This window comes from Stenotrophomonas sp. YJH_SMC_57 (assembly GCF_059369755.1).
In genome coordinates this window covers 1-327,256 of the sequence record NZ_JCAFSZ010000006.1, presented here as the reverse complement: position 1 = coordinate 327,256, position 327,256 = coordinate 1, and the positions used below count along the sequence as shown (strand labels likewise).

At 66.8% G+C, this 327,256-nt stretch carries 295 protein-coding genes, 10 tRNA genes and 2 pseudogenes; 151 read left to right on the top strand and 156 right to left on the bottom strand.

Going from position 1 to position 327,256, the window contains the following annotated elements:
• The 3 genes from AC5P7U_RS10545 to AC5P7U_RS10535 all read left to right on the top strand — a co-directional run.
• A partial coding sequence (locus AC5P7U_RS10545; protein WP_495221060.1) for a Tox-REase-5 domain-containing protein occupies positions 1 to 460 on the top strand: 460 nt, incomplete at its 5' end.
• Positions 457 to 1,206 carry an Imm52 family immunity protein gene (locus tag AC5P7U_RS10540; RefSeq protein WP_197564300.1) on the top strand — a complete coding sequence of 250 codons (750 nt, stop codon included), beginning with the start codon at positions 457 to 459 and terminating at the stop codon, positions 1,204 to 1,206. The genes AC5P7U_RS10545 and AC5P7U_RS10540, both read left to right, overlap by 4 nt.
• A gap of 483 nt (positions 1,207 to 1,689) precedes the next feature.
• Positions 1,690 to 2,043 (top strand): hypothetical protein, encoded by a 354-nt coding sequence (locus AC5P7U_RS10535; protein WP_197564299.1) that lies wholly within the window; start codon positions 1,690 to 1,692, stop codon positions 2,041 to 2,043.
• Between the two features lie 131 nt (positions 2,044 to 2,174).
• On the opposite strand, the gene AC5P7U_RS10530 is transcribed toward AC5P7U_RS10535, so the two are convergent.
• From AC5P7U_RS10530 to AC5P7U_RS10510, 5 genes are all read right to left on the bottom strand, one after another.
• Positions 2,175 to 2,251 (bottom strand) — tRNA-Pro (locus tag AC5P7U_RS10530).
• Positions 2,252 to 2,392: 141 nt separating this feature from the next.
• Positions 2,393 to 2,469: transfer RNA gene (locus tag AC5P7U_RS10525), tRNA-Pro, on the bottom strand.
• Between the two features lie 55 nt (positions 2,470 to 2,524).
• Positions 2,525 to 2,641 carry a cytochrome bd-I oxidase subunit CydX gene (gene cydX, locus AC5P7U_RS10520; protein WP_008268311.1) on the bottom strand — a complete coding sequence of 39 codons (117 nt, stop codon included), beginning with the start codon at positions 2,639 to 2,641 and terminating at the stop codon, positions 2,525 to 2,527.
• Positions 2,642 to 2,695: 54 nt separating this feature from the next.
• Positions 2,696 to 3,847, bottom strand: coding sequence for a cytochrome d ubiquinol oxidase subunit II (cydB, locus tag AC5P7U_RS10515; RefSeq protein ID WP_006457007.1), 1,152 nt, complete (start codon positions 3,845 to 3,847; stop codon positions 2,696 to 2,698).
• A gap of 15 nt (positions 3,848 to 3,862) precedes the next feature.
• Positions 3,863 to 5,452: a cytochrome ubiquinol oxidase subunit I gene (locus AC5P7U_RS10510; protein WP_006457005.1), complete on the bottom strand. Its 1,590-nt coding sequence runs from the start codon at positions 5,450 to 5,452 to the stop codon at positions 3,863 to 3,865.
• 228 nt (positions 5,453 to 5,680) lie between these two features.
• On the opposite strand from AC5P7U_RS10510, the gene cydD reads away from it, so the two are divergent.
• Complete coding sequence (gene cydD / locus AC5P7U_RS10505; protein ID WP_495221059.1) at positions 5,681 to 7,426, top strand: thiol reductant ABC exporter subunit CydD; 1,746 nt, start codon at positions 5,681 to 5,683, stop codon at positions 7,424 to 7,426.
• Positions 7,423 to 9,096, top strand: a complete 1,674-nt coding sequence (gene cydC, locus AC5P7U_RS10500; protein ID WP_197565065.1) for a thiol reductant ABC exporter subunit CydC — start codon at positions 7,423 to 7,425, stop codon at positions 9,094 to 9,096. Before cydD ends, cydC begins: the two co-directional genes overlap by 4 nt.
• Before the next feature lie 71 nt (positions 9,097 to 9,167).
• Here cydC and AC5P7U_RS10495 read toward each other — a convergent pair whose 3' ends face one another.
• The 11 genes from AC5P7U_RS10495 to ccmA all read right to left on the bottom strand — a co-directional run bounded on the left by AC5P7U_RS10495 (position 9,168) and on the right by ccmA (position 17,704).
• Positions 9,168 to 9,512: a DUF1294 domain-containing protein gene (locus tag AC5P7U_RS10495; protein ID WP_308309669.1), complete on the bottom strand. Its 345-nt coding sequence runs from the start codon at positions 9,510 to 9,512 to the stop codon at positions 9,168 to 9,170.
• Entirely contained in the window at positions 9,513 to 10,625 is a 1,113-nt protein-coding gene (gene metX / locus AC5P7U_RS10490) for a homoserine O-acetyltransferase MetX (protein WP_006456888.1), read from the bottom strand.
• 152 nt (positions 10,626 to 10,777) lie between these two features.
• Positions 10,778 to 11,767, bottom strand: coding sequence for a tetratricopeptide repeat protein (locus AC5P7U_RS10485; protein WP_495221058.1), 990 nt, complete (start codon positions 11,765 to 11,767; stop codon positions 10,778 to 10,780).
• Positions 11,761 to 12,207 (bottom strand): cytochrome c-type biogenesis protein, encoded by a 447-nt coding sequence (locus AC5P7U_RS10480; protein WP_495221057.1) that lies wholly within the window; start codon positions 12,205 to 12,207, stop codon positions 11,761 to 11,763. The genes AC5P7U_RS10485 and AC5P7U_RS10480 overlap by 7 nt, the downstream gene beginning before the upstream one ends.
• Positions 12,208 to 12,211: 4 nt before the next feature.
• Entirely contained in the window at positions 12,212 to 12,829 is a 618-nt protein-coding gene (locus AC5P7U_RS10475) for a DsbE family thiol:disulfide interchange protein (protein WP_197565042.1), read from the bottom strand.
• Between the two features lie 8 nt (positions 12,830 to 12,837).
• Complete coding sequence (locus tag AC5P7U_RS10470) at positions 12,838 to 14,757, bottom strand: heme lyase CcmF/NrfE family subunit (RefSeq protein WP_197565043.1); 1,920 nt, start codon at positions 14,755 to 14,757, stop codon at positions 12,838 to 12,840.
• Positions 14,758 to 15,219, bottom strand: a complete 462-nt coding sequence (gene ccmE / locus AC5P7U_RS10465; RefSeq protein ID WP_006456687.1) for a cytochrome c maturation protein CcmE — start codon at positions 15,217 to 15,219, stop codon at positions 14,758 to 14,760.
• A complete protein-coding gene (gene ccmD / locus AC5P7U_RS10460; protein WP_005410342.1) occupies positions 15,216 to 15,404 on the bottom strand; it encodes a heme exporter protein CcmD in 189 nt (62 codons plus the stop codon). Before ccmD ends, ccmE begins: the two co-directional genes overlap by 4 nt.
• Complete coding sequence (ccmC, locus tag AC5P7U_RS10455; RefSeq protein ID WP_006456618.1) at positions 15,401 to 16,171, bottom strand: heme ABC transporter permease CcmC; 771 nt, start codon at positions 16,169 to 16,171, stop codon at positions 15,401 to 15,403. Before ccmC ends, ccmD begins: the two co-directional genes overlap by 4 nt.
• Positions 16,172 to 16,214: 43 nt before the next feature.
• On the bottom strand, positions 16,215 to 16,910 hold the full coding sequence (ccmB, locus tag AC5P7U_RS10450) for a heme exporter protein CcmB (protein WP_006456616.1): 696 nt from the start codon (positions 16,908 to 16,910) through the stop codon (positions 16,215 to 16,217).
• Positions 16,907 to 17,704 (bottom strand): heme ABC exporter ATP-binding protein CcmA, encoded by a 798-nt coding sequence (ccmA, locus tag AC5P7U_RS10445; protein ID WP_006456614.1) that lies wholly within the window; start codon positions 17,702 to 17,704, stop codon positions 16,907 to 16,909. The genes ccmB and ccmA overlap by 4 nt, the downstream gene beginning before the upstream one ends.
• Before the next feature lie 11 nt (positions 17,705 to 17,715).
• Between ccmA and AC5P7U_RS10440 the strand changes: the two genes are divergently transcribed.
• From AC5P7U_RS10440 to AC5P7U_RS10430, 3 genes are read left to right on the top strand one after another with little or no spacing between them, the layout of a single operon-like run.
• Complete coding sequence (locus AC5P7U_RS10440; protein WP_005410338.1) at positions 17,716 to 18,864, top strand: pyridoxal phosphate-dependent aminotransferase; 1,149 nt, start codon at positions 17,716 to 17,718, stop codon at positions 18,862 to 18,864.
• Between the two features lie 14 nt (positions 18,865 to 18,878).
• On the top strand, positions 18,879 to 19,685 hold the full coding sequence (locus tag AC5P7U_RS10435) for an amidohydrolase (protein WP_495221056.1): 807 nt from the start codon (positions 18,879 to 18,881) through the stop codon (positions 19,683 to 19,685).
• A gap of 28 nt (positions 19,686 to 19,713) precedes the next feature.
• Positions 19,714 to 20,151, top strand: coding sequence for a hypothetical protein (locus tag AC5P7U_RS10430; protein WP_197564172.1), 438 nt, complete (start codon positions 19,714 to 19,716; stop codon positions 20,149 to 20,151).
• A 107-nt stretch (positions 20,152 to 20,258) separates the two neighbouring features.
• Here the strand turns inward: AC5P7U_RS10430 and AC5P7U_RS10425 are convergent, their stop codons facing one another.
• The 3 genes from AC5P7U_RS10425 to AC5P7U_RS10415 are packed head-to-tail and all read right to left on the bottom strand — an operon-like array spanning position 20,259 to position 23,680.
• Positions 20,259 to 21,893 carry a pseudouridine synthase gene (locus AC5P7U_RS10425; protein WP_164241226.1) on the bottom strand — a complete coding sequence of 545 codons (1,635 nt, stop codon included), beginning with the start codon at positions 21,891 to 21,893 and terminating at the stop codon, positions 20,259 to 20,261.
• Positions 21,886 to 22,761, bottom strand: coding sequence for an SMC-Scp complex subunit ScpB (gene scpB / locus AC5P7U_RS10420; protein ID WP_006456458.1), 876 nt, complete (start codon positions 22,759 to 22,761; stop codon positions 21,886 to 21,888). The genes AC5P7U_RS10425 and scpB overlap by 8 nt, the downstream gene beginning before the upstream one ends.
• A 13-nt stretch (positions 22,762 to 22,774) precedes the next feature.
• Positions 22,775 to 23,680 carry a segregation and condensation protein A gene (locus AC5P7U_RS10415; protein WP_006456456.1) on the bottom strand — a complete coding sequence of 302 codons (906 nt, stop codon included), beginning with the start codon at positions 23,678 to 23,680 and terminating at the stop codon, positions 22,775 to 22,777.
• Positions 23,681 to 24,057: 377 nt separating this feature from the next.
• Here AC5P7U_RS10415 and AC5P7U_RS10410 point away from each other — a divergent pair, with 377 nt between their 5' ends.
• The 10 genes from AC5P7U_RS10410 to AC5P7U_RS10365 all read left to right on the top strand — a co-directional run bounded on the left by AC5P7U_RS10410 (position 24,058) and on the right by AC5P7U_RS10365 (position 37,914).
• A complete protein-coding gene (locus AC5P7U_RS10410) occupies positions 24,058 to 24,357 on the top strand; it encodes a YciI family protein (protein ID WP_049456038.1) in 300 nt (99 codons plus the stop codon).
• Positions 24,354 to 24,629, top strand: a complete 276-nt coding sequence (locus AC5P7U_RS10405; RefSeq protein WP_006456455.1) for a BolA family protein — start codon at positions 24,354 to 24,356, stop codon at positions 24,627 to 24,629. Before AC5P7U_RS10410 ends, AC5P7U_RS10405 begins: the two co-directional genes overlap by 4 nt.
• Before the next feature lie 149 nt (positions 24,630 to 24,778).
• Positions 24,779 to 25,816: a LacI family DNA-binding transcriptional regulator gene (locus AC5P7U_RS10400; protein WP_006456453.1), complete on the top strand. Its 1,038-nt coding sequence runs from the start codon at positions 24,779 to 24,781 to the stop codon at positions 25,814 to 25,816.
• Between the two features lie 76 nt (positions 25,817 to 25,892).
• On the top strand, positions 25,893 to 28,949 hold the full coding sequence (locus AC5P7U_RS10395; protein WP_006456451.1) for a TonB-dependent receptor: 3,057 nt from the start codon (positions 25,893 to 25,895) through the stop codon (positions 28,947 to 28,949).
• A 250-nt stretch (positions 28,950 to 29,199) separates the two neighbouring features.
• Entirely contained in the window at positions 29,200 to 30,804 is a 1,605-nt protein-coding gene (locus tag AC5P7U_RS10390; protein ID WP_495221055.1) for a glucoamylase family protein, read from the top strand.
• A gap of 4 nt (positions 30,805 to 30,808) precedes the next feature.
• Positions 30,809 to 32,149 (top strand): sugar ABC transporter substrate-binding protein, encoded by a 1,341-nt coding sequence (locus tag AC5P7U_RS10385; RefSeq protein ID WP_006456350.1) that lies wholly within the window; start codon positions 30,809 to 30,811, stop codon positions 32,147 to 32,149.
• Positions 32,146 to 33,027, top strand: coding sequence for a carbohydrate ABC transporter permease (locus tag AC5P7U_RS10380; protein ID WP_006456348.1), 882 nt, complete (start codon positions 32,146 to 32,148; stop codon positions 33,025 to 33,027). Before AC5P7U_RS10385 ends, AC5P7U_RS10380 begins: the two co-directional genes overlap by 4 nt.
• Positions 33,024 to 33,860 carry a carbohydrate ABC transporter permease gene (locus AC5P7U_RS10375; protein WP_006456347.1) on the top strand — a complete coding sequence of 279 codons (837 nt, stop codon included), beginning with the start codon at positions 33,024 to 33,026 and terminating at the stop codon, positions 33,858 to 33,860. The genes AC5P7U_RS10380 and AC5P7U_RS10375 overlap by 4 nt, the downstream gene beginning before the upstream one ends.
• Positions 33,857 to 37,024, top strand: coding sequence for a discoidin domain-containing protein (locus AC5P7U_RS10370; protein ID WP_495221054.1), 3,168 nt, complete (start codon positions 33,857 to 33,859; stop codon positions 37,022 to 37,024). Before AC5P7U_RS10375 ends, AC5P7U_RS10370 begins: the two co-directional genes overlap by 4 nt.
• A 2-nt stretch (positions 37,025 to 37,026) precedes the next feature.
• Entirely contained in the window at positions 37,027 to 37,914 is an 888-nt protein-coding gene (locus tag AC5P7U_RS10365; protein WP_495221053.1) for an endonuclease/exonuclease/phosphatase family protein, read from the top strand.
• Positions 37,915 to 38,152: 238 nt separating this feature from the next.
• Here AC5P7U_RS10365 and rne read toward each other — a convergent pair whose 3' ends face one another.
• Complete coding sequence (rne, locus tag AC5P7U_RS10360) at positions 38,153 to 41,437, bottom strand: ribonuclease E (RefSeq protein WP_495221052.1); 3,285 nt, start codon at positions 41,435 to 41,437, stop codon at positions 38,153 to 38,155.
• Positions 41,438 to 41,845: 408 nt separating this feature from the next.
• Here rne and AC5P7U_RS10355 point away from each other — a divergent pair, with 408 nt between their 5' ends.
• Positions 41,846 to 42,820, top strand: a complete 975-nt coding sequence (locus tag AC5P7U_RS10355; RefSeq protein ID WP_125427288.1) for an RluA family pseudouridine synthase — start codon at positions 41,846 to 41,848, stop codon at positions 42,818 to 42,820.
• A gap of 113 nt (positions 42,821 to 42,933) precedes the next feature.
• Here AC5P7U_RS10355 and zupT read toward each other — a convergent pair whose 3' ends face one another.
• The 3 genes from zupT to AC5P7U_RS10340 form a co-directional block, all read right to left on the bottom strand.
• Entirely contained in the window at positions 42,934 to 43,743 is an 810-nt protein-coding gene (zupT, locus tag AC5P7U_RS10350) for a zinc transporter ZupT (protein ID WP_006456115.1), read from the bottom strand.
• 98 nt (positions 43,744 to 43,841) lie between these two features.
• On the bottom strand, positions 43,842 to 44,258 hold the full coding sequence (locus tag AC5P7U_RS10345; RefSeq protein ID WP_053512033.1) for an energy transducer TonB: 417 nt from the start codon (positions 44,256 to 44,258) through the stop codon (positions 43,842 to 43,844).
• Complete coding sequence (locus AC5P7U_RS10340) at positions 44,255 to 44,605, bottom strand: 4a-hydroxytetrahydrobiopterin dehydratase (RefSeq protein ID WP_006456031.1); 351 nt, start codon at positions 44,603 to 44,605, stop codon at positions 44,255 to 44,257. Before AC5P7U_RS10340 ends, AC5P7U_RS10345 begins: the two co-directional genes overlap by 4 nt.
• Before the next feature lie 90 nt (positions 44,606 to 44,695).
• Here AC5P7U_RS10340 and AC5P7U_RS10335 point away from each other — a divergent pair, with 90 nt between their 5' ends.
• Entirely contained in the window at positions 44,696 to 45,295 is a 600-nt protein-coding gene (locus AC5P7U_RS10335) for an NfuA family Fe-S biogenesis protein (RefSeq protein ID WP_006456023.1), read from the top strand.
• A gap of 10 nt (positions 45,296 to 45,305) precedes the next feature.
• Complete coding sequence (locus AC5P7U_RS10330) at positions 45,306 to 47,072, top strand: hypothetical protein (RefSeq protein WP_414555099.1); 1,767 nt, start codon at positions 45,306 to 45,308, stop codon at positions 47,070 to 47,072.
• A gap of 257 nt (positions 47,073 to 47,329) precedes the next feature.
• Here AC5P7U_RS10330 and AC5P7U_RS10325 read toward each other — a convergent pair whose 3' ends face one another.
• Entirely contained in the window at positions 47,330 to 47,743 is a 414-nt protein-coding gene (locus AC5P7U_RS10325) for a barstar family protein (protein ID WP_006455969.1), read from the bottom strand.
• The gene (locus tag AC5P7U_RS10320; protein ID WP_006455967.1) at positions 47,743 to 48,195 is read right to left on the bottom strand and encodes a guanyl-specific ribonuclease; all 453 of its coding nucleotides are present in this window, start codon (positions 48,193 to 48,195) and stop codon (positions 47,743 to 47,745) included. Before AC5P7U_RS10320 ends, AC5P7U_RS10325 begins: the two co-directional genes overlap by 1 nt.
• Positions 48,196 to 48,420: 225 nt before the next feature.
• Between AC5P7U_RS10320 and AC5P7U_RS10315 the strand changes: the two genes are divergently transcribed.
• On the top strand, positions 48,421 to 49,032 hold the full coding sequence (locus tag AC5P7U_RS10315) for a superoxide dismutase (protein WP_005410310.1): 612 nt from the start codon (positions 48,421 to 48,423) through the stop codon (positions 49,030 to 49,032).
• 201 nt (positions 49,033 to 49,233) lie between these two features.
• Here the strand turns inward: AC5P7U_RS10315 and AC5P7U_RS10310 are convergent, their stop codons facing one another.
• The gene (locus AC5P7U_RS10310; protein WP_308309421.1) at positions 49,234 to 50,082 is read right to left on the bottom strand and encodes an endonuclease/exonuclease/phosphatase family protein; all 849 of its coding nucleotides are present in this window, start codon (positions 50,080 to 50,082) and stop codon (positions 49,234 to 49,236) included.
• A gap of 162 nt (positions 50,083 to 50,244) precedes the next feature.
• Between AC5P7U_RS10310 and AC5P7U_RS10305 the strand changes: the two genes are divergently transcribed.
• A complete protein-coding gene (locus AC5P7U_RS10305; protein ID WP_008267858.1) occupies positions 50,245 to 51,810 on the top strand; it encodes a POT-type proton-dependent oligopeptide transporter in 1,566 nt (521 codons plus the stop codon).
• A 7-nt stretch (positions 51,811 to 51,817) separates the two neighbouring features.
• Positions 51,818 to 52,444, top strand: coding sequence for a rhomboid family intramembrane serine protease (locus AC5P7U_RS10300; protein WP_049458513.1), 627 nt, complete (start codon positions 51,818 to 51,820; stop codon positions 52,442 to 52,444).
• Between the two features lie 44 nt (positions 52,445 to 52,488).
• Here the strand turns inward: AC5P7U_RS10300 and AC5P7U_RS10295 are convergent, their stop codons facing one another.
• Positions 52,489 to 52,674 (bottom strand): hypothetical protein, encoded by a 186-nt coding sequence (locus AC5P7U_RS10295; RefSeq protein WP_008264509.1) that lies wholly within the window; start codon positions 52,672 to 52,674, stop codon positions 52,489 to 52,491.
• Between the two features lie 185 nt (positions 52,675 to 52,859).
• On the opposite strand from AC5P7U_RS10295, the gene AC5P7U_RS10290 reads away from it, so the two are divergent.
• The 4 genes from AC5P7U_RS10290 to AC5P7U_RS10275 all read left to right on the top strand — a co-directional run bounded on the left by AC5P7U_RS10290 (position 52,860) and on the right by AC5P7U_RS10275 (position 55,951).
• Positions 52,860 to 53,162: a GNAT family N-acetyltransferase gene (locus AC5P7U_RS10290; protein WP_495221051.1), complete on the top strand. Its 303-nt coding sequence runs from the start codon at positions 52,860 to 52,862 to the stop codon at positions 53,160 to 53,162.
• A gap of 36 nt (positions 53,163 to 53,198) precedes the next feature.
• On the top strand, positions 53,199 to 54,080 hold the full coding sequence (locus AC5P7U_RS10285) for a DUF3298 and DUF4163 domain-containing protein (RefSeq protein WP_495221050.1): 882 nt from the start codon (positions 53,199 to 53,201) through the stop codon (positions 54,078 to 54,080).
• Positions 54,081 to 54,099: 19 nt separating this feature from the next.
• Positions 54,100 to 55,215: a cyclopropane fatty acyl phospholipid synthase gene (cfa, locus tag AC5P7U_RS10280; protein ID WP_495221049.1), complete on the top strand. Its 1,116-nt coding sequence runs from the start codon at positions 54,100 to 54,102 to the stop codon at positions 55,213 to 55,215.
• 262 nt (positions 55,216 to 55,477) lie between these two features.
• Positions 55,478 to 55,951 (top strand): hypothetical protein, encoded by a 474-nt coding sequence (locus AC5P7U_RS10275; RefSeq protein ID WP_308309417.1) that lies wholly within the window; start codon positions 55,478 to 55,480, stop codon positions 55,949 to 55,951.
• A gap of 112 nt (positions 55,952 to 56,063) precedes the next feature.
• On the opposite strand, the gene AC5P7U_RS10270 is transcribed toward AC5P7U_RS10275, so the two are convergent.
• Positions 56,064 to 58,232, bottom strand: a complete 2,169-nt coding sequence (locus tag AC5P7U_RS10270) for a M3 family metallopeptidase (protein ID WP_495221048.1) — start codon at positions 58,230 to 58,232, stop codon at positions 56,064 to 56,066.
• 129 nt (positions 58,233 to 58,361) lie between these two features.
• On the opposite strand from AC5P7U_RS10270, the gene AC5P7U_RS10265 reads away from it, so the two are divergent.
• The gene (locus AC5P7U_RS10265) at positions 58,362 to 58,841 is read left to right on the top strand and encodes a glutathione peroxidase (RefSeq protein WP_414555098.1); all 480 of its coding nucleotides are present in this window, start codon (positions 58,362 to 58,364) and stop codon (positions 58,839 to 58,841) included.
• Positions 58,842 to 58,921: 80 nt separating this feature from the next.
• On the opposite strand, the gene AC5P7U_RS10260 is transcribed toward AC5P7U_RS10265, so the two are convergent.
• The 4 genes from AC5P7U_RS10260 to AC5P7U_RS10245 all read right to left on the bottom strand — a co-directional run bounded on the left by AC5P7U_RS10260 (position 58,922) and on the right by AC5P7U_RS10245 (position 63,229).
• Positions 58,922 to 59,701, bottom strand: coding sequence for a ferredoxin--NADP reductase (locus tag AC5P7U_RS10260; protein WP_006455701.1), 780 nt, complete (start codon positions 59,699 to 59,701; stop codon positions 58,922 to 58,924).
• Between the two features lie 80 nt (positions 59,702 to 59,781).
• Complete coding sequence (locus tag AC5P7U_RS10255; protein ID WP_197564298.1) at positions 59,782 to 61,653, bottom strand: ATP-binding cassette domain-containing protein; 1,872 nt, start codon at positions 61,651 to 61,653, stop codon at positions 59,782 to 59,784.
• A 193-nt stretch (positions 61,654 to 61,846) separates the two neighbouring features.
• A complete protein-coding gene (locus tag AC5P7U_RS10250) occupies positions 61,847 to 62,296 on the bottom strand; it encodes a carboxymuconolactone decarboxylase family protein (protein WP_014037799.1) in 450 nt (149 codons plus the stop codon).
• 36 nt (positions 62,297 to 62,332) lie between these two features.
• Complete coding sequence (locus AC5P7U_RS10245) at positions 62,333 to 63,229, bottom strand: RNA polymerase sigma-70 factor (RefSeq protein WP_197564297.1); 897 nt, start codon at positions 63,227 to 63,229, stop codon at positions 62,333 to 62,335.
• A gap of 118 nt (positions 63,230 to 63,347) precedes the next feature.
• Here AC5P7U_RS10245 and AC5P7U_RS10240 point away from each other — a divergent pair, with 118 nt between their 5' ends.
• From AC5P7U_RS10240 to AC5P7U_RS10230, 3 genes are all read left to right on the top strand, one after another.
• Complete coding sequence (locus AC5P7U_RS10240) at positions 63,348 to 64,865, top strand: fumarate hydratase (protein ID WP_008268808.1); 1,518 nt, start codon at positions 63,348 to 63,350, stop codon at positions 64,863 to 64,865.
• Positions 64,866 to 64,985: 120 nt separating this feature from the next.
• Entirely contained in the window at positions 64,986 to 65,324 is a 339-nt protein-coding gene (locus tag AC5P7U_RS10235) for a hypothetical protein (RefSeq protein WP_006455376.1), read from the top strand.
• Positions 65,325 to 65,382: 58 nt separating this feature from the next.
• Positions 65,383 to 66,018 (top strand): glutathione S-transferase N-terminal domain-containing protein, encoded by a 636-nt coding sequence (locus AC5P7U_RS10230; protein WP_197564296.1) that lies wholly within the window; start codon positions 65,383 to 65,385, stop codon positions 66,016 to 66,018.
• 73 nt (positions 66,019 to 66,091) lie between these two features.
• Here AC5P7U_RS10230 and arsC read toward each other — a convergent pair whose 3' ends face one another.
• The 3 genes from arsC to AC5P7U_RS10215 all read right to left on the bottom strand — a co-directional run bounded on the left by arsC (position 66,092) and on the right by AC5P7U_RS10215 (position 68,192).
• On the bottom strand, positions 66,092 to 66,433 hold the full coding sequence (gene arsC, locus AC5P7U_RS10225; RefSeq protein ID WP_006455372.1) for an arsenate reductase (glutaredoxin): 342 nt from the start codon (positions 66,431 to 66,433) through the stop codon (positions 66,092 to 66,094).
• Complete coding sequence (locus AC5P7U_RS10220; protein WP_040007407.1) at positions 66,433 to 67,587, bottom strand: phospholipase A; 1,155 nt, start codon at positions 67,585 to 67,587, stop codon at positions 66,433 to 66,435. The genes arsC and AC5P7U_RS10220 overlap by 1 nt, the downstream gene beginning before the upstream one ends.
• 119 nt (positions 67,588 to 67,706) lie before the next feature.
• On the bottom strand, positions 67,707 to 68,192 hold the full coding sequence (locus AC5P7U_RS10215; protein WP_006455326.1) for a DUF456 domain-containing protein: 486 nt from the start codon (positions 68,190 to 68,192) through the stop codon (positions 67,707 to 67,709).
• Between the two features lie 235 nt (positions 68,193 to 68,427).
• Here AC5P7U_RS10215 and AC5P7U_RS10210 point away from each other — a divergent pair, with 235 nt between their 5' ends.
• Positions 68,428 to 68,637 (top strand): cold-shock protein, encoded by a 210-nt coding sequence (locus AC5P7U_RS10210; protein ID WP_087923064.1) that lies wholly within the window; start codon positions 68,428 to 68,430, stop codon positions 68,635 to 68,637.
• 72 nt (positions 68,638 to 68,709) lie between these two features.
• On the opposite strand, the gene AC5P7U_RS10205 is transcribed toward AC5P7U_RS10210, so the two are convergent.
• Both AC5P7U_RS10205 and AC5P7U_RS10200 read right to left on the bottom strand, forming a co-directional pair.
• Complete coding sequence (locus AC5P7U_RS10205; RefSeq protein WP_008264629.1) at positions 68,710 to 69,204, bottom strand: glycine zipper 2TM domain-containing protein; 495 nt, start codon at positions 69,202 to 69,204, stop codon at positions 68,710 to 68,712.
• A 135-nt stretch (positions 69,205 to 69,339) separates the two neighbouring features.
• A complete protein-coding gene (locus AC5P7U_RS10200) occupies positions 69,340 to 69,774 on the bottom strand; it encodes a cytochrome c (protein WP_006455265.1) in 435 nt (144 codons plus the stop codon).
• 80 nt (positions 69,775 to 69,854) lie between these two features.
• On the opposite strand from AC5P7U_RS10200, the gene AC5P7U_RS10195 reads away from it, so the two are divergent.
• On the top strand, positions 69,855 to 70,679 hold the full coding sequence (locus AC5P7U_RS10195; RefSeq protein ID WP_414555095.1) for a tRNA threonylcarbamoyladenosine dehydratase: 825 nt from the start codon (positions 69,855 to 69,857) through the stop codon (positions 70,677 to 70,679).
• Between the two features lie 33 nt (positions 70,680 to 70,712).
• On the opposite strand, the gene AC5P7U_RS10190 is transcribed toward AC5P7U_RS10195, so the two are convergent.
• Together AC5P7U_RS10190 and AC5P7U_RS10185 are read right to left on the bottom strand one after the other, a co-directional pair.
• Positions 70,713 to 71,486: a TatD family hydrolase gene (locus AC5P7U_RS10190; protein ID WP_197564294.1), complete on the bottom strand. Its 774-nt coding sequence runs from the start codon at positions 71,484 to 71,486 to the stop codon at positions 70,713 to 70,715.
• Positions 71,483 to 71,698, bottom strand: coding sequence for a DUF6116 family protein (locus tag AC5P7U_RS10185; RefSeq protein ID WP_040007412.1), 216 nt, complete (start codon positions 71,696 to 71,698; stop codon positions 71,483 to 71,485). Before AC5P7U_RS10185 ends, AC5P7U_RS10190 begins: the two co-directional genes overlap by 4 nt.
• A 163-nt stretch (positions 71,699 to 71,861) precedes the next feature.
• On the opposite strand from AC5P7U_RS10185, the gene AC5P7U_RS10180 reads away from it, so the two are divergent.
• The 11 genes from AC5P7U_RS10180 to AC5P7U_RS10130 all read left to right on the top strand — a co-directional run bounded on the left by AC5P7U_RS10180 (position 71,862) and on the right by AC5P7U_RS10130 (position 85,373).
• On the top strand, positions 71,862 to 72,707 hold the full coding sequence (locus AC5P7U_RS10180; RefSeq protein WP_006455259.1) for a glycine zipper 2TM domain-containing protein: 846 nt from the start codon (positions 71,862 to 71,864) through the stop codon (positions 72,705 to 72,707).
• A 130-nt stretch (positions 72,708 to 72,837) separates the two neighbouring features.
• The gene (locus AC5P7U_RS10175) at positions 72,838 to 73,380 is read left to right on the top strand and encodes a GNAT family N-acetyltransferase (RefSeq protein WP_006455123.1); all 543 of its coding nucleotides are present in this window, start codon (positions 72,838 to 72,840) and stop codon (positions 73,378 to 73,380) included.
• 139 nt (positions 73,381 to 73,519) lie between these two features.
• Positions 73,520 to 74,176 carry a glutathione S-transferase family protein gene (locus AC5P7U_RS10170; protein ID WP_414555103.1) on the top strand — a complete coding sequence of 219 codons (657 nt, stop codon included), beginning with the start codon at positions 73,520 to 73,522 and terminating at the stop codon, positions 74,174 to 74,176.
• 62 nt (positions 74,177 to 74,238) lie between these two features.
• Positions 74,239 to 76,518, top strand: a complete 2,280-nt coding sequence (locus tag AC5P7U_RS10165) for a thiamine pyrophosphate-dependent enzyme (protein ID WP_414555093.1) — start codon at positions 74,239 to 74,241, stop codon at positions 76,516 to 76,518.
• A gap of 3 nt (positions 76,519 to 76,521) precedes the next feature.
• Positions 76,522 to 78,465: an asparagine synthase (glutamine-hydrolyzing) gene (gene asnB, locus AC5P7U_RS10160; RefSeq protein WP_006453976.1), complete on the top strand. Its 1,944-nt coding sequence runs from the start codon at positions 76,522 to 76,524 to the stop codon at positions 78,463 to 78,465.
• A 66-nt stretch (positions 78,466 to 78,531) separates the two neighbouring features.
• Complete coding sequence (locus AC5P7U_RS10155; protein ID WP_133935104.1) at positions 78,532 to 79,092, top strand: NADPH-dependent FMN reductase; 561 nt, start codon at positions 78,532 to 78,534, stop codon at positions 79,090 to 79,092.
• Positions 79,093 to 79,305: 213 nt separating this feature from the next.
• Positions 79,306 to 80,736, top strand: a complete 1,431-nt coding sequence (locus AC5P7U_RS10150; RefSeq protein ID WP_005410278.1) for a replicative DNA helicase — start codon at positions 79,306 to 79,308, stop codon at positions 80,734 to 80,736.
• Between the two features lie 174 nt (positions 80,737 to 80,910).
• Entirely contained in the window at positions 80,911 to 83,154 is a 2,244-nt protein-coding gene (locus tag AC5P7U_RS10145; RefSeq protein WP_414555092.1) for a TonB-dependent receptor family protein, read from the top strand.
• The gene (locus AC5P7U_RS10140) at positions 83,154 to 84,743 is read left to right on the top strand and encodes an alkaline phosphatase D family protein (protein ID WP_197564291.1); all 1,590 of its coding nucleotides are present in this window, start codon (positions 83,154 to 83,156) and stop codon (positions 84,741 to 84,743) included. The genes AC5P7U_RS10145 and AC5P7U_RS10140 overlap by 1 nt, the downstream gene beginning before the upstream one ends.
• Positions 84,744 to 84,912: 169 nt before the next feature.
• Entirely contained in the window at positions 84,913 to 85,125 is a 213-nt protein-coding gene (locus tag AC5P7U_RS10135; RefSeq protein WP_005410275.1) for a hypothetical protein, read from the top strand.
• Positions 85,122 to 85,373: a hypothetical protein gene (locus AC5P7U_RS10130; protein WP_197564290.1), complete on the top strand. Its 252-nt coding sequence runs from the start codon at positions 85,122 to 85,124 to the stop codon at positions 85,371 to 85,373. The genes AC5P7U_RS10135 and AC5P7U_RS10130 overlap by 4 nt, the downstream gene beginning before the upstream one ends.
• A gap of 62 nt (positions 85,374 to 85,435) precedes the next feature.
• Here the strand turns inward: AC5P7U_RS10130 and gstA are convergent, their stop codons facing one another.
• Positions 85,436 to 86,038: a glutathione transferase GstA gene (gstA, locus tag AC5P7U_RS10125; protein WP_197564289.1), complete on the bottom strand. Its 603-nt coding sequence runs from the start codon at positions 86,036 to 86,038 to the stop codon at positions 85,436 to 85,438.
• Positions 86,039 to 86,160: 122 nt separating this feature from the next.
• Between gstA and AC5P7U_RS10120 the strand changes: the two genes are divergently transcribed.
• Positions 86,161 to 87,030, top strand: a complete 870-nt coding sequence (locus tag AC5P7U_RS10120) for a LysR family transcriptional regulator (protein WP_495221047.1) — start codon at positions 86,161 to 86,163, stop codon at positions 87,028 to 87,030.
• A 72-nt stretch (positions 87,031 to 87,102) separates the two neighbouring features.
• Here the strand turns inward: AC5P7U_RS10120 and lpdA are convergent, their stop codons facing one another.
• From lpdA to purB, 6 genes are all read right to left on the bottom strand, one after another.
• Positions 87,103 to 88,539, bottom strand: a complete 1,437-nt coding sequence (lpdA, locus tag AC5P7U_RS10115; RefSeq protein ID WP_008264626.1) for a dihydrolipoyl dehydrogenase — start codon at positions 88,537 to 88,539, stop codon at positions 87,103 to 87,105.
• 63 nt (positions 88,540 to 88,602) lie between these two features.
• A complete protein-coding gene (gene sucB, locus AC5P7U_RS10110) occupies positions 88,603 to 89,808 on the bottom strand; it encodes a dihydrolipoyllysine-residue succinyltransferase (RefSeq protein ID WP_197565006.1) in 1,206 nt (401 codons plus the stop codon).
• Positions 89,809 to 89,848: 40 nt separating this feature from the next.
• The gene (locus AC5P7U_RS10105) at positions 89,849 to 92,680 is read right to left on the bottom strand and encodes a 2-oxoglutarate dehydrogenase E1 component (RefSeq protein ID WP_197565007.1); all 2,832 of its coding nucleotides are present in this window, start codon (positions 92,678 to 92,680) and stop codon (positions 89,849 to 89,851) included.
• Between the two features lie 186 nt (positions 92,681 to 92,866).
• Entirely contained in the window at positions 92,867 to 93,763 is an 897-nt protein-coding gene (locus AC5P7U_RS10100; RefSeq protein WP_197565008.1) for a GNAT family N-acetyltransferase, read from the bottom strand.
• Positions 93,764 to 93,772: 9 nt separating this feature from the next.
• Positions 93,773 to 95,188: a cupin domain-containing protein gene (locus tag AC5P7U_RS10095; RefSeq protein WP_197565009.1), complete on the bottom strand. Its 1,416-nt coding sequence runs from the start codon at positions 95,186 to 95,188 to the stop codon at positions 93,773 to 93,775.
• A gap of 663 nt (positions 95,189 to 95,851) precedes the next feature.
• Entirely contained in the window at positions 95,852 to 97,219 is a 1,368-nt protein-coding gene (gene purB, locus AC5P7U_RS10090; RefSeq protein ID WP_197564214.1) for an adenylosuccinate lyase, read from the bottom strand.
• Positions 97,220 to 97,512: 293 nt separating this feature from the next.
• On the opposite strand from purB, the gene AC5P7U_RS10085 reads away from it, so the two are divergent.
• A complete protein-coding gene (locus tag AC5P7U_RS10085) occupies positions 97,513 to 98,952 on the top strand; it encodes a class II fumarate hydratase (protein WP_006453168.1) in 1,440 nt (479 codons plus the stop codon).
• A 70-nt stretch (positions 98,953 to 99,022) separates the two neighbouring features.
• Here AC5P7U_RS10085 and AC5P7U_RS10080 read toward each other — a convergent pair whose 3' ends face one another.
• From AC5P7U_RS10080 to AC5P7U_RS10055, 6 genes are all read right to left on the bottom strand, one after another.
• Positions 99,023 to 99,448 (bottom strand): hypothetical protein, encoded by a 426-nt coding sequence (locus tag AC5P7U_RS10080; protein ID WP_197564213.1) that lies wholly within the window; start codon positions 99,446 to 99,448, stop codon positions 99,023 to 99,025.
• Positions 99,449 to 99,548: 100 nt separating this feature from the next.
• Positions 99,549 to 100,160: a YggN family protein gene (locus tag AC5P7U_RS10075; protein ID WP_197564212.1), complete on the bottom strand. Its 612-nt coding sequence runs from the start codon at positions 100,158 to 100,160 to the stop codon at positions 99,549 to 99,551.
• A 29-nt stretch (positions 100,161 to 100,189) separates the two neighbouring features.
• Complete coding sequence (locus AC5P7U_RS10070) at positions 100,190 to 101,077, bottom strand: DUF4097 family beta strand repeat-containing protein (RefSeq protein WP_006453098.1); 888 nt, start codon at positions 101,075 to 101,077, stop codon at positions 100,190 to 100,192.
• A 25-nt stretch (positions 101,078 to 101,102) separates the two neighbouring features.
• The gene (locus AC5P7U_RS10065) at positions 101,103 to 102,128 is read right to left on the bottom strand and encodes an ABC-2 transporter permease (protein ID WP_006453097.1); all 1,026 of its coding nucleotides are present in this window, start codon (positions 102,126 to 102,128) and stop codon (positions 101,103 to 101,105) included.
• A complete protein-coding gene (locus AC5P7U_RS10060) occupies positions 102,125 to 103,000 on the bottom strand; it encodes an ABC transporter ATP-binding protein (protein WP_164086345.1) in 876 nt (291 codons plus the stop codon). The genes AC5P7U_RS10065 and AC5P7U_RS10060 overlap by 4 nt, the downstream gene beginning before the upstream one ends.
• Positions 103,000 to 103,359: a GntR family transcriptional regulator gene (locus AC5P7U_RS10055; protein WP_197564211.1), complete on the bottom strand. Its 360-nt coding sequence runs from the start codon at positions 103,357 to 103,359 to the stop codon at positions 103,000 to 103,002. The genes AC5P7U_RS10060 and AC5P7U_RS10055 overlap by 1 nt, the downstream gene beginning before the upstream one ends.
• A 645-nt stretch (positions 103,360 to 104,004) precedes the next feature.
• On the opposite strand from AC5P7U_RS10055, the gene AC5P7U_RS10050 reads away from it, so the two are divergent.
• From AC5P7U_RS10050 to AC5P7U_RS10030, 5 genes are all read left to right on the top strand, one after another.
• Positions 104,005 to 104,562: a glutathione peroxidase gene (locus AC5P7U_RS10050; protein WP_414554705.1), complete on the top strand. Its 558-nt coding sequence runs from the start codon at positions 104,005 to 104,007 to the stop codon at positions 104,560 to 104,562.
• A gap of 96 nt (positions 104,563 to 104,658) precedes the next feature.
• Positions 104,659 to 105,636: an FKBP-type peptidyl-prolyl cis-trans isomerase gene (locus AC5P7U_RS10045; protein WP_053450241.1), complete on the top strand. Its 978-nt coding sequence runs from the start codon at positions 104,659 to 104,661 to the stop codon at positions 105,634 to 105,636.
• A gap of 23 nt (positions 105,637 to 105,659) precedes the next feature.
• Positions 105,660 to 107,009, top strand: coding sequence for a nucleotide sugar dehydrogenase (locus AC5P7U_RS10040; RefSeq protein ID WP_197564209.1), 1,350 nt, complete (start codon positions 105,660 to 105,662; stop codon positions 107,007 to 107,009).
• The gene (locus AC5P7U_RS10035) at positions 107,002 to 107,244 is read left to right on the top strand and encodes a SlyX family protein (RefSeq protein WP_005410256.1); all 243 of its coding nucleotides are present in this window, start codon (positions 107,002 to 107,004) and stop codon (positions 107,242 to 107,244) included. The genes AC5P7U_RS10040 and AC5P7U_RS10035 overlap by 8 nt, the downstream gene beginning before the upstream one ends.
• 10 nt (positions 107,245 to 107,254) lie before the next feature.
• Positions 107,255 to 107,935 carry a DUF2058 domain-containing protein gene (locus AC5P7U_RS10030; RefSeq protein WP_053450239.1) on the top strand — a complete coding sequence of 227 codons (681 nt, stop codon included), beginning with the start codon at positions 107,255 to 107,257 and terminating at the stop codon, positions 107,933 to 107,935.
• A 48-nt stretch (positions 107,936 to 107,983) separates the two neighbouring features.
• Here AC5P7U_RS10030 and AC5P7U_RS10025 read toward each other — a convergent pair whose 3' ends face one another.
• The 4 genes from AC5P7U_RS10025 to AC5P7U_RS10010 all read right to left on the bottom strand — a co-directional run bounded on the left by AC5P7U_RS10025 (position 107,984) and on the right by AC5P7U_RS10010 (position 113,975).
• Positions 107,984 to 109,171, bottom strand: a complete 1,188-nt coding sequence (locus AC5P7U_RS10025; RefSeq protein WP_197564208.1) for an MFS transporter — start codon at positions 109,169 to 109,171, stop codon at positions 107,984 to 107,986.
• Between the two features lie 86 nt (positions 109,172 to 109,257).
• Positions 109,258 to 111,942, bottom strand: coding sequence for a methionine synthase (gene metH, locus AC5P7U_RS10020; protein WP_197564207.1), 2,685 nt, complete (start codon positions 111,940 to 111,942; stop codon positions 109,258 to 109,260).
• Positions 111,939 to 113,033, bottom strand: a complete 1,095-nt coding sequence (locus tag AC5P7U_RS10015) for a homocysteine S-methyltransferase family protein (RefSeq protein WP_006453030.1) — start codon at positions 113,031 to 113,033, stop codon at positions 111,939 to 111,941. Before AC5P7U_RS10015 ends, metH begins: the two co-directional genes overlap by 4 nt.
• 12 nt (positions 113,034 to 113,045) lie before the next feature.
• Entirely contained in the window at positions 113,046 to 113,975 is a 930-nt protein-coding gene (locus AC5P7U_RS10010) for an ArsR/SmtB family transcription factor (protein ID WP_006453029.1), read from the bottom strand.
• Between the two features lie 153 nt (positions 113,976 to 114,128).
• On the opposite strand from AC5P7U_RS10010, the gene AC5P7U_RS10005 reads away from it, so the two are divergent.
• Entirely contained in the window at positions 114,129 to 115,277 is a 1,149-nt protein-coding gene (locus AC5P7U_RS10005) for an acyl-CoA dehydrogenase family protein (RefSeq protein WP_495221046.1), read from the top strand.
• Positions 115,278 to 115,390: 113 nt separating this feature from the next.
• On the opposite strand, the gene AC5P7U_RS10000 is transcribed toward AC5P7U_RS10005, so the two are convergent.
• From AC5P7U_RS10000 to AC5P7U_RS09985, 4 genes are all read right to left on the bottom strand, one after another.
• Positions 115,391 to 116,275: a hypothetical protein gene (locus AC5P7U_RS10000; RefSeq protein WP_414554686.1), complete on the bottom strand. Its 885-nt coding sequence runs from the start codon at positions 116,273 to 116,275 to the stop codon at positions 115,391 to 115,393.
• 298 nt (positions 116,276 to 116,573) lie between these two features.
• Complete coding sequence (locus AC5P7U_RS09995) at positions 116,574 to 119,747, bottom strand: multidrug efflux RND transporter permease subunit (protein ID WP_053450234.1); 3,174 nt, start codon at positions 119,745 to 119,747, stop codon at positions 116,574 to 116,576.
• Between the two features lie 15 nt (positions 119,748 to 119,762).
• Complete coding sequence (locus AC5P7U_RS09990) at positions 119,763 to 121,031, bottom strand: efflux RND transporter periplasmic adaptor subunit (protein ID WP_049458761.1); 1,269 nt, start codon at positions 121,029 to 121,031, stop codon at positions 119,763 to 119,765.
• On the bottom strand, positions 121,031 to 121,687 hold the full coding sequence (locus AC5P7U_RS09985; protein ID WP_008265285.1) for a TetR/AcrR family transcriptional regulator: 657 nt from the start codon (positions 121,685 to 121,687) through the stop codon (positions 121,031 to 121,033). Before AC5P7U_RS09985 ends, AC5P7U_RS09990 begins: the two co-directional genes overlap by 1 nt.
• A gap of 250 nt (positions 121,688 to 121,937) precedes the next feature.
• Between AC5P7U_RS09985 and AC5P7U_RS09980 the strand changes: the two genes are divergently transcribed.
• The 3 genes from AC5P7U_RS09980 (at position 121,938) to AC5P7U_RS09970 (ending at position 128,915) form a co-directional block, all read left to right on the top strand.
• On the top strand, positions 121,938 to 126,914 hold the full coding sequence (locus tag AC5P7U_RS09980) for an NAD-glutamate dehydrogenase (protein WP_414554687.1): 4,977 nt from the start codon (positions 121,938 to 121,940) through the stop codon (positions 126,912 to 126,914).
• 235 nt (positions 126,915 to 127,149) lie between these two features.
• Positions 127,150 to 127,923, top strand: coding sequence for an NAD kinase (locus tag AC5P7U_RS09975; protein ID WP_049458758.1), 774 nt, complete (start codon positions 127,150 to 127,152; stop codon positions 127,921 to 127,923).
• Between the two features lie 47 nt (positions 127,924 to 127,970).
• On the top strand, positions 127,971 to 128,915 hold the full coding sequence (locus AC5P7U_RS09970; RefSeq protein WP_005410242.1) for a 5'-nucleotidase: 945 nt from the start codon (positions 127,971 to 127,973) through the stop codon (positions 128,913 to 128,915).
• Positions 128,916 to 128,967: 52 nt separating this feature from the next.
• On the opposite strand, the gene AC5P7U_RS09965 is transcribed toward AC5P7U_RS09970, so the two are convergent.
• From AC5P7U_RS09965 to asnS, 12 genes are all read right to left on the bottom strand, one after another.
• Positions 128,968 to 129,519, bottom strand: coding sequence for a DUF2939 domain-containing protein (locus tag AC5P7U_RS09965; RefSeq protein ID WP_197564552.1), 552 nt, complete (start codon positions 129,517 to 129,519; stop codon positions 128,968 to 128,970).
• Between the two features lie 42 nt (positions 129,520 to 129,561).
• Positions 129,562 to 130,554 carry an aldo/keto reductase gene (locus AC5P7U_RS09960; RefSeq protein ID WP_006453010.1) on the bottom strand — a complete coding sequence of 331 codons (993 nt, stop codon included), beginning with the start codon at positions 130,552 to 130,554 and terminating at the stop codon, positions 129,562 to 129,564.
• Positions 130,554 to 131,240, bottom strand: a complete 687-nt coding sequence (locus tag AC5P7U_RS09955) for a DUF2461 domain-containing protein (RefSeq protein ID WP_197564553.1) — start codon at positions 131,238 to 131,240, stop codon at positions 130,554 to 130,556. Before AC5P7U_RS09955 ends, AC5P7U_RS09960 begins: the two co-directional genes overlap by 1 nt.
• A complete protein-coding gene (gene sbcB, locus AC5P7U_RS09950) occupies positions 131,237 to 132,676 on the bottom strand; it encodes an exodeoxyribonuclease I (RefSeq protein WP_197564554.1) in 1,440 nt (479 codons plus the stop codon). The genes AC5P7U_RS09955 and sbcB overlap by 4 nt, the downstream gene beginning before the upstream one ends.
• Entirely contained in the window at positions 132,676 to 134,043 is a 1,368-nt protein-coding gene (locus AC5P7U_RS09945) for an FAD-dependent oxidoreductase (protein WP_197564555.1), read from the bottom strand. The genes sbcB and AC5P7U_RS09945 overlap by 1 nt, the downstream gene beginning before the upstream one ends.
• A gap of 31 nt (positions 134,044 to 134,074) precedes the next feature.
• A complete protein-coding gene (gene kynU, locus AC5P7U_RS09940; protein WP_197564556.1) occupies positions 134,075 to 135,349 on the bottom strand; it encodes a kynureninase in 1,275 nt (424 codons plus the stop codon).
• Between the two features lie 204 nt (positions 135,350 to 135,553).
• Positions 135,554 to 136,075 carry a 3-hydroxyanthranilate 3,4-dioxygenase gene (locus AC5P7U_RS09935; RefSeq protein ID WP_006453005.1) on the bottom strand — a complete coding sequence of 174 codons (522 nt, stop codon included), beginning with the start codon at positions 136,073 to 136,075 and terminating at the stop codon, positions 135,554 to 135,556.
• A gap of 19 nt (positions 136,076 to 136,094) precedes the next feature.
• Complete coding sequence (gene can / locus AC5P7U_RS09930) at positions 136,095 to 136,757, bottom strand: carbonate dehydratase (protein WP_006453004.1); 663 nt, start codon at positions 136,755 to 136,757, stop codon at positions 136,095 to 136,097.
• A 72-nt stretch (positions 136,758 to 136,829) separates the two neighbouring features.
• Positions 136,830 to 137,468: an FMN-binding negative transcriptional regulator gene (locus tag AC5P7U_RS09925; protein ID WP_006453003.1), complete on the bottom strand. Its 639-nt coding sequence runs from the start codon at positions 137,466 to 137,468 to the stop codon at positions 136,830 to 136,832.
• Between the two features lie 7 nt (positions 137,469 to 137,475).
• Positions 137,476 to 137,790, bottom strand: a complete 315-nt coding sequence (locus AC5P7U_RS09920) for a hypothetical protein (protein ID WP_006453002.1) — start codon at positions 137,788 to 137,790, stop codon at positions 137,476 to 137,478.
• Between the two features lie 7 nt (positions 137,791 to 137,797).
• Entirely contained in the window at positions 137,798 to 138,097 is a 300-nt protein-coding gene (locus AC5P7U_RS09915; protein WP_197564558.1) for a hypothetical protein, read from the bottom strand.
• 30 nt (positions 138,098 to 138,127) lie between these two features.
• A complete protein-coding gene (asnS, locus tag AC5P7U_RS09910; RefSeq protein WP_006452999.1) occupies positions 138,128 to 139,522 on the bottom strand; it encodes an asparagine--tRNA ligase in 1,395 nt (464 codons plus the stop codon).
• Between the two features lie 128 nt (positions 139,523 to 139,650).
• On the opposite strand from asnS, the gene AC5P7U_RS09905 reads away from it, so the two are divergent.
• The 6 genes from AC5P7U_RS09905 (at position 139,651) to zipA (ending at position 145,992) form a co-directional block, all read left to right on the top strand.
• Positions 139,651 to 139,989 carry a HesB/IscA family protein gene (locus AC5P7U_RS09905; protein WP_006452998.1) on the top strand — a complete coding sequence of 113 codons (339 nt, stop codon included), beginning with the start codon at positions 139,651 to 139,653 and terminating at the stop codon, positions 139,987 to 139,989.
• Positions 139,990 to 140,210: 221 nt separating this feature from the next.
• The gene (rpsF, locus tag AC5P7U_RS09900) at positions 140,211 to 140,648 is read left to right on the top strand and encodes a 30S ribosomal protein S6 (protein ID WP_006452997.1); all 438 of its coding nucleotides are present in this window, start codon (positions 140,211 to 140,213) and stop codon (positions 140,646 to 140,648) included.
• An 11-nt stretch (positions 140,649 to 140,659) separates the two neighbouring features.
• On the top strand, positions 140,660 to 140,890 hold the full coding sequence (gene rpsR / locus AC5P7U_RS09895) for a 30S ribosomal protein S18 (protein WP_002804494.1): 231 nt from the start codon (positions 140,660 to 140,662) through the stop codon (positions 140,888 to 140,890).
• A 105-nt stretch (positions 140,891 to 140,995) separates the two neighbouring features.
• On the top strand, positions 140,996 to 141,445 hold the full coding sequence (gene rplI, locus AC5P7U_RS09890; RefSeq protein ID WP_006452981.1) for a 50S ribosomal protein L9: 450 nt from the start codon (positions 140,996 to 140,998) through the stop codon (positions 141,443 to 141,445).
• A 259-nt stretch (positions 141,446 to 141,704) separates the two neighbouring features.
• Positions 141,705 to 145,208, top strand: coding sequence for a chromosome segregation protein SMC (smc, locus tag AC5P7U_RS09885; protein WP_197564559.1), 3,504 nt, complete (start codon positions 141,705 to 141,707; stop codon positions 145,206 to 145,208).
• Between the two features lie 46 nt (positions 145,209 to 145,254).
• Positions 145,255 to 145,992: a cell division protein ZipA gene (gene zipA, locus AC5P7U_RS09880; protein WP_197564560.1), complete on the top strand. Its 738-nt coding sequence runs from the start codon at positions 145,255 to 145,257 to the stop codon at positions 145,990 to 145,992.
• A 115-nt stretch (positions 145,993 to 146,107) separates the two neighbouring features.
• Here the strand turns inward: zipA and AC5P7U_RS09875 are convergent, their stop codons facing one another.
• Positions 146,108 to 147,232 carry a pyridoxal phosphate-dependent aminotransferase gene (locus tag AC5P7U_RS09875; protein WP_495221043.1) on the bottom strand — a complete coding sequence of 375 codons (1,125 nt, stop codon included), beginning with the start codon at positions 147,230 to 147,232 and terminating at the stop codon, positions 146,108 to 146,110.
• 230 nt (positions 147,233 to 147,462) lie between these two features.
• On the opposite strand from AC5P7U_RS09875, the gene ligA reads away from it, so the two are divergent.
• From ligA to AC5P7U_RS09840, 7 genes are all read left to right on the top strand, one after another.
• Entirely contained in the window at positions 147,463 to 149,934 is a 2,472-nt protein-coding gene (gene ligA / locus AC5P7U_RS09870) for an NAD-dependent DNA ligase LigA (RefSeq protein ID WP_495221062.1), read from the top strand.
• A 49-nt stretch (positions 149,935 to 149,983) separates the two neighbouring features.
• Complete coding sequence (locus AC5P7U_RS09865; RefSeq protein ID WP_006452958.1) at positions 149,984 to 150,469, top strand: GNAT family N-acetyltransferase; 486 nt, start codon at positions 149,984 to 149,986, stop codon at positions 150,467 to 150,469.
• Entirely contained in the window at positions 150,466 to 151,422 is a 957-nt protein-coding gene (epmA, locus tag AC5P7U_RS09860) for an EF-P lysine aminoacylase EpmA (RefSeq protein ID WP_006452957.1), read from the top strand. Before AC5P7U_RS09865 ends, epmA begins: the two co-directional genes overlap by 4 nt.
• A 139-nt stretch (positions 151,423 to 151,561) precedes the next feature.
• Positions 151,562 to 152,290, top strand: coding sequence for a DUF3011 domain-containing protein (locus AC5P7U_RS09855; protein ID WP_049458739.1), 729 nt, complete (start codon positions 151,562 to 151,564; stop codon positions 152,288 to 152,290).
• Positions 152,291 to 152,337: 47 nt separating this feature from the next.
• Positions 152,338 to 153,402 carry an S-methyl-5-thioribose-1-phosphate isomerase gene (gene mtnA / locus AC5P7U_RS09850; protein WP_197564966.1) on the top strand — a complete coding sequence of 355 codons (1,065 nt, stop codon included), beginning with the start codon at positions 152,338 to 152,340 and terminating at the stop codon, positions 153,400 to 153,402.
• Between the two features lie 222 nt (positions 153,403 to 153,624).
• On the top strand, positions 153,625 to 156,339 hold the full coding sequence (gene gyrA, locus AC5P7U_RS09845) for a DNA gyrase subunit A (RefSeq protein ID WP_197564967.1): 2,715 nt from the start codon (positions 153,625 to 153,627) through the stop codon (positions 156,337 to 156,339).
• 130 nt (positions 156,340 to 156,469) lie between these two features.
• Positions 156,470 to 159,022 (top strand): membrane-bound PQQ-dependent dehydrogenase, glucose/quinate/shikimate family, encoded by a 2,553-nt coding sequence (locus AC5P7U_RS09840; RefSeq protein ID WP_006452946.1) that lies wholly within the window; start codon positions 156,470 to 156,472, stop codon positions 159,020 to 159,022.
• Between the two features lie 7 nt (positions 159,023 to 159,029).
• Here the strand turns inward: AC5P7U_RS09840 and AC5P7U_RS09835 are convergent, their stop codons facing one another.
• On the bottom strand, positions 159,030 to 160,019 hold the full coding sequence (locus AC5P7U_RS09835) for a zinc-dependent alcohol dehydrogenase family protein (RefSeq protein WP_495221041.1): 990 nt from the start codon (positions 160,017 to 160,019) through the stop codon (positions 159,030 to 159,032).
• 118 nt (positions 160,020 to 160,137) lie between these two features.
• Here AC5P7U_RS09835 and AC5P7U_RS09830 point away from each other — a divergent pair, with 118 nt between their 5' ends.
• From AC5P7U_RS09830 to AC5P7U_RS09820, 3 genes and pseudogenes are all read left to right on the top strand, one after another.
• Positions 160,138 to 161,043 (top strand): LysR family transcriptional regulator, encoded by a 906-nt coding sequence (locus AC5P7U_RS09830; RefSeq protein WP_495221040.1) that lies wholly within the window; start codon positions 160,138 to 160,140, stop codon positions 161,041 to 161,043.
• Between the two features lie 228 nt (positions 161,044 to 161,271).
• A pseudogene (locus AC5P7U_RS09825) lies at positions 161,272 to 162,702 on the top strand (serine hydrolase domain-containing protein).
• A gap of 62 nt (positions 162,703 to 162,764) precedes the next feature.
• A complete protein-coding gene (locus AC5P7U_RS09820) occupies positions 162,765 to 162,989 on the top strand; it encodes a hypothetical protein (protein WP_152908755.1) in 225 nt (74 codons plus the stop codon).
• 12 nt (positions 162,990 to 163,001) lie between these two features.
• On the opposite strand, the gene AC5P7U_RS09815 is transcribed toward AC5P7U_RS09820, so the two are convergent.
• Positions 163,002 to 163,394: a DUF3037 domain-containing protein gene (locus AC5P7U_RS09815; protein ID WP_164086323.1), complete on the bottom strand. Its 393-nt coding sequence runs from the start codon at positions 163,392 to 163,394 to the stop codon at positions 163,002 to 163,004.
• Positions 163,372 to 164,148 (bottom strand): HipA family kinase, encoded by a 777-nt coding sequence (locus AC5P7U_RS09810; protein ID WP_285302568.1) that lies wholly within the window; start codon positions 164,146 to 164,148, stop codon positions 163,372 to 163,374. The genes AC5P7U_RS09815 and AC5P7U_RS09810 overlap by 23 nt, the downstream gene beginning before the upstream one ends.
• A 458-nt stretch (positions 164,149 to 164,606) precedes the next feature.
• On the opposite strand from AC5P7U_RS09810, the gene AC5P7U_RS09805 reads away from it, so the two are divergent.
• From AC5P7U_RS09805 to AC5P7U_RS09790, 4 genes are all read left to right on the top strand, one after another.
• Positions 164,607 to 164,936 (top strand): hypothetical protein, encoded by a 330-nt coding sequence (locus AC5P7U_RS09805; protein ID WP_006452927.1) that lies wholly within the window; start codon positions 164,607 to 164,609, stop codon positions 164,934 to 164,936.
• A 169-nt stretch (positions 164,937 to 165,105) separates the two neighbouring features.
• Positions 165,106 to 167,568, top strand: a complete 2,463-nt coding sequence (locus tag AC5P7U_RS09800; RefSeq protein ID WP_495221039.1) for a S9 family peptidase — start codon at positions 165,106 to 165,108, stop codon at positions 167,566 to 167,568.
• 109 nt (positions 167,569 to 167,677) lie between these two features.
• Positions 167,678 to 168,445: a hypothetical protein gene (locus tag AC5P7U_RS09795; RefSeq protein WP_197564449.1), complete on the top strand. Its 768-nt coding sequence runs from the start codon at positions 167,678 to 167,680 to the stop codon at positions 168,443 to 168,445.
• Between the two features lie 118 nt (positions 168,446 to 168,563).
• Positions 168,564 to 168,884, top strand: a complete 321-nt coding sequence (locus tag AC5P7U_RS09790; RefSeq protein WP_180867115.1) for a hypothetical protein — start codon at positions 168,564 to 168,566, stop codon at positions 168,882 to 168,884.
• A 13-nt stretch (positions 168,885 to 168,897) separates the two neighbouring features.
• On the opposite strand, the gene AC5P7U_RS09785 is transcribed toward AC5P7U_RS09790, so the two are convergent.
• A complete protein-coding gene (locus AC5P7U_RS09785) occupies positions 168,898 to 169,881 on the bottom strand; it encodes a hypothetical protein (RefSeq protein WP_197564450.1) in 984 nt (327 codons plus the stop codon).
• Between the two features lie 138 nt (positions 169,882 to 170,019).
• On the opposite strand from AC5P7U_RS09785, the gene AC5P7U_RS09780 reads away from it, so the two are divergent.
• Together AC5P7U_RS09780 and AC5P7U_RS09775 are read left to right on the top strand one after the other, a co-directional pair.
• A complete protein-coding gene (locus tag AC5P7U_RS09780) occupies positions 170,020 to 170,985 on the top strand; it encodes a DUF2268 domain-containing putative Zn-dependent protease (RefSeq protein ID WP_197564451.1) in 966 nt (321 codons plus the stop codon).
• A 50-nt stretch (positions 170,986 to 171,035) separates the two neighbouring features.
• Positions 171,036 to 171,845 (top strand): GDSL-type esterase/lipase family protein, encoded by an 810-nt coding sequence (locus AC5P7U_RS09775; protein WP_197564452.1) that lies wholly within the window; start codon positions 171,036 to 171,038, stop codon positions 171,843 to 171,845.
• Here the strand turns inward: AC5P7U_RS09775 and AC5P7U_RS09770 are convergent.
• The gene (locus AC5P7U_RS09770) at positions 171,793 to 172,662 is read right to left on the bottom strand and encodes a LysR family transcriptional regulator (protein ID WP_197564453.1); all 870 of its coding nucleotides are present in this window, start codon (positions 172,660 to 172,662) and stop codon (positions 171,793 to 171,795) included. The genes AC5P7U_RS09775 and AC5P7U_RS09770 overlap by 53 nt on opposite strands.
• Positions 172,663 to 172,767: 105 nt before the next feature.
• Between AC5P7U_RS09770 and AC5P7U_RS09765 the strand changes: the two genes are divergently transcribed.
• On the top strand, positions 172,768 to 173,901 hold the full coding sequence (locus AC5P7U_RS09765; RefSeq protein ID WP_197564454.1) for an agmatine deiminase family protein: 1,134 nt from the start codon (positions 172,768 to 172,770) through the stop codon (positions 173,899 to 173,901).
• Positions 173,902 to 173,907: 6 nt separating this feature from the next.
• On the opposite strand, the gene AC5P7U_RS09760 is transcribed toward AC5P7U_RS09765, so the two are convergent.
• On the bottom strand, positions 173,908 to 174,453 hold the full coding sequence (locus tag AC5P7U_RS09760) for a thioesterase family protein (RefSeq protein WP_012511531.1): 546 nt from the start codon (positions 174,451 to 174,453) through the stop codon (positions 173,908 to 173,910).
• 69 nt (positions 174,454 to 174,522) lie between these two features.
• Between AC5P7U_RS09760 and AC5P7U_RS09755 the strand changes: the two genes are divergently transcribed.
• Together AC5P7U_RS09755 and AC5P7U_RS09750 are read left to right on the top strand one after the other, a co-directional pair.
• On the top strand, positions 174,523 to 175,098 hold the full coding sequence (locus tag AC5P7U_RS09755) for an LmrA/YxaF family transcription factor (RefSeq protein WP_197564455.1): 576 nt from the start codon (positions 174,523 to 174,525) through the stop codon (positions 175,096 to 175,098).
• A gap of 52 nt (positions 175,099 to 175,150) precedes the next feature.
• The gene (locus tag AC5P7U_RS09750) at positions 175,151 to 175,534 is read left to right on the top strand and encodes a nuclear transport factor 2 family protein (protein ID WP_006452852.1); all 384 of its coding nucleotides are present in this window, start codon (positions 175,151 to 175,153) and stop codon (positions 175,532 to 175,534) included.
• A gap of 187 nt (positions 175,535 to 175,721) precedes the next feature.
• On the opposite strand, the gene AC5P7U_RS09745 is transcribed toward AC5P7U_RS09750, so the two are convergent.
• Complete coding sequence (locus AC5P7U_RS09745; RefSeq protein WP_495221037.1) at positions 175,722 to 177,830, bottom strand: TonB-dependent receptor family protein; 2,109 nt, start codon at positions 177,828 to 177,830, stop codon at positions 175,722 to 175,724.
• A 209-nt stretch (positions 177,831 to 178,039) separates the two neighbouring features.
• On the opposite strand from AC5P7U_RS09745, the gene AC5P7U_RS09740 reads away from it, so the two are divergent.
• On the top strand, positions 178,040 to 179,725 hold the full coding sequence (locus tag AC5P7U_RS09740; protein ID WP_197564457.1) for a hypothetical protein: 1,686 nt from the start codon (positions 178,040 to 178,042) through the stop codon (positions 179,723 to 179,725).
• Between the two features lie 138 nt (positions 179,726 to 179,863).
• Here AC5P7U_RS09740 and AC5P7U_RS09735 read toward each other — a convergent pair whose 3' ends face one another.
• From AC5P7U_RS09735 to hutI, 5 genes are all read right to left on the bottom strand, one after another.
• On the bottom strand, positions 179,864 to 181,300 hold the full coding sequence (locus tag AC5P7U_RS09735; RefSeq protein ID WP_495221061.1) for a serine hydrolase domain-containing protein: 1,437 nt from the start codon (positions 181,298 to 181,300) through the stop codon (positions 179,864 to 179,866).
• Between the two features lie 164 nt (positions 181,301 to 181,464).
• Complete coding sequence (gene hutU, locus AC5P7U_RS09730) at positions 181,465 to 183,132, bottom strand: urocanate hydratase (RefSeq protein WP_197563686.1); 1,668 nt, start codon at positions 183,130 to 183,132, stop codon at positions 181,465 to 181,467.
• Complete coding sequence (gene hutG, locus AC5P7U_RS09725) at positions 183,129 to 183,983, bottom strand: N-formylglutamate deformylase (protein WP_006452775.1); 855 nt, start codon at positions 183,981 to 183,983, stop codon at positions 183,129 to 183,131. Before hutG ends, hutU begins: the two co-directional genes overlap by 4 nt.
• Positions 183,980 to 185,521 (bottom strand): histidine ammonia-lyase, encoded by a 1,542-nt coding sequence (gene hutH, locus AC5P7U_RS09720; protein WP_197563685.1) that lies wholly within the window; start codon positions 185,519 to 185,521, stop codon positions 183,980 to 183,982. Before hutH ends, hutG begins: the two co-directional genes overlap by 4 nt.
• A complete protein-coding gene (hutI, locus tag AC5P7U_RS09715) occupies positions 185,518 to 186,741 on the bottom strand; it encodes an imidazolonepropionase (RefSeq protein WP_006452719.1) in 1,224 nt (407 codons plus the stop codon). The genes hutH and hutI overlap by 4 nt, the downstream gene beginning before the upstream one ends.
• 67 nt (positions 186,742 to 186,808) lie before the next feature.
• On the opposite strand from hutI, the gene AC5P7U_RS09710 reads away from it, so the two are divergent.
• The 3 genes from AC5P7U_RS09710 to AC5P7U_RS09700 all read left to right on the top strand — a co-directional run bounded on the left by AC5P7U_RS09710 (position 186,809) and on the right by AC5P7U_RS09700 (position 189,496).
• Positions 186,809 to 188,179, top strand: coding sequence for a formimidoylglutamate deiminase (locus AC5P7U_RS09710; protein ID WP_197563684.1), 1,371 nt, complete (start codon positions 186,809 to 186,811; stop codon positions 188,177 to 188,179).
• 28 nt (positions 188,180 to 188,207) lie between these two features.
• Positions 188,208 to 188,936: a histidine utilization transcriptional repressor HutC gene (gene hutC / locus AC5P7U_RS09705; RefSeq protein WP_197563683.1), complete on the top strand. Its 729-nt coding sequence runs from the start codon at positions 188,208 to 188,210 to the stop codon at positions 188,934 to 188,936.
• Positions 188,937 to 189,103: 167 nt separating this feature from the next.
• On the top strand, positions 189,104 to 189,496 hold the full coding sequence (locus tag AC5P7U_RS09700) for a type II toxin-antitoxin system HicB family antitoxin (protein WP_006452583.1): 393 nt from the start codon (positions 189,104 to 189,106) through the stop codon (positions 189,494 to 189,496).
• Positions 189,497 to 189,677: 181 nt separating this feature from the next.
• Here the strand turns inward: AC5P7U_RS09700 and AC5P7U_RS09695 are convergent, their stop codons facing one another.
• The 3 genes from AC5P7U_RS09695 to AC5P7U_RS09685 all read right to left on the bottom strand — a co-directional run bounded on the left by AC5P7U_RS09695 (position 189,678) and on the right by AC5P7U_RS09685 (position 191,752).
• Positions 189,678 to 190,667, bottom strand: a complete 990-nt coding sequence (locus tag AC5P7U_RS09695) for a restriction endonuclease (protein WP_197563682.1) — start codon at positions 190,665 to 190,667, stop codon at positions 189,678 to 189,680.
• Positions 190,668 to 190,904: 237 nt separating this feature from the next.
• Positions 190,905 to 191,396 (bottom strand): phasin family protein, encoded by a 492-nt coding sequence (locus tag AC5P7U_RS09690; RefSeq protein WP_006452496.1) that lies wholly within the window; start codon positions 191,394 to 191,396, stop codon positions 190,905 to 190,907.
• 80 nt (positions 191,397 to 191,476) lie between these two features.
• Complete coding sequence (locus AC5P7U_RS09685) at positions 191,477 to 191,752, bottom strand: polyhydroxyalkanoic acid system family protein (protein ID WP_005417302.1); 276 nt, start codon at positions 191,750 to 191,752, stop codon at positions 191,477 to 191,479.
• Between the two features lie 125 nt (positions 191,753 to 191,877).
• Between AC5P7U_RS09685 and AC5P7U_RS09680 the strand changes: the two genes are divergently transcribed.
• From AC5P7U_RS09680 to aroA, 4 genes are all read left to right on the top strand, one after another.
• On the top strand, positions 191,878 to 192,684 hold the full coding sequence (locus tag AC5P7U_RS09680) for an FHA domain-containing protein (RefSeq protein WP_197563681.1): 807 nt from the start codon (positions 191,878 to 191,880) through the stop codon (positions 192,682 to 192,684).
• 217 nt (positions 192,685 to 192,901) lie between these two features.
• Complete coding sequence (gene serC / locus AC5P7U_RS09675) at positions 192,902 to 193,987, top strand: 3-phosphoserine/phosphohydroxythreonine transaminase (RefSeq protein WP_197563680.1); 1,086 nt, start codon at positions 192,902 to 192,904, stop codon at positions 193,985 to 193,987.
• A 51-nt stretch (positions 193,988 to 194,038) separates the two neighbouring features.
• On the top strand, positions 194,039 to 195,238 hold the full coding sequence (pheA, locus tag AC5P7U_RS09670) for a prephenate dehydratase (RefSeq protein WP_006452477.1): 1,200 nt from the start codon (positions 194,039 to 194,041) through the stop codon (positions 195,236 to 195,238).
• A 76-nt stretch (positions 195,239 to 195,314) separates the two neighbouring features.
• On the top strand, positions 195,315 to 196,622 hold the full coding sequence (gene aroA, locus AC5P7U_RS09665; RefSeq protein WP_197563679.1) for a 3-phosphoshikimate 1-carboxyvinyltransferase: 1,308 nt from the start codon (positions 195,315 to 195,317) through the stop codon (positions 196,620 to 196,622).
• A gap of 196 nt (positions 196,623 to 196,818) precedes the next feature.
• On the opposite strand, the gene AC5P7U_RS09660 is transcribed toward aroA, so the two are convergent.
• Together AC5P7U_RS09660 and AC5P7U_RS09655 are read right to left on the bottom strand one after the other, a co-directional pair.
• Complete coding sequence (locus AC5P7U_RS09660; RefSeq protein ID WP_006452398.1) at positions 196,819 to 197,391, bottom strand: energy transducer TonB; 573 nt, start codon at positions 197,389 to 197,391, stop codon at positions 196,819 to 196,821.
• Positions 197,392 to 197,510: 119 nt separating this feature from the next.
• Positions 197,511 to 198,149 (bottom strand): energy transducer TonB, encoded by a 639-nt coding sequence (locus AC5P7U_RS09655; RefSeq protein ID WP_197563678.1) that lies wholly within the window; start codon positions 198,147 to 198,149, stop codon positions 197,511 to 197,513.
• A 113-nt stretch (positions 198,150 to 198,262) separates the two neighbouring features.
• Here AC5P7U_RS09655 and serS point away from each other — a divergent pair, with 113 nt between their 5' ends.
• A complete protein-coding gene (gene serS / locus AC5P7U_RS09650) occupies positions 198,263 to 199,543 on the top strand; it encodes a serine--tRNA ligase (RefSeq protein WP_006452392.1) in 1,281 nt (426 codons plus the stop codon).
• A gap of 253 nt (positions 199,544 to 199,796) precedes the next feature.
• Here the strand turns inward: serS and AC5P7U_RS09645 are convergent, their stop codons facing one another.
• Positions 199,797 to 200,147, bottom strand: coding sequence for an SH3 domain-containing protein (locus AC5P7U_RS09645; protein ID WP_006452372.1), 351 nt, complete (start codon positions 200,145 to 200,147; stop codon positions 199,797 to 199,799).
• A 137-nt stretch (positions 200,148 to 200,284) separates the two neighbouring features.
• Entirely contained in the window at positions 200,285 to 200,872 is a 588-nt protein-coding gene (locus AC5P7U_RS09640; protein WP_006452340.1) for an FMN-dependent NADH-azoreductase, read from the bottom strand.
• Between the two features lie 127 nt (positions 200,873 to 200,999).
• Between AC5P7U_RS09640 and AC5P7U_RS09635 the strand changes: the two genes are divergently transcribed.
• From AC5P7U_RS09635 to AC5P7U_RS09625, 3 genes are all read left to right on the top strand, one after another.
• Positions 201,000 to 201,992, top strand: a complete 993-nt coding sequence (locus AC5P7U_RS09635) for a LysR family transcriptional regulator (RefSeq protein ID WP_005410175.1) — start codon at positions 201,000 to 201,002, stop codon at positions 201,990 to 201,992.
• Positions 201,993 to 202,096: 104 nt separating this feature from the next.
• Positions 202,097 to 202,186: transfer RNA gene (locus tag AC5P7U_RS09630), tRNA-Ser, on the top strand.
• A 176-nt stretch (positions 202,187 to 202,362) separates the two neighbouring features.
• Positions 202,363 to 202,845 carry a hypothetical protein gene (locus tag AC5P7U_RS09625; RefSeq protein ID WP_006452301.1) on the top strand — a complete coding sequence of 161 codons (483 nt, stop codon included), beginning with the start codon at positions 202,363 to 202,365 and terminating at the stop codon, positions 202,843 to 202,845.
• Positions 202,846 to 202,906: 61 nt separating this feature from the next.
• Here the strand turns inward: AC5P7U_RS09625 and AC5P7U_RS09620 are convergent, their stop codons facing one another.
• Positions 202,907 to 205,660 carry a UvrD-helicase domain-containing protein gene (locus AC5P7U_RS09620; RefSeq protein WP_197563689.1) on the bottom strand — a complete coding sequence of 918 codons (2,754 nt, stop codon included), beginning with the start codon at positions 205,658 to 205,660 and terminating at the stop codon, positions 202,907 to 202,909.
• 120 nt (positions 205,661 to 205,780) lie between these two features.
• On the bottom strand, positions 205,781 to 206,770 hold the full coding sequence (gene acuI / locus AC5P7U_RS09615; RefSeq protein ID WP_006452253.1) for an acrylyl-CoA reductase (NADPH): 990 nt from the start codon (positions 206,768 to 206,770) through the stop codon (positions 205,781 to 205,783).
• Positions 206,771 to 206,872: 102 nt separating this feature from the next.
• Between acuI and AC5P7U_RS09610 the strand changes: the two genes are divergently transcribed.
• Entirely contained in the window at positions 206,873 to 207,220 is a 348-nt protein-coding gene (locus tag AC5P7U_RS09610) for a winged helix-turn-helix transcriptional regulator (RefSeq protein WP_006452252.1), read from the top strand.
• 1,187 nt (positions 207,221 to 208,407) lie between these two features.
• On the opposite strand, the gene AC5P7U_RS09605 is transcribed toward AC5P7U_RS09610, so the two are convergent.
• Entirely contained in the window at positions 208,408 to 209,604 is a 1,197-nt protein-coding gene (locus AC5P7U_RS09605; RefSeq protein WP_006452251.1) for a PAAR domain-containing protein, read from the bottom strand.
• Between the two features lie 629 nt (positions 209,605 to 210,233).
• On the opposite strand from AC5P7U_RS09605, the gene AC5P7U_RS09600 reads away from it, so the two are divergent.
• Both AC5P7U_RS09600 and AC5P7U_RS09595 read left to right on the top strand, forming a co-directional pair.
• Complete coding sequence (locus AC5P7U_RS09600) at positions 210,234 to 210,641, top strand: hypothetical protein (protein ID WP_414554696.1); 408 nt, start codon at positions 210,234 to 210,236, stop codon at positions 210,639 to 210,641.
• Positions 210,642 to 210,743: 102 nt separating this feature from the next.
• On the top strand, positions 210,744 to 211,199 hold the full coding sequence (locus tag AC5P7U_RS09595; RefSeq protein WP_006452250.1) for a hypothetical protein: 456 nt from the start codon (positions 210,744 to 210,746) through the stop codon (positions 211,197 to 211,199).
• Positions 211,200 to 211,356: 157 nt separating this feature from the next.
• Here the strand turns inward: AC5P7U_RS09595 and AC5P7U_RS09590 are convergent, their stop codons facing one another.
• The 7 genes from AC5P7U_RS09590 to AC5P7U_RS09560 form a co-directional block, all read right to left on the bottom strand.
• Positions 211,357 to 211,734: an EF-hand domain-containing protein gene (locus AC5P7U_RS09590; RefSeq protein ID WP_006452209.1), complete on the bottom strand. Its 378-nt coding sequence runs from the start codon at positions 211,732 to 211,734 to the stop codon at positions 211,357 to 211,359.
• A 30-nt stretch (positions 211,735 to 211,764) separates the two neighbouring features.
• A complete protein-coding gene (locus AC5P7U_RS09585) occupies positions 211,765 to 212,151 on the bottom strand; it encodes a hypothetical protein (protein WP_006452207.1) in 387 nt (128 codons plus the stop codon).
• A 91-nt stretch (positions 212,152 to 212,242) separates the two neighbouring features.
• A complete protein-coding gene (locus tag AC5P7U_RS09580) occupies positions 212,243 to 214,213 on the bottom strand; it encodes a MacB family efflux pump subunit (RefSeq protein ID WP_006452206.1) in 1,971 nt (656 codons plus the stop codon).
• Positions 214,210 to 215,400: an efflux RND transporter periplasmic adaptor subunit gene (locus AC5P7U_RS09575; RefSeq protein WP_006452204.1), complete on the bottom strand. Its 1,191-nt coding sequence runs from the start codon at positions 215,398 to 215,400 to the stop codon at positions 214,210 to 214,212. Before AC5P7U_RS09575 ends, AC5P7U_RS09580 begins: the two co-directional genes overlap by 4 nt.
• Before the next feature lie 126 nt (positions 215,401 to 215,526).
• A complete protein-coding gene (locus AC5P7U_RS09570) occupies positions 215,527 to 215,904 on the bottom strand; it encodes a hypothetical protein (protein ID WP_414554697.1) in 378 nt (125 codons plus the stop codon).
• Positions 215,905 to 216,268: 364 nt separating this feature from the next.
• Positions 216,269 to 217,618 carry a sensor histidine kinase gene (locus AC5P7U_RS09565; protein ID WP_495221036.1) on the bottom strand — a complete coding sequence of 450 codons (1,350 nt, stop codon included), beginning with the start codon at positions 217,616 to 217,618 and terminating at the stop codon, positions 216,269 to 216,271.
• A complete protein-coding gene (locus AC5P7U_RS09560) occupies positions 217,618 to 218,292 on the bottom strand; it encodes a response regulator transcription factor (RefSeq protein ID WP_197563670.1) in 675 nt (224 codons plus the stop codon). The genes AC5P7U_RS09565 and AC5P7U_RS09560 overlap by 1 nt, the downstream gene beginning before the upstream one ends.
• A gap of 194 nt (positions 218,293 to 218,486) precedes the next feature.
• Here AC5P7U_RS09560 and AC5P7U_RS09555 point away from each other — a divergent pair, with 194 nt between their 5' ends.
• Positions 218,487 to 218,768, top strand: a complete 282-nt coding sequence (locus tag AC5P7U_RS09555; RefSeq protein WP_006452199.1) for a hypothetical protein — start codon at positions 218,487 to 218,489, stop codon at positions 218,766 to 218,768.
• 54 nt (positions 218,769 to 218,822) lie between these two features.
• Here the strand turns inward: AC5P7U_RS09555 and AC5P7U_RS09550 are convergent, their stop codons facing one another.
• Complete coding sequence (locus AC5P7U_RS09550; RefSeq protein WP_414554698.1) at positions 218,823 to 220,964, bottom strand: TonB-dependent siderophore receptor; 2,142 nt, start codon at positions 220,962 to 220,964, stop codon at positions 218,823 to 218,825.
• Positions 220,965 to 221,038: 74 nt separating this feature from the next.
• Entirely contained in the window at positions 221,039 to 221,683 is a 645-nt protein-coding gene (locus AC5P7U_RS09545; RefSeq protein WP_006452197.1) for a TetR/AcrR family transcriptional regulator, read from the bottom strand.
• An 83-nt stretch (positions 221,684 to 221,766) separates the two neighbouring features.
• Between AC5P7U_RS09545 and AC5P7U_RS09540 the strand changes: the two genes are divergently transcribed.
• Positions 221,767 to 223,299 (top strand): FAD-dependent monooxygenase, encoded by a 1,533-nt coding sequence (locus AC5P7U_RS09540; RefSeq protein WP_414554699.1) that lies wholly within the window; start codon positions 221,767 to 221,769, stop codon positions 223,297 to 223,299.
• A 45-nt stretch (positions 223,300 to 223,344) separates the two neighbouring features.
• Here AC5P7U_RS09540 and AC5P7U_RS09535 read toward each other — a convergent pair.
• From AC5P7U_RS09535 to AC5P7U_RS09505, 7 genes and pseudogenes are all read right to left on the bottom strand, one after another.
• A pseudogene (locus AC5P7U_RS09535) lies at positions 223,345 to 223,524 on the bottom strand (hypothetical protein); the annotation flags it as partial.
• Between the two features lie 71 nt (positions 223,525 to 223,595).
• A complete protein-coding gene (locus AC5P7U_RS09530) occupies positions 223,596 to 225,299 on the bottom strand; it encodes an ATP-binding protein (RefSeq protein WP_197563662.1) in 1,704 nt (567 codons plus the stop codon).
• A gap of 89 nt (positions 225,300 to 225,388) precedes the next feature.
• The gene (locus tag AC5P7U_RS09525; RefSeq protein WP_049458780.1) at positions 225,389 to 225,637 is read right to left on the bottom strand and encodes a hypothetical protein; all 249 of its coding nucleotides are present in this window, start codon (positions 225,635 to 225,637) and stop codon (positions 225,389 to 225,391) included.
• 139 nt (positions 225,638 to 225,776) lie between these two features.
• Complete coding sequence (locus AC5P7U_RS09520; RefSeq protein WP_049458653.1) at positions 225,777 to 226,046, bottom strand: hypothetical protein; 270 nt, start codon at positions 226,044 to 226,046, stop codon at positions 225,777 to 225,779.
• A gap of 100 nt (positions 226,047 to 226,146) precedes the next feature.
• On the bottom strand, positions 226,147 to 226,665 hold the full coding sequence (locus AC5P7U_RS09515; RefSeq protein ID WP_495221032.1) for a hypothetical protein: 519 nt from the start codon (positions 226,663 to 226,665) through the stop codon (positions 226,147 to 226,149).
• A gap of 183 nt (positions 226,666 to 226,848) precedes the next feature.
• Positions 226,849 to 227,325, bottom strand: a complete 477-nt coding sequence (locus AC5P7U_RS09510; protein WP_308308512.1) for a hypothetical protein — start codon at positions 227,323 to 227,325, stop codon at positions 226,849 to 226,851.
• A gap of 92 nt (positions 227,326 to 227,417) precedes the next feature.
• The gene (locus AC5P7U_RS09505; RefSeq protein ID WP_495221031.1) at positions 227,418 to 228,656 is read right to left on the bottom strand and encodes an NADH:flavin oxidoreductase/NADH oxidase family protein; all 1,239 of its coding nucleotides are present in this window, start codon (positions 228,654 to 228,656) and stop codon (positions 227,418 to 227,420) included.
• 89 nt (positions 228,657 to 228,745) lie between these two features.
• Between AC5P7U_RS09505 and AC5P7U_RS09500 the strand changes: the two genes are divergently transcribed.
• Positions 228,746 to 229,222, top strand: a complete 477-nt coding sequence (locus AC5P7U_RS09500) for a MerR family transcriptional regulator (protein WP_006452130.1) — start codon at positions 228,746 to 228,748, stop codon at positions 229,220 to 229,222.
• Between the two features lie 16 nt (positions 229,223 to 229,238).
• On the opposite strand, the gene AC5P7U_RS09495 is transcribed toward AC5P7U_RS09500, so the two are convergent.
• Together AC5P7U_RS09495 and AC5P7U_RS09490 are read right to left on the bottom strand one after the other, a co-directional pair.
• A complete protein-coding gene (locus tag AC5P7U_RS09495; protein WP_053450152.1) occupies positions 229,239 to 230,450 on the bottom strand; it encodes an MFS transporter in 1,212 nt (403 codons plus the stop codon).
• Positions 230,451 to 230,569: 119 nt separating this feature from the next.
• Positions 230,570 to 231,244: an HD domain-containing protein gene (locus AC5P7U_RS09490; protein ID WP_495221030.1), complete on the bottom strand. Its 675-nt coding sequence runs from the start codon at positions 231,242 to 231,244 to the stop codon at positions 230,570 to 230,572.
• Positions 231,245 to 231,509: 265 nt separating this feature from the next.
• Between AC5P7U_RS09490 and AC5P7U_RS09485 the strand changes: the two genes are divergently transcribed.
• Both AC5P7U_RS09485 and AC5P7U_RS09480 read left to right on the top strand, forming a co-directional pair.
• Positions 231,510 to 231,767: a YjhX family toxin gene (locus AC5P7U_RS09485; protein WP_495221028.1), complete on the top strand. Its 258-nt coding sequence runs from the start codon at positions 231,510 to 231,512 to the stop codon at positions 231,765 to 231,767.
• Positions 231,768 to 231,839: 72 nt separating this feature from the next.
• Positions 231,840 to 232,346: a GNAT family N-acetyltransferase gene (locus AC5P7U_RS09480; protein ID WP_308308515.1), complete on the top strand. Its 507-nt coding sequence runs from the start codon at positions 231,840 to 231,842 to the stop codon at positions 232,344 to 232,346.
• 22 nt (positions 232,347 to 232,368) lie between these two features.
• Here AC5P7U_RS09480 and AC5P7U_RS09475 read toward each other — a convergent pair whose 3' ends face one another.
• The 3 genes from AC5P7U_RS09475 to AC5P7U_RS09465 all read right to left on the bottom strand — a co-directional run bounded on the left by AC5P7U_RS09475 (position 232,369) and on the right by AC5P7U_RS09465 (position 233,906).
• Positions 232,369 to 232,575: a hypothetical protein gene (locus tag AC5P7U_RS09475; protein WP_006452125.1), complete on the bottom strand. Its 207-nt coding sequence runs from the start codon at positions 232,573 to 232,575 to the stop codon at positions 232,369 to 232,371.
• A gap of 58 nt (positions 232,576 to 232,633) precedes the next feature.
• Positions 232,634 to 233,071, bottom strand: coding sequence for an acetyltransferase (locus AC5P7U_RS09470; RefSeq protein ID WP_495221027.1), 438 nt, complete (start codon positions 233,069 to 233,071; stop codon positions 232,634 to 232,636).
• Positions 233,072 to 233,138: 67 nt separating this feature from the next.
• Positions 233,139 to 233,906 (bottom strand): NAD(P)H-dependent oxidoreductase, encoded by a 768-nt coding sequence (locus tag AC5P7U_RS09465; RefSeq protein WP_495221026.1) that lies wholly within the window; start codon positions 233,904 to 233,906, stop codon positions 233,139 to 233,141.
• A gap of 78 nt (positions 233,907 to 233,984) precedes the next feature.
• Here AC5P7U_RS09465 and AC5P7U_RS09460 point away from each other — a divergent pair, with 78 nt between their 5' ends.
• The 5 genes from AC5P7U_RS09460 (at position 233,985) to AC5P7U_RS09440 (ending at position 237,785) form a co-directional block, all read left to right on the top strand.
• Positions 233,985 to 234,344, top strand: coding sequence for a winged helix-turn-helix transcriptional regulator (locus tag AC5P7U_RS09460; protein WP_197563650.1), 360 nt, complete (start codon positions 233,985 to 233,987; stop codon positions 234,342 to 234,344).
• 75 nt (positions 234,345 to 234,419) lie between these two features.
• Positions 234,420 to 234,944 carry a tRNA adenosine(34) deaminase TadA gene (gene tadA, locus AC5P7U_RS09455; protein ID WP_006452089.1) on the top strand — a complete coding sequence of 175 codons (525 nt, stop codon included), beginning with the start codon at positions 234,420 to 234,422 and terminating at the stop codon, positions 234,942 to 234,944.
• 75 nt (positions 234,945 to 235,019) lie between these two features.
• A complete protein-coding gene (orn, locus tag AC5P7U_RS09450; RefSeq protein ID WP_312563983.1) occupies positions 235,020 to 235,592 on the top strand; it encodes an oligoribonuclease in 573 nt (190 codons plus the stop codon).
• Between the two features lie 45 nt (positions 235,593 to 235,637).
• The gene (locus AC5P7U_RS09445; protein ID WP_053450146.1) at positions 235,638 to 236,510 is read left to right on the top strand and encodes an EcsC family protein; all 873 of its coding nucleotides are present in this window, start codon (positions 235,638 to 235,640) and stop codon (positions 236,508 to 236,510) included.
• 159 nt (positions 236,511 to 236,669) lie between these two features.
• Entirely contained in the window at positions 236,670 to 237,785 is a 1,116-nt protein-coding gene (locus tag AC5P7U_RS09440) for an alkene reductase (protein WP_197563648.1), read from the top strand.
• Between the two features lie 105 nt (positions 237,786 to 237,890).
• On the opposite strand, the gene AC5P7U_RS09435 is transcribed toward AC5P7U_RS09440, so the two are convergent.
• Positions 237,891 to 238,784 (bottom strand): mechanosensitive ion channel family protein, encoded by an 894-nt coding sequence (locus tag AC5P7U_RS09435; RefSeq protein ID WP_197565023.1) that lies wholly within the window; start codon positions 238,782 to 238,784, stop codon positions 237,891 to 237,893.
• Positions 238,785 to 238,934: 150 nt separating this feature from the next.
• Positions 238,935 to 241,313, bottom strand: coding sequence for a phosphoenolpyruvate synthase (gene ppsA, locus AC5P7U_RS09430; protein ID WP_008267432.1), 2,379 nt, complete (start codon positions 241,311 to 241,313; stop codon positions 238,935 to 238,937).
• 145 nt (positions 241,314 to 241,458) lie between these two features.
• On the opposite strand from ppsA, the gene ppsR reads away from it, so the two are divergent.
• From ppsR to AC5P7U_RS09405, 5 genes are all read left to right on the top strand, one after another.
• A complete protein-coding gene (gene ppsR, locus AC5P7U_RS09425; protein ID WP_006452040.1) occupies positions 241,459 to 242,280 on the top strand; it encodes a posphoenolpyruvate synthetase regulatory kinase/phosphorylase PpsR in 822 nt (273 codons plus the stop codon).
• 148 nt (positions 242,281 to 242,428) lie between these two features.
• Positions 242,429 to 242,938 carry a DUF1249 domain-containing protein gene (locus tag AC5P7U_RS09420; RefSeq protein WP_006452035.1) on the top strand — a complete coding sequence of 170 codons (510 nt, stop codon included), beginning with the start codon at positions 242,429 to 242,431 and terminating at the stop codon, positions 242,936 to 242,938.
• Positions 242,939 to 242,980: 42 nt separating this feature from the next.
• Positions 242,981 to 243,469, top strand: a complete 489-nt coding sequence (locus AC5P7U_RS09415; protein ID WP_006452034.1) for an NUDIX hydrolase — start codon at positions 242,981 to 242,983, stop codon at positions 243,467 to 243,469.
• 143 nt (positions 243,470 to 243,612) lie between these two features.
• Positions 243,613 to 244,242, top strand: coding sequence for a DUF2239 family protein (locus tag AC5P7U_RS09410; protein WP_006452033.1), 630 nt, complete (start codon positions 243,613 to 243,615; stop codon positions 244,240 to 244,242).
• Positions 244,243 to 244,362: 120 nt separating this feature from the next.
• Positions 244,363 to 245,727: an MATE family efflux transporter gene (locus AC5P7U_RS09405; protein WP_495221025.1), complete on the top strand. Its 1,365-nt coding sequence runs from the start codon at positions 244,363 to 244,365 to the stop codon at positions 245,725 to 245,727.
• A 225-nt stretch (positions 245,728 to 245,952) separates the two neighbouring features.
• Here the strand turns inward: AC5P7U_RS09405 and AC5P7U_RS09400 are convergent, their stop codons facing one another.
• Positions 245,953 to 246,603: a class I SAM-dependent methyltransferase gene (locus tag AC5P7U_RS09400; protein WP_495221024.1), complete on the bottom strand. Its 651-nt coding sequence runs from the start codon at positions 246,601 to 246,603 to the stop codon at positions 245,953 to 245,955.
• Positions 246,604 to 246,951: 348 nt separating this feature from the next.
• On the opposite strand from AC5P7U_RS09400, the gene AC5P7U_RS09395 reads away from it, so the two are divergent.
• The 15 genes from AC5P7U_RS09395 to AC5P7U_RS09325 all read left to right on the top strand — a co-directional run bounded on the left by AC5P7U_RS09395 (position 246,952) and on the right by AC5P7U_RS09325 (position 265,684).
• On the top strand, positions 246,952 to 247,566 hold the full coding sequence (locus AC5P7U_RS09395; protein WP_006452013.1) for a CDP-alcohol phosphatidyltransferase family protein: 615 nt from the start codon (positions 246,952 to 246,954) through the stop codon (positions 247,564 to 247,566).
• Between the two features lie 22 nt (positions 247,567 to 247,588).
• Positions 247,589 to 248,683: a class III poly(R)-hydroxyalkanoic acid synthase subunit PhaE gene (gene phaE / locus AC5P7U_RS09390; RefSeq protein ID WP_495221023.1), complete on the top strand. Its 1,095-nt coding sequence runs from the start codon at positions 247,589 to 247,591 to the stop codon at positions 248,681 to 248,683.
• Positions 248,680 to 249,747 (top strand): class III poly(R)-hydroxyalkanoic acid synthase subunit PhaC, encoded by a 1,068-nt coding sequence (gene phaC / locus AC5P7U_RS09385; RefSeq protein WP_308309456.1) that lies wholly within the window; start codon positions 248,680 to 248,682, stop codon positions 249,745 to 249,747. The genes phaE and phaC overlap by 4 nt, the downstream gene beginning before the upstream one ends.
• A 33-nt stretch (positions 249,748 to 249,780) precedes the next feature.
• Positions 249,781 to 250,149: a YfeK family protein gene (locus AC5P7U_RS09380; RefSeq protein WP_495221022.1), complete on the top strand. Its 369-nt coding sequence runs from the start codon at positions 249,781 to 249,783 to the stop codon at positions 250,147 to 250,149.
• Positions 250,150 to 250,215: 66 nt separating this feature from the next.
• The gene (locus tag AC5P7U_RS09375) at positions 250,216 to 250,419 is read left to right on the top strand and encodes a PspC domain-containing protein (RefSeq protein WP_006452007.1); all 204 of its coding nucleotides are present in this window, start codon (positions 250,216 to 250,218) and stop codon (positions 250,417 to 250,419) included.
• Positions 250,416 to 250,868, top strand: a complete 453-nt coding sequence (locus AC5P7U_RS09370) for a hypothetical protein (protein ID WP_006452006.1) — start codon at positions 250,416 to 250,418, stop codon at positions 250,866 to 250,868. The genes AC5P7U_RS09375 and AC5P7U_RS09370 overlap by 4 nt, the downstream gene beginning before the upstream one ends.
• Before the next feature lie 714 nt (positions 250,869 to 251,582).
• Entirely contained in the window at positions 251,583 to 251,798 is a 216-nt protein-coding gene (locus AC5P7U_RS09365) for a hypothetical protein (protein WP_006452005.1), read from the top strand.
• Positions 251,799 to 252,005: 207 nt separating this feature from the next.
• Positions 252,006 to 254,393 (top strand): Tex family protein, encoded by a 2,388-nt coding sequence (locus AC5P7U_RS09360; RefSeq protein ID WP_495221020.1) that lies wholly within the window; start codon positions 252,006 to 252,008, stop codon positions 254,391 to 254,393.
• Between the two features lie 208 nt (positions 254,394 to 254,601).
• Positions 254,602 to 256,785 (top strand): PAS domain S-box protein, encoded by a 2,184-nt coding sequence (locus AC5P7U_RS09355; RefSeq protein ID WP_312564358.1) that lies wholly within the window; start codon positions 254,602 to 254,604, stop codon positions 256,783 to 256,785.
• A gap of 105 nt (positions 256,786 to 256,890) precedes the next feature.
• A complete protein-coding gene (locus tag AC5P7U_RS09350; protein ID WP_414555984.1) occupies positions 256,891 to 257,574 on the top strand; it encodes a response regulator transcription factor in 684 nt (227 codons plus the stop codon).
• Entirely contained in the window at positions 257,552 to 258,931 is a 1,380-nt protein-coding gene (locus tag AC5P7U_RS09345; RefSeq protein WP_495221019.1) for a sensor histidine kinase, read from the top strand. The genes AC5P7U_RS09350 and AC5P7U_RS09345 overlap by 23 nt, the downstream gene beginning before the upstream one ends.
• 675 nt (positions 258,932 to 259,606) lie before the next feature.
• Positions 259,607 to 262,828 (top strand): efflux RND transporter permease subunit, encoded by a 3,222-nt coding sequence (locus tag AC5P7U_RS09340; RefSeq protein WP_197564107.1) that lies wholly within the window; start codon positions 259,607 to 259,609, stop codon positions 262,826 to 262,828.
• Positions 262,821 to 263,984 (top strand): efflux RND transporter periplasmic adaptor subunit, encoded by a 1,164-nt coding sequence (locus AC5P7U_RS09335; protein WP_197564106.1) that lies wholly within the window; start codon positions 262,821 to 262,823, stop codon positions 263,982 to 263,984. The genes AC5P7U_RS09340 and AC5P7U_RS09335 overlap by 8 nt, the downstream gene beginning before the upstream one ends.
• On the top strand, positions 263,971 to 265,365 hold the full coding sequence (locus AC5P7U_RS09330; RefSeq protein ID WP_006461953.1) for an efflux transporter outer membrane subunit: 1,395 nt from the start codon (positions 263,971 to 263,973) through the stop codon (positions 265,363 to 265,365). The genes AC5P7U_RS09335 and AC5P7U_RS09330 overlap by 14 nt, the downstream gene beginning before the upstream one ends.
• A gap of 79 nt (positions 265,366 to 265,444) precedes the next feature.
• Entirely contained in the window at positions 265,445 to 265,684 is a 240-nt protein-coding gene (locus AC5P7U_RS09325) for a hypothetical protein (RefSeq protein ID WP_414555904.1), read from the top strand.
• 1 nt (position 265,685) lies between these two features.
• On the opposite strand, the gene AC5P7U_RS09320 is transcribed toward AC5P7U_RS09325, so the two are convergent.
• Together AC5P7U_RS09320 and AC5P7U_RS09315 are read right to left on the bottom strand one after the other, a co-directional pair.
• The gene (locus AC5P7U_RS09320) at positions 265,686 to 265,976 is read right to left on the bottom strand and encodes a putative quinol monooxygenase (RefSeq protein WP_006461951.1); all 291 of its coding nucleotides are present in this window, start codon (positions 265,974 to 265,976) and stop codon (positions 265,686 to 265,688) included.
• Between the two features lie 62 nt (positions 265,977 to 266,038).
• On the bottom strand, positions 266,039 to 267,127 hold the full coding sequence (locus AC5P7U_RS09315; RefSeq protein WP_197564105.1) for a DUF5694 domain-containing protein: 1,089 nt from the start codon (positions 267,125 to 267,127) through the stop codon (positions 266,039 to 266,041).
• Positions 267,128 to 267,259: 132 nt separating this feature from the next.
• Here AC5P7U_RS09315 and AC5P7U_RS09310 point away from each other — a divergent pair, with 132 nt between their 5' ends.
• Positions 267,260 to 267,829 (top strand): GNAT family N-acetyltransferase, encoded by a 570-nt coding sequence (locus tag AC5P7U_RS09310; RefSeq protein WP_197564104.1) that lies wholly within the window; start codon positions 267,260 to 267,262, stop codon positions 267,827 to 267,829.
• A gap of 256 nt (positions 267,830 to 268,085) precedes the next feature.
• A complete protein-coding gene (locus tag AC5P7U_RS09305; protein ID WP_197564103.1) occupies positions 268,086 to 269,912 on the top strand; it encodes a methyl-accepting chemotaxis protein in 1,827 nt (608 codons plus the stop codon).
• Here the strand turns inward: AC5P7U_RS09305 and AC5P7U_RS09300 are convergent.
• From AC5P7U_RS09300 to AC5P7U_RS09290, 3 genes are all read right to left on the bottom strand, one after another.
• Positions 269,909 to 271,348, bottom strand: a complete 1,440-nt coding sequence (locus tag AC5P7U_RS09300; RefSeq protein ID WP_197564102.1) for a GGDEF domain-containing protein — start codon at positions 271,346 to 271,348, stop codon at positions 269,909 to 269,911. The genes AC5P7U_RS09305 and AC5P7U_RS09300 overlap by 4 nt on opposite strands.
• Positions 271,349 to 271,440: 92 nt before the next feature.
• Positions 271,441 to 272,007, bottom strand: a complete 567-nt coding sequence (locus AC5P7U_RS09295) for a GNAT family N-acetyltransferase (protein ID WP_197564101.1) — start codon at positions 272,005 to 272,007, stop codon at positions 271,441 to 271,443.
• Positions 272,008 to 272,077: 70 nt separating this feature from the next.
• A tRNA-Leu gene (locus AC5P7U_RS09290) sits at positions 272,078 to 272,163 on the bottom strand.
• Positions 272,164 to 272,295: 132 nt separating this feature from the next.
• Between AC5P7U_RS09290 and AC5P7U_RS09285 the strand changes: the two genes are divergently transcribed.
• Entirely contained in the window at positions 272,296 to 272,676 is a 381-nt protein-coding gene (locus AC5P7U_RS09285; protein ID WP_006461765.1) for a response regulator, read from the top strand.
• A gap of 69 nt (positions 272,677 to 272,745) precedes the next feature.
• Complete coding sequence (locus AC5P7U_RS09280) at positions 272,746 to 272,943, top strand: hypothetical protein (protein ID WP_006461763.1); 198 nt, start codon at positions 272,746 to 272,748, stop codon at positions 272,941 to 272,943.
• Positions 272,944 to 272,988: 45 nt separating this feature from the next.
• Here AC5P7U_RS09280 and AC5P7U_RS09275 read toward each other — a convergent pair whose 3' ends face one another.
• Positions 272,989 to 273,945: an SOS response-associated peptidase family protein gene (locus tag AC5P7U_RS09275; RefSeq protein ID WP_197564100.1), complete on the bottom strand. Its 957-nt coding sequence runs from the start codon at positions 273,943 to 273,945 to the stop codon at positions 272,989 to 272,991.
• Between the two features lie 77 nt (positions 273,946 to 274,022).
• On the opposite strand from AC5P7U_RS09275, the gene AC5P7U_RS09270 reads away from it, so the two are divergent.
• Positions 274,023 to 274,439: a GNAT family N-acetyltransferase gene (locus AC5P7U_RS09270; protein ID WP_008267409.1), complete on the top strand. Its 417-nt coding sequence runs from the start codon at positions 274,023 to 274,025 to the stop codon at positions 274,437 to 274,439.
• 60 nt (positions 274,440 to 274,499) lie between these two features.
• On the opposite strand, the gene AC5P7U_RS09265 is transcribed toward AC5P7U_RS09270, so the two are convergent.
• The 7 genes from AC5P7U_RS09265 to AC5P7U_RS09235 form a co-directional block, all read right to left on the bottom strand.
• Positions 274,500 to 274,575, bottom strand: a tRNA-Glu gene (locus AC5P7U_RS09265).
• 48 nt (positions 274,576 to 274,623) lie between these two features.
• Positions 274,624 to 274,699, bottom strand: a tRNA-Ala gene (locus tag AC5P7U_RS09260).
• A 45-nt stretch (positions 274,700 to 274,744) separates the two neighbouring features.
• Positions 274,745 to 274,820, bottom strand: a tRNA-Glu gene (locus tag AC5P7U_RS09255).
• 48 nt (positions 274,821 to 274,868) lie between these two features.
• Positions 274,869 to 274,944, bottom strand: a tRNA-Ala gene (locus AC5P7U_RS09250).
• 185 nt (positions 274,945 to 275,129) lie between these two features.
• Positions 275,130 to 275,205, bottom strand: a tRNA-Glu gene (locus tag AC5P7U_RS09245).
• A gap of 54 nt (positions 275,206 to 275,259) precedes the next feature.
• Positions 275,260 to 275,335, bottom strand: a tRNA-Ala gene (locus tag AC5P7U_RS09240).
• Between the two features lie 102 nt (positions 275,336 to 275,437).
• Positions 275,438 to 275,836 (bottom strand): MerR family DNA-binding protein, encoded by a 399-nt coding sequence (locus AC5P7U_RS09235; protein WP_197564099.1) that lies wholly within the window; start codon positions 275,834 to 275,836, stop codon positions 275,438 to 275,440.
• A gap of 186 nt (positions 275,837 to 276,022) precedes the next feature.
• Between AC5P7U_RS09235 and AC5P7U_RS09230 the strand changes: the two genes are divergently transcribed.
• The 7 genes from AC5P7U_RS09230 (at position 276,023) to AC5P7U_RS09200 (ending at position 285,475) form a co-directional block, all read left to right on the top strand.
• Complete coding sequence (locus AC5P7U_RS09230; protein ID WP_197564098.1) at positions 276,023 to 277,090, top strand: GlxA family transcriptional regulator; 1,068 nt, start codon at positions 276,023 to 276,025, stop codon at positions 277,088 to 277,090.
• Between the two features lie 81 nt (positions 277,091 to 277,171).
• The gene (locus tag AC5P7U_RS09225; protein ID WP_197564097.1) at positions 277,172 to 277,975 is read left to right on the top strand and encodes a TlpA disulfide reductase family protein; all 804 of its coding nucleotides are present in this window, start codon (positions 277,172 to 277,174) and stop codon (positions 277,973 to 277,975) included.
• Positions 277,976 to 278,005: 30 nt separating this feature from the next.
• On the top strand, positions 278,006 to 278,845 hold the full coding sequence (gene dsbG, locus AC5P7U_RS09220; RefSeq protein ID WP_197564096.1) for a thiol:disulfide interchange protein DsbG: 840 nt from the start codon (positions 278,006 to 278,008) through the stop codon (positions 278,843 to 278,845).
• A gap of 515 nt (positions 278,846 to 279,360) precedes the next feature.
• The gene (locus AC5P7U_RS09215; RefSeq protein ID WP_197564095.1) at positions 279,361 to 280,806 is read left to right on the top strand and encodes a DcaP family trimeric outer membrane transporter; all 1,446 of its coding nucleotides are present in this window, start codon (positions 279,361 to 279,363) and stop codon (positions 280,804 to 280,806) included.
• A gap of 76 nt (positions 280,807 to 280,882) precedes the next feature.
• The gene (gene adiC / locus AC5P7U_RS09210; protein ID WP_006461445.1) at positions 280,883 to 282,235 is read left to right on the top strand and encodes an arginine/agmatine antiporter; all 1,353 of its coding nucleotides are present in this window, start codon (positions 280,883 to 280,885) and stop codon (positions 282,233 to 282,235) included.
• Between the two features lie 20 nt (positions 282,236 to 282,255).
• On the top strand, positions 282,256 to 284,544 hold the full coding sequence (locus tag AC5P7U_RS09205; protein ID WP_006461444.1) for an Orn/Lys/Arg family decarboxylase: 2,289 nt from the start codon (positions 282,256 to 282,258) through the stop codon (positions 284,542 to 284,544).
• Between the two features lie 28 nt (positions 284,545 to 284,572).
• On the top strand, positions 284,573 to 285,475 hold the full coding sequence (locus AC5P7U_RS09200; RefSeq protein ID WP_006461443.1) for a cation diffusion facilitator family transporter: 903 nt from the start codon (positions 284,573 to 284,575) through the stop codon (positions 285,473 to 285,475).
• 158 nt (positions 285,476 to 285,633) lie between these two features.
• On the opposite strand, the gene AC5P7U_RS09195 is transcribed toward AC5P7U_RS09200, so the two are convergent.
• The 8 genes from AC5P7U_RS09195 to AC5P7U_RS09160 form a co-directional block, all read right to left on the bottom strand.
• Positions 285,634 to 286,347, bottom strand: coding sequence for an energy transducer TonB family protein (locus AC5P7U_RS09195; protein WP_197564094.1), 714 nt, complete (start codon positions 286,345 to 286,347; stop codon positions 285,634 to 285,636).
• Positions 286,340 to 287,140 carry a ChaN family lipoprotein gene (locus AC5P7U_RS09190; RefSeq protein WP_197564093.1) on the bottom strand — a complete coding sequence of 267 codons (801 nt, stop codon included), beginning with the start codon at positions 287,138 to 287,140 and terminating at the stop codon, positions 286,340 to 286,342. The genes AC5P7U_RS09195 and AC5P7U_RS09190 overlap by 8 nt, the downstream gene beginning before the upstream one ends.
• The gene (locus tag AC5P7U_RS09185) at positions 287,127 to 289,598 is read right to left on the bottom strand and encodes a TonB-dependent receptor domain-containing protein (RefSeq protein ID WP_197564092.1); all 2,472 of its coding nucleotides are present in this window, start codon (positions 289,596 to 289,598) and stop codon (positions 287,127 to 287,129) included. The genes AC5P7U_RS09190 and AC5P7U_RS09185 overlap by 14 nt, the downstream gene beginning before the upstream one ends.
• A 64-nt stretch (positions 289,599 to 289,662) precedes the next feature.
• Complete coding sequence (locus tag AC5P7U_RS09180) at positions 289,663 to 290,589, bottom strand: FecR domain-containing protein (RefSeq protein ID WP_197564091.1); 927 nt, start codon at positions 290,587 to 290,589, stop codon at positions 289,663 to 289,665.
• Positions 290,586 to 291,095 carry an RNA polymerase sigma factor gene (locus AC5P7U_RS09175; RefSeq protein WP_197564090.1) on the bottom strand — a complete coding sequence of 170 codons (510 nt, stop codon included), beginning with the start codon at positions 291,093 to 291,095 and terminating at the stop codon, positions 290,586 to 290,588. Before AC5P7U_RS09175 ends, AC5P7U_RS09180 begins: the two co-directional genes overlap by 4 nt.
• A gap of 148 nt (positions 291,096 to 291,243) precedes the next feature.
• Positions 291,244 to 291,468, bottom strand: a complete 225-nt coding sequence (locus tag AC5P7U_RS09170) for a hypothetical protein (protein WP_197564089.1) — start codon at positions 291,466 to 291,468, stop codon at positions 291,244 to 291,246.
• Positions 291,465 to 292,166, bottom strand: coding sequence for a glutamine amidotransferase (locus AC5P7U_RS09165; protein ID WP_197564088.1), 702 nt, complete (start codon positions 292,164 to 292,166; stop codon positions 291,465 to 291,467). The genes AC5P7U_RS09170 and AC5P7U_RS09165 overlap by 4 nt, the downstream gene beginning before the upstream one ends.
• Positions 292,163 to 292,936 carry a YggS family pyridoxal phosphate-dependent enzyme gene (locus tag AC5P7U_RS09160; protein WP_006461392.1) on the bottom strand — a complete coding sequence of 258 codons (774 nt, stop codon included), beginning with the start codon at positions 292,934 to 292,936 and terminating at the stop codon, positions 292,163 to 292,165. The genes AC5P7U_RS09165 and AC5P7U_RS09160 overlap by 4 nt, the downstream gene beginning before the upstream one ends.
• A 76-nt stretch (positions 292,937 to 293,012) precedes the next feature.
• Here AC5P7U_RS09160 and ptsJ point away from each other — a divergent pair, with 76 nt between their 5' ends.
• Complete coding sequence (ptsJ, locus tag AC5P7U_RS09155; protein WP_197564087.1) at positions 293,013 to 294,299, top strand: MocR-like B6 salvage transcription factor PtsJ; 1,287 nt, start codon at positions 293,013 to 293,015, stop codon at positions 294,297 to 294,299.
• A gap of 100 nt (positions 294,300 to 294,399) precedes the next feature.
• On the opposite strand, the gene AC5P7U_RS09150 is transcribed toward ptsJ, so the two are convergent.
• The 7 genes from AC5P7U_RS09150 to AC5P7U_RS09120 form a co-directional block, all read right to left on the bottom strand.
• Positions 294,400 to 294,906, bottom strand: coding sequence for a hypothetical protein (locus AC5P7U_RS09150; RefSeq protein WP_006461333.1), 507 nt, complete (start codon positions 294,904 to 294,906; stop codon positions 294,400 to 294,402).
• Between the two features lie 81 nt (positions 294,907 to 294,987).
• Complete coding sequence (locus AC5P7U_RS09145) at positions 294,988 to 298,098, bottom strand: error-prone DNA polymerase (RefSeq protein ID WP_197564603.1); 3,111 nt, start codon at positions 298,096 to 298,098, stop codon at positions 294,988 to 294,990.
• 6 nt (positions 298,099 to 298,104) lie between these two features.
• Positions 298,105 to 299,514, bottom strand: a complete 1,410-nt coding sequence (locus tag AC5P7U_RS09140) for a Y-family DNA polymerase (RefSeq protein WP_495221018.1) — start codon at positions 299,512 to 299,514, stop codon at positions 298,105 to 298,107.
• A gap of 9 nt (positions 299,515 to 299,523) precedes the next feature.
• Entirely contained in the window at positions 299,524 to 300,138 is a 615-nt protein-coding gene (gene imuA / locus AC5P7U_RS09135; RefSeq protein ID WP_197564601.1) for a translesion DNA synthesis-associated protein ImuA, read from the bottom strand.
• Between the two features lie 258 nt (positions 300,139 to 300,396).
• Positions 300,397 to 301,404, bottom strand: coding sequence for a cyclase family protein (locus tag AC5P7U_RS09130; protein WP_006452003.1), 1,008 nt, complete (start codon positions 301,402 to 301,404; stop codon positions 300,397 to 300,399).
• 33 nt (positions 301,405 to 301,437) lie between these two features.
• On the bottom strand, positions 301,438 to 302,088 hold the full coding sequence (locus AC5P7U_RS09125) for a DsbA family oxidoreductase (protein WP_006452002.1): 651 nt from the start codon (positions 302,086 to 302,088) through the stop codon (positions 301,438 to 301,440).
• A gap of 92 nt (positions 302,089 to 302,180) precedes the next feature.
• The gene (locus tag AC5P7U_RS09120; protein WP_006452000.1) at positions 302,181 to 303,086 is read right to left on the bottom strand and encodes a LysR family transcriptional regulator; all 906 of its coding nucleotides are present in this window, start codon (positions 303,084 to 303,086) and stop codon (positions 302,181 to 302,183) included.
• 176 nt (positions 303,087 to 303,262) lie between these two features.
• Between AC5P7U_RS09120 and AC5P7U_RS09115 the strand changes: the two genes are divergently transcribed.
• On the top strand, positions 303,263 to 304,153 hold the full coding sequence (locus AC5P7U_RS09115) for a sterol desaturase family protein (RefSeq protein WP_006451998.1): 891 nt from the start codon (positions 303,263 to 303,265) through the stop codon (positions 304,151 to 304,153).
• 9 nt (positions 304,154 to 304,162) lie between these two features.
• Here AC5P7U_RS09115 and AC5P7U_RS09110 read toward each other — a convergent pair whose 3' ends face one another.
• Positions 304,163 to 304,867: a helix-turn-helix domain-containing protein gene (locus AC5P7U_RS09110; RefSeq protein WP_197564600.1), complete on the bottom strand. Its 705-nt coding sequence runs from the start codon at positions 304,865 to 304,867 to the stop codon at positions 304,163 to 304,165.
• Between the two features lie 293 nt (positions 304,868 to 305,160).
• Positions 305,161 to 305,595 (bottom strand): VOC family protein, encoded by a 435-nt coding sequence (locus AC5P7U_RS09105; protein ID WP_040007487.1) that lies wholly within the window; start codon positions 305,593 to 305,595, stop codon positions 305,161 to 305,163.
• A gap of 338 nt (positions 305,596 to 305,933) precedes the next feature.
• Between AC5P7U_RS09105 and AC5P7U_RS09100 the strand changes: the two genes are divergently transcribed.
• On the top strand, positions 305,934 to 308,729 hold the full coding sequence (locus AC5P7U_RS09100) for a beta-glucosidase family protein (RefSeq protein ID WP_180880922.1): 2,796 nt from the start codon (positions 305,934 to 305,936) through the stop codon (positions 308,727 to 308,729).
• A 103-nt stretch (positions 308,730 to 308,832) separates the two neighbouring features.
• Here the strand turns inward: AC5P7U_RS09100 and AC5P7U_RS09095 are convergent, their stop codons facing one another.
• Positions 308,833 to 309,729, bottom strand: a complete 897-nt coding sequence (locus AC5P7U_RS09095; protein WP_197564599.1) for a LysR substrate-binding domain-containing protein — start codon at positions 309,727 to 309,729, stop codon at positions 308,833 to 308,835.
• A 105-nt stretch (positions 309,730 to 309,834) separates the two neighbouring features.
• Between AC5P7U_RS09095 and AC5P7U_RS09090 the strand changes: the two genes are divergently transcribed.
• The 3 genes from AC5P7U_RS09090 (at position 309,835) to AC5P7U_RS09080 (ending at position 313,685) form a co-directional block, all read left to right on the top strand.
• Complete coding sequence (locus AC5P7U_RS09090) at positions 309,835 to 311,190, top strand: MFS transporter (protein ID WP_197564598.1); 1,356 nt, start codon at positions 309,835 to 309,837, stop codon at positions 311,188 to 311,190.
• 2 nt (positions 311,191 to 311,192) lie between these two features.
• Positions 311,193 to 311,576 (top strand): DUF4440 domain-containing protein, encoded by a 384-nt coding sequence (locus AC5P7U_RS09085; protein WP_197564597.1) that lies wholly within the window; start codon positions 311,193 to 311,195, stop codon positions 311,574 to 311,576.
• Between the two features lie 198 nt (positions 311,577 to 311,774).
• Positions 311,775 to 313,685, top strand: coding sequence for a CocE/NonD family hydrolase (locus AC5P7U_RS09080; protein WP_197564596.1), 1,911 nt, complete (start codon positions 311,775 to 311,777; stop codon positions 313,683 to 313,685).
• A 122-nt stretch (positions 313,686 to 313,807) separates the two neighbouring features.
• Here AC5P7U_RS09080 and AC5P7U_RS09075 read toward each other — a convergent pair whose 3' ends face one another.
• The gene (locus AC5P7U_RS09075; RefSeq protein WP_049458392.1) at positions 313,808 to 314,761 is read right to left on the bottom strand and encodes a helix-turn-helix transcriptional regulator; all 954 of its coding nucleotides are present in this window, start codon (positions 314,759 to 314,761) and stop codon (positions 313,808 to 313,810) included.
• A 446-nt stretch (positions 314,762 to 315,207) separates the two neighbouring features.
• On the opposite strand from AC5P7U_RS09075, the gene AC5P7U_RS09070 reads away from it, so the two are divergent.
• The 7 genes from AC5P7U_RS09070 to AC5P7U_RS09040 all read left to right on the top strand — a co-directional run bounded on the left by AC5P7U_RS09070 (position 315,208) and on the right by AC5P7U_RS09040 (position 323,079).
• Positions 315,208 to 315,966, top strand: coding sequence for an SDR family NAD(P)-dependent oxidoreductase (locus AC5P7U_RS09070; RefSeq protein ID WP_006451901.1), 759 nt, complete (start codon positions 315,208 to 315,210; stop codon positions 315,964 to 315,966).
• A gap of 122 nt (positions 315,967 to 316,088) precedes the next feature.
• Positions 316,089 to 316,541: an MgtC/SapB family protein gene (locus AC5P7U_RS09065; protein WP_008265586.1), complete on the top strand. Its 453-nt coding sequence runs from the start codon at positions 316,089 to 316,091 to the stop codon at positions 316,539 to 316,541.
• A gap of 225 nt (positions 316,542 to 316,766) precedes the next feature.
• Positions 316,767 to 318,425 carry an L-lactate permease gene (gene lldP / locus AC5P7U_RS09060; RefSeq protein WP_006451836.1) on the top strand — a complete coding sequence of 553 codons (1,659 nt, stop codon included), beginning with the start codon at positions 316,767 to 316,769 and terminating at the stop codon, positions 318,423 to 318,425.
• A gap of 53 nt (positions 318,426 to 318,478) precedes the next feature.
• On the top strand, positions 318,479 to 319,243 hold the full coding sequence (gene lldR, locus AC5P7U_RS09055) for a transcriptional regulator LldR (RefSeq protein ID WP_012511377.1): 765 nt from the start codon (positions 318,479 to 318,481) through the stop codon (positions 319,241 to 319,243).
• A gap of 4 nt (positions 319,244 to 319,247) precedes the next feature.
• A complete protein-coding gene (lldD, locus tag AC5P7U_RS09050; protein WP_197564846.1) occupies positions 319,248 to 320,387 on the top strand; it encodes an FMN-dependent L-lactate dehydrogenase LldD in 1,140 nt (379 codons plus the stop codon).
• Positions 320,384 to 322,084 carry a D-lactate dehydrogenase gene (dld, locus tag AC5P7U_RS09045; protein ID WP_197564847.1) on the top strand — a complete coding sequence of 567 codons (1,701 nt, stop codon included), beginning with the start codon at positions 320,384 to 320,386 and terminating at the stop codon, positions 322,082 to 322,084. Before lldD ends, dld begins: the two co-directional genes overlap by 4 nt.
• Positions 322,085 to 322,209: 125 nt before the next feature.
• Positions 322,210 to 323,079 (top strand): hypothetical protein, encoded by an 870-nt coding sequence (locus tag AC5P7U_RS09040; protein WP_197564848.1) that lies wholly within the window; start codon positions 322,210 to 322,212, stop codon positions 323,077 to 323,079.
• Between the two features lie 98 nt (positions 323,080 to 323,177).
• Here the strand turns inward: AC5P7U_RS09040 and AC5P7U_RS09035 are convergent, their stop codons facing one another.
• The 5 genes from AC5P7U_RS09035 to AC5P7U_RS09015 form a co-directional block, all read right to left on the bottom strand.
• A complete protein-coding gene (locus AC5P7U_RS09035) occupies positions 323,178 to 323,483 on the bottom strand; it encodes a hypothetical protein (RefSeq protein ID WP_495221016.1) in 306 nt (101 codons plus the stop codon).
• 82 nt (positions 323,484 to 323,565) lie between these two features.
• The gene (locus AC5P7U_RS09030) at positions 323,566 to 324,243 is read right to left on the bottom strand and encodes a M949_RS01915 family surface polysaccharide biosynthesis protein (RefSeq protein ID WP_197564849.1); all 678 of its coding nucleotides are present in this window, start codon (positions 324,241 to 324,243) and stop codon (positions 323,566 to 323,568) included.
• Positions 324,244 to 324,265: 22 nt separating this feature from the next.
• Positions 324,266 to 324,832, bottom strand: a complete 567-nt coding sequence (locus AC5P7U_RS09025) for a hypothetical protein (protein WP_197564850.1) — start codon at positions 324,830 to 324,832, stop codon at positions 324,266 to 324,268.
• Between the two features lie 2 nt (positions 324,833 to 324,834).
• Complete coding sequence (locus AC5P7U_RS09020) at positions 324,835 to 326,631, bottom strand: peptidoglycan-binding domain-containing protein (protein ID WP_006451611.1); 1,797 nt, start codon at positions 326,629 to 326,631, stop codon at positions 324,835 to 324,837.
• A gap of 9 nt (positions 326,632 to 326,640) precedes the next feature.
• On the bottom strand, positions 326,641 to 327,256 hold a 616-nt coding region (locus AC5P7U_RS09015; RefSeq protein ID WP_180880899.1), incomplete at its 5' end, for a peptidoglycan-binding domain-containing protein.

Here is a 327,256-nt window from a genome sequence, read left to right as displayed (position 1 = left end):
GTACCAGCTGTACATCGCCAACCTGCGCTCGGCACCGCTGCGCTTTGGATTCATGGTGGCGGACAAGGCCGATCCGGCGCGGACGTTCTTCTCAGTGGATACGTTGTTTGATTATCTGCACCGGAAGGGCTTCTCCCGTACCGTGCAGGAGTGGCACTTCAACGCCTGTGAGTTTGATGGGTTCTGGTTGAAGCACTGCACAGTGGTGGAGGCTAAGGGGAGGTATGAGCACTTTCTGGATGCCGATAACAATCCGAAGTATCACTTCGTCGAGAAGAGCATCTTTCTTCCTTGGAACGCCCAGATGGCCAGGCAGAAGGCGGCAATATCCATTGCAGGACGTCAGGCAAAACTTTCGTGGTTTTTCATGCAGGCGCGAACAATGGCGGCAGCTACTCGATTTGCAGGGTTGGATCCACTCATCTGCAAGTATCAACCTTATCCGGGAGAAGCGAGTTGATTATCGATGTGCAAGCCTGCCTCAAATCCCGTCCTGTAAGCAGGTCGCCTCTTGAAGTTGCCGAGCTTGTCGACAGTATCGTGGGAGAATTAAGTCCTCTGCATGCGCAGATGAGACAGTGGTACACGATGCCTGGAGGTCCGCGGGAGAAGGTTGTGTCGCTGGAAGAGCGCGACGCCGTTTTGAAGGTGATGGAGACGGATGTTGAGAAAACTCGCAGGGATCTAGGCGATTTCCGGAACCTTGGAGCATCTCTGATGATATCCAATGTGGCAAGAAGCCGTGATTGGAGGAACCCAGGGCTTGTTGTCCTGGATGTAAATCCAATGACGGGCTTTCATCGAATCAGAATGGGTGGGCTTGAGGAATTTGGTAAAGGTTTTCCGGGCCTTATGCTTCAGTCACTCATGATTCTCGTTGAGAAGCTTAATCCTGTATTTGCGAATGTTGATGTTAAGGCGAGGACGCCGGAGACAGGGTTGGTGGACTATCAAATAGACCGCCGCCTGTATCAACACCGGGAATTCTTTGGCTGGATGGGCTTCGTGCCTGCCCAGATCAGCCACGCGCAGATCCGCGACGCGCATGCCGTCCACCCGGTCGATGGCCTGGGTACGGTGATCGTCTCGGTGCCGGGCGTGTTTGATCCCACCGACGACGCGCAGGTGGATAAGGTGCACCGCGTTGAAATGGATCTGGCCAGCTACGATCTGTTGCCGGTGACAGATCCTCACTTAAAGGGCTGAGCACAGCCACGACCGGCCCGCACCCACGCGAAGCGCCTCCGCCGCGCGCAGGGTGACGTAATCCGCACGATCCCCATCCTGCCGCGCGGCACAACGGCGCCTGCGGCTTAACACCTGCCAAGCCATTGCGCCCCTAGGTTCTGGACGTCCGCAGGGGCTGTGCAACAATGTCGCGAATCGTACGAATTGTTGCAGTGGCGCGTTTGCCCATTGGCACATCGTACGTTGGCGTTTACACCTTCGCATGCCACCGGAAAAGGGTGGCCGGGACTGCAAACCCGAGCTTCAGCGTGTTTTACGCTTGCCAGCCGGCGTCGCTTCACGCGGCGCCGGCTGGCATTCCGTCCGCGTTCCATGGCGGGCGGTGCGTGGGGGTGTGCGCGAGCACATCCGCCCGAACGCTGAAGCCGGGTTTTTGCAGCCACGTATCGCCCGCCGCCCTTGTTCGGCGGCATCACCGTGTTCCTTGCATGGAGAATGCCCATGAAGACGTCTGATTCTTCCTTCCCGCCTACCGGTCACGCGCCGGCCAATGCCGATGTGGCAGGCGAGCCCATCACCTTCGTCGCGCAGTTGTGTGGCATCGACAGCGGGGGCGCATCCGATGGACGGCCCTGGCCCGAACGCCAGCTCAATCCCGGCCGTTGCATGGCCCTGGCCGATGCCGATTGCGCATTGGCCGGGCTGCGCACCGTACATGCCATTCTGCTGGCTGCCGAGCGGGCGCGGCAGGATGGCGGGCCGGACCAGGATGTGGGCGACCACGTGATCGAGGGTCTGATCCAGGCCAGTCGCGCGCTGGGCCTGTATGCCGGCCTTAACGTGCGGCCCTGCTGACTCCGGGCCGTGTGGCGGGGCAGGGCGGCTGCCTTGTCCCGTTGCTGCCATTCACTGGCAGTTGCCGGGGCGCCAGGCACAAAAAAACCCGGAGGACTGTCGTCTTCCAGGCTTCTTGGTGACCACCGAAGTGGTCGGGGAGACAGGATTCGAACCTGCGACCTCTACGTCCCGAACGTAGCGCTCTACCAGACTGAGCTACACCCCGAAGGGAGCCGCCTATTCTAGCGATCTACCCCGATGGCGGCAAGGGGTAAATGCTGTTTTCTTCACACTGCTGAAGCAGTGCCACTTCAGGGAACAAAAAAAGCCTGGACGACTTCACCAGGCTTCAATGCGACCACATGAGTGGTCGGGGAGACAGGATTCGAACCTGCGACCTCTACGTCCCGAACGTAGCGCTCTACCAGACTGAGCTACACCCCGAAGGAGCCGCCTAAGATACCGTGTGAAGGCCAAGGCGGCAAGGTTTTTTTACGACTCAGTGACGATTTTCCTTCTCGATACGGTTCTGCTCGCGGGCTTCGAACCACATGCCGTTGAGGATGGCCACCGTCGAGGCGAGGCCGGCACCGAGAATCCAGGCGAAATACCACATGATCAATCTCCTTTGTCCAGGGGATGTGCCGGCCGTGGGCCGGCACACCGGCCATCAGTAAGCGTTCGGGTTGTTGCCCATCTCTTCGCTGGTGGTCTTGCCCTTCAGCACGCGGTACACCCAGGTGGTGTAGGCGAGGATGATCGGCAGGAACACCGCCGTAGCCAGCAGCATGATCCACAGGGTCAGGTGGCTGGACGAGGCATCCCACACGGTCAGGCTGGAGGTGGGCTGGCTCGAGGACGGCAGCAGGAACGGGAAGATGGCAAAGCCGACGGTCAGGATGATGCCGGCGATCGCTGCACCCGAGGCGATGAAGGCCAGGCCGCCGCGACGGGCACGCAGCAGTACCGCACTGGCCAGCAGTCCGGCCAGGCCGAGCAGCGGGGCCAGGATCGTGGCCGGCATCGCGCTGTAGTTGCGCATCCAGCCACCGGCGGCGCCGAGTTCGGCGGTCTTCAGCAGCGGGTTGGTGGCGCCATCGGTGACCACCTGCGAGGTGATCTGGTAACCCGGCAGGCCGAAGGCCACCCAGGCACCGCCGACCGCGAACAGCACGAAGGCGATGATCGCCGCGATGCTGCCGAAGCGGGCCGCACGTTCGGCCACCGGGCCGTCGGTCTTGATCACCAGCATGGCGGCACCGTGCGCGACCAGCATCGACACGCTGAGCAGGCCGGCCAGCAGCGCGAAGGGCATCAGCAGGCCGAAGAACGAGCCGGTGTAGAAGATGCGCATGCTGTCATCGAAGTGGAACGGCACGCCCAGCACCACGTTGCCCACCGCCACGCCCATGATCAGCGCCGGGATGAAGCCGCCGATGAACAGCGCCCAGTCCCAGGTGTTGCGCCAGCGTTCGCTGGGCATCTTGCTGCGGAACTTGAAACCGACCGGACGCAGGATCAGCGCGAACAGGATCACGAACATCGCCAGGTAGAACCCGGAGAAGCTGACCGCATACAGCGGCGGCCAGGCGGCGAAGATCGCACCGCCACCGAGCACCAGCCACACCTGGTTGCCTTCCCAGACCGGGCCGATGGTGTTGATCACCAGCCGGCGCTCGGCGTCGTTGCGGGCGACGAAGGGCAGCAGCGTGCCCACGCCCAGGTCGAAACCATCCATCACGGCGAAGCCGATCAGCAGGATGCCGAGCAGCAGCCACCAGATCACGCGCAGCGTGGTGTAGTCCAGAAGAATGAAATCCATCTTGGTTCTCCTGCCTCAGGCCTGGCCGGCGGCCGGCGCCGAGGCATTGTGGGAAGCATGCGGCTGGGGCGACTGCAGCGACGGCAGCACCTCGTCCGGACCCTTGCGGATCGCCTTGAGCATCAGCTTGATCTCGACCACGATCAGCGCGGTGTAGATCGCGGTGAAACCGGCCAGGGTCAGCACGATTTCGTGCAGGGCCAGGCCCGATGCTGCGTAGAAGGTCGGCAGCACGCCATCGACCGCCCACGGCTGGCGACCGTACTCGGCCACGAACCAGCCACACTCGATGGCGATCCACGGCGCCGGCAGCGTCCACAGGGCCACCTTCAGGAACCAGCGCTTGTCCTGGAAGTTGTTGCGGCACGAGTAGTAGAAGGCCAGCGCGAAGAAGGCGATCAGGTAGAAGCCGAGCCCGGCCATCACGCGGAAGGTCCAGAACAGCGGCATCACGCGCGGCACGGTGTCCATCGCCGCCTGCGAGATCTCCTGCGGGGTGGCGTTGAGGATGTCATCGCGGTAGCGCTTGAGCAGCAGGCCGTGGCCCAGGTCCTGCCAGTGGCGATCGAACATCTCGCGCGCTTCCACGTCGTTCTTGTTGGCGCGCAGGCGTTCCAGTGCGCCGTAGGCCAGCTGGCCGCCGCGCACGCGGTGCTCGGCACGCTCGACCAGTTCCAGAATGCCCGGAATCGGCTGGTTCAACGAGCGGGTGGCGATCAGGCCCATCAGGTACGGGATCTTCACCGCGTAGTCGTTCTGGTGGGTCTGCTGGTTCGGGATGCCGAAGGCGGTGAAGTCGGCCGGCGCACGCTCGGTCTCCCACATCGCTTCGATCGCGGCCAGCTTCATCTTCTGGTGTTCGCTGGCGGCGTAACCGCTCTCGTCACCCAGCACCACCACCGACAGCGAGGACAGCAGGCCGAACGCTGCGGCCACCGCGAACGAGCGACGGGCCAGGTCCTTGTGCTTGTTGCGCAGCAGGAACAGGGCGCTGATCGCCATCACGAACACCGCACCGGTCACGTAACCGGCGCTGACGGTGTGCACGAACTTGGCCTGTGCCACCGGGTTGAACACCACCGCCATGAAGTCAACGACCTCCATGCGCATGGTTTCCGGATTGAACACCGCACCGGTCGGGTTCTGCATCCAGCCGTTGGCGATCAGGATCCAGATCGCCGACAGGTTGGTGCCCAGCGCCATCAGCCAGGTCACCATCAGGTGCTTGACCTTGCTCAGGCGGTTCCAGCCAAAGAAGAACAGGCCGACGAAGGTGGCTTCCAGGAAGAACGCCATCAGGCCTTCGATGGCCAGCGGCGCACCGAAGATGTCACCCACGTAGTGGCTGTAGTAGGACCAGTTCATGCCGAACTGGAATTCCATCACGATGCCGGTGGCGACGCCCATGGCGAAGTTGATGCCGAACAGGACGCCCCAGAACAGGGTCATCCTGCGCCAGATCTCCTTGCCGGTCATCACGTACACGCTCTCCATGATGGCCACCATGAAGGACAGGCCGAGGGTGAGCGGTACGAATAGGAAGTGGTACATCGCGGTCAGCGCGAATTGCAGCCGCGACAGTTCTACGACTGTCTGATCAATCATGGCCTGGCTACCTCGTTGGATAGTGCCGTTGCAGGTGGCGGGAAGGGTGGTCTACGACGTGAATGATGTGACCGACTACTTCAAACAGCCTTGATCCAGATCAATGTATGAACAGGTGACCCGGTTGATCGTATGCCAACCTGATGAAGACTGCGACTGCCGGCCGCAGGGGCCGGCTACTGCCTGCGCCTACAATGCCGTGTCTCCCCCGCTGCCCGTGAAGACCTCTTGAGCGCTGCCGAAACAACCCCCGACGGCCTTTCCCAGGAAGCCGAAACGACCCGCCAGCGGCGCGCCCGCACTGCATGGCTGGCCGATCTGGCGCGGCCCGCCCGGGGCCGCCAGCGCCTGGCGGCGCTGTGCATCAGCCTGTCCGGGGCGCTGCTGATCGGCCAGGCCGCCGCCATTGCCTGGTTGGTGCAGCAGGTGCTGGTGGAACGGGCGCCGCTGGCATCGGGCCTGCCGGTGCTGGGCGGACTGGCGCTGATCCTGGTGCTGCGCACGCTGCTGGGCAGCGCCACCCAGGCCGCGGCCGGCGATGTGGCCGATGCCGCGCGGCTGGCACTGCGCGAACGTGTGTTCGCGCGCCTGCTGGGCCATGGTCCGCTGTGGCTGCGCCAGCGCCGCACCGGCGAGCTGGGCGAACTGGTGCTGCATCACGGTGATGCGATCGAGAATTATTACAGTGGCTTCCTGCCGGTACGCACCGAGGTGGTGGTGGTGCCGCTGCTGATCCTGGCCGCCGTGGCCTGGGTCGACTGGGTGGTGGCGCTGATCCTGTTGTTCACCGCGCCGCTGGTGCCGTTCTTCATGATGCTGGTGGGGTGGGGCGCTGAAGCGGCCGGTCGCGCCCAGCTGGGGGAACTGGCGCGGATGAGCGGCCACTTCGCCGATCGCATCAAGGGCCTGGGCCTGCTGCGCCTGTACGGCCGTGGCGAAGCCGAACTGGCTGGCGTGGAGGCCGCCGCCGAAGGCGTGCGCCTGCGCACGCTGAAGGTGCTGCGGATCGCGTTCCTGTCATCCACGGTGCTGGAATTCTTCGCCTCGGTGAGCGTGGCGATGGTTGCGCTGTACCTGGGCCTGAGCTACCTCGGCATGATGTCTTTGCATGCAGCGGTGCCGACGCTGGGCGCCGGCCTGTTCTGCCTGCTGCTGGCCCCGGAGTTCTACGCACCACTGCGGCGCTTGGCCGCGCACTACCACGACCGTGCCAACGCCCTGGCGGCGGCCGCAGAAGTGGAGCGCCTGCTGCAGTCGCTGCCCGACGAACAGGGCCTGCTCGACAACGAGGGCGCCGCGCTGGCGGTGGAGCCGGCCGAGGCCGCCTTGCCGCCGCTGCGCGCGCAGGGGCTGGTGCTGCGTCCGCTGGGCGCACCGCACGATGTGCTGCAGGATCTGGATGTACTGCTGGAACCGGGCCAGCGGCTGGCCCTGGTGGGCCCCAGCGGGTCTGGCAAGAGCACGTTGCTGGAAGCGCTGGCCGGCTGGTTGCCGCCACGCGCCGGCAAGTTGCAGCTGCGCCCCGGCGTGCAGGTGGCCTATGCCAGCCAGCGTCCCTACCTGTTCCACGGCAGCATTGCCGACAACCTGCGGCTGGCCGACCCCGGCGCCGGTGATGCACGGCTGCGTGCGGTGGCCGAGGCGGCGCAGGTGCTGCAGTTCGCGCAACGACTGCCGCACGGGCTGGACACGGTGATCGGCGAGCGCGGCTTCGGCCTGTCCGGTGGTGAAGCGCGCCGCATCGGCCTGGCGCGCCTGCTGCTGCGTGACCCGCAGGTGCTGCTGCTGGATGAACCCACCGCCTTCCTCGATGCAGAGACCGAGGCGGCCCTGCTGCGCAGCCTGGCCGCGTATGCGCGGGGCCGCAGCGTAGTGGTCGCCACCCACAGCCCGGCGGTGATCGCGTGGGCTGATCGTTGCCTGCTGTTGCCGGAAGGCCGCCTGGTCGAACCGGCACAGGCGGTGCGCGCATGAGCCGGTCACCCGATTCACTGCGTGCAGTGTTCCTGCGCCATCGTCCGCGCCTGTTGCTGACGATGCTGCTGCTGTGGACGACGATGCTGGCTGGTACCGCGCTGCTGGGCCTGTCCGGTGGCTTCCTCACCGCGGCCGCGTTGGCCGGTGCGGCCGGGCTGGGCCAGGGTTTCAATTTCTTCTCGCCCTCGGCCGGCATCCGTGGCCTGACCATGGCGCGCATCGTGTCGCGCTATTTCGAGAAACTGGTCGGCCACGATGCCACCCTGCGCATTGCCCGCGACCTGCGCGTGTGGTTCTTCCGTCGCGCGCTGCCACTGGCGCCGGCGCGGTTGGGGGCCACGCGTACCGGCGACCTGCTGGCACGCCTGCTCGGTGATATCGGTGAGGTGGATGGCCTGCTGGTGCGTGCCATAGGGCCCTTGGTGGCGCTGGGTGCGTTGTCGCTGGTCGCGGTGGTTTCAGCGGCGCTGATCCTGCCGTCGGCGGCCGTGCTGCTGGCGGTGCTGGCATTGCTGATCGCCGTCGGTGTGCCGTGGCTGGGCGTGCGGGGTCGCGATGATGAAGAAGCCGACCGCGCCGCGCATCGCGCCGCGTTGCGCACCGCTGCATTCGAAGGACTGGAAGGGGCCGGGGATCTGGCCGCGCTGCATGCCGATGCGGCGTGGCAGTTGAAGGTGCGGGTAGCGGCCAAGCAGCTGGCCTCGCGCGACCGTCGCCGGCGCTGGCGCCTGATTGCAGGCTCGACCCTGCATGGCCTGGTGGCAGGGCTCGGCCTGGTGGCGATGCTGGCATTGGCCCTGCATGCGGCCGAACAGCAGCGCATCGCGCCGGAAATGGCCGCCGGCCTGGTGTTCCTCACCGTGGCGTTGATCGAGTTGTGGGCGGGCATGGGCCTGGCCTGGCAGTCGCTGCAGTCCGGGCGCATCGCCGCCGATCGCTTGCAGGCCATCGTCGAGCAGTCGCCGACGGTGGAGGATCCGTCGACGCCGCACGCTGTACCACAGGCGGCGCGCGTGCATTGGGATGATGTCCATTTCCAGTGGCCGGGCGCGGCGCGGCCGGTGCTGTCCGGCCTGCAGCTGACCCTGGCACCGGGCGAGCGCATCGCGATCCGCGGCGACAGCGGCAGCGGCAAAACCACCTTGTCCAGCCTGCTGCTGCGGCTGTGGGATCCGCAGCAGGGGCGAATCACCTACGGCGGCCGCGACCTGCGCGATTTCGCCCAGGCCGAGTGGCATCGGCAGCTGGCGTGGCTGCCGCAGAACGCGCCGGTGTTTGCCGGCACGGTGGCCGAGAACCTGCGGCTGGGTGATCCCGACGCCAACGACGTCGAGCTGTGGGCAGTACTACGCCGGGTACGCCTGGCCGAATGGGCCGAGCGCAATGGCGGCCTGCAGGCCTGGGTCGGTGAGAACGGTGCGACGATGTCGGCCGGGCAGGCACGGCGCCTGGCACTGGCGCGCGCGCTGTTGCGCAAAGCGCCGATCCTGTTGCTGGACGAACCGACCGAGGGGCTGGACGTGGATACCGCACGCGCGCTGCTGCAGGACCTGTCCGGACTGCTGGACGGTCGCAGCCTGCTGATGATCACCCACGATGATCTGCCCGACGGCGTGGTCGATGCGCAGTACCGGTTGCGTGATGGGGTGTTGTTGCGCGAACCGTGAATGGTAGTGCCGGCCGCTGGCCGGCAACCCCATGATTGCCGGCCAGCGCCCGGCACTACCGATTGCGAGCGTTACCGCGAGAACTCGCGCAGCATCACCGCAATCGAGGCCACGTTGGCCAGCACGCACAGCCAGAACACCCACTGGAACGCGGCCTTGCGGTGCTTGTGACGGAACACGGCCTGGCCCAGCAGCGCGCCTGGCCAGCCCCCGGCGAAGGCCAGCAGCTGCAGGGTGCGCTCGGGAATGCGCGATTGCTTTCGCTGCGCCGCACGCTTGTCGTGGCCATACAGCCCGAACGACACCACGCTGGCCAGCAGGCACCAGCCGCCCAGCCACAGCGGCAGCACGCCGCTGACCATCAGCGCGATCAGCGCACCGAAGGCGGCGAGCCCGAGATTGCGCCGCCACGCCACTTACAGCGCGTCGAGGAAGCCGCGCACGGCCGGGCCGAAACGCTCGAAATCAACAAGGAACGCATCGTGGCCCTGCGGTGAATCCAGGCCGATGAACTGCGCATCGGCGCCGCCGGCACGCAGGCCGTCGGCGACCTGTTGCTGCTGCTGCACCGGGAACAGGATGTCGGTGTTGGCGCCGATCGCCAGCGCCTTTTCCACCCGGATCTTCGCCAGGCCGGCCAGCACATCGCCATCGGCGTACTCGGCCAGATCGAACCAGTCCATCGAGCGGCTCAGGTAGAGGTAGCAGTTCGGATCGAAGAAGCGCACGAAGCGCCGCGCGTGGCCTTCCAGGTAACTTTCCACCTGGAATTCAAGGCCGAACGGATCATCGTCGGCCTGGTCCGAATCCAGCCGCACGCGGCCGAAGCGACCATCCCATTCCAGTGCCGAGCGATAGGTGATGACGCCCAGCTTGCGCGCCATGCGCATGCCCGACTCGGGATACTCGGCATCGTCGTAGTGGCCGCCGTTCCAGCGCGGGTCGAGGCGGATCGCCTCGCGCTGCAGCGAGCGGATCGCGATCGAGAACGGCAATGCCTGCGCGCTGCCGGAGATGTTGACATGGCTGCGCGCGATGCCCGGGTGCAGCATCAGCACCGCCAGCGCGGTCATGCCGCCCATCGAGTTGCCGACCACGCAGGCCAGCTGCGCGATGCCCAGCGCGCGCACCACCTCGATGGCAGCGCGCGCGCCGTCTTCGATCGACAGCTCGGGGAAATCGAGGCGGTAGGGTTCACCGGTAGCGGGGTTGAGCGAGGCCGGACCGGTCGAGCCCTTGCAGCTGCCCAGCGAGTTCACGCACACCACGAACCAGCGATCGGTATCGATCGGCTTGCCTGGCCCGACCATCGCTTCCCACCAGCCCGGTGCCGGGTTGGCGTCGTTGGCCGCCGCATGCGCGTCCGGTGACAGGCCGGTCACGATCAGGATCGCGTTGCTGGCATCGGCGGCCAGTGTTCCCCAGGTTTCGTAGGCTACGCGTGCGCCATGCAGTGCGCCACCGCGCTTGAACGGGAACGGCGAGGGCAGGGCGTGGAAGCGGGTGCCGGGCGGGATGAATTCGGTCATGCAGGCATTCTAGCGGGGCTGCATGTGGAGCTGGCGACACGCTGGTTTCCATCGACGATGCGCCCGGTAGTGCCGGCCGCTGACCGGCAACCATGCGGGCGCATCAACATTCATGGGGGTGCCGGCCAGCGGCCGGCACTACCGGGGGTGTGTTACGGGAACCGCAGTTCCACCACGCCCTCATGTGGCAGGCTCACCTTCACCGGTGTGCTCTGCAGGTCGTCTTCGCTGCGGTTGGCGCTGCCACTGCGTGAAATGCGTGCCAGCACTTCCACTTCGCGATGTGCCGACAGCGGCGCGGTCGGCATCGGGCTGTCGCCGTCGCCCAGCCCGACCGTGGCCGGGAAGTCCGCCAACGGGAGTTTGCGCGCGGCCACCGGCATCGGCGGTCCGCCCACTGCGCGGGCCAGCACGAACACCTGGGTGCTGGGCGGCCACTCCGAGCCCTGCAACGCAGGCAAGTGCACGCGTACCTGCAGCAACGCCGGTGGCGCTACCGCCGGTGCATCGGGCGCCTGGCCTGCTGCCTCGCGTGCGATGGCGATCTGTGCCTGCAGTGCCTGCGCAGCGCCCGGCTCCAGCCGCGGCAGCAGGCCGCTCCAGACATCGGCGGCCTCGGCGTTCCGGCCGCGCTGGCGCAGCGCGATGCCCAGCAGCCAGCTGGCGCGCTCGGCGTCCGGGGCCAGCGTGCGTGCCTGCTGCAACCAGGCGATTGCAGTGTCATCGAACTGCTTGCTGGCGTCGGCCTGGGCACGTGCCTGTGCGGCTTCCACCAGCACGCCAGGGTCGTCCGGAGCCAGCGCGGCAGCACGTGCAAAGGCGTCTGCGGCGGCGACGGCATTGCCCAGCTCTGCCTGCGAACGGCCCAGCAGCGCCCAGCCATCGGCCCGCTGCGGGTCGCGCTTGAGTGCATCCTGCAACGCCTGTACGCCATCGCGCAGCGTCGCGACCGACGGCGCCGGCTGTACCTGCGCGGCGCGCGGGTCACCCACCAGCAGGTACAGGCAGGCGCCGGCCACACCGAGTGCCAGCACGCCCACGGCGAAACCTCTGCGGCCGCGGTGGCGCAGGGGCCACAGCACCAGCGCCGCCATCAATGCGGCAACCAGACCGGCCAGCACCGGCAGCCAATGACTCACCATCCCTCTCCTTCGTCGGCCTGGCTGGCCGGCGTGGCGGCAACCGTGCGGCCACGCCGCCGGACGATGCCGAACACCACCAGCGCACCGGCCCCCAGCACCAGCAGCGGACCGCCCCACAGCAGCCAGGTGCCCGGCTGCAACGGTGGCTGGTACAGCACGAACTCACCGTATCGGGCCACCAGGAACTGCTTGATCTGCGCGTCGTCGTGGCCCTGCTGCATCAGCTGCAGCACCTCGCGGCGCAGGTCCTGCGCGATCTGCGCGTTGGAATCAGCCAGCGACTGGTTCTGGCACTGCACGCAGCGCAGCTGCGCGGCCAGGTCATGGAAGCGACGCTCCTCGGCGTCATCGCGGAACTGCAGGGGCTGCGGATCGTGCAGCGGCTGCTGGGCCAGCGCGGCCAGCGGCAGCAGAAGCAGCAGCGTCAGCAGCCAGCGCATGGGCTCAGGGCGCCGTGTGCAGCGCGCTGCCGGCACTGCCCTGGGCCTTCTCGATCTTTTCCAGCGCCGGGATCAGTTTCTCGTCCACCACGCGCTGGGTCATTGCGCCGCTGTACTTCCAGCGCACGATGCCGCTGCCGTCGACCAGGAAAGTTTCCGGTGCAGCGGTCACGCCCCAGTCGATCGCGGTGCGGCCTTCAACGTCGCTGAGCACGACCATGAAGGGATTGCCCAGCTGTTCCAGCCAGTGCAGCGCGTCGGTCGGATCGTCCTTCCAGTTGTAGCCGATCACGCGCACGCGCTTGCTCTCGGCGAAGCGGGTCAGCACCGGGTGTTCCTCACGGCAGGCCGCGCACCAGCTGCCCCACACGTTCAGCAGGTAGGGCGCGCCGCGCAGGTCGTCGCTGTGCACGATCATTTCCGGGTCATGCAGCACCGGCAGTGCAAACGCCGGCGCCGGCTTGTCGATCAGGGCCGAGGGCAGCACGTCGCGCTGCGGATCGCCCGATTTCATCACCCCGTAGATCATCAGCCCGAGCAGGCCGAAGAAGAACAGTACGCCGATCACGATGGCTACCGGCGGCAGCGGGCGGGAGGGGCGCGGGGCGGGGGACTCGGACATGGGAACTCCTACGGACGACGGAAACGGCGGTCGGCGGCGGTGATGAATCCGCCCAGGGCCATCAGCAGCGCGCCCAGCCAGATCCAGCGCACGAACGGCTTGATGTGTACCCGTACCGCCCATGCATTGTTGCCCAGCGGCTCGCCCAATGCCACGTAGACATCACCGTCGAAGCGTGCATCGATGCCGGCCTCGGTCATCACCTGGCCGCCACTGGCGTACTGGCGCTTCTCCGGATGCAGCAACGCCAGCTCGCGGCCGTTGCGGAACACCCGCAGGTGGCCGCGGTCGGCGATGAAATTGGGGCCTTCGCGATGGTCCACGCCTTCGAAGCGCACCTCATGGCGGCCGACCACCAGCTGCTGGCCGGGCGCCAGCGCCACCTCGCGTTGCACGTTCAGCGCTTCCACCAGCAACGCGCCGGCCAGGAACACCGCGATGCCGGCATGGGCGACGATCATGCCGAGCATCTCGGCGGTGAAGCGGCCGTTGCCGCGCAGCCGCTGCCAGACGAAACGCGCGGTACCGAACCCGACCCAGGCCGCCGCGGCCACGCCGATGCCCGCCTTCCAGCCGTTCTGCGGCGCCTGCCACCAGGCCAGTGCGCCGAGCACGATGGCCAGTGCCAGCCACGGTGCCAGCAGCGCGAAGGCACGCGAGGGCTGGTCGCGCTGCCACTTCACCAGTGGGCCGAACGGCAGCAGCAGGATCATCGGTGCCATCAGCAGCAGGAACAGGCTGCCGAAGTAGGGCGGGCCGACCGAGATCTTGCCCAGCGACAGCGCATCGGCCAGCAGCGGGTACAGCGTGCCCAGCAGCACCATCGCGCAGGCGGTGGCCAGCAGCAGGTTGTTGGCCAGCAGCAGGGTTTCGCGCGAGGTGGCGGTGAAGCCACGGCGCGGATCGTCGGCGTCCACGCTCAGCTGGCTGGCGCGCAGCGCATACAGCAGCAGGCTGCCACCGACCAGCACTGACAGGAACACCAGGATGAACAGGCCGCGCGAAGGATCGGCGGCGAACGAATGCACGCTGGTCAGTACGCCGGAGCGCACCAGGAAGGTCCCCAGCAGGGACAGTGCGAAGGCGGCGATCGCCAGCAGCAGGGTCCAGCTGCCGAAGGTGCCGCGCTTCTCAGTTACCGCCTGCGAGTGGATCAGTGCCGCACCAACCAGCCACGGCATGAAGCTGGCGTTCTCCACCGGGTCCCAGAACCACCAGCCGCCCCAGCCCAGCTCGTAATAGGCCCACCAGCTGCCGAGCGCGATGCCCAGGGTCAGGAAACCCCAGGCGACGTTGGTCCAGGGCCGCGTCCAGCGCAGCCAGCGCGCGTCGACGCGGCCTTCCAGCAGCGCCGCCACCGCGAACGCGAACGGTACCGCGAAGCCGACGTAGCCCAGGTACAGCATCGGCGGATGGATGATCAGCCCCGGGTCCTGCAGCAGCGGATTGAGGTCGCGGCCTTCCAGCGGCGCCGGATTCAGGCGCAGGAACGGATTGGAGGTGAAGATCAGGAAGGCGAGGAAGCCGACACTGACCACACCCATCACCGCCAGTACGCGCGCCTGCACCGGTGCCGGCAGGTGCCGCGAGAACGCCGCCACTGCGCCGGTCCATAGCGCCAGTACCAGTGCCCACATCAGCAGCGAGCCTTCGTGCGCACCCCACACCGCCGAATAGCGGTAGATCATCGGCAGCAGCGAATTGGAGTTCTCGGCCACGTAGCGCACCGAGAAATCCTGCTGCACGAATGCGGCGGTGAGCACCGCGAACGCGCCGGCGACCAGCAGCAGCTGGGCGAAGGCGGCCGGTCGCGCCACCGCCATCCAGGCCGGGTTGTTGCGATGCGCGCCGACCAGCGGCAGGCCAGCCTGCAGCAGCGAGGCCAGCAACGCGCACAACAGCAGGATCTGACCCAGTTCGGGCAGCACTCAGCGCACCTCGGGTGCCGTCACCGGCACGTCGTGCTTGCGATGGGCATCGCCCATCTTGTCGGCCACTTCCTTCGGCACGTACTTCTCATCGTGCTTGGCCAGCACTTCGTCGGCGACGAAGACGCCGTCCTGCAGGCGGCCACTGGCAACCACTGCGGTGCCCTCGGCAAACATGTCCGGCAGGATCCGCGAGGTCGTCACCGGCAGCTGTGCATCGCCGTCGGTCACCTCGAAGCGCGCCTCCAGCGAGCCGACCGGGCGATTGAAGGAGCCTTTCACCACCATGCCACCGAGGCGGAAGCGCGACTGCGCATCGACATCGCCACGCAGCACTTCGGCGGGCGTGTACAGGTAGGCGATGTTGCGCTCCAGCGCCATCGCCACCAGCGCGGTGGCCAGGCCGGAGGCTAGCAGGGCCAGCAATACCCACACCAGGCGGCGACGCTGAACCGGGGTCATCGTTCCAGCTCCGTCGACAGCGGCGCGGCCGCATCCTGCCGGCCGGCACGGGTCTGCTGGCGCTGCTGCCGGGCCAGGGCCAACCGGCGCGCCACGCGCAGGCGCAGCCACGAGCCGATGGCATCGGCGCCAAGCACCAGCACGAACACCGCATAGGCGCCGATCACATAGGGCAGGTGGGTCATGGCTGGGCCTCCCGGGACGGGCGCGTGGCATCGACGCGACCGCCGACCCAGGCCTTGCCGGCCTCGCGGTCGAGGTTGTCGGCGCGCGCCTTGGCCAGTACCGAACCGGCGAACCAGAACTTGGTGCCGATCACCATCCACCACAGCGGCGCGATCATCGCGCTGCTGATCGCCGATTCACCGAACACGTTGATCGACTGGCGCTGGTGCAGGCCGCCCCACCAGTCCACTGAATAGCGGATCACCGGCAGCAGGCTGACGCCGACGATGGCCAGCAGGCCGGCCGCGCGTGCGGCGCTGCGGCGGTCCTCGATGGCGTGGTACAGGCCGATCACGCCCAGGTACAGGAACAGCAGCACCAGCTCGCTGGTCATGCGCGGGTCCCAGTCCCACCAGGTGCCCCAGGTGCCCTTGCCCCAGATGCTGCCGGTCAGCAGGGTGATCAGGGTAAAGCCGGCGCCCATCGGTGCGCAGGCCATGGCCAGGATCTCGCAGACCTTGATCCGCCAGATCAGGGCAATAGCGGCATACAGCGCCATCAGCGCGAACACGAACAGGCTCATCCAGGCACTGGGCACGTGGATGTAGAGGATGCGGAAGCTGTCCAACTGCTTGGCTTCCGGCGGCACCACCAGCAGCGCTTGCCACATGCCGACCAGCAGCACCGGAACCGCGGCGAGATAGAACACCCGCGACCAGCGGGCAGCGAATCGGTCGAACGTGGGGGGCGAACCGAGTTGGTGGAACCAGCGGACAATCGGATTCATGCGTGGCGGCTATCCAGCAGGGGTGGATTGGCTCTCAGCTCGGTCAACTCAGAGAAATACGTATTGCAGCAGCGGTGGCCAGCGGAGCCAGCACCAGCGCGACCAGCAGGCCGGCGCCCAGCATCAGCAGCGCACCGACCGGATCCTGTCCGCGTCCGGCTGCCGCCAGGCTGCCTGCGCCGAACACCAGCACCGGCACGTACAGCGGCAACGACAGCAACGCCACGAGAATACCAGAGCGTCGGATGCCTACGGTCAGCGCGGCGACCACGCCACCGATCAGGCTCAGCAACGGCGTTCCCAGCAGCAACGATGCCAGCAACATCGGCAGCTGGTCATGCGGCAGATGCAGCATTTCCGCCAGCAACGGGCTGACCACGATCAACGGCAGCGCGGTGGTGGCCCAATGCAGCAGCACGCGCACCAGCACCAGCCACGCCAACGGTACCGGCGCCAGCAGCCATTGCTCCAGCGAGCCGTCTTCGGCATCGGAACGGAACAGCGAATCCAGCGACAGCTGGCCGGCCAGCAGCACCGCCAGCCACAGCACCGCACCGGCGGTGGCGGCCAGCAGTTGCGGCTCGCGGCCCTGGGCCAATGCGAACAACACCACCACCAGCACGGCAAACAACAGCGGCTGCAGTGCATCGCCGCGACGGCGCCAGAGCAGGCGCAGGTCGCGCTTGAGCAGGGCGCCCGCGGTCTGCCACAGGCCTGGTTCGGTGCCGGGCGCGATCATGCGGCACCGCCGAGGTCGAGCTGGCGGGTGCGCACGGGCGGCGCGGCATAGGCGCCGTGGGTGGTGACCAGCGCCGCGCCACCGGCGCGCAGATGCGCCGAGATCATCCGGTTGACCAGGGTGATGCCCTCCAGGTCGAGGTTGGCGTAAGGTTCGTCGAGCAGCCACAGCGGTGCCGGCGACAGCCAGATGCGCGCGAGCGCCAACCGCCGCTTCTGCCCGGCGGACAGGTGACGGACCAGGGTGTCCTCGTAGCCGGCCAGGCCGACGATGGCCAGCGCGTTGCCGGGCATCTGCCGTGCACGGCGGCCGTGCAGGCCACACAGGAAGTGCAGGTTCTCCAGCGTATCGAGGTCCGGCTTCAAGGCCGGCAGGTGGCTGAGGTAGGCGACATAGCGCGCGCGCTCGGCAGTGCTGGCCGGCTTGCCGTCGATCCGCACCTGGCCGGCACCGGGCCGGGCCAGGCCGGCCAGCACGCGCAGCAGGGTGGTCTTGCCGGCGCCATTGCCGCCCTGCACCAACAGGGCTTCGCCGGCGTCCACGTGGAAATCCAGCGGGCCGAACACGGGCTCGTCATTGCGGGAGAAGCTCAGGCCGCTGGCGGCCAGCAATGCAGGGGTGTTCAAGGGGCAGGGATCTTCATGCCGGAGTGCGGCGGCAATTGTAGCGGCGAATGCCCGTGGTAGTGCCGGCCGCTGGCCGGCAATTCGCCATCTGCCAGCTGGGGTTGCCGGCCAGCGGCCGGCACTACCGCAGCGCGGATTGCGTAAACTCAGGAATCTCTCTCCTCCCATTCCCCAGGCCGATGCAACCGAACACCAAGCTGCCCAAGGTCGGTACCACGATCTTCACCGTGATGTCCCAGCTCGCCGCCGAACACGGCGCGGTCAACCTCGGCCAGGGCTTCCCGGACTTTTCCGCACCGCAGCGCCTGATTGATGAAACCGCCAGGGCGATGGCCGCCGGGCTGAACCAGTACCCGCCGATGACCGGCGTGGCGCCGCTGCGCCAGGCCATCGCGCAGAAGGCGCTGGACTGCTACGGCGCGCAGGTGGATGCCGACAGCGAGATCACCGTCACCAGCGGCGGCACCGAGGCCATCTTCAATGCCATCCACGCCGTGGTGCGTGCCGGCGAGGAAGTGATCGTGCTCGACCCGGCCTACGACTGCTACGAGCCGGCGATCGACCTGGCCGGCGCCAAGGCCGTGCATGTGTCGCTGGACCCGCAGACCTTCGCCGTCGATTGGGACCGCGTGCGTGCGGCGATCACCCCGCGCACCCGCATGCTGATCGTCAACACCCCGCACAACCCGTCCGGCGCGATGCTGTCGGCGCAGGACATGCAGGCGCTGGCCGAGCTGCTGCGCGGCACGCAGATCTACCTGATCTCCGATGAGGTGTACGAGCACATCATCTATGACGGTCGCCGCCACGAATCGGCGCTGCGCTACCCGGAACTGCGCGAGCGTGCGTTCGTGATCTCCAGCTTCGGCAAGACTTACCATTGCACCGGCTGGAAGATCGGTTATGCGATCGCGCCGCCGGCGTTGACCGCCGAGTTCCGCAAGGTGCACCAGTACAACACCTTCACCAGCTTCGGCCCGGCACAGTACGGTTTCGCCGCGATGATCCGTGACGAGCCCGAGCATCACCTGGAGCTGGGCGCGTTCTACCAGGCCAAGCGCGATCGCTTCCGCGAGCAGCTGGCCGGCACCCGGCTGAAGGCGCTGCCGGTGCCGGGCGGCTATTTCCAGCTGGTCGATTACTCGGCCATCAGCGACCTGCCGGACCATGAGTTCGTGAAGTGGCTGACCATCGAGAAGGGCGTCACCGCCATTCCGCTGTCGCCGTTCTACGAGAACCCGCCGGCCGGCCAGCGCCTGGTACGGCTGTGCTTCGCCAAGAATGAAGCGACGATGGACGCGGCGATCGAACGCCTGCGCCTGCTGTGAGTGGAGAGCTGAACATGCAGGACCTGCGCATTTCCCTCGTCCAGGGCGATACCCGCTGGCACGACCCGGCTGGCAACCGTGCCTATTACGGTGCGTTGCTGGCGCCGCTGGCAGGCACCACCGACCTGGTGGTCCTGCCGGAGACTTTCACCAGCGGCTTCTCCAACGAGGCCATCGCCCAGGCCGAAGGCATGGATGGCCCGACCGTGGCCTGGGTGCGTGAGCAGGCCAAGGCGTTGAACGCGGCGGTGATCGGCAGCGTGCAGCTGCGTGAGGGCGAGGGTGTCTACAACCGCCTGCTGTTTGCCACGCCGGACGGTGCACTGCAGTACTACGACAAGCGTCATCTGTTCCGTTACGGCGGTGAACACGAGCGCTATGCCGCCGGCCGCGAGCGCCTGAGCGTGGAGTGGAAGGGCTGGCGGATCAATCCGCAGGTCTGCTACGACCTGCGCTTCCCGGTGTTCTGCCGCAACCGCTACGACGTCGAGCGCCCCGGGCAGCTGGACTTCGACCTGCAGGTCTTCGTCGCCAACTGGCCGTCGGCGCGTGCCTACGCGTGGAAGACGCTGCTGCGCGCGCGGGCCATCGAGAACCTGTGCTTCGTGGCGGCGGTCAATCGCATCGGCGTGGACGGCAACCAGTTGCATTACGCCGGCGACAGCGCCGTGATCGATTTCCTCGGCCAGCCGCAGGTCGAAATCCGCGAACGCGAGCAGGTGGTGACCACCACGATCTCGGCCGAGGCGCTGGCCGCGCACCGCGCACGCTTCCCGGCGATGCTCGATGCCGATGCCTTCCACCTGGACGAGCGCGCCTGAGCGCCGCCTTTTCCCACCGGATGACACCATGAAGTTCCCCCTGCTGCTGGCCCTGGGCCTGCTCGCCACCGCGCTGACCGCTCCTGCAGCGCAGGCGGCCGGCAACATCGACTGCGACCTGCGCTACAACCTGTCCGGCTGGTCGCTGTTCTACAAGACCGCCTCGGGCACCGGCACCATCCAGTGCACCAACGGCGCGCGCATTCCGGTGCGCATCAAGGTCACCGGCGGTGGCCTGACCGTTGGCAAATCGAAGATCGTCGACGGCAAGGGCCGCTTCACCGGTGCCTATTCGCTGGACGACCTGCTCGGCAAGTACGTGGCGCTGGGGGCGCACGCCGGCGCGATCCGCTCCGGTGGCGCCGTGGCGATGACCAAGGGCGACGTGTCGCTGGCACTGGCCGGTAGCGGCCGTGGCTGGGACCTGGGCGTGGACGGTTCCTCGTTCGTGATCCGGCGCCGCTGAACCCGCGAAAAGGGGACGGAGGGAATTAAGTCGCTTTTGCCGTTCGGCGCGCACTAACGAAAAACCCCGGCCGGAGCCGGGGTTTCTCATTTCAAGCGTATCGGCGATCAGCCGCCGCGCGGGCCGCTGCGGCGCGGGCCGCCCGGACCACGGTTGCCGCCGGGGCCACCCGGGCCACGGTTGCCACCCGGACCACCGGGACCACGGTTACCGCCCGGGCCACGGTTGCCGCCGCCCGGACCACGGCCGCCGGGACGGGCACCGTGTGCCGGCTTCGGGCTGCCATACGGGTTGAAGCCCGGGGTCGCGTGGTCGGACGGGAAGCTGGGGGCATTGCCCGGATGGCCGTACGGGTGCTTGTTGCCCTGGCCCTGCGAGCGGTTGCCCGCGCCGGCCGGACGACCCTGGCCGCCTGCGCCGCCACGGCCTTCACCACCGAAACCGCCACGGCCCTGGCCGCCACCGGCGCCTGCGCCCGGACCCTTCGGCTTGCCGTATGGACGGCCCTGGCCGCCTGCACCCGGACCACGGGCACCCGGGCCACGTGCGCCCGGACCAGCGTTGCGATGGCCGCTCGGGCCGGTGCTCACGCCATCCGGCACGTACCAGGTGCGGAACGCCGCCGGATTGCCTTCCGGCAGCGAACGGTCGTTCTTCTGCGCGCGCTGCTTGAACGGCTTCTGCGACTGCTTGGCCGCGGCTTCACCGCTGACCGTCAGGCCGCCCTTGAAACCGCCGCCCTTGCCGCCGCGACCACGGCCGCGATCTTCGCGCACGTTGTCGAAGCGACGCAGCTCGCGGCCTTCATCAGCGGTGTTGTGGCCGTTGACGTAGGCATTGCCACGGCCACCCTCGCGCACGCGCACGGTGGTCTTGGCGGCGCGGCGCTGGCCGATCACCGGCTGCAGGGTCAGCGCCGACGGCGCGCCTTCTTCCAGCTTCAGCTGCGCGCGCAGGGCTTCCACCTGGGCGGTACCCAGTTCCACCGAATGGCCGCGGGCCAGTTCGCGCGGCAGGCTGACCTTGCCGTAGCGGGTGCGCTTCAGGCGGCTGACCTGGCAGCCCTGCGATTCCCACAGGCGGCGCACTTCGCGGTTGCGGCCTTCCTTCACCACGACGCGGAACCAGTCGTGCGAATCCGTGCCGCCGATGCGCTCGATCTCGTCGAACTTGGCCGGGCCGTCTTCCAGCGCAACGCCGCGGGAGAGGCGGTCGACGATGGCGTCGGAGACCTTTTCCTCGCCTTCCGGGGCGCGCACGCGCACCACGTACTCGCGCTCGACCTCGAACGACGGGTGCATCATGGCGTTGGCCAGCTCACCGTCGGTGGTGGCCAGCAGCAGGCCGGTGGTGTTGATGTCGAGGCGGCCGATCGCGATCCAGCGCGCGCCCTTCAGCGGCGGCAGCGATTCGAATACGGTCGGTCGGCCTTCGGGGTCTTCGCGGGTGGTCACTTCGCCTTCCGGCTTGTTGTAGACCAGCACGCGCGAGGGTTCGGCCAGGGCGGTGGCGACGAAGCCGCGGCCGTCCAGCTCGATCTTGTCGCCGCTCTTGACCGACATGCCGGTCTGCGCGACTTCACCATTGACCTTGACCAGGCCTTCGGCGATGCGCTGTTCCAGCGCACGACGCGAGCCAAGGCCGGCCTGCGCCAGCACCTTGTGCAGGCGCTCTTCCAGCTTGAACTGTTCGGAGGTGGCTTCGCGCTTCAGCGAGAGCTTGTTACGAGGGGTGTCACTCATCAGTTTTGCTCCGGCCGACGGTTTCGAGGTCGGCCTCTGGTTCGGAATCGGCTTGGTCAACAGCCACGGTCGTCATCGCGACGGCGTTGTCTTCGCGTTCGTTCAGGGTCACCGCGCGCTCGCCCGGCGCGGAATCGGGATGCCCATCATCGAAGGGCGAAGGTGCTTGCTCATCGGAGGCCGAGGCAGGGGCTGCATCGGCGGAATCGGGGGTGTCACTGCCGGCACTGCCAGCATCATCGTTTGCGGCAGCGCCATCGGCGCCGGCCGAGATGTCCGGACCGTCAGCACCGGCGGCGGCCGGTACGTCGCGGTCCAGGGCCAGCTGGGGGTCCAGCTCGCCCAGGTCCTTCAGTTCAGACAACGGCGGCAGTTCGTCCAGGCGCTTCAGGCCGAAGTAGTCCAGGAAGCCCTTGGTGGTGCCGAACAGGGCCGGCTTGCCGGGTACGTCGCGGTGGCCGACCACGCGGATCCACTCGCGCTCTTCCAGCGCCTGGATGATGTTGCTGCTGACCGCCACGCCACGCACCTGCTCGATCTCGCCGCGGGTGATCGGCTGCCGGTAGGCGATCAGCGCCAGGGTTTCCAGGGTGGCGCGGGTGTAGCGGGTCTTGCGTTCGGTCCACAACCGGCTGATCCAGCCATGCACTTCGCCGGTCACCTGGTAGCGGAAGCCGGAGGCGACTTCGACCAGTTCCACGCCGCGGCCTGCGCAGGCTTCCCGCAGGCGTTCCAGCGCCCGTTCGATGCTGCCCGGCGGTGCCGGTTCCTCTTCCGGGAACAGGTCCTTCAGCTGGGCCAGGGTGAGCGGCTGGCTGGAGGCCAGCAGGGCACCCTCGACAATGCGGTCGATCAGCGATTGATCCATCGGCAGTCAGCGCTCACTCGTCCGCATTGGCGGCGTCGTTGTCGTCGAACTCGCTGCTGAACTGCAGCGGGGCATTGGTGTTGCCGGCCGCCAGCGACTTCACGTAGATCGGCGCCAGCGGCTCTTCCTGGACGATGTCCAGCAGCTGTTCCTTGGCCAGTTCCAGCACCGCCAGGAACGTGACCAGCACGCCCAGCTTGCCTTCTTCAGCGGTGAACAGCCCTTCAAAACGATAGAACTTGCCATCTTCAAGCCGGCCGAGCACTTCGCCCATGCGTTGCCGCACGCTCAGCGCCTCGCGCTTGATGGCGTGGCCGCTGAACAGCTCGGCGCGCTTGAGCACGTCGTGCAGCGCCAGCAGCATTTCCTTCAGGTCCACCGGCGGCGGCAGCTTCACCGTAGCGCGTTCGGGCATGAAGGCGTGTGCCAGGCTGGTGTCGCGGTCCTGGCGGGGCAGGGCGTCGATGTCCTCGGCGGCCTGCTTGAAACGTTCGTACTCCTGCAGGCGGCGCACCAGTTCGGCGCGCGGGTCGGCTTCGTCGCCTTCCTCGCTTACCGGGCGCGGCAGCAGCATGCGCGACTTCACCTCGGCCAGGATCGCGGCCATCACCAGGTATTCGGCAGCAAGCTCGAAGCGCAGCTCGCGCATCACGGTGATGTATTCCACGTACTGCCGGGTGATCTCGGCCACGGGGATGTCCAGCACGTCCAGGTTCTGCCGGCGGATCAGGTACAGCAGCAGGTCCAGCGGGCCTTCGAAGGCATCCAGGATGACTTCCAGCGCGTCCGGCGGAATGTACAGGTCCTGCGGAATCTGCAGGACCGGTTGCCCATGCACCACGGCCAGCGGCATTTCCTGCTGCTGGGGGGCGGGCGGCCGGGTTGGCGGGTTCGCGTCGAGCGCGAGTTCGGAAGTCATCTAATGGACATCAGGATTGCAACGGACCAGTCGCGGCACCAGGATCGCCGGGCCATCGCCACGGAGCCCCAGGGCACCAGACACGCCGGGATCGGCGCGATTCCACACATATCAAACAGCAGGACGCGCCGCAGGGAACGGCAGCGACAGAACTACGGGGAGGTCGTCTACGTGGCCCGGCCAGGTGGTCCGGTTTTGAAGCAGCGGGACGGTCGTCGGGGGCTGCGTTGGCCGCAAAAACCGACGGGCTGCTGCATCCAGCCACGTGCAATGGAGTCTAGGGTAAGCCTTTGTCGCGCCAGTGTCCAGCCGGGCCGGGGGCAGCGGCCGCATTGGCTAGAATCTGCGCACCCGACAACGCAAGCGAGGAAATGCCGGTGTGGTATGTGATCGAAGGGTATGACGGCCAGGATGTGCTGGCGCAGCGGCTGCAGGCGCGGCCGGAACACCTGGCGCGGCTGCACGCGCTGCGTGACGAGGGGCGCCTGCTGCTGGCCGGCCCGTGCCCGGCGGTGGACAGTGAAGACCCGGGCCCGGCCGGTTTCAGTGGTTCGGTGGTGATCGCGCAGTTCGAATCGCTGGTACAGGCCCAGGCCTGGGCCGATGCCGACCCGTACGTGGCCGCAGGCGTCTACACCCGCGTGCAGGTGCGTCCGTTCCGCAAGGTCCTGCCGTGAACGCGGAACGGATCGCACGGATGCGTGATGCGCTGCAACAGGCACTGGCCCCGAGCGTGCTCGAGATCGAGGACGACAGTCATCGCCATGCCGGGCATGCCGGCGCGCGCGACGGGCGCGGCCATTTCAACGTGCATGTGGTGAGTGAACGCTTCGCCGGACTGGGCCCGCTGGCCCGGCATCGCGCGGTCTACGCCGCGCTGGGGTCGATGATGGACACCGATATCCACGCCTTGTCCATCCGCGCACAGACCCCGTCAGAACAGGGCTGAGCCCTTGTCCCGCACTGTCCTGGCCGGTCCCTGCGGGGCCCCGCCATGGACAGATTTCCATGTCCATTTCAGGACATTCGCCTAACGGACTGTTTACAAGCCCAGATGGAAACGCTTACATTCCGCGCCAATGCTGGTAGGTCCAAGCCGTGGAGGGCGGCTTCGTGAACAAGGCAGCTATCACAATCAAAGACGTCGCTCGCGAAGCCCGGGTCTCCGTGGCCACGGTTTCCCGCGCGCTCAACGGGCATGAAAATGTCGCCGAACCGGTCCGCCAGCTTGTGCTGGAGGTGGCCGCACGGCTGCGTTACACCCCGCACGCCGCCGCCCGCAGCCTGAGCAGCCGCCGCACCAATACGGTGGGCGTGGTGCTTCCGGACCTGTACGGCGAATTCTTCTCCGAGCTGATGCGCGGCATCGACAACGTTGCCCGCAACCGCCGCCAGCACCTGCTGGTGTCCAGCTACCACGGTGACCAGGAGCAGCAGGGCGCGGCCCTGCGTGCCATGCGCGGCCGCGTCGACGGCCTGCTGGTGCTGTCGCCCTATGCCGAGAGCCCGGGCTTCCTGACCGACAACCTGCCGCAGTCGCTGCCGACGGTGCTGATCAACACCTATCTGCCCGGGCAGGACCACCCGGTGCTGAGCATCGACGACCATGCCGGCGCGATGGCGATGACCCGCCACCTGCTGGATGCCGGTCACCGCCGCATCGCGTTCATTTCTGGCCCGGACCTCAACTTCGACGCGCGCGAGCGCCTGCGCGGCTTCCGTGACGCGCTGGCCGCATTCGGCAGTGGCGCCGAGGGCATCGAGCTGCCCGGTGATTTCGACGAAGCTTCCGGCCATCGCGCCGGTCAGGAGTTGCTGGCAGCCGGAGCGCTGCCCGATGCCGTGTTCGCCGCCAACGACATGATGGCCCTGGGTTGCCTGTATGCGTTCACGCAGGCAGGGGTCCATGTGCCGTCCGATGTCGCCCTGGCGGGTTTCGATGACATTCCACTGGCGCGTTTCGTCCACCCGTCGCTGACCACCATGCAGGTCAGCATCGCCGAGCTCGGCGATCGGGCCATGACGCGCCTGATGCAGTTGATGGACGGCACCTCCACGGACGGGACAGGGGACAAGCAGACCCTGGTTCCCCGCTTGATAGTTCGCGATTCCACCACTCCGCCATCCGGCCGTTGAAGCCAGAGGCGTTCCTTCTTTTTTGATTGATCGCAGGGACCGCGCAAGCGGTCACCGCCACCCGGAGATTGAGTTGATGATGCACACCACCTTCCGCACGCCGGCACGCCGGCTGCTGAGCACCGCACTGGTCAGCTGCCTGATGCTGGCCGCCGCTCCGAACGTCATGGCGCAGTCGGCCAATGCCAGCCTTCGTGGCCAGGTGGCCGGCGCCCAGGCAGGTACCGAAGTCACCGCCACCAACGTGGCCACCGGCACCGTCCGCCGCGGCACCATCCGTGCCGACGGCAGCTACTCGCTGATGGGCCTGGACCCGGGCACCTATGACGTGGTCGCCAATGGCCAGTCGCAGAAGGTCACCGTCACCGTGGCCTCGACCGCCACCCTGAACTTCGCCGGTGCGGCCAGCAGCACCCCGGGTTCGACCGCCGCGACCAACCTCGACACCGTCAACGTCGTCGCACCGACCCTGCTGCAGGAAGTGCGCACCTCCGAAGTCGGCAAGACCGTCAGCCTGCAGCAGATCCAGACCACCCCGCAGGTCTCGCGCAACTTCCTGGAGTTCGCCGACGCGGTGCCGGGCCTGATCTTCACCCGTGATGCCAAGGGCAACACCTCGCTGCGCGGTGGTGCCACCAATGCCGATGGCACCAATGTGTACATCGACGGTGTGGGCCAGAAGAGCTACGTGAAGGGCGGCGGCGTCGCCGGCCAGTCCGGCAGCGCCGGCAATCCGTTCCCGCAGCTGGCCATTGGCGAGTACAAGGTCATCAGCGGCAACTACAAGGCCGAGTACGGCCAGGTGTCCAGTGCTGCCGTCACCGCCGCGACCAAGTCGGGTACCAACGAGTTCAAGGGTGAAGCCTTCTACCGTTACACCAACGACAGCATGCGCGCGATGACCCCGGCCGAACGCCAGCCGAACAAGGGCAAGGAGGATTCGGCCGAGAAGGAATACGGCTTCGCGCTGGGTGGCCCGATCATCCAGGACAAGGCCCACTTCTTCGTGACCTATGAAGCCAAGCGCTTCGACCTGCCGGTCACCATCGCGCCGGATGGCGCGGTCACCGCGGCCGCCGGTCTGCTGCCGCCTGCCGGCGCCGCCGGCCTCGGCCCGGCCAGCCAGCCGTTCCAGCAGGACCTGATCTTCGGCAAGATCGACTTCGAGCCGACCGACAATGATCGCATCGAGCTGACTTTCCAGGACCGTGACGAAACCCAGTCTCAGTTCAGTGGCCAGACCTCGCCGGAAGCCGGCCGCGAAGTGGTCAACACCGACCGTCGTTACGCCCTGCGCTGGAACCACAGCGGTGAGCGCTACTACAACGAGTTGATGGTTACTCACGAAGATTCGTTCAACAATCCGACCCCGCTGACGCTGGCCAACGGCATCACCTACACCGCGCCGGACGGTCCCGAAGACCGCACCGTGGTGAAGATCGGTGGCGCCTCGGCACTGGATTCGCAGGTGAAGGGCCAGAAGGGCTGGTCGATCGAAGACAACCTGACCCTGGATGGCATCCAGTGGGCCGGCGACCACACCATCAAGATGGGCGTGAAGTACAAGCAGATCGACCTGTACGCCTCCGATGCGGCACAGATCAACCCGACCTTCACCTATTCCCTGGGCGATCCGGACTTCCCGGATTCGATTCCGTACAAGGCGCAGTTCGTCAAGCCGGTGACCGGCGTGTCGGGGGTGTCCGGCGAAGTCCGTTCGAAGTCCAAGCAGTACGGCGTGTTCATCCAGGACGACTGGCAGGTCAACGACCACCTGCAGCTGAACATCGGCCTGCGCTGGGACTACGAAAAGACTCCGACCTACCTGAACTTCGTGACTCCGCAGCAGGTGGTCGACGCCATCTATTCGCAGGATCCGCGTGCGCCTGCCGGCCAGACCTACGCCGATTCGCTGGCGCTGGGTGGCCTGGACATCAGCGACTACATCAGCAACGGCCATAACCGCAAAGCGTTCAAGGATGCCTGGCAGCCGCGCCTGGGCTTCTCGTATGACATCAATGCCGACGAGCAGCATGTGATCCATGGCGGTGCCGGCCGTTCCTACGACCGTGACCTGTTCGACAACCTGCAGCTGGAAACCACCAAGCTGGCCCTGCCGCAGCCGACCATCTACTTCCGCAACCCGGCCACCGGTACCTGCATCAACGGCCAGGCCGCCTGCTATGACTGGAACCCGAACCTGCTCAACGGCATCGGCAACCTGCAGTCACTGGTCGGCGCGACCAGCAACGCCGGACTGGAAGTCGACCTGCTGAACAACAAGCTGAAGGCGCCGTACTCGGACCAGTTCAGCCTGGGCATGAGCAACCGGATCGGCGAGTGGCTGACCGATGCCACCATCGCCCGTACCCTGAGCTACGACGGCTTTGCCTTCACCCTGGGTAACCGTTACCCGACCGGCCAGTTCTTCGATGATCCGCGCCTGTGTGGCGGCACCGATCCGGGCCTGAGCCAGGCGTGGAGCTGCAACGTGCCGGGCTTCGGCAGCCTGATCATTGGCCAGCAGGGCATCAAGACCCGTGCCACCCAGGTGCTGCTGTCGGCGCAGAAGCCGTTCACCAAGGAAAGTGGCTGGGGCACCTCGATCGCCTACACCTGGACCACCGCCCGCCACAACCGCGACATCAACGAGAAGTACGCGTTTGACCGCGGCCTGATCGGTGACTACCCGACCATCCGCTCCAACGGCGCGCCGCGCCACCGCCTGGTGGTGACCGGTTCGTACGCGGGCTTCTGGGGCATCACCTTCGGCGGCAAGATCACCCTGGCAACCCCGACTGCCGTCAACGACTGGTACCCGGTGATGCAGGCCAGCGGCTACACCCTGCCGACTCCGCAGGCGGCTGTGCCCAACGCCACCGGCAAGTTCCTGGTGGGTGGCAAGATCTTCGGCTACCGTTCGGTTGACCTGCAGGCGACGAAGACGTTCAAGATGCCGGGCGATACCGAGCTGTACGCGCGTATCGACATCATCAACGTGTTCAACTTCGATAACTTCTCCACCTACAACTACGTCAAGACCAACGGCAAGCTGCAGGCGAGCTACAACGAGACCGGCGAAATCATCGGTACGCCGCGTCAGATCAAGGCCGAAGTGGGCTTCCGCTTCTAAGCCCGGATGTAGATGCACGACCCGATGCCGCCGGTTCACCGGCGGCATCGGCTGAAGGGATGCATGGCAATGGCCGGCCGCGTGCCGGTCGATTGCCCACGCCGCTGCCGGGCAGGGGGCAGCGGCGTGGGCAATGATCGCGGTGTCAAACCACGTTTTTCGTGGTTTTTTAAGAACGCACCTTGTAAACGATTTCAGATCATTGGACGTTATGCTTTCCCATCGATCAGACCACCGGAGGAACCGCGCCATGCAGGCACGCCATCTGTTGTCCGCCGCAGCGTTGAGCCTGGCCGTGGCCGCCTGCCAGCCGGCCCAGCAGGAGCCTGCCAAGCCGCGCCCGCCGGTGATCCTGATCGAGGCCGACGCACCGCCGCGGCCGATGAAGCCGGAGCTGCCGCCGCTGTTCGACGACATCGAGCGCCGCACCTTCCAGTTCTTCTGGGACACCACCAACGAGATCAACGGCCTGACCCCGGACCGCTATCCGTCGCGGCCGTTCGCCAGCATCGCCTCGGTCGGCTTCGCGCTGACCGCCTATCCGATCGGCATCGAGAACGGCTGGGTCAGCCGCAACCAGGCGATCGAGCGCACCCTGACCACGCTGAAGTTCTTCCGCGAAGTGCCGATGGGGCCGCAGCGCACCGGCAAGGCCGGCTACAAGGGCTTCTACTACCACTTCCTGGACATGCAGGAAGGCCGTCGCTACGACAGCTGGGTCGAGCTTTCGTCGGTGGATACCGCGTTGCTGATGATGGGCGTGCTGTTCGCGCAGTCGTACTACGATGGCGACGATCCGCGCGAGAAGGAAATCCGCCAGATCGCCGACACGCTGTACAGGAAGATCGACTGGCCGTGGCTGCAGCAGCGTGCACCGCTGATCTCGATGGGCTGGTTCCCCGAGAGCGGCTTCATCGACCACGACTGGATGGGCTACAACGAAGCGATGATGGTCTACATCCTTGCTTTGGGCTCGCCGACGCACCCGGTGAGCCCGGATGCCTGGACGGTATGGACGCGGACCTACGACAACGACTGGGGTGTCTACCAGGGCCAGGAATACCTGTCCTTCGGCCCGCTGTTCGGCCACCAGTACAGCCACGTCTGGATCGACTTCCGTGACATCCAGGACGCGTACATGCGCGAGCGCGGCAGCACCTATTTCCTCAACAGCCGTTCGGCCGCGCTGGCCCAGCGTGAGTACGCCATCGCCAACCCGATGCAGTGGAAGGACTATGGCGAGAACGTGTGGGGTTTGACCGCCAGCGACGGCCCGCAGAACACCACCCAGGAATACCGCGGCGAGCAGCGCCAGTTCCGCCATTACTCTTCGCGCGGCGCCGGCCTGCGCGAGAACTTCGATGACGGCACCATTGCGCCGACCGCCGCAATCGCATCGGTGGTGTTCGCGCCCGAGCAGGTGATCCCGGCCACGCTGGAGATGCACAAGCGCTATGGCGACTACATCTATTCCAGCTATGGCTTCCTGGATTCGTTCAATCCCAGCTTCAACTACGACATTCCAATCAAGACCGGTCGCCTGGTGCCGGATCGTGGCTGGGTCGCCAGCGACTACATCGCCATCGACCAGGGCCCGATCCTGACCATGATCGCCAACTACCGGAATGATTTCGTCTGGGAAGTGATGAAGAAGAACCCGTACATCCGCAAGGGACTGGAGCGGGCCGGGTTCAGTGGTGGCTGGCTGGCGCCGGAAGGCTCGTTCCAGCCGCTTGAACTGCAGAAGGACGAAAAGGCCGCGGCGGCACGCGCGGTGGGTATCGCCGAATCACGCGCGGCTGCCGCGCAGGAACAGAAGAACAATGCCAACCGCACCACAGGCCAGGGCAAGTAACCCGATGCCGAACTGGATCGACCGCCTGCGCCGCTGGGCGCTGCCTGCCCTGGCCGCACTGGCCGTGGCCGGCTGCGCCCGCACCGAGCCGGGCACCACCACCGTGCGCTTCTGGGCGATGGGCCGCGAGGCCGAGGTGGTCAGCGAGCTGATCCACGAGTTCGAGGCCGAGAACCCCGGCGTCAAGGTGGATGTGCAGAACATTCCCTGGACGGCCGCGCACGAGAAGCTGCTGACGGCGTTCGCCGCCGACGGCCTGCCCGACGTATGCCAGCTCGGCAACACCTGGGTGCCCGAGTTCGCCGAACTCGACGCGTTGACGCCGCTGCAGCCGTTCGTGCAGCGTTCGTCCGTGGTGGACCCGAAGGACTACTTCCAGGGCATCTGGGATACCAACGTGATCCATGGCGAGCTGGTCGGCGTGCCGTGGTATGTCGATACCCGCCTGATCTACTACCGCAAGGATCTGCTGGCCAAGGCCGGCTACGACCATCCGCCGCGCACCTGGCAGGAGTGGGACGAGCAGATGGCCGCGATCAAGAAGATGCAGGGGCCGAACCGCTACGCGGTGCTGATGCCGATCAACGAGTTCGAGCAGCAGCTGTCGCTGGCGCTGCAGCAGCCCGATCCGCTGCTGCGCGACGACGACACCCGCGGCAATTTCGCCAGCCCGGGGTTCCGCCGCACGCTGGCCTTCTACGCCAACATGTTCGAGCAGGGCTGGGCGCCGAAGATGTCCGAGACGCAGATCTCCAACGTCTGGGACGAGTTCTTCCGTGGCTTCAATGTGTTCTACATCTCCGGTCCCTGGAACATCCGTGAGTTCAAGAAGCTGCAGCCGAAGGAGCTGGAAGGGCAGTGGGGTACCGCCGCATTGCCGGGACCGGACGGCCCCGGGGCCGGCATCGCCGGTGGCACCAGCCTGGTGATCTTCCGCAAGTCGCAGCAGAAGGAAGCCTCGTGGAAGCTGATCGAGTTCCTGTCGCGGCCGCAGATCCAGGCGCGCTTCCACTCGATCATCGGTGACCTGCCGCCGCGCCGCAGTACCTGGAATGCGCCGTCGCTGGCCAACGATCCGCTGGCGGTTGCGTTCCGCGACCAGCTGGAGCGGGTCAAGCCGACGCCGAAGGTGCTCGAGTGGGAGCGCATCGTGCAGGAAATGCGCATCGTCACCGAAAAGGTGGTGCGCGGTGGCCTGCCGCAGGACAAGGCGGTGGAAGAGCTGGACCAGCGCGTGGACAAGGTGCTGGCCAAGCGCCGCTGGATGCATGAACAACAACGCCTGCAGCAGCGTGCGCCGTCGCCGCAATCGAGCAGTGCCGTGGCCGCCGGGAGCGCGCAATGAAACGTACTTCACTTGCCGGCTGGATCTTTGCCGGCCCCTCGCTGATCGTGCTGGGCGTGTTCTTCGGCCTGCCGGTGGCTTCGGCGCTGGCGCTGAGCGTGACCGACTTCGACCTCTACGCGCTGGCCGACAGCAGCAACCTGCGTTTCGTCGGCCTCGGCAACTACATCGATCTGCTGCAGACACCGATGTTCTGGAAGTCGTTGTGGAACACCACCTACTTCGTGCTGATCGGCGTGCCGTTGTCGATCGGCGTGTCGCTGGGCGCGGCGATGCTGCTCAATGCACCGGCCGCGCGCTTCAAGGCGCTGTTCCGCACCGCGCTGTTCGCCCCGGTGGTGACCACTCTGGTGGCGGTGGCGGTGATCTGGCGCTACCTGTTCCATACCAGCTACGGGCTGGTGAACTACGGACTGGGCCATCTGGGCATCAGCCCGATCGACTGGCTGGGCGATCCCAACTGGGCGATGCCGACCATCATGCTGTTCGCGGTGTGGAAGAACTTCGGCTACAACATGGTGATCTTCCTGGCCGGCCTGCAGGCGATCCCGCATGACCTGTACGAGGCCGCGCGCATCGACGGCGCCTCGCGCTGGAAGCAGTTCCTGCACATCACCCTGCCGATGCTCGGCCCGGTGCTGCTGGTGGTCGGGGTCATTACCGTGTCCGGCTACTTCCAGCTGTTCGCCGAGCCCTACGTGATGACCCGTGGCGACCCACTGCAGAGCACCGTCAGCGTGCTGTATTTCATGTTCGAGGAAGGCTTCAAGTGGTGGAACCTGGGACGCGCCTCCGCGGTAGCGTTCCTGCTGTTCCTGATCATCCTGGCGGTGACCACCGTGATGCTGCGTTTCGGCCGCAGGAGGCAGTTGGTATGAGTCGTGAAATCGGCCAGTCGCGCTGGTACCCGTGGATGATCAATGGTGCGTTGCTGGTGCTGGCCCTGGTCAGCCTGGCGCCGCTGCTGTGGATGGTGTCGGTGTCGTTCATGCCGCAGGGCGAGGCCAGTCATTTCCCGCCGCCGCTGCTGCCTTCGAGCATCACCACGCACAACTACCATGAGCTGTTCGCGCGCACCGGCATGGGCGGCAACTTCGCCAACAGCCTGCTGGTGTCGCTGGGCATCACGATTGGTTCGCTGCTGCTCAACACCATGGCCGGCTATGCCTTCGCCAAGCTGAACTTCGTCGGCCGCGAGCGCCTGTTCCAGGTGCTGATGGCCGCGCTGGTGATCCCGGCGCAGGTGGCGATGCTGCCGCTGTTCCTGCTGATGAAGCAGCTGGGCCTGGTCAACAGCTTCGGCGGCGTGATCGTGCCGGCGCTGGCCAGCGTGTTCGGCATTTTCCTGGTGCGCCAGTACGCGCGTTCGATCCCGGACGAGCTGCTGGAAGCGGCGCGCATCGACGGGGCAGGGGAGCTGCGCATCTTCTTCCAGATCGTGCTGCCGATGCTCAAGCCGGTGCTGGTTACCCTGGCGATCTTCACTTTCATGGGCGCGTGGAACGATTTCATGTGGCCGTTGATCGTGTTGACCGACCAGGAGCACTACACTTTGCCGGTGGCACTGGCCACCCTCTCGCGCGAACACATCATGGACGTGGAAATGATGATGGCCGGCGCGGTGGTCACCGTGGTCCCGGTGCTGGCGCTGTTCCTGGTGCTGCAGCGGTACTACATCCAAGGTCTGTTGCTGGGGAGCGTCAAAGGATGAAGCGAGCGATCGCCGTTGGACTGGGCCTGTTGTGGACCTACCTGGCGATCGCCGCGCCGCCGGCGCTGCCGGCACCGAAAGTGCTGGACGATTTCGACGATATCGGCGCCTGGAAACTGGTGCTGTCCGACCAGGTCAGTGGTTCGTTGCGCCCGGTCAGTGGTGCCGGTGGCGGCCGCGCGCTGTGCCTGGACTACGATTTCCACAAGGTTTCCGGCTACGTCGGCATCCGTCGCGCGCTCAACATCGAGTACCCGGCCAACTATCGCTTCGGGTTCCAGCTGCGCGGTGATTCGCCGGGCAATGACCTGCAGTTCAAGCTGATCGACGCCAGCGGCGACAACGTGTGGTGGGTCAACCGTCCCGGCTACAGCTTCCCCAAGGCGTGGACGCCGGTCGAATACCGCCGCCGGCAGATCGACAAGGCGTGGGGGCCGTCGCCCGAGAAGGAGATGGCGCGCAGTGCCGCAGTCGAGTTCACGATCTACAGCAAGGTCGGCGGGCGTGGCACGGTGTGCTTCGACAGGCTGACCCTGCAGGGCCTGCCGCCGCAGGATGATTCAGCGCTGGTGCCATCGGTGATCGCCGATACCGCCACCGCGCTGCAGGACCGCATGATCGACGGCAAGAGCGATACGTTCTGGATCAGCGGGGGTGTCAAGCAGCAGACCATCAGCCTGGACCTGCACAAGAGCCGCGAGATCGGCGGTGCGGTGATCGACTGGCTGCCGGACCTGGAAGCGCGCCGCTATACCGTGCGCACCTCGGAGGATGGCCGCGACTGGCGCACCGTACGCGAAGTGACCAGTGGTGCCGGTGGCCGTGATTGGCTGGCGCTGCCGGATACCGACGCACGCTACGTGCGCTTCGATCTGCAGGATGGCCCGAACTGGCGCTATGGCATCCGTGACATCGCGCTCAGGCCGCTGGCCTTCGCTGCCACTCCGAATGCATTCCTGTCGTCGGTGGCTGCCGACCTGCCGCGTGGTGCACTGCCGCGCGCCTATGTCGGTGAACAGCCGTACTGGACCCTGCTGGGCCTCGATGGCGGCCAGGAGCAGGCGCTGATCAGTGAGGACGGCGCACTGGAGCCGGCCAAGGGCAGCTTCAGCATCGAACCGTTCATCCGCCTCGATGGCAAGCTGCTGGACTGGTCGAAAGTGGCCATCACCCAGTCGCTGCAGGACCACTATCTGCCGATCGCCAACGTCGACTGGGTACACGAGAAGGTCGGCCTGGCGGTGACCAGCTTCGTGCAGGGCACGCCGGAGCGCTCGCAGCTGATCGGCCGTTACCGGTTGAGCAATCCGGACAAGGTCGCGCATGAGTACACCCTGGCACTGGCGATCCGCCCGTGGCAGGTCAACCCGCCGACGCAGTTCCTCAACACCGTCGGCGGCTTCAGCCGCATCGATGCGCTGGATGTCGGCGAGCAGCTGGTGAGGGTCAACGGTGAGCCGCGCATCTACCCGCTGCAGGTGCCGGACGCGCGCTTTGCCAGCACGTTCGACGGCAAGCTCGATGCGATGCATCTGGCCACTGGCATGTACCCGGCCACCACGGCGGTGAAGGACAGCACCGGCATGGCGTCGGGCGCGCTGATGTATACGATCAAGCTGGAGCCCGGCCAGAGCCGCGAAGTGGCGGTGGTACTGCCGCAGACCGGTGGCTGGGCGCCCAAGGCGCTGGACGTGGCCAAGGCGCAGGCACAGGTTGCCGAGCAGTGGCGACAGAAGCTGGGCGTGGTTTCGCTGCAGGTGCCGGCGGCCGGCCAGGCGCTGGTTGATACCCTGCGTACCGCGGTGGCGCACATGCTGATCTCGCGCGTCGGGCCGCGCCTGCAGCCAGGTACCCGTTCCTACGCGCGCAGCTGGATCCGCGATGGCGCGATGATTTCCGAAGGCCTGCTGCGCATGGGCCGCAGCGACGCCGTGCGTGACTACATCAACTGGTACGCGCCGTACCAGTTCGAGAACGGCAAGGTGCCGTGCTGCGTCGATGCGCGCGGCAGCGACCCGGTGCCGGAGAACGACAGCCACGGCGAACTGATCTACAGCATTGCCGAATATGGGCGCTACACCGGCGACAGCACGTTCGTCGAACTGATGTGGCCGCACGTGCAGGGTGCCTATACCTACATGGAACAACTGCGTGCCAGCGAGCGCACCGAGGAAAACCGGGCGCGCAACCCGGCCTTCTACGGCATGATGCCAGCGTCGATCAGCCACGAAGGCTATTCGGCCAAGCCGATGCATTCGTACTGGGACAACTTCTGGGCACTGCGCGGTTACAAGGACGCTGCACTTCTGGCGACCCAGCTGGGCAAGGTCGAGGCGATGCAGATCGCTGAATCGCGCGACCAGTTCCGCGATGACCTGCAGGCTTCGCTGCTGTCTGCGATGCAGCAGCACACCATCGATTACCTGCCGGGTTCGGCCGAGCTGGGCGATTTCGATGCAACTTCGACCACCATCGCGCTGGCCCCGGGGGGGGAGCAGGGCCGCCTGCCGCAGCAGGCGCTGGAAGCGACCTTCGAACGCTATTGGAACGAATTCGTGGCCCGCCGCGATGGCAAGCGGGAGTGGAAGGACTACACCCCGTACGAGTGGCGCAACGTTGCCGCGTTCGTGCGCCTGGGCTGGCGTGACCGCGCCTGGCAGGCCACCGAGTTCTTCTTCAAGGACCGAGCGCCGCAGGCCTGGAACCAGTGGGCCGAAGTGGTGTCACGCACGCCGCGCAAGCCGTTCTTCGTGGGTGACCTGCCGCATGCCTGGGTTGCCTCCGACTTCGTGCGCTCGGCGCTGGACATGTTCGCCTACCACCGCGACATGGATGACGCCCTGGTGCTGGCCGCCGGTGTGCCGGCCGCGTGGTTGCAGGGCGAGGGCATTGCCGTGCAGGGCCTGCGAACGCCGCAGGGCCAGCTCAACTACCGCCTGCAGCGCAGCGACAAGCAGCTGACGCTGGAGGTGCAGCCGGGCCTGGTACCGCCGGTGGGCGGCGTGGTGCTGCCGTGGCCGTATGCCGGTGATCCGGGCGATGCCACCGTCAACGGTGAAGCGGTCGAGTGGATCAACAAGGAACTGCACGTGCACCAGCTGCCGGCGCGGGTCGAGATCGACGTGCCGAGCGCGGTGCGCCGCGCCGAACGCAAGGGACAGTAACGATGAAGCAGCAGGGGGTGAGGGTGCGCACGTCGGTGCGTGCCCTGGGGCTGGCGATTGCAATGGCGCTGCCGGGTGTGGTGATGGCGATCGAGCCTGCGGCCACCGCCGCGTCGGCTGAGGTGGCCAATGCGCCCGGCATGAGCATGGTCACCTTCAATCTGCATCACGACCGCGAGGACTGGCCGAGTCGTCGCCGCACCATCCTGGCCGAGCTCAAGCGCCTGCAGCCGGATGCGGTTGCCCTGCAGGAGGTGATCCAGCGGCGCAATGTCCGCAACCAGGCCCAATGGCTGGCCAGCCAGCTCGGCTACCGGTATGTGTTCGTGTCCACCGATCCGGTCGGGGCCCCGAAGCGATACGGCAACGCGTTGCTGACCCGGCGTCCGATCCTGGCCCACGGCGATCATCTGCTGCAGCCGCTGGACGATTACCGTACCGTCGCCCATCTGCGCATCGACGTCGATGGAACGCCAGTGAATGTCTACGCCACGCATCTCAACGAGCGCAACGACGAGCGTGGCCAGGGCATCCGTCGCAGCCAGGTGGAGGACCTGCTGCGCTTCATCAGTGACACCTCGGCCGGTGCGCCGGTGGTGATCGCGGGCGACTTCAATGCACTGGTGGATGCCGGCGACCTGAGTGCGCTGCGCAGCCGTTACGGTGACAGCTATGGCAGCGTGCACGTCAATACGGACCTGGCCGGGGTCAGCACCTTGAACCGGCACTACTACCAGGCGCCCTCGCGGATCGACCACATCTTCTTCCAGCAGGACGAGATGGTTGCGCGCGAGGCGAAGCTGCTGTTCGACCAGCCCGACGACAGCGGGCGCTGGGCCTCGGACCACTACGGCGTGTGGACCCGCCTGCAGTTCGCACCGAAACCCTGACGCAGACGCGCTTAGGCAGGTGCCAACCCTGGTTGGCCTCTACCAAAGCAGTGACCGTGCGCGGGTGGTGCCCTGGTGGGTGCCAACCTTGGTTGGCACCGGCGTGTCCGTGTGCATTCAATCAACGGCGCCAACCAAGGTTGGCCTCTACCAATTCGAAACCTGCGCAAATCGCACAAACAAGAACGGCGGGGATCATCGATCCCCGCCGTTCTGCTTTTACGTGATCAAAGAGCGATCAGTTCGCCGGCGGCGTGCGCTTGGCGGCCTCTTCGTCTTCTTCGTCAGCCTTGGCTTCGGCGGCCTGGGCCGCAGCGTCGGTGTGACCATCGGCAACCGGGTCAATCGACGGTGCCACCACGGCCTCGGCGACCGGGGCAGCGGCTTCCACCGCAGCGGCCTCGACCGCCACCGGAGCGACCGGCTGTTCGGCGATCGGCACGGTCTCGACGACCGGCGTGGCTTCTATCGCCACAGCGGCGTCCACCACCGGCGCGGTTTCCACCACCGGGGCGGCCTCAACGGCCACCGGCTGGGCTTCCACCACCGGGGAAGCGTCAACAACCTCCGGCTTCGATTCCACCACCGGCGCTGCCTCGGCCACGACCGGCTTGGTCTCAACGGCCGGAGCGGCCTCAACGACCGGGGCAGCCTCGACCACCGCCGGCGCCGCTTCCGTCACCGGAGTCGTAACGGCCACCGGCTGCACCGGGGTCGCAGCGTCGATGGCATCGAGCATGCTGGTCTGCACCGGCGAAGGTGCCGGTTCGGCCTTGGCGGCGGCTTCAATCGGAGCCTGCACCTCGGCCACGACCGGGGCGGCGGCTTCGACCACAGCGCTGCTCACCACGGCAACCGGTGCGGCGGCAACGGCGGCGGCAGCACGAACCGGCTTTGCGGCGTCGGTAGCGGCGGGCTCGACTTCATCATCGAAGTCGAACTCCGGCTGCGAACGAGCCGGCTGCGCAGCAGCGACCGGCGCGGTGCCGGCAGTGCTGTCAGCGGTCGGCTCGGCGACATCAGTGTCATCGCCGTCGTCACCGTCGTCCTGGTCATCGCCCAGGACGTCGCTGCCGGCAGCGTTCTCGGCACCACCGCGACGACGGCGGCGGCCACCACGACGGCCACGACGACGACGGGTCGCGCCTTCGCCCGCCTGCTCGCCATTGGCGTCGGCTGCAGCCTCTTCAGCAGCGACCGCAACCACCTCGGCCTCGCTGGCCGCATTGGCAGTGGTCTCGACCGGTGCTGCGGCGTCCACCGGAGCGGCGGACACCGGGGTGACCGGCGCCACCGGTGCAGTCGCTTCCTGCGCAGTCACCACGTTGGCGGCGACCGCCGTGGCGGCCACGGCTGCAGCCGCAGTCATGGTTTCGGCCGGGACCTCGGCGGCGTTGCGCTGCGGCTTCTCGGCCGGCTTGTCGCCATCCTGCTGCGGGCGCGGCTGCTTCGGCTGCTTCAGCTTCGGCTGCTGCGGGTTCTGGCCCTGCTGCTCGTTGCGCGGTTTGTTCTGCTGCTGCGGCTGCTGGCCATCCTTCTGCTGCGGCTCTTTCTGCTTGCCCTGCTGCGGCTGCTGCTGGGCATTGCCGTTGTTACCGTTGCGGCCGTCCTTGCGCTGCTCGCCGCGGTCCTTGCGGTTGCCGCCGTCCTTCTGCTGCTGCGCGTTGCCATTGCCGCCGTTGCCACGGTTTTCGTCGCGACGGTCCTTGCGGTCCTTGTTGCGATCCTTGTTGCGGTCCTTGCGGCCGCCGTCCTGCTGCTGGCGTGCCGCCGGAGCCGCCGGCGCCGGCGCGGGGGCCGGTTCGCCACCGAACACACGCTTGAGCCAACCGATCACGCCACCGCTCGGAGCCTGCGCCACCGGCGCGGCCACGACCGGGGCCGGAGCGGCCGCGGCCGGCTCCACTTCCTCGCGCACCGGGGCGGGGGAGGTGTGCTTGACCTGGGTCACCGCCGGCGGCGGGATGTTCAGCTGGCCCTTGGTCAGGGCGTGCACCGGCAGCTTGCGCGGGGTGCCGCGCTGGTAGCTGGGCTTGTTGCTCTCTTCACCCAGCTCGTTCTCGCGCAGGCGGGTGACGGTGTAGTGCGGGGTGTGCAGCTGCTCGTCGGCGACGATCACGATCGGCGCTTCGTGGCGCTGCTCGATCTCGCGCAGGGCGCTGCGCTTCTCGTTCAGCAGGTAATTGGCGATCTCCACCGGGGCCTGGACCAGCACCTGCCCGGTGTTCTCCTTCATCGCATGCTCTTCGGCGACGCGGATGATCGACAGCGACAGCGACTCAACGCTGCGCATGCGGCCGTGGCCGTCGCAGCGCGGGCAGACGATCTGGCTGGACTCGCCCAGGCTCGGACGCAGGCGCTGGCGGCTCATTTCCAGCAGGCCGAAGCGCGAGATGCGGCCGACCTGCACACGCGCGCGGTCGTACTTCAGCGCGTTGGCCAGGCGGTTCTCGACCTCACGCTGGTGCTTGTTGGAGGCCATGTCGATGAAGTCGATCACCACCAGGCCGCCGAGGTCGCGCAGGCGCAGCTGGCGGGCCACTTCCTCGGCCGCTTCCAGGTTGGTCTGGAACGCGGTGTCCTCGATGTCGCTGCCCTTGGTGGCGCGCGAGGAGTTGACGTCGACCGCGGTCAGCGCTTCGGTCTGGTCGACCACGATCGAGCCACCCGACGGCAGGCGCACGTTGCGCTCGTAGGCGCCTTCGATCTGCGACTCGATCTGGAAGCGGTTGAACAGCGGGATGTCGTCCTTGTAGTGCTTGAGCTTGCGCAGGGTCTGCGGCATCACCTGCTGCATGAACTCGCGGGCGTGCTCGTACATCTCCTCGGTGTCGACCAGGATCTCGCCGATGTCGGCGCGCAGGTAGTCACGCAGTGCGCGCACGATCAGGCGCGATTCCTGGTAGATCAGGAACGGGGCCGGCTTGCTCAGCGCGGCCTCGGCGATGGCACGCCAGACGTTGAGCAGGTAGTCCAGGTCCCACTGCAGCTCTTCGGCATCGCGGCCGACGCCGGCGGTGCGGATGATCACGCCCATGTCGTCGGGGATGTTCAGCTTGTCCAGGGCGTCCTTCAGGGCGGCCCGGTCTTCGCCTTCGATGCGACGGGAGACACCGCCCGCGCTCGGCGAGTTCGGCATCAGCACCATGTAGCGGCCGGCCAGGGAGATGAACGTGGTCAGGGCGGCGCCCTTGTTGCCACGCTCTTCCTTGTCCACCTGGACGACGATTTCCTGGCCTTCCCGCAGCAGCTCGCGGATGCCGGCCTTGTTGTGGTCGACACCGGCCTGGAAGTAGTCGCGGGAGATTTCCTTCAGCGGCAGGAAGCCATGGCGGCCACCACCGTATTCGACGAAGGCCGCTTCCAGCGAGGGCTCGATGCGGAAGATCCGGCCCTTGTAGATGTTGGACTTCTTCTGTTCCTTCGACGGCTGTTCGATGTCGATGTCATACAACGACTGGCCATCCACGATGGCAACACGCAGCTCTTCAGCCTGCGTGGCGTTGATCAGCATTCGCTTCATTGTTGCGTTCCTCGCAAGCGGCTACCGCGCGGAACGCCATGGGGTTTCGCCTCTGGACACGGCTCGCCGCCCATTCGCGCAAGCGCGGGGAGGGCGGCTTGGGTTTCCAGCGCTACGACACCACGGCAGGCCGCGGGAGCGCTTCACTCTTATGGGTTTTGGGGTGTTGCAGGGCCGCAGGCAGCTGTCAGCCAGGCTGGAGCGCCACGCGGGACATGTTCAGCACGGTTGCGTGTCAGGCATCCGGCGATGGCCGGGAAGGCCGGTGAGCCGCTAACATGGCCGCCCCGCGGGCGGTGGTCGCGCACTGTGCCGGATTCGTCGGAAGCTGGGCTTCTGGCCCTGAGTAACTTCCAACGAAATCAATCCCTTATCTCGCCCCCCGAGTGTAACAGAATAAACAGCCTGATGACTGCCCAAGACCCGACCAAACCCGCTGGCGACAAGCCTTCCGTGCGCATGATCACCGTTCCCGCCGACCGCGCCGGCCAGCGCCTGGACAACTTCCTGCTCGGCCAGCTGAAGGGTGCCCCGCGCAGCCTGGTCTACAAGCTGGTGCGCAGCGGCCAGGTGCGGGTGAACGGCGGCCGGGCCAAGGCCGAACGCAAGCTGGAGGCCGGAGACGAAGTGCGTGTGCCGCCAGTTCGTCTCACCGAAGAGGGAGACAAGGCCGGTCCGCCGGAGGCGTTCATGCGCCGGCTGGAGCAGGCCATCGTCTTCGAGGATGCCCGCCTGCTGGCCCTGAACAAGCCCACCGGCGTGGCCAGCCACGGCGGCAGCGGCATCAGTTTCGGCGCCATCGAGACCCTGCGTGCGCTGCGCCCGGGGCAGACCCTGGAGCTGGTCCACCGGTTGGATCGCGACACCTCGGGCCTGCTGATCGTGGCCAAGAAGCGCTCGGCGCTGAGCGAGCTGCAGGCGCTGCTGCGTGAAGACCACGGTGCCGGCATCCGCAAGCGCTACCTGACCCTGCTGACCGGGCGCATGCCCGACGGCGTGATGACGGTCGATGCGCCGCTGCACGTGGGCCTGCGCCAGGGCGGCGAGCGCCATGTGCAGGTCAACGCGATCGGCAAGGAATCGATCAGCCACTTCCGCGTGCTGGAGCGTCGCGGCGGGCATTCGTACTGCGAGGTCCGCATCGAGACCGGCCGCACCCACCAGATCCGCGTGCATGCCCAGCACCTGGGGCATCCGGTGGCCGGTGACGACAAATACGGCGATCCTGCGGTCAACAAGCGGCTTCGTGAGCAGATCGGGCTGAAGCGCCTGTTCCTGCATGCGGCGTCGCTGGAGTTCGCACTGGACGACGGCAAGAGCCCGTACGTACTGAACGCGCCGCTGGCCGACGAGCTGGTCGAGGCGCTTGATCGGCTGAAGTAGGCAGGACAGGCAGCGCGCCGTATCCCCTTGTAGAGTCGAGCTTGCTCGACTGCTGTTCGGTCGGGGAATGTCAGTCGAGCAAGCTCGACTCTACGGGGCGGGCCTGGAATTCCTCACCACTTGAACAGCACCAGGCTGATCGCCAGCGTGCCCATGCCTGCCACCAGCCCGTACACCGTCTCGTGGCCCTTCGCATAGCGCTTGGCCGCCGGCAGCAGCTCATCCAGCGCCAGGAACACCATCACACCGGCAATCAGCCCGAACACCCAGCCGAAGGTGGCGTGCGACAGCGATCCGGACAGCAGCCAGTAGCCCAGCGCCGCGCCCACCGGCTCGGCCAGGCCCGACAGCAGGCTGGCGCTGAACGCATAGAACTTGTTCTGGGTGGCGAAGTACACCGGCACCGCAATGGCGATGCCCTCCGGAATGTTGTGGATGGCGATGGCGAAGGCCAGCGGCATGCCTACCGACGGACTCTCCAGGGTCGCGAAGAACGTTGCCAGCCCTTCCGGGAAGTTGTGTGCGGTGATGGCGATCGAGGTCAGCAGGGCGACCCGCTTCAGGTACTCGCGGCTGTTCTCTCGAAATGCCGGGTCCTGCTTGTCCAGGCTGTCATGCGGGTTGGGGATGAAGTGGTCGATCAGCACGATCACGATCACGCCCAGCAGGAACGCCAGGGTGCCGTAGGTGAAGCCGGTGCGCTCGCCATAGGCCAGCGCGAAGGATGCAATGGACTTGTTGAGGATCTCCGACAGCGACACGTAGACCATGGCGCCGCCGGCGAAGGCCAGGCCGAAGGCCAGCAGGCGCGGATTGGGCCGGCGCGAGAACAGCACCAGCAGGCTGCCGATGGCGGTGGCAAGACCGGCCGCGAGGGTGACCGCGAGCGCGATCCAGACGTTTTCGGGGGGAATCTGCAGCATGTACCGACGCGATCCTGGTCAATAGACAACCGCCCCGGGCAAGGCCGGGGCGGCGAGGGTGAGGCGGGCGTCGGCTGGCCTCGTCGGGGCGCGCGTGATCAACCGCCGCGGCGCAGGCGTTCTTCGATGGCGAAGCACTGGTCCGGCTTCGGCTGCGGCGGGTTGAAGCTGACCGGCACCTGGATGGTGGCCGGCACCGGCTGGCCGTTGCGGGTGGCGGCATTGAACTGCCAGCCCTGCACGGCGGCCTTGGCCAGCTCGTCCAGCTGCGGGTTGCCGGCGCCAGTCAGCAGGGCGACCTCGCTCGGCTTGCCGTCGGTACCGATGGTGACCTTGAAGGTGCTGGTGCCGCCCACGCCCATGCAGGCCAGTTCCAGCGGGTACTGCGGCGGCGGCGTCTTTACCGCGGCCACTTCGGTCGGTGGCGGCGGTGGCGGTGCCGGCGGCTCGGACGCGCCGCAGCCGGCCAGGCCGGTCGCAGCGAACAGGGACAGGCTCAGCAGGCGTACGTTCATGGCAGTTGCTCCGTCAGGGCCGAAGTCTTTGCCGCGCAGATGAAGTCGTTCTCGCTCAGGCCGCCCACGTCGTGGGTGGAGAAGCGCACGACCGCGCGGTCGTAGTGCACACCGAGGTCTGGATGGTGGTCCTCGCGGTGGGCGATCCAGGCCAGCGCGTTCACGAAGGCCATGGTGGCGTAGTAATCCTTGAAGCGGAAGGTGCGCGACAGGGCCTGGCCGCCCTCGCTCAGCTCCCAGCCGGGAATCTGCGGCAGCAGTTCAGCCAGGCGGGCTTCGCCGAGCTTGTGGTCGCTGCCTTTGCGCGGCACGCAACGGGCCTGGGCCAGTGGAATCAGGTCGGCCATGGGAATCTCCACCTCGTGTTGACTGAACAATGCGCCGGACGGTGTATAAACCGAATGAGCGGCTGACGCTTACTTGGCTAGAATAGCCTGATGATCCAGATCTCCGACACTGCCCAGACCCATTTCCGCAAGTTGATCGAACGCGAGGGCGTGCCCGGCATGGGCGTGCGCCTGAGCGCGGTCGATCCTGGTACACCGCGCGCCGATGCCCGGCTGGAATTCGCCGAGCCGACCGACCTGCTCGGCGACGAGTGGGCGGTCGACTGCGATGGTTTCACCCTCTATGTCGATGCCAGCAGCGTCGGCTGGCTCGATGGCGCCGAGATCGACATCGTCGCCGGCACCGCCGGTGCCCAGCAGCTGACCATCAAGGCGCCGCGCATCAAGGGCGAAGCGCCCGGCGATGCCGCCTCGCTGGTCGAGCGTGTGCACTGGGTGGTCGAGAACGAAATCAATCCGCAGCTGGCCTCGCATGGCGGCAAGGTGGCCGTGCAGGAAGTCTCGGCCGACGGCGTGGTGCTGCTGCGCTTCGGTGGTGGCTGCCAGGGCTGCGGCATGGCCGACGTGACGCTCAAGCAGGGTATCGAGAAGACCCTGATGGGCCGCGTGCCGGGCGTGACCGCTGTACGTGATGCGACCGACCACGACAGTGGCCACGCGCCGTACATCCCTCGCGGCAACGCCGCCTGATCGCTGACGCGTGCCTCTGACCCGGGCCGAGCAGCTCATCGACCTGCTGCTGGCGCGCCAGCAGCCCGGGGCCGTCCTGGAGAAAACCACGCGCCTGCCGTATGGCTGGGCGCTGTGGCTGCGCTCGCTCGCTCCGTTGCCTCGGCCGCTGCATGCGCGGGACGTCATCGACGTGCTGCTGCCGCGTCCCTTGCCCGGGCCGCCCGGGCAATCGCCGCGTCTGTCCCCGTGGCAGGCGCTGCGCCGGCTGTTCTGGCAGGACTGGGATGCCGCACCGCGTGATCAGCGCTGGATGCGCTGGACCTCGGCTCTGGCCAGTGCGCTGTTGCATCTGCTGTTCTTCGTGCTGCTGCTGTGGGTGGCGGTGATCCGCACCACGGCGCCGGAGGAAGAGGGCGCTGAAGGCGAGCGCGTGCAGGTGGAATTCGTCGGCCGCGCTACCCAGGAAGGCGGTGGCGACCAGCCGGGCGCCGAAGCCGCTGCCGCCGCGCCGGCCGGGCAGGTAGTGGCCGGCCGCGAGGCGGGCGCCGCCAGCGCACCGCAACCGCGACCCGCCGCAGCGTCGGCGCCTGCGCCCATGCCGACGCCGGCAGCGACCGCCAGCGTGCCTGCGCCGCCGGCTGAAGCCGAACCCGCGCCGGTCGCGGCACCGCCGCCGTCTCCAGTGCAGGCCACCGAGGTGGCCGAGGCCAGCACCGACTTCGTGGTGCCGCCGGTCAGCGTACCGCGCACCGAAGTCAGCATCGTGCCGCGCGACACCACACCCACGGTGCGCGAGCGCAGCGTGCAGCCGCTGCAGGCGCCCGCTGCGCCGACGCCGCTGCATGCGCCGGCCGTCGCGGTGCGCACGCCGCAGTTGCGTGATATCCAGGTACAGGAGCGCGAAGTCAGTACGGTCGACGCCCCGGTGGCGCCGCAGCCGCTGCGCACCGCGGATGTGCAGGTACGCCTTCCGCAACAGGATCTGCAGGTACGCGAACGCGAGGTGCAGGCCGTGGTCGATCCGCAGGTGCGGATGGCGACCGTGGCCGGCCGTGAGCCGACCGTACATGCGCCGGTGGGCCGTGACGTGCAGGTGCGCGAACGCGAAGTCGCCTCGGCACCAGTGGCGGCGCCATCACTTTCCAGTGGCAGTGCCCCCGCGGCAACTGCTGCGCCTGCGGCCAGCAGCAGCGCGGCGCAGGCCAGCAGCACGACGGCGCGCACGTCGGCATCCAGTACCGCACCGGCCCAGGCAGGCGCGCGCCCGGCACCCGATCCGGGCAACTGGGCCACGCCTGCCAAGGGCGATGACTGGGGTGCATCCAGCCGCAACCGCGACGGTGCCAGCAGTGGCGCGCGGCAGGCCAGTACTTCCGGCAAGGGCAGTGGTCTGTTCAATGCCGATGGCAGCGTGCGGGTGCCGGGGCAGGAGGGCGACGGGCACGCCGAACGGGGCGCACCGGGTGGTGCCAACGATGGCTGGACCAAGGAGCGCATCGCCCAGTCCGGCACCTGGTTGAAGCGGCCGCCGTACGACTACACGCCTACCTCGTTCGACAAGTACTGGGTGCCGCAGGAGTCGCTGCTGGCCGAGTGGGTGCGCAAGGGCATCAAGTCGATGGAGATTCCGTTGCCCGGCACCGGCACGAAGATCTCCTGCGTGATCTCGATCCTGCAGGCCGGTGGTGGCTGTGGCCTGACCAACCCGAACATGCAGGACCAGCCAGCGGTGGCGCGTCCGCCGCCGGACATCCCGTTCAAGAAAGAGTTGCAGGAAGACAATGGGAGCCGCTAGCGGCTCCCATTGTCCACGCATGCTTCCTTATCCCCGCGCCGTTGGCGCGCCCCCTTGAACAACAAGGGGGCTCCTCGCCGGAACCATCGAGGGATGTGACGGTCGTGCTGGCGCGCTTTGGCAGGTGCCAACCTTGGTTGGCACGCAAGCGCCGACCAAGGTCGGCACCTACCAGAGCAGAAGCGCCGACCAAGGTCGGCCTCTACCAAGGCATCAGCGCATGCCGACCAAGGTCGGCATCCACCAGGGCAGTGACCTCACGCGCTCTGCGACAGGAACACCCAGAACGGCACGTCACGGCCAACCCAGTCGCGGCTGGTTTCGTCCATCACGTCCAGCAGGGTGTCGAACTCCTTTTGCGTGCCGGCACGCAGCGCGTCGACGTCGGCCAGAAACAGCGCGTAGCCGTTGGCTGGCAGCCATTGCAGGTCGCGCAGGTTGTCCGACAACGCATCCCAGTTGCCGCCGAACCCCGCCGGGAAATCCAGCTGCGCGGCCAGTCGTGCCAGCAGGGTGCGCTTGTCGGCCACGCCTTCCAGATCGATGCGGATCACCTTCAGGCCGGCATCGCGCATCGCCGCGGCCAGCGCGTCGATGTCGTCGCTGTCGATGGCGTAGACGCCGGCATTGTTGATGTCATGCAGGCCGAGGCCGAAATCATCGTGGCTCATCACTGCGCTCCCTGGGCCGGTACGGTGAAGCTGCGGAACGATTCATAGTGGTCGTCGGTGTAGTACCACGCCTCCGGCGGATCGCCACCGGTGACGATGCGGCGCGTGCCACGGGTGCGCGCGCCAGGCGTGTCGACGGTGTACTCGCGGTAGTAGCCGCGCGCGCGCTGCGGCAGCTGCTGCTCGCGGTTGCCGAAGGTGCTGCCGTCCTGGCGATGCGGGAACGGACCACCACGCTGTATCAGTGCGATGGTCTGGCGCGCCTCGGCGGGCAGGAACGCGGGCAACCCGCCATCGGTGCGGGCTGCCGGCGTGGCCGGGGCCTGCGCGGCAGGCGCGCCCTGCAGCTCGGGCGCGAACTGCGGCGCTGGCGCACGCTGCATGAAGTGGTTGGCGACCAGGCCGAGCAGCAGCAGGGCGATGGCGGTGATCAGCAGCCGGGGGTTGCGCATGGGCACGGGCAGGCGAGGGCGAGGGCGAGGCACGCACTGTAACGCCTGCGCGCTGCATGGGGCATGAGGAACGTGCAGCGTCACCGCTGCGTAACAATTGCCGGCATGCTCACCGGCAGGACGCAATTTCCTTTACATCCCCCTTGGTAATCTCACGGTCTGTCCCCATCATTCACCGCGCACTGCCCGACACCGTCGGGTGCCCTCGCAATCAGGAGATGCATCATGGCCTACACCCTGCCCAAGCTGTCCTACGCCTACGACGCGCTGGAACCGCATATCGATGCGGCGACGATGGAAATCCATCACACCAAGCATCACCAGACCTACATCAACAACGTCAATGCGGCGCTGGAAGGCACCGAGTACGCTGACCTGCCGGTCGAAGAGCTGGTGAAGAAGCTCAAGTCGCTGCCGGAGAACCTGCAGGGCCCGGTGCGCAACAACGGGGGGGGCCATGCCAACCACTCGCTGTTCTGGACCGTGATGGCGCCGAATGCCGGCGGCAACCCGGTGGGTGACGTGGCCAAGGCCATCGACAAGGACCTGGGCGGCTTCGACAAGTTCAAGGATGCCTTCACCAAAGCTGCGCTGACCCGTTTCGGCAGCGGCTGGGCATGGCTGAGCGTGACCCCGGACAAGAAGGTCGTGGTCGAGAGCACCGGCAACCAGGACAGCCCGCTGATGGAAGGAAACACCCCCATCCTCGGCCTGGACGTGTGGGAACACGCGTACTACCTGAAGTACCAGAACCGCCGTCCGGAATACATCGGCGCGTTCTTCAACGTGATCGACTGGAACGAAGTCGAGCGCCGTTACCAGGAAGCGATCGCCTGATCGGCGTCACGGGTTGAAACGAAAAGGCCGGGGGAGACCTCGGCCTTTTTGCTTGCCAGCTTCTGGCCGTCGCGCGGGTCCTGGTGGGTGCCGACCTTGGTCGGCACGGGAGAGGGTGCGAGCGCGGCAGGGATGTGCCGACCAAGGTCGGCACCCACCGTCGGCACCCACAACCGTCACCCACCGCAACCGAAGGCGGGGCTATTCCGCGGTGGCCGTATCGCCCTGCAGGCGCAGGGTTGCCATCACGCCCAGGCGCAGGCCGGGCAGGTCGCCATCGGCTGGCAGCAGGATCGGCTGCTGGCGGATGCCGCCGAAATGCTTGACCTGGAACAGCACGTCCAGGCCATGGCCGGTGGCTCCGCCGCCACTGGCCGCTGGCGGTTCCGGGCGGCCGCCGGGATTGCGCCGGGCCGGCTGGAAGCCGGGCGTGCTGCGCACCAGTTCCACGGTGGAGGCCGAGAAGTCGCCGGCGATCAGGCTGGGCATGCCCTCGGCGGTGGCGCCGATCCAGGTCATCAGGTCGTTGGTCTGGTGCTGGCGCGCGGTGGCTTCGTCCGGCTCCGGGCGCAGCCGCGCCACGTAGATGTTGACCAGCGCCTGGCCCAGCTTCAGCCGCATCATGCCGGCCGCGCTGAACGTCCCGGGTGGATGCAGCAGGGTGACGCCGTCCTCGCTGACCGGCAGCCGGGTCAGCATGGCATTGCCATGCCGCAGCGGCTGGCTGGGCGGATCGGCGGTGACGAAGTCGCAGCTGTAGCGCAGCCGGCTGGCCAGCCAGCAGGCCGGGTTGCGGCCCTGCTGCTGCAGCACCTGCTGCACCGAGATCACGTCCGGTTGCAGGTCGGTCAACAGTTGTGCGACCTGCTCGCGGCGCTGCTTCCATTGCGTATCGTCGCGGCTGGGCAATTCCAGTGCGGCCACGGTCAGTTGCCGGGGCTCACCCTCGCTGCTGGCCGAGGCCGGCGCCTGCGGTCGCGCCTGGGCCTGCAACGCCGGCAACAGCAGCAGGCAGCTGAGCAGGAGTCGGGCGTAGGCGAGGGGGCGCATAACGATAAGTTTACGCTTTTGTCGTGCAGGTGCCGTGACTTCCGGCACAGCCAGGAGCGCCTGCCATGGATTGGCACCGTTGTCATGCAGCCCTGCAGCGTGCTTCGCAAGCCCCGGTTCCGGTAACCTTGCGCCTTTCGCTTTGCAGGAATGCCTTACAGGATGAGCCACGACGCAGTTGCCCCCATCGCCGGCCAGGGAAGGATGCCGCGCCAGATTCCGTACATCATCGGCAATGAGGCCTGCGAACGGTTCAGTTTCTACGGGATGCGCAACATCCTGGTGCAGTTCCTGATCACCTCGCTGCTGCTGCAGGAAATCACTGCGGAAGGCCGTGCAGGTGAAGCCAAGGACATCATGCACAGCTTCATGATCGGTGTGTACTTCTTCCCGCTGCTCGGTGGCTGGCTGGCCGACAGGTTCTTCGGCAAGTACCACACCATCCTCTGGTTCAGCCTGGTCTACTGCGCAGGCCATCTGTGCCTGGCCCTGTTCGAGAACAGCCGCGAGGGCTTCTTCCTTGGCCTGGGCCTGATCGCGCTCGGCGCCGGCGGCATCAAGCCGCTGGTGGCCTCGTTCATGGGTGACCAGTTCGACCAGAGCAACAAGCACCTGGCCAAGCTCGTCTTCGACGCCTTCTACTGGATCATCAACTTCGGCTCGCTGTTCGCCTCGCTGCTGATCCCGCTGGTGCTGAAGAACTGGGGCCCGCAGTGGGCGTTCGGCATCCCGGGCATCCTGATGTTCGTGGCCACCTTCGTGTTCTGGCTGGGCCGCAAGCGCTACGTGCTGGTGCCGCTGCCGCCGAAGGACCCGCATTCGTTCGCCAACGTGGTGCGTACCGCGCTGACCGCACGCGTTGCCGGGCAGGGCCGTCCGGGCCTGGTGATCGCCGCGCTCGGCCTGGTGCTGGCGGTGGCCTCGTTCGGGCTGGTCGGTTCGCTGGGCATCGTCATCTGCCTCTGCCTTGCGCTGGTCGCCATCCTGGCCGGTATCGGCGGCGGCACCTGGCTGCAGCTGGACCGTGCCCGTGGCCAGCATCCGGCCGAAGCCGTGGAAGGCGTGCGCTCGGTGCTGCGCGTGCTGGTCATCTTCGCGCTGACCACGCCGTTCTTCTCGCTGTTCGACCAGAAGGCCTCGACGTGGGTCCTGCAGGGCCAGCAGATGCAGATGCCGAGCTGGTTCACCGCCTCGCAGATGCAGGCATTGAACCCGCTGCTGGTGATGATCCTGATTCCCTTCAACAACCTGGTGCTGTATCCGGCGCTGCGCCGTTTCGGCTTCGAGCCGACCGCGCTGCGCCGCATGACCGCCGGTATCGCCTTCAGCGGCCTGGCCTGGATCGTCATCGGTGGCATCCAGGTGGTGATGGACGGCGGCAATGCCATGTCGATCTTCTGGCAGATCCTGCCGTACGCGCTGCTGACCTTCGGTGAGGTACTGGTCTCGGCCACCGGCCTGGAATTCGCCTACAGCCAGGCGCCGCAGGCGATGAAGGGCGTGGTGATGAGCTTCTGGAACCTGACCACCACTATCGGCAACCTGTGGGTGCTGCTGTCCAACGCGGCGGTGCGCAACGACACGGTGACCCACCAGATCGCCGGGACCGGCCTGAGCGAGGCGGCGTTCCTGATGTTCTTCTTCGCCGGCTTCGCCTTCATCGCAGCGTTGGCCTTCGGTTGGTACGCGAAACGCTATCGTATGGTCGACAACTACCGTAGCGCCTGAGCCTGACATGACCCCCGTCAATCTGCTGTTGATCGCCATCACCGCCATCCTGTCGTGGATGGCGTTCAACAACCGCAAGCTGGCCGACCGCCTGATCCTGTGGCCGCCCGCCGTGGACCGCCATCGCCAGTACGACCGGCTGGTGACCTATGGCTTCATCCACGCCGACTGGTCGCACCTGATCTTCAACATGATCACCCTGTTCTTCTTCGGGGGATTCATCGAGAGCGTGATGGTGGAGCTGACCGGCAGCTACCTGACCTATCCGGCGTTCTATATCGGCGCGTTGCTGGTCTCGATCCTGCCCAGCTACCTGAAGAACCAGAAGAACCCGAACTACCTCAGCCTCGGTGCATCCGGGGCGGTGTCGGCAGTGCTGTTCGCCTTCATCCTGATCAAGCCGTGGTCGATCATCCTGGTGTTCTTCATCCCGGCGCCGGCCATCATCTATGCCGCGTTCTACGTCGGCTACAGCATCTGGATGGACAAGCGCGGCGGTGATCGCATCAACCACAGCGCACACCTGGCCGGTGCGGCGTTTGGCGTGATCTTCATGCTGGCCATGCAGCCGAGCATCTTCAACCACTTCCTGCGCGAACTCTCCAACCCGACCTTCCGCCTCGGCGGCGGTTGAGGGTGGCAACGGGGGCGGATCGGCAGCGATCCGCCCCGGCCGGTTCAGGCCGTGGTCTGCTGCCCGTAGGTGTCCAGCAGGCGGGCGAACACTTCCTCGCCGATGCGCTGGAAATCCTGGTCTTCGGTCTGCCCTTCCACTGCCAGCTGCAGCAGGCCCTCCAGCAGGGCACGGTCGGTATCGGAATGGGGATCGCTGGGGTGCATCGGGGCCTCCGCGGTGATGCGCATGGTCTACGGTCGCAAGGGCCGTGCCAGCCTGGCCGAACCCCTCCCAAGGCGATAGCGGCCGCCCGCCCTCCAGCTTGAGGGTCGAAAACTGACGTGAATGGACTGCACTTGCCCCTGTTCAGGCTTCACGCGATCATGGCGCCCGGCTGCGCACCATCCACGCAGTCGCCGCAGGAGACAGTTCCATGGCTTCGGTCACGCCCCCCGGTCTGGCCTACGAGGTCGAACACGACCTGGCCAGCCATCGCTTCACCGCCCGTGTCCGAGGACAACTGGCGGTGCTCGATTACCAGATCAAGCGCAGGCGCATGGTCATCACCCACACCGAAGTGCCCGAGCCGATTGCCGGCCGCGGCATTGCCGGTGAGCTGACCCGGGTCGCGCTGCGTTTCGCCCGCGAGCAGAAATTCAAGGTGGTGCCGGCGTGCTCCTACGCCGAATCATTCCTGCAGCGGCACGAGGAGTATCACGACCTGCTCGTCGGCTGATGCCGGCGGGCCACGCTTCAGCCATGGCAGGCGATGATGTACAAACATGAACAGGGGATCCCGATGAAGATTGGAAACAACCGGCCATTGCGCGGCAGCGTGCTGGCCGGCGTGGTGGGCGTGCTGTTGCTGGCCGGTTGCCAGCGTGAGAGCGAGCCGGCGCCGGCGACCGACGCGGCCCCCGCCGCCGAGGCCACCGCCGCGGGCGAGACACCCGCCACGGAAGCGCCGCTGGATCTGCGCGACGTGATCGAGAACAACGAGCGCGAAGTGGTGGGCATCAGCTACCCGGCCGGCATCGACCGTTATCCGGGCCTGGCACGTGCGCTGCAGGACTATGCGACCAGCGCCCGCAGCGACGTGCAGCAGGCACTGGACGGGCTCGGCAACGACAAGCCGACCATGCCCTACGAGCTGTCGCTGAGCTTCGAGAAACTGCTGGAAACCCCGCAGCTGGTGGTGGTCAGTGCCGATGGCAGCCGCTATACCGGTGGCGCCCACGGCGAGCCACTGGTGGCCCGCTTCGTGTGGCTGCCGCAGCACCAGCAGATGCTCAGCGCCGAAAAGCTGGTGGCCGATGCCAAGGGCTGGAAGGCGATCAGCGATTTCGTCGCCGACCAGCTGCGCGAGCGCGTGGCCACCCGCCTCAGCGGCGAAGACATGGACCCCGCCCAGCTGCAGGAATCGCTGCGCAACGCATCGCGCATGATTGCCGACGGTACCGGCCCGCAGGCCGACAATTTCAGCCAGTTCCAGCCGCTGACCGACGACAAGGGGCAGATCACCGCCCTGCGCTTTGTTTTCCCGCCGTACCAGGTGGGTCCATACTCGGACGGCACCCAGACCGCAGATGTACCGGCGGCGGTGCTGTTGCCGCACGTGGCCAAGGACTACGTGGAGCTGTTCGCACGCGGTTGACCGCAGTCGAGGAGGTGGCGTGGATACAGGGTTGCAGGAGCGGGTCGCCGGCCTGCTGCAGGAAGCCGGGGTCCGCATCGGCGGCACCCAGCCACAGGACATCCAGGTACATGACCCGCGCTTCTTCGCGCGGGTCATGGCGCACGGCTCGCTCGGCCTCGGCGAGAGCTACATGGACGGCTGGTGGGATGCCAACGTGCTGGACGACTTCCTCGTCCATCTGATGCAGGCGCACCTGGACGAACGGGTGCACGGCTGGCGCGAGGTGGCCGATGCGCTGAAAGCGCGCCTGTTCAACCTGCAGGCCGGGCAGGGCAGCTACGAGGTCGGCCGCCGCCATTACGACCTCGGCAATGATCTGTACCAGGCGATGCTGGGCCAACGTCTGGTCTACAGCTGCGGCTACTGGCGCACTGCCGATGATCTCGACGCTGCGCAGGAGGCCAAGCTCGACCTGGTCTGCCGCAAGCTGGGGCTGCGCCCGGGCCAGCGCGTGCTGGACATCGGCTGCGGTTGGGGTGAGGCACTGAAGTTCGCCGCCGAGCGCTATGGCGTCAGCGGCGTCGGCGTGACCATCTCGAAAGAGCAGGCCGAGTTCGCCCGTGAGCTGTGCGCCGGGCTGCCGATTGAGATCCGCCTGCAGGACTACCGCGAACTGGACGAGCCGTTCGATGCGATCTTCTCGATCGGCATGTTCGAGCACGTCGGTGACAAGAACTATTCCAGTTTCTTCGAGGTGGCCAGGCGCTGCCTGTCGCCACGCGGGTTGCTGCTGCTGCATACCATCGGCACCAACATCTCGCGGCATCGAACCGATCCATGGATCGCGCGCTACATCTTCCCGAACTCGATGCTGCCGTCGGCGGTGCAGATCAGCAAGGCATTCGAAGGACGCTTCGTGCTGGAGGACTGGCACAACTTCGGCACCGATTACGACCTGACCCTGCAGGCGTGGCGGCGCAACGTGGAGGCTGCATGGCCGCGGCTGGACGCACGTTATGACGAGCATTTCCGGCGCATGTGGCGTTTCTACCTGGCCGGGTCGATGGCGACTTTCCGCTGCCGGCACGCGCAGCTGTGGCAGCTGGTGCTGTCGCCGGAAGGCGTGCCGGGCGGGTACGTCGCGCCGCGTTGATGCGCGGGGAGATCGACGCAGGGCGTCGATCTGCTGCGGGCGTGAAGTGAGGGCAGTTGATGACGTCTTTGGTTTCATCGCAACCGGGCCTCGAGGCGTCGAGGCCGCTGCTGGCAGCGTGATGCCGATTGATTGCATAGGACCATTTTGAATTGTCCGGCGCTGGCGAAGCAGAGCAGAGATCCCATGCTTGAATTCACGACGGCATCATGCCGATGTCGTTTCCTGAGTTCATGGGGTTCAACCAATGCAGCGAACTTCAATGGGGTTGAAGGCCCTGATGGTCTCAACGTTCGTCGTGGCCTCGGCAGCGTTCATTGATCCGGCCCAGGCCTTCGACGGGTTCGTCAACTACACGCCGGAATTTGGCGGGCGCGTTGCGTGCTCCGATACTGCTTCGGTTGCGTGCTTCCGCTGGGATCTTTCTTCGGCCGTGAATGACGACATGGTCATGACCCGCCAGTGGATGGATCGTGGCGAGATCATCTCGGCTACCGTCACGGGAAGCCCCGAAGGCAGCAGTGTGCTGTTGCTGACTGGTCACGGGGAGAATTGGCAGGCACCGATCATCTATGCACGATATGGTGCTGCAGCGAGCGAACTGGACCACGATTGCGCCGCGCCTCTGACTGACGGGTGCGCGATGCCGTTGATCGAAGGCGAACAGATCCATTATTCGATCAAGGTGCGCGCAGTCGGTGCCGAGCTGGTTCACTTCTACGTTTTGGGCATGTAACGCCCGGAGCAGGCCATTCCGTTGTTCGGGGCCTCCGCCAGTGCTGCAATAAAGCAAAAAAAAACCGCCCGGTCTCCCGGGCGGTTCTCGTTTCACGCTAGCGCGCGGGCGATCAGTTGCCGGCGCCGGTCAGGCCACGCTTTTCCAGCAGCGGTTCGATCTGCGGCTCGTGGCCGGCGAAATCGCGGAACAGCTGCATCGCGTCGACGCTGCCGCCCTTGGACAGCAGCGTGGCGCGGAAGTGGTCGCCGTTCTTGCGGCTCAGGCCGCCGTTGTCCTTGAACCACTTCTGGGTGTTGGCATCAAGCACTTCCGACCAGATGTAGGCGTAGTAGCCGGCCGAGTAGCCACCCATGATGTGGCTGAAGTACGGGGTCTTGTAGCGCGGCGGCACCGGCGCGTAGTAGATGCCGTCCTTTTCCAGCGCAGCGCGCTCGAAGGCCATCACGTCCTTGGCGGCCGGCACCTGGTCGGCGCCGATCTGGTGCCAGCGCTGGTCGAGCATCGCCGCACCCAGGTACTCGGTGGTGGCAAAGCCCTGGTTGAACTTGGCCGCAGCCAGCACCTTGTCCAGCAGTGCCTGCGGCATCGCCGAACCGTTCTGGTAGTGCTTGGCGTAGTTCTTCAGGATGGCCGGGTTGTCCGACCACATCTCGTTGACCTGCGAGGGGAACTCGACGAAGTCGCGCGGTACCGAGGTGCCCGAGAAGTACGGGTACTTCACGTTGGAGAACATGCCGTGCAGCGCGTGGCCGAACTCGTGGAAGGTGGTGTTCACCTCATCCCAGGTCAGCAGGGTCGGCTGGCCGGCCGGCGGCTTCGGGATGTTCAGGTGGTTGGCCACCACCGGCTTGAAACCGGTCAGCTTGGACTGCGAGACATACGAGTTCATCCACGCACCGCCACGCTTGGAGGCGCGCGCATACGGATCGAAGATGAAGATCGCCAGCTGGCTGCCGTCGGCGTCGAACACGTCGTAGACGGTCACGTCATCGTGGTAGACCGGCAGGTCGGTACGCTGCTTGAAGGTCAGGCCGAATTCCTGGCCGGCAGCATAGAACACGCCGTTTTCCAGCACGTTCTTCATTTCGAAGTACGGCTTCAGCTGCGATTCGTCGAAGTTGTACTTGGCCTGGCGCACCTTCTCGCTGTAGAAGGCCCAGTCCCACGGCTCGAGGGCGAAGGTCTTCTTGCCGGCGGCCTTCTGTTCCTGGTCGATCATCGCCTGCAGGTCGGCCGCTTCGCGCTTGGCGTTGGCCACAGCGGCCGGGGCCAGCTTGCCCAGCATCGCGTTGACCGCTTCGGGGGTCTTGGCGGTCTGGTTGGTCAGGTTGTAGGCGGCGAAGTTCGCAAAGCCCATCAGCTTGGCCTTGTCAGCACGCAGCTGCATGATGCGCGAGACCAGTGCGGTGTTGTCGAACTCGCCACCGCGGCTGCCACGGCTGACCGAGGCTTCGTAGATCTTCTGGCGCAGGGCGCGGTTGGCCAGGTTGGTCAGCGGCGGCTGGCCGGTGGTGTTGAGCAGGGTGATCACGTACTTGCCTTCCAGGCCACGGGCCTTGGCGGCTTCGGCGGCGGCAGCGATCTGCTCCTTGGACAGGCCGGCCAGCTCCTTGACGTCGTCGACGGTGATCGCCGAAGCGTTCACTTCCGACTGCACGTTCTGGCTGAACTTGGTGCCCAGGTTGGCCAGCTCGGCGTTCATCTCCTTCAGCGTGGCCTTGTCGGCCTCGGAAAGCTTGGCGCCGGCGCGCACGTAGTTGTCGTAGTACTTCTCGACCAGGCGCACGCCTTCGGCGTCCAGGCCCAGCTGGCTGCGGGTGTCATACAGCGCCTGGATGCGCGCGAACAGCTTGCCGTTCAGCGCGATCGCATCGCTGTGCGCGGCGAACTTCGCCGAGTAGTCGGCCTGCAGCTTCTTGCGGGTGTCGTTGGTGTCGGCGCCGACCAGGCTGAAGAACACGGTGGTCGCACGGTCGAGGATGTCACCGCTCTTTTCCAGGGCGATGATGGTGTTGTCGAAGGTCGGCTTGGCCTTGTTGTTGGCGATCGCCTCCACTTCCTTCAGCTGCTGCGCCATGCCGGCGTCGAAGGCCGGGGCGAAGTCGCTGTCCTTGATCCTGTCGAACTGCGGGAAGTGCAGCGGCAGCGGGCTATCGGCGAAGAACGGATTGGCCTGCTGGGCGGTGCTGCTGGCGGCCGGGGTGGCGGCGCCGGCCGAATAGGCGGGCAGGGCAAGGCCGAGGGTCATGGCCACGGCAAGGGCAAGGGGAGTGGTCAAGGTAATAGCTCCGGTAAGGCAAACAAGGGCCCGAGGGTAACCCGGCCGGCCGCACCCGCACTTGTGTCAAAAGGCATGTTGCCGGGGCCGGGCGCGGGTACCATGCAATCACCGCCACGGCCCGCCGTCATGACCACCACCTACGATTTCAGCTTCCGTGACCTCGATGGCCAGCCGCAGGCGCTGGCGCAGTACCAGGGCCGTCCGCTGCTGCTGGTCAACGTCGCCAGCCGTTGCGGTTTCACCCCGCAGTACACCGGGCTGGAACAGCTGTGGCGGGACTACCGCGAGCGCGGCCTGGTGGTGATCGGCTTCCCGTGCAACCAGTTCGGCGCGCAGGAGCCCGGCGATGCCGGGCAGATCCGCCAGTTCTGTTCGCTGGACTATCCGGTCAGCTTCCCCTTGTCGGAGAAGATCGAAGTCAACGGCAGCGGCGCCGATCCCCTGTGGGCATGGCTGTCACGCGAGAAGCGCGGCCTGCTGGGCATTGCCCGCATCAAATGGAACTTCAGCAAGTTCCTGGTCGATCGCGAGGGGCGTGTGGTGTCGCGGCATGCGCCCACCACCAGGCCGGAGCAGCTGCGCAGCGCAATCGAAGCGGTGCTGTGAAGGGTGGTAGTGCCGGCCGCTGGCCGGCAATCCCCTAGCGCACGGAGAGCCGGCCAGCGGCCGGCACTACCGTTGCGGCCTTATTTCTCGACGAAGGCGCGTTCGAACACGTAATGGCCCGGTTGGCCGATACGCGGCGAGACCTGGAAGCCACGCGCATCCAGCACGCTGCGCAGGTCGGCCAGCATCTGCGGGCTGCCGCAGATCATCGCGCGGTCGTTCTCCGGGCTCAGCTCCGGCAGGCCGAGCGTACGCTGCATCTCGCCGCTTTCCATCAGCGAGGTCAGGCGGCCCTGGTTGGCGAACGGCTCGCGGGTGACGGCCGGGTAATACAGCAGCTTGTCGCCGATCATCTCGCCCAGGAACTCGTGCTCACGCAGTTCCTTCTCGAAATAATCGCGGTAGGCCAGATCCTTCTCGTAGCGCACGCCATGGCACAGGATCACCTTCTCGAAGCGCTCGTAGGTCTCCGGGTCCTTGATCACCGACAGCCACGGTGCCATGCCGGTGCCGGTGCCCAGCAGGTACAGGTTCTTGCCGGGGTGCAGGTCGCTGATCAGCAGGGTGCCGGTGGGCTTCTTGCCGACCAGCACCTTGTCGCCGGGCTTGATGTGCTGCAGGCGCGAGGTCAGCGGGCCGTCCTGCACCTTGATGCTGAAGAACTCCAGGTGCTCTTCCCAGTTGGCGCTGGCGATGGAGTACGCGCGCAGCAGCGGCCGTGCCTCGGTTTCCAGGCCGATCATCACGAACTGGCCGTTCTCGAAGCGGAAACCGCTGTCGCGGGTGAGGGTGAAACTGAAGTAGGCATCGGTCCAGTGGCGGACCTCAAGCACCGTTTCGGCGCCGAAAGCGGAGGACATGGGCGTATCTATCGGAAGTCGTCGGGAGTGATTCTATCTCAAATGAGACAGGTTCTCATTAGGCGGAACGAGAGGCGTTCTCAGCGGTAGCCGGCCGCCTGCAGCTCGAACAGCTCGGCATAGCGGCCGCCCTGTGCCATCAGCTGCTCATGGGTGCCGCTGGCCTCGATCCGGCCGTCGGCCAGCACCAGGATGCGATCGGCCATGCGCACCGAGGAGAACCGGTGGGAAATCAGCACTGCGGTGCGATTATCCGCCAGTTCCCTGAACCGCTGGAACACCTCGAACTCGCTGCGCGCATCCAGCGCTGCGGTTGGCTCATCCAGGATCATCACCTGAGCATTGCGCATCCACGCGCGGGCAATGGCGATCTTCTGCCATTGGCCACCGGACAGGTCCACACCCTGCTTGAAGCGGCGGCCGATCAGCTGGTCGTAGCCGCCGGGCAGTTCCTCGATCACTTCCTCGGCCATGCCGCGGCGCGCGGCGTCGGCGATGCGTGCCCGGTCGTTCATGGCCTCGACCTGGCCGACGCCGATGTTCTCGCCGGCGCTGAGGTTGTAGCGCACGAAGTCCTGGAAGATCACCCCGAGATTGGCGCGCAGGTCGTCCAGGTCGTAGTCGCGCAGGTCGCGGCCATCGAGCAGGATGCGGCCCTCGTCCGGTTCGTACAGTCGCGCCAGCAGCTTGACCAGGGTGGTCTTGCCGGCGCCGTTCTCGCCGACCAGGGCCAGCACCTCGCCGGCCTGCAGCTGGAAGTCGAGATGGCGCACCGCCCACTGCTCGGCATCCGGGTAGCGGAAGCCTACGTTCTCGAATACGAAGCCCTGGCGGATCGGCTGCGGCACGCGCACTGCGCCCTCGCGCGAGTGGATTTCCGGCTCGATCTGGAAGAACGAGAACAGGTCATCCAGATACAGCGCCTGGCTGGCCACCTGCGAGAACCCGATCAGCAGGCCTTCCAGCAGCTGGCGCAGGCGCAGGAAACTGCCGGCGAGGAAGGTCAGGTCGCCGATCGAGAAATCGCCACGCACCGTGCGCCACGCGATGTAGGCGTAGGCGGTGTAGTAGCCCAGCGTGCCCAGTGCGGCCAGCAGCGTGCCCCAGAACGCACGGCGCCGGGCCAGCGCCCGGTTGGCCTGGAACAGCGCCACCGACAGGTGCCGATAGCGTTCAACCAGGAAACGGTGCAGGTTGTAGATCTTCACTTCCTTGGCCGTTTCCACACTGGCACCGAGCTGGCGCAGGTAGTCGAGCTGGCGGCGCTCGGGTGTCCACTGGAAGTTGAGGCTGTAGCCGGCCGCGTTGAAGTGCGATTCGCCGATGAAAGCCGGCACCAGCGCCAGCGCCAGCAGCAGGATCAGCCACGGCGCGTAGACCAGCAGGCCGATGGCCAGGCTGGCCACGGTGATCGCATCCTGCACCTGGCCGAACAGCTGGCTCATCAGGTTCATCCGGCCCATGGTCTGGCGCCGCGCGCGGTCCAGCTTGTCCTGCAGGTCCGGGTCCTCGAAGTCCTCCAGGTCCAGCGTCGCGGCGTGTTCCATCAGCCGGATGCTGGTGATGTTGGCGAACAGTTCCGACAGCAGGGCATCGGCGTAGCTGACCAGCCGGCCCAGCAGGTCCGAGGCGATGGCCAGTCCGAATTCCAGTGCCAGCAGGCCCAGCAGTGGATTGAGCACGCCACTGGACAGCGCCTCGCCCAGCGGCGGGAAGCTGGCATCGTGCTGGCTCAGGTGCAGGGCGCTGTCGATGATCAGCTTGCCGACGTACAGCATCGCCACCGGCAGCAGCGCACGGATCAAGCGCAGCCCAAGGCTGGCCAGGGTGAGCGAGGGACTGGTCTGCCAGACCATGCGCAGGAACGGTGGCAGGTTGCGCATCGCCTTGAAGCGTTGTCGCAGGCTGGGCTTCTTCGCGGCGGCAGCGCCGGCGGTGGGGGTGGCAGGCATGCGCGTATTGTGCGCGCCTGGGCCGTGCAGATGGGGTCAGTGCAGCCGTGTGGCCGCGCCAGGGTCAGATTCCTTTGCAGGGCGAAGGGATCCGGCCTGCCCCCATCCGCGCATGATGTGTATTTAGCGTGTCGACCAAGGTCGACACCTACCAACAGCAGCAAAAACCTGCCCGCCGGCCGGGAACCGCCTGTTACGGCAGCGGCGGCAGCAGACCCGCGCCCAGCCGGTTCCAGGCATTGATCACCGCGATCCCCATGCTCAGGTCGCTGATGCCCTTCTCATCGAAGTGCGGCGCCAGTGCGTCGAACGCCGCCTGCGAGGGTGCCCCATCGGTCAGCCGGGTCAGCGCCTCGGCCCAGCCCAGTGCCGCTCGTTCGCGGGCGTCGAAGAAACGGCTCTCGTGCCATGCCGGCAGCGTATCCAGCTTGCGCGGCTCGATGCCGCCCTTGCGCAGCGCGGTGCCATGCATGTCCATGCAGTAGCCGCAGCCGTTGAGCTGCGACACACGCAGGAACAGCAGTTCCATCAGGGTCGGATCAATCGAGCTTTCATGCACTGCCTTGCTGGTGGCCAGAAGGCCCTTGAAGGCCTCGGCGGCCAGGCGGGTATAGGGAACGCGGGGAGAGGCATGGTCAGACATCGTGGGCTCCACGGCGGCCACGGTGGCCGCCTTTCACTACCAGGACGCCGCAGCGTCCCCGCGCGTGACAACCTGCGGCAGCTTTTCCGGATTCAGCACGCTGTACACCTGGGCGATGCGGCCATCGACCACCTCGATGGTGGTGACCGAATGCAGGCGATCACCGATGAAGCGCAGGATGGCCGGTTCGCCATTGACGTAACCCAGCTGTGCCGGATGCACGGCGCCGCGGCGGGCGATGGCCCAGAACAGGCGGCCGATGCGTTCGGCGCCCAGCAGCGGGCGCACGGCTGCGGTGACCACGCCGCCGCCGTCGGAAACCAGCAGTGCGTTGGCGTGCAGCAGGGCCTGGATCGCCTCGCTGTCGCCGCGCTGGGAGGCGTCCATGAAGCGCGCCAGCAGCTGCCGGTGCTGGCTGGGATCGGCATTGAAGCGCGGTCGCCCGGCCTGCAGGCGCTGCCGCGCGCGGTGCACCAGCTGCCGGCAGTTGGCCTCGCTGTGGCCGATCAGGTCGGCGATCTCGCGGTAATCGTGATCAAAGGCCTCCTTCAGCAGGAACGCAGCGCGTTCCTCGGGGCCGAGCTGCTCGAGCAGGGTCAGGAAGGCCACCGAAACATCATCGGCAAACGCATGCAGCTCGGCCGGGCCGGGCGCCGGGTCCGGCTCCAGGGTGACCGCCAGCGGTTCAGCCAGCCAGGGCCCGACGTAGTGCACGCGCTCGCGCTTGGCCGCGCGCAGCCGGTCCAGGCCGAGCCGGGTGGTGGCGGTGACCAGCCAGGCCTCGGCGTCGCGGACGCTGGCCGGGTCGGCGCCCGACCAGCGCAGCCAGGCGTCCTGGACCACGTCCTCGGCGTCGGCGCGGCTGCCGAGCAGGCGGTAGGCCAGGGCCATCAGGCGCGGACGGTGGGTCTGGAAGGCGGTTTCGGCGTTCATATGGGCAAGGACGCCGCGGCGGGCAGGGACGTGACACGAATGTACAACGGCACCCCCGGTGGCAGAGGGGGTAAAATGGGCGGATTACCCCCGCCAGCCTCCAGCAAGCGAGCAAGTCGTGACATCGATCAAGCAGGAAGACCTCATCCAGTCCATCGCCGACGCGCTGCAGTACATCTCGTACTACCACCCGGTCGACTACATCAAGAACCTTGCCGCCGCCTACGAGCGCGAGGAGTCGCCGGCCGCGAAGGAGGCGATGGCCCAGATCCTGATCAATTCGCGGATGTGCGCCGAAGGCCACCGTCCGATCTGCCAGGACACCGGCATCGTCACCGTGTTCCTGGAAATCGGCATGGACGTGCGCTGGGACGACGCCACCATGGGCGTGGAAGACATGGCCAATGAAGGCGTGCGCCGCGCCTACATGCACCCGGACAACAAGCTGCGCGCCTCGGTGCTGGCCGATCCGGCCGGCAAGCGCATCAATACCAAGGACAACACCCCCGGCGTGGTCAACGTCAAGGTGGTGCCGGGCAACACGGTCGACGTGATCGTCGCCGCCAAGGGCGGTGGTTCGGAAGCCAAGACCAAGTTCGCCATGCTCAACCCGTCCGACTCCATCGTCGACTGGGTGCTGAAGACCGTGCCGACCATGGGCGCCGGCTGGTGCCCGCCGGGCATGCTGGGCATCGGCATCGGTGGCACCGCTGAAAAGGCGATGCTGCTGGCCAAGGAAGCACTGATGGAGCCGATCGACATCACCGAGCTGCAGGCCCGGGGTGCGTCCAACCGCATCGAAGAGCTGCGCCTGGAGCTGTACGAGAAGGTCAACGCGCTGGGCATCGGCGCACAGGGCCTGGGTGGCCTGACCACCGTGCTCGACATCAAGATCAACGATTACCCGACCCACGCGGCCAACCTGCCGGTGGCGATGATCCCGAACTGCGCGGCCACCCGCCATGCGCACTTCACCCTGGACGGCAGCGGCCCGGTGATGCTGGACCCGCCGTCGCTGGAAGACTGGCCGAAGCTGACCTATGACGCGTCCAAGGGCACCCGCGTGGACCTGGACACGATCACGCCGGAAGACGTGGCCAGCTGGAAGCCGGGCCAGACCCTGCTGCTCAACGGCAAGCTGCTGACCGGCCGCGACGCCGCGCACAAGCGCATGGTCGACATGCTCAACAAGGGCGAGCAGCTGCCGGTCGACCTGAAGGGCCGCTTCATCTACTACGTCGGCCCGGTCGATCCGGTGCGCGACGAAGTGGTGGGCCCGGCCGGCCCGACCACCGCCACCCGCATGGACAAGTTCACCCGCCAGGTGCTGGAACAGACCGGCCTGCTGGGCATGGTCGGCAAGGCCGAGCGCGGCCCGGCGGCGATCGAAGCGATCCGTGACAACAAGTCGGCCTACCTGATGGCCGTCGGTGGTTCGGCCTACCTGGTGTCCAAGGCGATCAAGGCGGCCAAGGTGGTCGGCTTCGCCGACCTGGGCATGGAAGCGATCTACGAGTTCACCGTGCAGGACATGCCGGTAACCGTGGCGGTCGATTCCACTGGCGAGTCGGTGCACAAGACCGGCCCGCGCGAATGGCAGGCCCGCATCGGCAAGATCCCGGTGGTGGTGGAGTAATCCTCCCGCGTTCGATCCAGGCAACGGCGCCCTCGTGGCGCCGTTGTTGCATGTGGAGGATCAACGACCCTGCAACCGTTTGCCTGCTAGGCTCTGCACGACCTCACACAGGACGTGTCCATGACCCTGCATCGATCCATCATGGCGGGCCTCATGTTTGCCCTGGCCGGCTGCAGCACGCCGGCATCCTACGAAGGTACGGATTTATCCGCGTCCTCGCAGTGCCGCGTGCAGTGCCAGGCCAGCTATCGCAGCTGCATGGCGCAGAATGACTCCCTCGGCAGCCGCCAGAGCAATTGCGAGCAGCAGGCGGTGCCCGCGCCGGACAAGCGCTGCAAGGACGTTGCCAACCCTGAACTGCGCCGTGCCTGTGAACTGAAGGCGCATGACTGCACGATGCGCGCGCCGATGATGTCCTGTGGTGAACAGCGGGATACCTGCATGAGCCGTTGCGGCTGAGCAACCACCGCTCGCGTGGGCGCATAATCGGCCGATCCACCCGCACAGGATCCACCGCATGAGCACCACGCTGTATGGTTCGAGCAGTACCGCCGCGCTGGTGGTGCATTGGCTGTTGATCGAGCTGGGCATCGAGCACGAGCTGGTGCTGCTGGATTTCGACGCACGCGAGCACAAGGCGGCGCAGTACCTGGCGCTGAATCCGGCCGGAGTGGTGCCGACGCTGATGATCGACGGCCTGGTACTGACCGAGGCGGCCGCGATCGCGCTGTACCTGGCCGACCGTCACCCGGACGCCGGCCTGCTGCCTGCGGTGGGTACGCCCCAGCGCGGCGACGCCTACCGCTGGATGTTCTGGTGCGCCAATACGCTGCAGCCGGCCTATCGGGCCTGGTTCTATCCGCACGAAGTAGCCGGCGAGGCACATGTGCAGGCCAGTCGCGAGATGGCACGGCAGCGCCTGGAAGCGGCCTGGCAGCAGGTGGCCACGCATCTGCAGGCGCACGGCCCGTATCTGTTGGGGGCAACGCCGTGCGTGGTCGACTACATGCTGGTGATGCTGATGCGCTGGTCGCGCAACATGCCGACGCCCAGCGACACCTGGCCGGCGCTCAAGGCGCATGCGTCCACGATGAAAGCGCGCCCTGCATTTGCCGAAGTCTATCGCCGCGAAGGCATCACCGACTGGCTGTAACCCGAAAAGGGGACGGAGGGAATCAAGTCGCTAATGCACAAACGACATCATCCCCTCCGTCCCCTTTTTTCGGTTACAGGATCTGCAGCACCGTTTCCGGTGGGCGGCACAGTCGCGTGCCCTTGGGCGTGCGCACCACCGGCCGGTTGATCAACCGCGGGTGCTCGGCCATTGCCGCCAACAACGTGGCATCGTCGGCATGTTCCAGGCCGAGTTCGGCGAACGCTGCTTCCTTGCTGCGGACCAGGTCGCGTGCACTCAATCCTGACGCGGCCAGCACCTGGCGCAGCGCGGCGACATCGGGCGGATTGCCCAGGTAGTCGACCACCACCGGCTCGAAGCCGGCATCGCGGATCAGCTTCAGTGCGCCGCGCGAGTTGCTGCAGGCCGGGTTGTGCCAGATCGTCACGTCCATCAGAACCACTCCAGCAGGGACACGCCCACGCCGACATAGGTGGCCTTGTGGTTGTAGTCGATCAGGCTTTCGCCGTAGCCATCGAAGATCTGCACATGTCCGCGCAGCAGGTTGCTGATCGGGAAGCCATAGTCCAGCTGCAGTGCGCCATGCGAGCGACTGCCGGTGCGCAGCGAATGGCGCGCCATCAGTGCGACCTCGTGGCCGTTGCGGTTCCAGATCAGGGTCGCGTCGCCGCGGCCCATGTAGTCCTCTATGTCCGGATTGTTGTCGTCGCTGCGGGTCTCGGGAATGCGGTACCACGGGCGCAGCACCAGTGCCCAGTTCTCGCGGTCCAGGCCGATGTTCAGCATCACCCGGTTCCAGCTGCGTGACAGCGGATCGGCACGGCCGTTGGACTGGTGGTTCAGCGCGATGCCGGTCATGCGTCCGCGCCAGCCACCGATCGAATAGCCGTTGCGGAACACCATCATCACTTCGGGTTCGTAGTTGGTTTCGCGGAACGGGCGCGAGTCCTCGCCGTTGTAGGCCTGCCAGCGCGAGCTCTGGGTATAGCCGGCCCAGATGTCGCCGTTGTCGCCGAACAGGTTCTCGGCGACCTTGGTCTTGAAGCTGATCTGGAACTTCAGTTCGGCACTGTCCAGCACCTGCGGCGTGGTGACCGTGTTGGCGGGGTTCGGCGAATGCGGCGTGGTGTTGCGGTCGCTGGTCCAGAACGCGGGCAGCAGGTACACCGGCTTGTAGGCGCGCAGCTGGAACGGCCCGAGCTTGGAGTCTTCGGCCAGTTCCCAGCGACTGTCCAGCAGGGAACCGCGGCCGGCATTGGCCAGCGCGCTGTCCGGCGTGGCCGGACGGAACAGGTCGCTGACCCGTTCGCGCAGCTTCTCCTCGCCCTGGCTCACCCGCGCGGTCTGGCGCTCTTCGCGGCGGGCCTGCGCGGCCGCTTCTGCGGCAGCATCGGCTGCCGCGGTGGCCTGCGGGGTATGCGCGAACAGGCGGTCATAGCAGGCCAGGCGGGCCGCATCGGTGGTGATGGCCGCGCAGGCAGCGGGTGAGGTGTCGGTGCTGGGCACGAACTCCTGCGCCGCCAGCGGTGCGCTGGCCAGGGCCAGCGCCAGGGGCGCAAGGCGGGGAAGCAACGGGGGGAGGGTCATTCCAGCAGGCCCTTCGGTGAATACGGGGATCGCACAGTGTGGCGGCTGCACCGGATCGCGGCCAGCCCCTACGGTATATGCACGGCCCCCGCGTGCGCAGGGCGTGAAGGCCGCATCGGTTACAGGAACCAGGCGAAGGCAAACAGGCCCAGCATGGCAATCACCACCGCCAGCTTCAGCGCCAGGCCGAGCAGGATGCCGAGCCAGGTGGCCAGGCCGACCCTGGTCGAACGCCCCAGTTCGCGGGTGTGCCAGTACTCGCCAAGCAGGGCCCCGATGAGCGGCCCGGCGAACAGGCCGATCGGCATGAAGAACAGGCCGACGATGCTGCCGGCGAAGGTCCCCCAGAGTGCCTTGCGGCTGGCACCCACCCGCTGCGCGCCGACCACGGTGGCCAGCACGTCCACCAGCAGCGAGAGCAGGGTGAGCACGCCGAGGGCGACCAGCGTCGGCCAACCGACATGGACGAAGCCGTCTGCCCAGGCCGCCAGCAGCAGTCCGATGAACACCAGCGGGATGCCGGGAAGGGCCGGAAGGATGATTCCAGCGATGCCGACGAGGACAAAAATGACCGCTAGCAGATATAAGATGAATGAGAGTCCCATGCTGTCCCGTATGGTGGTCGATTTGGGGTTGACAGTGAAAGATTTTGCCAGTTGCTTTTTCGTTTTGGGCGGGTTAAGTTGCAGTCGCTGAGCTTGGCAAGGTCACCGTGGATCGTGGCCTGATGAAGCAAGATCTTCCCGATCCGCTGCATCGATGCACCTCGCTTCCCCCTTGCTTGTCAGCCGCCCACCAGGCGTTTCCAACAACAAGAGAGAGTCCAAGGGAGTTAGTGAGATGGCTGATCGCGAGACCGGTACCGTAAAGTGGTTCAATGATGCAAAGGGCTTCGGCTTCATCAGCCGGCAGAATGGCGAGGACGTGTTCGTGCACTTCCGCGCCATCGAGACCCAGGGCTTCAAGAGCCTCAAGGAAGGCCAGTCGGTGACCTTCGAAGTCGTGCAGGGCCAGAAGGGCCTGCAGGCTGACAAGGTGCAGCCGGTGTAATACCTGCCGCCCGTCGGCATGAAAAAGGCCCGCGCAAGCGGGCCTTTTTCTTTGCCTGTGGCCCGCTGCAGGTCAGCGCAGAATGACCCGCCCATTGACCACGCGCACGTAGGTGTTCTCGCGGATGCCGCCCAGGTCACGCTGGTTGACCACGATGGTGCGGCCGTCGTCCATGCGCACGCTGATGTCATAGGTGTCGCTGGTGACGTTCTTCTGGATCTGGTTGCCGGCCAGCGCGCCACCCACCGCGCCTGCGGCAGCCGCGATGTTCTTGTTGCCGCGGCTGCCACCGGTGTGGTCGGAGATTTCGTGGCCGGCCACCGCACCGACGATGCCGCCGAGGATTGCGCCGGTGGCGCTGGGCGCGGTGCGGCCGGACTGCACGGTGTTGATGCGGGTGACGATGCCACAGTCGGCGCAGCGGCCCTGGTTGTAGCCGCCGTTGTTGCCATAGCCGCCATTGTTGTAGCCATTGTTGTAACCACCGCCGCCGTAGCCGGGCGAGGTGGCACAGCCAGCCAGGGCGAGGGTAGCGATGGCGCTGGCGGCGATGAGCTGGATCTTCATGGGGCGTCTCCTGGCCGTGAAGGCGGGTGCGTTGGGTGGTACTGCGTCATGCAGCAGGGTGGACGAATCGTCCCCTTTCGAACGTGAACAAGGCGCCAACCGCGTGTGCATTGCCCGGCTGCAGGATGAATGCGCTCAGCGGAAGTCCTGGTGGCAGGCGCGGCAATCGGCCTGCAGCGTATCCACCACCTGGGCCAGGGCCGTGCAGTCGCTGGGGGGCGCAGCCAGCGCAGCGTTGAGGTTGCCGCGCAGCCGGCTGGCGTGCTGCTGGAACTGCGCACTGTCCTTCAGCCCTGGAAAGGCCAGGTCCAGATCGTTGGACAGCAGCCGAATGGCCTGCAGCCGCGGCACGCTGTCGGCCAGGCTGCAGCGGTTCTGCTGCTGGGCCTGCTGCAGCAGCTGCGACTGCCGCTGCATGACCTGCATCAGGCTGTCCGGGAATGGGTCGCGGCGGGCCTGCAGCGCACGCCCGGCCATCACCGTGGCGATCAGGCCGATCAGCAGGCCCAGGCACAGTACGAACAGGTAGCGATGGGCGGTGCTCAGGCGGCGGGGCGGGCTGGCGTTCATGGCGGGCTCTCCGGGCGTGCAACGGTGGGTTCGATGCCGGCGCGCTGCAGGCGCCGGCACCTGCACGTTAAAATAGCCCGATGAACGAACAGGTCAAACAACGCTTCGCCGGCATCGAACGGCTGTATGGCGTGGGCGCGCTCGAGCGCCTGCAGGGCAGCCGCGTGGCGGTGGTGGGCATGGGCGGTGTCGGCTCATGGGTGGTGGAAGCGCTGGCGCGTTCGGCGGTCGGCCACCTGACCCTGATCGACGCCGATGACATCTGCGTGTCCAACACCAACCGGCAGCTGCCGGCGACGGATGGCAACTACGGCCGCAACAAGGCCGAAGCGATGGCCGAGCGTTGCCGCGCGATCAATCCGGACATCGAAGCGGATGCGGTGCAGGCGTTCCTGACCGTCTCCAACATGGCCGAACTGCTGGATCGCGGTTTCGATCTGGTGATCGATGCCTGCGACAGCTTCCGGGTCAAGGTCGAGACCATCGCCTGGTGCCGCCGCCGCAAGCTGCCGCTGCTGACGGTGGGCGCCGCTGGCGGCCGCACCGATCCGACCCTGGTGCGCATCCGCGATGTTTCGCGTACCGAGCACGACGCGATGCTGGCGCTGATCCGCAAGAAGCTGCGCAGCGAGTTCAATTTCCCGAAGAATGCCAAGCGCTACTTCGGTGTGCCGGCGGTGTACTCGCTGGAAAACGTGAAGTACCCCCAGGCCGATGGCAGCGTGTGCGGCATCCGCCCGAACCTGGGCGCCGATGCGGCACTGAAGCTGGACTGCGGCGCAGGCCTGGGCGCCGCGACGCACATCACCGGCGCGTTCGCCTTCGCCGCGGTCGGCAAGGCGCTGGAAATGCTGCTGGAGCCGAAGAAAGCGAAGGCCGAAGCGGTCGAGGTCAGCGAGGTGTGATGGACCGTGCCGGCCAGCGGCCGGCACCTGCCGTTACATTGCGGGCAGCGCGAACAACCGCCGCGCGTTTGCGGTGGTGGCCTGCGCCACCGCATCCGGTTCCATTCCACGCAACGCCGCCACATGGCGGGCGATGATGGCCAGCCGCGCCGGTTCGTTGCGCTGGCCGCGGATGCCGGCGTCGGGCTGGTCCGGCGCGTCGGTCTCCAGCAGCAGCTGTTCCAGCGGCATCTCGCGCACCAGTCGCTGCAGGCGCTGCGCGCGATCGTAGGTCAGCGGGCCGCCCAGGCCCAGCAGGAAACCCTGCCTGTGCAGCTGCGCGGCCTGTTCCGGGCTGCCGGAAAAGCTGTGCACCACGCCACGCAGGCCACCGATGCGGCGGATCGCGGCGATCACCGCGTCCACCGCGCGCCGCGCATGCACGATCACCGGCAGCTCGAACTCGCGGGCCAGCTCCAGCTGGCCAATGAAATAGGCCTGCTGCGCCTCGGCATCCAGCCCTTCAACGAAGAAATCCAGGCCGCATTCGCCGATCGCGCAGGGGCGTTCGCGTTCGATCCACTCGCGCAGCAGCGGCAGGTGCCCGGGCTGGTGCTCGGCCAGGAACATCGGGTGCAGGCCGTAGGCCGGGTACAGCCCCGGCGCCAGCCGGCAGACCTCGCGCAGCTTCGGCCAGCTTTCGGCGGTGACCGCAGGAACCACCTGCGCGCGCACGCCAGCCGCGCCTGCGCGCTCGATCACCGCCGCGCGGTCAGCATCGAATTCACTGGCATCCAGATGGCAGTGGCTGTCGACCAGCGGACTCAACGCTGTTCCAGCGGCGGGGGCGGGGTAGCGTTGCGGCTCTTCCAGTTGGCCAGCAACAGCGTGCCGAAGCCCAGCACCAGCTCGTCGACGAACGGGATCGGGTCCGGAATGAACAAGGTCAGCACGAACAGGCCGGCAGTGAGCTTGAACAGTGTGGGGTAGCGCAGCCGGCGCGCCCATTGCAGTACCGGCAGCAGCATCGCGTTGGCCATGGCGGGAATCCTCGTGGGGAACATGCAAACGCTACCACGGGCCCAGCATTTCCCGATGCTGAATGGGTTACAGCAATGAGCAGGAAATGTGGAGATTCCGTTCAGGCAGTCCATGCTGCAATCTGGCACGAGAACGTTGCGGATGGTCCGCAAGGAGCAGGTCATGAAAAGCACAACTACAACTGTCCTGGTCGCAGCGGGCGCGCTGCTGGTCGGTGGCATCGCCACCGCCGCCTTCATGAAGAGTGGCGACAAGTCGCCCGATTCCATCAGCGCCGGAACCCCCAATGCCGAATCGCGCCTGGCCGATGGCAATGCCATTGACGACGGTGCGCGTGGTGACACGCTCGACCCGTCGGCGCCGCGCGGCCTGGAGTACGCCGACGTGCTGAAGGTCGACCCGATCACTGAGAAGCAGAAGGCCTATGCCACCGTGATCGGTACTGATCCGGTGCGCGAGACCTCCACCACCCAGACCCCGCACGAAGTCTGCCAGGACGTGACCGTGCAGGAGCGCCTGCCGGAGCGTGACGGCAACGTTGGCGGTACTGTGGTCGGCGCGGTGGTCGGTGGCCTGCTCGGCAACCAGGTCGGCGGCGGCAACGGCAAGAAGGCCGCAACCGCGGCCGGCGCGGTGGCCGGTGGCTTCATCGGCAACCAGATCGACAAGCGCCATGTGGGTGGCCGCGTGGTCAACCGCACCGAGCGCCAGTGCCACACCGAGACTGCCACCTCCGAGTCGAGCCGCGTTACCGGTTACAACGTGACCTACCGCAACGAGGACGGCACCACTGGCACCATGCGAATGGCCAGCAAGCCGGGCAACCGCATTGCCATGGGTAACACCGATGTGGTCAAGGGCTATAACGTGACCTATCGCTATGATGGCGCCGAGAAGACCGTGCGCATGGACAACAAGCCGGCCAGCGATCGCCTGCCGGTGGTTGATGGCCAGCTGGTCACGCAGACCGCTGCCGCGGGCGCCACGGCTGCAGCCACGCGCCAGTAAACCCGGGCGCAACCTGCAGGAGTCAACGGGCCGGCGCATGCCGGCCCGTTGCGTTGTGCGGGCCGGAATTCATCCCGTCGGGTCAGGGATCGACCATCATGGTCGCCCCTTCCCACGACATGGAGTCGGCATGAGCATCTTCGACCTGCGCCTGGAAACCGAGCGGCTGATCCTGCGCCCCCTGCTGCGCGAGGACTACGAACCGTACCTGGCGTTCTGCGCCGACGAGGAAACGATGCGCACCCTGGGCGGTGTGCAGCCGCCTTCGGTGGCCTGGCGCGGCTTCTGCAGCCTGGCCGGCGCCTGGCATCTGTTCGGCTTCTCGATGTTCAGCGTGATCGAGAAATCGAGCGGCGAATGGATCGGGCGGATGGGGCCCTGGCAACCGCAGGACTGGCCCGGTACCGAGGTTGGCTGGGGCATACGCCACGCCAGCTGGGGCCGGGGCTATGCGCCGGAAGCGGCGGTCGCGGCGATCGACTGGGCCTTCGATACGCTGGGCTGGGATGAGGTGATCCACACCATTGCCGAGAACAACGACAACTCGCGGGCGGTGGCGCGCAAGCTCGGCAGCACGCTGTTGCGCATGGGCGAACTACCGCCGCCGTACAACGACAAGCCGATGCAGATCTGGGGCCAGTCACGCGAGCAATGGAGGAAGCGCGCGCGCTGAGCGTTGCCTGGTAGTGCCGGGGATGCCGGCCAGCGGCCGGCACTACCGCGTGGGCATGCTGCACCCGCGCTTGGCATTCACCGGCGCGCTTGCCAGACTGCACGCAGCCGGCCGCCGGCCGGATCCGATGGAGCAGGCGATGGTGGAAGAGCGCGTCCCGCTGACGGTGCATGGCATGTCGGTCTCGGGCAATTGCCACAAGGTACGCCTGCTGCTGGAGCAGCTCGGCAGCCGCTACCGCTGGGTGGAAGTGGACAGTGCCCATGGCCAGACCCACACCGCTGAGTTCCTTGCGCTGAACCCGAATGCCAAGGTGCCGCTGATCGTGCGTGACGACGGCCGCGTGCTGACCGAGTCCAACGCGATCCTGTTCTGGCTGGCCGAAGGCACGCCGTACCTGCCCAGTGACGGCTGGGAGCGCGCGCAGGCGTTGAGCTGGATGTTCTTCGAGCAGTACACGCATGAGCCGTGCGTGGCGGTGGCGCGCTTCATCCGTGGCTGGACGGCCCCCGATTCGCCACGCCGCGCTGAACTGCCGAGGCTGCACGAGCGTGCCGCCACCGCACTGGCGGTGATGGAGCAGCACCTGCGCCAGGCGCCCTGGTTCACCGGCAGCGAGTACGGCATCGCCGACATCGCGCTGTTCGCCTACACCGACGTGGCCGGCGAGGGCGGCATCGGCCTGGCGCCGTTCCCCGAGGTGCGCGCCTGGCTGCAGCGCGTGCGAGGGCAGCCGCGCTTCCTGCCAATGCCGGCCGTGACCGCAGAGGTGCGCGCACGCTTCGACGCTGCATGAGTTCCACAGGGTAGCGCCGGGCCACGTCCGGCGGAACGCAACAACGACACGGAGGGTGTTCGATGTTTGCTGTGGTTCCAGATCCGATTCCCGCGCGCATGCGCGTGCTCAACCGCGCCGACGTGTGCGACGCCAATTTCCTCGATGCGGTACGTGGCTGGCGCGGTACCCCACGCCAGCGTCCGGCACCGGAGGCACCGATCCTGCCTGGCAGCACGCTCACCGCCGCGGCCTTTGCCGACCTGTTCGATTCGCAGCTGGCCAGCCGCCAGCTGGACCTGATGGCACGCGTGCTGCGTGTCCAGAACAAGGTCTTCTACACCATCGGTTCCTCCGGCCATGAGGGCAACGCGCTGCTGGCACGCGCTACCCGGCATACCGATCCGGCGTTCCTGCATTATCGCTCGGGCGCCTTCATGGTCGAGCGTTCGCGGCAGGTGCCGGGCATCGATCCGCTGCGTGATGCCGCGCTGTCCTTCGCCGCGAGCGCCGATGATCCGGCCAGCGGCGGGCGCCACAAGGTGTGGGGCAGCAAACCGTTGTGGGTACTGCCGCAGACCTCGACGATCGCCTCGCACCTGCCCAAGGCGCTGGGGACCGCGCTGGCCATCGAGAGTGGCAAGCGGCTGGGGCAGCCGCTGCCGATCCCGGCCGACAGCATCGTGCTGTGCTCGTTCGGTGATGCCTCGGCCAACCATGCCACGGCGCAGACCGCGTTCAACACGGCGATGTGGTCGGCCTACCAGAAGCTGCCGGCACCGGTCCTGTTCGTCTGCGAGGACAACGGCCTGGGCATCTCGGTGAAGACGCCGGACGGCTGGATTGCCGAGCGCTTCAGCCGCCAGCCCGGGCTGGATTATTTCTTCGCCGATGGCCTGGACCTGGCCAGCGGCCATGCCCAGGTGCAGGCCGCAGTGGAGCACTGCCGTCGTACCCGGCGGCCGACCTTCCTGCATCTGCGCACCACGCGCCTGATGGGCCATGCCGGTACCGATTTTGAAGTGGAATGGCGCGCGTTGCCGGAGCTGTGCGCGGCCGAGGCGCAGGACCCGTTGCTGCGCTCGGCGCAGATCGCGATGGAGTCGGGCTGGATGGATGCCGCCGCCATCGAGGTCGCCTACGAGACGATGCGCGCGCGCTGCATGGCCGCCGCCGCCGAGGCCGAAAGCCGCCCGAAGCTGCAGTCGCTGCAGGACGTGATGGCGCCACTGGCGCCGTACACGCCGGCGGTGGTGCTGGCCGAAGCCCGGCGTGAGGTTCCCGACGAAGCGCGCGAGGCGCTGTACGGTGGTGCCGAGGCGCTGCCGGAGCGGCAGGCACCGCGGCATCTGGCGATCCAGATCAACCACGGCCTGCAGGAACTGCTGGCCAAGTACCCACAGAGCCTGCTGTTCGGCGAGGACGTGGCGCAGAAGGGCGGGGTGTATACGGTCAGCAAGGACCTGCTGCGCCGGTTCGGCCCGCGCCGTGTGTTCAACACCCTGCTGGACGAAACCATGATCCTGGGCATGGCCCAGGGCCTGGCCAACATGGGCATGCTGCCGATCCCGGAAATCCAGTACCTGGCCTATCTGCACAACGCCATCGACCAGGTGCGCGGCGAAGCCTGCTCGCTGCAGTTCTTCTCCAACGACCAGTTCCGCAACCCGATGCTGGTGCGGGTGGCCGGGCTGGGCTACCAGAAGGGCTTCGGTGGCCATTTCCACAACGACAACTCGATCACCGCGCTGCGCGACATCCCCGGCCTGGTGGTCGGTTGCCCGTCGCGCGGCGACGATGCGGTGATGATGCTGCGCACGCTGGCGGCGCTGGCGCGGGTGGATGGGCGGGTAGCCGTGTTCCTCGAGCCGATCGCGCTGTACATGAGCAAGGACCTGCACGAAGCGGGCGATGGCCAGTGGCTGTTCGACTACCCGGCGCAGGGCCAGGCGCTGGTACCGGGAGAGGGCCGCGTCTACGCCGCCGACGCCGGGGACCTGGTGGTCTTCACCTATGGCAACGGCGTGCCGATGGCGCTGCGTGCGACGCGCGCGATCGAGCAGCAGCTGGGCTGGCAGGTGCGGGTGGTCGACCTGCGCTGGCTGGTGCCGCTGGATGCCGGCTTCATCGCTACACAGGCCGCCAGTGCCCGGCGGGTGCTGGTGCTGGACGAGGGGCGGCACAGCGGCGGGGTGGGCGAGGGCGTGGTCACCGCGCTGGTCGAGGCCGGCTTCGGCCACCTGCCGCTGCGCCGGGTCTGCGGTGCCGATACCTATACCCCGCTGGCGGGGGCAGCAATGTTCGGGCTTCCAAGCGACAATGCAGTGATTGGCGCCGCCCTTGAACTGGCGCAGGAACCCTGATGCATGTGTGGATTGGCGGGAATGTTGTTGCCGGCGCCCGTGGCGTCGGCCGAGGTACTGCAGGCGCAGGTGCTGGCGATGGGCGAGGCGCTGCACCACCGCGGGCCGGATGATGGTGGCCGCTGGGTCGATGCCGGGGCCGGCATCGCGCTGGCGCACCGCCGCCTGAGCATTCTCGATCTGTCCCCGCTGGGCCACCAGCCGATGGCTTCGGCCGACGGTCGCTATGTGATGGCCTACAACGGCGAGGTCTACAACTTCGCTGCGCTGCGCGCCGAGCTGGAACCGCTGGGCCACACCTTCCGCGGCCACTCCGACACCGAAGTCCTGCTGGCAGCGATCCTGCAGTGGGGCATCGAAGACACCCTGCAGCGCTGCAACGGCATGTTCGCGATCGCCCTGTGGGACCGTCAGGAACAGTGCCTGTGGCTGGCCCGCGACCGGGTCGGCAAGAAGCCGCTGTACTACGGCTGGGCCGGCGACACGCTGGTGTTCGGTTCTGAACTGAAGGCGCTGTGGCAGCATCCGGCGTTCGACAACGACATCGACCGCGATGCGCTGACCCTGCTGCTGCGGCTGGACTACATCCCGGCGCCGCACAGCATCCACCAGCGCTGCTACAAGCTGATGCCGGGTCGCGTATTGCGCCTGGATGCAGCGACCGTGGCGGCCGGTGCGGCCGCGCACCGCCCGGAGCAGGCGCAACGTCCTTTCTGGGATGCGCGGGCGCGCATGCAGGCGGCGTTGGCGGCGCCGTTCCAGGGCCGTATCGAAGAGGCCGAGGAGCAGCTGGACACGCTGCTTCGCGATGCGGTGGCGCTGCGCATGGTGGCCGACGTACCGGTAGGCGTGTTCCTGTCCGGCGGCACCGATTCGTCGCTGGTGGCGGCGCTGATGCAGGCCCAGAGCGGGCAGCCGGTGCACAGTTTCAGCATCGGTTTCACCGGTTCGGGCCACGACGAGGCACCGCTGGCCAGGGAGCTGGCGACGCACCTGGGCTGCGACCATACCGAGTTGTATGTCAGCGGTGCCGATGCGCTGGCGGTAGTGCCGCAGTTGCCCGCGATGTTCGACGAGCCCTTCGCCGATGCCTCGCAGGTGCCGACCGCGCTGGTCGCGCGCCTGGCCCGGCAGGGCGTGACGGTGGCGCTGTCCGGTGACGGCGGCGATGAATTGTTCTTTGGTTACACCCGCTATGTACGCGCGCTGCGCAACTGGCAGATGCTGGGCCGCGTGCCGGGGCCGCTGCGGCGCTGGATGGGCGCGCGTTCGCAGCAGCAGGGCGAGGCCTCGCGCACGGGCGGCCTGGCCGCACTGCTGGCCGAGTCCGGTGCGCGCGGTATCGGCGATGTGTACCGCAACCGCATCTCGCGCTGGCGCGACCCGGCCGCAGCGGTACCAGGGGCGCAGGCGGCGGGCAGCTTCTACGACCTGGCCGACCCGCTGCACGGCGCCGGCACGCCGGCCGACGCGATGATGCTGGCCGATTACGTGACCTACCTGCCGGATGATCTGCTGTGCAAGGTTGACCGCACTTCGATGGCGGTCAGCCTGGAGGCGCGTGCGCCGTTGCTGGACTGGCGCGTGGCCGAGTTCGCCTGGTCACTGCCGCTGGGCTTCAAGCGCAGCGAAACCACCAGCAAGGTGCTGCTCAAGCGTGTTCTTGGCCGCTACGTGCCGCAGTCGATGGTGCACCGGCCCAAGCGTGGCTTCGGTGCGCCGGTCAGCGATTGGCTGAAGGGTGACCTGCGGCCGTGGGCCGAAGACCTGCTGCAGCCGGCGCGCCTGGAGCGCGAGGGCGTGTTGTCGGCGGCGGCGGTGCAGCCGCTGTGGCAGCAGTTCCTCGGCGGGCAGCGCAAGTGGCATACCCACCTGTGGAACGTGCTGATGTTCCAGGCCTGGCAGGCGCATTGGCGGCAGGTGCGGGCGGGCGTGACCGGCCGCTGATCTTCACCGGCGCGCACGGGGCCGGCGACTAGGCTGGGCCTCCCGCACCGTGAGGAGTATGTCCCGATGTCCATCCCCACCATCGCCGTGTTCGTTGGCAGCCTGCGCAAGGACTCCTGCAACCGCAAGCTGGCCCATGCGCTGGAGAAGATCGCCGGCCAGCGTGCACGCTTCCAGTACGTGCAGATCGGCGACCTGCCGCTGTACGACCAGGACTTCGATGGAAACTACCCGCCGCAGGGCACGCGGCTGAAGGACCAGGTCCGCGCCGCCGACGCGGTGCTGTTCGTGACCCCGGAATACAACCGGTCGGTGCCGGGCGTGTTGAAGAACGCCATCGACATCGGCTCGCGACCGTATGGTGACAGTGCGTTTGCCGGCAAGCCGGCGGCGGTGATCGGCGCCTCCATCGGCCAGATCGGCACCGCCGTGGCCCAGCAGCACCTGCGCAACAGCCTGGCCTTCCTCGACATGCATGTGCTCGGCCAGCCCGAGGCGTTCATCCACTTCAAGGACGGCCTGATCGATGCCGACGGCACGATCCACAACGAGGGCACGCAGAAATTCCTGCAGGGCTACGTGGACCGGTTCCTGTCGCTGATCGCGGTGCACGTCAAGGGCGATTGACGCCAGCGGCCGCCGCCCCCATCTGCGATAATGACCTGCTCGGGTGCCGCAATGGCACCCGTCGCAGGCAGTGCGACACCCCCGCGCCAGTCTGGCCAGGCATCGGCGGATATCCCCCGTTTCTCCACGGCTTATCCACAGGCTTGTCCATGGCCGCCGGGGTCGGCGCATGCCTACACTCGTCTGGTCCACTTTTGCAGGAAACACCGCAGCATGTCCGCCCGTTCCGGCTTCCGTTCCAACCGCAGAGAGCGCGGCGATGGTTTTGATCGTGATCGCGATGAATCGCGCATCGATCAGCTGCGGGTACCGCCGCATTCGGTGGAGGCCGAGCAGGCGGTGCTGGGTGGCCTGATGCTGGCGCCCGAAGCATATGACCGGGTCAACGACCAGCTGACCGAAGGCGATTTCTACCGCCGCGATCACCAGATGATCTACCGCGCGATCCGCGAGCTGTCCGAGCGCGAACGGCCGTTCGACGCGGTCACCCTGGGCGAGTGGTTCGAATCGCAGGGCAAGCTGGAGCTGGTCGGCGACGGCGCCTACCTGATCGAGCTGGCCAGCACCACGCCGTCGGCGGCCAACATCGTGGCCTACGCCGAGATCGTGCGTGACAAGGCGGTGCTGCGGCAGCTGATCCAGGTCGGTACTGACATCGTCAACGACGGTTTCCAGCCCGAGGGCCGTGACAGCAGCGAGCTGCTGGCTTCGGCGGAAAAGAGCGTGTTCGCCATCGCCGAGCAGGGCGCACGTGGCCGTACCGATTTCGTGGCGATGCCCGGCGCCCTGAAGGACGCGTTCGAAGAACTGCGCAACCGCTTCGAGAACGGCGGCAACATCACCGGCCTGCCAACCGGCTACAACGACTTCGATGCGATGACCGCCGGCCTGCAGCCGACCGACCTGATCATCCTCGCCGCGCGCCCGGCCATGGGCAAGACCACCTTCGCGCTGAACATCGCCGAGTACGCGGCGATCAAGTCGAAGAAGGGTGTGGCGGTGTTCTCGATGGAAATGTCGGCCTCGCAGCTGGCAATGCGCCTGATTTCCTCCAACGGCCGCATCAACGCGCAGCGCCTGCGTACCGGCCAGCTGGAAGACGAGGACTGGAGCCGCGTCACCAGTGCGATCAAGATGCTGAAGGAAACCAAGATCTTCATCGACGATACGCCGGGCGTGTCGCCGGAAGTGCTGCGCTCCAAGTGCCGCCGCCTCAAGCGCGAGCATGACCTGGGCCTGGTGGTGATCGACTACCTGCAGCTGATGAGCGTGCCCGGCAACAGCGAAAACCGCGCGACCGAAATCTCGGAAATCTCGCGTTCGCTGAAGGGCCTGGCCAAGGAACTGCACGTGCCGGTGATCGCGCTGTCCCAGCTCAACCGCTCGCTGGAAACGCGTACCGACAAGCGCCCGGTGATGGCCGATCTTCGTGAATCGGGCGCAATCGAACAGGACGCGGACATGATCGTGTTCATCTACCGCGACGACTACTACAACAAGGAAAACTCGCCGGACAAGGGCCTGGCCGAGATCATCATCGGCAAGCACCGTGGTGGCCCGACCGGCTCGTGCAAGCTGAAGTTCTTCGGTGAGTACACGCGTTTCGACAACCTGGCCCACGACTCGGTCGGTTCGTTCGAATAACCGTAGTGCCGGCCGCTGGCCGGCAGTCACGCCACGGCCGGAAGACCATTCGAAACGCCAGACTTCCGTACGTGGCGTGTAAATGACATGTAACGCGCCGCTTCTACGATTCCGCCGCTGCTGCCCTTTCGACGCCGCCCTTCGGCGTCCAGCGTGCCCAAGGAATCCGCCCCCATGCCGTCCCACGCTCCGCTTCGCCGCAACCTGCTGGCCCTGCTGGTCTGTGCCTCGCTGCCGTCGCTGGCCGCTGCTGAAACCGCTCCCGACACCGACGCGCAGTCGGCCACCACGCTCGATTCGATTTCGGTGATCGGCCGCGGCGAAGCCCGCCAGGTACAGCGCGTGACCGCCGAGGACATGAAGGTGCTGCCGCCCGGTGCCAATCCGCTGAAGCTGCTCGCGACCAAGCCGGGCGTGCATTTCGAATCGGCCGATGCCACCGGCGCCTACGAATGGTCCACCACCATCAGCCTGCGCGGCTTCAACCAGAACCGCCTCGGCTACACCCTCGATGGCATTCCGCTGGGCAACATGGCCTATGGCAACAGCAACGGCCTGCACATCAGCCGCGCGGTGATCAGCGAGAACCTCGGCGGTGCCGACGTCTCCACCGGTATCGGCGCGCTGGGTACCCCGTCCACCAGCAACCTCGGTGGCGTGTTCCAGTTCTATTCGATCGATCCGTCCACCGAGTTCGGCGTGGTGCTGGCGCAGGGCTTCGGCAGTGACAATGCGCGCCGCAGCTATGCACGCCTGGAGACGGGCGAGCACCAGGGGTTTGCCGCCTACCTGTCCGGTGTGTACTCCGAAGGCGACAAGTGGAAGGGCAAGGGCTCGCAGGAGCTGAAACAGTTCAACAGCAAGGCGACCTACAACTTCGGTACGGACAGCAGGATCACCGCGCTGTTCAATGTCTCGCGGCGCGTCGAAGCGGACTACCAGGACCTGTCGCTGGAGATGATCGATCGCCTCGGCTGGGGCTGGGACAACTACGCGCCGGACTGGGATCGCGCCGTCGCTGCCGCACGTGGCAGATTCAGCGGCGGCGTCAACAGCCCGTGGGATGCGTATTACTCTGGCCATGGCCTGCGCAACGATGACCTGTCCAGCATCGCCGGCGATTTTGGCCTGAACGAATCGATGCGGCTGAAGGTCAACGTCTACAACCACAGCAACCGCGGCCAGGGCCACTGGTTCAGCCCGTCCAATCCGTCCAACCCGGGTACCAGCCGCGAGATCCCGATCTCGATCCGCACCACGGAATACGCGATCGACCGCACTGGCGTGACCTCGGCATTCACCTGGAATGTCGGCGGCCACGAACTCGAAGCCGGCCTCTGGTACGAGGACAATGGCCACAGCGTGCAGCGCAACTTCTACTACATCGATGGCCCGATCACCGACGACTTCTTCCTGCGCAATCCGGACCAGCGCGTGTGGCACCAGCGCTACACCACCATCACCCGCCAGTTCTACGTGCAGGACCGCTTCCGCCTGTTCGATGACCGCCTGACCATCGACATCGGTGCGAAGTCGCCGCACACCCGCACCAGCGTGCGCACGCCGCTGGGCAGCTATGCCAACAACAGCAGCCTGACCGCCAAGAAGGGCTTCCTGCCGCAGGCCGGCTTCAACTTCAAGCTCAACGAAGGCAACGAGATCTTCGGTTCGTTCGCCAAGAACATCGCGGCCTATGCGCTGGGCGTGGGCAGCCCGTTCAACGTGCCGCAGGCGGCGTTCGATGCCAGCGCACAGAACCTGAAGCCGGAACAGTCGCGCACGCTGGAGCTGGGCTGGCGTGGCTACGGCCAGGGTTATGAAGCCTCGGTTGCGGTGTACGACGTCAAGTTCGACAACCGCCTGCTGGCGATCGCCCAATGCGTGGGCATCCTCGGCTGCCCGGCGCTGTTCTCCAACGTCGGTTCGGTGACCAGCCGTGGCGCCGAGGCGACCCTGCAGCTGAAGCCGATGCAGGACCTGGCCTGGTCCAACGCGCTGTCGTGGAATGACAGCACCTACGACAACGACTACGTGAACAACGGCGTGGTGCCGACCCGCGGCAAGAAGACCGTCGACACCCCGGAATGGATGTTCGCCAGCACCCTGGCGTGGACCCCGGGCCCTTGGGACATGCGCCTGTCGGCCAACCATGTCGGCAAGCGCTACGTGACCTACACCAATGATGTGTCGGTGCCGAGCTACTGGCTGGTCAACGCCTCGGTGGCCTATGACTTCGGCACGCTGGGCCCGGCGCAGAACCTGACCGTGGCGCTGAACCTGACCAACCTGACCGACAAGCGCTACCTGTCGTCGATCAACACCAACGGCACCTATGCCGCCGACCCGACCCGCAGCCTGGCGACCATGCAGGTCGGTGCACCGCGCCAGGTGATGGCCACCGCAACCGTGCGCTTCTGATGCGCGGTCCTGTCGATCCGGAAAGCCGTCGTCGCCTGCTGCGCATGGCGTGGCAGGGCACGGGGGCGGCGATCGCGCTGGCGGCGATGCCGGGGCTGGCCACGGCCGGTCCACGGCCGCGGCTGGGGCGCGATCCGTTCTCCCTCGGTGTCGCCGCCGGTGATCCGGATCCACAGGGCGCGGTGCTGTGGACGCGGTTGGCCCCGGACCCGCTCAATGGTGGCGGCATGCCACCGCGGGCGGTGCCGGTGCGCTGGTTCGTGGCTGAAGACCCGGGCATGCGCCGGCTGGTGCAGCGTGGCGTTGCCGCCGCGGCGCCGGAGCTGGCCCATTCGGTGCACGTGGAGGTCAACGGCCTGCGCCCGGGCCGCGACTATTACTATCGATTCGCCTGCGATGGCGATGAGGAAAGCGCGGTCGGCCACTTCCGTACCGCGCCGCTGCTGGACACGCAACTGCAGCAGCTGCGGCTGGCCCTGTGCACCTGCCAGGCCTGGAACAGTGGCTACTATCCGGTGCTGCGCGACATCGCACAGAGCGATGTCGACCTGGTGCTGCATGCCGGTGACTACCTGTACGAATACAGCCCGCTGCAGAACGCACGCGGGCGCACGCTGGATGCCGAGCGCTTCAGCGGCGAGACGGTCAGCCTGCAGCGCTACCGTGACCAGTACGCGCTGTACAAGCTCGATCCGGATCTGCAGGCCGCGCACGCCGCACACGCGTTCGCGGTGATCTGGGATGACCACGAGGTGCAGAACGATTACTCCGGCATCCACCCGGAAAAGCCCGGCGTATCGACCGAAGACTTCATCGTGCGCCGCGCCGCGGCCTACCGTGCGTTCTACGAACACCTGCCGATGCGCAGCGCGCCGACCGGCAATGGCGGCCTGCGCGTGCACCGGCGCCTGCGCTATGGCGATCTGGCACAGCTGACCCTGCTCGACTGTAGGCAGTTCCGCCCGGCCAATCCCTGTGGCGTCGGTGAGTCACCACGCTGTGACGCCGCACTGGACCCGCGCATGAGCATGCTCGGTGCAGGCCAGGAGGCGTGGTTCGCACAGTCGATGGCCGCCGCGCAGGGCACGCGCTGGAACGTGGTGGTGCAGCAGCTGCTGATGGCGCAGCTGCGGCTGGACGGCGGCACGCCGCGCGAGCGTTTCTGGAACGACGCCTGGGATGGCTATCCCGCCGCACGCAAACGATTGCTGCAGGCGCTGCAGGCAGGTGGCCAGGGCAACGCCATCGTGCTCGGTGGCGACTGGCATTCCACCTTCGTCAACGACCTGAAGCTGGATTTCGACACGGCCGATGCCCCGGTGCTGGCCACCGAGTTCATTGCCCCGGCGATCAGCAGCGGCGGCGACGATACGCCCTATGGCCCGTACTACGGTCCGTCGATTCCGCAGAACCCGCATATCCGCTATTTCGATGGTGATCGCCGTGGCTGGTGGAAGCTGCAGCTGAACCGGCAGACGGTGGACGCCGAGCTGCGTTTCGCCGACAGCGTGCTGCGCGCGGATGCACCGGTACGCACGGCCGCACGCTTCCAGTTGGCCCATGGCCGCCCGGGCGCACTGCCGGTGTGAATCCGTTCGGTAGTGCCGGCCGCTGGCCGGCAACCTCCTGAATCTCCGGTTTCCCCACCACCGGTTTCATCGCCCCCAGCCTGGGTTTCGTCGCAAACCGTTTGCGGGCAGCGAGGGCGGGGCGCCATGGTGTCCACAGGCGGCAGGGTGCCGCCCCAAGGAGACCGTGATGAAGACCCTGTTCGCGCTCGGTGTGTGGTGCCTGCTGTTCGTGCTGTGCTGGCCGCTGGCGATCCTCGCCCTGATCGCCTGGCCGTTCGTGTGGCTGCTGAGCCTGCCGTTCCGCCTGGTCGGCATCACCTTCTCGGCGCTGTTCGCGTTCCTGCGCGCGCTGTTCATGCTGCCGGCACGCCTGCTCGGTGGCGGCCCGGTGGCCGCATGAGGGCGCTGCTGCTGGCCGCGCTGGCGCTGATTGCGCTGCCCGCGCTCGCTGCACCGGCCGTGCCGCCGTCGTCTGCCTGGCTCGAGCGCCAGCAGACCGCGGCTGCTGACGAAGCGGATGCCGCAGCGGCGGCGACACCGAAAGCCCGGGAGCGCTGCCGGGTGGTGAAGGAATGGAAGGCCGGCGATACGGTGGTGCAGCACAAGATCTGCGACGATCCACCGAAGAAGCCGGCTGGAAAGGCCTAGCGCCGAGCCCATGCCCGGCTGCTCTCCACAACGGCCAAGCCAGGCAGGGGCACGGCTTCACATCATGTCGCTTCGGCACGCAGCGCTGCCTGCACGGCCGGTCGCGCGTTGACCCTGCGGGTGTAGGCAGGCAGTGCCGGCCACGCCGCCAGATCGATGGAGAAGAAGCGGCACCAGCCAAGCACGGTGAACAGATAGGCATCGACCACGCTGAAGCTTGAACCCATCAGGAAATCCTGTTGTGCCAGGATTTCCTGCAGCAGATCGAAGCGCTTGAAGAGTTTTGCACGGAAGAATGCCTTGGCCTCTTCCGGCAGTGCGGCATTGAACAGTGGTGCCGAACCGGCATGGATTTCGCTGGTGACAAAGTTCAACCACTCCTGCAGCCGTACCCGCTCCCAGCTGCCGACGGGCGGGGCCAGCGCGCATTCGGGTTTCAGGTCGGCCAGGAACTGGACGATCGCCGGGCCTTCGGTCAGCACCTGGCCGTCGTCCAGCTCCAGCGCGGCAACGTATCCCTTGCGGTTGATCGTACGGAAATCGCGGCCATCGGCGGTCTGCCTGGTCGCGTTGTCGACCTTGACCAGTTCGAACGGGAGGCCCAGCTCTCGCAGCACGATGTGGGGTGACAGCGAGCACGTGTAGGGCGTGTAGTACAGCTTCATGGACGATCTCGAGAGGGAAGAGCGGCTGGGAAAGCCGATGCAGGGCAGTCTGCTGGCGCGGCGGTATCCGGTAAAATCAATCTTCGATTTCCACGCCATAAGCTGGGCTACTGCCTGCCATGATGAATCTTGCCCATTGGCGTCTGCTGGTTGCGGTGGCCGACGAGGGAACCATCTCGCGCGGCGCCGATCGCGTCGGCATCAGCCAATCCGGTGCCAGCCAGGCACTGGCCCAGTTGGAGGCCTCGCTGGGCTTTGCGGTCTTCGTGCGCGAGCGACGTCAGGTGGAGATCACCGCGCTGGGGCAGCGAGTGATCGAACACGCACGCAGCATGCTGGGCGGACTGCAGGCCATCCGCGCGCTGGCCGACGACAGCCGGGGGGTTAGTGGAGTCCGCATCCGCCTGGCCAGCTTTCCTTCGATCATTTCGGGCGTGTTGCCCCCGCTGTTGCGTGATTTCCGGCGGCGTCACCCGGGCATCGAGGTGGTGACCGTGGAAGGTACCGACGTCGAGGTCGAGCACTGGCTGGCATCCGGCATGGTCGATGCCGGGGTGGTGATGAACCCCGCGGCCGATCGAGACCCGCTGGCACTGGGCAGCGATGGGTGGATGGCGGTGCTGCCGCAGGCGCATCCACTGGGGCGTCGCGCCACCGGGAGCGGGGTGGCGCTGAGCGAGCTGGCGGCCGAACCCTTCATCCTTGCAACGGGCGGCTGTGCGGTGAATGGTCAGCGCTTGATGAGTGACGCTGGCTTGGAAATGACAGACGTACGGGTGACCGTACGCGACTGGGCCAGCGCGTGCGTGCTGGTCCGCGAAGGGCTGGGTGTTTCGCTGGTGCCCGAATCCACGCTGCCTGAGGACCGGCATGGCCTGCGGGTGATGCCGCTACGGCCGCTCATCCAGCGGGTGTTCGGTCTTGTCAGTTCGGATGCCGGAAAGGCATCGCCGGCGACCCGGCTGTTGCTGGACGAGCTGCGTGGCCAATGAAAAACCCCGCCGAGGCGGGGTTTTTTGATTGCTGGGGTGTGCCGGCCAGCGGCCGGCACTACCAGCGAACGATCAGTTCGCCTTGTGGATGGCGCGCTTGCTGACCGCCATCGCCGCGTCGTGGATCACTTCCGACAGCGACGGGTGGGCGTGGCAGATGCGGGCCAGGTCATCGGCCGAGCCGCTGAACTCCATGGTCAGCACGCCTTCGTGCACCAGCTCGGAGACGTTGGCGCCGACCAGGTGCATGCCGAGGATGCGGTCGGTTTCGGCATGGGCCAGGATCTTCACGAAACCCGCCGGCTCGATCATCGCCACGGCACGGCCGTTGGCGGCGAACGGGAAGCTGCCGGCCTTGTACGGAATGCCTTCGGCCTTCAGCTGGGCTTCGGTCTTGCCGACCCAGGCCAGTTCCGGCTCGGTGTAGATGACCCACGGAATGGTGTCGAAGTTGACGTGGCCGGGCAGGCCGGCGATCAGCTCAGCCACCGCGATGCCTTCCTCGAAGCCCTTGTGCGCCAGCATCGGGCCGCGCACGCAGTCGCCGACCGCCCACACGCCGTTGACGCCGGTGTGGCAGTGCGCGTCGACTTCGATCTGGCCGCGTTCGTTGATCTTGACGCCGGTGCCTTCGGCCAGCAGGCCCTTGGTGGCGGCGCGACGGCCGACGGCCACCAGCAGCTTGTCCACGGTCAGGGTCTTTTCGCCTTCGCTGTCGGTGTAGGTGACAACGACTTCCTTCTTCTTGCCCTTGCCGGTGATCTCGGTCTTGGAGACCTTGGCACCGAGGCGAATGTCCAGGCCCTGCTTCTTGAATTCCTTGGCAGCGGTCTTGGCCACTTCGGCGTCGGCCACGGCCAGGAACTCCGGCAGTGCTTCCAGGATGGTGACTTCAGCGCCCAGGCGCTTCCACACGCTGCCCAGTTCCAGGCCGATCACGCCGGCACCGATCACCGCCAGGCGGTTCGGCACTTCGGTGAAGTCCAGGCCGCCGACGTTGTCGACGATGGTCTCGCCGTCGAACTTGGCGAACGGCAGTTCGATCGAATCCGAACCGGCCGCGATGATCACGTTGGTGCCCTTCAGCTCGACGATGGAACCGTCATGCTGGGTGACCTTGACCACGTTGCCCGGCTGCAGTTCGCCAAAACCGTAGTAAGCGGCGACCTTGTTGGCCTTGAACAGCATGCCGATGCCGCCGGTGAACTGCTTGACGATCTTGTCCTTGCGGCCAACCATCGCCTCGACGTCGATCTTGGCATCCTTGAAGCTGATGCCATGGTCGCCAAAGATGTGGCCCATGTTCCAGAACTGGCGCGAGGAATCCAGCAGCGCCTTGGACGGGATGCAGCCCACGCGCAGGCAGGTGCCGCCCAGGGCCGGCTTGCCGTCCTTGCCCAGCGCTGCGTCGATGCAGGCGGTCTTCAGGCCCAGCTGTGCCGCGCGGATGGCAGCGTGGTAACCGGCCGGGCCGGCACCGATGACGACGACGTCGAATTGTTCAGCCATTGAATTATTCCTTGATGCATTACCAGAACCCCTCCGCGCAGGCGCGGAGGGGCGGGAGGTGTCTTACAGGCCGAACAGCATGCGGCCCGGGTTTTCCAGCTGGTTCTTGATGTCCACCAGGAACTGCACCGAATCCTTGCCGTCGATGATGCGGTGGTCGTAGGACAGCGCCAGGTACATCATCGGCGCGATCACGACCTGGCCGTTCTGGGCGATCGGACGCTCCTTGATGGCGTGCATGCCCAGGATGGCGCTCTGCGGCGGGTTGATGATCGGGGTCGACAGCAGCGAACCGAAGGTGCCGCCGTTGGTCACGGTGAAGGTGCCGCCCTGCAGTTCTTCCAGGCTCAGCTTGCCGTCACGCGCCTTCTTGGCGTAGTCGGCGATGGTCTTCTCGATGTCGGCGAACGACATGCGCTCGACGTTGCGCAGGACCGGGGTGACCAGGCCCTTCTCGGTCGAGACGGCGATCGAGATGTCCGAGTAGCCGTGGTAGATGATGTCGTCGCCGTCGATCGAGGCGTTGACCAGCGGGAAGCGCTGCAGCGCGTTGGCAGCGGCCTTCACGAAGAAGCTCATGAAGCCCAGCTTGATGCCGTGGGCCTTGACGAACTCGTCCTGCAGTTCCTTGCGCGCCGCCGACACCTTGGACAGGTCGACTTCGTTGAAGGTGGTCAGCATGGCGGTCGAGTTCTTCGACTCCATCAGGCGCTCGGCGATGCGCTTGCGGATGCGGGTCATCGGCACGCGCTCTTCCGGACGTGCGCCACCGGCCTTGCCGGCGCCGCCGTTGCGGGCGAAGTTGACGATGTCTTCCTTGGTCACCGCGCCGCGGCGGCCGGTGCCGTCGACGTCGGCCGGGTTCACGCCTTCGGTGATGGCGGTGAAGCGGGCGCCCGGCGGCAGCGCGTCGGCGGCCGACTTGGCGGCCGGAGCCGGAGCGGCGGCAGCAGCCGGAGCCGCAGCCGCAGCGGCCGGCGCGGCCTCAGCCTTCTTCTCTTCAGCGGCCGGAGCCGGGGCAGCGGCCACGGCGCCTTCTTCGATGATCGCCACGACCTGGCTGGAGGTCACGGTCGAGCCTTCGGCGAACTTGATTTCCTTGAGCACGCCGTCGACCGGCGACGGCACTTCCAGGACGACCTTGTCGGTTTCCAGGTCAAGCAGGTTTTCGTCGCGCTTGACGGCGTCGCCCACCTTCTTGTGCCAGGTGGCGATGGTGCCGTCGGCGACGGATTCGGGCAGTACCGGGGCTTTGACTTCGGTGGCCATTGCGGGAGCTTCCTGGTTTGTCTTCTAAATAGGGGGAGGATTATTCAGCGAACGTGTCGTTGAACGGGTTGACCAGTGCATCGGCGACCAGCTGCTGCTGTTCGCGGACGTGGTCAGCCATGTGACCGGCAGCCGGCGAAGCCGAACGTGCGCGACCGGCGTAGTGCAGGTTCTGGCCATCGGCCAGGCAGAACTGCAGATGGTGGCGGATCTGGTACCACGCACCCTGGTTCTGCGGTTCTTCCTGCGTCCACACCACGTCGGTGGCCTTGCCGTACTTCTTCAGTTCGGCGGCCAGCAGCGCACGCGGGAACGGATACAGCTGCTCCACGCGGATGATCGCCACATCGTCCTGGCCACGCTTGGTCTGGTCTTCCAGCAGGTCGTAGTAGACCTTGCCGGAGCACAGCACCACGCGCTTGACCTTCTTGGCATCGGCATTGGCATCGCCGATCAGGTGCTGGAACTCGCCGTTGGCCAGTTCGTCCAGGGTCGACACGGCCAGCTTGTGGCGCAGCAGCGACTTCGGCGACATCACCACCAGCGGCTTGCGGGTGGTCAGGTGCAGCTGGCGGCGCAGCATGTGGAAGGCCTGTGCCGGGGTCGACGGCACCACCACCAGCATGTTCTCCAGCGCACACAGCTGCAGGAAGCGCTCCAGGCGCGCCGAGCTGTGTTCCGGGCCTTGCCCTTCGTAGCCATGCGGCAGCAGCAGGGTCAGGCCGGAAATGCGGCCCCACTTGGCTTCACCGGCAGCGATGAACTGGTCGATCACCACCTGGGCGCCGTTGGCGAAGTCGCCGAACTGGCCTTCCCAGATGCACAACGTGTTCGGATCGGTGGTGGAGAAGCCGTACTCATAGGCCATCACCGCTTCTTCGCTCAGCAGCGAGTCGATGACGGTGGCCTTTTCCGGAGAATCCACCAGCTGCCGCAGCGGCATGTAGTAGTTGTCGGTCTTCTGGTCGTGCAGGATCGCGTGGCGGTGCGTGAACGTACCGCGGCCGACGTCCTGGCCGACCAGGCGCAGTGCATGGCCTTCGTCGAGCAGGGTGGCGTAGGCCAGGTTCTCGGCAAAGCCCCAGTCGCCCGGGATCTCGCCGGCAGCCATCTTGCGACGGTCGTCGTAGACCTTGGCCACGCGCGAGTGCAGCTGCACTTCGTCCGGCACGGTGTTGATCAGCTTGGCCAGCTCGACCAGCTTGTTCTTCTCGACCTTGGTCGAGACCGGATCGGACAGCTTGCCTTCCAGCAGCTTCGGCCAATCGACGAACAGCGGGCTGCTCGGCGGGGTCTTCTCGACCTTGGCCAGCTCGGTGGTCACTTCACCGGCGTCCAGCTTCTCGCGGTAGGCATCGACCATCGCCTTGCCGGCGCCGGCGGCGATCACGCCCGCCATTTCCAGCTGCTCGGCGTACATCTCGCGGGTGGTGGCGTGCTTGCGGATCACCTGGTACATCAGCGGCTGGGTGATTGCCGGCTCGTCGGCCTCGTTGTGGCCCCAACGGCGGTAGCACATCAGGTCGATCACCACGTCCTTGGCGAACGTCTGGCGGAACTCGAAGGCCAGCTGTGCGGCGAACACCACCGCTTCCGGATCATCGCCGTTCACGTGCAGCACCGGGGCGGCGATCATCTTCGCCACGTCGGTGGCGTAGCGCGTGGAGCGCGTATCCAGCGGGTTGGAGGTGGTGAAGCCGACCTGGTTGTTGACCACGATGTGCACGGTGCCGCCGACGGCGAAGCCGCGCGCCTGCGACATCTGGAACAGCTCCATGACCACGCCCTGGCCGGAGAAGGCCGCGTCGCCGTGGATCAGGATCGGCATGACCTGCTTGCGCGCGGTGTCCTTGCGGCGCTCCTGGCGCGAACGCACGGAACCGGCCACGACCGGGTCGGCGATTTCCAGGTGCGACGGGTTGAACGCCAGCGCCAGGTGCACCGGGCCGCCGTCGGTGGCGACGTCGGCCGAGAAGCCCATGTGGTACTTCACATCGCCGGCCGAAGCGTGCTCGTCGTGCTCGAACTTGCCTTCGAATTCGTCGAACAGCTTGCGCGGGTTCTTGCCCAGGGTGTTGACCAGCACGTTCAGGCGGCCGCGGTGGGCCATGCCGATCACCACGTCCTTGACGCCATCCTTGCCGGCGCTGCGGATGATGGTGTCCATCATCGGGATCAGCGAATCGCCGCCTTCCAGCGAGAAGCGCTTCTGGCCGACGTACTTGGTGTGCAGGTAGCGTTCCAGGCCCTCGGCGGCGGTCAGGCGCTCCAGGGTGCGGCGCTGGGTGTCAGCGTCCAGCTGGTAGTTGCCACCGGCCGCTTCCAGCTTCTTGTAGATCCACTGGCGCTGCTCGACCTCGGAGATGTGCATGAACTCCGCACCGATCGAGCCGGTGTAGGTCGCCTTCAGGCGCGCCAGCAGGTCGCGCAGCTTCATGCGCGGCTGGCCACCGACGCCGCCGGTGCTGAATTCGCTGTTGAGGTCGCCATCGGACAGGCTGTGGAACGGCAGGCCCAGGTCCGGGGTGTTGACCGGCGTGGTCAGGCCCAGCGGGTCCAGGCGGGCGTCCAGATGGCCGCGCGAGCGGTAGGCGGTGATCAGACGACCGACATTGCGCTCACGCTCGTCGCCCGCACCGTTGCCGGTGCCGGCTTTCAGCGCATCCTTGGCCGCGTCCGCAATGTGGGAGATGACGGCCGAGTGCGGAATGTCACCTGCTTCGCGGCCCTTGAAGCCGTCGAAGTAGGTTTTCCATTTGGGATCGACACTATCCGGGGAGACCAGGTACTGCTCGTACAGGTCCTCGACATAGGAGGCGTTGCCGCCGGCGAGTTGCGAAGATTGCGCAAACTGCTTCAGTTGATTGTCCACGATGGAGGGTGTTGATTCGCTTTGTGGGGTATGGCTTCAGAAGGACCCGGCAGGAAGATGAATAGCCCTGCGCGGGCGCGTTCAAACAGCCAAATTGTACCCCCAACCGGACACGAAGGGGCGCCGCCCGAGGCATCGCAGGTCCACCGGTGCCGCTTCCAGACAGGTTGAGGCAGCCCGCTCCGCTCAGAGGCCGAGCGCGCGAAGTTCGCTGCAATCGCGCGAACGGTCCCAGACACGCTGCAATTGCTGCTCGAACGGCTGCGAACGTGCCGGTAGCGCGATGCCGGCCTCGCCGTCGAGGCGGTGGCCGATCAGACGAAAGTAGAAGTCACCGGCATCGTTGAGCATGCACGCCGAGGCCAGCGCACGGTCGATCGGGTCGGAGACCTCGCGGACCTGGATCACGCTGGGCAGGCGCTGGGCCAGCGCCAGCAGGGGCGCTCCGGCCGAGGCGATCGCTGCCGCATCGTGCACGATCACCCGCAGCTGCTTGTCGTGGCGGGCGGTGACGAAACGGCGCAGGGCGGCCTGCACGGGCGGTGCGTCGAGCAGGCCCGGGTCCAGCTGGCGGCTGTGCAGCCACAGTTGGCGACGGGCGCGATGGACGATGGCGGTGGTGATGTCCACCGCTTCGGCGCGGCTGTCGACGGCGCTGGCCACGCCCAGCCGGCGGCGCATCTGCTGGTGACCGATGCCGGCTTCTTCAAACACATCGCCCTCGGGCAGGAAGCCCTGGCGGGCATAGAACGCCCGGGCCGGCAGCTGGGCGTGCAGATGCAGTTCGGCCAGGCCGAGCCGGCGCCCGGCCTCGACCAGGGCCAGCAGCAGGGCCTCACCCACCCCGTGGCTGCGATGGCTGGCCAGCACCGCCATGCGACCGATACGGCCGTCCGGTGCCAGCCGGCCGGTGCCGACCGGCCGGTCTTCAGCGTCCAGCGCCAGCACATGGGCGCTGACCGGGTCCAGCGCATCGCGTTCCAGCTCGGCGGCGATGCCCTGTTCCTGCACGAACACGCGCTGGCGCACGTCGTGGATCGCGACGTGGGCGTCGGCGTGGCTGACCTGCTGGACCCGGATCATCGCGATGGCTCAGGCGCGGTCGTCGTCGCTGTCGTCTTCGTCGTGATCCTCGAAGTTGACGATGACCTCGATGCCGTCGTCATGCACGGTCACGGTGTGGACATCGTCGGACACCGTGTTGTCGTCGATCGCATCCACGCGGTCACGGCCTTCGACCACCTCGCCCAGCACCACGCTGTCCTCGCCGTCGTCCTCGTCTTCGGCGTCATACAGCTCGTTGGGGTCGATCAGCTGGAACACGCCGCCGACCAGCAGCCGCTGGACCACGGCACGGCCCTTGTCGGACAGGCCGCGATAGGCCGCGGCGTCGAGCTGCTCGGCACCGGCCAGGCGCTGCGCGTCCTTCACCGGCAGCGCGAAGTCCTGGCCGCTGACGTACAGGCTGGCACCGCGCTTGGCCCGGCGCCAGGCCAGGCGCGCCCACGGATGGCGCTGCAGCAGCAGGCCCGAAGCCAGGGCCTGGACCACTTCTTCCGCTGCCGGTGCGGCCTGGTGGGCCATCACTTCGCCGGCGGCGCGGTAGGTGGTGATGAAGCGGCCGAACCAGTCGCCCAGCTTGTCCGGGTCGTTCATGCGGATGGCATTGAGCGCGGTGATCACCCGGGCCATCGCCACCGTGTCGATCTCGTTCGGGTCGGCCGGCACCTTCAGGTCGGCATCCTGGTAGCGGATGTTCTCGTCGGCATCGGCGATCAGGGTATCCAGGTAGTCGCTGATCAGCTCGGCCGAGGACGGCGCGCGCATGCCGAACGAGAAGGTCAGGCAGGGGTCTTCAGCCACGCCGTGGTGCGGCACGTTCGGCGGCAGGTACAGCATGTCGCCCGGCGCCAGCACCCAGTCGTGGGTCGGCTTGAACACCTTCAGCAGCTTCAGTTCCACGTCCGGGCGGAAGCCCAGCGGCGGCTGCTTGCCCTTGATCGATTCGCTGGCGTCGATCTGCCAGCGGCGATGGCCATGGGCCTGCAGCAGGAACACGTCGTACTGGTCGACGTGCGCGCCAACTGAGCCACCGGTGGCGGCGAAGCTGATCATCACGTCATCCATGCGCCAGCGCGGCAGGAAGCTGAAATGCTCGATCAGCGCGCGCACGTCCTTGTCCCACTTGTCCACGTCCTGCACCAGCAGGGTCCAGTCGTGGTCGGGCAGGGCGGGGAAGATGTCTTCCTGGAACGGGCCGGTGCGCACGCGCCAGCCATCCTGGGCCTTGTCATGTTCGATCAGGCGCGCCAGCACGCCTTCCTCGCAGGCCAGGCCCGCCAGGTCTTCCGGTTGCACCGGGGTCTGGAAATCCGGGAAGGCGTTGCGGATCAGCAACGGGCGCTTCTGCCAGAAATCGCGCAGGAAGACGGCCGGGGCCATGCCCAGCGGCTGGCCGGGGCGTGCGGTGACTTCGATCAGGGGGGCGGAGGACTTGCGGGCGGCCATGGGGAATCCTTGCAGCAGAAAGCGGGAGGGCGGCACGGCGGGCCGCCTGAGGTCTCCATTGTCCGCCGTTCGCCGGGATTGCGCACGTGCGCGGGTTTGTCGCGGGGGTTCCGGCCAACGGCGGAGCCCCTCGTGGCGGGGGGGGGCACAATCAAAAGCCGCGCGTGGCCGGGCGGGTGGGCTGCGCGGGGGACGCCGTGAACCCATCCCTGGGGGCTTGGCCGCGGCATCCATGCCGCGGACACCCCCGCGCAGCCCACCCGCCCGGCCCCTGACAGTTTCCTGCGCGGCCCGCCACGGAATGGAAGAAGAAAAGCAAAGGCAACAGCGGGTCGCGCGCTGCGCTTGCTCATTCCAAAACAAGAGAGGGACGCGGCGAAGCCGCGTCCCTCTTTCAAAATTCCGTCCCGACAACCCAACGCTCTTCGATCCGTCACCGGGAAACTGTCCGAGGCGGGGCGGGAGGGGCCAGCGGGACCGTAGGCGCCATGGATGGCGCCATCGAGCCCACATGGATGGGTTCACGGCGTGTCCCGCTGGCCCCTCCCGACCCGCCCAGCTAGCAGCAATCCAGAGCCGCCGTTGACGTTGCTGTCGCTGTTGCCGTGGCAGTAAAGGCCTGCCGCAGGCAGCGCCCGCGGCCGCCGCCGCAAAGGAAACCCCTTAGATCTTCTTCGCCAGCGACTCAGCCAGGCCGGTGTAGCTGCCCGGGGTCATCTTCAGCAGACGCTGCTTCGCATCCGCCGGCAGCTCCAGCCCCTGCACGAACGCCCGCATCGACTCGGCGGTGATGCCCTGGCCACGGGTCAGCGCCTTCAGCTGCTCGTACGGGTTCGGCAGGCCGTGGCGACGCATCACCGTCTGCACGGCCTCGGCCAGCACTTCCCACGCCGCATCCAGATCGGCGTCCAGGCGCTGCGGGTTCACTTCCAGCTTGCCCAGGCCCTTGGCCAGCGAATCCAGCGCCACCTGGCTGTGGCCGAACGCGGTGCCCAGTGCACGCAGCACGGTGGAATCGGTCAGGTCACGCTGCCAGCGGCTGATCGGCAGCTTCGCGCTGAAGTGCTCGAACAGCGCGTTGGCGATGCCGAAGTTGCCTTCGGCGTTCTCGAAATCGATCGGATTGACCTTGTGGGGCATCGTCGACGAGCCGACTTCGCCTTCCTTCAGGCGCTGCTTGAAGTAGCCCAGCGAGATGTAGCCCCAGATGTCGCGGGCCAGGTCGATCAGGATGATGTTGGCGCGGCGTGCGGCATCGCCGATCTCGGCGACGTTGTCGTGCGGCTCGATCTGCGTGGTGTACGGGTTGAACACCAGGCCCAGGCTGGTCACGAAGCGCTCGGCGAAGGCCGGCCAGTCCACGTCCGGGTAGCTGGCCACGTGTGCGTTGTAGTTGCCCACCGCGCCGTTGATCTTGCCGGTCAGTTCGACTGCGGCAATCTGCTTGCGCTGGCGTTCCAGGCGGGCGACCACGTTGGCCAGCTCCTTGCCCAGGGTGGTCGGCGAGGCGGTCTGGCCATGGGTGCGCGACAGCATCGGTTGGCCGGCCTGGGCGTGGGCCAGGGTGCGCAGGGTGGCGGCGACGCCGTCCAGGCTCGGCAGCAGCACTTCGCGGCGGGCCTGTTCCAGCATCAGGCCGTAGCTGAGGTTGTTGATGTCCTCGCTGGTGCAGGCGAAGTGCACGAATTCCAGCGCCGGGGCCAGCTCGGCGTCGTCCTTCAGCTGTTCCTTGATGAAGTACTCCACCGCCTTGACGTCATGGTTGGTGGTGCGCTCGATCTCCTTCACGCGCGCGGCCTGGGCCGGGGTGAGGTTGGCGGCGAGGGCGCGCAGGCGGGTGGTGGCCGCCTCGGAGAACGCGGCCAGTTCGACGATGCCCGGCTCGGCGCCCAGGGCCAGCAGCCACTCGACTTCGACCGTGATGCGGGCCTTGATCAGGCCGTACTCGGAGAAGATCGGGCGCAGGGCGTCGACCTTGCCAGCGTAACGGCCATCAAGCGGGGACAGGGCGAGCAGGGCGGAATCGGACATGTCGGCAGGGCGGGGACGAGCGGCGGGGGCCATATTCTACGACGTGCCGGTCAGGTAGTGCCGGGCGCTGGCCGGCGACCACGCCCGGCCAGCGATTCCATGCGCTGCCGGCCAGCGGCCGGCACTACCCTTGCGCGCACGGAACGGCCGCGCAGGCGGAACGATCTGGCCCGCCCTCGTCATCCCACGCTGCAGGCAAGGGAGTATCGTTGTCGCAGCCGCCAGCCCGGGAAGCGACACCCTGCCAGCCGCCGCTTCCCTTTCCCCAACTGAAGTAGTGCGGAGTTGATGCAATGAGCAAAGCTGCAAGCAAGGGTGCCACCCCGGGATTCCGGATCGAACATGACAGCATGGGCGAGCTGCAGGTGCCTGCCGATGCCCTGTGGGGTGCGCAGACCCAGCGTGCCGTACAGAACTTCCCGGTCTCGGGCCAGCGCATGCCGCGTGGTTTCATCCGCGCGCTGGGCCTGGTCAAGGGCGCTGCCGCCGGCGTCAACGCCGAGCTGGGCCACCTGCCCAAGACCGTGGCCAAGGCGATCCAGGTCGCGGCCGCCGAAGTGGCCGCCGGTGACTGGGACGCGCATTTCCCGATCGACGTCTACCAGACCGGTTCGGGCACGTCCTCGAACATGAATGCCAACGAGGTCATCGCCACCCTGGCCAACCGTGCCGGCAAGGCGGGCAAGACCACGGTGCACCCCAACGACCACGTCAACCAGGGGCAGAGCTCCAACGACGTGATCCCGACCGCGCTGCGCGTGTCGGCGGTGCTGGCGGCGCATGAACAGCTGCTGCCGGCGCTGGTGCACCTGCGCAAGACCCTGGACAAGAAGGGTCGCAGCCTGCGCAAGGTGGTCAAGACCGGGCGCACCCACCTGATGGATGCGATGCCGCTGACCTTCGAACAGGAGTTCGGCGCGTGGTCGGCCCAGCTTGCCTCGGCGCAGGAACGCATCGAGGACAGCCTCAAGCGTGTTCGCCGCCTGCCGCTGGGCGGTACCGCGATCGGCACCGGCATCAATGCCGACCCGCGCTTCGGCGCGCAGGTGGCCAAGGCACTGAAGCAGCAGACGTCCTTCAAGTTCGACAGCGCTGAGAACAAGTTCGAGGGCCTGGCCGCGCAGGACGATGCGGTTGAACTGTCCGGCCAGCTCAATGCGCTGGCGGTGGCGCTGATCAAGATCGCCAACGACCTGCGCTGGATGAACGCCGGTCCATTGGCCGGGCTGGGCGAGATCGAACTGCCGGCGTTGCAGCCTGGCAGCTCGATCATGCCGGGCAAGGTCAATCCGGTGATTCCGGAAGCGACGGTGATGGCCTGCGCACAGGTGATCGGCCACCACACCGCGATCACCGTGGCCGGGCAGACCGGCAACTTCCAGCTCAATGTCACCCTGCCGTTGATCGCGGTGAACCTGCTCGATGGCATCGGCCTGCTGGCCAATGTGTCCACGCTGCTGGCCGACAGCGCCATCGCCGGCCTGAAGGTGCGCGAGGACCGTGTGGCCGAGGCGCTGGCGCGCAACCCGATCCTGGTCACCGCGTTGAACCCGATCATCGGCTACGAAAAGGCCGCGGCGATCGCCAAGCGGGCCTACAAGGAACAACGCCCGGTGCTGGACGTGGCGCTGGAGGACAGCGGCCTGGACGAGGCCGAGCTGCGTCGCCTGCTGGACCCGGCCGCGCTGACTGCCGGCGGCATCCAGGCCGGGGGCGGTGGCGCCGGCGGTTGATCGAACGGCGTGCGGACCAAGGTCCGCACCCACCACACGCAGGAACGCCGCCCTTGGGCGGCGTTTTTCTTCAGCGGCGGTCGGCGACAATGTTGCCGAAGGTGTCGGTGTAGTCCTTGAATTCGGGGATGCGCTGGATCAGGTCTGCCGGAATCACCTCCATGCCCTCCGGCGGCTGGATCTTCACCGGCTGCATGTTCGGGTCGGCCGGGGCGGCAACCAGGGTGTTCTGGCGCAGCACCTGCAGCTTGCCGAACATGGTCTGCAGCATCTGCTTCTGCGCGTCGTCCAGCGGGATCTGGATCTCGTCCACCTTCATCGTGCCATCGCCGAGGATGATGATGTTCGGTGCAGGCGGGCGACGCACGGTGACCATGCCTTCGCTGACGGAAATCTTCGGCTTGCCGCGCTCGGCGCGGTGGTTGCGGTAATCCTTGTCACAGCCGGCCAGGCCCAGGCAGAGCAGGGCGGCCAGCAGCAGGAACAACTTCTTCATGGCATTCGGTTCGGGGGCGTCCGGGGCCGCCATTGTAAGCCCGCCAGCGCGGCCCGGCCGACCGTGGAATGCCAGGGGCGGCCGGGTGCGCTGATTTGTCTCACTTCGAGAACGTGACCGAGTTGTTCTTGCCGCAGTCGTCCACGTCGCTCTGGTCCATGGTTGCGTACGGCTTGAACGCCGGCAGTTCACGCGCCAGTGCCTGTTGGCTGGCCAGCATCGCCGGCAGGCGTTCGCAGATGCGCTTGGCCTGGGCCTCGATCTTTGCGGCTTCGGCGTTGATGCGCTTCTCCACGCCTTCGCTGTCGCCGCTGAAGATGCCCTTCAGTGCTTCACCGGCCGCATTGGCCCCCAGCTTGGCGCCGGCCAGGCCGACATCCATGCCGTCCATCGCGATGGCCACAACGTGGCCACGGTATTCCTGCAGGTGGCGGCGCTGGGTGTCATTGGCGGTGATTTCCTTGCCCGCGATCAGCAGGCGGCCATCCGGGGTGATTTCAGCGCGTGGCTGCTGGTCGGCGGAGATCTTGATGTTGCCCTCGATGATCTCCTTATGGGCATCGTCAATGGCTTGCTTGACCGTATCGCCGACACCGCTGGTGGCTTCGGCGACGCTCTTGCCGACGTTCTTGTCGGCTGGGGAGGAAGTGCCACCGCAGGCGATCAGCGGCAGGCACAGCAGGGTGGCGGGCAACAGGCGCGACAGCTTCATGGTGGTCCCCTGGACGTGTCTGGAAGAGGTTACTTGCCGCGCGGCAGGGTGACCCTGCCACTGACGTTGCGGTGCTCGACATCGCCGCTGCCGCTGTGGTCGACGGTCAGGCTGCCGCGCACGCCGTCGACCTGGATGTCGCCCGAACCGTGGCTGCGGACACGCACATCGCCGCCGATGTCGGCCAGGTCGACGCCGCCGGAGCCGACCACGCCGACTTCAACGCTGCCCTGCACGCGCTTGAACTCGATGTCGCCCGAGCCCACGGTGTCCAGCCGGGCATTGCCGCGCACATCGCTGATCTTCAGGTCGCCGGAGCCGACCGTACCGGTGCTGGCGTTACCGCTGATGTTGCGCACGTTGACGTCGCCGGAGCCCAGCGACAGCAGGTTCAGCGAACCACCGCCATCGATGTTGAGGTCGCCCGAGCCCACTGCCGCATGGATGTCGCCGCGGGTGCCGCGGGCCACCGCATCACCGGAGCCGACATCCACGCTGAGCGACTGTGCGTTCTCCACGCTGGCGTCGCCGGAGCCGACCTTGAGCTGCAGCGGCAGGTTGTCCGGCACGCTGCCGCGGATATCCAGCCAGGCGTAGCTGTTGCCGAGGCTGATGCCACTGTTGCGGCCTTCGCGGCGCAGGCTTACCACCAGCTTGTCGCCTTCCTTGCGCTGGTCCAGCACCAGCTGATCAAGCCACTCCTGGCTGGAGGCACAGGCACGACCGTCAAGCTGGCCGCCGCCCTTGCTGGCGACGATCTTCAGGTCATGCTGGTTGACTTCGAACACCACCGCCCGGGCACCGGCCACATCCAGCTTCAACGTGCGCGCAGCAGTGAACTTGCAGTTCGGGGCATCGGCAGCGAGTGCCGACAGCGGCAACAGCAACAACGCGGAACAGGCGAGCAGGGAACGCATGGGTGGTGCCTCCAGGTGGATGGAATCAGATCTCGCCGGCGCGCTTGCGCAGGCGGATGGCGAGGAAGATGAACACTGCTCCGACGGCGGCACCGATCCACAGTTCCGGCATCGCCAGCGATTTCAGCTGTGCTCCCGGACCAAGCAGTGAGGCGATGGACTTCAGGTCGCTGTGCGAATTGTTCACGCCTACGCGGTACACCAGGTCCATGCCCGGAACGGCACCCAGCAGCAGGCGGCCGACGATGTTCTGCCAGAACCAGCCGGTGGTCAGCCCGATCAGCGGCATGACCTTGGTGGTGCTGATGATGACGCCGGCGAACAGTGGCAGCATCACCGCCCACAGGAACGGCTTGGTGCGCGCCCAGGCCGAGCACAACAGCAGCCAGCCGGCGGTGGGCAGCGCCCACAGGGCGTAGACCGGGATCCAGGCCAGGTGGCCGGCGGCCAGGGTCAGCGGGCTGGCCGGACCCCAGATCAGCGTCATCGGGCTGCCGCCGTGGGACAGCGCAACGAGGCTGATCACCAGCATGAAGCCGAACATGGTGATGATGCCGGCGATCACGGCAATCAACGGTGCGATGATCAGTGCACTGATCACCTTGGACAGCACCGTCTGGGTGTCCGACAGCGGCAGCGACTTCCAGAACAGGATGCTGCGGTCGCGACGGTCGTCGTAGAGCGCGCCCAGGCAATAGAAGAACACCACGAAGGCCAGCACCAGGAACGGCCAGGCCGAGCTGAGCACCAGGGTCAGGTCGAGGCCGTTGCCAAGGTCGGCCAGGTCCTTGCCATTGATGTTGCGGGTGAGCAGTGCCAGGTCCAGGCCATTGACGTTGACGCTTTCGCCATCGACATGCAGCCCGCCGCTGCGTGCGGCGCGGTTCAAAGCGAACAGGCCGAAGGCGATGCCGATGCTGCTCATCACCAGCGAGATGAGGCCGGCGATCAGCGGCGCGTAGAGGAAGCCGCCGCGGTTTTCCCAGTACTCGCGCTTGAGCAGCCAGCGGAGGGTACCCAGCGGACTGACGGGGTGGTTGACGGCATTCATGCGTAGGTCCCCTTCATGATGGCGACGAACAGGTCGGCCAGGCCCGGGATGCGGGTCTCGCCAAGGGTCGAAAGCTGGTCGCGTGGTACGCCATCGAACAGCATCACGGTCTTGCCGAACGCCAGGCTGCGCTCGTCGATCGGCTTCAGCGCGCGGGCGGTTTCCAGCTGGTCGGCATTGACCAGCAGCTCGGTGTAGCGCTGGCCGACGTCGTCCATTTCCGCATCGAGCACGATGCGGCCATCGCGGATGAACATCACGTCGCTGAGGATGTGCTCGATCTCTTCCACCTGGTGGGTGGTGACGATGATGGTCTTCTGCTCGTCGAAGTAGTCTTCCAGCAGGCGCTGGTAGAACTCCTTGCGGTACAGGATGTCCAGGCCCAGGGTGGGCTCGTCCAGCACCAGGATGCGGGCATCGATGGCCATCACCAGTGCCAGGTGCAGCTGCACGATCATGCCCTTGGACAGTTCGCGCACGCGCTGCTTGGGCTGCAGCTTGGTGTTGGCCAGGAAGCGCTCGCAGCGGGCGCGGTCGAAGCGCGGGTGGACGCCGGCCACGAAATCGATGGCTTCGCGCACCTTCAGCCAGCGCGGCAGCACCGCGACGTCGGCGATGAAGCAGATGTCGTTCATCAGCTCGTCGCGGTGCAGCCGCGGGTCGCGACCGAGCACATTGAGCTCACCTTCCACCGATGTCAGGCCGAGGATGGCCTTCAACGCGGTGGTCTTGCCCGCGCCGTTGGGGCCGATCAGGCCGACGATGCGTCCGCTCGGAATGCTGAAGCTGGCATTGTCGAGTGCGACCGTGGTCTTGTAGGCCTTGCGCAGGCCTCGGGCGGTGATGACCGATTCGCTTGCAGTGCTATTCATCAGACTTTCCCCTGGGGCAGCAATTGGTCGAGGCTCAGGCCCAGGCGCTGGATGCGCTCCAGCACCGCCGGCCATTCTTCGTTGAGGAAGCGGTCACGCTCGCTGCTGCGCAGCTGCGTGGCCGCCTGCTCGGTCATGAACATGCCCAGGCCGCGGCGCTTCTCGACCAGGCCTTCATCGGCCAGTTCCTGGTAAGCGCGCGAAACGGTGATGGGGTTGAGTTGATAGTCGGCGGCCACCTGGCGCACCGAAGGCAGGGCATCGCCCGGCTTGAGGATTCCGTCGAGCATCATGGCGATCACACGCTCCTTCAACTGACGGTAGATGGGAGCGCCGTCGCTCCACTGGATGTCGCTCATATTCAGCTCCGTGGGGTCAGCGGCTGGGCGAACGAGAAATACGGCATGGACAGGGAGCTGTGCAGCCGACGCGGGGGAGGGGGGGAGGAGTCGGCGTTCCCTGCCGGCGAAGCGGTTGTGTCCTGTGCACTGGCGGAGGGCAGTGCGGTGGCGGGGGAGGCGGGCACGGCCAGCCAGGTCAGCACGAGCAGGGTGGAAACTGCAGTGACCGCAGGCGCGGTGAGCTTGCGATGCATCCGGGTGTTCATGGCTTCCCCCTGTCTCAGGTGACTGGTGTTGTATGCAACTATAACACCGGCACGCCGCCGTGCAAGACCTTGCCGACCCCAACTGATGGCAGGGGTGGTCATATCACCGAAATATTCAATCAAGCTATTGATTATAAAGAAAAATAAATCTGTTGTGCGGCAAGGGCTCGATCTCGCTTCCATTCAGTGATGTCCATGCGATGTCATCACTGCGGTGCGCTCGCAGGCCGGGTCAGGCAAACGCCACGCCGCGCAAAGCCATCCCGGGCCTGCGCCATCAGGGCGGCAGGGGCCCGGTGCTATAGTTCGGCCGATTCCCGGCCGGTAGCGGCCGGGCCCTGTGAATGGCTACCGCGGACTGTTCCTGATGCCCCTGTCGACCGTTTCCCCGCGCCGCATGCGCGGCCTGTCCCTGCTGGCCCTGATCGTGGCCGGTGTTGCTGGTTCGGCCAGTGCCCTGGCGGCCGATCTGCTGGACCTCGAGTACCGGCCACTGGCCAGCAAGCAGCAGGTCAACCTGCAGCAGCGCTACCACGGGCAGGTGCTGTTGGTGGTCAACACCGCCAGCAAATGTGGCTACACGCCGCAGTACGAAGGCCTGGAGGCGCTGCAGAAGCGCTATGCCGGCCGCGGCTTCGCCGTGCTCGGATTCCCGTCCAATGATTTCAAGGGCCAGGAGCCGGGTGACGAAAAGCAGATCCAGGATTTCTGCACGCTGACCTATGGCGTCAAGTTCCCGATGTTCGAGAAGGTGCACGTGGTCGGGGCCGAGGCCACGCCGCTGTACCAGCGGCTGACCGCTGCGACCGGCGTCGCGCCGGGCTGGAACTTCCACAAGTACCTGCTCGGCCGCGATGGCAAGGTCATCGCCCAGTTCGCCAGCAAGGTCACGCCGGACGACCCGCAGCTGACCGCGGCCATCGACAAGGCACTGGCCGCAGCGGCCACGCATTGATATCCGGCACGCATGCCTCGACATCTCCGGCATGCGTGCGACAATGTTTCTTTTCGCGCCGACGTCGGCGCCCAGACACTTCCAGGAATGCAGCGAATGAAGATGGGAATGCGCGGCGCCGCGGCGTCGGTTCTGATTCTGGCGATGGGCACTTCGGGTGTCGCTCTGTCGCAACAACCGGCTGCCCCCGCAGCCGCCAAGGAGACCGCAACCTTGAATTCCCCCAAGCAGAAGCTCGGCTACGCCATCGGCCTGGACGTGGCCAAGTCGTTCACCCCGATTGCCGATGAGATCGACGTTGCCGCCCTGCGTACCGCGGTGGAGCGTTCGTTCGAAGGCCTGCAGCCGCAGATCACCCAGGAACAGGCCAAGGCCACCGATGCTGCCCTGCGCCAGGTGGTGATGGCCCGCAGTGGCCAGCAGGTACCGGGCGTTGCGCCGGGTTCGCAGCCGCCGAAGGTCGATCGCGTCAAGGTGTCGCAGATGATCGGTTCGTACTCGGTCGGTCCGTCGCTGGCGCAGCTGAAGGACGACATCGACGTCGCCTCGCTGTTTGACGCGATCAGCACCGGTCTGAACAAGGGCCAGCCCAAGATGACGGAAGCTGACGCGACCGCCACCATCCAGGCCTTCATGGGCAGCAAGCAGGCTGAAATGCAGGCCAAGGCCGCCGCCGCCGCGCAGACCAACCGCGAAGAAGGCAATGCCTTCCTGGCCAAGAACAAGACCCAGCCGGGCGTGGTGACCACCGCGTCGGGCCTGCAGTACCAGGTCATCCGCCCGGGTAGCGGCGAGCGTCCGCTGCCGAGCAGCAAGGTGCGCGTGAACTACGAAGGCAAGCTGCTCAACGGCACCGTGTTCGACAGCTCCTACGGCCGCCAGCCGGCCGAGTTCGGCCTGGACCAGGTGATCAAGGGCTGGACCGAAGGCGTCGCGCTGATGCCAGTGGGCTCGAAGTACCGCTTCTGGATTCCGGGCAACCTGGCCTACGGCGAGAACGGCACCCCGGGCGGCCCGATCGGCCCGAACGCGACTCTGACGTTCGACGTCGAGCTGCTGGGCGTCCTGCCGTAAGCGACCACGGAGCCTGCACGGACATGCGCGTTGCGATTTTCGGTACCGGTTATGTAGGGCTGGTGACCGGCACCTGCCTGGCCGACGTTGGTCATCAGGTGGTCTGCGTCGACATCGACCAGGCCAAGGTCGATGGCCTCAACCGGGGCATCATCCCGATCTATGAGCCGGGCCTGGAGCCGATGGTGAGGGCCAACCATGCCGCGTCGCGGCTGGCGTTCACCACCGATGCGGCGGCCGCCATCGAGCATGGCCAGGTGGTGTTCATCGCGGTGGGCACCCCGCCGGACGAGGATGGCAGCGCGGACCTGCAGTACGTGCTGGCCGTGGCCCGCACCATCGGCCGGCACATGAGTGTGCCGACCGTGGTGGTCAACAAGTCCACGGTACCGGTCGGCACGGCCGACAAGGTACGTGCCGCCATCGCCGAGGAACTGGCCGCACGTGGCGCGGAGATCACCTTCGACGTGGTGTCCAATCCGGAATTCCTGAAGGAAGGCGACGCGGTCGCCGACTGCATGCGCCCGGATCGCATCATCATCGGTGCGACCAGCGAAGAGTCGGTGGCGGTGATGCGTCGCCTGTATGCGCCGTTCAACCGCAACCACGACCGCGTGGTGGAAATGGACGTGCGTTCGGCCGAGCTGACCAAGTACGCGGCGAACGCGATGCTGGCGACCAAGATTTCGTTCATGAACGAAATCGCCAACATCGCCGAACGCGTCGGTGCCGACGTCGAACAGGTCCGCCAGGGCATCGGTTCGGACCCGCGCATCGGCTGGCACTTCATCTACCCGGGCGCCGGTTATGGCGGCTCGTGCTTCCCGAAGGACGTGCAGGCGCTGGCCCGCACCGCCCAGCAGCATGGCCTGGAGCCGAAGCTGCTGAACGCGGTGGAGGCGGTCAACGAATCGCAGAAGGGGCATCTGTTCGCCCTCATCCAGCGTCACTACGACAAGGGTGAGGACGAAGGCGTGCGCGGCAAGACCTTCGCCGTGTGGGGCCTGGCGTTCAAGCCGAACACCGACGACATGCGCGAAGCCTCCAGCCGCCGCCTGCTGGCGCAGCTTTGGGAAGGGGGCGCCACCGTGCGTGCCTACGACCCTGAAGCCATGCATGAATCGCAGCGGATCTTCGGCGAGCGCGATGACCTGGTGTTCTGCAACAGTGCCGATGACGCGCTGCAGGGGGCCGACGCGCTGGTCGTGGTAACCGAGTGGAAGCAGTTCCGCAGCCCCGATTTCCAGAAGCTGCGCGAGCAGCTGAAGGACGCGGCGGTATTCGATGGGCGCAACCTGTACGAGCCGGCTGAAGTGGAAGCGGCAGGCCTGGCCTACTACGGCATCGGCCGGGGGCGCTCGCTGCATGTCTGATCTGCTGCCAACCGAACGCGAGCAGGCGCTGGAAGCGCGCCTGGTCGAGCTGGAAATGCGCGTGTCCTTCCAGGAACAGGCGCTGGCCGAACTGAGCGATGCGCTGGCCGATGCCCGCATGCAGGGCATGCGCAACGCCGATGTGTTGCGCGTGCTGCTGGAAGACCTGGGCAAGGTCCGCAACGCACTGAACTCTTCCGATCCGGCGAGCGAACCGCCGCCGCCGCACTACTGATCCGAACCCTATGAGCGATACCCTCCGCGACCAGCTGATGGGTCTGGGCTTCAAGCCCGCCCCCAAGCCCGAGCGCAAGAATGATGGCCCCCGCCGCGATGGCCGCCCGCAGGGCAAGGGTGGCAATGGCAATGGAAAGCCGCAGGGCGCCGGCAAGGGCGAACACAAGCCCGGCGAGCGTCGTGGCCATGGCCATGGCGGCGCCGGCAAGCCCGGCCCGTCGCGTGGCCCCGGCCAGCAAGGCCCGCGCAAGCCGCGCAGCGCCGAAGAGATGGACCTGGCCAAGGCCTACGCCATCCGTGCGCAGAAGGAAAAGGAAGAGCGCATCGAGACCGAGCGCCTGAAGCAGGAAGAAGCACGCGTCCGCCGCGAGGCGAAGGCCAAGCTGGAAGAACTGCTGAAGGACAAGAGCCTCAATGCCGAAGCGGCGGACATTGCCCGCCACTTCCCGTATGGCGGCAAGATCAAGCGCATCTACGTGACGGCCGAACAGCTGACCGCGCTCAATGCCGGTGAGCTGGGCGTGGTGCAGCTCAATGGCCGTTACCTGCTGGTGACCGCCGAGGTGCTGGCACAGTCCGAAGCGGTGTTCGCCGCGTCGGTTGCGCTGAAGGTCGATCCGAATGCGCCGGCCGAGGAAGATCCGTACGCGGATCCGCAGTACCAGGTGCCGGACGACCTGGTCTGGTAAGCGGAACTGCAGGATGAGGAAAACGCCGGGCATTGCCCGGCGTTTTCGTTATCGGGTGTGCACGGCGCTGCGACGCGCACGGATCAGCGGCATGCTCAGTGCGAAGAAGCACAGCAGCGCACCGACCAGGGCGAAACCACTGCCGGCCAGGAATGCAGTGCGACCATCGTCGATCTTCCACAGCTGGCCGGCGATGAGCGCGCCCAGCACGCCGCCGACACCGGACGAGAAGCCGTACAGCAGGCCCTGCCCATGGCCATTGAGGCGGCCGGGGAAGTAGGTCGCCAGCATCTGCATCGCGGCCGCGAAGAAGGCAGCAAAGCCCAGCGCGTGTGCGCTCTGCGCGACCAGCATCACCGGCAGGTTTTCCGGGAACAGCGCGGTGACGGCCCAGCGCAGGCAGGAACTGACCAGTGCGATCAGCAGCATCCAGCTGGCGTCGTAGCGGCGGAAGAAGCGGCCGATGGTGAAGAACACGCCGACTTCGAACACCACGCCGACGGTCCACAACAGGCCGAGCGTGGACGTGCGGTAGCCGTGATGGTCCATGTAGACCGAGAAAAACGTGTAGTACGGGCCGAATGACAGCTGCTCCATGAACGCGGCCAGGAAGAACGCCAGCACCGGCGGGCGCCGCACGATCTGCCAGAAGCCGCTGGCGTCCCCCTCGGCCTTGCCGATGCCGCGCGCGTACTGGTTGCTGAAGGCCGACGCCACCAGCAGGACGAACAGCGGCAGCATCATCCAGGGCAGCAGCCCGGCGCGGCTGGCCGAGCCGTCACCTTCGATCAGCCAGCCGAACAGGGTGACGATGGCGATGAAACCGAGCGATCCCCAGACCCGGATCAGTCCGTAGCGATGGCTGTCGCTGCCGAGGTGGGTGAGAGTGATCGATTCGAACTGCGGCATCACCGCGTTGTAGAAGAAGCAGAACACCACCATCGCCGGGTACATCCACGGCTGTGGCAAGGACAGCAGGAAGGCGGCAAAGCTGAGCAGGGTCAGTACACAGCCGATGCGCAGCAGGCGGATCGGTCGTGGCGAAGCCGCTGCCAATGAGGTCCAGGTGCTGGGCGCGACCACGCGGGTGGCGTACCACAGCCCCATCATCACGCTGATCGCAGTCACGCTCATGCCGCGCGCGGTCAGGAACAGGCTCCAGTACGGAGTGAACGCGCCGAGCGCCGCGTAGTAGAACAGGTAGAAGCTGGAGAGGCGGGCAACGGGAACGGTCATCGCGGAATGATGAAGCAAAAAGGGAACGGAGGGGATCAAGTCGTTTGCGGCACAAGCGACTTGATCCCCTCCGTCCCCTTTGTGTGTCATTCGGGGTCGTAGTCGAGGTTGGAGGCCAGCCAGCGTTCGGCCTGGGCGCGGTCCACGCCCTTGCGCCGGGCGTAGTCGCCGACCTGTTCGCGGCTGAGCCGTCCGACCACGAAGTACTGGCTCTGCGGATGGCTGAAGTAGTAACCCGAGACAGCGGCCGTGGGCAGCATCGCGAAGCTCTCGGTCAGTTCCATTCCGGCATTGGCCTCGGCCTGCAACAGGTCGAACAAGCGGCGTTTTTCGCTGTGCTCCGGGCAGGCTGGATAGCCCGGTGCGGGACGGATGCCGCGGTACTGCTCGTCGATCAGGGCTTCGTTGTCCAGCGTCTCGGCGCGCTCATGGCCCCAGAACTCGGTACGCACGCGCTGATGCAGGCGCTCGGCCAGCGCCTCGGCGAAGCGGTCGGCGAGAGCCTTCAGCAGGATCGCGTTGTAGTCGTCATGCTCGGCCTCGAAGCGCGCGACGTGCGCGTCGATGCCGATACCGGCGGTGACCGCGAACGCGCCGATCCAGTCCTGCTTGCCGCTGTCGGCCGGGGCAATGAAATCGGCCAGGCAGAAGTCCGGTCGCTCGGCTGGCTTGTCCACCTGCTGGCGCAGGAAGTGCAGGGTGGTTTCGCCCTGCGGGTGCTGCACGCGCACGTCGTCGCCGATGCTGTTGGCCGGCCACAGCCCGAACACCGCCTTGGCGGTCAGCCACTTCTCATCGACGATGCGGGTGAGCATCGCGCGGGCGTCCTGGTACAGGTCGCTGGCCTGGGCGCCGACGATCTCGTCGGTGAGGATGGCCGGGAACTTGCCGGCCAGCTCCCACGCCTGGAAGAACGGGGTCCAGTCGATGTAGTCGACCAGCTCCGCGAGCGGATAGTCGTCGAACACATGCAGCCCGGGCTGGTTGGGCGCGGGCGGCGTGTAGGTGTCCCAGTCGCCCTGGAACTTCTGCCCGCGTGCATGTTCCAGCGAAACCAGGCGCTTGGCATCGCCGCGGTTGCGGTGGCGCGCGCGGATCTCGGCATAGTCGGCCTCGTTGGCGGCGACGAATGCGTCGCGCAGGTCGCGCGAAATCAGCGACTGCGCCACACCGACCGCGCGCGAGGCGTCCTTCACCCAGATCGTGGGGGCCTGGTAGTGCGGGTCGATCTTCAGCGCGGTGTGCGCGCGGGAGGTGGTCGCGCCGCCAATCAGCAACGGAAGGTCGAAGCCCTGGCGCTGCATCTCGCGTGCGACGTGGCTCATTTCTTCAAGCGATGGGGTGATCAGCCCGGACAGGCCGATGATGTCGGCATGATGCTCGCGCGCGGCATCGAGGATCTTCTGCGCCGGTACCATCACGCCCAGATCGATCACCTCGAAATTGTTGCAGGCCAGGACCACGCCGACGATGTTCTTGCCGATGTCGTGCACGTCGCCTTTCACCGTGGCCATGATGATGCGGCCATTGCTCTTGGCCGAATCGCCGCTGCGTGACTTCTCGGCCTCGATGTAAGGCAGCAGGTAAGCCACCGCTTTCTTCATCACGCGTGCGGACTTCACCACCTGCGGCAGGAACATCTTGCCGGCACCGAACAGGTCGCCGACGATGTTCATGCCATCCATCAGCGGCCCTTCGATCACGTCCAGCGGTCGGCTGGAGGCCTGGCGGGCCAGCTCGGTGTCTTCTTCGACGTACGCATCCAGGCCGTGCACCAGCGCATGCGCCAGGCGCTGCGCCACCGGCTTCTCGCGCCAGCCGAGGTCTTCAGTTTTCGCCGCGCCCTTCCTGCCCTTGTAGCGCTCGGCGATCTCCAGCAGGCGTTCGGTGGCGTCACTGCGGCGGTTGAGGATCACGTCCTCGACGCGCTCGCGCAGCTCCGGCTCCAGCTCATCGTAGATCGGCATCGCACCGGCGTTGACGATGCCCATGTCCATGCCGGCGGCAATCGCGTGGTACAGGAACACCGAATGGATCGCCTGGCGTACCGTCTCGTTGCCACGGAACGAGAAGGACACGTTGGAGACGCCGCCGGAGACATGGCAGTGCGGCAGCGTCTGCTTGATGATGCGGGTGGCTTCGATGAAGTCCACCGCGTAGTTGTCGTGCTCTTCGATGCCGGTGGCGACGGCGAAGATGTTCGGGTCGAAGATGATGTCCTGCGGCGGGAAGCCGATCTCGTCGACCAGGATGCGGTAGGCGCGGGTACAGATCTCGACCTTGCGCGCGCAGGTATCGGCCTGGCCGCTTTCGTCGAAGGCCATCACCACTGCGGCGGCGCCGTAGCGAAGCACCTTGCGTGCGTGCTCGCGGAACTGCGCCTCGCCTTCCTTCAGGGAGATCGAATTGACCACGCTCTTGCCCTGCAGGCACTTCAACCCGGCCTCGATCACGCTCCACTTGGACGAGTCGACCATCACCGGAATACGCGCGATGTCCGGCTCGGACATGATCAGGTTTAGGTAGCGGGTCATCGCCGCTTCCGAATCGATCAGGCCCTCGTCCATGTTGACGTCGAGGATCTGCGCGCCGCTGGCCACCTGCTGGCGGGCCACATCGACGGCTTCCTCGTAGCGGCCTTCCTTGATCAGCTTGCGGAACTGGGCGCTGCCGGTGACGTTGGTGCGCTCACCGACGTTGATGAACAGCAGGTCCGGGGTGATGACCAGCGGTTCCAGGCCGGACAGGCGGGTATACGACTGCGTGCTCATGCGGCCTGCTGCTCCTGGTTGCCGGGCAGGGCGCGCGGCGGCAGGCCGGCCACAGCCTCGGCAATGGCGCGGATGTGGTCGGGGGTGGAGCCGCAGCAGCCACCGACCAGGTTCAACAGGCCATCCTCGGCGAAGCCACGCAGGGTGGCCGCCATCTCTTCGGGCGTTTCGTCGTACTCGCCGAAGGCATTGGGCAGGCCGGCATTGGGGTGGGCGCTGACATGGCACTCGGCAACCTGCGAAAGGGTTTCCACGTGCGGTCGCATCGCAGCGGCGCCCAATGCGCAGTTCAGCCCGATCGACAGCGGTCGCGCATGCGCCAGCGACGCGTGGAAGGCCTCGGCGGTCTGCCCGGACAGGGTGCGTCCCGATGCATCGGTGATGGTGCCGGAGATCATCACCGGCAGGCGTGCGCCACGTGCATCGAAGGCTTCTTCCAGTGCGTACAGCGCGGCCTTGGCATTGAGCGTGTCGAAGATGGTCTCGACCATCAGCGTATCGGCGCCCCCGTCGATCAGTCCCTCGATGGCTTCGCGGTAGGTGTCGCGCAGTTCGTCGAAGCTGGTGTTGCGAAAGCCCGGGTCGTTGACGTCGGGGCTGATCGAAGCGGTACGGCTGGTCGGGCCGATCACCCCGATGACGAAGCGTGGCTTGTCCGGCGTGGTGGCTTCGACTGCATCGCAGCACGCGCGTGCCACTGCGGCCCCCGCCTTGTTCAGCTCGTACACCAGGTGTTGCAGGTGATAGTCGGCCTGGCTGACCGAAGTTGCGTTGAACGTATTGGTCTCGACCAGGTCCGCACCGGCTTCGAGGTAGGCCGTGTGGATGTCGGCGATGACCTGGGGCCGGGTCAGCAGCAGCAGGTCGTTGTTGCCCTTCAAGTCATGGCCTTCCGGCACGCCGTGGTCGCAGCCGGGGCCATGGGCATGGTCGTAGCCACCCGCGAAACGCTCGCCACGGTAATCGTTCTCCTGCAGGCCGTGGCGCTGGATCATCGTGCCCATCGCACCGTCGATGATCAGGATCCGCTCGCGCAGCGCGTCAAGCAGGGCATTGGCACGATCAGGATGCAACCAGGGCAGGGCGGACATGCGGTCTCCAGCTCAGGGCTTGTTGGCGATCAGCGAAATCACTTCGAAGTGTGGCGGACGCTTCTCGCGGGTGACTGTTTCCAGGCTGGACACCTGCAGGCCGGCCTTGTCGACGAATTTGCGCAGCTCCTTGTCGCTGAAGCCGAGGTTGACGTGGCCGTAGGCCTCCACCGCCGCCTTGTGCTCGTGGCGGGCCAGGCTGCACAGCAGCAGGCGGCCGCCGGAGCGCAGCACGCGTGCGGCCTCGGTCACCGCCTGTGCCGGTTTGCTGGCGTAGGTCAGCGCATGCATCAGCACCACCAGGTCGAAGCTGCCGTCCTTGAACGGCAGGGCATGCATGTCGCCCTCGCGCACTTCCACGTTGGGCAGGCGGCGCAGGCGCTCACTGGCCGCGGCGACCACGCGTGCGCTGGTGTCGATGCAGATGTAGCGCTTGGCGTGGGGGGCGACGAGTTCGGCCAGTACGCCGTCACCGGACGCGATATCCAGTACGTCGCCGGTCTCCAGCAGCGGCAGCGCGGTCCGGGCCAGTGCCTCCCAGGTGCGTCCCGGGGAGTAGTGGCGTTCCATGTCGCCGGCCACGCTGTCGGCCCAGTTCTGGTCGGCGGCGCGGTGGGCCAGCACCGCAGCCACCCGTTCGGCATCCTGGCGCAGCAGCGGGTCATCGCTTCCGTTGCTCAAGGCGTGCCACAATGCGCGCTGCGCCGGATCCAGCTGGGCCTCGTCGAAGCGGTAGTAGGCCGACACGCCCGCGCGGCGGTCGCGGACCAGGCCGGCTTCCTTCAGGCGTGCCAGGTGCGTGGACACGCGCGGCTGCGCCAGGCGGGTGATCGCCGACAGCTCGGCCACGGTCAGCTCTTCCTGCTCCAGCAGCGCCAGCAGGCGCACGCGGGTCGCATCAGCGAACACCTTCAGGCGGGTCGACCAGTCTTCAAGATCCATAAATATCTACCTATCGCGATATAGAGATATATTCGCTGAGTGAGCCTGCCGCGGTCAAGTCGCTGGCGTACGGAAGCCGTCGCGCCCCGGTACAATCAGGCCATCCGGGCACGCCTTGCGTGGCCCACTTCATCATGTACCTGGGAGGGTGTTGTGGATTTCAGCTTTACTGAAGAGCAGTTGATGCTGCAGGACGTGGCGCGGCGCATCGCGCAGGAGAAGATTGCCCCGAGTGCGGAGCATCACGACCGTACCGGCGAGTTCCCGCTGGACAACATCCGCCTGCTCGGCGAGAACGGCCTGATGGGCATCGAAGTGCCGACCGAATACGGCGGTGCGGGCATGGACCCGGTTGCGTACGTGCTGGCGATGGTGGAGGTCGCCGCCGCCGACGCAGCCCACTCGACCATCATGTCGGTGAACAATTCGCTGTTCTGCAACGGTATCCTCACCCATGGCACCGAGGCGCAGAAGCAGACCTACGTGCGTGCGATCGCCGAGGGCGAGGCCATCGGTGCGTTCGCGCTGACCGAGCCGCAGTCGGGCTCGGACGCGACCGCAATGCGTTGCCGCGCGGTGAAGCAGGCCGATGGCGGCTTCGTCATCAACGGCAAGAAGAGCTGGATCACCTCCGGCCCGGTGGCCAAGTACATCGTGCTGTTCGCGATGAGCGAGCCGGACAAGGGTGCGCGTGGCATCACTGCCTTCATCATCGATACCGACAAAGTCGGCTTCGGTCGTGGCAAGACCGAACCGAAGCTGGGCATCCGTGCTTCGGCCACCTGCGAGATCGAGTTCAACGACTACGTGGCCGCGGCAGAAGATGTGCTGGGCCAGGAGGGCGAGGGCTTCAAGATCGCCATGAGCGTGCTCGACGCCGGCCGCATCGGCATTGCCTCGCAGGCCATCGGCATCGCACGGGCCGCCTATGAAGCGACCCTGGAATACGTGAAGGAGCGCAAGGCCTTTGGCGCGGCCATCGGTACTTTCCAGATGACCCAGGCCAAGATCGCCGACATGAAGTGCAAGCTGGATGCAGCCCTGCTGCTGACCCTGCGCGCGGCATGGGTGAAGGGCGAGGGCAAGCGCTTCAGCAACGAAGCGGCCATCGCCAAGCTCACCGCGTCCGAAGCGGCCATGTGGATCACCCACCAGGCCGTGCAGATCCACGGTGGCATGGGCTATTCCAAGGAAATGCCGCTGGAGCGCTACTTCCGCGATGCCAAGATCACCGAGATCTATGAAGGCACCTCGGAAATCCAGCGCCTGGTGATCGCCCGCAACGAGACCGGGCTGCGGTAGTTGCCGACACTGGCTGGCGTGGATTGAAGAGCGCCCACCCGGGTTGGCCTCTTCCACGTGGCAGGCAGGGCCCCGGAGCGTTCCGGGGCCTTGCATCCGGGTGTGCTTCCCGTTCAGCTGCCTTCGCAGGTCAACGTCCGCCCGTCCCAGCGGCAATCCAGCTGGCCTGCGATGCCGCTGCCTTCGACAACGGTTACACCGTACAGTCGAGCGGTATCGATCCAGCGCTGCATCGCTTCCCCGTCTTCAAACTGATAGACACCCGCGAAGCCCTGTGCGGTGTCCGGATCGCTGGCAGCGCCATCGGCAATGCGGTTGCCCTGTGCATCCCTGCTTCCCCCTTGTACATACCTCGCTTCCCTGACCGAGTCGGGACGGATGAGGAGGGTGGTCTGTGAGCCATCCCGCCATGTGATGACATATATCGCTCCATCGATGCCCAGCGCCTTGCTGACGAAGCTCAGGCCAATGGACGAGAGAAACGTCGCCATGCTGTTCCAGGCCGTCGAGTGGGTGGTCGCGCCGGCGAACGCCTCGCCGATCTGGGCCTCAAGCCGGAAGCGGGCGGTTGCCATCTGCGCGATGTCATGCGCGTTGTGGCATTTGAATTCTTCTGGAAAGGTGACGCCATTGGCCGCTGCCGGGTCATCGGGGTGGATTTCGAACTGTGCGCCCCTCTGGCCAGCGCGGATGCCGCGACGGTCAAGCATCCCCATGATGCGGTTGAACGACGCGATGATCGGATCCGGCACCTGTGTCTGGACCGCCCGGTATCTGTGAAGTTCGCGGTCGTACTCCACTTCGTAGCCGTGAAGCCTGCGTTGGCTGAAGTCCGCGACGATGGTCAGACCCGTGCCGGATGTGAGCGCGAGCGCGCGTGGGTCCGCGCAGTTGTCGCATACCAGCACGCCTGCAGCATGTGCCACGGGTGAGATCAGCGCGCTCAGCCCCAGCAATGCGAGAAGCTGTAAGGCTCTTGGGAAAAGCGAACGACGCATGGAATCCTGCCTGATATAGCTGTGGTGGAAGTCCTTTGTTAAGCCGCGGTTTCGCCGGACGTTGTGACGGTTCGCCCAGTCATTGCATGACTGACGAAGTGCGACACGTGGGGGCGTATGTGGCTCTGAATCGCAAGGCGATTGCGATGCGCATCTTCCGCTGCGTGGATCGGTCCGGTCACCTGGCTGCCGGAGGCGACATCCGCGATTGGCCAACATCCGCTCCGGCACGTCGGAGCAGGCAACAGAAAAGGCCCCGGATCGCTCCGGGGCCTTTTCGTTTCAACCCAGCGCCGGATCAACGATCCGGGCGGTGGGCACTTTCGGCGTCGCGCTGGCGTTCCATGAACTCCCTGGAGGGTTCATCCAGCTTGTCGCCCAGCATGCGGCGCACGACCACGAAGAACACCGGGATCATCAGCAGGCCGAGCAGGGTGGCGAACAGCATGCCGCCGATCACGCCGGTGCCGATGGCGTGGCGGGAGTTGGCGCCGGCGCCGGTGGAGATCGCCATCGGGATCACGCCCATGATGAACGCGAACGACGTCATCAGGATCGGACGGAAACGCAGGCGTGCCGCCTCGATGGTGGCATCGCGCAGGTTCTTGCCCGCCGCACGCTGCTCCACCGCGAACTCCACGATCAGGATCGCGTTCTTCGCCGCCAGGCCGATCACTGTGATCAGGCCGATCTTGAAGAACAGATCGTTGGGCAGGCCGCGCAGCATCGACAGGCCCAGTGCGCCGAGCACGCCCAGCGGCACCACCAGCAGCACCGCCACCGGAATCGACCAGCTTTCGTACAGCGCCGCAAGGCACAGGAACACCACGACGATCGACAGCACCAGCAGCAGGGTGGCGGCGTTGCCGGCCAGGATTTCCTGGTAGGACATGCCGGACCAGTCGTAGCCGAAGCCGGCCGGCAGGTCGTCGTTGACGATCGCCTCCATGGTCTGCATCGCTTCACCCGAACTGGTGCCCGGGGCCTGCGAACCGACGATGTTGATCGCCGAGTAGCCGTTGTAACGGCTCAGCGACGGCGATGCCGACACCCATTCGGACTTGACCACCGTGTTGAGCGGGATCATCGCGTTGGTGCCATCGGCATTGGTGGTCAGGCTGGACGGGCTGTAGAAGCTCTTCAGCGACTCCTGGCCCGTGCGGTACGGGCCATCGGCCTGCATCGTGACGCGCTTGATGCGGCCCTCGTAGAAGAAGTCGTTGACGTACACCGGGGCCAGCATCAGCTGGATGGTGCTGTACACGTCCGACACCGACATGCCCATCGACTGCGCCTGCACGCGGTCCACGTGCAGCTGCAGCTGCGGGGCGTTTTCCAGCCCGTTCGGGCGCACGCCGACCAGTGCCTCCGGCTTCTGCGCGGCCTTGCCCAGCAGGATGTTGCGCGCCTGGGTCAGCTGTTCGTAGCCGGCACCACTGCGATCCTGCAGCCACATGTCGAAGCCACCGAACTGGCCGAGGCCCTGCACGGTGGGCAGGTTGACCACGAAGATCTGCGCTTCCTTGATGCCGTAGAACGCGCCGTTCATGTTCTGGATGAACTCTGGCGCGGTGAACTTGCGTTCCTCCCACGGCTTCAGGCGGATGAAGCCCATGCCGACGTTCTCGCCGGAACCGACGAAGCTGAAGCCGGCCACCTGCAGCATGCCTTCATAGCCATCCTGCTTTTCCAGGATGCCACGCATCTGCGCGAACACTTCGTTGGTCTGGCCCTTGGTCGAGCCGGGCGGCAGCTGCACGATGGCCAGCGCGTAGCCCTGGTCTTCTTCCGGCAGGAAGCTGCCCGGCATGCGGGTGAACAGGAAGCCGCACAGCGCGGTCAGCACCACGAACAGGATCATCCAGCGCGGCGCGTGGCGCACCGCCGAGGTGATGTGGCCCACATAGGTGTGGCTGATCTTGTCGTAGTACTTGTTGAAGGTGCGGTAGATGATGTTCGGGTTGTCGTTGTGCGTCGGCTTGAGGAACGTCGCACACAGCGCCGGGGTGAAGCCCAGGGCCAGGAACGCCGAGAATGCCATCGAGATGGCGATGGTCAGCGCGAACTGCTTGTAGATCTCACCGGCCGCACCGCCCTGCAGGGCGGACGGGATGAACACCGCGGCCAGCACCACGGTGATCGCCACCACCGCGCCGGTGATCTGGGTCATCGCCTTCTGCGTGGCCGGCTTCGGCGCCAGGCCTTCCTCGGACATGATGCGCTCGACGTTCTCGATCACCACGATCGCATCGTCGACCACGATGCCGATCGCCAGCACCATCGCGAACAGGGTCAGCTGGTTGATCGTGAAACCGATCATCCACATGCCCAGGAAGGTACCGAGCAGGGCCACCGGGATGACCAGGGTCGGGATCAGGGTGGCGCGGAAGTTCTGCAGGAAGATCAGCATCACCAGGAACACCAGCAACACCGCTTCGAAGAGGGTCTTGACCACTTCCTGGATCGAGATCTTGACGAAGGTGGTGCTGTCGTACGGCGAGAACCAGGTCACGCCGGACGGGAAGCTGGGCTGCAGCTCGTCCATCTTGCCGCGCACCGCTTCGGCCACGTTCAGGGCGTTGGCGCCCGGCAGCAGTTGGATGGCGAATGCGCCGGTCGGCTTGCCGTTGTACTGGGTATCGAAGCCGTAGTTGTTGGCACCGAAGGCGACCCGGGCGATGTCCTTCAACAGCACGCGCGAGCCGTCAGCGTTGGCGCGCAGGATGATGTTCTCGAACTCCTGCGGCGAGCTGAAGCGGCCTTCGGCCGAGACCGTGGCGGTGAAGTGCTGGCCCTCCGGCGACGGGTCTGAGCCCAGTGCACCCGCGGCGAACTGCACGTTCTGAGCGCGCACCGCCGCCAGCACCTGGCTGGCCGACAGGCCGTAGCCCTGCATCTTCTCCGGGTTCAGCCAGATGTTCATGGCGTACTCGGAACCGAACTGCTGGGTGCTGCCGACGCCGGGGATACGCGAGACCTGGTCGAGTACGCGCGAACCGACGATGTCGTTCAGGGCATCACGGTTGATGGTCGGTGTATCGGACTGCAGTGCCACCACCATCAGGAAGCCGGCGTTGGCCTTGGCCACCACCACGCCCTGCTGGGTCACTTCCGAAGGCAGGCGTGGCGTGGCCAGCGATACCTTGTTCTGCACCTGCACCTGGGCGATGTCCGGATCGGTACCGGTCTCGAAGGTCAGGGTGATCTGCGCCCGGCCGTTGGAGGACGAGGAAGAGCTGAAGTACAGCAGGTGATCGATACCGGTCAGCTGCTGCTCGATCACCTGGGTGACCGACTTCTCGGTGGTGTCCGCGCTGGCGCCCGGGTAGGTGGCCGAGACGGTCACCTGCGGCGGGGCGATGTTGGGATAGGACTCCACGCCCAGGTTGAGGATCGCGATCACGCCGCTGAGCGAGATCAGGATCGCAACCACCCAGGCGAAGACTGGATGCTCGATGAAAAATTTAGGCATGACGGAAGGTTCCCGTTACTGCTTGTTCGAATCGGTGGCGGCCGGCTTGGCCGCATCGGCCTGCTCGGGCTTGGCCGCGTCGGCCGGTGCCTTGCCGGCGGCCGGTGCGGCGCCCGCCGGAGCAGCGCCGCCTGCGGCAGGCTTGCCGTTGGCGTCTTGCCCCGGGGTCCACGGCTTGGCCACCGCCGGTGCACCTTCCTTGACCTTCTGCACGCCGGCCACGATCACCTTGTCACCGGCGGCCAGGCCGTCGCTGACCAGCCAGTTGCCGTTCTGCGCGCCATCGGTCTTGACGTTCTTGCGCACCACCTTGCCGTCGGTGCCGACCACCATCACGTAACCGCCGGTGGTGTCGCGCAGCAGCGCCTGCTGCGGCACCAGGTAGGCATTGTTGCGCTCGCCCAGGTTGGCCTGGAAGCTGACGAAGGCGCCCGGCAGCAGGATCTGCTGCGGGTTCGGCAGCAGCGCACGCAGCGAGACCGCGCCGGTGGCCGGATCGACCGTGGTCGACGAGAAGTCCAGCGTGCCCGGCTCGCTGTAGGTGGTGCCGTCGGCCAGCTTGACGCTGACGGTAGCCTTGCCATCGCCGGACAGGGCCAGTGCGCCCTTGGCCTGCTGTGCACGCAGCTGGGTCAGCTCATCGACGCTCAGCGAGAAGTTCACGTACAGCGGGTCGAGCTGGTCGACGGTGGTCAGCAGGGTCACATCGCCCTGGCCGACCAGCGCACCTTCGGTGACCTGCTGCTTGTTGGCCACGCCGCTGATCGGGGCGGTCACTTCGGTGTAGCCCAGGTTGATGCGCGAGGAGGTCAACGCGGCCTCGGCCTGCTTGACCGCGGCCAGGGCGGTGCGCTCGGCCGACTCGGCGTTGTCCAGGTCGGACTTGGAGACGAACTGCTGCGGGGCCAGCGAGCGCGCACGGTCGGCGGCGACCTTGGCGTTGGCATAGGTGGCGCGGGCCGAGGCCAGCTGCGCTTCGGAGGCGTTGAGCGAGGCACGCAGCGGCGCCGGGTCGATCAGGAACAGGGTCTGGCCCTGCTTGACCTGGGAGCCTTCCTGGTAGACGCGCTTGAGCAGCACGCCCGGAACGCGCGCGCGCACGTCGGCGCTGCGGAACGGCGACAGGCGGCCGACCAGCTCGCGCTGCAGCGGCAGGGTCTGCGGCTTGGCGTCGATGACGCCCACCTCCGGCGGCGGGGGCGTCTGCTGTTCCGGCTTCTTGCAGGCGGCCAGAGCGACAGCAACGGCGCACGTCAAGGCAAGGGTGCGGAGTGGGGCGGTCATCAGGAGGAACTCCGGGGTTGGTTTGTAGACGGGGCCGGCGACGGCTGTGGCGCGAACGCGCGCAGGAAGCTGTCGACGGAGAACTCTGCCCAGCGCCGACGCAGCAGCGCGTCATCACGATGGGGGGTATGGAAGCGCTGTTTGTCGAAATCCTGACCGGCGATCATGCTCAGCAGCAGCTCGGCCATGAAGTGCGGGTCGTCATGCCGTAGCTGGCCCTGCATGCAAACGGTTTCAATCCATTCAGCAAGATGAAGCGTCAGCGCGCCGGCGCCATGCCGGTACAGCGTACGCGCCTCTTCGGGAAACTGGGACGCGTCGGCGGCGATCAGCCGGCAGGCCTGTCCTACGTGCGGTTGGCTGAAATGCTCCAGGAAGTCGGTGGCGAACTGGAGCAGGCTGGCACGCAGGTCGTCAGTGCGGAGTGCACGGACCATGGCCCCGGTGGCGTGGCCGACATGGCGCTGCATCACCCGGCGCAGCAGTTGCTGCTTGTTGCCGTAGCGCGAATACAGGGTCTGCTTGGAACAGCCGGCCTGCTGGGCCACCGCGTCCATGCTCATCTGCATGCCCTGCTGCGCCAGCAGTTCGCGCACGGCGTCGAACACGCGCTCATCGCGTGCGTCGAGGGCAACGGGAAGGTAAGCCGGATTCACGCGGTGGACTATACCGTCCAGTTCAGGATTGTGGAATCGCATCGGCGTCGCCGCATGTGTCTTCCGGTAACACGCTTTGCCGATCCTGTCTGCAGTGCTGAAACGGACGCCACGACCATACCGGTGCGAACTGAATAGGCGTCTAAACCGCAGCAAACCCGAATCTGCTTATTCCGTCCTGCAGCAAGGCCTTTTCGTGCGGTAGGGCTACAATTTCATTTTCCCAACTGAGCAAGCGCATCGCTCTGCCATGAAACCGCAAAAAACCGCAGCCAAGACCGTGAAAAACAAGACCAAACCAGCAGAGTCGGAGGTCGCAGTGACCGCTGGTTTCTCCCTGGAGCCGGTGTACACGGCCTTGCGCAAGCGCTACCCCGCGGCCGCACAGGCCGAAGCAGTGGCCTTCGCTACTGACTTCTACAAGCGCATGGAGTCGGACGAGTTCCCGCACCACAGCGCTGAAGAGTGGGCCGCTCTCGCGGCTGAGACGCTGGAATTCGCCCGTGCCCGCAAGGCCGGCAAGGCCAACGTCCGCGTGTTCAATCCGACCGCGAAGGCCAACGGTTGGGAATCGCCGCACACCGTGCTGCAGATCGTCAACGACGACATGCCGTTCCTTGTCGATACCGTCACCATGTCGCTGGCCGAGCAGGGCGTGGGCGTCCACGTGCTGGGCCACCCGGTGCTGCGCTTCACCCGCGACAAGGCCGGCAAGCTGGTCAAGGTCGGCGAGGGTGATGCCGAATCGGTGATGCTGCTGGAGATCGACCGCCAGCCGGCTGAAGCCATGGCCGCCATCGAGCAGGCCATCAACAAGGCGCTGGATGAAGTGCGTGCGATCGTGCGCGACTGGCAGCCGATGAAGGACAAGGCGCTGGCGCTGGCCGACGACCTGGGCAAGCGCCAGCTGCCGGTCGACGATGCCTCGCGCAAGGAAGCACAGGAGTTCCTGCGCTGGGCCGCCGACAACCACTTCACCTTCTTCGGCTACCGCGAATACCGCGTCGAGAAGCAGGGCAAGGAAGATGTGCTGGCACCGCTGAACGACACCGGCCTGGGCCTGATGCGCGGCAAGGACAAGTCCGCCGCCCGTCCGGTCAAGACCCTGGCCGCGCAGGGCCTGAACGCCACGTCCGGCCTGAAGGACGCGCTGATCCTGACCAAGACCAACGCCCGTTCGCGCGTGCACCGCGCCGGCTACATGGACTACATCGGCGTGCTGGAATTCGACGCCAAGGGCAAGATCATCGGCGAGCAGCGCTTCCTCGGCCTGTTCACCTCCAGCGCCTACAACCGTCGCCCGTGGGAAATCCCGCTGGTGCGCCAGCGCCACGAGCACGTGATGAAGCAGTCGGGCCTGGCCCCGGCCAGCCACAGCGGCAAGGCGCTGCGCCACATCCTGGAAACCCTGCCGCGCGAAGAGCTGTTCCAGTCCAGCGAGGACGAACTGTTCCGCACCGCGATGGGCGTGCTGGGCCTGCAGGAGCGCGTGCGCAGCCGCCTGTTCCTGCGCCGTGACAAGTACAGCCGTTTCATTTCCGCACTGGTCTACCTGCCGCGCGAGCGCTTCAACACCGACGTGCGCCTGCGCATCGAAGCGATGCTGAAGGACGCGCTCCACGGCGAGTACGTCGACAGCTCGGTGGTGCTGGGCGAATCGCCGCTGGCCCAGGTGCACCTGATCGTGCGCCCGAAGCCGGGTGAAATGCTCGACGTCGATACCGCCGAACTGGAGCAGAAGCTGGCCCAGGTGTTGCGCAACTGGCAGGACGACCTGCGCGAAGCGCTGGTGACCCGCCATGGCGAAACCGAAGGCCTGCGCATCGCCGCCCGCATCGGCAAGGCGCTGCCGGCCGGCTACATCGAAGACAACAGCACCGCCGTTGCCGCCAACGATGTCAGCCAGCTCGACGCCCTGACCGGCCCGGACGACCTGCGCCTGAGCCTGCAGGCGGTGCCGCGCGAAAGCGGCGATGGCCTGCGCCTGAAGCTGTACCGCCAGCTGGACGACATTCCGCTGTCGGACGCGCTGCCGATGATGGAAAACATGGGCCTGCGCGTGATTGCCGAGCGTCCCTACCGCCTGTCGGTCGACAACGCCCCGGTGTACGTGCAGGACTTCGAGGTCGAGTCGACCGCCGGCGCGATCGATGCTGCCAGCGTCGATGAAGCCTTCGGCGAGACCTTCGCCCGCGTCTGGCACGGCGATGCCGAGAACGACGGCTTCAACCGCCTGGTGCTGGCTGCCGGCCTGCATTGGCGCCAGGTCGCCATGCTGCGTGGCTACTGCAAGTACCTGCTGCAGACCGGCGTGCCGTTCTCCCAGGCGTATGTGGAAGGCACCTTCGCCCGTTACCCGCTGCTGGCCCGCCTGCTGGTGGAACTGTTCGAAGCGCGCTTCGATCCGGCCACCGGCCACGAGAGCAAGGACGACATCGCGGCTGGCCAGGCGCAGCTGAAGGCGCACCTCGACGTGCTGGCCGCCGGCGACGAGGCCACCCTGAAGGTGCTCAAGACCGTGGTCGACGCCCGCAAGGGTGACCGCGACGCGCAGATGCAGGCCGCGCGCGATGCGCTGCTGAAGCTGATGGACCGTGTGTCCAGCCTGGACGAAGACCGCATCCTGCGTTCGTTCATGGGCGTGATCGACGCGACCCTGCGCACCAGCTACTACCAGACCGATGCCAACGGCCAGCACGGCCACGTGATCAGCTTCAAGTTCGATTCGGCGCTGGTGCCGGACCTGCCGAAGCCGCGCCCGTACCGCGAAATCTTCGTCTACGGCCCGCGCGTGGAAGGTACCCACCTGCGCTTCGGCGCGGTCGCCCGTGGCGGCCTGCGCTGGTCGGACCGTCGCGAAGACTTCCGTACCGAAGTGCTGGGCCTGGTCAAGGCGCAGATGGTCAAGAACACCGTCATTGTGCCGGTCGGCGCGAAGGGCGGCTTCTTCGCCAAGACCCCGCCGGTCAATGGTGACCGCGACGCGGTCTTCGCCAATGGCGTGGCCTGCTACAAGCTGTTCATCCAGGGCCTGCTGGACATCACCGACAACATCGTCAACAACAAGATCGTGCCGCCGGTGGATGTCGTGCGCCACGACATGGACGATCCGTACCTGGTGGTGGCCGCCGACAAGGGCACTGCGACCTTCTCCGATATCGCCAACGGCTTGGCCATCGCGCACGGTTTCTGGATGGGCGATGCATTCGCCTCTGGTGGTTCGGTGGGTTACGACCACAAGGGCATGGGCATCACCGCACGCGGCGCGTGGGAGTCGGTCAAGCGCCACTTCCGTGCGCTGGGCCGTGACAGCCAGACCCAGGACTTCACCGCGGTCGGCGTCGGCGACATGTCCGGCGACGTGTTCGGCAACGGCATGCTGTTGTCGCGCCACATCCGCCTGGTTGCAGCATTCGACCACCGCCACATCTTCCTGGACCCGAACCCGGATGCGGCCACCACGTTCGTCGAGCGTGAGCGCCTGTTCACCGTGCCGCGTTCGAGCTGGGCGGACTACGATGCCAAGCTGATCAGCAAGGGCGGCGGCATCTATCCGCGCAGCCTGAAGTCGATCGAGATCACCCCGCAGGTGCGTGAAGCGCTGGGCCTGGACGACAACGTCAAGGCGCTGTCGCCGAACGATCTGATGAGCGCGATCCTGAAGGCACCGGTCGACCTGCTGTGGAACGGCGGCATCGGTACCTACGTCAAGGCCGCCAGCGAGCAGCACAGCGATGTCGGCGACCGCGCCAACAACGCCCTGCGCGTGAACGGTGGCGAGCTGCGCTGCAAGGTGGTGGGCGAGGGCGGCAACCTGGGCATGACCCAGCTGGGCCGCATCGAAGCCGCACAGGCCGGCGTGCTGCTCAACACCGACTTCATCGACAACTCGGCCGGTGTCGACACCTCCGACCACGAAGTCAACATCAAGATCCTGCTCAACGATGTGGTGCGGGCCAAGAAGCTGACCGTCGAGCAGCGCAACAAGCTGCTGGCCTCGATGACCGACGAAGTCGCCGAGCTGGTGCTCAACGACAACTACCGCCAGAACCAGGCGCTGAGCCTGATGGAGCGGATGGCGGTCAAGCGCCTGGGTTCCAAGCAGCACTTCATCCGCACCCTGGAACAGCAGGGCCTGCTCGATCGCCAGATCGAGTTCCTGCCGTCCGATGCCGAGCTGTCGCAGCGCAAGGCGCGTGGCCAGGGCCTGACCCGTCCGGAACTGTCGGTGCTGCTGTCCTATTCCAAGCTGGTGGCATTCGCCCAGCTGCTGGATTCGGACATCCCGGAAGATCCGTACCTGTCCAAGGAACTGCAGCGCTACTTCCCGACCCCGCTGCAGAAGAAGTACGCCGACGCGATGGAGCGTCACCGCCTGAAGCGCGAAATCATCGCCACGGCCGTGACCAACCAGACCATCAACCGCATGGGCGCCACCTTCCTGATGCGCATGCAGGAAGACACCGGCCGTTCCATCGCCGAGGTCGCCAAGGCCTACACCATCAGCCGCGAGACGCTGGATGCCCGCGCGCTGTGGGCGCAGATCGATGCCCTCGACGGCAAGGTGCCGGAGTCGGTGCAGATCGACGCACTGGAAGTGATCTGGAAGCTGCAGCGTTCGTTCGTGCGCTGGCTGCTGTCGCGCCCGGGCGCGATGCCGGGCATCACCGAAGCGGTCAACCGTTACCAGGGTCCGTTCAACGACATCCGCGTTGCCTCGGGCGTGCTGCCGGATTCGCAACGTCCGACCTACGAAGCCCTGGTGGCCGAGTGGAAGGAGAAGGGCCTGCCGTCCGCGCTGGCGCAGCAGCTGGCCGAACTGCACTTCCTGGAGCCGGCGTTTGACATCATCGAACTGGCGCGTACCCGCAAGCTGAAGCCGGTGGACGTGTCCAAGGTGCATTTCCGCCTGGGCGACGCCCTGCAGCTGCCGTGGCTGTTCGAGCAGGTTGATGCGCTGGAGGTCAACGGCCGTTGGCACGCCGTGGCACGTGGCGTGTTGCGTGACGAACTGGCGGCCAACCACCGCAACCTGGCCGGCCAGGTGCTGGGCACCAAGGGCAGCAGCGCGGAGGCCAAGGTCTCGGCCTGGATGGGTCGTGACGACAACAGCCTGCGCTTCACCCTGGCGATGCTGGCCGAACTGGCCGAGCAGAAGACCCTGGACTACCCGACCGTCTCGGTCGCGGTGCAGCGCCTGGGCCAGCTGGCTGCGCATGGTGCGTAAGCGCATTTGCGCTGACGCCCCACGGTTTGCTCTGCAAACCGTGGGCCCCATGCCAACCATGCTCCCAGACCCCCGCGCCGTTGGCGCGCCCCCCTGACTCAGGGGGGCTCTTGATCTGCAGCAGTTGGAGGAACGGCCCCGCGAAAGCGGGGCCGTTCTGCATTGCATGGTCGTGCCGGCCAGCGGCCCGCACGACCGGGTATGCTCTTGTTGGCATACCCACCCGGATCCACCGATGAGCGACTCCCCCCGCATCGCTTTCCTGGCCAGCACCACCGAACCGGCGCAGATGGCCCGCGCGGCGATGGTCTCGCGCTATGGCGACTACGCGCCCGAGCAGGCCGACGTGCTGTGCCCGCTGGGCGGTGATGGCTTCATGCTGCAGACCCTGCACCGGCACGGGCACCTGGGCAAGCCGGTGTTCGGCATGAAGCTGGGCACGGTCGGCTTCCTGATGAACCAGTACCGCGGCGACGATGACGTGCATGCGCGCATTGCCCGCGCCGAACCGGCCAACCTGCGCCCGCTGGAAATGGTGGCGCTGACCGAGTCGGGCACCAGTACCGGTTCGCTGGCCTACAACGACGTGTCGCTGCTGCGCCAGACCCGCCAGGCTGCGCATATCGGCATCGACCTGAACGGCCAGGAACGCGTGGGGGAGCTGATCGGCGACGGCGTGCTGGTGGCCACCCCGGCCGGCAGCACTGCCTACAACTATTCCGCGCATGGCCCGGTGCTGCCGCTGGGCTCGCACACCATCGCGTTGACGCCGCTGGCCCCATACCGGCCGCGACGCTGGCGCGGGGCGATCCTCAAGGCCGACACCGAAGTGCGTTTCCGCGTGCTCGATCCGTACAAGCGCCCGGTCAGCGTGACCGCTGATTCGCACGAGACCCGCGACGTGGTCGAAGTGACCATCCGCGAGTCGAAGGACCGCCGCGTGACCCTGCTGTTCGACCCGGAGCACAACCTGGAAGACCGGATCCTGAGCGAACAGTTCGTTTTTTGAGGACAATGGGCGGCCGGCCGTGCCGACCGCTTGAAGGACCCCCACCGATGGGCGACAACTCCCCCCGTTTGCTGACCGTTGCGGTGACCTCGCGCGCGCTGTTCGACCTCGAGGAAAGCCATGCGCTGTTCGAAAGCGATGGCGTGGCGGCCTACGCCGAATTCCAGCGCCAGCATGAGGACGACATCCTCGGGCCCGGCGTGGCCTTCCCCGTGGTGCGCAAGCTGCTGGCGCTGAACCAGGGCGCCAGCCCGGAGAACCCGCGCGTCGAGGTGATCCTGCTGTCGCGCAACTCGGCCGATACCGGCCTGCGCATCTTCAACTCGATCCAGCATTACGGCCTGGGCATCATCCGCGCGACGTTCACCGCAGGTGAGCCGACCTGGCCCTACGTGAAGCCGTTCGGGACCGACCTGTTCCTGTCGGCCAACCCGGAATCGGTGCGCAGCGCATTGCGCCATGGCATCGCGGCCGCGACCATCCTGCCCAAGCCGCCCGGCGAGACTGCCGCTGCGGCGGCCGACCAGATCGATACCGGTCGACCGGCCGGGCAGCTGCGCATCGCCTTCGACGGCGACGCGGTGATCTTCGGCGACGAGAGTGAACGCATCTCGCGCGAACAGGGCGTGGAAGCGTTTGGCCGGCACGAACGCGAACGCGCCCGCGAACCGCTCAGCGGTGGCCCGTTCCGCGGCTTCCTGTCGGCCCTGCATACGCTGCAGGAGGTATTCCCGGCCGGCGAAAGCGCACCGATCCGCACCGCGCTGGTCACCGCGCGCTCGGCACCGGCCCACGAGCGGGTGATCCGCACCCTGCGCGAGTGGGGCGTGCGCCTGGACGAGGCGCTGTTCCTCGGTGGCCGCCACAAGGGCCCGTTCCTGCAGGCGTTCGGCGCCGACATCTTCTTCGACGATTCACAGCACAACATCGACAGTGCGCGTGAACACGTGGCTGCCGGCCACGTTCCCCACGGCGTCGCCAACGAGGGGTAGGGTCAGGTAGTCGCCAACCTTGGTTGGCATTGCCGTCAGGCCACGGGTCCGGTCACGGGCTGCCCGACATCCCCAGCTGCAGGTCCACCACCTTCCAGCGCAGGCCCTGTGGTTCCAGCACCACCTTCAGTGGCGGCTGGCCAGGGCCGCGCTCGACGTCGACCACGAAGCGGTCCAGTGCTTCGAAGCGATGCTCGGCATTCTTCAGCGGCCGCGCCGGTTCGGTCGCGCCGAAGGCATCGCCGCCCTTCAGTTCATTGCGGCCGCGTTTCCACAGCACGTGGCCCTGCAGCATCGCGCCGATCCCGGTCGGGGTCACCATGGTGTCCACCGCGGCGCCGCCGAGCTGGTCACCCAGGCCGTAGAGCAGGGCGCCAAACGGGCTGGCCGCCACGTCGGGGCCGGCCTGGCGCACCAGGTAGTCGTTGAGCTGCGCACGCAGGCTGCTGCGCACGCGCGGGAAATCGACGTAGCGTTGCAGTCGCGCGGTGTCGCGCTGCTCGATCGCTTTGGACAGCCCGTGCACGGTCAGGTACGGACCACTGAACCACCAGGCGGCGACGGCCAGGACGAGGGCAATCAGGGTGCCGATGAGCTTCTTCATGGCTCCCAGACTGCCGCAAAGGCGGCAAACGCGGGTTAAGCGTCAGTGACTGGGTGAGCCACGGCCATCGCCGAAGGCGGCCACCAGCCGCTGCCGCTCGGCCGGGGTCAGCGCTTCCAGCCGCGTCCCCAGAACATCGTCCAGGCTGCGGGTACGGGTGGTGCCGAGAATGCCGCTGGCCACGCCGGGATGGCCCAGTGCATAGGCGAAGACGGTCCGGGCCGGGGGCTGGCTGTGGATCGCGGCCACGGCGCGCCGCATCTTGCGGGCACTGCGCATCAGATGGCGGCTGCTGGGTTTCAGCCAGGCGCGCGCCAGGTACCAGGCATCGGCCAGCCGTGGCAGGCGAGGACGCGCGGGCAGCAGGTGACCCTGCGCGAGCACGGTACCGGCCAGCACGCCAATGCCCGCTGCCTGCAGCTGGTCGATCAGCGGTTCGCGGTCCTGCTGCAGGGCGTTGTAGTCCAGCAGCACCACATCGAACGCGTCGGGATGGGCGATCATCCAGCGCAGCGTCGAAGCCGAGTGGGTGTTGATGCCGGTGTGGCGGACCAGGCCGCGTTCGCGCAGGCGTTGCAGGGCCAGCAGCAGGTCATCGTTGATGTCGTGTTCGCTGGCGCCATGCAGCTGGTAGATGTCCAGATGGTCCAGGCCAAGGTTGCGCAGCGAGGCCTCACAGCTGGCGGTGATGGCCGCGGGCGAGAAGTTGCGTTGCTCCGCGCCGCTGATGCCGGCCTGGCCGGTCAACGTGCCGCCTTTGCTGGAGATCACCAGCGCGTCGCGCGGGTACTGCTGCAGCAACGGGCGCAGGATGCGGCCCAGGCGCGGCTCGGCATGGAAACCGGAATAGTTGTGGCCGGTATCGAGCAGGTTCACTCCATGGGCGAGCGCATGCTCGACCACGGCAGCCGCCTCATGCTCCGGGAAGCGACGATGACCCCAGAAGCCGGAGCACCCCAGGCCGATCGGTGAAACGGCCAGGCCGGTGCGGCCGAGCACGCGCCGCTGACGGGCCAGCGGAAGATCCTGCGACATCAGAACTCCAGGTCCAGCGCGGCGCACAGGTAGTCGACGAACGGACCGAGTGCCGCCAGATCCTTGCCCAGCGTGGACAGCAGGCGCGGGCCGGTCATGGTGGCGTCGTCCAGCGAGCGCCACATCACCCAGTTGCGGTGCTTGAGGTCGTCGATGAACTCGAAATCAGCCGGAAAACCGCGCGGCGGCCGCACCAGCTTCTCGCTTTCCTCGAAGTCGAAGCGCCTGCGCAGCCCGGGCGCATGCGCGGCGGCCTTCCAGCTGCCCGGGTTGTCGAGGATGAAGTGGCGCACGCGACGCTGGGTTTCAGGCTCCGGATGCCACAGGCCGGCGCCGACGAAGCTTTCGCCCGGCTGCAGGTGCACGTAGAACGAGGGCGCGGCCACTTCGCGGCGACGCTCATGGAACAGGCGCGCACCCTGCCAGGTCTTGTAGGGCGATTTGTCGTTGGAAAAACGCGCGTCGCGATGGATGCGGAACAGCGAGCCACCGACGCCACGGGTATCGGCGCGGAAATGGTCGCTGACCTCGGCCAACGCCGGCTGCAGGTCGCCGAGCAGGCGCAGGAACGGCTGCCGCACGTGGTCTTCGTACTGCTGGCGGTGGTCGTTGAACCATGCCTTTTCGTTATGCCGCGCCAGGCTGCGCAGGAACCTGAAGCTGGCGTCCGAGAAATAGGTACTCACAACGTCTCCTGCAGATGCTGGCCCCAGTCGCGCAGCGATTGCAGCAGGGCCTGGCGCCGCGCGTCATCGGGCGCTTCGGCGGCCAGTGCATCAAGCTGCTGCTGGTACTGGGGCAGGTTGAGTTCACCCAGGCCGCCGTCTCCGAGCAGGCGCTGGCGGCGGTAATCCTGCCAGCGCTGGCGTTCAGCCGGCGCGAGGCTGCCGGGATGGTTGCGCGCACGGTAGCGGAACAGCAGCTCGGGCAGGCGCGGGTCGCGGAAGCGGCCTTCCAGCTCGGCCAACTGCTCCGGTGCGGTGGTGCGCGCCAGGGCAAGCAATGGCTTGTCGCCGTTGCCGAGGAAGCCGTCGTACAGCGAGGCGTCGACGTCGGCCACGGTGGCGGCGCGGGGCTGGTTGTAGACCTGGCGCGCCTTCTCGGCCAGCTGCGCGGCGAAGGGGCGCAGCCGCTCGACCTTGGTCTCGATGGCCGCCACGTCCAGGCCCAGGCGCTGATGGTCGTCGGCGCGCAGGTGGTTCCAGGCGATCAGTGCCGGCACCTTGTTCAGGTGCACCTCCTTCAGCGGCACCCGCGCCACGCCTTCGGGCAGCTCGCTGGCACGCATGTACAGGCGCTGCGCGATCACCTCGGCCGGCAGTTCCAGCAGGTCGTCGATGTCGCCGTCGAGGTCGAATACGATCACCCGGTTGTTGATGGTCGGGTGCACCGCCAGCGGCAGCACCGGCGCCGCGCACAGGCGGCTGGCCGGGTAGCGCATGGAGATGTGCAGTACCGGCTTCAACGCTGCGATGTCCAGCAGGCCACCGACGAAACGCTTGTCGCGCAGCTTCAGCGCGTACTCCCACAGGCGCGGCTGCGACTGCTTGAACAGGCGCGCCATGCCGATGGTGGCGCGCACGTCGGACAGTGCTTCGTGTGCATCGCCTTCGCGCACGTTGTTGGCTTCGGCCAGATGTTCGAGCTTGAACGAGGTGGCGCCGTCTTCGCGCAGCGGCCACTGGATGCCGTCCGGGCGCATGGCGCGCATCAGCCGCAGCATGTCCAGCAGGTCCCAGCGCGAATTGCCGTTGCGCCACTCGCGTTCGTACGGGTCATGGAAATTGCGGAACAGGCCGTAGCGGATGAACTCGTCGTCGAAGCGCAGCGTGTTGTAGCCCAGCGCGCAGGTGCCGGGGCGTGACAGCTGTTCGTTGATGCGGTCGAAAGCCTCGGCCTCGCTGATGCCTTCGGCCATGGCCTGCTGCGGCGTGATGCCGGTGACCAGCGTCGCCATCGGTGACGGCAGCAGGTCATCGGCCGGGCGCACGAAGAAGCTGACCGGCGTTTCAATCTCGTTGAGGTCAGCGTCGGTGCGGATCGCCGCGTACTGCGAGATGCGCGTGCGGCGCGGATCCTGGCCGAAGGTTTCCAGGTCGTAGAACAGGAAGCTGTCGGCCATCAGTGCGCGCCCTCCAGGACCGGCAACTGCGCGTGGATCCGTGTTTCCAGCGCGGCCCAGTCGATGTTGTCCAATGAATCGTGGCCTGCGGTGGCGGACACCAGCATGTCGCGCTGCAGCTCGGTACGGCGCAGCGCTTCGGCGTAGGGCGTGTGCAGGAAGGTGACCATCGTGTAATGCGGCACGAAGCGGGTCGGCCAGCGTCGCTGCAGTTCCTGTTCCAGCTCACGCTGCAGCAGGAACGCAGGATCGGCCACGCGGTCACGCATTTCCAGGTAGTTTTCCAGCGCCATCTGCTGGATGGCGCGCGCGTTCGGCTTGCGCTCGGCCTCGAACGCGGCGAACGCGCCTTGCAGATCATCCGCTTCCATCAGGTGGCGGGCCAGCGCCACGCAGTCCTCGAACGCGCAGTTCATGCCCTGGCCGTGGAACGGCACCATCGCATGCGCGGCATCGCCGATCAGCACGGCGCGGCCGGCCTGGTGCCAGCGCTCCAGGGTGAGCGTGCCGAGCAGCCCTGGCGGATGCTGTTCCCAGTCTGCGCGCAGGTTCGGAATCAGCGGCAGGGTATCGGCAAACTCACGCGCGAACAGCGCTTCGGCCTGCGCGCCGGTGTTGACGGTGGCAAAGCTGGGATCGCCCTGGTTCGGCAGGAACAGGGTGACGGTGAAGGTGCCTTCGTGGTTGGGCAGGGCGATGCACATGTAGTGGCCACGTGGCCAGATGTGCAGTGCATTGCGCTCGATGCGGAAGCTGCCGTCGGCGGCCGGCGGGATCTCCAGCTCCTTGTAGGAGTGGTCGAGGAAGGCGATGTCCTCGCCCAGCGGCGCGCGCCGGTTCATCGCTGCGCGCAGGGCCGATCCGGCGCCGTCGGCACCGATCAGGGTGTCGAAGCGGATGTCGTGCGGGCTGTCGTCGCGGTCATCGATGAAACGCGCGTAGCCTGCGTCGAAATCGACGGTGTGCAGGCGGCGATGGAAGTGCACGGTGGCGCCAGCCTGTTCGGCCAGTTCCAGCAGCGTGGTGTTCAGGTCGCTGCGATGGATCGACCAGATCACTTCGCTGTCGTCGCGGCCATAGCGCTGCAGCTGCGGTTCGCCGTCGCGCGGATGCACCATGCGGCCGCGCATCATCACCGCGCGCGCCATCACTTCGTCCTCCACGCCCGCCTGGCGCAGCGCATTGCGCCCGCGCTCGGCCAGCGCCAGGTTAATCGAACGGCCGCTTTCGTAGTCGGCCACGCGCGGATCCCCGCGGCGCTCGTACAGGGTGATGCGCCAGCCCTGCCGTGACAGCAGTATGGCCAGCAGAGAACCGGCGAGGCCGGCACCGATAATGCTCAACGAGCGGGAGGCGTGTGCGATCAACGAACTGTCCAGCAGTAGGGAAGGGGCGGGCTCAGAGGCCGGCCCAGGCTTCCACTTCCTCGACGAAGTGGTGCACGTCCAGGTAGCGGTTGTAGAGCGGGGTGGGCGAAATCCGGATCACATCCGGCTCGCGCCAGTCGCCGAGCACGCCGATGCCGCGCAGGTGTTCGAACAGCGCACGACCGCGCTCGCGGCCACCGATCACGCGCAGCGACAACTGGCAGCCACGGCGTTGCGGATCGGCCGGCGTGATGATGTCCAGCACGTTGGACAGGCGTGCGCGCACCAGCGCTTCCAGCATGCCGGTCAGCGCCACCGATTTGCTGCGCAGGGCGTCCATGCCGGCGCGCTCGAACAGGTCCAGCGACGCACGCAGCGGCGCCAGGCCGAGGATCGGTGGATTGCTCAGCTGCCAGCCTTCGGCACCAGCGGCCGGGATGAACTGCGGCGCCATCTGGAAACGGGTGGCTTCCTCATGGCCCCACCAGCCGGCGAAGCGCGGCAGGGTGGTGTCGCGATGGTGCCGCTCATGCACGAACGCGCCGGCCACCGCGCCCGGTCCACTGTTGAGGTACTTGTAGTGGCACCACACGGCGAAATCGGGCGCTACATCGTGCAGGCGCAGCGGCAGGTTGCCGACCGAATGTGCAAGATCGAAGCCGATGCGCGCACCGTGCAGGCGCGCGGCGCGGGTGATCGCATCGAGGTCGAAGGCCTGGCCGGTGCGGTACTGCACGCCGGGCCACAGCACCAGCGCCAGGCGTGGGCCATGCTCGGCGATGCCTTGCTCGATCGCCGTGAGCGAGATCGTGCCATTGGCTTCGTCCGGCTGTACTTCCACCAGGCACTCGGCCGGATCGAAGCCATGGAAGCGGATCTGCGCTTCCACGGCGTGCCGATCGGTGGGGAACGCGCCGGCTTCCATCAGGATCACCGGGCGTTGCGCGGTCGGCCGGTAGAAACTGACCATCATCAGGTGCAGGTTCACGCTCAGGGTGTTCATCGCCACCACTTCGCTGGGCAGCGCACCAACCACGCGGGCCAGCTGCGCGCTCACCAGGCGGTGGTAGGACAGCCACTGCGTCGGGCCGGTGAAGTGGCCTTCCACCGCCAGTTCGCCCCACTGCTTCATCACTTCCTGCACCGCGGCCTGTGCGCCGCGCGGCTGCAGGCCCAGCGAGTTGCCGACGAAGTAGGTCTGCTCGCCACCACCATGGCGCGGAATCAGGAATTCGTTGCGCAGCGGACGCAGCGGATCGGCGGCGTCCAGGGCAATGGCGTGGGTGCGGCTGAGCAGGTCGGACATGGTCGGGCAACAGGCTGCAACGGGGCTGCCAGTGTAGCGCCTGGGGGAAGGCCCCGTAGCGGCCAGCCTGCTGCCAGCGCCACGTGATCCGGTAGTCGCCAACCTGGGGTGGCGCATGTGTGACGAAGCGCCCACCAAGGTGGGCAACTACCAGGGCGGGAGCAGGCAAGCGCCCACCAAGGTGGGCAACTACCGGTCGATGGCTCAGCCCGCTGCCGGCGCCGGCAGCGGGTCCACATGCCCGCACTGGCTGCAGGTACGCAGCTCCAGGCTGGCGTGGTAGCGCGCGAACACCTTGGGCAGGTCGGTTTCGATGTTCTGCAGCGGGAAGAACTCTTCATGCAGCTTGTGGTTGCAGCGTTCGCAGTGCCAGATCACGCCGTCCAGCTCATGCGGCAGGCGCTTGCGCTCGACCACCAGGCCAACACCGCCGGGTGGGCGCCGCGGCGAGTGCGGTATCTTCCCCGGCAGCAGGAAGATCTCGCCGGCGCGGATCGGAATGTCGCGCACCGCGCCATCCTCCTGCACCTTCAGCACCATCTCGCCTTCGAGCTGGTAGAACCACTCCGGGCCTTCGTCGTAGTGGTAATCGGTGCGCGAGTTCGGCCCGCCGACCACCATCACGATGAAGTCGCCGTTGTCGATCATCTTGTTGCCCACCGGCGGCTTCAGCAGGTGGCGGTGTTCTTCGATCCAGGCGTGCAGGTTGATCGGCGAAGCGAGCATGATCGGTTTCCCCTGGAAGTCAGTCGCGCTTGCCCTTGCGCGGCACGTAGGACAGCGCTTTTTCGTAGGCCGGCTGCAGCTCTTCCGGCGCGCCGACGTCGATGCCCATCTCGCGCACGCGGCCGTCCTTCAGGCTGTAGACCCAGCCATGCACCATCAGCTTCTGGCCGCGCGCCCAGGCATCCTGCACGATGGTCGAGCGGCACAGGTTGGCGACCTGCTCGATCACGTTCAGTTCGCACAGGCGGGCGTGCTTGAGCTCGTCGGTCTCGATGGCATCGATGATCGCGGTGTGCTTCTGCATCACGTCGCCGACATGGCGCAGCCAGTTGTCAGCCAGGCCGACGCGGGTGTTGTGCAGGCAGGCATGCACGCCGCCGCAGCCGTAATGGCCGACGATCAGGATGTGCTTCACCTTCAGCTGGTCCACTGCGTACTGCACCACGCTCAGGCAGTTCAGGTCGGTGTGCGCGACCACGTTGGCGACATTGCGGTGCACGAACACTTCGCCCGGCGCCATGCCGATGATCTGGTTGGCCGGCACGCGCGAATCGGAGCAGCCGATCCACAGGTACTCGGGGTGCTGCTGCTTGGCCAGCTGGTGGAAGAACTCCGGATCTTCCTTCTCGATACGGTCGGCCCAGTCGCGGTTGTTCTGCAGCAGCTTGTGGATGTCTTTCATGTTCGGGTCCCTGGCGTCGGGTGGGGGCTCGCTGCAACCGTCCGGCTGCGGCGTCGCGGGAATCTGGGGCGTTCAGCCGTTCTGCGCGGCCTGTTCGCGGTGCCAGCGCATCCACTGCGCCAGTTCCTGGGAAGGCGGGGTGGCCAGCGCATCCAGCGCGGCGATCACCGCCTGCTGGTTGGCGTCGGGATGGTTCTGGCTGAGCTTCAGCTTCAGCTGTACATGCTCGACCTGGAAGCGGAAGCCGATGATGGCGCGCAGCTCCGGGCCATGCTCGGCACGCGTGGCATCGAACTGCCAGGCCTGGCCGACACTGGCCTCGAAGCGGTCGCTGATCGCGCCGACCAGTCCGGCCAGCGCATCGACGTCGTCGAAGGTCTGCAGCTGGCCGCGCAGTTCGGCGGCGGCGTAGTTCCAGGTTGGCACCCGCGCGGCGGGCTCCTTGTCCGGGTACCAGCTGGCCGAGACATAACCGTGCGGGCCATCGATCAGCACCTTGGCCGCGCCACGATGGCGTGACTGCGGATTGGCACGGGCCCAGTGCCCGCGCAGCTCGATATGCTCGCCATCACGCCGGTACAACACCGGCATCCGGGTCAGTTCCGGCAGGCCATCGCTGCCCGTGGTGAGCACGGTGACGAACGGATCGCGCGCCAGCAGGCGGTCCAGCCAGAGCAGGTCGGTCTCGGCGAAGGCGCGCGGGGTGAACATGCGAGGGTCAGGCGCGCCCGCCCAGCGACTGGATCATGCGACCGCGCAGGCCTTCATCGCTGTCGGCCTGCGGCGGCTGCACTTCGTGCAGGCTGAAGCCACGCACCAGCGCGTCTTCCTCGTCCAGGCCGTCGTACTCGACGAATTCGGCGTCGAACAGCTGCGAACGGGCGGTGTCTTCGCTGTCATAGCTCAGCGTGTTGCCATCGCTGTCGAGCACTTCGGCGGTGCCGGCCGGGCGCACGCGCAGGCGTGCCCAGATCAGGGTGTTGCCGAGGCTGGCCAGCCACCAGCTGTCGCGCGAGGCGGTGATGTCATTCATGGATGTGTTACCAGAGCGAGGCCAGCCAGAGCAGGGCGGCCATGCCCAGTCCGGCCAGCAGGGTCAGCAGTGATACCCAGGCCGGGGTCGCCAGTCCGGACAGCGAGCGGTCCGGCTGCTGGCGATAGTCGCGGCGCAGCAGCCAGGCCAGGGCATCGGGCTTGAGGAAGGCGCCACTGCCGAAGCGCTCGGCGAGCGCCGGATGCCGATCGCGCAGATGCACCAGGGTCAGTGGCCAGAAGATCACGAAGGCACTGAACCCGGCCACTGCAACGCCGACGAAGCAGAGGGCGAAGAACAGGGTCATGGGGGCAGTACCTCCGTGGTCGTGTGGGGCTTAGAAGTCCGCGCTGCCCGGGGCGCGCGGGTAGGGGATCGCATCGCGGATGTTGGACAGGCCGCAGACGTACACCACCAGGCGCTCGAAGCCGAGGCCGAAGCCGGCGTGCGGCACCGAGCCATAGCGACGGAAATCGCGGTACCAGCTGTAGTGCTCGCGGTCCAGGCCGAACTGGGCCATGCGCGCGTCCAGCACGTCCAGGCGCTCTTCGCGCTGGCTGCCGCCGATGATCTCACCGATGCCCGGGGCCAGCACGTCCATCGCGGCAACGGTCCTGCCGTCGTCGTTCAGGCGCATGTAGAAGGCCTTGATGTGCTCCGGATAGTTGGTCACCACCACCGGGCGGCCGACGTGTTCCTCGGTCAGCCAGCGCTCGTGCTCGGTCTGCAGGTCCAGGCCCCATTCGACCGGGAAGTCGAACTTCTTGCCGGACTTCTGCAGCAGGCTGACCGCATCGGTGTAGTCGATGCGTTCGAACGGTGCGTTGATGAAGTCTTCCAGCTTGGTGATCGCGTTCTTGTCCACGCGCTCGGCGATGAAGGCCAGGTCGTCGCTGCGCTCGTTCAGCACCGCGCGGAACAGGTACTTCAGGAACTCTTCGGCCAGGCGCGCATCTTCGGCCAGGTCGGCGAAGGCGATTTCCGGCTCGATCATCCAGAACTCCGCCAGGTGGCGGGTGGTGTGGCTGTTCTCGGCGCGGAAGGTCGGGCCGAAGGTGTAGACCTTGCTCAGCGCCAGGCAGTAGGCCTCGACGTTCAGCTGGCCGGACACGGTCAGGAAGGTTTCCTTGCCGAAGAAGTCGCGGCTGAAATCGATCGCACCCTTCTCGTCGCGCGGCAGGTTCACCATGTCCAGGGTGGACACGCGGAACATCTGGCCGGCGCCTTCGGCGTCGGAGGTGGTGATGATCGGGGTGCTGATCCAGTTGAAGCCGTTCTCGTGGAAGAAGCGGTGCACGGCCTGGGCCAGGCAGTTGCGGATGCGGGTGACCGCGCCGAACAGGTTGGTGCGCGGGCGCAGGTGCGCCACTTCACGCAGGAACTCCGGCGACATCGGCTTGGGCTGGATCGGGTAGGTGAGCGGGTCTTCGACCCAGCCGACCACCTCCAGCGCGCTGGCCTGGATCTCGAACGACTGGCCCTTGCCCTGCGACTTCACCAGGGTGCCGGTGGCGATGACCGAGCAGCCGCTGGTCAGGCGCTTGATCTCGTCGAAGTTGGCCAGGCTGTCATTGGCCACGACCTGGATCGGGGCGAAGCAGGAGCCGTCGCTCACATTCACGAAGGCCAGATTCGCTGAACCGCGCACCGTGCGCACCCATCCGCGTACCGTGACTTCGCCGCCTTCCGGGATCTTCCCGGCAAGCGCATGTTCAACGCTGACCACCGTCATGACTTGAATCCTCTGCTGATCGACTCGATCTGTGAACACGGGAGTTTACCGGTTGCAGTGTTCCGCTTGCGAGGCATTTTTCATGGCAACGGCTCCTTATAATGTCCCCGTACCTCTGGAGTAGCCCCATGGCCGTCAGCCTGACCCCCATTGCCTTCGAGCGCGTGCAGCGCTTCGTCGCCCAGACCCCCGGTGCGCTGGGCCTGCGTTTTGGCGTGACCAAGACCGGCTGCTCCGGCTGGGGCCACGTGACCGACCTGGCCCGCGACGAGCGCGAGGGCGATACCGTGTTCGACCAGGACGGCGTGAAGATCTACGTCGATGCCAAGAGCCTGGCGCTGGTGGACGGCACCGTGATCGACTTCGGCAAGCACGGCCTGAGCGAGACCTTCACGTTCAGCAACCCGAACGCCACCGCCGAGTGCGGCTGCGGCGAGAGCTTCACCACTGACGCCGACAAGGCCTGAGGTCCGGCGGGAGCCTGATCGCTCTGGTAGCGGCCAATCTTGGTTGGCGTGAAGGCTGCTCCCGGGTTCAGGTTGCCCTATGGCCTGCCGGTTGCCCGGCCACCCCATCTGCGCCATAATGCGCGGCTTCCTGCCTTCCTGGCGGGAATCCTTGCCCCACCGCGGTCTCAACGGCGGGGGGCTGTCCGGCCGCAAGGCCACATCCGAAAGGTAGAAAAAACATGAGTCGTCATTACGAAATCGTGTTCATGGTCCACCCGGACCAGAGCGAGCAGGTCCCGGCCATGATCGAGCGCTACAAGTCGCTGGTCGAGAACGGCAACGGCACCATCCACCGTCTGGAAGACTGGGGCCGCCGCCAGCTGGCGTACCCGATCCAGAACCTGGTGAAGGCCCACTACGTGCTGATGAACATCGAAGCCGACCAGGCCGTTCTGAACGAACTGACCGAAAGCTTCCGCTTCAACGACGCCGTGCTGCGCAACCTGGTCATCAAGCGTGACGAGGCTGACACCGAGCAGTCGCTGATCATGAAGAGCAAGGACGAGAAGGGTGACAAGCCGGAGCGCGGTGAGCGCCGTCGTCGTGACGACGAAGAAGGCGAGTCCACCACCACCGCTGACAACGAAGCCGGCGACGACGCCGCTTCCGCCGCCTAAGGAGCCTTCCCATGTCCAAGTTCTTCCGTCGCCGCAAGTTCTGCAAGTTCACGGCTGAAGGTGTGAAGGAGATCGACTACAAGGATCTCAACACCCTGCGCCAGTACCTGACCGAGAACGGCAAGATCGTGCCGAGCCGCGTCACCGGTACCAAGTCGAAGTACCAGCGCCAGCTGGCGACCGCCGTCAAGCGCGCTCGCTTCCTGGCCCTGATTCCGTACACCGACAACCACGACGTCTGATGCCCGGCGGGGCGGCCCGGTGCCGCCCCCGCTGTGCCAGCTATTCGGACAGCCTTTGTTGCGGGGCATCGCCTCGCTAACGAATAACTCATCTGGAGCAATACCATGCAGCTGATCCTCCTGCAGAAAGTCACCAACCTCGGCAACCTGGGCGACCTGGTCGACGTGAAGCCGGGCTACGGCCGTAACTTCCTCGTGCCGCAGGGCAAGGCCGTGCCGGCCACCGAGAGCAACAAGGCCGAGTTCGAAGCCAAGCGCGCCGAATACGAAGCCAAGGCCCAGGCCATCCACGCCGACGCTGACGCCCGCAAGGCCAAGCTGGAAGGCGCGAGCGTGACCATCGCCGCCAACGCTTCGACCGAAGGCAAGCTGTACGGCTCCGTCGGCGCCCGTGAAATCGCCGATGCCTTCACCGCTGCCGGCCTGCCGGTCAGCAAGAGCGAAGTCATCCTGGGCGAAGGCGCCTTCCGCAACATCGGCGAATACGACGTGCTGGTCCACCTGCACGCCGACGTCGAGACCACCGTCAAGGTCGTCGTCGTCGCCGAAGCCTGATCCCACGCCGCAAGGCCTGGAATCACCGCAGAACGGGCGCCCGCAAGGGTGCCCGTTTTGTTTTATGGCCCGCTTTCTCAGCGTTGCGCCACGCCTGGCCGGCGGGGCGGGGCCGGACAATGTTCCACGCCCATTCGTAGAACACGGCCACATCGGTATACTCAGGGCGTCACACCCGTTCCACGGGCATCGATCCCAACAGGATCAATGACTTGGAGGGTAAACGCAGGCCGCTTGCCGGCCCCAGTCCGGAACCCCTATGCGTCTTTCCACGATCAAGCTGTCCGGCTTCAAGTCGTTCGTCGATCCGACCACCCTGCACCTGCCGACCAACATGACCGGCGTGGTGGGGCCCAATGGCTGCGGCAAGTCGAACATCATCGACGCCGTGCGCTGGGTCATGGGCGAAAGTTCGGCCAGCCGCCTGCGCGGCGACTCGCTGACCGACGTGATCTTTTCCGGCTCCAACGCCCGCAAGCCGGTTTCGCAGGCCACCGTCGAGCTGATCTTCGACAATTCCGACCATACGATTTCCGGCGAATACGCCTCGTTCAACGAAATCTCGGTCAAGCGCACGGTCAGTCGCGACGGCACCAGCAACTACTACCTCAACGGCACCAAGTGCCGTCGCCGCGACATCACCGACCTGTTCCTCGGTACCGGCCTGGGCCCGCGCAGCTACTCGATCATCGAGCAGGGCATGATCAGCCAGATCATCGAGGCGCGCCCGGAAGATCTGCGCGTGTACCTGGAAGAGGCGGCCGGTATCTCCAAGTACAAGGAGCGCCGCAAGGAGACCGAGACCCGCATCCGCCACACCCGCGAGAACCTGGACCGGCTGGGCGACCTGCGCGACGAGATCAGCAAGCAGCTCGAGCACCTCAAGCGCCAGGCCCGGCAGGCCGAGCAGTACCAGGCGCTGCAGGAAGAGCGCCGGGTCAAGGATGCCGAGTGGAAGACGCTGGAATTCCGTGGACTCGACGGGCGCCTGTCGAAGCTGCGCGAAGGCCTGTCGCAGGAAGAGACCAAGCTGCAGCAGCTGATCGCCGATCAGCGCGATGCCGAGGCCCGCATCGAGACCTCGCGCGTACGTCGCGAAGAGGCCGCCGATGCGCTCAATACCGCGCAGGCCGCGGTCTACCAGGTGGGCAGCACGCTGGCGCGCCTGGAACAGCAGATCCAGCACCAGCGCGAGCTGTCGCAGCGCCTGCACAAGGCGCGCGACGAGACCCGCCAGGCATTGGCCGAGCTGGGCCAGCACATCAGCGGCGATGAGGCCAAGCTGATGGTGCTGCGCGAGGCGGTGGAGGCCGCCACCCCGCAGCTGGAGGAGCTACAGGAAGAGAACGAGATCAAGCAGGAAAGCCTGCGCGAGGCCGAGGAACGGCTGGCCAGCTGGCAGCAGCGTTGGGAGCAGCACACCTCGCAGAGTTCGGAAGCGTCGCGTGCCGGCGATGTCGAGCGCACCCGCGTGGACTACCTGGACAAGCAGATCCTCGACGCCGACCGCCGCCGCGAAGCACTGGCTGCCGAGCGCGCCGGGCTGGACGTGGATGCGCTGGAAGAAGCCTTCGAGCAGCTGCACCTGCAGCACGACACGCAGAAGACCGCGCTGGACGAACTGGGCGAAGAAGTCGAACACCGCAAGCAGGGCGTGGCAGCCGTGCAGGAGCAGCAGCGCAACGGCCAGAACGAACTGGCCGAACTGCGCAAGCAGGCCAATGGACTGCGCGGCCGCCTGGCATCGCTGGAAACCCTGCAGCAGGCCGCGCTCGGCCAGGAGCAGGGCGCTGCCGTGGCCTGGCTGAAGGCGCATGGACTGGATTCGGCGGCGCGTGTCGGCGAACGCCTGGATGTCGATGCTGGTTGGGAAAATGCGGTCGAAAGTGCGCTCGGCCAGTTGATCGAAGGCGTGCTGGTCGATGACCCGGCCGGGCTGGTCGATGCGCTGGGTGAGCTGGGCGAAGGTCACATCGCGCTGGTTGCCGACGATGATGCGGACCTGAAGGTTGCCCCGACCTCGCTGGCGGCACGCGTGCGTGGCCCGGCCGCGATCCGTCGCCTGCTGGCGCACCTGCACGGTGCACGTGATCTGGCCGAGGCGAAGACGCTGCAGGCCAGCCTGCCCGAAGGCGATTCGGTCATCACCCAGGGGGGCGAGCGCCTGGGCCAGGGCTGGCTGCGCGTTTCGCGCTCGGGTGCGGCCCAGCAGGGCGCATTGCTGCGCGAACGTGAGATCAATGAACTGCGCGAGCAGATCGAACAGTTGCAGGAGCGCGAGGCTGAGCTGGAAGATCAGCTGGCTGGCTTCCGCGAACAGTTGCAGGCCGCCGAGCAGCAGCGCGAAGACGCGCAGCGCACGCTGTACCAGGCCCATCGTGCGGTCTCCGAGCTTGCCGGCCAGCTGCAGGGCCAACAGGGCAAGGTGGAAGCCGCTCGTACCCGCATCGACCGCATCGAAGGTGAACTGAAGCAGCTGCAGGAAACGCTGGAAGCCAACAATGAGCAGGCGCGTGAAGCGCGCTCGCGGTTGGAGAATGCGGTCAGCAGCATGGGTGATCTGGAATCAACCCGGCAGCGCTTGGAGGGCGAACGCCGCCGGCTGACCGAGGCGCGCGACCTCGCCCGTGATGCTGCGCGTGCGGTGCGCGAACGCTCGCATTCGCTGGCGCTCACCCTGGAATCGCAGCGTGCGCAGCTGGCGTCACTGAGCCAGGCACTGGAGCGCATGGGTACCCAGCGCGGGCAGCTGGATTCGCGCCTGGGTGAATTGCACTCGCAACTGGATGAAGGTGATTCGCCGGTTGAATCGCTGCAGGCCGAGCACCAGAACGCACTGGAAGAACGTGTGCGTGCCGACCGCGTGCTGACCGAGGCGCGCACGCTGCTCGATGGCATCGATGCCGAGCTGCGCAACTACGAGCAGACCCGTCATCAGCGCGACGAGCAGGCGCTGGCCCAGCGCGAGCGTATATCGCAGCGCAAGCTGGACCAGCAGGCGCTGGTGCTCAGCGCGGACACCCTGCAGGGCGCGGTGGAAAAGGCCGGTTTCGTGCTGCAGGACGTACTCAACGCACTGCCCGAGGACGCCCGCCTGGGCGACTGGGAGCAGGCCGTGCACCAGATCGACGGCCGCATGCGCCGGCTGGAGCCGGTCAACCTGGCGGCCATCCACGAGTACGGCGAGGCTTCGCAGCGTTCGGAGTACCTGGATTCGCAGCACACCGACCTGACCACGGCGCTGGAAACACTTGAGGACGCCATCCGCAAGATCGACCGCGAAACCCGTGGCCGTTTCAAGGACACCTTCGATCGCGTCAACGCAGGCGTGCAGGCGCTGTATCCGCGCCTGTTCGGTGGCGGCCATGCTTATCTGGAACTGACCGGTGAAGACCTGCTCGACACCGGTGTGACCATCATGGCGCGTCCGCCGGGCAAGCGTGTCTCCAGCATCTCGCTGCTGTCCGGTGGCGAGAAGGCGATGACCGCGGTGGCGCTGGTGTTTGCCATCTTCCAGCTGAACCCGGCGCCGTTCTGCCTGCTGGACGAGGTGGACGCGCCGCTGGACGAAGCCAACGTCGGCCGCCTGGCCAACATGGTCAAGGAAATGAGCGAGAAGGTGCAGTTCCTGTTCGTCAGCCACAACAAGGCCACGATGGAAGCCGCCCACCAGCTGTCGGGCGTGACCATGCGCGAGCCGGGCGTCAGCCGCCTGGTCAGCGTGGACCTGGAAGAAGCCGCGCGATTGGCGGGCGCGGCCTGACGTGCCATCCTAGTTACCTGAATGAACTAGCCGGAGAACCTATCGAATGTCCGACACGGCACTGTTGCGCATCGGCATCCTGGCCGCCGGCCTGCTGTTGATCGCCGCGATCTTCCTGTTTGGCCGTCCGAAGAAGAAGCCCCAGGGGCGCCGCGTGGAAAGCGCGGAGCCGACCAGTGGCGAGCGCCGCGAGCCGGTGCTGGGCGATGACGGCGTCGCGCTGGCTGATGGCCGGGTCGAACCGGGCATGGGTGGCGAAGGCGAGCAGGCCGAACTCGGCCTGGCCGACACCGACGCGGGAGCCAGCGATCTCGGCAAGCGCGCCACCCAGGATTTCGACAAGATCGTCTCGTTGTTCGTGGCCGCCCGCGCCGGCGAGCAGCTGCGCGGCGAGGACATCGTGGTGGCGGCCGAGAAGACCGGCCTGGTGTTTGGCCACATGAATGTCTTCCACCGCCTGGTGGAGGCCCATCCCGAACGCGGCCCGATCTTCTCGATGGCCAGCATCATGAAGCCGGGCAGCTTCGACATGGCCAACATCCGCGCCATGGAAACCCCGGCGATTGCCTTCTTCCTGACCCTGCCTGCGCCGCTGACCGCGCTGGACGCCTGGGAGAAGATGCTGCCGACCGTGCAGCGGATGGCCGAACTGCTGGACGGCGTGGTGCTGGATGACAGCCGCAATGCCCTGGGCCGCCAGCGCATCGCACACATCCGCGACGAACTGCGTGCCTACGACCGTCAGCACCAGGCACCGCCGCTGACCAAGACCCCGCGCTGGTAACACCGGATGTGCCGACTAACGGTCGGCACCCACCGTCGGCCGTTGTTCGGTATCCCCGGGTAGAACCACGCCATGCGTGGATGGGGCGAGCCGAGGTTCGCCCCCACCCTCTGCGTCAGGCCGGCACGCCGGCCACCTTGGCGAACGCGCTGCGGAATGCCGCCATCTCCTCTTCGGTGCCCACGGTGACGCGTACGCGCTGTGGCCAGATCGGCCAGCTGCGCCCGATCACCACGCCGTTCTCCGCCATTGCCTTGGCGAACGCGCCACCGTCGCGCTGGACATCGACCACGAAGCAGTTTGCCTCCGAGGGCAGGCAGCTGAAGCCGCGCTTGCCCAGCCACGAAAGGGTGGTCTGTCGTGCCTGCGCATTCTGCAGGCGTCGCTGCGGGACCAGGTGCGGGTCGCGAAGGCTGGCCAGTGCAGCGGCCAGTGCGGGCACCGGCAGGGGGTTGTCGCCGAGGCTGGCCAGCTCACGCAGGCGGTCGGGATGGGCCGCCGCAACGCCCAGCCGCAGGCCGGCCATGCCGTAAAGCTTGGAGAACGTGCGCAGCACGATCAGGTCATCACGCTGTGCCACCTGCCCGATCAGACTGGGTTGCTCGCTGTACTGCAGGTAGGCCTCGTCGACCAGCACGCGGGTGGACGCGGGCTTGTGGGCCAGCAACCAGGCGAGCTCATCCGCTGGACTGATCGAGCCGGTCGGGTTGTTCGGGTTGCACACGTACAGCAGCCCGGTGGGGCGTGCGTGCGCGGCAGCGACCATCGCGCGCAGGTCGTGTGCACCGTCATCGCGCAGCGGCACCTTCTGCACGTGCGCACCGTGCGCGGCAGCAACCTCGCCCAGCGTCTCGAACGTGGGGTCGGCCACCACCAGCCCTGCCTGCGGGCCGGTCCACAGCGTGGCTGCGCGGTTCAGTGGTTCACTGGAGCCGGGGTACAGGCGCACGTGGTCGGCGGGGATGCGCGCCTGCTCGATGAAGGCGTCGCGGACCTGACCCGCCAGCTCGAAGCGATAGCGGCCACATTGAGCGATGCTGTCGCGTGCCGCCTGCTGTGCTGCAGGCGAGGGGCCGTAGGGGCATTCGTTGAAGTTCAGCAGCACTGCGCCGTCGGCAGGGACAGGCGCCGCGACTGCGGCGGGCTGTGCCTGGCCGAGGCGGGGCAGGCCGCTGCCCGCCAGGGCGAGACCGGCACCGGCCAGTTGCAGGAAGTGGCGGCGGGAGGCAAGCAGGGTCACGGGCGGGATTCCAGAGGGCAACCGACGCACGCTAACGCTGGTGGCGGTGGGCGGCAAGCCCGCTTGTTGTGGAGTCGAGCCAGCTCCATTGAAGATGTGCCAACCAGGGTTGGCACCTACCAGGGCGGGGGAGCGCCAGTCGAGCATGGCTCGACGCTACAAAGGGCGCCGGCGTTACAGGGCCTGACGGCCGGGCGCGGTAGAATCCCCGGCCATCCCAGAACCACCGGATCCCGATGAGCCCCAGCCCCGCCGAACGCGCCGAAGACCTTCGCCGGCAGATCGCCCAGGCCAACCGCGCCTACCACGAGCTGGATGCGCCGGAGATCCCCGACGTCGACTACGACCGGCTGGTGCGCGAGCTGGAAGCGCTGGAGCGCGAGCATCCGGAGCTGGCACGTGCCGACAGCCCGACCCAGCAGGTCGGCGCGCGTCCGTCCGGCCGTTTCCCGGAAGTACGCCACGCGGTGCCGATGCTGTCGCTGTCCAATGCCTTCAGCGATGAGGAAGTGGCCGACTTCGTGCGCCGCATCGATGAGCGCCTGGGCCGTCGCAGCCTGCAGTTTTCGGCCGAGCCGAAGATGGATGGGTTAGCGATCAGCCTGCGCTATGAAGAAGGTCATTTCGTGTTGGGTGCCACCCGCGGCGATGGCAGTACCGGCGAGGACGTGACCGCCAACCTGCGTGAGATCGGCGACATTCCCAAGCGCCTGCATGGCAAGGACTGGCCCGACGTGCTGGAGGTGCGCGGCGAGGTCTACATGGCGCGCGCCGACTTCGAGGCCTACAACGAGCGTGCCCGCCAGCAGGGTGGCAAGGTGCTGGCCAACCCGCGCAATGCCGCCGCCGGTTCGTTGCGCCAGCTGGACCCGAAGATCAGCGCGCAGCGCAGGCTGAGCTTCTTCGCCTACGGCACCGGCGAGGTGCAGGGCGGCGAACTGCCCGACACCCATTCGGGCACGCTGGCCCAGCTTGGCGCCTGGGGCTTCCCAGTCAGCGCGCTGTGCAAGGTGGTGGAAGGCACCGACGGCCTGCTCGGCTACTACCGCGACATCGGCGAGCGCCGCGATGGCCTGCCGTTCGACATCGATGGCGTGGTCTACAAGCTGGATGACCGCGCCGGCCAGCAGGCGATGGGCTTCGTCTCGCGTGCGCCGCGCTGGGCCATCGCGCACAAGTTCCCGGCGCAGGAACAGAGCACGACCGTGGAAGCGATCGAGATCCAGATCGGCCGCACCGGTGCCGCCACGCCGGTCGCGCGTCTGGCGCCTGTGGCGGTGGCCGGTGTGATCGTTTCCAACGCCACGCTGCACAACGCCGACCAGATCGCACGCCTGGATGTGCGCGTGGGCGACAGCGTGATCGTGCGCCGCGCCGGTGACGTGATCCCGGAAGTGGTCAGCGTCATCCTCGACCGCCGCCCACAGGGCACCACGCCGTGGCAGATGCCGACGCGCTGCCCGGTGTGCGGCTCGGAGATCGTGCGCGAGGAAGGCGCTGCAGCGTGGCGTTGCTCGGGCGAGCTGTCCTGTCCGGCACAGCGCAAGGAAGCGATTGCCCACTTCGCCTCGCGCCGCGCGATGGACATCGATGGTTTGGGTGACAAGTACATTGAAACCCTGGTCGACGCGGGCATCGTCAAGAGCGTGGCCGACCTGTACCGGCTCAACCGCGACCAGCTGCTGCACCTGAAGCTGGTGCTGGATGCCGAAGACCCTTCCGCTCTGGCCGCCGCGCTGAAGCTGCACCTGCCGGCCGAAGGCAGCGGCGTCGTGCTCAATGCGGTGCTCAAACTGGATGGAAATGATCCGGGCTGGCGCGCACAAGCGCTGGTACAGCCGGCCAGCTTCGAATGGAACACGAAGAAGATCGCCACCAAGTGGGCCGACAACCTGATCGCGGCGATCGACGCCAGTCGTGCCGCCACGCTGGAGCGGCTGCTGTTCGCGCTCGGCATCGAACATGTCGGCGAGAGTACCGCCAAGGCGCTGGCGCAGTGGTTCGGTGATCTGGAGCTGATCCGCCACCTGCCGTGGCCGTTGTTCAAGCGCGTGCCCGACATCGGTGGCGAAGTGGCGCGTTCGCTGGGCCATTTCTTCGAGCAGCAGGGCAACCAGCAGGCCATCGATGACCTGCTGAAGGTCGGCCAGGTGCGCATCAGTGATGTGCATGCGCCCAGCGCAAAGCTGCGCGAAGGCCTGGATCTGGCACAGCTGCTGGTTGAATCGGAAATTCCCGGCATCACCCGCCTGCGTGCGGAGAAGCTGGTAGCGGCGTTGCCGGGCGCCCAGGCGGTGCTGGATGCCGAACATGGCCAGTTCGTCAACGCGGGCCTGCCGGACGACACCGCGCGCGGCCTGGCGCAGTGGCTGGACACCGAAGGTCATGGCGTGATGCTGCTGGCGGCCGAAAAGGCGATGCAGTTGATCCTGGCCAATGCGCCGGCGCTGGCCGGGATCGTGGCCGGCCCGCTGGATGGGCAGACCGTGGTGCTGACCGGCACGCTGGCCCAGCTTACCCGCGATGCCGCCAAGGAGCGCCTGGAAGCACTCGGTGCCAAGGTCTCCGGCAGCGTCTCGAAGAAGACCAGCTTCGTGGTGGCCGGTACTGAGGCGGGCTCCAAACTGGACAAGGCGCAGTCGCTGGGCGTGCCGGTGTGGGACGAGGACCGCCTGCTGGCCTACCTCGCCGAACACGAATGATGACCCCGCCGGGTGCCTCGCGCCCGGCATGAAAAACAAAGGAACACCGATGCAGACCGCCCCGCTGGATTTCCGCCTGGCCACCCGCGCCGACGAGGAACGGTTGATCGCGTTGATGCGCGAGTTCTATGCCGAAGACAGGATCGACTTCGATGACGCGCGCGTGCGTCGCGGCGTGGATGCACTGCTGGCCGACCCGCGCAACGGCGAAGTGCTGCTGTGGTTGGACGAAGTGGCTGAAGTGGTGGGCTACGCGGTGATCGCGATGGGCTTCAGCCTGGAGCAGGGCGGCCACTTCATGCTGTTGGACGAGCTGTACCTGAGCCATCGCGCGCGCGGCCGTGGCCGTGGCAAGCAGGCGCTGGCCATCTGCGAACAGCGCGCCCGCGGGCGTGGCGTCAGCCGCCTGCGCCTGGAAGTGAACCACCACAACGAGCTGGCCCGCCGACTGTACCTGGCCAGCGGCTACATCGATGACACCCGTGACCTGCTGACCCTGCCGCTGGACCACCCGCGCCCGGAGGGCATTCTGTGAGCGCGGCCCTGCTGCGCACGCTGCAGCAGCGTGCCGCACTCAATGCACTGGTGCGTCGCTTCTTCGCCGAGCGCGATGTACTGGAGGTGGAAACGCCGATCCTCTCGGTGGCGGGCAACACCGAGCCGAACATCGACAGCTTCCATACCGATTTCAGCGGCCATGTCGATGCCGGTGGCCGTCGCCGCTGGCTGCGCACCTCGCCGGAGTACCCGCTCAAGCGGCTGCTGGCGGCGGGCGTGGGCGACTGCTATGAGCTGGGCCGGGTGTTCCGCAACGGCGAGGCCGGTGGCCGCCACAACCCGGAATTCACCATGCTGGAGTGGTACCGGGTGGGGTGGGACCACCACCGTCTGGTACAGGAAACCGCCGAGCTGGTCGGCCAGGCGCTGGCCCTGGTCGGGCGCAGCGCGTCGCTGCACGTGCTGAGCTACCGCGAGCTGTTCCAGCAGCGTGTGGGCGTGGACCCGTTCGACGCCGATGAGGCCGCACTGCGTGCCGCACTGGGCGACGTACATATCGATCCGGTCGGCCTGACCCGCGACGACTGGCTGGATCTGTTGATGACCCACCATATCCAGCCGCATTTCGATGACGCGGTGATGACCGTGGTGCATGACTGGCCCGCCAGCCAGGCCGCACTGGCGCGCATCCGCCCCGGCACGCCGCCGCTGGCTGAACGTTTCGAGTTGTACCTCGGGGCGGTCGAACTGGCCAACGGCTATCACGAACTGAACGATGCCCATGAACAGCGTGCGCGCTTCCAGCGTGACCTGCAGCGCCGGCATGAGCGCGGCCAGGTGCAGCCGGCGTTGGACGAGGCGTTGCTGGCCGCATTGCCGTCGATGCCGGCCTGTGCCGGCGTCGCCGTCGGTGTCGATCGCCTGCTGATGGCGATGAACCGCACGCCTTGCATTGCCGATGTGCTGGCCTACGACTTCGCCCATGCGTGAGTGCTGCGTTTTCCTGAACATCGAAGACTGAACGGATTGCCGCGTCAGCGCGCTTGCTTCGACAAGCAGGATGATGCTCTTATCACGGCAGATGCGAGACACTGGCATCGGAATTCGTCCACTCCAGTTGGGGAAGGCATTGGTCAAGTGGTTTGCGGTCGTCGCTGCACCGGTGTACTCCATCGCGCTCTGGGGTGCCTGGCTGCCGTCATCGGCGTCTGCGCAGCAGGTGGGCTACGACGATGCAGTGGTGACCTGCGAATCGCGTGACATGGCGTGGGTGCATTGCGATATCGATGTCAGCAACGGCGTCGACCTGGTCCGCCAGCTGTCCAATAACAGCTGCATCCGCGGCAGCGAATGGGGAACCGACCGCAGTGGCGTGTGGGTCACCCTGGGCTGCCGTGCCGAGTTCCGCGCCCGTCGCGCTGCCGGCGCCACGGCTGCGGCCACTGAAGGCAAGCGCCTGGTCCGTCGCGTGGTGCGGTGTGAATCCAACGGCCGCCCGCAGAGCTGCCCGGTGCGTCTGGACGGCGCCCCGGTACGCCTGCTGCGGCAGCTGTCGGCGCTGCCGTGCCGGGAAGGGCAGGGCTGGGGCTACAAGCGCAATGAAGTGTGGACCAGCCGCGGTTGCCAGGGCGATTTCGAAGTGGCCGATGATGAGGGTCGCTTCGTCGATGTGCCGCGCAGGTTGACCTGCGAATCCAAGTCGAAGAAGCGCCGCTTCTGCGGTGCCAGCATCTCGGTGGGGGCCGCCGTTTCCGAGCAGCTGTCCAGCACGCCCTGTGAGGAAGGCAGCACCTGGGGCTGGAACCGCAACGGGATCTGGGTGGATGGCGGCTGCCGTGCCGAATTCTCGGTGAATTGAGCCCGGGCAGGCTCCAACCCTGGAGGGCGTGGCCCTACAATGAGCCCATGAACACTGCCTCCGACATCGATTACGCCCGCTACGACCACATCCGCCCGATCCTGTGGACCGGCGATGCCCTGCAACTGCTGGACCAGCGCAAGCTGCCGTTCGTGGTCGAGCATGTGGTGTGCCATGACAGTGACGAGGTCGCCTCGGCCATCCACGCACTGACCGTGCGCGGTGCGCCGGCGATCGGCATCGCCGCGGCCTGGGGCGTGGTGCTGGCGGCGCGAGACGTGCAGGCGGCCGATGGCGCGCAGGCACTGCAGCAGCTGGAACCGGCGCTGCAACGGTTGAACGCTTCGCGTCCGACGGCGGTCAACCTGGCCTGGGCGCTGGCACGCATGCGCCGCTGCCTGGGCGCTGCCGGCCCGGAATGGAAGGTACTGCTGGCCGCGGAAGCGCAGGCCATCGCCGAGGAAGACCTGGCCGCCAACCGCCACATGGGGGCATTGGGCGCGGGCCTGATCGACGTTGGCAGCGGCGTGCTGACCCATTGCAACACCGGTTCGCTGGCCACCGCCGGTTTCGGTACCGCACTGGGTGTGATCCGTGCCGGCATGGCCCAGCACCGTATCGCCCGCGTCTTCGCCGGCGAGACCCGACCGTGGCTGCAGGGTGCGCGCCTGACCGTGTGGGAGCTGCAGCAGGATGGCATCGACGCCACGCTGATCGCCGACTCGGCGGCCTCGCATCTGATGAAGACCGGCGCCGTGCAGTGGGTGATCGTCGGCGCCGACCGCATCTGCGCCAATGGCGATACCGCCAACAAGATCGGCACCTACCAGCTGGCCATCGCGGCCCGCCACCACGGCGTCAGGTTCATGGTCGTGGCACCGTCTTCCACCGTGGACATGGAGACCGTGGATGGCAGCCAGATCGAGATCGAGCAGCGTGACCCGGGCGAGCTGTACGGCGTGGGCGGCACCCGCACCGTGGCCGAGGGCATTGCCGCCTGGAATCCGGTGTTCGACGTGACCCCGGGCGAACTGATCGACGCCATCGTGACCGAGCGCGGGGTGATCCTGAATCCGACCGTCGAGAACATGCGCGCCGCCTTCGGCGGTTGAAGGGCCGGGGGCGCCCCAGAGTGACCTGCGCCCCCGGCTCGTACCGGCCGGTGGCCGGCAGCAATCCCCTAAGTTCCTGATTTGTGCCGGTAAAATCCCCGTAAAGGGAGGCGGAAAACGGCCTGTTGTGGTAGTATCCACAGGTTGAATCGAGGTTCCGGCACGACCCCCTCCCGCAGAGGGCTGCGCCGGACTGGACCGCTACCAGACAACGGAACCCGAATGGCAGAAACCGCCAAGGAAATCATCCAGGTCAACCTGGAAGACGAGATGCGCAAGAGCTACCTCGATTACGCCATGAGCGTGATCGTGGGCCGCGCGCTCCCGGATGCGCGCGACGGCCTCAAGCCGGTGCATCGTCGCGTGCTGTTCGCGATGAACGAGTTGAACGCGCACAGCAACAAGCCCTACTTCAAGTCGGCGCGTATCGTCGGTGACGTCATCGGTAAGTACCACCCGCATGGCGATCAGTCGGTGTACGACACGCTGGTGCGCCTGGCACAGCCGTTCTCGCTGCGTTACATGCTGGTCGATGGCCAGGGTAACTTCGGTTCGATCGACGGCGATTCCGCCGCGGCGATGCGATACACCGAGGCGCGCATGTCGCGCCTGGCGCATGAGCTGATGGCGGACATCGACAAGGAAACCGTCGATTTCCAGCCCAACTACGACGAAAAGGAACTGGAGCCGACGGTCATGCCGACCCGGTTCCCGAACCTGCTGGTCAATGGTTCGGCCGGTATTGCGGTGGGCATGGCGACCAACATCCCGCCGCACAACCTGAGCGAATCGATCAACGCCTGCATCGCGCTGATCGACAACCCGGACATCGATGTCGACGGCCTGATGGAGTACATCCCGGGCCCGGACTTCCCGACCGCCGGCATCATCAACGGCACCGCCGGCATCGTCGCCGGCTACCGCACCGGCCGTGGCCGCGTGCGCATCCGTGCCAAGGCCGATATCGAAGTGGCCGACAACGGCCGCGAATCGATCATCGTCACTGAAATTCCTTACCAGGTGAACAAGGCGCGTCTGATCGAGAAGATCGCCGAGCTGGTCAAGGAAAAGAAGATCGAAGGCATCAGCGAGCTGCGCGATGAGTCCGATAAGGACGGCATGCGCATCTACATCGAGATCAAGCGCGGTGAATCTGCCGAGGTTGTGCTGAACAACCTGTACCAGCAGACGCAGATGGAGTCGGTGTTCGGCATCAACATGGTGGCGCTGGTCGATGGCCGCCCGCAGTTGATGAACCTCAAGCAGATGCTGGAGGCGTTCGTCCGCCACCGTCGCGAAGTGGTCACCCGGCGCACCGTGTTCGAGCTGCGCAAGGCGCGCGCCCGTGCCCACGTGCTGGAAGGCCTGACCGTCGCGCTGGCCAACATCGACGAGATGATCGAACTGATCAAGACCTCGCCGAACCCGAACGAAGCCCGCGAGCGCATGCTGGCACGCGTGTGGGAGCCGGGCCTGGTCGGTGCGATGCTGGGCGCCGCCGGTGCCGAAGCCTCGCGTCCGGAAGACCTGCCCAAGGGCGTGGGCCTGATCGAGGGCGGCTACCAGCTGACCGAAATCCAGGCCACCCAGATCCTGGAAATGCGCCTGCACCGCCTGACCGGGCTGGAGCAGGACCGCCTGACCGACGAGTACAAGCAGCTGCTGGAAGTGATCGCCGGGCTGATCCACATCCTGGAAGATCCCGACCGCCTGCTGCAGGTGATCCGCGAGGAACTGGTCAACGTCAAGGCCGAATTCGGCGACGAGCGTCGCACCGAGATCCGTCACAGCGAAGAAGACCTGGACATCCTCGACCTGATTGCGCCGGAAGACGTGGTGGTCACCGTGTCGCATGCCGGCTACGTGAAGCGCCAGCCGGTGAGCGTGTACCGCGCGCAGCGCCGTGGTGGCCGTGGCCGCAGTGCGGCGGCGACCAAGGAAGAGGATTTCATCGAACAGCTGTGGCTGGTCAACACGCATGACACGCTGCTGACCTTCACCAGTTCGGGCAAGGTGTTCTGGCTGCCGGTCTACCAGCTGCCGGAAGCCGGTTCCAACGCCCGTGGCCGCCCGATCATCAACTGGATCCCGCTGGAGCCGGGCGAGCGCGTGCAGGCCGTGTTGCCGGTGCGCGAATACGCCGATGGCCAGTTCGTGTTCTTCGCCACGAAGAACGGTACGGTCAAGAAGACCCCGCTGGGCGAGTTCGCCTTCCGTCTGGCCCGCGGCAAGATCGCGATCAACCTGGACGAGGGCGATGCGCTGGTCGGCGTCGGCCTGACCGACGGTGAGCGTGACATCCTGCTGTTCGCCTCCAACGGCAAGACCGTGCGCTTCGGCGAGGACAAGGTCCGCTCGATGGGCCGTACCGCGACCGGCGTGCGTGGCATCAAGATGCCGGCCGGCGAGGAAGTGGTCAGCCTGATCGTGGCCGAGAGTGCCGGCGGCAGCGAGGACGAGAACGAGGACGACAACGGTGTCGAGGACATCGCAGCCAATGGCGATGCGGTGATCGACGGCGCCGACGACGCCAGTGTGCAGTACATCCTCACCGCCACCGAGAACGGCTACGGCAAGCGCACCCCGCTGCCGGACTACCCGCGCAAGGGCCGTGGCACGCAGGGCGTGATCGGCATCCAGACCACCGAGCGCAACGGCAAGCTGGTGGCCGCGGTGCTGATGGGCTCCGGCGATGAAGTCCTGCTGATCTCCGATGGCGGCACCCTGGTGCGTACCCGTGGCTCGGAAATCAGCCGCGTCGGCCGCAACACCCAGGGCGTGACCCTGATCCGCCTGTCGAAGGACGAGAAGCTGCAGGCGGTGGAACGCATGGATGCCTCGATCGACGAGGACGAGGACGAGGTGGCCGCCGCCGCCCCGGCCGCGACCGACGGCATCCCGGCTGCTGCCAGCAGCGAGGACACCGCGCAGGAGTGATCCTGCCGCCAGCTTGAGGTACCCGACGACGCCGGCCCTGTGCCGGCGTCGTCGTATCCGGATGCCATACATACGCGCGCGCTTCACGTCGGCGGTGGGATAAGGGCGCATGCTGCCCCGGAGATCGACGATGTCCGCCACGCCGCAGTCTTCCTCCGCTCCTTCCTCCCGCCACCCGCTGGTCACCGTGCTGTCGCTGCTGCTGGTCGTGCTCGGCCTGGTCATCGGCGGGCTCGGCGCGTGGCTGCTCAGCCTCGGTGGCTCGGCCTACTATGCGATCGCAGGGTTCGGCCTGTTGGTCAGCGGCATTCTGTTGTTCGGCAACCGCCGCAGCGGTGCGCTGCTGTACGCGCTGGTGTTCCTCGGCACGCTGCTGTGGACCTGGTGGGAGTCGGGCAGTGACTACTGGCGCTGGGTGCCGCGTCTGGGCCTGGTAACCGCGCTGGGCATCGTGCTGGCACTGCTGGCGCCGACCCTGCGTACTCCAGTTCCCAAGCGGCTCTCGCGTGCGGTGGCCGCTGTGCTGATGCTGGTATTCGTGGCGGCCTTCGGCCTGGCCTTCGCACCGCACGGCGAAGTGGACGGGCACCTGCCATTCCCGGAAGGGGCAGCCAGTGCCGGCCTGGAGCCGACCCGCGACACCACCGGCCTGCAGCCGGCCGACCAGCCTGCCGAGGGCGACTGGCCGGCGTGGGGACGCAGCAACGCCGGCACCCGCTACTCGCCGCTGCAGCAGATCACGCCGGCCAACGTCGGCACGCTGCAGCTGGCCTGGCAGTTCCGGACCGGTGACCTGCCCAGGAAGCGCTGGGGCGCGGAAACCACACCACTGAAGATCGGCGACCGCCTGTACCTGTGCACCGCCCGCAACCGGCTGATCGCGCTTGATGCCGCCAGCGGCAAGGAGCTGTGGCGGTTCGATCCCAAAGTGAAGGATGCCTCGATCCCGTACACCGCCGCCTGTCGCGGTGTGAGTTACTACGAGCAACCGAGCGCACCGACTCTAGCCGATGCGGCACTGGCGGATGTCGCTGCCGATCTGGCACTGCCAGAGCCACCGCCCAGCGTGACCCGAAGTGCTGCGATGGGCAGCCATCCGGCCTGCTGGGCGCGCATCATCGAAGGCACGCTGGACGGCCGCCTTATCGCGGTGGATGCGGACAGCGGCCGGCCCTGCGCCAACTTCGGCAACAACGGCCAGGTCGACATCACCCTGGGCATGGGCGAGGTACCGCCGGGATACGTGTCGATCACTTCGCCACCGGCCATCGTGCGCGGGGTGATCGTCACCGGCCACCAAGTGCTGGACGGGCAGCGTCGCGATGCACCGTCCGGTGTGATCCAGGCCTACGACGCGATCACCGGAAAGCTGCGCTGGGCGTGGGACATGGACCAGCCCGATCGCAGCGGCCTGCCGCCGCGCGAACAGACCTATACGCGTGGCACGCCGAACATGTGGACCACCGCGACCGGTGACGAGGCATTGGGGCTGGTCTACCTGCCGCTGGGCAATTCGGCCGGCGACTACTGGAGTGGTTCGCGCACGGAAAACCAGAACCGCTACGCGACCTCGCTGGTGGCCATCGATGTGGCCACCGGCAAGCCGGCGTGGCATTTCCAGGCGGTACGCAAGGATGTCTGGGACTACGACCTGGGCTCGCAGGCCAGCCTGATCGACTATCCGACGGCAGCCGGCAAGGTGCCGGCGATCCTGCTGCCGACCAAGCAGGGCGACATCTACATCCTCGACCGCCGCAACGGCCAGCTGCTGAGCGCCGCCGAAGAGCGCAAGGTACCTGTCGGCGGTGTCGAGCCAGAACAGCGCTCACCCACCCAGCTGTTCTCGCTGTACCATACGCTGCGCCGCGAGCATGACCTGACCGAGCGCGACATGTGGGGGCTGACCCCGATCGACCAGCTGGTCTGCCGCATCCAGTTCCGCAAGGCGTACTACGAAGGCTTCTACACACCGCCGAGCAGTGATCGTCATTCCATCGAGTACCCCGGCTACAACGGCGGCTCGGACTGGGGCAGCGTGTCCATCGATACCCGTCGCGGCGTGGTCGTGGCCAACTACAACGACATGCCCAACTACAACCGGCTGGTGCCGCGTGCCGAGGCCGACCGGCTGGGTTGGCTGCCACGCGAGAAGATCCGGTTCGACAAGGGCGGCGCCGAAGGTGCGGGCGACCCGCAGGTGGGCACGCCGTACGCCATCCAGGTCAATGCCGGCTGGCGGCTGCCGTTCACCGGTTTGCTCTGCAAGCAACCCCCGTATGGCGGCATCCGGGCCATCGACCTGCGCACCGGCAAGCTGCTGTGGGACCGACCGTTCGGCAGCGCCCGTGGCAATGGACCGTTCGGCATCCGTTCGGGCCTGCCGATCGAGATCGGCACGCCCAACAACGGCGGTTCGGTGGTGACCGCCAGTGGCCTGATCTTCATCGCTGCCGCCACCGATGACCTGTTGCGTGCCATCGACCTGAAGACCGGCAAGGAACTGTGGCATGCCAAGCTGCCGGCGGGCGGGCAGGCCAACCCGATGGTGTACGAGCAGGGCGGGCGCCAGTACGTGGTGATGATGGCCGGCGGCCACCATTTCATGGAAACCCCGAGCGGCGATTACGTGATGGCCTATGCGCTGCCGGAACCGGGGCGGCCGGTCGCCGCCCGCGCTCCCTGATGATCGATCAAACCGTCACTACCACCTTGCCGATCTGCTCGTTCGATTCCAGGTAACGATGTGCGTCCTGGATCTGCGCGAACGGGAACACTCTGGCAATCTTCGGCACCAGCGTGCCCTTGTCCAGGCCATCGACGATGAACGCCTTGGCACGGGTCAGCGCCGCATCATCAGAGACGATTTCCGAATACAGATAGCCCTTCAACGTGAGCGATTTGCCCAACACGTTGAACAATGGGAACGGCGTGGGTTCGCTGCTCAGCGCGCCGTACTCCAGCAGGATGCCGCCACGCGCCATCGCTTCGGTCAGCGGCACGAACTGCGGGCCACCGATCGGATCGAACACCACGCGGGCACCGGCGCCATTGGTGATGCGCGCTACTTCGGCCACCAGATCCTGTTCCTCGGTGGCAATGACATGGGCGGCACCGGCATCGAGCAGGGCCTGGCGCTTGCCCGGGCCACGCGTGACCGCAATGGGCGTGGCGCCTACGGCATTGGCGATCTGGATGGCGGCCAGGCCAACGCTGCTGCTGGCGGCGGTGATGATGACGAAATCCCCGGTAGCCAGATGTGCCTGCTCCAGCAGCGCACCCCAGGCGGTGACGTACTGCATCCACACCGCGGCGGCCGTTTCAAAGTCCAGTGCCTGCGGATGTTTGACCACCAGCCGCGCCGGCACATTGGCCAGCTCGCCGTAGGTGCCCCAGCGGGCGATATCCAGCGGCGGGACCACGCTGACCGCATCGCCTGCAGCGAAGCCGCTCACTGCACTGCCGATGGCTTCAACAACGCCGGCCGCCTCGTAGCCAAGACGGCTGGGGAACTGCGCTTGCTGCAGGTAGGCACCGTTGCGGAACATCACCTCGGCGCGGTTCAGGCCGATGGCCTTGACCCGGATCTGGACTTCGTCGGCGGCGGGGGCGGGAACGTCGATGTCGTCGATGCGCAGTGCATCGGCATTGCCATACTCGTGGATGCGGACAACCTGACTCATGGGGGCTCCAGTGAGGGGCCGGCGGTCGGGCCGGCGGGGAAGTGACGGCCACTATGCACGTGGCCTGCGTCCAGAATAAGAGGTAATCTGGCATTTCATTGGAAATAATCTGTTTGCAATGGACCTGGTCGTTCCCCTCCGGACCTTCGCCAAGGTGGCAGAAGTCGGCTCCTTCGCCGCCGCTGCCGCCGCGTTGGACCTGTCGCCGCAACTGGTCGGCAAGCACATCCAGGCGCTGGAGCAGCACCTGGGCGTGCGCCTGCTCAACCGCACCACGCGCAAGCAGAGCCTGACCGACTTCGGCCAGGCCTTCCTGGCGCGGGCGCGGGTGATCCTTGAAGAGGTGGAGGGCGCCGAGCAGCTGGCCGAGGTGGCACGCGGCCGGCCGATGGGGCGTCTGCGCATCAGCGCACCGGTCACCTTCGGCGTGCATGCGCTGGGCCCGGTGGTGGTGGCCTACATGCAGGACTACCCGGACGTGCAGGTCGATCTGAACCTGTCCAACAGCCTGGTCAACATCGTCGAAGACGGCTACGACCTGGTGTTCCGCACCGGTGACCTGGCCGACAGTGGATTGGTGGCGCGACGGCTGGGGCCGTATCCGCTGGTGCTGTGCGCATCGCCGGCATACTTGGCCTCGCGCCCGGCCATTGTCCATCCAACCGATCTGAGCCGTCACGAGTGCCTGGGCTTCGCGCATTCGATCATCCGCACGCGCTGGAGCTTCCGCGATCCCGAGGGCCGCGTGCTGACCGTGCCGGTGTCCAGCCGCTTCATGGTCAACCAGGCCGAGCCACTGCTGACGGCGGCCGTCGGCGGGCTGGGGCTGATCCTGCAGCCCTACGAAATGCTCTCGGCGGCGCTCGCACGCGGTGATCTGGTGGAAGTGCTGCCGACGTTCGAGCCGGTGTCGACCTGGATCCATCTGCTGTACCCGCGCGACCGCCAGGTGACGCCCAAGCTGCGCAGCTTCGTGGATTTCTGCGTGGCGCGGTTCAGCGAGCAGAGCATGGCGCGGCGGTAGCGCGGCCATCGGTCAGCATTGTTCCTGTCTACTGCGAAGGATCACGCCCTCACGCCACTTCAGGGCCGCAACGTGTTGTGCGCTTTCCACCCAACGCGCTGAGTGGATGGCAGCGCATAGAAGCATTCAACGTCACCGCTGAAGTGTTGTGGCAGAGTCCCTGGCGTGGATGCGGCGGGCCGATCCATCGTCTAGGATGCGTCCAGGGATACCTGCAAAGGAACTGCCATGAGGGCAGTTGGACGCCTGGTTCTCTGCAATGCGCTGGCCTGCGTGGTCCTGGTGACCGCCTCGGCTTCTCCGGCGGTTGCCGCAACATCTTTCGAGCATTCGCATCCACGTGCGCAGAATGTCATCGATGACTGGCTTGCGGCCTTCAATGCGGGCAGCCTCGAGGGTCTGCAGGCATTCGCCGACAGATATGCGAAGCAGGAGGGCAGCACTCCCAGGGACTATCTCGAGTTCCGCGAGAGCACAGGCCCGCTGAGCATTCTGGAAACACTCGAGAGCGCGTCCAGCCGGGCGAGGCTGTTGGTGATGGGCCAGTTGAACGAGCGCGCGATGCGGGTGACGGCCGTCATGGATCCGGCCAATCCTGCGCACGTGAAGCAGTTCCAGATTGAGGGCGCTGAAACGCCGGAAAAGTACAAGCCAGCGCGGGTGGCTTTGCCTGTCCTGATGGCCGAAACTGCGGCAAAACTCGAGGCGCTGCGGGCGCGGGACGCGCTGTCGGGGGCGCTGCAGGTGGTGCAGAACGGCCAGGTGCTGCTGGACTGGCGCGGTGGCGATGCCGATCGCACCGCTGGCATTCCAGTGGGCGTGGGTACGCAGTTCCGCCTTGCGTCCTCCAACAAGATGTTCACCGCAGTGGCCATTCTGCAGCTGGTGCAGGATGGCAGGCTCAGTCTCGATGACACGATCGGCAAGCACCTGCCGGGCTATCCGAACAGGGCCGTCGCCAACAACGTGACCGTACGTCATCTGCTGTCACATACCAGTGGCCTGGGTGATTTCTTCGGCGATGATTTCGAACAGTATTCTGCGTCGCTGAAGACGCTGGATGACTACGTGCAGCGCTTTGCCAAGGATGCGCCGCAGTTCGCGCCCGGCAGCCAGGACAGTTATTCGAACTACGGCTTCATCGTACTGGGGCGTATCATCGAAGCGGATTCAGGGCAGTCGTACTACGTCTATGTGCAGGACCGCATCCTGCGCCCGGCAGGTATGACCGGCACCGGCTTCGAGCCGGAAACAGTGAGCGTTCCGCAGCGTGCCGTCGCCTACACGAAGCAGGATGGGTAATGGGTCCGTGAAACGAAGTCGCTGCCCTGGCGTGGCATGTCAGCCGGTGGTGGCTACAGCACGGTAAGCGACATGGTGGCGTTTGCCGAGGCATTGCGTAGTGGAAAGCTGGTCTCACCTGTATTGCTGCAACAGGCCACCACGGCGCAGAACCACAAGGGCTGGTACGGATTCGGCTTCGTGGTGCAGGGCGAGGGCAGGGAACACCAGTACGGCCACGAAGGCGGTGCGCCCGGATCCAACAGTGCCATCGTGGTGCTGCCCGCGCAGGGCTGTGTGATCGTTGGCCTGGCCAATGTCGATCCGGATGCGATCGGCAACGTGGTCAACTACATCGCGCGAAGAGTGCCGCTGTAGGCCCGAGCGACTGTGCTGCAGTGATGTTGACGCTGGGGCAGGTGGCGGACCAGAATCGGTCCATGAGCCGATTCCTTCCCGTGGTGTGTCTGGTCGCCAGCATGGTACTCCTGCTGCGCGGAATGCAGGTGATACTCAAGGGTGTCCCGGCGATGGCCAGCGAAGGTGCCAGCGCTGCGTATGCACAAGGCTACCTGCATGGACAGGCGGCAGCCGGGTGGGTGTTGATTGCTGCTGCAGCAGCCTGTGCGCTCATTGCCTGGCAGAGGGTGCGCGCGAAGAAGTGAGAGACGGCCGCATCAGCGCGGTGCCCGCACCATCTTCGTCATCAGGTGTTCCACCACCCCCGCAGGATCGGCAGTACGACCCACATGCGTGCTCGACATCTGCACGATCGAGCTGCGCTTGGCGGTGAGGAAATGGAAGCGCGCGCGTGCCGGCAGCTGCGCGATCGGCCCGGCGCTGGCGTCGCCACGGCAGATCGCCACGATCGCATCCAGCCACGGCTGCAGCGCCTCCTGGTCCAGCGCCGGGGCGAACGCGTGCAGGCGTGCCGGATCGATCTCGATGGCCGCTTCCAGATGACGCGCGCCGGGGCAGGACACGATCACCCCGACGTTGATGAACTCTTCGCGTTCCACCCGCGGCACCACGCGGATGACCGCGTAGTCATACGTGTGCAGCGTGGGCACGGATGGCCTCCTGCACGAACACCGCACGCACCTTCAGGCGGTGCTTGAGATAGTCGATGTAGCCCTGGCGATAGGCCTGCGGGCTGTCGAATGCCGGCTCGTTGACCAGCCAGCTGTCGGGCACCAGGCCGACGATGCGCTCGATCTCGGCATCGGTCAGGCGGGCGGCCAGCTCGGCATCCACCTCGGCGATGCGGTTGGCGAACGACAGCAGCACATGGTCGCGGATCAGCACGAAGGGTTTCTCGCAGGCATCGCCGGCATTGGCCCAATCGTGATGGAAGTACATCGCCGCACCGTGGTCGATCAGGTACAGCTTTCGATGCCACACCATCAGATTGGGATTGCGCGTGGTGCGGTCGACATTGCTGGTGAACGCATCGAACCAGACAATGCGCGAGGCCAGGTCGGCATCCACGGGCATTGCCGCCGGATCGTAGTTGATCGCGCCGGGCAGGTAGTCCAGGCCCAGGTTCAGGCCCTCGCTGGCACGGATCAGTTCCTGGATCTCCGGGTCCGGCTCGGTGCGGGCGAATTCGCGGTCCAGTTCGACGAACAGGATCTCCGGAATCGGCAGGCCCAGCGTGCGCGCCATCTCGCCGGCAATCAGCTCGGCGATCAACGCCTTCGGTCCCTGGCCGGCACCACGGAATTTCAGCACGGCCATGCCGTCGTCGTCGGTCTCGACCACGGCGGGCAGGGAGCCACCTTCCCGCAGCGGGGTGATGTAGCGGAGGGCATGTACGGTGCGCATGCGCGCATTCTAGCGTGGCGCCGCGGGAGACGCGCCGCAGCGGAACGACGCGCCAGCTTAATGAACGGGCACCGCGCGAACCGCCTTGTATGGGCCGCCGGCAATCTTCACTTCTTCCTTCCGCGCGCAGTGGCAGCATTCGTTCCAACGGAGCAACACGCCCGCGTGTGACCTTCAACAGGAGGCCGTCATGCCGCTACAGTGCAGCTGTCACGCTTCACCTTGCATGCAACGCAACGCGTGGTGTTGACCTTGGCCTGACACGGTCACGGCACCGGCACGGATGGCCGCCCCCGCAGCTGCAGACACCGTTCACACCTCGCGCCCCCGGCGTTGCCCGGTGGGTCCTGCGATCCAGAGAGTTGCGCCCCGAGATGAATCCCTGCGTTGCCGCCGGCAGTGGCAACGTGGGCGGCCGCCGAATCCACGATGTCCCCACAGGCTTTGGAGGTGCACCGATGAGCGACGAATTCAATCCCATGTTGCCGCCCCTGGACGATGCCAAGGCCGAGGAAATGATCGGCAAGCTCGTGCTGGTCGGTGTCACCCGCTATGGTGGCGACGGCCAGGTGCAGGGTCTGGAACAGTACGCGGGCACCGTGCTGCGCATCAGTGCCGACGAAGGCGTGGTGCTGGCCGATGAAGATGATGGTCATGAGCGCTACCTGCCACCGATGCTCGACCAGTACCAGCGAGCCGAGCCCGGTGAGTACCGGATGCGGAACAGCGGCATGATCGTGGTCGACCCGGACTACCTGGCCACCTGGGACCTGCACGCGCAGCAGTGATGACAGGCCACGCCTGGCAGGTACCGGACCGTTTCCGGCCTGACCGGGCGTGGCTCACTTTGCCCCATCCGGCCACTAGTCCTTCCGGCCCATTCACTACAGCCCCTGCGGTGCTAGATTCGGGCCCTTGCCCGTCCTCGGGCACCCATTCACACCCCAGGGGATAAGGATGCTGATCCGTCGAACCTCTCTGGCGGCGGCCGTTGCCGTTGCCACCGTCGGCCTGCTGGCCGCTGGCCCGGCGCTTGCCGACTACGCGAAGCCGCCGGAACACCTGCTCAAGGTGCTGAAGGCACCGCCTCCGCCGGCGCCGAACGTGGCACCGGGTGGCCAGCGCCTGCTGCTGACCACCGCGCAGACCTATCCGTCGATCAGCCGCGTGGCCCAGCCCTATCTGAAGCTGGCCGGCGTGCGCCTGGAGCCGAAGAACCGCAGCCGCCATGACACCCCCGGCGGCTATGGCATTCCGGCCTGCGTGGCCGACTTCACCCTGGTCGATATCGGCAGCGGCAAGGAAACCAAGGTGAACCTGCCGCAGGGCTGCGCCACCGGCGCGCTGTGGTCGGCCGATGGCAGCCACTTCGCCTTCCAGAATGCGGTCGACACCAGCGTGCAGCTGTGGGTGGGCGATGCCGCCACCGGCCAGGTGAAGCAGGTGCCGAACGTGCAGCTGAACCCGATCTTCGGCAACACCGTGCAGTGGCTGGGCGGCAGCCAGAACCTGCTGGTGAAGCTGGTGCCGGCCAACCAGGGCCCGGCGCCGTCCAATGGCGGCGTGCCGACCGGCCCGGATGCGCAGGAATCGCTGGGCAGCAGCGGCGAGAGCAGCACCTATGAAGCGCGCGACACGCTCACCAGCGTGCATGACGAAAAGCTGTTCGCCTACTACGGCGCCTCGCAGCTGGCAGTGGTCGATACCGCGGCTGGCAGCGTGCGCCCGGTCGGGCAGCCGGCGCTGTTCAACGAGGTCAGCGCCGCGCCCGATGGCGTGCATGTGCTGACCGAGTCGATCAAGGCTCCGTATTCGCATGCGGTGACCTACCAGCGCTTCGCCAACGACGTGGCGGTGCTGGACATCACCAGCGGCAAGGCCACCCCGATCGCCAGCCTGCCGCTGGCCGACCGTGTGCCGGTTCACGGCGTGCCGGAAGGCCCGCGCGGTTTCGACTGGCGTGCTACCGACCCGGCCACCCTGGTCTATGCCGAAGCGCTGGACAAGGGCGACTGGAAGGTCAACGTGCCGCACCGTGATCGCGTGCTGATGCTGAAGGCCCCGTTCAACGGCAAGCCGACCGAAATCACCCGCACCGCGCAGCGTTTCGAAGGCTTCGCGTGGACCGCCGATGCGGCTGTGGCCTTCCAGTACGAGAACGACGAGAACCGCCACTGGATGCAGACCCGCATCGTCGATGTGGACCAGCCGAAGAAGGAAGGCCGCCTGCTGTGGGACATGTCCAGCGATGAGCTGTATGGCAACCCCGGCAACCTGGTCTTCACCCGCCTGCCGAATGGCGCGCAGGTCGTGCGTCGTGAAGGCAACCATGTATTCCTCAGCGGCCGTGGCGCTTCACCGCAGGGCGACCGCCCGTTCCTCGACCGCCTGGACCTGGGCACGCTGAAGAGCGAGCGCCTGTTCCGCAGCAGTGCCGATGCCTACGAGCAGTTCCTCGGTTTCAGCGCCACGCCGGGCCGCTACCTGACCTGGCACCAGTCGGTGATCGATCCGCCGAACGCCTTCATCCGCCAGCAGGGTGAGGCGGTGGCCGATGCGAAGGCCGGCGAGGCGCAGTTCGCCTCCAGCGCCACTGCGCTGACCAGACTGGTCGACCCGACCCCGGAAGTTCGCCAGATCAAGAAGCAGCTGGTGACCTACAAGCGTGCCGATGGCGTGGACCTGTCGTTCACCCTGTACACGCCGCCGGGCTACAAGGAAGGCCAGCGCGTGCCGGCGATCCTGTACGCCTACCCGGCCGACTTCGCCAACGCCGCGCAGGCCGGCCAGGTGTCCGGCTCGCAGCAGACCTTCACCCGCCTGCAGCCTTACCGCCTGATGCTGCTGGCCGGCTACGCGATCATCGACAACGCCTCGTTCCCGATCGTGGGCGACCCGAAGAATGCCTATGACACCTACCTGGAGCAGCTGGAAGCCGACGCCAAGGCGGCGGTGGACAAGGCGGTGGACATGGGCGTGGTTGACCGTAACCGCATCGGCGTGACCGGTCACAGCCACGGTGGCCTGATGACCGCCAACCTGATCGCGCACACCAACCTGTTCAAGGCCGGCGTGGCCACCAGCGGTTCGTACAACAAGACCTTCACCCCGTTCGGCTTCCAGAACGAGCGCCGCTCGGTGTGGCAGGCGCAGGACGTGTACCTGAAGGCCTCGCCGTTCTTCTACGCCGACAAGATCAAGCTGCCGCTGCTGCTGGTCCACGGCGAGGATGACGCCAACCCGGGTACCGAGCCGTTCGAGTCGCGCAAGCTGTACCAGGCCATCCGTGGCAACGGCGGTACCACCCGCCTGGTGATGCTGCCGAACGAACCGCACTGGTACACCGCGCTGGAATCGAACGAGCAGCTGGTGTCGGAAATGCTGAACTGGTTCGACACCTACGTGAAGAATGCCAAGTAGCGTCGAGCCTGCTCGACGGCGTTGCAGAAGGCCGCCTCCGGGCGACCTTCTGCATCCGGTGGAACCGGTCCTACGCTGAGCTGCTGTTTGAAAGGGATGGGGAGGCCTCATGAAGACTGGATTGCTGGCACTGGCTGCGCTGTTGGTCTCTCCGGTTGCCATGGCGGTCCCGCCACGGATGAGCGTGCACGTGACGTACGACTGGTCTGGCTGGGGTTCGGTATCGGAGCGCTGGCTCATCCAGCGCGATGCCTATGGCATGACCACCCGTGTGCAGGTGGTGGATGCGCCTGACGTGAAGGCGCGCCTGCCTGAGCTGCTGCCGGTCGACGCCATGGCGGCCTTCGAGGCCGCGCTGCAGGCAGCACCACTGACCCGGGAAGCCACAGTGAATCTGATCAGTTCGCGGCTCGACCGGGCCGCGATACTGGCGCTGGACCCGGGGCTGCGCAGCCTGCAGCCGGGCGCATGCTCGTTCGTCCAGCAGCGTGCGTTCGCCCGCCAGGCGCTGGCCACCTTGAGCCTGCAGGCACGTGTCGCACGCCATTTTGAAGGTCTCTGGACCGACGATTACCCGATGATGACCGTGGTGGTGACCCGGCCGGGACGCCCGGATGTCGTACTGGTATCGACATCGCAGGTGACGATGATGCTGCCCTGGAAGCGCCTGCCGTCGGCGGAGTTCGATCAACAGGTGTTGGCCGGCGCGCAGGAAGAGTGGCGCCCGGCATTGAGCGAAGCGGTGAATGCGCTGTTGCCGGAAGGCGACGCGACGCGCAGTCGATTCCAGATGGGGTGGCTGCAGGACCGGTTGCGCAGTGACCTCGCACTGGAGTCGCTGGGCTGTGGTGCCTGGCGCAGGCAGCGTGCAGGGTGATCGATCAGGCGTGCACTGCAATCAACTGTGGAGGCTCGGTAACGGCGTGTTACCGGCACATTCCCGCGTCAGGCAAATGAGCTAGGCTGACCCTGTGAGTTTGTCCCGGGTCGGTGCAATGAAAGCCATCCTTGTTGCTGCAACGTTGTCCTTGGTCCTGGTCTCGACTGCAGGTGCGCAGCCACTGCCCACCGAGCTGGTGCAGCTGGGGATCATCGCCGGTATGCCCTACGCCAAGGCCAAGCGCCTGCTGGATGCGGCGGGATGGCAGGTGAAGCCGCTGCAGGGCGCGCCGGAATCGCTGGAGGGCTTTCCGGAAGTTGGATGCCAGAAGGGCGGAAAGCAGTGTGCAACGACCTTTGAGAAGGGCGATCAGCAGGTCGCGGTGCGGCTGGGCACTACCCTGGCAGGGCAGCCGTTCGTGCAGGGCGCTGACTGAGCGTCTGCCGCGCTCAGGCCAGTGGCAGCCGGTCCAGCGCGTGCGACAGGCGATCATGCAGGTCGCGCACATGTTCGGCCTTGGCGTGGGTCCGCGTGGTATCACCAAAGCTGCGCAGATAGGCGCAGGCGGCGAAGCCAGCGCTCTTCTTCTCGTAGTCGGCAATCCAGGCCAGGCGGTCCGGGTTGTTGGCCTGCTCGGCTGACCACGCGGCCACCGGTGGACGGATGCGGTACTTCAGGCCGACGCGCCAGGGTTTGGGTGTCAGCCGTGCGCGGAAGCAATGCTGCAACCGGCACATGCGCGCGTACAGGGTGTCGGCGCCCAGTGCCTTGAAGAACGCCTGCAGCTGTTCGTCCTCGGGTGGGAACGTGGCGTGCATGGCCAGCACGCGCAGTCCGGCCGGTGTCCGGTAGGCGCGCAGGTGCCAATCCGGATGCTGCTCGCTGAAGGCCGCGACCCGCTGCAGGGCCACTCCCTCGGCGCCACCGGCCGCGGCCAGTCGGCGCCTGCGTTGCATCAGCAGCGCGGTATTCACCAGCACCACTGCCGCCACGCCCAGCACCAGTCCCACCAGCCAGTGCCAGAGCAGGGTGCCGATGATGGCGCCGGCAAACAGCAGCACCGCCGCGATGAGGGCGGGCATCACGCAACCTGCCGGGGGCGGCGCGTGGTCGATGTCGGCGAACAGCACGTCCGGGGTGTTCAGGCACAGCGCACCGTAGCTGTTGCGGGTGATGATGACATCGCCGTCGCGCCGCACGATCTGCTCGCGGATCGGAACGCCTTCCACACCGTAGTTGCTGCGCACCTCACGACGCGGCAGTGCCTGCCCGGCAAGGATGGCGTTGAGGGCTTCATTGGCACGCCGGTCGGCGTGCCCCTGGGCCTCGGCCGGGCCTTCGTCGGACCAGCCGAAGCGGCGCACGACCACCGGCCGGCCGCGGAAACGGGCCTGCAGACGGGCTTCGGCCCAGTACGCGGGGACGATCATCATCGTGCGGTGCTCCATCATCCGTGGCAGGTGCCGAGGCGAGTCTGGCACAGCGCCGGAGCGGCCGCACCCGCCTGCTGCGGTGGGCCGGGCAGAGTGGTAGATTGCGCGCTTCGCATGCACTCCACCAAGGACGGAGCGATGTTCATGATCCTGCGCGGCCTGTTGGCCCTGGCCTGTACCGGGGCGGTTGGCATGGCCATGGCGGCGGAGTCGGCCGCGCCGCAGATCCTCACCGAGGATGTCACCCGCTTCTACGCGCTGTACGACGCTGCCGGCGGCAAGCCCAGCGTTGAACAGCTGCGTGGGTACATGGCCGAGGGCTCGGTAGGCCTGGCGGAGTTGGCCAAGGCGCGGCGGGTTACTCCCGAACGGATTGCCGAAGCCATGGCCGCCCAGCCCGAGCTGTATGCACAGGGACGAAACTGCCTGGCCGAGCTGCCGGTGGTGAAGCAGCGCCTGACGCGCGTATTCGCCAACCTGCAGGCGATCTACCCGCAGACCCGGTTCCCGCCGGTGACCATCGCAGTGGGGCGCGGCAGGCCGGTCGGGCTGACCTCGAAAAGTGGCGTGATCATCGGCCTGGAAGCGCTGTGTGCGGCGGATTTCATGAATCCCAATGTGCAGGACCGCTTCGTGCACGTGATCGCGCATGAGTACGTGCACGTCCAGCAGACCGGGCTGACCGACTTCGAGCCGGGCGATCCGCATGCGACGGTACTGCGCGTGTCGCTGGGGGAGGGCATCGCCGAGTTCATCACCGAACTGATTTCCGGCAACGTTGGCAATGGCCGCCACGCCGCGTGGACACGCGGCCGCGAAGTGCATATCGAAAGCGCATTCGCACTGGACCTGGACAGCACCGACCTGTCACCGTGGCTGTACAACTACACGCCCGGTTCGCAGGAGCCCTACGACCTGGGCTACTGGGTCGGTTACCGCATCGCCAAGGCCTATTACCTGCAGGCCAGGGACAAGCGTGACGCAGTGCGAGCGCTGATCCAGCAGGACAATCCCAAGGCCATCCTGGCCGCCAGCGGCTGGACGCCGGGCATGTGGATGCCGGCGAAGGTGACCGGCGTGGCGGCGCGCACCGCTGCGCGCTGAGCCTTGTGCACAGCGCTAGACTGCGGGTCTGGTCATCTGGAGAACCACGCATGCGTGGACCCGTGCTGCTTGCCGCTGCAATCACCGTTGTCATGGCGCTGAGCACGCCACTGGAGGCGGCCGAACAGGCGGCGGTCAATCCGTTGCTGGTCAAGCCTGTTGAACAGTTGCGCCCGGACGAAGTGCGCTTCATGCAGCAGCAACTGGCCGACTGGCCGCAGCTGCAGCGTTATCGCGACGCCAACGCACAGCTGCCTGCGGCAGCGCCCGGTCAACCACGCGTGGTGTTCTTCGGTGATTCGATTACCGAAGGTTGGGGCAGGGAAGGCACTACCTCGTTCTTTCCGGGCAGGGGGTGGCTCAACCGCGGCATCAGTGGCCAGACCACGGCGCAGATGCTGCTGCGTTTCCCGCAGGATGTGCTGGCGCTGAAGCCGCAGGTGGTGGTGATCCTGGCCGGCACCAACGACATCGCCGGCAACACCGGGCCGACCACGCAGGCGATGATCGAGGACAACCTGCACGCGATGGTGGATCTGGCGCAAGTGCATGGCATCCGCGTGGTGTTGGCCTCGGTGCTGCCAGTCAGCGACTACCCGTGGATGCCGGGCATGACGCCTGCGCCCAAGGTGCGCGCATTGAATACGGCGTTGAAGCGCTATGCAGAGGCGAAGCAGCTCATCTATCTGGACTACCACACACCGATGGCCAACGCGGCCGGTGGCCTCGACCCGCAGCTGGCCGACGATGGCGTGCATCCCACCGCGAAGGGGTATGCGGTGATGGCGCCGTTGGCCAAGGCGGCGATCAAGCGCGCGCTGGATCAGGCAGACTCGCCAGCAACCACTCACAGAAACTGATCACCAGCGGATCTGCCGCGCTGTCCTCATGCACCAGCCAGCTCCAGCGCGGGCCGCGCACGCGTGCATCATCCAGCGGTTGCAGCAGCCCCTGCCCGCAGGCGCGCGCGGCCAGCAGCTCGCTCACCAGTGCGATGCCCAGCCCCTGGCACGCAGCATCCAGCAGCTGGCCGGGCTCGGAGAAGTTCATGCCCTCGCGGCGCTGGCCCACGTCCGCGCCGCCCTGTACCTGCCACTGGCTCCAATCCATTTCGCGCTCGCCATGCAGGGTCAGGCGCTGCCGCACGGGCGTGGCGAGCAGGGTCGGATGGCAGGCCGGATAGAGACGGTCCTGCAGCAGCACCCGATGCTGGCACTGCGCCTGTGAGTCGAGGTCATCACGCACCGCCACGTCCAGCGTCTGCGTGGTCATATCGGGTGCTTCCTCGCTGGTCAGCAGCCACAGGTCGGCGTCGGGATGCAGGCGGTGGAAGTCGGCCAGGCGCGGCACCAGCCAATGGCGAGCAAAGGCCGGGCTGGTGTTGACGATCAGTTGATTCGGCTTGCGGTACTGATCGAGCCGGCGGATGCCGCTGGCCAGCTGGCGCAGCAGCGACTGGGTGGTTTCCAGCAGATCGAGGCCTGCGTCGGTGAGGGTGACGCTGCGGCCCTGGCGGAAGAACAGCGGCTGCTGCAGGGCGTCTTCCAGGCCGCGGATCTGCTGGCTGATGGCCGATTGGCTCAGGTGCAGTTCCTCGGCCGCGCGATGGAAGCTGCCGAGCCGGGCGGCGGCTTCGAAACCCCGCAGGGCGTTCAGCGGTGGCCAGTGCTTGAGCATTTCAGATAAGCAGAACTGTTCAGATGATGGCTGAATCTATCGTTTGTTCTTATGGGTCGGCAAGCGCAGCATAGCGTCCATCCCACACCGGCCCTGGAGCCTGTCATGAGCAACCGACGTCACTTCCTCACCCAGCTGGCGGGCGCCGCCGGTCTTGGCGGCCTGGCCGCCCTGGGTCTGGCCGGCCTGCCGGGTCGCGTGGCAGCGGCAGGCCCGGGCGCAGGCATCTGGCGCATGCCGGACGAGCACGGCCCGCAGGAGCGGGTGTTCCTGGCCTTCGCCGCGCAGCCGCGGGTATGGGGCGCGCAGGCCGATGCGGTGAACACCGCCGTGGCGAGGCTGGCGCGCACCATCGCCCGCCATCAGCCGGTCAGCGTGCTGTGCCGCCCGGCGCAGTTGAAGCAGGCGCAGGATCGCTGCGGCCGCGACAACATCGAGTTCCTCGAGGTGCCGCTGGATGACATCTGGGTGCGCGACTACGGCGGCTGCTTCGTCACCAACGGCCGGGGCGGGCTGGGCCTGGTCGACTTCAACTTCAACGGCTGGGGTGGCAAGCAGAGCGCGCGCAACGATGGTGCGGTGGCACCCTGGCTGGCGCAGGTAACCGGCGCAGCGCTGCTGGAAAGTGACCTGGTGGGCGAGGGCGGCGGCATCGAAGTCGATGGCCATGGCACCGCCATCCTCACCGAGAGCTGCTGGGTGAACCGCAACCGCAACCCAGGCTGGTCGCGCGCGGATATCGAAGCCGAGCTGAAGCACCACCTCGGCCTGCGCAAGATCATCTGGCTGCCCGGCATCGCCGGCGAGGACATCACCGATGCACACGTGGACTTCTACGCGCGCTTCGTGCGTCCGGGTGTGGTGATCGCCAACCTCGACAACGATCCGGACTCCTATGATTACGACCTGACCCGCGAGCACCTGCAGATCCTGCGCGGGGCCAGCGATGCCGATGGCCGCCGCCTGCAGGTGCATACGCTGCCGCCGCCGCTGGACGGGCGCGACAACGTGCATACCCGCGACAACGACGATCTGGCGATGGGCTACATCAACTACCTGCCGATCAATGGCGCGGTGGTCGCGCCGCAGTTCGGAGACGCCGCCGCCGACGGCTACTGCCGTGAACTGCTGGAAGACCTGTATCCCGGCCGCGTGATCGAGCAGGTGGATATCGATGCGATTGCCGGTGGCGGCGGCGGCATCCATTGCGTGACCAAGAACATGCCGAAGGTGGAGTGACGCGCCTCAGGCGTCGTCCTGCTTCAACGCGGCATCGGCCGCCAGCAGCGCCTCGGCGGCCGCACTCAGCGGCGGCGACGGCGGGGCCACCACACCGATCGCTTCCATCATCTTCGGCATGCCGAGGAACTGGCGCGCGCGGCGGTCGTAGATGCCGGTGACCAGCAGTGCGCGGGTGGCGATCTTCTGTTCGGCGCCGATCAGCACACGCTGCTCCATGATGCCGCGTGAGCCCACCCAGCCGACCAGCCGCGTTTCCAGGGTGAAGCGCTGGAAGGGCTTCAGCTCGCGGCGGAACTGGATGGTGCCGGCGCCGACGATCGGCGCCCATTTCTCGCGCAGTGCCACCCGGCCCAGGCCCATGCGCAGGATCAGGTCCAGCCGGCCCAGGTCGAAGATGTTCCAGTAGCGGCCATTGGTCATGTGCAGGTTGCTGTCCAGGTCGTTGGGCAGCACCCGGAACTGCAGCCGCGAGACCCCGAACGGCGCTTCCAGCTTCGGCCGGAACAGGCTGCACAGCAGCAGGTGGAGCAGGCGGAACCAGAGATTCATGGCTATGACGACTGTTATAGAACGGCCGGTACGCTAATCTATGACGACTGTCTTAGCAAGGAGCCTGCCGTGAGCCCGCGACCCTCTGATGCGCCTCAACGCGTGATTGATGCTGCGGCACAGATGCTGGCGCGCGTGGGTCTCAATGCCACCAGCATCCGCGAGGTGACCAAGCTGGCTGAAGCGCCGCTGGGCTCGACGTACCACCACTTTCCCGGCGGCAAGCAGGAGCTGCTGGCGCGTGCCACCCATATGGCCGGCGACAAGGTGGAAGCGCTGCTGGTGGAGCTGCTGAAGGGCGGCGCCGTGCAGGGCCTGCAGCAGTTCCTGGCGATGTGGCGCGAGCGCCTGCTGCGCTCCGGTTTCCGTGCCGGTTGCCCGGTGCTGGCTGCTGCGGTGGAGGAACCGGTGGAGGCGATGTCCAGCCAGCCCCGTGCGGCCGCCGCCGAGGTGTTCGCACGCTGGCAGGGCCATCTGGCCTCGGCCTTCATTGCGGAAGGGCATGCACCGGCTGCCGCAGGTGAGCTGGCCAGCCTGGTGATCGCCAGCGTGGAAGGCGCGGTGGCGATGTGCCGCGCGCTGCAGGATATCGCCCCGTTCGACCAGGTGGCTGCGCAGTTGCTGAAGGCCGCGGCGACGCCTTGATCCGGCCACGCGGTCGCGGGAGACTCGGTGCTGGCCCTGACTGGATGTCGCCATGGACGAATCGCACTGCCGCCACTTGATCGAGCACTACCTGCAGGCCTACAACCGCTTCGACATCGACGCCATGCTGGCCGTGCTGGCGCACAACGTGCGCTTTGAGAACCACAGTGATGGCCAGCTGACCATGGTCACCGAAGGCATCGATGCCTTTGGTGAACTGGCACGACAATCGGCGCAGATGTTCCTCGAGCGCGAGCAGCAGTTGCTTGGGTTGACCTTCAATGACGACGTGGCGCTGGCCAGCATCGGCTGGCGTGGCGTGTTCGCGCAGGACATTCCAGGCGGCCCCCGCGCAGGCGCGGAACTGGCACTGAAGGGGCGCAGCGAGTTCGCTTTCGAAGGCGGTCGCATCGCGCGGATCGTCGACCGCAGCTGAGGAGTGGCTGCGGTGGAATCCGCGCAACACCGCCTACGCGTGCGCGTGCCCGGCAAGGAGGCCGGCATGCTGCATCAGGTTCTCAAGCGCCCATGCTGCACGATCCGCGGCACTCGGTGGAGCCGGGCCGGCGGACCCGGGCTGCTGCTGTTCCTTGCCATGGAGAGTGACCCGGCCGGAATGTGGCTCAATCAAAGCGCCAGCGCACACCCGCATAGATGCCGCGGCCGTCGCCCGGCGTCGAGCGGGCGACGTCCTTGCCGGCATCGTCATAGCCCGGCGTGACCGTGGCGGCGTAGTGGCGGTTGCCGAGGTTGCGCATCTCCGCCCAGGCCTGCCAGCGGCCATTGGGTGCGTCGTAACCGATACGGCTGCCGAAGATCACGTGGCTGTCGGCCCAGTAGCTGTTGGCGTAATCCACCGCGATACGCGACGCATACTCGCTATTGAGCGCGGCATACAGGCCGGAGGCATGGTCGAAGCGCAGTTCGGCCTGGTAGGCGTGGCGCGGCAGGCCAGGCAGGCGGTTGCTGCCGAAGCGTGCATCGTGGCGGTAGCGGAAGTCGCTGAAGGTGTACGCCTGGCGCAGCGACAGACGACCGGCGGCGGCCTGCCACAGCGTGCTGTCCAAGCCGGCCTCGATGCCACGGTGCACGGTGGGGCTGGCGTTGTTCTCGGCGATGAACAGGTTCGGCACCGGCTGCAGTTCGACGCTAAGCAGTTCGTGGTTCACGTGTGCGTAGTAGCCGGTCAGTTCCCAGCGGCCCAGCGCAGCGTCGCCACGTGCGCCCAGTTCCAGCGTGGTGGCGGTCTGGTTCTGCATCGGCACCGGCGCGCGCTGGCGGCCGCTGGACGATCCATTGCCCGGACCGAAGTACTGGTTCGAGCCCCAGATCATCGACCACGGGTGCGGTGCCTCCACCGAGCGGCTGAGGTTGCCGAACCACTGCGTCTGCGCGCTGTGCTGCCAGGTGAAGCCCAGTCGAGGCGCGTAGTCCCAGCCGTTGTCGCGCAGGCGGCCGCCACTGCTCGGCCAGGTCACCTGCACATCACGGCGGGTGTTGATCAGCGCCAGCCCCGTTTGCATCCGCAGGCGCTCGTTCAACGTGAGGGTGTTGCTGACGTGCAGGGTGCTGTCGGTGCCGTGGTGGCGGAAGTCGCGCGTGCGCGTGCCAGCGGCGTAGCCGTTGTTGGCAAAGCGCAACGACTCGCGCACGTCGGCGTCCAGGTCGTGGGTGACGCGCAGGCCAACGTTGGTTTCGCTGTCCAGGCCGAACAGCCGGTGGCGATGGTGATAGTCCAGCGTGGCATTGAGGTTGGCGTAGTCCAGCTGCTGGCGGTACAGGCTCTCGTTCAGGTCCATCGGGTACCTGTGATAGACCAGCCCGGCCTGCAACGAAGAAACCTCATCGATCTGCAAGGTGGTGACGTTGCCCACCCACGTGCTGCCCGGCTGCGGGCGGCGCGCATCGATGGCCAGGTTGGCCGGGTTGGCCGCGCGCGGGTCGTTGCGGATCTGCTCGCGGGTCAGGCGCCCGGACGTTTCGTGGTTGGTTTCGCGGTAGCGCACGAAGAAGCGGGTCTGCAGGTCGGGGTTGATCTGCCAGCCGATGTTGGCCATCGCGCCCTTGCCATCGCCGCGCGCATGACGCTGGTAACCGTCGAATTCGGTATCGGTGTAGGCCAGGAAGTAATCGACATCGCCACTGACGCCGCCCGAGCTGATGCCGCGCTTCTGGTAGCCACGGCTGCCGGCTTCGTAATGCAATTGCACGCCCGCCGAATCACGGCCGCTGCGGCTCACGTAGTCGATGGCACCGCCGAGTGCCAGCGCGCCACGTTCGAAACCATTGGCCCCGCGCAGCACCTCCACGCGCGACAGCCACAGCGGTTCCAGTAGTTCGTAGGGCGTGCCGCCGGGTCCGGTCAACGGCAGTCCATCGATCGACACGGCAATACCCGAGGCATGCGCGCCCGGGCCACGGTTGATGCCGGAGCCGCGGATGGAGACCTTGGTGCCCTCGTTGCCCGGCGATTGCGCGCTGATACCGGGCTGGTAGGCCAGCACATCGGCACTGGTGGACAGTCGGCTGTCGGCCTTGGCCACGTCGATGACGTTGCTGGCGCCGGGTACGCGCTTCAGCGCCTCGCGCGCCTGGGCGCTGGCATCGGCAGCAGTGACCCGCACCGCATCCAGCGTGGTGGCCTGAGGCGCGGCATGGGCGGTAGTGGCGAGGCCGAGGGAAACGGCCAGGAACAGGGGCGACGGAGTGGGGCGATACGACGAGAGCGACATGCGAGACTGCTGTAAACCACGAAAGTGGAGCGAAAGTTAACAGGTCTGGGGCGCCACGTCACCCGTGCTTTCCGGGCCAAGTGAAAGGCGCGCGCGCCTATACTGCGCACGACCGGGGGAAGGCCGGTCGCAGGACGCTCGGAGCTCAGGACCTCCGATGCAGGGAGGTTGTGCCCGGGCCATTGAACATGGCGAAACAACAGGGGGGCATGGCAATGCATGCACGAGGCTGGATCAGCCTTCTGGCTGGGATACTTGCTGTTAATGCGTCCGATGCATCGGCGCGGCAGGTTGATGGTGGTACTACAACGTTGTCTCCAGAGTGGCTCGCGCTGGGCTTCAGCGAGCCTGGCGTGCCGATCCGGCAGGACGGCTATGCACAGATGCGGGTGGTCGCCTACATTCCCGAAGGAAGTGACGGAACGACGTTTGACGCATGCCCGCAGAAGTCCGTGTGGGACTTGAATCTTAAGGATGTGCTCAAGGGCGACCGGGTACACCTGCTCGGTGTTTCTGTTGCGCCGCCTACATCGTCGGGGTTGCCGGCGTTCACTGCGGCGCCCCTGCGTCTGGAAACACGCAATAAGTTCTTCGGCAGCAGCTGCACATTGAACCTGCGAAAGTTCGAGTACCTTTCGCCGCGCTTCCACGTAGGCCGCAATACGCACAGCCGGTTCCAGGTGGTTCCTGCAATCTTGACCAGTACCCAGGTGAATGTCGAAGCTTGGGATCAGGCAATGCAGGCGATCCAGACGCTCACTACCTATGCGGGACTAACCGCGCCGCTGGTGACTACCCAGTTGGCTGGGCTCAAGGGCCAGCTGCTGCAGGGAATGAAGACATCGGTGGAACGGCCGGATGAGATATTCACGATCAGCGAGGGCGTGACACGGAAGCCAAAGGTCTGGAGCTTTTCCGGAGAACAGACCCGCGCAGGCGGGGCTATCGAGGGTCTCGCTGTCACGGTGATCGCACAGCTCGTTCCTGCCGATGATCTGGTTCGCCGGTCTTTGCCAGACGCCCCCTGGCTTCCTGCCACCATTTTGAAGACGCAGATGAACGGTACCTTGGGAGGGGAATCGGATCTGGATGGCCATATCCGCAGGATTGCCAGCGGCGAGATCGTCAATCTGATCTCGGCGCGGGGCAGTGAAGCCGCCGCTGTGCGATGTGACCAGCTGGCAGAGAAGATCCATGGGTTGCGCCTGTCGCAGCACGATGCGGGCCTGGCGCTCTGGGCCTATGCCCACAAGCGCGCCGAGATGAAACTGGCGACAGCCGACGAGGTCGTGCGGATGCCATGCCTGCAGGGCTTCCGCCATGTGCTGGTAAAGGCGGGGCTGCTGCCTGAGAACGTGCCCTTGGTCGCATCGCCGCCCACCCATCAGGACATGTTGGCCGCCACCCAGATCCAGAATGCACTGTGGCAGTTCTTCACCCGGCCTGCGTGGCAGGATCGCAAATCGTTCGCCGAGCGGTTGTTTGCCTATCCTGTTGGTTATGGCCAGCGTGTGGAGATGCTGCAATCCACTGCGACAATCGACAACAAGGATGCCTGGGTCAGCAATGCACATGCAGGCAGCAACGCATTGGCACAGTCCTTTGGCTGTCCGGTGTTCTTTCCGGGCAGAACAGACCATCCTTTCCCGAACTGGGCGGGGCATTCGGTGATGGTGGCTTTCGCAACGCTGCCCGTCGCTGGCGGAGACCCACGGGACGCGGTGGTGGCACTGCGGTTCGCGCAACAACTTCCCGGGGAGGCAGCAAAGATCGATGCCGTGGAAGTCGATCCACATCCGGCAGCCGAAGTTGCGAGGTCGGTCGCCGCGTCGCTGCAAGCGTCAGGAGGCTGTGTTGATCACTACGCCTTGGCGCCGGCGTTGTTGCAGCAGTAGGCGGACACTGGCTGCATGGGGCAGTGCGGGCATGCCCGTGCTGTCCCGCAGTCCCGATCGGGAGTACAGCGCGGTCGATTGCAGCGCGCTTCGAACGAGCCCAGTGCTCCGGTCGGAACAGGTTGCACCAACCCGGCTCTACGGCTTGGATTGTGCGAGCGCCTTCGATTTCGCGTAGAGCGCCTTGGCAGTCTCCGCGTCACCCAGTGCCGCGTGGCACTCGGCGAGGCTGTCCCAGGCATTGGTCGACTCCGGATAAAGCTCGGAGTTGAGCGCGAATACCTTCAACGCCTTGCCTGCGCCGAGGCTTTCGCGAATGGCGTAGCCGTCCGCATTGATGGCGCGTTCCAACTCGTCGGTGCGAACACGGTTCTCGTCGCGCAGCCAGCGGCGCATCGCCTGTGGCGCTCCCGCAGCATCGTCCAGTGCATAGCTGATCAGTCGTTCGGACAGCATGGTGTGAGGGAACTGATCCGGAGCCGCCACCGCCATCGTGCTTTCCACCAGCGTGCTGGACCACACATTGCGCGCGCTGCCATTGGTCAGGTACACGAATACCCAGTAGCCGCTGGCCAGCGAGTCCTTGTAGGCCAGCCGCGCACGCACACGGGTGCCACCATCGTGGCCGACCTGGGTGTAGCCATCGCTGCGGATGGTGTCCCAGCCGGTGGAGAAGAAATTGCTGCTGCCACCGCTCAGTTTCTGTGGCTGCCATAGTTTTTCCAGCGTCGCCGTGCGTACCAGCTTGCCGGTCGCCAATGCCTGCAGGAAGCGGTTCATGTCGCCCACGGTAGTCTGCAGATCGGCATGGCCCCAGCCGTAGTCCGGCCACGGATCTTCGTTGGCGGGCTGCAATGTGCCGTCCTTGCCGATGTACGGCACCGTTGCGCGCTGCGCCGGCACGCTGGCTGCTCCCCATGAACTGCTGGTCATCTTCAGCGGTTGCAGGATGCGTTCGCGAGCGATGGCCGGGTAGGGCTTGCGGTAGTGCGCTTCCAGCAGCGCCGTCAGCACCAGGTAGTTGGCCTGCGTGTACTGCACGCGGCTGCCGGTAGCGAACTGCATCGGTGCAGCAGCCGCCACCTTCAGAGCGGCGGCAAGGGTGGGTGCCACGCCGCTGTAGCCCTTGCTGACCCAGCGGTTGTCCACGCGGTTGTAGTACTCGGCAATGCCGGAACTGTGGTTGAGATAATCGCGCACGGGGATCGCCTGCCATGCAGAGGGCAAGTCCGGCACATAGCGGCTGGCGGGTGCATCCAGGTCCACCTTGCCTTGTTCCACCAGCTGCATCACCAGCGTGCTGGTCAGCAGTTTGGCCATCGACTGCGCGGCGAAGATGGTATCGACGGTGGCAGGCGCATGCGTGGCCAGGTCGCGCTCACCGCTGGCGCCTTGGTAGAGCACGTTCCCGTTGTGCGCGACCAGCACTGCCTGGCCGGCAATACCGTAGCGTTCGCGGTTGGCCTGCAGTTGGGCGTCGAGCCGGGCAGGGAGCTCGCCGGGGATGTTACGCGCGAAAGCGACGGGAGCGGCAAAGAGAGCGCAGAGCAATGCAGCAGCAAGGTTGCGGTACATCGCGGTGATCCGTCGGCGGTGATGGCGCATGTTGGTCACGGCGGGAGAGCGGGTCAAGGGCACCGATTCCCGCACCAGGGAGAGCCGGCCAGCGGCCGGCACTACCACACCTGCCAGGGCGGAACGTGCCCGATAGTGCCGGCCGCTGGCCGGCACCCCTGCGATCAGCCCAGGATTCCCGGCAGATCCAATCCCTTTTCCTTCGCGCAATCAATCGCGATCTCATAGCCGGCATCGGCATGGCGCATCACGCCGGTGGCCGGGTCGTTCCACAGCACGCGGCCGATGCGCTTGGCGGCGGCCTCGGTGCCGTCGCAGACGATCACCATGCCGGCGTGCTGCGAGAAGCCCATGCCGACGCCGCCGCCGTGATGCAGCGACACCCACGTCGCGCCGCTGGCGGTATTGAGCAGGGCGTTCAGCAGCGGCCAGTCGGATACTGCATCGGAGCCGTCGGCCATCGCTTCGGTTTCGCGGTTCGGCGACGCCACGCTGCCGCTGTCCAGGTGGTCGCGGCCGATCACCACCGGCGCCTTCAGCTCGCCGTTGGCGACCATCTCGTTGAAGGCCAGGCCCAGTCGATCGCGATCGCCCAGGCCCACCCAGCAGATGCGCGCCGGCAGTCCCTGGAACTTGATCTTCTCGGCGGCCATGTCCAGCCAGCGGTGCAGGTGCGGGTTGTCCGGAATCAGTTCCTTCACCTTGGCATCGGTCTTGGCGATGTCTTCCGGGTCACCGCTCAGCGCCGCCCAGCGGAACGGGCCGATGCCGCGGCAGAACAGCGGACGGATGTAGGCCGGCACGAAACCGGGGAAGTCAAAGGCATTGGCCACGCCTTCTTCCAGCGCCATCTGCCGCAGGTTGTTGCCGTAGTCCACGGTCGGCACGCCCAGCGCGTGGAAGCCGAGCATGGCGCGGATGTGGTTGGCCATCGACGCGCGTGCAGCCTTCTCCACTTCCTTGGGGGCAGCTACGCGCTTGTCGTCCCACTGTTCGACCGTCCAGCCCTGCGGCAGGTAGCCGTTCACCGGGTCATGTGCGGAGGTCTGGTCGGTCAGCAGGTCGGGCTTGATGCCGCGCTTGAGCAGTTCGGCCAGCACATCGGCGACGTTGCCGAGCAGGCCCACCGACTTCGGCGTCCCCGTCTTGCACGACTCGTCGATCAGGCGCAGCGCTTCGTCCAGGTTATCGGTCCAGGTATCCAGGTATCCGGTGCGCAGGCGCATGTCGATGCTGCTCTTGCGGCATTCCACTGCCAGGCACGAGGCGCCGGCCATCACCGCGGCCAGCGGCTGCGCGCCGCCCATGCCGCCCAGGCCGCCGGTGAACAGCCACTTGCCGGTCAGGTCGCCACCGAAGTGCTGGCGACCCATTTCCACGAAGGTCTCGTAGGTGCCCTGCACGATGCCCTGCGCGCCGATGTAGATCCAGCTGCCCGCGGTCATCTGGCCGTACATGGCCAGGCCCTTCTTATCCAGCTCGTTGAAGTGGTCCCAGTTGGCCCAGCGCGGAACCAGGTTGGAATTGGCGATCAGCACGCGCGGTGCGTCGGCGTGGGTGCGGAACACGCCCACCGGCTTGCCCGACTGCACCAGCAGGGTCTGGTCGTCATCCAGGCGCTTGAGCGTTTCGACGATCGCATCGAAGCTCTCCCAATCGCGCGCGGCGCGGCCGATGCCGCCGTACACCACCAGTTCCTGCGGGCGCTCGGCCACGTCCGGGTGCAGGTTGTTCATCAGCATGCGCAGCGGCGCTTCGGTCAGCCAGCTCTTGGCGTTGAGCGTGGTGCCGGTCGGCGCGGCGATGGTGCGGGACGGGTCGTTGCGGGTCATGCGGCGCTCCGGTTCGTAGCGAATTCAAGGCAGGCGTTGAGCACCTGCGCCAGGGTGTGGCGCAGCGGTGCGGCGTGGTCGGGGTCGAGCGGGGTGGGCCAGCTGTGTTCGTCCACCTGGTCGGGCAGTGGCTCGTGCATGTAGCCGCGGCAGGCAAGTTCCATCTGCAGGGTATGCACGCCGCCGGCGATGTTGCTGTAGTGGCGGGTGATCCAGCCGCCCTTGAAGCGGCCGTTGCGCACCTGACTCATGCCACTGATTTTCAGCAGGTTCTCCACCACATCGCTCAAGGCGTTGTCGCAGGAGGTGTCCGGTGTGCCGGAGGGGCCGGCGGTGCCCAGGTTGAACTGCGGCAGTTCGCCGTCGAACAGGTGTGGAATGTGCGAGCGGATCGAGTGCGCGTCGTACACCACCACGGTGCCGTAGCGTGCGCGCAGGCGGGTGATCTGCGCGGCCAGCGCATCGTGGTAGGGCAGGAAATAGGTATCGCGGCGGCGGGCGATTTCCGCCTCGTCCGGCTCGCGCCCGGCGTGGTACAGCGGCTGGTTGTCGAAGGTGGTCAGCGGGCACAGGCCGGTGGTGTTCTGGCCTGGGTACAGCGAGACACCGCTGGGATCACGATTGAGATCGATCACTGAACGTGAGATCGCCGAGCGCACCGTGGTCGCGCCCATGCCGCGCACGAAGTCGTACAGCTCGTGCACCCACCAGTCGGCGTCGCGACGGGCCAGCCACGGCGAATGGTAGTCGCCGATCAGGTCGTGCGGCAGCTCGCTGCCGGTATGCGGGAAGCTGACGATGAGGGGGGCGTCGCCCTCGTGCACGGTCAGCCATTCGGGATGGGCGTTCATGCCTGCGGTTCCGCGGTCGGCAACAGATCGGCCAGGCCCTGCGCCAACGCGCCGCTGCGCACCAGGTTCGTGGCGGCCACCATGTCCGGGTGGAAGTAGCGATCCTCTTCCAGCGTCGGTACCTGCGCACGCAGGGTGGCGCGCACGCTTTCCAGCGCGGCGCTGGAGCGCAGCGGGGCGTGGAAGTCGCAGCCCTGCGTGGCGGCCAGCAGCTCGATGCCGATCACGTTGGCCGCGTTCTCGGCCATCTGCATCAGGCGGCGCGCGCCGTGCGCGGCCATCGACACATGGTCTTCCTGGTTGGCCGAAGTGGGGATCGAATCAACGCTCGCCGGGTAGGCGCGCTGCTTGTTTTCCGAGACCAGCGCGGCGGCGGTCACCTGCGGAATCATGAAGCCCGAGTTGAGGCCCGGGCGCGGGGTCAGGAACGCCGGCAGGCCGGACAGCGCCGGGTCCACCAGCATCGCCAGGCGGCGCTCGCTGATCGAGCCGATCTCGCACACCGCCATCGCCAGCATGTCGGCGGCGAAGGCCACCGGCTCGGCGTGGAAGTTGCCGCCGGACAGGGCTTCGCCGGTATCGGTGAACACCAGCGGGTTGTCGGACACGCCATTGGCTTCGATTTCCAGCGTGGTCGCGGCCTGGCGCAGGATGTCCAGTGCGGCACCCATCACCTGCGGCTGGCAGCGCAGGCAGTACGGATCCTGCACGCGCACATCGTTGTCACGGTGCGATTCGCGGATGTCCGAGCCCTGCATCAGCGTGCGCAGCGTAGCCGCAGTGGCAATCTGCCCGCGCTGGCCACGGATGGCGTGGATGCGCGGGTCGAACGGCGTATCGGAGCCCTTGGCCGCTTCCACCGAGAGTGCGCCCGTGACCAGCGCGGCCTGGAACACGGTCTCGATCTCGAACAGGCCAGCCAGCGCATAAGCGGTGGAGAACTGGGTGCCGTTGAGCAGCGCCAGGCCTTCCTTCGCGCCCAGTTCGATCGGCTGCAGACCGGCGCGCGCCAGAGCATCGACCGCGGGCAGGCGTTCGTCGCCGATGAAGGCTTCGCCCACGCCCAGCATCACGCTGGCCAGGTGCGAGAGCGGTGCCAGGTCACCCGAAGCACCCACCGAGCCCTGTGCCGGCACCACCGGCAGCACGCCCTTGACCAGCATCGCCTCCAGCAGCAGCAGGGTGTCCTCACGGATGCCCGAAGCACCCTGCGCAAGGCTGACCAGCTTCAGCGCCATCATCAGGCGCACTACGCTGGCCGGCATCGGCTCGCCCACACCGGCAGCATGTGAGAGCACGATGTTCCGCTGCAGGGTGGCCAGGTCCTCGCGCTCGATGCGCACGCTGGCCAGCTTGCCGAAGCCGGTGTTGATGCCATAGACCGGCGCGCCCTTGGCGACGATGGCGGCCACGGCCGCGGCACTGGCACGCACCACCGGCAGCGCGGCCGGGTCCAGTGCCAGCGGCGCGCCGCGATAGACCTGCCGCCACTGGGCGAGAGTGACATGGCCAGGACGAAGAACCAGGGTGTTGCTCATGTGTTGCTCCAGGAGGCAGGCAGGTCGGGCTGTCCGCGCACCACGCGCGCGTGCAGCGGGTTGAATCCAATGCGATAGACCAGATCGGCGGGGGCGTCGATGTCCCAGATCGCCAGGTCGCAGTCCATGCCCACGGCCAGTCGGCCGATACGGTCGCCATGGCCCAGCGCACGCGCCGCTTCACGGGTGAAGCCGGCAATGCACTCGTCCACGGTCAGGCGGAACAGGGTGGCGCCCATGTTCATCGCCAGCAGCGGGCTGGTCAGGGGCGAGGTGCCCGGGTTGCTGTCGGTGGCCAGCGCCAGCGGGACCCCGGCCGCACGCAGCGCCGCGATCGGCGGCAGGGTGGTATCGCGGGTGAAATAGAAGGCGCCGGGCAGCAGCACGGCGACGGTGCCGGCGGCGGCCATTGCCGCGATGCCGGCGTCATCGAGGTGCTCGATATGGTCGGCCGAGACTGCACCGAAGCCGGCCGCCAGTTCGGCGCCATGCTGGTTGCTCAGCTGCTCGGCATGGATCTTCACCGCCAGCCCTTGGGCGCGTGCCGCCTCGAACACCTGCCGCGCCTGCGCGGGCGAGAAGGCGATGTTCTCGCAGAACACATCCACCGCTTCGGCCAGGCCTTCGGCGGCGATGGCCGGAATCATCACGTTGCACACCTCGTCGGTGTATTCCTGTGCCTCGCGGCCCGGCGGGATGGCATGTGCGCCGAGGAAGGTGGTCACCACGTTGACCCGGCATTCCTCGCCCAGCGCACGCGCCACCTGCAATTGCTTGCGTTCGTCGGGCAAAGTCAGGCCGTAGCCGGACTTGATCTCGAGCGTGGTCACGCCTTCGGCGCGCATCGCCAGCAGGCGGGGGCGGCTTTCACGGGCCAGCTGTTCCGGCGTGGCGGCGCGGGTGGCACGCACGGTGGAGACGATGCCGCCGCCGGCACGGGCGATCTCGGCATAGCTGACGCCCTGCAGGCGCTGCTCGAACTCGTTGGCGCGGTTGCCGGCGTAGACCAGATGGGTGTGGCAGTCGATCAGTCCCGGCGAGATCCAGCGGCCTTCGCCGTCGATGCGGGTGGTCGGTTGCAGGTGGGCATCGCTGCCGGCGATGCCGACATGGACGATGCGTCCGTCGGCGCAGGCCAGCACGCCATCGCGGATGACGCCCAGGCCGTCGCCGTCGAGGGTGATCAGGTGGACGTTGGACCAGAGGGTATCGACGTGCATGGCATCCACAACGCGGCTGTGCTTATATGTCTATACAATATAGGCGTCCATTTCGGGTTGTCCAGCCATGTCCGATTCGCGTTCCCCCAACAGATTCCATGCCGCCCACGCCCTGCTGGCCGGAGGCTGGGCCCGCGATGTCCAGTTGCAGGTGCAGGACGGCCGCATCACGGACATCCGCACGGGCCAGGGTGCGCAGCCGGGCGATACCCGGGTCGGCATCCTGGTGCCGGGCCTGCCCAACCTGCACAGCCATGCGTTCCAGCGTGGCATGGCCGGCCTGACCGAGATCGGCGGCGGTGACGGCGACAGTTTCTGGAGCTGGCGCGAACTGATGTACCGCTTCCTGGCCCACCTGCGCCCGGATGCGGTGCAGGCCATCGCCGCCCAGGCCTATATGGAAATGCTGGAAAGTGGTTTCACCCGCGTTGGCGAATTCCACTATCTGCACCACGACGCCGACGGTCGCCCGTATGCCAACCGTGCCGAGATGAGTGCGCGGATTGCGGCGGCGGCCGATCAGACCGGCATCGGCCTGACCCTGTTGCCGGTGTTCTATGCCCATGCTGATTTCGGCGGTGCGCCGCCTAATCCCGCGCAGCGTCGCCTGATCCACGATGTGGACGGCTTCGCGCAGCTGTTGGAGGCCGCCAGGCCGGCATTGGCCGCGCTGCCTGACGCGGTGCTCGGCATCGCGCCGCACAGCCTGCGTGCAGTCACCGGCGAGGAACTGAGTGCGTTGCTGCCGCTGACCGACGGCCCGGTGCACATCCATATCGCCGAGCAGGTGCGCGAAGTCGAGGCCTGCCTGGCCTGGAGCGGCCAGCGCCCGGTGCAGTGGCTGTGCAACCATGCGCCGGTGGACGCGCGCTGGTGCCTGGTGCATGCCACCCACATCACCGACGACGAGCGCGCAGCCATCGTGGCCAGCCGGGCCGTGGCCGGTCTGTGCCCGATCACCGAGGCCAACCTGGGCGATGGCCTGTTCCCGATGCGGGCGTTCGCACGCGAAGGCGGTCGCTTCGGCGTCGGTTCCGATTCCAATGTGTTGATCGACGCCGCCGAAGAGCTGCGCCTGCTCGAGTACGGCCAGCGCCTGACCCTGCGCGGGCGCAATGTGCTGGCCCCGGATGCCACCCGCAGCACCGGTCGCTTCCTGTTCGAGGGCGCACTGCATGGCGGTGCGCAGGCACTGGGCGTGGCGGCGGGCCTGCAGGTCGGTGCCAGTGCCGACCTGATTGAACTGGACGCTGCGCATCCCGCGCTGCAGGCGCGACAGGACGACGCGTGGCTTGACAGCTGGGTGTTCGCCGCACGTAATGGCGCGCTGCGATCGGTCTGGCGCCATGGCCGCCAGTACGTGGCCGACGGCCGCCACCTGCAGCGCGAGGCGATCACCACCGCCTTTGCCGCCGCCCTGAAGGGCGTGCTGGACTGATCGCCTCCCGCCACCGAGACTCCATTACGTGAAGGCCAGCAAGTCCGCCACGCTCAACCAGCGTATCCGCAGCGATCTGGAAAGCCGCATCCTCAGCGGAGAGTGGGCGCCGGGCTTCCGCATCCCGTACGAGCACGAGCTGATGGAGCAGTACGGTTGCTCGCGGATGACGGTGAACAAGGTGCTGACCGCACTGGCCGAGAGCGGCATGATCGAGCGCCGCCGTCGCGCCGGCTCGTTCGTGGCACGGCAGCCGCCGCACCTGGAGCAGGTGGCGCTGGAGATCCCCGATATCGCGATGGAGGTGGGCTCGCGCGGGCATCAGTATGGCTACCGGCTGCTGCAGCGCGAACTGCGCCTGGCCGACGCCGGCAATCCCGGCGAGCTCGAGCTGGCCGGCCAGCAGAAGCTGCTGGCGATGCGCTGCCTGCACCTGGCCGATGGCCGCCCGTTGGCGCTGGAACATCGGTTGATCAGTCCGGTCGGCGTGCCCGAGGTTCTGCAGGTCGATTTCAACACCACCGCACCGGGCAGCTGGCTGCTGCAGAACGTGTCGTGGACCCGGGCCCAGCACCGCATCAGTGCCTGGGGCGCGGACACCGCCACGGCCAAGCTGCTGGACGTGAAGCCTGGCACCGCCTGCCTGGTGATCGAGCGCCTGACCTGGCGCGGTGAACAGCCGATCACCCGCGTGCGGCAGGTGTTCCTTGGCGACGCGTGGGACCTGGTGGCGCGCTTTGCGCCGGGCGCGCGCTAGGCGCCGATTCGCTCAGCCTGTACTGTCGCCTTGAACTCTGTCGGGGCGTGTGTACGATGTGTATCGTCCCTGCATGAAGAGCAGGGAGCTCATCCGGGAATTGGAAGCGGCAGGTTGGACCTGTCGGCGGATTCGCGGAAGCTCGCAAGGCTGACGTAGGAGGTCCCATGCGCTATCCAGTCTTGATCGAGGCAGGCGATGAGCGCACCGCCTGGGGCGTCGTCGTTCCGGATCTGCCCGGGTGCTTCTCGGCGGCCGACACGCTTGATGATGCGCTCAGCGCTGCGGAAGAGGCTGCGCTTGCCTGGATCGACGCGGCCCTGGATGACGGGCGCTCGATTCCGACACCTTCCGCGCCCCAGAAAATCGCCGCCGAGGCATCCAAGGACATCCGTTGGATTCTTGCGTACATCTGCATTGATCCGGCGCTGCTGGACGACACCATCGAGCGGGTCAACATCAGCCTGCCACGCCGGATCCTGGCTAGGCTGGATGCGCAGGCAAGAGCGGCGGGTGAATCGCGTTCCAGTTACATCGCCCATCTCGCAGCATTGGGCTGAGCCGGCGCCATGAAGAGCCGAGCCCATGCTGGGCTGCTGTTCGTGTGATGCGCGATGAGTCGAGCGTAGCTCGACGCCACAGAGGCATCCACGCATGGCGTGGATCTACTGAATCCCGGTTGGGATTACGTGATGCGTGCGAGCCACTGGTAGATGCGCGCCATGCGTGGATGCTGCCGCATCAATACGTAGCGCACTGCCGCCAGCGCACCGGCTCATCCACGCCGGGGCGGGCATTGAGCTGGATGCGCACGTTGCGCAGCGCGGGGTAGTGCAGCACTTCCTCGCAGACCCGTGGCCACACCGCGTCCAGTTCACCGGTGCGGTTGATCGCCAGGGTCTGCCGGGTCAGCCACACGCCGCTGGCAATACCGGGCTTGCCGGCGAGGGCACGGGCCAGCTCGGCCTGGTAGCGATCCAGGGTGGCCGCATCCGGGTTCGGATTGCTGCGCGCGTCCGTGTCCGAGGGGGCCGGTGGAGTGGCCGGTGCCGCCGCAACCGGGCCCGGCTCGGTTGCGGGTGCGACCGCAGGAGCTGCCGCCGTCGGTGCAGCGGCAACAGGCCTGGCCTCTTCCATGTGCAGGCCCTGCAGGCCCAAGCCCACCAGCAACCCGAGCGTGACCGAGCCCAGTGCGGCAATCGCGATCCGGCGCAGCGCTTCATGCCTGGCGCTGGCGCGCACGCGCGCTTCGATATCGCCCGGCAGGTAGGGATGCAGAAGTGGCCACAGGCGTGGGCCGTCCAGCACTTCCACCGCCTGTTTTTCGGCAGCGCTGCGGCCATCGCGTTCGATCCGCCCTTCGGTCAGCAGCACGCCGCCCTTCGCGCCGGCCAGGCGCGCGGCGGCGCCCAGTTCGTTCACCGCGGCGGTACCAATGCGATAAGCCAGACCGTGCTTGCACGACACCAGCCAGGTGTTGGGGCCGTCGCTGAGCAGGAAGTCGCTGCTCGGCTCGCGTGATTCCTCTGTTGCATCGCTGAGTTCACGCAGGCCGCGCTGTTCGCGCAGCATGCGCCGAACCAGCACCGAGAATTCGCGCCAGTGCATGCCGGCCAGAGCCTGCAGGCCGAGTTGCATCTCCTTCTGCCGCCGCTTGATCCACCACAGATAGACAACGGCAAGGGAACAGCTAAACAGGGCCGACAGCAGGGCCAGGATCCAGGGGAGCATGCAGGAGGTGCGCGGAGGGGGCGAGTGCGGAAGACGACAGTGTAAAGGTCGTATCGCGCCGCTGGGTCAGGAGGTTCCTGACAGGAAATGTGACGGCGCGCGCAGATTCGGCATACGGCAGGCACGAAAAACCCGCCAATCCTGAAGCCGTGAGGGGAGGGAACAAACGGCAGCCGAAGCGATTGGCGGGTTGCTCGCGATTGTCAATCAAAATTTATTGCATTGCAACAATGGCGGTCAGGGCACGCTGTCCGGTGACTGATGGCTGCCCGGGGCGGGAGCGTCGGCACCTGAGGCGGCGCGATTCTCCAGCTTGGCCAGGCGCGCATGCAGGGCATCGATGCGGGCTTCCAGCGCCGTCACTTCGTCGGCGGTGGGTACATGCAGGCGCTTGAGCACGCCCTGCACTTGGTCGTCGAAGGCCTTTTCGACCTTGTTCCAGGTGCCGGAGGCTTTCTCGCGGGCCTCATCCAGCGACGATTCCACGTTGTCGCGCCAACCCGGGCCCTGCTCGCCATTGCGTTCACGGCGGCGTGCCTCCCAGGCTTCGCCTTCCTTCACCAGGCCATCGAAGAAGCGGCTGCCTTCGGCCTGGGCACGGCCCAGCGCGCCCAGGCCGGCCAGCCAGACCTGTTGCGCGGAGTCGCTGAGCTTGCGCGAGAAGCGCTCGGCCTGGTCACCGAAAGAAGCGTCGTCGTTGCGGCGGTCGTCGTTCTCGTACTGGTTCATCGCACTTCCCGTGGGAGTTGGGCCTGCCCCGAGAGTAGCGCGCGTTGGCGTTGCACGGCCGTGACGGCCGCCGTCGGGATTCAGCCCAGCTTTTCCTTCAGCACGCGCTGGATCTCGCCTTCGACCATGCCCTTCATCGCCGACAGCAGGAAGCCCAGCTTGGCGGTCACGCGCACGGCGCCCGGCTGCAGTTCGATCGCACCGTCCACGCCGCTGCCGGAGAAGTTCAGCACATCGGCGGTCCACGAGGACTTCAGGCCAAAGCGCTCGGACAACTTGGCGGCAACCTGTTCGATCGCGGCGCGCGCCTGTGCGTCGGGCAGGGCGTGGGCGTGGCGGACATCGATGGTGGACATGCAGGCTCCTGGCGCAGGGCGGGGATGATCAATGAGGGCGAGCATTGTGCGCATCGAGGGCCTTCGCGCCAAGCACTCATCGCAGGTTCTTCTTCGTTGGCGGCCAACCTGCTAGGCTGCGCCGCGTGCAGAACCTGCTTGTTCACTTCAGTCAGCAACAACAGCCCGACCAGCCGCTGCGGCCCGGGGTGCAGCGCATCGTGCGCCAGGCCAACGGTAGCGTGCGGCTTGGCGACGCCGGTAATGGCGCCCTGCTGCTTGCGCAGTTCTGCATGGACGACCGCGGCCTCTGGTTGCAGGTGGGTAATGGCATCCGCGGCATCCACGTGAACGGCCGCCCGGTGCGCCGGATGGCCCTGCTGCGCGCGGGCGACGCGGTGTACGTGGATGGCGTGGAAATGGTGCTGCAGGGCGAAGTCGAAAGCCTGTTGCAGGCCCCTGCACCGAAGAACGAGGAAGGGACCGACGAACAGCAGCGCCTGCTGCGCGGTGTCGGTGGTCTCCATCATGGGCGTGGCTTCACTCTGTCGCGGGCCCGCCTGATTGGCCGCGGCAGCGAGGCCGACATCGCCATCGATGACCCGGCGTTCGCCGAGCAGCATGCGCGGGTGGAAGTGCACGGCGAGCGCGTGTTGCTGCGCGACCTGGGTAGTGCTGACGGCACCCGGGTCAACGGGGTGGCGGTACGCCACTGCTGGCTGCAGGCCGGCGACCAGGTCGTGTTCGATGGCCAGCACCGTTTCGTGCTGGAAGTGCCACACGACCCGCGCCGTCGGCCGCTGCCGGTCGAGGACGAGTCGAGCCAGGATGCCGAGCAGGCGTCGGTGCTGCCGGCTGCACCGCGCAAGGTGCGGCGCTGGCCGTGGCTGCTGGCGAGCGCACTGCTGCTGGCCGCGCTGCTCAGCCTGCTGCTCTGGTTCGGCGCGCGCTGACCTGAACCCTCGGGGGCCGCTCTGGTGGGTGCCGACCTTGGTCGGCACGCTTCTTCGGCGGGCTTGACGCCTGACGGCGTACGCCGACCAAGGTCGGCGGCTACCGGCACCATGCTGGCGGCGAATGGATTCCAATGAAACCAAATTTCCCTTGCCGCACTAGGCCGCAAGGCTGGTGCACTGCGGCATACTAGGGGTCTTGCCCCACAGGTGTGACATGACGCGCGCGTTCAACTTCAGTGCCGGCCCTGCAACCTTGCCGGAATCGGTCCTGCGCCAGGCGCAGGCGGAAATGCTGGACTGGCACGGGTCCGGCGCCTCGATCGTGGAAATGAGCCATCGCGGCGCGGAGTTCATGTCCGTGGCGGCCGAGGCCGAGGCTGACCTGCGGCGCCTGCTCGACATCCCCGACGACTATGCGGTGCTGTTCCTGCCCGGTGGTGCCACCACCCAGCAGGCGCTGATCCCGCTCAACTTCGCCGCCCCCGGCCAGCGCGCCGACTACGTGGTCAGCGGCCACTGGGGCAAGACCGCGGTCAAGCAGGCCGGTGTCTACGTCGACGTCAACATTGCCGCCAGCAGCGAGGCCGATGGCTACCGCACGCTGCCGCCGCGTGCCGACTGGCAGCTCTCGCCCGAGGCTGCCTACGTGCACATCACCGCCAACGAGACCATCCACGGCGTCGAGTTCCGTGATGTGCCCGACACCGGCAACGTCCCGTTGATCGCCGATTTCAGTTCGTCCATCGCCAGCGAGCCGCTGGATGTGCGCCGCTATGGCGTGATCTACGCCGGTGCGCAGAAGAACCTCGGCCCGGTCGGCATCGCGGTGATGATCATCCGCCGTGACCTGCTTGAACGCAGTGGCCAGCCGCGCGCGGACATCTTCGATTACCGCTCGCACGTCGCCCGCGATTCGATGCTCAATACCCCGCCGACCTGGAACTGGTACCTGGCCGGGCTGGTGTTCAAGTGGATGCTGGCCGAAGGTGGCGTGGCCGAGTTCGCCAAGCGCAACGCCGCCAAGGCGGCGCTGGTATACGGCGCCATCGATGGTTCCGGCGGCTTCTATCGCAACGAAGTCGCGCATGCGGCGCGTTCGCGGATGAACATCCCGTTCTTCCTGCCCAATGCCGACCTCGATGCCCGCTTCGTTGCCGAGGCCAAGGCCGCCGGCCTGCTGGCGCTGAAGGGGCACAAGGTGGTCGGGGGCATCCGCGCCTCGCTGTACAACGCCATGCCGCTGGCCGGGGCCGAGGCGCTGGTCGCCTTCATGGCCGATTTCCAGCAGCGTCACGGTTGAGCAATGAACGGCGCGCACCGTCGGGTGCGTGCCCCGCAACAAGGAACTCCGATGGCAAGCAGCAAATCCAGCAAGAAGGCGCCGAAGAAGGCAGAACCGGCCAAGGACAGCGCGCCCACCAAGGCGAAGGGCAAGGCCAAGGCCGCGTCGAACCCGGCACCGACCCTGGCGCCGCTGGCGTTGGCCGATGTGCGCTCGAAGATCGACCAGATCGACCGTGACATCCAGAACCTGATTGCCGAGCGCGCGCGCTTCGCCCATCAGGTGGGCAAGGCCAAGGGCAAGCTCGCCGCCGCCGTCGACTACTACCGCCCCGAGCGCGAAGCGCAGGTGCTGCGCATGGTGGTGGACCGCAACGAAGGCCCGCTCAGCGACGAACTGCTGGTGCACGTCTACCGCGAGATCATGTCGGCCTGCCTGGCCCAGCAGGAGCCACTGAAGATCGGCTACCTCGGCCCGGAGGGTACCTTCAGCCAGCAGGCCGTGCTCAAGCACTTCGGCCGCTCGGCGCTGGGCCTGCCGATGGCCAGCATCGAAGAAGTGTTCCAGGAAGTGGAAGCGGGCAACGCCGATTTCGGCGTTGTGCCGGTGGAGAACTCGGGCCAGGGCACCATCCAGATCACCCTGGACATGTTCCTGACCTCCAACCTGAAGATCTGCGGCGAAGTGGAGCTGCGCGTGCAGCAGTACCTGATGTCGCGCAGTGGCCGCATCGAGGACATCGAGCGCATCTACGCGCACCCGCAGTCGTTCATGCAGACCTCGGCCTGGCTGCGCGCCAACCTGCCGAAGGCCGAGAAGATTCCGGTGTCGAGCAATGCCGAAGGCGCGCGCCGTGCGCGTAACGCCGACGATGCAGCGGCCATCGGTGGCGAGAGCGCCGGCCATGTGTACGGCCTGAAGAAGGTGGTCACCAAGCCGATCCAGAACGACGCCGACAACACCACCCGCTTCCTGGTGGTGGGCCGCAACATCTTCCCGACCTCCGGCCATGACCGCACCTCGGTGCTGGTGTTCATCCATGACAAGCCCGGTGCGCTGTTCGACGTGCTCAGCCCGTTTGCCCGCCACGGCATCAGCATGAACCGCATCGAGTCGCGCCCGTCGCACCACGGCAAGTGGGAATACGGCTTCTTCATCGACCTGGCCGGTCATATCGACGACGCGCCGATGCAGGCTGCGCTGGCCGAACTGGAAGCGCACTCGGCGCAGATCAAGGTGCTGGGTTCCTATCCGGTGGCCGTGCCCTGAGTGCTGCTGTGGCGGCTGCGGCCGCTGCCCCCTGATGCATCGCCGGCGCTGCCGGCGTTTACGGAATGATCGAACGATGAGCAACGCGCAACACTGGATTGCCCGCAAGGGCCAGCCGCTGCAGGGCAGCCTGACCATTCCCGGCGACAAGTCGGTCTCGCACCGCTCGGTGATGTTCGCCGCGTTGGCCGATGGCACCTCGCATATCGAAGGCTTCCTGGAAGGCGAAGACACCCGCGCGACCGCGCGCATCTTCAGCCAGCTGGGCGTGCGCATCGAAACGCCGAGCCCGTCGCAGCGCATCGTGCACGGCGTCGGCCTCGACGGCCTGAAAGCACCGGACGCGCCGTTGGACTGCGGCAACGCCGGTACTGGCATGCGCCTGCTGGCCGGCCTGCTGGCCGGGCAGGCGTTTGATTGCACGCTGATCGGCGATGAATCGCTGTCTGGCCGCCCGATGCGCCGCGTCACCGGCCCGCTGTCGCAGATGGGTGCGAAGATCGATACCGAGAGCGATGGCACGCCGCCGCTGCACGTGCATGGCGGCCAGACGCTGCACGGCATCGACTTCGCCTCGCCGGTGGCCAGCGCACAGATCAAGTCGGCCGTACTGCTGGCCGGCCTGTATGCGCAGGGCGAAACCCAGGTGACCGAACCGCACCCGACCCGCGACTACACCGAGCGCATGCTGTCCGCGTTTGGCGTGGACATCGAATTCTCGCCGGGCAAGGCGCGCCTGCGCGGTGGCCAGCGCCTGCGTGCCACCGACATCGTGGTGCCGGCCGACTTCTCCTCGGCTGCGTTCTACCTGGTGGCGGCCAGCATCATTCCCGGCTCCGAGCTGCGCCTGAAGCAGGTCGGCCTGAACCCGCGCCGCACCGGCCTGCTGCATGCGCTGCGCCTGATGGGCGCAGACATCACCGAAGAGAACCCGGCCGAGCAGGGCGGTGAACCGGTGGCTGATCTGCTGGTGCGCTACGCGCCGCTGAAGGGCGCGCGCATTCCGGAAGCGCTGGTGCCGGACATGATCGATGAGTTCCCGGCGCTGTTCGTGGCCGCTGCCGCCGCCGAGGGCGAGACGGTGGTCAGCGGCGCCGCCGAACTGCGGGTCAAGGAATCCGATCGTCTGGCTGCGATGGCCACCGGCCTGCGCGCGCTGGGCATGCAGGTGGACGAAACCGAAGATGGCGCCACCCTGCATGGTGGTGTGCGCCTGGGCAGCGGCACCATCGAAAGCCACGGCGACCACCGCATTGCCATGGCGTTCGCCATCGCCGGCCAGATCAGCGATGGCGAAGTGCGCATCAACGACATCGCCAACGTCGCCACATCCTTCCCGGACTTCGACGGCCTGGCACGCAGCGCCGGGTTCAACCTGGCCTGAGCGGCCACGTCCGGCGGACGACACAACCCGGTAGGTGCCAACCTTCGTTGGCACGCTTTCATCAACCGGTAGGTGCCAACCTTGGTTGGCACGCTTCCATCAACCGGTAGGTGCCAACCTTGGTTGGCACGCTTCCCCACATAAAAAGACGGAGGCCGAAGCCTCCGTCGAAACATCACGAACCCCTCGTCCGCGATCAACGCTGCTCGGTACGGAAATCCACCGGAACCCGCACCACGCTTGCTACTGCGCGGCCGTCATGCACCGCAGGCTGGAACTTCCAGTTCTGCACGGTGTTGAGCACCGCACGATCCAGGTCGCGGCTGCGCTCGCCACTGCGCGAAACAATCGCAGCATTGGCGACATTGCCGCGGGTATCGACATTCAGGCTGGCGATCACGCTGCCCTGCACGCCACTACGAAGTGCAGCGGCCGGGTAGGTCGGCATGCGGTTGCTGGCCAGCGGGCGCGCTTCACGATTGCGCACCACCGGCGCGGCCTTGCGCTGGCTGGAAGCCGGTGCGGCCTGACGCGCGGCAGGCGCCGCAGCATCGGCAACCGCAGCCTGCTCAGGAGCCGGCAGCATGCGCTCGCCAACCGGTGCCGGCGCTACATCTTCCTGGTTCGAGTGACGCAGCCACAGCAGGGCGGCCGCGAACATCGCCACGATCAGCGCGATCCACATCCACGGTGATGTGGGCCTGTGCTGCAGGCTGGAATCCTGCTGCAGCTGCGGCGAATGGAGGTCTTCGTGTGTGGTGGCAGTCATCGCAAACTCCTTCCGTCAATGGACGACGTGGGCAGTGTTGCCCGAGCCATGGACGAGGAGTGTCAGCGTTGCGTCAACGCAACCGGCAGGGTTCAGTTTGCCTGCCGGCAAGCGTTCAGTTACTGCGTCTTGAAGTCGAACGGCACTTCAATGCTGCCGGGCACGGCCTGGCCGTTGCTCTGCGCCGGGGTAAAGCGCCAGCGGCGTACTGCATCGGTGGCGGCACGGTCGAGCTCGCGTGAGCCGCTGCGCTGGATCACCGTGGCGTTGTTCGGGTAGCCGGTGGCATCCACATCCACGCGCACCACCACGCTGCCGGTCTCACCGGCACGCAGGGCGGCGGCAGGATAGGCAGGCGGCGGCGACTGGCCGGCAATCGGCATCGGCTGGCTGTTGCCGGTGGCCGCCGGCGCAGGGCCCGGTGCAGCCGGGGCCGCTTCCGCCACCGGGGCAGGCGGCGGCGGGGCGGTTTCGACCAGCTTCGGGGCGTCTTCCTCCACCGGGGCCGGTTTGGCATCGGGCATGTCGCTGGAGCCCGCGGCCGCGGCCAGCGGCTCCGGCAATGGCTCCACCTGGGCCGTTTCCTGCGGGGTCTGCGCGGCCGGGTCGGCGCGGAAGAATTCCTTGTCGCGGCCGGTCAGCCAGACCAGCACGAACAGCAGGATGCCCACGCCGAACGCGATACCGGCGATCTTCAGGGCGTTGCGCGGGATATGCACAGTGAACGACTTGGCGGACGACGAGCGGGGTGCAGACATGGACCGGACCAGTACGGAATAGCCCGATTCTGCCACGGCGGGAATGAACCGGGCGGCAGAAATCCGTATAACAAGCGATAATCCCATCCCTGATACCCACCACGACACCTGCCATGCTTGATCCAGCCCTGCTCCGCCACCAGCCCGCCGACCTCGCCGAACGCCTGCGCACCAGCCGCGGTTTCGAGCTCGACGTGTCTGCCCTGGAGTCCCTGGAGGCCGATCGCAAGCGCATCCAGGTGCGGACCCAGGAGCTGCAGAGCCTGCGCAACAGCCGTTCCAAGGCCATTGGCCAGGCCAAGGCCAAGGGCGAGGACGTCTCGGCCATCATGGCCGAGGTCGCCGCGTTCGCCGACGAGCTGAAGGCTTCGGAAGTGGCCCTGGACGAGCTGCGCGAGAAGATCGAAGCGATCTCGATGGGCATTCCGAACCTGCCGGCCGATGACGTGCCGGCCGGGGCCGACGAGAACGACAACGTCGAGCAGGCGCGCTGGGGCACCCCGCGCCAGTTCGATTTCAAGGTGCTGGATCACGTCGAACTCGGCGCCCGCAATGGCTGGCTGGACGGCGAGACCGCCGCCAAGCTGTCCGGCTCGCGCTTCACCGTGCTGCGCGGCCCGATCGCGCGCCTGCACCGTGCGCTGGCCCAGTTCATGGTCGACCTGCATACCGGCGAGCACGGCTACGAAGAGACCAACGTACCGCTGCTGGTCAATGCCGATTCGCTGCGTGGCACCAGCCAGCTGCCGAAGTTCGAGGACGACCTGTTCAAGACCGCCGTGGGTGATTCCACGCGTTACCTGATCCCGACTTCGGAAGTGCCGTTGACCAACATCGTGCGCGACGAGATCGTCGATGCCGAGCGCCTGCCGCTGCGCATGACCGCGCATTCGATGTGCTTCCGCGCCGAGGCCGGCAGCGGTGGCCGCGACGTGCGCGGCATGATCCGCCAGCACCAGTTCGAGAAGGTCGAGCTGGTCTCGATCAGCCGCCCGGAAGACAGCGACGCAGAGCACCAGCGCATGACCCGCTGCGCCGAAGTGGTGCTGGAAAAGCTGGGCCTGCCTTACCGCAAGGTGCTGCTGTGCACGGGCGACATGGGCTTCTCGGCGATCAAGACCTACGACCTGGAAGTCTGGCTGCCGTCGCAGGAGACCTACCGCGAGATTTCCTCGTGCTCGAACTGCGGTGATTTCCAGGCCCGCCGCATGCAGGCCCGCTGGCGCAACCCGGCCACCGGCAAGCCGGAGCTGGCGCATACCCTGAACGGCTCGGGCGTGGCGGTGGGCCGCGCGATGATCGCGGTGATGGAGAACTACCAGAACGCCGACGGCAGCATCACCGTGCCGGAAGCGCTGCGCCCGTACATGGGCGGCCTGGAAACCATCGCCTGACACCCTGATCGGGTGGGTGCCATGCGTGCATGGCACCGCTGCGGCTCCGGTGGGTGCCATGCTTGCATGGCATCGCAGTGGCTCTGGTGGGTGCCATGCTTGCATGGCATCGCAGTGGCTCGGGTGGGTGCCATGCTTGCATGGCATCGCAGTGGCTCGGGTGGGTGCCATGCTTGCATGGCACCGAATCCACGCACGGCGTGGATCTACAATGCCGGTTACATCCACGCCCTGCGTGGATGAACCACCGCGATCACGCCATGACGCGCACCTTCTCCAACGGCACCCATCCGGGTTCGCCCGTTTCCGGTACGCACCACGCCCAGCCATTGAGCGTGCGTTCCCCGCGCAGCACCTGCCCGGGATCCACATCCAGTTCCCGCGCGCAGTAAGCATCCGTGGCAAAAGCGCCACCCTGCGCATCGCGGCCGATCACCGGCGCTGGCACGAAACCGGGCTGCTGTCCCTCGGCTTCGCACAGGAACCAGTCGTCCCAGCCCTCCGGGCCTTCATAGCGTTCGCCTACCACCAGTGCCTGGCCACGGCGCAGGGTGATCGGGTGCGGAAATTCGCTGCGGTGCGCAGCCGTCACGATGTAGTTCATGCCCCAAGCCTAGCGCGCCGCAAAAGAAAACGGCCCCGCAGAGCGGGGCCGCCGGGGTGGGCCGGGATGGGGGAGGGGATCCCGGCCCGCGTTCAGCGCCCAGACGAGGGGAGAGGGGCGCCGAACGCTGGAACGCGTTACGCCGCGACGGCTTCGGCCACTTCGTGCGAGGGCAGGGCGGCCAGTGCGCCGGCAATGGCGTCTTCACGGTGCTGCGGCGAGTAGGCGATGCCTTCGGCACGCACGAACTCGACCTCGTTGATACCCATGAAGGCGAACACCTGGCGCAGGAACGGCTCCTGGAAGTCGGCCGGCGAGTCGGTGTAGATGCCGCCGCGGCTGCTGGCGATGATCACCCGCTTGCCACCGGCCAGGCCCACCGGGCCGTTCTCGGTGTACTTGAAGGTGCGGCCGGCCACGGCCACGCGGTCGATCCAGGCCTTCAGCGTGGACGGAATGCTGAAGTTGTACATCGGCGCGCCGATCACCACGATGTCGGCGTCCAGGAACTGCTGCATCACCTGTTCAGCATCGGTCGCCTCGGCAGCATCGGTCTTGGCCAGCGAACTGCTGCGCAGATGCGGTACCGGATTGGCGTCAAGATCGCGATAATCGACCTGCAGGCCATCGATCTGGCCGGTGAAGCGGGCGACCACGGCGGCCGACAGCTGGCGGGACACGGAGTTGTCGCCAAGCACGCTGGCGTCGAGATGCAGAAGCTTCATGGCAGTCACCTATGTTCTGGGAGGAAGGGGCGGGGTGGCCCCGCCGACGGAGAGAACGATAGGTTGTTGCAAAGGCGGGATAAAGGTGGTTGAATGCCACGTATTGTTCTAGATATGGAACTCGGGCATGCATGACCTGAATGATCTGTACTACTTCGCGATGGTGGTCGACCACGGCGGATTCGCCGCCGCCGAGCGCGCCTTGGGCATCCCCAAGTCGCGCCTGAGCCGCCGCATCAGCCAGCTGGAAACCGACCTGGGCGTGCGCCTGCTGCAGCGCTCCACGCGCCGTTTCGCCGTCACGGACGTCGGTACCAGCGTACACCGCCACGCGCAGACCATGCTGGCCGAGGCCCAGGCCGCGCGCGAAGTGGTGGACCGCCTCAGCGCGGAACCGCGCGGCGTGGTGCGCGCCAGCGTGCCGGTGTCGCTGGCGCAGATGCAGCTGCCCAAGCTGCTGCCCAAGTTCCTGGAGCAGTACCCGAAGGTGCGCCTGCAGCTGAACATCAGCAACCGCCGTGTGGACATCATCAATGAAGGCTACGACGTGGCCCTGCGCGTGCGTTCGCGCCTGGACGACGACGGCAGCCTGGTGATGCGCAGCTTCGGCCAGGTGCAGGAACTGCTGGTGGCCAGCCCGAAGTACCTGGACCGTGCCGGCCGCCCGAAGGACCCGGAAGAGCTGACCCAGCACGTCACCCTCAGCATCAGCGAAGACGAAGCGCGCCAGCGCTGGGAGCTGCATGGCCCGGAAGGCGAAGTGCGCCGGGTCGACCTGCAGCCGCGCGTGGCTGGCTTCGACTTCCCGCTGCTGCAGAGCATGGTGAAGGACGGCTTCGGCATCACCATGCTGCCGGAAACCGTGTGCGCCGATGCGGTGCGCAATGGCGAGCTGGAGGTGGTGCTTCCGGACTGGTCGCTGCCGCAGGGCGTGTGCCACGCCGTGTTCGCCTCGCGCCGCGGCCTGCTGCCGGCGGTGCGGGTGTTCATCGACTTCCTCGCCGAGCACCTGCCGCCGCAGCTGGAGGCCTCGCGCCTGGATTGCGGTGGTGCCTGTGAAAAGGCCAAGGAGCGGATCAAGGCCAGTGCACTGGGTGCGCTGGCGGTGGACGCGGGCTGAGGCCTGCCCTGGGAGCGCTGGGTGACGCCCGGCGCCACGCCGGTCTTGGGCAAATCGCCCGGCCGTGCGAGAATACGCGCCCGGCCAGCAGGCCGGGCCGATACGGAGAGATGGCCGAGCGGTTTAAGGCACCGGTCTTGAAAACCGGCGAAGGGTTAAACCTTCCGTGGGTTCGAATCCCACTCTCTCCGCCAGAACTCTCAAAAAGCCCCTTGAAACAGGGGCTTTTTTTGTTGCTGTCTGCATCGGCCACGATAAAGGCCACAGTGCCGCAGACTGCCGAGCCTGTCATATTCGCCGGCGCAGGGGCTGGCTAGACTCGGCCGGCACGCATGATGCGTGCACTTCGCCAATTCCGAGGACGATAGTCATGTTGAAGGGATTCAAACCTCTCACCGCAGCTGCGTTGTGCCTGCTTGGCCTCTCTGCCTTCGCCCAGAACGCCGCCGCGGCGCAATGGGTCGACAGCGGCCGCACTGCATACCTCAAGTACAGTTTCTTCGGCAGCTTCGCCGAACATACCTGCAACGCTGGCACTGCACCGATCCAGGGCTATCCGGGCGGCTGTGCCAATGATGCACCCAGCGGCTGGACGGCCAACTACACCGCCTCCAGTGGACTGGCCAATGAGCAGGTGAATGCTTGCGGGCACAACCCGTTCCAGCTCGGTTCGGCCTGCTATGGCCTGGCGTATGCGATCAGCGGGCAGGTCTACGCCGGTGGGCTGCCGGCCGCGTGCAATGTCGGCGCGCGTGCCGTGGTCACCTCCGCCCGCATGGAAACCGTCGAAATCCAGTACGAGGAGCTCGACGTCGACTTCATCGAGTCGGCGCAGGAGTACATCTGCCAGTAAGCCCGCGCAGGACGCCGCCGAGCACGGCGGCGTCCTGCCTGTTACGGCGCCGGCAGCTTCATCAGCCGCGACGATACCCCGCGTTGGGCTTGTTGTGGCACAACGGGTAACTGGAGCACGACCGGAACGGCCCATGAGGTCCATTCCGCCCCACAAACACCCCCACCTTGCACACCGGGCATCGTTCCTCGTTGATGACCGCGCCTGAAATCCCGGTCACTTCCACAGCCCCGTCCTTGACCAGCTCATCCAGGAACGGCGAGTGCTTGCCCTGCAGGGTGAACATCGCCACCGAGCGCCGCGCACGCGTCAGTGCTACATAGAACAACCGCCGTTCTTCGCTCAGCGGATAGGAATCGCCCTCCGGCATCGCCAGCGACAGCACCGGGTCATCCGAGCGCAGGCTCGGGAAGCTACGGTTCACCATGCCCGGCAGAATCACGTAGTCTGCTTCGCGCCCCTTCGATCGATGTGCGGTCAGGAACTCGACCTCCATCGTGCTGCCAAACGACGTTCTCCACTCCGCAGGCACCGCACTGCGATCGGCCTGATAGCGCCCGAGGACGAAGACCGTTATGCGTCCGTTGCGTCCCCGCGGCACCACACCGGACAACAGTTGCTGATGCAGCCTGGTGAGGTACTGGCGCACACCGTCCTGCACCTCCTCACGCCGGGTCATCTGGAAGGCCTGCAGCACCGGGCCCATCGCTGGCGTAGCCGAACGGACCGCCTTGCCAATCTGCGCCGGATTGCGGCTGATGAAGCGGCTGGACACATCGCACAGTGCCTGCGGGCAGCGGAAAGTCTGCTCCAGTTTCAGCACCTGGCCATGTCCCATCCATTCGTGGAATCCGGTCATCACCGAAACGTCGGCGCCGGCAAAGCGATTGATCGACTGCCAGTCATCGCCCACCGCAAACAGGTGGCGGCCGGGTTGGCTGACTAGTGCACGGCAGAGACGGGCGCGGGCGCGCGAGGCATCCTGGAATTCGTCGGCCAGTACCAGGTCGTAGGGCGACGCATAATGTCCCTGCTCCAGGAGCCCGGCGGCCATGTTGAGCATGTCTTCGAAGTCGATGCCGCGCTCGTCGGCCAACGCGTTGTCCCAGGCCTGGAATACGGGGCCGGCGATTTCCAGGAAGCGGCGATAGCGTTCCTTGAATTGGTCTTCGGGCATCTGCCGCAAGCGCGCAGCCATATCGTCCAGCGTCAGGCAGTTGCTCTTGGCATGGGCAATGAAGGTGCGCATCAAGCCGATCAGGTCCGCATCCGGCATCGGCTTGGCACCCACATCGGGCAGCTCGCGGTCCGGGTTCGGATCGAGCTCGATGTCGGATGCGCCAAGCGTCTCTGCCAGATCATGCAAGGCGTGCCCGCTGCGAAGACCAAACGAGGTGGTCTCGACCAGCGCAGTGCCGCGCGCCACATGCTGTTGCCGCTTCCAGTGCATGCTCTCCGCATAGTGGGCGAAATGCTTTGGCGGCTGGCCATTGGCATCGAGCGCAAAGTGCTCGTGATACAGCGCCGCGTCCGGGTAATAGAAGTTTGGTCGATACTGGTGATGGGTGTCGGTGGCGGTATCAAATTCGTAGCGGCGCTCGTAGTCGTACGCAACGCCGTTGTAGAACAGCCAATCGGCAATGACGCACTCTTCCAGGCTCTTCACCCGCTCGCCCTGCAGAGTGCGGATATACGGCGTGCCGTCGCGGTCGTAGCCATCGGCCATCATCTCGGCGCCGAACGGTGGAAGGTCGCGGCCGAACACCAGCCGGAACATGTCCCACTGGGTGCGGAAGTGGATCGAGCGATCCTTCAGGTCATCCACCAGCTCGGCCAGCTTGTTGAAGCCCTGCGTGGCATCGATGGCCCATTCGGGAATATCGGGCTTGCGCCCGGTGGCCTTGCCGATGATGGCCAGGCCCAACGCATGGAAGGTCCGCGCCTCGACCACGGTGTCACCCATGCCGAGCCGATCAAAGGAGCGCTGCGCGCGCGCTTCCAGTTCCTTGGCCGCATCTTTGTTGAAGGCGAGCATGACGATCCGCTCTGGTTCGACAAAGCCGCGATCGATGGCATAAGCCGCCTTGGCGACCATCGTGGAGGTCTTGCCAGAGCCGGCCGCGGCCACGACCTGCACGCGGTTGTCGAAGCAGATGACCGCGCGGGCCTGTTCCTCGGTCAGCGGTCTGCTCTCGACCCGGTCCAGGAAGTCCTTGGCCAGGACCAGCTCACGCGTGGCCATGGCGTCGTTCGCTTCGGCCCATACGGCGGGCCAATCCAGATGCCAGTCGTTCAGCGCTTCCAGCGCGGCCAGATGGCGGCTGGAGCGCAGGTCGTCATGCACGCTGGCATCGAGGAACAGCCGCTCCAGCTCATCGGGGGAGAGCGGCAGGGCGGGGCGGTCGGCCAGCAGCGCTTGTTGTTGTTCGTGGGTGATCCAACGTCGGCTGGCGTGACCGCGATCGGTCAGTGCGTCCGCCGCGCTCAGCCAGGCCTGGATCTGCGCCAGCACGTCCTCGAACAGGCCCCTGCGCCCGCGCGTGCTGCGCGCGGACAACACGTCCTGCACCGCCGCGGCGAGGTGGGACGCTTGCCGATTGGGCAGCCCGCCCACGGACACAGGACCCCGTTCAGTTTGCAGCGCAACCCGGGCCCAGAACAGCCCGGGGACAACCTGCACACGATGATCGCCATCCACGTGCTGGCGGTATTGCTCGCCCCCAAGGGTCAGCTCGAGGTGTTCGCCATCAAGCCGCAGCCACCACAGTGGCGAGCGGGTCACACGCTGGCCCCAGCCCGAGGGGCGCCATTCCATAGACATCCAGATACTGCCTTGCATGCTTCACCGGGCGTATAGCGCCCTTACAAGCCAATGATAAGGGGCCTTGGTGTCGCATGTGGCGCCAGCGCATCTGTCGCGCTGGCTGATGGCATGTCACGCGTTCACATCAACGACAATGCGCCCGCGCACCTTGCCTGGGATGATCTGCTCGTAGACCTCCAGTACCTCGGCAAGCCCGATCTGCTGCACGGTGCTTTCCAGCTTCTGCGGGTCCAGGTCGGTGGCGAGGCGGTCCCATGCACGCTGGCGCACGTCTTGCGGGGCATTCACCGAGTCGACGCCGGCAAGGGTCACGTTGCGCAGGATGAAGGGAATGACCGATCCGTGCAGCGCATCACTCTGTGCGAGGCCACACGCTGCCACGGCGCCACGGTACTTGGTCTCTGCAATCGCGTTGACCAGCGTCGGTCCACCGGCCACGTCCACCACGCCGGCCCAGCGTTCGTTGCTGACCGGCCTGTCACGCGGCTCGGAGAACTGCGCGCGGTCGATGATCTCCGCTGCACCGAGGCTGTGCAGATACTCGGCGTGTTCCGGGCGGCCGGTGGCGGCCACTACGCGATAGCCCAGCCTGGAAAGGATCGCCACCGCAATCGAGCCCACGCCGCCGTTGGCACCGGTCACCAGCACGTCGCCCTTTTCCGGGGTCACGCCCGCGTCTTCCAGTGCCAGCACGCACAGCATGGCGGTATAGCCGGCGGTGCCGATGGCCATGGCATCGCGGGTGGTCAGGTTGCCGGGAATCGCGTTCAGCCACTCACCCCGCACGCGGGCGCGCTGGGCGAGGCCGCCGTGGTGGCCCATGCTCAGGTCCCAGCCATTGAGCACCACGCGATCACCGGTTTTGAAACCGGCATTGCTGGATTCCAGTACCACGCCCGCCAAGTCGATGCCGGGAATGAGCGGATACGTGCGCATGACCGGGCGCGAATGGGTCAGCGCCAGCGCGTCCTTGTAATTGAGCGTCGAATATTCAACCTGCACCAGGACGTCGCCATCCATCAGGTTGGCTTCATCGAAATCGACAAGTTCGGTGGAAACTCCATCGTCGGTCTTGCGGGTCAGCAGCGCCTTGAAACTCATGGTGGGGCCTCGCGTTCAGGGGATGGCTCCATGCTAGGCTCGCACCGTTATTGCAACAAGAACGATGGTTTTTCGAAGGTACTATGGTTTTCCGGAGTATGCATGCGTAGCAGGCGTTGGGATGGCAAGAGCGGGTGCGCCGTGGAAGTCACGCTGTCGGTGATGGGCGGCGTGTGGAAGCCGATCATTCTTTTCCACTTGATGACTGGCAAGCGGCGTTTCATGGAATTGACGCGGCGGGTACCCAACGCCACGCAATCCATGCTGACCAGCCAGTTGCGCGAACTGGAGGCCGATGGGGTGGTGATCCGCCACGTCTATGCCGAAGTGCCGCCCAAGGTGGAATACGAACTTTCCGAATTCGGGCGCACGCTGGTGCCGGTGCTGCTGGCGATGCGCGAGTGGGGCGAAACCTATCGCGGGTACCAGAGTACGCGCGGGGACAGTTGAAGGCTGGGAGCCGGTGATGCCGGAAGTGCGGTGAGCCTCCTGCCGCAGCGGTTCATGTGATCGCGCTCTGCGCCACGCGAACCATTAGTCCTCCGCTCATGAGGGAGGCAGCGAAGATTGGGGCACATCCCCGCAGGTCACCACGACAGGCTTCAACTCGCGGCCATCGGCGGATTGACGCAGGTGAAAGCAGGCTCTGAATACACGCATCTTTCCCGCAGTTCCATCGTCCAGGTTGTCTGGCGTATACCCAGAGAGCACCACCTGGTAGTACGCGCCCACCTGTAATGGTGGGGCAGGGTTGGGGCCGGAGGCGTAGGGTATGCACTGGTCAGGTGGGAGCGAAGGTTCGGGAATGTGCTCGTCCATGAAGACCCGTTCCCACATTGGGTAGAGTCCTTGCCCAGCAGCGCTCACTCCGATGGAGTCGATCTCAGGCGGCTCGGCTCGATTCTCGCGCGTGTCAGGAACACCAAAGCACAGCCTGCCGTCAGACGTGCTGACCGTGGCCTTCTGGTACCGGCCGGGCGGTGGTGAGCAGCTGGCAACGAGGGGAAGCAGCAACGTCCAGAATGGCCAAGACTGTCTGATCATCGTGTCGTCCTTGGAGGGGGCACTTGTCGCCAAGAAGGCATTCAGCCACACCGGCTCATGTGGCCCCGCACTTCACCACGCGAACCATTGGTCGTGCGCTCATGCAGGGGGCGCCGCAGATCTGCGTGCCTTGTAGCAGTTCAGTACTACGGGCTTCAGTTCAGACCCGTCTGCGGCTTGATGAAGGTGGAAGCAGGCGATGAACACGCGCTTCTCTCCAGCGCCACCATTATCTGGGCCGCCTGGTGTAGTCCCGAAAAGGAGTACCTGGTAGTACGTTCCTACCTGTAATGGTGGAGCTGGCGCCGGACCGGAAGCGTAGGGTATGCACTGGTCCGGAGGGAGAGTGCGCTTGGGCCTTTTCTCTTCCATGAAAATGCGTTTCCACATTGGGTATAGGCTTTGCCCAACCGCGCTTACTCCGATGGCGACAATTTCAGGCGGACCCGATCGCGTCTCACGCGTGTCAGGAACGCCAAAGCACAGTCTGCCGTCGGAGGTGCTGACCGTGGCCTCCTGGTAGCGGCCGGGTGGTGGTGAGCAGCTGGCGAGGAGAGGTACTGCCAACGCGCAGAGAAGCCATGACGGCCTGATCATCGTGTCGTCCTCGGAAGGTTGTTCTTGTCGCCTTTTGATGCAAGGAACCGCGAGAGAGTGCGCTCCAGCCGGGCAAGGTTGTCGTGCACGGTCTGATGGGGCGTATCGTTCTGCAGTCGTTGTGAATCACGGAATGCAGCGAGGACATAGTCCGCGAGGATGTCGCCCTGCGCTTCCATGTTGTAATCGTGAAGCAGGCGCACTTCATCAAGCGCATAGTTGTAACTCATGTTTGGTCGCGGTCCCCTTGTCAGCTTCACGTTGTAGCCAAGCTGATGCTGCCAGACATGTGTCATTTCATGGATGAAGAGATGTTGGAGCTCAAGGTCCTCACGCAAGAAGTCATCGCTGTATATTAAGTCGGGAAAATAGATCTCGCCATTGGGCGCAACCACAGTGTCCTCTGGCTGCATCCCAAACAGCATCCAATAGCCATGGTTGTGAATCCTAACCAGGCTGTAGTCAATCGCATCGCCGAACACCAATCGTGACATCTCGATCTCGCCTTGTGTCAAGCCGCGTTCATGGCTTGGCACCTGCACCGGTACGATCGATGTGCCCATGGTGTCAGAGGTGGTAATCACACCATCGACATCAAAAACCGCTGCATCATCGATCCCGGCCAACAAGGTCCGTTCGCAACAACCGCTCGTGGCGCTGGGTGGGCGCAACTCCGCGCGCACCACCGCCACGCTCTCGCGGGTTGAAACACGTGACGTCTCGCCCAGTGCGTTGGTCATGCCGGAGAAGGTCTGGCCGTCCGCCAGATGGAGCGTGTAGGGAAGTTCCCGCAACGGCATGCCCTGTGAGCCGGAGAAACGGACAGCCTGGTCGAACTGAAGGCGGTGGCCGCTGGCCAGCGGCGTTTCAGTACGCTGCGTACCGGCCATGTTGGGGCTGGCAGTCCCGCCTGTGGTGGCAGTATTGGATACGTACACCCTGAGCTGTTGGCTTGACATCACCCTGCAGCCACACGAGAGCGCGCATCCGTCCAGCGCAACAGGCTGGCCATCGAGGATGATCGTGCTGTCACCTTCGACAATCGCAAACACCCCTTTGTGCATGTGCGGGCACGTCGCCTTGTCGCCCACGCGTGCAACGCCCATGCCCTCGATGTCGGTTCGGTTCGACGCAGTGATTACACGCCCTCCGCTGGACGTCGGGTCTCCCATCACAATCCAGTTCCGTGCCATGAATCGCTTCCATTGCTGATCGGCCGGGAGAATCCGATGCAGTTCGGCGTTGCTTCGAGTGGCTTTTGCGACAAGCACGCCGAAGCCCAACTGCAATGGGCGATTGCGGGTTCATCGGAAGCGCGGGTTCGATCTCTGGTGTCGGATCAGCAGAGTCTTCAAGGGTCGAACGCGACACCTGCTCTGTTCCGATATGAGCTGCTTATGGGGGAAGGTGAATCAGCTGTGTCGCATTCGGCTTGCCTGCATGCACGGCGCCAGTCCTCTGCGGGCAAACATTCCCGCCCCATCTGGTGGGTTTGATGGATAACTCGCCACCACATGACGCAAGTACCGCGACTGCACGTCGGCGCGGCATTTCCCTACTTCTCATCCAGGAACGAGTACGCCAATCATCGCCGCGCCAAGGCACCCGCCCTGGCCGGGATTGGCGTCCCGAACTTACGTACCACTACCGGTCGCGCTTGCAGCCTTCGCTGCAGCCACGACAATGCACCGCCTGCCAGTCCATGGCGGACGGTGCGTGGGGATCCCTCGATCCGCCGGCTTTAGTGGTACGTATCCGGCACGCCAACCCGCACCGTCCGCCACCTTGCATCTGCAGGTGGCCACACCGTGAGGTTGTCGCCATGCCTGACCGTACTCCCGACGTTCCCCTCCTGCGCCAGCTGCTCGGCGCCGCCGCGCGTGATCTTCCCGCCGCCCTCGCCGAAACGCTTGAGGCGGCGCTCTGCGAATCCGCGGAGTCTGTCGCGCCGTCGGCGTTCTTCGCGCACTTGAAAGGCCAGGGTGAGAATCTGCGAGCCGATGGCCAGCCCTGGACCGAAACCCGGCTCAGCCCTGGCCGCGCCTTCGATCTGGCCCTGGCCACCCGCAGTGCCTCGGGCATCACCGCGCTGACCGCCATGCTGCACGCCGCGCATGTGGCGCGGGAGAGTGATGATCCCGCCTGCTGCCCGTCCGCAGCGCTGGTCGAAGGCCTGTTCAACGCCTGCCAGGTGCTGTCGCTGCAGGTGGAGCGCTGCCTGGTTCCGTGATGGCGCAGGCTGCGCGGGGCTGTGCTGCAGCCTCACGCGGTCTTTGCAACTCGGCGGGCAGGCATTGCTAAGTTCGCTTGGCATCCATCACAGGAACCTGCAATGACCCGGACGTCCACGCGTGTACTGCTCGGCCTCTGCCTGATTCCGGCCGCGGCCTTTGCCCAATCCGACCGCCAGGTAGCCGAAGACATGGTCACCCGCGCGGCCAATGTCTGTCCTGGCCACAGCAGCGAGCGCACCACGCCGACAGTGAAGAAGGTGCCGGTCGGTGCACTGCGCGTCATGCTCGACCGTGGGCTGGTGATGTGCCCGGACCGCCGGCTGGATGCTTCTGCGCCCGCGGTGTTCTACGGCCGTGTGGGTGTGTTCGGCTGGAATCCGGAAGTGCCGGCCGCTGCGACGGTGGTCGTGGCGAAGATCGACCAGATGACCCGCAAGGATGAGTACCCGGTGGAGACGCTGGTGTGGGATGCCAAGGGCACCGCGCTCACCCAGCAGACGGTACCGGCGTTCGAGCCGCGGCCGGGTGCGGCGGTGCTGTACAAGGTGCGCTGACTGCCGCGCGCTACCCGCTGGAGGCCCATTCTGCGGGGCGCTCTGGCGCTCGCGCGTGGTGACGGAGCCGTGCCCACCAAGGTGGGCACCTACCAGAACGATGCAACCTGGTATCCGCCAATGCCGCACGATCAGGCGCTGACCCCGTACCAAGGCGCTACTTCGCCGGGGCGTCTGCCGTCTGCGCGGCCACCATGGCCTGCTGCATTTCCTTCAGCGACAGATAACCATCGCCATCAGTATCCAGCCCCGCGAAATACTTTTCGATTTCCGGCACCACCGCGGCTTCCTTCCTGCTGATCTTTCCGTCTTTGTCGGCATCCATTTCCTTGAACGCGGCGTCGATGGAGTCGGCCTGCTTGCTGAAGCGTGCCTGCTGGTACTTCGCATACTCGGCCTTGTCGATGCGGCCATCGCCATTGCTGTCCATGACGGCGAAGCTGGAATCGATATAGGCCTGCTTCGGGTCGCCACTGGCGGCGTGGCCAATGAGCGGGGCGGCATACAGGGTGATGATGAGTAGCGTCTTGTTCATGCGGTCGGTTCCTTTGGAATGCAGGGCAGGTCAGCGGCAGGGATAGCTGTAGCCATCTGAGCCACGGTAGGTGTCGTTGCGGCGGTCGTAGTTGCCGTAGCGGTTCATGCAGTAGTCGGCACGTTCGCGGGTCTCGCGCTCGCGCTTGGCCGCCGCAGCGATTACGCCGGCAACTACCGCCGCGCCCACAACGCCCACCACCACGCGCTTGGCCTTGTCGTCATCGCGCCGTTCGCGCTCCCGTTCGCGCTCGCGGCGCTCCCATTCGTCGCGCTGGCGGTCGTGATAGCCGCGGTCCCAGCCGGAGCGGTAGCCATCGCGGTCCTGTGCATGGGCGTCGCCCGCGTATGGAATCAGCACCAGCAGCTGCAGTGCGGCCCCCAGCAGCAACGCCGTACGTCCTGTCTTCTGAAACATCGTTCCGCTCCTGTGCGGCTGTGTTGGTCGTATCAGTACAGCGCGCGGACATTGCGCGAACCTGTAGTCGCTCTTGTGGAATGCGCGTTGTTCAGCGCACCAGCGCCTCCACCGGGTCCAGCTGCGCCGCGCGGCGTGCCGGCAGGAAGCCGAAACCAATGCCGATCAGGCTGCTGCAGGCAAACGCGGCCAGGATCGAGGCGCTCGAGAACACCAGCGAGAAGCCGATATCAGCCAGTGCCAGCACGGCCCCCAGCGCCAGCGCCACGCTGATACCCAGCACGCCACCGAGCAGGCAGACCAGTACCGACTCGATCAGGAACTGCTGCAGGATATCGCTGCGGCGCGCGCCCACCGCCATGCGCACGCCGATCTCGCGGGTGCGTTCGGTCACCGACACCAGCATGATGTTCATCACCCCGATGCCGCCCACCACCAGCGCGATGGCGGCAATGGAGCTGATCATCAGCGTGAGGATGCGGGTGGTCTGCTCGATCGACGTGCGGATCTGCGCGTTGTTGCTCATGTAGAAGTCGCGCCGCCCATGCCGGCGCTCCAGCAGCCGGCCGATGGCGGCCTCCGCCGCCTGCATGCCCACGGTGTCGGACACGCGCACGGTAATGCTGGACACATGGCTCCGCCCCAGCATGCGCGCCATGGTGGTGGTGTAGGGCACCCAGACCTGCAGCAGCGAGGCATCGCCGACGGCCCCGGCCTCCTTCTTCACCACGCCCACCACCCGCACCGGTACGTTGCCCAGCAGCAGGGTCTGGTCGATCGGGTCTTCCTGTGCGGCGAAGAACCGTGCACGCGTGTTGGCATCGATTACCACCACCTGCTGGTAGCCGGCGACGGCGGGCTGGGCAAAGAAGCGGCCTTGCCCGAGCTTCAGGCCGTGCACGCGGAAATACTGCTCACTCACGCCCTGCATCTGCACGTTGGCCGAGCGGTTGCCGCGCTGGGCGGTGCCACTGCTGGCGACGCCGGGCGTGGCGCTGTCCACGAACGGTTGCGCGGCCAGTGCCGTGCTGTCGCCGGGTGTCAGGGTTTCCACCTGTGCGGCGTGCACATCGCCGAAGCCGGAGCCCGGGTAGACCTCGATGGTGGTGGTGCCCAACGAGGCGATGTTGGACAGGATGGCCTGGCGTGCGCCGGTGCCCAGGGCGACCACCGATACCACCGAGGCGATGCCGATGATGATGCCGAGCATGGTCAGGAAGGTGCGCATGCGGTGCGCGTTCATCGCGCGCAGGGCCATGCGGAAGGCTTCACCGAAGCGGTCGCGCAGCGCCTGCCAGCCGCTGCCTTCGCTGCGCACCTGCAGGGTGGCTGGGTTGCTGGAGGCCGCCGCTGTCGCGGCAGCGGTAGGGCGATCATCGACGATGCGCCCGTCGCGGATCTCGATGATGCGTTGCGCATGCTCGGCCACGGCCATGTCATGGGTGACCAGCACCACGGTGTGGCCTTCGGCATGCAGTTCGCCGAGGATCTTCATCACCTCCTTGCCGGACTGGGTGTCCAGTGCGCCGGTGGGCTCATCGGCGAAGATCACCGCGCCGCCGTTCATCAATGCGCGCGCGATCGATACGCGCTGCTGCTGCCCGCCGGACAGCTCGCCGGGCAGGTGCTGCACGCGTTCGCCCAGGCCCAGCCGCTGCAACAGCGACTGCGCGCGGGCATGGCGGTCGGCGCTGGGTTGGCCGGCATAGATGGCCGGCACTTCCACGTTGCCCAACGCGGTCAGGTCGGTCAGCAGGTGGTAACGCTGGAAGATGAAGCCGAAGTGCTCGCGACGCAGTTCGGCCAGTTCGTCCGGCGACATCTGCGCGGTCTCGCGACCGGCAATCTGATACGCGCCGGCCGAGGGCCGGTCCAGGCAGCCCAGGATGTTCATCAGGGTGGACTTGCCCGAGCCGGACTGGCCGACGATGGCCACCAGTTCACCCGCGCGGATGTCCAGGTCGATGCCATCGAGCACGACCAGGGTCTGTTCGCCGGCGGCGAATTCGCGGCGGATGCCGCGCACGCGCAGCAGCGGGGTGTCCTTCTCTGCGCCGGTCATGGCTGTGCGGCGGCTGTGGCGGCGTCGTCGCCGGCCTGGGCCAGGACCACCTGCTCGCCTTCCTGCAGGCCACTGCGCACTTCCACGTTGATCTGGTCGTCCAACCCGGTGGTGATGCGCCGCAGGGCAGGGTGGCCATCCGCGCCGCGGACCTGCACGCTGTAGCTGCCATCGGTGGCGCGTGCCCCCAGCGCGGCCGAGGGAATGGTCAGCACGCCCTTGGCACGCCCCAGCACGATGCGCACCTGCGCGGTCATGTAGCTGCGCAGGCGGCCATCGGCGTTGTCCACGTCGAACTGGCCGTGGTAGTACATGGCGGTGCGGCTGGCACCCGCCGACGCCCCTGCCGGACTGAAGCCGGAGGTGTCTTCGTTGGTGATCGACTCCGGTGCCGGCGCGATGTCGCGCAGCGTGCTGCTGTAGCGTCGGCCGCTGTCGCCCAGGATGGTGAAGAACGCCTCCTGTCCCAATGCGGTGTGCACCACGTCGGCCTCGGAGATTTCGGCGTAGACGGTCATCACGTCCTGGTTGCCGAGCATCACGATGGTCGGTGCGCTCTGTACCGCATTGACGGTCTGGCCCTGCCGCGCGACCACGGCCAGCACGGTGCCATCGGTGGGCGCGGTGATGCGCGTGTAGCCCAGGTTCGTCTGCGCTACATCCACATCGGTCTGCCGCTGCACCACTTCGCCATCGAGTGCGGCGATCTGCTCCCGCGTGGCATTGACCTTGGCCTTTGCCGCATCGTAGTCGGCGCGTGCGACCAGTTGCCTTGAAACCAGTGCCTGCTGGCGTTGAAGGGTCAGCTGGTACTGGCGCAGGTCGGTGGCCAGGGCATCGCGGTTCGCGCGGGCGCTGCGCTGGGCGGCCTGCGCGCTCTGCAGCGCATTGCGCTGGGTGCGCGAGTCGATCTCGGCGATGAGGTCACCGGCCTTTACCTTGTCGCCCAGCTTCACATGCAGGGTTTCGATGCGGCCGGAGACCTGAGCGCCCACGCTCACCAGCCGCGAGGGCTTCAGCGTGCCGGTGGCTTCCACCACCTGTTCGATGTTGCCACGGGTGACCGGCGCCACCTCCAGGCGAGGCGGTGGCGCGGGTCGCAGCCAGGCGAACAGGAGCAGCGCGGTGCAGAGCAGTACGGCGGCAATGATGAGCACGCGGCGACGCTTGCGCGGTACGGCGCTCATCGGCTCAGCATCCAGAAAAGACAGGGCATCGTGGGTCCTCGCGACAGATGGGATGCACGCCGGCGGGCGTGGATGGTCGTCGAGTCTCGATGTGCTGGATTGCGTGAACCTTGCGGCGGTGCGGGCCTATCCGTGTACCGTACCGAGTGCGAGCAGGGCTACCGCAATGAACTGCAGCACGCTGCAGATAGCCAGCAGGACGTGGCGCAGGCGTTGCGACACGCGGCGCAGGCTGCAGAGCTGGCATATCGCGCCGGCCAGCAGCCAGGCTGACGTGATGACGGGCCTCGGGCCTGTGGCACTGATCGCGAAGACCGGCAAGGTAACGGCCAGCATCATGCCGGCGGCACGCGCGTCCAGCGCCCGGGGGATCGAGGGAACAGGTCGGGATGCTGCCTCGCGCCACACTGCCAGCATGTGCAGCCCCGCATGCAGGGTGACGAACAGCACGATGGCGGCGGCTGTTCCCGGCGCATGGCGGAATGTTGCAGCCACCAGTGCCATGCCCGGCAGCAGCAGGAACAGTGCGCTGGCCAGGCGTATCAGGGCGTCCACCCGCTCCGGTTCGGCGGGCGTCCGCAGCCAGTCCGGCCAGTGCTTCCCTCCACGCCTGCGCCACGTTCGCGTGCGGTGATTCCACGCTGCCGCAGTCAGACTGGACGCACAACCGGGGGGCGGAGTACGCGTGGAAGACGAAGGGGGATGCGCTCCCTGTGTCACATGCAGGCTTCCTGTCAGACCCGGACGCGGCATCATGAGCAATGCCGCGCCTGCAGATGCTGTGCGGCGGACATTGCCGCAACCTTGCGCATCGGCTCCGGTCGCCACGCGCGGACAGCGGGCAGTCAGCCCCGCAGGTACCCTGCGCTCAGCGCTCCGGTGGCGGCTCGCTGCTGACGCCCGGATGCAGCGGGAACTCGACGCGGATCAATGCGCCGCCGCTGGGTGCATCCAGAATCGTGACGCGGCCGCCATGCCGGTCGATCACCTGCCGCACCAGATTCAATCCCAGCCCGGCGCCGGTCTGCCGTGGGCGCAGGCGCTGGAAGGGCTCGAACACGCGCTCGCGCTGGTCGACCGGAATGCCGGGGCCGTCGTCCTCCACTTCCAGGCAGCTGCCCTGCACGCGCACGATGATATGGCGCCCGCCATGCTCGGCCGCATTCAATACCAGATTGGAAAGCACGCGCTCCACCGCGCCGGCCTCGCCCAGCACCGGGAAGTTCGGTTCCACCGCGACGGCGACCGTCTTGTCGGACTGGATCAACAGCGGCGCCAGATCGGCCACGACCCGCTTGGCCACGCGGGCCAGGTTGAGCGAGTCCTTCGGTCCATCTTCTTCCATGCGGTGCAGGTCCAGCAGTTGCTCGGCCAGCGTCGCCAGCCGCGCGACTTCCACGGCCAGGCTGCGGGACGTGGCGTCGTCGGTGGCATCGATCTTGACCCGCAGGATCGCGATCGGCGTACGCAGCTCATGGGCGGCGGCGGCGATGAAGCGACGCTGCCGCTCGTGTCCCTCGTCCAGGCGGTCCAGCGCTTCGTTCACCGCCGTCACCAGTGGAGCAATCTCCACTGGTACGGCGGTCTCGGTCAGGCGGATGCCGCGACGGCTGGCGGACATGTTGCGGGCCTCCTGTGCGATGCGTTCCACACCGGCCAGGGCGCGACGGACGATGATCGGGGTCAGGATGAGGGTAACCACGCCCAGCAGCAGGAAGATCGGCAGGGTGATGATGTGTGCGGCCAGCGCCATCTGCCAGGTCAGCGAATCGGTTTCGCCATGGGCCATGATGGTCAGCTTGCCGGCCGGGCCACTGTGCTGGCGTATCGCCACCGCAAGGCCATCGCTGCGGTCGCGGCCGCGGAGGTCGCCATAGGGAATGCCGTCGAGGGCGCCCACCAGCGATGCGTAGGCAGGTGGAACATGGCCGAAGGTCACATGGTGGCCATGTTCATCCTCGGCGATGAACCACGCACCGGGGACGATCTTCAGCAGCTCGGACAGCTCAGGCGTGTGCTCCACATACAGTTCGCCTGTGCTGTCGCGGTGAACGGCCTCTGCGGCCACCGGGGCAAAGGTCTGGATGGTGTAGTAGCCGCCGCTGTCGGCACGCACCAGTACCATCAGCAACGCAAAGAACGCCACCAGCAACGCAAGCAGCTGGTAGATCAGCGTTTTGACGATCAGCGGGCGCTTCAGGGAGGTGCGTCGCGCCATTACTTCGTTTCCCGCATCAGATAGCCGACACCGCGGATGGCATGGATTTCCACCCCGGCATCGGCGTCGGCCAGCTTGCGCCGCAGGCGTGAGACATGCGAGTCGAGCGTGTTGGAATGGATGCCGTCGTCGAAGCCGTACACCGCCATTTCGATGGACTCGCGCAGCACGGTGCGGCCCAGCCGGCGGGCGAGGGCGGCCAGCACCCGGATCTCGCGGCGCGGAAGCTCCAGTCGCTGCCCACCTACCGTGGCCTCGCCCGAGGCGGGGTCGAACAGCAGCCGGCCGATGCTTACCGGGTCTACCTGCATGCCGCCCGGCCGGCGCCCGGCTGCCCGGATCCGCGCGAACAGTTCCTCCAGCGCGAAGGGCTTGGCCAGATAGTCATCGGCTCCCTCATCCAGGCCGGCGATGCGGTCCGGCAACTGTCCCAGCGCGCTGAGCACGATGATCGGTACCCCGGGGTTGTGCCCGCGCAGCACCGGAATCAGGCCCAGCCCGTCGCCATCGGGCAGGGTGCGGTCCAGCAGTACCAGATCGTGCGACCCGGAAAGCGCCGCTTCGCGGGCCAGTGCCAGCGTGTTGGCCAGGTCCACCACGTAGCGCTCGCGCTGCAGGGCGGACTTCAGGGTGGCAGCCAGTTCGGCTTCGTCTTCGATCAGCAGGATGTGCATCGGCGGGAATCGGACGGGAAGGGGCGCGGGGGACTTCGGCAGGCGCCGGCACCGTATTACAGGAACATTGCGTGAACATGGCGTGCCAACGCAGGGTGAACCCCGCAGCGGTGCGGCCATCTGGCGCAAGGTTGGCGCAATCCGGGCACTCCAGCCTTGGCGCCCGTCTGCTGATCCCCAACCCTGGAGTGCCCATGAAGTTGTTCGTTCCGCTGTTGTTCGTTGCCGCGCTGGCCGGCTGTACCACCGCCAGGATGACCGTCACCCCCGATGGTCGCCGTGGCGTGTCCATCGACTGCAGCGGCTCCAGTTCCTGGAGTGGCTGCTACGAGAAGGCCGGGCAGATGTGCCCGGGGGGCTATGTGGTCTTCAGCAAGGATGGCGATGAAGGAAACGCCATCGCGGTGGGCAACAGGAACGGTTTCACTTCCACCCAGATGGTCACCCGCTCGATGCTGGTGTCCTGCTCGCACTGACGCTGGCAGGGGAGGTGGGTTGCCACTTCCCCCGCTGCTCCCTGCAGCACGGCCTCAGAAGCTGTAGGCCGCCTGCACATACACCCGCCGCGGTTCACCCGGGAAGTGCCCGTTGCGCTCGATGAAGCCGCTGGCGGCGTACACCTTGTCGAACAGGTTCTTGACGTTGGCCTGGAACTGCCACTGCTTCCACGTGGTCTTCCAGCTCACATCGAACACGGTGTAGGCCTTCACCGTCTGCCCGTCGAGGCTGACACGTTCTCCTACATGATCCACCCCGAAGCCAATCGCTGAGTTGATCGAGGGCAGGTCATAGCGCGTCCACAGCCCCACTTTGTTGCGTGGTGCGTTGGCGAAGCGGTCGCCCGAGGCATTGGTGATGCCGCCTGGACCGGCATCCTTCACCCGCGCGTCGTTGTAGGCATAGGTCAGATTCAGCACCCAGCGCTCGGTGATGTCGGCCAGCAGGTCCAGTTCCATGCCGGTGCTGCGCACCAGGCCCAGTGCGGCCAGCCGGTTCACCCCGCCGATCACCTCGCCGGTGGCCTGCACGATGTTGCTGCGGTCGATGCGGTATGCCGCCATGTTCAAGGTCACGCGATTGGCCAGCAGGGATTTCAGGCCAACCTCCCACTGCCTGCTGCGCTCGGCGTCGAACGGGCCGCCTGCGGCCGGGTTCTGGTTGGCCGCACTCTGCGGCACGAAGCCACTGGCCACGTTGGCGTATACGTTCAGCCCCTCGCGCACGCTGAAGGTGCTGCCCAGCCGCCAGCTGAGATCGTTGCCTTCCACGCTGCTGCCACCCAGGCGGTCCTCATCCTTGAAGCCATCCCAGCGCAGCCCGGCCAGCACGTGCCAGCGCGGGCCCAGCGCCAACTCATCCTGCAGATAGCCACCGTAGCGCTTGCTGCGCGTGGAGGTGCTGCGCCAGGGCAGGGCGGCCAGGTTGTAGTCATGCCAGGTGCTGGCGCCATAGACCGGGTTGAACAGATCGATGCCGCGCACCGGGCCGGCGCCGCGTGCCAGGTCGGCGCTGTTGGCGGTCTGCGCGGTGAAGTCGGCGTCGAGCTGGTACACATCGGCACCGAACAACACCTTGTGTTCGATGCGCCCGGTGCTGATCCGCCAGACCGCATTCGCGCTGGCGGTGAACGCCTCGTTGTCACGGATCTGGTTGCGCAGCTGGCGTGTCATCCACTCGGCCACGCCGTCGCGGTCACGGTCGATCAGCCCCATCGGCTCGTGGTACATCTGGTGCTCGTTGTTGCTGAACCAGCGTGCGGCAACGTCCACATCAAGGGTGTCGCGCGGCGCGAAACGGTACTGCACCAATGCCACCCTGGCGCGCATGTCGAGGAAGTCGCTGGCCTCGTTGTGGTTCCAGCGGCGGTCGGTCAGGAAGGTCCCGGCATCGTTCACCGGTACACCGCGCAGGCGGTTGCCGCCCAGATTCTGGGTGATGTCGGTGAACTGCAGCACCAGTTCGCCGGTCTGGCCGACATCGAAGGCCAACGACGCATCGCCGATCACGCTTTCGCTGTCGGCGTTCCAGCGCACGCCCTGTTCGCTGTCGGCATACAGGCCTGCGCGATAGCGAACGCTGCCGGTGGCATTCAACGGTCCGCTGCCTTCGATCGAACCCGCACGGAAATCCTTGTCGCCCACCTGCAGCTCGATGCGGCGCTCGGCGTGGGCCTTCGGCTTGCGCGTCACATAGTTGATGACGCCGCCGGCATCGCCGCCGCCGTACAGCGCACCGGCAGGCCCCTTCAATACCTCCACGCGCTCGATGTTGAACAGCTGCGGCACCGAGAAGCCTGCATAGGGATCGCCGCGCAGGCCGTCGTACAGCACGTTCTCCTGGCGGAAACCGCGCAGGGTCACGCCGGCATAGCTGAAGAAGCTGATGCCGCTGATGCTGCGGTACAGGTCGGTCACCTGGCGCGCGGCCTGGTCGTCGATCAGCTCGCGCGGGATCACCTGGATCGACTGCGGGACCCGCTCCAGCGGGGTGTCGGTGCGGGTGCCGACGGCGGCATCGGTGGCGCGGTAGAGGGTCTGCGCACGGCCGCGGACTTCGACCCTGTCCAGGTCCCTGGGTGCGTCTACCGGGGTCTCGTCGGCCAGCGCGGGGAAGGTCAGGGAAAGGCCCAGCGCAAGGCACAGGGTGCGCGACAGAGGAGTGGAAAGGGGCATGAGGGCGAAGTGGGGTGGCTACAAATGAGAAAGATTAGCATTTGCAATACTTCGTGACCTATCCCCCGAATGCGCTATGGACGCAGCGCCGGGTCTGTATATGGCGTGCCTGCCAGGGCCACCAGCACCCCGGTGGCACCACGCACGATCAGCTGCAGCATGGCCTCGCGTGGGTCTTCACCGTGCTGCTGGCTGGCCAGGCCCTTTTCGTAGGCCGCCACCATCGACGCCATCAACATGCCCGCGCCCAGCCTCGCCTCGGCATCGCTGGCGGGCCGGCCGGCAGCATCGGCCATCAGCTGCGCCAGGTCGTCGCTCAGTTGCGCCTGCAGCCTGCGCGCGTGCGCGACAAGCACGGGACTGGCGGCCACGGTCGCCCAGAACGCCGCTGCGCCGGCGTTGATCCGCAGCAGCGGATGACCGCTGTCCAGCAGTTGCCGTACCAGCGACTGGAAGGCGCCCAGCGGGGCCATGTCGTTGCGGGCCAGCATGCCCTCGCGCAGCAATGCGCGCGCTTCCTCGTCGCGGTCGAAGACCAGGTCTTCCTTGCTGGCGAAGTAGTTGAAGACCGTCTTGCGCGAGACCCCGGCGGCCTCGGCGATCTCGGACATCGACACCGCCTCGAAGCCGCGCCGGATGATCAGCTCGGTGGCGACGTCTGAAATCGCTTGTCGGGTCTCGGCCTTGCGCTGCTCGCGGCGGCCCGGGGGTGGGGTCATCGGAGGTTCACTGGTAGAAGCGTACACCGAGTGTAACATTCTGATGGCCAGAGCGCCGGCCCGGTGCTCACGAGGAAGTCCCAATGCTGTACGACGTCGTCATCGCCGGTGCGGGCCCGGTTGGCCTGTTCCTGTCCTGCGAACTGGCCCAGGCGGGCTGTTCGGTACGGGTGCTGGAACAGGCCGAGTCCGCCGAATCCCCCTTGAAGCGCCTGCCATTTGGCCTGCGCGGCTTGAACGCCCCCACCCTGGAGGCGTTGGACCGGCGCGGCCTGCTGGATGCGGTTGCCGCGACCCAGGTGCTGAAGCCAGGCAAGGGCGCGCCCCCGCCCGGCACGGCGCACTGGCTGGCGCAGCCACGGCCGTTGGGCGGCCACTTCGCCGGCATTCCGTTCGCGCTGGACAACGTGGACAGCGGGCGCTGGAACTGGCGGCTGCCCACGCCGGTCGGCACGCAGATGGCGATCGAGCTGCAGGCGCTGGAAGCGGTATTGACCGAGCGCGCAGTCGGGCTGGGCGTGCACATTGATCGCGGCTGCGTGGTACAGGCGGTGCAGGTGGTGGAGGATCAGGTCGCTGTGCAGACGACCGCACACGGCACCGTCCACGGCCGTTGGCTGGTCGGCTGCGATGGCGCCCGCAGCACGGTGCGCAAGCAATCGGGTTTCAGCTTCGAAGGAACCGATCCGGAGTTCACCGGCCACTCCCTGCTCGTCGAACTGGAAGATCCTTCGGTGCTCACGCCGGGCCGCCAGTACACCGCGCACGGCATGTGCAATTTCAACCCGCCCGGCGTGCTGGCGCTGGCTGATTTCGACGGCGGCGCTGGCCATCGCACGCCGCTTGACCTGCCGTCGGCGCAAGCGCTGCTGCGGCGCGTGTCCGGTCGCAATGCAACGATCACCGCGCTGCACCTGGCCACCACCTGGACCGACGCCGCGCGCCAGGCCAGCGCCTACCGCAACGGTCGCGTGCTGCTGGCCGGTGATGCCGCACACATGCATTCACCGTTGGGTGGGCAGGGGTTGAACCTGGGCATCGGCGATGCAATGAACCTGGGCTGGAAGCTGGCGGCGGTGGTGCGTGGTGTCGCCGGCGAGGCCCTGCTGGACAGCTATCAGGCCGAGCGGCATCCGATCGGCGCGAAGGTGCTGGACTGGTCGCGCGCGCAGGTGGCGTTGATGCGACCCGGCGCCGGGTCACGCGCATTGGCGGCGGTGATGGCCGATCTGGCCGACACCCGCGATGGCGCGACCTATCTGGCCGAGCGGGTCTGGGGCATCGGGCAGCGGCTGGATCTGGGCGAAGGGCATCCGCTGGTTGGCCGCAGTGCGCCTGACTTCCAGTGGGACGATGGCCGTCGCATGGGCGAGCGGCTGCGCGCCGGTGGCGGCGTGCTGCTGGTGTTCGACACTGATTCGGCGCTGTGCGAGGCCATTGACCGCGATTGGCATCGCCTAAGCTGCATCGCTTCGCCGGTGCACGACACACTGGGTCTGGGCGCGGTGCTGGTCCGGCCCGATGGCATCGTGGCCTGGGCCTGCGATGCCGGCGGCGATGCGACCGGGCTGGCCGAGGCAGTGCAGCGCGGGTTCGGTGCGCGGGGGCCGGCCTGATCAGTGCGGTTGCGGCGCAGCCGGCGAGGGCTGCGCCGACGGTGTTCAGAGTTCCTTTTTCTTGCCGCTCAGGTCCAGCGGCTTGTCGCTGCCCTTGCGCTCGCTCGACCAGACCTCCATGCCCTTGTTGCAGCGGCTTTCGCGAGCGGCGACGTCGGGCGGCAGGTCCTTGAGGTGCGGTGATTCCTGACAGGCCGGGTGCATCGCGTTGTCGTCATGGCGCGCAATCTACCCAAGCGCACTTGTTATGGTGTAACAAGTGCGCGATAGTCGGCGGTGGCTCGGCGCAGAAACCGCTACACCCGTACCGGCACTGGCGAACGTTGTCGCCCCGTCTCGGTCATCACCGCGGCCAGCTGCTTGAGCGAATAGGGCTTGCGCAGCAGGGTGAAGCCATGCCCCGGGTCGCGTGCCAGCAGTTCGCTGTAGCCGCTGGTCAGGATGATCGGCAGATCCGGAAACTGGCTGCGGACGTTACGCGCCAGGTCCAGCCCGTTGGTGCCGGGCATGACCACGTCGCTGAACATCACGTGGAAGCGCGCAGCGTCCTGTTCCAGCGCCGCCAGCGCTTCGTCCGCGTTGCGTGCCAGCACCACGTTGTAGTCAAGTTCGCGCAGTGCACCCACCGCGAACTCGGCCACATCGACGTTGTCTTCCACCACAAGCACGCACAGTCCGTGACCGTGGACCAGGCCCGGCTGCGGCTGCGCACGGACGATGCTGGCGCCCTCCTGTGCCAACGGAAGGTAGAGCGTGAAGCGCGTGCCGACACCCGCCTCGCTTTTCACATCCACCTCGCCTTCCGACTGCTTTACGAAGCCGAACACCTGGCTGAGCCCGAGGCCGGTGCCGGCGCCCACGCCCTTGGTGGTGAAGAACGGTTCGAAAATGCGATCGACGATCGCCGGATCGATGCCTGCACCGCTGTCGGTCACGCTGATGGCGGCGAACGCGCCCTTCATCGGCGCGGCGAAGCGGATCGATGGCACCGCGGTGACCTGTTCAACATCGATCATCACGCTGCCCTGGCCGTCGATCGCATCGCGTGCATTGACCGCGATGTTGATCAGGGCGGTGTCCAGCTGCGTGCGGTCCAGCAGTACCGGCAGCGGTGTGCCGGGCAGGTTCGCCGACATCGTGATGCGCGCACCGAGCACGGTGCTGATGATGTCCGACAGAGCCTGCACGCTCTCGCAGAGATCGAAGACTTCCGGTGACAGGCTCTGGCGGCGCGAGAATGCCAGCAGCTGCGCGGTGAGCCGGGTTGCCCGGTCCGAGGCGCTGCCGATGGCCTGGACGTAACGCAGGCGCGGATCGTCGCCAGGCCAGGTATGCAGCAGCATGTCCACCGAGCCGGTGATGACCTGCAGCAGGTTGTTGAAATCGTGGGCGACGCCGCCGGTGAGCTGGCCGATGGCCTCCAGCTTCTGCGACTGCCGCAGTTGCTCGCGTGCGCGTACCAGCTCCAGGTGCGCCTCGCGTGCCTGTTCGGTGATGGCGGCAACCTGGCGGCTGTGCATGTCGCGCTCGATCACCCGCTCGGTCTGTTCACTGACCACGCAGAAGATGCCGACCACCGCGCCGCTGCCCATGCGCAGCGGTGAATAGGAGAACGTCCAGAACGTTTCCCGCAGCGTACCGTCGCGGTCCATCATCAGTGGCAGGTTGTTGAAGCTGCGATGGGTGCCGGCAAACGCATCATCAATGGCCTGCGACACGTCCTGCCAGACGTCTGCCCAGACGGTCTGCAGGCGGTTGCCCATCGCGCCGTGCAGCTTGTCACCCAGCATCGGCAGATAGGCGTCGTTGAAGAAGAACGCTTTTTCTTCATGGCCCCACGCGATCCACAGCGGCTCGGGAGAGTCGAGGATCATCGCCAGCAGGGTGCGCAGTTCGGGAGGCGCACTCGCGGCGGCGGCGGAACGGGCCCAATCGCTGTCCTGCAGCAGCCGGTAGGCCAGCTGGTCGGGTGCGGACACGGAGAGGGGAAAAGGATGCATGGCCGTCGACGCGGAAAGGTGCGGCAGCATAGCCGAGTGCATGTCAGCGCGTCCTGCACAGGCACGCGCGGCATCGGCACATCACATGCTCATACACCCAGCAGCGTGGGGAGCTGCCAATCGGCCACCCGTGCATGGCTGACCTGCTGGTGGCAACCGCAGCGTTCGCAGCGGAACAGGGCGCCCCCCGGCAGCTGCAGCAGGCTGTGTTCGCTGGCCGAAGTGGTTTCGGCGCAGTGCCGGCAGGTGATGGTCAGCGCAGTAATGCGCTCGACGCCACCGGACAGGTTGAACACTGCCTCGAAGGCGCGGATGACGGGGTGGATCGAGTCGGGCATGGACATCTCGGCAGGGGCGCATGGCGCATCGTTGCCCAAAGGCAGTGACGGCGTAGTCAGCTGTGTGCATGCAGCGGGTCAAGCGGACGCGGCTGTTGCGGCGCCTCTCCCTGGTCGCCGCGATGGTCGGTGCGCCGCATCAGGCGACGCAGATCAGCAGCAGGCTGCACAGCACCAGCATCAGCACGAATACGCGCCGGCTCAGTGCCAGGCAGGCCAGGCACGCCGCCAGGGCCCACGCCGCCAGCAGAGTGCAGGCCAGCAGCCAAATGCCGATCACCAGCAGCGAGCCGCTCGCCAGCGCCGACAGGGCGATGGCCTTGAACAACCCCAGCGCCAGCACGCTGCCGAGCACGCCCGCCTGCAGGGCGATGGCATCGTGGCGGGTGGGGCGGGAGTGGGGGAGCATGGCCGTTCCGGTGCGGGAGACAACAGGGCGTTGTCCACACTCTGTCGAAAACGATATCCACGCAATGTGTTCATGGCGAGGGCTCGGACGTGCCCCCTGTTCATCGATAGCGCTTGTTGCCCCCCGAGGTGATGCAGTACTGCCCCCCGCGAGGGCCAGTACAGTTGTAGCGTGCCGAGCAGGGGCAGCTGTACGCACTGGACGAGGATGCGCGGGGCGCCGCCCTGGCGGGCGCAAGGCGCGCTCCGGCAGCGGCTGGCAGCGCGTGCGCGTTGCCGACGGACGGGGCTGATCGATTCCAGCAGCCTGCGCCACTGCACAGCAGACTGGCAGAGATCCAGTGCCCTGAATGACGGTCCGTATCGATGTTTGCCCACCCGCGATCGATCCGGTTGACGATGACGGCCGTACCGCGGCTGACCGTTTCACTGACGGTGCCTTCCGGTTGCAGGCGAACCAACGCGCTGGCCGTGTCCACATAACGGATATCACGCCCGGCCGACTGCGCGGGCGCCACAGCCAGCAGTTGGAGGATGAGCGCCAGCGCGAGCGATCCTGTGATCCGGGTGCTGTTCCGGGTCAGAAGGCTCGGGCCTTCCGTGATGGTGGTGCGATCCATGCAATTCCCTCTGCGTGCAGCTGCGCTGCGTCACCTGACGTGTTCAATCGCACAGAACTATCGGTGACTCCGCATGGGCTGGCAACTACCTGACGGTGGAATTCGCAATTTTCCTACGCGTCGGCCGGCTTCCGCCGGATTGCATCCCGTGCGTCCGGTGCTGCACAGCGGCCCGCCAGGCGCTCAGTCGAACTCACCCTCGACCGATTCCAGTCGTTTCCGGTACGCCGCGCGATGCTGGTAAAGGCGCTGGCATTCGCTCGACCGGTAGATGCGGCTTGCCGGTTCGTTGGCGACCGAGTCGCACATCCGCGCAATGTGGTTGCTGGCCGCCAGTTCGGTGACGAAGAACACCGCCGTGATGCCGGTGCCCAGCAGCACGACGTACAGCAGGCGGCTGAGCCAGCGCGTGCGCTTGCGCTCGAAGTGCTGCTGGAGGGTCAGGTCGAAGCGGATGATGCTGAGCACGATCCAGATGAGGGCGACCAGGAAGCACAGCGTCGGCAGCAGCCCGCGCCAGAGGCCGGCCTCGTACACCGATTCGCTGTAATGGACCGCAGCTCCGGCACCGGCGATGGCAATCGCCAGTGCCCAGTTGCGGCCGAGCGAGAGCAGGTCATCGAGCAGTTTTTCGCGGTTCCTGGTCGGTGCGGCTGCCACGTGGGTTCCTTGTGCCTGCTGTGATCGGGAGCGGATTGCCGCCGATCACGCAGATGGTGGAGCATCGCTGCCGCGATGAGAAGCCTGCCTGTTCAGCGGCTGCCTGCGCGCGCGGCGATCCAGCGCCTGTAGCGACGGGTCCGGCACCTTCCCGCTGCCTGCGCCAGCAGCAGCGCCCACACCGGTGAGATGCCGGGCGCGGTGGGGCGGCGCCGGCTCAGCCGGCCCAGCTGGTACTTCACCGCCGCCATGTGTGCGCTGGCCGCCAGCGGCTTGCTGCGCCAGTCAATGGGGCGCAGCATCGGCACCGCGTCGTGCCCCTGCTGCCAGTGTTTGGGCAGGTCCGGTTCGATCGCCAGCGCGGTTGCGATGCCCACCATCGCAACACCACTGTCCAGCACCTGCTGGGCCACCGCGTGGCGACGGATACCGCCGGTGACCATCAGCGGCATCGTCGCCACCGTGGCGATCTCGCGTGCGAACTCAAGGAAATAGGCTTCGCGTGCGAGGCTGCGTTCATCGCGCGCGGCGCCGGTCATGGCCGGTGCTTCGTAGCTGCCACCGGACAATTCGACCAGATCCACAGCCAGCGGGGCCAGCATCTCCACCACCGCGCGCGCGTCCTCCGGCGAGAAGCCGCCACGCTGGAAGTCGGCGGAGTTGAGCTTCACCGCCACCGCGAACGTGGGCGACACCGCAGCGCGCACCCCTTGCACGATCTCAAGCAACAGGCGCGCGCGGTTCTGCAGGCTGCCACCCCAACGGTCCTCGCGGCGGTTGGAGAGCGGTGACAGGAACTGGCTGAGCAGATAGCCGTGTGCGGCGTGGATCTCCACCCCGCTGAAGCCAGCGCGCTCGGCCAGCTCGGCACTGCGGATGAAGCGGGCGATCACCTCTTCGATGTCGGCCCCGGTCATCGCCCGCGGCGGTGCGAACTGGCTGGACAACGCCCCCATCTGCAGCGGCACCGCTGAAGGCGCCAGCGCCGGTTGGCCGAGCGCGGCCGGCATCTGCCGCCCGGGATGGTTGATCTGCATCCACATCTGCACTCCGCGCGCGCGGGCCGTGTCCGCCCAGGCGATGAAGCGGTCGAGGTGGCGGTCATCTTCCAGTACCACACCGCCCGGTCCGGTCATGGCACGGCCATCGACCATCACATTGCCGGTGATGATGAGCCCGGCGCCGCCGTCGGCCCAGCGCTGATAAAGCTGCAGCAGCGCGGGCGAGGGCGCGTGGTCGGCGTCGGCCATGTTTTCCTCCATCGCGGCCTTGGCGATGCGGTTGTGGATGACGGCGCCCGAAGGCAGGGCCAGCGGCGAGAACAGGGACATCGGACAGCTCCGGGACAGGGGAATGGCGCTACGCTAACCTTCAAGTTTGATTGAAGGTCAACCGGTTCCGATGTCGAGGATTCAGGCCCATGAAGATCGGTGAGCTGGCGAGGCGCACGGGCCTGGCCGCGTCGCGCATCCGCTTCTACGAGGATGCCGGGCTGCTGGTGGTGCAGCGCCAGGCCAACGGCTACCGCGACTACCCGGAGCAGGCGGTACTGCTGCTGGAGCTGATCATCGGCGCGCAGCGCGCCGGCTTCAGCCTGGAAGAGATCCGTGCGCTGCTGCCGCCGGACATGGGCCAGTGGCAGCACGATGCGCTGATCACGATGCTGCGGCGGAAGGTGGCCGATATCGAGGCGCTGCAACTGCGCCTTGCGCAGAGCCGGGCGCACCTGCTGGCCTTGATCGAGGATATCCAGGCGAAGCCGGAGGGCATTGATTGCGCGGCCAATTCACGGCGGGTACTGGACCGCGTACAGCGTGGCGAACTGGCACGGCCCACGCTGGCAGCCGGCGATGGTGCGTTGCTGCGGCCGGGCCGCCGCCGCACCGGCAGCGACTGACGACCCGGCGCGATGCTCAGTGGCTGCCGGCGACGGCGTGCTTGCGCTTCCTGTCCAGCATCACCGCCACACCCCACAGCAGCAGGCCGCCGAGGGCGGTGGCGGCGCCGACGTAGCCGGTGCTGGCCGGGCTGAAGCCGGCGCTGATCGCCATGCCGCCCAGCCACGGGCCCAGGGCATTGGCGGTGTTGAACGCAGCATGGTTGGAGGCGGCGGCAAGCGTCTGCGCTTCGCCGGCCACGTCCATCAGGCGGGTCTGCAGCACCGCCGCCAGCGCGCCCATGGTGCCGACAGTGATGATCATCGGGCCGATCGTCCACACCGACTGCGCCGCCAGCGGATACAGCAACAGCATCACGATCGACCACAGCAGCACCACGGCGGCGGCCTTGAAGTGGAACTTGTCCACCAGCCAGCCACCGGCGATGTTGCCGATGATCGCGCCGATGCCGAACACGCCCACCGCCAGCGGCATCCACGATTCGGCCACGCCGGTGACCTGCACCAGGGTCGGTGCCAGGTAGGTGAACACACAGAACATACCGGCGAAACCGACCGCACCGATCGCCAGCGCCAGCCACACCTGGGTGGTGTTGAAGGCGCGCAGTTCGCGCATCGGCGAGGTACGCACCTCGTCCGGATCGGGCAGCAGGAAGCGCGCGATCATCACCACGGTTGCGATGGCCAGCAGGCTGACCAGGGCGAAGGCGGTGCGCCAGCTCAGCTGCTGGCCCAGCCAGGTGGTCAGCGGATTGCCGACCAGGATCGCGATCGACAGGCCGAGCAGCACGCGCGACATCGCCTGGCCACGCTGGCCGGCGGGGCTGATCGCCGCAGCCACCAGCATCGCCACGCCGAAGTAGGCGCCATGCGGCAGGCCCGCGACGAAGCGCGCCAGCAGCATGGTGGCGTAGTTCGGCGCCAGCGCGCTGGCCAGGTTGCCGACGGCATAGAAGCCCATCAGCGCCAGCAGCAGCTTGCGGCGCGGGAAACTGGCGCCGACGAACGCCAGGATCGGCGCACCGACCACCACGCCGATGGCGTAGGCGCTGATCAGGTGACCGACCTGGGTTTCAGAGATCGACAGGCCCCGGCTGATCTCCAGCATCAGGCCCATGCTGGCGAACTCGCTGGTGCCGATGGCGAAGCCGCCCAATGACAGGGCAAGAATGATCAGGGTGCGCTGACGGGGCGTCAGCCGCGCAGCCAGGGAAGAGTTGGGGCTCATGCGGGGGCGCGATGGGGACGGGGAGCCACCCATTGTACTGCTGCACCGCAGCAGTGATCAGTGCCCATGGCCAAGAATCAGCGTTTGACCGGTGGTACCCGGGTTGCATCGGGCGGCGGTCAAGGCTGCACGTACATGTCGCTCCAGATGACGAAGGTCTCCGGTGTCATCTGTGCCTCCACTTCGGCACGCACGACTTCGCATACGGTGAGCAGCGCCGCCTGGCGTGGGTGCGGAGCGTCCTGGCCGCTGCCGGAGGTCACTTCAGGTTCGTTGGCCAGCGCTGCCAACGTGTGTGCTGCATCCATCAGCTGCAGCAGCCGTGTGGTTGCCGTAGCGGGTGTGGCGGTGGCCGCGCGTTGGCCGCCAAGGGCGACCAGCGCGGCGGCGTACTTGCTGCGCAGGCGGTCGGCCAGTGCCGGGGCGAGCTGCAGCAGCCGGCGCGGGTGGGCGTTGTCGGCGATGTCGGCCAGCTTCACCTTCAGGGCAAGTGGATGCTGGCGGATGCGCGCGTAGTACTGATCGGCATCAGCGGCGGTGTGCCGGCTGAGCAGGCTCACGGTGTCGCGGATCGGTGCCGGGAAGGCCTGCACCTGCGCCGCGTACTGGGGGCAGTCCTCGACCACGTCGTGCAGCCAGGCAGCCGCCTTGGCCATGTCATCGTCATGGATCGCCGCCGCCACGCGCGCCACGTGCTCGATATAGGGCTGGCCTGCCTTGTCCTGCTGCCCGGCGTGGGCCTGGCTGGCCAGCGCGCGTGCCTGTGCCACCCAGTCCATCGTTGGCTGCTGCATCGTCGGCTCCTGCGGATGAAAGATAAATTATCGCCCAATCGCGTTGGTGACGAGGTTGACCCGCCGCAGGCGGCTGGGTAACGTGCGCGTGCCTGCAGCACGCAGGTGCCTGCCGAGTGTGGTTTTTCATGTTGGAGATTGCCGTCATCGGATAACCCTTCCCGTGTGTCTGCCGGGAGTGGTTATCGAATGCGTGTTCCCCTGGCCGGGTGCCGTTGGCAGCCCGTGTCGTCCGCATTTCCGATTACGCAGGATCTCTCTTTCCATGAATATCTCCCGAGCGGAGCAGAGGACGTTGCACGTTCTCGCCCAGGGCGGCTGCATTTCCTTCAGCCGCGACGGCTCTGGCCGTGTCCGCAGCGTTGAATGCTTCAATCGTGAAGGCCTGTTGCTGAGCGATTGCACGCTGGCCGTCTTCAAGAAGCTGAAAAACAAGCGCCTGATCAGTTCGCATGACGGTCGTCCCTACCGCATCAACCGCGCCGGACTGGTTGCGGTGCGCCCGCAGCTGGACAATCGCTGATGCACGCCATGGCGACCCTTCCCTTCACCGCGTACCCGCTGGCCGGCTGCGCCGCATCGATCGAGGTGCCCCTTGAACTACACCCTCCGCAATGAAGCCGCGGCCGACATCGCCGCCATCCATGCGCTGACAGCCGCAGCCTTCGCTACCGCCGAGCACAGCAGCCATACCGAACACTTCATCGTCGATGCACTGCGCGCGCGTGGTGAGCTGGCGGTTTCGCTGGTGGCCGAGGTCGATGGCGAGCGGGTTGGCCATGTCGCGGTTTCGCCGGTGGCGATCAGCGATGGCAGCAGCGGCTGGTTCGGCCTCGGTCCGATTTCGGTACTGCCCGGATGGCAAGGGCAGGGCATCGGTGCGGCGTTGATGCGTGCCGCGCTTGACGCCCTGCGCCAGCAGGGAGCACGGGGCTGCGTGCTGCTGGGCGAGCCGGGCTACTACGGACGCTTTGGTTTCCGCGTCGAACCAGGCCTGATACTGCCAGGCGTGCCCGCGGAGTACTTCCAGGCCCTCTGCCTGCGCCCACCAATGGCGCAGGGCGTGGTGCAGTACTCACCGGCATTCGAGGCCACCTCCTGAGCCGGGCCTGGCGCGCTCCTGCTCAGGGCGCGCGCCAGGCGGTCGGTTCGGGTTGCGGCCTGGGAATGCGGTAGCCGCCGATATGCTCAAGCAGTTCGTTGGTACGGCGCTGTTCGACCAGTACCTCGCGCAGCAGATTGCGCACGGCGAAGATGGCGAACGGCACCAGGATCCAGACCAGGCTGATGCCCAGCGCGAACAGGGTCAACAGGGCTTTTGCGCCATCCATGCACGGCATTCCTTGATTCAAAGAAGCTACGCTAGCACGGGGCGGCTGCCGAAGGATGTCAGGCGCTATGCCGCAGATGGATCAACGGATACGGGCGGCCCTGCGAATCCACAGGTGAGCGTCCGGTTTCGATGAAGCCCATGCGCAGGTAGAAGCCCACGGCCTGCGCGTTCTGCGCGTTGACGTCGGTGCTCAGCTGCGGATGCAGGGCCAGTGCATGCTGCAGCAGCTGCCGGCCGATGCCGGTGCCACGCACGTCCGGGTCGATGAACAGTGCTTCCATGTGGCTGCCGTCGATCAGCATGAAACCCAGCGGGCGGTCCTGTGCATCAGCGGCGACGGTCATCGGTGCCTGCGGCAGGAAGCCGGCCACTTCGGCATCGATGGCCTGGCGGTCTTCGGCGCTGAGGAAGTCGTGGGTGGCGTCGACGGCGCGACGCCACAGGTCGACGAGGGCGGCGCCGTCGTCGGCGCGCGAGGGGCGCAGGGTGGTCATGGGTCACCAAGGTGCTTCGGAAGAATGTGCAGTATGCAGATTCCGGGCGATGGCTGCAGGCGTGGATTCATTCCCCGTTGCGATGGCGGATGAAGGGGCCGAACGCGGTTGCGTCCGCACGAAGCACCACGCCGTCCTCGAAGTCCTCGCTGTCATTGAACGGCACGCTCGGCCATTGTTGCCAGTGCGCCAGCCGTTCGCGGTAGTTGCCGGTGGCGGCCTTCAGCGCGGCATCGTGCGCCTGCACGCGTTCGGGTGGAAGCCCGGAACGCACGCCATGCACCACATGCGGCTGCATCACCTCGAAGCCGACGTAGCGCAGGCTGTACATCAACGGCCACAGCAGCAGCCGGGTGTCGCCCTCGCGGCCGTCCACCGCGCATGCCCGCGCCGATGACCCGGTGGTGACACTCAGCAACGCGCGCTTGCCGCGCATCACGCCGTGCTCGTGGCGCTGCCGGCTGTTGTAGATCGGTCCGTAGACCAGCACGCGGTCCAGCCAGCCCTTCAGCATGGCCGGCGCCGCGAACCACCATAGCGGAAACTGCAGGATCAGCAGGTCGGTGGCCTGCAGCAGGCGCAGGTGGCGCTGCACCTCGGCCGGTAGCTGTCTCTGTTCGGCGCTGTGGCGCTGCTCGCGCTGTGCATCGAAGTGGCCGGGCTGCAGGCGCTGCGGATGGTGATGGGCCGCTTCCAGCGGATCGAAGGCATCCGCGTACAGGTCGATCATGTCCACCCGCAGGCCTTGATGCTGCAGCTGCTCGGTTGCCTGGGCAGCCAGATGGGCATTGAACGAGCGCGGTTCGGGATGGGCCAGCAGGATCAGGGCGTGCATGCGGAAAGGACGTGTTGGAGTGTGCGACCATCCTGGCGAGCCCGGCGTACTCCGGCAATTACGCACCTTGAGGTAACCATGGCCTTTCCCGGCGACGTCTATGCGGCGGACTGCTCGGCGCGCGATGCGCTGGCGCTGATCTCCGGCAAGTGGGTGATGCTGCTGTTGCCTGCCTTGGCGCAGGGACCGATGCGCAATGGCGCGCTGCTGCGGAAGATCGAAGGCCTCTCGCAGAAAGTGCTGACCCAGACCCTGCGGCAACTGGAGCGCAATGGCCTGGTCGAGCGCTGCGACCACGGCAGCAAGCCGCTGCACGTGGAGTACCGGCTGACCGAGGTCGCGCGCAGCCTGGTCGACACGCTGGCTGCGCTGGACCGTTGGGCCGAGCACAACTTCCCCGTGCTGGATGCGGCCCGCGATCGCTTCGACGCGCGTTAGCGACGCCTGCACGAAGCGGGGCGTACACTAGCGCCCCGGCGGCCATCCTGGCCCAGCAACGACGCGAGAACCGCCATGACCGACACCCTGGGTGTACCGGTGCACGACGCCGATGAGCACTGGATGCGCCATGCGCTGGCGCTGGCCGAGCGCGCGCAGCGCGAGTTCGATGAGATTCCGGTGGGGGCGGTGCTGGTCGGCGCCGATGGCCGGCTGCTGGGCGAAGGCTGGAATCTCAACATCGCCTCGCATGATCCCAGTGCGCATGCCGAGATCGTGGCCATGCGGGCGGGGGGCAGGCTGCTGGCCAATCACCGGCTGCTAGGCAGCACCCTGTACGTGACCCTGGAGCCGTGCGCGATGTGCGCGATGGCGATCGTGCATGCGCGCGTCTCGCGCCTGGTCTACGGGGCCAGCGACCCCAAGACCGGGGCGTGTGGCAGCGTGTTCGATCTGCTCGGCGACGCCCGCCACAATCACCGCGTCGAGATCCACGGCGGCGTCCTGGCCAAGGAAGCCAGCACGCGGCTGACCAATTATTTCCGTGCCAAGCGGGGCAAGCCGCCGCTGCTGCTGGAAGACCACGCCGACGAGGGCTGAACGGCGAACGGGTATGATGGGCGCCTCTTTCCCTATCCGGTAGGCCGCGCGCCTGCCCAGCAACGAGGCGACACAATGGCGGACAACGGCGCGGCCAACGAACGACTGATCTGGATCGACCTGGAAATGACCGGGCTGGATACCGACAACGATTCGATCATCGAGATTGCCACCGTGGTCACCGACGCCCAGCTCAACGTGCTGGCCGAAGGACCGGAGTTCGCCATTCATCACCCGGTGGAAACACTGGAGGCGATGGATGAGTGGAACCGCAACCAGCACCGCCGTTCGGGCCTGTGGCAGCGCGTGGTGGACAGCACCACCACGCTTGGCCAGGCCGAGGCGCAGACGGTGAACTTCCTGGCACAGTGGATTCCGGCCGGCCTGTCGCCGATGTGCGGCAACTCCATCTGCCAGGACCGCCGTTTCCTGCACCGCCAGATGCCGCGCCTGGAGAAGTACTTCCATTACCGCAACCTGGACGTGTCCACGGTGAAGGAACTGGCCAAGCGCTGGGCGCCGACCGTGGCCGCCGGGGTCGGCAAGAACAGCAACCACACCGCGCTGAGCGATGTGCACGACTCGATCGCCGAGCTGCGCCACTACCGCCGGTTCATGGGCGCACTGTCGGGCCTGCCGACGCCTTGACCGGCACTACGCGCCGTTCAACTTCCTGGCGCTAAGATCGGCGCCATGAACGAGCCCATCCTGCTCCCCCGCGACATCGCCCACGATGCCCGCGACTGGTCCGACCTGCAGCGGGCGGTAACCCTGCTGGAAGCGCCGACCCTGACCGCGCGCATGGCCAACCTGGTCGGCACGCCACTGGAATTCGCGGTGAAGGCGCTGCCCAAGGCGGTCTCCGGCCGTATCCATGGCGCGGTGCAGGCGGCGCTGTCCAAGTCGGCGCAGGCGGCGCTGTGGAGCATGGACAACAGCCCCGGCAAGGGCGCCTCCACGCGCTGGCACAAGCTGGCAGCGGCGACCTCGGGCGCGGTGGGCGGGGCCTTTGGCTTCGCTGCACTGTTCATCGAGCTGCCGGTGTCGACCACCATCATGATGCGCGCGGTGGCCGACGTGGCCCGCAGCGAGGGCTTTGACCTCTCCGAGTTCAGTACCCGCCAGGCCTGCCTGGAGGTGTTCGCGCTGGGCGGCAACTCGCCGCGCGATGACGCCAGCGAGACCGGCTACTACCTGGCCCGTGGCTTCACCACCGACGTGATGCGGCACCTGTCGGCCGAACTGGCCGGGCGCGTGGTGACCGGTCGCGACCTGACCCTGGGCGTGGCGCCGAAGGAAGCCGGCAAGCTGCTGGCGAAGATGGTGGAGAAGGTGGCCGCCCGTTTCGGCGTGGTGGTCACCGAAAAGTTCGCCGCACAGGCGGTGCCGATCGTGGGTGCGGCAGCCGGTGCAACGCTCAACACCATGTTCACCGATTACTACCAGGACATGGCGCGCGGCCACTTCATCGTGCGCCGGCTGGAACGCAAGTACGGCGAAGACGTGGTGCGCGCCTGCTACGACCGGGTGGCGCACGGTGGCGTGTTGATCGAGCCGACGCTGTAGCCGGCTCGGGGGTCAGAGCCCTTTGCGTCGCAAAGGGATCCGACCCCGGGCCAGGCCATCCTTGCCTGCCGGGCACAACTGTTTTGCCACGATGCGCCTGTTGTGCTGCGGGCTCCATCCCCATCCTTGCCGGTACTCCCCCCGCAAGAGATTGCCGCCATGCTGTTCACCCCCCACCGCCTGGGCGCCCTGACCCTGCCCAACCGCATCGTGATGCCGCCGATGACACGCTCGCGCGCAGCGCACGGCAACGTCGCCACCGCGGATATGGCCGCCTACTACGCGCAGCGTGCAAGCGCCGGCCTGATCGTCAGCGAGGGTACCCAGATCAGCCCGCAGGGCCAGGGTTACGCCTGGACGCCCGGCATCCACAGCGATGAGCAGGTGCAGGGCTGGCGCCAGGTGACGGATGCCGTGCATGCCGCCGGCGGTCGGATCTACGCGCAGCTGTGGCACGTCGGCCGGGTTTCGCACGTGGCGCTGCAGCCGGGTGGCGTGGCGCCGGTGTCTTCCTCGGCGTTGCTGGCCGATGGCGTGAAGGTCTTCGTCGACCCGACCGGCGCAGGCCCCGATGCCGGTGTGGGCGAAATGATCCAGCATTCGATGCCGCGTGCACTGGCCGAGGATGAGATTCCGGGCATCATCGCCGACTACGCGCAGGCCGCCCGCAATGCGCTCGCTGCTGGCTTCGATGGCGTCGAACTGCACGGTGCCAATGGCTACCTGATCAACCAGTTCATCGACTCGCAGGCCAACCAGCGCACCGACGGCTACGGTGGCGCATTGCAGAACCGGCTGCGCTTCCTGCGCGAGGTGGTGCAGGCGGTGGTGGCGGTGGCCGGTGCTGAGCGCGTCGGCGTGCGCCTGGCGCCGCTGACCACCCTGCAGGGCGCGGTGGACGATACGCCGCAGGCGACTTACCTGGCGGCCGCGCACCTGCTGGGCGAACTTGGCGTGGGCTACCTGCATATCGCCGAGGCCGACTGGGATGATGCGCCGGTGATGCCGGTCGCGTTCAAGCAGGCGCTGCGCATGGTCTACCCGGGCACGCTGATCTATGCCGGCAAGTACACCGCCGAGCGCGCCGAGCAGGCGCTGTCTGAAGGCTGGGCCGACCTGATCGGCTTCGGCCGGCCGTTCATCGCCAATCCGGATCTGCCGGAGCGCCTGCGCGCAGGTGCTGAATTGAACCCACCGGACCGGGCGACGTTCTTCGGCGGTGGTGTGGTCGGGTTCATTGATTATCCGGCGTTGGAAGCGGCCGTCGAGGCCTGACGCCGATGGCCGGTCTGCGCGGTTCCTGGTAGTGCCGGCCGCTGGCCGGCATTCCCGGTGCTGCCTGTGGTGATGCCGGCCAGCGGCCGGCACTACCGTTGTGCGTCAGGGCTTGTCGCGCACCAGTGCATCGGCCTCGACCACGCCGCCATCCTTGCCATGCAGGTACAGGTGCATGTCCTGCTGCGGGTACGGAATGTTGATGCCGGCCTTGTCGAAGCCCAGCTTGAGCTGTTCCAGCAGCGTGACCTTGGTGCCGAACCAGTCGGCCGACTTCACGTAGCAGCGGATGCCCAGGTTGATGGCGTGCGCGCCCAGCTCGTACACCACCACGTCCGGTACCGGCGTCTGCAGCACGCGCGGATCGGCCTTCATCAGTGCCAGCGCGGTGTCGCGCGCCAGCTGGATGTTGTCTTCGTAGCCGATGCCGATCACCAGCTCGACACGGCGGGTCGGTTCGGCGGTCAGGTTGATGATCGGTGCGGCGGTGATCAGCGTGTTCGGAATGGTGGTGTGCTGGTTGTCGGCGCCGGTGATGACGGTCTGGAAGATGCGCACTTCGCGCACAGTGCCGGTCTGCCCGGCCACGGTCACCACATCGCCGACCCGGAACGGGCGCAGCGTCACCAGCATCACGCCCGATGCGATGTTGGACAGCGAATCCTTCAGCGCCAGGCCCACGGCCAGGCCGGCGGTACCGAGTACGGCCAGCAGCGGGGTGATCTGCACGCCCAGCATGCCGATCGCCAGCACCACCACGATCACCAGCGATGCGACGTACACCACGTTGCGCAGGAAGTTGCCGAGCATCGGGTCCACGCCCATGCGCGCGGTGGCGCGCGGCATCGCATTGGACAGTCGCCGCGAGATCCACATGCCGACCAGCAGCACCACGATCGCAGCCAGCAACGGCAAGCCATAGGTTTCCAGCAGGCGCTCCCAGTCGAGTGAATGGAACCAGGGTGTTGCGGCGGGGGCGGGCGCTGCGGCGGCGATCATGCGGAAGTCCTTTGCTGCTGGGGAAGTCTGCGCGGGGCAGGGCGTGCGTGGACGCCAGAAACACGAAGCCCCGCAGAGGCGGGGCTTGCGTGCAGCAGCAGTATGGGCCGACGCCGATGAACACGACGTCAGCCTGCGGCCTTCAGGGCATCAGCCGTTGGCCTTCAGCTTGGCCAGGCGCAGCCAGGTGTCGACCACGGTGTCCGGGTTCAGCGACACCGACTCGATGCCTTCCTGCATCAGCCACTCGGCCAGATCCGGATGATCGGACGGGCCCTGGCCGCAGATGCCGACGTACTTGCCCTTGGCACGTGCCGATTTGATCGCCATCGACAGCAGCTTCTTCACCGCCGGGTTACGTTCGTCGAACAGGTGCGCGACGATCGACGAATCGCGGTCCAGGCCCAGGCTGAGCTGGGTCAGGTCGTTGGAGCCGATCGAGAAGCCGTCGAAGATCTCCAGGAACTCATCGGCGAGCAGTGCGTTGGACGGCACTTCGCACATCATGATGATCTTCAGGCCGTTCTCGCCCTGCTTCAGGCCGTTCTGTTCCAGCACCTCGATGACCTTGCGGCCTTCTTCCAGGGTGCGCACGAACGGAATCATGACCCACAGGTTGTCCAGGCCCATTTCGTTGCGCACGCGCAGCACGGCCTTGCACTCCAGCGCGAAGGCGGCCGAGAAGCTCGGGTCGACGTAACGGCTGGCGCCGCGGAAGCCGATCATCGGGTTCTCTTCGTGCGGCTCGTAGTTGCTGCCGCCGATCAGGTTGGCGTACTCGTTGGACTTGAAGTCCGACAGGCGCACGATCACGGCGTTCGGCGCGACCGAGGCGGTGAGGGTGGCGATGCCTTCGGCCAGGCGGTCCACGTAGAAGCTGACCGGATCACCGTAGCCGGCGATCTTCTCGTCGATCTTCTTCTTGGTCGCCGCGTCCTGGCGGTCGTACTCCAGCAGCGCGTTCGGGTGGATGCCGATGTGGCTGGCGATGATCATTTCCAGGCGGGCCAGGCCGATGCCGGCGTTCGGCAGCTGGCCGAAGTCGAAGGCACGTTCCGGGTTGGCCACGTTCATCATGATCTTCAGCGGTGCCGGCGGCATGTTGCCCAGATCGGTGGTGGTGCGCTCGAAGCCGAGCTTGCCTTCGTAGATGAAGCCGGTATCGCCTTCAGCGCAGCTGACGGTGACCAGCTGGCCATCTTCGATGACCTTGGTGGCGTTGCCCGAACCGACCACGGCCGGCACGCCCAGCTCGCGCGCGATGATCGCGGCGTGGCAGGTGCGGCCACCGCGGTTGGTGACGATGGCCGAGGCGCGCTTCATCACCGGTTCCCAGTCGGGGTCGGTCATGTCGGCGATCAGCACGTCGCCCGGCTGCACGCGGTTCATGTCGTCCAGCGTCTTGACCACGCGGGCCACGCCCGAACCGATCTTGGCACCGACGGCGCGGCCCTCGGCCAGCACGTTGCCGCCCTTTTCGGTCAGCGCGAAGCGCTCGATCTGGGTGGCGTGGCTGCGCGACTTCACCGTTTCCGGGCGCGCCTGCACGATGAACAGCTTGCCGCTGACACCGTCCTTGGCCCACTCGATGTCCATCGGGCGGCCGTAGTGCTTCTCGATGACCAGCGCTTGCTTGGACAGTTCCTGCACGTCCTCGTCGCTGATCGAGAATGTGTTGCGCAGCTCGGCCGGGGTGTCCTCGATCCTGACGCGCTCGCCGGGGACATCCGAATACACCATGCGGATCGCCTTGCTGCCGAGCGAGCGGCGCAGGATCGCCGGCTTGCCGGCCTGCAGGGTGGGCTTGTAGACGTAGTACTCGTCCGGGTTGACCGCGCCCTGCACGACCATTTCGCCCAGGCCGAACGACGAGGTGACGAACACCACGTCGCGGAAGCCGGATTCGGTGTCCAGGGTGAACAGCACGCCGGAGGAACCGACGCCCGAACGCACCATCAGCTGCACGCCCGCCGACAGGAACACGTCTTCATGCTTGAAGCCGTGGTGCACGCGGTAGGCGATGGCACGGTCGTTGTACAGCGAGGCGAACACTTCCTTGACCTTGTGCACGACATCGTCGGCACCGGTGACGTTGAGGAAGGTTTCCTGCTGGCCGGCGAAGGACGCATCCGGCAGATCCTCGGCGGTGGCCGACGAGCGCACGGCCACGGCCACGTCGCCGCCGCCGTTGTCGGCGCTCAGCTGGGCGTAGGCCGTGCGGATGTCCTGGTCCAGCTGCGGCTGCAGCGGGGCATCGATCACCCAGGTGCGGATTTCCTTGCCCGCAGCGGTCAGCGCGTTGACGTCCTCGACGTCCAGCGTGGCCAGCTTGTCGAAGATGCGCTTGGACAGATCGTTGTGCGCGATGAAGTCCTTGAAGGCTTCAGCGGTGGTGGCATAACCGCCCGGCACCGACACGCCCAGACCGGCAAGGTTGCCGATCATCTCGCCCAGCGACGAATTCTTGCCGCCTACGCGGGCCAGGTCGGCCAGACGCAGTTCGTGCAACCACAGGATGTTCTCGTTCAAGCGCGATGCTCCGTTTGGCCATCGCCCGAGGCGGGCTGGAATGGCCGCGTCCGTAGGAAGAAGCCGATATGATGCCGGGCAGACCACCGTCGGCACAAGCTTGTGCTGACGGCCTTTTTAGGCTTCGTAGGGGGTAAAAGCGCGCATGTCGACCATCCGTCCGGTGTTCTACGTTTCCGATGGAACCGGTATCACCGCTGAAACCATTGGGCATAGCCTGCTGACCCAGTTCTCCGGGTTCAGCTTCATTACCGACCGCATGTCGTTTGTCGACGACCCCGAAAAGGCGCGTGAAGCCTGTGCCCGGATCCAGGCGGCAGGGGAGCGGTACCAGGTCCGGCCGATCGTGGTGAACTCCTGCGTGGACCAGAGCCTGAGCCTGATCCTGGCCGACAGCGGGGCACTGATGCTGGATGTGTTCGCACCGTTCATCGAGCCGCTGGAACGCGAGCTGGCCAGCCCGCGCCTGGCCCGGGTCGGCCAGGCCCACGGCATGGTCGATTTCGACACCTACCACCGCCGCATCAACGCGATGAACTTCGCCCTGACCCATGACGACGGCATCGCGGTGAACTACGACGATGCCGACGTGATCCTGGTGGCGGTGTCGCGCGCCGGCAAGACGCCCACCTGCATCTACCTGGCCCTGCATTACGGCGTGCGCGCGGCCAACTACCCGCTGACCGATGAAGACCTGGAAAGCGACCGCCTGCCGCCGCGCCTGCGCAACTACCGGCGCAAGCTGTTCGGGCTGACCATCGACCCGGACCGCCTGCAGCAGATCCGCCAGGAACGGCGCCCGAATTCGCGCTACGCCAACCTGGATACCTGCAAGCGCGAGGTCGCCGCGGCCGAAGTGATGTTCCAGATGGAGCGCATTCCGACCCTGAGCACCACCCACACCTCGATCGAGGAAATTTCCAGCAAGGTGCTGGCCACGCTGGGGCTGCAGCGCGAACTGTATTGATTGTGGTCTGGTAGAGCCGGCCGCTGGCCGGCTGGCTGATGAACCCTCGGCCGCGACGGTGGGCTGCCGGCCAGCGGCCGGCACTACCGAGGGGTTGGCTTGGCCGTGTGCGCCCCCACGTTGAAGCACCAACGTGTAGGATCGACCCATGGCCCGAGCCTTGCCCCGCACCGAACGCATTCCCCGCCTGAGCCGGCTGAGCTGGCTCATGGGCCTGTACGCGGAAAACTACCGCCACCTGGTGCGCCTGTTCGCCCCGGCCGAGCTGGTTGCGGGCAGCTACATCTCTTCGGTGGGTGATGGCCTGGACGTGCGCCTGGACGTGATCGAATGCCACCGCTACACGGTGGAACTGCGTCTGACCTACGACCTGGCCGACCCGGTCACCGGCGAGCCAGATCCGTCGGCCTATGTGCGCCTGTACCGCGACGCGCGCCAGGCTGAGACCACCCACTGCTACGTCGGCCGCCGCTGGCAGGACACGATGGGCCTGTATCCGCCGCCGGCAGAGCTGATCAGCCACCGCATGCGGATGAACACCTTCCTCGGCAAGTGGCTGGAATACCTGGCCGAGCGCGGCCATGGCGTCGCCACCCTGCGTCGCGATCCCGACGGCACCCCCACGCCGGCCGAGCGCCGTCTGTCGCTGGTGCGCTGATCGGCCATAATCCGGGGCTGACCTGCCGCTGGATGCTGCCCCATGCCGTACACCCCGATCGTCGCCACCCTGGGCTACGTGCTTTCGCCGGATCGTCGCCAGGTGCTGATGATCCACCGCAATACCCGCCCGGGAGACCACCACCTGGGCAAGTACAACGGGCTGGGCGGCAAGATCGAAGCGGACGAGGACGTGGCCGCCAGCATGCGCCGCGAGATCCAGGAGGAGGCCGGCATCGACTGCACCGGCATGCGCCTGCGCGGCACCATCAGCTGGCCCGGCTTCGGCAAGCACGGCGAGGATTGGCTCGGCTTCGTGTTCGTCATCGATGGCTTCGAAGGCACTCCGCACGGTGGCAACCACGAAGGCACGCTGGAGTGGGTGGACCTGGACAAGCTGGACACGCTGCCCATGTGGGAGGGCGACCGCCATTTCCTGCCGCTGGTGTTCGATGCCGACCCGCGCCCGTTCCACGGCGTGATGCCGTACAAGGACGGCCGCATGGTGAGGTGGTCCTTCAGCCGGCTGTGACCCGGCGAATCGGGTGGGTGCCAACCTTTCGGGCGGGTGCCAACCTTCGTTGGCACGCTCTTCCGGCCAATTAATACCCGGGCAATATTGACAGTCGCAAATTACCCGGGCAATATTTGCGCATCGCCTCCGATGCCCTTGCCATGCCTGCGTCTCGACTTCCTCCGTTCAGCTGTTTCGACGGCCATCGCCTGGTGGCGTCCGGTACCCCGGAAGTCGCCGCGTTGGCGCTGAAACAGCTGCGCGCCGACAACGCCACCGGTCCGCTGCTGGTGTTCGACAACGCCACCGGCCGCACCCGCGATTTCGATACGCGCGGCACGGATGCGCAGCTGCTGGCGCGGGTGGCCGAGGCGTTCCCGCCGGCCGTGGAAGCGGATCCGGAAACCCCGTTCGACGATACGCCTGCAACCCCACGCGGCCGCGGTCGACCCAAGCTGGGCGTGGTTGCCCGCGAAGTGACACTGCTGCCGCGCCATTGGGCGTGGCTGGCCGAACAGCCGGGTGGGGCATCGGTGGTGCTGCGCAGACTGGTGGAATCGGCCAGCCGAGCTGGCGCGGACAGGGACCGGCAGCGTCGGGACAGCGAGCGTGCCTATCACTTCCTGCAGACCATCGGCGGCGACCTGCCGGGCTTCGAGAACGCCATCCGCCTCCTGTTCGCGCATGACCGCGCGGGTTTTGAAACGGCATTGCATGCGTGGCCCGACGACGTGCGCACGCATGCCCTGCGCCTGGCGTTCGATGACCCTGCCGGCACTGCCGACGGCTGAAACACCCCGCGCTCGCTGAGCGACCGCTTCACCTGATCGCGGGCCACGGCCCGTTCCCTTCGTGCGCGCTCTTTGCTGGCTGAAATGCCGGGCAGGGCAGCGCCTTGCCCAGAGACGCCGATGACCACTCCTGCACCTTCGATTCCGCCGGTCGCCCCACCGCTGTGGCGCACCTATCTGACCCTGCTGCTTCCGATGCTGCTGACCAATGCGCTGCAGCTGGCCGCAGGCACGCTGGACAACATCTATCTGGGGCACCTGCTTGGCACGCAGGCCGTGGCCGCCGCCGCCGCATTCTTCCCGGCCTTCTTCCTGCTGCTGGCGTTGGTGATGGGCCTGGCGACCGGTGCGATGGTGCTGATCGGCCAGGCCTGGGGCGCCGGTCGGCCACATCAGGCGCGAGCGGTGGCAGGCAGCGCGGTGGCGCTGGTGCTGTCGTTGTCGGTGCTGGTGATGGCGGCGGGCGGCCTCTTCGCGCCGCAGCTGCTGGCAGCACTGGGTACGCCGGCACCGATCCTGGACGAGGCCATCGCCTATGCACGCGTGCTGTTGCTTGGGTCGCCGACCTTCTTCCTGCTGTGGCTGGCGACCGCCGTAAGCCGCGCGGTGGGCGATGCGAAGACGCCGTTGCACGCGCTGCTGCTGGCCACAGCGGTGGGCCTGTTGTGCACGCCGCTGCTGATCCTGGGTTGGGCCGGCCTGCCGCGGCTGGGGGTGGCCAGTGCGGCGGTCTCGGCGGTGTTTGCTTCGCTGCTGGCCCTGGTCTGGTTGCTGTGGCGCTGGCATCGTCTGGCGCACCCGCTGGCACCGGGCCACGATCTGCTGCGCGCCATCCGCTTCGATCGGGGGCTGATCCGCTCGATGCTGCGCATCGGCGTACCGTCCTCGCTACAGATGTTCAGCCTGGCCATTGCCGAGATCGTGTTGCTGGGCTGGATCAACCGCTACGGCTACACGGCCACGGCGGCCTACGGTGCGGTCAACCAGTTGATGAGCTGGGTGCAGTTGCCAGCCATGTCGCTGGGCATCACCGCCACCATCCTCGCGGCCCACGCGATGGGCGCGGGGCGTGCGGCGCGGTTGCCGGCCATCGCCCGCACCGGCGTGCTGTTGGGGCTGATGTTGCTGGCGGCGGTGGTGATGCTGGTGATGGCATTGGCGCCCTGGCTGAGCGGCCTGATCCTGGCGGCGCCGGAGGTGCGCGAGCTGGCCACGCTGCAGCTGCGTACGGTGGTCTGGGGCGTGCTGGCAATGGGGGTTGCCGGGGTGCTGGTGGGGGTGATGCGTGGCAGCGGGACCGTACTGCTGCCGGCGCTGCTGGGCATGTCCGCGGTGCTGCTGCTGGAGCTGCCGTTGGCGATGTGGCTGCAGGCGCGGCATGGGCTGGCCGGGCTGTGGTGGGCGTGGCCGCTGGGGTTGCTGGCGATGCTGGTGATGCAGGTATTCTGTTTCGCGCGTTGGCGGCGACGGGTGCAAGGCGGGTAATACCGACTGCAGGCCGGCAACCTGTAACGTTCCGGGCAGCCGGCCAGCGGCCGGCTCTACCACGCGGCCGGATCACGGTCGTTGCGGCGGCTGCGCTGGGCCGGCCACTGGTGATGCAGGTGTTCTGTGTTGCTCGCTGGCGGCGGGTGCAGGCTGGGTAGTGCCGGCCGCTGGCCGGCAACGCGGAACGGTCGGGGCAGCCGGCCGGCTGCCGGCTCTACCACGTCAGCGCCGCTGCGCCAGCAGCAGATGGAAGTGCTTTTCGCGGGCCTGGCCATCGTTGCCGGGCGCGGTTTCGCGGTGGCTGCGCCAGGCAGAAACGCCGAACCCGGCGACACGCAGCGCCAGCTCCACTGCATCCAGCTCGTGCAGCTGGAAATCGGCGGTGAACGGCAGGCTGCGCATGAAGGCGGCATCGCCGAAGGCCAGGCATAGCCGGCCCCCCCGGCGCACGACCCGCGCCAGTTCGTCCAGCACCGGCGCCAGGTCTGGCCAGAAGTACAGGGTGTTGACTGCCAGGGCCGCGTCCATCGCGGCATCGGCGATCGGCAGGGCATGGGCGTCGCCATGGCGCATCCCGGCGCGCTCGGCCAGCCCGGCGGCGGCGAGTTGCCGGTTGCCGGCCTCGACCATGGCGGTGGACAGCTCGATGCCCAGGTAGCGGCTGTCGCTGGCCTGCAGAAGCAACGGCGCAAACGCAGCGTTGCCGGGGCCGATCTCCAGCGCCCGTTCGCCAGACGTTACCGCCAGCAGACCGATCGCAGCGCGGTTGAGCGCACCGTTGCTGCGGTTCATCGATTCGGCCACCGCCTGCGCGGCGTCGCCATGGGGCTGCCGCAGCTGTGCGGCCAGGGTGGAAGCATCCAGCATCATCATCATCGTCCGTCGCGGAAATCTGGACGTGGCGGCGGCGGGGTCCGCCGACGACCATAGCGCTGCCTTCGCAGCTTGGGAAGTAGGGGAACCCCGCTTCAGGGTGATGAGGAAATGTCCAGCGTCGCAGTCAGTGAGATCTGGTTGTCCACAGGGGGTGTGGATTACGCGTGGGCAACTTTGTGGATAAGCGGCGACAGGCGCCACCCCCCTAGGCTGTCAAGATGGGTGGCGAAAAATTCACCGCAAGTGAGGACAGGTGAGGGAGCGGTGAAGGACCGGCGCGGCCAGCGCTGTCGCCAGCGGCGGCGCTCGCGGTAACCTGTGGGCCTTGATGCTCCGTGAGACCCCATGAAACGTCACTTCTCGATGCTGCGCGAATTCCAGCTGGCCGACTGGTTCACCCTGGCCAATGCTTTCTGCGGCACCGGTGCGGTGTTCGCCGCAATGCGCTTCCTGCAGGACGGCGAGCGCGGCTACCTGATGTTCGGCATGGCACTGATCCCGCTGGCCTTCATTTTCGACGCGCTGGACGGGCGCATCGCGCGCTGGCGCAAATCCAGCTCCACCCTGGGCCGCGAGCTGGATTCGCTGTCGGACGTGATCTCCTTCGGCGTGGCCCCGGCTGCATTGGCCTATGCCTGCGGCATGCAGGGCGGGTGGGACTGGCTGGTGCTGAGCTATTTCGTCTGCTGCGGCGTCAGCCGCCTGGCGCGCTACAACGTCACCGCCGAGGCAATGACGGGCGACGAGGGCAAGGTCACGTATTTCGAGGGCACCCCGATCCCGACCAGCCTGGTACTGGTGATCGTGCTGGCGATCGCAGCAGGCACCGGCGCCATCGGCCAGGAGATCTGGTTCGGCCAATGGCAGATCGGCCCGTGGCAGCTGCATCCGATGGTGCTGCTGTTCGCCCTGTCCGGGTCGCTGATGATCAGCAAGACCCTGCGTATTCCCAAGCCATGACCCAGCCCTGCGGAGGCCTGCGATGACCAGCTCGGCCCACGATGCCGGCAGCAGCGATTTCGAAGCCCTGGCCCGGCAGTACTTCGGCGCCTGGGGAGATGCCCTGCGCCACGCGGCGACGCCTGGCGCCCCGGCTGGCGATGGCCCGGGCAGCTGGCAGCGGCTGTTCGACGGGTGGGGCCAGCTGTTGCCCGAACAGGGGCCGGGCGCGCCGGAAGACGCGGTGCGCCGGTTCCGCGAACAGGCCGGTAGCTGGTACGGCACCATGCAGGAGGTGGCCGCGCGATTCGCCGGCCGCGACGCCAGCAGCGCTGATGTGGCCCAGGCCTGGCGCGAGGCGGTGCAGGGGCAGGGCGATGGCATGCTGCAATGGATGCTGCAGGGCGCTCGTGGCAGCACCCACGCCGGCGCCGCCGTGCCCGAATTCGCCGCCTGGCTGCAGCAGTTCCAGCTGCAGGCGGGCCCTTGGCTGCAGAGCCCTGCGTTTGGTCCGGGCCGCGAGCACCAGGCGCGCTGGCAGGCGCTGCTGCGCGCGCAGGAGGAATACCAGCAGCATTCGCGCGCCTACGTCGAGCAGATCAAGCAGGCGCTGGACGAGGCCTTCGCGTTGTTCGAGCAGCGCCTGGCCCAGCACGAGCAGCCCGGCAGCCAATTGACCAGCGCCCGCGCGATGTTCGACCTGTGGATCGAAGTAGCCGAAGAGGCCTACGCCAAGGTCGCCATGTCCGAGCCGTTCCAGCAGGTGTATGCCTCGCTGGGCAACGCACAGATGCGCCTGCGCGCCGGCCTGCAGCGCGAGGTGGAACAGATGAGTGAGCGTATCGGCCTGCCGACCCGCCGCGAGATGGACGCCGCGCACCGCCGCATCGCCGAGCTGGAGCGCAGCCTGCGTCGGCTGCAGGCGCAGGTGGCGGTGCTGGCGGGTACCGCCACCGTGGATCCCGTGGCGCAGCCGGCCCCGGCGAAAGTGAAGCCGGCCGCGCGCAAGGCTGCGAAGAAGGCCGCACCTGCCAACAAGGCAGCCCTCAGCAAGGCGCCTGCAAAGAAAGTGCCCGCAACGAAGGCGCCTGCGAAGAAGGCCGCCGCCCGCACCTCGTCACGGACGCGTGACCGATGAAGGGACCGCTGGGCTTCAACGCCGACGACCTGATGCAGGAAACCCTAGCCATGCAGCGCAAGCTGCTGGAAGGGCTTACGCTGCTGCCGCAGGTGGAGGACGTGGATTATGGCGTGACCGCCCGCGAGGAAGTCTGGCGCGACGGCAAGGTGGTGCTGTACCGCTTCGTCGGCGAACAGGCGCCGACCCGGCGCACGCCGTTGCTGATCGTCTACGCGCTGGTCAACCGGCCGTACATGGTCGATCTGCAGGCTGATCGCTCACTGGTGCAGAAGCTGCTGGCGCTGGGCCAGGACGTGTACGTGCTGGACTGGGGCTACCCGGACCGCTCCGAGCGCTTCCAGACCCTGGAGGATTATCTGCTGCGCTATATCGATGGCGCGGTGGACGTGCTGCGCCAGCGCAGTGGTGGACCGGTCGACCTCCTCGGCATCTGCCAGGGCGGCGTGTTCGCGCTGTGCTACGCCGCGCTGCGCCGGCACAAGCTGGGCAAGCTGATCACCATGGTCACCCCGGTCGATTTCCAGACCGCCGACAACATGCTCTCGCACTGGGCACGGCAGGTGGATGTGGACCTGCTGGTCGACACGCTGGGCAACATCCCCGCCGATCTGATGAATGCCAGCTACCTGATGCTCAAGCCGTTCCGCCTGAACGTGCAGAAGTACGTGGGCCTGCTCGACATCCTCGATGACAAGGCCGCGCTGGAGGATTTCCTGCGCATGGAAAAGTGGATCTTCGACTCACCGGATCTGGCAGGCGAAGCGTTCCGTGACTTCATCAAGCAGTTCTACCAGGGCAATGGATTGGTGAACGGCACGGTGCGGATCGGCGAGGAGGCGGTGGATCTGTCGCAGGTGACCCTGCCGGTGCTGAACATCTACGCCGAGCAGGACCATCTGGTGCCGCCGGATGCGTCGCGCGCGATGCGCGGGCGTCTGGGCACCGGGGACTACACCGAGTCCAGTTTCCGCGGCGGCCATATCGGCATTTATGTGTCCGGTCGCGCACAGCGCGAAGTGCCGGCCACCATTGATGGCTGGCTGAAGGCACGCGACCTGTAGAGTCGAGCTTGCTCGACTGCCCTTGGGGGGATGATGACGTACCGGATTTCGATGATCCTTGCCGCACTGCTGGCGGCACCCCTGGCCCACGCCGCCCCCGGCCCGCAGGCGCAACGCGAGATCGCCCAGTTGATCGCCAGCCTCGACGGTTCGCAGTGCCGGTTCCAGCGCAATGGCAGCTGGTACGACGGCAGCGATGCGCGCGTGCACCTGCAGCGCAAGTACGACTACCTGTTGAAGAAGGACATGGTCGACAGCGCCGAGCAGTTCATCGAGCGCGCGGCCAGCCAGAGCAGCATGAGCGGCAAGCCCTACCGCATCCAATGCCCCGGGCAGCCTGAACAGACCGCTGCGGCCTGGTTCGGCGCCCGTCTGCAGGCCCTGCGCCAACGCACGCCGTAGACATGGCCGGGGTGTAGAGTCGAGCCGCGCTCGACTGCGCTTTCTGGTTCCCGAGGAGATGCCACCATGAACACCACGCCACGCACGCTGTCGCGCTCACTGAACGACCGCATGATTGCCGGTGTGATGGGTGGCATTGCCCATCGCTTCGGCTGGAATGCCACCCTGGTACGGATCGTGTTCGTGCTGGTCTCGATCGGCTCGGCGGCCTTCCCCGGCATCCTGGTCTACCTGATCCTGTGGCTGCTGATCCCGAACGAGGCCGATTGAACGCCACCTCCCGGCCCTGGCCACTCTGGCTGCGCGCGCTGCAGGTGCTGGGCGCCGTATGGACGCTGCCCAATACGCTGATCGGCCTGATCGGTGGCCTGGCGGGCCTGCTGGGTGGGGCGACGCTGCGCTGGAGCGCCCGCGACTGTGCGCTCATCTTTGATCACTGGCCGTGGGGGCCGGGCGGGGCGATCACGCTGGGCAATGTGATCCTGCATACCGGGCACGACCTGGGCATGTCCTGCCGCACTTATGCGCATCAGGCCGGGTGGGGCGTGGAGCCGCTGATCCGGCTGGACGACCACGAGCGCGCGCACGTCTACCAGTATCTGGTGCTGGGGCCGCTGTACCTGCCGGTGTACCTGCTGTGCGGCGGGGTGAGCGCGCGCAATCCGTTCGAGCGCGCGGCGGATCATTACGCCCGGTTCGGGCATGGCTGGTGGCCGTAGGTTTCCAGCCAACGGCGCAGCCCCTCGTGGCTTGGTCGCGGAATCCCTGCTTCCTGGGGGCTGGCCGGGTGGGTGGGGCTGGCGGGGACGCCGTGAACCCATCCATGGGGGCTTAGCCGCGGCATCCATGCCGCGGATACCCCGCCACCCCCACCCACCCGGCCGCTGACAGTTTCCGTGCGCGTCCAGCCACGGAAAATAAAAAAGAAGATCAAAAGCAAAAGCGGCCTGGCCGGCTGCTTTGTTGCTTCCTGTAGAGCCAAGCGATGCCCGGCTCACGAGCAAGCGCAGCGCGCGACCCGCTTTTGCTGTTCTTTTTCTTCTCCGTGGGTGGACGCGCCCGGAAACTGTCAGGGGGCGGTCGGGGTGGGTTCGCGGGACCGTTGGCGCCATGGATGGCGCCATCGAGCCCCCATGGACGGGTTTACGGCGTGTCCCGCGAACCCACCCCGACCGACCCAATCACATGAAACGCATTCTGCGACCAAGCCACGAGGGGCTGCGCCGTTGGCGGGAATCCCTCGGGATTCGTTAGCCGGAAGTTAAAGATCCGTAAGCATTCTGCTGCGATCCCGCAGTCATCTGCATGCAACCGATCGTCATTAGCCTTCGTGACGTTCCAGTCAGGTTCGACGCGGTAAGCTCTCCCTCGATGAGCTCGCAGCATCGCTCATCGAGTGCAGTACGCAGTAGCAATTTGGAGGAATACATCACATGGCAATCGTTCTTTATGTCGGTGGTAGCAAGGATGGCGAGAAGGGCGTGGTGCCCTACGGCTTCAGCAAATCCCGCGCCGACACCGCGCTGGGGCCTGAGTTCTACACGGAGCGGTTCATGGAACTGCAGGGTGTCGGCAAGGTCCGCCTGATGGCCCTGGAAAGCATGCGTGACGACATCGTCATGCAGCGCGCCGCCCGCCACTACCGCTGACCTTCGCAACACGCGGCAGGGCGCGCCCACCATCGTGCGCCCGCGCCGGCATCCCAGCCCAGGGCCGGTCCGAGCCCTCTCTCCGCCAGGATGCCGGCGTCCACTCCGGGTACGCCGCTGAACCTCGCCCCCTGTCAATGCCTTGTCCGGCTCCGCCGTCGGTTGCCAGAATGGGGTCTTCCCGTTACGCGGCACAGACCTGAAGCAATGCACGACGCCAAGAACGCCCAGAGCGCGCTCGCCCAGCAGATCGCCCAGACCATCGCCGACGAGATCGGTGCCCAGTCCGCCCAGGTACGTGCCGCCGTCGGCCTGCTCGACGAGGGCGCCAGCGTTCCGTTCATCGCGCGCTACCGAAAGGAAGTGACCGGGGGCCTGGACGACACCCAGCTGCGAAACCTGGAAGTGCGATTGACCTACCTGCGCGAACTTGAAGACCGGCGCGCGGCAGTGCTGGCCAGCATCGGCGAGCAGGGCAAGCTCAGCGACGAGCTGCGCAACGACATCCTGGCGGCCGATACCAAGAGCCGTCTGGAAGATCTGTACCTGCCGTACAAGCCCAAGCGCCGTACCCGTGCGCAGATCGCCCGCGAGGCCGGGCTGGAGCCGCTGGCCGATGGCCTGCTGGGCGATCCGACGCAGGACCCGCAGGTGTTTGCGGCCAGCTTCGTCGATACCGACAAGGGCGTGCCCGATACCAAGGCAGCGCTGGAAGGCGCGCGCGCGATTCTGATGGAGCGCTGGGGCGAAGATGCCGCGCTGGTGGGTGAACTGCGCACCTGGCTGGGCGACACCGGGGTGATCCGCGCCCGCGTGGCCGAGGGCAAGGAAACCGAGGGCGCCAAGTACCGCGACTATTTCGAGCATGCCGAGGCACTGGCGAAGATCCCGTCGCACCGGTTGCTGGCGCTGTTCCGCGCGCGGCGCGAGGAAATCCTGTTCCTGGAGCTGGACCCGGGCAGCGATGCCGAGGCCGGCCACCAGTACGCCGAGGGGCGCGTGGCGCGCAAGGCCGGCATCGCCGACCAGGGCCGCGCCGCCGACCGCTGGCTGCTGGATGCCTGCCGCCTGACCTGGCGCGCCAAGCTGCACACCCACCTGTTGCTGGACCTGTTCAACCAGGCCCGCGAGAAGGCCGAAGCCGAGGCCATCGCAGTCTTCGGCGACAACCTCAAGGATCTGCTGCTGGCCGCGCCGGCGGGTCCGAAGACCGTGCTGGGCCTGGACCCGGGCATCCGCACCGGCTGCAAGATCGCCGTGGTCGATGCCACCGGCAAGCTGGTCGCGACCGACACGATCTATCCCCACGAGCCGCGCCGGCAATGGGACCAGTCGCTGCAGACGATCAAGCAGCTGTGCGCCCAGCACAACGTGGAACTGATCGCGATCGGCAACGGTACCGCCAGCCGCGAGACCGACAAGCTGGCCGGTGAAGCGATCAAAGCGGCCGCCAACCCGAAGCTGCAGAAGGTGGTGGTCAGCGAGGCCGGCGCGTCGGTGTACTCGGCGTCCGAGTTCGCGGCCAGGGAATTCCCGGGCCTGGACGTGTCGCTGCGCGGTGCGGTGTCGATCGCGCGCCGACTGCAGGATCCGCTGGCCGAACTGGTCAAGATCGAACCCAAGGCGATCGGCGTCGGCCAGTACCAGCATGACGTGGACCAGTACCGCCTGGCCCGGGCGCTGGATGCGCGGGTGGAGGACTGCGTGAACGCGGTCGGCGTCTACGTGAACACCGCCTCGGCCGCGCTGCTGTCACGCGTGTCCGGCTTGTCAGCCACGGTGGCCGAGAACATCGTCCGCCATCGTGACGACAACGGCCCGTTCAAGCGCCGCAAGGACCTGCTGAAGGTCGCGCGCCTGGGCGAAAAGACCTTCGAGCAGTGCGCCGGCTTCCTGCGCATCGCCGATGGCGACCAGCCGCTGGATGCCTCAGCGGTGCACCCGGAAGCCTACCCGGTAGTGGAGCGCATCGTGGCCAGCACCGCGCGCCCGATCAAGGCGCTGATCGGCGACGGCAGTTTCCTGCGCGGGCTGAAGGCCGAGCAGTTCACCGATGCGACCTTCGGCGTGCCGACCGTGCGCGACATCCTCAAGGAACTGGAGAAACCGGGCCGCGACCCGCGTCCGGAGTTCAAGGCGGCGCGTTTCGCCGAGGGCGTGGAGGACATCAAGGACCTGCGCGAAGGCATGGTGCTGGAAGGCGTGGTGAGCAACGTGGCGGCCTTTGGTGCTTTTGTCGATATCGGCGTGCACCAGGACGGCCTGATCCATATCTCGGCGCTGTCCGATACGTTCGTGAAAGACCCGCGTGACGTGGTCAAGGCCGGCGACATCGTCAAGGTGAAGGTGCTGGAAGTGGACGTGGCGCGCAAGCGCATCGCCCTGACCCGGCGCCTGGACGACACCCCCGGCCAGGCCACCAGCCGCCCGGGCCAGCGCGACGAGCGCGGCCAGGGGCAGGGGCCGCGCCGCGACGCGGGCAGCCAGAACCGTGGGCCGAACCGCGGCCAGGGCAATGGCGGCCGCCCCGGCGCGTCGGCAGCACCGGCCAACAATGCCCTGGCCGAAGCCTTCGCTCGCGCCAAGCGCAGTTGAGGATCGTGGCCCCCGTCACGGTTGATCCGGGGCGGGGGGCTTGTCGGTTTTCCCCGTGATTGCGCACACTGGCGCTTGAGGGGAGGCGTTCGGCCCCCCCGCTGTCGCTGGGGAGGGCCATGACGCCAGCACGACCCGCCGTCTTCGTTGCAGGCTGCAGCGCGCCGCTGCGGCAGACGCGTGCCTGCGCGGGCCGGGGAACGGGTTGATGGCGGGCCAGGGAAACAACGGCAACGGGCTGCTTGAACGACGCCTGCAGGAGTTGGCCGAAGAGCGCCGCCGGCTGGCGATGATCATCGACGGCACGGCGGCCGGCACTTGGGAATGGAACGTGCAGACCGGCCAGATGCGGGTCAATGCACGCTGGGCCGAGATCGTTGGCTACCGCCTGGAAGAGCTGCAGCCGATCTGCCAGGAGACCTTCCTGAAGCTGGTGCATCCGGATGACATCGCGTTGTCGGATGCCGCGCTGGAGGATCATTTCGCGGGGCGCAGCGACAACTACGCCTGCCTGCTGCGCATGCGGCACAGGAACGGCCAGTGGATCTGGATCCAGGACCGCGGCCGGGTCTTCGAATGGGATGGGCAGGGCCGGCCGCTGTGGATGGCCGGCGCGCATGCCGATGTGACCGAACTGCAGCAGGCGCGGCAGGATGCGGCCGAAACCCGCCAGCGCCTGCAGGCGGTGGTTGATGCGTCCGATGAGGTGGCGGTGATCGCCACCGATACCGATGGCACCATCACCCTGTTCAATACCGGTGCGCAGCGCCTGCTGGGCTACAGCGCAGCGGAGGTGGTCGGCCAGCGCCGGCTCGACGCCTTCCATGATCCGGCCGAGCTGAACGCCTGGCTGCAGCCGCTGGCCGATGCCGAGGGCAATCTTCCGGGCGTGTTCGAAGCGCTGAGTGCGCGTGCCGACGGGCAGACCTACTCGCGGCAGTGGACGCTGCTGCGCAAGGATGGCCAGCCACGGCAGGTGCGCCTGTCGATCAGCCGCATGGATGGGGCCAACGGGGTGCGCATCGGCTATGTCGGCATGGCCATCGACATCACCGAGATCCTGCAGGCCCGCGCCGAGGCCCGCTTGTCGGCGGAGAAGTTCGCCGGTGCGTTCACATCCGCCGCGCTGGGCATGGCCCTGGTTTCGCTGGAAGGGCGCTGGCTGGACGTCAACGACGCGCTGTGCCGGATCCTGGGTTATCCGCGCGAAGAGCTGCTGCAGGTCGATTTCCAGCGCCTGACCCACCCCGACGACCTGCAGGCCGATCTGGCGCTGGTGCACGACCTGCTGGCCGGGCGGCGCAGCCACTATCACCTGGAAAAGCGCTATCTCGACCGCGACGGCCGGGTGATCTGGGCACGCTTGTCGGTGTCGCTGGTGCGCAACGAGCATGGCCAGCCGCTGCATTTCGTGTCGCAGATCCAGGACATCACCGCCCAGCGCAGCAGCGAGCAGCGCTTGTTCGAGAGCGAGCAGCGCAGCCGGCTCACGCTTGATGCGGTGGCTGACCTGGTGCTCAGCGTCAACCTGGATGGCCGTATCGACTATGCCAATGCTGCGGCCGTGCGCATGCTGGCCGGCGATGGTGCGATGTCGCTGGCCGGGCACAAAGTGCAGGACGTGCTGGAACTGACCACCGAATACGCACCGGGCTCGGTGCTGGACGTCTCGGTGCTGCTGGACCCGGAAAGCAATGCCGTGGACCTGCATGCCGATCTGCTGCTGCGGCTGGGCACGGCAACGGTACCGGTGGACCTGACCCGCGCGTGGCTGCGCGATGACGAAGGCCATGTGCGCGGTGCGGTCTGGGTGCTGCGTGACGACACCCAGCAGCGTGCGCGCCAGCGCGAGGCGCGGCACCTGGCCGAGATCGACCCGCTGACCGAGCTGAGCAACCGCCGTGGTTTCGAAGTACACCTGCAGCAGGCCATCACCCGCGTCGAGCGTACCGGCCAGGCGGCCTCGCTGATGTACATCGACCTGGACCGCTTCAAGCCGGTCAACGACACCTGGGGCCATCTGGCTGGCGATGCCGTGCTGTGGGCGGTGGCCAGTGTGCTGCGCCACGGCGTGCGTGACTCGGACGTGGTGGCGCGGCTGGGTGGCGACGAATTCGCCGTGATCCTGTCCGGCTGCACGCCGCGCCGTGCCGCGCGCATCGGTGGCGAACTGCTGCATACGCTGGCATCGCTGTCCATTCCCTGGGACCAGGACCGGCTGCGGGTCGGTGCCAGTATCGGTGTCGCGCCGCTGGCCGGCGGCATGAGCGTGGACCAGGCTGTGGCCGCGGCCGACGCCCAGTGCTACCGGGCCAAGGCGATGGGCCGCAACAACGTGCAGGTGCAGGGCGAGCTGTCCGAGCTGCCGGGTGACGACGGCGAAACCGGCTGAACCGGCTGAACCGGCCCGCACCCGCGGGTGCGGATGAAGGATGTTTCATTTGCCCGCGCCGGCTGATTTGGCGAGCATGGGCCAGTCTCGACTCCAGCGGTGCCCATGTCGCGCGTATTGACCATCGAGGATGACGCCATCACTGCCCAGGAAATCGTGGCGGAGCTGGGCAGCCATGGCCTGCAGGTGGACTGGGTGGCCGATGGTCGTGAAGGCCTGGTGCGCGCGGCCAGCGGTGACTACGACGTGATCACGCTGGACCGCATGCTGCCCGGCCTGGACGGCCTGGCCATCGTCACCACGCTGCGCCGGATCGGCATTGCCACGCCGGTGCTGATGCTCAGCGCGCTGTCGGACGTGGACGAGCGCGTGCGCGGCCTGCGTGCCGGGGGCGATGACTACCTGACCAAGCCGTTCGCCTCTGATGAGATGGCCGCGCGGGTGGAGGTGCTGCTGCGCCGCCGCCAGCATCCGGCCAGCAACGAGACGCTGCTGCGCGTGGGGGACCTGCAGCTGGACCTGCTGGCGCGCACTGCCCACCGCGGCGGGCGCAGCCTGAGCCTGCTGCCGACCGAGTTCAAGCTGCTGGAGTACCTGATGCGCAACGCCGGGCAGGTGCTGACCCGGATGATGCTGTTCGAGGAAGTGTGGGGCTATCACTTCGACCCCGGAACCAACCTCATCGACGTGCATATCGGGCGCCTGCGGCGCAAGCTGGACCAGGCCGATGCGCCGTCGCTGATCCGAACCGTGCGCGGCAGTGGCTATGTCCTCAGCGAAGCTGTCTGACGGCTGGCGTTCGTCCAGCAGCCGCCTGCTGGGGCTGTACAGCCTGCTGTTCGTGGCCTGGTCGTGCGTGCTGCTGGGGGTGCTGTACTGGCGGGTGTCACTGTACCTGGACGAGCTGGCGCAGTCGGCGGTGCTGCAACGCGCCCATCTGTTCGAGCACTTCACCGGCGATGGACTGACCGCCGCGCTGCGCGAGAATCGCCGCTACGACCTGCATGGCATCGATGCCTATGGGTTGTTCACGCCCGACGGAAAACCGCTGGCGGGCATGCTGAAGTCGCTGCCGGCACAGCTGCCGCTGGATGGCAGCGCGCATCCGGTCTCCGGCCTGCCGATCACCGATGCCTACGCGCGCGGCAAGCGTGGCTTCGGCCTGGCGATGCCCACCCGTGACGGCCGCGTCCTGGTGCTGGTGCGCTACAGCGGGCCGTTGAACGAGGTCAATCATCTGATTCTTGATGCGCTGCTGTGGGGTGTTTCGCTGACCCTGTTACCAGGCCTGCTGGGCTGGCAATTGTTGCGGCGCCGGCCATTGCGCCGCATCCAGGCCATCGAGCAGGCCACTGCGCGCATCGTCGCCGGCGATCTGGGCCAGCGCCTGCCGTTGGCCAACCGCCGCGATGAACTGGACATGCTGGCGACCATCGTCAACGCCATGCTCGACCGCATCGAGCAGCTGATGACCGAGGTCAAAGAAGTGTGTGACAACATCGCCCACGACCTGCGCACCCCGTTGACGCGCGTGCGCGCGCAGCTGTACCGCATGCGCCAGCAGGTGGCCGACGGCGATCCACAGTCGCTGCCGCTGGAGCAGGTACTGGAGGAGACCGATACCCTGATGGCACGCTTCCGCGCGTTGCTGCGGATTTCCGAGCTGGAAGACCATCAGCGTCGTTCCGGGTTCAGCATGCTGGCGCCGGACACGCTGCTGCAGGAGATCCACGCCTTCTATGCACCGCTGGCGGAAGAGAAAGGGCAGGCGTTGCTGCTGGAGTTGGCCGCCGATCTGCCTGGCGTGATGGGGGATCGCGGCCTGCTGTTCGAAGCGATCGGCAACCTGCTCGACAATGCGATCCGGTTCGCACCGGCGGGTGGCCGCGTGCAGCTGTCGGCGCGGGTGGAAGACGGCGCGACCTGCATCGCGGTGGAGGATTCCGGGCCGGGCATACCCGAGACGGAGCGCAGCCTGGTGTTCCAGCGTTTCCAACGGGCGGAGGCCAGCAAGGGCGGTGGATTCGGCCTGGGCCTGTCGATCGTGGCCGCCATTGCGGGGCTGCATGGGTTCCGCCTGCAGGTGACGTCGTCCGCGCTGGGTGGCGCGCGCTTCAGCCTGCTGTGCCGACCGCAGGTGCTGTAGGGGATGTTTCTTTGCAGGGCTTGCAGCCCTGCACCTGCTGCAATCAACGTCAACATCAAAAGCGGGCAGTCCGTGGGTTGGCGGGGTGGGTCCGGTTGCGGGGGACGCCGTGAATACGTCCATGTAGGCTCGGTCGCCGCATCCATGCGGCTCACGCCCCCGCAACCGGACCCACCCCGCCTTCGACAGTTTCTCGCGATCTGCCGGAACGGCGTTCTGCTCTGGTAGGTGTCGACCTTGGTCCACTGCTCTGGTAGGTGTCGACCTTGGTCGACACGGTAGATCCACGCCATGCGTGGATGAATCATTCGATATCTGACGGATGTGTCGACCAAGGTCGACACCCACCAACAGCCACGGGAATCTGTCAGAGGTGGGGCGGTGTCGGAGTGCGGGGTGTCAGCCGCATGGATGCGGCTGCCAAGCCTACACGGACGTACTTGCGGCGTCCCCGCACTCCGGCATCGCCGCGCCAAACCGCGGAAAGCACGCTGTTGCTGTTGCTTTGGCTGTTGCCGCTGCCGTTGCTTCGGCAGGTGCAGGGCGCAGCCCTGCCGAACCCACTCCCTTCATGAAATATGTTTCATCTGCGGCACAGCCTTGTTTTAGCCGTCAGCAACGATACTTGCCGGCCTGCGCTGCCCGCGGTGGGCAGTGGCATCGCTGGAGAGCCGCATGCTCGGGTTGGTCAGGACCGCGCTCAACAAGCCTTACACCTTCGTGGTGATGGCCATTTTCATCTGCATCGTCGGTCCGCTCAGCGCGCTGCGCACCCCCACCGATGTGTTCCCCGATATCGGCATCCCCGTCATCGCCGTGGTCTGGCAGTACACCGGCCTGTCACCGGATGCGATGGCCGGGCGGGTGATCTCGCCCTACGAGCGTGCGCTCAGCACCACCGTCAACGACATCGAGCACATCGAATCGCAGTCGCTGGCGGGCATGGGCGTGGTCAAGGTGTTCTTCCAGCCCGGCGTGGACATCCGCACCGCCAATGCGCAGATCACCGCGATCTCGCAGACCATCGTCAAGCAGATGCCGGCCGGCATGACCCCGCCGCTGATCCTCAACTACAGCGCCTCCACCGTGCCGGTGCTGCAGATGGCGTTCTCCAGCCCGACCCTGGGGGAATCTCAGATCCGTGACCTGGCGCAGAACACCGTGCGCCCGCCGCTCACCTCGATCCCCGGTCTGGCCATCCCTGCACCCTACGGCGGCAGGCAGCGCCAGATCACCCTCGACCTGGACCCGCAGGCAATGGCGGCCAAGGGCCTGTCCGCGCAGGACGTGGGCAACGCACTGGCCGCGCAGAACCAGATCACCCCGGTCGGCACCGCCAAGCTGGGCAGCAACGAATTCACCGTGCTGCTCAACAACAGCCCGAGCGAGATCGAAGCGCTGAATGATCTGCCGATCCGCACCGTCAACGGTGCGGTGGTCACCATCGGCCAGGTCGCCCACGTGCGCGATGGCTCGCCGCCGCAGACCAACATCGTGCGGGTCAACGGTGGCCACTCGGTGCTGATGGCCGCGCTGAAGAATGGCGACGCCTCGACCCTGACCCTGGTCAGCCGTATCCGCGCCATGCTGCCGCAGATTGGCGAAACCTTGCCGCCATCGCTGAAGATCTCGTTGCTCGGTGATGCGTCCACCTTCGTGCGCGAATCGATCAGCAGCGTCGCCCGCGAGGGCATCATCGCCGCGCTGCTGACCAGCGTGATGATCCTGGTGTTCCTCGGCAGCTGGCGCTCGACCGTGATCATCGCCGCCTCGATTCCGTTGGCGGTGCTGTCGGCCATCGCGCTGCTGTCCGCCGCCGGGCAGACGCTCAATGTGATGACCCTGGGTGGCCTGGCACTGGCCGTGGGCATCCTGGTCGACGATGCCACGGTCACCATCGAGAACGTCAACTGGCACCTGGAGCAGGGCAAGGGCGTACGCGAGGCGATCCTTGATGGCGCCGCGCAGATCGTCGGCCCGGCGTTCGTGTCGCTGCTGTGCATCTGCATCGTGTTCGTGCCGATGTTCCTGCTCGACGGCATTGCCGGTTACCTGTTCCGACCGATGGCGTTGGCGGTGATCTTCGCCATGGCCAGCTCGTTCGTGCTGTCGCGCACGCTGGTGCCGACCATGGCGTTGTACCTGTTGCGTCCGCACCGGGTGGAGGGCGGGGTAGGCCATCATCCCGAGGATGCGTTCCTCAACCATCATGAAGGCGATCATCCGCAACCGCGCCGCGCACGGATGGCGGCCACGCTGGTGCGCTGGCAGCAGCGCTTCGAAGCCGGATTCTCCGCCACCCGCGACCGCTACCACGTGCTGCTGGGCCTTGCACTGGCGCACCGGGGCCGCTTCCTGCTGGGTTTCATGGCCTGCGTGCTGGTGTCCTTCGCACTGCTGCCAACCCTGGGCCAGGACTTCTTCCCGGCCACCGAAGCCAGCGCATTGTCGCTGCATGTACGCCTGCCCTTGGGCACGCGCATCGAGGAAACCGCTGCATCATTCGACCGCATCGAAGCGCGCATCCGCCAGGAACTACCGCCGCAGGAGATCGATGCCGTCGTCGACAACCTCGGCCTGCCGATGACCGGCATCAACATGGCCTACAGCGCCACCGGCACCATCGGTCCGCAGGATGGTGACATCCAGGTCTCGCTGAAACCGGGTCATGGCGATGCGGCCGAATACGCGCGACGCCTGCGTGAGGTACTGCCTTCGTCCTTCCCGGGCGCCAGCTTTGCGTTCCTGCCCGCCGATACCAGCAGCCAGATCCTCAACTTCGGTTCGCCGGCACCGCTGGACGTGCGCATCGCCGGACCGGATGCGGCCGGCAACCGCGCCTATGCGCAGGAACTGCAGCGCCGCCTGCGCCACGTGCCGGGTCTGGTCGACCTGCGCCTGCAGCAACCCGATGGCTATCCGACCCTGAAGGTGGATGTCGATCGGCTTCGCGCCAATGGGCTGGGCATCACCGAGCGCGATGTCACCAACAGCATGGTGGCGTCGCTGGCCGGTAGCGGCCAGGTCGCCCCGACATTCTGGTTGAGCCCGAAGAACGGCATCTCCTACAGCGTGGTCGCCGCCACGCCGCAGTACCGCATGGACAGCCTGGCCGCACTTCAGGCGCTGCCGGTCACCGGCAGCGGTGGTGGCGTGCCACAGGTGCTCGGTGGCCTGGCCGAGATCCAGCGCGGCTCCAGTTCGGCGGTCGTTACCCATTACAACGTGCAACCCACGCTGGACGTATATGCCGGCGTGCAGGGCCGCGATCTCGGCGCCGTGGCGGCCGACGTGCAGAAGGTCATCGATGGCATGGCCGGCCAGCGGCCGCGCGGCACCGAGGTTGGCCTGCACGGCCAGATCGATGCGTTGCACGTGGCCTTCACCGGCCTCGGCTACGGCCTGCTGGCCGCGATCGTGCTGATCTACCTGCTGATCGTCATCAACTTCCAGTCCTGGACCGATCCGTTCGTGATCATCACCGCGTTGCCGGCGGGCCTGGCCGGTGTGGTCTGGATGCTGTTCCTGACCCACACCACGTTGTCCGTGCCGGCATTGACCGGTGCCATCCTGTGCATGGGCGTGGCTACGGCCAATTCGATCCTGGTGGTCAGTTTCTGCCGTGAGCGCCTGGCCGAGCACGGCGACGCGGTCAAGGCCGCACTGGAAGGGGGTTTCACCCGCTTCCGCCCGGTCTGCATGACCGCGCTGGCGATGATCCTCGGCATGCTGCCGACTGCACTGTCCACTGAGCAGAATGCGCCGCTGGGCCGCGCGGTGATCGGCGGCCTGCTGCTGGCCACCTGCGCCACGCTGCTGTTCGTACCGGTGGTGTTCGCATTGGCCCACTCCCGTAAAACCCGTACTGCTCCTGCCGGAGAACCCCTGCATGTCTGAGTCTTCGCTGCCGCAGCATTCGCTGCGCCGTCCTCTGGTCCTGGCCGCCGCCGTGGTGGTCATCCTCGTTGCCGGTGGCCTGGCCCTGCGCGCGCAGCAGGCACACGCCGTGGTCGAGTGGACCGAGCGCCAGGCGGTGCCGTCGGTGCAGGTGGTCACCGCCGGGGAGCAGGGCGCCGCGGGCACGATGACGCTGCCGTCGCACCTGAGTGCCTGGACCGAAGCACCGATCCACGCGCGCGTGGGTGGCTACCTGAAGTCGTGGAGCGCCGACATCGGCCAGCCGGTGAAGGCGGGGCAGGTGCTGGCGGTGATCGACAGCCCGGAGCTGGACCAGCAGATCGCGCAGGCGCATGCCCATCTGCTGCAGGTGCAGGCCGACGCGGCACTGGCCAAGGTCAGCGCCGAGCGCTGGCAGGGCATGCTCGGCAGCCATTCGGTATCGCGTCAGGAAGCCGACGAGAAGCAGGCCAATGCGGTGGCCGCACAGGCCAGCGTGGAAGCGGCGCAGGCCGACTACGCGCGGCTGCAGGAGCTCGGTCGCTACCGCACCTTGCGTGCGCCGTTCGATGGCACCGTCACCTCGCGGCAGACCGATGTCGGCCAGTTGATCCGCGCCGATGACAGCGGGCGCGAGTTGTTCAACATCGCCGATACCCGACGCCTGCGCCTGATGGTGCCGGTACCGCAGAACAGCGCGGCCAGCATCCGTCCCGGGCTGCAGGCAACGTTGCAGGTACCGGGCCAGGAGGGGCGCCATTTCACCGCCACCCTGCAGGGAGATTCCAGCGCGATCGACCGCAGTTCCGGCACCCTGCTGGCGCAGTTCGTCGTCGACAATGCCGATGGCGCACTGTTGCCCGGCAGCTACGCGGAAGTGACCCTCCCGCTGCAGGGCGGGGGAGCTGGCGTTAGCGTGCCAGCGGAGGTGTTGATCTTCCGGGCCAAGGGCACCCAGGTGGCGGTGGTCGACAGCAAGGACATCGTGCACCTGCGCGACATCCATATCGCCAGTGACCTGGGCAGCACGCTGCGCGTCGACCGTGGCCTGAAGGCCGGGGACAGGGTCATTCCCAATCCGCCGGATGCTTTGCGCGAAGGCGATCATGTGCGAGTGGTGGCCGGCAATGCGGAGCCTGCGCATGCCCGCGGTTGAGCGCACAGCGACGCTGGTTTTGATGAGCCTGCTGCTGGGAGGCTGCTCGCTGGCACCCACCTATCAGACGCCGGTCCTGGCGATGCCTGGAGCCTATGAGCACACGGAAACAGTGGATACCCGCTCGCCGCTGCCACAGGCGTGGTGGCAGGCCTTTCAGGACCCGGTGCTGGACCAGCTGCAACAGCAGTTGAGCGCGGCCAACCCGAGCCTGGCGTTGGCCGTGGCGCACTACGACGCAGCGCGTGCCGCGGCGGGTGAGGTGGCATCGGCGCGGGCGCCGCAGGTCGGCTTCAGTACCGGCCCGGTGCGCCAGCGGCAGTCCGATGACAAGCCGCTGCGCAGCGCCACCCAGCCAGCCATCTATGACAGCAATACCGCCACGTTCTCGCTGTCGTTCGACCTTGATCTGTGGGGCCGCCTGCGCAACGCGGCTGCCGCGGGCAAGGCGCGTGCCGAGGCCAGTGGCGATGACCTTGCCGCTGCCCGGCTGAGCCTGTCGCAGCAGTTGGCCGGGCTCTATCTGCAGCTGCGCGGCGCCGAAGCACAGCAGGTGATCCTGCATGGCAGCATCGAGGACTACCGGCAGGCGCTGGCGCTGACCGAAGACCGTTTCCGTGGCGAGATCGCCTCGCAACTGGATGTATCGCGGGCGCAGCACCAGCTGGCCAGCGCGCAGGCCGATCTGGATGCGCTCGACGGCCGCCATGAACTGCTGCGGCATGCCATCGCCGAGCTGGTCGGCGCGCCGGCCACCGGCTTCGTCATCGCCGACGCGGGTCTGCCGGCCCTGCCATCGGTGCCAGCCGATCTGCCCAGCCGCCTGCTGCAGCGACGGCCGGATATCGCTGCGGCCGAGCGCCGGGTGTTCGCTGCCAATGCGGGCATCGGCGTGGCCCGCGCGGCGTGGTTCCCGCAGCTCAGTCTCAGCGGCCTGCTGGGTGGCCAGACCTCGGGTGGCAGTGCCCTGTTCGACGCGGGTAACCGCTATTGGGCGCTGGGTCCGCTGGCGGCGCTGCCGGTGTTCGATGGCGGCCGTCGCAAGGCGGCCAAGGCCGAGGCCTATGCCGAGTTCGACGCGGCCTCGGCGCAGTACCGGGCCACCGTGCTGGCCGCGATCCGCCAGGTGGAAGACCAGTTGACCCTGCTGCGCCAGCTCGATGCACAGCGCGGTCACGAGCAGGATGCGGTGACCGCGGCACGGCGTGCCGAGCAGATCGCCAATGACCGTTACACCGGTGGTGCGGTGAGCTACCTGGACGTGGTCAGCGCGCAGACCGATGCCCGCCAGGCGCAGTTGGGGCTGCAGGACATCCAGAGCCGGCAGCTGCAGGCCAGCGCGGCGCTGATGGCGGCATTGGGCGGTGGCTGGTCGCCATAGCCGCTGGAGGCGGTCTCAGCCTGTGAGAGGGCGGGGCGGAACAATCGCCCCATCCACCCCTACAGGAGAGTGCACGATGATGGCCTGGAATCGAACTGTCGTTGCCGCCTACGCACCGGCCATGGTCGGCTGGTGCCTGGCGCTGGCCGGTGGCTTGCGCCTGGAACAGCTGCGTGGCGACCTGCATGCGCAGGCGTTGCTGCCGCTGCTGCACGGCGGCGTTGTGGCGTTGCTGGTGCTGACACTGGCCTGCACGCTGGCCGCAAGCGCGGTGCTGTGGCGGGCCAATCGGCCACCACAGCGGACCGCCGCCCCGTGATCTACAGCGCAGCGGCTTCCATCAGCACGAACCGGCAGGGCGCACGCTGGAAGGCGTTGATCTGTGGCACCAGGCGCTGGAAGTGTTCGCTGGCGCAGTGGAGGTCGAGCGCGGCGCGGTCCGGCCAGAGCTCGATGAAGATGAAGTGCCCGGGATCCTTCTGGTCAACGAACAGTTCATAGCTGATGCACAGGGGCTCGCGCTGCGTGCACGCGACCAGCTCCCGGTAAAGCGGAAGCACGGTTTCCACGGCATCGGGATGGATGAAATCCTCGGCGATCACCTTGAGCATGTCGGTACCTGCAACGCGGGCCCTGCAGGATAGTGCCGGCGCAGGGCCGGCACCATCCACCGTCAGCGCAATACTGCGTCCGCGCTGACCAGCTGCACATCGTGCATCTGGTTGAGGTAAGCCTCGTAGTAGCCCTTGTGCGAGGCACCGACGATGGCCAGCATGCGGCTGCCGGGGTGCAGGCCCAGCACGTCGCGCATGTTGGCGACCATGCGCAGGTTGCGCGTTTCCCAATAGCCGACATACATCCTGCCGAACGCCTTGGCTGACGGCTCGACGAGTGTCGCGCCGAAGTCGCTCCGGTACGCGTCCATCGCCGCCGCGGGACTGTTGTAGGCCCTGTACAGCGCCAGCACGCCGTCGGGCTTGTCCAGATCGGCGACCAGACGCTTGTCGGCCTCCCGCCGCGCCTGCGAGTGCGCGTTCTTCCAGGCGCCGGTGATGGCGGCGTTGGCCGCCGCTTCGTCCTCGGCAGGTGTGGGCGAATCGGCGGTGTGGTCGTCCACCGCCCAGAGACGCTCATGGCCGAGGCGCGCAGCGACTTCGGCAGCGATCAGATTCGTTTCATTGCGGCGAACCAGGCCTTTGTCGAGGAACTCGACCAGGGCCGCGCTCAGCCCGTCGCCGTCCTTGCGTTCGGCGGCGGGCAGGCGCAGCCACTGCACCTGGGCCGATCCCCGTTCGCCCGCCGCCAGGAACAGTGCAGCCAGCCGACGACGCTGGGCAGGCGTCGGGTCATCTGGCCAGCTCGAGAGCAGGCGCTCGACCTCGGTGTTCGCAGCGGGCACGTCAAGTCCGGTCGCGGCCTGAGCGGCCGAGGTGTCGAAGCAGTAGGTGGCCACGCTTTCCGCGTAGCGGGCGGGGTAGCGACGCATGAAATCGCACTGCAGGCCGGACAGATCCTCGGTGGCGATCAGCTCGGGTTTCCAGGCGACCAGTCGCTGCAGCAAGGGCTCCAGCAGGGCCGGCTGGAAGGTCTTGGGCAGCCCGGACAAGTGGGTGCTGCCCAGTACCAGCACTTCGTTCGTGCGCCCGGCGGGCGGCCCCTTCAACTGGTCGGGATGGAAGGTCGGCCGATAGCTGGCATCGGCGGCCAGGGCGCCGGTGCTGCACAGGCCCAGAATCAGGAAGCTGGCCAAGCGTGTGAACATGCGATCTCCGTGTCAGTGAACGTCCTGCAGTTCGCTGCATGCTGGTCATTTTCATCTGCCACGGAATCTCCCGTTGGTCATGCAAACCTTTTCGGCTTGAACTGCATCGGCGTTCGGGCGAGGCTGTGCTCAATGAAGGAATCGACGACCCATATCCTGCGTCCCAGCGACTGGACCATCGGCAGCCCGCGGCTGAGCCTTCGGCCCTTCACAATGGATGACGCGGGCGAGGCGTTCATCGCGATCACGCCGGGGCTGACCCGCTACATGGCGTTCGATCCGCCTGCATCGGAGCAGGCATTCGCCGTGGTCTGGCGCGCGTGGTTGCTCACCATCGCCGATGGTTCGGACTTCACATTCGTCATCCGCCGCCGCACGGATCACACTTTCCTTGGCCTGGCAGGCCTGCATCGCACCGGTGATGCGGAACCCGAGTTGGGCGTCTGGATCGCTGAATCGATGCATGGGCAGGGCTATGGCCGCGAAGCCGTGTCGGCGGTGCTGGCGTCCGCGTCCCTGCGGCTGGACTGCGCCGCATTCCGTTACCCGGTAGCCGAGCAGAACGCGCCCAGCCGGCGCCTGGCGGAATCCCTCGGCGGTGTGCCCGTCGCGCGTGAGCAAGCTGTGAAGTACATCGCGATTGTCTACCGCATCCCCGCAATAGCGTCGCAAGTTGCGACGGGCGTCGCGGAATTCCGCTAAAGCCGCCTGACCCATCGCCGATATCCCCTCTGGATCCCGCTCCAGTCGCCCGCTGCAGGACCCCAGGCTGCCCCCGATGGGCGGTCCGCGCTGTGTGTTCCGCCGCTCCCAGATGCCGATCGCACCCGCACCAGATGTTCTTGCCAGCCGCTCGAGGGGTGCCCACCCGGTACCTGCAGTCCCAAGCAACTGAAGTTGCCGCCGGGCATCCCGCCCGTCGGGTCGCAACCGCTTACCGGACACCGAGGATCAGACAATGCTCATTCCAGGCTTCACGGCGGGCGCGCAGGCGCCGGCCGAGCTGCATACCCGTTGGTCGCCGTGGCGTGCGCTGCTGGGCGCGCTGGCTCCGCAGCAGCGCACCCGCACCGAGCCGGCGGCGACCCACCGCGCCGAGCTCGAAGCCCAGGTTGCGGCGTTGCACCGCGTGCAGGCGGTCATCGAGTTCGCACTCGACGGCACCATCCTGCAGGCCAATGACAACTTCCTGCAGGCGATGGGCTACCGGCTGGACGAGATCCAGGGCAAGCACCATTCGCTGTTCGTCGATCCCGAACTGGCACGCAGCGCCGAATACCGTGATTTCTGGGCGAGGCTCGGGCGCGGCGAATACGATGCCGGGCAGTACCGCCGCTTCGGCAAGGGCCAGCGCGAGATCTGGATCCAGGCGTCGTACAACCCGGTGCTTGACCAGCAGGGGCGGCCCTACAAGGTGGTCAAGTTCGCCACCGACATCACGGCGCAGAAGTTGCAGGCCGCCGATTCCGCGGGGCAGCTGGCGGCGATTGGAAAGTCGCAGGCGGTGATTGAGTTCAGCATGGATGGCCGCATCCTCTCGGCCAACGACAACTTCCTCGCCACCACCGGCTACAGCCTTGATGAGGTGCGTGGCCAGCACCATTCGCTGTTCGTCGAGCCGGGGCATCGCAGCAGCGATGAATACCGGCAGTTCTGGGAAAAGCTCGGGCGCGGCGAATACGATGCCGGGCAGTACCGCCGCCTCGGCAAGGGCGGGCGCGAAGTCTGGATCCAGGCCTCCTACAATCCGATCCTCGACCTCAACGGCAAGCCGTTCAAGGTCGTCAAGTACGCCACCGACATCACCGCGCAGGTGCATGAGAACCAGGCGATGCAGCGTGCGGTTGCGCAGACCCGCGAGGTGGTGGCCGCAGCCAAGCAGGGCGATCTGACCCGGCGCGTGGCCACGGCCGACAAGCAGGGTGCGATCGCCGAACTGTGCGACGGTGTCAACTCGCTGGTCGAAGCGATGGCCGCGATCATCGGCCAGATCAAGTTCGCCGCCGATACCATCGCGGTCGGTGCGACCGAGATCGCCCAGGGCAACAGCGACCTGTCGCAGCGCACCGAGCAGCAGGCGGCGTCGCTGGAGGAAACCGCGGTGTCGATGAAGGGGCTGGCCGAGACGGTGCAGCGCACCGCCACCAACGCGCGCCAGGCCAGCCAGCTGGCCGGTGGGGCGGCCGATGTCGCCGCACGGGGCGGCAGCGTGGTGCACGAGGTGGTGGAGACGATGGCGGTGATCAATGCATCTTCGCGGCGCATCGTCGACATCATCGGAGTGATCGATGGCATCGCCTTCCAGACCAACATCCTCGCACTGAATGCTGCCGTGGAGGCTGCGCGTGCCGGTGAACATGGCCGCGGCTTTGCGGTGGTCGCCACCGAGATCCGCGAGCTGTCGCAGCGTTCGGCCAGCGCCGCCAAGGAGATCAAGCAGCTGATCGATGAGTCGGTGGCCAACGTCGGGGCCGGTACTGCCCAGGTCGAGAGCGCCGGCCGCACCATGGACGAGATCGTGAGCAACGTGCGCCGGGTCAGCGATCTGATGACCGAGATCAGCACTGCCTCGCAACAGCAGAGCGATGACATCCAGCAGATGAACCATGCGGTGGACCTGATCGACCAGGGCACCCAGCAGAACGCGGCGCTGGTCGAAGAGGCCTCGGCTGCGGCGCGCAGCATGGAGGAGCAGTCGGCGCACCTGTTGCAGACCGTGGCCAGCTTCCGTGTCCAGGAAGGGGCCGGCCATGCGCATGGGGCACCGGCCCTGCGCGCGGTCTAGGCGCGCTGGCCGGACAGCGCCTCGGCGGTGCCGGCCGCCGGGGCAAGGTGCACGCAGTTGCGCCCGCCACGCTTGGCGCGGTACAGGGCCTGGTCGGCGTGAGCGACCAGGTCACTGGGTTCGCGCTCATCTCCAGCGGCCTGCCAGGCCACGCCCACGCTGATGGTCACCCGGCCGTCGGCAGCCGGCAGTGCGGCGCTTTCGACGGCGGCGCGCAGCCGTTCGCCCAGCTCCAGCGCGTGCGTGGCTTCGGCCGAGGGCAGGGCGGCGATGAACTCCTCACCGCCGTAGCGCGCCAGCAGGTCATCGCCGCGCTGCAGGCAACCGTCGAGGATCGCGGCAACCGCGCGCAGGCGGCGGTCACCCTCCGGGTGCCCATAGGTATCATTGAGCCGCTTGAAGTGATCGATGTCGATCATCAGCACCGCCAGGCCCAGGCCCTGGCGGCGGGCACGGCGGTGGGCCGCGCCGAGTGATTCATCGAAGCTGCGCCGGTTGCCCAGCCCAGTGAGCGCATCGCGCCGGGCCAGCGTTTCCAGTTCATCGCGCTGGCGCTGGATTTCGACCTGGCTCAGCACACTGCGCAGGGCATAGCCGAGCAGGGCGCCGAGGAAGCCCACCGTGGCCAGGGTCGGCTGCAGGCGGGCGACCAGCAGCGCCACCATCATCAGCAGCAAGGGCAGCATCAACGGCACGCCGGCATCGACGATGCGCCGCAGCGCGAGGGAAATCTCCGCCGCGGGGCGGCGACGACGGCTGCCGGCCATCACCGCCAGCAGCACGAACAGTCCGCTGATCAGCAGGTCCCCCCAGCTGCCATCGGGCAGTTGCGGCTGGTAGGTGTTGATGTAGAGCGCCAGCAGGAAGTAGCCCAGTGCGTAGAGGGTCAGTGTCCGGAAGAAGTCGCGGCGGTCGGGATCGTCCTCGGCAATGAAGCGGATCAGTGCGAAGCAGAACACCAGGCTGTTCTGCACGCTGCTCATCGTCTGCAGGCACTGCGTCCACAATGCGCTGTTCAGAGGGGCCATGGCCTGCGTGTGCACGTAGTACAGCAGCCACAGCAGCGCGATGGTCGCCAGGTCCACCGCGCGGATGGCGCGGCTTCCGCCTCCGGGGCTGGCGGCCACGTAGGTCAGGGGGATCCGGTAGAACACGTACAGGATCAGCGATGACACGGTCATCTGCGTGGGATCGAGGCCGGCCACGTTGCGGTATAGCAGGGCCAGCAATGCAAGCGAGAACAGCGCGACGGCAGCGCCAAGCGTCCGCCATTTGCAGGCCGCGCGGCTGTCACGTGCACGCCGCGCGCAGGCCAGTGCAGCCAGCAGCGGGGCGGTGATCAGCATCAGGTAGGAGCCGACCGGGTCCTGCGGTCCGATCAAGGCAATGACGAGCGCGTGCGTGACCACAAAAAACAGTGCAGCACGCAACGTCATGCATTCCCCCGCCCCGATCCGGCGCGATCACGATAGGCAGAAGTGCGTGAGGCTGGCAAGAAAAGTGTGCGCTACGTCTAATGCCAACGTTGTCAGCGGTCGCAATTGTGCTTCAGCGGGCGGGGCGTGACCGCACCTTCGAGATGGGCAAACAGCCAGAAATTACGAGGGTGGCCCCGTACATGACGATAGGCGTGCAGCAGCCCCTCCCGCTGCATGCCGAGACGCTCCAGCACGGCGATCGAGCGGGCATTGCTGTCGAGGACAGTCGCTTGGATGCGGACCAGACGGCGTACTGCGTGCCCCCAGTCGAGCACTGCGCGCGCCGCATGCGTGGCCAGCCCTTGTCCCTGCCAATGCGGGTCGAGGTCATACGCGAGCTCGGCGCGGCGGTGCAGGAGATCGATGCCGTTCAAGCCGATGGTGCCGATCAATCCGTCCTCGGCATCGGCCAGCGCCCAGCGCTGGTCGGGGCCGCCCGGCATGTAGCGGGCGATCTGCTGGCGCAAGGCGTGTTCCGAGATGTCGCCCCAGCTGGTGTGTTCGATCACGCCCGGCAGCGAGAGGTAGCGGGACCATGCGGCCGCATCATCCGTCCGCAGGGGGCGCAGACGTGCGGGCAAGGTGTCTGGAAGTGACGGCACAATCGACGCAGGCATGCCAGGCAGTGTGGACACCTTGGGCCCGGAAAATCAAAAGGCCAGGTCATGGACCTGGCCTTTGATGCAGTGGTGCCGGTGAAAGGACTCGAACCTTCATGGGGTCACCCCCGGCTGATTTTGAGTCAGCTGCGTATACCATTCCGCCACACCGGCAGGCAGCGCGTGAGTGTAACCGAGGTCGGCAGGGCTTTCATAGGGGCAGGGCCATTCGGGGCGCTTCCTGTCGGCATCGGCCCCGTGGTGGCTATACTGCGGCGGCGTGAATACCTCCAGGAGCGGTAGCCGATGACAGTGTTGCAGGACCTGAGGGTGCTGGTGGTCGAGAACGACGAAATGAGTGCCGCGCTGCTGCAGATGCAGCTGGTGCATGCCGGCGCGACCGTGGTCGGATTGGCGGCGAGCGTGGACGAAGCGCTGCGCCTGCTGGAGGATTCGGCGCCGGACGTGGCCCTGCTCGACTACCGCCTGGCCCGCAACGAGACCAGCGAGCCTGTGGCGGCAGCGCTGTCGGCACGCGGTGTCCCCTTCGTGCTGGCCACCGGCATGCTGGCCGAGCAGTTGCCGGCGTCGATGCTGGCCGGGGTGCTGCTGGTCAAGCCCTACCTGTCGGTGGATCTGTCCCAGGCGCTGGTGCGCGCGGTGGGGCATTCCCGCGTCAAGGCCTGATTGGTCCCGGCGCAGAGGACCGGCGTATGCTGCCGTGGCCTGAATGCTCAGGCCTACAAGGAGAGTGGCATGAAGAAGTGGATCAAGCGCATGGTTGCTGCGGGTGTCCTTTCGATGGCGGTCTTCGGTGGTACCGCGACTGCCGCGTGGTGCGGCCAGCCCTGCTTCCAGCTCTACAAGAGCTGCATCGCGCGCGGCGGTGAGGTCGAGCAGTGCCTGCAGGAACAAGCCTTCTGCGAAGAGGCGATGTGCGGCGGCAACCCCTGATCCAGAAACCCCGCCCAGGCGGGGTTTTTCATAGGCGCGTGGTGTTCATCCGGCTTCGTCGTACACGTAGCGGATGTCCTCGCGGTCGTCGAGGATGCGGTATTGCAGGGCCAGGTCATCCGGGTCCGGATTGAGCCAGGCGTCCAGGTGCTCCCGGCGGATCGGAACCACGCCGCGGTCATGCCCGGCGGCGGCGACATCGGGTGGCGGGGCATCGGTGATCGTGGCAAATGACAGCAGCCGGCCTTCCGGTCCTTCCCACTCTGCCCACAGGCAGGCCAGCAGCAGGTCGCGTGGCGGATCGGGGCGGAATTCCAGCACTACGTCCTGTTCCTTCTCGTCGGCGCCCAGCGTGCGTGCGTCGATGGCGTGGCGTGGCACGTGCTCATAGAACGCCGGCACGACCACGACCCCATGGCGCAGCCCGAATGCGCCGCGCCAGTAGCCTTCCAGGCTGTCGCGCCGGGCATTGTAGGTGCCGGGGTAGAGCACGTCGTTGCGTGCTGGCGAGTCCGGCAGCCGGCACTGGTAGCGCATCGGCTTGATCACCCGCTGGCCGTTGTCGCTGACCATGACCGGTGCGTAGGTGCCTGGGAAAATGCGGTTGTCGCGCGGCAGCAGCTGCACCCGATGCAGGTCTTCCAGCCGGGCCTGCGCGCGCTCGATGCGGTTGCCGGCCACGCGCAGATCGTTGCGTGCCTTCTGGGTGGGGCGGCTCGCCAGCGTGGCGTGGGCGATATCGCGTCGTTCGCGCTGCCGGGCCAGCTCGGCCTCCAGTGCCTGCTGCTCCTGCGCATGCCATTGCTGGATCTTTGCCAGGATGTCGCGGCCCTGTTCCGTACGCGCGCCGGCAAAGCCGTCGTCCATGGCTTTTGGGGTTTTCGGGCGCTTCTTGCCGGGATCGTGCGCGTACAGCTCGGCGAATTCCTCCAGCGAGAGAAGGGCGCCGAACTCGCGCACCAGCTTGGCGTAGTCGGCGCGGATCAGGGCGGAATAGCACATGCGAACTCTGCCGGTGTGGGTCGCAGCGGCTGCGACGTGGATGCGGCAGGATAGCCCGACCCATCAGGAGATGCCGCATGAATGAATCCGCCACCTGCCAGTTCCGCGAAGCCGTGCCCACGGTCGAGGACTATTGCCGGCTGCGTGTACTGGCAGGCCTCAGTGCCAAGCATCAGGAAGCCGCTGCGCGCGCACTGCCCAATACCCTGTTCGGCGTGTGTGCCTACCAGGGCAATGAGCTGGTTGCGATGGGGCGCATCGTCGGCGATGGTGGCTGCCACCTGCAGGTCTGCGACATCGCCGTGCTGCCGCGCCTGCAGGGGCAGGGCTTGGGCAAGGAGGTGATGCGGCGGCTGGACGACTGGATGCGGGCCAGCCTGCCGCCGTCGGCGTACGTCAGCCTGCTTGCCGATGGTGAAGCGCACCGGTTGTACGCACAGTTCGGCTTCGCGCCCACCGCGCCGGCGTCGATCGGGATGTATCGGCGGTTCTGAAATGAGTGCCTGGATTCCAGGCAAAGAAAAACCCCGGCCGAAGCCGGGGTTCTCAAGAATTGGCGTCCCCACGGGGATTCGAACCCCGGTCGCCACCGTGAAAGGGTGATGTCCTAGGCCTCTAGACGATGGGGACGCACGAAAAACTTCAAGTTGTAGAACCTTCGACGGCCTAATGTCGAAGTGGTGGAGCCAAGCGGGATCGAACCGCTGACCTCCTGCATGCCATGCAGGCGCTCTCCCAGCTGAGCTATGGCCCCGATGAAGCTGCGGATGATCTGCCGGGAGCAGAGTCCGTTTGAAACTGGCGTCCCCACGGGGATTCGAACCCCGGTCGCCACCGTGAAAGGGTGATGTCCTAGGCCTCTAGACGATGGGGACGCACGAAAACTTCAAGTTGTAGAACTTTCGACGGCCTAATGTCGAAAGTGGTGGAGCCAAGCGGGATCGAACCGCTGACCTCCTGCATGCCATGCAGGCGCTCTCCCAGCTGAGCTATGGCCCCGTGTTACCGAGCCGCCTATCATACCTGCGTGTTCACGTTTGTGGAAGTCCTTTTTCAACTTTTTTCGTCCCGGTTCATCCGATGCCGCAGGGGCAGGGGGAACCGCAACGCCACAACCTGAATGCCGGTAGGCGGTGAACAAAAAAGACCCGGTTATCGGCCGGGTCCTCGTTGTTCGTGATGAGTGGCGTCCCCACGGGGATTCGAACCCCGGTCGCCACCGTGAAAGGGTGATGTCCTAGGCCTCTAGACGATGGGGACGCAATTCTCATCAATGTTCTTTAGCGACCTTTCGACGGCCTAATGCCGAAAGATTGGTGGAGCCAAGCGGGATCGAACCGCTGACCTCCTGCATGCCATGCAGGCGCTCTCCCAGCTGAGCTATGGCCCCACGTCGCTGAGGAGCGAAATAATAGCCTTGCCCCAGGGGGTTGGCAAGCATTTGTTGCACTTTTCTTCACGCACGCTGCGCGGCAGATTCCTGTTGCCGTGGCTACGCGGTGTCGCCGGTCAGCGCCGCCAGGATCGGGCATTGATCCAGCGCACCATGCCCGGGGCAGGCGCCGACCAGCTGCGAAAGCGCAGCGTGCATGCGCTGCAGTTCGGCCATCCGTTGCGCGATGTCCTGCAGGCGGGCCTGTGCGGTGTCGCGCACGTTGCCCATGTCCTGCGAGTGACGATCACTGAGCGCGAGCAGTTCGCCGATCTCGTCCAGGCTGAAGCCCAGCGCTTTGGCGCGGCGGATGAAGCGCAGCCTGCGCAGGTCCGCCTCGCCGAAGATGCGGTAGCCACCGGCCGAGCGCACCGCCGTCGGCAGCAGCTGCTGCCGTTCGTAGTAGCGGACGGTGTCGATCGGCACGCCAGCCTGGCGGGCCAGTTGTCCAATGTTCATGGCGGATTCCTGCAGATGCTGCCGGTCATTGTGAAGCCTGGAGTCTGGTCAAGGGTCAAGACCTGGCCTGGAAGTGCGTATTCAGCGCACTTTGCAACTTTCTTCATAGCCCCGCCGCTGGACCAGTTCCTACCCTTCGCCTGAACCGGCCGTTCGATGGCCTGTAACAAACCGAGGAGGTGGTCTGTGGATGGAATCAGGAACGAGGGATTCGTCGAGGTCGCGGTGGTCGAGTATCCGGGGGGCGATCCGTCTGCCGCCTCCGTACTGGCCGAGATGGCTCATGTCGCAAATCGCCTGGCCCAGCAACAGCGCCGGCCGTTCAAGCGTGTGCTGGTCACGCGCTGGATCGTACCCGCCAGTCAGACCGGTGTGCACCGCATCGCCGGTGCGGAGATGCTCGATGCCGCCATTCCTGCGGTGATTGCCGTTCCCGGGCAGATCAGTCCCGGCACCTGCCTGCGTGCCGAAGAAGTCGTGTTGGACTGGCTGCGCGCCCACTATGACGGTGGCAGCCTACTGGCTGCAGCCAGCGAAGGTGTGAGCGTTCTTGCGCGTGCGGGCCTGCTGGCCGGGCGAACGGTCAGCGGGCCTGATCTGGGGCGGCACCCGGGGTTGCAGGCGCAGGCCGTGAGCTGGGTGCCGAGCGAGCGTGCGCTGGTCGATGACGGCGATCTGCTGACCGTCGGCGGATCGCAGGCGTGGCGCTTCCTGGGGCTTCGGCTGCTGTACCGGCTGCATGGACAGGGCGTGGCCAGCGCGGTGGCGCAACAGTTGGGCATCACGGTGCCGGATGCGGTGCAGCAGGATCTGGAGCGCTTCAGCGCCAATTTCGCGCATGGTGATCGCGACGTACTGAAGGCGCAGCGCTGGCTGCACACCACCGCAGCACGTGGCGCCACCCTGGCCGCGATCTGTGAGGTTTCCGGGCTGGAACCGCGGACGCTGCAGCGACGCTTCCTCCGGGCCACCGGTCTGCGGCCCATCGAGTATTGCCAGCGGCTGCGCATCGCCAAGGCGCAGACCTTGCTGCAACAGGGCGCCGGTATCGACGAAGTGGCCTGGGGGGTGGGCTATGCCGACCAGAGCGCGTTTAGGCGCCTGTTCCTTCGCATCGTGGGCATGACGCCGGCCAACTATCGCCGCCACGTCAACTGCAAGCGGCGCGAGCGGCCGCTGATGCCTTCGGTCGCAGGCAGCCTGCGCGGATTGCAGGCGCCGACGGGTGTGCAGTTGGGACGAAGCGCCGCGTGAGGCCTCATGCTGCAGTGGTGCTTGCAACCTTGGCGCGACGCTTCGACCATGAGGTGGTTGAATGATTGAACAGGTGGGTTGATGTCGAGCGTTGGGCCGGTTCCGATGCCGGTGGTATTGATTCTTGTATGCAGCGCGCTGGCCATGGCGGTTGCCCGCCTGTGGCCACGCGGAGCCGACCCGGAACCGCTGCCCTCGGCTGCCAGCATGGTGCTGGACATGCTTCTGATCGGCCTTCTGTGTGGTCGCATCAGTTTCGTGGCACTGAATTTCGCGCTGTATCGTGGCGCGCCGTGGAGCATTCTTCAGATCACCGATGGTGGCTATCACATGGTGGTGGTGGTGCTGGCGGGGCTTGCGTGGGGTCTGTGGCGCCTGCGCCGGTGGCCCCTGCTGCGTGCGCCGGTGCTGACAGCGGCCCTGGTCGGCGTATTGCTCTGGTCTGGAGGGAGCCAGGTATTGTCGCTGTGGCAGGAGCGCCAGATGCCTTTGCCGACGCTGCAGGTGACGGATCTGCAGGGTGGCCCGGTTGATCTGCAGCAGTTCCGGGGCTCGCCACTGGTACTGAATCTGTGGGCCACATGGTGTGGCCCCTGCCGCCGAGAAATGCCGGTGCTGGCCGCGGCGCAGCAGGCACATGCCGATGTGCAGTTCGTATTCCTCAATCAAGGCGAAACCCTGGATGAGGTCCAGGGTTTTCTCTCCGACGAGCGGCTGGTGCTGGGAAACGTGTTGCTGGACGATGACGCGGCCGCATCAACCGAGCTGGGCGTGCAGGCCTATCCTTCGACCCTCTTCTTCGATGCCGACGGGCGCCTGCGTGAACTGCACCTGGGCGAACTGACCGCGGCCGGTCTTGAACACAAACTGCGCCGGCTGCGGTAGCCTGCGCGGGCATCTCACTACGGAGTTCCCATGTTGTCGACTTCCTTGCGCACCGCTCCGGCGTTGCTGTTGTTGCCGGTCATGCTGGCATTGGCCGCCTGCAGCCAGGCCCAGACTCCGCCAGGCAAGACTGCGGCGGCACCGGCCGCAAGCGCTCCGGTCGCTGCCAAGGGTGACCGTCCCGCAGTGTTGAAGGGCATCGAAAAGCACGGCTTCGAAGTCGTTGCCGAGTTCGATGCGCCGGGTGGACTGCGTGGCTTCGCCGGTGTGGTGGGTGGCCAGCAGCCGGCTGCGGCCTACGTCACCGCCGACGGCAAGCATGTGCTGGTCGGCAGCCTGTTCGATGCCGAAGGCAACGACGTGGCTGCCGAGGCCGTGGAAAAGCTGGTCGCCGCACCGATGTCGGCCAAGATGTGGACCAAGCTGGAGGCCAGCGCCTGGGTGCGTGATGGCAAGGCCGACGCACCGCGGGTGGTCTATACCTTCAGCGATGCCAATTGCCCGTACTGCCACAAGTTCTGGGAAGCGGCCCGCCCATGGGTCGATGCAGGCAAGGTGCAGCTGCGCCACATCATGGTCGGCGTGATCCGTGAGGACAGCCCGGCCAAGGCCGCGGCCATCCTTTCGGCGCGTGACCCGAGTGCGGCGCTGCTGGAGAACGAGCACCAGTTCGACCGCGGTGGCATCAAGGCGCTGCCAAGCATCAGCCGCGAGATCGCGGGCAAACTCGATGCCAACCAGGTGTTGATGATCGAGATGGGCTTCCAGGGTACTCCGGGCATTCTGTTCCAGGACACGCAGGGCCAGGTACAGCGTCGTGCCGGCTTGCCGCAGGGGGATGACCTGCAGACGGTGCTCGGCCCGCGCTGATCGAAACCCGCATCGCATGAAGTGAACCACAGGCCCGCACGGCGACGTGCGGGCCTGTTGCGTTCGGTAGTACAGGCGGGCCCAACCGCATGCGCATGACCTGTTCTTCGTCACGTCTGAATCGTGACTGACATCAAGCCTCGCGCCTTGATTCCAATCAAGGCCAAAAACGACAGGCGGACTAGCCTTTGACGCATGGAATACAGCGTCAACGCGCCATGGATGCCGCGCCGAAGCTGCCCCGATACGGGCAGCCCGGCCCAGCCATTCACGACACTCTCACTCCCTGCTTGTTACCCAGACCGCTGCGGTCGCCACCTCTCTGGCAGCGCGGCCTTGATGGAGTCGACACGGGGGCAGGCAGGACAGTGTCATCGTTCTGTTGCCTGCCACGCGCAGGCTGGCCGGTGTCGTCGACGCAGTACCTGCATTTCCAGCAACGGCAACGCGAGGCCAGGGGGGCGCATGCGTGCGCTCCGGGAACGTGATGCGAATGTTCGTCCGGGGAGGATGCAATGCGTGTGGCGGTACTGAGTCTGGCGTGTCTGGGTGCACTGGCGATCACGCCAGCCTATGCGCAACAGCACGATGCGGAGGATACACAGGCACTGCGGCGCGAGATTGCCGCCATGCGGCAGGTGCTGGAAGGCATGCAGCAGCGCCTGGATCGGCTTGAACAACGCGACGCAACGCCTGCGCCTGCGTTGGCGCAGATGCCGGCAGCGCCTGTAGCGCCTGGTGCTGCAACGGCGGCCACGGCCGATGTAATCCATCGTACCCAGGTGCCGGGCGCGGCACAGCCGGTGCTGCCGCAACGCGAATCCGTGGCCGATCCATCCACCGCGGCATCGCGTCCAGACAGTGCGGCGGGCCCGACCGACCCCGATCTGAAGGGTTTCTTTGCCATTCCGGGGACCGACACGGTGATCCGCATCGGGGGCTACGCCAAGCTGGATGCCATCGCCGACTCGCGCGCGGCGGGTGATGAGGATCAATTCATTCCGTCATCCATGCCGGTGGGTGGCAGCCATCGTGATGTCTCCAACTTCAACATCCACGCCAAGCAGACCCGCTTCAGTTTCGAGGCGCGGCGGCCGACCACGCATGGCAATCTGCGCTTCTACCTGGAAAACGACTTCTTCGGCAGCAGCGATGGCTACGAGTTCCGGCTGCGCCATGCCTATGGCCAGCTTGGCAATACCTACGCCGGCTACGGCTACTCCAGCTTCATGGACCCGGACAGCCTGCCCGACACGCTGGATTTTGCAGGACCGGGCGGCGCCGGCTATCTGCTGGTGGCGGGGATCCACCACAGCTTCGCGATGGGCAAGGGCAACACCCTGACCGTGGCGGCCGAAGACCCGAAGACCGAACTGGCCGGCGCCACCGATGAACGAGCCGCAGTGAACCGGTTGCCCGATGTGACGGTGACCGCGCGCATGGAGCGTGACTGGGGCCATCTGCAACTGGGCGCAGTGGCGCGCAGCCTGGCCTATGACGGCGATGGCGAGCGCGACCGGCGCATGGCCGGCGGCCTGCAGCTCAGTGGCTCGGCCTCGGTGGGCGAGCGCGACCTGGTGTTGTTTGGTGCCCTGGGTGGCCGCGGCCTCAGTCGCTACACCGCCGACCTGACCGGCTCCGGGCTGGATGCCGTGGTCGGCGCCGATGGACGACTGGATGCATTGGACCTGCACGGTGGCTTCGTGGGCTACACCCATTACTGGTCCGAGCTGTGGCGCTCGAACCTGATCCTCGGGCAGCTGACGCTGGAACGGAATGCGGCACTGGCCGCCGACGCGTTCCGGCAGAGCCGCTACGGCGTGTTCAACCTGATCTGGAGCCCGGCGCCGTCGTGGACGATGGGCATGGAGCTGCTGTACGGCCGCCTGGAACAGCAGGGCGGCACGCGCGGCGACACGGTCCGGGTGCAGGGCAGCCTGCAATACAACTTCATCAAGTAAGCGCCAGCGGCCGTACGCCAGCGCAACCGTCCCCACGCCCGGTCGCACCGGGCTCATGCCAGTACAGGAGATTGTCATGGCAGAAGCAAAGAAAATCGGGGTGGTCGGAGCCACCTTCCTCGTCGCCGGCAACATGATGGGCTCGGGTGTGTTCCTGTTGCCGTCCAGCCTGGCCAAGATCGGCACCGCCTCGATCTGGGGCTGGCTGATCACCACTGCCGGCGCGTTGCTGCTGGCCTTCGTGTTCGCCAAGCTGGGCAAGCTGGCACCGAAGGCGGGTGGTCCCTATGCCTACGCGCGTGACTGGTTCGGGCCGTACATGGGCTTCCAGACCAACACCATCTACTGGTTCGCCAACTGGATCGGTAATGTCGCCATTCCGATCGCTGCGGTGGGGTACTTCAGCTACTTCTTCCCGATCCTGTCCGAACCGCTGGTGCGCTGCATCGCGGTGCTGGTGCTGGTATGGGCGCTCAGCTTCGCCAACATGATCGGTCCGGCCTTCGTCAGCCGCGTGCAGACGGTCACCACCAGCTTCGCGCTGGTGCCGATCCTGGGCATCGCGATCTTCGGCTGGTTCTTCTTCGATGCCGACATCTTCAAGGGCGCCTACAACGTGTCCGGTGAATCCAACTTCGGCGCGATCTCCAGCGCCGCGGCACTGACCCTGTGGGCCTTCATCGGCGTCGAATCGGCCTCGGTGACCGCCGGCGTGGTCGAGAACCCGGAAAAGAACGTGGCCCGGGCCACGCTGGCGGGCGTGTTCCTGGCTGCCATCGCCTATATCGCCAGTTCCTCGGTGATCATGGGCATGGTACCCAACGGCGAGCTGCAGACCTCCGATGCGCCGTTTGCGCTGGCCGCGGCCAAGGCGGTCGGTGGCTGGGGCGGTGCGCTGGTCAGCCTGTGCGCCTTCATCGGTGCTGCCGGTTCGCTGGGCGGCTGGATCCTGCTGACCGCGCAGAGCGCCAAGGCGGCGTCGGATGACGGCCTGTTCCCGAGCATCTTCAGCAAGACCAACAAGGATGACGTGCCGGTCAAGGGCGTGCTGATCGTAGCGGTGCTGATGACCCTGGCCGTGCTGGTCACCTCCACCTCGGAAACCGCGTCCGCGCAGTTCGACGTGATCACGTCAGCGGCGGTGGTGCTGACGCTGCTGCCCTACATCTACTCGTGCGTGGCGTGCTACTTCGTGGTCGAGCGTTCGCACACGCTGGTCCACACCGGAGCGTTCTGGACCCTGACCAGCCTGACCGTCGTGTACTGCCTGTGGGCGATCTACGGTTCGTCGGGAACCATCGTGCAGTACGCGTTCCTATTCGTGCTGTTCATCACCGTGTTCTATCCCTTCTTCAGCGAGGAGCGCCGCCAGCAGCGGCAGCGCGCCCGCGAGGCCTCGGCGATCAGCGCCGGCGCCCAGCGTTCCTGAGTTAGACAAGGAGAATCAACGTGTACTTCAAGTCCCTGGACTACCCGGTCATTGTCATCGACAACGACTACGAGTCGCCGCGCATCGGTGGCATCCTGATCCGTGCGCTGGTGGAGGAGCTGCGCAGCAACGACCAGCGCGTGCTGTGCGGCCTGAACCTGGATGATGCCCGTGCCGGTGCCCGCACCTACGTGGCGGCCTCGGCGGTGCTGATCTCGATCGATGGCAGCGAAGAGGTGGACGGCGAGTTCCAGCGCCTGACCGCGTTCCTGCGTGAGCAGAGCGCGCGCCGCGCCAATCTGCCGGTGTTCCTGTACGGCGAGCGCCGCACCATCGAGAAGGTGCCGAGCAAGCTGCTCAAGTACATTCACGGTTTCATCTTCCTGTTCGAAGACACCAAGAGCTTCATCTCGCGGCAGGTGATGCGTGCGGCCGAAGACTACATGAAGAACCTGTTGCCGCCGTTCTTCAAGGCCCTGATCCACCACGCGGCCGAGTCGAACTACTCCTGGCACACGCCGGGCCATGCCGGCGGCGTGGCGTTCACCAAGTCGCCGGTCGGCCGCGCCTTCCACCAGTTCTACGGTGAGAACACCCTGCGCAGCGATCTGTCGATCTCGGTGCCGGAGCTGGGTTCGCTGCTTGACCATACCGGCCCGATCAAGGATGCCGAGAACGAGGCAGCGCGCAACTTCGGCGCCGACCATACCTTCTTCGTCACCAACGGCACCTCCACCGCCAACAAGATCGTGTGGCACGGTACGGTGGCGCGTGGCGACGTGGTGTTCGTCGATCGCAATTGCCACAAGTCGCTGCTGCACGCGCTGATCATGACCGGCGCGGTGCCGGTGTACTTCACCCCCAGCCGCAACGCGCACGGCATCATTGGCCCGATCAGCCTGGACCAGTTCACGCCCGAGTCGCTGCAGCAGCGCATCGCCGCCAATCCGCTGGCCAGCAAGGCCTACCAGGCCGGCTCCAAGCCGCGCATCGCGGTGGTCACCAACTCGACCTACGACGGCCTGTGCTACAACGCCGAGAAGATCGCCGACGAGATCGGCAGCGCGGTCGACTTCCTGCACTTCGACGAAGCCTGGTATGCCTACGCCGCGTTCCATCCGTTCTACGAGAACCATTACGGCATGGCCAAGGGCAAGCCGCGTGAGCAGGATGCGATCATCTTCACCACCCATTCCACCCACAAGCTGCTGGCCGCGTTCTCGCAGGCGTCGATGATCCACGTGCGCAATTCCGCACATCGCAACCTGGACGCCGAGCGCTTCAACGAGTCGTTCATGATGCACACCTCGACCAGTCCGCATTACGGGGTGATTGCGGCCTGTGACGTGGCCTCGAAGATGATGGAGGGCGATGCGGGCCGCTCGCTGGTGCAGGAAATGCATGACGAGGCGATCGCCTTCCGCCGCGCGATGCTGCACGTGCGCGATGACCTCGGCCGCGACGACTGGTGGTTCAGCGTGTGGCAGCCCACCAAGCTCGAGCGCAGCCTGGACAAGGGCGATACGCCGGCACCGCTGGTGGCCAAGCGCGAGGAGTGGTACCTGCAGCCGGATGCGCACTGGCACGGCTTCGAGAACCTGGTTGACGACTATGTGCTGATCGACCCGATCAAGGTAACTCTGCTGACCCCGGGGCTGGCGATGGACGGCAGCATGGGCAAGCTGGGCATCCCGGCGGCGGTGCTGAGCAAGTTCCTGTGGGGCCGCGGCATCACCGTGGAGAAGACCAACCTGTACTCGGTGCTGTTCCTGTTCTCGATGGGCATCACCAAAGGCAAGTGGAGTACGCTGGTCACCGAGCTGATGGCGTTCAAGGAGCTGTACGACCGCAACGCGCCGCTGAGCCAGGCACTGCCGTCGCTGGCCGCTGACTACCCCAATGCCTATTCCGGCTGGGGCCTGCGTGACCTGTGCGATGCGCTGCACGCGTTCAACCAGGAATTCTCGGTGGCCAAGGTGATGCGCGAAATGTACGTGGACCTGCCGACCCCGGTGATGACCCCGGCCGACGCCTACAATCACCTGGTGAAGGGCGAGATCGAGCGGGTCGACATCGAGCAGCTCAGTGGCCGCGTCGCCGCGACCATGCTGGTGCCGTACCCGCCGGGCATCCCGACCATCATGCCGGGCGAACGCTTCGGCGACAGCGACGAGCCGATCATCCAGTCGCTGCGCATCGCCCGCGAGCAGAATGCCCGTTTCCCGGGCTTCGAGTCGGACGTGCACGGGCTGATCATCGAGCACGATGGCGATGAGACCTCGTACAGGGTGGAGGTGCTGAAGGCCTGACCGGCGACGGTCGGCCCTTCGGCGAACGATGGATACCGCGCGCGAGCAACGCATCCTGAAGTTCTCGATCGGGGTGACCATCGCGGTCAGCGCGGTCGGCTTCATCGGTGGCCTGCTGGTGGGATCGCAGGCCATCCTGTTCGATGGTGTCTACAGTCTGGTCGACGTTGCCCTGACGCTGGTGTCGTTGTCGGTACTGCGGCTGGTGGCGCGGGAACAGAGCCCGCGCTTCCAGTACGGTTACTGGCACCTGGAGCCGATGGTGGAGGCACTCGGTGGGGTGATTCTGTCGCTGGCCTGCGTGTATGCGCTGGCCAACGCGGTGATTGGCCTGACCACGGGCGGGCACGAAGTGAAGTTCGGGCCCGCGCTGTGGTGGGCGGCGTTGCTGAGTGCCAGCAACCTGGCAATGGCCGCGTTCGTCGCGCAGCGTGCGCGGCGCCTGCGCTCGGCGTTGCTGTGGCTGGACGTGCGTGGCTGGCTGCTGGGCGGATTGATGAGCCTGGCCGTGGTGCTGGCCTTCGTGCTGGCCCTGGTGCTGCACGGCGGTCAGTGGCATCACTGGGTGCCGTACCTGGATTCGATCGTGCTGGCGTTGATCAGCCTGGCGGTACTGCCGGTGCCGGCGCGAAGCGCGTGGAAGGCCATGCGTGAAGTGCTGCAGGTGGCGCCGGATGACCTGGACCGGCGCGTGCAGCAGGTGATGCAGGCGTTCGTGGCCGAGCGCGGCTATGCCGGCTTCACCAGTCACGTGGCGAAGATGGGGCGGATGCGCTTCATCGAGATCCATGTGCTGGCCGACCCGGCGACACCGCTGGGCTCGGTGGGCCAGGTCGATGCGATGCGTGATGAGATCGCAGTACGGCTGGATGCACGCGGCAGCACGTTCTGGCTGACCATCGATTTCACTGCCGATCCGGCGTGGACCTGACCCGGCATCGGTAGCGTCCAGCAGGTTCGACGCTACGAAGGGCCGTGATCGTTGCGCGCGCCGGACTACTCTGTTGCGTTGGATGCATTTGACCTCAACCGGAGTTGAGGTCGCAGACTGCTGCGCAATCCCGGTCATCCATACGAGGCCTGGGGCGCCTAGCGCAGGTAGTACTCCACCGGTACCACCAGTTCCTGCGGCGCCTTCAGTTCAGCAGGAATGGGCGGCAGTGGCTGCGCGCGGCGGAAGGTCTGCAGCGCGGCGTCATCCAGCATCGGCTGGCCACTGGACTGCTCCAGCCGCAGCGCCAGCAGCCGCCCCTCACGGTCGATGCTGGCCCTGACCCAGGCCGTGCCCTGCTGGCGTCGTGAGCGCGCGGCGGCAGGGTAGTAGCGGTAACGCTCCAGCCGCGCCATCAGGCGGGCTTCCCACTGGTCGCTGGCGGCGCCGGCCTGGAAGTCCGCAGGGGGTGCGTCTGGAGCGGGCGGCGCGGCCGTGATCGATGCCGGTGCGGGACTTGCATCGGTCGCGGCCGCAGGCGGGGCGATCGGCAGCGGCTGCCGGCCACGGCCACCGGTCTCGCTGGCCGCCAGCTCACCCTCGCGTGCTGCGGTGGGGGTGGGCGGTGGGGGCGATTTCGTCGGCTGCGATGCACGTGCCTGCTGTGCCTGGCTGGGCGTGTCGGCCTGGCGTTCCTCGATCGGTTGCGGTGGCGTGGCCGGTGCCAGCAGGCGCAGGCTGATGCGTACGTCCTGTTCCGGTGGTGGCAGTGCGGGCGGCGTGGCCACCCAGTGCACCAGCAGCAGCAAGGGCAGCAGGTGCAGGCCGATGCTGATAACAACGGCCTGCCAGTGGTGGCCACGCTCAGTCATCGCCCAGCACCCACAGCAGGTCGGCATCGCTCGCATCGACCTGTTCGCCTGGAGACGCCAGCACGATCACCAGCGCCGGGGTACCCGGTGGCAGATGGCCCGGCACGCCGGTACCGCGCAGTACATGCCAGCGCCCGGCGACCAGCAGCGCCGGGGCCGGCGCATCGGTCAGTACCTGTGCCATGCGGCGATCGCGGGCGAACTGTACGGCCAGCATCCCGTCCAGCATCGGTGCTGCGTCTGCATGCTGTGCCAGCACCACCGCCGACAACCGTTGCCGAGCCGCAGCAACCGGAAATGCTACCGGTTCTGTAGAGGCCAGCAGGGTGTTGACCTCGGCGCGCGACAGGTTGCCGCCGACCAGCGCAATGCCTGCAGCCGCGGCGTCCTGCACCAGACCACCGTAGGCGGCCCACGGCCAGCGCGCGTCCCAGTCCAGCAGTTCCTGCAGGCGTGAGCCGTCGGTGTGATTGCCCTTGGCCAGCCAGCGCTGCACGCGTTGCAGGCGGGGCTGGCGTTCGCTGGCGATCATTTCCATCACCAGCGCACCCTGCGGGCGCTGCTGGTGCAGTGCCTGCAGCAACCAGCGCTGGGCGGCATGGTCGCCCGCAAGGTCATGACGCTCGCCCAGCAGCAGTCGTTGCGCGCCGGCCACACGCTGGATGAACATGGACTCGTCCAGCGGCTGGCCGCTGGCCAGGTCGATCACCTTGCCGGGCATCGGCTGTGCGCTGGCCAGGGAGGTCAGCGCAAGCAGGCACAGCAGCAGCCAACGGCGGCTAGAACGCCACATTGACGCCCATCGACACGGTGCGGCCACGGCCGTTGCCGCGGTCAAGGATCGGGCTGAAGATGCTGTCGATCGAGGCATTGTTGTCATAGGCCTTGTTCTGCAGGTTTTGGATGTTCAGCCACAGCGTGGTATTGGGCTGGGGCTTGAAGCTGGCGTAGAAGTCCAGCAGCACACCGGTACCGCCGGTCTTGCGGGTCTGGAAGAAGTCGTAGCCTTCCTCGGTGGGACCGGAGTACTCGGCGCGCAGGCCGGCCTGCACGCGCTGCTGCCACCAGCGGCCGCCGACGTCCAGCGTCCAGTAGCGGTCGGGCAGGGCGGTGATGTCTTCCAGGTTGACGAACTCGATGGCCGGCGCGCTGGTCTGCGAGCGGGTCCAGCTGAGGGTGGCGTGGTAATGCTCGCTGGCGTAGTGCGCCTCCAGCTCGATGCCGCGCATGCGCACGATGCCCTGGTGGTTCATCCAGCGCGTGGTGGTACTGAAATCGTCGGCATCCAGCGTATCGGTCCAGGCATTGAGCTGCGGATCGCTGTCGATCGGCACCACGAACGGCGCCACTTCCGGCGGATGCACGATCAGCAGGTACTGCGGCTTGATGTAGTCGCGGATGCGGTTGTCGAAGCGGGTGATGCGCAGCTGGGCCAGGTCGCCGTCGACCAGCAGCGAGTCGGTGCTGAGGTTGGCGCCGAACTGCAGGTTGCGCGAGCGCTCGCGGCGCAGGAATGGATTGGCGCCTACGCCGTCGGCATCGCTCATGCCCTCCAGCGGAATCTTCTCGAAGAACATTTCCTGCACCCGCGGCGGCCGCGAGGTGCGCGAGACTTCGGCGAACAGCTGCAGCCAGTCGGTCGCCTGCAGAGAAACCGCCAGGCTGGGGCTGAGTGCACGCTCGGTGCGGCGCACATCGATGTTGCCGCCGTTGATCTCCGCGCACTGGCCCGGCACCTCGGAACAGCCGGGGATATGGCCACGGATGCCGTAGCGGTCCTGGCGCAGGCCGGCGGTCAGTGCATAGATGTCGTACTGCAGTTCCAGCGTGCTGAACACGCTGTCGAGCTGGCTGCGCCCCTGCGGGTTGGCGCCGCGCAGGGTAGGCGTGTCGGCCACGAAGATGTCCGACTGGTGCTTGATGCCGGTGTTCCAGCGCGCCTGCAGCGCGCCGATGTCGAAGCGGCTGGTGTTGTCGAGGGTCCAGCTGCTCAGGCTGCTGTGGGTACGGCGGCCGATGTAGCTGGAGTCCTCCACCGGCGGGTAGAACAGCCGGGTCTTGTTGCTGGCGAAGGTCGCACGCAGGTCGACCCACGGGGAGTAGGGCGTGTAGTGGTAGCTGGCGCGCTGGTTGCGTGCGGAAATCTGCCACGGGTAGTTGTGGTAGAAGTCGTTTTCGTAACGCATGTGGCTCAGGTCGAGCCGATGCTGGTCGCTGGGCTGCAGGCGCGCTTTCAGCAGCCAGCTGCTGGGCTGCTGGCTGCCAGGGTCGGCCTTGTTGGTCTGCCCGCGTGCCGTCGCGTATTCGCCGCTGCGGCTGCTGCTGGCGGCGGCGAGCAGGCCGAACTGGCGGTCGCCACCGTCTTCGCTGTGGCGCCATGCGCCGGCGAAGGTGCGGCCACTTCCATAGCCGTTGTTGCCATGCCGGTAGCCTGCACGCAGGCCCCAGTCGCGGCCTTCGCCAAGCAGATCGTCGATGTCCAGGGTGCGGAAGTTGGCGCTGCCGGCCAGCGTACCGGCGCCATCGCCACCGGCGACCGCCCCGCGCTGCACGTCCACGCCGGCCAGCAGGAACGGATCGACGTAGGCGAACGGGCCACCCGATCCATGGCCGGCGTTGTTGCGGAAGGTCTGGGTGACACCGTCGATCATGGTGTTGACCCGGCCGGCGCCGGTCATGCCGCGGATGTTGACCTGCAGGCCGGGCTGGCTGCGCGAGTGGAAGCTGTGGGTTCCGGGCATCGAGCGCAGCAGGCTGTTGCCATCCTGGCGCTCGGCCATCGCCACCCGCTCACTGCCTACAGCGGGAGCGAAGCCATCGCGGGTGGCGGGCACGTACTGGCTGGCGCCGGTGCCTGGCGCCTGGCCATGCGCGGTGTCGCCCTGAACGCGCAGCGGCCCGGTGCGGCGGCTGCCGTCGCTGCGTTCGGCGGGCGCCGGCTCCAGGGTGGCGCGACGTGCATCGATGAAGCGTGGGCGCAGGCCACTGCCGGCCAGCAGGCGTGACAGCGCCTGTGCGTCATCGAAGTCACCGCGCAGGGCCGGTGCAGGATGGCCAGCGGGCAATGCCGCGCCGATCACCAGGTCGACGCCGGTCAGGCGGCTGTACGCATCCAGCGCGGCGGCCAGCGGCTGCGCGGGCAGATCATAGGTGCGGGTGGCCACCTGCGCGTGGGCGCTGGAGGGCAACAGCGGAACCGTGCTGGCACAGGCCAGCGACAGGGCAAGAACAAGGGGGCGGTGGCACAGCATCGAAGACTCCAGGGGCTGACGCAGAGCGTCGTCATCCTGGGTAGACGCAGCGGCAGGCCCGATGTCAGGGTGCATCAGCATGTTCCCTGCGCGGTGGCAACCAGACCTGCACGCCCCCGCCCAGACGCAGCACGCGCACGTGCAGCTGCGCGGCCAGTTGATCGCGGTTGCTGGCTGCGCCGTCGGCACTGCCCAGCAGGGTGACCGGTTGCTGGCGCAGGCGCGCGCCGATGATCCAGGTGTGCCCGCCGTGCCAGCGGTCCAGGCCTTCGGTGACATCGGCGAGGGGGGCCGAGACCCAGTGCAGGCGTCGTTCGCGCCAGGCGAGGCCGCCGCTGTCTGCCGGCTGGGCGGCAGGCGGTGACTGTCCGTTGAAGCGTACCTGTTGCCCCTCGGCCGCCTGCACGGTCCCGCCGCCGTCCTCTACCCGGACGCGATGTTCGGTGACCGTGACCCTGCTGTTGTTGCCCTGCACGACGAGGTCGAAGGCAGTACCCAGCGCAGTGACCGTGCCATGCGGCGTATGCACCTGGAACGGCCGGCGGGCGTCGGCGGCGACCTTGAACCAGGCCTGGCCGCGTTGCAGTTGCAACTGGCGATGTTGTCCATCAACGCGCACATGCACTTCGCTGCCCGGCGACAGCAGGACATGCGAACCGTCCGGCAGCGCTTCGTCGCGGATTTCGCCAGCGGCGGTGCGCAGCACCTGCGCGGCCGGCGGCGGGGCAGGGCGGCCATACAGTCCAAGCGCGCACAGCAGCAGCGCCGCAATACCGGCTTCACCCAGGTGGCGGCGGCGCCGGCGTTGCTGCTGGCGCTGAAGGCTGGGGGTGGCGGCACCGGCCTGCCACAGCTGCTGCAGGTGCTGGTACTGCAGGGCATGGCGCGGGTCGGCCTGGCACCATTGGTTGAACGCGTTCTCATCGCGTTCGCCGTCGTGCCCGTCCAGCCACCAGCGGGCGGCTTCGCGTGCGATGGTGTCCTGGCTCATGGGCCCGGCACCTGCTGCAGGGCGACCAGGGCGCGCAGCAGATGGCCATGCGCGGTCTGACGGCTGACGCCGAGCTGGCGCCCGATCTCGGCCAGGGCCATCTGCTCGACACGGGCGAGCAGGAACACCTGGCGCGAGCGCGGTGGCAGCGCGGCGATGATCGCATCGAGATGGCGCAGCTGTTCGGCGTCGAGCAGGCGCTGGTCCGGCAGCGGTGCGGGATCGGCGATGGCATGCAGCTGGATGTCATCCAGCGCCTCTTCGCGCCGGCGCTGGCGCTGCCGGTAGTGATCGGCGATCAGGTTGTGGGCAACGCGATACAGATAGGCGCGGCCATTGTTCAGCAGGCCGCTGGCGGCGACTTTGACGATACGCAGCCAGGTTTCCTGGACGACGTCATCGGCATCGCAGCGTTGCGGGAGTTTGCGGCGGACATGGGCGTGCAGCGGCCGGTAATGGGCCGCGCACAGCTGCGCGACATCCGTCGGTTCGACAGGCGTGGACACGGGGCGGGCGACAACTGGGAAAGGGAACAGCCCGCGGCGGCAAGGGCAGCGGCAGCACCTTACAGCAAAAGAGAATCATTTGCATCAATGGGCGGTCATCAGCCAGTGATGGGACCGCCAGCCGTTGGCCGGCATGCCCCCAAACGGGTCAAAGATCGCGGTACTGGATCTGCGCGGCGAGCACGCGCAGGCCGTCAGCGTTGCTGGACAGGATGCGCTCCTCGCCGATACCTTTCTGCCGCTTCAGCTGGAAGCCCTGTTCGCTGGGCAGCTGTGCGGCGATGACGTCCATGCGCAGCAGGGCGTCGGGGCCGCTGCAGTCGAAGTGGCCCCAGTAGGCGCCATCGCGGTAGACCTGCAACCGGTAATTCATCGTGGTATCTCCGGCAGGTCCTGCAGCCAGTGGTCGAACATCGCGGTGGCGGCGGCTGCCAGCGGCGCACCATAGCGGCGCGCCTGCGCGCGCAGGTCGTTGGGGTCGATGCCGGCCTGGGCCAGTTCCAGGGTGTGGCCGATCAGCCAGCGTTCGAACTGGCGCGCGTCCAGCTCCGGATGGCATTGCAGGCCCAGCGCGTGCTGACCGATGGCAAATGCCTGGTGGCGGCAGGCGGGCGTGCTGGCCAGGCGGCGTGCGCCGGGCGGGAGTTCGAAGCCCTCACCGTGCCAATGCAGTACCGGAATGCCCTGCAGGGCCTGCAGGGGCGAGCGCTGGCCGTCATCGGTGAGCAGCAGTGGCGCGAAACCGATCTCCTTGCCGCCACTGGCAACGACGCTGGCGCCGAGCGCGCGCGCCATCAGCTGCGCACCGAGGCAGATGCCCAGGGTTGGCCGCTGCTGCAGCAGGCGACGCTGCAGCAGGGCAATGCTGTCGGTGACGAAGGGATAGGTTTCTGTGTCATTGGCACTGATCGGGCCACCCAGCACGACCAGCAGGTCGGCCGCTTCGGCATCGTCGAGCGGGTCGACACCGGCCTGCAGCACCTGCAGCTGCCAGCCCTGCGTCAGCAGCAGCGGTTTCAGGGTGCCGAGGTCTTCGAAGGCAACGTGTTGCAGGACCACCGCGTGCTTCATGCCGGTGCTCCGCTGTTGGGCCAGTAGAAACTGTCCGGGGTGGCGCGGGCGCCGAAGATGGCCTGTCCGACGCGGACCACGGTGGCGCCTTCCTCGATGGCGACTTCGAAGTCACCGGACATGCCCATCGACAGCTGCGACAGGTCGAAGCCGGCGGGCGCGGAGTGCTGCAGCTGGTCGCGCAGTTCGCGCAGGCGCACGAAGCAGGCGCGCACGCGCTCGACCTCCGGGGTGAACACGGCCAGGGTCATCAGGCCGCGCACGCGCAGGCGATCAAACGCCGGCAGCTGCTGCACGAAGCCCTCCACCGCGCCGGGCTCGAGTCCGTACTTGCTGGGCTCGGCCGAGGTATTGACCTGCACGAACACCTCCAGCGTGCGATCTTCCACTTGCAGGCGCTGCTGCAGCGCCTCGGCCACGCGCAGGCTGTCCAGCGCCTGGAACTCGCTGGCGAAGCGCGCCACGTAGCGCGCCTTGTTGGTCTGCAGGTGGCCGATCACCGACCAGTGCACGCCCAGGTCGGGCATGGCCTCGGCCTTGCGTTGTGCCTCCTGGACCTTGTTCTCGCCCAGTTCGTGGCAGCCAGCGGCCACGGCCATGCGGATGCGGGCGTCATCGACGGTCTTGCTGACCGGCAGCAGGCGCACGCTTGCCGGATCACGGCCAGTGCGGGCGCAGGCGTCGGCGATGCGCTGGCGCACCGTGGCCAGGTTGGCGGCGATCTGTTCAACAGACTGGGCCATGGGCCAGTCGGCGGCGGCAAGGGGCATGCGGGCACCTCCAATGCGGGATGGCCAGGGTGGGATACACTGGCACAGGACAAGATTTATTTTGGCATAGGACAAAATGAAAATCACCGGGCATAGCGCCGAGTCGATCTTCGACAACATTCGCGACGGCATCGGCAAGGGCCGCCTGCCGGCCGGCAGCGTGCTGCCGCCGGTGCGTGAGTTGGCCGAGCAGCTGGGGGTGAACCGCAACACCGTGGCCGCCGCCTACAAGCGGCTGGACGCGGCGGGCCTGGCCAGCACTGCCGGCCGTCGCGGCACGGTGGTGCGCGGCTTGCCGCCGGCAATGGCACGCGAAGGCAGCGCGCCGGGAGTGGCCCTGCATGACCTGGCCAGTGGCAACCCGGACCCGCGCCTGCTGCCGAACCTGCGGCTGGCTCCGGCGGCGCCACGGTTGTATGGGGTGGGCACGGTCGACCCGCGGTTGCAGGCGCTGGCACGGGCCTCGCTGGATGCGGATTGCCCCGAGGGGTATGCGCTGGAGCTGACCCATGGTGCGGTCGATGGCATCGAGCGCCTGTTGGCGGCCTGGCTGCTGCCGGGTGATCGCATCGCGGTGGAAGATCCATGTTTCCTCGGCAGCCTCAACGTACTCAACGCGATAGGCCATGCGCCGTTGCCGGTGGCGGTGGATGCGCATGGCATGCAGGTCGGATCGCTGCGTGCCGCGCTGGAGGCCGGCGCGCGCGCGGTGCTGCTGACCCCGCGTGCGCACAATCCCACCGGGGCCAGCCTGGATGCGAAGCGCGCACGGGCGCTGCGGCAGCTGCTTGCCCACTATCCGCAGGTGGCAGTGCTGATCGACGATCACTATGCGCTGCTCTCGCAGCAGGTCTATCACTCGGTACTACCGCTTGATGGCCGGCGCTGGGCGCTGTTGCGCTCGCTGTCCAAGCCGCTCGGCCCCGACCTGCGGCTGGCCTGGTTGGGCTGTGACGAGGAAACCGCGGCGCGGTTGCGGCTGCGGTTGGCATCGGGTACGGGCTGGGTCAGCCACCTTCTGCAGGATGCGGCGACATCGGTGCTGGGCTCGGCGTCGCAGCGGGCGAAGATCGCGTCGGCAGGCGAGCGTTACCAACAGCGCCTGCAGTCGCTGCAGGAACTGCTGCGTGCACGTGGCGTGGCGACGCCGCAGCCGATGGAAGGGCTGAACCTGTGGCTGCCATTGCCGGCCGACAGCCATCCGCAGGTGCTGGCGCTGGCCGCGCGTGGCTGGCATGTGCGCCCGGGCGAAGTGTTCGCGGTGGCGGCGCCCGGGCATGGCCTGCGCATCACCTGCGCGGCGCTGGGGCCGGTGCAGCAGCGGCAGCTGGCCGACGATCTGGCGGCGGTGTTTGGACTGTAGAGTCGAGCTTGCTCGACTGCTCGTGCCAACAACAGTCGAGCAAGCTCGACTCTACAAAGGTGAAGCAAAGTCGAGCATGGCTCGACGCCACAAAAGCAGATCAGGGCGCGGCGTTGGCGCCCGGGCGCACGTAGTAGGACTGGCCGCTGTCATCGACGAACATCAGTTCCGGCTTGCCCTGCCAGGAGGTGAGCATGGCGCCGGTATTGTTCTGGTGCTTGACCATCAGGCTGGCGCCGCGGTCCGGGTTGGCCACCACCTTGAACACTTCAGTGGTGCCGGTGGCATCGTCCAGGGTCAGCAGGGCCTCGCCGCCGCGGTCGCTGGTGCCATAGCCACCGCGTTCGGAGCCGTCCGGGCCGAGCAGGATCAGGCCTGACAGGGCGGTCGCACGCGGCCCCTGGGTGCGGCCCTGGCTGAGAGGATCGGGAACCGGTGCGCCGAGGATCACCCGTGGCTGTCCGCTTTCATCGTGGATGACCAGCCCGCGTGCTTCGATGATGCGCTGTGGCGATTGGCTGCGGTGCAGGCTCCAGGCGGTCCAGCCGGACACCAGCAGGGCGAGGGTGGCGACCACCAGCGTGGTCAGCAGCAGTGCACGGGGCATCGTGTCGTCCTTCCTTGGATGTGCCGACGATAGCGGATGCGGACCGGCAATGGCCAGTTCGTTGTGTGACGCTGTGTATCGTCAGTGGAAATCGCGGCTGTGGCTGCGCAGCCCCTGCAGCAGCTCATCCAGGCAGTGCATGCGCTGCACGATGACATGCTGCACGCCATCGACGCGTTCCAGGCGGCCGTCGATCTGCATCAGCTGGGTATCAACCAGCACCCGGTGCTGGCGATCAGCGAGGTGGCGCCAGACCACCGCGTTGACCATGCCGGTTTCGTCCTCAAGGGTGAGGAAGGTCACGCCACTGGCGGTCTGCGGACGCTGGCGCATGCGTACCAGACCGGCGATGCGCACGCGGCGACCATGGCCGTGACCGGCCAGTTGTGCAGCATCCAGGCAACCACGGCTGCGCAGCTGTGCGCGCAGGAACGAGATCGGGTGGCGGCCAAGGGTGGTGCCGGTGCTGCGGTAGTCGGCCTGCATGTCTTCCCAGGCGCTGGGCAGCGGCAACGGCACGCGGGCCTCGGCGGTGGCGCGGGCCTGGTCGAACAGCGGCAGCCGGTTTTCCACGCCGGAGATGTCCCAGCGCGCACGATGGCGATGGCCGCTGAGCCCACGCAACGCGCCGGCATCGGCCAGCAGGCCCTGTTGGCGACGGTCCAGCGCGGTGCGCTGGCACAGGTCGCCCACATCGTCGAAGGGGCGCCGCGCACGTTCTCGCATGATGGCCTGCACGGCGGGTTCGTTGCAGCCATCGACCAGGCGCAGGCCGAGCCGGATCGCGGCCGGCCCCTGGCTGAAATCCAGCGTGCAGTCCCAGTCGCTGTGGCGCACGTCCACCGGCAGCACGCGGATGCCATGCCGGCGCGCGTCCTGCAGCAGCTGGTCGGGGCTGTAGAAGCCCAGTGGCTGGCTGTTGATCAGGCTGGCGGTGAACGCGGCCGGGTGGTGGCACTTCAACCAGCAACTGTTATAGGTCAACAGGGCGAAGCTGGCGGCATGGCTTTCCGGAAAGCCGTAGTCGCCGAAGCCCTTGATCTGCTCGAACAGGTGCTCGCCGTACTCGCGGCTGAAGCCGTTCTTCAACATCCCGGCCAGCAGCTTCTCTCGATGCGGTTCCAGTCCACCGCGGCGCTTCCAGGCGGCCATCGAACGGCGCAGGGCATCGGCCTGGCCAGGCGTGTAGCCGGCGGCTTCCACCGCCAACTGCATCACCTGTTCCTGGAACAGTGGCACGCCGAGGGTGCGGGCGAACACGCGTTCCAGCCGCGCTGGATAGAGCGGATTGTCCGGATCGTTCAACGCGTCCGGACCCTGTTCGCGCAGGATCCTTCGCCGTTCCAGGTAGGGATGCACCATGTCGCCCTGGATCGGACCGGGGCGCACGATCGCCACCTCGATCACCAGATCATAGAACTCGCGTGGCTGCAGGCGTGGCAGCATCGCCATCTGCGCGCGCGACTCGATCTGGAATACACCGATGGTGTCGGCGGCGCAGATCATGTCGTAGGTCTTCGTATCCTTGGGAGGGATCGCATCCATGCGCCCTGCATGCAGGCCATGCTGCTGCAGCATCGCCAGGCACTTTCGGATGGCGGTGAGCATGCCCAGTGCCAGGCAGTCGACCTTCATCAGGCCGGTGGCATCCAGGTCATCCTTGTCCCACTGGATGACGGTGCGGTCGGCCATCGCTGCGTTCTCGACCGGCACCAGGGTCGACAGCGGATGCTCGGAAATAACGAAGCCGCCCGGGTGCTGCGACAGATGGCGTGGGAAGTCGATCAGCTCGGCGGTCAGTGACAGCAGCCGGCGCATCAGCGGGGTCTCCGGATCGAAGCCGCGTTCGCGCAGGGTCTCCGGCAACGGCACGTGGCCGCCCCAGTGATCCATCGCTGCGCCCAGTTCGTTGACCTGGTCCATCGGCAGGCCGAGCGCACGGGCCACATCGCGGATCGCGCTGCGGCCACGGTAACTGATCGCCACCGCAGTCAAGGCAGCACGTTCACGCCCATAGCGCTTGAACACGTACTGCAGCACTTCTTCGCGGCGCTCGTGCTCGAAGTCGATGTCGATATCCGGTGGTTCGTCGCGTTCGGCGGAGATGAAACGCTCGAACAACAGATTGCTGCGTGCCGGATCGATTTCGGTCACGCCCAGCACGAAGCACACCGCCGAGTTGGCCGCCGAGCCACGGCCCTGGCAGAGGATGTCCTGGCTGCGCGCGAAGCGCACGATGTCCTGCACGGTGAGGAAGTAGGAGGCGTAGTTCTTCTGCCGGATCAATGCCAGTTCGTGTTCGATCTGCGCGCGTTGTGCCGGTTCGATGCCGTTCTTCCAGCGCCACGGAATGCCACGCTCGACCAGCACGCGCAGCCAGCTGTCCGGGTCGTGGCCCTCCGGTACCAGTTCGCGCGGGTAGGTGTACTGCAGCTGCTCCAGGGTGAAGTGGCAGCGTTCGGCGATGCGCAGGGTCTCGGCCAGCAGTTCGGGCGGGTACAACTGGGCCAGTGCGGTGCGCGGGCGCAGATGACGCTCGCCGTTGGGAAACAGGCGCCAGCCGGCTTCGGCCACGCTGCAGCGGTGGCGGATCGCGGTCAGCGTGTCCTGCAGCGCACGCCGGCGGCGCACGTGCATGTGCACATCACCACTGGCAACCAATGGCAGGCGGTGGCGTTCGCCGAAGGCCTGCAGCTGCTGCAGGCGATGCGCGTCGTCATGCTCGTGATGCAGCTCCACCGCCAGCCACAGGCGATCATTGAAGCCGGTGCGCAGCAGCTCCAGATCGGTGGCGGCCGGCTGCCGGTCCAGCCACAGGCAGAGCAGCCCGTCGGGCAGGTCGAGCAGGTCGTCGCGCAGGCAGCGGTATTCGCCCTTGGCCGCGCGTCGCCGGCAGGTGGTGATCAACTGGCACAGCCCGGCATAGGCGGCCTGGTCGGTGCACAGCAGGGCCAGCTTCGGCCCGTCCTCGACCTGGAATTCGGCGCCGACGATCAGTGCCACGCCATGCGTCTTCGCCGCCTGCCAGGCGCGCACGATGCCGGCCAGCGAGCACTCGTCGGTGATCGCCAGCGCCCGGTAGCCCTGGCCGGCGGCGCGCGCGAACAGTTCTTCGGCAATCGAGGCGCCGCGCTGGAAACTGAACGCCGACAGGCAGTGCAGTTCGGCGTAGCCGGGCAGTTCACTGTGCATGAGGGCTCAGCCGAACCAGCCGTGCAGCATCCACGGTGCATGTGGGTCGTTGCGTGTGCGGAAGGCCCAGCCACGCTGGCCATGTGCGGTTTCCACCACGTAGTAATCACGGCGTGTATCGGCCTGGTCCCACCAGCCCGATTCGATCCGCTCCGGCCCGGCGACGATGCGCAGGCGTGGATCACGCAGCGGTTGCGGCGTATCCAGCAGCCAGCCCGGGCGTAGCGGCCAGTACGACGGCGGTTTGACCGCCGGCTGGGTGCCGCTGGCGCGTTCGGGGCGATGGTCGGCCTGCACCGCCAGCGGCTGCACGGCATCATCGCCCAAGCGCGCACGCAGGCGCTCGCGCAGCTGGGTCCAGGGCATCGCCTGCGCCGGCCGGGTATCGAACAGGTCGCGCGCGGCGGGCACGAAGGGCGGCAGCTGCTCGGCCTGCAGGCGCAGTGCGCGGCTGCCGGCGGGCAGGGCGAAGGCTTCCATGCGGTTGCGCGCGATCTCGAACAGCAGCGCGGGATCACGCTCCGGCGCCAGCAGGCCGATGGTCAGCACGCTGGGTGGCAGCAGGTCGTGCTCGAAATGCAGGTCGAAGCGCTGCACGCCACCATCGCGCGAGCACAGGAAGGCGGCCAGGTCCAGCAGCAGGCGACGCAGCGGGAACAGCAGGGCCTGGCTGGATTCGATCTCGTATTCGAATTCGATGCGCGCATCGAAACGGTCGGGAGGCTGGTAGTAGCGCAGTGGTGCGGTGGGCAGGCCGCGCAACGCGTCCAGCTGCTGCAGCACGTCGGGGGCGAAGCGCCGGGCCAGGCTGTCACGCGGCAGCGCGAGCACCGCACCCAGCGTGCGCAGGCCGGAGCGTCCCAGCACGGTCACTGCTTCGCTGGCCAGCCCGCAGCGCGGCAACGGCAGCTGTGCGAGTACCGCCGGCAGCTGCTGCGCATCGAGGCCGAGGCCATCGTGCACGTTGGCCAGCACGCGCGCGGCATGCGGCGTGGGCGCGGCCACCAGGCGATGGCGGAAACCCAGTTCGTGCAGTTCACCGCGCAGGCGTTTCTCGATGGTCAGCCAGTCACCGAACAGGGCACGGCTGGCGCCGATCTCCAGCACCAGCGCATGCGGGAAATCGAGGCTGACCTGCGAACTGTAGGCATAGGCCCAGCTGGCCAGCAGCTGCCGGGTGTGCTGTTCGGCGTTCGGGTCGTAATCGTGCAGGTGCATGTCCTGCACCAGCACCTGCGCGGCCGACAGCAGCATGCCCGGGCGCAGCCCGGCTGCCCGTGCGGCCGGGCTGACCGCGCGCAGCACGCGACGCTGCGCCGGCCCCTGCAGCAGCACCAGCGGCCGCTGCGGGTCCGGCTGCTGGCGCAGCACGCTGTCCAGCGCCAACTGCGGCAACAACAGGCAGGCCCAGTTCACGGCGCGGCCTCAGTGGCTGATGGCCAGGGGCAACGGCTGCGCCGGCGGCAGGCCACCACGGCATTTCAGTACCCGCACCTGGCCGTGGTCGAGCTGCAGGCGCAGGCTGGCCGGGGAGGGGTTGCGCGCTGCCTGCGCCTCGCGGAACACGAAGCCCAGGCACTGGCCGCTGTCGGCGGCGACCTGCAGCCGGCGCAGGGCACGGTCGTCGGCCTGCTGTGGCCAGCACAGCACCGCGGCGCAGGCGGCCGAGCGCAGGCACTGCTCGGCCGCCCACAGCGCCTGCTTCGGCACGGCGTGGATGATCTGCAGCTGGGCCAGGTCCAGCCCGGCCGCAGCCCAGGCCGGCGCATGCGGGCGGTACGGGGGCGCGACCAGCACGATCGGGCGTCCGCGCTGGCTCAGCTTCGCCAGCGCCGGCCAGACCAGCGCCAGCTCGCCCACGCCCGGGGCTGGCTGCAGCACTTCACACAGCCCGCTGGCCGGCCAGCCACCGCCGGGCAGGCGTGCATCCAGTGCCGGGTGGCCGCTGGGCAGGTGGTCGCTGGCGGGCCCTTGGCGGGCCGGGCCGCGCCACAGCTGGCGCCCATCCAGCAGCCGGTCGAGGGCGACGACGGCGCCCATCAGCCGGTCCTCCAGGGGAGGCGCCGGGCGGGCTGGGGGCGACAGGAATGGACGGAAACGGCGGGCATGAAGCGAGTATCGACAGGCCGGTATCAGTGGCTGAGACCAGACATGCTACTCGCGTTGTAAGTAGAATTACTAATGAAATTGGAAGGTCGGGTTTCAGGTTGCTGAAGGGGTATAGGAGTGCCGACCAAGGTCGGCACCCACTCGGCATGGGACGGAATGCCGACCAGGGCCGGCACCCACAGGCCCCGGTTACGGGCGGACCGGCAACGCCACCGGGCGCAGCGGCGCGGCATCGCCACCGCGGATCTTCAACGGGCCGCCGATGAAGGCGAACTCGTAGACCTTGTCACGGGCCAGTTCGTCCAGCGCCACCAGCTCGATGATCGGCGCGCCCTGCTGGGCCAGCAGGTAGGTGTGCAGCGGCACGTAGTCATCGGACACTTCCGAAGGGAAGGTCTCGAAGCTGAGGTTGTCGGCGCCGACGATCATCGCGCCGCTGTCTTCGACCAGGAAGCGCGCGGCGTCCAGGCCCATGCCCGGCGGGTTGGCCATGTACGCCCTGGGCTGCTCGAACAGGCGCATGCGGCCGGTGCGGATCAGCACGATGTCACCCTGCTGCAGCTTCACCTGCTGGCGTGCCAGCGCATCCTTCAGGTCCTGGCGGGTGACGCGGTAGCTGTCCGGCAGCATGTCCACGCCCTTGGCACCGGCCACGTCGATCAGTACGCCACGCGCGATCAGCGGCGGGAATTTCTCGATGCCGGTGACATTCCAGCCACGATCGCCGAGGTGCTTGTCGGCCTCGAAGCCGTTCCAGATCTTTCCGTGGATACCGAAGTGGTTCAGCGCATCGATGTGGGTGCCGGTGTGGCTGTACATCGAGAACGCCGTGCCGGTGTAGCTGCGGGTGAGGTTCATGGTCTCGCCCACGCCCATCGGGTCGTCCATCACCGTGCCGCGCGGGGTGTGGGTCATCCAGAACTGGTAGTGCGGGTCGCCGGCGTCCTGCCAGCTGGGCATGCCGACGTAGTACTCGGTGGCCAGGTCATAGGCCTTGCCGCCGCTGACCCGCGACAGGATCGCTGCGCGCGACGCCTCGGTGATCAGGTTGAGGCGGCCGATCTCGTCCTTCGGCCCCCAGGGGCTGGTGCCGACCTGCTGGCCGGAAGGAACGCGTTCGTGCGCGGTCACCGAGGTGGAAGCAGCGGTGCCGGCCAGCAGCAGGGCCAATGCGGTGGCCAGGGTACGTGGGGTCATGGGGAATCTCCTTGCAGGGGGGAATGGTGCGGCTCAGGCCGCGACCAGCGGCGCCAGGGCCTGGCGCAGGTGCGGCAGCGGCAGGGTCTGCAGGCGCAGGCCGTTGCCGCCGATCACGGTGGGAATGGAACGGATGCCGAGCGCAGCGGCTTCGGCGCGGTCGGCCTGCACGCGCTGCCGTACTGCGTCGCTGCGCATGTGGTCAGCGAAGGCACCACGCGGGTGGCCGAGCGCTTCGGCGATGTCCAGCAGCACTTCGGCATCGCCGATGTTGCGGTGCTGGTGCAGGTGCGCCCACTGCACGGCATCGAACATCACGCCGTGGGCTTCATTGCCGCCAAGCATGCCGGCGGCCTGGCAGGCCAATGCGCCCAGCCAGCCGGAGGGATATTCGAAGTCCTGTGCACGCATGCCTTCGATATCGATGCGCGCGCTGTCTTCATGCGCGGCGCAGTCGGTCCAGTGGCGCAGGATGATCGCCTTGGCACGCTCCATCGAGCCGAATACCTCGACCATCTGCGCGCGCGAGTCCTGCAGCACGAAGCTGCGGTGGCGCACCTGGATGCCGAGTTCGGCCGAGACCTGCTGCAGGCGCGGGGCCAGCACGAAGCACCAGCCGCAGACCACGTCGTGGAAGAAATCGACCACTGGCGCTGCAGCGGTGGGGGAAGAAACGGAAGACATCGGCCTGCCATCGGTGAGAGGGGAGGCGGCAGAGTAGGCAGTGCGGCGTGGCTGAAACAGCACGCCGCGGGCAGCTCAGTTTTCGCTGGTGGTTACGAATCCAGGCCGGCGCAGGCGGGCAGCTCGGCGTGCAGGAAATCGATGAAGGCACGCACCTTGGGCTGCAGGTGGCGCGAGGTGGGGTAGACCGCATGCACGAAGCGCGGTGGATAGCGGTGGTCGGGCAGCACCTGCTGCAGTTCGCCGCGGGCCAGTGACGGCGCCGCCAGGAACGAGGGCAGGGCGCCGATGCCCATGCCGGCCACCAGCAGATCGCGCAGCAGCAGGCTGTTGTTGACGGTGACGCGTGCCGGCAGGGTGATCGTCACCTGGCCATCGGGGCCGAGCAGCGGCCAGCTGCCGGGTGAGTCGGACAGGCTGTAGGCCAGCACGCTGTGCGCCTGCAGAGCGTCCACCGCCTGCGGTACCGGATGCTGCTGCAGGTAGGACGGGGCCGCGCACAGCACCTGCTGCAGCGAAGCCAGCCGGCGCGCCACCAGTCGCGAGTCGTCCAGCTCGGCGCGCAGCCGCAGCGACACATCGAAGCCTTCGCCGACCGCATCGAGCAGGCGGTCTTCCATTACCAGGTCCAGCGACAGCTGCGGATGCTGCTGCAGGAAGCGCGGCAGCAGCGGCGACAGCGTGCTCAGCGCGAACGACTGTGGCGCATTGACGCGCAGCCGCCCGGCAACTTCGCCACGCTGTTCGGCGATGCCACGTTCCAGCGCGTCCAGCTCGTCGAGCAGGCGGCAGCACTCACGGTAATAGGCATGGCCGGTTTCGGTCAGGCTCATGCGCCGCGTGGTCCGCTGCAGCAGCACCACGCCCAGGTGGGTTTCCAGCATGCGCAGCTGCTTGCTCAGCCCGGCCGGCGACATGCCCAGGTCTTCGGCGGCACGGGCCAGGCCGCCACGTTCGACGATGCGGCGGAAGGCACGCATCAGGTTGAAGGAGTCCATGCCGGTCCCGGGCGCGATGAGGGCGCCATTGTAGATCCACGCCAGGCGTGGGTGCTGGAATTGCGGTGCCGACCAGGGTGGGCATCCAGCAGGCGCGTGACGGGTTGCGCCGTTTGTTCAAGCCGGCAACCGTCGCATCGCGCCAGCATGCAGGCCCCTCACGTTTCGGGTTGCCCATGAAGCACTGGATCCTCCGCCTGTATGCCCCGTTGTTCCTGCTCGGGTTCGTTGCCGCCGCCATCGCCTGGGTCGGCCACCTGCACGGTGATCCGCTGTGGCTGCTGGCCTTGCTGGTGGTCGCCATCGCGTTCTCGTTCGCCGCCGAACGTGCCTGGCCCTACGACCCTATGTTCAACCACGACCAGGGCGACAGCCTGCGTGACACCTTGCATGCGCTGGTCAACGAAAGCCTGAACCTGCTGTCGATCGCCGCGGTGCCGCTGCTGGCGGCACTCATTCCGTGGCAGCTGTGGCCGGTGCAGTGGCCCTTCGCGCTGCAGGTGCTGCTGGCCATCATCTGCGCCGATCTCGGCATCACCCTGGTGCACTACGCCAGCCATCGCATCGGCTGGCTGTGGCGGCTGCATGCGGTGCACCACAGCGTCACCCGCATGTACGGCTTCAACGGCCTGATGAAACACCCGCTGCACCAGGCGGCCGAAGCAGTGGGCGGTGTGTTGCCGCTGCTGGTGCTGGGCCTGCCGATGCCGGTGGCGGCGGTGCTGGCGTTCGCCATTGCCATCCAGCTGCTGTTGCAGCATTCCAACGTGGACATGCGCCCCGGTGTGCTGGGCCGGGTGATGGCGTGGGCACCGCTGCACCGTTTCCACCATATACGCTACGGCACCGCTGGCGACGTCAACTTCGGCCTGTTCCTGACCGTCTGGGATCATCTGCTGGGAACCGCCTTCGATGCACCGGGCTATCGGCTACGGCAACGCGATCTCGGCATCGGCAGCCAGCCGGATTATCCGCGCGATTATCCCGGGCAGCTGCTGGCACCGTTCCGTGAACTGCCACATGGCGAGGTGCCGGAGCTGCCCGAAGGGTTGCGCAGGCGCGGATGATCCCGCATGTCAGGTCGCGCGCAGCTGCAGGGCCTGCAACTGCGCGGCACCGATGCCGAACATGCGGTGCAGGTTGCGTGACAGATGGGCCAGGTCGGCGAACCCGGCCGCGTGGGCGCTGTCGGTCAGGCTGTGTCCACGCAGATGATGCGCGAGCGCATTGCGCAGTCGTTGCCACAGTACCCAGCCGCGCAGGGTCACCGACAGGTCTGACTGGAAGCGCCGATGCAGCTGGCTGGTCGACAGGTGGGCCGCTTCGGCGATATCGGCGGCCGGCACCGGGCCAGGCAGGTAGTGGGTGATACGGACCAGTGCCGCCTGCACGCGTCGATCCAGCGGCTGCGGACGGCTCAGTCGTGGCAGCCAGTCCTGCAGTGCCACCGCGTTGCCCGGCAGGGCGTGCAGATACCGCTGGATCTGTGTGGGATCGGCATGTGCCGGCTCAAGGAATACCGTGCAACCGTCCTGCGGTGCCGACAGGATGGCATGCGACTGGAAGGAGGGCAGCCACAGGCGTTGACCCTGCTGCCGCACGCCATCGACCTCGACCTGCCACGCTGCACCGTCGCTCAGCAGCAGTTGATGGGCGTAGTGCGCATGCGCAGCGCTGCCACCGGCATGGCCCTGCAGCATGGCTACGTGGCCATCCAGCAGCAGCGTGCCATTCCAGGGCAGGGCGGGAGAGGACATGGAGGAATTGTAGATCCACGCCATGCGTGGATGAATCTCCATCGAAATCGAATATTTCGACAATGAAACGAAGAGCATCCACGCATGGCGTGGATCTACTGCAGATTGCGGGGAATTGTCGAAGGCGGGGTGGGTCCGTTGGCGGGGGTGTCCGCGGCATGGATGCCGCGGCCAAGCCCCCAGGGATGGGTTTACGGCGTCCCCCGCCAACGGACCCACCCCGCCTGCCTGCAGAAATCCAGCTTTTGCTGTAGCTCTGGCTGTTGACGTTGATGTTGCCTCGGCGGGTGCCGGGCGCAGCCCGGCCGTGCGTACCCTCAGCGCCCGTGCGGGTCGGGCCGGTGATGCACGTACTCGACCACCGTGCCATCGGGATGCACTGCATTGAACGCCGCACCGGTCGGCACCACCTGCAGGGGGAAGATGATTTCGGCCCCCGCCGCGACCAGCCGGTCGTGATAAGGCCGCACGTCATCGACCAGCAGCGTCCCGGTGGTCGAAGTGAAGGGGGCCAGCGCTTCCTCGCACCCTTCGATCAGCAGGAAGGCTCCGACCATCGCCAGGCGCAGGCCGGCATCGGGAAACGGGAAGCCCGCATCAGCCACGACGCCCTGCAACTGCTCGTAGAAAGCCACGCTCTGCTCCAGCTGGCCCGGGGCCACGAACACCCGGATCAACACGCGTGGGCTGCGTTGGCTCGAGGTATCACAGCGGTCGCGCCAGAGATGATCGAAGTCGCGGTGTATGTTCATGGGCGGGGTTCAGGGCCGGTGACGCCCCATTATCGGCAGCCCCGTGCGGCCTGCTGATGACTGCCGGTGATGGCCTGATAACCGGCGGCCAGGTTGCCCCTGTGACTTAGGTCCTGTTGACAGGTGTGAACGCCCTCGCACAATCTTCACATGATTGGGCCGCCCTGCGCGGCCCGGACAGGCAGGTTGTCACGCCGGGAGGAGGGTCCCGCGCGCAGACCGGCCCGTCCTTCGGCCTGCGGGACGTTGCCTGGCAACCCCTGCGCGGCATGAACGCTGCACCCTTCGGCGGCACTTTCCCTGGACCGATTGCCTTGGCAACGGAATTACGCCTGCCGATGAAAACGTTTACAAAGCCGCTTGCCCTCTCCCTCGCCCTGTCTGCTGCGCTCGCCGCCCCGGCCTGGGCCGACCCTGCGGCGTTCACCGTGTTGACCCTGGAACAGGCGCCCGGCGCCGAAGCAATGCCGGCGCTGGCTGCGCAGCTGAAGAGCCTGAAGGTGGACGCGGTGAGCGTGCGCCAGGTGCAGCGCGGCATCGGCCAGGTCGATCCGCTGCAGGTGCTGGCCGATGGGCTGGGCTACGAGTACCGCTTCATTGCTGCGGGCAAGGACGATGGCCAGACCCAGCGCGGTCAGGCCGTACTGACCCGGCTGCCGATCGCCGCTGAGTCCGGCCCCGACCAGCCGGGCCTGAACTACCTGCGCCTGGACGATGGCCGCCACACCGTCGCGGTCTATACCGATGCCGGTGCAGGCGCGGCCCAGCTGCCGGCGCTGGTCACGCGCTCGCGGCTGGGTGCGCCGGCGGTGCTGCTCGGTGCCGTGGCTGGCGAATCGGCCACGGCGGCCGGCTTCGATCCGGCGCGTGTCGCACTGGAAGCAGACGCCAGCTACTTCAGCGATGGCTTCCAGGCTGCCAGCAGTGCGCCGTTCAAGGTGGAAGGCAGCAGCCTGCGTGCCACGCTGCTGACCCTGGCCTATGCCGCCGACACGCATGGCGACACGCCGTGGATGGACACCACCCTCAACGCCGACGCACGTGCTGCGCTGCTGCTGAAGGCGATGACCGAGGATGAGAAGTTCCAGATGCTGCACAGCTACTTCGGGCTGGGCAAGGACGGTGGCCCGCTGCCGGAAGGCGCGGTCGGTTCGGCCGGCTTCGTACCGGCGGTGCCGCGCCTGGGCATTCCCTCGCAGCAGTCGGCCGATGCCGGCGTCGGCGTGACCAATCCGGGTGGCATCCGTCCGGGCGACTTCGCCACCGCGATGCCGTCGGGCCCGTCCACTGCATCCAGCTGGAACCGCGAAGTGGCCTTTGCCGGCGGCGCGACCATGGGCCGCGAGGCCTGGCAGCAGCGCTTCAACATCCTGCTGTCGGGCAGCGTCAACCTGCAGCGCGACCCGCGCAACGGCCGCAATTTCGAGTACGCCGGTGAAGATCCGCTGCTGGCCGGTTCGATGGTCGGTGCGCTGATCCAGGGCGTGCAGAGCCAACACGTGATCTCCTCGATGAAGCACTTCGCGCTGAACGACATGGAGACCCGCCGCAACTTCCACGACGTGCGCATCGGCGAGCAGGCCATGCACGAGTCGGACCTGCTCGCCTTCGAGATCGCGCTGGAGGCAGGCCGCCCGGGCGTGGCGATGTGTTCGTACAACAAGATCAATGGCACCTACGGCTGCGAGAACGGCTACCTGATGAACCAGGTGCTGAAGCAGGAATGGAAGTTCCCCGGTTTCGTGATGTCCGACTGGGGGGGCGTGCACAGTGGCTCGAAGGCGGCGCTGGCCGGCCTGGACCAGCAGTCGGCCGGTGAAGTGTTCGATGCGGCGGTGTTCTTCGACGAACCGCTGCGCCTGGCCGTGCACGGTGGCGTGGTGCCGCAGGCGCGCCTGAACGACATGGTGGCGCGCATCCTGCGCACGATGTTCCTGCACGGCAACTTCGACAACCCGCCGCAGCACCAGAAGGTGGACGCCGAGGCTGGCTTCGCTGTTGCCCAGCGCACGGTGGAAGAGGGCAGCGTGCTGCTGCGCAACGAGGGCAACCTGCTGCCGCTGGCCGACAGCGTGAAGCGCATCGTGATCATCGGCGGCCATGCCGACAAGGGCGTGATCGGTGGCGGCGGTTCGTCGATGGTGGGCGTGACCGCCAAGGGCACCAATGCGGTGCCGGGCGTGCTGCCGACCACCTGGCCGGGCCCGGTGATCTTCCACCCGTCTTCGCCGCTGGAATCGCTGCGCGCAGCGCGTCCGGACGCGACCATCGAGTATGTGGACGGCAGCAATGCCGCCGCTGCAGCCAAGGCAGCCGCGCAGGCCGACGTCGCCATCGTGTTCGCCACCCAGTGGGCGGCAGAATCGGTGGACCTGCCGGACATGCAGCTGCCGGACAACCAGGACGCCCTGATCTCGGCCGTGGCCAAGGCCAACCCGAAGACCGTGCTGGTGCTGGAAACCAACGGCCCGGTGCGCACGCCGTGGCTGGCGCAGGTGCCGGCGATGCTGCAGGCGTGGTATCCGGGCATCCGCGGTGGCGAAGGCATTGCCGCGCTGCTGACCGGCCAGGTCAATCCGTCCGGGCGCCTGCCGGTGACCTGGGTGGTGGACGAATCGCAGTTGCCGCGCCCGCATATCGACGGCCTCGGCTTCAAGCCGGCCAAGCCGTTCGGTGATGTGTTCGATTTCGATATCGAAGGCGCCAACGTCGGTTACAAGTGGATGGCGGCCAAGGGCCTGACCCCGACCTTCGCCTTCGGCCACGGCCTGTCCTACACCTCCTTCGCCTATGAAAACCTGAAGGTGAGCGTGGAAGGCTCGCGCCTGGTCGCCAGCGTCGACATCCGCAACACCGGCAAGCGCGCCGGTGCCGACGTCGCCCAGCTGTACCTGAAGCTGCCGGCCGGCAGCACCACGCCGATCCGCCTGATCGGCTATGACAAGGTGAACCTGCAGCCGGGCGAACAGCGCCGCATCCGCATCGAGGCCGAGCCGAAGACCCTGGCCCATTACGATGCACAGGCCCGCCAGTGGAAGATCGATGGCGGCACCTACCAGGTGCAGCTGTCGCGCAACGCCGCCGAGCCGCTGCAGAGCGTGGACGTACAGCTGGTGGAGCAGGTGCTGCGCTGATGCCTGAGGACACGGCCCCGCAACGGGCCGTGTCTGAAAAAGGGGACGGAGGGAATTAAGTCGTTTATGGCAGAAACGACTTAATCCCCTCCGTCCCCTTTTTTCATGCAGTGAACCAGTCGCGCAGGAAATCGATCAGCTGCCGCACTTTGGGCGACGGCTGGGCGCTGTGTGGATAGACCGCGTACACGCTCTGCTGTGGGAAACGGTGATGGCGCAGTACTGGCCGCAGCCGGTTCATGGCCAGGTCGTCCTCGATCAGCCAGTGGGGAAGAACGGTGACCCCGGCACCGGCCACGGCGAAGGCGCGCAGGCTGCTGGCCCCATCCACGCGTACCACTGCATTGGCCGGATTGGTGGCAAACAAGGCGTCGCTGCCATCCGGCGCCACCACCGGCACGTCGGCCAGCCGTGGGTAGCCCAGGCGTGGCAGTGTGCCGAGCTGCACCGGATCGTCCGCGGCATCAGCGGACGGCAGGCGCGCCAGCAGTGAAGGCGCCGCCACCGCGCACAGAGCGTGCTGTTCCAGCTCGCTGGCATGCAGGCCAGAGTCGGGCAGGCGGCCAAGGCGGATCGCCAGATCAAAACGCTCCGGAATCAGGTCGGCCGGTGCCGGCGAGGTCGACAGATGCAGTTGCAGGGCCGGGTGGCGCGCGCGGAACGCCTCCAGCGCCGGGATCAGGCGCAGCTGTGCGTACTCCGGTGTAGTGGTCAGGCGCAGTACGCCCTGCAGCTGGTGCTGGTCGCGGCGCGCGGCATCGATCGCCGCCTGCGCAGCATCCAGCGCCTGCACGCAATGTTGCAGGAACTGTTCACCGGCCTCGGTCAGGGCCAGGTGACGGGTACTGCGCAGCAGCAGGGTCACGCCCAGCTCCTGTTCCAGCCGCTTCAGGTTGAAGCTGACCACCGCGCGGCTAAGGCCGAGGCGGTCGGCTGCCGCGGTCAGGCTGCCGGCCTCGACCACGGCGCGGAAGATATCGAAGCGATCGAGGCTGACCATGGGCATCAATTGTCAAAATACATTTGACAGTGTTGCAGCTGTCGTCGTGTTTTTCCAACAACGGCTGCCGGGCATGCTGGCCGCTTCCCTGCTGGAGCGCCGTCAATGCCGTCCCCCCGCCTGCGCCATGAGGCGATCTTCCTGCTGGTGTTCGCCCTGGACCTGGTCAACATGTTCATTGCCACGGTGGCCTATCCGGCATTGGCGGCTGAGCTGCATGCCGACGTCGGCACCCTGGCCTGGGTCGGCACCGCCTACATGCTGGGCCTGAGCGTGGTGATCCCGTTGGCGCCGTGGCTGGCCGCGCGCTGTGGCGAGCGTCGCCTGCTGCTGGTGGCACTGCTGCTGTTCGCGATCGCCGCTGCGCTGGCGGGAGCCGCGCCGGGTATCGGCTGGCTGCTGGGGTGGCGCCTGCTGCAGGGGCTGGCCGGTGGCCTGCTGATTCCGGTGGCCCAGGCGGCGGCCTACCGGCAGTGCACGCCCGACCAACGCGGCGCACTGACCCGGCGCATCCTGCTGGTGGCGCTGCTGGTGCCAGCACTGGCGCCGGCGCTGGGCGGGCTGCTGGTGCAATGGCTGGCCTGGCGCGGTGTGCTCTGGGCCAGCCTGCCGCTGGCAGTCATGGCGATTGGGCTGGTGCTGGCGTGGATGCCGGCCGACGTTCGTCGTACTGCACCGCGCCTGCAGGCCCATGCGCTGTCCACCGCGATGACGGCACTGGGCGCGCTGCTGCTGGCGTTGACCTGGCTGGGCGAACCCGGGCATCGTCTTGCCGGCAGCGGCTTGCTGATGGTCGCGGTGGTGCTCGCCGTCGTCCACCTGCGGCATGCACGTCGGCAGCCACAGCCCCTGCTGCGCTGGTCGCTACTGTCCCATCGCAGCCTGCGCCTGGCGATGCTGGTGTATCTGGCGGTGCCGGGCGTGTTCATCGGCAGCCAGCTGGTCAGCACGCTGCAACTGCACCAGGCCGGTTACAGCGCCGCGCGCATCGGCGCACTGATGCTGCCGTGGGCGCTGGCCTCGGCCCTCGCCATCACGGCCAGCAAGCGCCTGTTGGCCCGCTTCGGCCCGGCCGCAGTGCTTCGCGCGGGCATGTTCCTGCAGGCCAGTGGCCTGCTGGCGATGGCGCTGTTGCCACAGCCGGCGTTTGCGCTGGCCGGGCTGCTGTTCGCGCTGATGGGTGCTGGTGGCAGCCTGTGCAGCAGCACCGCGCAGACACTGGCCTTCCATGGGGTCGAGGGCGAAGCGCTGGGCGATGCCAGTGCACTCTGGAACCTCAACCGTCAGCTCAGCTTCTGCCTGGGCACGGCCGCCATCGCGCTGCTGCTGGCACTGGCCATGCAATGGCTGCCGGCCCGCGCCACTGGCGTGGCGCTGGGCCTGGCCGCCGTACTGACCCTGCTGCCGATGCTGCTGTTGCGTCGGCCGAAGCAGCTCCTTCTTCCACACCCCGGGAATTGATGATGGATACCACCGCAGAACATGAAATCCACCACCTGCACGAGAAACTGCAGGCCTGGTTCCGTGCCGACGCCGGCACCGACGCGCTGGATGATCTGATGGCGCATTTCTGCGCGGACTTCAGCATGGTCGGCATCGCTGGTCGCAGGCTGGACCGGATTGCCGTGCAGGCACTGTTCGCGGGCGGTCATGGCGCGCGTCCAGGGCTGCAGATTTCCATCGACGCCGTGCAGGCGGTGGAAGTGCCATCACCGCTGGCGGTGCTGCGCTATCGCGAAGGGCATGCGATCGATGGTGGCGAGCCCGCATGGCGGGAGTCGCTGGCGGTACTGAGGCAGGAGCAGGGGCGCTGGTGCTGGCTGGCGCTGCATGAGGTGGCCGCCTGATCGGTAGTGCCGGCCGCTGGCCGGCAACCGCGTACCGGCCCCAGGATCATGACCTTGCCGGCCAGCGGCCGGCACTACCGGGCGACGGCACATGTGCCATCAGTCCTGCCCGTATCCACCGCAGAATGCAAAGCCCGCCCACACTTCACGGCTCATGGCAGGAGTAGGCTTGAGGCTTTCCTGCCGGGAGGGGTCTCCATGCGTGTGCGTGCCGTTGCAGTAGCCATCGCCCTTTGCCTGTCCAGCACCGTGCTGGCTGCCGATACCCCGCCGATGACCCCGGACATCAGCGGCAAACCCTTCGTTGCGCCGGATGTCGGCCGCGACTACGACAAGCGCGTGGTGATGGTGCCGATGCGCGATGGCACCAGGCTGTATACGGTGATCGTGGTGCCCAAGGGTGCCCACAATGCGCCCATCCTGCTGACCCGCACGCCCTACGATGCCGCTGGCCGCGCCAACCGCAGTGCTTCGCCGCGCATGCGCGACCTGCTGCCGCAGGGCGACGAGGTGTTTGTCGACGGCGGTTACATCCGCGTGTTCCAGGACATCCGTGGCAAGTATGGCTCCGAGGGGGATTACGTGATGACCCGGCCGCTGCGCGGGCCGTTGAACAACACCAAGGTCGACCATTCCACCGACGCCTGGGACACCATCGACTGGCTGGTGAAGAACGTGCCCGAGAGCAACGGCAAGGTCGGCATGCTCGGTTCATCGTATGAAGGTTTCACCGTGGTGATGGCACTGACCGACCCGCACCCGGCGCTGAAGGTGGCCGCACCGCAGAGCCCGATGGTGGATGGCTGGATGGGTGACGACTGGCTCAACTACGGTGCGTTCCGCCAGGTCAACTTCAACTACTTCGCGATGCAGACCGAGAAGCGCGGCAAGGGCACGCCGCTGCCCAGCCTCGGCTACGACGACTACAGCACCTTCCTGCGCATCGGTTCGGCCGGCGACTACGCACGTTTCACCGGCGTGGACCAGCTGACCTGGTGGAAGAAGCTGGTCGAGCACCCGGCCTATGACGCCTTCTGGCAAGGCCAGGCGCTGGACGCGGTGATGGCCAGGACGCCGTTGAAGGTACCCACCATGTGGCTGCAGGGCCTGTGGGACCAGGAAGACATGTGGGGCGCCAACCACGCCTACCAGGCGATGGAAGGGCGCGACAGCGGCAACAACCGCAACTACCTGGTGATGGGCCCGTGGCGGCATAGCCAGGTGAACTACAGCGGCAATGAACTGGGCGCCCTGAAGTTCGATGGCGATACCGCGTTGCAGTTCCGCCGTGATGTGCTCAAGCCGTTCTTCGACCAGTACCTGGTGGACGGTGCACCGAAGGCCGACACGCCGCCGGTGTTGATCTACAACACCGGCGAGAACCACTGGGACCGCCTGAAGGGCTGGCCGCGCAGCTGCGACAAGGGCTGTGCCGCCAGCAGCAAACCGCTGTACCTGCGCGCCGGCGGCAAGCTGGCGTTCCAGGCGCCGGCGGCGGGCGAGGGTGACTTCGAGGAATACGTGTCCGACCCGGCCAAGCCGGTGCCGTTCGTGCCGCGACCGGTGCGTTTCAGCGACCGCGACATGTGGACCACCTGGCTGGTCAAGGACCAGCGCTTCGTCGATGGCCGCCCGGACGTGCTGACCTTCATCACCGAACCGCTGACCGCGCCGCTGCGCATCGGCGGCGCTCCGGTGGTGCATCTGCAGGCGTCAACCAGTGGCACCGACAGCGACTGGGTGGTGAAGCTGATCGACGTGTATCCGGACCAGGAAGCGTCGACGCCGGAAATGGGCGGCTATGAGCTGCCGGTATCGCTGGCGATCTTCCGCGGCCGCTACCGTGAGGGCTTCAGCGATCCGAAGCCGCTGGCTGCCAACGAAGTGCTGCCGTACCGCTTCGATCTGCCCAACGCCAACCACACCTTCCAGAAGGGGCACCGGGTGATGGTGCAGGTGCAGTCCAGCCTGTTCCCGCTGTACGACCGCAACCCGCAGACCTACGTGCCGAACATCTACCTGGCCAAGCCGGGCGACTACCAGAAGGCCACGCAGCGGGTCTGGCACAGCGCGGCGCAGGCCAGCTACATCGATCTGCCGGTGTATTGAGGTTGATGAGGTGCGCCGGGCACGCGATGCCCGGCGGCCGCGGTAGTGCCGGCCGCTGGCCGGCATCCGCGACGGTGCCAAAGCGTGTCGACCAAGGTCGACACCCACCAGGGCAGAAGCTGCTACCCGACCTTTGAAGGGCCGGTACGCCAACGGCTGGGCACCAGGCCGAAACGCTTGCGGAATGCGGCCGCGAAGTTGCTGGGATGGCGATAGCCACTGGCGGCCGCAGCCTGCTCGACGGTCCAGCCGTCTTCGCGCAGGCCCTGTTCGGCGTGGCGCATGCGCTGCTCGTGCAGGTAGTCGAACACCGAGCAGCCATACTGCTGGGCGAAATGGCGGCGCAGCGAGCTCGGACTCATGCAGGCCAGCTGTGCCAGTTCGAGCAGGCTGTGGGCGTGGCTGGGATCATCGTGCAGGTAGGCGCGCACGCGCTCCAGGCGCTCGCGCTGTCCCGCGCGCAGCGTGCGCACGTGGTCGGTCTGCAGATCCTCGGCCTGCAGGCCGACGGCCAGCAGCTGCAGGGCCACGCCCTCTCGCCACAGCGCATCGATGCCGTCCTGCCAGGGGCTGTCGAACAGTTGGCCCAGCACCGGCAGCAGGGTGTGCGGAATCGCCCAGTGGCGGCACTCCAGGTGGGTGTTGAGCGCCGTGTGCAGCTGTGGCAGCTGGAACAGGTCCGGATCGATCTCGGCCGGCACCATCACGCTGACGCCGCGCATGCGCGTCTCGCCCGGATGTGCGCCGGTCATCTCGACCTGCTCGCGATGGTGCGCGGTCATCGCGGTGCCGGCGCGCAGAGTGAAGCCCGCGCGTCGTGGCATGCGGACGTCGACCTGGCCCTGCAGCATCACGCGGATGGCCAGCCCCGGGCTCTGCTGGGCGGTGGCGACGTACGGGAAACGATTATGCACGTCGGACGCGATCAGGCTCATGCCGCCGCGCAGGAACTGCTCGTTGACCTCGCCGTGGCCGGCCCACTGGTCGTCGCGCAGGTGTTCCGGATCGGCGCGGTAATCAAAGCCGTGGCGGTGGCCGAAACGGCGGTAATCGGCAAAAGTGAAGTATCGGGACATTGCTCGGCACGTACGCAGGAGGTGGACGCTGGCTGTGCCTGGCCCATGCGCTCTGCGATGCAGATGCACGTCCGGTCGTGGCCTGTGCAGACCCGCTGCGATGCGGTGGCGACGGCATGCCGGATGGCTGGGGAAACGCCAGATTGGAATGTGTGTGTCGAATAAACTGGAAACGTTTCCCATTGTCGCCCTGATTCATCTGCATTTGATTTCGAGATGGTCAAAACGATTGATCAATACGGCCAAGTTGATTGCTGCACAGAACATACGGCGGCGTCTTGCATGCAAATCCATACGCAGATCCCTACATCAACTTGAGTTGAGGTTTTATGGGTGGAACGATCGTTCGTGGACGCACTGTCTGCCGGGTCATCACAGGCAACGTCGTAGCGTGAGGGTTCAACAGCGGCCAGCCGCATCGAAACCCCCACAGATGGAGAACGCAGATGATTGATTACCAGCTCACCGGCAAGACCGCGATTGTGACCGGAGGTGTATCCGGCATCGGTCTGGCGGTCGCACAGACCCTGGCTGCGTCCGGTGCGCGTATTTCGGTCTGGGATCTGAAGCAGGACGCGGTGGACGCCACGGTGGCGCAGCTGCAGGGCAGCGGTGCGCAGGCCATGGGCATTGCACTGGACGTGACCGATGATGCCGCCGTCGAGGCGGCGGTGCAGCTCACGGTGAAGGAACTGGGCGGCCTGCATGTGGCGGTCAACAACGCCGGTATCGGCGGACCGGCCGCCAGCAGCGGTGACTATCCGATCGATGGCTGGCAGCGCGTGATCGATGTCAACCTGACCAGTGTATTCCTGTGCCAGCGTGCGCAGATCCAGGCGATGCGTACAGCGGGTTCCGGTGGCAGCATCATCAACATGGCGTCGATCCTGGGCCAGGTAGGCTATGCCGGTTCCACCGCCTATGTCGCGGCCAAGCACGGCGTCGTCGGGCTGACCCAGACCGCTGCCTGGGAGCATGCGGGCGACGGTATCCGTGTCAACGCGGTCGGTCCGGGGTTCATCAGCACGCCGTTGCTGGAGAAGATGGACCCGAAGGTACGCGCCACCCTGGAAGCACGGCACGCGCTGAAGCGGCTGGGCACGGCCGAGGAAGTCGCGGCGCTGGTGGCCTGGCTGGCCAGCGACGATGCCTCGTTCGCAACCGGTGCCTATTACGCGATCGATGGTGGCTACCTGGCGCAGTGATGGGTTGATCGCCGATGGCGCCGGGCGCGGCCTGGCGCCACCGGGTGAACGAGCCGTGGTGCTGCCTTCACCCCCGTCCCACGCTGTGCAGGCAACGCTGCCGGAAATACCCGGAGGCGGCGATGGAACTCACCCAGGATGTCTCGATCCTGCTGCGCGTGGGCGCGGCGATGCTGTTTGGTGGCGTGCTCGGCGTCGAGCGCGAAATGGGCAAGCACGCTGCCGGCCTGCGCACGCACATGCTGATTGCCGGCGCCGCCGCGCTGATCGTCGGCCTCGGCGATTCGGTGGCCGAGCATTTCCAGCAGGAGCGCTACCGCGATCTGCTGCAGGTTGATCCGGTGCGACTGATTGAAGCAGTGGTGGCCTGCGTCGGTTTCGTTGCGGCCGGCACCATCCTGCGCGGTTCGCGAGAGGATCAGGTCAGCGGGTTGACCACCGCCAGTTCACTGATCATGGCCGCCGCCATCGGCATTGCCGTGGGCATCGGCAAGTATGTGATCGCGATCGGGGTCAGCGTGCTGTGCGTACTGGTGCTGGCGGTGATGCGGCGATTGGAGAGGCGGATTTCGTAGGGAATGCAGGGTTGCCGGCCAGCGGCCGGCACTACCACAGCCATCCATAATGGTAGGACCAATATAGCGACTAGCCCTATGGTCTAATAGGCTCTCCACCGGGATGGCGGTTAAATCCGCTGCACGCGGCCTGATCGAAATTATTATTGGTACGACCAATAATCGGCGGCCTCGGCGACCCACCGCCTGCGGTGGAGCACATCCCGCCCCCAGTCGAGAGCCTTCATGCAGCCCTGGCAACACCTGTACGACCCCGCCGGCAACCTGTGGTTGTCCAGCCTGATCGCGCTGCTGCCGATCGCGTTCTTCTTCATCGCCCTGGCCGTATTGCGGATGAAGGGCTGGCTCGCCGGCACGATCACCGTGGCCATCGCGCTGGGCGTGGCGCTGCTGTTCTATCGCATGCCGCTGGCCCAGGCGTTGGGCGCAGCCGGCTTCGGCTTCGTCTACGGCCTGTGGCCGATCGCCTGGATCATCATCGGCGCGGTGTTCCTGTACAAAGTCTCGGTCAAGACCGGGCAGTTCGACATCATCCGTGCCTCGATCCTGTCGGTCACCGAGGACCAGCGCCTGCAGATGCTGATGGTCGGCTTCGCCTTCGGCGCCTTCCTGGAAGGTGCGGCCGGCTTCGGCGCGCCGGTGGCGATCACCGCGGCGCTGCTGGTCGGGCTGGGCTTCAAGCCGCTGTATGCCGCCGGCCTGTGCCTGATCGTCAACACCGCGCCAGTGGCATTCGGTGCGATGGGGATTCCGATCATCGTGGCCGGGCAGGTCACCGGTCTGGATGCGTTCGAGATCGGCCAGATGGCTGGGCGCCAGCTGCCGTTCCTTACGATCATCGTGCTGTTCTGGATCATGGCAATCATGGATGGCTGGCGCGGCATCAAGGAAACCTGGCCGGCGGTGCTGGTGGCCGGTGGCTCGTTCGCCATCGCGCAGTACCTGACCTCCAACTTCATTGGCCCGGAACTGCCGGACATTACGGCCTCGCTGGCATCGCTGGTGTGCCTGACCCTGTTCCTGCGTCGCTGGAAGCCGGTGCGGATCTTCCGCTTCGACACCGAAACCAGCGCCGAGGCCGCTGCACAGGCACTGGAGTCGCCGCGCTACAGCGTCGGCCAGATCGCCAAGGCGTGGTCGCCGTTCCTGATCCTTACCGCGATGGTCACGCTGTGGAGCATCAAACCGTTCAAGTCGCTGTTCGCGGCGGGCGGCCCGCTGGAGAACTGGGTGCTGAAGATCCCGGTGCCGGGCCTGGACCAGATGGTGCAGAAGATGCCACCGATCGTGGACGCGCCGCTCAGCTACGAGGCGATCTACAAGTTCGACTGGTTCTCGGCCACCGGTACCTCGATCATCCTCGCTGCGGTGATCGCCATCATCGCGCTGCGCATGCCGGCCCGTCCGGCGCTGCAGACCTTCGGTGAGACGGTGCGTGAGCTGCGCATGCCGATCTACTCGATCGGCATGGTGCTGGCCTTCGCCTTCATCGCCAACTACTCGGGCCTGTCGGCCACGCTTGCCCTGGCACTGGCACACACCGGTGATGCGTTCCCGTTCTTCTCGCCGTTCCTTGGCTGGCTGGGGGTGTTCCTGACCGGCTCGGACACTTCGTCCAATGCCTTGTTCTCGGCACTGCAGGCCACCACCGCACAGCAGATCGGCGTGTCCGACGTGCTTCTGGTGGCGGCCAACACCACCGGTGGCGTGACCGGCAAGATGATCTCGCCGCAGTCGATTGCCATTGCCTGCGCCGCGGTGGGGCTGGCCGGCAAGGAATCGGACCTGTTCCGCTTCACCGTCAAGCACAGCCTGATCTTCACCACGATGGTCGGCCTGATCACCCTGGCCCAGGCCTACTGGCTGACCTGGATGATTCCCTGAGCCATGCACGGTCGGCCGACCACCCGCTGCGCGCTTCGGGCCACAATGGCGCCATGAGCACGCAACGTATTTCGGACAAGGTGGCTGCGCAGCTGCGCGGCCTGGTGCAGGAACAGCGGCTGCAGCCGGGTGACCGGCTGCCGGCCGAGCGCACCCTGGCGGTGCAGCTGGGCGTCTCGCGCACCGCATTGCGCGAGGCGATCGCACAGTTGGCCAGCCAGGGCCTGTTGACGGCGCGGGTCGGTGGCGGCACCTACGTGGCCGAGCCGGCGGCGCGCGCGCGGCAGGCACTGGATGAACCGCTGGCGCCGTACCTGCCGCTGTTCCAGGGCGACCCGGAATACCGCTTCGACGTGCTGGAGATCCGCCACGCACTGGAAGGTGCCACCGCCTGGCACGCCGCGCTGCGCGCCACCGATGAGGACCGCGCGCGCATCGCGCAGGCGTTCCAGACCATGATGGACGCGCACGGCAAGGACGACCCCACCGGCGAAGCGGAGGCCGACGCGGCCTTCCACCTGTCCATCGCCGAGGCCTCGCACAACCTGGTGCTGCTGCAGGTGATGCGCGGCCTGTTCGAGCTGCTGCAGACCAACATCTCGCAGAGCCGCGAAAAGCTCTACACCTCGGCGAGGACCTTCTCGCCACTGTCCGACCAGCACCGCGAGATGATGGATGCGGTGCTGGCCGGCGATCCCGAACGCGCGCGCGCCGCCGCGCATGCCCACCTCGAGTTCGTGCACACCACGCTGCGCACCCTCGATGACAACGAAGCCCGGCGTGCGCGGGCCTCGCGTCTACCTTCCCCACACGGTTGACCCCATGATCATCTCCGCCTCCACCGATTACCGTGCCGCAGCGCAACGCCGGCTGCCGCCGTTCCTGTTCCACTACATCGATGGCGGCGCGTATGCCGAGCACACGCTGAAGCGCAACGTTTCCGACCTGTCCGACATCGCGCTGCGCCAGCGCATCCTGCGCAACATGTCCGACCTGAGCCTGGAAACCGAACTGTTCGGCGAAAAACTGGCGATGCCGGTGGCGCTGGCGCCGGTCGGCCTGACTGGCATGTATGCCCGGCGCGGTGAAGTGCAGGCGGCGCGCGCGGCAGACAGCCGCGGCATCCCGTTCACTCTGTCCACCGTCTCGGTGTGCCCGATCGAGGAAGTGGCACCGGCGATCCAGCGGTCGATGTGGTTCCAGCTGTACGTGCTGCGCGACCGCGGTTTCATGCGCAACGCGCTGGAGCGCGCGCAGGCTGCAGGCGTGACCACCCTGGTGTTCACCGTGGACATGCCGGTGCCGGGCGCGCGCTACCGTGACGCGCACTCCGGCATGAGCGGACCGAACGCCTCGCTGCGCCGTATCGGCCAGGCCATCACCCATCCGCATTGGGCGTGGGACGTCGGCCTGTTCGGCCGTCCGCATGACCTGGGCAACATCTCCACCTACCGTGGCAACCCGACCGGGCTGGAGGACTACATCGGCTGGCTCGGCAGCAACTTCGATCCGTCCATTTCGTGGAAGGATCTGGAGTGGATCCGCGAATTCTGGAAGGGCCCGATGGTGATCAAGGGCATCCTCGACCCGGATGATGCACGTGATGCGGTGAAGTTCGGAGCCGATGGCATCGTGGTCTCCAATCACGGTGGCCGACAGCTGGACGGCGTTCTGTCCACCGCACGCGCATTGCCGGCCATTGCCGATGCCGTGCAGGGCGATCTGAAGATCCTCGCCGATTCCGGCATCCGCACCGGCCTGGACGTGGTGCGCATGCTGGCGCTGGGCGCCGACACCGTGCTGCTGGGCCGTGCCTTCGTCTATGCACTGGCTGCGCAGGGCGAAGCCGGGGTGGCCAACCTGCTGGACCTGATCGCCAGGGAGATGCGCGTGGCGATGACACTGACCGGTGCGCGCCGCATCGCCGACATCGGCCGTGACTCGCTGGTCAGCCTGCCGTGAGTGGCCACGATGCCGTGCTGGCGCAGTTGCGCGATGCGGTCGGCAGCCGCCATGTACTGACCGGTGACAAGGCCACCCGCCGCTTCCGCCGTGGATACCGTTTCGGCGACGGCCCGGTGCTGGCGGTGGTGCGCCCCGGCACGTTGCTGGAGCTGTGGCACGTGCTGCAGGCCGCGGTGCAGGGTGGGGCGGCGATCATCCTGCAGGCGGCCAACACCGGCCTGACCGGCGGCTCGACCCCGGATGGCAACGACTATGGGCGGCCGATCGTGCTGGTCAGCACGCTGCGGCTGACCGGCATCCAGCTGTTGAACGACGGCCGGCAGGTGCTGTGCCTGCCCGGTGCAACGCTGGATCGGCTGGAACAGACCCTGGCGCCATTGGGCCGCGAGCCGCATTCGGTGATCGGCTCGTCCTGCATCGGCGCGTCGGTGCTGGGCGGGATCTGCAACAACTCCGGCGGCGCGCTGGTGCGTCGCGGCCCGGCCTATACCGAGCTTGCGTTGTACGCGCAGGTCGATGCGCAGGGCCAGCTGCAGCTGGTCAACCATCTGGGCATCGCGTTGGGCGATACGCCCGAGCAGATCCTGCAACGCCTGCAGGCCGGTGACTATACGGCCGCCGACGTCGGCGATGGCGACGGTCGCGCCGCGTCCGATCCGCGCTATGCCGAGGAGGTGCGCCGGGTCGATGCCGATACCCCGGCGCGCTTCAATGCCGACCCCAGCCGTCATTTCGAGGCAGCGGGATCGGCCGGCAAGCTGGCGGTATTCGCGGTGCGCCTGGATACCTTCGAGAAGGAGGCCGCCGAGGTCTTCTACATCGGCAGCAACCGCACCGACAGCCTCAGCGCGATCCGGCGCCAGCTGCTGACCGGTTTCGAGCGCCTGCCGATCGCTGGCGAATACATTCACCGCGATGCCTATGACATCGGCGAACGCTACGGCAAGGACAGCTTCCTGCTGATCGACCGTCTCGGCACTGCCCGCGTGCCGGCCGCCTTTGCGCTGAAGAGTCGTGTCGATGGCTGGTTCGAGCGGCTGGGACTGCGCGGGGTGACCGACCGGGTGATGCAGGTGCTGACCGGGTTGCTGCCTTCGCACCTGCCCAAGCGTATGGGCGAGTTCCGCCAGCGCTATGAACATCATCTGCTGCTGAAGGTGTCCGCGCAGGACGCTGCTCAGACTGAGGCCTGGTTGCGGGACTTCTTCGCAGGCCATGAAGGCGGCTATTTCCACTGCACGGCAGAGGAGGGCCGCAAGGCGTTCCTGCATCGCTTCGCGGTGGCCGGTGCTGCCGTGCGCTACCGTGAAGTGCATCGCGAGAAGGTGCAGGACATCGTGGCACTGGACATCGCGCTGCGCCGTGACGATGCCGACTGGTTCGAGCAGCTGCCCGCCGACATCGACAACCGCCTGCTGCACAAGCTGTACTACGGGCACTTCCTGTGCCACGTGTTCCACCAGGACTACATCGCGCGCAGGGGCGAAGACCCGATGGCGATCGAGCACGCGATGTGGTCATTGCTGGATCAGCGCGGCGCCGAGTACCCGGCCGAGCACAATGTCGGCCACCTGTATCCGGCCAAGCCGGCGCTGGCCGGGTTCTATCGGCAGCTGGACCCGAGCAACACCTTCAACCCCGGCATCGGCCAGACGTCGAAGGCGAAGGGGTGGGGTGGCTGCGACTGCGGTTAGGCAAACGATCCAGGTAGCGTCGAGCTTGCTCGACGGCCTCTTTTGCCGGATTACATGCAGTCGAGCAAGCGCGACTCTACGGGGGAGCGGTTACCATCGGGGTTCCACACGCAGGAGCCAACCCGATGCCCATCACTGGAGCACGCACTTTCCTGTGCGCCGCACTGCTGGCCACGCCGCTTCTGGCGCTGGCCCAGGGCTCGATCCTGCCGCAGCAGCGCGATGCGGCCGGCAACGTGATGGAGCCGCTGGGACAGGTGCTGGACGCGGCAGGGGTGCGTCATTGCACCGCCGATGGCGCATGGTGCGTGCGCGTGCAGCCGGTGGCCAACGATGGCGATCGGCCCACAACACTGGAGGTGTCGGAGCGGGGAGCCGCGAAGGGCGACCCGCATGTCTACCACGTCAGCATCGACGTGCCGCAGGAAAGCGAACTGAAGCTGTGGCCATGGATCGTGCGCCTGGCCCCCGGTGTGGGTAGCGATGCGGTGGTGACCGACCCGCAGCAGCGCGCCCGCCAGAACGTACTGGTAGGGGGCATCGTCTCCTTCAGCAGCATGTATTCCGGCGGCGGTGCCGATGCGTCCACGTTGCAGTTGGCACGCGTGCGCCACCTGCAGGACGACATCCAGGTGGATGACGATGTACTGACCGTTCCGTGGCAGGGCAATGCGTCGATCCGGGCCTGTTTCAGCGAACAGGATGCGAGGCAACGGGCCGGGGCCTGCCATGATGAGTACAGTTTCTCGGCGAAACTGGGACTGGACCCGGTCGCGCAGGCCATGCCGGTGCTGCGCTACCAGACCGTGGCCACACGATTCCCTGTCGGCGCCTCGCGCTTCGAGGATTCACTGGCCAAGGGCCCGCTGAAGAAGAAGGACCTGCGCACCGAGCAGGACCCGGCGTGCAGTTACACACGTCTGTTCCGCTTCAGCGAAGGCATGTTCCATCCGGACCAGGCGCTGCCGGACTGCGCAGGCTATACCGAACCCTGAGCCCTGTAGAGCCGAGCCTGCGCCCGGCTGGCTTTCCCTGCAGCCTGACCGGAGAGCAGTCGAGCATGGTTCGACTCTACAGAAGCCCGTGGCAGCGCTTACTCGCAGCGTGCGGCGGTGATGATGTTGTCCTTGTCCATGTAGACCCGCAGGCGGTCCGTGCGGATGTCCTTGGTGGTGATGGTGGTCGGGCCGATCGGGTTGACCAGCCCGGCGCCGCTCTCACGCGACAGCCGACGCAGGTTTTCTTCGTTGCCTGGCTGGCCTACCGCCCAGCCCAGCTGACTGGCGTCGCAGCGGCCCGTTCCCTTTACTTCCGGGCCGGGGGTGCTGACACAGGCCGACAGCAGCAGGGGCGCGGCAAAGGCGGCAACAGTGAGGCGGGCGATGCTGATTCGGGTCATCGGAATGGCTCCAGGGCGCATGATGGCGCCACCATAGCACTGCGCCCACGCCGACGGCATGCGTTGGATCAAGGCGCGGCGTTCACGGCGGGCCGGGCTGGCCGCGCTTGATCGCTTCCCACACCTTGTCCACGTGCGCGCGCAGCGCCGGCGCAGCCGATGCCAGCGCAGGATCGTCCTGCCGGTCGCCGCCGAAGGGTTCATCGCCTTCCACCTCCACCAGCGATTCACCACGTACTTCGTAATACTGCTCCCCCTGGCGAAGGCCGATGCGCAGCTGCTGCGGGTCCACCCCACCGCCACAGAAGCTGTGGCTGGCCAGGGTCAGCTCGGCGCGGCCATCGTTGTCCAGGTCGGTCGCCGTCACCTGGTCCAGGAAATAGCCCGCCTCCAGGTCCAGGCCTTCGCATTGGATCGGATCTTCCTGGATCCAGCGCGACGTCCAGGGCGCCGCCAGGTCAGAACGCCGGAACAGCTCTGCACGCAGCGTGATCTGATCCAATGGTTCCTTGTCTTCCCGCGCCGGCGATGTCTGTTCGCTACGCGAAATCAGCAGCAGGCCCGCGCCGTCGATGTCCTCGAACACCACCTGCCTCAGCAGCGTGCCCGGGTAAAGACCTTTCAGATCCGCGTCGGATAGTGCAGGAGATGTCTCGAACGTCGCTTTGGGGGCCGACCCGCCACATCCGCCCATGGTCAGCATGAAAGCGATCAAGAGACATTGACCGCGTCTGCGAATGCGTCTCGCGTCAGTGCTCATCCATGCCCGCCAGTGACATCGGTCAATCGCCTTGAGCCTGGCAGGCCGCGGCCAGATTCAGGCCTGCAGGTCCACGATACTGTGCTGCCTTGCTATCGAAGGTCAGCCGGATCTTCTCGGTACGGACTGCACCACCGTGGCCCTGCGGGCAATTCCGCGTCGCTTCCAGTTCAGGCCACAGGGCATGGGGCATGGCAGGTGCTGACAATGTCGTGAACTTTCCTTCCAGAAGACGGATGTAGGTTCCGTCCTTGCATTGGGCGAGGACCAGTTTGTCGGTCACGTCGATGTCGCCGTAACTGCTGCCGAAGTAGGTCAGGATGGCATCCTTCCGGCCATCCTTGTTCAGATCCGGTGTGTCGCTCAACGACGTCTTCCCCTGCTGCCCGCTGTAGGGGCAACCTTCATCATCTCCGGGCGGGCAGGCGCTGACGTGCTTTCCTTCCAGCGGCAGCAGTTCGATCCGATCGTCAATGGAGACTGCTGCGCAGGCGCGGTCCAGGACGTCGGCGACAGGCTGCTTGGCCGCGCAGGAGGTAGCCAGGCAAAGACCGGCCAGCAGCGGCGCGGCGCGAAGGACGTAAGGCATCGTCATATTCCCGTGGTATCGAAATGGAAGGAGCCGCGGCCATCGCGCAAGGTGCCCAACTCATTGTTGAGGGTGTAGTTGCGGCCGTTGCGCCCGGCATAGGTCGGCCAGTTGGCGAGGCGATCCTGCGTGTCGTTGACGGAAAGTGCGTCAGTGAGCAACTGCGCGGTGATCGCCTGCTCGTGTGCGTTGGTCCATTGCGCCGGTGCCGTCGACCAGTTCAACTGGGCATGGCCGTTGATGGCACGGGTCAACGAATCCCTGACGCGGGCGCCGGTCACGTGGCCCGGACGGAAGATATGCCACCGAAGCAGGATCGCGACGGATTTCTCCGATGTGTAGATATCGCCCAGCGTGCCGTTGATATGGACGGCACCCACGTTGACCGTGATAGGGGCTGAACGGATATCGCGGATACGGAAGCGCACCATATCCCACATCGCCTGCTGGAAGTTCGCGCAGGTGCGACCGATCATGGCCAAGCGATAGAACCAGTGCCAGGTCTTGAAATAGTTTGCTTCCAGGGTCGCCCGGTCGACCATGGGCAGCTGCGCCAGACCGGTGGCTGCCTGTGCAGGTTGCGTCTGTTCGTCGTGATGGCGGATCCAGCCCACGTACTTCCGGCCCGTGCGGTCCCAGAGCGGCCCTGTGTTGACGCCTGCCCAGGCCGTCGCCGGATAAAGACCCAGATTCCCAAGATAGCGCTGGTAGTCGGCTTGATTGCGATGCAGGAAGTAGGCGAGGAAGCCAGGCAGCTCGCCATTGTCATAGCCGCCGGCAGGCATCAGGCCCATGGTCCAATGGCACGGGCCGAGAGAGACCAGAGCGTCATCGTAGGCATTGATGCTGTCGAACATGCCCATGCATTCCTGCTCGGCCGTGGCACGCACAACACGATAGGTGGACGCTGCGGCGCCGTTGGGTGTGGCGGCCAGGATTGCCGTGGTGGTCGCTGGACCGATCAAGCGTTCCGGCGTCATTTCCGCTTCGGCCCACGTATGGTTGGGCACTTCGCTCATCGGGCCGCCATAGGTCATGAACCGCGCGTAGCTGCCCAGCGACTGGTACTGATCATCACGGCGACCGTTCGGAAGCGTGTAGTGTCCGGTGAAGTCCCTGCTGAACATCCGGACGCGCGCGACCACCCGGTTGGAGGCATTGCGCACGGTGCCCTGCGTGATCTCGTCGAAGTTCCAGATGTTGATGCCATTGGCATACGGCGTAGTGCGCTGGTTGTTGCCGGTGGCAACCTGCCATGCCTCGATGACCACCGGGCAGCGATAGTTGTTGCGCAACCAGTGTTCCATCGCTGTGCGCGTATTGGCATTCATCACGCCGCTGATCGGGCCGGTGTAGCGCGATCCGTTGGCGACCCGGTCCAGCGAGGCGACGTGATAGCTTTCCGGTGGATTGGAATTGGGGCGCAGTCCCAGTGCCATCACTTCCGGTGCGGTCAAGCCGGCCTGGGGTTGCCAGCCGTGCAGCCGTCCCTGGTTCAGTTGGGCGGCATTGGCCATGCTGGCATAGATCTGGAACTCTCGTACCGCCCATTCGGTGCCGCGGCCGAACCCGCCATCAGGTGTGCCGACGAACATGAAGCCCAGCGTGCGCAGGTCCTGCTGGAGCTGGCGTACGTGCTGCGGGATCGCCAGCGTCGCGCCGCCCTGGTTCTGCGGTGTCTGTGCGTTCGCAGGCGTGGGTGGGGGCGGGTTGTCGACGCCACCCCAGCGAGGCGGCCTGTTGTTCGCAGGCGTTCCATCGTGGTCGCCTCGTCGGAGGTTGTGATTGCCGTAGATCATGCATCCGTCCTAGATGTCGTGGTCTTTGCCCAGCGAGGTGACGCCGGGAAGGCTGGGTGTATTGAGCCCAACCAGCTCACGTGCCTGGTGGAAGCGCTGCATGGCCATGCGGCTGAGCTGGCCGAAGTCGCCGTCGACCGCGCCATCGTAGAATCCAAGGTTCTTCAGGCGCGACTGCAACCCGGTATGCTCGTCCGTCTGTTTCTGTGCGGCAAGATCGAGTGTCCATTCCCAGGGGTGGTTGTCGGCGCCGAACGGAAACACCTTCAGCTTGGCCTGCTTCGCGCCTTCGGGCATCTCATGCATCAGGCTGCCATCGGAGCCCAGCTCGCCTTCGAAGCGTTGCCCGCCGATGTCCAGTGTGTAGGGTTTGCCGGCCAGTCCTTGCAGCCCGAACTGCTCGACCAGGCGCAGCCCGAACTGCTGCGGTACCAGCTGCGTGCCTCGCGGAAGGTGCTCGGGAATGGCGGGGTTGGTATCGGCCCCCATGAACGGATGCTCGCCCGCCTTGACCTTGAACTCGCCCGGGCAGCTGAAGGTGATGTTGCCGCCCTCCAGCGTGATCGCACTGCTGCCGGCCTGCAGCACCACCTTGGTCTGCGCCAGCACGTCGATGCGCTCGTCG

Coding starts and splice junctions, on each gene's coding strand:
- AC5P7U_RS09835 (WP_495221041.1), bottom strand. CDS start 160,019: ATGAGTCAGGTTGTCCGCATCCACGAGTATGGCAATGCCGATGCACTG.
- AC5P7U_RS09575 (WP_006452204.1), bottom strand. CDS start 215,400: ATGAGCGCCGTACCGCGCAAGCGTCGCCGCGTGCTCATCATTGCCGCC.
- AC5P7U_RS09325 (WP_414555904.1), top strand. CDS start 265,445: ATGGCCTGGAATCGAACTGTCGTTGCCGCCTACGCACCGGCCATGGTC.
- gyrA (WP_197564967.1), top strand. CDS start 153,625: ATGGCAGAAACCGCCAAGGAAATCATCCAGGTCAACCTGGAAGACGAG.
- AC5P7U_RS10310 (WP_308309421.1), bottom strand. CDS start 50,082: ATGCGCCCCCTCGCCTACGCCCGACTCCTGCTCAGCTGCCTGCTGCTG.
- AC5P7U_RS10045 (WP_053450241.1), top strand. CDS start 104,659: ATGAAGATGGGAATGCGCGGCGCCGCGGCGTCGGTTCTGATTCTGGCG.
- AC5P7U_RS10170 (WP_414555103.1), top strand. CDS start 73,520: ATGGTGGAAGAGCGCGTCCCGCTGACGGTGCATGGCATGTCGGTCTCG.
- arsC (WP_006455372.1), bottom strand. CDS start 66,433: ATGGACGTGACGATCTGGCACAACCCGGCCTGCAGCAACTCGCGCGGC.
- AC5P7U_RS09685 (WP_005417302.1), bottom strand. CDS start 191,752: ATGTCCACCATCGATGTCCGCCACGCCCACGCCCTGCCCGACGCACAG.
- AC5P7U_RS10335 (WP_006456023.1), top strand. CDS start 44,696: ATGATCCAGATCTCCGACACTGCCCAGACCCATTTCCGCAAGTTGATC.
- AC5P7U_RS10100 (WP_197565008.1), bottom strand. CDS start 93,763: ATGATCCGGGTCCAGCAGGTCAGCCACGCCGACGCCCACGTCGCGATC.
- AC5P7U_RS09750 (WP_006452852.1), top strand. CDS start 175,151: ATGGACGAATCGCACTGCCGCCACTTGATCGAGCACTACCTGCAGGCC.
- AC5P7U_RS09795 (WP_197564449.1), top strand. CDS start 167,678: ATGAAGACTGGATTGCTGGCACTGGCTGCGCTGTTGGTCTCTCCGGTT.
- orn (WP_312563983.1), top strand. CDS start 235,020: ATGGCGGACAACGGCGCGGCCAACGAACGACTGATCTGGATCGACCTG.
- AC5P7U_RS09515 (WP_495221032.1), bottom strand. CDS start 226,665: ATGGATCGCACCACCATCACGGAAGGCCCGAGCCTTCTGACCCGGAAC.
- AC5P7U_RS09405 (WP_495221025.1), top strand. CDS start 244,363: ATGACCACTCCTGCACCTTCGATTCCGCCGGTCGCCCCACCGCTGTGG.
- metH (WP_197564207.1), bottom strand. CDS start 111,942: ATGAGCACGCAGTCGTATACCCGCCTGTCCGGCCTGGAACCGCTGGTC.
- AC5P7U_RS09165 (WP_197564088.1), bottom strand. CDS start 292,166: ATGAAGCACGCGGTGGTCCTGCAACACGTTGCCTTCGAAGACCTCGGC.
- AC5P7U_RS09170 (WP_197564089.1), bottom strand. CDS start 291,468: ATGAATTACCGGTTGCAGGTCTACCGCGATGGCGCCTACTGGGGCCAC.
- gstA (WP_197564289.1), bottom strand. CDS start 86,038: ATGAAGCTGTACTACACGCCCTACACGTGCTCGCTGTCACCCCACATC.
- AC5P7U_RS09380 (WP_495221022.1), top strand. CDS start 249,781: ATGACGTACCGGATTTCGATGATCCTTGCCGCACTGCTGGCGGCACCC.
- AC5P7U_RS09935 (WP_006453005.1), bottom strand. CDS start 136,075: ATGCTCGCTTCGCCGATCAACCTGCACGCCTGGATCGAAGAACACCGC.
- rne (WP_495221052.1), bottom strand. CDS start 41,437: ATGAAGCGAATGCTGATCAACGCCACGCAGGCTGAAGAGCTGCGTGTT.
- scpB (WP_006456458.1), bottom strand. CDS start 22,761: ATGGATCAATCGCTGATCGACCGCATTGTCGAGGGTGCCCTGCTGGCC.
- ccmE (WP_006456687.1), bottom strand. CDS start 15,219: ATGACCCCGGTTCAGCGTCGCCGCCTGGTGTGGGTATTGCTGGCCCTG.
- ccmD (WP_005410342.1), bottom strand. CDS start 15,404: ATGACCCACCTGCCCTATGTGATCGGCGCCTATGCGGTGTTCGTGCTG.
- AC5P7U_RS10320 (WP_006455967.1), bottom strand. CDS start 48,195: ATGCGCAACCCCCGGCTGCTGATCACCGCCATCGCCCTGCTGCTGCTC.
- AC5P7U_RS10415 (WP_006456456.1), bottom strand. CDS start 23,680: ATGACTTCCGAACTCGCGCTCGACGCGAACCCGCCAACCCGGCCGCCC.
- phaE (WP_495221023.1), top strand. CDS start 247,589: ATGACCAGCTCGGCCCACGATGCCGGCAGCAGCGATTTCGAAGCCCTG.
- AC5P7U_RS09145 (WP_197564603.1), bottom strand. CDS start 298,098: ATGCACAGTGAACTGCCCGGCTACGCCGAACTGCACTGCCTGTCGGCG.
- AC5P7U_RS10050 (WP_414554705.1), top strand. CDS start 104,005: ATGCGCGGCCTGTCCCTGCTGGCCCTGATCGTGGCCGGTGTTGCTGGT.
- AC5P7U_RS09970 (WP_005410242.1), top strand. CDS start 127,971: ATGGGCGACAACTCCCCCCGTTTGCTGACCGTTGCGGTGACCTCGCGC.
- AC5P7U_RS09925 (WP_006453003.1), bottom strand. CDS start 137,468: ATGTTCACCCCGCGCGCCTTCGCCGAGACCGACCTGCTCTGGCTGGAC.
- AC5P7U_RS10305 (WP_008267858.1), top strand. CDS start 50,245: ATGAGCCACGACGCAGTTGCCCCCATCGCCGGCCAGGGAAGGATGCCG.
- AC5P7U_RS09735 (WP_495221061.1), bottom strand. CDS start 181,300: ATGTACCGCAACCTTGCTGCTGCATTGCTCTGCGCTCTCTTTGCCGCT.
- AC5P7U_RS09315 (WP_197564105.1), bottom strand. CDS start 267,127: ATGTTCACACGCTTGGCCAGCTTCCTGATTCTGGGCCTGTGCAGCACC.
- AC5P7U_RS10040 (WP_197564209.1), top strand. CDS start 105,660: ATGCGCGTTGCGATTTTCGGTACCGGTTATGTAGGGCTGGTGACCGGC.
- ccmC (WP_006456618.1), bottom strand. CDS start 16,171: ATGAATCCGATTGTCCGCTGGTTCCACCAACTCGGTTCGCCCCCCACG.
- AC5P7U_RS10195 (WP_414555095.1), top strand. CDS start 69,855: ATGAACGAACAGGTCAAACAACGCTTCGCCGGCATCGAACGGCTGTAT.
- AC5P7U_RS10535 (WP_197564299.1), top strand. CDS start 1,690: ATGAAGACGTCTGATTCTTCCTTCCCGCCTACCGGTCACGCGCCGGCC.
- AC5P7U_RS10080 (WP_197564213.1), bottom strand. CDS start 99,448: ATGAAGAAGTTGTTCCTGCTGCTGGCCGCCCTGCTCTGCCTGGGCCTG.
- AC5P7U_RS09495 (WP_053450152.1), bottom strand. CDS start 230,450: ATGAGCCCCAACTCTTCCCTGGCTGCGCGGCTGACGCCCCGTCAGCGC.
- AC5P7U_RS09215 (WP_197564095.1), top strand. CDS start 279,361: ATGCGTGTGGCGGTACTGAGTCTGGCGTGTCTGGGTGCACTGGCGATC.
- rpsF (WP_006452997.1), top strand. CDS start 140,211: ATGAGTCGTCATTACGAAATCGTGTTCATGGTCCACCCGGACCAGAGC.
- AC5P7U_RS10015 (WP_006453030.1), bottom strand. CDS start 113,033: ATGTCCGCCCTGCCCTGGTTGCATCCTGATCGTGCCAATGCCCTGCTT.
- AC5P7U_RS09465 (WP_495221026.1), bottom strand. CDS start 233,906: ATGCACGCCCTGATCCTGCTGGCCCATCCCGAACCGCGCTCGTTCAAT.
- AC5P7U_RS10395 (WP_006456451.1), top strand. CDS start 25,893: ATGATGCACACCACCTTCCGCACGCCGGCACGCCGGCTGCTGAGCACC.
- AC5P7U_RS09235 (WP_197564099.1), bottom strand. CDS start 275,836: ATGAACATTGGACAACTGGCCCGCCAGGCTGGCGTGCCGATCGACACC.
- AC5P7U_RS09190 (WP_197564093.1), bottom strand. CDS start 287,140: ATGTGGCGTTCTAGCCGCCGTTGGCTGCTGCTGTGCCTGCTTGCGCTG.
- AC5P7U_RS10370 (WP_495221054.1), top strand. CDS start 33,857: ATGAAGCGAGCGATCGCCGTTGGACTGGGCCTGTTGTGGACCTACCTG.
- AC5P7U_RS09435 (WP_197565023.1), bottom strand. CDS start 238,784: ATGATCGCCGCCGCAGCGCCCGCCCCCGCCGCAACACCCTGGTTCCAT.
- AC5P7U_RS09865 (WP_006452958.1), top strand. CDS start 149,984: ATGCAGACCGCCCCGCTGGATTTCCGCCTGGCCACCCGCGCCGACGAG.
- AC5P7U_RS10260 (WP_006455701.1), bottom strand. CDS start 59,701: ATGTCCTCCGCTTTCGGCGCCGAAACGGTGCTTGAGGTCCGCCACTGG.
- AC5P7U_RS09200 (WP_006461443.1), top strand. CDS start 284,573: ATGGATACCGCGCGCGAGCAACGCATCCTGAAGTTCTCGATCGGGGTG.
- AC5P7U_RS10425 (WP_164241226.1), bottom strand. CDS start 21,893: ATGAGTGACACCCCTCGTAACAAGCTCTCGCTGAAGCGCGAAGCCACC.
- lldR (WP_012511377.1), top strand. CDS start 318,479: ATGAGCACGCAACGTATTTCGGACAAGGTGGCTGCGCAGCTGCGCGGC.
- AC5P7U_RS09565 (WP_495221036.1), bottom strand. CDS start 217,618: ATGGCGCGACGCACCTCCCTGAAGCGCCCGCTGATCGTCAAAACGCTG.
- AC5P7U_RS10255 (WP_197564298.1), bottom strand. CDS start 61,653: ATGCCTGCCACCCCCACCGCCGGCGCTGCCGCCGCGAAGAAGCCCAGC.
- AC5P7U_RS09745 (WP_495221037.1), bottom strand. CDS start 177,830: ATGTCGCTCTCGTCGTATCGCCCCACTCCGTCGCCCCTGTTCCTGGCC.
- ccmA (WP_006456614.1), bottom strand. CDS start 17,704: ATGGGAGGAGAGAGATTCCTGAGTTTACGCAATCCGCGCTGCGGTAGT.
- phaC (WP_308309456.1), top strand. CDS start 248,680: ATGAAGGGACCGCTGGGCTTCAACGCCGACGACCTGATGCAGGAAACC.
- AC5P7U_RS09600 (WP_414554696.1), top strand. CDS start 210,234: ATGCCTGACCGTACTCCCGACGTTCCCCTCCTGCGCCAGCTGCTCGGC.
- AC5P7U_RS09915 (WP_197564558.1), bottom strand. CDS start 138,097: ATGACCCTGTTCTTCGCCCTCTGCTTCGTCGGCGTTGCAGTGGCCGGG.
- AC5P7U_RS09785 (WP_197564450.1), bottom strand. CDS start 169,881: ATGATGATCGTCCCCGCGTACTGGGCCGAAGCCCGTCTGCAGGCCCGT.
- AC5P7U_RS09410 (WP_006452033.1), top strand. CDS start 243,613: ATGCCTGCGTCTCGACTTCCTCCGTTCAGCTGTTTCGACGGCCATCGC.
- AC5P7U_RS09400 (WP_495221024.1), bottom strand. CDS start 246,603: ATGATGATGCTGGATGCTTCCACCCTGGCCGCACAGCTGCGGCAGCCC.
- ptsJ (WP_197564087.1), top strand. CDS start 293,013: ATGAAAATCACCGGGCATAGCGCCGAGTCGATCTTCGACAACATTCGC.
- zupT (WP_006456115.1), bottom strand. CDS start 43,743: ATGCTGCAGATTCCCCCCGAAAACGTCTGGATCGCGCTCGCGGTCACC.
- AC5P7U_RS09995 (WP_053450234.1), bottom strand. CDS start 119,747: ATGCCTAAATTTTTCATCGAGCATCCAGTCTTCGCCTGGGTGGTTGCG.
- AC5P7U_RS09610 (WP_006452252.1), top strand. CDS start 206,873: ATGCGTAGCAGGCGTTGGGATGGCAAGAGCGGGTGCGCCGTGGAAGTC.
- AC5P7U_RS09285 (WP_006461765.1), top strand. CDS start 272,296: ATGACAGTGTTGCAGGACCTGAGGGTGCTGGTGGTCGAGAACGACGAA.
- cydB (WP_006457007.1), bottom strand. CDS start 3,847: ATGGATTTCATTCTTCTGGACTACACCACGCTGCGCGTGATCTGGTGG.
- AC5P7U_RS09485 (WP_495221028.1), top strand. CDS start 231,510: ATGAATATCTCCCGAGCGGAGCAGAGGACGTTGCACGTTCTCGCCCAG.
- smc (WP_197564559.1), top strand. CDS start 141,705: ATGCGTCTTTCCACGATCAAGCTGTCCGGCTTCAAGTCGTTCGTCGAT.
- AC5P7U_RS09655 (WP_197563678.1), bottom strand. CDS start 198,149: ATGTCTGCACCCCGCTCGTCGTCCGCCAAGTCGTTCACTGTGCATATC.
- AC5P7U_RS09635 (WP_005410175.1), top strand. CDS start 201,000: ATGCATGACCTGAATGATCTGTACTACTTCGCGATGGTGGTCGACCAC.
- AC5P7U_RS09475 (WP_006452125.1), bottom strand. CDS start 232,575: ATGGATGGCGCAAAAGCCCTGTTGACCCTGTTCGCGCTGGGCATCAGC.
- AC5P7U_RS10145 (WP_414555092.1), top strand. CDS start 80,911: ATGCCGTCCCACGCTCCGCTTCGCCGCAACCTGCTGGCCCTGCTGGTC.
- AC5P7U_RS09065 (WP_008265586.1), top strand. CDS start 316,089: ATGGAACTCACCCAGGATGTCTCGATCCTGCTGCGCGTGGGCGCGGCG.
- AC5P7U_RS10325 (WP_006455969.1), bottom strand. CDS start 47,743: ATGAGCCACGATGATTTCGGCCTCGGCCTGCATGACATCAACAATGCC.
- AC5P7U_RS09555 (WP_006452199.1), top strand. CDS start 218,487: ATGAAGTTGTTCGTTCCGCTGTTGTTCGTTGCCGCGCTGGCCGGCTGT.
- AC5P7U_RS10245 (WP_197564297.1), bottom strand. CDS start 63,229: ATGAACGCCGAAACCGCCTTCCAGACCCACCGTCCGCGCCTGATGGCC.
- lldP (WP_006451836.1), top strand. CDS start 316,767: ATGCAGCCCTGGCAACACCTGTACGACCCCGCCGGCAACCTGTGGTTG.
- can (WP_006453004.1), bottom strand. CDS start 136,757: ATGAAAGACATCCACAAGCTGCTGCAGAACAACCGCGACTGGGCCGAC.
- tadA (WP_006452089.1), top strand. CDS start 234,420: ATGACCGACACCCTGGGTGTACCGGTGCACGACGCCGATGAGCACTGG.
- AC5P7U_RS09960 (WP_006453010.1), bottom strand. CDS start 130,554: ATGTCGCAGGATCTTCCGCTGGCCCGTCAGCGGCGCGTGCTCGGCCGC.
- AC5P7U_RS10230 (WP_197564296.1), top strand. CDS start 65,383: ATGAGCACCACGCTGTATGGTTCGAGCAGTACCGCCGCGCTGGTGGTG.
- adiC (WP_006461445.1), top strand. CDS start 280,883: ATGGCAGAAGCAAAGAAAATCGGGGTGGTCGGAGCCACCTTCCTCGTC.
- AC5P7U_RS09330 (WP_006461953.1), top strand. CDS start 263,971: ATGCCCGCGGTTGAGCGCACAGCGACGCTGGTTTTGATGAGCCTGCTG.
- AC5P7U_RS10375 (WP_006456347.1), top strand. CDS start 33,024: ATGAGTCGTGAAATCGGCCAGTCGCGCTGGTACCCGTGGATGATCAAT.
- AC5P7U_RS09075 (WP_049458392.1), bottom strand. CDS start 314,761: ATGTCCCGATACTTCACTTTTGCCGATTACCGCCGTTTCGGCCACCGC.
- AC5P7U_RS09160 (WP_006461392.1), bottom strand. CDS start 292,936: ATGCCCCTTGCCGCCGCCGACTGGCCCATGGCCCAGTCTGTTGAACAG.
- AC5P7U_RS10235 (WP_006455376.1), top strand. CDS start 64,986: ATGACCCTGCATCGATCCATCATGGCGGGCCTCATGTTTGCCCTGGCC.
- AC5P7U_RS09040 (WP_197564848.1), top strand. CDS start 322,210: ATGCCCATCACTGGAGCACGCACTTTCCTGTGCGCCGCACTGCTGGCC.
- AC5P7U_RS10065 (WP_006453097.1), bottom strand. CDS start 102,128: ATGAATGCCGTCAACCACCCCGTCAGTCCGCTGGGTACCCTCCGCTGG.
- AC5P7U_RS09605 (WP_006452251.1), bottom strand. CDS start 209,604: ATGGCACGGAACTGGATTGTGATGGGAGACCCGACGTCCAGCGGAGGG.
- AC5P7U_RS10265 (WP_414555098.1), top strand. CDS start 58,362: ATGACCACCACCTACGATTTCAGCTTCCGTGACCTCGATGGCCAGCCG.
- AC5P7U_RS09700 (WP_006452583.1), top strand. CDS start 189,104: ATGCGCTATCCAGTCTTGATCGAGGCAGGCGATGAGCGCACCGCCTGG.
- AC5P7U_RS09710 (WP_197563684.1), top strand. CDS start 186,809: ATGTCCGATTCGCGTTCCCCCAACAGATTCCATGCCGCCCACGCCCTG.
- AC5P7U_RS09580 (WP_006452206.1), bottom strand. CDS start 214,213: ATGACCGGCGCAGAGAAGGACACCCCGCTGCTGCGCGTGCGCGGCATC.
- AC5P7U_RS09415 (WP_006452034.1), top strand. CDS start 242,981: ATGCCGTACACCCCGATCGTCGCCACCCTGGGCTACGTGCTTTCGCCG.
- AC5P7U_RS09185 (WP_197564092.1), bottom strand. CDS start 289,598: ATGCTGTGCCACCGCCCCCTTGTTCTTGCCCTGTCGCTGGCCTGTGCC.
- AC5P7U_RS09115 (WP_006451998.1), top strand. CDS start 303,263: ATGAAGCACTGGATCCTCCGCCTGTATGCCCCGTTGTTCCTGCTCGGG.
- AC5P7U_RS10135 (WP_005410275.1), top strand. CDS start 84,913: ATGAAGACCCTGTTCGCGCTCGGTGTGTGGTGCCTGCTGTTCGTGCTG.
- AC5P7U_RS09420 (WP_006452035.1), top strand. CDS start 242,429: ATGGCCCGAGCCTTGCCCCGCACCGAACGCATTCCCCGCCTGAGCCGG.
- kynU (WP_197564556.1), bottom strand. CDS start 135,349: ATGTCCGACCTGCTCAGCCGCACCCACGCCATTGCCCTGGACGCCGCC.
- hutI (WP_006452719.1), bottom strand. CDS start 186,741: ATGCACGTCGATACCCTCTGGTCCAACGTCCACCTGATCACCCTCGAC.
- AC5P7U_RS09620 (WP_197563689.1), bottom strand. CDS start 205,660: ATGGAATGGCGCCCCTCGGGCTGGGGCCAGCGTGTGACCCGCTCGCCA.
- AC5P7U_RS09225 (WP_197564097.1), top strand. CDS start 277,172: ATGTCGAGCGTTGGGCCGGTTCCGATGCCGGTGGTATTGATTCTTGTA.
- AC5P7U_RS10300 (WP_049458513.1), top strand. CDS start 51,818: ATGACCCCCGTCAATCTGCTGTTGATCGCCATCACCGCCATCCTGTCG.
- AC5P7U_RS09355 (WP_312564358.1), top strand. CDS start 254,602: ATGGCGGGCCAGGGAAACAACGGCAACGGGCTGCTTGAACGACGCCTG.
- metX (WP_006456888.1), bottom strand. CDS start 10,625: ATGACCGAATTCATCCCGCCCGGCACCCGCTTCCACGCCCTGCCCTCG.
- AC5P7U_RS09375 (WP_006452007.1), top strand. CDS start 250,216: ATGAACACCACGCCACGCACGCTGTCGCGCTCACTGAACGACCGCATG.
- AC5P7U_RS09590 (WP_006452209.1), bottom strand. CDS start 211,734: ATGAACAAGACGCTACTCATCATCACCCTGTATGCCGCCCCGCTCATT.
- AC5P7U_RS09695 (WP_197563682.1), bottom strand. CDS start 190,667: ATGCTCCCCTGGATCCTGGCCCTGCTGTCGGCCCTGTTTAGCTGTTCC.
- AC5P7U_RS09125 (WP_006452002.1), bottom strand. CDS start 302,088: ATGTCTTCCGTTTCTTCCCCCACCGCTGCAGCGCCAGTGGTCGATTTC.
- AC5P7U_RS09740 (WP_197564457.1), top strand. CDS start 178,040: ATGGCAATGCATGCACGAGGCTGGATCAGCCTTCTGGCTGGGATACTT.
- AC5P7U_RS10030 (WP_053450239.1), top strand. CDS start 107,255: ATGAGCGATACCCTCCGCGACCAGCTGATGGGTCTGGGCTTCAAGCCC.
- zipA (WP_197564560.1), top strand. CDS start 145,255: ATGTCCGACACGGCACTGTTGCGCATCGGCATCCTGGCCGCCGGCCTG.
- AC5P7U_RS10205 (WP_008264629.1), bottom strand. CDS start 69,204: ATGAAGATCCAGCTCATCGCCGCCAGCGCCATCGCTACCCTCGCCCTG.
- AC5P7U_RS09920 (WP_006453002.1), bottom strand. CDS start 137,790: ATGAATGACATCACCGCCTCGCGCGACAGCTGGTGGCTGGCCAGCCTC.
- AC5P7U_RS09130 (WP_006452003.1), bottom strand. CDS start 301,404: ATGACCCCACGTACCCTGGCCACCGCATTGGCCCTGCTGCTGGCCGGC.
- AC5P7U_RS10055 (WP_197564211.1), bottom strand. CDS start 103,359: ATGAGCGACATCCAGTGGAGCGACGGCGCTCCCATCTACCGTCAGTTG.
- AC5P7U_RS10340 (WP_006456031.1), bottom strand. CDS start 44,605: ATGGCCGACCTGATTCCACTGGCCCAGGCCCGTTGCGTGCCGCGCAAA.
- AC5P7U_RS09520 (WP_049458653.1), bottom strand. CDS start 226,046: ATGCTCCCCCACTCCCGCCCCACCCGCCACGATGCCATCGCCCTGCAG.
- AC5P7U_RS10440 (WP_005410338.1), top strand. CDS start 17,716: ATGCAACCGAACACCAAGCTGCCCAAGGTCGGTACCACGATCTTCACC.
- rplI (WP_006452981.1), top strand. CDS start 140,996: ATGCAGCTGATCCTCCTGCAGAAAGTCACCAACCTCGGCAACCTGGGC.
- AC5P7U_RS10010 (WP_006453029.1), bottom strand. CDS start 113,975: ATGGATCTTGAAGACTGGTCGACCCGCCTGAAGGTGTTCGCTGATGCG.
- AC5P7U_RS09830 (WP_495221040.1), top strand. CDS start 160,138: ATGGACCTGGTCGTTCCCCTCCGGACCTTCGCCAAGGTGGCAGAAGTC.
- AC5P7U_RS10070 (WP_006453098.1), bottom strand. CDS start 101,077: ATGCGTTCCCTGCTCGCCTGTTCCGCGTTGTTGCTGTTGCCGCTGTCG.
- AC5P7U_RS09310 (WP_197564104.1), top strand. CDS start 267,260: ATGAAGGAATCGACGACCCATATCCTGCGTCCCAGCGACTGGACCATC.
- AC5P7U_RS09195 (WP_197564094.1), bottom strand. CDS start 286,347: ATGACTGAGCGTGGCCACCACTGGCAGGCCGTTGTTATCAGCATCGGC.
- mtnA (WP_197564966.1), top strand. CDS start 152,338: ATGAACACTGCCTCCGACATCGATTACGCCCGCTACGACCACATCCGC.
- purB (WP_197564214.1), bottom strand. CDS start 97,219: ATGTCCGATTCCGCCCTGCTCGCCCTGTCCCCGCTTGATGGCCGTTAC.
- AC5P7U_RS09545 (WP_006452197.1), bottom strand. CDS start 221,683: ATGACCCCACCCCCGGGCCGCCGCGAGCAGCGCAAGGCCGAGACCCGA.
- AC5P7U_RS09470 (WP_495221027.1), bottom strand. CDS start 233,071: ATGACCACCCTGCGCCCCTCGCGCGCCGACGACGGCGCCGCCCTCGTC.
- ppsR (WP_006452040.1), top strand. CDS start 241,459: ATGTCGACCATCCGTCCGGTGTTCTACGTTTCCGATGGAACCGGTATC.
- hutG (WP_006452775.1), bottom strand. CDS start 183,983: ATGAACGCCCATCCCGAATGGCTGACCGTGCACGAGGGCGACGCCCCC.
- AC5P7U_RS10180 (WP_006455259.1), top strand. CDS start 71,862: ATGAAAAGCACAACTACAACTGTCCTGGTCGCAGCGGGCGCGCTGCTG.
- AC5P7U_RS10000 (WP_414554686.1), bottom strand. CDS start 116,275: ATGCGTCGTTCGCTTTTCCCAAGAGCCTTACAGCTTCTCGCATTGCTG.
- lpdA (WP_008264626.1), bottom strand. CDS start 88,539: ATGGCTGAACAATTCGACGTCGTCGTCATCGGTGCCGGCCCGGCCGGT.
- AC5P7U_RS10210 (WP_087923064.1), top strand. CDS start 68,428: ATGGCTGATCGCGAGACCGGTACCGTAAAGTGGTTCAATGATGCAAAG.
- AC5P7U_RS10510 (WP_006457005.1), bottom strand. CDS start 5,452: ATGATTGATCAGACAGTCGTAGAACTGTCGCGGCTGCAATTCGCGCTG.
- AC5P7U_RS09180 (WP_197564091.1), bottom strand. CDS start 290,589: ATGAGCCAGGACACCATCGCACGCGAAGCCGCCCGCTGGTGGCTGGAC.
- AC5P7U_RS10095 (WP_197565009.1), bottom strand. CDS start 95,188: ATGGCCGCCCGCAAGTCCTCCGCCCCCCTGATCGAAGTCACCGCACGC.
- AC5P7U_RS09395 (WP_006452013.1), top strand. CDS start 246,952: ATGAAACGTCACTTCTCGATGCTGCGCGAATTCCAGCTGGCCGACTGG.
- AC5P7U_RS10430 (WP_197564172.1), top strand. CDS start 19,714: ATGAAGTTCCCCCTGCTGCTGGCCCTGGGCCTGCTCGCCACCGCGCTG.
- AC5P7U_RS10355 (WP_125427288.1), top strand. CDS start 41,846: ATGACTGCCCAAGACCCGACCAAACCCGCTGGCGACAAGCCTTCCGTG.
- AC5P7U_RS09550 (WP_414554698.1), bottom strand. CDS start 220,964: ATGCCCCTTTCCACTCCTCTGTCGCGCACCCTGTGCCTTGCGCTGGGC.
- AC5P7U_RS10345 (WP_053512033.1), bottom strand. CDS start 44,258: ATGAACGTACGCCTGCTGAGCCTGTCCCTGTTCGCTGCGACCGGCCTG.
- AC5P7U_RS09500 (WP_006452130.1), top strand. CDS start 228,746: ATGAAGATCGGTGAGCTGGCGAGGCGCACGGGCCTGGCCGCGTCGCGC.
- acuI (WP_006452253.1), bottom strand. CDS start 206,770: ATGAGTTTCAAGGCGCTGCTGACCCGCAAGACCGACGATGGAGTTTCC.
- AC5P7U_RS09765 (WP_197564454.1), top strand. CDS start 172,768: ATGAGCAACCGACGTCACTTCCTCACCCAGCTGGCGGGCGCCGCCGGT.
- lldD (WP_197564846.1), top strand. CDS start 319,248: ATGATCATCTCCGCCTCCACCGATTACCGTGCCGCAGCGCAACGCCGG.
- AC5P7U_RS10275 (WP_308309417.1), top strand. CDS start 55,478: ATGGGGTTGAAGGCCCTGATGGTCTCAACGTTCGTCGTGGCCTCGGCA.
- AC5P7U_RS10295 (WP_008264509.1), bottom strand. CDS start 52,674: ATGCGCATCACCGCGGAGGCCCCGATGCACCCCAGCGATCCCCATTCC.
- AC5P7U_RS10025 (WP_197564208.1), bottom strand. CDS start 109,171: ATGACCGTTCCCGTTGCCCGCCTCTCCAGCTTCTACCTGTTCTACTAC.
- AC5P7U_RS09540 (WP_414554699.1), top strand. CDS start 221,767: ATGCTGTACGACGTCGTCATCGCCGGTGCGGGCCCGGTTGGCCTGTTC.
- aroA (WP_197563679.1), top strand. CDS start 195,315: ATGAGCAACGCGCAACACTGGATTGCCCGCAAGGGCCAGCCGCTGCAG.
- AC5P7U_RS09345 (WP_495221019.1), top strand. CDS start 257,552: ATGTCCTCAGCGAAGCTGTCTGACGGCTGGCGTTCGTCCAGCAGCCGC.
- hutU (WP_197563686.1), bottom strand. CDS start 183,132: ATGACCCGCAACGACCCGTCCCGCACCATCGCCGCGCCGACCGGCACC.
- AC5P7U_RS09095 (WP_197564599.1), bottom strand. CDS start 309,729: ATGGTCAGCCTCGATCGCTTCGATATCTTCCGCGCCGTGGTCGAGGCC.
- AC5P7U_RS09295 (WP_197564101.1), bottom strand. CDS start 272,007: ATGCCTGCGTCGATTGTGCCGTCACTTCCAGACACCTTGCCCGCACGT.
- AC5P7U_RS09640 (WP_006452340.1), bottom strand. CDS start 200,872: ATGAAGCTTCTGCATCTCGACGCCAGCGTGCTTGGCGACAACTCCGTG.
- imuA (WP_197564601.1), bottom strand. CDS start 300,138: ATGGGCGCCGTCGTCGCCCTCGACCGGCTGCTGGATGGGCGCCAGCTG.
- pheA (WP_006452477.1), top strand. CDS start 194,039: ATGGCAAGCAGCAAATCCAGCAAGAAGGCGCCGAAGAAGGCAGAACCG.
- AC5P7U_RS09270 (WP_008267409.1), top strand. CDS start 274,023: ATGAATGAATCCGCCACCTGCCAGTTCCGCGAAGCCGTGCCCACGGTC.
- AC5P7U_RS09275 (WP_197564100.1), bottom strand. CDS start 273,945: ATGTGCTATTCCGCCCTGATCCGCGCCGACTACGCCAAGCTGGTGCGC.
- AC5P7U_RS09445 (WP_053450146.1), top strand. CDS start 235,638: ATGAACGAGCCCATCCTGCTCCCCCGCGACATCGCCCACGATGCCCGC.
- AC5P7U_RS09030 (WP_197564849.1), bottom strand. CDS start 324,243: ATGAGCACTGACGCGAGACGCATTCGCAGACGCGGTCAATGTCTCTTG.
- AC5P7U_RS10185 (WP_040007412.1), bottom strand. CDS start 71,698: ATGGCCAACGCGATGCTGCTGCCGGTACTGCAATGGGCGCGCCGGCTG.
- AC5P7U_RS09120 (WP_006452000.1), bottom strand. CDS start 303,086: ATGGACTCCTTCAACCTGATGCGTGCCTTCCGCCGCATCGTCGAACGT.
- AC5P7U_RS09840 (WP_006452946.1), top strand. CDS start 156,470: ATGTCCGCCACGCCGCAGTCTTCCTCCGCTCCTTCCTCCCGCCACCCG.
- AC5P7U_RS09810 (WP_285302568.1), bottom strand. CDS start 164,148: ATGCGCACCGTACATGCCCTCCGCTACATCACCCCGCTGCGGGAAGGT.
- AC5P7U_RS09800 (WP_495221039.1), top strand. CDS start 165,106: ATGCTGATCCGTCGAACCTCTCTGGCGGCGGCCGTTGCCGTTGCCACC.
- AC5P7U_RS09690 (WP_006452496.1), bottom strand. CDS start 191,396: ATGAACCAGTACGAGAACGACGACCGCCGCAACGACGACGCTTCTTTC.
- cydC (WP_197565065.1), top strand. CDS start 7,423: ATGAGCCGGTCACCCGATTCACTGCGTGCAGTGTTCCTGCGCCATCGT.
- AC5P7U_RS09100 (WP_180880922.1), top strand. CDS start 305,934: ATGAAAACGTTTACAAAGCCGCTTGCCCTCTCCCTCGCCCTGTCTGCT.
- ccmB (WP_006456616.1), bottom strand. CDS start 16,910: ATGATCGCGCCCGGCACCGAACCAGGCCTGTGGCAGACCGCGGGCGCC.
- AC5P7U_RS09770 (WP_197564453.1), bottom strand. CDS start 172,662: ATGCTCAAGCACTGGCCACCGCTGAACGCCCTGCGGGGTTTCGAAGCC.
- AC5P7U_RS10155 (WP_133935104.1), top strand. CDS start 78,532: ATGTCCATCCCCACCATCGCCGTGTTCGTTGGCAGCCTGCGCAAGGAC.
- AC5P7U_RS09460 (WP_197563650.1), top strand. CDS start 233,985: ATGGCCTTTCCCGGCGACGTCTATGCGGCGGACTGCTCGGCGCGCGAT.
- AC5P7U_RS10035 (WP_005410256.1), top strand. CDS start 107,002: ATGTCTGATCTGCTGCCAACCGAACGCGAGCAGGCGCTGGAAGCGCGC.
- AC5P7U_RS10150 (WP_005410278.1), top strand. CDS start 79,306: ATGTCCGCCCGTTCCGGCTTCCGTTCCAACCGCAGAGAGCGCGGCGAT.
- AC5P7U_RS09070 (WP_006451901.1), top strand. CDS start 315,208: ATGATTGATTACCAGCTCACCGGCAAGACCGCGATTGTGACCGGAGGT.
- AC5P7U_RS10085 (WP_006453168.1), top strand. CDS start 97,513: ATGAGCAAAGCTGCAAGCAAGGGTGCCACCCCGGGATTCCGGATCGAA.
- AC5P7U_RS09360 (WP_495221020.1), top strand. CDS start 252,006: ATGCACGACGCCAAGAACGCCCAGAGCGCGCTCGCCCAGCAGATCGCC.
- AC5P7U_RS09280 (WP_006461763.1), top strand. CDS start 272,746: ATGAAGAAGTGGATCAAGCGCATGGTTGCTGCGGGTGTCCTTTCGATG.
- AC5P7U_RS09300 (WP_197564102.1), bottom strand. CDS start 271,348: ATGACGTTGCGTGCTGCACTGTTTTTTGTGGTCACGCACGCGCTCGTC.
- AC5P7U_RS09905 (WP_006452998.1), top strand. CDS start 139,651: ATGGCCGTCAGCCTGACCCCCATTGCCTTCGAGCGCGTGCAGCGCTTC.
- hutH (WP_197563685.1), bottom strand. CDS start 185,521: ATGAGCAACACCCTGGTTCTTCGTCCTGGCCATGTCACTCTCGCCCAG.
- sbcB (WP_197564554.1), bottom strand. CDS start 132,676: ATGGCCGACAGCTTCCTGTTCTACGACCTGGAAACCTTCGGCCAGGAT.
- AC5P7U_RS09340 (WP_197564107.1), top strand. CDS start 259,607: ATGCTCGGGTTGGTCAGGACCGCGCTCAACAAGCCTTACACCTTCGTG.
- sucB (WP_197565006.1), bottom strand. CDS start 89,808: ATGGCCACCGAAGTCAAAGCCCCGGTACTGCCCGAATCCGTCGCCGAC.
- AC5P7U_RS09780 (WP_197564451.1), top strand. CDS start 170,020: ATGTTCATGATCCTGCGCGGCCTGTTGGCCCTGGCCTGTACCGGGGCG.
- asnS (WP_006452999.1), bottom strand. CDS start 139,522: ATGACGGTGGTCAGCGTTGAACATGCGCTTGCCGGGAAGATCCCGGAA.
- AC5P7U_RS10165 (WP_414555093.1), top strand. CDS start 74,239: ATGTTTGCTGTGGTTCCAGATCCGATTCCCGCGCGCATGCGCGTGCTC.
- AC5P7U_RS09105 (WP_040007487.1), bottom strand. CDS start 305,595: ATGAACATACACCGCGACTTCGATCATCTCTGGCGCGACCGCTGTGAT.
- AC5P7U_RS09585 (WP_006452207.1), bottom strand. CDS start 212,151: ATGTTTCAGAAGACAGGACGTACGGCGTTGCTGCTGGGGGCCGCACTG.
- AC5P7U_RS10390 (WP_495221055.1), top strand. CDS start 29,200: ATGCAGGCACGCCATCTGTTGTCCGCCGCAGCGTTGAGCCTGGCCGTG.
- AC5P7U_RS09775 (WP_197564452.1), top strand. CDS start 171,036: ATGCGTGGACCCGTGCTGCTTGCCGCTGCAATCACCGTTGTCATGGCG.
- AC5P7U_RS09805 (WP_006452927.1), top strand. CDS start 164,607: ATGAGCGACGAATTCAATCCCATGTTGCCGCCCCTGGACGATGCCAAG.
- AC5P7U_RS10380 (WP_006456348.1), top strand. CDS start 32,146: ATGAAACGTACTTCACTTGCCGGCTGGATCTTTGCCGGCCCCTCGCTG.
- AC5P7U_RS09625 (WP_006452301.1), top strand. CDS start 202,363: ATGTTGAAGGGATTCAAACCTCTCACCGCAGCTGCGTTGTGCCTGCTT.
- AC5P7U_RS09595 (WP_006452250.1), top strand. CDS start 210,744: ATGACCCGGACGTCCACGCGTGTACTGCTCGGCCTCTGCCTGATTCCG.
- AC5P7U_RS10120 (WP_495221047.1), top strand. CDS start 86,161: ATGAATCTTGCCCATTGGCGTCTGCTGGTTGCGGTGGCCGACGAGGGA.
- AC5P7U_RS10075 (WP_197564212.1), bottom strand. CDS start 100,160: ATGAAGCTGTCGCGCCTGTTGCCCGCCACCCTGCTGTGCCTGCCGCTG.
- AC5P7U_RS09110 (WP_197564600.1), bottom strand. CDS start 304,867: ATGGCGTGGATCTACAATTCCTCCATGTCCTCTCCCGCCCTGCCCTGG.
- AC5P7U_RS10475 (WP_197565042.1), bottom strand. CDS start 12,829: ATGTCCGAGTCCCCCGCCCCGCGCCCCTCCCGCCCGCTGCCGCCGGTA.
- AC5P7U_RS10480 (WP_495221057.1), bottom strand. CDS start 12,207: ATGCGCTGGCTGCTGACGCTGCTGCTTCTGCTGCCGCTGGCCGCGCTG.
- AC5P7U_RS09320 (WP_006461951.1), bottom strand. CDS start 265,976: ATGCTCAAGGTGATCGCCGAGGATTTCATCCATCCCGATGCCGTGGAA.
- AC5P7U_RS09025 (WP_197564850.1), bottom strand. CDS start 324,832: ATGCCTTACGTCCTTCGCGCCGCGCCGCTGCTGGCCGGTCTTTGCCTG.
- AC5P7U_RS09490 (WP_495221030.1), bottom strand. CDS start 231,244: ATGCAGCAGCCAACGATGGACTGGGTGGCACAGGCACGCGCGCTGGCC.
- AC5P7U_RS09035 (WP_495221016.1), bottom strand. CDS start 323,483: ATGACCCGAATCAGCATCGCCCGCCTCACTGTTGCCGCCTTTGCCGCG.
- AC5P7U_RS09965 (WP_197564552.1), bottom strand. CDS start 129,519: ATGAAGAAGCTCATCGGCACCCTGATTGCCCTCGTCCTGGCCGTCGCC.
- serC (WP_197563680.1), top strand. CDS start 192,902: ATGACGCGCGCGTTCAACTTCAGTGCCGGCCCTGCAACCTTGCCGGAA.
- AC5P7U_RS09975 (WP_049458758.1), top strand. CDS start 127,150: ATGAGCGACTCCCCCCGCATCGCTTTCCTGGCCAGCACCACCGAACCG.
- AC5P7U_RS10215 (WP_006455326.1), bottom strand. CDS start 68,192: ATGGGACTCTCATTCATCTTATATCTGCTAGCGGTCATTTTTGTCCTC.
- AC5P7U_RS09505 (WP_495221031.1), bottom strand. CDS start 228,656: ATGTCCCTGTTCTCGCCGCTGGCCCTGCCTTCGGGCGCCGTCATCCAC.
- AC5P7U_RS10385 (WP_006456350.1), top strand. CDS start 30,809: ATGCCGAACTGGATCGACCGCCTGCGCCGCTGGGCGCTGCCTGCCCTG.
- AC5P7U_RS09980 (WP_414554687.1), top strand. CDS start 121,938: ATGAAACCGCAAAAAACCGCAGCCAAGACCGTGAAAAACAAGACCAAA.
- AC5P7U_RS09570 (WP_414554697.1), bottom strand. CDS start 215,904: ATGGCACTGGTGGCTGCAACATTCCGCCATGCGCCGGGAACAGCCGCC.
- AC5P7U_RS10250 (WP_014037799.1), bottom strand. CDS start 62,296: ATGTCTGACCATGCCTCTCCCCGCGTTCCCTATACCCGCCTGGCCGCC.
- AC5P7U_RS09020 (WP_006451611.1), bottom strand. CDS start 326,631: ATGATCTACGGCAATCACAACCTCCGACGAGGCGACCACGATGGAACG.
- dsbG (WP_197564096.1), top strand. CDS start 278,006: ATGTTGTCGACTTCCTTGCGCACCGCTCCGGCGTTGCTGTTGTTGCCG.
- asnB (WP_006453976.1), top strand. CDS start 76,522: ATGTGTGGATTGGCGGGAATGTTGTTGCCGGCGCCCGTGGCGTCGGCC.
- cydX (WP_008268311.1), bottom strand. CDS start 2,641: ATGTGGTATTTCGCCTGGATTCTCGGTGCCGGCCTCGCCTCGACGGTG.
- AC5P7U_RS10220 (WP_040007407.1), bottom strand. CDS start 67,587: ATGACCCTCCCCCCGTTGCTTCCCCGCCTTGCGCCCCTGGCGCTGGCC.
- AC5P7U_RS10315 (WP_005410310.1), top strand. CDS start 48,421: ATGGCCTACACCCTGCCCAAGCTGTCCTACGCCTACGACGCGCTGGAA.
- AC5P7U_RS10140 (WP_197564291.1), top strand. CDS start 83,154: ATGCGCGGTCCTGTCGATCCGGAAAGCCGTCGTCGCCTGCTGCGCATG.
- AC5P7U_RS09350 (WP_414555984.1), top strand. CDS start 256,891: ATGTCGCGCGTATTGACCATCGAGGATGACGCCATCACTGCCCAGGAA.
- AC5P7U_RS09645 (WP_006452372.1), bottom strand. CDS start 200,147: ATGAACTACATCGTGACGGCTGCGCACCGCAGCGAATTTCCGCACCCG.
- AC5P7U_RS09335 (WP_197564106.1), top strand. CDS start 262,821: ATGTCTGAGTCTTCGCTGCCGCAGCATTCGCTGCGCCGTCCTCTGGTC.
- AC5P7U_RS09305 (WP_197564103.1), top strand. CDS start 268,086: ATGCTCATTCCAGGCTTCACGGCGGGCGCGCAGGCGCCGGCCGAGCTG.
- AC5P7U_RS10485 (WP_495221058.1), bottom strand. CDS start 11,767: ATGGTGAGTCATTGGCTGCCGGTGCTGGCCGGTCTGGTTGCCGCATTG.
- AC5P7U_RS10200 (WP_006455265.1), bottom strand. CDS start 69,774: ATGAACGCCAGCCCGCCCCGCCGCCTGAGCACCGCCCATCGCTACCTG.
- rpsR (WP_002804494.1), top strand. CDS start 140,660: ATGTCCAAGTTCTTCCGTCGCCGCAAGTTCTGCAAGTTCACGGCTGAA.
- AC5P7U_RS09560 (WP_197563670.1), bottom strand. CDS start 218,292: ATGCACATCCTGCTGATCGAAGACGAAGCCGAACTGGCTGCCACCCTG.
- AC5P7U_RS09990 (WP_049458761.1), bottom strand. CDS start 121,031: ATGACCGCCCCACTCCGCACCCTTGCCTTGACGTGCGCCGTTGCTGTC.
- AC5P7U_RS09760 (WP_012511531.1), bottom strand. CDS start 174,453: ATGAATCTCTGGTTCCGCCTGCTCCACCTGCTGCTGTGCAGCCTGTTC.
- AC5P7U_RS09440 (WP_197563648.1), top strand. CDS start 236,670: ATGCTGTTCACCCCCCACCGCCTGGGCGCCCTGACCCTGCCCAACCGC.
- AC5P7U_RS09660 (WP_006452398.1), bottom strand. CDS start 197,391: ATGACTGCCACCACACACGAAGACCTCCATTCGCCGCAGCTGCAGCAG.
- AC5P7U_RS10060 (WP_164086345.1), bottom strand. CDS start 103,000: ATGAATAGCACTGCAAGCGAATCGGTCATCACCGCCCGAGGCCTGCGC.
- AC5P7U_RS10435 (WP_495221056.1), top strand. CDS start 18,879: ATGCAGGACCTGCGCATTTCCCTCGTCCAGGGCGATACCCGCTGGCAC.
- serS (WP_006452392.1), top strand. CDS start 198,263: ATGCTTGATCCAGCCCTGCTCCGCCACCAGCCCGCCGACCTCGCCGAA.
- AC5P7U_RS09085 (WP_197564597.1), top strand. CDS start 311,193: ATGGATACCACCGCAGAACATGAAATCCACCACCTGCACGAGAAACTG.
- AC5P7U_RS10290 (WP_495221051.1), top strand. CDS start 52,860: ATGGCTTCGGTCACGCCCCCCGGTCTGGCCTACGAGGTCGAACACGAC.
- AC5P7U_RS09790 (WP_180867115.1), top strand. CDS start 168,564: ATGAAAGCCATCCTTGTTGCTGCAACGTTGTCCTTGGTCCTGGTCTCG.
- AC5P7U_RS10130 (WP_197564290.1), top strand. CDS start 85,122: ATGAGGGCGCTGCTGCTGGCCGCGCTGGCGCTGATTGCGCTGCCCGCG.
- AC5P7U_RS10365 (WP_495221053.1), top strand. CDS start 37,027: ATGAAGCAGCAGGGGGTGAGGGTGCGCACGTCGGTGCGTGCCCTGGGG.
- AC5P7U_RS10175 (WP_006455123.1), top strand. CDS start 72,838: ATGAGCATCTTCGACCTGCGCCTGGAAACCGAGCGGCTGATCCTGCGC.
- AC5P7U_RS09525 (WP_049458780.1), bottom strand. CDS start 225,637: ATGCCCGACTCGATCCACCCCGTCATCCGCGCCTTCGAGGCAGTGTTC.
- AC5P7U_RS09530 (WP_197563662.1), bottom strand. CDS start 225,299: ATGCATCCTTTTCCCCTCTCCGTGTCCGCACCCGACCAGCTGGCCTAC.
- AC5P7U_RS09820 (WP_152908755.1), top strand. CDS start 162,765: ATGAGCCGATTCCTTCCCGTGGTGTGTCTGGTCGCCAGCATGGTACTC.
- AC5P7U_RS09080 (WP_197564596.1), top strand. CDS start 311,775: ATGCGTGTGCGTGCCGTTGCAGTAGCCATCGCCCTTTGCCTGTCCAGC.
- AC5P7U_RS09090 (WP_197564598.1), top strand. CDS start 309,835: ATGCCGTCCCCCCGCCTGCGCCATGAGGCGATCTTCCTGCTGGTGTTC.
- AC5P7U_RS09150 (WP_006461333.1), bottom strand. CDS start 294,906: ATGCCCCGTGCACTGCTGCTGACCACGCTGGTGGTCGCCACCCTCGCC.
- AC5P7U_RS10285 (WP_495221050.1), top strand. CDS start 53,199: ATGTACAAACATGAACAGGGGATCCCGATGAAGATTGGAAACAACCGG.
- AC5P7U_RS09365 (WP_006452005.1), top strand. CDS start 251,583: ATGGCAATCGTTCTTTATGTCGGTGGTAGCAAGGATGGCGAGAAGGGC.